The organism is Streptomyces sp. JLSY215, from assembly GCF_059682825.1.
This window is the reverse complement of the sequence record NZ_CM185022.1, coordinates 168705-630077: the sequence shown is the minus strand read 5'-3', so window position 1 is coordinate 630077 and position 461373 is coordinate 168705. Positions and strand designations below refer to the sequence as shown.

Sequence of the window (461373 nt, the reverse complement as noted above, 5' to 3'; positions counted from 1 at the left end):
CTGGGGGAGATCGAGGCCGTGCTGGCCGCCCACCCGGATGTCGCGCAGGCAGCGGTCGTGGCGCGTCAGGAGCGCGCCGACGACACCCGTCTGGTCGCCTACGCGGTGCCCGCGGCCGGACGGACGCTCGCGGCGGACGGGCTGCGCGCACACCTGCGGGAGCGGCTGCCCGACCACATGGTGCCGGCCGCGTACGTCACGCTCGACGCGCTGCCGCTGACGGTCAACGGGAAGCTGGACCGGGCGGCGCTTCCGGAGCCGGAGTTCGGTGCGGGCGGGGCCGGCCGGGCGCCGCGTACGCCGCAGGAGCGGCTGCTGTGCGAGCTGTTCGCCGAGGTGCTGCGGGTGCCCGAGGTCGGCGTCGACGACAGCTTCTTCGACCTGGGCGGCCACTCCCTCCTGGCGACCCGGCTCGTCTCCCGGATGCGCTCGGCTCTGGGTATCGAGGTGGAGCTGCGGGCCCTGTTCGAGGCACCGACGGTGGCCGGGCTGGCCGGGAAGCTGGGTGAGGCGGAAGAGGCCCGGCTCGCGCTGACCGCGTACGAGCGTCCGCAGCGGGTGCCGCTGTCGTTCGCGCAGCGCCGGCTGTGGTTCCTGCACCGGATGGACGGCCCCGGCGCGACCTACAACATCCCCGTTGCGCTGCGGCTGTCGGGCAGCCTGGACCGGTCCGCGCTGGAGGCGGGGCTCGCGGACGTCGTCGCGCGGCACGAGAGCCTGCGCACCGTCTTCCCCGATATCGACGGGGTGCCGTATCAGCGTGTGCTGGACGTCGCGGAGGCCGGTCTTCGGCTGTCGGTGACGGAGGTTGCCGAGTCGGAGTTGGCGGTTCGGCTGGCGGAGTCGGCGCGGTATGCGTTCGATCTGGCGGTGGAGCCGCCGGTGCGCGCGGAGTTGTTCGCGCTCGCGCCGGATGAGCATGTGCTGCTGGTGGTGGTGCATCACATCGCGGGTGACGGCTGGTCGATGGGGCCGTTGTCGCGGGATCTGGCGGGGGCGTATGCCGCGCGGTGTGCGGGGCGCGCGCCGGGATGGTCGCCGTTGCCGGTGCAGTACGCCGACTACACGCTGTGGCAGCACGAGCTCCTCGGCGACGAGTCCGACCGGGACAGCCTCTTCGCGCGGCAGAGCGCGTACTGGGCGCAGACGCTGGCCGGGCTCCCGGAACAGATGGAGCTGCCGTTCGACCGGCCGCGGCCGGCCGTGGCGTCGAACCGTGGTGGCCGGGTGGCGGTCCGGCTCGGCAGCGAGGCGCACCAGGCCCTGTCGGAGCTCGCGGCCCACACCGGGAGCAGCCTGTTCATGGTGTTGCAGGCCGGGCTGGCGGCGCTGCTGGGCAAGCTGGGGGCCGGCACCGACGTGCCCATCGGCAGCGCCATTGCCGGGCGCACCGACCGGGCCCTGGACGATCTGGTCGGGTTCTTCGTCAACACGCTGGTGCTGCGTACGGATCTGTCGGGGGATCCGACGTTCGCCGAGCTGGTGGGCCGGGTGCGGGAGAACGCGCTGGGGGCGTACGCGCACCAGGACGTTCCGTTCGAGCACCTCGTCGAGGTACTGAACCCGGCCCGTTCGATGTCGCACCACCCGCTGTTCCAAGTGGCGTTGGAGCTGCTCAACGCGCCGGAGGGCGGCTTCGAGCTGCCGGGGCTGCGGCTGTCGCGGGTTCCGGTCTCCACAGGGACGGCGAAGTGCGACCTGACCTTCGGCCTGTCCGAGCGGCGGGGGGCCGGCGGCGCGCCGGAGGGTCTCGAGGGCGTCGTCGAGTACGCGACCGATGTGTTCGACGCGGCGACGGTGCAGTCGCTTGTCGCGCGGTGGGTGCGGCTGCTGGAGTCGGTGGTCGCCGATCCGGAGCAGCGGATCGGGCGGCTCGATGTGCTGTCGGCCGAGGAACACGCCGAGCTGGCGTCCGCGGGCCGCGGCGAGGTGGTGGCCGTTGCGGCCGGCACCATTCCCGGGCTGTTCGCCGCGCAGGCGGCGGCGACGCCGGACGCGGTCGCGGTGGTCTCCGACGACACGACCCTCACCTACCGCGAACTCGACGCCTGGGCCAACCGGCTCGCCCATGCGCTGATCGAGCGCGGGGTCGGTCCGGAGCGGCTGGTGGCGCTGGCGCTGCCGCGCTCGGCGGAGGCCATCGTCGCCGTCCTGGCCGTGCTCAAGGCCGGAGCCGCGTACGTGCCGGTGGACCCGGACTATCCGGCCGCCCGCACGGCCTTCATGCTCGACGACGCACGACCGGTGCTGCTGATCGACGATCTCGAGACCGTCCGGGGGACGGACGGCCATCCGTCCACCTGTCCCACGGTCCCGCTGCTGCCGCAGCATCCGGCGTATGTCATCTACACCTCCGGCTCCACCGGCCGCCCCAAGGGCGTGGTGGTGAGCCACGACGGCGTGGTGAACCTCTTCGCGCACTACCGCGCCAAGCTGTATGCGACGCCGACGGAGTCCCGGAGTCACCGGCTGCGCGTCGCGCTGACGGCGTCGATGTCCTTCGACGCTTCCTGGGAGCAGATGCTCTGTCTGCTGGCCGGCCATGAGCTGCACGTATGGGACCGGGAGACGCTGACCGATCCGGGTGCGCTGATGGCGCGACTGGACCGGGACCGGATCGATCTCCTCGACCTGACCCCGTCACATATGCAGGTGGTGATGGCGAGGGGTCTCCTGGAGGCCCCGTGGCGTCCGCCGCTGATCGTGGTCGGGGGCGAGGCCGTCTCGGAGCGGCTGTGGGAGCAACTGCGGTCCCTGGACGGCAGCACATGCTTCAACCACTACGGCCCCACCGAGTGCACCGTCGACGCCCTCACCGCTCGGATCGAGGGCTCGTCGCGTCCGGTGATCGGCCGCCCCGTCACCAACGCCACGGTGTATGTACTGGATTCCGGGCTGCGACCGGTGCCGCCGGGTGTCGCGGGAGAGCTGTACGTCGGGGGCGCGGGCGTGGCGCGGGGCTATCTCAACCGGCCCGGTCTGACCGCGGGGCGGTTCGTGGCCGATCCGTACGGGCCGGCCGGGTCGCGGATGTACCGCACCGGTGATGTGGTGCGCTGGGGTGCCGACGGGAACGTGGAGTTCGTCGGCCGGGCCGATGACCAGGTCAAGGTGCGGGGGTTCCGGATCGAGCCGGGCGAGATCGAGTCCCTGCTCGGTACGTATCCGGACGTCGCGCAGGCCGTGGTGATCGCCTGTGGCGACCGGCTGGCCGCGTACGTCGTCACGGCGGCAGGGCGTGCCGCCGCAACTCCGGTGGAGCTCCGCCGGTATCTGCGGGATCGGCTGCCGGAATACATGGTGCCGTCGGCGTTCGTCGCGCTGGACGCACTGCCGGTGACGCCGAGCGGGAAGCTGGACCGCCGGGCGCTGCCCGAGCCGGAGTTCGGTGCGGCGGCCGGGGGTGGCGGCCGGGCGCCGCACACTCCGCAGGAGCAGTTGCTGTGCGAGCTGTTCGCCGAGGTGCTGGGCGTGCCCGAGGCCGGCGTCGACGACAGCTTCTTCGACCTGGGCGGGCACTCCCTGCTGGCCACCAGGCTGGTCGCCCGTATCCGCGCCACCCTCGGCGTCGAGGTCGGTCTGCGGGCCCTGTTCGAGGCACCGACGGTGGCCGGGCTGGCCGGGAAGCTGGGCGAGGCGGAAGAGGCCCGGCTCGCGCTCACCGCATACGAGCGGCCGGCGCGGGTGGAACTGTCGTTCGCGCAGCGCCGGTTGTGGTTCCTGCACCGGCTGGAAGGGCCCAGCGCCACATACAACATCCCCGTCGCCCTGCGGCTGTCCGGCAGCCTGGACCGGGCCGCGCTGAAGGGGGCCCTCGCGGACGTCGTCGCGCGGCACGAGAGCCTGCGCACGGTGTTCGCGGAGGTCGACGGGGTGCCGTGCCAGCGCGTCCTGGGCGCCGCGGAGGCCGGTCCCCGGCTGCCGGTGACCGAGACCGGCGAGGCCGATCTTCAGGGGCGGCTGGCACAGGCGGCCCGTCACACCTTCGACCTGGAGGCGGAGCCGCCGATGCGGGCCGAGCTGTTCGCGCTCGCGCCGGATGAGCATGTGCTGTTGCTGGTGGTGCACCACATCGCGGGGGACGGCTGGTCCACGGGGCCGCTCGCGCGGGATGTCGCGGCGGCGTACCGGGCCCGCTGCCGCGGCGCGGCGCCGGACTGGGCCCCGCTCCCGGTGCAGTACGCCGACTACAGCCTGTGGCAGCGGGAACTCCTCGGCGACGCCGCCGATCCCGACAGCCTCTTCGCCCGGCAGCTCGGGTACTGGAGCGAGCACCTCGCCGGACTGCCGGAGCAGATCCAGCTGCCGGCGGACCGGCCGCGGCCCGCCGTGGTGTCGTACCGGGGCGACCGTCTCGCCGTCGAGCTGACCCCCGAGCTGCATACCGCGCTGACCGGCCTGGCGCGGCGTACCGGGAGCAGTCTGTTCATGGTGCTGCAGGCGGGGCTCGCGGCGCTGTTCACCCGGCTCGGCGCGGGCACCGACATTCCGCTCGGCAGCCCCGTGGCGGGGCGCACGGACGAGGCCCTGGACGATCTGGTCGGGTTCTTCGTCAACACGCTGGTGCTGCGTACGGATCTGTCGGGGGATCCGACGTTCGCCGAGCTGGTGGGCCGGGTGCGGGAGAACGCGCTGGGGGCGTACGCGCACCAGGACGTTCCGTTCGAGCACCTCGTCGAGGCGCTGAACCCGGTCCGGTCGCTGTCGCACCACCCGCTGTTCCAGGTGATGCTGGCGCTGCAGAACGCGCCGGACGGGGACTTCGAGCTGCCGGGGCTGCACCTGTCGACGGTTCCGGTGTCCACCGGCACGGCGAAGTTCGACCTGTTCTTCGCCCTCTCCGAACGCCGCGGGACGGACGGCGGTCCCGGCGGGCTCGTCGGAGCCGTCGAGTACGCCACCGATCTGTACGACCGGGCCACCGTCGAGACCCTCGTCGCCCGGTGGGTGCGGCTGCTGGAGTCGGTGGCCGCCGACCCGGAGCGGCGGATCGGCGAGGTCGAGGTGCTGTCCGCCGACGAGCGCCACGAGCTGCTGACCGTCGCCAACGACACGGCGACCGAGCTTCCCGCCGCCACGCTGCCGGGGCTCTTCGAGGCGCGGGCGCAGGCCACGCCGGACGCGGTCGCCGTGATGTCCGACGACACGACGCTCACCTACGGTGAACTCAACGTCCGGGCCAACCGCCTCGCCCATGAGCTGATCCACCGGGGTGCCGGACCCGAGGGGATCGTCGCCCTGGCGCTGCCCCGCTCCGCGGAGTTCGTCGTCGCGATGCTGGCCGTACTCAAAACCGGCGCGGCGTACCTGCCGGTGGACCCCGAATACCCGGCGGCCCGGATCGCCTTCATGCTCCAGGACGCGGCGCCCGCGCTGCTGCTGACCGCCACCGGGACGGCCGGGCTCGTCCCCGAGGAGGACGGCACGCCGCGCCTCGTGCTCGACGACCCGGCGGTCGTGGCGGCCCTCGGCTCCGGTACGGTCACCGATCCCACCGACGCGGACCGGACCGCTCCGCTGCTGCCGCAGCACCCGGCCTACGTCATCTACACCTCCGGCTCCACCGGCCGCCCCAAGGCGATCGCGATGCCGGCGCTCGGGCTGCTGAATCTGCTGCACTGGCACCACCGCGCCGTCGCCGGCGGCGAGGGAACGCGGACCGCTCAGTTCACCGCGATCAGCTTCGACGTCTCGGTGCAGGAGATCCTCTCCGCGCTCGCCTTCGGCAAGACGCTGATCGTGCCCACGGAGGAGGAACGGCACAGCGCGGAACTGCTCGTCGACTGGCTGGACCGGCACCAGGTCGCGGAGCTGTTCGCGCCCAACCTGGTGATCGAGGCCGTGGTGGAGGCGGCCAACGAACGGGGATGCGATCTGCCGAGCCTGCGCTCCCTCGCGCAGGCCGGTGAGGCGCTGCGGATCGGCGGCCCGGTGCGGGAGTTCCACGGGCGCGGAGCGAGCCGCCTGCTGCACAACCACTACGGGCCCGCCGAGACCCATGTCGTCACCGCGTACACGCTGCCCGCCGACCTCGCCGACTGCCCGCTGCCGCCGCCGATCGGCCGCCCGATCGCCAACACCCGGGCGTACGTGCTGGACGCCGGGCTGCGGCCGGTGGCACCCGGTGTGCCGGGGGAGCTGTACATCGCCGGTGCGGCGCTTGCGCGCGGCTATCTCCGCCGGCCGGGGGCGACGGCGGAGCGGTTCGTGGCCGATCCGTACGGGTCCGGCGGGTCGCGGATGTACCGCACGGGTGACATGGTGCGCCGGCGGACCGACGGCGAGCTGGAGTTCCTCGGACGCGCGGACCATCAGGTCAAGGTCCGTGGCTTCCGCATCGAGCTCGGCGAGGTCGAGACCGTGCTCGCCGGCTGCCCCGGCGTGGCCCAGGCGGCCGTGATCGCCCACGAGACCCGCCCCGGGGACCAGCAGCTCGTGGCCTACGTCGTGCCCGCCACCGGCGACGACGGCGGACGGACCGGCGGGCTCGACGGCCGGTGGCACGACCGGCTGCGCGCACACCTGCGTGACCGGCTGCCCGACTACATGGTGCCCGCCGCCTTCCTCACCCTCGACGCGCTGCCGCTGACCGCCAACGGAAAGCTCGACCGCCGTGCCCTGCCCGCTCCCGACCTCGGGTCCGCCGGTCCCGGCCGGGCGCCGCGGACACCGCAGGAACAACTGCTGTGCGCGTTGTTCGCGGAGGTGCTGGGCGTGCCCGAGGTCGGCGTCGACGACAGCTTCTTCGATCTCGGCGGGCATTCGCTGCTGGCGACCCGGCTGGTCTCCCGGGTGCGTGCCTCCCTCGGCGTCGAGGTCGAGCTGCGGACCCTCTTCGAGGCCCCCACCGTGGCCGGACTGGCCGCGGAGCTCGGCGACGCGGGGCGGGCACGCCGGGCACCGACGGCGTACGAGCGTCCGGAGCGGGTGCCGTTGTCGTATGCGCAGCGCCGGTTGTGGTTCCTGCACCGGATGGAGGGGCCGAGCGCCACGTACAACATGCCGCTGGCCCTGCGGCTGTCGGGAACCCTCGACCGGCAGGCGCTCGCATCGGCACTGCACGATGTCGTGAGCCGGCACGAGAGCCTGCGCACGTTCTTCGCGGAGCGCGAAGGGGTGCCCTACCAGCGGATCATCCCGGCCGCGGAGGCGACTCCCCGGCTGCCCGTGACGGCCGTGGACGAGTCCGGGCTGCCGGACCGGTTGGCGGAGGCGGCCCGGTACGCGTTCGATCTGACGGTGGAGCCGCCGGTGCGGGCGGAGCTGTTCGCACTGGCGCCGGATGAGCATGTGCTGCTGGTGGTGATGCATCACATCGCCTGTGACGGCTGGTCGATGGGGCCGCTGTCGCGGGATCTGGCGGCGGCCTACGCGGCGCGCAGCCGGGGTGCGGAGCCCGGGTGGGAGCCGCTGGCGGTGCAGTACGCCGACTACAGCCTCTGGCAGCGCGAGGTGCTCGGCGAGGAGTCGGACCGGGACAGCCTGTTCCTGCGGCAGAGCGCGTACTGGGCCGAGAACCTGGCCGGGCTGCCGGAACAGATCCGGCTCCCGGCGGACCGGCCGCGGCCCGCGGCGCTGTCGTACCAGGGGGACCTTCTCCCCCTGGACATGGACCCGCAGCTGCATGCCGGGCTGGCGGAACTGGCGCGGCGCACCGGGAGCAGCCTGTTCATGGTGCTGCAGGCGGGGCTGGCGGCGCTGTTCACCCGCCTCGGCGCGGGCACGGACATCCCCGTCGGCAGCCCGGTCGCCGGCCGTACGGATGAGGGGCTGGACGACCTGGTCGGGTTGTTCGTCAACACCCTCGTGCTGCGCACCGATACCTCCGGCGACCCCACGTTCGGAGACCTCCTGCTGCGGGTGCGGGAGAACGCACTGGCCGCATACGCCCACCAGGAGCTGCCGTTCGAGCACTTGGTGGAGGCCCTCAACCCGGCGCGAGCGCTCTCGCGCCATCCGCTCTTCCAGACCATGCTGGCGTTGCAGAACGCCCCGATGGGCGACTTCGAGCTGCCGGGCCTGCGGGTCTCGGGTCTGGCGGTACCGACCGGCACCTCCAGGCTCGACCTGACGTTCAGCATCGCCGAGCGCCGCGCGCCGGACGGCATGCCGGGTGGTCTCGGCGGCGTGGTGGAGTACAGCACCGACCTCTTCGACCGGGCCACGGTCGAGACGCTCGTCGCGCGGTGGACACGCGTGCTGGCGTCGGTGGTCGCCGACCCGGACCAGCCGCTCAGCGCGATCGACGTACTCGCCCCGGAAGAACGCCACCGGCTGCTGCACACGTGCAACGACACCGCGCGGCAGCTGCCCGGCACCGCCCTGGCCGCGATGTTCGAGGAGCGGGTGCCGGCCCGGCCGGACGCGGTCGCGGTGGTGTCCGGGGAGACGAGCCTCACCTACGGCGAGCTGAACGCGCGCGCCAACCGGTTCGCGCATGCGCTCATCGAGCGGGGCGTGGGCCCGGAGCAGATCGTCGCGCTGGCCCTGCCGCGTTCCGTCGAACTCGTGGTGGCCGTCCTCGCGGTGGCGAAGGCGGGTGCCGCCTATCTGCCGGTGGATCCGGAGTACCCGGAGTCCCGGATCGCGTTCATGCTCGACGACGCGCGGCCCGTGCTGGTCGTCGACGATCCGGCCCCCGTCACCGGTACGGAGGGGTACCCGGACACCGATCCGGCCGTCCGGGTGCGGGCGGAGCATCCGGCGTATGTGATCTACACGTCGGGTTCGACCGGCCGTCCCAAGGGCGTGGTGGTGAGCCATGCGGGCGTCGGCAGCCTGGTGGCCGCGCAGGTCGAACGGCTCGGCATCGACGCCGGCAGCCGGGTGCTGCAGTTCGCCTCGCCGAGTTTCGACGCCTCGTTCTGGGACCTGTGCAGCGCCCTGCTGACCGGTGCCGCACTGGTCCTGGCTCCGCCCGACGCGCCGCTCGCGGCGCTGACGGACCGTGCCTTGGGTGTGACGCATGTGACGTTGCCGCCGTCGGTGTTGGCGTCGCTGCCGGAGGGTGGTCTGTCGGCGTCGACGCTGGTGGTGGCGGGTGAGGCGTGTCCGTCGGAGTTGGTGGCGCGGTGGGCGCCGGGCCGTCGGATGATCAATGCGTACGGGCCGACGGAGACGACGGTGTGCGCGACGATGAGCGAGCCGCTGGTGCCGGCCGCCGGTGTGCCGTCGATCGGGCGGCCGATCGCCAATACCCGGGTGTATGTGCTCGACGATGGTCTGCAGCCGGTGCCGCCGGGTGTGCCGGGGGAGTTGTATGTGGCCGGTGCGGGGCTGGCGCGGGGCTATCTGAAGCGGCCGGGGTTGACGGCGGAGCGGTTCGTGGCCGATCCGTACGGGCCTGTCGGGTCGCGGATGTATCGCACCGGTGATGTGGTGCGTCGGCGGACCGACGGCGAGCTGGAGTTCGTCGGCCGGGCGGACGAGCAGGTCAAGGTCCGTGGCTTCCGTATCGAGCCCGGTGAGATCGAGTCCGTGCTCGCCGCCCACCCCGGCGTCGCTCAGGCCGCCGTGATCGTCCGGGACGACCGGCTGGTGGGCTATGCCGTGCCTGCCCTGGGCGGCGATCTCCGGCCGGTCGAGCTCCGCGAGTATCTGCGGCGGCGACTGCCGGAATACCTGGTGCCGGCGGCGTTCGTGACGCTGGACGGTCTGCCGCTGACGCCGAGCGGGAAGCTGGACCGTGCCGCCTTGCCGGCTCCGGAGTTCGACCCGGACGGTACGGGCGGCCGGGCGCCGAGGACGCCGCGCGAGCAGCTGCTGGCGGAGCTGTTCGCCGAGGTGCTGGGCGTCGGCGAAGTCGGGGTCGACGACAGCTTCTTCGACCTCGGCGGGCATTCGCTGCTGGCGACGCGGCTGATGTCGCGGGTGCGCACGGTGCTCGGCGTCGAGGTCGAGCTGCGGACCCTGTTCGAGGCGCCGACCGTGGCCGGACTGGTGGCCCGCCTGGGCGGCGCCGACACCGCGCGGGCCGTGCTGACCGCGGCCGAGCGTCCCGATGTGGTGCCGCTGTCGTTCGCCCAGCGCCGCCTGTGGTTCCTCCACCAGATGGAAGGGCCCAGCGCCACGTACAACATTCCGCTGGCGCTGCGGCTGTCGGGCGAGCTGAACGGAACGGCGCTGGAGGCGGCGCTGGCGGATGTGGTGGCGCGGCACGAGAGCCTGCGCACCGTCTTCGCGGAGAGCGGCGGGGTGCCCTGCCAGCGGGTGCTGGACGCGGAGGCGGCCCGGCCCCGGCTGCGGGTGACCGCCACCGAGCCGCGGGAGCTGCCGGAGCGGCTGGCGGAGGCGGCACGGTACGCGTTCGACCTGGCCGGGGAACTCCCGCTGCGGGCGGAGCTGTTCGCGCTCGGAGCGAACGAGCATGTCCTGCTGGTGACGGTGCACCACATCGTCGGCGACGGCTGGTCGATGGGGCCGCTGTCCCGTGACCTCGCGGTGGCGTACGCGGCCCGTTGCCAGGGCGCCAAGCCGGAGTGGTCGCCGCTGCCGGTGCAGTACGCGGACTACACCCTGTGGCAGCGGGACCTGCTCGGTGACGCCGCCGACCCGGACAGCCGGCTCGCCCGGCAGCTCACCTACTGGACCGGCCACCTCACCGGCCTGCCGGAGCGCATCCAGCTGCCGACGGACCGCCCGCGGCCGGCCGCGGCGTCGTACCAGGGCGACCACCTCACCGTCGAGCTGAGCCCCGACGTGCACGCCGGACTGGCCGCTCTGGCCCGCCGTAGCGGCGCAAGCATGTTCATGGTCCTGCACGCCGCATGCGCGGCGCTGTTCACCCGGCTGGGCGCCGGTACCGACATCCCGGTCGGCAGCCCGATCGCCGGCCGTACGGACCAGGCGCTGGACGAGCTCGTCGGCTTCTTCGTCAACACCCTCGTGCTGCGCACCGACACCTCCGGCGATCCGACCTTCGCCGAACTGCTGGTCCGGGTCCGGGAGAACGCGCTGGCGGCGTACGCGCACCAGGACATTCCGTTCGAGCATCTGGTGGAGGTGCTGAACCCGGTCCGGTCGCTGTCGCACCACCCGCTGTTCCAGGTCATGCTGGCGCTGCAGAACGCCCCGATGGGTGACTTCGAGCTGCCGGGGCTGCGGGTGTCCGGCGTGCCGGCGCCGACGGGCACGGCCAAGTTCGATCTGGGCTTCAGCCTGTGGGAGCGCTACGGCCCGGACGGCACCCCCGGCGGCATCGCCGGCGCGGTCGAGTACGCCACCGATCTGTACGACCGGGCCACGGTCGAGACCCTCGTCGGGCGGTGGACGCGGCTGCTGGAGGCCGTCGTCGCCGACCCGGAGCAGCGGATCGGGCGGATCGGCCTGCTGTCCTCCGAGGAGCGGGGCCGGCTGCTGGGCGACTTCAACGCCACGGACGCCGCCGTGGATCCCGCCCCGCTGCCCGACGCCTTCCAGGAGCGGGTGGCGGCGTCACCGGACGCGGTGGCCCTGGTTTCCGGAGACGTCTCGCTCAGCTACCGGGAGCTCAATGCGCGCGCGAATCGGTTCGCGCATGCGCTGATCGAGCGGGGTGTGGGCCCGGAGCAGGTGGTGGCGCTGGCGCTGCCGCGGTCGGTGGAGCTGGTCGTGGGGCTGCTGGGGGTGATGAAGGCGGGTGCCGCCTATCTGCCGGTGGATCCGGAGTACCCGGAGTCCCGGATCGCGTTCATGCTGGAGGACGCGCGGCCCGTGCTGGTGGTGGACGATCCGGCGACGGTCACCGGGACCGCAGGCCGCCCGGACACCGATCCGGCCGTCGCGCGCGATATGCGGCATCCGGCATATGTGATCTACACATCGGGTTCGACCGGCCGTCCCAAGGGCGTGGTGGTGAGCCACGCGGGCATCGCCAGTCTGGTGGCCGCGCAGGTCGACCGGTTCGCGATCGACGCCGGCAGCCGGGTGCTGCAGTTCGCCTCGCCGAGCTTCGACGCCTCGGTGTCGGAGCTGTTCACGACGCTGCTGTCGGGCGCGACGCTGGTGCTGCCGCCCCCGGGCTCCCCGCTCACCGCGCTGACCGACGGCGCTTCGGGGATCACCCATGTGACGTTGCCGCCGTCGGTGCTGGCGGCGCTGCCGGAGGGTGGTCTGTCGGCGTCGACGCTGGTGGTGGCGGGTGAGGCGTGTCCGTCGGAGTTGGTGGCGCGGTGGGCGCCGGGCCGTCGGATGATCAATGCGTACGGGCCGACGGAGACGACGGTGTGCGCGACGATGAGCGAGCCGCTGGTGCCGGCCGCCGGTGTGCCGTCGATCGGCCGGCCGATCGCCAACACCCGGGTGTATGTCCTCGATGCCGGTCTGCAGCCGGTACCGCCTGGTGTGCCGGGGGAGTTGTATGTGGCCGGTGCGGGGCTGGCGCGGGGCTATTTGAACCGGCCGGGTCTGACGGCGGAGCGGTTCGTGGCCGATCCGTACGGGCCTGCGGGGACGCGGATGTACCGCACCGGTGATGTGGTGCGCCGGCGGACCGACGGCAACCTGGAGTTCGTCGGCCGGGCGGACGAGCAGGTCAAGGTCCGTGGCTTCCGTATCGAGCCCGGTGAGATCGAGTCCGTGCTCGCCGCCCACCCCGACGTCGCCCGGACCGCGGTGATCGCCCGGCAGGACCGGACGGACGCGCCGGACGACAAGAGGCTGGTCGCCTATGTCGTGGCCCGCAACGCCACCGGGGGCGATCGCGACCGCCGGCTGGAGCAGGACCAGGTCGCCGAGTGGCGGGAGATCTACGACGCGCTGCCCGTCGCCGCGGAACAGACCACGTTCGGGCAGAACTTCACTGGCTGGAACAGCAGTTACGACGCCGCACCCATCCCCGTGGAACAGATGCGGGAATGGCGCGACGAGACCGTGGCACGGATCCTGGCGCTGCAGCCCCGACGGGTGCTGGAGGTCGGCGTCGGCACCGGACTGCTGCTCTCCCAGGTGGCGCCGCACTGCGAGACGTACTGGGCCACCGACTTCTCCGCCACGGCGATCGACGCGCTGACCGCCGAGGTCGGCCGTGACCCGGGACTGGCCGAGCGCGTCACGCTCCAGACCCGTCCCGCGCACGACACCGACGGGCTGCCGGCCGGATCCTTCGACACCATCGTCATCAACTCGGTCGTCCAGTACTTCCCGACCGCCGACTACCTGGTCGATGTGATCAACCGGCTGATGGGGCTGCTCGTTCCCGGCGGCACGCTGTTCATCGGCGATGTGCGCAACCTGCGCCTGCTGCGGTCACTGACCACCGCGGTCCAGCTGCACCGAGCCGGCCCCGAAGCGGATCTGCCGACGGTGCGGCGCGCCGTGGAACAGGCCGTACGGGTCGAGAAGGAACTCCTGGTCGATCCGGACTTCTTCGCGGCCCTGCGGGCCGACGACCATGCCATCGGCGGCGTCGCCGTGCAGGTCAAGCGCGGCCGGCAGCACAACGAGCTGACCCGCTACCGCTACGACGTCACCTTGCACAAGCACCCGGTCACCCTGTTCCCGTCCGGCGAGCCGGTCGAGGCGGAGTGGGGGCGGCAGATCGCCGGCCTGGACGAGCTGCGCGGACTCCTCCGGGGGCGGGGCCCGGCCGCGCTCCGGATCACCGGGGTACCGAACGGCCGCGTCGTGCGGGAGACCGCCCTCGCCCGGACGGTGCAGTCCGGCGGCGCCTCGCTCCCGGACCTGTGGGCACAGCTGCACGCGACGGACGACGGTGACCTCGTCGACCTGGAGGCGTTCCACGAGCTCGGGCAGGAGTGCGGCTGCTGGGTGGGCATCACCTGGTCGGCCACCGCGGCCGACGCCGTGGACATCGTCTTCGCCGACCCGCCGGCCTCGCCGTCGGCCGCTCCCGTCGACCTGTACCGGCCCGCCCGGCCGGCAGGTACCTCGCCGACGTCGCTGACGAACACCCCGACCGGCAGCCGCGGAACCGGCGCCCTCATCCAGGAACTGCGCGACTACCTGGGCGAGCGGCTCCCCGACTACCTGGTGCCGTCCGCGTTCGTGATGCTGGACGAGCTGCCGCTGTCGGCCGGCGGAAAGCTGGACCGCGGCGCGCTGCCGGCTCCCGAACCGGGTTCTGCCGGGGCCGGGCGGGCGCCGCGGACCCCGCAGGAGCAGCTCCTCGCCGAGCTGTTCGCCGAGGTGCTCGGGCTCGCGCTGGTCGGCGTCGACGACAACTTCTTCGACCTCGGCGGGCATTCGCTGCTGGCGACCCGCCTGGTGTCCCGTATCCGTGCGACCCTCGGCGCCGAACTGGACGTCCGGATCCTGTTCGAGGCGCCGACGGTGGCGGGGCTCGCCGCCCGCCTGGACGACGCGGGCCGGGCGCGGCCCGCGCTGACGGCCCGCGAACGCCCGGAGCGGGTGCCGCTGTCGTTCGCGCAGCGCCGCCTGTGGTTCCTGCACCAGATGGACGGCCCCGGCGCCACGTACAACATGCCGCTGGCGCTGCGGCTCTCCGGCGACCTCGACCGGCGGGCCCTGCACGACGCGCTCGCGGACGTGGTGGCCCGGCACGAGAGCCTGCGCACCGTCTTCCGGGAATTCGGCGGCGTGCCCTGCCAGCACGTCCTGCTCCCGAGGGAAGCCCGCCCGAGCATGCCCGTCATCGAGACCGCCGAGGCCGAACTCCCGGAGCGGCTGGCGGAAGGGGCGCAGCGCGGCTTCGACCTGGCGACCGAACTGCCGGTACGGGCGGAGCTGTACGCGACGTCCCGCGACGCACACGTACTCCTGGTCGTGGTGCACCACATCGCCGGAGACGGGTGGTCCATGGGGCCGCTCTCCCGTGACCTCGCGCGGGCGTACGCGGCCCGGTGCCGGGGCACGGAGCCGGCGTGGACGCCGCTGTCGGTGCAGTACGCCGACTACACCCTGTGGCAGCGGCAACTGCTCGGCGACGCGTCCGACCCGGACAGCCGATTCAGCGCTCAACTGACCTACTGGAAGCGGGCGTTGGCCGGACTGCCCGAACAGGTGCAGCTGCCCACCGACCGGCCCCGGCCCGCGACGGCGTCCCACCGCGGCGGCCAGCTGCCGGTACAGATGGACGCGGAACTGCACCGGGGCCTGCGCGAACTGGCCACCGCACACGGCGCGAGCACGTTCATGGTGCTGCAGGCCGGGCTCGCCGCCCTGCTCAGCAGGCTCGGCGCCGGAAGCGACATCCCCATCGGCAGTCCCATCGCCGGCCGCACCGACCAGGCGCTGGACGACCTCGTCGGCTTCTTCGTGAACACGCTCGTCCTGCGCACCGACACCTCCGGCGACCCGACCTTCGCCGAACTGCTGGGCCAGGTACGGGAGAAGGCGCTCGCCGCCTACGCCCATCAGGACGTGCCCTTCGAGTACCTCGTCGAGGTCCTCAACCCGGCCCGGTCGCTGTCCCACCATCCGCTGTTCCAGGTCATGCTGGGGCTGCAGAACGCGCCGATGGGCGAGTTCACCCTGCCGGGCCTGGACACCGGCTTCGCGTCGGCGCCGACCGGCACCGCCCGGGTGGACCTGACCTTCAGCCTCGCCGAGCAGTACGGCCCGGACGGCGTCCCCGGTGGTGTCCTCGGGGCCGTGGAGTACGCCACCGACCTGTTCGACCCGTCGACCGTCGAGGAACTCTTCGCACGGTGGATCCGGCTGCTCCGGGCGGTCGTCGCCGACCCTGGGCGGCCGATCGGCCGGATCGACGTGGTCTCCGCCGAGGAACGCCACCGGCTGCTGGTCGAGAACAACGACACGGCCGCCGAACTTCCCGACGCGAGCCTGCCGGAGCTGTTCGCCGCGCAGGTGCGGGCCACTCCCGAAGCGGTGGCGGTCGTCTCCGACGATGCCGCCCTCACCTACGCGCAGCTCGACGCGCGGGCCGACCACCTCGCCCATGCGCTGATCGCCCAGGGCGTCGGACCGGAGACCTCGGTGGCGGTCCTGCTGGAACGCTCGGCGGAGCTGGTCGTGGCGGTCCTGGCGATCGTCAAGGCGGGGGCGGCCTACGTCCCGCTCGACCCGCGCTTCCCGTCCTCCCGCGTCGACCTCATCGTCCGCGAGACCGGCGCGGCGATGGTCCTCACCCTCGACGTGCTCACCGCGCTGAGCCAGGGCAAGCCCCGGCCCGTCGCCCCGGCGGTCAACTGCCACCCCCGGCAGCTGGCCTACGTGATGTACACCTCCGGCTCGACGGGAGTGCCCAAGGGCATCGGCGTCACGCACCACGACGTGGCGGCCCTGGCGCTCGCCCCGTGCTGGCGCGGCGGCGCGCACCAGCGGGTCCTGCTGCACTCGCCGACGGCCTTCGACGCCTCGACGTACGAGATGTGGGTGCCGCTGCTCAGCGGCGGTCAGGTCGTCGTCGCGCCCCCGGGGCAACTGGACACCGGCACGCTGTGCCGGGTGATCGGCGACCACGAGGTCACCGGTATGTTCCTGACGTCGGGCCTGTTCCACCTGGTGGCGGAGGAGCGGCCGGAGTCCTTCACCGGGGTACGCGAAGTGTGGGCGGGCGGCGATGTGGTGTCGGCGGCCTCGGTCGCCAAGGTGCTGGCCGTATGCCCGGGGACGGCGATGGTCAACGTCTACGGACCCACCGAGACCACCACCTTCGCCGCCCACCACCGGATGTGCGCGGCGCCGGACACCGAGCGCACCGTGCCAATCGGCCGGCCGATGGCGAACATGCGGCACTACGTGCTCGACGCCGGACTGCGGCCGGTGCCGCCGGGCGTCGCGGGGGAGCTGTACCTCGCCGGGGCGGGCCTGGCCCGCGGCTACCTCGGCCGGCCGGCACTGACCGCGGAGCGCTTCGTCGCCGACCCGTACGGGCCGGCCGGGACCCGGATGTACCGCACGGGCGACCTGGTGCGGTGGCTCGCCGACGGCACCCTGGATTTCGTCGGCCGCACCGACGACCAGGTCAAGCTGCGGGGCTTCCGCATCGAGCCGGGCGAGATCGAGGCCGCGCTCGCCGCCTGCCCGGGGATCGCGCAGACCGCGGTCATCGCCCGGGAGGACCGGCCCGGCGACAAGCGGCTCGTCGCCTACCTCGTGCCCGCACCCGAAGGCCCCGACGGGCCGCCCGAGCCCGCGGCGCTGGCCCGCCGCCTCCGCCGCCACCTGCCCGAATACATGGTGCCGTCGGCGTTCGTCACCCTGGACGCACTGCCGCTGAACCCCAACGGCAAGCTGGACCGGGTCGCCCTCCCCGCCCCCGAGTACGGTGCGGCCGGCACCGGCCGCACCCCGAGGACGCCACAGGAACAGCTGCTGTGCGACCTCTTCGCCGAAGTGCTCGGGCGGGACCGCGTCCGCATCGACGACAGCTTCTTCGACCTGGGCGGGCATTCGCTGCTCGCCGCCCGCCTGGTCTCCCGCGTCCGGGAAACGCTCGGCATCGAGCTGGGGCTGCGGACGCTCTTCGAAGCGCCGACGGTGGCGGCACTGGCGGAACGCCTGGCCATGGACGACCCCGACGACGCCTTCGACGTCCTCCTGCCGCTGCGTCCGACGGGACGTCACACCCCGCTGTTCTGCATCCACCCCGGCGGCGGCATCAGCTGGTCCTACTGCGGGCTGATGAACCACCTCGGCCCGGAGTACCCCCTCTACGCGATCCAGGCGCGCAGCCTGGGGCGGCCCGAACCCCGCCCGGCGTCCTACGAGGAAATGGCGGCCGACTACGCCGACCAGATCCGCAAGGCCCAGCCGAACGGCCCCTACATGCTGCTCGGCTGGTCCGCCGGCGGGCTGATCGCGCACGCCATCGCCTGCGAGCTGCGGGCGCGCGGCGAACAGACCGTGCTGCTCGCCATCCTCGACGCCTACCCGGTGGGTGATGTCTCGTTCGACGAGCCGCCGGTGCCCACGGAGCGGGACGTCCTGGTCGGGATGCTCGACTGCGATCCGGACGAGCTGGGCGACGGGCCGCTGACCTACCCCGAGGTCGCGGAGATCCTGAGCGCCCGGGGCAGCGCGCTGGCAAGCCTGGAGGAACACCACATCGAGGCCGTCGTCGCGATCATGATCAACAACGCTCAGCTCGCGCTCGACTTCACCCCCGGCCGCTTCGACGGTGACCTGCTGCTGTTCAACTCCACCATCGACCGGGAGGAGAACTCACCGGGTGCCGACATCTGGCGGCCGTACATCGGCGGCCGGATCGAGTCCCACGACATCACCACCCGGCACGACCGCATGACCCAGCCGGGTTCGCTCGCCCAGATCGGGCCGATCCTGGCGGCGAAGATCGCCGACATCACCCGTACCACCTCATCGACCCAGGAGAACTGACATGACCAACCCGTTCGAGAATCAGGACGGCACCTACCTCGTGCTCGTCAACGAGGAGGGCCAGCACTCCCTGTGGCCGTCCTTCGCCGAGGTGCCCGACGGCTGGACCGTCGCCCACCCGGAGGACACCCGCGAGGCCTGTCTGGAGTACGTCGAGCAGAACTGGACCGACATGCGGCCGCAGAGCCTCGTCGACGCCATGAACGGCCGACGGTAGAACGGCAGCCCGTGCCCCGGACCGGCTCGGCCTCCCGCGCGCCCGGCTCGAAGCCCAGGCGGCCATCGGCGCGCGTCGGCCTGCGTACCGCCGAACGGGCTCTGCCGCTTCTTCAACGGGAGTTCCCGGAACCGGCGGATCCGGGTGGGCCACCACCTCTTCGCCGGCGATGGCGACGAGAAGCAGGCGACCGAATCCTGGAGCGCCCGGCCGGACGACGTGTCCGCCCAAGGCGCGTCCGCCACCCGTATTCCACGAGATCACACCACCACGAGGGGATATTCCCGCCATGGAAAGACTGTTGTATTCGGCCGAGCTCATTCAGGAGAACGGTACCTATACGCTCGTCGTCAGGGATCGCCTGCGGAACACCGTGCAGACGACACAGATCGCCAAGAAGGCCGTGGAGAAGCTCCCCATGTTCCTTTCCATGCTGAACTCGAAGCAGGTCAGCGGCTGCCGGTAGGGCGTTGCCATCGGGCGGCATCTCTCGTGCCGCCCGACCACCACAGGGCGGCCGATGGCGCATGGCCGCCGGAGAGAGGCCGGCAGAGAGCGGCCGGAAGAGAGTGATCGCACCATGACGTTGGCCCGCCGGAATGCCGGGCAGCCCCCCGCCGACAGCGCCGCGGGCACGTGGTTCCGCGTCCACCGGGCGGGGGCCGAGCCGCGGCTGCGCCTGGTCTGCTTCCCGCACGCCGGCGGCACCGCCCAGTTCTTCCACGGGTGGCGCGCCCTGCTGCCGTCGGACGTCGAACTGCTCGCGGTCCGCTACCCCGGCCGTCAGGACCGCTTCTCCGAACCCTGCGCCGCGCACATGGACGCCCTCGCCGACGCGATCGACGCGGCCCTGGAGCCCTACGCCGACCGGCCGTTGGCGCTATTCGGCCACAGCATGGGAGCCTCCGTCGCCTACGAGGTCGCCCTGCGGCTCGAAAAGCGGGGCATCGTCCCCCAGCGGCTGCTGGTCTCCGGACGCGCCGCCCCGCACCGGGCCAGGCGTACGGAACTGCACAAGAGCGACGACGACACGCTCGTCGCCGAAGTCCGGCGGCTGGGCAGCCTCGACGCGGAGGCCTACGACATCCCCGAACTGCGCGAGCTGCTGCTCCCGGCACTGCGCGCCGACTACCGGCTCATCGAGAACCACCGTCCCCCGCACCCGGAGCGTGTACGGGCACCGATCACGGCCTACACCGGGGACAACGACCCGCACTGCGCCCTTGAGGAAGCACACACCTGGTCCGAACTGACCGCCCCCGGCGCGGTCGACGTCCGTTCGTTCCCGGGCGACCACTTCTATCTCGTACCGCGCGAGGGCGAACTCCTCGCCGATATCACCGCCCGCCTGGGCTGAAGGGCCGCCGACCGGCAGGGCGGGGGCGCGCCTCGTCCTGGCTGGGGCCCCGATGGAGCGCGCCGCCTGGTCCGCGGGCCGAACGCGGCCGCTCCGGAGGGGACGGCCACACCCGCGGCGGGCGGAACCGCGGCGCCGGATATGGCGCGGCGGGGGCAAGGCGCAGTCTGCCGGACAACACCCGGTACACGGCTGGCGGATGTGCAGGAAGTAGCCTCGTACGTGATCAGGTCAGGTTGATGGACGCCACAGTGCAGGGCCGCGCTCCGCCGCAGCGGCGGAGCGCGGCCCAGGGGCGCACACTTGCCGGACCGGGAACCGGCGTGAATGACCGCACGCCATGGCCCGGCGGGCAACGTCCAGTGGATGAGGGGGAAGACGAGGGTGCAGCAGAGGGACGACTTACGGAAGGTGCCGCTCGCGGACGACGCCCGTATGCGGGAGAAGGATCTGGACGAGGTCTTCGACACCGACTACGAGTACTTCATGAGTTCCGGTCATGACCCGCGGTTCAACGCGGAGGAAGCGGACCTCGCGGTACGCGCCGGGCAGCTCGAACCCGGTATGCGGGTGCTGGACGCGGCGTGCGGATTCGGGCGTATCGGCCTGGAGCTGGCCCGCCGCGGAATCGAGGTACACGGCGTGGACCGGAATCCCGCGCTGGTGGACTCCGCGCGTGCCCGAGCCGACCGGGAAGACCTGCCGGCCAGTTTCGAGTCCGGCGACCTGCGCGAGCTGAAGGCCGAGGACGCGTATGACGCCGCGGTCGTGTGGTTCACCTCCTTCGGCTACACGAGCGACGACGACAGCCGTGTGATCCTGGCCAATCTGCGCACCGCCCTGCGCCCAGGCGGCCGGCTGCTCCTCGACATCCTCAACCCGGCCCGGCAGCAGGCCCTGAGCGCCGGCCGACCTCAACTGGGGCTCCAGCGGGTGGGTTCCGATTTCATGCTCGACGAGGTCACCTACGACGCGGCCCGCAGCCGGCTCGAATCCCGACGCACCGTGGTACGCGACCGCGTCCTGCGGGAATGCCGCTGGTCGCTGCGGATGCTGGAACCGGGCGAGCTCGAACAGTGGCTGCGCGAAGCGGGCTTCGCCGACGTGCGGTTCCTGGGCAACGACGGCCGCCCCTTCGACCCCAGCCACCGGCGACTGCTGGCCGTCGCCCGGACGCCCTGAGCACGGGGATCATCACCGTCGCTCGCCGTGGACAGCCCGTGCCCGCCTTGCTGTCCCGCTGCTCGGCCCGCTGGGAGGAATGTTTCATGAAATACCGCAAGCTGGGTGCCGACGGCCCCGAGGTGTCCGCGATCGGCCTGGGGTGCATGGGCATGTCGACGGCCTACGGCGTACCGGACGAGGAGGAGTCCCAGCACACCCTGGACCGCGCCCTCGAGAGCGGCATCACGCTTCTGGACACCGCCGACGCTTACGGGCAGGGCAGTAACGAGGAGTTGGTCGGCCGCTGGCTGCACAGGCACGCGCAGGAGCGGGACCGGGTAGTGGTGGCGACGAAGTTCGGGCTCCGGCACGACGCGGCCACGGGCCGGGTCGGCGACGTGGACACCTCCGCGGCGTACGTTCCTCTCGCCTGCCGGGCCTCGCTGCGCCGCCTGGGTACCGAGCACATCGACCTCTACTACGCCCACCGCCGCAACCCCGTCACGCCCATCGAGGAGACGGTCGGTGCCATGTCCGAGCTGGTGCAGGCCGGGCTCGTACGCCATCTCGGACTGAGCGAGGTCAGCCCCGCGACGCTGCGCAAGGCCCATGCCGTCCACCCGATCAGCGCGGTCCAGGTGGAGTACTCCCTCTTCACCCGCAGCGTGGTGGAGGGCGAACTGCTCGACGTCTGCCGGGAGTTGGGCATCGCCGTGGTGGCGTATTCCCCGCTCGGGCGCGGCATGCTCGCCGGGGGCGTCTCCTCCCGCGGCGATCTGCTCCCGCAGGACAACCGCCGGCGCTGGCCACGGTTCGCCGACGAGAACATCCAGCGCAACCTGGCCCTTGTCCAGGCCGTTCGGGACGTTGCCGCGCGGATCGGCTGCTCGCCCGGCCAGGCCGCGCTGGCCTGGCTGCTGGCCCAGGGGGAGGACATCGTGCCCATCCCCGGCACCAAGCGCCGCCGCTATCTGCAGGAGAACGTCGCCGCCGTGGAACTGGCCCTGTCCGAGGCCGACCGCGATCTGCTCCGCCAGGCCGTGCCCGAGGAGGCCGTGGCGGGCGAGCGCTACCCGGAGTCGGCACTGGAGCGGGTGGGGCACTGAGCGGGTCCACCAGGGGGCCCGGCCCTGCCCGGACCACCGGAGGGAACCCTGGCCGGGGTTCGGTCGTCTCTCTTCTCGTCGACGACACTCAAGTCAGCGACGTCAAGAACATCGGCAGAAACGATCAAAAACGTTCATTATTCGATCGGCTTTTGCAGTGTTTCTCGTAGAGATTAGCCAGAAGGCGCTAAGCGTCCCCGGCCCAGACCACCGGATGTCGCAGCGCCCCTAGCCCTGAGGGGGAGGTATGCGACCGTTCGCTCTGAGCTTTGCCCGACCGCCGGCTCAGCCGTCGTCAGCCGTGCCGTACACCTACGACGCCACACGGCAGTTGAACGTCCTCCCTGACGGTCGCCCGGCGACCAACAGCAGGGCGGTGTTGCTGGCCACCGGCACCACCACCTCGACCGCCGGCTCCAAGACCCACTTCGACGACTGATCCGCGATGACCGTCTTGATTCTTACCTGCGAGGAGGACGTGACGGCGGACATGGTGGTGGCGAGGCTGCACACACTCGGTGTCCCGCTCGTCCGCCTCGACCCCGCCGATCTCCCCGGGGAGGTCGCCGTGTCCGCGGAGTACGCCAAGGGCGACTTCGAGGGCTACCTCAAGGCAGGCGAACGCGTGGTGGGTCTGAGCAGTCTGCGGTCCGTATGGGTTCGCCGCCCCGGGACACCCGGAACGCGTGCCCCGGAACCGTCCGCATGGCTCACGGCCGAGTCCGAGCACGCCCTGTACGGCATCCTCGACTGCACCCGCGCACGCTGGATGAACCACCCCGTCGCGGCCGCACGAGCACGCCGCAAGCCCTGGCAATTGCGCGCCGCCCACCACAGCGGATTCCCCGTGCCTCCCACGGTGATCACCTCGTTCCCGACGGTGGCCCGGCAGTTCGCGAGGGCGCATCAGGACGTCGTGGTGAAATCGGTGTCGGGCGGGCACCCCACCGATCCGCCGATGGTGCTGCCGACCACGCGGATCAGCCCGGACGTGGACTTCTCCGGGGTGGCGGCCGGGCCGACCCTGCTGCAACTGCATATCCCCAAGCGGGCCGATATCCGGCTCACCTGCGTCGGAGACCGGCTCTTCGCCGCCCGCAGGAAGGCCGACTCCGAGGAGGTGGACAGCCGATTCAGCGTGGGCGGCCCGTGGGAGCCGGTCGAAGTGCCGGACCGGGTGCGGAACGCGGTGGACGCCTATCTGCGGCATTCCCAACTCTCCTACGGCGCCTTCGACTTCGCGGAGGACGACGACCGGACGTGGTGGTTCCTGGAGTGCAACCAGGGCGGCCAGTTCGGCTTCGTCCAGCTCGACACCGACCAGCCCATCGCTCAGGCCGTGGCCGACTGGCTCGCGGCCGAGCCCTCCGCCTACTGACGTCGCCCGCCTGCCGCGTGGGAGTGCCACGTCAGGTCAGGACGGGGGCGTCCGCCCACCGGAAGACGTGGGCGAGGGCCGGGGCGACGACCGAGGACGGCAGTTCGGAGTCGAACCAGCGGTCGACGTAGGTCCAGTGGTAGGGGTGCCGCAGATACTCGCCCGTCAGGCCGTCGACGTCGGTGAATTCCTGTTCCCAGACATGGGTCCAGCGGGTGGACGCCATGGTCGCGTCGACGCGGCTCAGCGCCCATGAGCGGATCGTCGCGATGTGGTCGGGCATCGCCATCAGATCGGCTTCGAAACGGGCCACGGTCTCCGGCGGAGTGCCGGGCCGTACCGTGAGTGCCAGGGTGCGTTTCACGCGCGGACCGGACAGGCTCACCGTCCGCGAGGCCACCGGCGTGAGGGGTACGGCGTCGGCCTCCGCCCCGCCCAGCAGCGCCCCCACCGCGGCCGGACCGCCATCGGCGGTGACGTCCCAGCTCAGGCCCGAGCCGCCGAAACTGCCCGGCAGATCGGGCCCCACGGCGCAGTCGCGGACACCGGGCGGCCGGACGCCCGCCCGGCACCGGCCGACGGCCGCTTCGGAGGCCGATGTGAAGATCACCCAGCGGGTCATACGAGCTCCTCCAGCAACTGGCTCACCTGGCGGTCGCGCTCGACGGCCAGGGCGTCGGTGTACGCCCAGAAGGCCGTGACATCGGGATCGGCGGCCGCGGCGGCGCGCATCTCGTAGAACGCGTACGGACCGGGGAGCGTCCAGATCACGGTCAGGGCGACGGTGCCGGTGCCGGTGTGCGTGCGGTACACGCCCTTCGGCGTCAATCCGCGGGCACGGGCGCCGGGCAGATACTCGCCCCGCCAGCGTTCGAGCCAGGGTCCGGCGTGCTCCGCCGGCAGCACGATGCGGTCCTGTACCTGCACGGCCGTCACAGCTTCTCGAGGACTTCGGCGCGGTACCGGTCGATCTGCTCGCGCAGCCCCGCCAGGCCGCGCGGCCCGAGCAGACCGTCCGCGCCGCCGATGCGCGGCGACATCACCAGCCGGGTCGCCCCGGCCCGTACGTACTCCCGCACCCATGCGGGGTCGCTGCTCGCCCGCTCCGGGTCGCAGGAGCCCGGCCAGGCCGTGAGCTCGACCGCGTCCTCCGCCCGTCCGGCCGCCTGCGCAGCATGACGCAGCAGGTCGGCCTGCCGGGCGAAATCCTCGGCGGTGATGGTGTAGGGGAACCAGCCGTCGCCGGAGCGCCCCGTCCGGCGCACGGCCGGGTCGCTGTTGCCGCCCAGAACGATCGGTACCGCGCCCGACTCCGGCCGGGGCAGGCAGTGCACCCGGTCGAAGGCCACATGCTCCCCCTGGTAGGTCGCCGGGGCCTGGGACCACAGTGCGCGCATCGCTCCGATGCACTCGTCCAGCCGGGCCCCGCGGTCGCGGTAGGGCACGCCGACGGCCGCGTACTCCTCCTTCTGCCAGCCGATGCCCAGGCCCAGCATCAGCCGCCCGCCGGAGTGCCGGTCGATCGTCGCCGCGCGCTTGGCGAGCACCACCGGACTGTGCAGCGGCGCCACCACCATCGCCGTGCCGAACCGCAGGCTGTTCGACGCTCCGGCCAGGAAGGCGATCGTCTCCAGCGGATCCGGCATCGGCATCGTGCCGGCGGCGCCGGGCATCTGCCCCGACCTCGCATAGGGGTAGAGCGGCTCGTAGGCCTCGGCCACCACCACATGCTCGACCGTCCAGAGCGACTCGACGCCGCACTCCTCCAGCGTCCCCGCGAGATCGCGCAGGAAGCCGCCGGAGGTGATCAGCCCGTCCGCGAACGGCGCCATCATGCCCAGCCGCACCGTCATCACCCTCCCTCACCGCCCCCTTCTAATGGGAGCGATTAAGTAATTGGATCGATTAATATCGGCCCGTGGCAGAGAAGACAAGACCTGGAACGACGGCGACGCGACAGCGTCTCCTGCGCGCGGCCGAGGAGCTCTTCGCCGAACGCGGCGTGGCCGGCGCCCTCACCCGGCACATCACCGAGCGCGCCGGACAGAGCAACTCCTCCGCGCTGCACTACCACTTCGGCTCCCGTGAGGGCCTGCTGAATGCGATCCTGACGGAGCATCAGCGAAGGGTGGAGGCGGCACTGGCCCCCGCCCTGGAGGAACTCGACCCCGCCGCCCCGCTGACGACCCTGCTCCGGGCCTATGTCGCGGCCGAGGCCGCCGAACTTGCCCACGACAGCGGCCGTTACTGCCTGCAAATCGTCGCCCAGCTCGCGCACGAGACCGGCTTCCGCGACGGCGTACCGCATCCGGCGCTGCGCGACAGCCTGACCTGGCGGCTCTTCGAGCGGGTCGACGCCCGGCTGACCCAGGACGTCGGCGTGCCGACCGACCTCGCCAAGGAGCGCGTCGAGGCGATGGTGATGCTGGTCGGCGCGGCATTCGCGGATCGCGCACGCCAGATGCAGTCCGGGCAGCGGCAGGCGGTCGGCGGAACGAGATATTGCGCGGACCTGACCGTGATGCTCACCGCGATGCTGAGCGCTCCGGCCGCCGACTGACCGCACCACCCATCACGCCGGCCCGCATCCGCCGCCCGCACCCCGCGGACCGTCACCACGACGCTGAGGCGCCCCGCTGCCAGGCGCGATCGTGGCTTCCCGGCTGCCGCCGGTTGCCGCGGCGGCAGCCGTCCGGTGCCGGGCGCATAATGACCGGAGAGGGAGCACCCCGGACGAGGCCAGGGCTGCGCAGCCGAACGGCCCAGGACCGGAACCGCCGATGGCCGACCCTTCATCGCGTCCGGCGCTGCCGCCACATCCATGACCACAAGAGGAGCTCTTGTCATGGCGGGCAACATCTGGAGCTATCAGGAGGCCGCGGGCCACCGGCCGGGTACCGAACTGACCGGTTTCAAGGTCGAGGCGATCGACGGCAGCGTCGGCACGGTCGACGAGCATTCCGACGAGGTCGGCGCCTCCTGGCTGGTGGTCGACACCAAGGGGTGGATCTTCGGCAAACATGTCCTGCTGCCGGCCGGCGTCATCTCCTCGGTCGACTTCGACACCACGACGCTGTATGTGGCCCGGACGAAGCAGGAGATCAAGAACGCCCCGGAGTTCCACCGGGAGAAGCACATCGGCGACGACGCGTACCACCACGAGCTCGCGAGTTACTACGGCGCTCCGCATTCCTGACACAACGGCGGCACGGGGCACGGTCACGGAAGGGAGTCAGTTCACCGGGGCCCGGTGGCGCGCCTCGCGGATGATGCGGTCGGCGCTCCGCCCTGGAGTGAGGGCCGCGGTGTCGAACCACCAGCCGACCTCGCCGAGCTCACGCCTCATGCCGGCGTCCAGCTCTGCATAGCCGTCGAAGTCGAACCGCTCACGTGGATCCCGGATGGTGTTGCGGTACCGGCACACCTCGATGCCCGGTGCAAGAACGACGAACAGGACCCGCCGCGCCGGGAGGAGAGAGACGAAGAAGTCCAGCTGCTCGCGGTCGGGTATCACCCAGTCGATCACGGGCGTGAAGCCGGCGTCGCAGAAGTTGTGCGCCAGCAGGCACAGATTGCGGTTGCACAGCTCCACTTGCCGCGCCGCTTCGTCGGCGGGCTCGCCAAGGGCCCCGACGCGCCCGCTGACGACCAGCCTGCTGATGTGGTCGCCGTCGAGCCGGGCGGAGCGCGGCAGGCACTCGGCGACCAGCCGGGTCACCGTCGACTTCCCGGCCCCCGGCATCCCCGTCACGATCAGGCAGTGCGGCGTCGCATCGGCGACAAGCGCTTCTGGATCATCAGCCACAAGCGCGCAAGCTATGCGGCGCACGCTCCTGTGTGCCACTCGTTTTCGGGCCGGCACCGGCTTCGGAGAAGCGGGGCCCCACAAGTCAACCACTCCTTCGAGTGAAACGGACTGGCCGTCAGCTGCCGTGCCCCAGGTGGTCGCCGACGTCGTCGGTACGCGACGTCTTTGGACTTCGCGGCTTGTTACGCGGCGGTGCTCTGCGTGTTCTCGTAGCGGTGTGGTCTGCGGTGCGCGACCATACGGACGCCGACACCGGCTCCATCATCGGCGTCGTGCACGAGGGCAGGTTCTCGTCGGCCGCCGGCCCGCGTCGACCGCCGCGGGTCCGGTCGGTCGTTTCCGGTCGGCCGGCGGGCGCCATGGCGCGCCACGAGCGCGGGTCGCAGCGCTCGACACCAGCACGGCATACCCGCGTCGAGAACAAGCAGCCAGCAGAGGGAAACACCGAAACAGGAAGAAGGACGGACGTGTCCGGCAGCGAAAGCGAGAACCCCGTAATCGACTCCCCGGCCCCCACGCCGACTCCGCCCAGGACGAACCGGGACTGGTGGCCGAGTCAGCTGGACCTTCAGGTTCTCCACCAGCACTCGTCCCGGTCCAATCCGATGGACGAGGACTTCACCTACGCGGAAGAGTTCGCGGGCCTCGACGTCGACGCGCTGAAGCGGGACGTCTTCGAGGTGATGACGGCGTCGCAGGACTGGTGGCCTGCCGACTACGGCCACTACGGGCCGCTCTTCATCCGCATGAGCTGGCATGCCGCGGGGACGTACCGCATCGCCGACGGCCGGGGCGGTGGCGGCGCCGGCGCTCAGCGCTTCGCACCCCTCAACAGCTGGCCGGACAACGCGAGCCTCGACAAGGCGCGCCGGCTGCTCTGGCCGGTCAAGCAGAAGTACGGCCGGAAGATCTCCTGGGCCGACCTTCTGGTCTTCGCCGGCAACTGCGCCATGGAATCGATGGGGTTCAAGACGTTCGGATTCGGCTTCGGCCGCGAGGACATCTGGGAACCCGAGGAGATCTTCTGGGGGCCCGAGGACACCTGGCTCGGCGACGAGCGCTACAGCGGCGACAGGGAACTCGCCGGGCCGTTCGGTGCCGTGCAGATGGGGCTGATCTACGTCAATCCCGAGGGGCCCAACGGCAACCCGGATCCGATGGCCGCAGCCCGGGACGTCCGAGAGACCTTCGGGCGGATGGCGATGAACGACGAGGAGACGGTGGCGCTCATCGTCGGCGGCCACACCTTCGGCAAGTGCCATGGCGCGGTCGACCCCTCGTACATCGGTCCGGAACCCGAGGCCTGCCCCCTCGAGCAGCAGGGCATCGGCTGGCGGAACACCTACGGCAGCGGCAAGGGCGCCGACGCGCTCACCAGTGGGCTCGAGGGCGCATGGACCTCCGCGCCGACGCAGTGGGACAACGGGTATCTGGACAACCTGTACCGCTACGACTGGGAGCTGACGACGAGCCCCGCCGGGGCGAACCAGTGGACGCCCAAGGACCCGTCGGCCAAGGACACGGTGCCCGACGCACATGACCCGTCGAAGCGGCACGCACCCATGATGCTGACGACGGACCTCGCGCTGAAGCTCGATCCGATCTACGCGCCGATCACGAAGCGCTACCACGAGAACCCGGACGAGCTCGCGGTCGCGTTCGCCAAGGCGTGGTACAAGCTGCTGCACCGCGACATGGGACCCCTCACGCGGTACCTCGGCCCGTGGATTCCCGAGCCGCAGCTGTGGCAGGACCCCGTCCCGGCGGTCGATCACCCCCTGGTCGCGGACGCGGACATCGCCGCCCTCAAGAGCACGATTCTCGCCGCGGGACTGTCCGTCTCCCAGCTGGTCACCACCGCCTGGGCGGCGGCGGCGAGCTTCCGCGGCACCGACAAGCGCGGCGGGGCCAACGGGGCACGGATCCGGCTCGCGCCGCAGAAGGACTGGGAGGTCAACGACCTGCCCGAGGTGGCCGAGGTGGTGCAGACCCTCGACCGGATCCGGCAGGACTTCAACGGCTCGGGGAAGGGCGGAACGAAGGTTTCGCTCGCCGATCTGATCGTCCTGGGCGGGTGCGCGGCCGTCGAGCTCGCCGCGAAAAGCGCCGGGCACGACATCACCGTCCCGTTCGCACCGGGGCGTACGGACGCCTCGCAGGAGCAGACCGACGTGGAGTCGTTCGCCGTGCTCGAACCCAAGGCGGACGGGTTCCGCAACTACCTCCGGGCGGGCGAGAAGCTGTCGCCGGAGACTCTCCTGCTGGACCGCGCCAACCTGTTGGGGCTGACCGCTCCCGAGATGACGGTCCTGATGGGCGGCATGCGGGTCCTGAACACGGGCTTCAAGCGCTCCCCGCACGGCGTCTTCACCGACCGGCCGGAGACCTTGACCAATGATTTCTTCGTCAACCTGCTCGACATGAGCACGGAGTGGAAGGCGTCGACCTCGGCCGAGAACGTATTCGAAGGCCGGGATCGAGCCACGGGCGACGCCAAGTGGACCGCCACCGCCGTCGACCTCATCTTCGGATCGCACTCCCAGCTCCGAGCCGTCTCGGAGGTCTACGGGTCCGAGGACTCGGGCGAGAAGTTCGTGCGTGACTTCGTGGCGGCGTGGGACAAGGTGATGAACCTCGATCGGTTCGACCTCGCCTGAGCCCGGTGTCCCGGTCGGCCACTCCACGGCCGACCGGGACATCCTCGGCTTGCCCGCCGGCAACACCCCCGACCGGCCGCCACACTTCGCAGGAAAAACACTGGCGGCTCGGGCCCGCACGGACGACCATGCCGCGTATGAGTGACGAGTCCGCACGATGGAGCAAGGCGACCGTCTACCCCGATATGTGGGTCGACCCGGACGACGACCCCCGCAACAACGACGCGGCCAGTCCGGACGGCGAGCTTGCGACCCTCCTCGACTTCCTGACCAGCTACCGCATGACCCTGCTGATGAAGTGCGAGGGCCTGGATCCGGAGCAACTGTCCCGCCGCTCGGTGCCGCCGTCGACGATGTCGCTGCTCGGCCTGGTCCGCCACCTCGCCGAGGCCGAGCGGGACTGGCGCAACTGGTTCACCGACGGTGACCCGCTGCCGAAGCTGTACGGCGAGCGTGACGGGGACTTCGACGGAGCCGTCGCCGATCAGGCCGTCATCGACGCCGCGTACGCCGATCTGGCGCGCGAGCAGGCCGAGACCGATGCCGCGCTGGCCGAGCACCCGGATCTGAGCGAGCGTCTGGGGAAGGACCGGACCGCGGTCCGGGAGCTGATGGTGCACCGGGTGGAGGAGTATGCCCGGCACTGCGGGCACGCCGACCTGTTGCGTGAGTGCATCGACGGACGCGTGGGCCAGTGACGAGGGCCGGGGGTTTCCGCCGCCGGAGGCGCGTGCCGGAAATTCTGCGTCTGCGAGGATGCGAAAGGCCCTCCGTCCGGCGCAGGGTGGCCTCGACGTAGCCGTGGCCTGATCCCCTTGGAGACGTAGGCGTGCCCTCGACCGACCCCGCCGTGTCCGAAGTCCCCGCCGACTCCGCCGTGCCCGCCGTCGGCGGTGGCCGATCCGCCGCGGTGCCTGTGCCGCGCCGCCTGTTGCCGACGGTGGGAGTGCTGCTGGCCGTTGGGGCGGTGGCCTCCGGCGTGCTCATGGCAGCGGAGGGCAGGGACGGCGGGGCCGGGCGGGCCCCGGCCGGAGCCAGCGGCGATGGGCTGCCGCACACCGTCGTGGAGGTGTCGCAGAGCGGCTGCGGCCGGGGCTGGGACCGGCCGCAGCCGGGCATGCAGGTCTTCGATCTGCGGAACACCTCGGGTGTTGCGGCCGAGGTGTATCTCCAGGATGCGCGGACCGGCGCGGTGTACGGGGAGCTGGAGGGGCTCGCTCCCGGCACGACCCGGGCACTGCGGGTGCGGCTGGGCAAGGGCGCGTACGCCTTCATGTGCCTGCCCGACGACGCGAACGCGGTCACCGGACCCACGGTACGGGTGAGAGGCGGCTCCGCCGGCGGCCCGGCGGCCGCTCCCGTGACCCAGCACGACCTGATCCCGCCGACGCTGAGCTATCAGAAATGGGTGGCGGGGCAGTTGGCCGACCTCGTGCGCAGGACCGGCAGGCTGGGGGAGGCCGTTGACCGCGGAGACCGGGAGGCCGCGCGTGCCGCCTGGCGTGCGGCTCACCTCCAGTACGAGCGGCTGGGGGCCGCCTACGGCGCCTTCGGTGACGCCGACAAGGCGATCAACGGGACGACGGGCGGGCTGCCCCGAGGCGTACGGGACCCGGGCTTCACCGGATTCCACCGCGTGGAGTACGGGCTCTGGCACGGCGAACCGACCGGACGCCTCCGCGGACCGGTGCACGCGCTGACCAAGGCCGTCAGCGCCCTGCGTACGGACTGGGCGCAGGCGCGCATGGACCCGGCGGACCTGGGACTGCGCGCGCACGAAATCCTGGAGAACACCCTGCAGTTCGAGCTGACCGGCCGCACCGACTACGGCAGCGGCAGCAACCTGGCCACCGCACGGGCCAATCTCGACGGCACCCGTGCGGTACTGGCCCGGCTGCGGCCGCTGCTTGCCACCCGCCTCCGTGATCCGCACGGCCTGGACGCCCAGTTGGACCGCACGCAACGCGCGCTCGACGCTGCGCTCCGCGGCGGGGACCGGCTGCCGCTGGAGCGCCTCGGCCGCGCGGGACGCGAGAGGATCGATGCGGCCGTGGGCGATCTGGTCGAGCGGCTGGCGGATGTCGCCGCGCTCTGCGACGTACGGAGGACGGTATGAGCCACGGCGTCGGCAGGAGGCGGGTGCTGCGCGGTGCGGTGGTCGCCGGCGCCGGATTCCTGGCGGGGGACGGGGACACGGCGGCCGGTGCGCGTACGCCCGAGAGCCGGGCCGAGGCACCCGCCCGGGTTCCGTTCCACGGCCGCCGCCAGGCCGGGATCCTCACCCCACCGCAGCCCAGCACCGCATTCGTCGCCTTCGACGTGACCGCCGACAACCGGCGCGAGCTGACCGAGCTGCTGGGCACGCTGACCGAGCGGGCCCGCTTCCTGACCCGCGGCGGCACACCGGCCCCGGCAGGCATCACCGCGCCGCCCCCGGACTCCGGGATCCTGGGTCCCCAGGTCCCGGCCGGCGCGCTGACCGTGACGGTCGGCGTGGGCGCCTCGCTCTTCGACGACCGGTTCGGCCTGCGCGACCGCACACCGCTCCGGCTGCGCACCATGCCTCCCTTCCCGGACGACGACCTGGACACCGCCTGGTGCCACGGCGATCTGAGCCTGCAGCTGTGCGGTGACCGGCCGGACACGGTGCTGCACGCGCTGCGCGACATCGCCCGCCACACCCGCGGCGGAATGCAGGTGCGCTGGCGGCTCGACGGTTTCGCCGGTCCACCGCGGCCCTCCGGCACTCCCCGTAATCTCATGGGCTTCAAGGACGGAACGGCCAACCCCGACGTACACGACACGCGAGCCATGGACCGGCTGGTGTGGGTGGGCCGTGGCACGGGCGAGCCCGCGTGGACGGTCGGCGGCAGCTATCAGGTGGTACGGCTGATCCGCATGCTGGTGGAGTTCTGGGACCGCGTCTCGCTCACCGAGCAGGAGCGGATGTTCGGCCGCAGCCGCGACACCGGGGCGCCCCTGGACGGCAATCGCGAGGGCGACGCGCCGGACTATCCGAAGGACCCCAAGGGTGAGGTGATCCCCCTGGACTGCCATATCCGGATGGCCGATCCCCGGACACCCGGGACCGAGGGCCGGCGGATCCTGCGCCGTTCGTACAACTACGACCGGGGCATGGACAGCAACGGCAACCTGGACATGGGGCTGCTCTTCTGCTGCTACCAGCAGGACCTGGCGCGACAGTTCGAGACCGTGCAGCGGCGCCTGGCCGGCGAGCCGCTCGTGGACTACATCGTGCCCTTCGGCGGTGGCTACTTCTTCGCGCTGCCGGGCGTACGGGACCGGGACGACTGGTTCGGGCGGACGCTGCTGCTCCCGGGCTGATGAGGGCCCGGGGCCCGGGACGCCGGGCCGGAGCGTCGGCACGCCTGAAGGTCAACGTGCGGTCAAGCTTTGGCCGTGCCTCCCTGACCGGGTGTTCACCGCCGTGCCATGGTTGATCCGTCACCACGACACGCACCCAGCGAAGCATCCCGAGCCGTACCCCGGATTCACGCACACAGGGTGGAGGGCGAGGCAGCATGGCCGGCACCGGAAGACAGGGACGTCGAGCACGAACGGGCAGGCGGGCGGCGGCGCTCGCCCTCGCGGCGGCGCTCGCCACATTCGGCGGCGCCGCCCCGTCCTGGGCCACCGCACCTGCCGGACCACACCCCGCCGGCTCCGGTACGGCCACCCCCATCAAGCACGTCGTGGTCCTCTTCGGCGAGAACATCTCCTTCGACCACTACTTCGCGACCTACCCCCGGGCCGCCAACACCGACGGCACGCCGTTCCACCCGGCCCCGCACACCCCGCGCGACATCGACAACCTGCGCACCGCCGGGCTGCTGAAGAAGAACCCGAACCAGTACCTGCCCAAGCGGCTCACCCCACAGCAGGCCATGACCTGCGACCAGAACCACTCCTACGGCCCCGAGCAGTACGCCTACAACGGCGGTCGGGCCGACAAGTTCGTCCAGAACACCGACTCGGGCAAGTGCTCGGGCAACCTCTTCGGCGAGCCGGGCCTGGTCATGGACTACTACGACGGCAACACCGTCACCGCGCTGTGGAACTACGCCCAGCACTACGCCCTCAACGACAGGTCCTTCGGCACGGTCTACGGCCCCTCCACCCCGGGTGCCATCAACCTCGTCTCCGGCCAGACCCACGGCGTCATCTCCACCGACCCCGCCTCCGGCACGGAGAACCCCCGGCAGACCGACAAGCCCGACCCCTACGCCGTGGTCTCGCCCGACGCGAAGGGCGTCGGGACGCTCGTCAACGACCCGGACCCGGCCTACGACGACTGCTCCGGCAGCGACCACACCAGCAAGAACGCCCTCGCCGTGCTCCGGGGACGCAACATCGGCGACGTACTCAACTCCCGGCACATCAGCTGGGGCTGGTTCCAGGGCGGCTTCCGGCCCAGCACCCCGTGGGACGGCAAACCGGGCCACCTCGCCAAGTGCGGCGGCACCACACACGCCAACGTGGGCGGCGCGCGGGTCGTCGACTACAGCCCGCACCACGCACCGTTCCAGTACTACCGGTCGACGTCGAACCCGCACCACCTGCCGCCCAGGAGCGTCCGGGAGATCGGCCACAGCGGACCGGCCAACCACAACTACGACCTGACCGACCTCGACGCCGCCCTCAAGGCGGGCAGGCTCCCCGCGGTCAGCTTCGTCAAGGCACCGGCGTACCAGGACGGGCATGCGGGCTACTCCGACCCGACCGACGAACAGCACTTCCTCATCCGGCAGATCAACAAGATCCAGCAGTCGCCGCAGTGGCGGGACACCGCGATCGTGGTCGCCTACGACGACTCCGACGGCTGGTACGACCACACCTACGCCCCATCACGCAACGGTTCCCGGGACACCACGCCCGGCTCGAACCACAAGCCCGCCGACAGCCCTGCCTGCCAGGCAGGCCCGGCGCCGGCCGGCGGCTACGCCGACCGCTGCGGCCCCGGCGCCCGTCAGCCGCTGCTGGTGATCTCCCCGTACAGCAAGGTCAACGCCATCGACCACACCCCGACCGAGCAGACGTCGATCATCAAGTTCGTCGAGGACAACTGGTACACCGGACGGATCGGCGACGCCGCCTTCGACGCGCGGGCCGGCTCCCTGGCCGGGATGTTCGACTTCCGGCACCCCAACGGGAAGCAGGTCCTGCTGAACGAGGACGGCTCGGTCAAGGCGGTGGGAGGCATCCGGCGCATCGCCCCGATGGCGGCGACGATCGACCAGGGCCCCATGGCACGGGATCTGTCCGATGCACGGGGAGCGTCCGATACGGCGGCGTTCACTCCCGCGGTGCCGATCGGTATCGCGGCGGCCGCCGTCGTGGTCGGTGCCGGCGGTGTGACGCTGGCTATCCGGCGGCGCAAGGACCGCAGCGCCGCCGGATAGCCGGCCGGCGGCCTTCTCCGGCGGCTCCGGACCCGGCGTCCGCCTCCGTCACGCGCCGGGAGCCGGGGCCGCCGGAGGCGGTGCGGAGTGGACTCTCGCCCGGTACTTGGGGATGCGGACGGTGATTTTCATGCCGGCTCCGACCGCCGTCTCGATGACCAGGCCGTGGCCGTCCCCGTAGACCTGGCGCAGCCGCTCGTCCACGTTGCGCAGCCCGATGCCGGTCGCGGGGCCGCCCTCGCCGCGAAGGATCTTCCGGAGCCGCTCCGGGTCCATCCCCACGCCGTTGTCCTCGATGCTCACCCGCGCCTCGGCCCCCACGTCATCCGCGGTGATCGTGACCCGGCTGCGCTCCACGGAGTCTTCCAGCCCGTGCTTGACCGCGTTCTCGACGAGCGGCTGCAGACACAGGAACGGCACCGCCACGGGCAGCACTTCGGGCGCCACCTGCAAGGTCACCTCCAGCCGCTTGCCGAACCGCGCACGGACCAGGGCCAGATACTGCTCGATCGACCGCAACTCCTCCGCGAGGGTCGTGAAGTCGCCGTGCCGGCGGAAGGAGTAGCGGGTGAAGTCGGCGAATTCCAGGAGGAGGTCGCGGGCGCGTTCGGGGTCGGTGCGGACGAAGGAGGCGATGGCGGCGAGCGAGTTGTAGATGAAGTGCGGCGAGATCTGGGCGCGCAGAGCCCGGATCTCGGCCTCGATGAGCCTGGTCCGGGCGCGGTCCAGCTCGACGAGCTCCAGCTGGACCGACACCCAGCGCGCCACCTCGTTGGTGGCTCTGACCAGGACGGCGGACTCCCGCTCACCGAAGGCCGCCAGGGTCCCCAGGATCCCGTCGTCGACCGTCAGCGGTGCGACCACGCCCCAGCGCACCGGGCACCTGTCGTCGTCGCAGGAGACGGGGAAGGCCTGGCTGCGGCCGGTCCGCAAGACCTGGGCGGCCTGTTCCATCGCCGCGTCCCGGTGATGGCCGCCCGCCCCGTCCCAGGCGAGCACGGACTCCCGGTCGGTGAGGGCGAGCGTCTGGGTACCGAGCAGCGGGCGCAGCCGCCGCACCGCCTTGCGGGCCGTGTCCGGGGTCAGCCCGGCGCGCAGCGGGGGAGCGGCGAACGAGGCCGTGTGCAGGGTGTGGAAGGTCGCGCGCTCGACGGGCGTGCCGATGTCCCCGCCGTCCTCCGGCCGCCGGCGGCGCGCCAGGAGGAAACCGGCGGCCGCGCCCGCCGCCAGGAGCAGCAGCCCGCCGACGGCGAGGGCCACGCCGCCGAAGGCGCTCATCGGCCGCGCCCCGGGGACATCGGGTGAGGTGTGCTCATGGCGCGCTCCTTCAGGGGCTCATGGGACGGGACCGCAGTCCTTCGGGCAGGTGGAGGCGCGCCATGGTGGCGTCCGTGCTCGCCGGGACCCTGCCGCGGGTGGCCAGGGAGACGAGCACCATGGTGAGGAAGCCGAGGGGCACCGACCACACCGCCGGCCAGGCCAGCAGCGTGTGGGCCCAGCCCGAGGCCGGACCGCCGACGATCGTCACGGCCACCGCGGTGAGCGCCGCCCCGCCGCCCGTCACGAGTCCGGCGACCGCGCCCGGCGGGGTCAGCCCGCGCCACCAGATGCCCAGGACGAGCAGCGGGCAGAAGGACGATGCGGAGACCGCGAAGGCCAGCCCCACGGCGTCGGCGACCGGCAGATCGCTGACCGCCGCGTTCGCCGCGGTGGGCACCGCAATGGCCAGCACGGTCGCGAGCCGGAAGTGCCGGATCCCCAGCGAGGGCAGCACGTCCTGGGTGAGCACACCGGCGACCGACATCGTCAGCCCGGAGGCCGTGGACAGGAACGCCGCGAAGGCACCGCCCGCTAGCAGGGCGCCCAGCAGGTCCCCGCCCGGGCCCCCGATCAGCCGTCCGGGCAGCACCAGGACGGCCGCGTCCGTGTTCCCGGTGAGCAGCAGGTCGGGCGCGTACAGGCGGCCCAGAACTCCGTAGACCGGGGGCAGCAGATAGAACGCGCCGATCAGCATCAGGACGATCACCGTCGTCCGCCGCGCCGCCCGGCCGTCGGGGTTGGTGTAGAACCGCACCCCGACGTGCGGCAGCCCCATCGTGCCGAGGAAGGTGGCGAAGATCAGCCCGTACGTGGCGTACAGCGGATGCTCCTCGCGGCTGCTGGAGAGCGGTTCCGCCCAGCTCGACGCGGTGTCCGAGCGGTGCGGACCGGTGGCGCGCTCGGGCACCGCGGCGCCCGCGGGGAAGCCGAGGGTGGTGCCGCCGCCGACGCGGTGCACGCCCGGGGCCAGGTCCACCGCCCCGCCGTGGTACCGCTCCGCGCCGACCGTGCCGGACACCGTGAGGTGCAGCGGCTCCCGGACCCGGAGGCGGACGGTGTCGGTCACCCGCACCTGTGTGGGCCGGCGGAACGACGGAGCCTCGTCCATGGCGGCCGTCGGACCGGCGTCCCCGAGCCAGGCGAGCACCAGGAACACCGCCGGCACCAGGAGCGCGGTCAGCTTCAGCCAGTACTGGAAGGCCTGGACGAAGGTGATGCTGCGCATCCCGCCCGCGGCGACCGCCACCGTCACCACGACGGCGACCAGCAGCCCGCCCAGCCAGCGCGGCGAACCGGTCAGCAGACCGAGGGTCAGCCCGGCGCCCTGCAGCTGCGGCAGGAGGTAGAGCCAGCCGACCCCCACGACGAGTGCGCTGGCGATGCGGCGCACGGCCCGCGAATCGAGCCGCCCCTCGGCGAAATCCGGCAGCGTGTACGCGCCGGACCTGCGCAGCGGAGCCGCGACGAACAGCAGCAGGACCAGATAGCCCGCGGTGTATCCGACGGGGAACCAGAGCATGTCCACACCCTGGGCGAGCACCAGCCCCGCAATGCCCAGGAACGAGGCCGCCGAGAGGTATTCGCCGCTGATGGCGGCCGCGTTGAGCCGTGGCGGAACGCTGCGCGAGGCGACGTAGAAATCGGACGTGGTGCGCGAGATGCGCAGCCCCAGCGCCCCGATCAGCACCGTGGCGAGGACGACCACGGAGACGGCCGCGATGCCGTACGTCTGGTTCACCGGGCGGCCCCGGCTCTCGGTATCGGCACCGCTCAGGAACCGTCGGCGAGTTCGGCGAAGGCCGCTTCGTTGCGCTCGGCGCGGCGTACGTACCAGCGCGCGACCACCACGAGCACGGGGTAGGCGGCCACGCCCAGGATCCCCCAGACCAGCAGACCGCCGCCGGGCCAGCTGTCCGGGTCGGGCAGCAGCGGGAAGAGGAGGGGAAGCAGGCCCAGCAGGAGCGTGAGGGCGGCCGATCCGGCCAGTCCGGCGCGCAATTGACGACGCATCAGATACCGGAGTTGCGCGTCGGCCACCGCGGACCGCGCGGCATTCCCCGGCACGGGGGCGGCCGGCGGCTCGGCGTGGCCGCGGCCTCCCTGCGGTTCGCCGGTGACCACCTCACGCCGGGGGACCCCGTCCGCGCCCATGCGTCCCTCCGACCCTCCGTGCTGATCACATCGCCGTGAGTGTACGCAGCCCGGCGTCGGCCAGCTAGGTGGTGGGGCGTGTTCGGTATATGCGCCGGAGATTCACCCCGGCCGGTGTCCGCCGCCGGCGACCTCCCTGACGTCGCCGTGGGCGATCTCCAGCTCGATATAGGACTCTTCGGCCTTGCGGAAGGCGATCTCCAGGGCCGCCGCGGCCCGCGGCCCCGCCAGCCGCTGCGCGGTCCGGCGCACGTCGTACAGAACATCCGCCCAGTGACCGGCGGCACTCTTGATCCGGAGGAGCAGCTCGGTGAGTTCCTGCGCATCGTGCGGCGTCGCGGACGGCAGCCCCCGGAGCTCGTCCAGCAGCTCGTCGATCTCGGACATCCCACCCCTCCAGGGCCGTTGGGAAGGGGCCCGCAGGGCAACGGTAGAACGGCCGCCGGCCCCGGGCGCGACGGAATCCGCACCCGGATCCGTGAGCGGTCGATGGGGACCGCTGTACGGCCGGACGGAGCGACGAACGGCAACCGGGACGGCGCCGAGGGACGGGGCGCCGCGCACCGTCAGCGGCCCGCCGCGCTCTCGCCGTTGGCGTGCCGGATCAGCAGATCGCGCAGCTCCCGGGAGTGCCGGCGGCTCACCGCCAGCACCGCCTCGCCCACCAGCAGGGTCAGGCTGCCGCCGTCCAGCCGCAGTTCGTCGATGGAGTCGAGGGACACCAGATGGCGGCGGTGGATGCGCACGAACCCGTGCGGCCGCCAGCGGTCCTCCAGGGCCGAGAGCGAGACCCGCACCAGATGGCTGCCGTCACGGGTGTACAGCCGGGTGTAATCGCCCTGGACCTCGGCATGGGTGACATCGGCGATGGCCACGAAGCGGGTCACCCCGCCCAGTTCGACCGGAATATGGCCGGGCCGCGCGTCCAGCGGATCCCCGGGGCCGGGTGCCGCTCCGCCGCGCTGCACCGCACCGGAGCCGGACGCGGTGTCCGTGCCGCGCGCGCCCCGCAGGGCGTCGGCCTGCTCGCTGACGCGTCGCACCGCCTCCCGCAGCCGTTCCCCGCGGAGGGGTTTGAGCAGATAGTCGACGGCCTTGAGATCGAAGGCCTGGACGGCGTAGTCCTCATGGGCCGTGACGAAGACGATCAGCGGGGGAGCGGCGAAGCCCGCGAGCAGCCGCGCCATGTCCAGGCCGTTGAGCCCGACCATATTGATGTCGAGGAAGACCGCATCGATGGCTTCGGCGCCCTCCGGCCCGCCGTCCAGCGCGCGCCCCAGCCGGCGCAGCGCCTCCGTGGCGTCCAGCGCGCCCTCCACGCTGCCCACCCGCGGGTCCTCGCGGAGCAGATAGACCAGCTCTTCGAGCGCCGGCTCCTCGTCATCGACCGCAAGTACGCGCAGCATGCGGGGATTCTAGAGCCGGGAACCCGGCGGCACACCCCCGGGCGGCCGGCCGTTCGCCCCGGCCGTCCCCCGGCCTCCTCCTAGCCGTCCTCCAGGCCCTCCATCAGGTCCGCCTCGCCGAACAGCGCGAGCAGATCGGGCACTTCGGCCATGGCCAGGTACTCGGCGTCGCACTCCCCGCACCACCGGAGATGGGCCGCGACCCGCCCGTCCTCCTCGGGTGTGAGGGCGCCGAGCACATACGCCCCCAGGAGCAGCCGCACATGGGGGCTCCCGGATGGTGGCGGCACAGTCACGCTGGACCCCGATCCTCGTTCCTCCGGCCACGAAAACGGCACTCCCATTCTGCCGTGCACGGGCGCGCCCCCGGCCGGGTTCAGCACCGCCGGACGGCATCCGGGGCGATGGGGAACGACCGCCGGTCCGTTCGCCGAGCGGTGCCCCGTGCCGTTCGCCCGTTCGCCGACGGCGTCCGCCACCTCCGCCACCTGGCGGATATCTACGCCGGAGGGCGACGGCCAGTCTTGGGGCAGTCCCCGGCACGAGACGCACATCACACGCCAACCGCCCCCCAAAGAAGAGGTGTTACCCGTGAATCCCCCCGCTCCCGGAGCCCCGGAAACCGCGCTCACCGCACCGACCCCGGCCCGCGCCGACGAGCGGGCCCTCGCCGCACTGCAGCACGAACACGGCGGTGCGCTCTTCCGCTTCCTGCTCGGACTGACCTACGGCGACCGGCAGCGCGCCGAGGACCTGGTCCAGGAGACGCTGGTGCGCGCCTGGCAGCACCCCGAAGCGCTGGACAGCGCCCATGAGTCCATGCGCCCCTGGCTGTTCACCGTGGCGCGACGGCTGGCGATCGACGCCCGCCGCGCCCGGCACGCCCGCCCGAAGGAGGTCAGCGACCTGGCGCTGGAGAGCGCCGCCGCGCCCCTGGACCCGATCGACCGCTCGGTGGCCGGCCTCGATGTGCGGACGGCCCTCAAGCGGCTGAGCCCCGAACACCGCACGGTCCTGCTGCACGTGTACTTCCGGGGCCTGTCCGTCCAGGAGACCGCCGAGGTGCTGGGCGTCCCGGCCGGTACGGTCAAGTCGCGGACGTACTACGCGCTGCGCGCCCTCAGGCAGACCCTGCGCGGCTACGGCGCGACCGCCTGACGCCGCACGCCGTGCCGCCTCACCGCGCGGCGTGACCGGCGGCCTGCCGCGCCACTTCGGTACGGGAGCGCACCCCCAGCTTGCGGAGTATGTGCGAGACATGCGTCTGGACCGTCCGGCGCGAGAGATAGAGCTCGGCGGCGATCTCCGGATTCGACCGCCCTTCGGCGACCAGCCGGGCGACCTTCAGCTCGGTGGGGGTGAGCGCGCCCCAGCCGCTGTCGGGCCGCCCCCGGGCGCCGCGCTGCCCCGGCCGTACCCCAAGGACCCGCAGCCGGGCCTCGGCCCGCCGGATGTCCCAGCCGGCGCCGATCCGTTCGTACACCGCGAGGGCCCGGTCCAGATGGCCGCGGGCGGCGGCGAGGTCGCCGAGCGAGGCCACCACGGCCGCGGTGTCCTCCAGGGCCTGCCCGGCCTGGAGCGGCCGATCCGCCCGCACGTAGTAGTCCACGGCGGCCAGCAGCGGCCCGGGGTCCTGGTCGACGAGACCGAGGGCGCGCCGCGCGGCCGCCGTACGGCCCGGGTGCGTCTCGCGTTCCGCCTCCGCGGCAGCGATGACCGCGGCGGTGCGGGCCGTGGCCCGGTCGCCGACCGCGAGGGCGAGCCGGACGACGTCGGGCAGCCACTGGTAGCGCTGGTCCAGATCCCGCGCGTACTCGGCGGACAGCGTGGGCAGCAGGACGGCCAGGGCCTCGTGCGGGCGCCCGTCCCGCTCCGCCATCAGCGCCCCGGCCATGATGCGGTAGGACGCGTGGGCGCGCTGGAGCCCCCCGGGATCGGGCCGGCCGCGCAGCGCCGCGAAGGCGGCGCGGGCGCCCTCGTCGTGGTCACGGTGGCCGTGGACGAGCGCGGCCACACCGTGCCGCAGCACCGGAAGCCACGTGACCATGGGCAGTTCGGCGAGGGCGTCGAGATCCGCCAGCGCCGCATCCCAGCGCCCCGTCCAGTAGTTGAGCACCGCACCGGTCATGCCGATCCCGCTGAGATGACCGTGGATGCCGTGCTCCTCGCACAGCCCACGGGCCTCCCGCAGCGCCTCCAGGGCCTCCGTCGGCCGGTCCAGCATCCCCAGCATGACGGCGCGGTTGACCAGCATCGCCAGGCGGACGTCCATGTTCTCCAGGGCGTGCTGGCCGACGGCGCGGACGTGGCGGGAGACGGTGAGCGCCCGGGAGTTCTCGGCCAGCGCCGCCTCGGTACGCCGCTGACGCAGCAGTCCCAGCGCGAGGGTGTGCCGGCCGTACGCCTCCGCCTGGGTGTCGCCGGTCTCCCGCGCCCGGCACACGACCTGTTCGGCGAGGGGCCCCGCCTCGTCGTAGCGGCCCGCGCTCCACAGGGACAGCGCCCGCAGCGCGCGGATGCGGTTGTCCCAGAGCGGGGAGAGCGCGCCCGTCGCCCCGGCGTCGTCCAGGGCGGCCAGCGCCTCGCTCCAGCTGCCTTCCCAGAACAGACCGTGGGCCAGCGATGTCGTCAGCAGCGCCCGGCGGTCCGGGGTGGTGGTGCGGTCCAGCATCCGGCGGACGATCGCGGTGCACCCGGGACGGCGCAGCCGGAACGCCGCCGCCGCCAGGTCCCGTTCCAGGGGCGGCTGCCGCGGGTCGTCCGCGGGCAGCCGCTGGAGTGCCCGCTGGAGCAGCTCCACGGCGACCTCGGGCCGCGTGCGGACGAGGGCCTCCGCATGCCGGCCGATCCAGTCCACCGTCCAGTCGTCGGCACCCCTGTCGTCGGCCGCACCGTCCTCGGCACCACTGCCGTCGGTGGCCGCCAGCAGCTGTTCGGCGACCCGTTCGCGGGGCGCTCCGGCGTCCGCCAGACCCCGCGCCATGCGCCGGTGGGCGGCCGCGCGGGCGGACGGGCGGACGCCGTCGTACAGGTGCTGCCGGATCGCGGGGTGACGGAAGGCCAGCCGGTCCCCGGCGTCGTGGAGGACGCCCGCCGCCAGCGCCACGTCCAAGGTGCCCAGCAGACCGGACGGTGGCCGTCCGGTCGCCGCGGCGAGCTCCGCGGCGCTGAACTCCGTGCCCAGCAGCGCGGCCCGCCGGAGCGTTTCGACGGCGGCCTGCGGCAGGGACCCGGCGCCCTCCGCCGGCCCGTCAAGGGTGCCGAGCAGCGCCTCCGCCAGCCGGTCCACCTCGTCCGGTGACCGCGCGATGAGGCGCAGGACGTGGGCGCCCTGATCGCTCATGCCGCGCCGCAGCCGGCCCAGCTCCGGCCGGTCGGGGCCCCGGCGGACGGCGGCGACGAGCAGGAGCGGCAGCCGCGCCGCCGACGTGCCCAGCCGCTGCCAGGCGAGCAGCGTGGCGTCGTCCGCCCGGTGCAGATCGTCCAGGAGGAGCACCAGCGGGCCGTTGGCCGCCAGGCGGGCGAGCCGGGCGGTCAGCCGGTCCATGAGCAGCATGGTCCGCACCTCGCCCGCGGCCGTCCGCTCCGGGGCGCCGAATCCGTCGTCGCAATCCCCGCCGGCGGCTCCGTCCAGCGCCACCAGAAGGGGCCGCAACGGGACGCTCCGCACCGGCTCGTCGGCCGCGGCCCGCAGCACCCGGAAGCCGAGCCGGTCGGCCTCCCGCGCGGTCCGCGCGAGCAGGGCGCTCTTCCCGATTCCGGGATCGCCGTCGATCAGCACCGAACCGCCACGGCCACCCGCCAGTGCCGTAAGGAGCCCGGCCAGCGGCGCGAACTCCGCCTCGCCGGCCGCCGCGTCATGACTCATCCGTCACCCTCTCCGTGCCCAGGACCCCGGCCTGCCGGGCGATCTCGGTCCGCGAGCGCACCCCCAGTTTGGTGAGGATGTGCGACACATGCGTCTGCACCGTGCGCGGCGACAGCACCAGCGCCGCGGCCACTTCCGGATTCGACCGGCCCTCGGCCACCAGCAGCGCGACCCTGGTCTCGGTCGGCGTCAGGGCCGCCCATCCGCTCTTGGGACGGCGCCCGTGGCCGCGGCGGCCGCGCCGCACCCCCAGCGCCCGCAGGCGCGCGTCGGCGCGGGCGATGTCCCATGCGGCCCCGAGGCCCTGGTAGACGTCCAGCGCGGCGTTGAGGTGGGCGCGGGCGCGGTCGGCGTCGCCGCGCGCGGCCGTCACGGCGGCCAGATCCTCCAGGGCGCGTCCCCGCCCGGTCACGACGGCACCGGCCGCGTAGTGGGCGAGGGCGGCCAGCAGCGGTTCCGGGTCCGACGTCAGCAGCCCCCGGCAGTGCAGCGCCACCGCCTGCCGGTGCCGGTCGTCCGGCGCCCGTTCCGCCGCCGCCCCGGCAGCGGCCACCGCGGCACCGGCCCGGTCCGGGGCGTCCGCCGCCAGCGCCAGCCGTACCGCATCGGGCAGCCGGTCGCCGTACCGCCCGGCCTCCGCCGCGGCAGGCCGGCCGGGCAGCAGGATCTCCAGGGCCCGCCGCGGGTGCCCGTCCCGCTCCGCCGCCAGCGCCCGCGCAAGCAGCCAGAACTCCGGCCCGCCGGCCGGGAAACCGGCATCGGACGGTACGTCCCCGAGCTCGCCCGTCCCCGCGGCGGCCAGCCGATCGGCGGCCTCGCCGGGCCGGTCGCGGCTGCCCAGAATGAGGGCGGCCAGTCCGTGCGCGGCGACGGCCGTCGCCGATCCGGCCGGCCGGCCGTCGGCCGGGGCGAGGTCGTTCAGCGCGTCGTCCCAGCGTCCGGCCCGGTAGTGGAGCGTCGCGGACAGCAGATCCACCCGCGGCAGCAGGCCCTCGGCGCCGGTCCGCGCCACCAGCGCGCGGGCCGTGGCCAGCCAGGCGTGCGCCTCGTCGGTCCGCGTGAGCCCGCCGAGCAGCCGTGCGCCCAGCAGCGTCAGCCCGACCTCGGCGTCCGGGACGTCCGCAGGGCTCCGCCGGGCGGCGGCCAGACCCCGCTCCACCTCCGCCAACGCCCGCTCACCGCCCCGCAGAAGAGCGCGGGTGTACCGGGCGTAGGCCGTCGCGAGACCGTCGGTCCGGGCCGGCCGCAGCACCTCGTCCGCCGCCTCGTCCGCCTCCCGGTGCCGGCCGTCGGCCAGCAGCAGGACGGCATACAACGCACGGAACCTGTCCGCCAGGTGTGCGTGGCCCGCCGCCGGCGCCTCCCCGGTCGCCGCCTCCAGCGCCGCCGCGGCCTCGGACAGACCCTCCTCGGTCCGCCCCTCCCGCAGCAGATCGAGGAGGAGCCAGAAGGTCAGGGTGGCCCGCCGCCCCGGCTCCGCGGACCGGTCCCGCAGCGCCCGCACCGCGTCCGCCGAACCCGGGCGGCGCAGCCGGAACTCCCCGCCGACCAGCACCTCTTCCAGCTCCGTACGGCCTGGAGCGTCCTGGTCCAGCGCGTCGAGGGCGCGTTGCGCCAGCCGCACGGCCGTCCCCGGATCCCGCCGGAGCAGCGCCTCGGCGTTCCCCAGCAGCCAGCCGACGGTCCAGGCGTCGGGGCGTTCCGCGACGGACAGCAGCTGACCGGCGACCCGCTCCGCCGAAGCGCCCGCCCCGGCCAGCGCCTCGGCCGCCTGCCGGTGCAGCGCGGACCGCAGCGATCCCGGCAGCCCGGCACGGAGCGCCGCCCGGACCACTTCCTGGCGGAAGCGCAGCGGCCCGCCGGCGGCCTCGTCGACGATCCCGGCGGAGCGCCACGCCGCGACGGCGCCCTCCAGCGCGTCCGGCGCGCACTCGTGCACCGCGGCGAGTTCGGTGACGGAGAACCGGTCGCCGAGCAGCGCGGCCACCCGGAGCGCCGCCGGCGCCTCCGGGGGCAGGAAGCCCAGGCGCTCGGCGACCTCCCGAACGGGCAACGGCGGTTCCCCCGTGGTCAGTTCGATGCCCGCCGCCCCCGTCTCCAGGGCCTGTGCCCGCACCAGGGCGGCCAGCATCACCCGCAGCCAGTACGGGTTGCCCCCGGCGGCCGCCAGATGCCGCAGCAGCCGGGGTCCGGCGGGGGCACCGAGCACCCGCTCGGCGAGCCGCCCGGTCTCCGCCGCGGTGAGCGGCGCCAGGGTCAGCAGCGTGGCGCCGTCCGCCGGCGGGCGAGCGCGGAGCCGGGCCGGGGAGCCGCTCCGGTGCGGCTCCGTCCGGGAGGCGGCGACGAGCAGCAGCGGCACATGGTGCGCCGCCTCACCGAGGCGCTGCCAGACGGCGAGGCTGGGGTCGTCGGCCCACTGCAGGTCGTCCACGACCAGCACCGTCGGGGAGTTCCGGCACAGGCCGGAGAGCCGCTCGGTCACCAGCTCCGCGGCCGCCGAGACCGGGTCGCGCACGCCCGCGGGGGCCGGGGCGTCGCTCCGCAGCAGGGCGACGGCCTCGGCACGGGACGCGGCGAAGGGTGCGCCGCCGGACTCCAGGCAGTCGAGCAGGACCCGCAAGGGGAAGCGCCGCCCCGGCTCATATGCGGTGGCCCGCAGGAGACGGCACCCCAGCCGCTCCGCCTCGTCGCTCACCACGCCCAGCAGCGCGGTCCGGCCCGCGCCCGGTTCCCCCTCGACGAGGATGCGGCCGCCCCGCCCGGCCGCCACCGCGCGCACCCCGTCCCGAAGGTCCCGTACCGGCCCGTCGCGTCCGGCCCACACCGATGCGCCCGCGTCCCGCTCCACCAACCCGCCCCATGTCGACGTGATCTGACGGCACTTCAGAATTCAACGGAATGTTGTGCCGAAGGAGAAAGGTACTGCGCTACTCGCCGGTTCGGGTGAACCGGGGACCGCCCGCGGCCGTGCCGGGACAGCAGAACCCGACCCCGCACGAAAGCCGAGGTGCCGCATCCGATGGCCAAGGAAATCGAGATCCCCGGTGACGACGTCAAGAGTCTCGGGAACCTGCTCGGTCAGGTACTGGACCGGATCGACCGGAAGGATCCGCTCGCGCTCGACGAACGGGCCGTCGGCGAGCCGATGGTCGACGCGGCGCGGGAGTTCGACGACAAGTGGAGCGACGGCCGCAAGAACCTCAGGCGCCAGTGCGAGCAGCTGAAGGAGGCCTGCGACCAGATCATGAAGGCGTTCGAGGACGCCGACAAGGAAACCACCGACACCCTCAAGGGCGACGGTCAACAGGGCTGAAGAAGAAGGGGAGTTACTCCATGACCACTGCCCATGCGTTCTCGCTGCGCGTACCGGAGAACTGGGTCGAGTTCGACCTCGCACACGCAAGCCTCGCGAAACTGCGTGCCAAGCTCGTCGACCGGATCGGCGCCGACGACCTCGGCCGCGAAAGCGTCAACGACCTCTTCCGCACGGCACGCGAGGTGCTGGACGGAGCCCGGCGGCGTGGCGCGCTGTACGCCGCCGGTGCGTTCCACAACTACGACGACGGGCTGCTGCTGGCCAACGTCATGGTCTTCGGGGTGGCACCCGCCCCCGGCCTGAAGATGGACCTCCAGGACCTCGTACGACAGCTCACCCCCGGCACCGGGGAGGCCGCGGTCGAGCGCAAGGTGACCCTGGAGACGATCCCGGAGGTCGGCCAGGTCGGCCGGGTCGTCGGCATCGAGGAGGCCCGGATCGCCGACGAGGTCACCGTCCGGCTGCTGGTGATGCACACCGTCATCCCGCTTCCCGACGACGACCGGGTCCTGATCGTCACCTGCACCAGCCCCAACCTGACGCTGACCGAGGAGCTGCTGGACCTCTTCGACGCCATCAGCGGCACCTTCCGCTTCCGCGACGCGGCCCCCGATCGGCCCGCGAAGCAGGGCGCAGGCAAGGCGAAGGGGAAGGGGGCCCGGAAGTCCGCGCCCGCCGGCGCCGGGGCCGCCTTCCTCTCCGCCACCAGCTGACCGCCGCGGCCGCCTCGCACCGGCCGCCGGCACACGCACCACAAAGGGCCCGGCCCACCTCCAGGTGAGCCGGGCCCTTCGCGCTGCGCCGCGCTACGCCGTCGTATGCGGCACCCGTACGGTCACGAACCTGCCGTCACCCAGGTGCACATGGGCCTTGCCGGGCTCCACGCCCTGGCTCACCAGCCCATGCGGCACGCGGGCCCCGACGATGTCGGACTCGGTCACCGACTGCGGCGACAGCAGCGCACCGCAGCGGTTGCGCTTGACGCTGACGATCCAGCCGCCCAGGCCGCCGAACAGCGCCTCCGTGTTGCCGGCCGTCACCAGGCCCCAGCCGTTTCCGGCCCCGCCCCGGCCCAGGGTGGCCAGGTCCGCGTCGATCTCGGAGTGCAGCAGCAGCTCCGCGTCGTCGACCAGCACCACACCGGTGTCGGTGCGCACCGACTGCATCGCCGCCCGGAAATCGGCCAGCGCGATCTCCGGATCGTCCAGCACCGCGAACACCCCTTCCGTACCGCTCAGTTGACCCAGCGGCGAGGACTTCGGCGTGACGATCACCAGACCGGTGCCCTGCGCGAGCAGCGACCGCGCCACCGTCATCAGCACCGTGCTGCGGCCCGACTTCGGCGGACCGCCGATCAGGAAGCTCGGCCGGTCCAGCAGATTCGGCCCCAGCGCCGTCAGCTCGTCGCCGCCGACCCCGACCATCGCCCACATCGGCGACGCGGTGCCGCCCTCCGGCCGCCGGTCCCAGGCCTCCTCGAAGGTCAGCTCGTCCGGCAGGGTGTCCACCCGGAACGGGCGCAGCGCGGCCGCCACCTCGGCGTCCCGCTCCGTGGCCTCCCGCGCCAGGTCCAGCAGCGCCCCGACCTGCGCGGCACCGCTGGCGTCCGTCCCGAGCAGCGCGAACTGCACCTCGGCGAGGTCCCGCGGCCGCAGCGCCCGGCCCGGCGCGATGGACGCCGGAACCTGACGGGTGGGGATGCCGAACATGCCGTAGTCGGCCTTCTCGTTGAGGCGCAGCACCAGCTTGTCCTCGGTGGTGCTGGAGAACCGCGTCGAGCTGAGCACCCGGTCGCCCGCCAGCACCAGATGCACGCCGACGCTCGCGCCCTCCAGCAGCAGCCGCTGCACCTTGTCCATCAGCGAGCCCTGGTCGTACTGGGCGAAGTCACGGTCGAACGCCTCGAACCGGTCCACCAGCACCACCAGATGCGCCGGCCGCTCACCCACCGGCAGCACCCCGCGCAGCTCCGTGATGTCCGCGACGCCGTGCTTGGCCAGCTGCGCCTGCCGCCGGCCGACCTCCTTGACCAGCCGGGCGACCAGCCGGACGATGCGCTCCACCTGGCTGCGGTCGACCACCGCGCCGCAGTGCGGCAGATGACCGAGCGCCTGGAGGGCGCCGTTGCCGCAGTCGATGCCGTACAGATGCACATCGGCCGTGCTGTGCGTGCCCGCCAGGGAGGCGGCCAGGCTGCGCAGCGCCTGGGAACGGCCGCTGCGCGGGGAGCCGATGAGGTGCAGATGCCCCATCGTCTCCAGGTCGAAGACCAGCTCGTCCTGGCTCTGCTCGGCGGGCAGATCGATCCGGCCGTACGGGACCGGGGCGAGGCGGCCCGAAGGACCGACCGGTTCCGCGGGCCGGGCCAGCGTCTCCAGCGGCAGCCGGTCGGGCAGCGGCGGCAGCCACGGCTTGCGCGACGGCTCCAGTCCGAGCGAGTCGTTCGCCTCCCGGACCGACCGGACCAGCACCGACAGATCGGTGACCGCCTGGGCCGCCCGCTCCTGGACGGCCTGCCGCTCCACCGGGTTGCCCAGCGACTCCCAGTGCAGCTCCGTCAGGACCGGTTTCGGCCGGTCCTGCGATGCCGCCGCCAGCCGCCGGCCGCCGATCCGGCCGGTCTGGAACGGCAGCAGGGCGGCGTGCCCCAGCCGGGCGTAGGCACGGCCGGGCGTACGCGGCGACAGCTGACCGGCCTCCGGGGCGTCGATGATGTCCCGGCTCTCGTTGGTGTCGGTGGTGCGCAGCGCGATCCGCAGATTGGTGTTGGCGCGGATGTCGCCGGTGACCGCGCCGGTCGGGCGCTGTGTGGCCAGCATCAGATGGATGCCGAGCGAACGGCCCCGCTGCGCGATGTTGACCAGACCGGAGACGAAGTCGGGCAGGTCGCGCACCATCGACGCGAACTCGTCGATGACCAGGACCAGACGGGGGAGCGAAGGCAGTTCGCGATGGCGTCCCCGCTTGTCGGTGTAGTCGTCGATGTCCTTGGCCCCGCATGCGGCGAGCTGGTGCTCACGGCGCTTGAGTTCGGCGCCGAGGGAGGTCAGCGCCCGCTCCACGAGGTGGGCGTCGAGGTCGGTGACCATACCCACCGTGTGCGGCAGGTCCTCGCACTCGGCGAAGGCGCTGCCGCCCTTGTAGTCCACCAGCACGAAGTTCATCGCGTCCGGCCGGTTGGCGACCGCGAGCGTGGCGACCAGGGTCTGCAGCAGCTCGGACTTGCCGGAGCCGGTGGTGCCGGCGATCAGCCCGTGCGGACCGTCCTTGGCCAGGTCGATGGCGAACGGACCGTCCACACCCATGCCCAGCACGGCCCGGGTCGTGCGGCCGCCCACCGCCCAGCCGGCCGCCACCGCCTCACCGGTCGGCGGCTCCAGCCCCAGCACGTCCAGCAGCGCGGCCGACGTCGGCAGCACCGCCGCGTCGTCGCTCTCGCCGACGTCCCGGATCGGGGCCAGCGCCCGGCTCACCCCGACGCACCACTCCAAGCTCGGCGCGTCCATCCGCACCCCGTCCACCGGGTCCGCCTGGCTCTGCTCGACCCGCAGCTCGTCGCCCTGGACGACCGCGACGGCCTGGCACTCCTCCGGCAGCAGCCGCTCCTCGTCGTCGATGCACAGCACATACACCCCGACCGACGGTCCGTCGCGGAGGATCTGCACCACGCCCGGCAGCGACCGCAGGCGGCGCGCCCCGTCCAGAACGACCAGGACGTCGGGCTCGCCGGCCGCGCCGCCGCGCGGGGCGTTCTTGTCCGCGGCGGCGCGGGTGGTGATCAGCTGGGCCAGTTCGGCGATCCGGCGGCCGACGGCGTCGGAGTTGGTGCCCAGCAGCCGCAGGGCGTCCTCACCGGTGGGCGCGCACTGCGGCAGCCAGTGCACCCAGGACCAGCGCTTCTCGGCGCGGGAGTTGGACAGTACGCAGATCCGCAGGTCGGAGGGGCTCTGCAGGATCGCGGACTGGGCCAGCAGCCAGCGCACCAGGGGGCCCGTGTCCTCGCCCGGCCCGGCGACACCGAGCACCCCGACCTCGCGCAGCGGCACGGTCACCGGCACGTCCCGGGTGAGGCGGATGACCTGCCGGCGGTGCTCGTCCCGGCTCGCGTCCTCCAGGTCGATGGCGGCCGGGCGGTCGGCGGTGCCCAGGCGCAGGAGGAGGAAGTCGTCGTCGCGCCAGCGGCGTTCCCACAGCCGCTGCCGGGGACCGGTGGCGATCAGCATCGCGGCGGCCGGGTCGGGGCAGGCGAGGCGGCGGGCGGCCTGCTCGGCCTGCACCGTCTCGTCGATGTCCTGCTCCAGCCGGTCCAGCTTCTCCTCGTGCTCGCGGACCTGCTCCTCGTACGACTGCTTGCCCTGCCGCTTGTTGTTCACCTGGCTGAGGATCGCGATGAGCGGGGACAGCAGACCGAAGAGCAGGTAGCGGTAGTTGTTGAACAGCAGCACGCTGACGGACGCCATGACGAGCGGCGCGAGCAGCAGCGGGACCAGCGGGATCTTCCGCTTGTTGGGTTCCTTCGGCGGCGCCGGGATGCGGAACCGGTTCTTGACCGGCTTGGGACGCAGCCGCGGCGGCCGGTTGTAGTCCAGGCCCAGGCCGTCGGCCGACGGCACCAGCGCGGCGTCCGGGCGGGTGGGCTCGGACAGCTCCAGCAGCACGCTGCCGAGGTCGAGCAGCCCGGTGACGCGCCAGGTGGTCCACTGCGGGACGGTCGCGTCGTCCAGCTGCACGGGTGCGGTGCCGGCGGCGCGGACCTGGCTGCGGCCGTCGGCGTCGACCTTCAACAGGGCCACGACCTCCGGCAGACCCGCCGCGTGCAGCCGGATCCGGCAGGTCGCCGCCGTCCCGATCTCGTAGTCGCCGGGCGGCAGCCGGTGCACGGTGCCGGCGTCCGGGCCGCTGACGACGCGTATCTCGGCGATGCCGTCCGGCTCGTACTGCGGTACGGACAGCGGCTTGCCGAGCGCCAGTACGCTGCCCTCCCGTACGGCCGCCGTGGCCAGCGGCTCCTCGGGGTGCAGCGCGATGTCGCCGGAGTACAGCTCCGGGAGCGCTTCGCCGTCGCCGCGCAGGGTGCGCTGCAGTTCTTCGGCGATCTCCCCGACCGGCGCCTCGGGGTCGCTGTCGATGACGAAGTCCGACGCGTTCCCCTCCGCGGGGTCCACGACGGTGATGGTGAGTCGCATGTCGGTGCTCTCCCTTGCCCTGGTGCGTTGTCGCGGCGGATGACGGGGCGGTGCGCGGAGCCGGGCGGGGCCGCGGGGACCCCGCCCGGCCCGGCGCACGGCCGCCGTCAGCCGCTCTGGGTGAGGCTCCGGCCGAGGCTGGAGTCGGTCTCGGAGAAGGCGTCGCCGACGCCCTTGACGTACTGGCTGATGCCCTGGAGCCCCTGGCAGGTCTGGTTGAACCCGGTGTGGAACTGGTCGAAGAAGGGCTTGAACTGCTGCTCGGCGGCGGGGGTCTGGTAGCCGTCGGCGAGCAGGCCGTCGACCTCGGCGCGGATCTTGTTGAGCATGTCCATCGCGGCCTGGAAGTCCGCCAGGAGGGACGACGAGGTGGCTTCGGTCTGTTCGCTGCGGATCCGGTAGTCGGGCATGGTGCGCTCCTTTTTCGGTGGGTGTGTGGCGGTTGCCGCGGTTGCTGTGGTTGCCCGGCCGGACGGGGGCGCCGGCCGGGACGTGCGGTGGGTGACCCCGGTCAGGCCGTGGGCTGACGCGGGTCGGTGGGCGCGTGGACACCCGGGCCGCCGTTCTTGACCTCCTTGGTCGGGATCCGGGCGGCGTCGGCCTCGTCGAGGGCCTTGGTGTCGACCTTCCCGTCGGCATTGCCGAAGATCTTCTTCGGGAGGTCGGCGAGTACCGTCTCGACGCTGTTGCCGTTGAAGACATGGGCGGTGGCCGGCTTGCTGTTGGCGAGGGTGTTGGTGATGCCGCGGGCATGGCCCGCCCAGGCGTCCTGCCAGGTCGCGTCCGGGTCCGCGCCCTCGCCGATCTTGTATGCGCCCTGGGCCGCGGTGTTGGCGATGCCGAAGATCTGGCCGGTGGCGATGTCCCAGGCCCAGTCCTTGCCACCGGACGGGTCGATATGGGCGTCGTAGTCGTGCAGCGCGTTGTGCTGTTCGGAGTAGCTGCCGTTGGCGTCGACCGAGGTGGTCTTCTTCGTCGTGGTGTTGGTGACCGAGGCCGCCCCGGTGTTGCCGGCGTCAACCTTGTACACGGTGCTCGTGCCGTCGTGGTTCGGAACGGAGTGGGTGCCGTCCACACCCTTCGGGCCGATCGTCAGGGTGGTGTTGCCGTCCGTGGTCGCGTAGGTGGGCTTCGTGCCGTCCGAGGGCTGGGTGATGGTGGAGTTGGCGCCGTTGGTCGTGGCGGTGCCGTTGGTGATGACGGTCTCCGGGGCGCCCGCGGTCGGCGACTTCACGGTCACATCGCCGCCGTAGACGCTGGTGACGACCGTGCCGTCGTTCAAGGCGTGGGACTGGACCGGTGGGGCTCCCTGCTGGGAGGGCGGGAGCGGATTGCCGTTCGCGTCGAACAGGGCTCCCTTGTTGCCGACCGTGACCTTGTCGTTGGGGTCGTTGGTGGCCGTCACCTCGAAGGTGCCGTCGTTCTTGGTCGTCACGGTGTAGTTGTCGTTGGGGCCCGTCACCTTCGAGCCCTTGCCGCCCACCGGGACCTCGACGCTCGGTTCGTTGTTCGTGTTGTGCTTGACCTTGAAGGTCTCCGGGTCGGTGATGCCGTTCCGGTCGTTCGCGCTGAGGTCCTTGGGGTTCGGCGGCTCCTCGGTCTTGGTGATGGTGGTGGATCCGGTGTCGACGGTGGTCTTGCCGCCGCCTCCGCCGGTCCCCAGGTTGCGGTCGCCGCCCTCGTGGTGGATCGTCGGACCGCCGCCGGGGGCCTGGACGGTGATCCCGCCGTGGCCGTCCCCCTGGACGGGCGTGACGTCGACCTGCTGGCCCTTCGTCCCCTGGTTGTTGCCGCCCGGCTCCGGCCCGATGCTGTGCACGCCCTCGGGGCCGTAACTCCCCTTGGCCGGACCGTAGGTGACGTCGACCGTGCCGGTGCCGTCGCCGTGCTGGAAGGTGGTGCTGCCGGGCTCCTTGACCGGGTGCGTCCCCGGCGTCTCGATGGTGGTGCCGACCGGCCCGTTGTTGCCGTTCCCGTTGAACCCGATGTCGTGACCGCCGCCGTGGACATCGGGGCCCTTGCTCCCGAAGACGTGCTTCTCCGGGGTGTGCACGGTCGCACCGTCGTGGCTGACGCTGATGTCGGCCTTGCTCGGCGGATTCAGCACGTCGACGGAACCGTCCGGGTTGGTCGTGTGCCCGGTGCCGCTGGTGTGCGAAGTCGTGTTGCTGAGGCCGTTGTTGTCACCGGTGACGGTGGTCTTGAAGCCGCTTCCGTGATCGACGGTGGTGGTCGTGGTCGGCCCGTTGGCCCCGTTGGGGTTGGAGGTGCTGTGCGTGGTGGGGCCGCCCGGGGTGGACACGTCGAACGAGCCGTCCGGGTTGAGCGTGGCCTTGTCGCCGCTCGGGTGCGTGACGTCCATGCTGCCGTCGGGGTTCGCCTTGATGCCGGTGTTGGGGGCGTTGCTGTCGCCGAACTTCACCGAGCTGCCGTTCTGGGACTCGGTGTGCACCCCGCCGGCGGTGATGTCGACCTTGTTGTGGGTGACCGTGGCGTTGAACGGGTCGCCGTGCGGGTTGGAGTGGGTGATGTCGGCGCCCGGCTGGGCCGCGGGCGGGCGGTTGTGGGCGATCTCGGACGGGCCCTTGGTCACCGTGCCGTCGTTGCCGACGGTGAAGGTGTTGCCCTGGTCGCTGATGGCGCTGCCGTTGTTGCCGGCGGTGATCGAGGTGTCGTTGCCGGTGGGCGCGGTCGTGGTGGGGTTCGGATGCTGGCCACCGGTGTTGGTGGTGTTCGCCACATTGGTGCCGCTCGCGTCCGCGGCGGCTCCGTTCGGGCCGATGTGGGTCGTGGTGTTGCCGGACGTGACGTCGGCGCCGGTGTCGGTCGGCTTGACGTCCACCTTCGGGGTGGTGCCCTTCGGGCCGACGGAGGTCGAGCCGTCGTTGTGGTTCACGGTGACCGGCGCGTTGTGGGGCCCGGTGTTGACGGTCGAGCTGGTCGTCGTGGTGTTCGGGTTCGGTCCGGCCGTGGTGTGCGTGGTGACGGTCACCGGATTGGCGGCGTCCTTGCCGGTCACCGTGGTCGTGTTCGGGTTGGTGGTGACCGTGACGTCGTGGTGGTTCAGCGTCGTGGTCTGGGCGCTCGGCGAGACCGTCGCCGTGGTGCCGTCGCTGCCGTTGACGGTGATGGTCGTGGTGCCGTCCGCGTTCTTGACGATGGTGGTGTCGCCGTGGGTGACCGGGGCGCCCACCGCCGGCTGCTGGATGGGCGCGTCGACGGTCAGCGGGCCGTGCTGGCCCTGTGGCAGAGGTCCCTCGACGGGTAGCTGCGGGGGCTGGGTGTGGGGGGAGTAGCTGATGTTGCCGTTCGCGTCGATGTCGTAGTCGGTGCCGCCGCCGCGGAAGCTTCCCGAGCCGTCCGGGTTGATGGTGTTGCTCTGGTAGGTGGCGTTGCCGTTCCCGTCGAAGTGCGTGGTGGTGATCGTGCCGTCCGGCGCCTTCGCGATGCCGTTGACGTCGAACGAGCCGTCATGACCGACCTTGACCGTGCCGTTCGGCCCGTTGAACGTGGTGCTGTTGTCGCTGAAGGTCACATGGCCGTCACCGCCCGGCGTGATCGTGCCGCCACCGTGGCCGTCGGTGGTGACCGGACCGGACGTCACGCCGCCGTTCGAGCCCACGCTGACCGGGTTCGTGCCGTCCGGGTTGACCGTGACGGTGTTGTTGCCGCCGTTGAAGGCCGTCTTCGTACCGGCGCTGTCGGTGACGCTGAAGCCGTCGCCGTTCTGCGGGATGGTGACCTTCGTACCGTCCCCGTGGGTGATGGTCCCTCCGCCGTCGTTGTGCAGCGTGGTGCTGACGCCGTCGTTGCTCTGGAAGGTGGTGTTGCTGCCGCCGCCGAGGGTGGTCGTGTGCTGGCCGCCGCCGTTCGCCGGGACGTCCACCTTGACGTTGCCGGTGTTGTCCACCGACACATGGCCGCCTCCGGGGAGATCCGCGCCCGCGCCCGGGTTCGTCGGGTTGAAGCCGATGGACTGGCCGTTGCCGACGTCGTGGTGGACGCTGGGGTTCGCCGGGCTGAAATCGTGCGTGATCACCGGCGCGCCGTTGGAGTTGACGGTGTTGACGTTGCCGTTCTGGCTGACGTTGATCCCGTCGCCGCCCACGCTGATGCCGTTGTTGCCGTGGTCGGTCACCGTGATGTTCCCGGTCGACACGTCGTGGGTGGAGACGGTGACCGGGTTGGCCGGGGTGGTGCCGTCCGGCTGGGTCGCGCCGGGGGGCGGTTTGATGTCGACGGTGGCCGGCGCGCCGTCCGGCAGGTTGTGGGTGATCGACCCGCCGTCGTTCGGCAGGTTCGTCGTCGTGGCGTCCGGCGCCGCGGTCGACGTGAGGGGGGTCGGGGACGGCGACATCACCTTCTCGGCGACGGAGCCCGGCAGCACCTTGTCGCCCACGGTCTTGGCCGTGTCCGTGACGACGCCCTCGGACACCGGCGTGGACACCTCGGTGCTCTGCCCGTCCTGCGTCTTGGTGTTCACGATCGTGTCGCCCTGGGGGCTCTCGATCGTGGTCGTGGTGGTCTGGTTGTTCGGGGTGCTCTTGGTCGACGCCGTGAAGCCGTCCGGCGTCGTCGTCTCCGACGTCGTCGTGCTCAGTCCCGGCGCAAGCTCCACATCGGGGTTGATCTCCGTCTTGGTAGCGACCCCGTCAGGCGTCGCGATCGTCGTCGACGGCTTGCCCTCGGTGCTCGGGCTCTGCGTCGTCTTGATGCCGTGGGTGTCGACCTTCATCCCGCCGCCCTTGTTGGCGACGAAGGCGTTCGCCGGGTTCCACTTACCGTTCTGGATGCCGAGGAGGGCCTCCTTGGAGAACGCCTTGCCGAAGGCCTCCTTGGCCTTGGCGTTGTTGCTGCCGAGGTTGGTGATACCGGTCTTGAGGTTCGCGCCGAACTTCGACATCGCGAACGGCGTCAGGGGCAGGAAGATCGCCGTGGAGATGGCCGTGCCGATCAGCACGTCCTTCCAGTTGACCTGGTCCCCGTTGATGGCGGAGGTGACGACCGCGCCGAGGGCGCCCAACCCGAAGTTGAGCGCGATGTCCTTCGTGATCGCGCCGAAGACCGAGAGCAGCACATGGGTCTTGGTGCCGATGATGCCCTTGCCGAGAGTGTTCAGAAAGCCCCGGATCGCGGTGCTCATCACCGCGATACCGGCCTTGATCGGGCCGGTCACCTTGCCGACGATGCCCGCCACCTTGGCCACGATGGCGATCTTCCCCACCGTCGCGGCCAATTTGCCGAGCAGGCCCAGCGCGGCCGCGCCCGGGATGATCGACAGCACGCCCACGACGATCTCGCCGACGTTGAACTTGCCGTTCATCCCCATCTTGAACAGCTGGACGCCGAGCAGCAGCAGACCGGCGATCAGGCCGAAGATCGGGAAGAACACCGCGACGAGCGCGACGAGGACACCCAGCACGATCTCGAACACCGGATTGTCCGTCAGCCAGTCCGACGCCACCTTGAAGACATTGCGGGCCGGAATCGCCTGGGACGCCGCCTCGCGCAGCATCCGCCCGGCCTCGCCCGACCCCTCCTCGCGCAGCTGCCGGGCCGATTCGGCCAGCGACTTCGCCGCGTTCATCTTCTCGTTCGCGGCATCGATGGCGCTGTTCGCCGCCTGGTCCGTCGCCGCCTGGTCGGGCGTGGCACCGGAGGGCGTGTCCGCCTTCTCCTTGCCCGCGCCCTCCGCCTGCGCCTCCAGCCCCTGGTCGATCGCCTGGTCCAGCCTGCTCTGCGCGTCGGTCAGCACATCGGCGTAACGGGTGTACGCCTTGGCCGCGTTGCTGAACGACACCGCCGTCTTGTCCAGCATCTGCGGGACCTCGTGGATCCGTGCCTGCAGACCCTTCATGGCGTCGCCCTTGCCGGCCTTGATCTTCGACCCGTCACCGAACAGCTGCAGCGCCTCATTGGCCTGCGCGCTCAGCTCGTTGTAGTTCGCCGACAGATTCCTGATGCCCTCGGGCTCCCCGGGCGTCGGATCCTCCGCGAAACCGAGGATCTCCCACCCCGTGGGGTGTCGTCGTGCCATTGCGTCCTCCCCGCCTCTTCGGCTCGCGAACAGGCACGGCCCGCACCGCCGGGCGGTTCACCGCGACATTTCCGGGCCGCCCGGTGAACCCGCGCCGCCCACCGCCCGTGCGGCCTGGCAGCGAGCGCCGGTCCGGCAACGGCCGGCGAGACGGAGAGGACCCCAACCGTGAGCACTGCACGCACCACACCCATGGCAAGAGAGATCCCCCCGCGCCGCCGCGCCCGGCGGCCGGCCGCACGGGCTCTGACGCTCACCGCCGCGGCCGGACTGGCCCTGATCACGGGAGCCGTCGCCGCCCCGTCGGCGTCCGCGGCCGACAACGTCAAGTACTACGTCGTACGCAGCGCGGAGCAGAACGGCGGACACAAGGAGACGCTGTGCCTCATCGCCCAGCGCGTCCTGCACGACTGCAACCGCTTCCAGGAGATCTTCAACCTGAACAAGGGCCGGGTGCAGCCAGGCGGCGCGACCTTCAACGACCCCAACTCGGTCGAGGCCGGCTACGTCCTCCAGCTCCCCGCCGACGCCGCCGGCTCCGGCGTCCAGGTCGGCCCGCTCCCGGCGGCGGGGGACACCGCCTCCGTTGCGCCCCGCGCCGGCCAGGGGACGACACCGGGCGCGGGCCACGCCCCGGTCACCCAGCAGTCGTCGGGCAACCCCTTCACCGGGATCGGCGACCGGGTCTCCCTGCCGCTGGTCGGGCTCGGCGCCGGCGGCGTCGCCCTGCTCACCCTGCTGGTGGTCTTCCGCAAGGCCGTCGGCCGGGGCCTGCGCAGGTCCGGCAGGGGCATCGGAGCGGCGGCGTACGCGCTCCGCCCCCGGCTGCCGCAGTTCGCCGAACTGGCCCTGCGCCGACGCCGCCGCGAAAGCCTCGGCAAGCGTCTCGCGGCCGACACCCGCACCCCGCTGGTCGTCCGGCACGCGGTGCACGAACTCGTCCGGAACACCGACGAGTCCGGCCCCGTCCGCGTCTACAGCGCGCTCGCCACCCCGTCCCGGATCTCCGTGGCGGTCTCCGGCGGCGCCACCCCGCCCCCGCAGTGGACGGCCGTCACCCCCAACCGCTGGGAGCGGACCGGACACCCGGCCATCGGCGATCTGGACACCGCCTGGGAGGTCTCCTGCCCGCATCTGGTCCGCGTCGGCTGGGACGGTGACACCGCCGCCCAGGTACTGGTCGACCTCGCGCAGATCAACGGCGCGCTGAGCCTGACCGGCGACCTCGCCGTCGCCCAGGACACCATCGCCGCCCTGGTTCGCGGGCTGCTCGACGCGCCCCGGCAGCGGACCGTGGTGCTGCTGGTCGACCCCACCGCCACGGCCATGCCCGGATTCCAGGGTGTCCTGCGCCTCCCCACGGCCCACGAACTGGTCGGCAAGGCGCCGGCCGAGGTGCTCGAGGGCGCCGAGGGCCTCGGTCTCGGCCTGGTGAAGGGCGCGGCCCGCAGCGGCCCGGTGAACGGCTTCGTCGTCGTCCCCCACCCCACCTCGTACACCGACGCGCAGGTGCTGTCCGAGCTGAGCTCGCCGGAGGGCGGCTCCTGGATCGTGCTGGCCGTCGGAGATGTGCACGGTGCGCACTGGCGGTGGCATGCGCACCCGGACGGCCTGGTGGACACCGGCGTCCTCGGACTGCGGGTCGTGGTGCCCGGCCAGACCCGGATCGTCTCCGGGGCCGGTGCCACCACCGCGGCACCGGCCCGGCAGAACGGGGTCGTGCCCGAGGGACGGCTCCTGGCGCGGTAACCCGCGCCACCCCGTGCGGCAGCGTGGACCACGGGAAACACCCTGAACGTCGGGCGGTCCACCGACTCGCGCCGCTCTCCCCGCCGGTGGACCGCCCGGCCGCACAACCCGTCAGGTGGTGGGAGTCCCCCGACTCCCACCACCTGACGGCTCTTTGCCTTCCGGCAGGGCCGGGCAGGGCAGGGCCGGCGCCGCCACGTGGTGACGAGGCCACGAGGCCACGAGCCACGAGAGCCGACCACACCGCGCACCGCCCGAAGGCAGCAAGCACTCAAGGCAGCAAGGGCCGCACGCAGCAAGCGAAGACGCCCCGGAGAGAATCTCCGGGGCGTCTTCGCCGTCCCGTACCGCGCCGTGCCGCCGGGTTACTTGACCTTGACGGGCTTGCCCTCGGGCGAGACGGCGTACCACGTACCGCCGATCCCCTGCCCGTTCGTGTCACCAGGCTGCTTGTCACCCTTGAACGTATAGACCGGCCAGCAGTTGACCGTCTGCTGCTGGATCCCGTCGGGCCGCTTCATCACCAGGAAGTTCTTCTTGATGATGCCCGGCGCGTCGTTCTTGTCGACCGGCTCGACCACGGGCCACTTGTCCAGGCAGCTCCCCGTGCACGCCGACTTCATCGGCCATGCAGAGTCCTTCGTGAAGCGGTAGACCGTGAAGCCCCGCCTGTCGATCACGATCTTCCCCAGCTTGGGGTCGTTGCGCACCGACAGCCCCGGCAGTTTCTTCCCGGCCTCCGTGCCGGCCTTCTTGCCCTTGGCCGCCTTGCTGCCGTCCGCCGCCGCGGCGAACCACACCCCGCCCGATCCCTGACCGTTGGCCTGCTTGGGCTTGGTGTCGCCCACGTAGCGGTACACCGGCCAGCCGCCCACGGTGAGCTGCTTGGTGCCATCGGCGCGGGTGACCGACCCCAGCGCCGACTTGGCGACCTTCGCCGAGGCCGACGCACCGGCGGCCGGGACGATGGGCCAGGTCTTCGCGCAGTCGCCGGCGCACCGGGACGTCGGCGGCTTCGCCGTGTCCTTGTCGAAGCGGTAGAGCGTGAAGCCGGCGCTGTCGGTGAGCACATCACCCAGCTCGTTGCTCTCCCACACACTCAGCTCTCCGGCGGGCCCGGTGGGAACGCTCGCCACCTGCTTGCCCTGTGCACCCGCCGGTGCCGTCTTGTCCTTCGCCGGCGCGTCCTGTCCTCCGCACGCCGCCGTCGCAAAAGTCAACGCCGCCGCCGTCACCGCGATCGAGGCGCTTCGCCACTTCCTCATGTCCACTCCCGTACGTCCTCTCCACCGGCGCGGATCAGCGCCCTGGTCGACAGAAGGCACGGATGGCGACGCGGAGGCGTTCACGGCAATCCGCGGCGAGGCCGCCGAAGCCCTCGGCGGCTCATGCGGCGGGTCGGCGGCGAAGATCCCCCGGCCGGTGGGGCCCGACGGTCGGCCGAGCGCGTCGTCGCGTACGCCGCCCCCGGAGGAGCGGTCGCACATCCACCGCAACACCCTCGTCCACCGCCTCGACAAGCTCACCCGCCGCGCGGGCCGCAAGGTCCGTGACCCGGCCGGGGCCATCGCCCTGTACCTCGCCTGTCCGACGGATCCGGTGCTCGATGCCGACGCCGAGCCGGCCGCTCACCGGGCCGGCACCGACGTCGCGACCGGTTCGCCGACCGCGCACCCCGGCAGCGCGCAGCGGCGGGACGGGCTGTCACCACACGCGTCGGCTCCCGTACAGTCCGTCGTGGTGCCAACGCTCCGTCAGGACCAAGCCTAGTTCGGCCGAACAGGAGAAGAACGTGGCGATCGAAGCCAGCCCTGGCCCCCTCCCGTGCGCCTCCGGAACGGAGCGGCCGGTCCCCGAGGCCGGGCCCGCGCTCGTGGAGCGGTGGCGTGCGGAGGGAGGCGAACTGGTCGATCTGCTGACCCAGGTGCGCGCGAAGTGCGGCGGCATCGCCGCGTTCCGCCTCGGGCCGGACCCCACCGTCCTCGTCACCGACCCCCAGGCGGTCCAACACGTACTCGCCCGGCATCCGGACCGGTACGTCAAGCGCTCCCACCGCGCCCGCGTGCTGATCGGCGACGGCGTCCTCGCCGCCACCGGCGCGGCGTGGAAGCGGCAACGCCGCCTGCTGCAATCCCAGTTCACCGGCACCGGCATGCGCCGCTACGAACAGCGGATCACCGAGGCCGCCCGGACCACCGCCGCGCGCTGGGCCGGATACGCCCGCACCGGACAGACCCTCGACGTCGGCCAGGAGATGCGCCGCTTCGCCCTGGACACCATCTGGCGCTCCCTCACCGGGCACCCTCTGGACGACCGGACGGAAGGTGAACTGGCCGCCGTGGCAGACGTGGTGGCCGTCCTTCCGACGCTGCCCGCCGATGCCGCCGACGCCCAGGACGCCGTGGCCGCCGACCTCGCCCGGCTCGACGCGGTCGCCCGGCACGCCATCGACGCCGCCCGCGGCGGCACGGCAGGCCCCGACGGCCCGGGTCTGCTGCACGTCCTGCTCGACGCCGCCACCGAGCGCCCCGAGTACACCGACCGGCTGATCCGCGACGAACTGGTCACGCTGCTGCTGGCCGGGCACGAGACCACCGCCACCACCCTGACCTGGCTCTACCTGCTCCTCGACCGGTACCCCGCCACCCGCGAGCAGGCTCTCGCAGCCGGCGGCGAGGGCTCGCCACAACGCCGCCAGGCGATCCAGGCGCTGATCCACGAGACGCTCCGCCTCTACCCGTCCGCCTGGATCCTGCCCCGGCACGCCACCGAGGACGACACCCTCTCCGGGTACACCGTCACGGCGGGCACCGACATCGTGGTGAGCCCGTACCTCACGCACCGTGATCCCGAACTGTGGCCGGACCCGGAGCGCTTCGACCCCCGGCGCTTCACCACCCCCGACGGCCGGCCCACCCACCCGGGCGCCTACCTCCCGTTCGGCATCGGCCCCCGCGCCTGCCTGGGCCTGCAATTCGCGCTCCGCGAGTCGACCGTCCTGCTCGAACACCTCCTGCCCGCCCACACCCCGGTCTTCGTCTCCACGCCCACCAAGGCGGCCTACAGCATCACCGTCCGCCCCGACGGCCCCACGCCCGCAACGCTGGAGCCGGCCGGGCGCGTGCCGGTTCCGTAGTCACGGCGTCGGTCCCGGCGCGTCACGGGGGCCGCCGGCGGTGGGGGAGTGGGCGTCCCGTGCGGGGCGTGGCGGCGGCGTCTCCTCGCTCCAAGAACACCTAATGGTCCATTCGCGTAGTTCTGCTTCCGCTGCCGCGCGGTACGTATGTACCACTCGGAGGGGAGTGCGGCGCCAGCCCCCCTGGCACGGGCACCGGGCCTCTCGCCCCGTGCCCCTCACCCCCTCGGGAAGGCTTCGCAATGAAGATCACGGTTCTCGGTACCGGCGGCGGCGCCCGCCCACACGCCGCCAAGCTCGTCGAACTCGGCCACGAGGTGTTCGTCGGCACCCGTGACCCCAAGGCCACCCTGGCCCGCACGGAGCCCGACATGATGGGCAACGCGCCCTACGGCCAGTGGCTCGCCGACCACCCCGGCATCACCCTGCTGCCCGTCGGTGACGCCGCAGCAGCCGCGGATGAGCTGGTCATCAACGGCATCGACGGCCACAACGCCGTCGCCGCCCTGTCCGGCATCGCCGACCGGCTCGCCGGCAAGACGCTCGTCGACTACGCCGTTCCCTTCGTCTACCAGCACGACGCCGAGCACCCCTGGCCGACGCCGTGGGGCGTCATGCCCAGGCTCGACCCGTGCGACATCGACAGCCTCGGCGAGCAGATCCAGCGCGCCCTCCCCGAAACCAAGGTCGTCAAGAGCTTCGTCACCCAGGAGCAGACCACCGTCGTCGCCCCGGAGTCCGTCGGCGGCGGCGATCACACTATGTTCGTCGCCGGCGACCACGCCGACGCCAAACAGGCCGTCACCGGTCTGCTCAAGTCCTACGGCTGGCACGACATCCTCGACCTCGGCCCCCTCGTCTGCGCCCGCGGCATGGAGATGTACGCCCATCTGCACTCCGCCATCGGCTTCGGCCTCGGCCGGCAGTTCGGCGGCCACTTCGGCATCAAGGTCGTGCGCTGAGCAGCCGTCCGTGCCGTCCCGCTGTGCGGAAACGGATGGGCGGACCGCCGGGCCGGACGTAGTCTGCGGGCCGTGACGGTGAGATATGTGGTGGACGGCAGCCAGGTCAAGACGCTGGAGGACTTCTGGCGGGTGGCCGGCGAAAGCATCGGCTGCGGCGGGTACTTCGGCCGGAACCTCGACGCATTCGCCGACTGCCTCCGCGGCGGCTTCGGTACACCGGAGGACGGCGACTTCGTGATCGAGTGGCGTGATCACGAAGCCTCCCGCCGGAGCCTGGGCTACGACGAGACCGCTCGTCAGCTCGAGAGGTGGCTCGCCCGCTGTCATCCGACGAACAAGGAGCGTATGGCCGCCCGGCTCGCAGAGGCCCGCGCCGGACGCGGCCCGACCGCCTTCGACTGGCTGGTCGAGATCATCGAAGACGAACTTCCGGGGGGCCTGCGCCTTCGTTAGACGGACGGACGGACGGACGGACCGGACGCGGATCCGGCAGATGGCCCGCGGCCCGGCCCGCCGTCACTTCTCCAGGTCGGCGGCATGGTCGGGGACATAGGTCTGCAGGTCCCGGGGCGGTCGCCGGTAGCCGGTGGCCGGCGGACGGGGAGGCAGTTCCAGCACCGGCGGCGGGACTTCGTGGTACGGCACCGTCGACAGCAGGTGGGCGATCATGTTCAGCCGGGCCCGGCGTTTGTCGTCGCTCTCGATGACGTACCACGGCGCTTCGGGGATGTCGGTGTGGACGAACATGTCGTCCTTGGCGCGCGAGTAGTCCTCCCAGCGGGTCAGTGATTCGAGGTCGATGGAGGAGAGTTTCCAGCGTCGGGTCGGATCGTCCAGGCGCTGCCGGAACCGCCGGTCCTGCACCTCGTCGCTGACCGAGAACCAGTATTTGCGCAGGAGGATGCCGTCCTCGATGAGCATGCGTTCGTAGGTCGGGCACTGGTGGAGGAAGCGCTGGTACTCGGCGGGCGTACAGAACCCCATGACGTGCTCGACGCCGGCCCGGTTGTACCAGCTGCGGTCGAACAGCACGATCTCACCCGCCGCGGGCAGGTGCTCCGTATAGCGCTGGAAATACCACTGGGTGCGTTCGCGTTCGGTGGGCTTGGGGAGCGCCGCGATCCGCGCCACGCGGGGATTGAGGTACTGGGTGACGCGCTTGATGGTGCTGCCCTTGCCGGCTGCGTCGCGCCCCTCGAAGAGGACCACGAGGCGGACCCCCTCGGCGCGCACCCATTCCTGGACCTTCACGAGTTCCGTCTGCAGCCGGTACAGCTCTCGCTCGTACCGCGCCTTCGGCAGCTTCCCGGGACCGTGGCCCTTGTCCTCCTGATTGTCCGTCATGCATCGACGGTACGAGGAGCTGCCGGGTGCGGCCGGGCACGACAGGCGAATGGACTGAAGCCTATGATCTAGCTTACTAGCTCGCTAGGATGCTAGCATCGCGCAGGTGAGCGATGAGGGAGTCAAGCAGTTCAACGTGTACCTGCCGATCGGGCTGATCAAGCAGGTCAAGTACCGCGCCATCGAGTCGGGCACGTCGCTGTCGGCGCTGGTCGCTGACGCGCTGCGCGCCTACCTCGATGACGCCGATGGGAACACCCAGCAATCGACCGAGAAGGAGAGCTGATATGGCGACCGAAGGAATCGAGGCCGTGTTCTTGACGACCCACAACTGGGGTAAGGCGGCGAAGTTCTTCCAGGCGCTGGGCTACGAGCTGGACTTCGAGACCGACCACAGCTCCGGCCGGCTCCGCAACGGCGACGGGCCGTACGTCTTCATCGCCGAGGTGCCCGAGGACCAGGAGCCCCGGACGCAGATCGTGCTGACGGTGCCGGACGCGGACGCGTTCCGTCCCGACCCCGCGGTCGAGGTGGTCACTCCGTTCGAGGACACCCATTACGGGACCAAGGAGATGACCGTCCGCGACCCGGACGGGCGGGTGTGGAGCCTCCAGGCTCCCGCCAAGGGCTGACCACACCGAGAAGGGGGAACATCACCATGGCAGACGAGCAGAGCGAGGCACCGGACAGCACCGCGGTGCGGACCGCCCTCTGGCGGGCACGGCACGTCCAGGTCGATCCGCCACCACATGTGCTCGCGGACGAGATCGGCCTGCAGCTGGCGGGCCCCGATGACGACTGGCTCCGCCGCCCCGATATGGACCCGGACGCCACCAGAGGATTCCGGGCGGCGATGGTGGCCCGCGCGCGTTTCATCGAGGACCTGATCGCCGAACAGGCCGACCGCGGAGTCACCCAGTACGTCATTCTGGGAGCAGGTCTGGACACCTTCGCCCAGCGCCGGCCGGAGCTCGCCGCCCGGCTGCGCATCTTCGAGGTCGATCAGCCCGGCCCGCAGGCCTGGAAGCGCCAACGCCTGGTCGAACTCGGCTACGGCATCCCCGAATGGCTGCATCTGGTGCCGGTCGATTTCGAGGCGAGCGAGGACTGGCTGAAGAAGCTGGTCGCGGCCGGCTTCGATGCCGGCCGGCCGGCGGTCATCGTCTCCACCGGCGTCAGCGTGTATCTCACCAAGGACGCCACCGCGGCCACCCTGCGCCAGATCACCGGGCTCGCACCCGGCTCGACGCTCGCCATGACCTTCCTGCTGCCGACCGAACTCGTCGACGACGCCGATCGACCCGGCCTCCGGATGAGCAAGGAAGGCGCGCAGGCATCCGGAACGCCGTTCATCAGCTTCTACACCCCGACCGAGATGGTGGCACTGGCCCGCGACGCCGGTTTCGGCGACGCCCGGCATGTGTCGGGGGCTTCGCTCGCCGAGCGCTACTTCGCCGGTCGTACCGATGGCCTCCGCCCGTCGAGCGGAGAGGATTTTCTGCTGGCCACCACCTGATCCGATCCGGTCTGACCTGGCCGGGCCTGGCCTGACCCGCCCCCTCGTCGCCGCCGTCTGTGGCAAGAAGCATGCGAGCGTCGCCGGGGGGCGGGTCAGGCCGGCGTCCCGAAGTCGTCCCGGTGCCGGGCCCGACCGTCGGCCCGGCTGAGGGGGGCTCGGCCGGGCCGCGGCAGCTGCCCGCCGCCCCGCCTGCGCGGGTACGGGCGGCCTCACAGAGCCCAGGAAGGCGCCGATTACTCCTGGGCCGACGAGGCGTCGGCCGTGGCCTCGGCGGTGGCTTCGGCGGTGGCCTGGGCGGTCTCCGCGCGGCCCCCGGCCATCCGCAGCGTCACGGCGGCCACGACGCCCGCCACCAGGCCGCAGGTCAAGGCGGCCGGGACGCCGTCGCCGACAGTGGCGAACAGCCGCAACGGGTCCCCCTGCACCCCCGCGCCGCCCGTCACCAACCGCAGCAACTGGCTCGCGAGCAGCCCCAGAACGGTCGCGCACACGGCACCGACCGCCATCGTCGGGACGGTGACCCGGGTCAGCAGACCGGGCAGCCGCCGCAGCGCCCACCACACCACGGCGAGCAACAACACGTCGGCGGCGCGATACAGCAGCCAGTAGCCGAGCGGAGTGCCCTCCGGACCCGTCCAGGCACCGAGCAGCAGCCACTGGCGCAGAAGGTCGCCCGGTTCGGAGAGCAGCCCGCCGCCCGAGGAAACGGTCTGAAGGGCGGCGGCGACCGGCTGGTACGAGAGGACCACCAGGGACATCGCGATCACCGCCGTGCCGACGGTCGCGGCCAGGCGGACGGCGCGCACCGGCAGGTCCTGCCGCGGCAGCGGACCGGCATCCTCGGCGGCGACCCGCGCCAGGAGCGCCGTCGCCACGGCCGCCACCAGTGCGGCCACCACCAGGACCTGCCGTCCCGCGGAGACCATGCTCGCCAGCTGCGGCAGGAAGCGGAAACTGCCGTGCCCACCCGCGGCGATCAGCCACGGCGCGGAGACGGCCACCGCCAGGGTCCCGGACACCAGACCCCAGGCCCACAGCGCCAGCACGGTGGCCGGCATCCGGCCACGCACCGGAGGCATCCTGCTGACCAGGAGCAGCGCCCCGAGCACGAAGAAGACGAAGACCGCACCGAAGCGGACCTGCAACGCGGTGGTGTACAGGGCGAGATAGTCGAGGCCGCCGGTCCCGGCCGGGTACCCGAGCCCGCCGGACGCTTCGGTGCCGAGCCGACCCAAGGCCGGAGGGTCGTACGACCAGGGGCTGAGCCACTGTGCGAGCTCGGCGGCGGCCGGGCCGCCGAGCACGTCGGTGGCACCCGGCAGATGCAGCGCGTGCGTGTTCGCGCCCGCCCACCACAAGAGCGCCGTGCACAGCAACCCTCCCGCCAGTGCCGATATCACCGCGCGCCGGTATGTCATCAACTGCCCCCGTCTTATTCGCATACCCCGTGAATTCCCTCGTCGGGTGGAGATTACGGGGCGTTGATCACATACAGATCACGGGTTACGGATTACCCGTTACGGATCCGGGTTTCGGATCTCGGGCCCGTAGCGAAGAGCCTTTACGGGACAGCCCTCAGCCCAGATCGGGGTAAGAGGTCCGCTGGAACGGCGACAGTTGGGAGATGACCAGCTCGCCCCCGCCCCGGCAGATCGGGCAGATGTGCTGCCGATGGCATGCGCGGCAGGTGGCCCGCCCGCGAGCGGCGTCGGGCAGCCGGCCGCGGCCACCGCATTCGGGGCATGCGCCTAGGCCGTCGCACTCGTAGACAGCACACATCCGGGCGTGAGGGTTTCGGGTGTCCGCAGCGGCTCCGGCCACTGGAATTCCTCCGGCGTGTGCAGGGCCAACGTCGGCGTCCGCGCGCTGAACATCACGGCGGACGTGTGGTCGCCCACGCGGATGTCGATGCTGCTGCCGTCGCGGCGGCCGGTGACCACGATGCTGTGCTTTGCGCCGTCGGTCTCCTCCGACGCCGCGACGTCCCAGCCTGCCGAGCCGAGGAGAGCAGCGGCGCGGGAGGCGATGTCGGCGGCGCCGACGCTCGCGGGACGCTCCCCGCGGAACACGCACGCGTAATGATGGCGCAGCGGCTCGTTCCACTCGGCGACCGTCGGTTCGTCGAGAAACAGCAGGCGGAGGTCGCCGCCGGGGGTCAAGTCGGCGATCAGGACGGCCAGTCAACCGAACTGGCGCTGGCACTACGGCATCCGGACCTTCCCCTGGCGGTGTTTCACCGCGGTGTCACCCTGTCCTGGGACGCACACGACCCCGACAGCGACCTGGAGTTCTTCGACATCAGGTACTGGGTGCTAGGCACCACTCCCGATACCTGCGATCGGCATTTCGATCTGGTGATGCGCGCCTGGGGCGATCAAGGCTGGGAGACGCAAACCATTAGCGATCCGCGGCCGTGGGTCGGTTATGCCCGGACATCCGACGGATACGGGCTCACCGTCGCGCAGAGTCTGAACGGATACCTCAGCATGGCCGGGTCGACACCACCCTTCGACCGGGGCTCGGACGCCGGAAGTCCCGTCCCGACCCGGATCGACCACCCGTCCTCGGCGCCGAACTGACGCTGTTCCACGTCGCGTTGAGCGTTCCGTTCCCCGCTCCGGGCCCAGGGTTCCGGGGGCCTTCGCCGGGTGCTGCCCACGTAACCGTCGATGAGCGCCGGCCGGATCAGTCGGCGTCCGCGGGCAGCGGCGGCAGGCGCAGGTGTGCGAGGTCGTCGGGGGCCGGGGTGGTGTGGGGCCACAAGGGGGTGACGTCCGCGTCGTCCGCCGCGGGCGCATCGGTCAGGCGCATGCGCTCACGCAGCCTGCCGTAGAAGTCGGTCGGCTTGAGCCGTACGACGCGCAGGCGCTGGGGAGCGGCGTAGACACCGATCCAGTCTCCCGGGTCGAGGACGCCGCGCAACTGCCCGTCGACGCTGACCGCCGCGCGGCCGGAATGTTCCAGGACGCGCAGGGCGACGGCCTCGTCGGGGGCGGCGACCACCGAGCGGTTGAAGGTCATATGCGGAGCGACCGGGGTGAAGACGATGGCGTCGGCTCCAGGGGAGACGACGGGGCCGCCGGCGGCGAAGCTGTAGGCGGTGGATCCGGTGGGGGTGGCGACCAGGACGGCGTCGGCGGAGTAGGAGGCGAGCAGCCGGCCCGAGAGGTACACACCGAGGGAGACCTGCCGGTCGCGGGCCAGTTTCTCCAGGACGATGTCGTTGAGGGCCGTCACATTGAGGGCCACCCCCCAGTCCAGGGCGACGGCGCACTCGGGGCGCACCAGCGGAGCCGGGAGCGCGGGACCCCGGCCGTAGCGCAGGAGGGCTTCCATTCCCTCGGGGAGTCCCAGCGGCCGGGACGCCCGCATCGTCAGCATCAGGCGGGTCTCGACGTTCACCTCACCGCGGTGGACGGAGTCCAGGGCGCACTCGACATCGTCGGCCGGGACTTCGGTCAGGAAGCCGAGGGTGCCCAGGTCGACGCCGAGGACCAGCGCGTCGTTCTGTGCGGCCAGGCGCGCTCCGCGGAGGAAGGTGCCGTCTCCGCCGAGCGTGACGATCAGGTCGGGGTCGCCGGCGGCATCGACTTCGTCCCGGGCATCGCGCCGTTGCTCGTCCTGACTCCACACGTCGATGGCGACGCAGCCGACGCCCTGGCGCGCGCACCATCGTCGGACGATGTCGGCGGCCGCCACGGCGGCGGGACGCCCGCCGTGGACGACGATGCCCACCCGTTGCACGCTCACGCAGCGCCCTCTCTCCGGATGCCCTGTCCGACCGCCGCTACGGGGCCCCGGTCCGGACGGTCGCCGGCTTCCCGCCCGCCGCGGCTCGGAAGCCTGACAGTGACCCTTTTGGCGATATTTATCCTGCTTTCTTCGGGCATCCTAACGGGCGCATCGGGCTCTGCCGAGATGGTCGGGGTGGCCGGGGCGGCGCGCTGGCCGCCCCAGTCACCCCCCTCACGTGTCCGGGATCACAGGGGCGTTTGCCGAAGGGTCGGAATGCCGCCACCGCCGGGGACGGTTGACGCCTGCACGCATTGAATGCGTGTGCACATACCGACTGGTACCTACGAGGAGCACTCCGTGACCGTCACTACGCCCTCCGGCTCCCGCGCGGCCGAGATCCTGTCCCGGCCCATCGCGCTGAACGGACTGACCGTCCCGAACCGCATCGCGATGGCGCCGATGACGCGCATGTTCTCCCCGGGCGGCGTCCCCGGTGAGGACGTGCGGTCGTACTACGCCCGTCGCGCCGCCGCGGGGGTGGGCTTGATCGTCACCGAGGGGACCTACGTCGGCCACGATTCGGCCGGGCAGAGCGACCGTGTGCCGCGGTTCCACGGCGAGGAGCAGCTGGCGGGCTGGGCGAAGGTCGCCGACGCCGTCCACGAGGCGGGCGGCACGATCGTGCCGCAGCTGTGGCACATCGGCATGGTGCGCAAGCAGGGCGAGCCGCCCTTCGCCGATGCTCCCGCCGTCGGCCCCTCCGGCATCCGCGTCGACGGCACCGAGAACGCCGGCAAGGCGATGACCCAGCGCGACCTGGACGACGTCATCGGCGCCTTCGCCGAGGCCGCCGCGGCCGCCGAGCGCATTGGCTTCGACGGCGTCGAACTGCACGGCGCCCACGGCTACCTCCTCGACCAGTTCCTGTGGGCGGCGACGAACCGCCGCACCGACGCCTACGGGGGCGACTCCGTGGCCCGTACGAAGTTCGCGGCCGAGATCGTGGCCGCCGTCCGCGCGACCGTCTCGCCCGACTTCCCGGTGATCTTCCGCTACTCGCAGTGGAAGCAGGAGGCCTACGACGCGCGGCTCGCCGAGACCCCGGAGGAGCTGGAGGCGATACTGACCCCGCTCGCCGCGGCCGGCGTCGACGCCTTCCACGCCTCCACCCGCCGTTACTGGCTCCCGGAGTTCGAGGGCTCGGACCTGAACCTGGCGGGCTGGACCAAGAAGCTCACCGGCCGGCCCACCATCACCGTCGGCTCGGTCGGCCTCGACGGCGACTTCATCCGCGCGTTCGCGGGCGAGGGCTCCCCGGTCCAGGGCATCGACAACCTCCTCGACCGTCTGGAGCGCGACGAGTTCGACATGGTCGCCGTCGGCCGCGCCCTGCTCCAGGACCCGGAGTGGGCGGCAAAGGTCCTGGAAGGCCGGTCCGAGGAGCTGAAGCCGTACGACGCGGCGGCGCTGCGGACGCTGCACTAGGACGCGCCGGCCACGTCGGAGCACGGGCGGACCAGAGCATGCGGCCGGGGCCCTTATCGCGGGCCCCGGCGGCGTGCTGCCGGCCGCGCACGACCGGGCGGCCCGGCGCGACCGCCCGGTTCAGCTCCTCGCGGGCATCGGCCTGCGCCACCGGCGCGGTGCACGCCCGCTCCGCACACCCGCTCCGCACGCCCGCTCCGCACGCCCGCTCCGCACACCCGCTCCGCACACCCGCTCCGCACACCCGCTCCGCACCATCGTGGTCAGGTGTCCTCGGGAGCCGGCTCGAAGGTGAAATAGATGCTCAGGCAGTAGGGCTCGTCCTCGTCGTGGAAGAAATCCCACGACACGTCCGTCAGGCGGATTTTTTGTTCCCGCACCCACTCATGGGCCTTCTTGAAGGCGTCCGCGGCAGTGGTGGCGAGGAACAGCTTCCTGGCCATGGGGTGCACCCCGGTCTCCGCGTCCGAGTCGTCGAAACCTTCCGGAACGTCCAGGCAGAAGCGGGGATCCAGCACCATGGAGTGCGCCCTTCCAGTCGGTTCACCACCACGAGGCGGCAGAGGCTGATCCTCTGAGCACGACGCCTGGTAAGACCGCCGCACACCCAGGAAGGGTTGCTTCCGCCGACCGTGCGGCCGGCGTTGTCGGGTCCGGCTTGGCTGTCGCACCCAGCGGCCCCGGCACCTGTCGCCGGGAACCCGCGCGCTCTTCCAGGGGGCACCCCCGGAAGAGCTGCGCTACCCGAGTGCCGTCTCGGCGCGGTGGGCGAAGTCCAGCACGGCGCGGGCGCCGAGGGACCAGGCGCGGGCGGTGGGACGGTGCAGGGTCTGGACGAGCAGGACCGAACCCTGGGGGAGCGGTTCGATCGTCAGCCGTCGTGCCACCTGCCAGGTGTGGTTCCGGTCGGGACCGGCCGTGGTGGGTGTCAGCGCATGGCCCATGTCGACCAGCTGGGTGTCCCCGTTCAGACGGGTCGCGGTGGCGGGGTCTCCTTCGAAGGGGGCGGGCGCGGAGTCGCGGTCCGCACTCAGCTCGATGCGCGAGGGAACCGGCGGCGTCAGCGGCACCGCGTACAGGAGGTGGCTCAGGCCGATGCTCCGACGAATTCCCGAGCGCCCGCTCATGACCGAAGCGCGCAGTTCGAACGCCCTGGGCGTGTGGGCATCGACGTAGATGAAGCAGTGCGTGGGCGCGGGCATTCCGCTGAACCGTTCGCGCGGCGGGAGCAGACTTCCGGCCGGTACGCCGGTGCTCTCGGCCGGCAAGGTCGTGGCCAACGGCGGCTGCGCAAGACCGAGTTCGTCCTGCAGCGCCGCGGCGACGTCGGCGGCAGCCGTTTCCGGAGTTGCGTTTCGGCCGGACCAGATCGCGGCGGGCATTGCGGTCTCCTTGTTTTCCCGTGCTATTCCGTGCCTTCCCGTGCTCCGTCAGGAGAGTCCGGCGGCTTCCTGGCGGATCTGCGCTGCCTGCTGCACTTCTCCCGTGTCGGCGAGCAGTTCGCTCAGCCGCTCCAGCGCTGCCCTGCGTTCCGTTTGGAACCGCCCCGGCCGGACCCGGGTGAGCTCACGCCAGAGATCGGCGGCCTCCCGGGCCTGTGCCAGCGCTTCCACCGGACGGCCCTGCGTCGCCAGCGCGTCGCGGCCGGCGTCCCGCTGCCGGGCCTGACGCAGCAGGGTCTGCGTGCGGTCCTCGACCGGGGCCGGCGCGGCGGCCTCCTCCCGGGCGACCCGCCGCCTGCGTACCGTCACGCTGAGATATCCCACCAGGGCGATCAGCGCTCCGGTGATGACGGCGGAAACCAGTTTGTGCAAGAGATCATCCACAGGGACACCCGTTCATTCACTGAGTACGCGCACCGATGGATCCACGTAACGGACCCGGATGCACGACTGGTTGTTCGGCTTGTTCGGCTTGTTCGGCGCTTTGTCCGCCCACTGTCGTGGGTGGCATTGAAATGGCGATGAAATCTCGATCATGCGCGGGGGCCGGAGGTTTCGGGAGGAACCGGCGCTCTTGCGCGCGCGGGCCCGTGCGGGCTCGGGGCGGTGCGGAGTCCCGGAGCCGATGAACCGGTCATCGGCTCCGGGAGGGGCACGGTCGAGCCGAAGGTGGCCTCGAGCCGCCTCAGGTTGTGGGAACCGGCTGCCGTTTCACTGCCGTTTCCTGCCGTGTCACTGCCGTTCTTCAACGAGCCGCAGTGCGGGCTCACTTGACGGCACGGTCAGGAGGGGCGATCAGGTAGGGGCGATCAGGCGTCGACCCAGGTGACCCCGTCACCGCCGTCATGGCCGATGGTCTGCGTCATGACATTGCCGTCCTGCCAGTACTTCGGGTGCTGGTACAGGAAGCCGGGGACGGACTGGACCGAGGTGGCATCGCACGCCAGGTCGGTGCGGATGCAGAAGCGCTGCACCGGCACGCCGTCGAACTTCGCCGGGCCGGCGCCCGTGGAGGTGAACCCGAAGGCGCTCCACCCCTTCGGAACCCGGGCCCAGAGGCCGGTGTCGGGCTGCCGGGGGTCGGCGTACAGCATGCCGTTCACCTGCGAGCGAGGGATGGCGGTGCGGCCGGCGGCTATCGTCTCGAGCACCTGGTCGGCCACTTGCGCGCCTTGCGAGTAGCCGACGATCGTGAAACGGGCGCCCGGATCGCGGCGGTAGGTGGCCTCGGCGGTCGCCAGGAGATTGCGGTACCCCTCGCGCACGCTGGCGTCGTAGCTCGGTGCGTTGATGTCCGGAGCATTCTGGCCGTTGAGCCAGGGGCCGGCGCTCGCCGGATAGCAGACCGGTACGGGGATGCCGCCGTTGAGGTGCTTGTTGGCGAACGCGAAGGTGGAGGTGCAGTCGGGTGCGGGGGCCGCCGAGCCCGTGCCGCCGACCTCCAGGTAGTAGTGGTGCACCGGCTCGGCGTGGGCAACGGCGGGTGCGGCGGCGCTGACGGCCACCATGGCTGCCGCCGCACCGACCGCGCCGATCGCCCGCTTCCATCTGCTGGACAAGGTCATCGCTCTGCTTCTCCTCGAACTGAGGTAGGACACAACTGCTGTGATCGGGTATGACGTTAGCCGCGCCGTTGGAATGGCGATGAAACGGACGGGGCGCCGGCGCAGGCGCTCGGGGGCGGCTCGTCGTCATCAGTGCACGCCGTCTGCGTGAAAGCGCTCAACGAGCGTGCAGAAGACGAAGAGATTCGGGACGGTGGACGCCGTCGGGCCCAGCCTGTGCCAATTCCCGTCGATGTTGAGCCTGATGGCGTCGTTCTTCCTCTCGATCCGCCGCACCTGTGGCCATCGCGCGGACACCTCTGCGGATCCGACCTTCTCCGTGGTCAGCCAGAGGTCCCCGAAGGTGAGCCGCTTGCCCTTGTCCAGTGCGGCCCATGCCTGGGGCAGCTGGGCATGGGTGACGGCCCGTTCGATCTCGGAGCCCCATTCCTTCGCGTCGCCGTCCTCCGGACCGCCGAGCAGCACGATTTGCCGCCCGTCGACGTCGGTGAGCGTCCAGGTACGCGCGGAGCCGCCGCGGGCCGCGTCGTGCGCGGGCCGGACGCTCTCCTGGAACACCGAGGTGGTGTCGTAGCGGATGACACGGATCCGCCCCTTGAGGACCACCGTCATCCCGTGTTCGTACAGGTCCAGTCGCGCGTCCGCCCGCGCCTTCGTCCCGGAGAACCGGCCGTACCGGGCGAAGGCCAGCAGACCCCGGACCACCCGCACCGGGCCGGCAGGCGCGTGCGCCGGGTGCGCGGCGCCCGCATAGGTGGCACGGCGCTTGCCGAGGCGTGCGCGGCCGGCCGCCGCGGAGATCCTCGCCAGCAGCAGCTCGGCACCGCGCGTACGCGGCGTCGGTCGGGTCATGGCGTGGTCCGGGTGAGGCCGAGGCCGGTGTCGTGCCCGCGCAGGACCATCTGATGCGTCTGGCTCAGCAGCCGGCTCGGCGGCACCCCCAGGTCGTCGGCCAGACGGCGGCGGGTGCGGTCGAACACGGTCAACGCATCGGCGCGCCGGCCGCTGCGGTACAGCGCACGCATCAGCATCGCGGCGACCGGTTCGTTCAGGGGCTGCTCCGCGGCAAGGGCCCACAGCTCGGCGATCGCCTCGGAGTGCCGGCCCAGCCGCAGCTGCCAGTCCAGCTTCCGCTGTACGAGGGCGATCCTGCGCTCGGTGAGCCGCAGCCGCTCCAGCTCGGCGAACGGCCCGGGAAGGCCGGCCAGGAGCTCCCCGCGGAACAGGTCCAGCGCCTGGGAGCAGACGCGGATCGCCTCGGTCAACTCACCCGCCCGCTCGGCCGTCCCGGCGGCGGTGACCAAATGCTCCATGCGCGCCACGTCCACCTCGACTGCGCCGGGGACCAGCCGGTAGCCGCACCGGTCGCGCCGGATCACCGAGTCCGGGCTGTCCCCGAGGCGCAGGATCTTCCGCAGCCGGTAGATGTAGACCGGCACCACCTTCGTGATCGGCGGCTCCATCCCCCACACCCCGTCGAGGAGTTCCTGCTGGCTGACCGCCCGGTCGGGGCACAGCGCCAGCGCCGCCAGTACGGCTTGCTGGCGGAGATGCCCCAGGTCCACGGGCTGTCCGTCGCGCCATGCCCGCAGCGGTCCGAGTACGGAGATCCGCACCTGCGGATCGCCCGCCTGACGGACGACGGTTCGCGGCACCGGGCCCGCCGCCTCGCGAGGGCCGTGGCCGGGGACGACGAGTCCGCTGTCGAAGGCGTGGACGATGGCGGCGGCCCGGTCGCGCAGACCGAGTTTGGCGAGGATCCGCGCGAGATGCCCGGCCACGGCGTCCTTGGGGAGCGCGAGGGCGGAGGCGACCTCGGCGTCTCGCAGGCCACAGCCGACCGCGTAGAGCACCTCGCGCTCCTGATGCGTGAGCGTGGTGACGGTTGGCTGACCGGTGATTGCGGTCGTCGGCATCGTGGGCTCCCCTGGCGCCGGGCGGTCGGTCTGGCGGATGCCGTCGACACTGGCCACGGCACCGGGCAAGCGACAGGCCAACAGACCGGCCATATCCGGCCGGTGGCCGCGCTAGAGTCCCTCACCTGGGGAAATCGACACGCCGGGGGAAAGGCCGTGACCTGTGACCAGTGAGTTCAGCACGCTGTTGCGGCGGCTGCGCCGCGAAGCGGGGATGACTCAGGAGGGCTTGGCGGAGCGCGCCCGAGTGGGCGTGCGCACCATCCGAGGGTTGGAGACCGGCGAGCGCGCCGACCCCAGGGTGACCACGGTGCGGCTGCTGGCCGATGCGCTCCGGCTGAGCCCCGAGGAACGCGAGGAGCTGCTGGCGGCCGCCGTCCACCGGACCGGGGACGGGAGCCGGCCGACGGACTCGACCGGCGACGGGGGCGGGGACGGAGAGGGGGACCGGGCGGCGGAGCCGGCCGAGGAGCGGAGCCGGCCGGACGACGCAACCGGCCATGCGGAACAGGTCGCCGGCAGCCGCCCGGGATCGGCGTTGCACGACACCCTGACCGACATCGCCGATCAGCTCGCGCAGACGGTGGCCGCCCGCTGGCGGCGCGAGGAGGAGCAGCGGCAGGTCCACGACCCCTACCCGCTGCCGGTGCGCTGGCGGCCGGTGGCCGAGGAGCTGACCGACCACTGGGCCAACATCCGCCGCCTGCCTGCCGGGGGGACGCACGGCCCGCTGGACCTCAGCGGACAACTCGACGAGATCGTGGGCGTCTACCGGCGGATCCCGTCCGGACGGCTGGTGGTGCTGGGCCGCTCGGGCTCCGGGAAGACGATTCTCGCCGTGCGGTTCGTCCTGGACCACCTGAAGACGAGAGGCCGCACCGAAGCCGTACCGGTGATCTTCAGCATCGGCTCGTGGGATCCCACCGCCATCACCTTCCGGGACTGGCTGGCCGCCCAGCTGACGCGCGATCACCCCGGCCTCGCCACCCGGGGACCCGACGGGACGAGCCTGGCCGGCGCACTCGTCGAGACCGGCCGGGTGCTCCCCGTACTGGACGGCTTCGACGAGATAGCCGACGGCCTGCGCCGTCCCGCGTTGGAGGCGCTCAACGCCACCACGCTCCCGCTGCTGCTGACGAGCCGTCCGGGTGAGTACGCCGCCGCGGTGGCGGAGACCGATGTGCTCACCTCCGCCGCCGCGGTGGACCTGACCGATCTCACCCTGAACGACCTGGCCGACTATCTGCCGCGCACCACGCGCAAGGCCCGCGGCGGGGCGCGCTCCGCGACCGTCTGGGACCCCGTGCTGAGCGAGCTGCGCGAGCGGCCGCACAGTCAGGCGGCCGCCCACCTTGCCGCGGTGCTGACCACTCCGCTGATGGTCACCCTCGCCCGCGCCGTCTACAGCGACACCCCCGACCACGACCCGGCCTCGCTGCTGGACACCGAGCGCTTCGGCAGCCCCGAGGAACTGGAGGACCACCTCCTCGACAACTTCACCGCCACCGTCTACCGCCCGCGGCCCGGCCACCGCCCGAGCCGCGGACCGCGCCGCGCCTTCGACCCGGAACGCGCCCAGTACTGGCTCGGCTACCTGGCCCACCACCTGACCCGGCTCGACACCCCGAACCTGGAGTGGTGGCGGCTCGGCTACGGCCTGCGCCGCACCACCCGCACCCTGGTGACCGCAGTGGTGATCTCCCTGGCCGTCGGGCTCGCCGACTGCGTCGTCGGCACCCTCTTCGACTCCTTCGCCTTCCAGCTCGCGGACGGGCTGGTGGCCGGATCCCTCTCCGGACTCCTGTTCGCCATCGCGTACTGGTTCCTGATCGCGGCCAAGGATGCGGCAGTGGAGCCGTCCGTCATGCGCATGAAGATATTCGGCAGGGAAGGGAAAACCCGGCGGAGATCCCTGTCCCGACTGGCGATCGGGCTCCTGTGCGGGCTCGTCTTCGGCCTCGCCTACGGGTTCGTACGCGGCGTGCTCAACGGCGTCTTCGCGCACGTCGCCCCCTCGATCGTCCTGGTCATCGGCCTCGGCGACGGCCTCATCTACGGCCTGGTGTTCGCGCTGGGAGCCGGCCCCACCTTCGGCCTCCTGACCCTCTTCGAAGCCCCTCTCGACATCCGGTCCGCCGTCAACCCGGTCGGCCTGCTGCGCACCAACTCCAGGACCGTCGCCACCCAACTCCTGGTCTGGGCACCCCTCTTCGGACTCCTGGTCGGCCTGGGATCCATGGTGGTGATCTGGCCCATGTCGCAGATCGTGGGCCCGGTCGTCTGGAACCTCACGGCCGCGCTCAAGCTCGGCGTCATCGGCGGCCTCGGCGGCGCCCTCGGCTACGCGCTCAGTCTGACCGCCTGGGGCCACTGGGCGGTCTTCTCCCGCATCTGGCTGCCGCTGACCGGCCGGCTGCCCTGGTCCGTCGTCGCCTTCCTCGAAGACGCCTACCAACGGGGCGTACTCCGCCAGGCCGGCGCGGTCTACCAGTTCCGCCACGCCCGCCTGCAACACCACCTCGCCCGCGGCTACCGGTCACCGCGCGTCCCCCCACAGCCGACCGGACCAGGTGGCCCCACCGCCAGCCGATAGCTGCTGTCTCCGCCGCACCGCCGCCCTGCGCACCCGAGGAAGGCTCCCCGACCCCGGAAGAGCGGCCGGCGGGCGGAGCGCACACCGTGGTCATCCGCCCAGCCCGGGATGCCGGGTCCGGGTGACCGCGGACGCCGTCCGGCGGCGCAGCCGCCACTTGGTCACGAAGAACGCGACGATCACGGCCCCCAGCAGCCCCCAACGGAACGGCGCCGCATCCACGAATTCCGCCCAGGAGAACTCCTGGTCCCCGGCGTTCCGCGCCTCGGCCGGGGAAGGGCCGCCGCTCAGCAGCAGGATCTGTGCGTTGCCGCCGGCGCCCCGGACGGGCCGGTCCCAGGACCGGTCGACGTTCGTGGACGCATCCGGCCACTCGGCCTTGAACCGGCCGTCATCCACCTTGTGGAAGGGGACCCTCGTCAGGTCGACACCACCGAACACATAGGTCCTTACATAGACGGAATTGCCCTCCGTCGTGCGGCGCGTGACCTTGAACTCGCCGTTCTTGTAGGAGTCGACGTAGCCGTCAAAAGTGTCGCGCGGCTTCCAGCTGCTCTTGCTGTTCCATCGGCGGGCGTCGCCCCGGTCGATGAGTTCCGAGTACGTCGTCTCCTTCTGCCGGCTGACGTCGCGGTACCACTCGGCCGCCACCCGGCTCAGATAGACCCGGCGCAACTCGGCATACTGTGGGGCGGTGTTCACCGCCTTTTCCACCTTCGGCAGAATCATGTTCCGGAACAGCGACTCGTTGTGCTCCTCGACGGACTTCTCCTGCTGAGGGCATGCCTTGGTGCCTGCGACGCCACGCCCTTTCAGGTATTGCGTCTCCATCTTCACCTTGAGCGGCGCGTCCATGATGTACAGCTCGTCCTGCGTCGCATGGACCTTGGCCTCGCCCGGCACGATCCAGGTGCGCATGGACATGCAGCCACCCTGGATCCGGCGCCAGTAATCGGCGCCGAGTGCGGTGTCCGGGTGGATGAGCTGGGCAATCGTCTTCTTCATCCGCAAGTCGGCCTGGAGCAGGATGCGTCCGGCGTCGGTGCGCCCGAATTCGGCGTCGACAATGCGGTCGGGCTCATTGGGGTTGAGGTTCACCCAGAACGCGGACGGGCGCAGCGAAAGCCAGACGAAGAACGCGTCCGATGCCTCCCGTACGGCCTTCACCCCGTCCGACCGCCGGTTCTCACCACTGGTCCCGACGGGCGCGGCCCCCATGGAATAACGCAGGCCGGTCTTGGCCGAGCCGGTGTCGGACATATAGCGCAGATTCAGCGAGGAGAAGTCGATACCGCCGGGGTCGGATTCGGGTTTCGCCAGCATCTTGGCGAGCGCGGACGGCTGCCTGCCCTGGGAATTGCTCTCGCCGTCGCCGTCGCCACAGGGGTAGGCGGCGCTGAGGACGGCCCCGGAGCGCGGCGCCGCCATCAGGGCGATGGATTGACCGGGCCCCGCCGCCCCCTGGACGGGCCCCGCCGCCCCCAGACCGGAGGTCTGACACTCGCTTGCGCCGCCGGCGTTGAAGGCGGAGTCCACTGCGGACCCGGCCTTCGGGTCGGGAGCGGCCTTCTTCTTCTTTTTGCGATCGAGTTCAGTGGTGAGGGCCTTGTCGATGGCGTCACGCACTTCCTTGGAGTCGCCGCCCTCCCAGCTCTGATGCGCAACGGAGAACAGAATCTTGATGTGCGGCACATATTTCTTGAGCTTGAAATAGCAGAAGCTGGGGCCGTTCCTGCACGGCGAACGCTCGGACCACAACGCCAGCAGCCGGTCCCTGGAGATGGCCTTGCGCTCCAGTGTCCGGAGGAGCTCGATCTCCGAATGCCGAGTGTTCTGGTTGTTCAGTGTGGGAACCACCAGCACGGCGGTGACGCCGGGGTCCAGCCCGAGGGCCGCGAACAGATCCGGATTGTCCGCAGCCTCCCTGATCTCGAACTTGCCGTACTTCTCGCTGAGCTTCTGGAGCGCGCTCTCGGGATCGTTGGAATTCCGGGCCTCGGCGACCTCCGACGTCATATCGACGAAGCCGACCGCGGCATTGCGGTTCAAGGCCTTGTCGTCCCCGGGAGTCGCCATGCCCGCCTTGACCCGCCTCTCGTAGCCGATCCGGCTGATCGGACTGTCGTAGAGCGGTATCTGCTCCCATTCACCGGGCATCGGGGGTTTGGGCTTGGGCGCGGCGGCGGGCACGGCATACGCGGCAGGCAGCGTTTCCGCCGTCAGCGGGGCGATCGCCACCATCATCACGACGATGGCCGTGACGAGCAGCCGCAGCCGCGAACCCGGCGGCGCGGTGCGCTTGCCGCGGAACGGGAGTGTCATGGGCGCCCCACTTTCATCCCGGCGTTTCCGCAGCAGGAGGCCGCCGCGGACGATCAGAAAGGCACCCCAGAGCACGGGGCCGTACCAGACGGGAGCGAACGTACCCGCGGCGCGTGCGGATGTGTAGAGCGAGCAGAGCACGCCCAGAAGGCACCACGCCGCACCGAAGCCGATATGACGGTTTCCCTTCTTCTTCCGGAGGGCGCGCTGCCGGTCGGCGGTGACCTGGGAAGGGAGCGGGGTGCCGGGCATGGGCGATGCAACTCCGGTGGGCCGTCTCGGTGCTGACGCGCCCACCCTCACCCGAGCCGCTGAAATGCCGATGAAACGGGCCGCGGCCGGTGATTGTCAGACCCCCCTGCCATGATCTCTCCATGGATCTCGTACATGCGCTCGAAGGTCTCGATGCGCGTTTCTGGACAGCCGTCTCCCATGCCTACGGCAGCGCCGACGACCTGCCGGACGTGGTGCGGGCATTGGCGGGCGACGATGCGGACGCCGCCGACGAGGCCGTCTCGGAGCTGTACGACAGCGTCCTGCACCAGGGCACCGTCTATGCGGCCAGCGCCGAGGTGGCGCCCTTCCTGGCCAGGGGCCGTCGGCGCGGCCGACCGCCACGGAAGCCGGCGGCCGGCCCGCCTCGCTACTCGATCGCGTCCTCGAACACCGCCAGCAGCGCACCCTCGTTCCCGCCCACCGGCAGCTCCGCCCAGATGATCTTGCCGTCGGGCGTGTAGCGGGTTCCCCAACGCTCGGCGAGGCGGGCGACGAGGTACAGGCCGCGGCCGCCCTCGTCGGTGGTGGCGGCGTACCGCAGGTGCGGGGAGGTGCTGCTGGTGTCGGATACCTCGCAGGTCAGGATGCGGTCGCGCAGCAGGCGGACGGTGACCGGCGGGGTGCCGTAGCGGACGGCGTTGGTGAGCAGTTCGCTGAGCACGAGTTCGGCGGTGAAGGCGGCCTCTTCGAGGTTCCACCGGGTGAGTTGTTCGACGACGGCTGCGCGGACGGGGGAGACGGCGGCGGGGTCGTGGGGCACGTCCCACACGGCGACGTGCGAGGCCGGGAGCCGCCTGGTGCGGGTGACGAGCAGGGCGATGTCGTCTTCGGGCTCGGGGGGCAGCAGCGCTTCGCACACGTCGGTACAGGTTTGTTCCGGGGTGGGGCCGGAGCGGGCGAGGGCCGCCTGGAGGAGGCCGAGACCTTCGTCGATGCCGCGGGTACGGCCGTAGACGAGGCCGTCGGTGTAGAGGACGAGCCGGCTTCCTTCGGGCAGCAGATGTTCGCCGCTCTCGAAGGGCAGTTGGGTCAGGCCCAGCGGCGGTCCGGCGGGGACCGGCGGGAAGGTGACGGTGCCGTCCGCGAGCACGACCGCGGGGGGCGGGTGCCCGGCCCGTGCCATGACGCACCGGCCGGAGACGGAGTCGTAGACCGCATACAGCACCGTGGCGCCGCTGACCGCCGGGCCCTGGCCGTCGGCGGACTCGTCCTGGTCGATCCGGGCGACGAGCTCATCGAGATGGCTGAGGAGTTCATCGGGCGGCAGGTCGAGGCCGGCGAAGTTGTGGATGGCGGTGCGCAGCCGGCCCATGGTGGCCGCGGCGTGCAGACCGTGGCCCACCACGTCGCCGACCACCAGGGCGACGCGCGCACCGGGGAGCGGAATGACGTCGAACCAGTCCCCGCCGACGCCGGCCTGGGCGGGCAGATACCGGTAGGCGACGTCGAGGGCGTCCTGCTCGGGCACGCCGCGCGGCAGCAGGCTGCGCTGGAGCGTCACGGCCATGGCGTGCTCGCGCGCGTAGCGGCGGGCGTTGTCGATACAGACCGCCGACCGGGCGACGAGCTCCTCCGCGGCGGACAGGTCGTCCGCGTCGAACGGCGCGCGGCCCTCGGCGCGCCAGAACTGCGCCACTCCCAGCCCGGCGCCTCCGCCGCGGAGCGGGACGGCGATCAGGGACCGGATTCCGAGGTCGAGGAGGGTCCCTGCGAGCCGCGGGTGAGCGGACCGCCATGCGCTGTCGGCGGCCAGATCGGGCACCAGCAGGGACCGACCGCCGGCCGGTACGGCGGCCGCCTCGTCGGGCGGGGCGGCGGTCGCCTCCTCGGGCAGGACCACGATCGGCCTGTCGGGCGGCGCAGGGATCCCCGGTGTGTGGGCGGTGGCCGCCCGGCACAAGGCGGTACCGTGCGTCCGGCCGGGCTCGTCGCCACGCAGGACCGGCTCCGCGAGATCGACCGTCACGGCGTCGGCGAGCCGCGGGACCGACACCTCCGTCAACTCCTCCGCGGTGCGCCCGACATCCAGGGTGGTGCCGATGCGCATTCCGGCGTCGTAGAGCAGCTGCAGCCGCTCCCGTGCCACTTCCGCCCGGCCGGTGAGCGCGCGCAGCTCCGTGGTGTCCCGCAGGGTCGCCACGCTCCCGCCGTGGCGGCCGGCCGGGCGGCAGCTGACGGCCAGGAGACGGTCGTGGGCGCGGTGCAACTCGTCGGTGACGGGACGGCAGGACGCCAGCATCTCCGCGAAGTCCGCTTCCAGACCCAGGTCGCGCACATCGCGCCGTTCGGCGTCCGGGGGCAGCTTCAGCAGCCGCCGCGCCTCGTCATTGGCCAGCATCAGCCGCCGGTCGGCCCCGGTGATGAGCACTCCTTCACGGACGGCGTGCAGCACCGCGTCGTGATGCTCGTACATATGCGTCATCTCCGCCGGCCCCATGCCGTGCGTCTGCAGCCGCAGCCGTCGGCTCACCAGCGCCGCACCCCCCACGGCCAGGGCGAGCGCCGCGGCCCCCGCCGCCGCGAGGAGCGGCAGTTCCCGGTTCACCGCCTGGGACACCGTGGTGATCTCGACGCCCGCCGTGACCACGCCGACGATCCTCCCGCGGGCATCCCTCACCGGCACCACCGCCCGGATCGCCTCGGAGGGCGCACCGACGAATTTCTCCGTGAACGATTCACCGGTCAGCGCCCGCGCCCAGTCACCGGACGCCCGACGGCCGATCAGCCGGGGGAGGGGATCGGTGTAGCGGATGCCGGAACGGCTCAGCACGGTCAGGAAGTCCACCCCCGAGGCGCGCCGGATCTCCTCGGCCAGCGGCTGCAGCGCGGCCGTGGGATCGGAGGTCCGCAGCGCCGCCGCGACCCCCGGCTGATGGGCGAACGCCTCGGCCACACCCAGCGACCGGCCCCCGGCCTCGGCTTCGCTGGCGTGCCGCGCCTGGATCACCTGCGCCACGCCCGCGGTGCCGATCAGCAGGATCACGATCGCCGACTGCAGCCAGAAGACCTGGCCGGAGACGCTGCGCGGCACGCGCCGGCCGCGCCGCCGTGGCGCGCCGCCGGCGGTTGCGCTCGCATCAGGGGGAGGCTCCGTACGCGACACCGTGTGACGGCCGGTGCGCCGGAGGGCGCTTACGGGTCGGATCAGCGCAGCCCGCATGTGTCGGAGCAGTGCTGAGATCTGACCCCGTTTCCGCCACATATCGACACTTTTAACACGCCCGCCGTCCGAGGAGCCCCACGGCGCTGCGGAAGGCGCACCGACAGCGGCGCGGATGGGTACCCCTCGCGCGCTGGGGACGGCGCCGCGCGCCGGGCCGCGCCCTACCTGGCCGGGGGCGCGGGGATGGCGAGGACACGATCCCGGAGGACCGGCAGCTCTTCCCGGATCGCCGTCACCACACCCACATCGACGTCCGCCGTGAGCACGGCCTCGCCCTCCCCGGCCTCGGCGAGCACCGTGCCCCAGGGGTCGACGATCAGGCTGCCGCCGGCCTGCTTCATCTCGCTGTGCGTGCCGCCGGCACAGCAGGCCAGGACGACGGCCTGTTCCTCGACGGCGCGGGCTCGCACCAGGATCCGCCACTGTTCACGGCGCCGGGCCGGCCATGCGGACGCCACGACCAGGATCTCCGTTCCGGCATCGACGAGCGCGCGGAACAGCTCGGGAAAGCGCAGGTCGTAGCAGGTGGCGATGCCGAGGGTGCCGAACTCGGTGGTGACCGTCACGATGTCCTGCCCCGCGGCCATTTGAGCGGCCTCGCCGACGGTGAAGCCGTAGCGGTGGATCTTCCGGTACACCCCGCGCAGCGTTCCGGCGCGGTCGAAGACCAGGGCGGTGTTGCGGAGCGCACCGTCGCTCCCGCGCTCCACCAGGGTGCCGGCGTGCAGCCATACGCCCGCGGCGCGCGCCGCCTGCGACATGGCGCGGGCCGTGGGCCCGTCGACCGGTTCGGCGCCCGTCTCCCAGGCGTCGTAGGCCCAGGCGCCGGTCGTCCAGAGCTCCGGCAGGACCACGAGGTCGTCCCCCGCCCGACCACGGACCAACTCGGCCGCATGCGCACGGCGTTCATCCGCCGACTCGCTGTCCGACACCGCCAGCTGGATCAGCGAAGCACGCATGCCCTGCCACCTTTCAGACGTCGTCCGACGGCGAGGGGCCACGGCGCGGGGGCCTCCCTGCCATTCTCGTCCCCCGCCCGCCGGACCGCATCACCTGCATCACCGGACCACGGCCGAGCTGCCGCAACCTTGATCGACATCCCCTTCCTCGGGGACCGGCGGCTCAGGCGGCGCCCCATACGAGGGGCGCGCGGTTCCGGTGCGGTCGACACCTCTGCCGCCCGCACCGGTAACCGCCGGGACACTTCCCCCCCGTGACTTCCCCCGTGCTGAGGAGCGCCCTGTCAGGCCTTGTTGTCTGTCAGTTCTTGACCGGGACGACGGACATCAGTCCGCTGAAGTAGGTGACCGGTACGGTGTCCGTCTTGTTGGTGGTCGTCCCGCTGCTGGTCGAGGACGTCTCGGACGAGGTGAGCCCCGCGCCGAACGAAATGACCTTGTCGAAGCTGGCGTTGATCTGCCCCGACACGGCCTTCTCCAGGCCCTGCTGCCGGATCTGCTGCTCGCTCAGCGTCACCGAGGTGAACTTGACCTCCCGCTGGATGGTGAAGACGTAGCTTCGCTGCGTGGGATCCAGACCGGCGAGCGTCAGCTTGCCGACCAGGTGCGTGGTGATCAGGATGCCGGGAGGCGTTCCGGTGGTGGCCGGGTTGCCCGCCATGGCGGAGGAGTAGATCGCGGGGTAGGTCACCCAATGGGCGGACGAGCCGTCGACCACGATGTCCAGGGGTTTGTTCGGGGCGACCTTGCCGTTGAGGATGACGCTGGGCGCCGCGGGAACCACATTGTCCTGGCTGAGCACGGGCTTGCCGTCCTGGAAGATCGCGATGGTGAACCTGCCGCGCTCCCAGTCCGCCTCGCTGGGCCCGAAACTGACAGGGGCGAAGCTGAAGACGAACGACCGGTTGCCCGAGCCGATCGGCACGGGCGGCCGGGGAGCGGGGGGATGGGGTACCGGAGCGGGCGGCTTCGGTGTGGCGGAGCCTCCGTCGCCGGTGCCGGGTTGCGTACCGGGGCCCGAGGTGCCCGGGGTGCCGCCCGGGTGGGGGTCCGTTCCTCCGGTTCCGGTGCCGCCGCCCGGCGTACCCCCGCCCGGGGTTCCGGTGCCGCCGCCGGACGGTGCGCCGGGGCCGCCTCCGGTGCCGGGCGAACCCGCTCCCGTACCGCCGTCCGCGCCGGTGCCCGGCGTCGAGCCGGTGCCGGGCGCGCCGGGTGTTCCGGGCGTGCCCGGCGTTCCGGGGTTCTTGCCCGCGAGGCCCGCCGCGTTGCTCGCGAGCGAGGTCAGCAGCGCGGCGATCTCCTTCTGCATCGACATATCGCGGAAGATGTCGCCCTTGCCGAGGAGTTGCAGCGCCGCCGCCATGCCCACCGGGTCGGGGGCCTGCGGCGGCTGCACGATGGTCACCGACGAGGCGGGCAGCCCCGAGGGCGTCGTGGAGACGACGACCTCCCGGGTCGCCGTGGACACCGGAGCGATCTCCGGGGCGCTGTCCGGATCGGGCGACTTCTGCCAGTCCCAGAAGCGGGTGTTGTCGATGACCTCCGCGGAATTGCAGTGGCCGAGTTTGGCCTCGGCGAAGACCCCGCGGGTCGGCAGGCTGATCAGCTGCTCGCTGCGGGCGGGAGCCACTTCGGGAAGGCGTACCTGTCCCTCGTCCGAGTCGTCGAACAGGGCGGGATCGAGCGGGAAGGCCGTGGCATCCCCGAGCACCTCCAGGGCGCGGTTCTCGACGGCCTGGAACAGCGGGCGCGTCGTGCCCCCGACGGTGAGGCTGCTGCCCGCCAGCTCCGTCCACCGGGCATTGGGGTCCTCGCCGAGCCGGATCAGCCGGTAGTAGTGCTCGCGGTTCTGCACCAGGTGCCTGCGCAACCGGATCCGCAGCAGGTTCTCGTCATCGCTGAGGCGCTGGAACGGGCTCGGCGCGGGCGCGGGCTCCGGCGCCTGACGTACCGCCAGCGCCCAGGTCGTCGAAGGCTTCTGGAAGAGCTTGCCGCTGGGCTCGTCGACCAGGAGGTGGGTGTTGCCCGCGGTGTCCACGGCCGTGACGACCAGATGCTCCACGGCGACGTCGTCGTTCCTGCCCTCGGTGTGCGGCGGGATCAGGGTCACCGAAATCGTCCGCAGATCACGCCAGTTGACGCGCTCGTCGGGCCGGGGCACACCGGCGAGATCGACCATGGCGTGGGTGTGCTGGAAGTCCCCGGGATTCTGCAGATGGGTGGGATCGGGGTCCCAGTCGCTGTGCTGCGGACGGACCAGATCCGAGACTTTCTGGCCGCCGCCGGGCGCTCGCTGGGTCAGGGTGACCGTCGTGGGCACCCGGTCCTGGAAGCTGGACAGGTCACCGATGGTGAAGCGGAACTGGAAGAGGATGAACTCGACGCTGCCCGGATCGGGCGGTACCGGTACCTCGGGCTGCAGTTCCTGCCACGCCGCGTACTTCTCCACCGCGTCGAACCCGCCGGCCAGCTGCGGATCGAGCAGTCCGGCCTGCAGGAGGCGGCGGTAGCGGACGATGACCAGCTCGTCGTCGAGGTTCGGGGACGCGGCGGGCAGCAGAACGGCCGGACGCACCGTCCCGCGCTCGACGAGCACCCGGAAGTGCCGCAGCACCTCGTAGTAGAGCAGGGTCATCGCATGCGCGTGATTGTGGTTGCGTACGGTCCGGGTCTGCGCGGTGGAGCTCTCCGTCTGCCGGGACTGTACGACCACCGTGCTGCGCATATCGCGTACGGAGGTGGAGTGCTGGCGGATCTGGTCGTGCAGGTTCTGCACGGTGTCCGCCGAGACACTGCGGTCGCCGGTCGTCGTGGCGTAGCCGCCGCCGATCGCGGCGGAGCCGCCGAACATGCCCATCGACGCGGCCCCCGCCGCGCCGGTCATCACCGAACCGCCGCGCTGCCACTCGTTGACGGCGCCCTTGACCACCTCGTCGACCGTCCGGTCGCGGGTGAGGGCATGCTCCAGGTCGTCCGTGAGGGCGATGTCCTCCAGCCGGCTGTCGGTCGAGGTGCGCGACCAGTCCACGACCGCGAGCTGCACCTGCTCGCCCGGTGCCAGGGGGAGGCTGTAGGTGACCTGGCCGAGCCCGTGCCCCACGGGGATCCACGTGACGTCGTAGCTGATGACCAGGGCGATCGGCACCGGAAAGCCGGAGGTGCCGTCGGAGGTGCCGCCGCCGTCCCCGGCCGCCGCCGCGTACTGAGCGCCGTAGTCCAGGCTCGCCAGAAGATGCGGGACGGGCACGATCTGGTGCACCTGGTACTGCTGGGTGGCCACGTTGGACGGCAGCAGGGTCTCGCAGCCGTCCTGCCCGATGAGTTCGGCCGGTACGTAGGCGAAGGAGCCCGGCGAGAGATACCAGTCGAGGAGCGAGGGCGACTGCATCGCGGGGAAGCCGGTGGCGGAGCCGGTGAAGACGCCGCCGCGGTCCACGCCGAGCCGCAGGACCAGCGCCTGCGCCCGTTCGTCGGCCTCGGCCAGGACGTCCACCGCGCTCTGCAGCGGACCGCAGAGGTACAGCCACACATGGGTGAGCCGGACCTCGGCGGTGGAGCCGTCGGGCCGTTCGGCCAGTTGGCGGGCCTGCCGCCACAGAGGCGCCAGATCCCAGGAGAGGTACCCGGCGTGGTCACTGCCGAGCAGCCCCAGCGGGATGCGGACCGAGTGCCCGGCGGATGCCGCGTCCCCCACCTCGCGGCCGGAGCCCTCTTCGGTGACGGTCAGCTGGGCTTCGAGGAAGGTCAGTGCCCCGGAGACGGGGCCGCCGGTTGCGTTGTCGAAGAGAAACACGCAGCAGCGGGCAGGGCCGCCACCGGTGTCGTCGGTCGGAAGTGCGATGTCCATGGTTCCCCCCATGACGTCGCGCCTGAACGACAGCGCCGAAACGGCGGGCGGTCAGGCGATTACGGGAGGAACGTAACGTAAGGGGGCTCGATCGCTGCTCGAACTTCTTGTGGAGCATTTGGGGAGCGTGCCCGGCCGGCAGCGAGACCCGCCCCGTGGAGTGACGGGCCGCGGTCACCCCCGAACCGCAGGGGCAGGCCGCGTGCCGCAGCGCCAAGTCCCCACTGCGTCATGGCAGTTCAGGGATGTCGCCGCCACCTCACTCCCACCCGCCGATCGGCCCGCTTCCCCGACGGCCGACGGCGCACCGAAGGGATGAAGGGTGCTGAGGCCGGTACCCCGGCGCCGGCCCATACCCCTGTTCCGCCAGCCCACACCCTCCGTTCACGGTGACGTCGATCATGGGCAATCCGCGCCCGGCCTCATACCATTGCCCGCCGCTCCGGACGGGCGGCGCACAGCTCTCAGAGGAATGGAAACCATGCCAGTACGGGCAAAAGGCAAGCTTGCGATTTTCGGCACCGTGGGGGCGCTGGCCGCCGCGGTCTTCGCCGGCAGTGCCCTGTGGCCGGGCGGCGAGGCCGAGGCCGCCGGGTCGTCGTCACAGGTCGCCACGGCGGAGCTGAAGCACTGGCCCGAGCCCGTGGCCATGAAGCTCGGCAAGGTCATCGCGGACCACGACCACAAGGGCGCGTACGCGGTCTTCGACGCGGACAACACCACGTACCGCAACGACCTGGAAGAGGCCCTGCTGCCCTTCCTGGAGATGAAGGGCGTCCTGACCCGCAAGACCATGGACCCGTCCCTGAAGACCATCCCCTTCAAGGACACGGCGACCCACAAGGAGAGCCTCTACAGCTACTACAACCGCCTGTGCGAGGTGGACGACCAGGTCTGCTACCCGTGGGCGGCGCAGATCTTCTCGGGCTTCACCCTGAAGCAGCTCAAGGGCTACGTGGACGAGCTGCTGGCGTACGGCAAGCCGATACCCGCCGAGTACTACGAGGACGGGAAGCTGACCAAGATGGAGGTCGAGGCCCCCCGCCTCTCGCCGGGCATGCAGGAGCTCTACAAGGCGCTGCGCAAGCACGGCATCGAGGTGTACGTGGTGAGCGCGGCCTCCGAGGACCTGGTGCGCATGGTCCTGGGCGACCCCAAGTACGGCTACAACGTGAAGCCGGAGAACGTCCTCGGCGTCTCCGCGCTCCTCAAGGACCGCAAGACCGGCGACGTCACCAGCTCCCGCAAGGAGATCGCGGCTGGCCGCTTCGACCCCGAGAAGCTCGCCGACCGCGAGCTGACGCCGACGCTGTGGGCACCGCTGACCTGGTACGAAGGCAAGCCGGCGGCGATCAACACCTATATCGACGAGTGGCAGAAGCCGCTCCTCGTGGCGGGCGACACCCCGAAGAGCGACGGCCCGATGCTCTTCCACTCCGCGGACGTGGAGCACGGCGGCGTCCGGGTGTGGGTGAACCGCAAGGAGAGCTACATGAAGGAGCTCGACGAGATGAAGCGCTCCAACGCCGAACGCCAGAAGGAACTGGGCCAGAAGGTCACGGCGGACAAGCGCTGGCTGACGGTGACGCCGGCACAGATCGGCTGAGCCGTCGCCCCGGGCGGTGCCGTGGGCCGATGCGAGGTCCGCACCCGTGTGACTGACGTCGGCCTTCAAGACCTGGTGGTCTTGAAGGCCGACATTGTCGTCATGGGCCGACGGCGGCTGTGCGGCCGAGCGGCAACGGCCCGTACGCCGACGGCATTTACCCGTTCACGCATTTCTGCGAAATTCGAACTCGCGATGTAATTCATGGGATGCTGTTTCCCTGACATCGGCAGTCTGCCAGGTCGCATTCATGGCTGAAGTCCCCTGGCAAGAGGACCCGTTCGGCCAAGGGGAAGATTCCAGCCGATTGTCACCATTCTCCCGCAATGGCCCCGGCGCTCTGCTGTCATTGGCGGAGTCAGTCCAAGGCGTGGCACTTCGGCAGGCCGAGCGATAAGTGCCATGGGTCAGCGAAAAGAGAAATGAATGACCACTGGAATCAGGGGCTGTGACAACCAGTCGAACTCGTACGTGTCCTTCGTCAACGAAGAGCATGCCGGGGACAGCGAATCCGTGAACCCGAGGTCGTACAGCGACGCCTACGCGTGGATCTCGCAGCACAAGGAAAGGCCGTTGAGCGTTCAGACCGGCCGGGGCCGGTGCATCCTCTGGGACGACGACTGGAAGGTCAAAGGTCAGTGGGATGACGGCAAGGGGGAGTTCGTCCTCGCCAACGTCGAGAGCAGCCCGCAGGACTACCGCATGACGGTCAGCACCACGGGCGACATCACCCTGTCCGCGGTCTGACCGCGGAATCCGGCGAGAAAGAGGGGGATGGGGATCGTCATGCCCATGAACAACTGGAGCATCACGAACGCCATGGAGAACGCGACGGGGAACTGGGTGTACTACATCTGCACCGCAGTGACGGCCTTCGCGAATCTCCATTTCAGCCGCCACGTCGACAACCCGGCCGAAGACCATATGGCGACAAACGACGGCAACTATTACTACTACGGCGTGACCGGCACGTTCAATCAGGCGGCACAACACGCCGATGCATCCATCCGGCAATCGCTGGTCGATGCCTGGAACGACTACTTCACGGTGTAGACCGGCCTATCTGCTCGTCGCAGTAGCGCCGCGGGTTCCGTTCATGCCGTTCCCGGTGCGAGCGTGACCCGGGCTCACCGGCGGGGCTCCTGAATTCCAGGTGCCCCGCTCAGTCATGTTGCCGGTGCGGGCGACCGGCTCGCGCCCCACCGCCCGCGGCGCCCTGACCGGCAAGGTCTGCCGGACCCCTGCCGACTGCCAGGCGGCGCTGAAGACACTCTTCGGACAGCGATGCCTCGCCATTTCATGGGCATTTCAACGGACGGGGTTAGCGTCGGCGTCGTCCGATGCAGGCAGCTCGCCGGCCTCGATCGTCTACCGCCTCGCGGCACTTCCCTGATCGGGGGCCGCACCCCGCCCAGGGCGGGAGACCCGCGGCTCTTCGCGAAGGGCTCCGCATCCGCGTACCGAACACGCCACGCACCACAACGATGAGGGCGCTCACGAGGCAGCGCCTGCGAGTCCGCTAGGGGGAGTCGTGACCGACCCGGAACCGACGCACGAGGCGAAGGAAACGGACGAGGGGAGGGGAACGGACGAGGGGAGGGGAACGGACGAGGCGGAGGGAACGGGCGAGGCGGCGGAGGGTCCGGACGGGGCGAAGACACCGGACGGCCCGCCCACGGCTCCGCAGCCGCATGCCGAAGGCAAGGACGACGACCGCCAAGCGCGCAACCGCATTCCCCTTGACCTCCGGCGCCTCCGCCGCCCCCAGCTCATCGGCGTCGGCGTTGTCGTACTCGCCCTGCTGGCCGGCCTGCTGGTCTGGGTGACCGGAGACGACGACAAGGACGAAGCCACGGGCGACCGGGGACCGTTCGACAAGGCCGTGGCGAGCCTGGCCGTTGCCCGGGGACTGCGCTACAAGGACACCGCGATCGCCGGCATCACCGAACGGGACATCACCGTCACCGCGTCCAACAAGAAGTTCGGCAGCACGGGATACGGCCGCACGCTGAAGAACCTGGAGAGCGACGTCCTCAGGATCGACGGCAAGACCTTCACCCGGCATCACAAGGCGGCCGATTACGAGAAGGACCTCCTGCCCAAGGGCGAACAGGACGGTCCGGGCCGGTGGGTGGTCAACCCGACCGGTGGCACCAAGGTCCTCGACGAGGTGCTCCAGCAGTACCAGTCTCCGAAGCAGCTGGCCGCGAACCTCCGGCGCGCACTGGACCGGGTGGACCGGTTCCCCGAGGCCGACACCCCGGGCGCACCGCCGCTCGTCGTGAGCGGCGTACCGGCTCTGCGGGTCGACACCTCCGCCGGTCGCCTGACCGTCGCCAAGAAGCCGCCCTACCGCGTGCTGCGCCTGGAGCCGTACGACCTCCACGACATGGTCGACGGGATGCAGAGCGCCGCATCGCAGGGAGCGACGCCCTCGATGCCCCCCACAGTGGAGGAAGGCCCGCTCAAGGAAGGCGACTCCAAGGGGATGGAGCTGACCCCGCTCACCGGGCCCGAGTCCGACGAGATGTTCGACCGGCTCCAGGAGTACATCGACAAGCTCGGCGACGCGGTCGACGACAACGTCGACTTCACGCTCGACACCGGCGGATCACTGAACTGCGGTGCCGGCGGCTGCTCCGTCACGGAGAGCTTCACCGGGAAGATCGTCCCCCGGGAGAAGGGGGTGACCATCGAGATCAACCAGGTCACCGCCGTCATGACCGCCACCGTCACCATCAACGGCAAAGCCGCCGGCCAGTGCACCAGCGCACCGACCGTCGTCCGCTTCAGCGGCAACCTGTCGAGCGGCAACCTGTCCTGTGAGGTGCCGGGGGCCGGTCCGGTCTACGAGGCCGAGCGGCAGCGGCTCAAGTCCATGGCCGAGGCGGAGTCCCGCGCCTCCGGCGGCCGCCCCGTCCCGTACCGCATCTCCAACCGAGCCTGGGCCGAGATCGATGCGCGGGCCATCGCCAAGGGCGAGGTGGAGGAATTGACCGACGAGGTACGCCGCGAGCGTCAGGGCGACGCCTGAGTGAAGCCGGCGCCTTGGGCACGGGTGGACGCCTGAGCCCTGTCCGGGCCTTGCGGCACGGTACTCCCGGCGCGCAGCGGATGCGCGCCGGGAGAACGTCGTTCCGGTGGCGGGCTCCGGGGCGGCGTGTCCCGTGGCCGCCGCCCCGGCTCCCGTCGGCTATTGCGCCGACCGGCCGAAGAACTCCAGCCCGGCGATGGCCACTTGCTTCTTGTCCGAGGCGCCGTACGCGGTGTGCAGTACCAGCCGTACGGTCATCGCATTCCGCACCGCCACATCGAGTTGCTGTACCCCGCCGTCATTGATCCGGGGGTGCGAGATGTGCTGCTTGCCCGCGGAGTCGGTCACGATCAGGTCGAAGTCGCGCGGGCGGGCCGGATCGGTGGCCTGCGGGGTGCGCGCGGTGGCCCCGGGGGTGATCAGAACGTTCAGCAGGTCGGTGGGCTGACCGAATCCGGCCTCCAGGTACTGGCCCTCCGAGTTGCCGGAAAAGCCCGAACCCCACCAGGTGTTGGAGTACCTGTCGAACGCGAGCTGCGCTTCGTGCTTGGGGCCGGAGTGCGAGGCCTTCCAGGTGGCCGCGGGTACGGGGACGCGCTTGGCGAAGCGGTCCTGGATCGCCTGTGCGGCCGGCGGCCCGCCGATGATGCCCCCGACCACGACGCCCGCGATCACCGCCGCCACCACTGCTCGGGCGATCCACCGGGCGCGGTCCCGGTTCAGCCGCGGCCGCTCCCCGGCGTACGGGCCTTCGGCGGTCTCGGGTGCGGTGTGCTTGAGGAGGCTGGCGCAGCTCCGGCAGAAGTGCCGGCGCGGCGCGTTGAGCGCGCCGCAGCTCGGGCACGGTGCGCCGTCCTCGGGGGCCGCCTGCGGGGCCCGGACCCGGGGCCGGGCCTCATCGGGACGGCCCGGGAGCACGCTGCCGGGGGCCTCGGGAGGCGGGGTGGGGGAGGAGCCCGGTACGGGGACCAGCAGGGCGCGGATGCCGGTCTCGGAGACGCCCCCCGCGCCGGCCGGACGGTGCGCGGGCGGGCCGTCCTGGCTGTCCGGGCCGGACGGGGACCGGCCCGCCGTCCTGTCGTTCGCGGCGGCCGACGGGAGCGGGGCGGTCGGGGCGGCCGGGTCGGCGCCGGCACCCTGCTGCGGAACGGCGGCCGAGTGGGGGCCGTGCCCGGTGGCGGGAGTGTGAGGCGGGGCGGGAGGGGGAGTGGTGGGCGCCGGGTGGTTCGGCGCGTTCGCGGGGGCGGGCGGCGCGGGAGCCGGCGGGGCCGCGGCGGCCGGACGCTCCGGTTCCGCCGTGGGCGACGGCGACGCCGGTCGGTCCCAGCGCAGGAACGCCCCGCAGGAGTCGCAGAAGGACTGGCCTGTCTGGGAGGCGGGGGCGCCGCAGTCGGGGCAGAGGGTGTGGTCCGTGGGCATGGGTCAGGTTCCTTCAGGGGTGAGCAGGTGGGTCACCTCGGCCGCGAAGGGGAGGTGCGCGGGGCGGGCCGCTGCGACGACGGCGTGCAGACGGTGCGGGTCGACGGTGGAGGGGTCACGGAGCCGCAGGGTGACCCGCAGGCCGGGGTGCGCCGAGCCCGGGAAGGGACCGAGCGGACGCCGGGACCAGGTCGCCCCGCCGCTCTCGATGATCTCCGGCCGGACCCCGAAGGCCAGGTGGACGGCTTCCGACAGGCCGAGCCGGGTGCCGCGTACCCGGTGCAGCGAGACGGCCGTTGCCACGGCGCGGCGGCGGGTGGCGAGCGGTTCCGTCCCGTCGAGTTCGGTGCCGACCCACGTGGTCAGCCAGTCGACGAAGTCCTCCGGTGCCAGCGCGGGCGTGAAATAGCTCTCCAGGCAGTCCAGGACGTTGAAGAGGGGAGCGAGCACGACATCGAGGCCCTCGACGAAACGCTGCGCGAAATCGTCGTCGGCGTAGACCGCGGGGAGCTGCCCGCCCAGTGGGTGCGGGGAGGCCATCCCCGCGGGTGTGCCCCTCATCGGGCCTCGATCACGCGGACGCGGTGGTCGAAGGGGAACAGGAGCGCGGAGCGGGCGAGCTCGATGCGGTCGGTGGCGTCGCCGCGCCGGCCGGTGAGCGGATCGGCGGGGTGCAGGAGGACCTCGTCGACGAGTTCCACTCCCGGTACGCGCTGCAGGGCCGCGAAGATCTCACCGGAGCGCAGCGGACGGCCGAAGGGCCAGCCGTCGCCATGGGCTCCGCCGGTCAGCGGGTCGAGGTAGGCGTAGAGCGCGTCCAGGGCCTCGGCGCGGACGCGGTCGGCCTTCGCCGCACGGAAGGAGTGCAGCGTCGCGACGACGGTGACGCCCTGGTAGAAGGGCGGGCCGACCGCGAGGCGGGTGCCCACCGGCCGGCGTTCGTCGAGGAACTGCGTGACCCGGCCGAGGAGTTCCTCACCGGGCACCAGCTGCTCGAAGCGGAGCCGGCCACCGCGGTCGGGGACGGCCTGCGGGACGACCAGGACCCGGACGGCGTTGTCGCCGGTCCGGCCGGCCTCGGCGCCCCCCGGACTCACGGCACCCGACGCGCCCGCGGCGCCCGTCGAGGGCTCGGCGGGATCCACCGCGAGACAGGCGATCCGGGCGGCCTCGGGGGCCGCGCGCCGCGCCAGTTCCTCGTAGTCGCGGGCGGTCACGGCCCGCTCCTGCGCCCGGAGCGTGATCGGCGCGCGGACCTTCGCCTCCTGCACCGTCTCGCCGTCGACCCCGCCGCGCGCCGCCTCACGGTTCTCCACCCGCGCCACGTACGGGATCGAGCTGCGCAGCGCCTGGATCGCGCCGCGCGCCACATTGCCCGACCGCCCGCCGCCGGTGCGGTAGTACGGGGCCCGGATCACCGAGCCCTTGGCCGGCACCGCTCCGAACTGCCTTACCGAGCCGTCGGGTTGGCGTACCGAAGGGCCGAAGGCGATCTCGCCGGTCGCCTCCTCCAGCGTGATGTGCCGGTCGTGCGGGCCGGAGGACGCGAAGTCGGGGACGACCTGCCACTCCTGCCAGCCCTCCCCGTCCGAGACCTGCAGCCGCAGCGGCGGGCGGTCGGCGACAACGGGCGCGTGCGCCAGCCGCACCCGCTGGCCGGGCACGCCCGCGGACTCGCCGAGCGGCTCGTTCTGGACCACGACGGCGTGCGCGACCTTCGTCGTGCCCCCGATGGTGAACGCGGAGGCGGACCGTACGGTCGGCGAGGCGCTGTAGAACGGCTGGCCGGGCGCGGCCTCGACGACCCGGCAGCGCAGCCACGCGGCGTCCGTCCTGCCGACGCGGGAGACGATGTGCCCGGCCGGGATGTGCAGCACGACCTCGCCGGGCCGGTTGAGGCCGCCGGTGGAGTCCTCCGAAACCTCGCACTCCGCCCATCCGTCGGCGGTCCATGCCTCCCAGCGCAGCGGCGGCTGGCGCGGGTCGACGCCGACGCCGTCCACCCGGCTGTCCAGCAGCAACACGGCCGCGCACCGCGGTACCGCCGCCGACAGCCCGAACAGGAGGGTGTCGCCCGGCTGCGGGGCGGCCGCGAAGACGGCGACATCGCTGCCGGCGAAGATGTCCTGGCTGCAGTCCGCGGGCGTGGTCCCGGCCTCCTGCCGCAGTACGGCGGTCAGTTCGCAGGGCACCACGGTCAGATCGTCCTCGGTGGCGAAGACCACCGCCTCCTCGGTCTCGGTCCGGCCGGTGGCCACCTCCGTCCCGGCGGGCAGCACGACCGGCTCGGGCTGCGGAGCGGAGAGCCAGAAGGTGACGTCGGCGCGGGCGGCGGACGGCGGGAAGAGGGTGACGCCCAGCAGGTCGAGGAAGGCCAGGTGGTTCTTCTCCGGCACCCGGTTGAGCCGGTAGACGATCTGGTCGGCCATGTGCGCGACGGCCTCGATGAGGGTCACCCCAGGGTCCGAGACGTTGTGGTCGGTCCACTCGGGGCAGCGCTGCTGGATATAGCGCTTGGCGTCGTCGACGAACTGCTGAAAGCGACGGTCGTCGAGATGGGGTGCGGGCAGGGCCATCAGGCTTCGCTTTCGGTGGACGCGAGGGATGCGGTGGAGCCGGACTCCGTGGACGGGATCACATAGAAGGGGAAGACGAGGCTGCGCGGATTGTTGGTGCCGCGCACGCTGTAGCGCACGTCGATGAAGAGCACGGACGGATCGTCGGGCGCCGGGGTCACCTCGACGTCCTGGACCTCGATACGGGGCTCCCAACGGTCCAGCGAGGACCGCACCTCGTAGCGGATGCGCCCGGCCGTCGCCTCGTTGACCGGAGCGAACACCATGTCGTGGACGGCGCAGCCGAACTCCGGCCGCATCGGGCGCTCGCCGGGCGCGGTGGCGAGCACGAGCCGGATCGACTCCTCGACCTCGCGCTCGCGGCGGGCCAGCGCGATGCCGCCGCCCGCGTCCGTACGCAGCGGAAAGGCCCAGCCCGCACCGACGAACTGTTCACTCATGTCCGGTGCCTCCCTTGTGATGCATGTCCTTCAACTTCCTCACGCGCCTAGAAAGGAATGCCGTTGCGCAGGACGGCCGGTGCGCTCAGGGCGACCGTGGCCGGCGAGCTGATGGCCGCCGCGGCGCCCGCGTTGACCGCTACCGCGCCGACCGCGCTGACGGAGACCGCGCCGACCGAGTTGACGGCGACCGCACCGGCCGACTTGAGGCTGATGGCGCCGGTCGCGTTGATGTCCGCCACGGCGCCCGCCGCGACGCCGAACTTCGCGCCTGCCTTGATGTCGACCGCCCCGCCGGCGCTCATCGTCAGCGAACCTCCCGCGGTGAGCGACAGATTCCCGCCCGCCTTGATGCTCACGTTCCGGGTCCCCGTGATGGAGACGGAGCCGTCGCTGCGGATGGTGACCTGGGTGCGCGTCTCGTCCATGTGGACGGTGAGCTTGCCGTTGCCGGTCTGCAGCCTGATGCCGCTCTTCATACGGGACTTGGCGTCGACGAGCTCGACGGTGTGACCGCTGCGCGAGGCGAGGGAGCGCCAGTTGATACGGCCGCTGGTCGGGTCCACCGGCTGCAGCCCGTCCGTGTTGGGCGTCGGCTTGTCGATGCCGTTGTACAGCCCGGCCAGGACGTACGGATGCTCCAGGGAGCCCCGGTCGAAGGCGACGAGCACCTCGTCGCCCACCTCGGGCAGTATCAGACCGCCGCCGCGTACGCCGCCCAGCTGCGCGATCCGGCACCAGTCGCTCTCGTAGGTGTCCGACAGCCAGGGGAAGCGCAGCCGGACCCGGCCCAGCTTCAGCGGGTCCTTGGCATTGCTGACCAGGGCCATGGCCACGCCCGGCATCGGCGGCGCCGGATCCACGCCGCCGGACGCGAGCCCGTACAGCGACCGGAACTGCCGCCCCGAGACGGTCAGCCAGGTGGTGAACTGCCGCCCCGATTCGAAGACATGGCGGACACCGGTCGCCGTGTACTTCCCCTCGAACGGGAATCCGGCGCCCTTGAGCGCGACGGGCTGCCCCGGCTTCAGCTGAGGATTGCCGGTCACCGCCACCTCCAGCTCCGCGAAGGAGCCCGCCACATCGTCGGCGAGCGCACGCGCGGCATGGGTGACCTGAGCCTGGGTGGTGAACGGCGTGTCCGTGGCGGTCAGTTCGGCCGAACCGAAAGGCTTGCTGAGCGCCGCGGGCGCGATGTCCGCGACGATGTCCTTGCTCGCCGTGGCCGGGGACTGCGCGGACAGCGCACGCTTGGCCCGCATGTCCCAGCCGCGCGCGCCCGCCTTGTCGACCTGCCCGGCGGCGGTGACGGCGATGCGGCTGTGCAGCGCGTTGTGGCCGAACTCCAGGACGTACGGGCTCTGCGCGGCCGGTGTGGTGTCGGCCGGGGCCGACGCGGCCGGGGTGAGCTTGCCGAACTGGAGCTTGCCCTTCGGATCGAAGGAGAGATGGGCGTCGTTCTCCTGGGCGAGGCGGAGCAGAAAGTCCCAGTCGGTGATATTGGGCTGGGTGGCCAGCTCGTAGACGGTGCTGGTCGCCTCCACCTTGCCGAGGGAGAGGTTGTTGAGGCCGGCCAGCCGGCGCACGATGTCGCTGGCGGTCATGTTGGGGTAGCCCGCGACGCGGCGATTGCGCAGCAGCCGGTGCCCCGGGTCGTACCCCCGCACGACCAGTGACTTGCCGCTCGCGTCCGCGTCCACCTCGAGGGCGGTGACCTCGCCGGTCACCATCGGCGTGCCGCGCTGCCCGTCCGTGAACGGCGACAGCACCGCCTTCGCGCCGACCTTCAGCTGCGGGAAGGTCTTGAGGATGTCCGATCCCGTGTCACTGAAGGTGAGCTGAAAAGCGGACGGCACATTGACGCTCGCGTCCACCCAGCATGCGGTGAGCAGGGCGGCGAGCTTGTCGGGCAGAGGTGCGCCGCCGATCTCGGCGTGCACGACGCTGGTGTACGTCTTCTCACTCATCGGATCTTCTCGCTGATCATCGGGCGGCCTCGTGGGATGTGGAGCTACCGGTGGGACCGTGTGCGGGACTGCTGGGGGGCGGGTCTTCGGGGTGGCCTTCGTCGGCGGCGGGCAGCAGCAGCTCCGTGCCCGGCCGGAGCCGCATCGGATCGTCGATGTCGTTGGCCTCCGCGATCAGCCGCCAACGGGTGGCGTCCCCGTACTCCCGCCAGGCCAGCGAGGCGAGCGAGTCACCCGCGACCGTGCGGTGGATACGCCGTGCGGAGAGCGCGCCGGAGGTGGGGTTCTGCCCCTTGGTGGGCATGGCCACTTCGGTGAGGGACAGCGTGCAGGTGGCGCGGATCGGCTCGCCGGTGGGGTTGAAGAGCGTGTAGGTGGCGCTGACGCTCGTCACGTACGCCACGAACTGGACCGTGTTGAACGACCCCCAGGAGAACCGCACCCAAGGAGGCGACGGACGCTTGGAATTGACGCTCTGCGCCGTCACCTCACAACAGGACAGCAGCAGTTCGACCTGCTTCTGCACCTTCCCGGAATTCGGCGTGCCGGAGGCGTCCAGGAACACCTCCAGCTGGAGCGTGGCGGGCCGGGTGCCGGTGAACTTGGGCGGCGCACCCCGCATGTAGGCGACAGCGGCCTGGGTGTGCCACTCCGCCTCCCGCCCGAGCTGCAGCTGGGTCGGATTGAACTGGAACTCCACCTCACCGATGCGGCCGCCGATGGAGCCACCGAGGTCGGTGGGGGGCTGGTGGATCGCGAGGGCGGCCCGTACGAGGCTCGCCCCTGCTTTACCGCCGGTCGGTGCGGCCACCTCAGGCACCTCCCGCGTCGGTGAATCCGTGGTGCGCGATCTCCAGCGTCTCGGTCGCCACGGCAGGGTTGGACGGGTCCAGGCTCGGCCCCTGCCAGCGCACCGGCAGCACCTCCACCAGCCCCCACTGCGCGACGATCGAGCCGTCGGCGCGCAGGGCGGCGATCTGGGCGGTGGGCCTGGTGATGCCGGTGGCGAGGGACGAGATCCAGGCGGCCACACGGGAGGTGTCGGCGGTGAGGGGACGGGTGAGACGGATCGTGGAGAACGTCACACGGGTGGGCAACTGCCAGACGAAGCCGTTGTTGCCGCCCTCCTGCCGCTCCTCCACCTGCACCTCGGAGGCCAGGCCGTCGCAGCCGTTGAACAGGCCGAGGTCCTGGCCGTCGATGGTGAGCTTGAAGAAGACGGTGGAGCCGGGGTCCTGGACCTGGGGCATGGTGGGTGGTCTTTCGGGTGAGGTGGTGGTGGGCGGAGCCGGGTGGGGGACGGGGCGGGTCAGCGGCCGTTGTCGCGCAGTCGGCCGATGCGCTCACGGTCGCCACGCAACTCGGCACGGAGCAGCCGGGAGAGCGGGGCCACCAGGCGGCGGGCGAGGGCGTCGAGAGCGGCGGGGTCGGTGGTGGGATCGGCGGCAGCGGCGGGGGTGGTGGGTGCGGGAGGGGTGGCCGGGGGAGTCGCGGTCGTCCTTGAGGTGGCTCCTGCGGGCGATGGTGAGGTGGGGGCGGTCGTGGCGGAACTGGCTGCGCGCTGGATCGGACGGGGGGTTGCCGCGGGAGCGGGCTTGGGGGGTGTGGCCGCGAGCGGTTGCCTGGGCGGGGCGACCGACGGCCGGGCGACCGACGGCCGGGCGGCCGGGGCGAGGGGCTGGGGGGCCGCCGGACCTGCGGCCGGAGCCGGGGCGCCGGGGGCCGTGGGCGCATGCCGCACCATGGGCGCGTTGGGGGCGGCCGGTGCGGTCCGGACCGTGGGAGCCGGTGCGGTCCGGCCGGTATGCGCCGGTGCGGTCCGGACCGTACGGGACGGCGTGTGCAAGGGGCTCGGCGTCCGTCCCGGAGCCGAGGCCGGCTTCTGCAGCGCGACGGCCGGCACGGCCTCCGCTCGTCGGGGCACCGGTCCGGCGGTGCCGGCCGAACTGGCCGGGCCGGCACCGCCTGCCGCGCTCGCCACCGGGCGGAGGGGGACGGCGGGTGCCGGGCCGTCGGCCTGCACGCTTGAGCGCTGCACCGCGGTGGGGCCGGCGGGCTCGGGGCCCCGCTGCCCGGTGGGCTCTGCGCCCCGCTGCCCGGTGGGCCGTTGCCGGTCTCCTGGGGCCAGCGCACGCGCCGACGCGAGCGGCGCACGGCGGGCGGCGGGGGGAGCGGAGAGGGGAGGGAACGGGGTGCTGGACGTCCGCACGGGGGTCGTCGGCGTGGGGGATCCCTGCGGGTGGGCGTGCGGAGTACGGGATTTCGGCGTGCGGGGTTCGGGCGTGCGGGGTTCGGACGTGCGGGATTTCGGTGCACGGGAATCCGGCGTGTGGGGCTTCGGTGTGTGGGATTCCGGCGTGCGGAGGGCCGATGTGTGGCTCTCCGAGGTACGGCTTGCCGAGGCAGGGCTTTCCGATGTACGGCTTCCCGATGCAGGGCTTTCCGATGCAGGACCTTCCGACGTACGTGGCATCGTCGACGGCCTTGTGGGGATGGGGCGTTCGGTGGGCGTGGCGGATCGCTGCACCGGGGCCGGGGCCGGGGCCGGGGCGGGGGCGGGAGTTGAGGCCGACGCCGGTGCCGGGGTCGCCGGAGCCGTCGCTGCGGGTGCATGCGTCGGGGCAGCGCCCTGGCGACGGATCTCGGTGGACTCGGTGGGCGCGCCGATCAGTGGCTTCCGCTGGACCGTGGGGGGCGAGGGCTTTCCGGGGCCCGGCGTACGGACCTTGTCAGACGGCGGACGGACCGGCCGTGCGGCGGTCGCAACGTCCTCGACCGGCTGTGTGCTGTCCCCGCTAGGGAGCAGCGGAGCGCCGAGTCCCAGACGCGGAGCACCTGTCGCCGAGGTCCGCCGGATGGGCCGGTTGGTAGCTCGTCCAGCTGCTCGCTGAACCGTCCGGCGCGCTCGGTCGCCGTCACTCGTGGCGGGGGCCGCGGCCGGGCTCGCCGTCGGGCTTGCGGCGGGGGCCGGTGCTGAGCGCGTGGCCGCGTGATCGCCGTTGTCGGCGTCCGACCGCGGGGGCGTGCTCTTGGCCGCGGACCTGGGCGCGACAGGCCGTGCTTCCGGGGCAGGGCCTGCGTTCGTTGCCGTGTGGGGAGTCGGCGGGGTCGAGTCACCACTCCGCCCCGGGCCGGCCGCCCGCCGCTGTACGACCTGGTGGGGGATGTCAGGTCGGACAGCGGCGGGGGCCGCTGCCGCACCCTCGCTCGCCGGTTCGGCGGCAGGAGTGCGGGGCGAGGGAGGAGAGACAGAGGAGGTGGAAGATTCAGGAGAGGTAGGAGAGTCAAGAGAGGTAGAGGACGCGGAGGACGCGGAGGGGACAGGAGGCGCCACTTCCGGATCCGTCGCGGCCTTCGGCGGCGCTGGTGCTGTGCTGCGTTGCAAAGGCGTGTCGGCGGGAGCGGGGGAGGGGGCGGTGTCGCTGCTCCCCGCGCGCGACGTGGTGGCGGTCCGCAGCCGACGCGGCGGCATCGCGACCTTGCCGGCCGAGGTGAGCGGGGACCGTGTACCGACGGCCTTCCGCACGGGCCTGGCTACGGGCAGCGCTGAGGGGCGCAGGGCAGACCGTCCCTCACGCGACGTGGAGCGGGCGGCCTCACCTCTGCCACTCGGCGCGGCGGTAGCACCGGACGCGACCTCGCCATCGGGCATGACCGTGCCGCCCCCACGCGGATCGCCGACACTCCCGGAGGCCGGCTCGGCCACCGCCGACCCGGGCTGTCCACCGCGCCGGGCGCTCGACGACATGCCGGACGACATGCCGGACGGCAGGACGGGCGGACCGGTATGCGGAGTGACCGGCGGAGTGACAGGCGGCGTGGCGGCTGAAGCGACGGACGGCCTGGCGGACGGCCTGGCGGACGGCGTGACGGATGACGTGACGGACGGCCGGACGGAAGACGTCACGGAAGGCCCGGCCGCCGTTGCTCCCGAAGGCGTGCTCGGCGACACGGTCGACGCCGCGCTCCGCGTGTCCTTCCGCGGGGTCGCGGGGGACCTCTCGCCCCCCGGAGCGGATTGACGAGGAGCGCGTGCGGCAGCCGTCGCGTCAGGTGCCGGACTCAGTGACGCCGCACTCGGCGACGCCGCCCGTTGTACCGCGGCCGCACCTCGGGTGCCCGTACGCGCCGTACCCCGGGGCTCCGCCTGCGCTGCCCCAGCTCCGGGCCCGCGTCGAGGCGCGGAACGAGGCCCGGCGCCCTGCCGCGCACCCGCACCGCGCCCCGGGCGCGCACCACTCACCGCACCCGTGCCCGGTCCCGTACTCGCCTGCCGCGCGGCAGCGGACCCGGAGGCCGCCCCCGGGCTCCCGGCCGCCGGCTCATCCGGCCGCCCCACGACGGGCAGCCGCAGGACCGGAAGCCCGAGGTCGGCGGGGCGGCCGGCGACGGGCACCAGCGCATCGCGCACCACACCACCGGGTGCCGTGGCACGGACGTCATGCCCCAGCTCCCCTCCGAAGGAGGGGTTGCGGTGCGCGCTCAGCGACGCGGCGAAGCCGGCCTCCGCGACGGTGCGCGGCGCCCCCAGGACCCGCTGGATGGGGGGCGCGGCGGACCAGCCGCCTCCGCCGCCACCCTCCGCGTTCCCGGCAGAGGAATCCGCAGCCGCCCCGACCTCAGGGTCATGCGCACGCTGCGTTCCCTCGGCACTCCGCGACCCCCGTCGCCACCTGAACAACCCCATCCTCAGTCACTGCTCCCGTTCAGCCCGCTCCACCAAGGTGGCGATCTGTGACACGTACGCGCGCCGGTCGGCGTGTTCGAGGTCGAGGATGTCGTCGATGCCCCAGTGGAAGTGGTAGGCGAGATAGGCGACTTCCTCCTCGATACGCCCGGTCGCGTACGTCACGATTCCCCCAGGCGGCTCCCGGCCAGTTCCACTTCGAAGGGCTCCTCGCAGTGCGGGCAGGACACCGCCGCGCGCGTGTGCCCCTCCGCATTGATCTGCCGGTAGAAGTCCTGCAGAAAGGCCAGATCGGAGGCGAACATGTTCTCCACCGTCCCGTCGTGCACGGTTGCGAGCGTCCCGAGCCGGGTGATGACCCGGCCCAGCAGCACGACCGACAGATACGCCGGGTTCTCGCGCACGCGCACATCCCGCAGCGGGATCAGTTCGTCCCGTGCCGTCGCGAGCCGCATGGCACCGTTTCGGTGTACGGTCCCGGACTCGTCCACGAATCCGCGCGGCAACTCGAACTCGAATTCCGTACGCAGTGGCTCGCGTTGCTGCTGCGCCCCCGCCGGGCCTTCGCGTCGCATTACTCGATGACCAGCTCTTCGAAGACGATGGTGACCTGCTCGGTCAACGCGGCGGCGTCGCCCGCCTTGACCCCGCTGGTCTCGACCTTGCTGCACCAGGCATTGCGCATGTTGTAACGCTTCACCGGGTTGTTCTGGTAGTCCATCATCATGATCGTGGCGTTCTTCCGGGCCGAACCCATATCGCCCGCGATGGACTTGTTGATCCACTCGGTGAACGCACCGCTCTGCGTCATACCGCGGGTGACCGTGCATTCGCCGGCCTTCTTCGTACCGGGCATCTTCTTCACGACGGGCTTTCCGTCCGCCGAGACCTGCTGGTACTCGATGACGTCCTGCTCCATGGTCAGACCGCTGACCTCCTGGAGATATTCGACCATCACGCCGTCGATCTGCAGGCCGAAGTTGTGTGAGGTGAGGGCATCACCGGGCTGAAGGGACAAGGTGGTTCACTCCTGTTGGGGAAAGAGAAAGGTGACGGAGAAAGGAAAGGAGGGATACGGGCCGGAGGCGATGAGATGTGCTGCGACTGCCTACTCCTCCAACTCCCCGCCGCCGCCCGAGAACTGGGCCAGCCGGAAGACCACGAATTCGGCGGGCTTGACCGGCGCGATACCGATCTCGCACACGACCCGTCCCACGTCGACGGACTCGACGGGGTTGGTCTCCGCGTCACATTTCACATAGAACGCGTCCTCGGGCCGCTGCCCGAACAACGCGCCGGAGCGCCACTCGTTCACCAGGAACGCCGAGATGTTGCGGCGGATCCGGGCCCACAGCGCCTGGTCGTTCGGCTCGAACACCACCCACTGGGTGCCGATGAGAATCGACTCCTCCAGGTAGTTGAAGTAACGCCGGACGTTCAGGTAGCGCCAGGCCGGATCGGACGCCAGGGTCCGCGCGCCCCACACCCGGATTCCGCGTCCGGGGAAGGCCCGGATGCAGTTGACGCCGATCGGGTTGAGCAGGTCCTGCTCACCGCGGGTGATCTGGAGCTCCAGGTCGACGGCACCGCGGACGATCTCGTTGGCCGGAGCCTTGTGGACGCCGCGCTCGGAGTCGTTACGGGCCCACACGCCGGCCATGTGCCCGGACGGCGGGATGGTGCGGGTCTGGCCGGTGGCCGGGTCGAAGGCCTTGATCCACGGGTAGTAGAGCGCGGCGTAGCGGGAGTCGTAGCCCGCGATCTCCTGGCGCCACTTACGGATGTCGCGCGCGTTGAGCGCCGGCGGCGGGTCCAGGACCGCCATCCGGTCGCCCATCAGCTCGCAGTGCGCGATCAGGCCCAGCTGGACGGCCTTGACCTGCTCCAGGTCGATCAGGCCCTGCTGGTAGGCGGCCATCAGGTCGGGAACGGCGACCATGTTGACCTCGTCGAGGGCCTCCAGGCCGCCGAAGCCGGTGCGGTCGGCGGAGTCGCCGATGAACTGGCCGGAGGCGATCTGCTCGACCGCGCCGTTCCCGGCGGGGGCCGCGGGCGCCAGGGTGGGCGGGGCCAGCGTGATGCTCTGCGCGTCCGGCTTGGTCAGCTGCGCGGCCGGGGCGGCCTCTTCGATGGCGATCGCCTTGGAGCGCTGCTTCACCTGTGCGACGACATAGTTGCGCGAGCTCTTCTTCGCGCTGACGTCGAAACTCTCGACGACCCGGTCGCCGTCCTTGACGACCAGCTTGAACCGGTCGGCATTGCCCTCGCCCTCGACGTCCTGCACCTCGACGGTGAGCGCCCCGCCGTTGGTGGAACCGGCCGCGATCGCCGCGACCTTGAACGTCCCGAGCGCGGTCGGCTCCCCGGCCGTCAGCGCCCGGGGCGCCTCAGGGGCCGCGGCGGCCTGGGACTCGGCATCGCCGGAGCCGCCCACCCGCACGACGTACGCGGCCGTGCCCCCGTTGTTGAAGAACCCGTACACGGAGTGCGCGAGGTAGTAGCCGTCGGTGAATTCCCCGAAAGCGGCCACGTACTGGGACCAGTTCGTCACCAGCGTCGGCTCATTGAGCGGACCGGTGGGAGCGAGCCCGACAAAGGCCGCCACCGACGTTCCGACCCCTTCAATGGGCCGCGATCCACTGGCGACTTCCTCGACGTAGACGCCGGGGGACAGATAGGTGGGCATGTTCCGTTACTCCCTGGATATGCGAACTGGTCTGCTCGGTTGTTTCTCGTGCGCCGCGGTGGCGATGACCGCCGTAATAGCCGCCGTACGCACCGAATCGACGGTGATGAGGCTCAGGGCATTTCGTACTCGAAGGTGGCGGCGAAGGAGCTCATCGAGGTGGCTGCGATCCTTTCGCACCCCTTGTAGAACTCCTCCTCGTCGTTCGGGTCGAAGCCGTTGGCGGAGACCAGCTGAGCGAGTGACCGGTACTCATTGACCGCCCGCTTCTTGAAGTCCGCGTCTTCCTGGTCCACATCCGTGTCACGGTGGAATTGCGAGTCCTTGGAGCCGCCGGTGGCGGCGTTCCCCTTGGCCTTGGCGAAGACGGCACAGCCGCCGAGTGCCTCGTGCAGCGTGCCGGCCGCGCCGGTGACGACCTGGTTGAAGGCGGCGATCGCCACGGTCGGGTTGGCCGCGGCACGGCGGAACTCGGCGCCCTGGATGATGGCGACCACCTTCGCGCAGTACTTACGGCCGTTCTCGCTCACTCCGTCGAAGTCGTATCCCGGCTCGGTCAGGGCCCGGATGAAGTGCTTGGCGAGTTCCGCATCGGACAGGCCGGTGCTGTTCCGGGTGCGTTCGAAGAGTGCGTCGTACTCGCCTTCCTGGGGCCCGCCCAGGACGAAGTTTCCGGTGTGGCCGATGGAGTAGGTCTCTCCGGTCGGCTTGTGCCTGAACGGTTTCACCATCTCCTGGCGGTTGCGGAACCCCTCGAGGTGCTGTTCCGTCCCGCGCAGGGAAAGCCGCCGGCGGACCGTGGCGAGGCGATCGATCTGCTCGCTTTCCGGGAGGTCCACTTCCATGTGATCCGGATGGAACGAACCGGTCTTGACGGCGGTGGGAACCACCGGAGGAAGGCCGGCCGCCGCCGTCCGGTGAATCCGCCTTTCGGCGGCATCCAAGAGGTCTTTGTACGACGAGAACCGATCGAAGTCCTGCTCATCGCTCGCCATCTTGATGATTTCGGCCCGGACCTCTTGCTTGAACTCGGCGGTCCACCGGGCATGGTGGGCCTTGCCCTTGGCGAAGAGGGAGTCGAGGGGGAGGACGTCTTCAGCGGCCGTGATGGTCTTGTTCGCCATTTTGAACGTGCGCTGCACGGGACGCTGCCCGGTGCCAGCGCCGTGGTCCGGGGCGTACGCGGTGCCGGCCGTCCGTTGCCCATCCGTCCGTTGCGCATCTGCCCGTTGCACGTCCGCGGACAGCACCCGGCTCGCATGCGCCTCCGCCTCCCGCTCGAACCGGTCGGACGGATCGCTCACCCGCGTCCCGTCGCCGCGGTCCGTGCCCGCGACCGGGCCGTTGCGCTGCTGGATGACGTGGGTCAGTTCGTGCGCGAGCACATGGCGGCCCGCCGCGGAGGACGTGTCGTAGCGGCCGCGCTGGAAGACGATGTGCGAACCGGAGGTGTACGCATGGGCATCGACGGACTCGGCCGACTCATGGGCGGACGCGTCGGTGTGCACCCGTACATCGGAGAAATCCGCGCCGAGGCGGGTCTCCATGTCGGTGCGGACCGGCTCGTCGAGCGGGCGGCCGGGTGTGCGCAGGACGTCTTGGACGGGCGAGCGCTGCACGGTGGGGGATGCGGCGTGTCCGCAGCCCGCGCTGTGCCGGTGCCGCTCCTGGCCGGCGAGGACGGCGGAGAACGCCGCGTTGCCCACGGCCCGTTGCAGGGCGGCGGCCGCCTCGGGGGTGAGGCGCTCCGCCTCGCCGGCCGCTGCCCGGTGGGCGGCGTCGGACGCGGGGGAGGACGCCGTACGGCCGGCGTGCGCCGCCCCCAAGCGGTCGCTGCCCGAGCCGGGCTGCCGGTCCTGTACCCGCACGTCGTCCCTCCCCCGTCACCACTGTTGCCGTTTCTGCTCCCTACGCTCTCAACCCTGGCCGACGGGCGGGCCGGGCTGTAGAGACGAACGGGCGCCGTCGGGGGCAGCGCGCGCTGCCCGTTCGGTCACGCCGGGGGCGCCGACCGCTCCGCGTAGGCCTGGTTCTGGGCGCGGATGACCGTGTCGAAGGACCGGTCGGTCCCGGCCCGGCCGTACAGCCCGAAGTAACCGAGGGACTTGCCGTGCTGAACCGCGCTGCCGCGGTCGGCGGCCGTCTCGTACGTGAGGCTGTCGGAACCGTCGCGCAGGATGACGGCGGCGAAGTGGTTCGCCCAGCCGTCCGCGGCCGCTCCGGTCAGGTCGACGAAGTGGTTCTCACCGACGGCGGGTGCGTCACGCCGCACGCTGAGGCCGCCGTCCGGCGGAGTGCCGATGAGCTGGGCGGCCGCAGCCTTGCAGTCATTGGGGAGGGCGATGAGCAGCTCGTGCACCTGGGCCTCCTGGTTCTCGACGGCGGGGAGTCCGGCGAGGAAGTCGGAGGTCAGACGCGGCATGATGACGGCGAGGTCGGTCAGGCCCTCCCGGCCGGCCCGTTCGGGGTAGGGGAAGTGTGTGGCGACCCAGCCCCCGCCCATCGTGGTCATCGCCAGCGTCATCGCTTCGGACCGCAGACCGTCGACGGTGGAGCTCCGCGGTTCGGCCCGCGCCTGGAGCGCCGCCACGATGCGCCGGGTGAGCGCGACGAGCTGCCGGACTTGCGGTGGGTCGGTCAGGGACCGCAGGTATGCGGCACGCTTGTCGTCGCGCTGCGCCGCGGTGTCCCCGCGTACGGGCTCATGACCGGCCCCTTCCGGGCCGCGGCCGGCGGCGCGTACGGCGGCCGCGGCCCTGGCCGCGTCCTTGTACACGGGCAGCACCCGGTACAGGGTGCGCTCACCGGCCCGCACCGCCGCCCCGCGCTCCAGGGTGATCGGCACATGGTCCTGCGCGTCGAGGCGGTGCGCGGCGTCGGCGATCAGGTCCGCGTCGGCGTACGCCTCGTAGCGGCCCCGGATGGCGATGCCGCCCTGCGCGGAGACCTTGTCGAAGCCGTGGGTGGCCTCCTCCTCCGCGTACCGCTGCAGATGCTCCGAGGCCTTCGCGCTCTCCGCCGCGGGGGCCAGCGCGCGGGCGACCGCGGCATTGCCCGCGGTCCGTTGGAGGGTACGTAGCGCCTGCGACCGGTGGGTGGACAGGGCTGAGGCGGGCGTGCGGGGGCGTTCGGGACCGCGGATCGCGGTCCGCGGCGCCGATTCCCCTCCCGTGGCCCGCCGTTCGTGTGCGTGCACGGTGGCTCCGTTCTGGCGGCCGGTGGTTCGTTGGTCCGTGGTCCGCCGTGAGCGGTCCCACCGCCGATTTTCAGCCGCAGCGGAAAACACCTCCAGAGGCGGAAGGGGGGCCGAACGGGCAGGACCGTTGCCCTGTCGAACACCGGAAAGTGTCGGCGAGGACCGGCGAAGCGCCCGTGCGCACCGGCGGGACGCCCTGGGGGGCGGAGAAATCGGGGGGTTCAGCCGTTGGTTCAGTATCGGACTTTCTAAGGGAATCGGAGTCCGTGCGCTGAGTTACGTTCGATACAGCGTGTGCATCAACGCAGGTCCGAGGGGCGGCGTTGCAGGTCGACGGCGGCAGAGGAGCGAGCAGACAGTGCGCGGCGATCCGGACGTTCCGGACGAGCCTGAGGGCACGGAGGCGGCGAGCAGCCCGCACCAGGGGGACGGGTTGCGGTTCCAGCTGCTCGGCCCGGTGCGGGCCTGGAGGGGGGACCGTCCGCTGGACCTCGGCCCGCCGCAGCAGCGCGCCATGCTGGCGGTGCTGCTGTTGCATGCGGGCCGGCCCGTCTCCGTACCGCAGCTGGTGGACGCGCTGTGGGGCGACCGGCCGCCGCCGCGAGCGGTGGGCACCCTGCGGACCTACGCCTCCCGGCTGCGCGGTCTGCTGGAGCCGGAACGCAAGCCGCGGCAGCGCGCCCGCCTGCTGGTTTCCTTCGGCGGCGGCTATGCGCTACGGGTGCCCGCCGAGGCACTGGACGCGGCCGGCTTCGAGGCGCGGCTGGTCAGGGCGCGCCGGTTGCGGGAGGCGGGCGACACGGCGGGCGCGTACGAGCAGCTGCGGGGTGCGCTCGCGCTTCCGGAGGGCGTCGCGCTGGCCGCGCTGCCCGGTCCCTACGCACAGCGGCAGCGCGACCGGCTCACCGAACTGTGCGTCACCGCTCGGGAGGAACTCTTCGACTGCCTGGTGGAGAGGGGCGGGCACACCGGCTCGGTCTCCGACTCGATCGCCGCACTGCGCACCTTCGCCGCCGAACATCCGCTGCGCGAACGGGCGCAGGCCCTGCTGATGCGCGCCCTGCACCACGCGGGACGCCAGGCAGAGGCCCTTGCCGTGTACGCGGCCACCCGCCGTATCCTCGCCGCCGAACTCGGCGCCGAGCCCGGCAGGGAACTCCGTGCCTTGTACACGGAGCTGCGTGCGCAGCCGGGCGGCGGCGGGCGGCCCGATCCCGGTCCGAGGCCCGGCTCCGCTGCCGGCCCCGCCGGCGATCGGGCCCGCCCCGCCCGGGTCCGTGCGGGTGAGGGCCCCGACCGCCGGCCCCGCCCTGCCGGGGACGCCTCGCGCCTCGTCACACCGCCGCCCGTACCGGCTCAGCTGCCGCCCGGCATCGCCGATTTCACCGGGCGCGCGGAGATCGTCGCGTACCTGGTCACGGCGTTGCGTGGGGCGGCCGGCGGACGGGCACCGGTGGTGGCCACGCTCAACGGGCTCGGCGGGGTCGGCAAGACGGCGCTGGCCGTCCATGTCGCGCATGCCGTGCGGGCGGGTTTCCCCGACGGGCAGTTGTATGTGGACCTGCGGGGCACCGGATCGGAACCGGCCGACAGCAGCGCCGTGCTGACGCACTTCCTGCGCGCCCTGGGCGTCGCGGAGGGCGCCGTACCGGAGGGCGTGGAGCAGAAGGCCGCCCTGTACCGCTCGCTGGTCGCCGACCGCGGGGTCCTCGTACTGCTCGACAACGCCCGCGACGGTGCCCAGGTGCGACCGCTGCTGCCCGGGGCGCCCGGATGCGCGGTGCTGGTCACCACCCGTGGGCGGACGCTCGCGCTGCCCGGTGCCCACCGCATCGATGTGGAGGCGATGGACGAGGCGGAGGCGCTGGGGCTGCTCGGTGCGATGCTGGGGGCGGAGCGGACGGCCGCCGAGCCGGGTGCCGCGCGCGAACTGGTCGCCGCCTGTGGCGGGTTGCCGCTCGCCGTGCGCATCGCCGCCGCCCGCCTGGCATCCCGGCCGGGCCGGTCCATGGCCGACCTCGTCGCCCGGCTGAGCGGTGAACGGCGGCTGGACGAGCTGCGGGCGGGCGACCTGGGAGTGGAGGCGGTCTTCCGGGCCGACTACGAGGCGCTCGGGCCCGGCCTCGCGCGCGCCTTCCGGGCCTTCGCCCTGTGCGGTGTGCCGGCCTTCTGCCGGGGCGCCGCGGCCGCGGTGCTGGACACCACCGAGGACGAGGCGGAGACGGCGGTCGAGGCGCTGGTCGATGCCGGACTCGTGGAGCTGTACGGCGACGACGACTACCGGTACCACGAGCTGGTCGGCCTCTTCGCCCGGCGGCTGGGCGAGCGGCTCGACAGCCCGGGGGAGCGAGCGGCAGCGCAGCATCGTTTCTTCGGCTATCTGCTGGCCACCGTCCAGAACGCGGTGCGGCTGATCCGGCCGCACGGCATCCCGTCCGACCAGCCGCACGGCCCGGACTCCCCGGGCCGGACGCACGCGGATGCCGACGGTGCGCGCGAGTGGCTGCACCTCGCGCACCCGCGGCTGTACGCGGCGGTGGAACGGGCCCTGGACACGGCCCCCGGACTGCTGGGGTCCGCCGTGGATCTCCTCACCGCGTGGTCGCATGCGCTCAGCGGCGGCGCGCGCCACCGCGAGCTCGAACCCCTTGTTCACCGCGCCGTGGAAAGCGCCCGGCTGCACGGCGACGACGAGGCCATGGAGCGGGTCCTGCACCTCTTGTGGGGACGGCGGGGCGCGCCGAAGCGCCGAACGAAGCCCGGCTGCCACCGGACACGGCGCAGGCGCCGTTCCCGGATCCGCCCCGGGAACCCCTCCTGCTTCGGATTCCGTATCCGGGCAGGGACCCCCGCCGGGACCGGCTCCGGGATCCGTCCCGGCATCCGCTGCGGGTACCCGCGGGGCAGGAACCGGTCCAGGGGCCCACCCCAGGGGCAGCCGGAAGAGCACCAGCCGGTGCCCATGAGGTGGCACCTCCGTACCACCGGAGATGACGGAAGCGGCTTTAGCCTGCGGGGATGACAATGGGGACCGCCCCGCGGTGGCGACGGAGAGGACGCTGCGCGGAGCAGCTGCCGGGCGGCTGCGACCAGCGGCCCGCGCCGCCGAGCCGGCTGCCCACGGAAGCGCCCGGAGCCGTAAGGAGCCGTAAGGAGCCATAAGGACATCCGGCTCTGCCCCCGGCTCTGCCCTTACGCACGCTGACCCGGGACCGGTACCGCCGGTTGACTGCACAGGTGAGCATGTGGACTTCACTGGAACCGGCCGCGATATCCGTCGACCCGGGTTCCGTCGCGAGGGTAAGGCTGCGGGTACGCAACACGGGCGACACCGTTGAGGAGTACCGGCTGCAACCGGTCGGCGCCGCGGCGGGCTGGACACGGGTGGAGCCGGACGTGCTGCGGCTCTATCCCGGTGCCGAGGGCACGGCGGAGGTCGAGTTCGCGCCCCCGCGTACGCCGGACGCCGTGGCCGGTCCCACGCCCTTCGGCATTCGCGTCGAGCCGGCGGAGCACCCCGAGATCCGCGATGTCGTCGAGGGACAGATCACGGTGGGGCCGTTCGCCGAGCTCCGCTGTGAGCTGGTGCCGTTGGCCGTACGCGGCCGATGGCGGGCCAAAGCGGCGGTCGCCGTCGACAACCTCGGCAACCAGCCGCTGACGGTCTCCTTCTCCGGCCGGGAGAACGGCGACGCCCTCACCGTCGAGCCCGATCCGACATCGGTCCAGGCCGCTCCGGGCCGCGCGGCCTTCGGGAATCTCAACATCCGTCCCGGCGCGGTGAGTTGGATCGGCGGAACCACCAAGCACCCCTTCACGGTCTCCGTGCTGCGGGCCGGAGCGCCGGAGCCGACCGAGCTGCGCGGCACCTATATCCAGCCTTCCGTGCTGCCGCGCTGGGCGATGGCGGTGCTCTCACTGCTCTTCGCGGCGCTGCTGGCCTTCGTGGTGCTGTGGCTCAAAGCGGATCCCAAGCTGACGTCGAGCGCGCAGGAGAAGCCCGGCGTCGCCCGCAAACTCCCGGAGCAGCAGAAGCCGCCCACGCCGCCGCCACCGCCGGCGCAGCAGTCCGAGAAGCCCGAGGAGCCGCAGAAGGAGACTCCGCAGCCCCCCAAGGACGAGGGCCCGAAGGAGCAGACCATCCGGTCCAACGCCAACGGCGGCTGGTACCTCCAGGCCAACCAGGGCAGTCAGGCGGACGGCACGCAGATCGGCCAGAGCCTCCAGTGGACGGACGACCAGTTCGGCCGCAATCAGTGGTGGATCATCCACCACTACCCGGAGGACAACACGGTCGCCCTGGAGCCGGCCAGCGCACCGGGCAGCGTCGCCCAGCTGAAGGAGAACACCAACGAGGTCGAGCTCTGGAAGGCCGACCCCGAACAGCTCAAGTCGGGCCAGCTGCCGCCCCAGATGAAGTGGCGCCTGGTGGACGCGGGCAATGGCCGCACCCGCATCGTCAACATGCGCAACCAGGAATGCCTGACCGACGCCCAGAACGACAAGGGCTCGCTGTCCTGGAAGTGCTCCGACGGGCCCGATGACGTGCAGGACTGGAAGATCGCCGAAGGACCGTGAGAGCGGCCGGGGCCGGCCGAAGAACATCGGCCGGCCCCGGTCACACCAGGAGATTCAGTCCCACAACGGCGACGCGTCCGGCACCAGCCGCCCCATCTTGCGGTACTCGCGCCGCGCCCCGGCCCGCACATCCGCCGCCGTCACCGGCCCGCCGCGCCCGGCCGCCAGATAGCCCGCGGTCACCGCGGCCGACCGGATCGCCCCGCCGGACAGCTCGAACTCGTCGGCGCAGACATCGAGGCCCAGGTCGTCCGCGCAGGGCGTGGCCGCAAGGCAGGAACGCCACAAGGCGATCCGCTGCCCGGCGTCCGGGAACGGGAAATCGACCACCAGGTCCAGCCGACGGGTGAACGCCTCGTCGATGTTGGCGCGCAGATTGGTGGTCAGGACGGCGATCCCGTCGAACGCCTCCAGCCGCTGCAGCAGATACGCGCTCTCCAGATTCGCGTACCGGTCGTGCGAGCTCTTGACCTCCGAGCGTTTGCCGAAGACGGCGTCGGCCTCGTCGAAGAGCAGCACGGCGTCCGTGCGGTCGGCCTCGGCGAAGATCCGCTCCAGGTTCTTCTCCGTCTCCCCGATGTACTTGTCCACCACCGCGGACAGCTCCACCACATAGAGATCCAGGCCCAGTTCGCCGGCCACGACCTCGGCGGACAGCGTCTTACCGGTACCGGACTCCCCGGCGAACAGCGCCACCACGCCCCGGCCGCGCCCGCCGCCGGTGCGCAGCCGCCACTCGCCCAGCACCTTCTCCCGATGCCGGGCCCGCTGCACCAGTTCGTGCAGCAGCGCCAGCGGTTCGGGCGGCAGGACGAGCCCGTCGAAGCCGACGGCGGGCCGTACCCGCCGGGCGTGCCGGTCCAGCAGCGGTGCGGACTGCTGGCGCGCGCTGTGCTGGACATGGGCGGCGGTCACCGGCGTCCCGTCGAAGGCGGCGAGGGCGGTCGCCGCGCGGGCCGCCCGCCGGATCTGGGCGGCGCCCAGCCGGTACGGAGCCACGGCTGCCGCGAGGTCCAGGCCCTCGTCCACGGAGCCCAGTTCGGTGCTCCAGACCTCGCCCGCCGCCGCTCCGTCGTCCGGCGCGTCCAGCGCGAACAGCCCCGAATCCGGGGCCCAGCCCGGGTCGTACGGCTCGCTGCCGAAGAGGACCACCGGCACGTCCCCGCCCGCCAGCGCCCGCACGAGCGCATGCGGCCGCTCCGGCAGCGGCCCCACGACGACCGCGGCCCGCCGCAGCCGCGCCTCCCGCAGCAGCGCACCCGCCGGGCCCGCACCGTCACCGCGGTGACCATCCGGCCGGTACCGCAGCACGGGCAGACCGGCTCGCCGCAGCCCGTCCGTCACCGGATCGGCGGCGGTACCGGGCCGGCGCTCCCGCAGATGTACGGCGAGCCGCCGCCCGCCCGCGAGCGCGGCGAGCCGCTCGGCGAACGCCTGGGCCTCGCTGCCCGTACGACCGGCGGAGGTCCGCTGCCCCACGGGCAACAACTCCACCTCCCCGCCGCTGAGTTCCGGATCGAGACCGTCGTTCCCCAGCAGATGGGCCACCACCCGCTCCGGCACCCGCAGCGCCCGCCCCGGCAGCGGCCGGTCCTCGTCCTCGATGACGAGCAGCCCACCGGTCAGCAGCGGCGCATCGGGGTGGAAGCGGGCGCGGGCCGCGGGCTCGTGCGGGCCGGTGCCCGCGAGGTCCAGCGCCAGGCAGACCGTGGCGCGGCGACGCCCGACATCGTCGTTGAGGTACCCGTACAGCGGCTCGAAGCTCCGGTCCACATCGGGCGCGAGCGCGGCAAGGAGGACCTGCAGATCCAAGGCCGACAACCCGAACCGCGCGGCCAGCGCGGCCGTTCGGTCCGATGAGCCCCATGCACCCGAGACCTGCTCCTCCAGGTCCTCCAGCTCGTCCGCGTACGTGCTCGTGCCCGCCACCGGCGGCCGCGCGGCCAGCCGGCTTGCCGTCTCCGGGGTCACATACAGCCCGCGCAGCGGGTCCGACGCCGTCGGATCGTCGGCGCTGCGCCGCTCGACCAGCCCGGCCACCCGCTCCCGCAGCCCCGTCAGCCGGCCGATCAGCGCGCCGCCGGCGCTCTCGATCACCGTCGTGCCACTCACCGTTCCTCCTCGCTGCCCCGCGCGGACGGCGGGGCACCGGGAGCGGACCGGAGCATCCGGGGCCGGGAGTCGCCGGGCACGCCGTCGAGTCCGTGGACCACCGCGACCGCGCCCTCCGTGACCGGCGGCGCCACCTCGTACGCGGGCGAGACCGGGAAGGGCACGGTGATCACCACGTCCAGGGACGGCTTGAGCTCGCCGCCGAGCGCGGACCAGATATCGGCGAGCGAGCGGGATTCGGGGGGCGGCACCGCCACCGTGAGCGGAATGCTCACCTCCAGCGCGCGGAGCGCGTTCGGCAGCGCGGCCGTCGGCAGGATCTCGTGCGAGAGCAGGCACCCCAGCGCGGCGGACAGCAGCCGGTGCTCGTCCTCCGGGCGGGTGGTCCACGCCGTGACCAGGTACGACAGCCGGAACCAGCGCGGCGGCTGACGTCTGCGCACGACCACACCATTGGCGTCGCGCTCCGAGATCGCCCCGCGCTCGCGGCGGGCGACCTCCTCGCGTATGTCGTACAGATACGCATTGAGCGTCGGTTGGTTGCGCCGCGCCGCCCAGTCGCGGGTCGGCGCCTCGAACGCGATGTCCCCGGAGCCGTCCGGCAGCACTCCGCCGCGCAACACGGACCGCATCGCCGCATCGACCTCGTGCATCATGCGCGTTCCCCCGCCCGGTGACCCGCCGCCCGAACTTCCGCCGTCCACTCCGTCACCGCGTTGCCCTCTGTTCTCGCATCCGTACCTGTTGTTGCCTCGGCACCCGTCTCCGTGCCCGCTTCCGCCCTCATCAGATGTATCCCTCTCGCAGCGCGTACGCGACCGCATGCGCGCGGTTGTGCAACTGCAGCCGCGTCATCAGGGCGTGCAGAATGTTCTTGACGGTGCGTTCGGAATAGGCGAGCTTCTCGGATATCTGCCGGGTGTCCAGCCCCTCGGCGATCAGCCGCAGCACATCGACCTCGCGCGGCGCCATGCCGAGCGTCGGTACGAACCCCACGGAGGCCGATGTCTCCACCGATCGCCGCAGCTGCCCCACCTGTGTGAGCAGCCTGCTGATCAGGTCCGGCGGCAGGTCTCCCTCACCACGCGCCGCGCTCTGCACCGCCCGCAACAGCCGCTGCGGGGTGGTCTGATGCCGCCAGAGGATGGCCCGTACGCCGTACTCCACCACCGCCATCAGCTCCGGCTCGCGCAGATCCCGGGCAATCAGCACCACCCGCTGCTCGCCACCCCGTACGAGCCTTCTCAGTTCGGTCGCTGCGATCTCGTCGAACTGGTCGATGGGCATGATCGCCACATTCCCGACCGCCTCCCCATCGCCTTCCTTCTCCCTCCCACGCTCCGCCTGCTCCGCCCTCCTGGCCGCCGCGACGCCCGGGTCCTGGACGATCTCGACGGCGGGCTGGTGCTGCAGATGACTGACGACCCCGGCCCGACTGAGCGGGTCGGAAGCGTGCACCGACACCGTGACACGTGTATCCGGCACTTATGTTCCTCGTCTCGCCCCCGTTTTACCGACGGCCGCAGAGTGCGCGAAGCCAATCAACAGACGCTTGCCGGATGATCAACGTCGGAAAGGAAGCCTTGGGCGAGCCCGCGGTCGGCCGGGAGCGCGACCTGTGGCGACCCGCCCCCGGCGGGATCAGGCGCAAGCCGTGCGCCTGATCCCACCCGAGCAGCCGCCCCTCGGCCGGAACGTTCAGTGCGCGGTGATGGCCCGGGAGGCCTCGACCAGGACCTTCCCGCCGTCCTGGCCGGTCATCACGAGCCGTGGCAGCCAGGGACCCTTGCGGTCGTAGGCATGGGTGACGGCCGCCTCGCCGGTCTCCAGCTGCGTACCGTCGCCGAAGTACCAGTGGTAGCGGTACCCGGCGGCGGGCCGCTTGCCGTCCACCGTCACCGACAGGGGCACCTCACTGCCGACGTGCGCGTCTCGCGGAACGTTCAGCCGCGCTCGCGGCCCCTGCCGGGGAAGGTGGAACCACGCGCGAACACTCGGGTTGAGGAGGAAATTGTCGGCGTACTGCCGGGCGCCCTCGATGTCGGGGTGACCGACGGCCGCACTCAGGCACTGCAGAGGAGTCGCGCTCAGCTCGGGGCAGGCGCGCGTGCGCAGCGGGAACGCCGGGTCGGTCACCGGAGTGTTCCAGACCTTGGAATCCCGGGTGAGAAGGGCATTGTCCACGGTGAACAGCCCGTCGGCCGCAACCGCGTACGGACCGTCGGCGGACGCCTCGTTGGCGGCGGCCGCCGCCTGGTGGTACGCGGCATTGGCCAGTTGTGTGTACTGCTCGTAGCGTTCGGCCACGCTGCCGAGGGCGCCCTTGCAGGAGGCCAGCCGCGCCCCGGCCACTCCCGGGGCCGAACAGGTCTTCACCGGGATCGGCGAGCTGCTGCGGCTCAGCGCGTAGTAGAAGTCGGCCACGATCACCTTCGGCCGGCCCGGCAGGGAATGAGCCTTCTCGATCGCCGCCTGCATGCCGCGTCCGCCGTATCCGACCTTCGCGCCGCTGAAGTACGGCACGTCCTTGGCCGGGTTCTCCGCTGCCGCGCCGATGCCGGAGCATTCGCGCTTCACCGCCTTGGGCAGGTTTTCCGAGCCGGGAGTGATGCCCACCCCGATACCGAAGAAGGGGTCGAGGTCGTTGATACACCCGTTGATCACGACCAGATCGAGACCGTAGCCGCCCGCCCGCGCCTGCGCGCCCGCCTTCTCCAACTGGCAGAACACATCCGGCATTTGCTGGGTGACCTCGCCGAATTCCATCTCCCCGTCGCCGTCCGGGTCCTGCTTCTCCGTCGTGTGCAGACAGGCCGCGTCATTGTTGCCCGCGGGCAGACCGGGCGCATCGAGCACCGCGCCGGAGATCGAGTAGTCCAGGTTCTGAAAGCCCCGGCCGGTCTCACGGCCGAGCAACTGGCCGGTCAGATAGGGAAATTTCTGGTCGTGGTCCAGGCCTTGCCCCCAGACGACGGAGTCGCCGACGGACGCCACCCGCACCGGGTCGCACCCGCGGCGGATCGTGTCCCGCCAGACCTTCCCGTAGCGGCCGGGTGCGTCACCGTCGGACGAGGCGGCGAGGCGGGCATCGACCTGTAGGGCCGTCTCGGCCACGGGCACCCGGTCGAAGGGGATGCGGAACTCCGCCGTGCCGACATGGGTGGCCATGTGGAGGCGGCCGCCGGCCAGCTGCTCCGCACCGGCGTGTATGCGCCACTCCACGGTGGCTCCGGCCTTCGCCGCGGCCGGGTCATAGACCTGCACCCGGCCGCGGACAGGTCCACTGCACACCGGATTCGGCGTCAGGTCCACGTCGAGGACGAGGGGGAACGCCGATCCCGGTAAGGCACTGGTCTGCGCCGCAGCGGGGAGCCCGCCGAGGAGCTGGCCCAGCAGCGCGGCGGCCGCGCCGACCGCCGCGAAACGCCGCGCCGCCGATGACCGACGGGCCGCCCCTGGTGCGCTCGGCCCGGAGCCCACGCCGGTGCCCGACCGCCTTCGTGCACGCCACCGCGACCACGCTGATCTCACGCCAACACCCCTGACTTCGCTGTCATTTCCGTCCGTGCGGAGTCGACTGCATTCCGCATCGATACGGATCATGGCAGTAAGGAGATCGGCGGAGACCGCGCATGGTGTCCCGTACTGAGTGAAGCTGATCACTTACCTGGAGTTACCTGCCACTTGCCCGGGGGGGGCGGGAGCTACCCGATATCGGGCGCGGACCGCACTTCGATCCGGTCTCCCGTCCGCTCCATCTCCAGCACGATGAGCTCGTTCCGCCCCTTCCGCCACAGATGGCTCGGCGCGTACAGGGTGACCTGCGGCCCCAGCGACCAGTACCGGCCGAGCGCGAACCCGTTGAGCCAGACCATGCCCTTGTCCCAGCCCGGAAAGGCGAGGAAGCCGTCCGCGGGGATGTCGGCATGGATCCGGGTCCGGTGGAACGCGGGGCCGGTCGGGGTGTCCGCGCTGCCGAATTTCAGGGCCGAGAGGTCGTCCAGGGGCAGTCGGCGGATCTCCCAGTCGCGGAGTTCTGCGTCATCGAGGAGCACCTGACCGCTGATTCCCTTGGGGTCATTGAGGCCCTGGCCGAAGTTGACCCGCCCGGTAGGGTCCACCAGCAGGTCGAGGGTGCCGGCCGCGCCCGCCACGGTGAAGTCGACGGTGTGGTCCGGCTGGTTGCGGTCGAAGGTGCCGATCCGCTTGCCGTCGCCGAACACCAGCGCACGGTCGCCCAGCCCCGTGATCCGCAGGCTCTTGGTTCCCTGCGGCCCGTGCACCCGAGTGCGGTAGTGGATCAGGCCGTGCGGCTGCCCGAGGGCCTCCATGTGGACGGGGGCGGTACGCCGTACCGGCGTGTCGCTCAGCGCGTCGAGGGTGTCCATCAGCGGCACCGACTCGCGGACGGCGACGCATTGCGGCGGCATGCGGCGTGGCGTGGTCGGCAGGGGTGTGTTCGGCAGCGTGGAGTATGCGGCGAGCACCTCGCGCACCGCGTGGAACTTCTCCGTGAGTTCGCCGGATTCGCTGATCGGGGCGTCGTAGTCGTAGCTGGTGACGGTGGGCTGATAGGCGCTGCCCCGCATATTGGCGCCCGCGGACCAGCCGAAGTTCGTTCCGCCCACCGCCATGTAGAAGTTGATCGACGCTCCCGCTTCGAGGATCTTCTTCACGTCGGCGGCCGTCCGTGCCGGGTCGGTGGTGTGGTGCCGCTCCCCCCAGTGGTCGAACCAGCCGTCCCAGAACTCCGTGCAGAACAGAGGCTTGTCCGGCTGGAATGCCCGCAACTCCGCGAAGGGGCCGGTGGGATCCCCGGCGAAGTTGACGGTCGACAGGAGGTCGGGAAGGCTTCCGTCCTCCAGCGCCTGCCGGGTGGCTCCGTTGGAACAGAACAGCAGGCTGTCGATGCCCTGCGCCCGCATGGTGTCCCGCAGATGTTCCAGGTGCGCGTGGTCGTTGCCGTAGCTGCCGTACTCGTTCTCGACCTGCATGGCGATGATGGGCCCGCCACGGGTGGCCTGCAGATCGACGAACCGGGGCAGCAGTTCGGCGAACCAGGTGTCCACCGCTCGCTGGTACGCGGGATCGGAACGGCGCAGCGGCGCGTCCTTGTCCTTGAGAAGCCAGGCAGGCAGGCCGCCGAAGTCCCATTCCGCGCAGATGTACGGCCCTGGTCGCACGATCACCTTCAGCCCGACCTCGTCCGCGGTCCGTACGAAGGCGGCGACGTCGCGCCAGCCGGTGAAGTCGGCTTTCCTCTTCGACTCGTACGGTTGGTGGAAATTCCAGGCGACGTAGGTCTCCACCGTGTTCAGGCCCATGGCCCGCATCCGCACCAACCGGTCGCGCCAGTCCTTGGGGTGTGTCCTGAAGTAGTGAAACGCACCCGAAAGGATCCGGAACGGCTCGCCGTCCAGCAGGAATTCCTTTCCGCGGATCGTCAGTCCCCCCGGGCTCTCGGCCTGCGCGAGGGTGGTACGGCCGCTGTTCAGGGCGACACCCACCGAAGCGGCCCCCGCCATGGTCGCGCTCAGGAATCTCCGCCGGCTGAACTGCGTCATGTCTGCTCTCCTCGACTCGACCGGTCGTCGCCCAAGACTCGAACGTGTTCAGTAGTGCGCGTTTCTGTGCGTTGAGAGTGCTGAGAGTGTTGTATAGAACAGAAACGAGCACAAGGGTTCGTCGCTGCGCGCGGTGAACCGGACGGGGGCGTGCTGCGCACGAACTGCCGGACGGGTCGGCCGCGTTCGGGCCTCCGGAGAGCGCCTGCTCCCTGCTCGGCCTCTGCCGTAGTGGCTCGGATCGCCGCCGTCGGCCGGCTTCCGGGCCACCCACGGCCGCCGAGGCGGATGCCGACGGCCGGGTTCGCCGTGACCTCGACACTTCTTGCCGTGTCGGCCGGAATGGGGCGGGGTGGCGGCCACGCTCCGCGGATCGTCCGAATTCGCCGGTGTTGCACGTAGGCTGCCCGCGCCGACTATTCGTTACGAATGGAGCAACTGTGGCCTCTCTCCTCAATCCGTACATCAGCTTCGCCGGCGAAGCGAAGCAAGCCATGGAGTTCTACAAGGAAGCCCTCGGCGGCACCCTGGCCTTCCACACCTACGGCAGCTCCGGTGCCGAGGTGCCACCCGGATACGCCGAAAAGATCATGCACGGCATGCTCGAGACCGCGGCCGGATTCACCCTGATGGGCGCCGACACTCCGCCCGGGATGCCGCACAAGCCCGGGACCAACTTCGCCGTGAGCCTGAGCGGCGACGACTCGGCCGAACTGCGTGGCTACTGGGAAAAGCTGTCCGACGGCGGCAGTGTGTCGGTCCCGCTGGAGAGGCAGATGTGGGGCGATGTGTTCGGCATGTGCACGGACAAGTTCGGCATCACCTGGATGGTCAACATCAGCGAACAGTAGACCTGACATCCGGACGTCGGAGCGTCGGCGGCCCACGGGGTTGCCGACGCGTTGACCGGCGGTGAGGCGAAACCCCGCGGGTCAATACCTCTAGGCGTCGCGAACGGGCTGGTACGTGAGGAAGGCGAGGCCGTCACCGATGGTGCGGGTGCTGATCAGGCGCATCGGTTTCCTATCGCTGATCTCGCCGAAGAGGCGCTCGCCGGCCCCGAGCACGACGGGAAACACGACGAGCCGCAGTTCGTCGACGAGGTCGTGCTCCATCAGCACCCGCACGAGCCGGATGCTGCCGTAGACGACGATGTCGCCGTCCAGCTCCTGCTTCAGCCGCGAGACCTCCTCCACCACGTCGCCCCTGAGCACCCTGCCCTTGAAGGCCGTCGAGTTACTCCACATGGGCTCTTGGAGGGTGGCGGACACCACGTACTTGGGCATGCTGTTCAATCTGTCCGCCCACTCACCACTGCGGGAGAGCCACCGCGTGGCGAACCACTCGTCGCTCCGCCGGCCCAGCAGCAGGGCTTTGGCGCCCAGGGCCTCGTAGAGTTCGAGCTTGGCCCATGCCTCGCGGTCCTTGTCGGCCATCTGGAGGAACCAGCCGCCGCGGCTGAACCCCTCCTCGCCGGTCGGGTCCTGGACGACACCGTCGAGCGAGAGGTTCTCGCTGATGATGATCTTTCCCATCGCGGTCTCCTCGGCCGGCGTTGTCAGCCACCACGGGGCCCTCGGCCGGTTTGGGCCACCCACTCCGGTGCCGGCTCGGCTTCGCCGTAGGCGTCGTGCCAGTTCCACCATGCGTACGGCGGGGCTTGGGGATAGCCCTCGGGTGAGTCCTCCCATGTCTCCTGCCGGCCGAGCGCCGTCATGTCGAGGTAGTTCCAGAGGCTCCCCATGGCCTCGTCGCCGCGGGCGTTGATGAAGTACGTACGGAACACACGGTCGCCCTCGCGGAAGAACGCGTTCGTGCCGTGCCACTCGTCCACACCGAAGTCGGCGTCGAAATCGTCGGTGATCGTGTACCAGGGCATCGCCCAGCCCATCCGTGCCTTCACGCGTGCGATGTCCGGCTGCGGCGCACGCGAGGCGAAGACGAGAGTGGTGTCGCGGGCGTTCAGATGGGCAAGGTGACCGACCTGGTCGGCCAGCATGGAGCACCCGCGGCAGGCATGGTCGGGCCAGCCGAACACGCCCGGCTCGAAGAAGGCGCGATAGATGATCAACTGACGACGCCCCTCGAACAGGTCGGGCAGACTCGCCCTCCCCTCGGGTCCGTCGAACGTGTACGTCGTCTCCACCGCCTGCCACGGCATCCGCCGGCGCTTGGCGGCCAGCGCGTCACGGGCGCGGGTGAGCTGCTTCTCCTCCGTGAGCAGCTGCCGGCGCGCCGCCTCCCACTCCTGCGGTGAAACGATCGGGGGTGTCTTCATGGTGACGTCCACCTTCCAGTTCGGTCCGAGCGCATGCGCTGGGCCGGAGGGGTGTGGTGGCGCGCCGCACAGCTCCGGCAGGACCTCGCCCCCGTCCCGCGCGTCGACCGTCACCTCTCCTGTCTGCTCCTGCTGTCACGTTTCCTGTCTACTCCTGCCACCACACCGAGGCACCTCCTGGCGCGTCCCTGCGGAAACGGCGCATCAGGGGGAGGGAGGACCGCGCGCGGATCCGGACCGGCCGCGGTGAGCGGACAGGTCAGGACGGGGGACCGCCGGTCCGGTCTCCGCGTGGCCCGTCAGGTGCGGCTGACGGCAGCGATGCGCTCTCCGGGCGGTGGCATCGCCCCCGTGCCCGTCACCGACAGGCCGGTCGAACGCGCCGAGGCATCGAGCGGGTCCGCCGGATCAGCCTTTGAGGCCGTAGAAGTGGATGGGCGAGTTCGGCCTGAACCCGATGCGCGGGTACACGGGGGCTCCGGCGAGGGTCGCGTGCAACGTAGCGCGGGTCAGCCCAGTGGCCCGTGCGCCCTCGTGCAGCACCTTGCGCGTGACCGCTTCGCCGTAGCCTCTGCGCTGCCAATCCGGGTCCGTGGCGACGAGCACGACGAAGAGACGACCCTCCGCCGGGACTGCGCCCGCGCACGTCACGGGTACGTCGCCCCGCATGCCCAGGTAGGCGTACACCTCGCTCTTCCAGAGCGTGGAGCCGACGAGCCCGTCACGGCCGTCCGCCAACGGGAATCCGTAGCCGCGCGAGTTGAGGTCCGCATAGGCGCGCACATGCTCATCGGAGGTGACGCGCACAAACGTCAGGTCGGGGTGGACCGGCTCGGGGACAGGGAGCAGGTCGCCGGCCATGCCCATGCCGGGGAAGGCGTGTTGCAGGCCGGCTCGTTCGGTGGCTGCCCCCAACGCGGAACGGGCCTCGTCGCCGAGAAGGCCGTCGAAGAGCCACAGGAATCCCGGGTGCTCCTTGCTGCGCATGATGTCCGCTGCCTGGCGCAGACGTTGCTCGACGCGATCTGCTTCCGCGTCCACTTCGGTCAGGGTGAGGCAATTCCAAAAGGCGAAGCGGCAGTCGGCCCAGCGAACCGCGATACCCGGAAGGTCGCGTACATCCGCCCCCGGATCGCGGTCGAGCACCATGTCGCGCCAGACCGTGGCGAGTTGCTCCATCGATTCGATGGATTCGCCGCGATCGGCCGCCTTGGCCCCATGCATCATTGATCCTCGCGCATCGTTGATCCTGTAGTGCCCATCAGCTGGACACGATTCCGGCGTACCCGGATCGGTGGGCACCTTATTCGCGATCCTCGCCGCCGGAAGCGAATGGCCACGATCACGGCCTTGCGGGGAATCCGGCGACTCGGGCATGAGCGGTGTCCCGCCAGGCCGGGCCGCCGCGCGCTGATCCGCCCGGGTGACTTCGCAGGAGGCACCGTTTCCCGTTGACATGTCGCGGATACCCCGACCAGTGCGGACGGGCACTCCGGACCGCAGAGGGTACGCGCGCTGGAAGGGGACACGGCCATTACCGCCGACGAGGACATCACAGAGAACGCTGCCGCCGCCATCCTGTACGGGATCGCGGACCCCGAAGAGCGGCTTGCCCTCCACCACGAGTCGTTGACGGCACCGGTACTGAACCTGTCGGTCGCCGAGAACGTTCTCCTCTACGACTCGCTGAAGGAGAAGGTCTTCAAGAACCCGGAAATCGGGCCGGACGACATCCGCTACAAGACCTCCTACGGGACGGATGAGCTGCGGAAGCACATTGCGCGACTGCTGAAGAAGACCATGGCTCCGGTCATCGAAGCCGATGACATCTACGCCACCGCGGGGGTCTCCGGGGCGCTGGAGTGTCTGGCCTTTGCCCTCGAAGCGGGCAAGGTGCTCAAGCCGGGTGACCGTGTGCTGCTGCCCGCGCCCTCCTGGCAGGGTTTCAAGTGGTGCTTCGAGCAACGGCCCGGTCTTCGGTGCGCGTTCGCCCCACTGCCGGTGACCGGCGACAAGGCGTTCCAGCTGACGCTGGAGGTTCTCAAGAAGGCGTATGAGAAGACGCAGCCCCGTCCAAAACTGCTGCTGCTGACCAACCCCAACAATCCGCTGGGGGTCAATTACAGCAAGGAATTGCTGGAGAGTATTTACGCCTGGGCGCTCACGGAGACCGAGATGCACATCATCTCGGACGAGATGTACGCGCACAGCCAGATCGCCAAGGCCAAGCCCGGATTCCACAGTGCGTTCTCCCTCGACGCCTACAAGCAGCACCAGGACCGGGTCCATGTCGTCTGGGGTCTGGCCAAGGACTTCGGTCTCTCGGGCTTCCGGGCGGGCTTCGCCATCTCCCGCTCCGCAGTGGTCCGCACGGCGATGCGGGGCGGCAAGGGGGTGAAGGAGATGTCGTGGTTCAGCCCGCTGGATTCGCTCAAGAACGTGGTCGTGGGAAAGCTGTTCCGGACGGGCGCGGACAAGGATCCGTGGTATCCCGAGCAATTGATGCGCACGGTGTATCCGGAGCGGCTGACCGCGAGTTACGAGGCGGTGAAGAAGGCGCTGAGCAAGGCGGGCATCCCCTTCCTCAGCAACAATTCCGACAATGCGGCGCAGTTCTTCTTCCTCGACCTCCACACGTATCTCGACAAGGTTCCCGGGTCGGCGGGCGGCGCCACGTGGTTCCGGGTGTTTCCTGAGATCGACGACCGGGAGGAGAGGCTGCGTGCGTACCTGGAGAAGGAGGCGCAGGTCCAGCTGCTACCGGGCCAGACGCTGTTCTGCCCCGCCCCGGGATATTTCCGGCTGTGCTTCACCGCGTACGGCCAGGACAAGGTCGTACCGGCGGTGGAACGGATCGGCGCAGCGCTGAACAAGCTCGGCTGAAAAGGGGCACGGCGCGGCTCGGTTCAGTGCCGGGCCGCCATCCGGCCGCCGGTGTGGTGTTCGGAACGGCGGCGGGGTGAGGTGTGCGGGGTATCTGTTCCTGATGCGGCTCGGCGGTGGACGGGGGCACACCGCCGTACCGGTATGCGTGTCGCCCGCCGCGGCGGCCGTCGCCGTCGGGCTGTTGCTGCTCCAGCCGGTCATGGCGTTCGGACCCCGGCGTCGCCATCGGTGAGCGCCCGACGCTCAGTCAGGTCGGCGGATGCGTCATGGTGATCGCGGCCGTCGGGTACAACAGCCGGACGACGGGGGGCGGACGGCCCGGCGGGCCGTACGGGCGGCGCCGTGACCGGAGGTTCCTTCGCTGGGAGTCGCTCGGAGAACCAGCCGCTGACGAACGCCGTGCCCGTCGGCGCGCGGCGGTGTCCCGCCGTCAGCTGCCCGGCGACAGGCGCCGCGCGAGATTGCCCGCCAGATGGCGGGCGGTGAAGGCTCCCTCTCCGCCGCTGGCGCCGAGCAGCTCCAGCAGTTCGATCGCCGCGCGTGCTTCTGCGTGGGTCAGAAGCGGAAGCCGCCTCTCGTCCACCTCGAGTACATCGTCCACCAACGTCATCAGCCGCTCATCCATCGCGCTCATGTCCGCCCAACGCGCGGCGGCATGACACCGTCACGGGACAAGGCGGGATTTTAGGTGATTTTTCTTGGAGCGATACGGGGCAGCGGCCGGATTGCCGTCGGCCGGGCACCGGATTTCCGTACGCCCCGAGGCGGCAGGAGGCCGCGCCCGGCGCCGGACAGCTTTCACCGGCGCCGTCGCGAAGGCGTGTCAGTGATGGTGGCCCTGCCGGCCGAGGGTCTCCACGGGGGTCGCGCCGGGGCGGGTCCACTGCGGGACGGGGCGGCTGGTCGGGCCCCAGGTGGCGTTGCCGTCCGCGTCCGAGCGCCAGGACCAGCACGGGCTGTGGCCCTCGGGCCAGCCTTCGGGGTTGTCCTCCCACGCCTCGCCGCGGCCGTAGGGCGTCATGTCGAGCAGGCCGAGGGACCCGTTGACCCGCTCGTTGCCACGACCCGTCGTGGAGTAGGTGAGGAACACGCGGTCGCCGTCGCGCAGAAAGCTGGTGAGGTACCCCATGTCGCCGCCGACCGGACCGTCCACATCGCGCACCGAGTACCAGGGCTGGGTGTAGCCCATGAAGTCGACGTAGGAGGCCACCTCGTCCCAACGGCCCGTGGTCAGGACGGCGAACGAGACGCCGCGGGCGTTGAGATAGACCGCGTCCTTCAGGTGCCAGGCCGTGGTGGTGCAGCCCTCGCACTGCCCCTGGTGCGGCGCGCCGTCGTACCACATGTGCTTGTAGACCACGAGTTCGTCGCGGCCCTGGAACAGGTCCAGGAAAGGGACCGGGCCGTCGGGTCCGACGACCTCCACCGTCCCGTCGCACTCCACCATCGGCAGCCGGCGGCGGGCCGCGGCGAGGGCGTCGCCCTCGCGGGTGTGGGCCTTCTCGCGGACCAGAAGCTCGTCCCGGGCGGTCTGCCAGGTGGCCAGGTCAACGACGGGCGGGCGGCCGGGCAGCGCGGTGGTCGGGTCACTCGGCGTGTCGGTCATGGTGTCCTCCGGGGTGTCTCGTGCCGGACAGGGTCGTACGAGGTCCAACGACGGTCACCAGGACAGACTCACGGCGCGGCCACAACTCATCGGTCACCGGCCGAGGGCCTCGCACGTCACCCGGCGTTCACGGCCGGGCCCGTTCACTGCCGAACTCCACCGCCGACACCCGCTCTCGCGAACCGCGGTCCAGCAGGACCACCGACGTCACCTCTCGAACCGGGTCACGGGTCGAAGCCGCCTCCCCGAGCCCGGACAACGTGCGGAGCAGCCGGTCGAGCCCCCTGCGATGTCGGGCGAAAGCACTTCGCGGAGCCCATCGGCCACGGGCCGCCTGGCCCGCCAACGCCTCGGACACCCCTACGTCCAGGAGGACCAGGTGCAGTTCACGTCCTTGCGGCCCGGCATTCCCGGCAAGCCAGCGGCGCATCCACGGCCTGCCGCCGCAGTCGTGCACCAACAACGGCTCACCGCCGCGCACCGCGGCACGCAGCCAACGGAAGTATGTCCACCGCGCCCAGGGCCGGTACACGGCATAGGGCAGCCACGTCGGCATCAGCGCCTCACAGGCGACATGGACCACGCGCGGATCGATCACCGACGCGGCGTTCGACCAGCGCCGCAGCAGCGTGCTCTTACCGCTGCCCGGCAAGCCGGAGACCACCACCACCGCACCGGTGGGATACGACAACACGGCCGGAACGTTGTCCGAGTCCCGCAGATCCACCAGCCCGCGCGGCCGCAGCGCCGACCCCTCGCGCTTGCCGACGGGCGTCTCCGCCACACGCGGCCCGACCGAATTGCCCACTGCCCGCCCTCTGACCTGACGTACCGCCCCCACGGCCGCAGCCGTTGACCGGTCCCCGTAACGCCTGCCCGATCTCGGTGGACGCACTTTCGTTCAGGCTGCAGCTAACACTTCTACAATACTGTAGAGGCCACGTGTTCACGGTTGTCCGGTGAACGGGGCGAGTCCGCGGGGCCTGCCCGGCGCGACAGCAACTGCCCCGCGCCGTCGCGCTCATGGGTGGGGCGCGGTCCGCCCGCTGCCGTCAGGCCTCCAGGATCAGTTGCAGCAGCTCGCGCAGGGTCTCGCGCTGATCCGGCGTGAGCGGGGCCAGGGGTTCGGCGGCGAAGGGCATGCGGGCGCGGAGGTCGGCGGCGACGGTGCGGCCGGCGGTGGTGGCGGCGACGCGCTTGACGCGGCGGTCGCTCGGGTCGAGGCTGCGCTCGACCAGGCCGCGGGACTCCAGCCGGTCGATGATCACGGTCACGTTGGACGGCTCCGCGTGCAACCGCTCGGCGATGCGGCGCGTCGGTACCGGGCCTTCGGCGGCGAGCAGCGCCTTGGCCTGGAGCGGGGTCAGGTCGTGGGTCGCCGCGGCGGCCTCGGACTCCTGGGCGTAGCGGCGGTTGATGGCCGCGAAGAGGCCGACGATCTCTCTGGTGGGCTCATCCGGTGGGTTGGGCATGACGCCCAGCGTACCGAGCTGTTTGACATATGAAATATCTCGGCACATAGTTATGTCTCATATTAATTATGGCCCATAAGTAAACTGGCTAACTCGCACACTGGAGACACTGAGGATGAGCACCAAGACCGCCCTGATCACCGGCACCTCCTCCGGCATCGGCCTGGCCACCGCCGTCGCCGCCGCGCGAAGCGGCTGGCACGTGATCGCCACCATGCGCGACACCGCCAAGGCGGGCGCGCTGCTGGCGGCGGCGGAGGAAGCCGGGGTCGCCGTCGACGTCCGGGCCCTGGATGTGACCGACCCGGCCTCGGTCGAGGCCTGCCTGACCGGTCTCGACCGGCTGGACGCGCTGGTCAACAACGCCGGCGCAGGCCACGTCGGCACCTTGGAACAGGAGAGCGTCGAGGACGTGCGAGCCGTCATGGAGGTCAACTTCTTCGGCGTGCTGCACGTGACGAAGGCCGCCCTGCCCCTGCTGCGGGCGAGCAAGGGCCGGGTGCTGACCGTGACCAGCGTCGGCGGAGTGGTCGGCCAGCCCTTCAACGAGGCGTACTGCGCCGCCAAGTTCGCGGTCGAGGGCTTCATGGAATCCCTCGCGCCGGTCGCGGCCACGGCCGGCGTGCACGTCAGCGTGGTGGAGCCGGGCGCGGTGGCCAGCGAGTTCGTCAGCAACGTGGGTCTCGCGGACAACGCACCGGAGCAGGCCGGGCCGTACGCGCCGGCCCTGTCCGCGTACCTGGACCGCACCCGCGGCGCCTTCGCCAACGCGCAGACGCCGCAGGACGTGGCGGCGCAGATGGTCGATCTGCTCGCGGCCGAGCGGCCTGCGTTCCGGGTGCTCACCTCCGACGCCGCGCGCGCCTTGGTCGGGGCGAAGCTCAAGGACCTCGACGGCTCGGCCGTGCAGTCGCTGACCAGCGCATGGGTCGCCTAGGGCCTGTCCGATGGGTCGGGGTCGGAAGGCCCTGGAGGCGGCCGCCCGGCACATGGCCTCTCCCCGCCCCCCAGGCGGCTGTGAGCCAGATCACGGTTGAGGTTGACCTTGGGGCAGGGTGAAGGCTCCTCGCATCGGCCCGACTCCGACCCGGGCCGCACGGATGCGAAGGAGCAACATGTCCATCACCCTTTCCGACCAGGGGCAGGATCGCCCGGAGCTGCAGAAGGCGATCGAGGAGATCGTCGCGTCCGGTTTCCTCGGGGTGCAGCTGCGGGTGAACGACGAGCAAGGCGAGTGGGTCGGCGGCGCCGGGGCACGCGAGCTGGGACAGGACGCCGAGCCGCTGGCCAACGGGCACTTCCGCACCGGCAGCAGCACCAAGAGCTTCGTCGCGACCTCGGTGCTCATGCTGGTGGCCGAGGGCAAGGTCGGCCTGGACGCCCCGGCCGACGACTACCTGCCCGAGTTCGGGCTGGACCGGCGGATCACGGTGCGGATGCTCCTGCAGCACACGAGCGGGATCTTCAGCCACACCGGCGAGCTCTACGAGGACGGGACGATCGTGCCGGGGGTCCCCTGGCGGGGCAAGGAGTGGGTGGACAGCCGATTCCACACCTACCTGCCCGAAGAGCTGGTGCGGCTGTCGTTGTCCAAGCCGGCGCGGTTTGCCCCGGGGGCGGGCTGGAGCTACTCCAACACCAACTATGTCCTGGCCCGGCTGGTGATCGAGAAGGTCACGGGCCGTACGTTCGCCGAGGAGCTGCAGCGGCTGATCCTGGGACCGCTGGGGATGACCGGCACCGTGGCGCCGGGCACCTCGCCGGAGGTCCCCGAGCCGCACCACCACGGCTACTACCGCTATGAGGACGCCGGGCAGGAGAAGACGGTCGATGTCACCCGTCACAACCCCTCATGGGTTTCGGCCGGTGGCGACATGATCTCGACCACGCAGGATCTGCACACCTACTTCTCCGCACTGATGGGCGGCGCGCTCCTGCCGGCCGAGCTGCTGGCCGAGATGCGCACGCCGGAGGCGAAGATCGGCTACGGCCTGGGGGTGTTCGCGCAGGACCTGGGCCCAGGAGGCGGCACGGTCTTCCACCACAACGGCGCCACCATCGGCTCGGCGGCGCTGATGTACAGCACATCCGACGGCAGTAAGACCCTGACCGCGGGGCTGAACTATGTGGACGACGCCGACATGACCATGGCGACGGCATTCCAGAGCGCCCAACAAAGGCTCGTCAATGAGGTGTTCTGCGACGGGCAGGCCGATCCGGCTCGGCCGACGGACTGAATGCCCGTGCCCCGTACGCTTCGAGGGGCGCCCCCTTCCCGTCATGCATCAGGGGGAACGCGAACCGGGGCCACGCCGAGCCGGGCAAGCTCGGCGTGGCCCGTCCACATGCTCGGCCGCGGTGTGCGCAGTCGCCGAGCCCGAGCCCGAGCACAAGGCAGGCTGAGCGGATGATGAGCGGAGTCACGATCGGGCAGGCGGCCGGATTCGTCGGCGTCACGGTGAAGACGGTGCGGCACTACCACAAGCTCGGCCTGGTCGAGGAGCCGGAACGCGACAGCTCCGGCTACCGGCGGTACGGATCGGCCGACCTGTTGCGGCTGGTGCAGGTCCGGACACTGGCCACCGCCGGCGTACCGCTGGCCGAGATCGGGCACCTGCTCGACGCCGATGCCAAGCAGTTCGCCGCCGCCCTCGCTGCCGTCGAGCGTCAACTCGCCGCCCAGATCGAGGAGTTGACCGCACGGCGTGACACGTTGCACCGGCTCGCCGACGGCGACCGGGCCCTGCTGCCCGACCGCGCCTGCGCGATCCTGGACCGGATGCCCGGCCTCGGCTTCGGCCCCGCCTACGTGGCCGCGCAACGCGAGGCCCTGGTGCTGGCCCGAGCGCTGGTGCCGGAGGGCTTCGACGGCTTCCTGACCCAGCTCGAACACTGGCTCGACGACCCCGAGTGCATCGACCTGGCCAAGCGCGGCTGGGAGGCCGAGACCTGGGAACCGGACGACCCGAGGATCGAGGAACTCGCGACCGCCATGGCCGACCACTACCTCGCCAACCCCACACTGCTCGGGAATCCCACCAGCCTGCGGGCCTGGGCCAACGCTTCCACCCAGTACAGGCTGATCAACAACCATCGCGGGGACCAGGCACCGAACTCGGCCCGGCTGACCGCGCTCACCGAGGCCAAACTCCGTTCCGCGGGCGTAACCGTCCCACGCCAGTGACGCGCGCCTCGCGACACATCGGCCCCGCGTCCGACGACGATCGTCGAGCGCCGACCACCGCAGCCTGGCCGCTCGGCGGGCGAATAAGCGATTGCCTTTTGGCGATGGCGGTGGATGCAATGTCGGCATGATCACCCAGGTGCGCCCGCAACGGCGAGACGACATGAACGCGTACTTCCTGACCTTGCCGTTCCGCGATCCGGGCGAACGGCCGGCGCACCGTCATGCGGGAGGTGCCGGCGCATGAATACGCCATCATCGCCACCTGAGGCGGAGCGGAGTGACGAGTCACCCGTCCGGATCGGTGCTCTCGTTCCGCTGACTCGGCCCGGCTGGGTCGAGGCAGGCCAACACCTGCTCGCCGGGCTCGAGTTGGGCGTACACGAAGTCAACGAGGCCGGCGGGATCGTCGGCAGACCGCTCGAGCTGGTGGTCCGGGACACCGCGGCCGATCCCCAGAGGGCCGCGGCGGCCGTGGAGGAATTGGCCGGTCTGGGCGTGGCCGCCTTGGCGGGGGAGTATCACAGCGTCGTCGCTCGCGCCGCTGCCGCCAGGGCCGACGCCCTCGGCCTGCCGTTCCTCTGCTCGTCGGCGGTGCTCGACGCGCTCACCGAACAGCCGACGGAATGGGTCGCGCGCCTCGCCCCGGCGCAGTCCCACGGCTGGCGGATCTACGCGGACTTCCTCCTCGCCGCGGGCCACAGCCGCATCGCCGTAGCGGCCCAGCCGAGCGTCTACTGGGCATCGGGGGCCCGCATTCTGCGGGACCACCTCGCTCCCCGCGGCGGCACCGTCATCGAACTCGACATGCGCGCGCTCACCCCCACGGACGTGTGCGACGAACTCGTCGCCCAGGGCGCGACCGCCCTCCTTCTTCTGGTCGGCCTCCCGGAGCCGGCCGTGTCGATCGTCCGGTCCGTCCGCAGCGATCCGCGCCTCGCCGAGATCCTCATCGGCGCTCCGGCCGGGCAACCGGAGTTCGCCGAATGGGCGGCGTCGCTGGGCGACGACGGCGCCGCGGTCCCGTTCTTGCGCTACCTGCCCGAGCGCCTCGGCCCGCTCGGCGCACGAGTCGAGTCGGCCCTCCGCGAGCGGCTGGGCCGAGCGCCCTCCTTCGTCGCCTTCGAGGGCTACGACACGGTCGCCGTCCTCGCCGATGTGCTGCGTTCCCACGGCGCGGACCGGGCGCGCACCGCCGAATCCTGGCCGCGCGTCGCTGTCGAAGGCACCCGCGGGAAGATCCGGTTCTCCCGCACACCAGGCATCGGCGTGTGGCAATGGGCGTGGACGCCGGTCCAGGTCGTCGATCGAGATCCGGCGGAACCCGATCGCTTCCGGATCCTTCACACCGGCTGAGAGAGCACGGAACACCGGCCGAGAGAGCACGAAGGTCCCAGTGTCCGGATCCGTCCGAACCTGAGGCTGTGTATGCCGACAGGGCGCCCCGCAGCCGTGCGTTCGCACGAGCGCGGGGCGCCCTGTCGATCCAGTGGGAGAGTCGGTTCCCCGCGTTTTTCAGAGCTGCGCGGCCTCGAAGCTGCGCAGCACATCGGCGGCAACGCTCACGGCAATGGTCGCGGGCTCCTTGCCGGTGATGTCGGCCAGCCCGATCGGGGTCTTGATCCGGTCGATGGTGGCCTCGTCGTGACCGCCCTCGGTGGCGAGGCGTTTGCGGAACCGCACCCACTTGGCCGCCGACCCGATCAGCCCGATGAAGCCGAGATGGGTGGTGCGCAAGGCGGCGTCGCACAGAGCGGCGTCCTCGGCGTGATCGTGGGTCATGATCAGGACGTGGGTGCCGCGCGGCAACTCCGCCAGCACCTCTTCCGGCAGCAGCGGCGTGTGATGCACATGCACCTGCGCCACCGCGTCTGCCAGCACGCCCAGCCGCTCCTTGGTGAGGATGTCGGAGCGGGAGTCGATCAGATGGAGGTCGAGGTCCTGACGTGCCAGGATGCGCGCCAGTTCCAGCCCGATGTGCCCGACGCCGAAGATCGCCACCGCCCGTAGCACCGGCAGCGGTTCGAGCAGCACCGAAACCGTGCCGCCGCAGCACTGCACGCCATGCCGGTTGGTCACCTTGTCGTTCAGGGCGAAGTCGATCAGCTCCGGCTCCGGCTTGGACGCGGCGATCATCTCCCGGGCCCGGTCGATCGCGACGGCCTCGACATTGCCGCCGCCGATCGAGCCCCATGTCGCGGTCCGCCCCACCACGAGTTTCGCACCGGCGTCGCGCGGGGCGTGGCCGCGCACGGTCGCGACGGTCACCAGCACGCCGGGCTCCCGGCGTGCTCGCAACCGTGCCACCGCGGTGAGCCACGTCATGTCAGGCACCGCTCAACGCTTCCGCGTCGGGCCGGACGGTGCCGCCCGCGGCGTGCCCGTTCCCGGCGTGCCCATTGGAGGCGTGCCCGTTGGTGGCGAGCCCGTTGTGGGCGGCACCGTTCCGCGAGACATCGCCCTGACGAGCCGCCTGGATCGCCCAGTACACCGCCTCCGGCGTCGCGGGCGAGGCCAACTCGACGCTGATCCCGCTCGGTCCGAACGCGGCGGCCGCCTGCCGCAAGGCTTCGCGCACCGAGAACGCCAGCATCAGTGGAGGTTCACCCACCGCCTTGGAACCGAATACCGCGCCCTCTTCGGTGGCGTTCTCCAGCAGCGTGACGTTGAACTCCTCGGGCATCTCCGAGAAGCTCGGCAGCTTGTAGGTGCTCGCGGCCTGGGTCAGCAGCCGGCCGCGGTTCGGCCCGTCACTGGCGTCCCAGCGCATGTCCTCGAGCGTCAGCCAGCCCGCGCCCTGCACGAAACCACCCTCGACCTGACCGATGTCGATCATCGGGGACAGGCTGTCGCCGACATCGTGCACGATGTCCACCCGCCGGATGCGGTACGCGCCGGTGAAACCGTCCACCTCCACCTCGGCCGCGGCGGCGCCATGGGCGAAGTACTTGAACGGCGAGCCGCGGAACGCCTTCGCGTCCCAGTGCAGACCCTCGGTCCGGTAGAAACCGGCCGCCGACAGCTGAACCCGCTGGAAGTACGCGGTGCGCACCAGGTCGTCCCAGGCCAGCTCCTTGTCGCTGCCCAGGCTGCGCGCGACGCCCTCGACGATGCGCACGTCCGACGCGTTGGCGCCCAGCTGGGTGCCGGCCACCTGGAGCAGCCGCGCGCGCAACTGCTCGCAGGCGTTCTTCACCGCCGCGCCGTTGAGATCCGCCCCGGCACTGGCGGCGGTGGCGCTGGTGTTGGGGACCTTGTCGGTTCGCGTCGGGGCCAGCCGCACCTTGTGCAGGGGGACACCCAGCGTGGTCGCGGCCACCTGCAGCATCTTGGTGTGCAGGCCCTGGCCCATCTCGGTGCCGCCGTGGTTGATCAGGACCGAGCCGTCCTTGTAGATCAGCACCAGCGCGCCGCCCTGGTTGAAGGCGGTGAGGTTGAACGAGATGCCGAACTTCAGGCCGGTGATCGCCAGTGCCCGCTTGGTGTGCGGGTGCGCGGCGTTGAAGGCGGCGATCTCGCGGCGGCGATCGGCGATGCCGGCGTTGTCCTGGACCTGCTGCCAGACGGTGGAGATCCGCTCGGGCTGCGTGACCGGCTGCCCGTACGGCGTGTACTGGCCCTTCCGGTAGAAGTTGCGCTCCCGCAACTCCATCGGATCCAGGCCGAGCAGCGGCGCGCACCGGCCCATGATGTCCTCGATCACCAGCATGCCCTGCGGTCCGCCGAAGCCGCGGAAGGCGGTGTTGGAGACCTTGTTGGTCTTGGCGATGCGACCGGCGATGCGCGCGTGGGGAATCCAGTAGGTGTTGTCGATGTGGCACAGGGCACGGGCCACCACCGGCTCGGAGAGGTCCAGGCTCCAGCCGCCGTCCGCGGTCAAGGTGGCGTCCAGGGCCTGGATGCGGCCGTCGGCGTCGAAGCCGATCTTCCACGTGGCGTGGAACCCGTGCCGCTTGCCGGACATGGTCAGGTCCTGCGTCCGGTTGAGCCGCAGCCGGACCGGCCGGCCGGTCAGCTTGGCGCCGAGCGCGGCGACGGCCGCGAACCCGTGCGGCTGCATCTCCTTGCCGCCGAAGCCGCCACCCATCCGCAGGCACTGCACGGTCACCTCGTGGCTGTGCAGACCGAGCACATGCGCGACGATTTCCTGCGTCTCCGAAGGATGCTGGGTACTGCTCTGGACGAACACCTGCTCGGCCTCGTCGATATAGGCCAGCGCCGCGTGCGTCTCCAGGTAGAAGTGCTCCTGATCGGAGAACTGGAACTCGCCGGTGAACACGTGCGCGGAGTCGGCGAAGCCCGCGTCGACGTCACCGGACAGCATCACGGGCCGGGCGCCGTGGAAACTGCCGGCCGCGATCGCCTCCCGCAGCGTGATCAGGGAGGGCTGTTCGTCGAGGTCCACCTCGACGGCCGCCGCACCGAGCCGGGCCGCCTCCAGGGTCTCGCCGAGCACCCAGGCGACCGCGTGGCCGTAGAACATGACCTCGTCGGGGAACAGCGGTTCGTCGTGCTTCATCCCGGCATCGTTGACGCCGGGGACGTCGGCGCCGGTCAGCACGCGGACCACACCGGGCACGGCGAGCGCGGCCCCGGTGCGCAGCGCGGTGATCCGGCCGTGCGCCTTCATGACCTGGACCGGGTACGCGTGCAGTGCGTCCTTGGTGCGGTGGACCAGGTCGTCGGTGTAGAGCGCGGTGCCGGTGACGTGCAGGCCGGCGCTCTCGTGCGGCATCGGGACGCCGACGACGGGCTTCTCGGGACGCTCGGACAGATGACTCATGACGACACCGCCTCGGTGGTCTGCGCGTACAGCTTCAGCAGGCTCTGGCCGAGCATCGCGGAGCGGTACTCGGCGCTGGCGCGATGATCGTTCATCGGCGTGCCCTGGGACCGCAGGGCCTGGGCCGCGGCCTCGACGGTCTCCGCCGCCCACGGCTTGCCCTCCAGGGCCGACTCGGTGGCGAGGGCGCGGATCGGGGTGGCGGCCACGCCGCCCAGGCCGATGCGTGCCTTGCGGACGATGCCGTCCTCGACGTCCAGCGCGAACGCGACCGCCACGCTGGAGATGTCGTCGAAGCGCCGCTTGGCGATCTTGTGGAACGCCACGACCGGCGACAGCGGCAGCGGAACGCGCACCGCGCGGATCAGCTCGCCGGGACGGCGCACGCTCTGCCGGTAGCCGGTGAAGTAGTCCGCCAGCGGGACCTCGCGCTCACCGTCGGCGTCGGCGAGCACCACCGACGCCTCCAGCGCGAGCAGCGCCGGCGGGCTGTCACCGATGGGGGAGCCGGTACCGAGGTTGCCGCCGAGGGTCGCACCGTTGCGGATGAGCCGGGACGCGAACTGCGGGAACAGCTCGGCCAGCAACGGGACGTCGCCGTCGAGGCGGCGTTCGATCTCGGTGAGCGTCAGCGCCGCCCCGATCTCGATGTGGTCGGATTCGACGCGCAGCTCCCGCAGTTCGGACAGCCGGTCGACGGCGACCACGCAATCCGCCCGGCGGGAACGGATGTTGACCTCGACGCCCCAGTCGGTGGAGCCCGCGACCACCACCGCGTCGGGCCGCTCGCGCAGCACCTGCAGCGTTTCGGCCAGGGTGCTCCGCCGCAGGAACGCGCTGTCGTCCCGGGTGTACTCGGTGGCAACCGGAGCGGGCGGCGACTGCTCGCGACGCTGCGCCAGCGGGTCCTCGTCGGTGGGCGTACCGACGGCGAAGGCGGCATCGCGAATCGGGCGGTAGCCGGTGCAGCGGCACAGGTTTCCGCTCAGCGAGTGCAGATCGAATCCGTTCGGACCGTGCTCGGAGTCGGTGTTCTCGGTCGCCTCCGTGCTGTCGGCCGAGTGCGCGTGCGCGCAGCGGTCGGGCCGGTAGTACTCGGCGGCCATGCTGCAGATGAATCCCGGCGTGCAGTAACCGCACTGGGAGCCGCCGCGCACCGCCATCTCCTCCTGCACCGGGTGCAGGACGGGCGGCTTGCCGGGTCCGCCGTCGGTGGCGAGACCCTCGGAGGTGATGATCTCCTGACCGTCGAGCGCCGCGACAGGGACCAGGCAGGCGTTGACCGCCACCCAGTCGGTGGGCTTGTTCACTCCGGGCCGGGCCACCAGGACCGAACAGGCACCGCATTCACCCTCGGCGCAGCCCTCCTTGGTGCCGGTGAGGCCACGCTCGCGCAGAAAGTCCAGCGCGGTGGTGTGGGGTGCAGCCGGTGAAATCGGTGTTTCTTTCCCATTGACCGTGATCTGCGCTTCTACCATGACAGGCCTTCATTTCGGTACGCGATCGGTCGATTCATCATGTTCGCCAATTTCAGGCAGCTTTCTGTGTTCAGACGCGCCATGCAAGAGGAGCGGGCGCACAACGGCACGCAACAGCGGCGTCGCCGGAAGGTGGTGACGGAAAACCCGGAATGTGCCGCGGACGGGCACATCGGAACGGCGTGCTCAGCAGCCGTGCGCGATCCGACCCGGAACCCAGGCGGTGCACTGGGCGAGGCGACCAAGATCAGAGCTGGTGTACATCCGCTGGTCGCCTCCTTTCGGTAGTCATGGATCGAACGTCTATCGCAAAGTAGTGGCTGAGGCCACCGAGATCAAGGGGTTGACCTCGGCCTCTGGATGCCAGGTGGATCGACGTGACCCTGATGATGCGGAAGCCGTCGCGCCCCCCGTCGCGCGATGTGCGCCTGCGTGGTGCATCTGCGTGGTGCGCCTGCGTTGTGCATCTGCCGGTGCCACCGCCCGACATTATGGTGAAAGGTGGCACGAATTTCGGGGTCGGGAGGCGGTCCACGGTGAGTAACACCGAAACGAGGCCCATGGAACTGCGATGCGGCGCCGCGGTGGACAGCGGGCCGCCGACCGGGGCGGCACGGGTGGACGTACTGACCGCCCGTGACGTGCCCCTCGGCGGCCCCCGGGCGATGACCGTGCGGCGGACACTGCCGCAGCGCGCCCGGACGCTGATCGGCGCATGGTGCTTCGCCGATCACTACGGCCCCGACGACGTCTCACTGACGGGTGGCATGGATGTGGCCCCGCACCCGCACACCGGGCTGCAGACGGTGAGCTGGCTGTTCAGCGGGGAGATCGAGCACCGTGACAGCCTGGGCAGCCACGCCTACGTACGGCCGGGCGAGCTCAACCTCATGACGGGCGGATCCGGCATCTGCCACTCCGAGGTGTCCACGCCGCGGACCACCGTCCTGCACGGTGTCCAGCTGTGGGTGGCGCTGCCGGAGGAGCACCGCAACGCCGAACGGGACTTCCAGCACTATGCCCCCGCGTCCGTGCGGATCGACGGGGCCGAGATCAGGGTCTTCCTGGGCTCCCTCGCGGGCGACGTCTCCCCGGTGCGGACCTTCACGCCCCTGGTCGGCGCCGAGATTCTCCTCCAGCCCCGCGCGGCCGTCACGCTCGCCGTGGACCCCGGCTTCGAGCACGGCCTCTTGGTCGACCACGGCGACGTACGCCTGGGCGACGCCCTGGTCGGTCCCGTGGAAATGGGCTACGCCCCTCCGGGCGGCGAGGCGCTGACGCTGACCAACGATTCCGACGACATCGCACGGACGGTCCTGCTCGGCGGAACCCCCTTCGAGGAGGAAATCGTCATGTGGTGGAACTTCGTCGGCCGCAGTCACGAAGACGTGGTGAGGGCGCGCGAGGACTGGCAGAACGCCTCCGACCGGTTCGGCGCCGTCGAGGGGTATCCGGGAGACCGCCTTCCCGCCCCCGCCCTGCCGCACGCCGTCATCAAGCCGCGCAGGAATCCACCGCGCCACTGACCTGTGCTTCGAACCATCTGCGCCAGGTCGAGCGACGCCTGCCTCATCCCTCCGGTATGATCATGGTGCAGCTTCCGCTTGCGGGTGGGAGTCGCGCGTCTGTGGTCCAAGGAAAGACGTCCACCAGCCGGTGGGAGATGCAGGTGCAAGGCCTGCCGGGCGCTCTACCAGGGGTCCCTTCCTCGTATGAGGAAGGGACCTTTTTCGTTGCCGTGCCGCGCCTGTGCGGTTGCAGGCACTCTCTTCGGTCTGAGTAGCATGCCGCAGCGTGGCAGATATCCATGAGGTTCTCCTTACGGCCGAACTTCCGGCTGACCTGACGGAAACCGAGATAGCCGAGCTTCGCTGGCACCTCGGGCACGGCTCGCGCCCGGAGCGGTTCACCATCGTGGTGGATTGCTGGCCGGTGGTGACCGTCGACGAGGAGGGCGAGCCCCTGCCGGAAGGCCGGTGGGAGATCGACCGGTACCCACTGCTGGCAGGGCGCGGACCTGCAGACCCGAGGATCGGCGGGGTTGTCTTCTCCGAACTGGCGCGCCGCGACGGGCCAACTGACCGCGGCTGGGCCTTGTCTTCGCGCCAGGTTCTCCACAGTGACGATCTCACCCTGCTGGAACAGCTGCTGCAGTGGTTGCAGAGCCGAGCGGTCGGGCACGGGGGAGGACCGGCCTGCTTCAGTTGCCACACGCGCTTCCACGAGGACGCCCCCGTCCTCAAGCCGGTGCTGCTCGATGAGGGGCGACTGGCGATTCTCTAGATCTCGTCGATCACGATCTGCGCCGGGGAGGCACGGCCGTTCCTAGGGTGTCGCCATGACGACAACGCTGGCCAACACGTTCCCTCGCCCCGTACACGGAGTGAAGGTGCACTCCCGGTGGTCGTACGGCGCGTGTGTACCGACGTTCGGGAGAGTGGAGCTGGACTTCGAGCCGATATCTGCCGGGGGCGCGAGCTCTGTCGAGTTCGCTTGCGCCACTCGGCCTGAACCGGCGCCGGAGTTCGAGGAGTTTCTTACGCGCGGCATCATGCGGGAGCTGGCTGCGGCGGACACCGATGACCCCGACGCCCGCCGAGGAGCGCCGATCGACGCCCGGGTTGTGGTGCGCGCCCTGTTGTGGCACTACACCGAATCCTGCGAAATGGTCTTCCTGCGGCTGGGGGCCCTTGCCGTACGAGAGGCGCTGTCGTGCCTGGCCGATGACCGGGAGCCGCAGCTGATCGAGACCAGGGTCAGGTGGTCCTTCTGACGTCTGCCCGTCGGACCCTTGCGTCTGGTGGGGACCGCTCCGCGGAACGGCGGCGCAGCTCGATCGCGGTGACGGGCACGGTGGTCCGTCAGGCGCGGCTCGGTGTCGGCTCCGGCTCGGTGGGATGCGCCGCCGTGCGGCGGGGGAGCAGGAGCGGGGTGGCCAGCAGGAGCACGCCGGCCACGCCGATGGCCGTGCGCGGGCCGAGCAGGCCGCCCAGTACGCCCCAGACGGCCGTCAGGAGCGCGGTCGAGGCCTTGGTCGTGACCGCCCAGGCGGACAGTGTGCGGGCGAGGCGATCGGTCGCGGTGCGCTTGAGGCGGTAGGTGGCGTAGACGGGGTTGAAGACCCCGCAGCAGAAGATGAGCCCGAGCTCGACGCCCATCACCAGCAGCAGCCCTCCGGTGCCCGGCCCCAGGAAGGCCAGGCCGACGGGCCAGAGCGCGCGCAGCGTCCCGACCACGACCAGGACCTGGTGCTCTCCGAACCGGGTGACGAGCGGTCGGGCCAGCCGCGACCCGAGCAGCCCGCCGATCGCGGGTGCGGCGAAGGCGAGGCCGTACTGCCACGGTGCGAACCCGAGCCGGCCGAGCATCAGGACGGCCAGCAGCGGCTGGGTGGCCATCACCAGGCCGTTGAACAAGGCGGTGTTGAAGAACAGCGGACGCAGCGTCGCGTCGGCGAGGATGTACCGCCAGCCGTCGAGCAGGTCCCCGGCCCGCATGCGCGCGGCCTTTCGGGGCTCGGGCCGTGGCTCGTGCCCGCCCGTCGCGCGGATGCCCAGGGCAGAGAGCAGGTAGCTGACCGCGTCGGCCACCACCGTCGCCACCGGACCGAGGAGCCCGATCACCGCGCCGCCCATCGGCGGCCCGATGATCGTGGTCGTCCAGGCCGTGGACTCGAACCGCGCGTTGGCGACGAGCAGGTCCTCGGCCGGCAGCAGGGTCTTCAGGTACGCGCCGGAGGCGGCGCGGAAGGTGATGTCGGCCGCCGCGACGACGACCGAGACCAGCAGGAGCTGAACGAAGGTGAGCGCGCCGAGCGCGAACGCGGCGGGGACCGTCAGCAGCGCCGCGAACCGCAGCAGGTCCATCGCGATCAGCACCGGCCGCTTGCGGCGGAACTCCACCCACGGGCCGAGCGGCACCGCCACGGCCGCGCCCACCGCGGCCCCCACGGAGGAGATCGCGGCGACCTCGGCCGGTCCGGCGTGCAGCACGCGGATGGCGATCAACGGGAAGGTGCCGAAGGCCAGCCATGTGCCGAGCGCGCTGGTTCCGTACGCTCCCCAGAGCCATCCGAACTGCCGCCCCAGCCGATGCCCGAGCAGACGTCCCAGCCGGTCTCCGAGCAGATGTCCCAGCCGGTGTCCGCTCCTCATGCCCGCCGCCCCTCGCCACTCACCCGCACAACCGATCCGCGATCGGAAGCATCAAAGCGAGTGCCGTGCGCGGGGATCAAACAACCGCAGGGCGGCCGGGCACAACCAACGGTTGTGTCCATAGGTGCCGGCAAGGTACCCGGGCCCAGGTTGCGGGTCTGACAACCTGTCAGGCCCGGTGCGGCGGGAGATCATCCTTCGTGCCGACCGCTCCTGAGGGGCCGCTTCGGTCTGCTATCGGTCCGATGTGGGTTCAGCATGGTTGGCCGGTTTTGTCGTGGATCCGTAATGGTGCCGAGTGGGACGGAACGGGCGCGGCGTCCCGCTCATCTGGGTAGTCAGCGAGGCGCACCGGGCGCCTTCGCGAAGGGTGTGGGTCTCACCAAGTGGGGGAGAGCCACGGGAGGGAAGCCCATGATCGGGACGAAGAGGACCGGGACGAAGGCGCGGGGCGGCCGTGTGGCCGTGATCGGTGCGCTGGGCCTGGCCTCGGTGGCTCTGGCCGCCGGGCCGGCGTTCGCCAAGGGCGATGTGGACATCACGGCACCGCACACGGCGAAGGTCGGCAAGACCTTCACGGTCACGGCGCACGGGGACGACGACGCCGCCAGCTACCTGCGGATATGCCTGGAGGGCCGCAGCGGCGGACAGAAGTGGCACCAGGTGACCTGCGGCGCAGTGGTCGCGACGGGCGACGACGCGAAGGCCACCGCACACGTCAAGGCCGCGCACCGGGGCGTCCTGGAATACCGTGCGGTGGTGTACGGCTTGATCAGCCCGAATGACCGCCATCCGGTCCGCGAGAGGACCTCTGGCCCGGCGACGGTGGACGTGCGCTGAGTCCAGCGGCGCGGCCGCGGATGTGCCGGTGCCCCCGACCACACGGTCGGGGGCACCGGCACACTGCCGTCGCGGATTGAAGACGTTTTCGGCCAGAACGGGCCCTGCGAACCGGTCGGGGGGCGGAGGTAGTTGGGCGCCCCGGTGTCGGCTAGAGCGCGGCGGGCGCGGCCCCCGGCACTGCACTCCGGGAGTCCTCCCGCGCCATCACTCCGGCCACCTCGCGGGCAGTTCTGGCGAAGGCCCCCACCACGCCGGTGGCGTGTCCGGCCCGCCATACCAAGCCGTAACCGGTCGGCTCCGCGTCCGCGAAGGGGACGTAGGCAACACCGGGCCGGGCGTAGTACGTCGCCGTGTGCGCGGGTGCCAGCAGCGCGCCCTTACCGCCGGCGACCAGCATCAACGCCTCCTGCATATTGGTCATGCAGGGGCCGCGGGTGACCGGCCGGCCGCTCGGGGTCCGTGCGGGGACGTGGTGCTCGAGCCAGTAGTCCGGTACGTCGCCGATGATCGTGAGCAGCGGCACGTCTGCCAGGTCCTCCAGGGACACCGCGTCCCGGGCGGCGAGCGGATGTGCCGAGTGGACCGCGAGGACGCGCTCCTCCGCGAGCAGTGCCGGGCCCTCGCCCAGATCCTCCTCACGCACCGGGAGCTCGGTGAGCTGGATGTCGAACTCGCCCTTGCGCAGCTGGCCGTAGGGATCGGCGAGCGGCACCTCGCAGATCTCCACGGCGAGCCTGGGGTGGGTGACGCGCAGTGCTTCGGCCGCCTTCATGACGATCTCGCCGGTCAGCGGGTTCGAGAAGCCGACATGCAGCACGGTGTCGATACCGCGCGCGGTGGCGGCGGCCCGCTCCAGGGCGGCCTCGATCGCGCGGTGGTGCGGTTCGAGATCGGCACGCAGCTGCCGGCCGAGCGAGGTGAGGGCGACGCGGCGACTGGTACGCGTGAACAACGGGGCGCCGACGCGGCGTTCAAGGCGCTGCACGAGCTGGCTCACCCGGGCCCTGGACAGCCGCATCCGGTCGGCCGTGCGGCCGAAGTGCAGCTCCTCGGCGAGGAGGAGAAAGCATTCCAGTTCATCGCGTTCCATCGACGTTCCCCAGGTCAATCGGATCGGTAAGCCTGGCTGAACGAACGTTGCGATCTTTGCCGTTGTTCCCCCGACGTGCCCCGACGGATGGTGATCGAGCCGACAGAATCCCTACACCGTCAAGGAACTGACATGAGTCCGCAGAAACCGGCCGGTGCTCTGAGCGCACGTGAGTGGGGCGTCCTGCTCGTCCTGTGCGGCGCGATCTTTCTGGAGGGCATCGATGTGGCCATGCTCAATGTGGCCCTGCCGTCCATCCGTGCCGACCTCGGTCTGTCCACCGGCTCCCTGCAGTGGGTCATGAGCGCGTACGTCCTCGGATACGGCGGCTTCATGCTGGTGGGCGGACGCGCCGCCGACCTCTTCGGGCGCCGCCGGATGTTCGTCTTCTGGCTTTCGGTCTTCCTGCTCTTCTCCGGCCTGGGCGGGTTCGCCACCGAAGGCTGGATGCTGATCGTCGCCCGGTTCGTCACCGGAGTCGCCGCCGCCTTCCTGACTCCGGCCGGCCTCTCCCTCATCACCACCGGCTTCGAAGAGGGCCCGCAGCGCACCAAGGCCCTGCTCTTCTACTCCGGTACCGCGGCCGGGGGCTTCTCGATCGGCCTGGTCGTCGGCGGGCTGCTCGCCTCGGTCGGCTGGCGCTGGGTGTTCTTCGCGCCGGTCGTCCTCTCCGCGCTGATCCTGCTCGCGGCGCTCGCCTTCGTGCCCAAGCCGTCGCGTCCCGACCGCGCCGGCCGGAGCATCGACCTGGCCGGCGGCATCACCCTCACCGCCGCCGTCGTCCTGCTCGTCCTCGGCGTGGAGCGCGCCCTCCACACGAGCCTCGCCCAGACCCTCGGCACACTCGGCGCGGGCCTCGGCTCCCTTGCCGCGTTCATCGCCATCGAACGCCGCTCGGCATCCCCGCTGGTCCGCCTCGGCATCTTCCGCAGCGGCGCCCTGGTCCGCGCCAATCTCGTCGGACTGCTCTTCGCGGCGGGCTTCTTCGGCTTCCAGTTCCTGGTCGTCCTCTACCTCCAGGAGCTGCGCGGCTGGTCGACCGTGCAGACCAGCTTCGCGATGATCGTCATCGGCGTCGACGCGATCCTCTCCCCGCTCCTCACCCCCAAACTGGTGAAGCGCTTCGGCAACGCCCGGGTGATCCTCGGCGGGCTGCTGCTGGCCTCGCTGTCGTACGGCCTGTTCCTGCCGGTCGGCGCCGACTGGACGTACCCGGCGATGTTCCCCAGCCTGATCACCCTCGGTATCGCCTTCTCCCTCGCCTACGGCCCGCTCACCATCGTCGCCACCGAGGGCATCCAGGAGGAGGAGCAGGGCCTGGCCGGCGGACTGCTCTACACCTCCTTCCAGTTCGGCGCCGCGATCGGGCTCTCCACGGTCACCGCCGTCAACGTCTCGGCCACCGCATCGACGTCACCGGCCGCACTGCTCGACGGCTACCGGGCGGCCCTGTGGATCCCCCTCGCCGCGGCCCTGCTCGCCGCGCTGCTCGGCGCCTTCGGGCTGCGCGCCCGGCCGACGACCACGGTGGCCGCATCGGGCGGACCCGTCGACCACATCGCCGACGCACTCCCCGCCGCGCACCGATCCTCCTGAAGTCCCTCTGATCCCTCGCCGGCAAGGAGTGCCCCCATGCCCAGCACCAAGGTCACCGCATTCTCCGACCTGCAAGACACCTTCTTCGGCTACGTACGTGACATCACCTACGCCACGATGATCACCGTCGACCGCAAGGGCCGCCCCCGCGCCCGGATCCTGCTCCCCGTCTGGGAGATCGTCGACGGCCGGCCGGTCGGCTGGCTGGCGGCATACAAAACCCCCGTCAAAGCAGCCCACTTGGCGAACAATCCCCACACGACGTACTCCTACTGGAGTCCCCGTCAGAACGCCGTCCACGTCGACTCCCTCTCCGCCTGGGCCGACGACGAGGCCGCCAAGCGCCACGCCTGGGACCTCTACGTCAAGGGTGGGCCGCCGGGCGTGGGCTACGACCCGGTCCGGTACTGGCGGGGCGGCCCCGACGACCCCGAGTACCAGGTGATCCGTATCGAACCCTGGAGGATCCAGTTGGTCCGCGGCGCGGATCTGCGGAGCACCATCTGGCAGCCGGACACTCCCTGACGAGAGACGCCGGATGACGACCTCCGTGAGGACTCGGGGGAGTGGTGGATGACACGGCGGGGTGCGGAACGGCCTCGGTCGTCCGTTCCGCACCCGTACCGCACACCCGCCGGGCCCCTCAACCCGGCGGCGATCCAGGGACCCTCAGCCCTGGTCGTAGGTGTGGAACCCGCGCCCGGTCTTGCGGCCGAGCAGCCCCGCTTCCACCATGCGCTGGAGCAGCGGTGGCGGTGCGTGGAGAGGTTCCTTGAACTCGTCGTAGAGGGACCGCGCGATGGCGGCGACGGTGTCCAGGCCGATCAGGTCGGCGAGCTTCAGCGGGCCCATGGGGTGGGCGCAGCCCAGCTCCATGGCCGCGTCCACGTCGGCGGCGGTGGCGAAGCCGGACTCGGCCATCCGGATCGCCGCGAGCAGATACGGGACGAGCAGGGCGTTGACGACGAAACCGGCCCGGTCCTGGGACCGTACGACCGTTTTGGCCAGGGCGCCGGTGACGAATTCCTCGGCGGTGGCGACCGTCGCCGGCGAGGTGTGCAGGGAGGTGACGACCTCCACGAGCGGCAGCACCGGTACGGGGTTGAAGAAGTGCAGCCCGAGGACGCGGTCCGCGCGGCGGGTGGCCATGCCGAGCCGCATGACGGGGATGGCCGAGGTGTTGGTCGCCAGGATCGCCTCCCCGTCCTCGACGATCTTGTCGAGGGCGGCGAAGACGTCCGTCTTGGCCTCGGCGTTCTCGACGATGGCCTCGATGACGAGCTGCCGGTCCGCGAGGTCGTCGAGGCTGCCGGTGAAGACCGTGCGGGTCAGGGCGTCCTCGGCCGAGAGGCGGTCCAGTTTGCCGCGCTGGACGGCGCGTTCGAGGGAGACGGCCATCCGTTCGTGAGCCGTGCGGGCCGCGGTCGCGTCTGCCTCGCAGACGACGGTGTCGAGTCCGGCGCGGGCGCACACCTCGGCGATCCCGGCCCCCATCTGGCCGCCGCCGACGACGCCGACCCGCCGGATCGCGGGGTTCGGGGCGGCGTTCATGCCGTCACCCCTGCCTGCTGCACGAGGTGGCGGGCGTAGGCGTCCGGGGTGAAGAAGGCGGGCAACTCCTTTGCCAGGGCCGTCCGTTCGAACATTTCCCGCACCTCCTCCGTCCTCGCCCAGGGGTACTCGGCTCCCAGGGCGGCGATCTCCTCGTCGAGGAGGCCGAGCACCGTGTCCCGGTCGACGGCGCCGTGCCGCAGCCACTGCCAGATCTGGGCTCGGGCGATCTCGGCGGCTGCCGCGTCCTCCATCAGTCCGTCCAGCGCGACGGCACCGGTGCCGCGCAGCCAGGCGTCGAAGTAGCGCAACGCGACGCAGATGTTGGCGCGCACGCCGTCCTCGGTGGGCGGGCCCGCGGTGCGCCGGACGGCCAGCAGCGCGTCGGCCGACACCTCCACGTCCTCCCGCGTGCGGTCGATCTGGTGCGCCCGCCCGCCCAGCACGCCGTCGAAGACCTCGCGGCAGATGGGGACGAGCCCGGGGTGGGCGACCCACGTGCCGTCGAAGCCGTCCTCCGCTTCGCGCTCCTTGTCCAGCCGCACCGTGGCGAGCGCGGCCCCGTCGGCCTGCGCGTCATGCCTGGGCACATGTGCCGTCATGCCGCCGATGGCGTGCGCTCCGCGCTTGTGGCAGGTGCGCACGAGCAGTTCCGTGTAGGCCCGCAGGAAGGGCGCCGTCATGGTGACCCGCTTGCGGTCGGGGAGGGAGAAGTCGGGGCGGTGCGCGAAGATCTTGATCAGACTGAACAGGTAGTCCCAGCGGCCCGCGTTGAGACCGGCGCTGTGCTCGCGCAGTTCGTAGAGGATCTCCTCCATCTCGAAGGCCGCGGTCACGGTCTCGATCAGGACGGTGGCACGGATGGTGCCCCGTGGGATGCCGAGCAGCTCCTGGGCGAGGACGAACACGTCGTTCCACAGCCGGGCATCGCAGGCGTTCTCCAGTTTGGGCAGGTAGAAGTACGGGCCGGAGCCGGCGTCGATCTGGCGCTGCGCGCAGTGGAAGAAGTACAGGCCGAAGTCGACGAGCGAGGCGGGCACGGGGCGTCCGTCGACGAGGAGGTGCTCTTCGGTGAGGTGCCAGCCGCGTGGTCGGACGACGATGGTCGCGAGCCGGTCGCCGAGACGGTACTCCGTGCCGTCCGGTGCCGTGAAGTCGATCCGCCGCTCGATGGCATCCAGCAGGTTCAGCTGGCCGCCGATGATGTTGGCCCAGGTGGGAGAGGTGGCGTCCTCGAAGTCGGCCAGCCATACCTGCGCCCCGGAGTTGAGCGCGTCGACGGTCATCCGGCGCTCCGGCGGCCCGGTGATCTCCACCCGCCGGTCGGCCAGACCCGGCGAGGGCGGGGCGACCCGCCAGTGCGGATCGGCGCGGATGGCGGCGGTGGCCCGCGAGAAGTCGAGCGGGGCACCGGACGAGAGGCGAAGGGCACGGCGGCGGCGCTCGGTGAGGACATCGCGGTACCGGTCGGCGAAGGTACGGGCGAGGCGGCCCAGGAAATCGAGGGCGGCGGGGGTGAGGATCTCGTCGAAGCGGTCGCCCGGGGCGCCGAGCACCTGGACACGGCTGGTCAATTCGGTGGTGGACATGCGCATCTCCTCAACGGGCGCGGGGGAGCGGAGCGGTGCGGGCCGGACGGAGACGGTCGTCCGGCCCTCACCTGGATACGGGGCGGCGGGATGCCTGCGCGCCGCGCCGAGGGGCCGACAGCCGGGCCAACGGCGCCTGGCGTGCTCGGAGCGGGCCGAGCAGCCCTAGTGGAACTGCTCTTCCTCGGTGGAACCGGCGAGCGCGGTGGTCGAGGACGCCGGGTTGAGGGCCGTCGACACCTGGTCGAAGTAGCCCGTGCCGACCTCGCGCTGGTGCTTGACCGCGGTGAAGCCGTGTCGCTGGGCGGCGAATTCCTTCTCCTGGAGATCGACGTAGGCGGTCATTCCGGACTCGGCGTAGCCGCGCGCCAGGTCGAACATGCCGTGGTTGAGGGAGTGGAATCCGGCCAGGGTGATGAACTGGAAGCGGTAGCCCATCGCGGCCAGCTCGCGCTGGAACTTGGCGATCTGGTCGTCGTCGAGGGCCGCCTTCCAGTTGAAGGACGGGGAGCAGTTGTAGGCCAGCATCTGGTCGGGGTGCTCGGCATGGATCGCCTCGGCGAACTCCCGCGCCTGCGCCAGGTCCGGCGTCCCCGTCTCCACCCAGATCAGGTCGGCGTACGGGGCGTAGGCCAGACCGCGGGCGATGACCGGCGCCATACCGTTGCGGACGCGGTAGAAGCCCTCCGCGGTGCGCTCACCCGTGACGAACTCGGCGTCGCGCTCGTCGATGTCGCTGGTCAGCAGGTTCGCCGCGAGGGCGTCCGTACGGGCCACGATCACGGTGGGCACATCAGCAATGTCGGCGGCGAGGCGGGCGGCGTTGAGGGTGCGGATGTGCTGTTCGGTGGGGACCAGGACCTTGCCGCCGAGGTGGCCGCACTTCTTCTCGGACGCGAGCTGGTCCTCGTAGTGGATGCCCGCGGCGCCGGCCGCGATCATCGCCTTGGTCAGCTCGAAGGCGTTGAGCGGACCGCCGAAGCCGGCCTCGGCGTCGGCGACGATCGGCGCGAGCCAGTCGGTGGTGTCGCTGCCGCCCTCGGCGGTGGCGATCTGGTCGGCGCGCAGCAGTGCGTTGTTGATCCGACGGACCACCTGCGGGACGGAGTTGGCGGGGTAGAGGCTCTGGTCGGGGTAGGTGTGGCCGGCCTGGTTGGCGTCGGCGGCGACCTGCCAGCCGGACAGGTAGATGGCCTGGAGACCGGCCTTGACCTGCTGCACCGCCTGACCGCCGGTCAGCGCGCCCAGTGCGTGAATGTAGTCCTGTTCGTGCAGCTGCCGCCACAGCCGCTCGGCACCGCGCCGGGCCAGCGTGTGCTCCTCACGGACGCTGCCCGACAGCCGCACCACGTCCTCGGCCGTGTAGGTGCGCTCGATGCCCTTCCAGCGCGGGTCGGTCGCCCACCGCCGGTCCAGCTCTGCGGCCGTCGTCGTGCTTGCCTGTGCCATGACCGTCTCCCGGGTCTGCCTGTGTCTTGTCAATGATGCGAATCTGGCACGGAGTGCCGTCTTAGGGTGCGGCCCGCCGGATGCCCATGCGCGATCAAGGGTGAGCAATGTTGCGCGGACTTCCTTACGGAACGGCCGGTGTCTCCGACGTCAGGGCATGAATCGTGCCCGGTGCTCCGCTCTGGTCGCCGGTTCCGGCGGGCCGTACTGAGACTCTGGCACCGGCACTGAGTGCCATCAACCATGGATGCGTGCCAAGTTTTGCGCATCTTCACGGCCGCTTTTGCCAACCTTGCGAAGGGTTGGCGCGGCGATCTTCCGCTTAAGATCCGGGGCAGAGAATCCTGCGGAGAGGGACGGCGGCGATCACTGTGAGCAAGACCTATGCCGGGGCACGCCTGCGACGGCTCCGCGAGGACCGGGGCCTCAGCCAGGCGGCCATGGCGCGCATGCTGGAGATCTCGCCCAGCTACCTCAACCAGATGGAACACGACTCACGGCCGCTGACCGTCCCCGTCCTGCTCCGCCTCACCGAGGTGTTCGGCGTGGATGCCGGGTTCTTCTCCGAACGCGACACCAGCCGGCTCGTCGCCGATCTGCGCGACGCCCTCGCCAACGAGCTCACCGCCGCCCGGGTGTCCCCCTCCGACCTCGCGGAACTCGCCTCCCGTATGCCCGCCGTCGCCGGAGTGCTGGTCGACCTCGGCCGCCGCAACCACCAGCTCGCCGAGCGGCTGGCCGAAGCCGCGGAGGGAAGGGGGCAGACCGTCGCCGCGCTGCCCCGCTCCCCGCACGAGGAGATCCGCGAATTCTTCTACCGCCGCCGGAACTACCTCCACGACGCCGACCTCGCCGCCGAGGAACTCGCCACCGAGATCGGCATCCGCCCCGGCGAGGTCGTACGCATCCTGGCCGCCCGCCTGACCGAACGTCACGGCGTACGGGTGTCGGCGGACTCCCGCGCTCTGCACCACTACGACGCCGGGGACCGCGTCCTGCACCTGTCGAGCAGACTGCGCCCCGGCCAGCAGGCGTTCCGGATGGCCACACAGCTGGCGTTCCTCGAATACGACGGCGAACTGTCCCGCCTCGCCGCGGAGGACTTCACCCCGGACTCCGCCACCTGGTCGCTGGCCCGCATCGGCATCGCCAACTACCTCGCCGCCGCACTGATCCTGCCGTACCGCCGCTTCCACACCGCGGCCGAAGAGGCGCGCTACGACATCGAGCGGCTCACCGACCAGTTCGGCCTCGGCCACGAGACGGTCTGCCACCGCCTGAGCACCCTCCAACGCCCGCGCCTGCGGGGCGTGCCGTTCTCCTTCGTCCGGGTCGATCGCGCCGGCAACATGTCCAAACGCCAGTCGGCGACCGGCTTCCACTTCTCCCGGGCGGGCGGCACCTGCCCGCTGTGGAACGTCTACGAGGCGTTCGCCGCGCCCGGCCGCATCCACGTCCAGATCGCCGCGATGCCGGACGGGCAGCGCTACCTGTGGACCGCACGGGCGATCACCCGGCACCGCGGTGGCTGGGGCGAGCCCGGCAAGACGTTCGCCATCGGACTCGGCTGCGAGGTCCGGCACGCGTCCCGGCTCGTCTACTCGGACGGCCTGGACCTCGACAACGCCGCGGCGGCCACCCCGATCGGCATGGGCTGCCGCATCTGCGAACGCACCGACTGCCCGCAGCGGGCGGTGCCCCCACTGGACCGCCGGCTCGCGGTGGACGAGAACAGCAGCACGTTCGTGCCGTATCCCGTGGCCGGGCCGGGGGTCTGATCGCGCGTTCGACGGCCGGGGACGGAGGCCGGGCGGCGGACACCGGCCCGAAGGGGGCGAGCTGCTATGGGGGCGCGTCCATGATGCACGCGTGAATCGATCTCACCCGGTGTGGTGCCCCAACTCCACCAAGCAGTAAGGCGTTTGGCGGCCATGTGGCACGTGGGGGAGGGGGAGCCCAGTGGCGCCGACGCGGACGTCCGGCGGGGCGCTGGACGTCGCGGTCAGGCCCGCAGATAGGTGAGGACGGCCAGGACCCGGCGATGGGTCCGGTCCGTCGGAGGCAGGTCCAGCTTGGTGAGGATGTTGCCGATGTGCTTGCCGATCGCGGCTTCGGAAACCACCAGCTCCTTGGCGATCGCGCCGTTGGACCTGCCCTCGGCGATCAGCGCCAGCACCTCGCGTTCGCGCGGGGTGAGCCGCTCCAGCGGATCGCGGCGGCGGCGCAGCAACTGGCGCACCACCTCGGGGTCGACCACCGTCCCGCCGTTCGCCACCTCGTGCAGCGCTGCCACGAACTCCTCGACCTGGCCCACCCGGTCCTTGAGCAGGTAGCCGACGCCCGATCCGTCGCCGGAGTCCAGGAGCTCGGCGGCGTACGTCCGTTGTACGTACTGACTGAGGACCAGGACGGGGAGGGTGGGGCGCTGCTCGCGCAGCCGCACCGCCGCGTGCAGGCCCTCGTCCTGGAAACCGGGCGGCATGCGCACGTCCGTCACCACGATGTCGGGGGCGTGTTCCTCGACCGCGGCCATCAGCGCGTGCGCGTCCCCGACGGCCGACACCACCACATGGCCGCAGCGGTCGAGCAGGCCGATGAGCCCTTCCCGCAGCAGCACGCTGTCCTCGGCCAGCACTACGCGGAGCGATCTGCCGCCATGGTCAACTCGCAAGGAAACTCCACACGCAACAGAGTCGGCCCACCCGGCGGACTGGTCAGGGCAAGTCTGCCATCCAGCACCGACACCCGGTCCGCGAGACCGGTGAGGCCGCTGCCCGCCGAGGCGTCGGCGCCCCCGCGGCCGTCGTCGCGCACCTCGAGGAACAGCCGTCCGTCGCGATGACCGCCGCTCACCCACGCGCGGCCCGCCCCGCTGTGTTTGGCGACGTTGGCCAGCGCCTCGCGGACCACGAAGTACGCCGCGGACTCGACCGCCTGGGTGAGCCGGCCCGGCAGTTCGAGGTCGACGTCGACGGGGACCACGCAGCGGTCGGCGGCGTCGGCGACCGCGGCCTGAAGGCCGTAGTCCGTGAGGACCTTGGGGTGGATGCCGCGAATGAGCTCGCGCAGCTCCGCGAGCGCCTTGCCCGCCTCCTCGTGGGCCTTGGTGAGCTGGTCGGCGAGCGGGCCGGGCGGGGCATCGAGACGGGCCAGTCCGAGGGCCATCGTCAGGGCCACGAGGCGCTGTTGGGCGCCGTCGTGCAGATCCCGCTCGATACGGCGCCGCTCGGCTTCGAAGGCATCCACCAACCGGACGCGGGAGCGGGCCAGTTCGACCACCTTGGCGCCGAGCTCGCCCTCGCGGGAGGCGATCAGCAGCCGGGCCAGCTCGGCGCGGGCGCCCGCCGTGACGCCGTCGCCGCCTCCTACGCCGACCGCGTCGTCTTCCTCGTCGACGGCCGTGTGCACGGCGAGTTGACCGGCGCCTCCGCCGAGGACATCGCGTCGCGCATGACCAAGCTGGAGGCCGTGCCGTGCTGAGCACCACGCTGCGCACCCTGCGCACCCGCTGGGTCACCTTCGTCGGCAGCTTCGTCGCCCTCTGTCTGGGCGTGGCGCTGATCGCCGTCATGGGGCTGGCCCTGGCGTCGTCGCTGGACGCGCCCGACCGGGGGCCCGAGCGGTTCGCGGCCGCGCCGGTCGTCGTCAAGGGCCAGGACACCGTCGAGGTGCCCACCTCGATCGGCGACCGCACCGGCAAGCTCGCGCAGCCGCGTCCTGTGCCCGACGAGGTGGTTGCGAAGCTGCGGGACCTCGGGACCGTCGTCGAGGACCGGTCGTTCGCCGTGCGGGCCGAGGGCGGGCCCGCCGATCTGGTGGGCCACCCCTGGTCCACCGCGGCCTTCGCGCCGTACGTGCTCGACGCCGGACGCGCGCCCAGGGCCGCGGACGAGGTCGTCGTCAGCGGTGACCGGGCCCGTCCGGGCACCCGGCTGCGGACCGACGGCGGCACCGTGCGCGTCGTCGGTACGGTGACCGGCCTCGGCTTCGAGAACGCCCTGTTCTTCACCGACGCCCGCGCCGCCGAACTGTCGCCGCGCAGCCTCCAGCTCGTGGTCGACGCCGACGTGGCGGCCGTGCGCGAGGCCGTGCGCGACAGCGAGGGCGTCCGGGTCCTCACCGGGGACGCGCGCCGGTACGCCGACGCCGACCCCGACCGGGACAGTGAGGCGCTCACCGCGATGAACGCCATGTTCGGCACGGCCGGCGGCGTCACCGGGTTCGTGTCGGTGTTCGTGGTGGCCTCGACCTTCGCGTTCGCGGTGGCCCAGCGCCGCCGCGAGTTCGGCCTCCTGCGCACCGCGGGCGCGACCCCGGGGCAGATCCGCCGCATGGTCGTCTCCGAGGCGCTCGTGGTCGGTGCGCTCGCCTCGGCCGCAGGCTGTGCGCTCGGTTCCTACGGGGCGCCGAAGCTCGCCGAATGGGCGGTCGACGAGCGTCTCGCGCCCCGCTGGTTCAGCATCGGCGACTACACCTGGCCCTACCACATGGCGTTCTGGACGGGCCTGTTCGTGGCCCTGTGCGGCGCGCTGGCCGCGTCCTGGCGGGCGGGGCGCACGGGTCCCACCGAGGCGCTGCGCGAGGCGTCCGTGGACACCCGGGCGATGACATGGGGCCGCCGGCTGTTCGGCGCGGCCCTGCTGATCACCGCCGCGGTGACGCTGGCCCAGGCCCTGGCGACGAACCCGGGCGAACTGCTGCAGCGCAAGTCCTATGTGAGCCGGCCGATGCTGCTGATCACCGCGGTCGCGCTGCTCGCACCGGTGCTGGTGCGGCCACTGGCCCGGCTGATCGCCTGGCTGCCCGCCCAACTGCCGGGCGCCGGCGGGATGCTGGTGCGGGAGAACGCCGCCGCCGGGGTGCGCCGCACCGCTGCCGTCGCGGCGCCCGTGCTGGTCACGGTCGCGCTGGCGGGCTCGCTGCTGGGCGCCACCGCCACCCTCGACGAGGCGAAGGCCACCGAGGTGCGCGCGCGAACGGCCGCCGACTTCGTGGTCACCGCGGCGGGCGACGCCGGCTTCGACGAGGCGACGCTGCGGCGGCTTCGGGCCGTGTCCGGTGCCGAGGCCTCGCCGAGTTCGTCGAGTGCCGTGTACGTCCTGGAGGACGGCGCGGCGCTCATCAGGTCCGACGCCAGGGCAGCCGAGCCGGGACCGCTCGCGGCAACGGCCCGCCTCCCCCTCGCCGCGGGGAAGGCGAGCGATCTGGACGACGACTCGATCATCGTCAACGAGGAGTGGGCGAAGCACGCCGTGGGCGAGCACGTGGCGGTGTGGCTCGGCGACGGCACGAAGAAGTCCCTGAGGATCGCCGCAGTCATGACCGTCGGCACCGGCAACAACGGCGTCTACGTCACTCCGCGCAACGCCCCTGCGGCGCCCGTCGACCGGGTCGACGTACGCCTCACGGACGGTGCCGACCCGGGCACCGTGGCCGCCGGTCTTCGTCAGGCGGTGCGGGCATCGGGCGCAGAGGTCCTCACCAGGGACGCCTGGGTGCGGGCGGCATACCCCGAGACCAACCGGACGACCCGGACGGGCTTCTTCCTCGTCCTCGGGATCGCCCTCCTCTACACCGGCATCTCGCTGGCCAACACGATGGTCATGGCGACCTCCGACCGGGTCCGCGAGCTGGCCGTGCTGCGGCTGGCCGGCGCCACCAGGTGGCAGGTGCTGCGGCTGGTGGGCGCCGAGGCGCTGATGGTGGTCGCGGTCGGCGGACTGCTGGGAGCGCTGGTCGCCGTGCTCAATCTGGTGGGCATGGGGAGCGCGCTGGGCCTGCTCTCGGTGTCCACATCCCTCGAGATCCCGTGGGCGACGCTCGCGGCGGTCATGGGCGCCTGCGCGGCGCTCGCCGTGATCTCGGCGGTCGCTCCGGCCGGCCTTTCCCTGCGCCGCCGGGCGGTGGAGCTGGGGGGCGTACGCGAGTGACCCCTGACCCTGTGGTGCGCAGGTCAGGAGGCCGAGGAGGTGATCAGCGGCCTGAAGCGCGACGATGGGAGCGGAGGCCGATGTCCGGAGGTACGGATGGCAGGGAGAGCGCAGACGCCTGATCGCGTGACGTCCTTGAACGGCGGTGGGGCGTCATGACCGCGACGCCCGGCGATCCCGGCGCCCCGCCGCGCCTCGACCTCGCCGGTCAGACCGTCGTGGTGATCGGCGCCAGCGCGGGCATCGGGTTCGAAACCGCCCGCCAAGTGCGGGAACGGGGTGGCGGGCTGATCCTGGTCGGCCGCAATCCGGAACGGCTGGAACGAGCCGCACACGAACTCCACCCGGTCGGGACGGCGGCGTTCGATGCGACCGACGCCGACCGCCTCCAGCAGTTCTTCCAGGACCTTCCCGGGCCCGTCGACCATGTGATGGTGACGGCCGGCAGCCCTTCCTACCGGCCCCTGTCCGGCATGGATCTCGACGCCGCCCGCCGGGAGTTCGGGGAGCGGCTCACCCTGACACTCGGCGTCGCCCTCCACAGCCGCGACAGGGTCCGCCCGGGAGGCACCCTGCTGTTCATGAGCGGCACCGGCGGCCGACGTCCCGGTGTCGGCATGAGCATCGTGTCGGCCCTGACGGCCGCACTGCCCGCCCTCACCGCCAATCTGGCGCTCGAACTGGCGCCGATCCGGGTGAATGCCATCGCCGCGGGCTTCGTGGACACGCCCCTGTCGGCCTCGCTGCTGGGCGATCAGCTGGATGCCCGGCGCGAGGAGTTGCGCGCCACGCTTCCCATCCGACGGGTGGTCGGCCCGGAGGACGTCGCCGCGCTGGCCGTCCACCTCATGTGCAACGACGCCCTCACCGGTGGCACGTACGACATCGACGGCGGGCAGCAGCTCCTTCCCCACTGACGCGCCGGGCGTGACTGATGTGCCGAGCGTATCCGGGGACAAGGCAATGAATTCTGTGCATTCCACGGCGACGAATTCCGGGTGACGGGCCGAGCACGGATTCACGGGAAGCATGGAGATGATCAGCAGGAGAAATCCCCGGAGGGACCTCGGAAAGTGAGGTTGACCAGCATGATCGGGTGCCGGCGGAGCGTCGGCCCATTCATCGGGGGAGAGGAAAGTCCGGCTACGGCGATGTTTTTCTGATGGTGCCGTCAATCGCTTTCTAGATGGTGCCGTCGATCCTCATCCGGGGTATCCCGAGCACCGATGGGCGGTAATCAATGATCACCCATAAAATGGGTACTGCTGACGCACCGGCGTGCCGGACAGGCGCATGGAGCCGGTGCGGAAGGGTGAGCGACCGGGGGACGGAATGCCGATGGAACAGGCTGCCAGTCCGGCGCGGACCGTCATCCTGACCGTGGACGACGACCCGGGCGTATCGCGCGCTGTCGCCCGCGACCTGCGGCGCCGCTACGGCGAGTCGTACCGCATCGTGCGCGCGGAGTCCGGCGAGTCCGCCCTCGCCGCCCTGCGGGAGCTCAAGCTGCGCGGCGCGCCCGTCGCGGTGATCGTGGCCGACTACCGGATGCCGGAGATGGACGGCATCGAGTTCCTCGAGCAGGCTCTCGACATCCACCCCGGCGCCCGGCGGGTGCTGCTGACCGCGTACGCGGACACCGACGCGGCGATCGACGCGATCAACATCGTCGACCTGGACCACTACCTCCTCAAGCCCTGGGAGCCGCCCGAGGAGAAGCTCTACCCGGTCCTCGACGATCTCTTGTCGGCCTGGCGGGCCAGCGACCACCGGCCGGTGACCGTCACCAAGGTCGTCGGACACCGCTGGTCGGCTCGCTCGTCGGCCGTACGGGAATTCCTGGCCCGCAACCAGGTGCCCTACCGCTGGTACTCGTCGCAGGATCCGGAGGGCCGGCGGCTGCTGTGCGCCGCGGGCGAGGAGGGGCTGCGGCTCCCGCTGGTGATCGCCCCGGACGGTACGGCCCTCGTCGAGCCCGAGGACCGCGAGCTCGCCGCCCATGTCGGCCTCGCGACGACGCCGGGAACGGACTTCTACGACCTCGTCGTCATCGGCGGCGGACCGGCCGGTTTGGGCGCGGCGGTGTACGGGGCCTCCGAGGGCCTGCGGACCGTCCTGGTGGAACGCTCCGCGACCGGGGGCCAGGCGGGCCAGAGCTCGCGCATCGAGAACTACCTCGGCTTCCCGGACGGCGTGTCCGGGGCACAGCTCACCGACCGGGCCCGGCGCCAGGCGTCGAAGTTCGGCGCCGAGATACTGACCGCGCGCGAGGTCACCGGGCTGGAGATCAACGGCGCGTCGCGCGTCGTCCGGTTCTCGGACGGATCCGCCGTCGCCGCGCACGCCGTGATTCTTGCGACCGGCGTGTCGTACCGGCAACTGAACGCACCCCAGGTGTCCGAGCTGACCGGCTGCGGAGTGTTCTACGGGTCGGCGCTGACCGAAGCGGCCGCCTGCCAGGACCAGGACGTGTACATCGTCGGCGGCGCGAACTCCGCCGGCCAGGCCGCGATATACCTGGCCCGGAGCGCCAAGTCGGTCACCGTACTGGTGCGGGGGGCGTCCTTGTCCGCGTCGATGTCGCACTATCTCGTCCAGCAGGTCGACGAGACGCCCACGATCTCCGTGCGCACGAACACGGTCGTCGACGCCGCCCACGGCTCGGGTCATCTGGAACGGATCACCGTACGCGAGACGGCGACCGGCCACACCGAACTCCTCGACGCCCAGTGGATGTTCGTCTTCATCGGTGCCGCCCCGCTGACCGACTGGCTGGAGGGCACGGTGCTCCGGGACTCCCGCGGGTTCATCCTGACCGGCCCCGATCTGACCACGGACGGGCGCCCGCCGGCCGACTGGGAGTTGGACCGGCCGCCCTACCACCTGGAAACGAACGTCCCGGGCGTGTTCGTGGCCGGCGACGTCCGCGCCGAGTCCGCCAAGCGTGTCGCTTCCGCCGTGGGAGAGGGAGCCATGGCGGTCATGCTCGTCCACCGATATCTGGAGCAGTCATGAACGGCCGGCCGATGCCGTGCAGCCGGGAGGAACTGGGCTCGCTGTTCCTGTTCGAGAAGCTGGCCCCCGACCAGATCACCCTGCTCTGCCGCGAAGGCCGGGTGGAGGAGTTCGCACCCGGGCCGGTGTACGAGGAGGGCGACCCCGCCACATGCTTCTTCGTGCTGCTCGAAGGGACCCTCGTTCTCTCGCGCCGGATCGGGGACTACGAGGTGGAGACCAACCGGAGTTCCAGCCGCGGGGTGTACGCGGGAGCCTTCCAGGCCTACCTGGGAGACCGGCTGCCGCAGGTGTACAACAGCTCCCTCCGCGTGCTTACGCCCACACGTTTCTTCGTGCTGCCCGCGGAGAGCTTCGCCGCGCTCATGCGTGACTGGTTTCCGATGGCCGTACACCTGCTGGAAGGCCTCTTCTTCGGCGTCAAGAGCGCCCAGGAGGCCGTCGGCCAACGAGAACGGCTCCTGGCCCTCGGGTCGCTGTCCGCGGGGCTGACCCATGAGCTGAACAACCCGGCCGCCGCGGCCGTGCGAGCCACCTCCGCGCTCCGCGAGCGGGTCGCCGGAATGCGCCACAAGCTCGGCACCATCGCGGCACGCTCGTACCGCCGCGGCACCCTGGAGGCGCTCGTCGACATCCAAGAGCGCACGGCCGAGCGCGTCGCCAAGGCCACCGACCTCAGCCCGCTGGAAGCATCGGACCGGGAGGACGCCCTCTCCGACTGGCTGGACGACCACGGCATCGGGGACGCCTGGCAGCTCGCGCCGACCTTCGTGCAGGCCGGCCTGGACACCGACTGGCTGGACCAGATCGCCGCGGCCCTGGACGACGACACCCTCGAAGGGGCCGTGCGGTGGCTCAACTGCACCGTGGAGACCGAGCTGTTGATGAACGAGATCGAGGAGTCGACCACCCGCGTCTCGGCCCTCGTCACGGCGGCCAAGCAGTACTCGCAACTCGATCGAGCGCCCCACCAGGTCACCGACATCCATGCACTGCTGGACAGCACCCTGCTGATGGTCTCCGCGAAGATCGGCCCGCGCATCACCGTCGTCAAGGACTACGACCGCAGCCTGCCGCCGATCCCGGCCTACCCCAGCGAACTCAACCAGGTGTGGACGAATCTGATCGACAACGCCGTCTCGGCGATGAACGGCACGGACGCGGACGGCACATTGACGGTGCGCACCGCGCGCGACGGAGACCATCTGCTCGTCGAATTCCGCGACACCGGTCCCGGAGTTCCCGCGGAGATCCGCGACCGCGTCTTCGACCCGTTCTTCACCACCAAACCGGTGGGTGAGGGCACAGGTCTCGGCCTGGACATCTCCTGGCGCATCATCGTCAACAAACACAACGGGGACCTGCGGTTCGATTCCGTCCCCGGCGACACCCGCTTCCAGGTACGCCTGCCGCTGGCCCCCGCCGACCCCAGTTCCCCACAGGAGCCGTCATGAGTTCACCGCACGGAATTGACCCCGCCGTCCCACCCAGCGGAACCGGCTGCGCCGAGTGCGACGCCGGTGGCGGCTGGTGGTTCCACCTGCGACGGTGCGCACAGTGCGGCCACATCGGCTGTTGCGACTCTTCACCCGCCAAGCATGCGACGGCCCATGCCCGGGACACCCGGCACCCGGTGATCCGCAGTTTCGAACCGGGCGAAACCTGGTTCTACAACTACGAGACCTCGGACATGTACGCCTCGGGGCCGCCCCTGGCTCCTCCTGAGAGCCACCCCGCCGACCAGCCCACCCCCGGCCCCGCCGGACGCGTCCCGGCGGACTGGGCCGACCGTCTGGCATAGGCCGGCCCCACCCGGCCGTGGCACGCCGGACAGACCCTAGAAGTGCGCGGCGCCCGCGGCTATCGCCGTCCGGATGCGGTGGTACGTCCCGCAGCGGCAGATGTTGCGGATTTCGTCGAGGTCGGCGTCCCTGATCTCGCGGCCCGCGGCCCGGGCCTCCTTGACCTTGGCGACGGCGGCCATGATCTGGCCGGGCTGGCAGTAGCCGCACTGCGCGACATCGTGCTCCAGCCATGCCTCCTGCATGGGGTGCAGGTCCTTGCCGACGGTGGCGGGCAGCCCCTCGATCGTGGTGATCTCGTCGTCGGGCTTGATGTCCTCGACCGGTACCGAGCAGGGGTTGAACGCCTTGCCGTTGATGTGGCTCGTACAGGCCTGGCAGACGCCGAGCCCGCACCCGTACTTGGGCCCGGTGACGCCCAGGACGTCCCGGAGTACCCACAGGAGGCGTACGTCGCCCTCGATGTCCACGGTCACGGGCTTGCCGTTGAGGATGAAGGTGTGTTGGGGCACGGTTGCTCCTAGTACGCGCGGCTCAGGCCGTCGGTGGGCGAGGCGGGGATCGGCGGCGTGGTGGGCAGCGGGTCGAAGCCGAGCCGCTCGCCGTGGTTGAGGGGGAAGGTCGTGGGCATCGTGCCGGTCGCCCGGCCGTACGCGCAGGCGATGGCCGCCATGGCTCCGGCCACCGCCAGTTCGCCCGCACCGCCGGGCTTCCCGGTGGTGGGAGGCATGACGATGATCTCCTGTTCGGGCGGCGTGTTCCACTGCCGGGTATAGAAGTAGTTGTCCCAACTCCCTTCCAGGAAATGCCCGTTCCGGAGATGGAGCCCGGAGCTGAGAGTGATCGCGATGCCGTCGGAGATGCCGCCCATCATCTGGGCCTGCAGCCCGCGGGGGTTGACCGCGAGGCCGACGTCGACGGCACAGACGACCTTGGTGACGCGCGGCCCCGTGTAGGCGTCGCGGATCTTGCGGCCGGTCGTCTCCGGCCGGCAGTCGATCTCGGCGAGGACGGCGACGTACCCGTGGTATTCGGGGTGGACGGCGATCCCCTGGGCGGTCCCCGGGGCCATGGTGCGGCCCCACCTGCCCACCTCGGCAACCTTCTCGAGTACCGCGCGGGCCCGCTCGTCCTTCAGGAGCCGGCGCCGGAACGCGTACGGGTCCTTGCCCATCCGCCTGGCCAGTTCGTCGACCACGAGTTCCTGCGCGCAGCGGACGTTGGGCGAGTAGATGTTGCGCATCGAGCCGGTGTGGAAGCCCTTGTCCACCTCGTTGAGGAGTTGGGTGGTGACGCCGAGGTGATAGGGACTCTGCTGGGTGAGCGTGAAGATCGTCTCGGAGAACGTCAGGTCGCCGACCGGCAGTTGGGCTGCCGTGGAGGTGATGATCTCGCCGAGGCCGTGACCGAAGTCGGTGGCGACGGACGTATGCCGCTGCTCGTAGCTGAGCACCTTGTCCAGCGCGTACGTGGCCCGGACCCGGGACGTGGCCATCGGGTGCGTGCGGCCCTGGCGGAAGTCGTCGGTGCGGTGCCACATGAGCTTCACGGGCTTGCCCATGGCCTGCGAGATCTCCGCGGCCTCGCGGGCGGCGTCGTGGAAGAGCTTGCGGCCGAACGAACCGCCGCCTTCGGTGACATGGACCTTGACGGCGGTGACCGGAAGGCCGACCTGAAGCGCGATCTGCTCCTGCGCGACGATCGGCGACTTCAGGCCGGCCCAGATCTCGGCCGAGTCCTTGCGCACATCGGCGATCGCGCAGTTCGTCTCCAGGGCGCTGTTGCTCGCGAAGTGGAAGGTGAAGCGGGCGTCGACGGCCTTGGTCAGGGGCTCCAATGCCGGTACGGCGAGCGGGAGTTCGGCCTTGTGGAGTTCCTGGAGGACGGTCGCGTCGGTGGCGTCCTCGGCACTTCCGGGGCCCCAGGCGACCTTCAGGGCGCGCACCGCGTCGATGCACTGGCCGAAGGTGCGCCCGCGCACGGCGATGCCGGTCGAGACGCGGACGACGTCGGTGATGCCGGGCATGCCCCGGACCTCGGCGAGGTTCTCCGCCGCGCGGACGGTTCCGTTGATCGTCGGCGGCCGGCACACCATCGTCGGCAGGGCATCCGGCACGTGCAGGTCCATCGCGAACTTCTTGCGGCCCGTCACCGCCGCCAGCGCGTCGACGCGCCGGTGCCCGACGCCGATGACCTTGAATGCGGAGGCCTCCTTCAAGGCCACCGAAACCCGGGCGGTGGCCACGCTCGCGGCCTTCTCCGCCAGCTCGCCGTACGACAGGCTCTTGCCGGCCGCGGAGGTGATGACGCCCGCCTTGACGGTCAGGGAACCGACCACCTCCCCCAACTCCAGCGCCGCGGCCTCCAGAAGCCGCCCCCGGGCTATGGCGGCCGCCACCCGGATCGGGGTGTACGTGGAGATCGTGGTGTTCGATCCGCCGGTGAGCTGGTTGAACAGCAGCTCGGGCCGGGCGTCCGCGAGCGTCACCCGGATCTTGTCCAGGGGCAGATCCAGCTCCTCCGCGATCAGCATCGCGCTCGACGTGGTGATGCCCTGCCCGACCTCCGCCCGGGGCAGTGCGAAGGAGGCCGTTCCGTCGGTGTCGATCCGGATGGTGATCAGGTTCGCCGTCGGCAGCGCCGCGTGGGTCAGCATGTCGTTGAGGTCGTAGATCTCGGAGGGCCCGGGAAGCGACGGCACCGCGGCGGAAGCCTCGGCCGGGGCCACGTACTCCTCACCGATCTGTGCGGCCACGGTCAGCGTGGTGGCCGCCACCACGTACCCCAGGAACCGTCGGCGAGTGAACTCCGCTGAATCCGACTCGGCTTCGTCCTGCTGCGAACGGCTGCGCACACCCATCGACTGTCCTTCCGGCGAACGATTGAAGATCAACAATGAACGGTGAACCCCGCACGGAACGGGCCCGGCCGCCGGGCGTCCTGCCACGCGGCGGACAGGTGTGGCGCCCGGCAGGTTCCGGTGCCGGATCTGCGGCGGGGGGCTCCATGGAGTCCGGCCGTGAACAGCCGACTGAATACGGCCGGGGCGTGATTTCCCTGGGCCGTGAGGCAGCGGTAGGTGTTCACCCGATCTCCTCTGACCAGACACGAATTGTGCGCATGCCGCATTCGTGAGGCCGCGTCGCGACGCGCTGACCGAGATATTCATGGGCCTGGCCTGGCTCTCGCCGTAGGCGGTCGGCGGAGAAATCTACCCGCTGGTTGTGCCCACGCACAATCGAGCGGCGCCTACGATGCCCCCGTGCTACCGCAGTTGGCGGACGGCCCTGCGCCCTGGGGGCGCCTGACCCCGCGATCCGTTGTGCATCGGATACCGGCTTCGTCATCGATTGCGATACCCGGAAATCTCCCCGTCACATGGCGACAGCAGCCGTGAAATACGGCGTGCTTAGCGTTTCCGTCGCGGACCGGGAAACGGGCCACCCCTCCGGCACCGTCCGCCCTGACGCAGACATCGGACACCCACACCGGCACGGGCCGTACTGCGCTCTCGAGCCGCCCGCGCCCGGACACCCCCGAGCGGGTTCCCACTCCCTCCCCTCCTGCCAACGGTGCCAAGCGGGGATCCGTACGGCCGCCGGCTGCCCACCCGCCCGTACGGCACACCACAGGGCCCATCACCTCAGGAGACGTGGCATGAGTGTTCCCTCACCACCAGCGGCGGAAGAGGCGCTGCGCGGTCCGGCGCCCGAAGCGCGGCCGGACGCCGAGGGGTCGGCGGCCGAGGAGACCCTGGAGGACTACACCCTCCGGTTCGCGCCCCGCAGTTACCGGCGCTGGACCCCGGCGGTGGTGGCGACCACCGCACTCGGCGGCATCGCCTACATGGCCGACTTCTCCATCGGTGCCGGTATCGGCCTCACCCACGGCACCGGGAACGCGCTCGCGGCGATCGCCGTCGCGGCAGCGGTCATCTTCCTCACCGGCTTTCCCCTCGCCTACTACGGTGCCCGCTACAACATCGACCTGGACCTGATCACCCGCGGCTCCGGGTTCGGCTACTACGGGTCGGTGCTGACCAGCGTCATCTTCGCCAGCTTCACCTTCATCTTCTTCGCCCTCGAAGGCTCGATCATGGCGCAGGGCCTGAAACTGGGGCTCGGACTGCCGCTGTGGCTCGGGTATCTGATCTCCACCCTGCTGGTGATCCCGCTCGTGGTCTACGGAATGAAGGCACTGAGCAAGCTCCAGGTGTGGACCACGCCGCTCTGGCTGCTTCTGATGGTCGGCCCCCTGCTGTATCTGGTCATCACCGATCCCGGCACGGTCCACCGCTTCCTGTCCTACGCCGGGAGCGACGGCACCGGCGGCATCGAAACGGCCCCGGTGCTGTTGGGTGCGGGCGTATGCCTCTCGCTGATCGCGCAGATCGGCGAGCAGATCGACTATCTGCGGTTCATGCCGCCCAAGACCCCGAAGAACAGGCGTAGTTGGTGGACGGCAGTGGTCATGGCCGGTCCCGGCTGGGTGGTGCTCGGTGCTCTGAAGCAGGCCATCGGGGTGTTCCTGGCGGTGTACATCCTCGCCGAGGTCGGGCCCGCCGCGGCCACCGAGCCCATCCAGCAGTTCCGCGGCGCCTTCGCCGCGATGCTGCCTTCCTGGCTGGTGATTCCGCTGGCCGTGGTCCTGGTCGTGATCAGCCAGATCAAGATCAATGTGACCAACGCGTACTCGGGATCGCTCGCGTGGACCAACTCCGTCACCCGGATCACCAAGCGCTACCCCGGCCGTATGGTCTTCGTTCTCCTCAACCTGGCATGTGCGCTGACGCTGATGGAGACCGACATGTTCAGCGTCCTCAATTCCGTCCTCGGGTTCTACTCCAACTGCGCGATCGCCTGGGTCGTCACCGTCGCCACCGACATCATGGTCAACAAGTACCTGCTCGGGCTCTCCCCACGGGTGCCCGAGTTCCGCCGGGGCATGCTCTACGCCGTCAACCCCGTGGGTGTGGTGGCGTTCGTCGCCGCTTCCGGCCTGTCGATCGCCATGTACTTCCACGCGCTCGGCGACACGCTCCAGCCGTACTCGCCGGTCGCCGCGGCCCTGATCGCCTTCGTCCTCACCCCGCTGACGGCGGTGCTGACCAAGGGCCGTTACTACCTGCGCCGCACCGACGACGGCATGGCGGAACCGCTCCTCGACCCGGACGGCAATCCCACCGCCACCACGTACTCGTGCCATGTGTGCCGCCAGAGCTTCGAGCGACCGGACCTGGCCGCCTGCCCCGCCCACGACGCGATGGTCTGCTCCCTGTGCCTGACCACCGACAAGACCGGCGCGCACCTCCTTCCCCCGGAGCGCGCCACGACCTGAAAGCGCCCCGGGAGGCCGCCGCGTCCCCTCTGTCGCCCCCCGTCGCCCCCGTCGCCGCCTCGGTGCCGACGGGGGCGACGGGCATGTCACCATGTGATGACATCGCATGGTGACATCGTCGACAGGAGGACTCCGCCGTGGAAGCCGCAGGTACGACCCGCTCGCCGAGGGAACGGCTGCTGGTGCCGGTGCTGCTCTCGGTGGGGATGCTGGTGGCGATCATCAGCAGCCTCGGTGCGCCGCTGATCCCGACGATCGCGCAGGTGGACCGGGTGTCCCTGAGCGTGGCCCAGTGGTCGTTGACGGTGACGATGCTGGTGGGCGCGGTGGCCACGCCGCTGATGGGGCGGCTGGGGGACGGGCCGCACCGCCGGAGAGTGATACTCGGCGGGCTGGCGGTGGTGCTCGTGGGCAGTCTGCTGGCGGCGCTGCCGACAGGTTTCGCCGGGCTGGTCGTGGGGCGGGCCCTCCAGGGCGTCGGCATCGGGCTGACCCCGCTGGCCATGGCCGCCGCCCGGGACGCGCTGCCGCCCGAGCGCGCCCGGCACGCGGTGGCCACCCTCTCCCTCACCTCTGCCGCCGGAGTGGGGCTCGGCTACCCGCTCACCGGGGTACTCGCCGAGTACCTGGGGCTGCACTCCGGATTCTGGTTCGCGGCGATCGCCACGGCGCTGGCGCTGGCGGCCCTCTGGGCGGTCCTCCCGCCGTCGTCGCAGCGGCCCGGACATCCGTTGGACGTCCTGGGGGCGCTCCTCCTGGCCGCGGGCATGGCCGGACTGCTCTACGCGACCACCGTGGGCGGGCGATGGGGCTGGGGATCCGCGCGGCTGCTCGGGCTGATCGCGGCGTCCGTGCTGCTGCTGGCCTGGTGGGTGGTGCACGAGCTGCGTACCGCTCATCCGCTGGTCGACGTGCGACTGGTCCGTGACCGGGCGGTGCTCGCCGCGGATCTCACCGCGCTGATCTCCGGCGTGGCGCTGTATGTGATGTTGGCGCTGGTGACCCAGTACGTGCAGACGCCGAAGGCGGCCGACTACGGATTCGGTGCCTCGGTCGTGGTCGCGGGTCTGGTGCTGGTGCCCTTCTCGGCGGCCAGCATGGTGTCCGGCCGCCTGGTGCGGCTGGTCTCCCGCAGCGTCCCGCCCGCCCGGCTGCTGCCCCTGGGCTGCCTTGTCTCCCTCGGCGGAACGGTGCTCTTCGCCTGCGCGCGGACCGGGCTGTGGGAGGTGTTCGTCACCATGGGGCTCATCGGTCTGGGCACCGGCGTCACCATGTCCGTGATGCCGGCGCTCATAGTGGGCGCGGTCCCGGCGCACGAGACCGGCAGCGCGATGAGCTTCAACCAGGTGGTGAAGTACATCGGGTACGCCATCGGCAGCGCGTTCAGCGCGGCCGTCCTCGCGCACCACACGGGCGCCGGGGGACTGCCCACGGACGACGGCTACGGCGTGGCCGCCCTCTCCAGCTGCGCGGTCTGGGTGGTCACCGCCCTGGCCGGATACCTGCCGGCCCGCGCGCCGCGCCCGGCCACCGCGTCCCGGCGGGTGCCGCGGGCCCGCGGGACGGCACCGGCCGCCGGAACACATAAGGTGGCCGTGACGGAGCGTGAGATCGCAGCGCGGGCGGACACGGAGGGGCATCGGTGAGCGGGAGACAGGAGGCGCGCCGCCGGGATTCCGCGCACAGCCGCGAGTCGCTGCTGCGGGCGGCGGGCGAACTCTTCGCGGAGCGCGGGTTCGACGGCACCACCACCCGGGACATCGGCCGGCGGGCGGGTGTGGATCCCGCCCTCATCGCACGCTACTTCGGGGGCAAGACGCAGCTGTACCTGGCCACCGTCGAAGCCGAGCGGGGCGACGCGGTGCTCGGCGACCTGTTCGACCCGGACCGGCTGCTGGACGTCCTGGAGCGGGTCGACCGCAAGGGCCTCGTCCCGATCCTCCAGGTCGCCGTCCAGCGGCTGAGCGATCCGGAAGCCGAGGCGGCCGCCCGCGCGGCGCTGCACGACCGGCTGGTGGAGCCGCTGTACCGGCGCTTCGTCGCCGAAGGGAAGGAACGGCCCCGGCTGCGGGCCGAGATGGTCGTCGCGGGGGTCATGGGCATCGTGCTGGGGCGACGGTCCGGCAGCTTCGACGAACTCGGCACGGTGGAACGGGGCGAGCTGTCCGTCCTGCTCAGGGAAGCCCTCACCGGCGGATACTGACGCGCCATCGGCTCCCGTCCCTGAGACGCGGGGTGGCGCACCGCGGGCCGGGGGAGCGCAAAGGCCCCCCGTTCCGCCGGTGCGGGAAACGGGGAGCCTCGGGCGCGCGGCGCCGGGCGGCTCAGGAGTTGAGCTCCTCCAGCGTCCTGCCCTTCGTCTCGACGGCGAACAGTGCGATGACCGCACCCACCGCCGCGACGCACGCCAGCTGGGCGAAGACCAGCGTCAGGCTGCCGCCCGCCCCCAGGATCGCGCCGACGACGATCGGGCCGAGGATGACGCCCGCCCGGTTCCACAGCCCGCCGAAGGCCGCGCCCTTGGCGCGGTTGCGCGTCGGGTACAGCTCGGGGGAGTAGAGGTAGAGCCCGGCGTTGATCGCATACACGAAGAACGTCGTGCAGGACGCCAGCGCCGCCACCTGGCCCCCGGAGACGGCTCCGGCCACTGCGAGGGTCCCCACCGCCAGTGCGGTACCGCCGAACGCGACCACCAGGGCCGGCCGCCGGCCGACCCGGTCGATCACGAGCGCGACCGCCAGCGTCCCGAGCAGGCCGGTGATGTTGCTGAGCAGCGTATAGACCAGCGCGGTGGTCAGGTCCAGGCCGAAGTTCTTGGTGTACAGGGACGGCAGCCAGGTGGAGATGCCGTGGTTGACGTAGTACGCGACGAACCAGAGGCCGGAGACGACCACGGTGCGGCGCAGGTAGCGCCCGCGGAAGAGTTCCCGCAGGCGTCCCTGGGAGCTGTCCGTGACCGCGGTGGCGGCGGCCGGCTCGGGAAGCGGGGCGGCGGTGGCACGCTCCACCTCCGCCTCGATCCGTGCCAGGACCCGCTCGGCCTCCTCCGTCCGGCCGCGCGCCAGCAGCCAGCGCGGGGACTCGGCGACGTGACGGGGGAGGACGGCGGCGATCAGCACGGGCAGCCCGCCGGCCACGAACATCGCCCGCCAGCCGAGGTGGGGCACCACCCACACGGCGACCAGGCTGGCGACGGTCAGACCGGCCGGGAAGATCATCTCGTAGAGCAGCACGAAGCGGCCCCGGCGGTCCGAGCGCGCGATCTCGTTGATGTAGGTGGCGGCGACGGGGACGACACCGCCGATGCCCAGACCCTGAACGAACCGGAAGAGCGCGAACGTCTCGATGCCGGTCGCGAGGGCGACGGCGAGGCTGGCGACCGCGGTGACGGCGACCCCGAGGGCGACGGTCCGGACCCGGCCGATCCGGTCGCCCAGCGATCCGGCCGCGAGAGCGCCCAGGAGCATGCCGATCGAGGCGGCGGTCAACGCGAAGGTGGCCTGCCCCGTCGTGAGGTGCCAGTCCCGCACGAGGACGGGGAGTGCGGAGGCGGCCAGCAGCTGGTCGAACGCCTCGAAGAAGGTGACGGCGCCGATCAGGAAGCGGACCTTGACGTGCCAGCGGGAGTGCGGCAGTCGTTCGAGCCGTGCGGCGATCGATCCTGCTGATCCCGCGGCTGGCCGTCCGGCCACAGTCGTCATGAAGGTTCCTTCCGCGAACAGAGAAGATGCCGAGACAGTAGGAACAGTTGCCTAAGCGGTCAATAGTTAATGGCAAAGATAATTTTCGGTGTCGCAGGCCTTGCCGTCGAAATACTTAAGCACTTAGATTTCTAGCCCTCAGAGTCGCAGCGCTCGCCGCTGCAAGGGCTCCGGGTCACACCCATCCGCCGACCGGTCCGGGAGGTCCGCCGTGCCTCGTTTCTCCACCGACATCCTGATCGGGGGGCAGTGGCGCCCCGGTGCGGGCGCCCCGATCGAGACCGAGGACCCGGCCACCGGCCAGGTCATCGCGTCCCTCCGGGCGGCCTCGGTGGAAGAGGTGGACGAAGCGGCCCGAGCCGGCGCGCGCGCCGCCAACGACCCGGCCTGGCGCGACCTGCTGCCCCACCGGCGCGCCAGGCTGCTGCACCGCATCGCCGAGCTGATCGAGGACGCCGCGGACGAACTGGCCGCCGTCCAGACCGCCGACACCGGCAAGACCCTCGCCGAGACGAAGGCCCTCGCGCTGAGCGCCGCCGCGACCTTCCGCTACACCGCGGCCGCCCTGGAGACGGCCGAGGACGCCCTCACCCCCGCGCGCGGCGCGTACGTCACGATGAGCGTGTACGAGCCGATCGGCGTCGTCGCGGCCATCAACCCGTGGAACTCGCCGGTCGCCAGCGACGCGCAGAAGATCGCCCCCGCGCTCGCGGCCGGCAACGCCGTCCTCCTCAAGCCCGCCGCCTGGACGCCGTTGGTCTCCCTCGTCCTCGGGCGGCTGATCACCCGCGCGCTGGACGAACTGGGCCTGCCGACGGCGCTGTTGTCCGTGCTGCCGGGCAGCGGCCGGGTGATCGGCGACGCGATCGCCGGCCACCCCCTGGTCGGCCGCATCGGCTTCACCGGCGGGACGGACACCGGCCGGGCCATCGCCGCGGTCGCCGCCGCCAAGCTGATCCCCGCCTCGCTCGAACTGGGCGGCAAGTCCCCCACCATCGTGCGGGCCGACGCGGACATCCAACAGGCCCTGGCCGGCGTGCTGTTCGGGATCTTCTCCTCCAGCGGCCAGTCCTGCATCGCCGGATCGCGGCTGTTCGTCGCCCGCGAGATCTACGACGAGTTCGTCGGCGAACTCGTCGCCCGCGTAAGCAAGTTGCGCGTCGGTGCCGGTACTGCCCCCGGCACCCAGGTGGGCCCGCTCGTCCACCACCGGCACCGCGACGCCGTCGCCGCGTACGTGGACCTCGCCCGCGAGGAGGGCGGCCGGATCCTGTGCGGCGGCGCCGCACCCGAGGGCGACGCCTACAAGGACGGCGCGTACTACCTGCCGACGGTCATCGACGGGCTCCCCAACACCGCCCGGGTGTGCCAGGAGGAGATCTTCGGCCCCGTGCTGATCGCCCTGCCCTACGACGACGAGGACGACCTGGTATGCCAGGCCAACGACTCGGTGTACGGCCTGGCGTGCGGCATCTGGACCCGCGACCACCGGGCGGCCTGGCGGCTGGCGCGCCGCATCGAAGCGGGCACCGTCTGGATCAACACGTACAAGCAGTTCAGCATCGCCACCCCCTTCAGCGGGATGAAGGACAGCGGCCTCGGCACCGAGAAGGGCCGTGACGCGATCCGCGCCTACCAGCGGCAGAAGTCCCTGTACTGGGGCACCTCCGACGCGCCCCTCCCGTGGGCCGGATAGACCCGCCCGCGCCCTGACACTTCGCCCCTGCCCCCAGCTCCCGGAGACGGTCATGCCCCAACCACCCATCGCCCGACTGCGCGCCCTGCGCTCCGTCGAGCTGCTCACGCCCACGTTCGGCGACGCCGCCGACTTCTACGCCGAGGCGTGGGGGCTCGAGGTCGTCGAGTCTGCGCGCGACGCCGTATGGCTGCGCGGCACCGGTGCGGAGCACCACGCGCTCCAGCTGACCCGCTCGCACCGCGTCGGCCTCGGCCGGATCTCCTTCGCCGTCGCCACCCCCGCCGAGGTCGACGAGGCGGCCCGCCGGCTGCTCGCCCGCGGCATCACGCCCGTCGCCGGGCCCGGCCCCCTCGACCAGGTCGGCGGCGGCTACGGCCTGCGCTTCACCGACCACGAGGGCCGCCTGATCGAGCTGTCCGCCGAGACCTGGGCCGTCCGGCCCCGCGGCCGGGACGAGGCGGTCCCGGTCGGGGTCACCCACGCCGTCCTCAACACCACCGACATCGACGCGTCCGTCGCCTTCTACTGCGACGTCCTCGGCCTGCGCGTGTCCGACTGGTCCGAGCACCAGATGGCCTTCCTGCGCTGCAACGCGGACCACCACTGCATCGCCTTCAACCAGGCCGAGTGGGCCTCGCTGAACCACATCGCCTACGAGATGACCTCGGTCGACCACTTCATGCGGGGGCTCGGCCGGCTGCGCCACCACGGCATCACCCCCCAGTGGGGACCCGGCCGGCACGGCCCCGGCGACAACACCTTCTCCTACTTCACCGACCCCACCGGCCTGGTCTGCGAATACACCTCGGATGTCGCGCAGGTGGTGGAGGACCGCTGGATCGCCAAGGTGTGGCGGCGCACCCCCGAACTGTCCGACCTGTGGGGCACCGCGGGCCCGCCCTCCCCGGAGATCCGCTGCCATATGGCGGGCACCCCCGATCCCGGCCCACTCGCCGCCCCCGCCCCCGCCGAGGAGACCGCATGACCACCACCCCACGCACGCAACAGGTCCGCAAGGTCGGCGTCGTCGGCTGGGGCGCCATCGGCCGCGTCGTCGGCACGGCCCTCGCCGAACAGGGCATCCCCGGCGCGGCGCTGGAGTGCATCATCGACAACCGCCCCCTCGGGGACAGCGCACCCGCACCGCAGCTCACCTTCGAGGAGGCCCTCCAACGCTGCGACCTGATCGTGGAGGCGGCGGGACAGGGCGTCATCCGCGAATGGGGCGAGCGCGTCCTCGCCTCCGGCACCGACCTGCTGATCGCCTCCACCGGCGCACTGACCGACGAGGAACTGGCCAAGCGGCTGCTCGCGGCGGGACCGGGCCGGGTCTACTTCACCGGCGGCGCCGTCGGCGGCCTCGACCTCCTCCAGGCCGTCCGCTCCCTCGGCCCGCTGCACGAGGTGCGCCTGACCACCACCAAGCTGCCCGCCACCCTAGAACAGCCCTGGATGGACGAGGAGTTGCTGACCCGGATGCGGACGGCGACCGGGCCGGTCGAGGTCATGGCGGGCACCGCCCGCGACATCCCGGTGAAGTTCCCCAAGTCGACGAACGTCGCCGCCTCGGTCGCCCTGGCCGTCGGCGACCTCGACGCAGTGCGGGTCCGGGTCGTCGCCGACCCCGGAGCGCACCACACCCGGCATGTCATCGAGGCGTCCGGGAGCCACGGGACGTACCGCTTCGACGTCGCGCATCTGCCCGACCCGGGCAACCCGGCGACCAGCCAGGTCGTGCCGTACGCCGTGCTGCGCAGCCTCGCCGCGCTGGCCGGACGGACGGGACAGATCCTGTGACGGCCGCTGTGCACGCGGACACCACGACGGCGGCCGGGCCCGCCCTGCACGTCGAAGAGGCCGGCGACCGGGGGCCGCTGCTGCTGTGCCTGCACGGCATCGGCTCCTCGTCGGCCGCGTTCGCACCGCAGCTCGCCGAACTGGGACGCTCCGCGCGCGTCGTCGCCTGGGACGCCCCCGGATACGCCAGGTCGGCCGACCCCGAAGGCCCGTTGACCCTCGACGACTACGCCGACACGGCGGCCGGACTGATCCGTGCGCGGGGCGGCAACGCCCATGTCCTGGGGGTTTCCTGGGGCGGAGTGATCGCGCTGCGGCTCGCCGTCCGCCATCCGGAGCTCGTCGCGTCCCTCATCGTCGCCGACTCCAGCCCGGGATCCGGCACCGACCCGGCAAAGGCGACCGCCATGCGGGCGCGGGCCACCGAGCTGGCCGAGTCCGGGCCCCGGGCGTTCGCCGGACGGCGCGCACCCCGCCTGGTGTCCGAACGGGCCCCCGCCGCACTCGTCCAGCGCGTGACCGACACCATGGCGGAGGCGGTCCGCCTGCCGGGCTACGGCTACGCCGCCGAGTCGATGGCCGCCGCCGACCTGCGCGGCGAACTGTCCCGGATCACCGCCCCCACGCTCGTCCTCTGCGGCGACCAGGACCGCGTCACCGGCATCGATGCCTCCCAGGCCCTCGCCGGTGCCGTCCACAAGACCGCCTACGTGATCGTCAAGGACGCCGGTCACCTGGCCAACCAGGAGCAGCCCGCGCACTTCAACGCCTGGGTGCTCGCCCACCTCCGCATCACCGCGGGTATCCCCGAATAGGAGCTCACCATGCCGCTCACCACCACCGCATACGACAACGGCGGCGACCTCGCCGCGTACACCGACTCCCTGATCGCCACGAAGGAGTCCCGCGTCGCCGACTTCAACACCCTCTCCTTCCAGGAGAAGGCGGGCCCGCAGTACCGCCGCGGCCAGATCCGGTACGTCGGTTCCGGCGCCACCGGCAACCACGAGAACGACAGCCGCATCATCCCGTCGGGCGGCTTCACCTTCTCCAACATGCTGCTGCCGCCCGGCGCCGAGGGCCCCGAGCACACCCACCACGACGTCGAGGAGGCGTTCTTCGTCCTGGAGGGCCGGGTGCGCGTCGGCATCCACCGGGGCGAGAACGAGGTGGAGTACCGCACCCTCGGCTACCGCGACATGATCGTCGTCCCGGCGGGTGTGGCCCGTTCCCTGAAGAACGAGGGCGACACCGACGCGCTGTTCTGCGTCGTCATCGGCACGCAGAAGCCGCAGGTGCCGACCTACCCCGAGCACTCGCCGATGCACGGCGTCACCCGTGACTGAGCAGCCCGCGACCGGCGGCCGCAGCGTCGTCGTCACCGGTGCGGGCCGTGGCCTGGGACTGGCCATGGCCCGCCGGGCCGGCCAGGACGGCTTCCGGGTCGTCCTGGCCGAGCTGGCGGAGGAGCGGGGCCGGGCCGCCGCGGAGCGGCTGCGCGCGGAAGGCATCGACGCCCACTTCACGCGCTGCGACGTCGCGGACCCGGCCTCGGTGGAGCAACTCGCCCATTTCACAAGCGAGTTGGGACCTCTCTATGGCCTGGTCAACAATGCGGCGCTCGCCAACGGCGTGGGCGGCAAGGAATTCCAGGACATCGACGTCGAGGCGTGGGACCGGCTGATGACGGTCAACGCCCGCAGCCCCTGGCTGGTGTCCAAGGCCCTGCTGCCGCAGCTCCTCGCCCACGGCGGCCCCGGCCGCATCGTCAACCTCGCCTCCGACGCGGCCCTGTACGGCTCCCCGCGGCTGGCCCACTACGTCGCCTCCAAGGGCGCCGTGATCGCCCTGACCCGGGCCATGGCCCGCGAACTCGGCGACAAGGGCATCACCGTCAACGCGGTCGCCCCCGGCCTGACCGAATGCGAGGCCACCGAGACCGTGCCCGCCGAACGGCACGACCTCTACCGCCTGAACCGGGCGGTCTCCCGCCCCCAGCAGCCCGACGACCTCACCGGGACCGTCGCCTTCCTGCTCGGTGAGGAGTCCCGCTACCTGACCGGACAGGTGATCGCCGTCAACGGCGGTTTCACCATGCACTGACCACTATGCGCTGACCACCCTGCACTGACCACGGTGCACTGAACAACAGGAGACAACAGTCATGGATCTGGGCCTCGCCGACCGCACCATCGTGGTCACCGGCGGCAGCTCGGGCGTCGGCCTGGCCACGGTCCGCGCCCTCCTCGACGAAGGCGCGAACGTCGCCACCTGCGGGCGCGACGCCGACCGGCTCGACCGGGCGGCGGCCGGCCTCGGCAGCGACCGGCTGCTGACCGGCGTGTGCGACGTACGCGACCCGGACGCCGTACGCGAGTTCATCCAGCTCGCCGCCGGCACGTTCGGCGGTATCGACGGACTCGTCAACAACGCGGGCCAGTCCCGGATGAAGCGCCTGGACGAGACCACCGCCGACGACTGGCGCGACGAGCTGGAGCTGAAGTTCAGCGGCGTCCTCAACCCGCTGCACGCGGCCCGCCCGCACCTGAAGGCATCGCCCGCCCCCAGCGTCGTCAACGTCAACGCGGTCCTGGCCAAACAGCCGGAGACCCGCCTGATCACGACGAGCGCCGCCCGCGCGGGCATTCTCAACCTCTCCAAGTCCCTGTCCGCCGAACTCGCCACCGACGGCATCCGGGTCAACTCCGTATGCCTCGGCCTGATCGACACCGGCCAGTGGACCCGCCGCCACGCCGCGGCGGACACGAGCCTGACCTACGAGGACTGGCAGGAGCGGCTCGCCACCGACCGCGGCATCGCACTCGGCAGACTCGGCCGGGCCGAGGAGGTCGCCTACCCGATCGTCACGCTGCTCTCGCCCCGCGCCTCGTACATCACCGGCACTAGCATCGACGTCTGCGGTGGCGTCGGCCGGTCCATCCTCTGAGGAGACCTCACCATGCGTTACGACAACGGAGGCGATCTCCTCGTCGCCGTCCTGCGGGAACTCGGCATCGACACCGTCTTCGGCATCGTCAGCGTGCACAATCTGCCGCTGGTCGAGGCCGTCGACCGGGAACTGCGGTTCGTCCCCGTCCGCCACGAGGCATCCGCCGTCAACGCCGCCGACGCCTACGGGCGCGCCCGCGGCGGCATCGGCTGCGCCCTCACCTCCACCGGCACCGGCGCGGGCAACGCCGCCGGATCACTGATCGAGGCGCTCAGCGCGGGCACCTCCGTCCTGCACATCACCGGCCAGGTGGAGAGCCAGTACCTGGGCAGCGGCCGCGGCTTCATCCATGAGACCAAGGACCAGCTGGGCATGCTGAGCGCGGTCTCCCACTACGCCGCCACCGTGCCGTCCGCCGACGACGCGGGCCGAGTCCTGCGCCGGGCGGCCCGCCTCGCGCGCACCGCACCCGGCGGACCCGCGAGCGTCGAATGGCCCATCGATCTGCAGTACGCGGCCCAGACCGATACGGCCACGGAGACGGCCCCGGCCGTCGTGCCGCGTCCCGCACAGGACGAGCTGGCCGCCGCCGGCGCGCTGCTGGCCTCGGCGCGACGGCCCCTCATCTGGGCGGGCGGCGGTGCCACCCGGGCCCGTACGGCACTCGCGGACCTGCTGGCCGCCACCGGCGCGGGACTGCTCACCTCGAACTCCGGACGCGGAGCGGTACCCGAGGACCACCCCCAGGTCATCGGCAACTTCGCCACCACCCCGCCGGTCCGCGCGCTGCTCGCCGACGCCGACGTCCTGCTGACCATCGGCACGCACTTCCGCTCCAACGAGACCGCCGACTACGGGCTCGGCCTCCCCGCCGCCCACATCCAGATCGACCTCGACGCCGACGCGCTGGGCCGCGTCTACCCCGCGCAGCACCCGCTGCACGGCGACGCGGCCGATGTCCTCGCGGCGCTGCTGCCGCACGCCGCAGCGGCCGAGCCGGGCTGGACGGACCGGGTCGCCGCGACCCGCGCACTCGTACGGTCCACGCTGCACGACAACATCGGGCCCCAGGCGGCGATCTGCGACGCGATCCGCACCGCACTGCCCCGCGAGGCCGTCGTGGCCCGCGACGTCACCATCGCGTCCAGCAGCTGGGGCAACCGGCTGCTGGAGATATACGACCCGCGCGACAACGTCTTCCCGCGCGGCGGCGGCATCGGCCAGGGCCTCGGCATGGGCATCGGCGCCGCCCTCGCCCGACCGGACGCGCCCACGGTCGTGATCGCCGGCGACGGCGGCCTCGCCGTCCACCTCGGCGAACTCCTCACCCTCGCCCAGGAACGGCCCCGGCTCACCCTGCTCGTCTTCAACGACGGCGGGTACGGCGTGCTGCGCAACATGCAGGACACCTACGCGGAGCGCCGCTCCGGCGTCGACCTCGCCACCCCCGACTTCGAGCGGCTCGCCGCCGCCTGCGGGCTGCCGTATCTGCGGATCGCCGCCGAGGAGCACGCCGGGCCGGTGCTGGACGAGGCCGTCGCGTCGCACGGGCCGGTGCTCGTCGAGGTCGACCTGACGGCGCTGGGCCCGATGAAGAACCCGTTCACCCCGCCCGTGAAGATCCCGGGACAGTGAGGAGCCGGCCGAGATGACCGAAACACCCCTGCACCTGACCGTGCACCGCATGACCTGGGAAGCCGAGGGGGTGCTGTCCCTCGAACTGACCCACCCCGACGGCAAACCCCTGCCCGCCTGGACCCCCGGCGCCCACATCGACGTCGAGGTGGGCGGCCGGATCCGCCAGTACAGCCTGTGCGGCGACCCCCGGGCGACGACGACGTACCGGATCGGCGTGCTCAACGAACCCGCCTCACGCGGGGGTTCGCGCCATGTGCACACCCAACTGCGCCCCGGCCAGACCGTCACGGTCTCCGCGCCGCGCAACCACTTCGCCCTGGAGGACGCCCCCGGATACGTCTTCGTGGCGGGCGGCATCGGCATCACCCCGCTCCTGGCCATGGCCCGCGAGGCCGCCCGCCGCGGCACCGACTGGCGCATGGTCTACGGCGGCCGCAGTCGCGCCTCGATGGCCTTCACCGACGAACTGGCCGCACTCAACGGCGAGATGACCCTCGTCCCACAGGACGAGCACGGACACATCGACCTGGATGCCGCGCTCGCCGACCTGCCCGCCGGCACGCTCGTCTACTGCTGCGGCCCGGAGCCGCTGCTGGCGGCCGTCGAGCGGAAGTGCCCCGCCGAGCGGCTGCGCGTGGAGCGCTTCGCGGCACCCGTCGTGCAGCGCCCGGGAGACGACGAGGCGTTCGAGGTCGAGTGCCGCGCCTCCGACCGCACCCTCACCGTCGGCCCGGACACCTCGATCCTCCAGGCCGTGGAGGACGCCGGCATCAGCGTCAACAGCTCCTGCCGGGACGGCATCTGCGGCTCCTGCGAGACCCGGGTCCTCGCCGGCACCCCCGACCACCGCGACTTCCTGCTCAGCGAGGCCGAGCACACCGCGAACGCGACCATGATGATCTGCGTCTCGCGCTGCACCTCCGGCCGCCTCGTCCTCGACCTGTGACCCGACGACCCCCGCCCCGACCGTAGGAGGCCCCGATGACCACCGCCGCCCCCTGGCCCTACCTGGACGCCCACCAGTCCCGTACGCACGAACCCACCCCCTACGAGTGCAAACTGGCCGCCACCCTCGAAGAGGTCTTCAGCAAGGACGGCCACGAACTCACCGACGTCATCCGTGGACTGAATGACCGTCAGATCCACGCACCCGACGGCGCCCCCTGGACCGAAGAGTCCTTCCGCGCCGAGATGCACCGCCTGGGAGCCTGACCATGACCCTGTCCACCCACGACACCGCCGACCACATCTACGCCACCGGCCTGCGCAATCAGTGGCACGCCGTCGTCCCCTCCTCCTTCGTCGCCCCCGGCGCGATGCGCAAGGTCACCGCGCTCGGCGAACAGTGGCTGCTCTTCCGCCGCTCCGACGGCGCCCTCTCCATGCTCGCCGACCGCTGCCCCCACCGCGGCGCCCCGCTGTCCCTGGGCAAGCACCTCGGGGACCGGGTCGCCTGCTGGTACCACGGCGTCGAGGTCGAGACCGACGGCACCGTCTCGTCGGTGCCCGGCCTGCCCGGTTGCAATCTCGAAGGCAAGAAGCTCGTCACCTCGCTGCCGGTCCGTGAGGTCGCCGGCGCGATCCTCGCCTACTTCGGGGACGAGCAGCACCCCGACCCGGTCGAACTGACCCTCCCCGAACCGCTCGACGACCCCGACGTGGAGCCGATCCTGTGCTACGCCGAGTGGGACGTCCCGTGGCGGTACGCCATGGAGAACCTCCTCGACCCCATGCACGGCGCGTTCCTGCACCACGAGTCCCACACCATGTACGACGGGGACACCACGGCCAAGTTCCGCATCCGCGAGACCGACCGCGGCTACTTCTTCGAGAAGACCGACCAGCGGGGCGTCAATTTCGACTGGGTCGAGCTGTGCCGCACCGGCGTCGACTGGGTGGACCTCTCGATCCCGTACCCGCCCTCCGCGGGCCCCGGCGGCGCCTTCGGCATCGTCGGCATGGTCTGCCCGGTGGACGCCGCGCGCACCGGCGTCTTCTTCTGGCGCTACCGCCGTGTGCAGGGCTGGCAGCGCGACACCTGGCGCTTCCTCTACAAGACGCTGATCGAGCAGCGGCACTGGGAGGTCCTGGAGCAGGACCGCGTCATGCTGGAAGCCATGCCGGCGGACGCCGATCAGCGCGAGAACCTCTACCAGCACGACCTGGGCGTGGTGCGGCTGCGGCGCCTCTACCGGGCGCAGGCCGAGCAGCAGTCCGTGGCGGCCACCCCGGCCGGCTGACCCGGTCAGCCCCGGGCGGGGGGCTCCTCGTCCGAGGAGAGGATCGAGTGCTCCAGCTTGCGCAGCAGCCGTGCGAGCTGGCGGCACTCGGCCGGGGACATCCCGCCGAGCATCCGGCGCTCGTTGTCGAGGTGCTCGGCGAACACCTGGTCCACCTTGGCGAGCCCCTCGTCGGTGAGCCGCGAGTACACGACGCGCCGGTCCTCGGCGTCCCGCTCCCGCACGATCAGACCGTCCTTCTCCAGCCGGTCGATCCGCAGCGTGACCCCGGCGGACGACACCAGCCCCGAGTCGGCGAGCTGGCCCGCGGTCAGCCGGTACGGCCGGCCGGCGCGCCGCAGTGCGGTCAGCACATCGAAGCCGGCCACCGACAGGCCATGGTGCTCTATCGACGACGTGAGGCGGGTGCTGTAGCGCAGGAAGGAGCGGTGCAGCCGCGCCAGGACCTCCAGCGGAGAGGTGTCCAGCTCGGGCCGTTCCCGCGCCCAGTCCTCGACGACCATCGCGACGGCATCCCGATCTCCCGTCGCCCTGCGCTCCGCCATCCCGTCCCCTCACACGACCCGCAGGACGTGTCGCCGCAGCTCATGCCCGGCACCCACACCCCTTACCCCTGAAAATTCTACCCCTGAGGCGACCTCGTGCCGTCGTGCAGCCGGTACGGACGGCTCGGCAGGGACGTCCGCCGCGTCGGCGCCCGAGGCCCCCGAGGGCCACGGTGGGGTCAACCGATCGGATGACCCCGGTCTCCGCCGATCCGCGCGTCGACGCGAGCCGGTACGACGACGGGATGCGGCCGGTACACGGCCCAGGATGGATGACGGAGCGGGCGGCAAGGCCCCGGCCCACCGAGGGGGAGCGTCGGGCGGCGAGCCAGGCCATTCCCCGAACACCCCTGAAAAATATCGGAGTTGATCGGAGTTGCCTTCCGTGCAGCACGGCAAGAAGGTCTCCCGGCGCGCCCGGGTCGTCACCGGCGGTATCGCTGCCGCCCTCGTCATCGGCGGTTTCGGTGTCTGGTCCGCGAACGCCACCACCCCGGCCGCCCCTGCCACCCCGGCCGCAGCCAAGACCGCCGCGAGCGGCGGCAACCTCACCCGGTCCACCCACCTGACCGTCGCGGCCGCCACCGACGCCGCCGAGGCCGTGCTGGACGCGGCGAAGAAGGAGCACCAGCGCGTCTCCGTCGCCGTCGTGGACCGCAACGGCAACACGCTCGTCCAGCTGCGGGGCGACGGGGCGGGCCCGCAGTCGTACGAGTCGGCCGTGAAGAAGGCCTACACCGCCGTCTCCTGGAACGCCCCGACCTCCGAGCTGGCCAAGCGCCTGGACAGTGCCCCGACGCTGAAGGACATCCCGGGCACCCTCTTCCTCGCCGGCGGCGCCCCGGTCACCGTCAAGAACGCGCCGGTCGCCGCGATCGGCGTGGCCGGCGCCCCGTCCGGCGCCCTGGACGAGAAGTTCGCCCGAGCCGGCGTCGCCGAGCTGGCCGATTGACCTGCGGCATGCCGAAGATCCCGGACCGTACGGTCGCCCTGACCCCGGCGGCGCACGGAACCCCCCCCGTGCCGTGCGCCGCCGGCCGCCCCTGTCCGCACCCCGCATCCGCGCCGGGCTGCGGGCGGGGATCGCGATCGCGGTCCGTACGAAGATCGCGACGATGCTGTCCGCGCTGCGCACCCGCACCCCCTGGAGTTCAAGGAGCACCACGATGAACGCCCTCGACCGCGCCCTGGTGGCGGCCGCGACACACGGCGACACCGACGCCGTGTGCGCCGCCCTCGACGGAGGCGCCGCGGTGGACACCCGCGACGAACACCGCCGCACGCCCCTGTTGCTGGCCGCACTCGGCGACCACGTACAGACTGCCGAGGTACTGGTGGCCGCGGGTGCCGACCCCAATGCCCAGGACGACCAGCGCGACAGCCCGTGGCTGGTCACCGGCGTCACCGGCAGCGTCGCCATGATGCGCGCCCTGCTGCCCGCCGGGCCCGACCTGACGGTCACCAACCGCTTCGGCGGCACGTCGCTCATCCCGGCTGCCGAGCGCGGTCACGTCGACTACGTCCGTGCCGTGCTCCGCGAGACCGACATCGACGTCGACCATGTGAACCGGCTGGGCTGGACCGCCCTGCTGGAAGCCGTGATCCTCGGTGACGGCGGCAGCGCCCACCGGGAGATCGTCGAGCTGCTGATCACCGCCGGAGCGACCCTGGACCTACCCGACAAGGACGGCGTCACCGCCCTCGGCCACGCCGTGCGGCACGGATACACCGAGATCGCCGATCTGCTCAAGGCCATCCGGTGAGGCAGGCCGAGCCCTCGCGGCGGGTCCCGCCGGCCGTACGAGCCTCGGCCGTGCTCGCCGCGATCGCGCTCATGGTCACGGGGTGCTCCGCCGGCGCGGCGGACGACTCGGCGGCACGGCACGACGGTTCACCGTCCGCCGCGGCGAAGAAGGTCCCCGCGCCCGCCGGCCGGACGCCCGACGGCACCCTGCTCGTCGCCGACTTCGGCGCCGACACCGTGACCTTCGTCGATCCCGCCCGCGGCGCTTTCGACTCCGTACGCGTCGGCACCGCCCCGTACGGGCTGGTCGTCGGCGACGACGGCCGGGCCTGGGTCGCCACCGCCGAGGGCGTCGCCGTCGTCGACACCGCCGAACGGAAGCGGATCACCCGCATCCCGTACGAGACGGAGGGCATCGGGGCCCCGACACACGGCGAGTACCGCGGCGGCGGCATGGGTATCGCGCTCGCCCCCGATGGCCGTCACGCATACGTCGGCGTCAACCGGCCCGGCACCAACGGCACCGTCGAGGCGATCGACACCCGCAGCCTGAAGGTCACCGGGGTCGCCGAGGTGGGCCGCCGTCCGTTCGACGTGGATGTCGCACGCGACGGGCGCAAGGTGTACGCCACGGATCACGACTCCTTCGATGTCACCGTGGTGACCCCGGGCTCCCTCCGCACCCGGCGCATAGAGGTCGCCCCCTACGGCACCGAAGGCGGCCTGGGCTCCTGGCTCAAGCCGCACTACACCGCCGTACGCCCGTCCGACGGCAAGCTGCTGCTGCCGTTCGAGGGGGAGCGTCTGGCCGTCGTCGACCCGGACACGGGCCGCTCGCGCATCGAGAGGATGACCGCCAACACCCATCAGCACGGCGTCACGATCACCGCTGACGGCACGCTGTTCGCCGTCGGCACCGGCCCGATCGACCCCTCCCGGGACAAGGGCCCATCGCTGACCGTGCGCACCCCGCAGGGGCGGGAGAAGGTCATCCCGTTGGACGGTCCCCACGAGGACGTCGCGGTCTCGGCCGACGCCCGCACCGCCTACGTCACGGGAGGCTTCACCCGCGACGGCTACTGGAACGGCATCTCCGTCGTCGACGTGGACTCCGGCACCGTCCGGCGCCTCGCCGCGGGCGAGCGTCCCTTGGGCATCGCGATTCTCTGACCGCGGGACAACGCCGCCGCCGAGAAACGCAGCCCGCCCTCGCGGACACAGCCGCTGCGTCCAGGGCCGCGCGCCGCTGGTCCGTGCCTTCACGCCGAGCGACGCCTGCCTCATCCTTCCGGTATGATCATGGTGCAGCTTCCGCTTGCGGGTGGGAGTCGCGCGTCTGTGGTCCAAGGAAAGACGTCCACCAGCCGGTGGGAGATGCAGGTGCAAGGCCTGCCGGGCGCTCTGCAAATGGTCCCTTCCTCGTACGAGGAAGGGACCATTTTCGTTGTGAGGCTGCCCAGGCGATAGGTGTGAGGACGCCCCTCCGCCCTGCGACCTAGTTCCGTCGCCGGATGTGACCGAGCGTCTCACGCCATAACCTCCCCACATGACGGCAGTTGACTCTCACTCAAGCGGCCCCCGTAGCCCTGAGCAGCGCAAACGCGAGGCGCTCGAACGGCTCGCGAAGGACAATGACGTATGGGTCGCCACGGCCGATGCCACCGGCGAGCCGTGCCTCGTTCCGCTGGCCTTCTGGTGGGATGGCGAGGCGGTATGGCTGTCCACCCGCGACACCAACCCGACCGGGCGCAATCTTTGTGCCTCGGGCCGGGTCCGGCTCAGCTTCGGACACACCCGCGACGTGGTCCTCGTCCACGGCACCGCACGCACGCTGACCCGCGAGGAGCTTCCGGCCGAGGTGGGCGACGCCTTCGCGGCCAAGGACGGCTGGGATCCTCGCGAGGACCACCCGTCGTACGTCTTCTTCCAGGTCACCCCGCAGGTGCTGCAGGCGTGGGGCACGGTTCCCGAGATGGCCGGACGGACCCTGATGCGCGACGGGAAGTGGCTGGTCTGAAACGTCCATCGGCAGTGGCTGTTGGCGACGTCGTACGGCTGCGATCATCCGTGACATGACGGTTGGTCGGGACGGTGACGTCGTCTTTCGGCGTGCCGGCGACGAGGACATCGGCGATGTGCTGAACGTACTGGACGAAGCGGCGGGATGGCTCGGGGCGCGGGGGATCGGCCAGTGGCCCGCGCGCTTCGAGGCCGGCTGGGTGACGGATGCCCTCGCCCGCGGTGAGACCTGGCTATTACGAGGCGCGGGGCTTTGCGCACTGTGGCGATGTACCGGTGGGCGGTGCTCCGGGCCGGCGCCAGGATGAGGGCCCGGTCACCTGGGTGAGCCGTGACGAGTGGGCATTCACCGCTGCGTGAGTGGCGCGCTGCAACCACGCCGCGCGATGCCCGCGACCGGGACGGTCGCTTCGCAGCGGAGGGAAAGTTTCCCTCGGCGTGCCTCAATCCCGGATCCGGGCCGAGCCGAGCGACTGGTCAAGCCGCGACGGCCACCTGCGCGAGGTGACCCTCGACGCCCGAAGCGCCCGGCCTGTCGTTTCCCGCACTGGGGCGGCGGACGGCACGCGAAATCGGCAGTCTCAATAAGTAGGAAAATCAGTCCAATAGGTCGTTCGGTGAGTGCGCGTAGGGCAATGAATGTTGCTCCGGAAGATCAAGAGCACTCACTTGAGTGAAACCGGCCGAGACGATTTGGTCTCGATGGACATACCTCGACTACGGTTACGGAAGAGCGGGTACTGGACCCCATCGATGAGGAATTCGACCCATCATGGAAATCACGAATTCTGCAAATGGGTGCTTCAGTCCGCCGAGCTGCACTGCTTCGGTGTTCCAAGTGTCCCGGGGTCTCTGTCATACGTATGCGTAGAAGAGGATGGAGCATCATGCCGCCCGTAGTACCGCCCTTCCTGATCGGCCTCATCGTCGCGCCACTGGCCAAGCGTCTCGTCAAGCCGCTGATGCGCGGTGTCGTCAAGACGTCCGTCGGTCTCGCCCTTGAGGTGAAGAAGGCGACCCATGAGGCCGGAGAGAACATCCACGGCCTTGCGGCCGAGGTGGCCGCCGAGATGATGGCGGCCCAGATCGTCGCCGGTGACGTCGAAGCCCATTCGGGTGACGGCCAGCAGGCCGCCGAGAGCAGCGCCCCGAAGGGCGAAAAGGATGAGGCCGCCCGCGCCGACGGCGAGGCGAGGGCTTCGAAGATCCGCGCGACTGCCGGCGCCGGCAAGGCGCGCTGACGGATTGTCCGGCGGCCCGGCCGCCGCACGGGCTCGGAGAAATGCGCCCGAGTGGCGGTCGGCCGCGGATCCGCCGACCGCATTGTTTCCCCCAGACTTTCCACTCTGCCGCATTAGTCCGTCCCGCTCGTGACGGATTTGCGACCTCCATAAACAGGTGATCGTACACATGCCATCTCTGCTGGGTGCCGCAGCCGGATATCGCTCCGTGGATTTGGACGTGCGTCCGCGTTCGGTTATTCCGGGCCGCCAGCGCTGGGACGTCAAGCTGCTTCGCGGACGGCCTCAGGAGGCCGAAGTCCTCGCCGCGGCCCTGCGACGCCTTTCCGGGATCACCGATGCGCAGGCCAGCCCGATCACCGGCGGGGTCCTCGTCCGGCACGACGCGCGGGTGAAAGCCGCGGACGTCGGCCGGCTCGTCCGCCGAGCCGTCACCCTGGTCATGGAGGGCTCGGCCGGAACGCGGCGCCCGGCCCCGGCGCAGCCCGCCGCCGAGCCGGCCCCACGCGCGGATCGCGGCGTTGCGGGCCCCGTGCTCGCCGTCGGGGGTGGGGTGGCGGCCGGCATCGCCCTGATCCGCGGGACGGCACTGAGCAAGCAGTTGGTGGCGCTGGGCGGAGTGACGGCGGCGACCGCGGCCGTTGTCCGCAAGGCCTGGCGCAGAACGGTCGACGCCACCCAGGACCTGCCCGGAACCGGAGCCGACAGACACCCCTTGCTGGAGATCGTCGGACCGCACCGCCGGCGTCTCTACCGCGCCTCCGCGCTGTCGGTCGCCTGCCAGATCTCGGAGATGGCGCTCGGCACCTTCCTCGGCTGGACCGCGCTGGTCCTCATCAAGGGTGAGGCCGCGCCTCTGGTCAGCCTCGGCCTGACGACCGCGTCCGCTCAACTCTGGGGCCTGGCAGGGCTGGTGGCCGCCGCCTGTGCCGCCGTGGCGGGACTCTCGTACACCTCGAACCTCCAGTGGCGCCGGCTCGGCCAGGACATCGAGCACGACTGGCGCAACCGGACGTACGCCCACGTGCAGCACCTCGAACTGCGGCACCTGGAAGGCGAGCGGACCTCCCGGATCGCCGGTGCGCTCACCGATGACGTCCGCCAGCTGGGCACCTTCTTCGCCACCTCGGCCAACGACATGCTGCAACTGGGCACCAGCCTGGCTCTCCTGGTGCCGCTGTTCCTGCTGCTGGCACCGCAGATCGCCTGGATCGCGTTCCTGCCCATCCCGGTCATCGCCTGGCTGTCGTTCCACTACCAGGACAAGGCCGCGGCCGACTACGCCGTCTCCGGCGAGCACCGCGCCAGGCTGCACAGCCAGCTGGTGAACACACTGGAGGCCGGCGCCACCGTCAAGAGCTTCTGCACCGAGGACTACGAGGCCGAGCGCGTCGACCGGCTGAGCGGGGAGGCCCAGGAGAGCAACCGGCAGACCGACCGGAGCACGATCCGCCACGCCGAGATCGTCCGGGTCTGCACGACCAGCTCGATGGCCGGCACCCTGCTGATCGGCGGCCGGTCGGTGCTCAACGGCAGCCTGCCGTTCGAGGTGTTCAGCCCGCTGATCGGGCTGCCTCAGATGGTGCTGCTGCGGATGAACCGCCTCGGCGGCATCGTCGACCAGTACCAGCGCACCCTCACCGCCTACGACCGGGTCCAGCGGCTGCGCGCCCTGCCCGCCGAGACCGACGGCACCGGCGGACCGCTCGACGTCGAGAAGGTGCACGGGGAGATCGTCCTCGACGACGTGACCTTCGCCTACCCCGGTCGGCCGCCGGCCCTGGAGGACCTCTCGCTGACCATCCCCGCCGGGCAGGTCACCGCCCTCGTCGGCGCCACCGGCTCCGGCAAGACGACGATCGCCAAGCTGCTGATGCGTTTCCAGGACGCGGAGTTCGGCAGCGTGCGGCTCGACGGGCGGGACGTGCGCGACGTGCCGCGGCACGACCTGCGCCACGCGATCGGGTTCGTCGCCCAGGACCCCTTCCTCTTCGACGGCACCGTCGCCGACAACATCCGCTACGGCAGCTTCGGCGCCTCCGACGAGACCTTGGTCGAGGCGGCCATGATGGCCGAGGCACACACCTTCATCGCGACGATGCCGGACGGCTACGACACGGTGATCGGCGAACGCGGCGCCGCCCTCTCGGGCGGCCAGCGGCAGCGGATCGCGCTGGCGCGCGCGATCCTCAAGGACGCGCCGGTCGTGATCCTCGACGAAGCCACCTCCGCCGTGGACAACGAGACCGAGGCCGCCATCCAGCGCACGCTCCGCCTCTTCGCGGCCGACCGGACGATGGTGATCATCGCCCACCGGCTCTCCACGGTCCGCCACGCCGACCGGATCTACGTCATGGACAAGGGCGGAGTCGTGGCCGAGCAGGGCACCCACGACGAACTCCTCGCCCAGAACGGACTCTACGCATCCCTCTGGCAACTCCAGGCCGGCGAACTCGCCGCCTGACCGCAGTCACCGCCTGACCGCAGCCACCACCCGGCCCGACCGCCGACCGCGTGACATCACCGCGGTCGGCGTCTCCTGGCGCGCCCTGCGACCACGCCTGCCCACACTTCTGGAGGTACCCCCATGTCCCGTCGCGACGGCGACGCCCTTCCCCTGACGGCGGCGCAGCGTGAGATCTGGCTCGCCGAGCAGCGCGCCCGGACAGCGCTCGATGCCTACCGCATCGGCGAATATCTGGAGGTCCACGGCCCGGTCGACGCGGAACTCTACGAGACCGCGCTGCGCCGGGTGGTCGACGAGACCGAAGCGCTGCACGTGAGTTTCGTCCACGACGGGCAGGACCCGCGCCAGGTCGTCCGCGGGGCATGGGACTGGGAACCGACCCGGCTCGACCTCAGCTCGGAGCCCGACCCCCGGGCGGCGGCGCTCGCGTGGATGGCCCGGGACCGGATGCGTCCGCTGGACCTCGCCCGGGATCCGCTCTTCAGCTTCGCGCTGATCAGTCTCTCGCCGACACACCACCTCCTGTACCAGAACCACCACCACCTCGTCATGGACGGGTTCAGCCTCTCCCTCGTCCGGCGACGGCTCACGCGGATGTACACGGCGCTGGCCGCGGGCGGCACGGTCCCGCGGTCGCCGTTCCGTTCGTTGGACGAGTTGGTCCGCAGTGATGCCGACTATCGTGCCTCGGCGCAGTTCACCTCCGATCGGTCGTACTGGGCGGAGCGGCTCGCCGACCGGCCGGAACCGACGCAGCTCACCGGCCGGAATGCGCGTGGCGAGAGCGGCCCGCGCAGGGCTGTGGAACCGGCGGTGCTCCGCGTGGACGCGCTGCGGGCGACGGCAGCGCAGACCGAAACCCACTGGTCACGCCCGCTGATCGCGGCGGCGGCTCTCTACGCGCACCGGCTCACCGGGGACCGGGACGTGCTGATCGGCCTTCCCGTCACCGGGCGCGAGGGAGCCGAACGCGCCCTGCTGTCCACGCCCGGCATGATCGCGAACGCGGTGCCCCTGCGCCTGCCGGTGCGACCGGACATGCCGTGGCACGACCTCGTCGCCGAGGTGGCGCGGGAGGCCGACGCGGCCCTCGCGCACCAGCGTTACCGCAGCGAGGACCTGTTCCGGGACCTCGGCCTTCCTGGTGCCGCCGGGGCGTCGTTCCCGCTCGTCGTCAACATCGTGGTCTTCGACTCCCCGCCGAGCTTCGCCGGCCATTCCGCGACGCTGCACTACCTGCTCCCGGAACCGACCACCGGGCTGTCCCTCTGGATCACGGGCCGACGGGGAGACAGCGAACTCCAGGTCGAACTCAAAGGCGCGCCCCAGACCTGGAGTGACGACGAACTCGCCGCCCATCAGCGGCGGCTGATCACGCTGCTGGACACCGTCGCGGACTGCGCCCCGGAGGAGCCGGTCGGCCGGATCGGTCTGCTTGCCGTCGAGGAGCGCGCTGAGCTGTTGGCGCTGGGTGCCGGTCCGGTGGCGCAGGTTCCCGCCGAGAGTCTGCCGGACGTGTTCCGCGCGCAGGTGCGGGCGATGCCGGATGCGGTCGCGGTGGTGGGGGCGGATGCGTCGCTGACGTATGCGGAGCTGGATGCGCGGGCGAACCGGTTGGCGCAGGCCCTGATCGCGCGGGGTGCGGGGCCGGAGCGGCTGGTGGCGGTGGCCCTGCCGCGCTCGGCGGAACTGGTGGTGGCGGTCCTCGCGGTGCTCAAGACCGGCGCCGGCTTTGTTCCGGTCGATCCGGAGTACCCCGCCGCCCGGATCGGGTTCATGCTCGATGACGCCCGGCCGGTGCTGGTGGTGACCGATGCCCGTACCCGGGTCCGGTTGCCCGAGGCCGTCTCCGCCGGGTGGCTGGTGGTCGACGAGCCGGAGACGGCGGCGATGGTGGCGGGTGGTCCGGCAGCGGATCCGGAGGTGGCCGTCGACCCGGGGCATCCTGCCTACGTCATCTACACCTCTGGCTCCACCGGTCGGCCCAAGGGCGTGGTGACGACCCACGGTGGCCTGCGGAACCTGTTCGAGAACCAGCGCACGCTGCTGTTCCCGCCGTCGGCCGAGCGGCGGGCGAGGGTGGCGCTGACCACGTCGGTGTCGTTCGACGCGGCCTGGGACCAGCTCTTCGGCCTGTTCGCCGGCCACGAGCTGCATGTCCTCGACCAGGCGACCTGGACCGACCCCGACGCCTTTGTGGACCACGCCCGGCGGCACCGGCTCGACTACGTTGGCGCGACCCCTTCCTACCTTCAAGTCCTTGTAGCGCACGGCCTGTTGAACGATCCCGAGCGGCGTCCGGAGATGGTCGCGGCGGGTGGGGAGGCCGTTCCGGAGCGGTTGTGGGAGCGGCTGCGGTCGGCCGATGGGGTGACGTGCCTCAATCTCTACGGTCCGTCCGAGTGCACGGTGAACTCGGTCATTGCGTCGCTGGAGTCGAGTCGGCGTCCGGCGATCGGCCGTCCGGTCGGCAACACCCGGCTGTATGTGCTGGACGGCGCGTTGCGGCCGATGCCCGCGGGGGTGGCCGGTGAGTTGTACATTGCCGGCGCGGGTCTGGCGCGGGGCTATCTGAACCGGCCGGGGATGACCGCCGAGCGTTTTGTGGCGGACCCGTTCGGGCCGGGCGGCTCGCGGATGTACCGCACGGGCGACTTGGTGCGGTGGGGCGAGGGCGGGAGCCTGGAGTTCTGCGGCCGTACCGACGACCAGGTCAAGGTGCGGGGTTTCCGGATCGAACTCGGCGAGATCGAGGCCGTGCTCGTCGAGCACCCGCAGGTCGCGCAGGCCGCCGTTCTGGTACGTACCGAAGAGGATGCCCGCCTGGTCGCCTACTTCGTGCCGGTACCCGGTGCCACCGTGGCCGCGCCCGCGCTGCGCGAGCACCTGCGCGAGCGGCTGCCGGAGTACATGGTCCCGACCGCGTTCATGATGCTGGACGCACTGCCGCTGACGCCGAACGGGAAGCTCGACCGACGGGCCCTGCCTGCCCCCGAGCAGGCCGCGGCCGCCCCGGGCCGCGCTCCGCGTACCGCGACCGAACACCTGCTGGCCGGGCTGTTCGCCGAGGTGCTCGGGGTGGCCGAGGCCGGTGTCGACGACAGCTTCTTCGACCTCGGCGGGCACTCGCTGCTGGCCACCCGGCTGGTCGCCAGGGCACGGTCGGTGCTGGGCGTGGAGCTGAGGCTGAGCGACCTGTTCGACGCGCCGACGGTGGCGGAACTCGCGGCGGCGGTGGACGTCGCGGGCCGGGCGCGGCCGGCGCTGGGGCGGCGCGAGCGGCCCGAGACGGTCCCGCTGTCCTTCGCGCAGCGCCGGCTGTGGTTCCTGCACCGCATGGACGGCCCGAGCGCCACGTACAACATCCCGCTGGCGCTGCGGCTGTCCGGAAACCTGGACCAGCGGGCCCTGCAAGCCGCCCTGGCGGACGTGGTCGAGCGGCACGAGAGCCTGCGCACCGTCTTCCCGGTGGTCGACGGCGTGCCGTGCCAGCGGGTGCTGGACCTCGACGAATCCCGGCCGCGGCTGCGGGTGACCGAGGTCGGCGAGGGCGACCTGCCGGATCGGCTGGCGGAGGCGGCCCGGCAGGGCTTCGAGCTCTCCGAGGAGCCGCCGCTGCACGCCGAACTGTTCCAGCTGGGCGCCGACGAGCACGTGCTGCTGCTGGTGGTGCATCACATCGCCGGTGACGGCTGGTCGATGGGGCCGCTCTCCCGGGACCTGACGACCGCCTACGCGGCCCGTTCCGACGGGGCGAAGCCGGAGTGGTCGCCGCTGCCGGTCCAGTACGCCGACTACGCCCTCTGGCAGCGGGAGCTGCTCGGCGAAGGCTCCGACCCGGACAGCCTGCTGAGCGGCCAACTGGGATACTGGAGGGAGCAGTTGGCGAACCTGCCCGAGCAGGTCGAACTGCCCTTCGACCGGCCCCGGCCGGCGGCGATGTCCCACCGGGGCGCCCACCTGCCGATGCGGATCGACGCCGAGCTGCACCAGGGCCTGCGCGCGCTCGCCCGTGACGGCGGGGCCAGCCTGTTCATGGTGCTCCAGGCCGGGCTGGCCGCCCTGCTGGGCAAGCTCGGCGCGGGCACCGACGTCCCGATCGGCACGCCCATCGCCGGACGCACCGACGAGGCCGTGGACGACCTGGTCGGCTTCTTCGTCAACACCCTGGTGCTGCGCACCGACCTCTCCGGCGACCCGACGTTCACCGAACTGCTGAGCCGGGTGCGCGCCGACGCGCTGGCCGCGTACGCGCATCAGGACGTGCCGTTCGAGCACCTCGTAGAGGCACTGAACCCGGCCCGGTCGCTGGCACACCACCCCCTCTTCCAGACCATGCTCGCGCTGCAGAACGCGCCGCTCGGCACGTTCGACCTGCCGCGGCTGCGCGTGACGGCCGACCTGGTCCACACCGGGGCGGCCAAGTGCGACCTGACCTTCATGCTGACCGAGCAGCCCGGCACGGACGGGCTGTCGGGTCTGGTGGAGTACAGCACCGACCTGTTCGACGCGGCCACCGTTGAGGGGATCGTCGACCGGTGGCTGCGGCTGCTCCGCGCCGCGGTGGCCGACCCCGGCCGTCGGATCGGCCAGGTGGACGTGCTGTCCGCCGACGAGCTCCGCGCGCTGCTGCCGGCCGCCGTCGACCGGAGCGGGGAGTCGCCGGAGAGCGGCATCACCGCGCTCTTCGAGCAGCAGGTACGGGCGAACCCGGCGGCGGTCGCCGTGGTGAGCGACGAAGTCACGCTGACGTACGCAGAGTTGAATGGTCGGGCCAACCGGCTTGCGCACGCTCTGATCGCGCGAGGAGTGGGGCCGGAGCAGCTGGTGGCGCTGGCGCTGCCGCGCTCGGCCGACCTGGTGGTGGCGGTCCTCGCGGTCCTCAAGGCGGGAGCCGCCTACGTTCCGGTGGACCCGCAGTACCCCGCCGCCCGGATCGCCTACCTCCTTCGGGACGCCCGGCCCTCGCTGCTCGTGACGACGGGCGGGATCGGCGAACTGCCGGATGCGGACCCGGTGGACCGGCTCCTGCTGGACGTCGCCGACCTGGACGGACTGCCGGACACCGACCCGGAGGTCCCCCTCGATCCCGGCCACCCCGCCTACGTCATCTACACCTCCGGGTCCACCGGCGACCCCAAGGGCGTCGTGGTCCCGCACCGGAACGTGGTGCGGCTGTTCGGCACCACCCAGGAGCTGTTCGACTTCTCCGCCGAGGACGTCTGGACCCTCTTCCACTCGTACGCCTTCGACTTCTCGGTGTGGGAACTGTGGGGCGCGCTGCTGTATGGCGGCCGTCTGGTGGTCGTGGACCACGAGACCAGCCGCTCGCCCCACCGGTTCCTGGACCTCCTCGCCCGTGAGCGGGTGACGGTGCTCAACCAGACACCGTCCGCCTTCTACCAGCTGATGCAGGCAGACGCAGAGGCAGACGCAGAGGCACCGGAGACCGGCCGTTCGCTCGCCCTGCGCACCGTGGTGTTCGGCGGCGAGGCGCTGGAGCACGCCCGGCTGGCGAGCTGGTACGAGCGACACCCGGACGACGCGCCGCGGCTGGTCAACATGTACGGCATCACCGAGACCACCGTGCACGTGACCTACGCCGCGCTCGACCGGTCCGGCAGCGCCGCCGGTCAGGTCGGCGCCGCCATCCCGGACCTGCGCACGTACGTGTTGGACGCCCACCTGCGGCCGGTGCCCCCGGGCGTGCCCGGCGAGCTGTACGTCGCGGGCGCCGGGCTGGCGCGCGGTTACCTGAACCGGCCCGCTCTGACCGCCGGACGGTTCGTGGCCGACCCGTTCGGGCCGGCCGGTGCGCGCATGTACCGCAGCGGCGACGTCGTGCGCCGGGATGCGGACGGCAGCCTGCGGTTCGTGGGCCGGGCCGACGACCAGGTGAAGGTCCGCGGCTTCCGGATCGAACTCGGCGAGATCGAGACGGCGCTCGCCGCGCACCTGGGCGTCGCCCAGGTCGCCGTCCTGGCGCGGCAGGACCGGGCGGACGACACCCGGCTGGTCGCGTACCTGGTGCCCGCCCCGGGTGCCGACCTGCGCTCGGCCGAAGTGCGCGAGCACCTGCGGGAGCGGCTGCCGGAGTACATGGTGCCGGCCGCGTTCGTCACCCTGGAGAGCTTGCCGCTGACCGCCAACGGCAAGCTGGACCGGCGTGCGCTGCCCGCAGCCGACCTCGCCCCGGCGCAGTCCGGCCGGGCGCCGCGTACGCCGCAGGAGCAGATCCTGTGCGAGCTGTTCGCCGAGGTGCTCGGGGTGGCCGAGGCCGGTGCCGACGACAGCTTCTTCGACCTGGGCGGGCACTCGCTGCTGGCGACCCGCCTGGCCGCCCGGGTCCGCGCGACCCTGGGGGTGGAGCTGGAGCTGCGCACCCTGTTCGAGACCCCGACCCCGGCCGGTGTGGCCGCCGCCCTGACGGGTGCCCGCCAGGCACAACAGGCACTGGTGCCCCACCCGCGGCCCGAGAAGATCCCGCTGTCGTTCGCGCAGCGGCGGCTCTGGTTCCTGCACCAGCTGGAGGGCGCCGGCGCGAACTACCACATCTCCCTGGCGTGGCGGCTGTCCGGGGACCTGGACCGGCGGGCCCTGGAAGCCGCCCTGGCGGACGTGGCCCGGCGGCACGAGAGCCTGCGGACCGTCTTCCCGGTGGTGGACGGCGTGCCGTACCAGCAGGTGCTGGACGTTGTGGCGGGCCGTCCGGGGCTGGACGTGAGCCGGACCACCGAGGCCGGGCTGCCGGGCGCGCTGGCGACCGCGAAGGCCCGTCCGTTCGACTTGGCGGTCGATCCCCCGCTGCGCGTCGGCCTGTTCGAGCTCGCGCCGGACGAGCATGCGCTCCAGGTGGTGCTCCACCACATCGCCGGTGACGGCTGGTCGCTGGGACCGTTCGCGCAGGATCTGACCGCCGCCTACGGGGCGCGCTGCCGCGGCGAGGAGCCGCAGTGGGCGCAGCTCCCGGTGCAGTACGCCGACTACACCCTGTGGCAGCACGAGCTGCTCGGCGACGCGGCCGACGAGGACAGCCCGTTCGCCCGCCAGACGGCCTACTGGACCGAGCAGCTTGCCGGTCTGCCCGAGCAGCTCCAGCTGCCCGCCGACCGGCCCCGCCCGGCGGTCGCCTCGCAGCGGGGCGGCCTCGTGCACGCCGGGCTGGACGCGGAGCTGCACCGCGGTCTGCGCGAGCTTGCCCGCGTGCACGGGACCAGTCTGTTCATGGTGCTTCAGGCCGGGCTGGCGGCGCTGCTGAGCAAGCTCGGTGCGGGCGACGACATCCCGGTCGGCAGCCCGGTCGCCGGCCGGACCGACCAGGCACTCGAAGAGCTCGTCGGCTACTTCGTCAACACCCTGGTGTTCCGTACGGACACCTCCGGCGATCCGACGTTCGCCGAGCTGCTGGGCCGGGTGCGGGACACGTCGCTGGCCGGGTACGCCAACCAGGACCTGCCGTTCGAGTACCTCGTCGAGGCCCTCAATCCGGTGCGGTCGCTGGCGCATCACCCGCTGTTCCAGGTGATGCTCGTGCTGCAGAACGCGCCCCGGGCCGACTTCGCGCCGTCGGGGCTGCGCGTCGGCGATATGCCGTTGACGACAACCACCGCCAAGCTCGACCTGATCTTCACCATGTCCGAGCGGCACGCGGAGGACGGCACCCCGCAGGGGATCGACGGATTCGTCGAGTACACCAGCGACCTGTACGACCCGGCCACCGTCGAGACGATGATCGAGCGGTGGGTACGACTGCTCCGTGCGGCGGTCGCCGACCCGCAGCGGAGGCTCAGCCGGTTCGGTCTGCTCGCCGCCGAGGAGCGAGGTCAGCTGATGGCGCTGGGTACTGGCCCGGTGGTCCAGGCCTTCGTCGCGAGCCTGCCGGAAATGTTCCGGGCGCAGGTGCGTGCGATTCCGGACGCTGTCGCGGTGGTGGGGCCGGACGCGTCGCTGACGTACGCGGAACTGGACGCGCGGGCGAACCGGCTGGCACATGCCCTGATCGCCCGCGGGGCCGGGCCGGAGCGGCTGGTCGCGGTGGCCCTGCCGCGCTCGGCGGAACTGGTGGTGGCGATCCTCGCGGTGCTCAAGGCGGGGGCCGCGTATGTTCCGGTCGATCCGGAGTACCCCGCCGCCCGGATCAGGTACATGCTCGACGACGCCCGGCCGGTCCTGGTGGTGACCGACACCCGCACCCGGGACCGGCTGCCCGAAGCCGGTCCCGCAGGGTGGCTGGTGGCCGACGACCCGGAGACGGCCGCGCTGGTGGCGGGTTGCCCATCGACGGACCCTGCGGTGGCCATCGACCCGGGCCACCCGGTCTATGTCATCTACACCTCCGGTTCCACCGGCAAGCCCAAGGGCGTGGTGACGACGCACGGCGGCCTGCTCAACCTGTTCGCCAGTCAGCGATCGCTGTTGTTCCCCCAGCGGGCCAAGGAACGGCTGCGAGTGGGGCTGACCACGTCGGTGTCGTTCGACGCGTCCTGCGACCAGATGTCCTGCCTGTACGCGGGCCACGAGCTGCACGTCCTGGACGAGGCGGCCTGGTCCGACCCGGACGCCTTCGTCGAGTACGCCGCGCGCGCCGGGCTGGACTATGTCAACGCCACCCCGTCCTACCTGCAAGTCCTTGTCGCGCGGGGGCTTTTGGACGATCCGCGGTGGCGTCCGGCGGTGCTCTCGATGGGTGGGGAGGCCGTTCCGGACCAGCTGTGGGAGCGGCTGCGGGCGGTCGAGGGGGTGTCCTGCCTGAACTACTACGGGCCGTCCGAGTGCACGGTGGACACGGTCGTCGCGCCGCTGGAGGCGAGCCCGCGCCCGGTGATCGGCCGGCCGCTCGGGGGCGTCCGGGTACACGTGCTCGACGCGGCGTTGCAGCCGGTGCCCACAGGCGTGCCGGGTGAGCTGTACATCGCCGGCGCGGGGCTGGCGCGCGGCTACCTGAACCGGCCGGGGCTGACCGCCGGGCGCTTCGTGGCCGACCCGTTCGGGCCGTCCGGCACGAGGATGTACCGCACCGGCGACCTGGTGCGCTGGGGCTCGGACGGGAACCTGGAGTTCCTCGGCCGTACCGACGACCAGGTCAAGATCCGGGGATTCCGGATCGAACTCGGCGAGATCGAGGCCGTGCTCGTCGAGCACCCGCAGGTCGCGCAGGCCGCCGTGATCGTCCGGCAGGATCGGACGGAGGACCGGCGCCTGGTCGCCTACCCGGTGCCCGTCGCCGGGGAGGAACTCCCACCGGACGCGCTGCGGGCCCACCTGCGGGAGCGGCTGCCGGACTACATGGTGCCGACCGCGTTCGTGACCCTGGAGAGCCTGCCGCTGACCGCCAACGGCAAGTTGGACCGGCGCGCCCTGCCCGAGCCCGAGTACACCGCGTCGCGGGCCGGCCGAGCCCCGCGCACACCACAGGAACACGTCCTCGCCGCGCTGTTCGCGCAGGTGCTGGGCGTGCACCGGGTCGGGATCGACGACGACTTCTTCGAGCTCGGCGGGCACTCGCTGCTGGCGACGCGGCTGGTGGCCCGGGTCCGCTCGACCCTGGGCGTGGAACTGGAACTGCGCAGCCTGTTCGAGACGCCGACGGTGGCCGGGCTGGCCGCCGGACTCGGCGGAGCCGGCCGGGCGCGGCTCGCCCTGAGCCGCGCGGAGCGGCCGGACCGGGTGCCGCTGTCGTCCGCCCAGCGGCGGCTGTGGTTCCTGCACCAGCTGGAGGGCACCGGACCCGTCTACAACATGCCGCTGGCGTGGCGGCTGTCGGGCGGACTCGACCGGGCTGCCCTGCACGCGGCGCTCGGGGACCTCGTAGCCCGGCACGAGAGCCTGCGCACGGTCTACCCCCAGGTCGACGGAGTGCCGTACCAGGACGTGCTGGACGCGCGCACGGCCCAGCCGAAGCTGCCGGTCACCACGGCCGGCGAGGCGGACCTGCCGGAGCTGCTGGCGGCGGCCGCGGCGCGCGGATTCGACCTCGCCACCGAACCACCGCTGCGCGCCGAGCTGTTCGAGACGGCACCGGACGAGCACGTGCTGCTGGTGGTCATCCACCACATCGCCGGTGACGGCTGGTCGCTGGCGCCGTTGTCGGCCGACCTGGCCACCGCTTACGCGGCGCGCTGCCGGGGCGAGGAGCCGCGGTGGGCGGAGCTGCCGGTGCAGTACGCCGACTACACCCTGTGGCAGCACGAGCTGCTCGGCGACGCGGCCGACGAGGACAGCCCGTTCGCCCGCCAGGTGTCCTACTGGACGCGGACGCTGGCGGACCTGCCGGAGCAGATCCGGCTTCCCGCCGACCGCCACCGCCCGTCCGCCCCCTCCTATTCCGGCGGCCACCTGGCGGTCGAGCTGGACGCCGAGCTGCACGCCGGGCTGGTCCGCCTGGGCCGGGAGCACGGGGCCAGCGCCTACATGGTGTTGCAGGCCGCGCTGGCGGCGCTGCTGGACAAGCTCGGCGCGGGAACGGACATCCCGGTCGGCAGCCTGATCGCGGGCCGGACCGACCAGGCGCTGGACGACCTCGTCGGGTTCTTCGTCAACACGCTGGTGCTGCGGACCGACACCTCGGGCGATCCGACGTTCGCCGAGCTGCTGGGCCGGGTCCGGGAGAACGCGCTGGCCGCGTACGCGCACCAGGACCTGCCGTTCGAGCACGTCGTCGAGGCCCTCAACCCGGCCCGGTCGCTCGCCCGCCAGCCCCTGTTCCAGGTGCTGCTCGCGCTGCAGAACGTGCCCCGCACCGATTTCGCCCTGCCCGGCCTGAGCGCCGAGATCGTACTGGTGCGGACGCCCACGGCGATGTTCGACCTCGCCCTCCACCTGCTGGAGCGCGGCGGCACCGGCGGGCCGGCCGAGGGCATCATCGGGCGGGTCGAGTACAACACCGACCTGTTCGACCACGCCACGGTGGAGGCGCTGGTCGCCCGGTGGCTGCGCCTGCTGGCGACGGTGGTCGCCGACCCGGACCGGCCGCTGAGCCGGATCGACGTCCTCGCCGCCGAGGAGCGGCACGAACTGCTGGTCGTGCGCAACGACACCGCGTGCCCGGCTCCCGTCACCGGTCTGCCGTCCCTGTTCGAGGCCCAGGTCCGGGCGACCCCGGAGGCCCCGGCGGTGGTGTTCGAGGACACCACACTGACCTACCGCGAGCTGAACCGCAGGGCCAACCGCCTGGCGCATGCACTGATCGCCCGCGGGGTCGGGCCGGAGCAGGTCGTCGCCCTGCGGCTGCCGCGCTCCGCCGAGCTGGTGGTCGCCGTCCTCGCGGTCCTCAAGACGGGTGCGGCATACCTGCCGGTCGACCCGGAATACCCGGCCGCCCGCATCGCGTACATGCTGGAGGACGCGCGACCGGCCGTGGTGCTCGACGACCTCGCGGCCGTCACACCGGCCGAGGAGCGGCCGGAGCACGATCCGGCCGTCGCCGTGGACGCGCGGCACCCGGCCTACCTCATCTACACCTCGGGCTCCACCGGCCGGCCCAAGGCCGTGGTGATGCCCGCCGCCGGGCTGCTGAACCTGCTGGCGTGGCACCACAGGGCCGTCGGTGGCGAACCCGGCACGCGCACCGCGCAGTTCACCGCGATCAGCTTCGACGTCTCGGTGCAGGAGATGCTCTCCGCGCTGCTGTACGGAAAGACCCTAGTGGTGCCGACCGAGGAGCAGCGCCGCAGCGCCGAGCTGTTCGCCCACTGGCTGGACCGGCACGCGGTCGAGGAGCTGTTCGCGCCCAACCTGGTGGTCGAGGCGCTGGCCGAGGCCGCCGAGGAGGCCGGGCTGGAGCTGCCGCACCTGCGGCTGATCGCACAGGCCGGCGAGGCGATGCGACTGGGCGGTGCGGTACGCCGCTTCCAGGCCCGCCGGCCGGGCCGGACACTGCACAACCACTACGGCCCCGCCGAAACCCACGTGATCACCGCCTACCCGCTGCCGGCCGACCCCGCCGACTGCCCGCTGCCGGTGCCGATCGGCCGACCGATCGCCAACTGCCAGGTGTACGTGCTGGATTCGGCCCTGCGGCCGGTCGCCCCCGGCGTGACGGGCGAGCTGTACCTCGCCGGAGCGGGACTCGCCCGCGGTTACCAGAACCGGTCCGGGCTCACCGCCACGCGGTTCGTCGCCAACCCCTACGGTCCGGCCGGTGCGCGGATGTACCGCACCGGTGACCTGGTCCGCTGGCGTGCCGACGGCGAGCTGGAGTTCGCGGGCCGGGTGGACCACCAGGTGAAGGTGCGCGGGTTCCGGATCGAGCCGGGCGAGATCGAGGCCGAGCTGGCCGCGCACCCGGGTGTCGCCCAGGTCGCGGTGCTCGCCCGGGCGGACCGGCCGGGCGAGAGCCGGATCGTCGCGTACGTGGTGCCCACGGCCGGGGCCGGGGCGACCGCTGCGGCGCTGGCGACATACCTGCGCGACCGCGTGCCGGACTACCAGGTGCCGTCGGCGTTCGTGCTGCTGGATGCGCTGCCCTTGACGGCGAACGGGAAGCTGGACCGTGCGGCGCTGCCCGCGCCGGAGCCGGTGACCGGGGTGACGGGGCGGGCGCCGCGTACGCCGCAGGAGCAGATGCTGTGTGAGTTGTTCGCCGAGGTGCTGGGTCTGCCGCGGGCCGGGGTCGATGACGACTTCTTCGACCTGGGCGGGCACTCCCTGCTCGCCACCCGGCTGGTCTCGCGGGTCCGGGCGACCCTCGGCGTCGAGCTGGAACTGCGTAGCCTGTTCCGCACGCCGACGCCCGCCGGGCTCGCGGCCGGGCTGCCCGACGCCGGCACCGCGCGGCAGGCCCTGGTTCCGCGGCCCCGCCGCGAGCCCATGCCGCTGTCGTTCGCGCAGCGCCGGCTCTGGTTCCTCCAGCAGTTCGGTGCGCCGAGCGCCACCTACCACATGCCGCTCGCCCTGCGACTGTCCGGCGACCTCGACCGGGCCGCGCTGAGCGCCGCGCTCGCCGACGTGGTGGCCCGGCACGAGACCCTGCGCACGGTCTTCCCGCACACCGCCGGCGTTCCGCACCAGCGGGTGCTGGACGCCGCCGAGGTCGCCGTCCCGCTGGCCGTACGCGCGATCGGCGAGGCGGAGGTGCCGGCCCTGCTGCGCGAGGCGGCGGTGCGGGCATTCGACCTGACGGCGGAACTTCCGCTTCGGGCGGAGCTGTTCGCGCTCGCCCCGCAGGAGCACGTACTGCTGCTGACGATGCACCACATCGCGGGTGACGGCTGGTCCATGGGCCCGCTGGCCCGCGACCTCGCCGCGGCCTACGCCACCCGGCGGGGCGGTGGCGTGCCCGAATGGCCGCCGCTGCCGGTGACGTACGGCGACTACACCCTGTGGCAGCACGAGATCCTCGGCGACGAGCACGACGCGGACAGTGTGTTCGCGCGCCAGGTCGCCTACTGGACCGAGGCGCTGGCCGGGCTGCCCGACCAGCTGCCCCTGCCGGTCGACCGGCCGCGTCCGGCCGCCATGTCCTACCGCGGCGACCTGCTGGACGTCCGGATCGACGCCGAACTGCATGCGGCATTGGTGGAGTTGGCGCGGCGTTCGGGTGCCAGTTTGTTCATGGTGTTGCAGGCGGCGTTGGCGGCGTTGTTCACGCGGTTGGGTGCGGGGACGGATGTTCCGATCGGGAGTCCGGTTGCGGGGCGTACGGATGAGGCGCTGGACGATCTGGTCGGGTTCTTCGTGAATACGCTGGTGTTGCGTACGGATACGAGTGGTGATCCGAGTTTCGCGGAGTTGTTGGGGCGGGTGCGGGAGACGGCGTTGTCGGCTTTTGCGCATCAGGATGTGCCGTTCGAGCATCTGGTGGAGGTGCTGAACCCGTCCCGGTCGCTGTCCCACCACCCTCTCTTCCAGACCGGACTGGTCGTACAGAACGCGCCGGGCGGGGACTTCGAGCTGCCCGGCCTGAGGGCCACGGGGATGGCCGTGCCCACCGGGACCTCCCGGCTCGACCTGACCTTCGGCCTGGCGGAGCAGCACGGGGCCGACGGTGCGCCGGCCGGTCTGAGCGGTGCCGTCGAGTACAGCGCCGACCTGTTCGACCGCTCGACGGTGGAGACCCTCTTCGCGCGGTGGACCAGGCTGCTGACCGCGGTCGCGGCCGCTCCGGACCGGCCGATCGGCGGGATCGATCTGCTGTCCGACGAGGAGCGCTGCGCGCTGCTGCCCGCCGCCGAGAGCCGGGCTGTCGCCACGAGCCTGCCGGAGATGTTCGCGGCGCAGGTGGCGGCGACGCCGGATGCGGTTGCGCTGGTCTGTGGTGATGTTGAGTTGACGTACCGTCAGTTGAATGGTCGGGCGAATCGGTTGGCGCATGGGCTGATTGCTCGGGGTGTGGGTGCGGAGCGGGTCGTGGCGGTGGCGTTGCCGCGGTCGGTGGAGTCGGTGGTGGCGGTCTTGGGTGTGTTGAAGGCCGGGGCTGCGTATCTGCCGGTGGATCCGTCGTATCCGCGGTCGCGGATCGCGTTCATGCTGGAGGACGCTCGGCCGGCGGTGGTGATCGACGATCCGGCGACGGTGGTGGCAGGGGACTGGCCGGAGACGGATCCGGAGGTCGCGCTGGATGTGCGGAATCCGGCGTATGTGATCTATACGTCGGGCTCGACCGGTCGGCCCAAGGGCGTCGTGGTGAGCCACACCGGCGTGGCGGGCCTGGTGTCAGCGCAGGTCGAGCGGCTCGGCGTGACGCCGGCCAGCCGGGTGCTCCAGTTCGCCTCGCCCAGCTTCGATGCGTCCTTCTGGGACCTGTGCAGCGCCCTGCTCACCGGTGCCGCCCTCGTCCTGGCCCCGTCCGAGGCCCCGCTGGAGGCCCTGACGGACCGCCGGCTCGATGTCACCCATGTGACGCTGCCGCCCTCGGCCCTGGCGACGCTGGACGGCGCCGACGTCACGGCCGACACCCTGGTGGTGGCGGGTGAAGCATGTGCGCCGGAGCTGGTGGCACGGTGGGCGCCGGCGCGCCGGATGATCAACGCGTACGGTCCGACGGAGACGACGGTGTGCGCGACGATGAGCGATCCGCTCTCGCCGGGATCGGGCGTGCCGCCGATCGGCCGACCGGTTGCGGGTTTCCGGGCATACGTGCTCGACGAGCGCCTGCGCCTCGTGCCGCCGGGCGTGGTGGGGGAGTTGTACGTCGCGGGTGCGGGCGTGGCGCGCGGGTACCTGAACCGGCCGGGGCTGACGGCCGGGCGGTTCGTCGCCTGCCCGTTCGGTGGGGCAGGTGAGCGCATGTACCGCACCGGCGACCTCGTACGCCGACGCGTCGACGGCGAGCTGGAGTACGTGGGCCGCGCCGACGACCAGGTGAAGGTGCGTGGCTTCCGCATCGAGCTCGGCGAGATCGAGGCGGTCCTGGCCGAGCACCCCGCCGTCGCCCAGGCCGCCGTCCTCGCGCAGGACGACCGGCTCGTCGGCTATGTGGCAGCACGTCCCGACGCGGTCGTACGTCCAGCGGAGCTGACGGCGTATCTGCGCGACCGCCTGCCGGACTATCTGGTGCCGTCGGCGTTCGTGCTGCTGGATGTCCTGCCGTTGACGGCGAACGGGAAGCTGGACCGTGCGGCGTTGCCCGCGCCGGAGCCGGTGACCGGGGTGACGGGCCGGGCGCCGCGTACGCCGCAGGAGCAGATCCTGTGCGAGTTGTTCGCCGAGGTGCTGGGTCTGCCGCGGGTCGGGGTCGATGACGACTTCTTCGACCTGGGTGGGCACTCCCTGCTCGCGACCCGGCTGGTCGCAAGGGTGCGCTCGGTGCTCGGCGTGGAGCTGGGGCTGCGCGCGCTCTTCCAGGCGCCCACCGCGGCGGGTTTGGCCGAGGCGCTGGCCGGGGCCGGCCGCGCCCGCCCGGCGCTGACGGCGCACGTGCGGCCGGAAGCGGTACCGCTCTCCTTCGCTCAGCGCCGGCTCTGGTTCCTGCACCGCATGGACGGCGCCGCCGCGACATACCACATCCCGCTGGCGCTCCGGCTGACCGGGACGCTCGACCGAGCGGCGCTGGACGAGGCGCTCGCCGACGTGGTGGCCCGGCACGAGAGCCTGCGGACGGTGTTCCCGGAGGTCGACGGCGTACCGTGCCAGCGCGTCCTGGAGCCGGGTGCGGCCCGGCCCCGGGTGCGGTCGACCGAGGTGTCGGAGGACGAACTGACGGAGCGGATGGCCGAGTTCGCCCGACAGCCCTTCGACCTCGCGGCGGAACCGCCGCTGCGGGCGGAGCTGTTCGCGGTCGCACCGCAGGAGCACGTGCTGCTGCTGGTGATGCACCACATCGCGGGTGACGGCTGGTCCACCGGCCCGCTGGCCCGCGACCTGGCCGAGGCGTACGCCGCTCGGTGCGAGGGTCGCACACCGAGCCGGCCGGTCCTGCCGGTGCAATACGCCGACTACACGCTGTGGCAGCGCGACCTGCTCGGCGACGCCGCCGACCCGGAGAGCCGGTTCGCCGAACAACTCGGCTACTGGCAGCGGCAGTTGGCCGATCTGCCGGAGCTGCTCCAGCTGCCCGCGGACCGGCCGCGGCCGGCCGTCGCCCGCTGGCACGGAGACCAGGTCGGCCTGGAGCTGAGTCCCGAACTGCATGCGGCTTTGGTGGAGTTGGCGCGGCGTTCGGGTGCCAGTTTGTTCATGGTGTTGCAGGCGGCGTTGGCGGCGTTGTTCACGCGGTTGGGTGCGGGGACGGATGTTCCGATCGGGAGTCCGGTGGCGGGGCGTACGGATGAGGCGCTGGACGATCTGGTCGGGTTCTTCGTGAATACGCTGGTGTTGCGTACGGATACGAGTGGTGATCCGAGTTTCGCGGAGTTGTTGGGGCGGGTGCGGGAGACGGCGTTGTCGGCGTTTGCGCATCAGGATGTGCCGTTCGAGCATCTGGTGGAGGTGCTGAACCCGTCCCGGTCGCTGTCCCACCACCCGCTCTTCCAGACCATCCTGGCCCTGCAGAACGCGCCGATGGGCCGCTTCTCGCTGCCCGGCCTGGACGTCGCCACCTACGCGGTGGCCACCGGAACCGCCAAGTTCGACCTCGGGGTGAACCTCGCCGAACGGTTCGGGCCGGACGGCAGCCCGGCCGGGATCGTCGGCGCGGTGGAGTACGCCACCGACCTGTTCGACCGGGACACGGTCGCCGCCCTCGCCCGGCGCTGGACGCTCCTGCTGGAGGCGGTCACCGCCGACCCGGAGCAGCCGATCGGGGGGATCGATCTCCTCGACACCGGTGAGCGGCGCCGGCTCCTGGAGTGCGACGGCGCGACCGCCCGCGAGGTGAACACCGTCCCGGTGCCGCAGGCCTTCGCGGCGCAGGTGGCGGCGACGCCGGATGCGGTTGCGCTGGTCTGTGGTGATGTTGAGTTGACGTACCGTCAGTTGAATGGTCGGGCGAATCGGTTGGCGCATGGGCTGATTGCTCGGGGTGTGGGTGCGGAGCGGGTCGTGGCGGTGGCGTTGCCGCGGTCGGTGGAGTCGGTGGTGGCGGTCTTGGGTGTGTTGAAGGCCGGGGCTGCGTATCTGCCGGTGGATCCGTCGTATCCGCGGTCGCGGATCGCGTTCATGCTGGAGGACGCTCGGCCGGCGGTGGTGATCGACGATCCGGCGATGGTGGCGGAAGGGGACTGGCCGGAGACGGATCCGGAGGTTGCACTGGACGTGAGGAATCCGGCGTATGTGATCTATACGTCGGGCTCGACCGGCCGGCCCAAGGGCGTCGTGGTGAGCCACACCGGCGTGGCGAGTCTGGTCACCGCCCAGATCGAGCGGTTCGCGATCGACCCCGACAGCCGGGTGCTCCAGTTCGCCTCGCCCAGCTTCGACGCCTCGGTGTCGGAAGTCTTCACCGCCCTGCTGCGCGGCGCGGCCCTGGTGCTGCCCCCTGCGGATGAGCCGGTCGCCGCGCTGACGGACCCGGGCCTCGCGGTCACCCACGTGACCGTGCCCCCGTCGGTCCTGGCCGCGCTGCCGGAGGACACGGTGACCGTGTCGACGCTGGTGGTGGCGGGTGAGGCCTGCCCGCCGGAGCTGGTGGCCCGGTGGGCGCCGGGGCGCCGGATGATCAACGCGTACGGTCCGACGGAGACGACGGTGTGCGCGACGATGAGCGACCCGCTGTCCCCGGGGTCGGGCGTGCCGCCGATCGGCCGACCGATCGCCAACGCCCGGGTGTACGTCCTGGACGACCGGATGCGGCCGGTGCCGCCGGGTGTGGTGGGGGAGTTGTACGTCGCGGGTGCGGGCCTGGCGCGCGGGTACCTGAACCGGCCGGGGCTGACCGCCGGACGGTTCGTCGCCTGCCCGTTCGGCACGGACGGCGCGCGGATGTACCGCACGGGCGACCTGGTGCGCCGACGCGCCGACGGCGAGCTGGAGTACGTCGGCCGCGCCGACGACCAGGTGAAGGTGCGTGGCTTCCGCATCGAGCCCGGCGAGATCGAGGCGGCCCTGGCCGAGCACCCCGCCGTCGCCCAGGCCGCCGTCCTCGCGCAGGACGACCGGCTCGTCGGCTACGTCGTCCCGCGCCAGGAGGCGGCCCGGGACAGCGGCCTCGAAGCGGACCACGTGGGCGAGTGGCGGGACATCTATGACGCCCTGCCCATCGTTCCGGAGGAAGCCGCCTTCGGCCAGAACTTCGTCGGCTGGAACAGCAGTTACGACGCGAGCCCGATCCCGGTCGAGCAGATGCGGGAGTGGCGGGACGCCACCGTGGCGCGCATCCTGGCCCTGCGCCCCCGCCGGGTGCTGGAGGTCGGCGTCGGCACCGGCCTGCTCCTCTCGGGGATCGCACCGCACTGCGAGTCCTACTGGGCGACAGACTTCTCCGCCACCGCGATCGACGCGCTGACCGCCCAAGTGGCGCGGGAGGAGCGGCTGGCCGAGCGGGTGGTGTTGCAGACCCGCCCGGCGCACGACACCGACGGGCTGCCGGTCGGGCAGTTCGACACCATCGTGCTGAACTCGGTGGTGCAGTACTTCCCGTCCGCCGACCACCTCGCGGAGGTGATCGACCGGCTGATGCGGCTGCTCGCCCCCGGCGGCGCGCTCTTCGTCGGCGACGTCCGCAATCTGCGGCTGCTGCGCCCGCTGGCCACGGCCGTCCAGCTCCACCGGGCCGCCGACGGCGCCGACCTGCCCTCCGTGCGCCGTGCCGTGGAGCAGGCACTTCTGGTGGAGAAGGAACTCCTGGTCGACCCGGACTTCTTCACCGTCCTGCGCGACCGCGGCACCGTCGGCGCCGTGGCCGTGGAGGTCAAGCGCGGCCGCCACCACAACGAGCTCACCCGCTACCGCTACGACGTCACGCTGCACAAGCAGCCGGCCGTCCCGACGGCACCGGTCGCGCCGCAGGAGCTGACGTGGGGCCGGGACGTCGCCGACCTCACCGCACTGCGCGAGCTGCTCGCCCGGCGCGGCGCGGACCCGGTGCGCATCACCGGCGTGCCGAACCGGCGCGTCGCCCGTGAGGCAGCGCTGGGCCGAGCGGTGCAGAACGGGGACGGCACGCTCGCCGAACTGCTGGACCGGCTGCACGGCCTGGACAACGGCGACGGACCCGACCCGGAGGACTTCCGCACGCTCGGCGACGCACTCGGCCGCCGGGTGGACATCACCTGGTCGGCCGGCGCACCCGACACCCTGGACGTCGTCATCGGCGGCGTACCGGGAGACGTCCCCGTCGAGGCCTACCGGCCGCTGCGGCCGTCCGGCACCGCGCTGTCCTCGCTCACCAACCACCCGACCGGAAGCCGCGCCACGGGCGCCCTCGTCGGCGCACTCCGCGACCGGCTGCGCGACCGCCTGCCCGACTACCTCGTGCCGTCGGCCATCGTCGTCCTGGACGCCCTGCCGCTGACCGCCAGCGGCAAGCTCGACCGCGGCGCACTGCCCGCCCCCGACCTGGGGACGGCCGTGGGCGGACGGGCGCCGCGCACCCCGCAGGAACAACTGCTCGCCGACCTCTTCGCCGACGTGCTCGGACTGCCCGGGGTCGGCGTCGAGGACAGCTTCTTCGACCTCGGCGGGCATTCCCTGCTGGCGACCCGCCTGGCCGCCCGGGTCCGGGCGACCTTCGGCGCGGAGCTGGAGGTCCGCACGCTCTTCGAGTACCCGACCGTGGCCGCCCTGGCGGCCCGCCTCGACGGTTCGGTCACGGAGCGGCCCGCGCTGACCGCCCGCCCGCGCCCCGCGGGGGCACCTGGCTCGGAGAGGATCCCGCTGTCCTTCGCCCAGCAACGCCTGTGGTTCCTGCACCGCATGGACGGGCCGAGCGCCACCTACAACATGCCGCTCGCGCTGCGCCTGGACGGAGAACTGGACCGGGTGGCGCTGCACACCGCGCTCGCCGACGTGATCGCCCGGCACGAGAGCCTGCGGACGGTCCTGCGTGAGGCGGACGGCGTGCCGTACCAGCTCGTGCTGAGCGCGGACGAGGCCCGCCCCGAGCTGCCGGTCATCGAGCTCGACGGCGTACGGCTGCCCGGCCGGCTGGCGGAAGGGGCCCAGCGCGGCTTCGACCTGGCCGGCGAGCCGCCGATCCGTGCGGAGCTCTACGCGCTTGCCGCCGACCGGCATGTGCTGCTGCTCGTGGTGCATCACATCGCGGCCGACGGCTGGTCGATGGGCCCGCTCTCCCGGGACCTGGCGACGGCCTACGCGTCCCGCTGCCGGGGCGAGGAACCGCAGTGGTCCCCGCTGCCGGTGCAGTACGCCGACTACACCCGGTGGCAGCGCGATCTGCTCGGCGACGCCGCCGACCCGGAGAGCCTCTTTGCCCGGCAACTCGCCTATTGGGGCGAGGAGTTGGCCGAACTGCCGCAGCGGCTGCAACTGCCCGCGGACCGGCCCCGGCCGGCGGTGGCCTCCCAGCGGGGCGGCCGGCTCGACGTCCGGCTGGACGCCGAACTGCACCAGGCGCTGCGGGACCTGGCCACCGCGCGCGGCGCCAGCATGTTCATGGTGCTCCAGGCCGGCCTCGCCGCGCTGCTCACCCGGCTCGGCGCCGGCAGCGACATCCCGATCGGCAGCCCCATCGCCGGGCGCACCGACCAGGCCCTGGACGACCTCGTCGGGTTCATGGTCAACACCCTGGTGCTGCGCACCGACACGAGCGGCGACCCCGGTTTCGCCGAACTGCTGGGCCGGGTGCGGCAGAAGGCGCTGTCCGCGTACGCCCACCAGGACGTGCCGTTCGAGTACCTGGTCGAGGTGGTCAACCCGGCCCGATCGCTGTCGCACCACCCGCTGTTCCAGATCATGCTGGCCCTGCAGAACGCACCATTGAGCGAGTTCACGCTGCCGGGGCTGTCGACCGGCTACCTGGAGGCGCCGACCGGCACCGCGCGGGTCGACCTGACGTTCAGCCTGGCCGAGCAGTACCGACCGGACGGCGGCCTCGACGGCATGGTCGGTGCGGTGGAGTACGCCACCGATCTGTTCGACCCGGCCACCGTGGAGCTGCTGTTCGCCCGCTGGGCGCGGTTGCTGCGCGCGGTGGTCGCCGACCCCGACCGGCCGATCAGCCGGATCGACATCATGTCCGGCGAGGAACGCCACCGGCTGCTGTCCGAGTGGAACGACACCGCCGCCGAGCTGCCCGAGGCCGCGCTGCCGGAGCTGTTCGCCCGTCAGGTGCGGGCCACCCCGGACGCGGTGGCGGTCGTGGCCGGCGGCACCGAGCTGACCTATCGGGAACTCGACCTGCGGGCGAACCGTCTCGCGCGGGCACTGATCGGCCAGGGCGTGGTGCCGGAGGCGCCGGTCGCCGTACTGCTGGAGCGCTCGGCGGATCTGGTCGTGGCGATCCTGGCGATCATCAAGGCGGGCGGCGCCTACGTGCCCCTCGACTCGCGCTTCCCGCAGTCCCGCATCGACCTGATCCTCAAGGAGGCCGGGGCCGCGCTGGTGCTCACCGAGGACGTGCTGACCGCACTGATCCAGGCCGAGCGCGATTGGTCCGACCCTGAAGTTCCTTGCCATCCAGGGCAGTTGGCGTACGTGATGTACACCTCCGGCTCGACCGGGCGGCCGAAGGGCGTGGCCGTCACGCACCGCGACGTGGTGGCCCTCGCCCTGACCGCCTGCTGGCACGACGGCGGACACGAGCGGGTGCTGCTGCACTCCCCGACCGCATTCGACCTCTCGACGTACGAGCACTGGGTACCGCTGCTCGGCGGCGGCCGGATCGTGGTCGCACCGCCCGGCCGGCTCGATCTCGATCTGCTGCACCAGGCGGTCAGCGAGCATCAGGTGACCGGGCTGTGGCTGACGGCCGGCCTCTTCCGCCTGGTCGCCGAGGAGCGGCCGGGCCTGCTCGCGGGGGTCCGCGAGGTGTGGACCGGCGGTGATGTGGTTTCGCCGGCCGCCGTCGCCCGGGTGCTGGCGGTCTGCCCCGGTATCACGGTGGTCAACGGCTACGGGCCGACCGAGGCCACCACCTTGGCCACCTGCCATCCGGTGCACACCCTCTCCGAGCACGCCGCGACCGTGCCGATCGGCCGCCCGATGGCGAACATGCGCGCCTACGTGCTCGACGCCCGGCTGCGGCCGGTGCCGCCGGGCGTGGTCGGCGAGCTGTACCTCGCGGGGGCGGGAGTGGCCCGGGGCTACGTCGGCCGGCCCGGCCTGACGGTACAGCGGTTCACCGCCGACCCGTACGGGCCGGCCGGGGACCGGATGTACCGCACGGGCGACCTGGCGTGGTGGCTGGCCGACGGCACGCTGGAGTTCGCCGGACGGGCCGACCACCAGGTCAAGCTGCGCGGCTTCCGGATCGAGCCGGGCGAGATCGAGGCGGTGCTCGCGAGCTGCCCGGGGGTCGCCCAGGCGGCCGTCGTCGTCCGCGAGGACCAGCCCGGCGACAAGCGGCTCGTCGCCTACGTGGTGCCCGCTCCCGAGGGTGCGCCCGAGACGGGCGAGCTGTCCGACCGGCTGCGCCGCGAACTGCCCGAGTACATGGTGCCGTCGGCGTTCGTCACCCTCGACGTGCTGCCGTTGACCGCCAACGGCAAGCTGGACCGGGCCGCCCTGCCGGCCCCCGACTACAGTGCGCCGGGCACCGGGCGCGGCCCCCGGACGCCGCAGGAGCAGCTGCTGTGCGACCTCTTCGCCGAGGTCCTCGGCCGGGGACAGGTGCACATCGACGACAGCTTCTTCGACCTCGGCGGGCACTCGCTGCTGGCCGCCCGCCTGGTCTCCCGCGTCCGCGAGACCCTGGGCGTCGAGGTGGGCCTGCGCACCCTGTTCGAAGCGCCGACCGTGGCCGGGCTCACGGAACGCCTGGTCATGAACGATCCCGGCGACGCGTTGGACGTGGTGCTGCCGCTGCGCACGACCGGGACCCGGACGCCGCTGTTCTGCATCCACCCCGGCGGCGGCATCAGCTGGTCGTACAGCGGGCTCCTGAACCACATCGATTCCGAGTACCCGGTCTACGCGATCCAGGCGCGCGGCCTCAGCCGTCCCGAACACCGGCCGACGTCCTACGAGGAGATGGCGGCCGACTACGCCGACCAGATCCGCAAGATCCAGCCCGAGGGCCCGTACCTGCTGCTCGGCTGGTCCGCCGGCGGGCTGATCGCCCACGCGATCGCCTGCGAGCTGCAGGCACGTGGCGAGCGGACCGCGATGCTGGCGATCCTCGACGCCTACCCGGTGAAGGACGTGGCGTTCGAGGAGGTGCCCGTGCCCACCGAGCGGGACGTGCTCGTCGGCGTCCTCGACTGCAACCTGGACGAGCTGGGCGACCGACAACTGACCTACGACGACGTCGCCGAGATCCTGCGCGAGCGGGGCAGCGCACTGGCCGGCCTGACGGGGCAACAGGTCGAGGTCGTCGTCCAGATCATGATCAACAACGCGAAGCTGGCGGTCGACTTCGTCCCCGGCAAGTTCGACGGAGACCTGCTGCTGTTCAACTCCACGATCGACCGCGCCGAGGACAACGCCGGGCCCGAGATCTGGCGCCCGTACATCGCCGGCCGGATCGCATCGCACGAGATCGCCACCCGGCACGACCGGATGACCCAGGTCGGCTCGCTGGCCCAGATCGGACCCGTTCTGGCCGCCAAGCTCGCCGAGGCCACCGGTGACACCCCAACCTGCAACCAGGAGGACTGATCCCCATGACCAACCCGTTCGAGGACCAGGACGGCACCTTCCTCGTGCTCGTCAATCACGAGAACCAGCACTCGCTGTGGCCTCAGTTCGCGGACGTCCCCGCCGGCTGGACCGTCGCCCACGGCCCCGACACCCACGCCGCCTGCCTGGAGTACGTCGAGCAGACCTGGACCGACATGCGGCCCAAGAGCCTCGTCGACGCCATGGACGCCCAGCGGTAGCGCGGCCGACGTGACCTCCACCGACACCCTGGACGAGGCCCGCGGCACCGCGGGCCCCGTCCGGCCCGGCGACCTCGCCGCAGCGCTGCACACGCCCGAGGCCCGCCGGGACCCGTACCCGTTCTACGCCCGCATGCGGCGCGAGAGTCCGGTCCACCGCAGTCCCCAGGGCATCTGGTACCTCACCCGGTACGCCGACGTCGAGGCGGCCCTGGGAGACCTGCGGCTGTCCAACGACCGGGGCCGGATGACCCGCGCCTACGGCGCGCTCGGCGGCGACCTGAAGGACTTCAGCCGGCTCACCGACCGGCTCGGCCGGGTGATGACCAACACCGACCCGCCGGACCACGCCCGGCTGCGCAAGCTGGCCAACCGTGCCTTCACCGCCCGGCGGGTCGAAGCGCTGCGCGACGGCGTCCAGCGGATCGTCGACCGGCTCGTCGACGACGCGGTCGCGGCGGGGCCGACCATGGACCTGATCGAGGCGGTCGCCTCCCCGCTTCCGCTGAACGTCGTCTGCGAGCTGTTCGGCATCCCGCCCGAGGACCGCCCGCAGGTCAAGGGCTGGTTCCGCCGCTTCGGCCGGATCACCGAGGACATCGACAAGTCCGAGGCGGCGATCGAGCAGTACGAGGAGTACCTCGCCCGGCTCGTCCGCCGACGCCGGGCCGACCCGGGCGACGACCTGATCAGCGCCCTGGTCGCGACGCAAGCGCAGGACGACCGGCTCACCGACTCCGAACTGCTGTCCACCTGCTTCGTCCTGATCACCGCGGGCGACGAGACCACCACCCACTTGGTCGGCAACGGCACGCTCGCCCTGCTGCGCCACCCCGACCAGCTGGCCCGGCTGCGCGAGGACCCGGCGCTGATCCGCCCGGCCGTCGACGAACTCGCCCGCTACGACACGCCGACCCAGGCGATCGTCCGGGTCGTGGCCGAGGACGTCGAGATCGGCGGGCAGACGCTGCGCGCGGGCGAGCTGGCGTACCTGGTGCTCGCGGCGACCAACCGTGATCCCGAACGCTTCGACGAGCCCGACCGGCTCGACCTGTCCCGCCCCGGCAACCGCCACCTGAGCTTCGGCAACGGCCCGCACTTCTGCCTCGGCGGCCCGCTGGCCAAGCTCCAGGCGGAGGTGGCCATCGGCACGCTGGTCCGCCGGCTCCCGCACCTGCGGCTGGCCGACGGGGCGGCCCTCGAATGGCGGCCCAACCCCTTGCAACGGCGGCTGAGCGCCCTCCCGCTCACCTACTGACACCCGAACGACGACGAAGGAGAACTGAACCATGGCCCGAGAGTTCAAGGTCCGCCGTGAGCAGGACCTGCCCGCCACGCCCGAGCAGGTCTGGAACGCGGTCGCCACCGGCGCCGGCAACCTCGGCTGGCTGTACCCCATGGAGGTCGAGCCGCGCGTCGGCGGCAAGGTCAGCCGCTCCGACGGCACCGTCGTGGAGTGGGAACCGCCGCGCCACTTCGCCGTGCGCGTGTCCATGGACGATGGCTTCTCCAACACCCTCAGCTACCACATCGAGCCGCGCGACGACGGAACCAGCCACCTGCGGATGGGAATCCACTGGGTGCACACCGGAGTCGTCGACGGCTACTGGGACACCAAGGCGGACGCGGCCGAGAAGCACGTCGACTTCTACCAGCACGGCCTCGCCGAGTACCTGAGGCACTTCGGCGGCCGTCCCGCCGTCTACGTCAAGGCCGACCGCGGCGAGCGCACCGACGACCCCGCCGACTTCGCCGCCCTGCGCCGACGCCTCGGCCTCGCCGACGACACGGCCGTCGGCGACCGGCTCTCCCTCGACCTCCCGGGGGCGGACGGCGGCTCGGAGGAGGTGGTCGTGGTCTGGCAGAGCCCCGACTTCGTCGGCCTGCGCGGCCCGGACGCGCTGTACCGGTTCTTCAACGGCAGCACCTGGAACTGGCCGATCTGGCTGGGCCACCACCTGTTCGCCGAGGACGCGGACGAGGAGCGGGCGACCAAGGCGTGGAACGCCTGGCTCAACGGCGCCTGACGCGTCGCACGACACCACCGAGGGACCTCTTGCAGCGGGTCAGCCTGGTGAGGGTGCGGCAGACGGCCAACACCACGCCCGCGGTGCCGAACCGGCTCCCCGGTCCTGGTCCCGGGGGCGAGCGCGCGGGCGCACGAACGGGAACTCCGCCCCGTTCGTGCGCCCGCGGCGCTGTGGTTCCCCGGTTCCCAGGTTCTGTCCGGCGGATCATGTGACTACTAGGCTGCGGCGATGGATCGCTTAACCGACGTACCCGAGAGTCTCGCCCAGCCTGCAGATCCGCCCCAGGCGAATGACTACGACAGCTTCGCCGAGGCGTACTCGGCGGAGACCGAGCACAACCTCGTGAACGCGTACTACGCGCGGCCCGCGATGCTGGCCCTCGCCGGAGACGTGACCGGCCGCCGGATCCTGGACGCCGGCTGCGGCTCGGGCCCCCTGTCCGCCGCGCTGCGCGACCGCGGTGCCGTCGTCACCGGCATCGACGCCAGCGCCCGGATGCTGGCGCTGGCCAGGCAGCGGCTGGGCGACGACGTGGCCCTGCACACGGTCGACCTGAGAGACCGTCTGCCGTTCGCCGACGGTGCGTTCGACGACGTGGTCGCGTCGCTGGTCCTGCACTACCTGGAGGACTGGGGGCCGACGCTGGCCGAGATGCGGCGCGTGCTCGGGCCCGGCGGCCGGCTGATCGCGTCGGTGGACCACCCGTTCGTGGCCTACACGATCCAGGAACCTCGGCCCGACTACTTCGCGACCACCAGCTATACCTTCGACTGGACGTTCGGCGGGCAGACCGTCCCGATGAAGTTCTGGCGCAAGCCGTTGCACGCGATGACCGATGCCTTCACCACCGCCGGTTTCCGCATTGCCGCCATCAGCGAGCCGCAGCCCGACCCGGCCGCCCGTGAACTGTTCCCCGACGGCTTCCACGACCTTTCCACCAGAACCTGCTTCCTGTTCTTCGTCCTCGAGGTACCGTCGTCGGCTGCCGGCTCCGACGATTAGGGCCTGCCCGGCGGATCATGGACGGAACGGCGCCGGGGCTCTCGGCTGCCGGTGTCCCGCTCGTGGGCCCTACTCGGAGCCGGTGAACCGGTCGTGTGGTGCGGCTCGGCGGGCGCGGTGGTTGGCGACGTTGATGCGGTTGCCGCACAGGCCGGGCATGCAGTAGCGGCGGCGACCGGGCCGGGTGGTGTCGATGAACACCCCCCGGCAGGTGGGTGCGCCGCACGGGCGGAATCGCTGTTCGCCGAGGGTGTGCACGACCCCGAGGATGCCCATGCCACAGACCAGCGAGAGGGCGTCGGCGACGGTTGCACCGTCGCGCAGCGGAGCGGCCCAGCGCATGCGGTTCTCGTGCGCGGGACCGGGAATCAGGGTGACGCCCTTGGCGGGCGAGGTGAGCGCGGTGGCGCCCGCGATGAGGTACGCGCGGTCGGGGTGGTCGATCAGGTCGCGCACGGTCTCCCGAAGCGCGTGGACCGCACGGAGGTCGGCTGCGCGTCCGCGGCGGGCGAGTTCGGACAGCGCACCGGGAACGTCGCTTCCGGACCGGCCGCCGTGCAGGTCGGTGAACGCGATGAGGGCGGCCGGGTCGGACAGGCGGTCGTCGCCGCGCCAGACCTCTGCGGTGGTGTTCACCAGCTCGGTCGCGACCCCCGCCGCCCAGACGTAATCGTCCAACCCCACTTGCATCCCTGACGACTCTCCCTCTATGTTCGGCTAACCGACACTTTAACCCTTACATGGGTGAGGCCGGTGCGCTCCGTCCCGGCCACGGGGCGAGGAGTGGCAACCGCCGCCAACACCCCCGCCGCGTCCAGGAGGCCTCGCCCATGCCGGAGCCAGAGATCGATGCCCTCGTGTTCGACGTGCTCGGCACCCTTGTCGACGAACCCGCCGGCATCCGTGCCGGCATTCGCGAACTCGCCCCGTCACTCGGCGATTCCAGGATCGAGCAGCTGCTGTCGTTGTGGCAGCGGCACATCGACCGCGAGCAGCGGCGCATGCTCGACGGCGGCCGTCCCTACCGCACCAGCGACGTCCTCGACCAGGAAGCCGCCCGGCTCGTCGCCGACGCCGCCGGAGTCGACGACCCGGCCGCCGTGGCGGCGCTGGCCCTGTCGGGCCGTCGGCTCCGGCCGTGGCCCGACGCCGTGGCGGAGCTCGCCCGGCTTGCCGAACGGTTCCCGCTGATCGGACTCTCCAACGCGAGCCGGACGGCGCTGCTGGGACTGAACGCCCACGCCGGACTGCGCTGGCACCAGGCCCTGTCCGCCGAAGACGCCCGGACGTACAAACCGGATCCCGCGGTCTATCAGCTGGCCGTCACCGTCTCCGGACGGCCGCCGGAGCGCCTGTTGATGGTTGCCGCCCACGCCTGGGACCTGCGCGGTGCACAGGACCTCGGCCTGCGCACCGCCTACGTCGCCCGCCCCGTCGGCGATCCGCCCGCCTCCTCGGACCGGTTCGACCTGTACGCAGAGGACCTGGCCGACCTGGCCGATCAACTGGACAAGGTCTAGTCGGCGCGTGTCCGGCGGATCATTGCCGGGGCAGGTGCGTTTTTCCGCGCGTGGGTGTGAACGCGTCGGCGTGGTCGATCGCCCATTGCCGGAAGGTGCGCGCCGGCGCCCCGGTGACGTCCTCCACAGTGGTGGTGATCTCGGGCGTGGGCCACGTGCGCATCGTGGCGTAGGTGTCGAGCAGAACTTCCACGAACGACGCTGGGAAGTCGTCGGCGAGCAGCTGTTGCCGAGCTTGTTGCCGGGGGAGTTCCGTCCAGCGCAGGGGCCGGCCGATCGCCTCCCCGATGATCCGCACCTGCTCGGCCTGGGAGAGCGCCTGGGGGCCGGTCAGGTGGTGGACCACTCCTTCGTGCCCTGCGCCGGTCAGCGCGCGGACCGCGACCGCCGCGATATCCGCTTCGTGCAGCATCGCCATGGCGAGGTCACCGTATGCTCCGCGCACCACGTCGCCGGTGCGGATCTGCTTCGCCCACCACAAGGCGTTGACGGCGAAGGTGCTGGGGCGAATCACGGTCCACTCCAGGCCGGATCGTTCGAGCAATGTGTGCTGCTGGTCCATCGTGAGGTCGCGGACGCCACCGGAGCCGAGGAACACCACGCGACGGGTGTGCGTCTTGATGGCTTCCAGCACGCCGGGCAGTGCGTCGGCGGTGTGCAGTGGCCACATCAGAAAGACCGCGTCCACACCGTGCAGGCACGCGTCCAGGGTCTTCGGGTCGGCCAGGTCCGCGCGCATCACCTCAACGCCGCTCGGTAGAGCCGCCGTTGCAGGGTTGCGGCACACGGCGCGGACCGTGGCACCGGGCGTGCGCTGCAATTGGGAGACGATCTGCCGTCCGACGTTGCCCGTCGCCCCAGTGATCAAGATGGTGTGTTGCGCTGTCATGAGAGCTCCCCGCGGTGGGTTTCGTGTCCCGCGAACTGTGGCCGCTGCACCCGGCAGTCACCAGCAAGGCAGTCATCTGTGGCGATTTCCGGCAGTAGATAAACTAGCGTGATGGAATCCGTCACTCTGGACGACTTCGACCGGGGTCTCGTGCACGCGTTGCAGCTCGACGGCCGGGCGCCGTTCAGCAAGATCGCCAACGTGCTCGGAGTCTCCGAGAACACCGTGGCCCGCCGATACCGGCGCCTGCGCTCGGCCGGGGTGCTCCGGGTGGTGGGCTCGGCGAACGGCCTCCTGCTCGGGTACACCTCGTGGACCCTCCGCATCCGGTGCACTCCGGACGCCGCGGACGCCATTGCCGCCGCCCTGGCACGCCGCCCGGACACGTTTTGGGTGCATGTGCTTTCGGGCGGCACGGAGATCTCCTGCAACGTGCAGGCGCGCAGTGATTCCGAACGCGATGTGCTGTTGATGGACAAGTTGCCGCGCACCAGCCGGGTGCTCGACGTCTCCGCACACTCGTTGCTGAGCGACGGTTCCGCACCGAGCGGATGGGCGGGCCTGGAGTGGCTCACCGAGGAGCAGGCCGCCGGGCTTCGGCTCGTCCCGCCAGTGCCGGGCGACGCAGTGGTCTCCCTCGACGAGGGCGACCACGCCCTACTGGCGGCGCTGTCTCGCGACGGTCGCGCGCCTTACGCCGAGTTGGCCTCCGACACCGGGTGGTCGGAGTCCACCGTGAAGCGCCGCCTGGAGACCTTCCGGCGCACCGGAGTCCTCGTGTTCGACGTCGACATCCCGCCCTCCGCGCTTGGCTACCATGCCGAGGCGCGGCTTTGGATGACGGTGCGACCGTCCGCGCTCGTCGCGGTGGCCGACGCCGTCGCCGCCCACCCGGAGGTCTCCTTCACGGGTATCACCACGGGCCGGTCAAATCTGGTGGCCGCCGTCATCTGCCGTGATTCCCGTGGCCTCTACCGCTATCTGACCGAGCGGATCGGCATGCTGGACGATGTGCACTCGGTCGAGACCGCTCCGCTGATCCGCACAGTGAAACGTGCGGGTGCGGTGTTGCCGCACTAGGGACAGGCCCTGGATCGCGTACGTTTGTCGGGCCCTGCCGATGCCGTAATCGCTGTTGGTGCAACCGTCGTTGGGAGAGCGTCCTGCGGATCTCGGCGCGCGAGGCGAGGGCTGGGGTGACAATACGTGACACCGTTCTGCCCGACAGTGCATCCATATTCGTGTTGATCCTGTGCATCTTTACAGTCGGCGGCATGGAAGTCCGGACGAGGTCGCCCATCTCGCTGCGTAGCGCCTATCCACACCGTGATAACACGGAGTAATCAGATTCGAGGGAGGCCACGACCGCATGGGTATCTTCAGCCGTCGCCAGAGTGCGACTATCGAGCCGACAGCAACTGCTGGCCCCCGTACGCCTTTTCCGGCGGCCGAGTCCACCGGCGTCGCGCTCGACCCCGCACTTCGTGCGCTGACCGGGGAATGGACCATTGACCGCCCGCACAGTCGCATTGGATTCTCCGTGCGGCACGCGATGGTCACGACGGTGCGGGGCGCTTTCGCCGATTACGACAGCACGCTGTACTTCGACGGAGCGCGGCCTTCGCAGTCCCGGGCCGAAATCGTGATCCGGGTCGCCAGCGTCGACTCGGGTGTGGAACAGCGGGACGCACACCTCGTCAGCGCCGATTTCTTCGACGCACGCCGCTACCCGGAGATGGTGTTCCGCAGTACCTCCACCGTCCACGAGGACACCGAGAGCTTCCGCATGACGGGGGATCTGACCATTCGCGACGTCACTCGCCCCGTCGAGCTGCAACTCGACTACCTGGGTTCGGTCCTGGACCCGTTCGGCTACGAGCGAGCCGGCTTCGACGGCACCACCACCATCGACCGTACCGAGTGGGGGCTGGTCTACAACCAGCGCCTGGAGGCGGGCGGCGCCATGGTGAGTGAGAAAGTCCGGCTGCAGTTCGATATCTCCGCGATCCGGGCCGTGCCGATGGTGTAGTTGCCCGGCAGGTCCGCTCGGTTCCGGTTCCGTAGGCCTACGCCCTCGACGCGGCGAGCTGCGTGTCGTCGTGTCGGCACGCCGTCATGCGGACCGGGGCTGAGCCAGGCCACGTCGCGGGGTTACCGCTGCCGGCGTCGCCGTTTTCGTCGTCGATGACGAGTGCGGCGCGAGTTCGGGCGTCAGGTGTCGTGCGTGGCGGGTGTGTCGGGCGTCGGCGTGATCTCGACGAAGGGGATGTGGTCGCGGCCGACGAGGTAGTAGTCGTCGGTGCTGCCGTCGGTCTCGATGCCGCAGATGCCCATGAGGCGGCGGGCCGTTCGGGGGTGGCGGGGCGCGTAGTCGGCCATGGCGCGGCCGGATTCCTCGGGTCTCATGGGGCGGGCGAGGGCCGCGGTGCGGTGCCGTCCGACCTGGATGGTGACCCGCGGGGTGTGCCGGATGTTGCGGTACCACTGTGCGGTGGGGCCGAGGCCGGAGGCCAGGTGGTAGGCGCCGGTCTGCGGATTGCGTCCGGTGATCTCCAGGACGACCTGGCGGGGCTGTCCGCTCTTGCGTCCGGTGTGGGTGAGAAGCAGGACGCGGTGGCCCATCAGGGCTCCCAGGCGCCAGCGGTACAGATGGATCGGGGCGCGTGCGATCAGGCGGCGCCAGCCGGTGGGGGAGGGGGTGGGCTTGACCTTGCGCGGCATCACGGGCCCTTCGGTGGTGTGGCGACCGGATACGGCACATCGTAGATTCCGGCATCGGCCGGCATCGGCATCGCGCGCAGCTCTGCGGTGGGGCGGTGTCGGCGCCGCCACCATGCGGCTCCGCCCGCCCGATGACCACGCGGTGGCGGTGCAGCCCGTGCCCGGGCCGGTGAGGGTGGCCGGGCGTTACCTACGGCCCCGTACGCCCGCGCGCTTCGACAGGGGACCATCATCATCGACGGACGGGATACGGTCGGCCATCCAGCCAAGGGAGAGGAAGCGGCAGAGATGGCAGAGGATTCCGGCCAGAGCCAGAGCCAGAGCCAGAGCCAGGGCGGGATCGGTGATGTCGGCGTGGATGAGATCCGCCGCATCTGGGGGGATCGGCTCCGGCCCGTGCCGCCGGAGCTGGTCAGTCCGCGTCTGTCGACGCTGACCCGGGAGTTCCTCACGACCGTGGGGCTGCCCACGGTCCAGGTGCGGGACATCGTCCCCCTCCACGACGAGCGCCTTCTCGTGTCCACCTCTCAGCAAGGACACGAGTACGTTGCCGTGGCCGAAGGCGACGAGCCCGGATACCGCTTCGCCGTCGAGGTGGCCACCGACCGGGTGTTCTACGTGGACGACATTCCCCAGTACAGCCGACTGATCAATTCCAATATCGCGCTCTTCGTATTGTTCCTGGGCCTTTTCCAGACCAGGGTCCTGGACCTGGATGTGGTAACCGAGGAAACACTCGAAAATGCCGTGGCGGACGTCTGGCGGCAGCTGTGTGCTCGTGACCACGCGGTGACGACGGACGACCGCAACTGGTGGGGCGCGATGCTGGACCAGATCGCCGCCGAGTGCTAGGAACGTCTGCACAATTCACTGCTCCGCAGCCGTAGCCGTGCACCACACAATTCAAGATCGGAGTGCCCATGATGCGCTCGGTGGTTCACTTACGCTTGGTCTCCTCGCCGACCCGGGCCCTGCGTCGTGGGTTGGTCCTGCTGCTGGCGCTGGTCACGCTCCTGTTCGGAGCGCTCGTCGCGCCGCCCGCGTCCCATGCGGGGCCCCACAGTTACGGATACGTCCTCTGGCCGGCCGACGTGGGCGATCCCCAGCATCTGCCGATCCTCATCTATCGGCAACGGCATACGTTTCTCACCCAGAACAGCGATAATCCCGACGAATTCGTCAGCTGGGCCCGTAACGTCGCGGAGTTCGAGTGGTCCGAGCAACACGGCGAGACCCAGGTGAACTGGGTCATCGTCACGGCCAACGTCAGCGGGTTCGCGCAGAACAGCCAAGTTGCGCTCATCGACCTCTACCAACGGGACCCGGGCGGGCAATTACGCCTCGTGGATCCGAAGGGAAATACCCTCCTCGAGGCCGACGGAAAAACTCCGGTCAATTGGCGGACGTCATCCACGCCGAGCTATCGGTGGGACATGCGTACCGACCCGGACCTGAAGGCCGACCTCAAGAGCGGACGAATGCACTCCGAGCGGGTGGCCAACTGGTTCCTCAAGAAGCATATGTCCGGCGCTCACGACAAGGTGCCGAGCGGGCTGTCCGAGAAGATACCCTGCGACGTCTCCCCGAGCAGGTGTCAGCAGAACCTGAAAAGCCGCTGGTTCCCCGACATGAAGACCATGAAGTTCATGACCGATCTGGAGAGCCGGGCAAAGCTCAAGAAAGAAGGCACCCCAGAGGCGAAGGACAAGCTGAACAGCGGAGAGGACTCGGACAGCTTCCTCCAGGAAGGGGTTCGAGAAATGGAAGAGCCTCGGCATGCCTGACGGCCCCGATGCCGCGGCGGTGATGGGCGGCCGTCTCTTCCAGCCTCCCGGCAGTCCCGCCCCCAAGGGCGCCGGTGCCACGACACTGAACCAGGGCGCCGACCCTGGCGGGATCGACTTCTCCACGCTGGAATTGCGCTATCTGTCCGAGGACGGGGACGGCCGACTGCGCTATGCGCTCGACGCCGCTCCGGCAACGGGCAAGGACATGGGCGACGACCGTAGGGTGACCGACGGGAAGATCGCCGCAGCCCAGATGTCCGATGCGTTCTTTGTGTGGCTGAGCCTGCCCCCGTCGACATTCTGGGTCAATCTCAACCCCACCGAGCCCAACCGCATCGTGGACGCCAAGCTGGGTGCGACAGATGTGGGCCGGATCCTCCTCGAGGCGGATTTTCGAATGAAGAAGGTCGTCGGCCGGCTGCTTCACCCGGACACGGGCACCGGAAAGACGTTCTGGGACTCGAGCGATGTAGCGACCAGAAGCTGCATCAACATGCGGCAGTGGATCGTGCCGAAGCCCGCATCCGTATACGAGGAGAACGGCGGGATGTATATCGTCGACGCGCCGCTTGAAGTCAAAATGGAGACCGAGTATCTGAAGCAACGCGGCGGCGCGGGCTCGTGCGCCGTTCCCGACCGCCGCCTGGAGTCGGCATTCCGCACAGTGATTCTGCCCAGGGTGGAAAACGCCGTCAACAAGGCACCCGAATTCGCCGAACTGCGCCGGGTGTACCTGAGCCGGGTCGCGGCCGAGTGGTACCGGCAGCGTGGTTCCGGTGGCGCGCTGGCCTCGATGGTCGACAGCGGTGATGTCAGTCGATGGCCGGCCCTGAAGCAGTGGTCCCCGCGCAAGGTATTCGATGATTACGTCGAGTCGTACAACAAGAAAGAGTTCAACATCAAGCGGCTGAAGACGATCGGCGGCAAGACCTACGAGGTGACCTACACCCACGGTGGCGTGGACTTCGGCAAAGTCACACTCGACAAGATGGATTCGTCGGTATTCCGTCGCCACCACGCCGATCTGCCGAAGGCCGTGCAGAATTCCTTCCAGAACGTCACCCGGGATCGGGACGGCCGGGTCGTAATCGGTTTGTCCGGCAGTTCCAAGGCGCACGCCATCAACTACTCGGGCGGCAATGAACCCGAGGACTACTCCGACAGCATCGCGACGGAATCCGAACAATCCGCGTCCCAGGGTGCCACGGGTGGCTACGCCATCTGGGCTGTGGGTGCCGGCCTGCTGGCCGCCGCCGCAGTGATCATCCGGGTCTACACCCACCGGCAGAGGGGTGCCGCCCGCCCACTGCCTCCTCGCCCCGGACCATCCGCAGAGGACCATCAGGGCTATCAGGACTATCTGTAACTGCTGCGGGCCGGCCGGGGCGCGTGTACGAACCCGCGCGCCCCGGCCCGTCCGGCGACCCTTCGACGTGACGTCACATCGTCCTCTGCATACGCCATTCAGACGGCGCTCCCCGCACACGGCGATCTGCGGCGGAGCGGCCCTGCGGGAACCGGTGCCGGGCCCCGTGCCGTCGCCGGAACCCGGGGTGCGGGCGACGACGTAGCCGCCAGCCGCCCCAACATGCCGCTTTCGGCGCAAATGTCACCGCCGGTCCCTACGGAGGGTCACGCTGGGGGCCGGCGACGACGGTCCGCGAGGGGCGGTCGGTGGACACCACACACAGGCGGGCCGACGTGGAAAGCTTCCAGGAGCACCGACAGGTCTCTGGGATCGCGCGGCCGGAGGCGGTTCGGCAGGCAGCGGTGAGCCGCCGCACCGCGGTACGAGCCGAGGGCACAAGACGGTGACCGGCGAAGACCCCTCGAAGCCACACCGGTACCTGCATCGGCGCCTCGACGCCCAGCTGGACGGGATCGCGGATCAGTTCCGGCAACTGGCACACGCCCAGGACCGATTGCAGGGGCTGCTGGACGCCGTACTGTCGATCAGCCGCGAGTTGGAGCTGCCGGAGGTTCTGCACCGTATCGTCACCACCGCCATGGACTTGGCCGATGCCCGGTACGGAGCGCTCGGGGTGCTGCACCCGTCCGGGAATCATCTGGAGCAGTTCATCTCCGTGGGCCTGTCCGAGCAAGAGCGCACGGCCCTGGGCGGAATCGACTTCCCCCATGGCCGAGGTGTGCTGGGGCATCTGATCCATCATCCGGAACCGTTGCGGGTGACCGACATCGCCTCCCATCCGTCCTCCGTCGGCTTCCCGCCCGGTCACCCGAACCTGAGGACTCTGCTGGGGGTCGCCATCAGCGTCCGAGGCAGGATCTACGGCGACCTGTATCTGTCCGAGCGCCACGATGGGCAGCCGTTCGACCGTGACGACGAGGAAATCGTCCTCGCCCTCGCAGGCGCCGCCGGGATCGCGATCGAGAATGCCCGGCTGTTCGGGAATGTCCGCGATACCGCCGAGCGCTTCCAGCGCCTGCTGCTGCCCACCCTGCCGGATCTGCGGCCCTTCACCGGCGCGGCCGTCTACCGGCCCGCAGCCGATCCCGGCCGCTTGGGCGGGGACTGGTACGACGCCATCCTGCTCCCTGACAACACGTGCGCCGCAGTCATCGGCGACGTGCTGGGCCACGACATGGATGCCGCCGCGGCCATGGCCCAGACACGCAATATGCTCCGGGCGCTGATCTATGACCGTCGCACCCCGCCCAGTGACGTTCTCCACCAGCTGGACCGCACCCTGCATGACATCACCGACCTCCCGGTCACCACCGCCTGCCTGGCACTCATCGAACCGGAGGAAGACCGATGGAGACTGCACTGGAGCTCCGCGGGCCACATCCCTCCATTGCTGATCACCCCTGACGGGCGTACGGAGTACCTGTCCGGCGAACCCGGTCTCCCGCTGGGCGTCGACGCCGGGATTCGCCGGCCCGACCACACCCGTCCGCTTCCCGCGGACACCACCGTGGTCTTCTTCACCGACGGTCTCATCGAACACCCCCACCGGTCCATCGAGGCCGGGCTGGCGATGCTCGCCGAGGTCGCCACGGCCCACGCCGGCATGGACCTGGAGGCCTTCGTTCAGACCCTGGCCGACGGGCACCCCAGCGACGGTCACGACGACATGGCCGTCCTCGCCCTGCGTACCCCGCACAGCACGTCCGGGCGCTGATCCCCGGCCTCGGCATGCCTGCCGTTGTTCCGGGTGCGGGTGGTGGTGCGCGGAGCACCGTCGTCGCGGCATGCGGTCCCGCGCTGTTCACCAGGCGACGGTCCGGCCGCGGGAATCGAGGAATTGCAGGCCGGCGCAGCCGCGTTGTGCGGCGATGGTCGTGACGAGCTGGGGGATGCTCTCGCCGACGGTGAGGCGAGCGTGCGGGCCGCCGAGCTCGGTCCTGACCCAGCCAAGCGCCAGCGATGAACTGAAGGAACGACACCACCTGTTCAGGCAGCCGGACCCCTTACTCAACTACCCGCCACACGAGGCAAGTTGGCTCGTAACAGGGCGCAGCCCGACGTGTGATCGCGGGTGACGCCGGGTGGGGCATCCTGTTCGTCTTCCGCACCGGCAGCTTGGCCGTCGATGCTGTGGCGGGCGCCCGCCTGGCGCCATGGGCTAATGGCGGGCCAGGGAGCGGGTGATGCCCGCCGCGATCGTCGTGGCCAGCGTCCAGCCCGTGACGACCAGCAGGTACGAGAGCCACTGGTACCAGCCCCGTGGGGCGAAGGCCCCCTCCTGTCCGAAGCCGATGATCGGCATGAGCAGATCGAAGGTGTAGAAGAAGGGGTTGAAGTCGGGGGCTTCGTCGGACTTCAGCGGGCGCGGAGGGTGCAGGGCGAAGGCGAGGGCGCCGATGAGCAGCAGTGCCAGCAGCCATCCTGCGGCGCGCATGGGGCGGAAGCCGTAGCCGACGGTGGCGTCCTGGAGGTGACCCCAGACTTTGGCGTACGGGGGCAGGGTGCGGCGGTGGCGGCGGAGCTTGGCCAGCTGGACGGTGCGGGCGGCGGCCTCGTCGCCCGCCGTGCGGTACGCCGCGGCGAGCTGCTCGTACGAGTACGACAGATAACCTGCGCTTTCGCGCTCCAGCACGGGGAGCCGCTCCTCGGCAGGAAGATGGGGGAGCAGCGAGCCGTAGGTGAGCCGGTCGAGCTTGACCTCGTCCGGCCAGACGTCCGGCGGGACGTACAGGACGTCGAACTGGGCGCGGCGCAGATTGATGGTGCCCACCACGGGCTCCGCCTCACGCAGCCACATCTCGCCTGCGACGCAGCTGCTGACGCGTAACGCGACCCCGCCCGGGTTGGCGAGGGTGGCATAGGCGAGGTTGAGCTGGCCACCGATCCGGGCCCCGCGCAGGTCGACCCTGCCGTCGGCGTGCAGCCGCATCGCGTGCAGGTCGGTGCCGACGCTGAGGGTCTCGGCCTCCAGCGCGTGACCGCCGGGGGCGTAGAGCCGTGCGTCGTTGAGCGTGATCTGTCCGCCGACGGTGGCGCCGTTCAGCCGGACCTGGCCGTGGGCGACCAGGCCGGGGGCCCAGATGTCGGTGCTGATCTCGGCGTGGTTGAGCTGGAGAACCGGTTCCTGAGGCGGATCCGTGGCGGCCGGATCGCCGAAGTGAGCCCCGTTGGCGAAGACCGCACCGGATATCTGAGCCCCGGCCAGCCGCACCGGACCCTTGATCTGGCAACAGGTGATGCGCAGCACTCCGTCGACGTGGAGGTGTCCCGCCGTGAGCCCCGGCAGGACCGAGTCGTTCAGGGCCAGGACGCGCAGGTGTGCGCCGTACAGCTCCGGGGCCTCCTCGAAGTAGCAGGACCGCAGTCGCACCGGGTGCTCGACCTTGCCGTACTTGAGGTTCAGTTCCCCGGTGATACGGGCGCCCCACAGCTTCAGCCCCGGTATCTCGCCGTCCTGTGACGGCCCGTTGAGCAGCATCGCCCGGAGCGCCGAGGCGCGTACGGTCCGCTCGGGGCCCCAGGTGGCGCCGCCGGCGGGGTCGTCGTCGGCGTTCTCCCGGAAGTCGATACCCTCGCCGAGGGGGAACGCCTGCCAGACGCGGCGTTCCGCTGGAGTGAGGTCGGTGATCTCCACCGGCCGGATGGTGTCGTGCGGGCGTTCGGACTGTCAAGAACTATGAGGTCAGGCTCACTTCACCCGCGCCGCCGAACCACCCGCCTCCATCCTCGCCCGGATGCCCGGATGCCCGGATGCCCGGATGCCCGGATGCCCGGATGCCCGGATGCCCGGATGCCCGGATGCCCGGCGTCCACGTCGAAGTCGCCGTCCTGCCCGCCTCCGCGAGGACGGCCACGGGCAGGGCGCCTGGCTTCCTACAGATCGTCAGGCGGCGGGCTTGCCGGGCTGGTCGTGGGTGGAGCAGTGGATTCCGCCGCCGCCGGAGGCGATGGTGTCGATGCCCAGCTGGACGATGTCCCGCTTGGGGAAGTGCTCCTGAAGGATGGCCTTTGCCCGTGCGTCCGCCTTCCGGTCGCCGAACTTGGGCAGGAAGACGGCGTCGTTGGCGATGTAGAAGTTGGCGTAGGTGGACACGAAGTCGTCGCCCGCGCCGGTGATCTTGTCGAGATCGGGCTCCGGCAGGTCGATGATCTCGAAGCGCCGGCCCCGCGCGTCGGTCGCCCTGCTGAGCATGGAACGGGCCTGGTCGGCCGAGCGCGACCAGGAGTCCGGGGGAGTGCCGGGGAACGCCTGGTCGAGCAGGACCACGCCGGGGGCGGTGAACCGTACGAGGCTGTCCACGTGTGCGTCGGTGATGTCCTTGCCGCGGACACCCGCCAGCCAGACCACCTTCTTCACGCCGAGCGTCTCGATCAGCTCGTCCTCGATCTGGTCCCGGCTCTTTCCGCGGTTGCGGTTGTCGTTGACGATCGAGCTCTCGGTGATGAGGAGGGTGCCCTCGCCGTCGGTCTCGAAGGAGCCGCCCTCGGCGACGAGCGGCGCCCTCTCGCGGGGGATGCCGTACTTGCCGAGCAGCTTGCGGCCCACCTGGGCGTCCTGGGTGTGCTCCTGCTTGTTGCCCCAGCCGTTGAAGTTGAAGTCGACGCCGACGACCTCATGGTCCTCCTCGACGAAGACGGGGACGGTGTCGCGAGCCCACAGGTCGTCGACGGCGAGCGGGATGACCTCGACCCCTGAACCGCACGCCCGCTGAGCCGCCGCCTGCTGCTCCGGGCGGGCCATCATCACCACCGCCTCGTACTCTCCGATGGCCCGTGCGATGCGGGCGATGTCCTTCCGCACGTAGGGCAGGTCGTCCTCCCAGACGGAGGCGAGGGCGGGCCAGGACATGAACGTACGCGTGTGGCTCTCCCACTCGGCGCCGAAGCGGCGCGCGCCGCGTGACGCCGGGGTGTGGGCGGAAGCGGTGGCCGTGCCGCCGCTCACGGACTCCTCGGGGCCGCAGGCGGTGGCGCCGAGGGCGAGGGCGCCGCCGATTCCGGCGAAGGCGCGCAGGGCGGTGCGGCGGGAGTGGGAAAGGTGGGACACGGTGTGCTCCGATCGTGGGCTGGCGAAACTATCCGGCGGCGACGGGCGGATCGCGGTGACGCGCGCGGTGGCGGAATCGCGGGCCTTGGCCTCACGCATGTGGCGGCCGCGTGAACGGCTCGACGGAGGCGTGAGTGGGGGTGGCCGTGAAAGCACTGTGGCACTGACTGAATTTTCAGTCAAGTCGCGGACCGGAGTGGCGGCGGTGCGGACTGTGTGGCGCGCGTTCCGTCGACCGGACATACGGCGTACGGCTCCAACGGTCGCAGCCCCTCTGCCTCCGCCGCGATGGCGCCCCGCATCAGCTCGGCGGCGTGGTCGATCGGCAGCATCCCGATGAGCCACCGGGTGCTCAGGCCCTCGAGGAGGACGATGAGCCGCTCGGCCGCGGCGACCAGGGCCTTGTCGGGGGCCGTGGGGCCGACCCGGCCCAGGAGATCCGCGATCTCCCGGACCCATGCGGCACCCGCCCGCGCCAGCTCCTCCCTCAGCTCCGGTTCGAAGACGGCACCGGCCCGCAGCTCGCCCCATACCGTGCTGTTCTCGCGCACCTCCGGGGTGCCCTGGAGCTCCAGCAGCAGCCTGCGTTCGAGCTCGTGCAGCGGACTCTCGGGTTCCCGCCGCCCGGGTGGCCGGCGGCGGGTGTACCGCTCCGCCCGGTCGCCGATGAACCTCAGCGTGTGGCGCAGCAGGCCGGAGCGGTTGCCGAAGTGGTAGTAGACGAGGGCTTTGGAAACGCGGGCCTCGGCGGCCAGCTCCTCCGCCCGCAGTCCGCGCACTCCGCGGCGCGCGATCACCCGGGCGGTCGCTTCGAGGATTGCCTTCTTCCGGTCCTGCATGCTGTGTTCCTCTTTGCTCGGTTCTCGTCCACGGGGCCGCTCAGGTGTTGACTGAAACTTTAGTCAGCATGCACGATCGTGCCCAGGGCGTGCCGCGCGCCCACCGGCACCGTCGTCCGGATCGCTCCGACCGCCCGACCCGCCGTTCCGTACGCCGAAAGAGCCGCCCATGTCCACCACCCAGCCGCCCCGGGTTCAGCCGGTCCAGCCGCCGCTGTCGCCCGGCGATCCCCGCGAGATCGGCGGCTACCGGGTCCACGCCCGGCTCGGCTCCGGCGGTATGGGGGTCGTCTACCTCGCCCACACCCCGGGCGGCCGTCCCATCGCGGTGAAGGTGGTCCGCGAGGACTTCGCCGGCGATCCGGAGTTCCGTCGGCGGTTCGCCCAGGAGGTCGCGAGCGCGCGCCGCATCCACGGCCTGTTCACCGCGCAGGTGGTGGACGCCGGAGTCGACGCCGCGATTCCCTGGCTCGCCACCGCCTACGTGCCGGGCCCCTCACTCCAGCAGGTCGTCGAGCGGCACGGCCCGCTGCCCGCGCGCACCGTGCTGCTGCTCGTCGCCGGGATCGCGGAGGCCCTCCAGGCCATCCACGGGGCGGGGGTGGTCCACCGCGACCTCAAGCCCGCCAACGTCCTCGTCGCCGAGGACGGCCCCCGCGTCATCGACTTCGGCATCGCGCGGGCGGCCGACGCCACCGGGCTCACCGGCACCGGTCTGCGGATCGGCACCGCCGCGTACATGGCGCCGGAACAGGCGCTCGGGCAGGCCGTGACGCCCGCTACCGACGTCTTCGCGCTTGGCGCACTCGCCGCCTACGTGGCCGGAGGGATCCTGCCCTTCGGTACGGGACCCGAGTCCGCCGCCCTCTACCGTGTCGTGCACGAGCCGGCGGACCTCTCGCGCGTACCGGGGGAGCTGCGCGAGATCCTCGGACACTGCCTGGCCAAGGTGCCCGAGCGGCGCCCCACCCCGGCCGAGCTGATCGCCGCCGTGCGCGCGCACCCCGCTGTGGGACCTGCACCGGAGTTCGGCGAGGGCTGGCTGCCCGGGGCGGTCGGGCGGGAGGTGATGCGCCGGGCATCGGGCCCGTCCGCCCCCGAGCCCACGCTCCTCGACGGCACGTCGCCGCACGACCGGCCCACGCGGGCGTCCGCCCCGTCGGTCCCGGTGCCCGAGGAGCGGGGCGCCCCGGACGACGGTGCGCACGGCGAGCCGGCCGTACGGCGGGACGGTCGCAGGAGTCGGCGCGGTCGTACGGCCGTGGCGGCAGGAGCCGCCGCCGTCCTTGTCGCGCTCGTGACGGCGGCCGGGGCCGTGTACTGGCTCGACGCTCCGGACCGGGGCGGCGCGGAGCGAGGCGCGGGGTACACGCCGGGCTATGCGGACGTGGAACTGACCGTCCCGGACGACGGCTACGAGTTCGACCTGGGCGCCGGGAAGGTGGCGCCCGCCGAAACCGCCAAGTGGTACCTCGCTCGTGACAAGGACGGGTTCGTGCTGCCCGAGGACGCCGACGCCTTCGTCGCCTCGGGGTATGTGCTCAGCCCCGCCGACTGCGACCGCGGGCTCGATACGGAGCCGGTGACGAGCCTGCCGTTCGACGAGCTGGCCGACGAGCGGCCGTTCTGCGTGCGCAGCGCCGACGGCAAGCGGCTCGTCGTGGCGTATCTGGTCGAGGCGGCCCGCGGTGGCGGGCCCGTCACGGTGGCGCTGAGCCAGTACCGGAGGAGCGAGTGAATCGCGCAGGGGCCGGGCGGCCCTCCGCCCGGGGGCGCCGTGGTGATCACACCGCCCGGCGGCCCGGATAGGGTCTGTGACATGGCGTCTCGCAGTACTCAGATCCTGGAAGCGGCCGCGCGGCTGATCGCCCGGCGCGGGGTCCGTGGGCTCCGCGTGGAGGAACTGGCCGAAGAAGCAGGTGTGTCCACCGGCCTGATCTACTACCACTTCAAGGACCGCACCGGAATCCTGCGCCATACGCTGGAGTTCATCAACGACCGCGCCGAGCGGTACACCACGGCCCAGGATCCGGACGCGGGACCGCTGACCCCGCGCGAGGAGCTCGACCAGGTCCTGCTCCTGGAGCTCCAGGACGTCCCGGAGGTGCGGGAGAACAGCACGGCCTGGGGCGAGCTGAGGGCGAGTGCCGTCTTCGACCCCGTCCTGCGCGAGGACCTTGCCCGCGCGACCCTGGTGTGGGTGCAGGAGGTGGCCGCGCTCCTGGGGCAGGTCCACCCCTTGGCGCCGGCGGCCCGGCTCGCCTCGGCCGCCGAGCGGCTCACGGCTCTGCTCGAGGGTCTGAGCATGCGCTGGCTCAGCGGTGGCCTCGCGATCGGCCATGCGCGCACCCTGATGTCGGAGGCGGTCGAGGTGGAGCTGGCACTGCTGCGCCAGCCGTAGGATCCGGCGGTCCCGCTGCCCGGTGGCATTCAATCGCCGGGGTGCGTCGAAAGTATTGACTGAAATTTCAGTCAGTGCCAGGGTGAGGTCATCGCAGGGCTTCGCGGACCGCTCGCACCTCGATGCCGAGCCGCAGAAGGAAGCCCCGACTCCCTCGCTCTCTCCCCGCCGGTTGCGCAGGGGAGGAAGGAAACACCCATGTACGTCATGTACGCGAGGCCGGCATGCCGCTGACTCCCACCGAGCGGGACCGCCTGCTGCTGTTCACCGCCGCCGAACTCGCCCGAGCCCGCCGCGCGCGCGGCCTGCGGCTCAATGTGCCGGAAGCGACCGCGCTCATCGCGGACACCGTCTGCGAGGCGGCCCGCGACGGATCGCGCCTGGCCGAGGCGATCGAGCGGGGCCGCGCCGTCCTGAGCCCCGATGACGTGTTGCCCGGCGTCGTCGACGTCGTCACCGAGATCCAGGTCGAGGCCGTCTTCGACGACGGCTCGCGGCTCGCCGTCGTCGCCGGTCCGTTCGGGCCCACGGACCGGAACGACGTAGCCCCCGGCGCCGTACTGCCCGGTCCGGACGCCCCTGCCGTCCCCGAGCCGGTCGTCACGCTCACGGTGCGGAACACGGCGACCGTCCCGGTCAGCGTCACCTCCCACTTCCACTTCTTCGAGGCCAACCCGCGGCTGGACTTCGACCGCGCTGCGGCCTACGGCATGCGGCTCGCGGCGCCGGCCGGGTCGTCGACCCGGTTCGATGCGGGCCGGGCAGTCGAGGTGGGTCTGGTCCCGATCGGCGGTGCGCGCGTCGCCGTCGGCTTCGCCGGTCTGGTCGACGGCCCCCTCGATGCGCCCGGCGCCAGGGCCCGCGCTCTGGCACGGGCCGCCGCCTGCGGCTATCTCGGCGCGGAGCCGCTCCAGGACTCTTCGGAAGGAGGACGGGCATGAGCAGGCCGACCCGCCACAGCGACCACTGCGCCCCCGGGCGCAGCCGCCACATCGACCCGTACGAGTACGCCTCCGTGCACGGCCCGCGGGCCGGTGACCGGGTCAGGCTCGGCGATTCCGGACTCGTGGTCCGGGTGGAGTCCGACTCCCAGAAGCCGGGTGACGAGTTCCTGGCCGGCTTCGGAAAGACGGCCCGCGACGGGCTGCATCTCAAGGCGGCCGCGGTCCGCGAGACCTGTGATGTGGCGATCACCAATGTGCTGGTGATCGACGCGGTGCTCGGCATCCGGAAGGTGTCGATCGGCATCCGCGAGGGCCGTATCCACGCGATCGGGCGGGCCGGCAACCCCGACACCCTCGACGGTGTCGACGTCGTGGTCGGCACGGGGACGACAATGATTCCGGGGGAGGGGCTGATCGCCACCGCCGGGGCCGTCGACACCCACGTGCACCTGCTCTCCCCGCGGATCATGGAGGCGTCGCTCGCCAGCGGCGTCACCACGATCATCGGCCAGGAGACGGGGCCCAGTTGGGGTGTGGGCGTGAACTCACCCTGGGCGCTCAGGCTCGGCTTCAGCGCCTTCGATGCCTGGCCGGTCAACATCGGCTTCCTGGCCAGGGGTTCGTCCTCCGACCCGGCTCCGCTGGTCGAGGCGCTGGCCGAGGGCGGCGCGTCCGGTTTCAAGGTGCATGAGGACATGGGTGCGCATGCCCGTGCCCTGGACACCGCGCTGCGCGTGGCCGAGGAGCACGACGTGCAGGTGGCGCTGCACAGCGACGGTCTGAACGAGTGCCTCTCCGTCGAGGACACCCTGCGGGTGCTGGACGGCCGCACCATCCACGCGTTCCACATCGAGGGCTGCGGCGGCGGTCACGTCCCCAACGTGCTGAAGATGGCGGGTGTCCCCAACGTCATCGGCTCCTCCACCAACCCCACCCTCCCCTTCGGGCGGGACGCGGTCGCCGAGCACTACGGCATGATCGTCTCGGTCCACGACCTGAAGACCGACCTGCCGGGTGACGCGGCGATGGCCCGCGACCGGATCCGGGCCGGGACGATGGGCGCCGAGGACGTGCTGCACGACCTCGGGGCGATCGGCATCACCTCCTCCGACGCCCAGGGCATGGGCCGCGCGGGCGAGACCGTACGCCGTACCTTCGCGATGGCCGGAAAGATGAAGGCCGAGCTGGGGCCCCTCCTTCCCCATGACGGGGGGAACGGCGACGGAGCCCACGACGACAACGCCCGCGTCCTGCGCTACATCGCCAAGCTCACGATCAACCCCGCCATCGCCCACGGCCTCTCGCACGAGATCGGCTCGATCGAGGTCGGCAAGATGGCCGACATCGTGTTGTGGCGCCCCCCATTCTTCGGCGCCAAGCCGCAGATGGTCCTCAAGAACGGCTTCCCCGCCTACGGAGTGACGGGCGACCCCAACGCGGCCACCGATACCTGTGAACCCCTCGTTCTGGGCCCCCTGTTCGGCGCCCATGGCGCCGCCCCCGCCGACCTCTCCGTCGCCTTCGTCAGCCGCGCCGCCGCCGATTCCGGTTCCTCCGGCCGGCCGTACGACGGGCTGGCCACCCGCCGTCGCCGGGTCGCCGTGCGCGGCACCCGCGGCATCGGTCCGGCCGATCTGCTGCTCAACTCCCGTACCGGTGACGTCCAGGTCGACGGCCGCACCGGCCTCGTGACGCTCGACGGGGCACCGCTGTGTTCCGGGCCGGCGCACGAGGTCTCCCTGAGCCGGCTCTACTTCCTCTGAACGTTCCCCGGGTTTTCTCCTGCCCAGAGTATTGACTGAAATTTCAGTTAGGCACACGATCTCCTCTCCGCGATCCCTTCATCACGACCGAAAAGAGACCCCGATGACCGGTTTCCGTATGCCCGCCGAGTGGTCCGAGCACGAGGGCTGCCTGATGGCCTGGCCCACCCGCGTCGACCTGTGGGACGGCGTCCTCGACGCCGTGAAGCGGGAGTACGCCGACGTCGCCCGTGCCATCGCCCGCTTCGAGCCCGTCACCATGGTCGCCCCGCCCGGCTTCGGCGACGACGCCCGCGCCCACTGCGGCGATGACGTGACCGTCGTGGAACTGCCCCTCGACGACTCCTGGTTCCGCGACTCCGCGCCGCTGTTCGTCCTCGACGGCGACGGGCGCCGGGCCGGCGTCGACTTCCGCTTCAACGCCTGGGGGCGCAAGCATCACCCGTACGACGCCGACGACCGGATCAGCGCGCTGCTCCTGGAGCACCTCGGCGTCGAACGCCTCGCTTCGGACATGATCCTGGAGGGCGGGGCGATCACCGTGGACGGCGAGGGCACCCTCATCACCACCGAGCAGTGTCTCCTCCACCCCAACCGCAACCCGGAGATGACCCGGGAGCAGATCGAGGCCGAGCTGAAGGGGCGGCTCGGCGTCGAGAAGGTGATCTGGCTCCCGTACGGCGGACTGCTCGACACCGAGACCGACGGCCACGTCGACGGTGTCTGCGCCTTCGCCGCCCCCGGCAAGGTCGTCGTCTCCCTGCCCGAGGACCCCGCGCACCCCGACTACGCCCGGATGCGCGCCAACCGTGCCGTCCTGGAGGTCTCGACCGACGCGCGGGGGCGCGCGCTGGAGATCGTCGACGTCCCCCAGACCGCCTACGCAGAGGCCGCGGGCACCCGCGTCGAGGTCTCGTACCTGAACTACTACGTCGCCAACGGCGGCGTCGTCGTCCCGGTCGCCGCGGCTCCCCAGGACATGGCCGCCCTGGAGGTGATCGCCGCCGCGTACCCGGACCGCAAGGTCGTCGGCGTACCGGCTCCGGTGATCGCGTACGGCGGCGGCGGGGTCCACTGCATCACCCAGCAGGTACCCGCGGCCCGCCCCGGCGCGTAGCCCCGCAGGAAAACCGTCGGCTTCCCCTTCCCCCTGCCGTACCGAACCGTTCCCCTGCCGTACCGAAAGAGAGCGCGACGATGAGCACCGCACCACCCCAGCCCCGCGCCCCGGGACGCCGCCGTGTGAGGACCGCCCTGGCGGCCCTCACCTCGGTCGCCGCCCTCACCGCCCTCGCCGCCTGCGCCGGCCCGCCCCGTGGCGGTACCGACGGAGCCGGTGTCTCGTTCGCGCTCTCGGCCGGTACCCCCAAGCCCAAGGGGGACATCGACTCCTTCACCTGGGCGCTCTACGCGGAACCGTCCACGCTCGACTACACGATGGCGTTCGACTATCCGCAGAACACCATCCTCTCCAACGTCTGCGAGAGCCTGATGCGCTGGACCCCCGGGCTCCGGCTCGAACCCGGTCTAGCGAAGAAGGCGACCAACCCCGACCCGACCACCTGGGTCTACGACCTGCGGCGCGGGGTGCGATTCCACGACGGCCGGACCATGACGGCGGACGACGTCGTCTTCAGCCTCGGCCGCCAGCGGAATCCGAAGAACGCCGCCGCCTGGGCGCAGAACTTCCAGAACGTCGCCTCCATCCGGAAGACCGGCCCCCTTCAGGTCACCGTCAAGCTGAAGAAGCCCGACTCGCAGTTCCCTCAGTACATGGCGACCGCCGCCGGCGTCGTCGCCTCCAAGGCCGGGGTGACCGCGGCGGGCGCCGACTACGGCACCTCGGGCGGCCTGGCCTGCACCGGCCCGTTCAGGCTCGGCGCCTGGCAGAAGGGCCAGTCGCTCGAACTGAGGCGCTTCGACGGCTACTGGGGGACCCGCGCCAAGGCCGGGAAGGTCGTCTTCCGCTTCCTCACCGACCCCTCTGCCCGTACCAACGCCCTGCTCAGCGGAGAGGCCGACGGCGGCTACCTCATTCCCACCGAGAGCTACGGGCGCCTCAAGGCCAGCGGCGTCGGCACCCTCTACTTCGGTGAGGGCCTCAGCACGGTCAACGTCGGCATCACCAACATGAAGGGCCCGCTCGGCGACGTACGCGTACGCCGGGCGCTCTCCCTGGCCCTGGACCGTTCCGGATTCGTGCAGGCCGGCCTCGGCGGCGCGGGGGCGGCCACCAGCTCCGTCACCACCCGGGCCGCCTGGGCGGGGGCATCCCCCGGGGTGCGGAAGGCGGCGTTCGACGGGCTGCCCCCCACGACCCGGGACGTCGAGCGGGCACGAGCGCTCGTCAAGGAGGCAGGCGCCACCGGCAAAACCCTGACCGTCGCCACCAGCTCCATCGGCCAGGACGTCTCCCTCCTCGCCACCGCCGTCCAGGCCGCCGGCACCGAGATCGGGCTGCGGATCACCCTCAAGTCCGTCGCCCCCAACGCCTTCACGGCGCTCTTCACCGACCCCGAGGCGCGCGAGGGCATCGACATGTTCCCGCTCACCTACTACGACTCCATCACCGACCCGCTCGACCTCCTGACGAACTTCAGGACCGGCGCGTACCTCAACTTCGCCGGTTACAGCGACAAGCGGTACGACGCACTCGTCGCACGGGCCACCGCCACCTACGACAAGGAGCGCCGCCTGCGCGCCGAGAGCCAGCTCCAGCGGCACGTCGCCCAACGGCTGCCCTGGATCCCGGTCGCGGAGTGGCCCACCGCCCTCTTCCTCAACAAGCGCATCACCGGCGCCCCCACCACCATCGCGTACCTGTACTACCCGTGGGCCGCCGACATCGGCGCCGCCGGAGCGGGGACGGCCCCGTGAACCCCGTCGACTTCCTGAGATTCGCCGGACGGCGGGTCGCCGAGATGGCGGCCACCCTCCTCGTCGCCTCGTTCGTCGTGTTCGGGGCGATGTACCTGGCGCCCGGCAGCCCCGCGAGCTTCCTGCTCTCCGGCCGCTCCGCCTCACCCGAGGCGCTCGCCGCCGTCAACGCCCGCTACCACCTCGACGACCCGTTCGCCGTGCGCTACCTGCGATGGCTCGGGGACATGGTCCAGGGCGACTTCGGACGCTCCCTCACCTACCGCACCGACGTCTCGCGGCTCCTCGCCGACCGCCTGCCCACAACCCTCCTCCTGATCACCATGGCGCTCGTCGTGGTCGTCACCGCCGGACTCCTCCTCGGCCGGATCGCCGCGGTCCGCGGCGGCGCCACCGACACCGGCGTCCTCCTGGTCACCACCCTCGCCGTCGGCACCCCGTCCTTCGTCGCCGCCGTCCTGCTCCAGGGGCTCTTCGCCGTCAAGCTCGGCTGGTTCCCCAGCAACGGCGCAGGCGTGGGCTTCCCCGACATGGTGTGGCACCTGACCCTGCCCGCGATCGCCCTCGCGCTCTACCTGATCGGCATGCTCGCCCGCGTCACCCGCTCCGCCATGCTCGAAGCCCTCGACAGCGAGCACGTGACCGTGGCGCGCAGCCGTGGTGTCCCCGAGCGCCTGGTCATCCGCCGCCATGTGCTGCGCAATTCGCTCGGCACCGTGCTCACCACCGGTGGCCTGATCGTCTCCACCCTGCTGGTCTGCACGATCCTCGTGGAGACGGCCTTCAGCATCGGCGGTATCGGACAGCTCCTCGAACTGGCCACCACGACAAAGGACTTCCCGACCGTCCAGGCCGTCTCCCTGATCATCGTCGCGCTGTTCATGGCCGTGAACCTGATCGTCGACCTCCTGCTGCCCGTCGTCGACCCCCGGATCACCCTCGGAACGAGAGGGCCCGCCGCATGACCGCCGTCCTCACCCGCCGGCCGGGCCTCTCCAAGGTACGTGCCTCATCCGGCAGTTCACCGCTGCACCTCGCCAGCCTGGGCTTCGTCGGACTCGTCGTCCTCGCGGCGCTGCTCGCGCCGTGGCTCGTGCCTCACGACCCCAACGCCGTCGACCTCGGCGCCGCGTTCGCCGGGCCCTCCGCGGACCACCCGCTCGGCGCCGACACCGCAGGCCGCGACACCCTCTCCCGGCTGCTGCTCGGCGCCCGCACCTCCCTGCTGGGCCCCCTCGGCGTGGTCCTCTTCTCCACCCTCGCGGGGGTGGCCGTCGGCACCGCCGCGGCCTGGCGCGGCGGCTGGCTGGACTCCCTCCTGTCCCGCTCGACCGAGCTCGTCTTCGCCTTCCCGGGCATGCTTCTCGCGATCCTGGTCATCTCCGTGTACGGGGAGGGCCTGCTCGCCCCCGTCGTCGCACTGGGGCTCGCGTACCTGCCCTACGTCAGCCGCCTCACCCGCTCCCTCGTCCTGGCCGAACGCGCCCGCCCGTACGTGAGCGCCTACCAGGTCCAGGGCCACTCGGCGCGCCAGATCTGCCTGCGCCACATCCTGCCCAACATCGCCCCCGTCGTCCTCGCCCAGTCCACCATCAACTTCGGCTACGCCCTCATGGACCTGGCCGGGCTGTCCTTCCTCGGCCTCGGCGTGCCTCCGCTCACCCCCGACTGGGGCCGCATGGTCTTCGACGGCCAGACCGCCATCCAGCACGGCTACCCGCTCTCCGCGATCCTGCCGTGCGTCCTCGTCGTGCTCACCGTCGTCGCGTTCAACGTCGTCGGAGAGCGCTGGGCCGACCGCGTCGCCAGGAGAGACCGATGACCCCCACCCCCGCCGCGCCGTCGACGCCCCTGACGACGTCCCCACCGACGCCCACGCTCGACATCCGGGGGCTGACCCTCACTCTCCCCGGCACCGCCCGCCCCGTCCTCGACGGCGTCGACCTCACCGTCGGACCCGGTGAGACGGTCGCCCTCGTGGGCGAGTCCGGTTCCGGGAAGTCCCTCACGTCACGCGGCGCCCTGGGCCTGCTGCCGCCCGGTGCCGCCACCGAAGGCGCCGTTCTGGTCGAGGGCCGCGACGTCCTCACCATGGACGCCGGCCGGCTGCGCGCCCTGCGCGCGGGCACCGCCGCCATGGTCTTCCAGGACCCGCGGGCCGCCCTCAACCCGCTCCACCGCATCGGCGACTTCCTCACCGAGGGCGTCCGCTCCGCCGGGACCATGGACGGGCCCACCGCCACCGTCCGGGCCGTCGACCTCCTGCGGGCCGTCGGGCTCGACGACACCGCTCTGCGGAAATACCCGAGCCAGGTGTCCGGCGGCATGCTGCAAAGGGTCGTGATCGCCGCGGCGCTCATCGGCGACCCCGCGCTCCTCCTCGCCGACGAACCGACCACGGCGCTCGACGTCACCACCCAGGCCGAGGTGATCGCCCTCCTCGCCCGGCTCCGCGAGAGCTTCCGCACGGCAATGCTGTTCGTCACCCACGACCTCGACCTCGCGGCGGCGATCAGCGACCGCGTGTACGTCATGTACGCCGGCCGGATCGCCGAGACCGGACCCGCCGACGTCCTCTTCGCGCACCCTCGCCACCCCTACACCGCGGCCCTGCTGGCCTCCACGCCCCGCCTCACGACCCCGGGCGGCAGGCTCTCCGCCATCCCCGGACAGCCGCCCGACCTGCGCACCCCTCTGACGGGCTGCGCCTTCGCCGCCCGCTGCCCGCTCGCGACCGGGATCTGCGAGGAAGCGGTCCCGGAAGCGCTTCCGTCCCCCGGCCGGCCCGAACACCTCGCCGCCTGCCACCACAGCGACCGGCTCGCGCGAGAAGGAGCGGTCGCCGATGTCTGAACACCTGCTGCAAGCCGTCGACCTGAGCCGCGCCTACGGCACCGTACGGGCCGTGGACGGCGTGTCGTTCACCCTGCCCGAGGGCGGCTCGCTCGGCATCGTCGGCGGCTCCGGCTCCGGTAAGACCACCACCGCCCGCATCGTCGTCGGCCTGGAGCGGGCCGACGCCGGAGAGGTACGGATACGGGGCCGGGGCCGGCCAGCCGGTGCGCGCGGCCGGCAGCAGCGCCTGGCCAGGGCCCGCGAGGTGCAGATGGTCTTCCAGGACCCCTACCTGTCCCTCGACCCCAGGACCAGCGTCGAAAGGGTCCTGGGCGAGACCCTGCGCCTGCACTTCCCCGGCCGCGACCCCGCGCCCCGCATCCGCGAACTCCTCGACCAGGTCGGCCTCGGCACCCGCGCCGCCGACGCCCTGCCCCGGCAGCTCTCCGGCGGCCAGCGCCAGCGCGTCGCCATCGCCCGCGCCCTCGCCGTGGAACCGGCCGTCCTCGTCCTCGACGAAGCCGTCGCCGCCCTGGACGTGTCCGTACAGGCCCAGATCCTCAACCTGCTCGCCGACATCCGTGAGCAGACGCCGATCGGCTACCTCTTCATCACCCACGACCTCGGCGTGGTCCGGTGCGTCACCGACGAGGTCCTCGTCATGCACCACGGCCGCGTCGTCGAGTCCGGCGCCACCGCCGAGGTACTCGCCGCGCCGCACCACCCGTACACCCGGCTGCTCCTGGACTCGGTGCCCCGCCCCGGCTGGCATCCGGACCGGATCGCGGCGGCCCGCCAGGAGCTCTCGTCCCCGCAGCCAACCCCACACAGGAGGCAGACATGACCCGAGGCTTGAACCGGCGAGGATTCCTCGCCGCGGCCGGACTCACCGCCGCCGGCGCCGCCCTCGCCACGACGACGCAGGGCAGGGCCCGCGCCGCCACGGACACCTACCGGGTCCCGGTCGAGGACGTCCGCCACACCCGCACCTGGATGGCCTGGCCGGACAGCGCCGCGATCTGGGCCGGCAAGCTGGGCGGCGTGCAGGAGGACATCGCCCGGATCGCCGGTACGATCGCGAAGTACGAACCGGTCGTCATGTGCGCCAACTCCGGCAGCGCTGACAAGGCACGCTCGATGTGCGGCTCCTCGGTCACGGTCATCGACTCCATCCCCGTCGACGACTGCTGGATGCGCGACACCGGCCCGGTCTTCCGCACCGACGGCTCCGGCGGCCTGGCCGCCGTGGGCCTCAACTTCAACGGCTGGGGCAACAAGCAGACCCACGCCAACGACGCCCTCGTCGCGGAGCGCATCGCCTCCTACGTGGGCGTCCCGTTCACCTCCGCCCACCTCGTCGGGGAAGGCGGCGCCATCGAGCAGGACGGCGCCGGAACCCTGATGGCCACCCGCAGCAGTCTGGTGAACCGCAACCGCAACCCCGACATGTCCGAGCGCCAGTTGGAGACGGCGATGTGCGATGCCTACGGCGCCTCCAAGGTCATCTGGTTCGACGGCGTATACGGCCAGGACATCACCGACGACCACGTAGACGCTACGTCCCGCTTCCTCGCCCCCGGCGAGGCCCTCGTCCAGATGCCGCTCTCCACCGACACGGACGCCTTCGCCCGCGACGCGCGCCGGCAGCACAGCATCCTGTCCGCCTCGACGACCGCCACCGGCAGTCCGATGGCCGTGACCCGCCTCGAGGGCCCCGACTACAACAAGATCCGCTCCACCGACCCGAAATTCCTCGCCTCCTACGCCAACTTCTACCTCTGCAACGGTGCCGTCATCAGCGCCCAGTTCGGCGACACCCGCGCGGACGAGGCGGCACGGGCAACGCTGACCCGTCTCTACCCGGACCGCGTCATCGAGCAGCTGAACATCGACCGCCTCGGCACGGGCGGCGGCGGCATCCACTGCGTCACCCAGCAGCAGCCCGCCGTGTGAACAAGGGTGCCCGGAGAGGACACCGTCCCGTCCGGGCACCCGGCTTCCTCCTTCTGGACTCGCCCGAACTTCGCGGACCTGGATCACCTCGCCACGCCGCCGAAAACGCCGCGCTCCGTACAGGGTCCGGATCGGTCAACAGATCGTGTGTGCACGGAAGTCGGGGCATTCGCCGGTTCGCGCAACCGCCCGGGAACTCCCTGCGTTTCACCGCGGCCGCATCAGCCGCTCGACGCCCGCGCAGAACGGCTCAGCGGCCGAGGCGACTGCGGGAAAACCCCCTAGGCTGCCCACGATCACAGTCGGCGCGGAGAAGCAGAGAAGGAGCCACGAGGGTATGACCGAGGCCACCGATGACCAGAGGTTCACCACTCCGATCGACCAGCGCTACTTCGAAGACTACGTGCCGGGTTCGACCTATGTGTTCGGCGTCGCGACGGTCGACGAGACGCAAATCGTCGAGTTCGCCAAGGAATACGACCCGCAGTTCTTCCACGTCGATCCGGTCGCCGCGGCCGACGGGCCGTTCGGCGGCCTGATCGCGAGCGGCTGGCAGACCGCGGCGCTGATGATGCGGCTGTTCGCCCGGCACTATCTGTCCAGCGTGGCGAGCCTGGGCGGCCCCGGGGTGGACGAGCTGCGCTGGCTGCGCCCCGTCCGTCCGGGCGACGTGCTGACCCTGCGCGTCACTGTGCTGGACGCCAAGGCCTCGAACTCCAAGCCCGATCGCGGACTCGTCCGCTCGTTCACCGAGCTGCTCGACGCGGCGGGCGAGCCGGTCTTCAAGGCCACCGTGCTGAACTTCCTGCGTCGCCGCACCCCGGGCCGCTGAACCGGCCGACGGCCGCCTGGCCGGAGTGCCCCTCAGCCACCTCGTCGCCGTCGGCGCGGCGTCAGGATCGAGGGCAGCGCGACCGTCGGCCCGGTGATCACCGGGCCCGGGAGGTTTGCGCGCACAGGGCGCGCATCATAGTCACGGATCTGACTAATCAAATTCTTGAGTATGATGCCGGCGTCCCCCACGGAAAAGCGGAAGCAAGGGGGAAGGGCAGCAAAAGGGAGGCGAACCGATGGCGTTGCGTCATGCCGTCCTGGCGGCGTTGCTCGACGAAGAGCTGAGTGGGTATCAGCTGGCCAAGTCGTTCGACTTGGGCGTGGCGAACTTCTGGTACGCCCAACCGCAGCAGCTGTACGCGGAGCTGACGAGACTGGAGGAGAAAGGCCTGATCACGGGCCGCGAGGTGGTCCAGGACACACGGCCCAACAAACGGCTGTTCCAGGTCACCGACGCCGGCCTGGCGGAACTGGAGCACTTCACGGCCACCGCCACCAAACCCTCCGTCATCCGCGACGACCTGGCCGTCAAGGTACAGGCGGCCGACCACGTCGACACCGAGACGCTGATCGTGCAGCTGAGCGAGCGCGCCGCCTTCGCCCAGGCCAAGACCGACCTGTTCGGCCGGCTGCTGCACACCATGCGCGGCGAGCGCACCGAAGAGGAGTTCCTGCGCCACGGCAAGCGCATCGGCCCCTACCTCACCTGCCTGCGCGGCCTCGCTTTCGAGCAGGGCAACCGCGACTGGTGCGAACGCACCATCGCGGTCCTGAGGGACAGGCAGGTGGCCCATGCCCGGCACTGACCCGCGGTACGCGCGCTACGTCGCCTTGGGCGACAGCCAGACCGAGGGCCTCGGTGACGGCGACGACACGGTGGGCCTGCGCGGCTGGGCCGACCGGCTCGCCGAACAGCTCGCACGGCACAACTCCGCTCTGCAGTACGCCAACCTGGCCGTACGCGGCCGGCTCGCCGGACAGGTACGTGCCGAACAGCTCACCCCGGCCCTCACCCTGCGCCCCGACCTGGCCACCGTCGTCGCCGGGGTCAACGACCTGCTGCGGCCACGGTTCGACGCCGACGAAGTCGCCGGACACCTGGAGGCGATGTTCGCCGCGCTCACCGCCCAAGGCGCCCGCGTCGCCACCCTCACCTTTCCCGATGTCGCACGCATCACCCCGCTCGCCCGGCCGCTCAGCTCCCGCGTCACCGCCCTCAACGACCGGATCCGCCAGGCGGCTCGTCGTCACGGCGTCACCGTCGCCGAAACCGGCCACCACCCCGTGGTCACCGACCCCCGACTGTGGAGTGCGGACCGGCTCCACGCCAGTCCTCTCGGCCACCAGCGGATCGCCGCCGCCGTCGCCCATGCCCTCGCCCTGCCCGACAGCGACGACACCTGGACCACGCCCCTGCCGCCGCCGAGGACGGCCGCTCCCGTCGGATGGCGCGCGGCCGCGCATGAACTGTCCTGGGTCGCCGCCTTCCTCGGCCCCTGGCTGGGCAGACGCCTGCGCGGCCGATCCACCGGCGACGGCCACACCGCCAAGCGCCCGTACCTCGTCCCCGTACAGACACCTGGCAGCACCGGTCACAGCGAAGGGCCGAGCTGAGGAGATTGGTTCACCGCGCCCGGCCGCCGTTTTCGTCGCTTGGCGTCCTTCCGCTGCTCACGCCGGTGTTAGCCGGAGGTTAGTGGAGCGGCAGCCTCGCGATAGTGGTCCCGATCAGAGTGGGTCCCGTACCGAGGAGACCACGCAACCGACTACCCCCGGGGGACCCGAAATGAGCTCCAGCATCACCGCCCGCACCGCTCGTCGCCGCACCCTGCGCATTGCCGTCGCGGCCCTGACCGCAGCCGCCGGCCTCACCCTGACCGCCTGCTCCGGCTCGGACGCCGCCGACGCGAAGTCCGCGGGCCACACGAGCACGAACACGAGCACGACCGCCGCCGAGGCCGGCGGCGCGGGCTCCTCCGCCGGAGCGCAGGGCTCCGACGCCAAGGCCGACCCCGGTGCCAAGCCCAACGCCAAGCCCGCCACCAACGCGGGCGCTGCGGGCAAGCAGGCGGGCAAGCAGTCGGGCGGCGGGCAGGCCGCCAACGGTGGCAAGGCGGCATCCCCGGACCGCACCCAGCGCCTGGCGGACGGCAGCACGGCCGAGATCTACAAGCTCGGCGCCCAGCGCTACCGCGCCAAGATCGTCAGCCGCGGTTCGGTCCTGGCCACGCTGGAGACGACGGGGCAGGAGGCCGACGCCGGGCTCGACGCCAACGACATGTTCGTCGTGCTCACGATGGGCGGCGAGGTCCACTCCTGGATGGGCGGTGGACACCAGGGACCGGGCACCTTCAAGCTCGCGGGCGGCTGGACGGCCAAGGTCACGAAGGTCGGCGAGTTGCGGTACCGCGCGCAGATCATCGGCTTCGAGGGCGTGGCCGCCACGCTGGAGACGAAGGGGCACGACGTCGGGGTCGACGCCAACGGCGTGTACATCGTGCTCAGCGCCGGCGGTGTGATCAGCGCCCACAAGTAAATGCCCGCCCGGCTGCGCAGCGGAGCCGGCTCCGGCGGGGCGGTTCCACCACCGGGGTGGCGACAGCAGATGTACGCGTCACCGAGCGGGCCCAGCCGGGCACACCCCGCAGGGCGGGAGAGCCGGACCGGACCCGCCACGCCGGCGGTGAGGACCGCGCCCCGGAGCGGGAAGGCCGTCCGGCGCCGCCGTCATCGAGACGGCCGGCGCCATCACCGGTCGTGGACGAGCGGGGCAGCTCGCCTCACGTCCGGGTGGGCTCAACCGTCCAGTGAGAGTGCGTTCTTGGCGTGGGTGACGGATTCCTCGGAGGCGGGTCCGCCGGGATTCTCGGTGGCCAGGGCCTGGTTAAGGGTCACGAAGGGGCGTATCCGCTGCTCGTAGCGGGAGTACGCGGCGCGGTGATCGCCGTGCGCCCGGGCGAGGCAGTCGGCCAGCACATGAGCGCCCACAAGGGCCAGGCTGGTGCCTTGCCCCGACAGCGGGGAAGGGCAGTAGCCGGCGTCTCCGAGCAGGGCCACCCTGCCGCGTGACCAGTTGTCCATCCGGATCTGGGCCATGGCATCGCAGTAGAAATCGGGCGCATCCCGGGCGGCCTTGGCCAGGCGGGGCCCTTCCCATCTCAGGGAGGCGAGCTTGTCGACGACGAGTTGCCGAAGGGCGCCGGCGTCGCGGAGATCGCGGGCGAGGGGCGCGGACTCGAAGCCGAAGGCGACCCTGAGCTCGGTGTTGTCACGCACCGGCATGATGCCGAAGCCCGCATCGCCATCCCGCAGCCACACTTGCCAGTCGTCCAGTGCGAGGAAGTTGTCCGCGCTGAACACCGAGAGATAGCTGCCCAGGTGATGGGCGAAGCGGTCCTCGGGACCGAAGGCCAGGCGCCGTACCGTCGAGTGCAGGCCGTCGGCCCCGATCACGAGGTCGAAGCCGCGGGACACCCCGCGGTCGAAGTCGACGCGCACGCCGTTCTCGTCCTCGGCGAGCGCGGTGATGCTGTTACCGAAGAGGTACTCGACCTCCGAGCGCGTGCGTTCGTACACGATCCGCACCAGGTCCTCACGCAGCAGCTCGATGTCGTCGCTGTCGAGCCGGCCACTGCTGAAGGTCGCCTCGGTGGAGCGATCGATCTCGTGGCCTTCGGGGTCGAGGATCGACATGCCACGCATCCGGGTGCGCACGCGTCGTGCCTGGTCCAGCAGGCCCATCCGCTCGACGACGTCGAGCGCGACGCCGCGGATGTCCACGGCCTGACCGCCAGGACGCGGACCCGGGGCGCGTTCGACGACGGTGACCTTGAAGCCGTGGTGGTGAAGCCAGTAGGCGAGCACGGGCCCGGCGATTCCGCCGCCGGAGACGAGAACAGTCTGCACGGGAAACTCCTTCAGTACGCTGTACGCGCACTGAATGTACGACGTACGCACAGTCCCTTCAACGGGCCAACCGAAGGTCCTGTACTAGCCTGTACTAGGGCAGGCGACGTGCCGATCGGCGTCCTCGCTGCTCCCCTCTGCACTAGTACAGACCAGGAAGGCAGCAGGACGTGACGAAGCCCACAGGCGCATCCGATCAGCCGCCCTATCTGCGCATCGTCGCCGGGATCCGCCAACGCATCATCGACGGTGACCTGGGCCCCGGGGCCCAGGTGCCCTCGACCCGGCAAATCGCCAGGGAATGGGGTGTCGCGCTGGCCACCGCCACCAAGGCCCTCACCACCCTGCGCCTTGAGGGACTCGTCGAGACCCGCCCCCGTGCCGCCACCGTCGTCGCCGGATCCGCTCCCGTCACGTCACCCGCCAGGCACGCGCCGCCCGCCCCACCCTCCGACCCGGAGCTGACCCTCGACCGGATCGTCCGCACGGCCATCGGCATCGCCGATGCCGAAGGGCTGTCAGGGCTCTCCATGCGCGGCGTCGCGGCCCGGCTCGGCGTCGCCCCGATGTCCCCCTACCGGTACGTCCCCAGCAAGGACGACCTCGTCCTGCTCATGGCCGACGCCGCGTTCGGCGAGGAGAGCTACCCCGCCGATGCGCCCGAAGGATGGCGCTCCCGGATCGAGCTGGGCGCTCGGACCCTCTGGATCCTGTACCGCAGGCACCCGTGGCTGGCTCAGCTCGGTTCTCTCACTCGCCCGTTGATCGTGCCCCATCTGATGGTCCACGGCGAATGGATGCTGAGCGCCCTGGACGGCCACGGCCTCGATCCCACCACCCTGTTCGACATCCACGTACTGCTCTACAGCCACGTTCAGGGCCTGGCGGTGCACCTGGAGCGGGAGACGCACGCCGAAGCCTCCACAGGTCAATCGGAAGACCAGTGGATGGACAGCCGGACTCCCGCCCTCCGGGAACTGGTGGAGTCCGGCCGCTTCCCGACCTTCGCCAAGGTGGTCGGAGCCTTCCACGACGGCTATGACCTGCGACTCGACGCGCTCTTCGAATCCGGCCTCAAGGCACTCCTCGACGGCCTGACTCCCCTCATCGAAGGCCGGGCGGCCGGTGCGTAGAGAGCGGGCCTCGTCTGCGTGGCACTGCTGAGGGGTCACGAGGACGCCTTCGGGCCTCGGCGGCGCCGCCCCGACGAGGGGCTCGTCCGGGTCACGGCCACGCGGTTCGACAAGCGTGCCCGTGTCTTCCGGAGCATCGTGACCGGCGCAGGATTCCGGCTCCGGCTCCGGGGTGTAGATCCATTATCCGGGTGCACAGGGGTGCCTGTCACCCTTCCCCGGAATGATCTTTACACCCGATTTGCTCCTTTAGGTTTGCGGGGAGCGAGTGCAAAGCGCCGATCTGACCTGGGAGTTGAGAGTGACGCACGACGTTGCCGCGCTGGCGGCGGAACTTAGGGACATGGCCGCGGCCGATCATCGGTCCGCTGTCCGCGCGAACAGCGATGACCCCGCCGAGCAACTGGCCTGGCGGCGGCTGACCGCGCGGCACGGCGACCGGCTCGGCGAGATCTTGGACGAGTACGGATGGCCGACGGCGGAGCTGGTCGGGGAGGAGGCCGCACGCGCGGCGTGGCTGATCGCTCAGCACGCCGACCGGCAGCTCGACGTTCAGCGGCGCGCCCGGCAGCTGATGGAACAGGCGGTGTCGGCGGGTTCGGCCGGCCCGCGCGAGCTGGCCTTCCTGCGCGACCGCACGCTGGTCAACGAGGGTCGCAAGCAGGTCTACGGCACTCAGATCGCCGGCGTGAAGGACGGCGCACCGGTTCCGTGGCCGTGCGAAGAGCCTGAGCGCATGGACGAACTCCGTGCGGAGGTCGGCATCGAGCCGTTCGACGAATACGTTGCCAAGTTCGCGACGGCCTGAAGCCCCGTTCCCATCCGTATCCGCTGCAGCTGGGGGAGGCCATGGACGGGGAGGCGAGGCGCCGCAGCCTGCGCGAGCTCACGCACTGAAGGAGCCTCGCCGCGCTCGGCGACCCACTCGCGCACGCCGCGACGGGTGCGTATCTGTACCCGGCCGTTCGGGTCTCCTCCGGCCGTTTGGGTCTCCGCGAGATCCGAGGAAGGTTCACGTCGGGAATTAGTGCAAATGTTCGAATTATAGGCCAAGTGGAGCCGCCTGGGTGTGGCGCTCGCCCTCGGGGCGCTCGCGATCGTAGAACTGGCGGGACTCCGCGAGCCTTCGGATACTGAACAGCGCGGAGACGCCGAAGATCCGCCAGTCGCCAGCGGCTGTATCGCCGGGGCGTCGCAGGTTTCCGCTGCTTTCGCCGGAGTCGCGCGGTGCGGGTGTGACACCAACAAGGCCGGCGAGCCGGTCCGGGGCGGTCGGCCGACTCCGATCCGCCAGGGCGCTATGTCCTCATTGCGTAGATACTCTGTGAAGTGTGATCGAGTCTGGACGGCCGCGGATCCGGCGTCGCCACGGCCGGGGGAGGCTTGTGCGACTGTCGCCGGTCATCCTGACCGTCGTCATCGCCAGCCTGGCATACGCCACTCCTCCGGAAGTGGCCTTCAGCCGCCTCCTGCCCGCGGCGCCGGCCCTCGCGGCCGCCATGTGGCCGGTGCTCCCCACCGTCCTGCTGGGGGCGGTCTGCCTATTTCTGATGATCGGCCTCAGCATCGTGTTCCCCGGTCTGGGGACCTGGTGGACGGCTGGGGGGATCATCGCGGTCACCGTGGCGGCCGCGTACGGAAGCCATGTCCGGCTCCAGCGGGAGCGGACCCTCTTTCAGGTGCGGCTCGTCGCCGACGCGGCGCAGCAGGTGGTGCTGAGCCCCATGCCGCGCCGCTTCGGGAGCGTCGAGATCGAGTCGCTGTATCTCGCGGCGGCGGCGGAGGCCCGTATCGGTGGGGACTTCTACGAGGTGGTCGACACGCGATTCGGGGTCAGGCTGCTCATCGGTGACGTGCGGGGCAAGGGCCTGCCGGCAGTGGGGGCGGCCGCGGCGATCGTCAACTCTTTCCGGGAGGCGGCCTACGGCGAGGCCGACATGGTCAGCGTCGCGCGCCGACTGGACGCCAGCAGCACCCGCTACAACGCCGCCTTTCCCCCCGAGGGGCCGACGGAGCGGTTCGCCACCGCCCTCCTCGTCGAGATCCCGCACGGGGGCAGGCGTATCGAGATCCTCAACTGCGGACACCCCCCGCCGCTGCTCCTGAACCGCGGGGAGCTCCGTGCCCTCGAGCCCACCACCCCCTCGCCGTTGCTCAACCTCGCGGATCTGATCGGCGATCACTACACCATCGACACCTTCGACTTTGCCCCCGGTGACCTGCTGCTTCTCTATACCGACGGGGTCGCCGAGGCCCGCGCCCGCGACGGCGAGTTCTTCCCGCTGGCGGCCTGGATGCGCCGACAGCCCCCGACGCCGCCCCGCGAGCTGCTCACGGCTCTGCACCGCGACCTTCTCCACTACAGCAGGGGACGACTGGACGACGACATCGCCGCCCTCGCGGTGCGCCTGTGTGAACCCTCGGAGTAGGCCCGTGCATGTGCGGCGGCGCCCATCCCGGCGAAGCATGGTGCTCGTGTCGCCTGCCGTTCAGGCTTTGAACGAGTGCAGGTTGGTGGCGGCGAGGGTTTGCTCCGCGTCGTGTGCCTCGAAGGTCCTCATGCGCTGGAAGCCGAGACGGGTGGCGAGCTTGAGTGAACGCTCATTGGCTGTCTGGGTCACTACCAGGACCGGTTGGTCAGGCAGCTCGTCGGCGGCGGCGCGCAACGCGGCCGTGGCAGCCTCGAACGCCAGCCCCGCGCCCCAAACCTCGCGTCGAAGCAGGTAGGTCAGTTCCAGTTCCCCACCCTCGTCGGTGACGTGCCCAGGAAGGTCGGCGGAGCGTCGGTCGATCATGAGCGTCCCGCAGAGCCGGTCGGTCGTCTTGTCGGCAATGACAAACGTGCCGGGACTGTTGGTGACGCTCGTGGTGCCGATCGCATCGAGATACTGCTCGACAGCACTTCGGGGCCTTGGGCCGCCGAGATATAGCCGGACCTGTGGATCGGTCTGGAGTTCGATGAGTCCCTCGCGGTCCACGTCGCGCGCTTTGCGCAGCCGGAGTCGATCCGAGGCGATCTCTGTGGCGGACAGCGTGGGCGACGGGTCCATGGGGTCCATGGGATCCATCCTGGCTGAGAACCTGACGTTCAGCCGCAGCTGCAGCCGCAGCGGCGATGCGCGAATCACGCGCTCGCGCCAAAGCTGCGCCTCGGACCGCCGCGCAGTGGTTAACGCCGATGGCAGACGGCCTCGATGTTGTTCCCATCGGGATCGCGGACAAAGGCGCCGTAGTAGGACTCGTGGTATTCCGGCCAGAGCCGGGGCGCGTGCAGGACCTCGGCACCCACCGCGAGAGCCGCCGCGTAGAAGGCGTCCACGGCGGCGCGGTCGGCCGCGCCGAATGCGATGTGCATCTCACGCGCAGGTGCGGTGTCCGTCGAGGGGACCAGCCACAAAGGGTGGCCCGTGACCCCGAAGCTGATGTTCTCGCCGAACTGCTTCTTCCGCTCGCCGCCCAATGGAGCGAGTACGGCGTCGTAGAAGGCGGCGCTGGCCGCGATGTCCTGCACTTGGATGGCGATATGATCCAGCATGCGTCAACTCTTCACCATCACAGAGAAGTTGTCGCGCAGTTTTCCTTGATCCGGCTGATCTTCGTGGTCACTCGCATGGTGCTGGGTATCGGAATCGGACTGGTCTACGTCACCTTGCAGCACCCGGAGCTCGCTCCCCCGCTGGGCATCGGCAGGGGCGCGGTGGGGCCGTGCGGGATTGCCAGGCCCCTGCAGGCACTTGGTCGGCAGGGGCGCTCTCCGCTCGCCGTCGACTGGCGTGGGCCGACCGTGACAACCACAGTCCGGATTCGCTTCAGATGTCAGCGCAAGATTTCGGCCCGCAATCTCTCATTCGGCGTGGCGATGTCCCAGTAGCGAGCGGTGCCCCGTGCCTTGCTGTAGATGCCTGTCCCGCCGGTGATGGCCATGTCCAGTGGCGAAGTCGTTCCGCTCACCCAGAGCGACTGCATCGTCAGAGAGCCACGTTCGAGTTCTATCGTGAGCACGCACTGCGTCGTGAGTTCTTCGCCATTGATGTGAATGACCTGACATGAACCACCCCCACGTCCGACTTTGCGGCCGTCCCTTATGGCGGTGCCGGAGTAGACATTCATGTCGCCCAAGCTTGGCCCTGCCGGGCCGAGATCACTGGTCGCTTGCTGATCGTTCTGAATCTTGAGTTCGAGGACCTCGGCCTGATTCTTTTCCGGGGTATCGGCGTCTGCGCTGCCCACAGCGCAGACGCCGACCACAGCGGCGACCAGTGATATGGCAAAGAGCTTTCTGAGCTTCGCTCGTCGGCTGCTGTTTCCCCGCTCCCTCTGATGCACGCCGGCGGATCCCTGACTGCTGATGGCCATGGTGATTTCTCCTCGCTGCGATCTCCCTATGCGAACACCGAACGCCGCAACGCTATGACTGGAGAGTCATCTTGTCTAAGATCAATATCGCTATGACGTCATGATTCCGGAGGCATGGTGGAACTGAACTCGCTCCGGCAGTTCCTGGCGGTGGCGCGGTTGGAGCACCTCAGCCGGGCGGCCGACGAACTGCACATCGCACAGCCGTCGCTGAGCCGCACCATCGCCCGGCTGGAGAGGGAATTGGGCGCACCGCTTTTCGACCGGAGCAGTCGGCTCCGGCTGAACGACGCGGGCAAGCTCTTCCGCGATCACGTCGAACGTGCCCTTGGTGAACTCCAGGCCGGACAACGCGCCGTCGCCGAGGCCACCAGCGACGGCCTGGGCACCGTGAGACTGGCGTCGGAAACCTTCCTCACCCTCACCGGCCCGCTGGCGGCCTACAAGCGCGCCCATCCCTCTGTCGAGCTCGAGCTCCACTGGTCGCCGGCCGAGGACATGGCCCGCCGCCTGCGGGGCCAGGATGTCGACCTGTGTGTCGCTTCGCGGCCGATCCACGCCGAGGGCCTGGAGACAGTGCAACTCTTCGACGAGGCGGTGGGGGTGGGCATGCCACTCGATCATCCGCTGGCGGGCCGTACGTCCGTGAGCATCCACGAACTCGCCGACCAGCCCTTCGTCACCGCCCGCCAGGGACACTGGCTACGTCGACTGCTTGATCAACTCTTCGCCGCCCGAGGCCTCACCCCGAGGATCGTCTGCGAAAGCGACGAGCACAGCGCTATCGCGGACCTGATCGGCGCGGGACTCGGCATCGCCCTCGTCCCCTCGTTCGCCCGCGGCAGGGCCGCACGTACCCCCCTCGCCTGGATCCCCGTCGACAGCCCCGACTGCCGTCGCACGGTAACCCTGTGCTGGGGCGCCGGCAGCCACCTGTCGACCGCCGCCCGGCTGATGCGCACCACCATCACCAGCTGGAACTGGAGCACAGGCGAGCCCGGGGAGGAACGCTGACGACCTGTTGCGGCCACGGTTGACCCGCGCTGGTCTCCCGCTCCATGCCGCAGTCGGTGAAGGCCGTCTGCTGGACCGTCCCCTGCCGAGGTGGGGGTGAGGCCGGTGGGCCGTGCGGCCGACGATGTCGCAGAGCACGGGCATGCCGCGGGGGAGGCCCGGTTCGCGCGGGCGCCATCGGAAGCCGATCTGGCGTGTCGTCAGGAGAGCCTTTCTGGCGGCAAGCTGACTCCTCATGGTGGACTCGGGTAGGGGAGCCCTCGGAATGCCTGCCCCCACACGCGCTATGCCGTTGAGGGTTAAACACTGTCGCTGAAGGCTGATGATCAGTAGGTTTGCGCCATCATGAGGACGCGAATTCTGAGGTTCGGCTTGTACGCGGACGAGCCGGGGCTGGCCTGGGTCGGAGAAATAGTCGACCGGACCGTGGCTTTCCGGAGCGCCCGGATCGTCAAGACGGATGTTGCACGCACCTATCCTGACAGCGACCTGACGACCGCCGAGATGTACGACCTTCTGGCGGAACAGTGGGCCTTCGAACACCCTGGCCAGAACAGCGGCGAGCGGGAAGCGGTTGAGCTGCGCGTCCATCTGACGTGTTCCCTGCGGACATGGCGAGCGATTCGCAAGGCCGTGATCAAGACGCTGTGTCCGGAAGGAATGGCGCCCCACGCGTGCCGCGTTCCATGGTGCGCCGCCTGAGCTGGTGGACGGCCCGGCTGTCGCGCAGGGTGGGCGCCGGGTTCCACTGCTCGGCGAAGCGGTGAGCTGTGGTTCTCACTGAACTTGGCGGTGTCTCACGAACTTGACGGCCCACTTGGCGGATCCGCCGTCTTCGTGAGACGGCGTGCGGTGCGTCATCGATCGTCGTCGATCTGATGCTTCACAGCCGACGGACGCGCAGCACGCCGGTCAGCATCGGGAGAGTGAACTCGCCGCGGGCGGTCTCCGGTCTACCGGCGAGGAATGCGCGGATCCGGTCCAGCGTGGCTTCTTGCTCCTGTTCCGGCATGACGAGCATCCCCGCGCGCGTCGCGATGGTCGCGGCGAGGGAGTCGGCGGTGCGGCGCTGCCCGTGCGGGAACTCGGCCTGCTCCGGCGAGCCGAACCGGGCGGCCACGCCAGTCTTGGGAAGGTGCATGCCGGCCGTCTCGGCGCGCCAGCTGGTGGGCGTGTCACGCGGGCCGATGGCCGCGCTCCCGCCGACCCGCGCGAGCCCGGCAACCCACTCGACCCGGTCGTCCATGAGGTTCCACAGGCCGGCCAGGATGCCGCTGGGCGCGAGGACCCTGGCGATCTCCGGACCCGCGATGGCCATGTCGAACCAATGCATCGCGTTGCCGGCCAGTACGGCATCGACAGAAGCGTCCGGTAGCGGGATCGCCTCGGCACTGCCCGGTAGGGCACGGACTTCCGGCAGTGAGCGGCGCAGCTCGGTCAGCATCCCCGGGTCGGGCTCGACTGCGATGACTTCGGCACCCAGTGCGACAAGCGTGGCGGTCAGCTTGCCGGTTCCGGCACCGAGGTCGAGCACGCGCGGGCCGGACGCGGGCTCGAGCGCCCAGCGCACCGCGGCCTGCGCGTAGTCCGGACGGTGTTCGGCGTATGCGACCGCCGCTGCGCCGAATGACGAGGCGTGACGTACCCGTTCGTCCTGATCCACGCGGTGACGCTATCGGCGCTGCCGATGGTCGGCCACCCCGCCTCACCACTTCCGCGACGGCAACCCGACAGCGTCGGAGCGACCGACCGCAGAACGTCCTGCGTGATGCTGGGCGGCCGATCACTGTGAGCCGTGAGCCGTGAGCCGTGAGCCGGTATCTCTGGAGTGATCCGCCTCACACGCTGTCACACGGATCGGCCCTGCGGCGTCTTGTGGGCGAACCGCTTGAGATGAGGGAGAGATCATGGCTGAGAACACCCATGTGGTGGTGATCGGCGGCGGATACGCCGGCGTCATGGCTGCCAATCGCCTGACGCGGCGCGACGACGTGACCGTAACGCTGATCAACCCGCGCCCGGTCTTCGTTCACCGGGTCCGCCTGCACCAGCTGGTGGGCGGGTCCGACGACGCGGTCGTCGACTACCGAGAGGTCCTGGCCGAGGGCGTGCGGCTGGTGGTCGACACCGTGGCACGGATCGATGCGGCCGAGCGCGGTGTGACGCTGGCGTCGGGCGGCACGGTCGGCTACGACTACCTCATCTACGCGGTGGGCAGCGGCAGCGCCGACCCACATGTGCCCGGAGCGGCCGAGTACGCCTACCCGATCGCCGTCCTGGAGGAGGCGCAGCGACTGCGGCCTGTTCTCGACGCCGTGCCCGCGACGGCCCCGGTGACCGTTGTCGGAGCCGGTCCGACCGGTATCGAGACCGCCGCCGAGCTGGCGGAGGCCGGTCGGGCCGTGACCCTGGTCTGCGGCGGGGTGCTCGGTCCGTACCTGCACGCCCGTGGTCGGCGTTCGGTGGCCGGGCGGCTGGCGGCGCTCGGAGTGACCGTGCTCGAAGGCTCCGACGCGAAGGTGACGGGGGTGACCCGCGATGCCGTGCGGCTCGGTGAGGGCCGCGAGCTGCCGAGCCAGGTGACCATCTGGACGGCCGGATTCGGCGTGCCGGGCCTGGCCGTGCGCAGCGGGCTGAGCACCGACGCCCTGGGCCGTCTGCTCACGGACGAGACGCTGACCAGCGTGGACGATGAGCGCATCGTCGCGGCCGGGGACTCGGCGGCACCGTCCGGCCTGCCGCTGCGGATGAGTTGCCAGGCCGCGATGCCCCTGGGCGCGCGGGCCGCCGACACGGTGCTCAGTCGGCTCGCGAGTGAGCAACCCGCGCCCCTCAACCAGGCGTTCGTCGGCCAGTGCATCAGCCTGGGCCGACGCGCCGGCATCTTCCAGTTCGCCAACCGGTCCGACCACGCGGTGTGGTTCAACATCGACGGTCGCCTGGGCGCCAGGCTCAAGGAGACCGTGTGCAAAGGCGTCGTCAAGCACCTGGCGGAAGAGGCGCACAAGCCGGGTGCGTACCGCTTGCACCGCATCCCGGGAGGTGCCGAGCGCCGGCAACTGCTGCAGACCGAGCGCCACGAGGCGGTGGCTCCGGCCGAACGGGCCGGCCAGGTACCTTCCGGCGGACCAAGGCCTAGGTGAGGTCGAGTTCGCCTACGCGCTGGTCTCCGCTCATCTCTCCGGTGAGCCGGAATCCGAGTGTGCGGTAGAAGGCTTCGGGGCCGTCGTCGCCGGGGTGCCAGCAGGTTGTCAGGCGGGTGCCGCCGCGTCGGCGGATCTCGGTGGCCACTGCTTGGACGGCGAAGCGGCCGTAGCCGCGGCCTTGTTCCCCGGCTGCGATGTTCAGGCGCCACAGGCCGGAGCGGACGTCGGTGCGGGTGCCGTCACCGGCGAAGTCGATGTCGAAGAAGGCCATCAGGAAGCCGACGAGTCGGTCGCCGTCAAAGATGAGCCGGGGCCAGGCGACGCCGGGATGTACGTACGCCTCGGCGAGGGACTTGACGACCGGAGCGACCAGATGGTCTTGGCCGGACCGTACCTTCAGGGCGATCGCGGCGTCGAAGTTGCCGGGGGTGATCTTCTCCAAGCGGGGCGACGTGGTCATGCGGGAAGGGTAGAGGCGCAGGTCAGCAGGGCAAACCGGATTTCGGTGTCGTGGGGCGGGGTGCGCAGCGGATCCCGCGGCCCTGGCCGGTGTGACGCAGCCCTCAGGCTGTGGTCCACGGGGTGCCCGCCACCGTGGCGGCGGGCACCCCCGGCCCAACGTCCCCCTCACGGCTCGGGCTTGGGCAGAAGCAGCTTGAGCCGCGCCCACTCCCGGTTCGTCGAATCTCCCCGCCCCATGGCGGAGTCTCCCCGCCCCATGGCCGAGTCTCCCCGCCCCACGGCCGAGCCCACAATCCGGCCCCGCTGGAGTCGCAGGATCCGCCGGACAGGGCTAGGCGGAGGGGATCCATTCGCTGGCCGTGGTGACCTCGTCGAGGATGTCCGGCAGCGGCTCGACGCCGAGTCCCGGGCCGGTCGGGACCTTCAGGTGGCCGTCGGCGAGCACGAACGGCGGCGTGATGTCCGTGGCGAAGTAGCGGTGGGAACCGGAGGTGTCGCCGGGGAGGGTGAAGCCGGGCAGTGCGGCGAGGGCGATGTTGGCGGCGCGTCCGATGCCGGTCTCCAGCATGCCGCCGCACCAGACCGGGATGCCGTGGGCCCGCGCGATGTCGTGGATGCGGCGGGCTTCCAGATAGCCGCCGACGCGAGGCGGCTTGATGTTGATGACGGAGCAGGCGCCGAGGGAGATCGCCGCGGCCGCGTGCGCGGCGGACTCGATGGATTCGTCCAGGCAGATCGGAGTGCGCAGCATTTTGGCGAGCTGGGCGTGTTGGACCATGTCGTCGTTGGCAAGGGGCTGTTCGATCAGGAGCAGGCCGAAGTCGTCGAGTTTGGCGAGGTGCTGGGCGTCCACGAGGGTGTAGGCGGCGTTGGCGTCGACCTGTAGGAGCAGGTCGTCGCCGAAGCGTTCGCGGACCGCGCGCACCGGCTCGATGTCCCAGCCGGGTTCGATCTTCAGCTTGATCCGGACGTAACCCTCGGCGACATAGCGCTCGACGGCGTCCAGGAGTTCGGGGAGGGAGTCCATGATGCCGACCGACACCCCGCAGGGGACGCGGTCCCGCGCCGCGCCGAAAGACGATCCGAAGGACTCTCCCGTCGTGCGGAGCTGGGCGTCCAGCACCGCCGTCTCCAGCGCGGACTTTGCCATGTGGTGTCCGGTGAAGGGCCCGAGTATCCGTCCCACCGTGGCGGCGTCCACGCCGTCCTTCGGCAGGGCGGGGATGAGGAACCTCCGCAGGACGTCCTGGGCACCGTCGACGTACTCGGAGCAGTAGCGGGGCTCGGACATGGCCGCGCATTCGCCCCAGCCCTCTCCTTCGGAGGTGACGACGCGCACGAGCAGCACATCGCGGCTGGTCTCGACGCCGAAGGAGGTGCGGAACGGTGCGACGAGCGGCATCGCGATCCGGCGCAGTTCGATGCCGGAGATCTTCAGTGCGGTCACGGGGTGCTCCTGGTGGGTGTGCGTGGGGGCAGGGGGGAGGTGGTGGTGCGGTGGAGGACGTAGCTGCGCCGGTTGTGGAACCCGACCACCTGTGCTCCCTCGTCGAGCAGGCCGCCGAGGGTGTGCCGTACGGCCAGCCGCCAGGCACGGGCGGCCGGGGCGTCCTTGCGGCGCAGGGCCTCGATGTCGTCGGGCAGGTCGATCAGGACGGTGTCGGCGTCGGTGGAACCGAGTTCGGGATGGCCGCCCTGGTTGCGGACGCCGTGCACGGCATCGACGGGTATCTCGAAGACGCTGTGGTCCTGTCGTTCTGCGGAGGTCCGCCTTGGCGCGGACAGGCCCCAGGCGGTCAGGACGCGGTCGGACTCGTCGCCGCCGTTGATGGCGTCGTCCATGGCTCCGTAGAAGGACTGCAGGTACTCCTCGGGGCGTGCGCCGAGTTTGGTGAGGTTGAAGTGGGCGTTGCGGCGGATGAGCGGGTCGTAGGTCCAGGTGATCCGCTTCAGCCCGTGGGCCAGGGCCCACTGCCGTTGGTGGAGTTTGAGGGCCAGTCCGATGCCGCGGCCCATGGCGGCGCCGGTGATGTGGGAGTGCAGAGTGGTGCCTGTGGGGTGGCCGAAGAAGGCGACGGATCCTCCCACCAGCCGGCCGTCGTCGTATGCCGCGGCCACGTAGTTCCCGGCGTGGGCCAGGGCGCGCATGACCTCGGCGGAGACGGGCGCGCTGTCAGGGGCCGTGCCCCAGATGTCGGCAAGGAGGCGGCAGACGCCGTTGAACTCCCGCATGTGGTGCAGCTCTCGGATGTCGAGTCCGCTCATTGCAGCGCTCCGACGAGGTGGGCCAGCAGCTGGGCACGGACCGGCATCTCCGCGGTGACGACGTGTTCGTGGTCGGCGTGTGCGCCGTCGCCGACGGCGCCGAGGCCGTCGAGGGTGGGACAGCCGGCTCCCGCGGTGTAGTTGCCGTCGGATGCTCCGCCGACGGCCGCCTGCCGCAGGGGAGCCATGCCGAGCCGCGGGGCCAGTTCGGCGGCGAGGGCGAACAGCTTCCGGGAGGCATCGGTGTCCAGGGGAGGACGGTTCGGCCCGCCCCCGATTTCCAGGCGGGCGCCGGGGACCTGCGGCCGCAGTGTTCTGAGGAGACCGTCGACCAACTCCTGCGCCGCGGCGTTGGGGACACGCACATCGACGCTCAGGTCGGCGCGGGCGGGAACGGTGTTGTTCGCCGTGCCCGCCGACAGCAGCGTGGGCGTGACCGTCGTCCCCGGCCCGGTGCGCGTGGTGACCGTGTCGGCGATGCCTTGCAGGGCGAGGAGCTGATGGGCGATTTCCCTCGCCGCGTTGACGCCCTTCTCGGGTTCCAGCCCGGAGTGGGCGGCGCGGCCGTGGACGGTGATCTCGTAGGCCGATACGCCCTTGCGGCCGGTCTTCAGCGCCCCGCCGGGAGCCGAGGGTTCCAGGACGAAGGTGGCCACGCACTGGCGCGCCACTTCCTCGATGAGCGGGCGGGACGTGGCCGAACCGACCTCTTCGTCGCCCGTGACGAGTATGCAGACGCCGTCGAGGGTGGGAAGGGAGGCCAGTGCGTGGAACATCTGGACGAGGCCGGCCTTCATGTCGAAGACGCCGGGACCACGCGCGATGCCCTGCTTCACCGACCAGGGATGGGTCTTGAGGGAGCCGATGGGCCAGACGGTGTCGTGGTGGCCCAGGAGCAGGATGCGCGGGATCCCGAAGCTCCACTGGACGTGGGAGACGCCGCCGGTCACCAGCGTCCGGTGCCTGGCTCCGAGCAGGCGGCTTCCCTGCTCGCCGACGACCTGGGCACTGCGGGAGACCGCCGCGTGGTCGGCGGAGTACGACTCGCACGACACCAGTTCTTCGAGGTCGGTGAGCATGGCGTCGAGGCCCGCCGGGGGTTGCGTCGGCGCGGGGTGGGATGCGTGGTCAGCCTGCACGAGTGAGTCCTCCAGAGTGGGATGACCGCCACGCTAAGCAGGCCGCACGCAGGGGGGTTGGTACGGACGGCACAACGTGGGGCGCCGATTCGTACCGCGCGACCAATCCGCTGCGAACGCGCTGCCCGGCGGGTCGTCCGACCTGCCGGGCAGCGGTGTGCGGGAAGCGGCTGACCTCGTACCGGGGCCGTCAGCCGGCCGACACGGCGGCGGGGCCAGTGCCTTCGGTGCGCTCCCCGTCGTCGTCCTGCAAGCCCGTCAGCCGCAGTTGCAGCATCGCGGCGAACCGGGCGGACGGGTCCTGGAGGTCCAGCTGCCCCACCTCGGCCACTCGGCGGATCCGGTACCGGAAGGTGTTGGGGTGGACGAACACGCTCGCGGAGGCCGCGATCACGTCACCGAAGGCATCCAGCCACGCCCGCAGCGTCTCGACGAGGTGGGCGTTGTGCTTGGCGTCGTACGCCACCAGCCGGGCGAGGGGGCCGGAGAGCTCGTCGCGGTGGGCGACGGAGAGGTCCCGCATTTCGATCAGGAGGGCGTCGACGTACACGTCGGCGATCGAGGCGACGCGCCGGTCCGCCCGGCCGCTGCACAGCACGCGCAGCGCCCGGTCCGCATTGGCCCGGGAGCGGGCGAGGGCGGAGGGCTCCTGGGCCACCGAGCCGATCCCGATGACGGCGCCCTCCCTGGCACCGGTGCGCTCAAGGAAGTTCGCCGCCACCTGCACAGCGCGATCCCGGGCGTGCGCGCAGTCGCCCGGAACCGGAAAGAGGGCGTACGCCACGTCGCCGAGCAGCGCCACCGCGGAACGCGGCTGGACAGCGGTGAGATGCACGGCGAGAGCACTCGCCAGGCGCTGGCGCTCCGCCGTGAGGTGGGCATGGTCCGCGCCCTGAGAGGGGTGCAGCCCCATGGCCACGACCACGGTGGGGTCGTTCACCAGCCCCAGCCGCCCGAGCGCCTCGACCGCCCCGGCCCCGCCTTCCAGCGCCGTCATGACAAGGTCGGCGCGCAGCCGGTTCTCGGCGTCGGTGCCCGCACGGAACCGGAGCATGTGGAGCGCGACGAGCTTCGCCGCCTCCTGGAACGCCCGCTCCCGCTCCGGGGTGAGCGGTTGCCGCAACGTCGCCCACACGGAACCCAGGATCTCGTCGCCCGCACGCACCGCGATGGCCACGCGCGGCAGGGCGACCTCGTCACCGACGGTCGGCGGAGGAATCTGCACGGGGCCCTCGGTTCGGTACAGCTCCTTGAAGACGCCGTGCTCCTCGTGGATGCGTACATAGCGCTCGGGCACCTGCCGGGCCAGGATGCTCGCCACGCGCGGCGGGTCCGCCTCGTCCTGCCGGCCGGAGAAGGCCAGGATGCGCGAGCGGCGGTCCTCGATGGTGACGGGGGCGTCCATCAGGGTGGCTATCGCGTTCGCCAGGGCGAAGAGGTCCCCGGACGGCACCCCACCCAGGGTCTGTTCTCCCGCATCGCCGACGTCTCCTTCGGAGAGCAGGGTGCGCAGCATCGCCGCCAGCTGGGCCCAGGAGGCTCCGCGGGTCAGGGCGAGCAGGGCCACACCGGTCTCGGCCACGACGGACGCGAGTCCCTCGCCCTCGTCGACGGGACCGCGCACGACGAGAGCGGCGGCACGATGAACGGCCAGATGCCGCAGGAGCTGGGCGATCTGCCCGGCTCCGTGGACGCCGATGCCGAGCACGACGGCGTGCTGCGGGTGGTGCTGCTCGTCGTGCGGATCGTGGATGCCGACGCCGCCGATCTCTCCGGCCGCCTCAGGGTCACCGTGGACCAGGTCCAGGAGCGTGGGCCCGAAGTCCTCGAGCACCCGGCTCAAGCTTCTGGCGGGGTGCGCCGACATGTGCCTGATCATCTCCGCAGGTTAGGACTCGGGAAGCCCTGCGAGGTTGGTGAACGCGGACGAGAATACGCGACCGTTTTCGTCGCCCGGAACGAATTCCTCCGGATCTCGCCTCCGCGGCCGGGACGGGGCAGCTTCCACCGGCACTCCGCTGGAGTCGACGAACGGCAGCACATGCCAGGCCGCGCCGCTGACCTGCGGGATCTCCGTACAGGCGGCGATGACCGCCTGCGTGATGTTCCTGGCAGCGGCGACCGCTCCACGGTAAGGCGGTGACCGCATGGGGCAGGCGCGGACCGGTGTCCCCCGTATCCGGCGGGCCCTCGGCTTGATCACGGCTCCGGAGTGCGCTCCGGTACGGCGCCCGTGCGTCGATCGCCCGGGGGCGACCCATGGTGGAGGCCCCCTGGTGACGGGTGGCCTCCACCAATTCCGGTCAGCTCGTGTAGAAGCGCCTGACCGCCTTGAGGAATTCCTTCTCGCTCAGCTGTCCGTCGCTGTCACCGTCGAGCGTCGCGAAATAGGTAGCTGCCTCGGCGGCGGACATGCACAGGAAGTCGGCCGCGTGGAGAAACTCGTCCTGGCTGATGGTGCCGTCGTCGTCGCGATCGAGGACGGCGAAGAGGGACTGGCACACCTCGCCCTTGCCCGGGCGGTGCGGCGAGCGGAACTCGGGGGAGGTGCGGGTGGTCACGTACTCGTCCGAGGTCAGGCCCCCATCGCCGTCGGCGTCCCCCAGGGAGAGGAAGGAGGCCCACTGGGTCTCGTTCGCCCGGATCAGGGCCTGCGCCTTGGGGGCGTCCTCGGGGATGTCGAGGGCGGCGAGGAGCTTGCGAGGGGCGCGCAGGAAGTCGGTGAGATCGACGACTCCGTCGCCGTCGGCGTCCATGCGCTGGAATTCTTCAACGATCGCGGCCTGTGCGTTGTTGCCGCTAGTGGTCATACCACCGCAGCCTGCCAGTTGCGGGTTCCGGCACGGGGCTACTCGGCGGCCGGCTCCCCCTCACGGGTGATCGGAGACGTGCACGTACTTGGACGCCGTCGGCACCATGACGAGAAATGGCGTGTTGGCTGAGGAATGCCCATCGATGCCGGCCGGTGCCCGTTCGACCGCGGCGAACAGGCTGTCGCGCGACGGTGTCGGGCCGTTGTGCAGACGGCCCGACACCGGGGTGCGGTCAGTCGTAGGAGAGCGAGGGTGCCGTCGGGTTACCGAGAGAGGAGTCCTCCGGTGCCGCTGGTGCGGCGGCCCCGACGGTTTCCCGGCGGGCGGTGGCGGTGCCGGACGGCGATGTCACCGCCGGTCGGGTCACTCGGTGTGCAGGACCACCCGTCCGTAGCGGGGGCGGGAGCCGCTGACCGGGATCGTCAGGGGTGCGACATCCTCGGCAGGCGCTTCGAGCGGGACGGGGGTCAGGACGACCGGGGGGACGCCGGTGCCGTCCCACAGTCCCTGTTCGCGCAGGTGGCTGAGATGCTCGGTGACGTCGAAGCTGAAGCTGAGGCCGCTGCCACCGTGGTGGTTGATGTCACCACCGATCGCGCCGAAGAAGTCGAGGTGGCCGATGAAGTAGGGGCTGTCCGGACCGAGGTCGTCCTGGGTGCCGCCGGCGCCCAGCAGGACACGGTAGGTGGTGCCGGGCGACTGGTCCGCGGTCACGTCGCTGATGGTGAGGAGGGCCCGCTGCGGGGTATCGATCCGCGCGGCCAGGGTCAGCGCTTCGACCGCACCGTTGTGGGACTCGATCGGGACGGTGTGCGGGGCGGCCCCCAGTTCCGCCGCTTCCGCGTGGCCGACCACCTGGCTCTCGGAGCGGGCGAAGGTGCTCACCAGGGGGACGCCGGAGTGGACTTCCTCCGGCGCGGAAGTGGTCCAGACCTCCAGGCTGTCGTACTTGTAGCCGAGGGCCTCGGTGGTGAGCACGTCCTTGGACGTTTTGCTCGCGGGCTTTGCGTCCTTGTCGTGGAAGCTGTGCTGTTTGTTGAGCCAGTCCTCGGATTCGGGATTCTTACGGCCGTTCCCCTGCGCGAGCCAGGCCGGCCACAGCCGGTCGATGTTGGAGTGGTGCAGCCAGAAGATCGGGTCGCGAGGCGAGGTGAAAACGCCCATCCAACCGCCCACGAACAGGTGGATCTTGTTGTGGGGTATCGACTCCAGCTGGCCGAAGTCGGCCTCGTCGTGCGGTGCCTTGTCGCCGGTGTCCTTGCTGCCGAAGTAATCCGGCCGGATACCGGGGAACTCCCTGGTCAGCATGGCCTGGGAGGGGTCGACCAGCTCCCAGGCGACGCCGTATCCGGCATTCGCCGTTTCGCTCCTCTTGATGCCGTCATACAGCGGGTTGTCGACGTACTGAGTATCTACGCCGACCGGTTGTATGCGTGCCGGGATCTTCGGTTGCCGGAATGCCAGCGGGAGCTGACGGTACTTCTTCGATTGCGGCGAGTGGGGTGTGTCCGTCACCCGGGTGTAGTTCCAGTAGGGCAGTGCCCAGTTGTCCGGGCCGCCCAGTCCCTTCACCACCTGGCCCACGATCTGCTCGAAGTAGTAGAGATAGACCCGGTGCCAGGGCAGGAAGAACCATCCGCCGTGCGGGCACTGGTTCCACCCCGGGTTCGGCTTGACTCCGGGACTCAGACCGCGCTCCGGGTCGGGGCTGCCCGAGCCGTGGACATTCGCCTGCCAGCGCCAGCTGCGCGGGTCCTCGTCGTAGTCGTTCATCATCGCCCCGACCGCGTAGGCGTACCAGAGGATGTCCGGGTCCCATTCGCCGTTCTCACCCATCTTCATGTTCGTGATGTCACGGCGTACTCGGAGGTTCTGTTTCTGCATGGCGGTCTCCTTTTCGGAATATGGGGATCTCGGACCCTTGATGTATTTGGCGTACTTGGCGTACTTGGCGTACTTGGCAGCTGGGCAGCGAAAGTCGCGTTCCAGCGGCCGCAACCCAGCCGGTGACTGCCGGCCCTCAGCGCAGGATGCGCACCGCTGCCGCGGTGACGATCAGCGCAGAGCCCATGGCCATCACGGCAGGGAATCCACTGGGGTGGTGCATCAGATGCTCGCGCTGTGCGAGCAAGCCGGCGCTGACCGCGCCGCGCACCAGGACGCCGGCGACGGTACCCATCAGCAGCGCATGGGCCGCTTCGGGTAGCGGCACCACCTGGGCGGCGAGGCCTCCGAGGAGCGGACTGAGACAGGCCAGCCCCAGCCAGATCACCAGTCGTCGGCGACTCTCGGACTTCAGCAAAGCGGTCAACGCGAGCCCTTCACTGCCGGCGTGCACGACGAGCGCCGCAACAACTGCCAGTGACGGCAGAAGCACCAGCGTCATGCCCTCGATCAGGCGGTGCAGGACGAGCGCGGCTGCGGTCCCCCACTCACGAGCCCGACCGCCACGCAACCGGCCCAGCACACCACAACAGGCCGGCACCACCACGAGCCCGACGGCCACCGAGGCGAGAACCGACCACAGCGGCAGCCCCGCCGACCGGGTGTCGCCGACCGCGTGTGGTGCGAGGTCGACAACCGCTAAGGCCAGCAGCACGCCGCAAGCCGCCGAGAGCAACACCGCCCCGTGCCGCGACCAACGTCGTACCGACCATGCCCCGACCAGCGTCCCCACAACGACCAGCAGCAACCCCAGATATGCAGCAGCCTGAAACCCCAGTGGTGCAGCGGCCAACGGTATGCCGTGAGTCGACGACGTACCGGTCACCCTGGTCTCCTTTGCCGAAAGGCCATGGCTTCCAGTACGCCATCCGGTGGCACGCCGGAACACTTTGACACCGCCAATCGGGTGACGTCGGGGTGGGGGAGGGGCACTGCCGCAGGCATCCGTCCGCCAAGGCGATACGGCTGCCGGGGAAGCACACGGTCGACTGCCGCGTCGAGACCTCCATGCCGACCAGCGACCGCTCGTCGGCTACGGGGCCACCCGCCGCATGCACGCGGTACTCGGTCGGCAGCCGACGATCACGATCAGGGAGGGCATCGCGCGCCACACAGCCTGGCTGGAGGAGCACCCCGAGGCGGTCCCGGCGTGGCTGCCGGCACGGAACGAGGGGGCGATGGCTGAGGGTGATCCGATGACGGGTGATCCAATGAGGGGTGATCCGATGACGGGTGGCCTGCCCAGGCGCGGCATCCCCACACCGTGGCCGATCGCATCGGGCGACGGGGGCACGGGGTTCGGTGCCGCGCTGGCGGATGGTCCGCCAACTCGTCGCCGCGTAGCCGCACATAGAGCAGGGTGTCGGCTGGCTCGCCGAGCACCGCGAGCATCAGCGCCGTGTCGGTGTAGGCCGAGCGGTGGAAGCCCTGGGACAGCAGGAGGAAGACCACGCACAGCGGGGTGCAGACGAGGGCCTGCACGGGCACCCGGCGGCCGACGGGGTCGGTGGCGGTGGTGCCCCAGGCCGCCCGCGTCGCTCCTCAGGGCCGCAGAGCCGCAGAGCCGCTTTGAGCAGCAGAGCGGCAGAGTGGCGCCCACGGTGGTCCAGCCGCTCACCGGTCCCCGGCCGTAGCGCCGCACGCCGCAGGCAGCGACGGCCGAGACCCAGGCGGCGTCGCCTCCCACCCACCACTCCAAAGTGTCCACGGGACCGATCAGCACCGGTAGGACGGGCCGCCGAGACCACTGCCTGTGACCCCTGGGATCTGCCCGAGGAACTCAGACCCCGCATCGCGGAGATCGAAGAAGAGGCCGACGTCAATTACGCGCAGCCGGCCTGTGCGCTGCGGAACAGCCTCCGCTGACGAGGCTTGCGCACGGTGGGGTGACGGCGCGGCTGGCCCTGCCACGGAGCGGCATCTCCCGCTTCCCCAGCGTCACCTTGGCTCGCTCAGGATGCGCAGGCCAGGAGCCGGATCACTCTTGAAATATGGGAGAGCGATCCCGCAGGCGTAGCCGGCCCTCATCGTCGCTCACTCGACGGTGCGTAATGACCGGGAAATACGGCGCCGGGGCGGCGGTACGGAATCTCGGCGAACCGGCGAAGTGCCTGATCAGACGCCCGGGTCGCTTCTTCACACCAAGAACGCGCGGGCGGACGACTCGGCGGAGGAGTTCCGGCAGACCAGGAACGGCCGCCGCTCGACGATTGTGCCGGCGCCGATCGGCCGCATCCCGATGAAGAGGTGATGCACGTATGAATGACGGCACCAAGGTCCTCCTCGCCGCTGGTCTGGTCGGCGGCTACGTTCTGGGCCGCATGAAGAAGGGCCGGCTCGCCCTTAGCGCAATCTCCTACCTTGCGGGGCATGAGTTCGGGCTCCAGCCGCGTCAGCTTGCGGCGGAAGGGGTCCGCAGGCTCGGTGAAATACCCCAGGTCGCAGAGCTGGTTGAGCAGCTCCGAGGGGAAGTCCTGGAAACCGGCCGACAGGCTGTCGCGGCTGCCGCCAATCGTCAGTTGACGACCCTCGCCGACACGCTTCATGACCGCACCCTCCAACTTGAGAGCGGTGGGGAAGAGCCGGAGGAGGAGGGCGAAGAGGGCGAAGAGGCATACGAGGAGGGTGAGGAGCCGGAGGAGTACGAAGAGGAATACGAAGAGGAGCCGGAAGAGGAAGAGGAGGGGGAAGAGGAGGAGGAAGAGGAGCCGGAAGAGGAAGAGCCGGAAGAGGAGGAGCCGGAAGAGGAAGAGGAGAGGGAGCGCCCCCGCCGTCGTCGGGTCTCGCGTGAACCTGCAAAGGCAGCTCCGGCCAAGAGGGCGGGAAGGGAACCGGCGGCGAAGAAGTCTGCTCCCGCCAAGAAGGCCCCCGCCAAGAAGGCCCCCGCCAAGAAGGCCCCGGCCAAGAGGGCGGCGGCCAAGAAGACAGCGGCGAAGAAGTCGGCCCCTGCCAAGAAGGCTCCTGCCAAGAGGGCGGCGGCGAAGAAGGCGACTGCGAAGAAGTCGGCTCCCGCGAAGAAGGCTCCTGCCAAGAGGGCGGCGGCGAAGAAGACAGCGGCGAAGAAGTCGGCCCCGGCCAAGAAGGCTCCTGCCAAGAAGGCTCCTGCCAAGAGGGCGGCGGCCAAGAAGACAGCGGCGAAGAAGTCGGCCCCGGCCAAGAAGGCTCCCGCCAAGAAGGCGGCGGCGAAGAAGACAGCGGCGAAGAAGTCGGCCCCGGCCAAGAAGGCTCCCGCCAAGAAGACAGCGGCCAAGAAGACAGCGGCGAAGAAGGCGACTGCGAAGAAGTCGGCCCCCGCCAAAAAGGCCCCAGCGAAGAAGGCCACCGCCAAGAAGGCTCAGAGCAAGAAATCTCCTCCCAAGAAAGCAACGGCCAAGAAATCCCCTCCCAAGAAAGCCTCAGGTAAGAAGACGGCCGCACAGAAGAGGGCAGCCTCGCCGAAGAAGGCTGCCAAGAAGACATCATCGCGCGCCGAGCGCCGGAGGTAGCCGGTCATGGCCAAGACGGGACGGGAAAACGGTGCAGGCGACTCGGGCGTCGACCGACTGCGTGACGAACTTGGGAACTACGTGAGCGCCTGGGTGGGGAACCTGGCCGAAAAGGCCGGCGACAAGCTGGTGGATGTGACGGACCAGCTCACCGACGTCGCCGAGAGCGGCGGATCGTTGTCCGAAATAGGTGCCAACATTTTTCAAGGTGACTCACCGATCAAGGCCGCGGTCACTGGGAAGCTGAAGGACGTCAAGGACAACGTCCTGGGGAAGGCCAAGGAAGCCCTGGGTGGCGGTAAGAGCGGCAAGGCAGGAGACACAAAAGTCACCAACATCATCGAGGTCATCGATGTCGGTGTGCCGCTACGCTACGCCTACGATCACTGGACGCAGTACGAGAAGTTCAGCAGCTTCACCAAAGGCGTACGCAGTGTATCGCGAAGCGATGACTCGACCAGCGACTGGAAAGCCAAGGTCGGACCCTCAACCAGGAGTTGGAAGGCGACCGTCCAGGAGCAAGTGCCCGATGAGCGCATCGTGTGGACGTCCGAGGGCGCCAAGGGAACGACGCGGGGTGCCGTCAGTTTCCATGAACTGACGCCCAGTCTCACTCGAATCGTCCTGGTCGTCGAGTACTACGCCTCCGGATTCTTCGAGAAAACCGGAAATCTGTGGAGAGCTCAGGGGCGCCGACTGCGGCTGGATTTCAAACACTTCCAGCGTTATGTCAGCCTCACCAACGAAGAGCCGGAAGGATGGCGCGGGGAAATCCGTGACGGCGAGGTCGTCCAGACCCACGAAGAAGCCATCGAGGAGGAAGAGGCAGAGGCCGAGGAAGAAGAGGCCGAAGGCGAAGAATCCGATGGTGGCGAACGGGAGTCCGACGACGAGGAATACGACGAGGATGATGAGGAATACGATGCGGATGGCGAAGCGGAGGAGGGGGAGGGCGACTGGGAAGAAGCCGACGAGGAGGCCGACGAAGAGGTCGACGAGGAAGAAGCGTGAGACTTTCGTCTTCCTGGCTTTCGGGGCCATGGCAACCCACCTGATCGGCACGGCCGTTCGCCTGGAGGGTTCGCCGTGGCCGATCTGGGGAGCGGCGACGGCGCGCTGATCTCCCCCCGCCTCTGGCGCTGGGCTCCCCTCCGGACGCGCTGCGGTGGCATGGCGGACTGCTGATACGCGAACCGCCCCGGCTGGCTGCCCCTGCGGGTTCAGGTGGCGATGGCTATGGCGGTGGCGATGGCGATGGCGGTGACGTGGTGTCCTGACGAAGCGTCATCTCTGGTGTGTGGTGCGGGCGCGACAGGCCGGCGACGCCATGTGTTCACCCGTTGACCCGATGTGGCCCGGCGGTGCCGGTCGCGGTGGCGCAGGGTGTGGCGAGAGGGCGGGCTGTGGCCGTCACGTCGCCCCCCCCGCGACTCGGTGCCACGAAGGGCTTACGAGGAGGTATCGGGGGACGGAGGTGCGGCGCCTCGCCCGAGGTGACCGTTATCGACCCGTATATCATGTAATGGCGCCTCTTGAAGGTGGCGCGGTCAGCATGTCGTCTCCGATACCGGAGAGAGAACATGGCCGCAGGTGAAGAAGAGGACGAGACAGCGCCGGTCCGGCGTCCGTCCAGCAAGAAGACCGTCAAGAAGACCGCCCAGAGGACCGCCGAAAGGACCGGCAGGAGAACTGCCAAAAAAACTGTCGGGAAGACCGCCAAGACTGCCGGGGAAACTGCCAAGAAGACCAGTGCAGTTCGCTCCGGCGACAGACAGAGCGAGAGCGAGAGCGGGGCGAAGCATGTGGGCCGTCGTGTCTCGGCGCCGCGAGCCATGCGGTACGCGGCCGAGCAGCTCCAGGAGCTGTTGGGGCGAGCCCCCGAGTCCGTCTCTGCGGTGCGGCCCACCGGTGACGGCTGGCAGGCGGACGTGGAAGTCCTGGAGCTGGCACGCATCCCCGAAACCACCAGCGTGATGGCGAGCTATCGGGTCACGCTGGACGAGGAGGGCGAACTGGTCGCGTACGAGCGCACCCGCCGCTACACCCGAGGGCAGATCGATCGACGTTCCTGACCCGAGGGTTCCGGGAAGCCAGGACAGCAGTGAAGCAGTGAAGCCGCCAAAGCAGTGAAGCACCGTTCGCTGGGCGAACGACACGGCCGCCCCGCCGAGGCAGGGGCGAGCCGGCGAAGGGAGGCACCGTGACTGTGGTGCCGCAAGGCGGAGGGACCATCTCCAGAGGCGGCGGGGCCGGCTCCGGAAGTCTCTACGACATTCTCGATCTGATTCTGGACCGTGGCCTGGTCATCGACGTCTTCGTGCGGGTGTCGTTGGTGGGCATCGAGATTCTCAAGATCGACGCCCGCATCGTCGTCGCGAGCGTCGACACCTACCTGCGCTTCGCCGAGGCCTGCAATCGCCTCGATCTGGAGTCGGGAGACAAGGCGCCCGCCACATTGCCCGACATTGTCGGCGAGGTCACCGAGAGCGGAGCCCAGGGCAAGACCAAGGGGGCCCTGCAGGGAGCCGCGGAGACGGTGTCCGATGTCCTCAAGGGAGGCCGCGGGGAGAAGGAAGACGAGGAGGACGAGGAGGAGAAGGAGCACGCGGGACGGCACCGGGAGCACGCGGAGAAGCGGGAGCGGCCGGCCCGGCGACCGGTCCGGCACCGGAAGGAGTGAGCCATGGCCGTGTATGTCTATGCGATTGTCGCGGCCGCCCACCCGCAGCGCCTGGACGGCGTCGACGGCGTGGGGGACCCGCCCACCACCCTTCGTACGGTGCACAACCGGAAGCTGTCCGCGGTCGTCAGCGATGCACCCGACGACCTGCGGCCCAAACGACGCGACCTGGCCGCGCACCAGACCGTCCAGGAGCGGCTGATGGCCGATGGCTCGGTCCTGCCGCTGCAGTTCGGCTTCGTCACCTCCGACGACGAGGCCGTGAAGGCGGTGCTGGAGGAGCGTGCGGAGCGGTTCACTGAGCGCTTGCGGGCGTTGGAGGGCTGCGCCGAATACCACCTCAAGGCGGCCCAGCAGGAGGAGGCGCTGCTGCGCGAGATCCTGCGCGAGTCGGACGAGGCGCGCAGGCTCAACGAGGAGATCAGAAGTGGCAGTAACAGCCCGGAGCTGCCGCTCGCCCTGGGTGAACTGGTCGCCCAGGAAGTTGAGGTCCGCCACGATCAGCGGGCCGCCGCGGTCGTCGACGTCCTGCGGGAATTCGCCCGGGACGAGCGCTTGTCGCAGGCCACCGGTGACGACTTCCTGAACGTGTCCTTCCTGGTGGACCAGGACAACGAATCACCGTTCCTCGCCTCTGAGCGGGGACTCGCCGACGAGCTGGGCGAGGCCTTCGACCTCCGGCTCCGCGGCCCGCTGCCCCCCTACAGCTTCGTCTGAGGAGTCCAAGGAGTACGTCATGGGCCTGCTCACCCAGATCACCACCTTTCCGCTGGCACCGGTACGCGGCGTCTCCTGGGTCGTGGAGCGCGTTCTCGAAGCCGCGGAGCAGGAGTACTACGACCCGGCGCCGATCGAGCGGGAACTGGCCGAACTCGAGCGGGCGCTCCTGGCGGGGGAGATCGACGAGGACACCTTCGACCGGCGCGAGGACGAGCTGCTCGACCGGCTGGAGGAGATCCGGGCCCATGCTCAGGGCACCGGCACATGAACGCGACACCGCGCGTCGGCACGCCGGGAATTGTCGGCACGCCGGGAATTGAGGTGGAAAGGCCGTGACCGAACCCGTCGCCCGGAGGATGGGCGACTACCCGTCCAGGGCCGGGCCGCACGGCCAGGGCTCCTCGGCGAACCTCGCCGACATCCTGGAGCGCGTTCTGGACAAAGGCATCGTCATCGCCGGCGATATCCAGATCAACCTCCTGGACATCGAACTGCTCACCATCAAGCTGCGGTTGGTGATCGCGTCGGTGGACAAGGCGAAGGAAATGGGCATCGACTGGTGGGAGCGCGACCCCTCGCTGTCCTCGCGCGCCGACGGCCACCATGCGCTCGCCGAGGAGAACGAAAGGCTGCGCGCCGAGATCGCCGACCTGCGCGAACGCAGCGAGGCGGAGCTGCCGCCGGCCGAGGACGAGGAAGACCGCCCGGCCGACACCGGGCGCACCGCGCGCAGGACCCGCACCCCCCGTGGCGAGCGGGCGGAGCCGAGCTCCCGCGGCAAGAGGCGGGATGAGCGATGACCGACTCCCTCACCTACGCGTACGGCGTGGCCCGGGACGCCGACGGGTCGCTGGCTGAGGCGCTGCCCGGACTCCGCGGAGTGGGGGATGCGCCGGTGCACCTGATTCGCGCGGGGGACGGCGACGAGGTGGTGGTCGCCGTGAGCCCGGTGCCCGCGCCGGACTTCCAGGAGGCCGCGCTGAAGGCGCACCTGGAGGACCTGGACTGGCTCGAAACGGTCGCCCGCGCGCATCACCGCGTGATCGAGGCGCTGGCCGCCCACAGCACCGTACTGCCGCTCCGCCTGGCGACGGTCTACCTCGACGACGACCGGGCGCGGAGCATGCTCGAAGACCGCCGGGAAGCGTTCGCCGAGCGCCTGTCGGACCTGGCCGGACACGAGGAGTGGGGCGTCAAGATCTACGCCGAAGCGCCCCCGACGACGCCGGGCCGGCCCGAACCGGCCGCGGCCCCCGACCCGGCCACGGCCTCGGAGCTGAGCCCCGGACGGGCCTACCTCAGCCGGCGCAGGGCACAGCACCATTTGCGCGACGACGCCTACCGGAACGCCGAAAAGGCCGCCGAGCGCGTCGAGGCCGCCGCACGCGCCCACGCGGTCGACCGGGTCCAGCACCGTCCGCAGCAAGGCGAACTCGCCCGCGGGCCAGGGGAAAACGTCATCAACGACGCCTACCTCGTACCGCTGCGGCACGCGGAGAGCTTCCGCGTCGACGTCATGCGGGCCGCGGAGGCACTGCCCGGCGTACGCGTGGAGGTCACCGGCCCCTGGGCCCCGTACTCCTTCATCGCCGCCCCACAGACCGAGCCGTCGAAGAGGGCCACGCCATGAGCGCGGTGGAGCGGCCGCCGGCGGGGGAGCGGCCGCTGCCGGACCGGCAGATAGCGCTGATCGACCTGCTGGACCGATTGCTCGCCGGGGGTGTGGTCCTCACCGGCGATGTGGTCCTCTCCATCGCCGACATCGACCTCGTACGGATCTCCCTGCGTGCGCTCATCGCCTCCATCAGCGAACAGACCCCCTCGCCCTGGCCGGGCCATGTCATCCCGGCAACGTCACCTCTGCACGGGGACGGCCCGGACCATGACCACTGACGGCGACCGTCCGGTCGACCGCTTCCACGACGTCGCCGACGCCGCCGACCGCGCCTACCGCCGATTGCCCGAGCTGTCGCCGCAGGCCGCGCCCCCGCGACCCGTGGAAGCGCGCGGCGCGGCACACCGCATCAATACCAACCCCGACACCGTGGAACGGGACCTCGTCAAACTCGTCCTCACCCTCGTCGAGCTCGTCCGCCAGCTCATGGAGCGCCAGGCCCTCCACCGCGTCGACGCCGGAGACCTCACCGAAGAGCAGGAGGAACGCCTGGGGGCCACGCTCATGATCCTCCACGACCGCATGATCGAACTCTGCGCCCGATACGACCTTTCCCTGCAGGACCTCAACCTGGATCTCGGCCCTTTGGGGACGCTGCTGCCGCCCACGGACTGAGCCTTTTCGCCTGAAGTGAGATAATTCAACGGAGGATGGAAGGGCCAGGGGCTGCGCCTGGAAAACCGACCGAGATGCATCCCACCGGCTCGACCGAGCCGCTGAAGGAGCACGACATGGGCATCGGCAGGAAGTCCAAGAACATCGGCGAAATAGCCGAGGGAAAAACCAAGGAAACCACCGGGAAGGCCCTCGGAAACGAAAGCATGGAAATGAAGGGCAAGGCCGAAAAGATCATGGGCAAGGTGAAGCACGCAGTGGAACGGGCCAAGGACACCCTCAAGCACTGACCGTGGCGCCCGCCAGGGGTCGCGCTGAATGACCCCATGATCAAATGGCGTGGTAGCGCGCTGACGTGTGCCATTGACGCCATTGACCTTGTCCGGCCGACACCTCTCGGCGTGCCGGCAGTAAAGCTCACGCCGGCTGATCTCAGCGACTCGGGCCGGTGGACCAGCGGTTTCGGAACCACCGGGCGGCCCTCGAGCGCGCGGTCTCTCAAAGGTGTCGAAAGGTGACCACCTGCTGACATCGCACTGCGCGCCGAAGCCGGAGTGTGCTGAGAGGTGATATGTGCACGGTCCTATTGCGCAGTCCTGACCAGGGAGGTGGGGCATGCCGGCAGGTTCGAGCAAAAAACGCGAGCGGCAGTACGAGCACATCAAGGAGCAGGCGGAAGAGCGCGGGACCCCGGAAAAGCGGGCGAAGGAGATCGCCGCGCGCACCGTGAACAAGCAGCGCGCGCGTTCCGGGGAAGCGCGGACCTCCAGCAGGACCTCAACGCAGGATCCGAAGTCCGCCTACCAGCGGGGCGGCGAGCGCAGCCACCGCGGGGCGCAGGGCCCGACCAAGGACCAGCTGTCCGAGGAGGCCAGGAAGAAGAACATCGAGGGCCGCTCGAACATGAACAAGGACGAGCTCCGCAAGGCTGTCGGCCGCTGAACCGTCCTGCCCGCGCTCCGTGCTACCGCCGGATGACCGAGTGGATCCAGGCGAGTTGCCGGGAGATCTCCCCGGCCTCGGCGATCTTCTCGCGGTCCGAGCCGTCAAAGACACCGAGGAGGGCTTCGGTGCCGCGTGGGGCGATGCTCATCACCGGGCCTCCGGAGTCGCCGCCGGCGGGAATCCCGGACACCTTTTCCATGCAGAAATCCGAGCCGCCCGGTGCGGTGTAGCCGTCGCACCGGGGGTCGTCCGGCCGTACGACCCGCAGGTCCGACTGCTTGAGCACGGGGGACTGGCAGGTGTTTTCGTCCCCGGTACAGGTGGCCCCCCACCCGTACTGCCGCACCGCCTGGCCGGGGTGGACACGAGCCGTGGCCAAGCGCGCCGTGCGGATCTTCATCGGCGGGACCTTGATGAGCATCATGTCGGCCTGCGCGCTTCCCACGCGTCCACCGGGTACCGGACGGACCGTGGTGCCTTTCCGCATGTCGAGGCTGCCGACCCGGAACGAGATCCGCTTGTCGGCGATCGGCTGCCCCTGCTCGAAGAAGCAGTGCGAGGCGCTGATGATCCACTGATGTGCGATCGCCGTCCCGGTGCACACCGGGTTGCCGTCGACGAGCATGCGCACCGCCCACGGGCCGTAGGCGCTCTTCGCCCCGCCGATCACGGCAGCGGCCGGCGACGACGACATCACCGAGCCCGTCACCAGCAGTAGAACAGCCAGCAGCAGCACACGAACTTGACGCACCATCCGGAACAGCTCCCCTCGTCAGGGCATGGGCCGTACGGATGGTGAGATGCCCCGCTGGGCCAAAAAGTTCCGAATGGTCCGAACGAATCGGCCCAGGGCCCGTCTGCTGATCACGAGCGGTCAGCCCGAAGTGCCGCCTTCTCCGACTTCCACGATCACGAGTGTGCCCCGGCTTCCGGGGCGAACCGCGTGAGCCGTCCGTGCCGGAACCATGTAGAGCTCGCCCGGCCCCACCGATACGGGCCGGCCGCCGACTTCGAGTTGAAGCTGCCCATCGAGGACGAGCAGGGCCTCGGGGGTTTCGTGACTCTCCGTCTCGACGGGGAGTGCGTCCATCCTCAGCACCTTCACGCACGCGGTGCCCACCTGCCCCAGCACGAGCGAACGCCATCCTGCCGGGAGATCCGCTGCGGTGTTCATCAGGTTGACCAGGCTCACGGCACACTCCTCCCAGCGGCCCGGAGCGCAGTCCGCGGGCCGCCTTCAACAAGGTCAATGGATGCCTCAGAAGTTACGTGAACTGCACTGATGGTGGGTTGACCGATAGGTAAAGGATGACGACAGCCGGTGCTCACCAGGTCGGCCACGCCGGCCGTCAGGGACGGGTGCCGACGCCGGCGTCCTCCTTCTCCGCGACGCCGACCTGCCGATCCCCTCGCCGCCAGGGCCACACTTCGGTCTGCTCCTTATGGGAGCCGCGGCGCATCTCCTGCATTCCCTTTTCGATCCCGTTGCGCAACCAGTTGCCCACGGGACGTTCCACCAGTCGATGGACGGCATAGGAGAGCAGCAGCATGAGGGTGACGATGGCCGTGAGCAGTACGGGAGCGGGCATCCGATTCCGCAAAAGGTCGATCAGCGTGAATCCGATGTACATATGCAGAAGGTAGAGCGGGTACGTCAGCGATCCGGCTGTGCTCAGCCAGCTCCAGCGCACCCTGTCGAACACGCCAAGAGCGATGGCCGCCATGAGAGCGAAGGCGACGATGATGCCCAAGCGTGCGGGCCAGGTGTCCGTTACCGCGGCCTTGTCGCCCAGGTTCATCACCAGGCGCCCCCGCACGTAGTGCTGGGCCAGGAGGAATTCCACCGCGACGATCGCCCACAGCAGCACGGTCGGCCTGAAACGATGCATCAGGTAGAAAGCGATCCCCGCAATGAAATAAGGGGAGTACGGGGCGACCGCCCACACGGACACGAAGTTGCTTTCGGCCTTGAACGCGACGACGCCGGCGACGGTCCACAGGCCACAGAACAGTACACATCTGCGGTAGGTGACCCCTTTGTACACGACGAGCGCGAAGAGAAGATAGAACTTCAACTCGACGAACAGCGACCAGTAGACGTCATCCACGTCGGACACGCCCACACCCTGTTGCAGCATGGTGAGGTTGGTCAGCACGGTCTCCAGGCTGTCCGCACTGCGCACGCGTGGCCACAACGTCAGGACGGTGGCCGTCATGAGAACGGCAACCCAATACGCGGGATAGAGGCGGGCGGCCCGCGACTTGACGAAATCTCCGAGCGAACGTCCCCATGCGCTCATGCAGATGACGAATCCGCTGATCAGGAAGAAGACTTCGACGCCCAGCCAGCCGAACTGCGAAACATGGTAGAGCTCCGGCGAGAAGGCCTTGGGATCCCGGCCCCAACCGTCGCGAAGCGCTATGTAGTGGTAGCACAGAACCATCAGCGACGCCACGAAGCGCAACCCGTCGAGCACATGGAGCCTGGGCTGCCCCGACCTCTTTGCCAAGCTTGCCGGGGAGTTGCGCGGCGCGACGAAGCGCATACAGCGATTCCTTGTTCTTTCTCAAAGCGTCTTCAGCAAGAGGGGGCGCGGCCACATGTTGTGACGGCGGGTCACGGCACGGTCGAACGAGAGAGGGCCTCGTGCACGAGTTCCGCGTCATCCCCGCCGGTGACCAACTCGGAATTCGCTCAGGTGTCGCTCTGTCGCAGGCGTCGACGGCTTGCCGTATCGCCACGCCCATCCGGCTGAGTTGAACAATGCAGGCCGACTTCGCCAACCAGCCGTTCCCATGCTGACATACATGGTGAACTCTTGACGCTACGGTCACCGTCGCGGACGACGGCCCGGGGGTGCCCGAGGAGGTCCGGCCCGAGGTCTTCGGCCGCTTCGTCCGCGTCGACCACAGCCGCTCCCGCGCGGCCGGCGGCAGAGGGAGTTTCGAGCGCCGGCGGGGCGATTTCGCGGTACGAAGGCCGGGCGCCGAGGGCGGATGCGGTGCGTGGGTGGGGCCGGACGGCCCTGTCCTGTCCGTGCGGCAGGCTCCAGGCTGGGGGGAGGAGGTGGCGACATGCCCAGCACTCCGCGCATCGTCAGCGATGTCATGACCCGTTCCGTGGCTGCCGTCGGCCACGAAGGCCGCTTCAAGGAGATCGTCGAGATCATGCGGCGGCGGAAGGTCAGTGCCGTGCCGGTGGTCTCGGCCGAGCGGCGGGTGATCGGAGTGGTGTCCGAGGCCGATCTGCTGCCGAAGGAAGGGTTCCGGGAGGCGGACCCGGCCCGGCTGGAGCGTTTGCGGCGGTCCGACGATGTGCGCCGGGCGGAGGCGGTGACCGCGGGCGAGCTGATGACCGGCCCGGCCGTGACGATACGAGCCGACGCCACGCTGGCCCAGGCGGCGCGGACGATGGCCAGAGCGTCCGTCAAACGTCTGCCGGTCGTGGACGGCAACGGCCTGCTGCTGGGCATCGTCAGCCGAGCCGACCTGCTGAAAGTGTTGCTGCGGTCCGACGACGACCTCGCGCAGGAGGTCCGTGAGGTGATCGGCACGCTGTTCGCGGCACCGGCGAAGGACCTGGAGGTGGCGGTGGCCGACGGGGTGGTCACGCTCAGCGGACACATCCGCGACCGTTCGCTGGTGCCCGTGGTGGCGCGTCTGGTGCGCGGCATCGAGGGGGTGGTGGACGTGCGCTTCGACGTCACGGGGGGTGACGCGGTGCGGACCGTGCGGTCAGGCGTGGGCTCGCCTTCCTGACGAGGGACGGCCCCAGGCCGGTGGCGCAGGACGCCGGGCTCCCGGCCGGTCGGCGGGAGGTAGGGCCGGACGGCCCCTGCCCGGTACGGGAGGGCGACAGCACGCTGAAGGTGTCGCAGCGCGAGGGACACCGGCCCCGGAGGGAGGAGACGTCATGGCGCACACACCGCACACCGTGGGCGACGTGATGACCCGGACGGTGGTCGCCGTCGGCCGGAACGCCTCGTTCAAGGAGATCGTCGAAACGATGGAGCAGTGGAAGGTGAGCGCACTGCCGGTGCTGGCGGGGGAGGGGCGAGTGATCGGTGTGGTCTCCGAAGCCGACCTGCTGCCCAAGGAGGAATTCCGCGCCGCGGACCCGGACCGGCTGGAACAGCGGCAGCGGCTGGACGACCTGCGCAAGGCCGGTGCACTGACGGCAGGTGAGCTGATGAGCGCCCCGGCTCTGACGGTGCACGCCGCCGACACGATCGCCCAGGCGGCACGAACGATGGCGCGCAAGTCCGTCAAGCGGCTGCCCGTGGTCGACGATCACGGATTGCTGGAGGGCATCGTCAGCCGTGCCGATCTGCTGAGCGTCTTCCTGCGCTCCGACGAGGACCTGGCGGCGGAGGTGCGTACGGAGATCGTCGACCGGCTGTTCGCCGACGCCGCGACAGAGATCGAAGTCGGGGTCGAGGACGGCGTGGTGGCATTGCGCGGCCGGATCGGTGACCGGGCCCTGCTGCCCGTCCTGGCCCGTCTGGTGCGGGCGGTCGAAGGCGTGGTGGACGTGACATTCGACGACTGGACGGACGAGACGCCGGTCGTGGGGGAGGAGAGCGCGGCGCACGGCGAGGCCGCCGGACGGCGCTGACGGGGACCGTGTCGGCTCCCGGTGCCGTGTGCATCGACCGAAGCGCCATTCCCTGCCCCGCGGCGCGTCGCATCCCGTGACGCGAGAGGCTATGGGGAACCCATCTCGGATCATGAGGAGCTACCGATGAGCGTCGCGCTGACGACCGATCACCCCGCCTGGCACACCAGCGACAACGGCGCGCTGACGCGTGCCGTCCGTACGGCCTCGGGCACCTGGGTCCTGTCCTACGACCGGGAGGGCCTCCACATGGCGTGCGTGAACGGTACCGAGGATGTGAAGCCGTCCTTCCTGACCACGGATCCCTCGCGTCTTCCCGAAGCGGCACCCGCCGAGCTCCGCGCCGGCCTCCACCGGCTCGGCGGCACGCAGCGCCTGGCCAACCCGTGGCTGTGGGACGCGATCACGACCGCGATCCTGCGGCAGGTCGTCCGTGCCGACCAGGCCCGCAAGCTGTACCGCAACTGGTGCAGCATCCACGGCACCGCAGTGGACGGCCCACACGGTGCGCTCGCCGTCGCGCCCACCGCCGGCGAAGTACGCGGCCTGGCCGACGAGCGGTTCGCGGACGTCGGGGCGAAGTTCCACCGGACCGCTCTGCAGGCCGCTGCCGCCGCATACGAGCGACACCACGCCGACTGGGAGAAGTTGGACGCCGGCGCCCTGGCCGCGGCGCTCACCCGCATCCCCCGGATCGGCCCCTGGACTGCGGCCGCCGCGGCCGCCGACTTCACCGGCGACTTCAGCGTCTACCCGCACGATGATCTCGCCGTGCGCACCTGGGCCGCGCAGATCGCGCCCTCCTACCCCTGGCCCGGCAAGAAGGACAAGGCCTTTGGACCGCTGTGGACCGGCTGGGCCGGCACCGACCGCACCGCCCTGCACACCCTGACCCTCTCCACCCTCACCTGGGGGTCACACGCCCGCGCCGAACTGGTGGGCACATGATCCCCGCGCTCCCTCACCCTGCGGCCGCTCATCGGGCGACCGCCGGGGCCTGGTTGCGGGCGTGCTGCTGGCGGGAGAGATCGGCGAGGTGTCCGCGGATGGCCGGCAGCGGCGTTTGCGAGAAGGGTATGCCGACGGAGAAGTTGAACTCGTCCCGTCCGCGCATGGCTTCGTCCGCGCCGTGCTCGGTGAGGTCCACATCGCCGTACGCCTGCATCCTCTTGGGATCGTGACCTTCCTTGATGAGCTGGTCCCAGATCGGAGATCCGGGGTAGGGGCGGAACTCGAAGACCGAGGCGCGGAAGTCTCCCGGAAGCGTGTCGGCCAGCTCCCACAGCCGCTGGATGTGTTCGACGGTGGCATGGAGGTCCTCGGTCCGCTCGCCGGGATATCCGAGGATGAAGTACCCCTTGACGCCGATCCCGCGCTCCAGGAGCCGGCGTGTCACGGAGAGCGTCATGTCGGAGGTGATCCGCTTGTCCATCGCCTTCAGCACCCGGTCCGATCCGGACTCGACGCCGAGCGCGACTTCCCGCAGCCCGTTGGTGGCGAGCGTGTCGAGCATCCGGTCCTCCAGCCGGTGCAGGACGTTGATGCGGCCGGTGGCGTCCCAGACGTACCGTTCACCGGTCTTGTCGGCGGTGAAGGCGTCCATGGAGGTGCGGATGATGCGCTCGGCGCCCAGGAAGAGGTCATCGACGAATCGGTAGGCGGTCGTCCCGTAGCGCGCGTGCATCTGGTCCAGTTCGCCCAGGATGTTGTCCGGTGCGCGGGTGCGGATCTTGATCTCGGGGTTCATCGACACCGCGGCGCCGCAGAACCCGCAGTCGTAGGGACAGCCGCGCGAGCCGACGATGTTGCCCTCCCACCGGCCGTCGGCGGCCTGGTAGGGATCCTGCGGGAGGAAGGTCCGGTCCACGAAGGGCAGCGTGTTGATGTCCGGAGAGATCCAGTGGGTGGGGTCGCCGTGATGGATCCCGACGGCGGTCGTGTTCAGCAAGGGGTCGCGCCACATCACCTGTGGCAGCGAGGACCGGCGGGTGTGGTCCTCCAGCAGGGCGGCGACTCGGGTCTCCCCTTCGCCCAGGACAAGTGCGGTCAGGTGCCGGAACCGGGGGTCGGTCAGCACGGCCTGCGGCATGGCCTTGGCATGATGCCCGCCCACCAGCACATGGATGGCGGGATCGAGGGCGTCGGCTATCCGGGCGGAGATGGCGTAGGTCGGCGCGAGCAGGTTGAAGCCCGCCCAGCGGGGCCGGGCCGCGTTGATGATGTCGGCGGTGTGACCGATGCCGAGTCCGCATGCCTCGGCGTCCAGGAGGCCGACGTTGAAGCCGGCGTCCCGCGCGTACGTGGCGATGTACCCCATCCCCAGGACCGGCAGGGTGTAGTCGTTGACGCGCGGCCGGCGGGAGTAGTCCCGTAGCGGGGCATTGACGAACAGGGCGTCCAACGGGCGCGAGGGATCGGCTCCCACGATCAACTCGGTGCCGTCGGTCCGTGCTTGTGTCGTGTCGTTCCTCGGCATAGGTGGTCCCCCAGGTGAGTGTGAACAGCGTGGATGCATGCGGTTGACGGGCGTTGGCAGCCCCTCTGCGCGAGGCAGGACCGCATTCCTTCTCGGTCGTGGGCCATAGGTGATCGGGGGCGATCCGGCGGGCCGGGCGGACCGCCGAGGCGTCATGGGCGCGAGTCACCCGGCGGCCGGTGGCGGCGGAACCACGCAGCGGTGTCCGCCCGAACGGTGACGGCCGTCCCGTGGGTGTTCGTGGCGTTCATTCGGATCCCACCGGTACGCCCGGCGCGAGCTCGTCCAGGAGGCCGGATTCGCGCACCTGCCGGGCGCCTCGCTCGTAAATGGCGTCGAGCATCTCCGGGGAGCCGTCGTAATCCGGGGGAAGCAGCGCTTCGGGCAGCGTTGCCAGCAAGGGGATCGGGAAACCGTGCAGAGCCCGCTCGGCGACGGCTCGGCCGTGCTCGGCATCCCGTACCTGGTTGATCACCAGCCCGGATACCAGGCGCAACAGTTCCGGCGCGACCAGACGCGGGACTCCGGCCAGGGCCGCGATGTGCCCGGACCTACTGGCATTGGCCACCAGCGCGACGGGCAAGCCGGCGGTGATCGGCGCGAGGTGGTTGGCGAGATCGTGCTCGGGGATCAACTCCCCGACGGCGCCCGCTCCTTCCACCACCAGCACGCTCGATCGCAGACATCGGAGGGCTTCGTGGACGGCTTCCTCGCAGGCGCGGTGCAATCGGGGCGAGACATGGTGGAAGTCGACGCTGTCCTGGCCCCGGATGGGCACCGCACCGGCCGGACTGCCGCAGAGAAAGAGCTCCCCTTCGTGGCCGTGCCCGCGGTCGGGGATCACCGTCACCGGGTTGTGCCACCAACGAGGCGTCGTGCGGGCGGCCGCGCAGTTGTGCAGCGCCCCGCGAAGCGGGCCCGGAACATCGGGATATGCGGCGTCTTCGGGGTCCGTGACGGCAACCGCCTTGAACGGCTGGGCCGGCACTCCGGAATCGACGAGCGCACGCAAGAGATGCCCGCAAATGCTGGTCTTACCGGATCCCGCTGAGACTCCAAGGACGGTCACCCCCGCGAAGCTCGACGTCACATGCCGACCCTTTGGGGCGGGTGGAAAGAGAGGTGGGTGCATCGGAATGCCTTCTGTAGTTCCAACGGCGTGCGTCGATCGATACGCATTGCGGACGCACATTCCGCCGCGGGGTGTAGCCCTTGGTATGACGAGGCTCCCCCGGCGGAGGGGGACGAACAACCCGTTGTCCGTTCCCCGCCGTTTCGGCAACGCATGAGTTTCCGAGTGCCGGGGTGCTCCAACTGCTGGTGGGGGCACGGCCCGAGTCCCGCGACCCGCGACTTCGCGGTCGGCCTCCGGTACAGGAGCCTCCGGCCGCATTCCCGGTCGCGTCGCGGATGTGGTCGCGTTGTCCGTTTCCTCAATGAGGGGCAACGGACAACCACTTGAGGCCCATTCATGCCCCGGCGCACTATCGATGAGCGAGAAGCCGCCCGGTCTCGGCACCGAGCCGGGAACTTCTCGTCAAAGCATTCGTCGACCCCAGGAAAGGGGGTGTGTCATGCGTAACCACAAGTCGGGTCTTCGCCCGCGTCTGGACAAGGTCAAGACGGGCCGCTGAGCCGTGTCCACGACGGTGAATGCCACCGCGGAATTTCCCGCGGTGGCATTCACCGCACCAGGGTACTTTCGTGCGAGGAACCATCCCCATGACATTTGCGCATTCCGCCGGCCGCATACCCGTGGTGACCGTGGTCGACCCCCGCCTGAAGACGACGAGTCTCTGTCTCGGAGTGGGGTACGGCTCGCGGCACGACCCACCGGGGTGCGGTGGTCTGGCACACATGCTGGAGCACTTGCTGATGTCCGCACCGGTCGGCGTCCTCGGGCCCCTGGTCCAGCACATCGAGCGATTGGGCGGCAACGCCAACGCCGAGACCGGTCTGGAACAGATGCTGTTCTACGCGCAGGTGGCCGCTGAGGACGCGGAGCGGACGCTGGACCTCTTGTTGCGCGGCGTGCTCACCCCCGAACCGGACACCGCGACGCTGGACAGCGAGCGCACCGCGGTACTCCAGGAGCTGGCGGCGGCCGAGGCCGACCCTGCGGACGTGGTCCAGGACGCCTTCCTCGCCGCGCTCTTCCCGGACCACCCACTGGGCCGCCCCGTGGGCGGAACCGCTCCCGAGATCGGTGCTCTCGACATCGACACCGTGCTGCGTGCGCACCGCGCTCTCTTCCTCGCCTCCCCCATGGCGCTGGCGGTCGTCGGCCCCGAAGTCCCCCGCATACCCATCGACTTCGCACGGGACGCATGCACCGCCGCCACGCCGCGTCCCGGAATTCCCCTCGGTCCGGTCACGGCGGCCGAGCCCGCCTGGCCGGACGAGTTCGGCTGGGTGGCGGTCGGCGGACGTTCCCCGAGCAGCTCGGACGACGCCGGACGGCAGTGCTACCGGGTCCTGGCGAATCTGATGGGTGCCGACGCCTGTTCGCTGCTCTACCGAGAGCTCAGGGTGTCCTCGGGCCTGGCGTATTCCTTCCAGGCATGGGACCGCGGCTATGCCGAGGCCGGCGCCTGGCGCGTCCTCATCGGAGTGGAGAGCGGCAACGGAGCCAAGGCGGTCGATGTGGTGGTCCGCGGGCTGGACGAACTGGCGACGCGGGGCCCCTCCGACACCGATCTCGACGCGGCGCGCCGACGCGCCCGTATGAGCCTGATCCTCGACACCGAGACCCCGCTGGAGCGCGCCCGGCTGCTGGCCCACCGGGCCCTGGGCCAAGAATCCGCCTGGGACATGGACCGCGAACTGCGCTCGATCGCCGACGTCACGCGCGACGACATCCGGGCGGCGGCCGCGCACGTGCGATCGGGTCTGGTCACCGTCGTTCGCCCGGAGCCACGGTGAGCGCGCAGGCCTGCGGCAGCTATCTGACCGCGGCCGCCGACGCGGGGCTCCTGCAGCACCTTGACGGCCATCCGTTCGTGGCCGGAGAGCGCCATGATCCGCTGTTGGACGAGCGCCAGCTGCTGATCGAATTCTGCGCGAGGGAGCTCCTGACCGATCCCCGCCGATTCGGTGCGGTGGTCGAGATGGCATCGCACGGAGCGCCGGATGCGGACGCGGTGATGGTACGGGCTCCGGGGTCCGTGCCGCTGCCCGGTCCCTGGCGTCGGCACACCACCTACGTGCGGTGCTCGCACCCGCTCCGCGTGACGCCCGCTCCGCCACCGGGGGTGAGCGTTCGCCGGGCCGAGCCGGAGCGGGACGACGCCGACGTGGCGCGCTGGTTGGCCAAGGCGCTGGTCGACGGCAGTGCCGATCACGGTGCGACGGCCGACCGGGCGATGGCCGACGACATCGCTCGCCAGTTCCTCGACGCGCCCGACCGCGTCTCCTACGTGGCCTGCCTCAACGGTCGCGTGATCGGGCACGCCACACTGCTGTGCTCCGCCGACGATCCAGTGACGGGCCGTCCCTACGCGGAACTCGTGGACGTGCTCGTGGAGGCGGAGGACGCGGTGCGCCGGCGGGCCACCGCCATGCTCACCGAAGCCGCCTCGCTCCACGCCCACGGCTTGGCACTCCCCCTGTTCGGAAACGTCATCCACCCCGCCCCCCACAGCGCCCCGGGGGCGGGCGAGCGGATCGTGGCTTCACTGGTCGCACGCGGCTGGGCCGTCGACCACGTCTTCTGGCATCTGCCCGCAGCCAAGAACGAAAGAGACGGTGCGTGAGATGGACCTTTCGATGCTCTACGAGGTCTTGGATGTGCCAGAGGAAGACGGTCCGGGACGACTGCTCTTCGCGGCGCGCAGGGAGCACTACACGCTGCAGTACCTGGTGCTCTCGGCCATTCGCCAAGACGGCGGCGCCATGAGCGACGCGGCCCGCCACGAGCTGGAGCGAGCCGAACGGCGCGCCCGGCACTACGAACAGGTACTCGACCGGGTCACGGCCCGCGTTCCGGCGGTACCCATCAAAGGGCCCATGATCGCCCGCAGTTACCCCGGCGGCCTGCTCCGCCCGCAGGGCGATCTGGACCTGGTGACGAACGGTGAGGCGGACCTGTGGCGAGCGGTCCGTGTGCTCATGGCCGACGAGCCGCTGTACGTAGGGGTCTCCGTCCTGGGCACGTCCACCCGCCACCTCGTCGTGACGCTCACCTGGACTCCCGAGGATCCGCTCCTCGACCCCGAAATTCGCGTCGAGGTCTGCACGGCCGCGCTCGTCGGCGACTACGAGGCGGTCCCGATCCGTGCGGCACTGCCGGAGGACGTTCCGACCGCCAATCTTCTCGCCCTCGCCGAGGAGCGGTTCCAGCGCCCGTTCCATGCCCGGGACGCCATCGACCTCCACATGATCGACCGGACGACGAGCCCCGATGTGGCCGACATCGTGCAGGCCGCTCACGAGTACCAACTGGCACCCGAACTCCGGGAGTTGGTGCTCTACGCGGGGCGGCGCGCTCCCCTGGGGCGGCTGGCCGAACTGGGCACGGCCCTGAAGGAGTACGACCACCAGGAGCGCGCTCGCCGTGCCGGCCGCGATGCGGCCGCGGTCACGCGGGGAAGCGCGGCCGATGCACTGGCACAGGGCCGGCCGCTGTACGGCATGCCGCTGAGGAGCGCCGGGGACCCCGCGGACCGGGAGCGCTCGCATCTCCATCTCTTCGGGAGAAGCGCTCTGTTGCGCACCCCCGTCGGCGACTATCTCCTGGTCGCCGACGAGGTGGTCGGACAAGAGGAGTACGACGCGGCACTCCGGGAGCTCGACCGCCTGACGGAGGACGCACGGTGACGGCCCTGGAAACGCGCGCACTGACCAGGCGCTACGAGTCCAGGAACGCGCGGCGCACCGCCACGGACGCCGTCCACGCTCTGTGCGAGGTGGACCTCGTCGTGGAACGAGGGGAGATTTTCGGGCTGTTGGGTCCGAACGGGGCGGGAAAGACGACGTTGTGCCGCATCCTGTCGACCATTCTGCTGCCCACCTCCGGCACCGCCCGCGTGATGGGGCATGACGTGGTCCAGGAGGCCGATCTCGTCAAAAGCGCCATCGGGATCGTCTTCGGCGGCGACCGCGGACTGTACGCGCGGCTCACGGTCCGGGACAACCTGCGTTTCTGGGCGGCGCTTTACGGTCTGCACGGTCAAGCGCTGCGGCGGCGCTGCGAGGAGCTGCTGGAGCGCATGGGCCTGGCGGAACGCGCGGCCGACCGTGTGGACACCCTCTCCCGCGGCATGAAACAGCGTCTGCACCTCGCTCGGGGGCTGGTCGCCGATCCGCCGCTGCTCATCCTGGACGAACCCACCGTCGGAATGGATCCGGTCGCCGCCCACGATTTCCGCACGCTGCTGTCACAACTGGAGGCAGACGGCCGTACCGTGTTGCTCACCACTCATGACATGGCCGAAGCGGAGGCCGTCTGCGACCGGGTCTCCCTCATGGACCGCGGCCGGATCCTCGCCACCGGGGCGCCCACCGAGATCGGCGCCGCGATCTCCCGCTATGAGCGGGTGGAGGCGAGCGGCGTCCCCGAGGCGGTCACGGCGGCCCTCGCCGAACTGCCCGGCGTGATCTCCGTCCGGAGCACCACCGAAGACCGCACCCGGATCGAGACGGCCGACGCCTCGGCCACCCGGCTCGTGATCCGGCGCCTGGTGGACGCCCACGCCACGGGAATCTCCGCCGGCCGCCCCTCCCTGGAGGAGGTCTATCTCCACATCATCGGTGACCGCGGCATGGTGGTCGGCACATGAGGCACTTCGTCACCGCCGTCCGCTTCCAGCTTCGGCTCATCCGCCGCTCGCCCGACACCATCCAGGTCTGTGCGACCGCGCCGCTGCTGACCCTCATCGTCATGGCGATCAGTGAACACGCCGGCCGTACCGACCTGTCCCCGTACGCGGTGGTCGCGCCGACCCTGATGTCACTGTGGCTGCTCGCGCTCTACACCGCCGGCGAGCTGATCAACGAGGAACGGACACTCGGCACCCTGGAGGGGCTGGTTGCCGCACCGATCCAGCTCGGCACCCTCGTCATGGGCCGGCTGTGCGCGGCGACGGCGGTGGGCATCGTTGCCTTCGCCGAATCCTGGCTCATGGCGGGGGTGGTATTCGGTCGCTGGCTGCATCTCCCGCACCCGTTGGTCACCGTGGCCTGTGTCCTTGCCACGGGGCTGGCGACCGCGGGCACCGCGAGCGTCCTCTCGTCGCTGTTCGTCCTGATGCCCTCCGCGCGCATCATTCAGAACACCCTCAGCTATCCCTTCTACCTGCTGGGCGGAGTCCTGGTACCGGTCAGTTTCCTGCCGGACTGGCTGCGCCCCGCCTCACGGGTGATGTTCTTGTCCTGGTCCGCCGATCTGCTGCGCGACAGCCTCGGACGCGAGCCGGTGTCGCGCGTCGTCCTGAGGCTCGCCGTCATCCTCGGGCTCGGAGCGGTGGGTGCCGCCGTCGGGCTGGTCCTGCTCCACCGGGTCCTCCATCGGGTACGGCGCATCGGCACCCTCTCCCAGGCAGCGTGAGGACGGTCATGTACCTTCACCCCACCCAGGTCATCCGGCACAGTGCGGCGAATGCCTTCGCCGACATGCGCGCCATCTACACCTGGAAGACCTGGACCTTCGGGTGGCTCGGCCGCATGCTGGCCCAGGTCACCTTCTTCGCCCTGCTCGGACGTGCGACCGGCGGCCCGGATCAGGTCACGTACCTGGTCATCGGCAACTCTCTGATGACATGCGTCATCGAATCGCTGACCGTGGTCGCGTCCAGCACATGGGAACGCGCGGCCGGCACGCTGGCGCTGCTCGCCGCCGCCCCGGTCAGACCGGTCTGGGTGTTCTTCGGCCGCAGTCTGCAGTGGCCGCTGAGCGGCACCGGAACCTCACTCGTGGCACTCTTCGGGCTCGCTCCGCTCTTCGGGGTGTCGTGGCACATCGAGCAGATTCCCGTAGTTGCGGCCCTGGTCGTCATCACGTCGTTCACCACGTACTTCCTGGGTCTCGGCCTCTCGGCGTTCGTCCTGAACGCAAGCGGCATACGCAATGTGGTGACCAACGCCGGCTATTTGCTCATGATGGCGATCTGCGGCGTACAAGTGCCCGTCGAATTCTGGCCGGAGTGGGTGGGCCGGCTCGCCCAGGCGATCCCGCTCACCCACTGTCTGGCCGCGCTCCGCTCGGTCGTGGACGGCGCCCCCCTGGCCGTGGTGGGCGCGCACGCGGCAACAGGAGTGTGCGTCGGAGTGCTGTGGCTGGGCGTCGCCCACCTCGCCTTCGACGCGCTGCTTCGACGCGGCCGACGCGCCGGAACCATCGACTTCACCCCGTGACACATTCCCTGCTTCACGACCGGTCCGTTTCCTCGCCTGCCCGCCCTAGGAGATCTCGCGATTGCACCCACAGGTGCATGACGGCGACCCGGTCAGCGCGTCGGAGAGTTCACCCGCATAAGCGGCGAGCAAGGAATTGCACCGATACCTCCCCGGCTCCGCCGGCACCAAGAGGTTCGCTTGGTACAGGGCATCCAGCCGCTGTGCGGCGACCCTCTCCGGCACACCGAGAATGCGTGCCGCAGCGCGTGCGGAGATCTCCTTGTGCAGGTGCGCACACACCATGCGAAATGCATGCGCGACGTCCTCATCCAAAGCCTGATACGACCAGGAGAACGCCGCACGGACCGAGGCGGCCGGATCGTGCAGGCAACTGAGGAATTCCAGGCGATCCGGCTCCATCATCGCGGTCATCTCGACGAGCGAGGAGTACTGTCCCGTCGAATAGTGCTCGGCCGCGATCCGAACGGCCAGAGGCAGGTGGCCACAGAGCCGGACGACATGGAGGAGCGCTTCGGGGCTCTCGTCCCGCAGGTCCCGCGTACTGGCGCACCGCAACAGGGTGACGGCCTCCTCGGACGATAACGGCCCCAGGGACAGCCGCGCCGCCCCGTCCCTCGCGACGAGCCCGCCCAGCCGGTTCCGGCTGGTGACGAGAACCGTGCAGTCGGGGGTGCCGGGCAGCAGCGAGCGCACCTGGTCCGCGGTGGCTGCGTTGTCGAGCACCATGAGCATCCTGCGCCTGCTCACCAGGGTCCGGTACATCGAGACGCGCCCCCGGACCGTGACCGGAACCGCATCGGAGGCGACTCCCAACGCATGCAGAATATCGGCCAGTGCGTCGTATATGCGCAAGGCTTCCTTATGGGGCCCGTTGCCGTGCAGATCCTGGAAGAGAATGCCGTCGGTGAACTCATCCGCATGCCGATGCGCCCATTGCAGCGCCAACGTTGTCTTCCCGACGCCGGGCGCACCGTCGATCACCATGACCCGCGCCGTTCCGGAGTGGTCCGCACACTGTTTGCGCGCCTCCCGGTCGACGTTCGACAGCTGATCATGCCGTCCCGTGAAGTGAGGTGCTGTGGGCGGGAGCTGGATCGGCGACTCGACGCTTTTACGGGGCCTCCGGGCCACCCCCGACGCCGAGAAGGCGAGGACCAGCTCACCCCCGGCCTGCAGAATCTCGTCGCATCGGGCGGCGAGACCCTCGGAAGCATTCTTCTCGCCGGTCTCCACCCTGCTCAAATACCCTTTGCTGTAGTGCACCAATTTTGACAATTCCCCGAGGGACAGCCCCAGCTTCGTGCGATACAGTCGCAGCTTTCCCCCGAAGTGAATTTCTTCCGCACGAGAATCCTCATGCTGCACTGTTCAATTCCCCCCTGTAGGCATGGTTGCCGCGATGCGCCGCATCGATATCGCAGGCCTCGTGATGTATGACGTATCTTCAGCGCGCAGGGTTGGCGTTCCGGCGGGGGTGGGACGGGTGGTCGCCGGCGAACCTGTCGAGGGCACCGACCGGTAGCCGGAGTATCCGGCGCTTCCCCTGCTCGCGCCCTGGGCGCTACACGCGGAGGGAGCCGACAATCCTGCGCCGTCGGACGCGGGCGGTGCAGGTGCGGTTCACGGGCGCTCCTCGTTGCGTGCAGGGGGAGGACCGGGCCGGATTCCCGCCGCCTTCCCGTCGGATGTCCCCACCCTCGTGCGCACCGCTGCCGATCCGTTGCCGTTTCGCTTACGCACGGCTAACGCCCCCAGCCCCCTGCCACGGGGCACCCGACCGCTGGGTATGACGGTTCGGCTCAGTGCACGAACGGACGGTTCGGCATCACCGTGCACACAGCCGGTCCCATGCCGACTGACTCTCATCGTCCGCGGCGCGGTAGATCACCAACCGCTGGTCCGGATCCTGAAGTGGCACAAGCACCTCGAAATGCACGGCGATCTCACCGGCGTCAGGATGCCGCATCACCTTGCGCCCGCGGCCGTTGACCTTGACGTCCCGCTCGGCCCACCATCGCGCGAATTCCTCGTCCCGAGTGGTGAATTCGGCGATGAGGTCGGTCAACGCCCGATCCTCCGGATGCGCGGCCCACGCAGCGCGCAGATGGGCGATCCCCTCCCGCACGACGCGTTCGCGGTCGACATAGAACTCACGCATCTCGGGATGCATCAGGCACAGCCACATCGCATTGCGCTGCGACGGCGGCAGGGTGTCGAAATCCAGGAGCAGCCTCGTCATCTCGCCGTTCCAGGCCAGGATGTCGTAGCGGTGGTTCATCAGCATGGCCGGCAGCGGCGACAGGTCGGCGATCAGCCGGGCCAATGGCGTCGCTGCGGTGGTGGCGGGCTCGTCCACGTTGCGGGGGCGATGCCGGGCCAGGCCGAAGAGGTAGGCGCGTTCGTCGGGAGCCAGGCGCAGCGCCCGGGACAGCGCCTCCAGCACGTCCGCCGAGGGCCGCAGCCCGCGGCCCTGCTCCAGCCGCACGATGTAGTCGATGCTGACCCCGGCCAGTTCGGCGACCTCTTCGCGGCGCAATCCCGGGGTCCGCCGCGACTGCCGACGCGAGGGCAGGCCGAAAGCGTGCGGGTCCAGACGTTCGCGCCGGGACCGCAAGAACGCGGCCAGCTCCTGCGTCGCGTCCACGGTGCGGGTCATCACGGTCGATCCAACAGCCAGGGTGGGACTGGCATTCCCAGGAACTTCTTTCCCTTATCCCCGGCTCGCGGCGGTCACAGAGTGGTTCTCGACAACGGATCGCAAGCACAGGAGGACACGATGTCGCTCACCCTCGACACCTACCGGCTGCTGGGCCGTTCCGGGCTGCGGGTCTCACCGCTGGCGCTGGGCGCGGCGACCTTCGGCACCGATTGGGGCTGGGGCGCCGAACGGGACGAGGCGCGCAAGCTGTTCGACCGCTACATCGAGCGCGGCGGCAACTTCATCGACACCGCCAGCACCTACACCAACGGCAGCTCCGAGCGCCTCCTGGGCGAATTCACCCGCGACAACCGCGAAAGCCTGGTGCTGGCAACGAAATACTCGACGCTGCGCCGGCCCGGCGATCCGAATTCCGGGGGCGGTCACCGCAAGAGCCTGTTCGCGTCGGTGGAAGCAAGTCTGCGACAGCTGAATACGGACTACATCGATCTGCTCTACCTGCACATGTGGGACGTCACGACGCCGGTCGAGGAGATCCTGCGCGGCATGGACGATCTGGTCCGGCAGGGCAAGGTCTTGTACGTGGCGATCTCCAACGCCCCGGCCTGGCAGGTGTCACGCATGCAGGCGATCGCCGACCTGCGCGGCTGGTCGCCGCTGGTCGCGCTGCAGATCGAATACAGCCTGATCGAGCGTGCCGGGGAACGCGACCTGATCCCCATGGCGCGCGAGATGGGGTTGGGGGTGGCCCCGTGGTCACCGCTGGCCGGCGGGGTGCTCACCGGCAAGTACAGCCGGGACGATCTGACCGCGACGCACGTCGCATCCGATGACGGCACCCGCAAGAGCGTCACCATCGCAGGCGGCGCGCTCACCGAACGCAGCCTCGCCATCGTGGACGTCGTGAAGGAGGTCGCCACGGAGCTGGGCCGCACACCCGCCCAGATCGGGCTGGCCTGGACCCTGCAGAACCCGGGCGTGACGGCACCGACCATCGGCGCCCGCACCCCCGCGCAGCTGGAGGACAATCTGGGCGCCCTGGAGGTCGATTTCACCGCCGCCCAACTGGCCCGCCTCGACGAGGCCAGCGCGATCGCACTCGGCTTCCCGCACGACGTGCTCGCCGGCGAGGTGGCCCGCACACTGATCAGCGGCGACCTGAAGGTCGACACCCGCCACTGATACCCGATCGGGGCCCGAGGGCGGTGCCCACCCTCGCGCGTCACTGCTGCGCGAGGTGTGTCTCAAGCCAACGGAGCAAGGCCGCGAACGCCGGGGACATGGTGGTGTCCGACTGGGCGAGAACGGTCGAGCGGCCACCGTCCTCCACCGTGATCGTGTAGCTCATCGCGTCCCTGGCAGGGCTCGCGTCCCTGGCGCGGCCGGGCCGGTCGGGCTCGGCCGCCGGGACGGCCGCCGCCACCAGCTGTGCCAGCTCCGTGGCGGCGTTCTCGGGCAGGGTGTCGGAGTCCAGGACCTCGGGCGGGAGGCGGAGGAGGATCGCAGCCGCCTGCCCGCCGTGTCTCGCCAAAGTCACCTTCATCGTGCACAACCTCCCGGCCGACCGAGCGACGTTCCTCGCCGTGGCGATCGTCCGAGGGTCGGCCCGCATCAACCGCTGACGGTCACTTCTGCTTCAGCGCGGTCACGTCCTTGGCCAGCCCCGACACCTGGGCGGTCAGTGCCCCGATCTGCTGGGTCAAGGCTGCCAGACCGTCCTCCCGGCCGACGCCACCGTCCCGGGTTGCCGCGAGGCTCCGCGCTCGGGCGACACCGGCGGGGACCCCGCTGATCTGGATGCCCACCTCCTGCCATGCCGACAACACGGCCAGCTGTTCGGCGCTGCCGGCCCGGTACAGCTCCTCGGCCTTCTGGTAGGTGGTGTCCGCGAAATCCTGGAACGTCGTCTCGACGCTGGACGCCTTGAGCGATTCGTACCAGATGAGTCCGGGAGCCTCCCATGCGAATCCGCCGATGCGCATCGCCGTCAGATAGAAGGCCTTGTTCGGAATGCCGGAGTTGATGTGTACCCCGCCGTTGTCCCCTCGCTCCGTGTCCGGCAGATTGAGGAATCCGCTCATGTGGTCGGGCTGAGGGTCCTTGCCGAACAGGGCGTTGTCGTATGCCTGTCCCGGGGCCTTCATCGAACGCAGGGCATCGGCCTCGATGCCCGGGGTGAAGACCTCGGTTCCGATCAGCCAGTCCGCCGTCTCGGCCGATTGCTTCAGCGACCACTGCTTGACCAGCGTACCGAAGACGTCGGAAATCGACTCGTTCAGAGCCCCAGGCTGATTGTGATAGGCGAGCCCGGCGGTGAACTCGGTGACCCCGTGAGTCAACTCGTGCGCGATTACGTCGATGGATCTGGTGAAGTCGGTGAACGTCCTTCCGTCGCCGTCACCGAATACCATCTGCCGTCCGTCCCAGAACGCATTGTTGTAATTCACGTCGAAGTGGACGTATCCGTCCAGGCGCATTCCGCGGCCGTCGAGCGAATGACGCTGGAATACCTCGCCGTAGAAATCGCGTGTCGTGCCCAGTCCGTTGAACGCTCGGTTGACGGACTCGTCCGCGGACGCCGGCCCCTCCTCCGACTGGGCGAGAACGGCGAAGGGGAGGAACCTGCCCTTCCGGCAGTCAAAGATCGTCCGCCGGCCGTTGCCGGGCGCGGCGGCGCCGGCGAAGGACGCCCGGACCGCGCGCTCGCCCCGCAATCGAGAGGTGGCCAGCATGGTGTCCAAGGCGGCCCGGCGCACCTCACTGTCTTCGCTTTCCAAGAGCTTGTGGAGAAGGTGCGGGGGGATGATGCAGTTGACGCGGCAGGTCCTGCTCATGAGTACCTCCTGTGTAAGAGGAGCGCCGGTGACGCATCGAGAGTTTGATTGTCGGATCGGGCGTTCTGATACCACCGCTCACTGCACTTCGAGGCCGAAGATGACGGGGCAGTGGTCTGATGCTTTGGGCTTGTCCTGCCCCACGCCCGGGAACCGGGGACCGGTGTATCTGGTGGCGCGCAGCGGTGTCCCTTTGCGGAAAATCTCAGGCAGCACGTGCGCATTTGCCCGGGCGAGTGAGGCTGACGGAAGAAGGTAGTCCAACTGCTCGTACTCGTCGCCGTCGTTCCAGTAATGCGTCCACCGGTCCTCTTCGGGCAGGCGAGCTATCACATTCTCGATCTGGTCCCAGGTGACGAGTTGATCGATGCCGGAAGCCCCATTTCCGTCCGGGCCCAGATAGTCGTTCAGATCGCCCAGGACCACGAACGGATGGTCTCCCGGAGCCTCGTGCCCGAAGCGGTCGGTGACGATGTCCCTCACCTTCTTGGCCTGCCGTTCCCGCTTCTCGCGGGTCTCCGCGCGTCCGCCGAGCATGGATTTGAAGTGATTGACGAAGAGCGTGACCGACGTCCGTCGCCCCTGACCCGCCTCGACCTCGATATCGACCTCAAGGCAGTCGCGGGAGAACAGCGCTGCCGTCGGGCTCGCAGGGTCCATGAGGTGCTGGTGTGAACGGATACGCGTAATCGGCCACTTCGACAGCACTGCGACATCGATCAGCCGGGGATCGTTGCCGTCCACCCCGGCGACGTAGGGGTATTGCGAGCGTCCGCCGAGAGCCTGGTCACGGAAATGTTTGAGGGTGTCGACGTTCTCCACTTCTTGCAGGCACAGCACGTCAGCCTGCAACTCCCGTACGGCTGCTCCCGTGATCGCCTTGTCGTCCACGCCCAGTTCGTCGAAGCGGGTCTGGTCGACGATCCAGCCTCGTGAGTTGGCGGTCGCAGGGTCGACGCCGGATTTGAACCGCCAGCGCGCGAACAGGTTCTCGACATTGAACGTGGCAAGTCGCAGCGTTGTCACGTGCCCTCCCGAAAAGTTCGGGGTGGAATGTGGCCATCGCGGAGAAACAGGGCTGCAGAGAAGCGGGGAAACGGAACGGCGAGAGAAGTGTCGGTGCCGGCCATCTCTGTTTCGAGCGGCAGGGCCACGCCGTTATCAACAGTTTCCTGCCGGCCACGGTGACTGGCAAACGCAGCGCCGGTCATGCCGGAACAATTCAGTGTGCCCTAGAGCGATGCGCCAACCACACAGCGCGACCAGCTCAGAGGCGAAGCGGCCGACTCAGTCGCGGTGCAGCCGCCAGTTGATCAGCTGGTCAGTATCGGAATGCATTGGAGGCGCTACGGCACTCGGAAGGCCAGGACCGCGTTCTGACCACCGAAGCCGATGGAGTTGCTGAGTGCCGCACGCAGGCGCTGGGAGCGGGGGGCCTGGGTGACGACGTCCAGGTCGATGTCGGGGTCGAGGCGGTCGAGGTTGGCGACGGGCGGGATGGTCTGGTGTTGCAGGCTCAGTACGGTGACGGCGGCTTCGATGCCGCCCGCGCCGCCGATCGAGTGTCCAAGGATGCTCTTGTTCGCCGTGACCGGCGGCGGTGTGCCGAAGACCGAGCGCAGAGCGCGCGCTTCGGCCAGGTCGTTCTGCTGAGTGGACGTCCCGTGGGCGTTGACGTGGTCGATGTCCGACGCCGACAGGGCGGCATCGGCGAGTGCGGCGCGGATGGCCCGAACCACTCCCTGACCCTCCGGGTCGGGTGAGGTGGAGTGGTAGCCGTCGGCGGAGGCCCCGTATCCGGCAACGAGGGCGCGGATCAGCGCATTTCTGGCGCGGGCATCCGCCAGCCGTTCCAGTACGAGGACGCCCGCACCCTCGCCCAGCACGAACCCGTCCCGGTCCGCATCGAACGGCCGACATGCACCGGCGGGGTCGTGCACCCTGGCGGACAGGGCTCCCATCTGACCGAAGGTGGCCGCGGCCATGGGGTAGCAGACGCTTTCGCTGCCGCCGGTGATCGCGATGTCGCACGCTCCGGAGGCGAGCAGGTCGCGGGCGACGCCAATGGCTGTGCCCCCGGACGCGCAGGCGGTGGAGGTCACCAGGCTGGGACCCAGCGCCTTGAGGTCCGTGCTGATTTCGCCGGCGAGCATGTTGGCCACCGTGCGCGTGATGCTCAAAGGGGAAATTGCCTTGTGCCGACCGCTGCTGAGCAGGTCGTATTCTTTTTGGCTCTGGTCGTTGCCGCCGTTCCCGTTGCCGAGGACCACGGCGACGCGGGCCCCGTCCCAGGCGGTGGGGTCCCATCCGGCATCGGTGACCGCTTCGCGGGTGGCGACCAGCCCCATCTGGATGAATCTGTCGATACGCCAGCTCAACCGGCGCCCAAGGAGGGCCGCGGGGTCGAAGTCGGGCACCCGGCAGGAGAAGTTCACCGGAAGATCGGCCAGCTGCTCGTCCGCGGCGGCCGTCGACCGGCCGGAGAGCAGCCCGTCCCATGTCGCTCGGACACCGATCCCGGCCGGGGTCACCAGTCCCAGCCCGGTGACCGCGACATCCACCGCCGTCATGGGATGGTGGGGGTGGTCGGTACGTCCTGCCGGGCGGTGTCCGTGCCGACAGACTCCCCGTCGTTGCGCCGCTTCTCGATGATCTGGCAGAACTCCCCGAGCGTCGGCTTGATGTCCGCCTCTGTCAGGTGGACGCCGAGCCGGTCCTCGATGATCACGGTGAGTTCGGTGATCGAGAGCGAGTCGAGTTCCAGGGCCTCGAAGGTGGCGTCGGGCTTGATGGTGTCTTCGGGCACGCCCAAGTGCTCGGTGAGCAGGTCGGAGATGAACTCGTATGTGGTGGTCATCGGTATCCCTCGTGAAGTGAGTGCGGATGGTGGGGGGTGGGCGATTGGGTGGTTGGCTGGTTGGGAGGTCGGAGAGGAGTGGGTGGCTCAGCGGTCGGGTGAAGAGACGTTGCGGGCCGATGTATCGGCCCCTGACGTGACGTGACATTCGTCGTGGTCGGTGCGGTATACGGGCCTGGCCAACCGGGACAGGACGAGGGCACGTACCTTCAGGAGCGGAGCGGGGGCCCACCAGTTCCAGCGGCCTGCCAGGCCCATGAGGGCCGGCACGATCAGGCACCGCACGAGCGTGGCGTCGATGGCGACCGTCAGGGCCAGGCACACTCCGAGCTCTTGCAGAACGGCCAGCGAGGAGGCGGCCAGTGCGCCGAGGACGATGACGACGGCCAGTGCGCCGACGGTCACCAGCCGTCCGGTGCGCTGCAATCCGGTGACGACGGCCCGTTCGTTGTCCCCGGTGCGCAGATATTCCTCGCGGATGCGCGCCACCAGGAAGACCTCGTAGTCCATGGACAGCCCGAACGCGATACAGAACACCACCGCCGGAATCAGCGGATCGACATGACCGGTGGCGGTCCCGCCCAGGAGCCGGGACAGATGTCCGTCCTGGAAGAGAGAGACCATGGCCCCGAACGCCACCGTCAGACTCAGCAGATTCATGACCACGGCCTTGACCGGGACGAGCACGCTCCCCGTGAAGAAGAACAGCAGCACCGCGACGGCGCCGATGACCAGCGCGGCGGCCCAGCCCAGATGCCGTGCAAGGGTCTCCTTCATATCCACCAGCGAGGCCGTCTCCCCGGCCACCAGTACCGGGCCCGCCCCCTTCTGCGCCCTGACCGCGCCGACCAGCTGCTGAGCCGTCGCACTGTACGGTCCGGCTTGTGTGGTGATGGAGTACCAGGTCCCGTGCCCGGTGCCGCCGGCAGGCCGGGCGGGCGGCGCGGCGAGTCGTCGGCCGTCACGGAAATTCCCCTCGGCGCCCAGAACCCGGTCGGCGCCCGGCAGCCGGGAGAGGGTCCGGCCCATGCGGTCGGCGGCCGGGGAGCCCGCCCGGATCCCGGGGGTCAGCGCCGTGAGCGTGGTCCCGTTCAGCAGCGGGAACTCGGCGCGCGCCCGCTCCGCGGCGAGGCGCGGAGCCGCATCACGGGGCAGCCAGTCCTCGTCGATGAACCCCATGCGCGCCCCGGAGGCAGGCACGGCGAGGAGTACGAGGAACGCGGACACGGTGATGAGTACGGCCAGTGGGCGCCGCAGCACCGCGCGGGCCAGCCGCTCCCAGAAGCCCGGAGCACCGGCGTCCCGGGCCCGCCACAACCGTAGGCGCACGGGCCGGCGGCTCAGGCGGCGCCCGAAGAGCGCGAGCAGCGCCGGCTGGACCACCAGCGCGGCGACACCGGCCAGGCAGACCACCGCCACGGCGCCGGCGCCCAGCGAGCGGTGGAAGGGGGTGGGGAAGAACAACAGCGCGCAGAGGGACAGCGTCACCACGGCTACCGAAACCGCGACCGTGCGGCCTGCCGAGCGCACGGTGGCGCGCACCGCATCCGACACCTCCAGCCCGCGGTCCAGCTCCTCCCGGAAGCGACTGACCATGATCAGGCTGTAGTCCACCGCCAGCCCGAATCCCAGGGCGGTGAGGATGTTGAGTGCGAAGACGTTCACCTGATAGTGCCGCGCCAGCAGGTCCAGGACGGCCATCGCGCCGGTGACGCTGACCAGCCCCATGGCGAGCGGCAGCGCACAGGCCAGCACCGAGCCGAACACCAGCAGGAGCACGGCGCAGACCAGCGGAATGCCGATCATCTCGGAGCTGACGAGGTCGCGGCGGCTCTGCTCTTGGGCGTACTGGTTGACGGACAGCCGTCCGGACGCCTCCACGGTCAACGGAGGCCGGGCACCGGCGTACTTCCGGATCAGGCGCTGCGCGGTGCGTGTCATCTGCTGGTCGTCCCCTGCGATGGCGAGCGTCAGCAGGGCGGCATGCCGGTCGGCCGACAAGAACAGGGACGGGGTGGGCGGGGACCAGGGGGCGCGTACGAAGACGACACCGGGTTCGGCGGCCAGTTCGGCGACGAGCCGCCGACCGGCCGCCGAGGCCTCCCGCCCGTCCACCGCACCCGTCGAACGGGCCACGAACATCAGCTTCGGGGTCCCGGAGGTGTAGCGCTGCGTCAGCAGCCGCTCCGCACGGCTCGACTCCGCCGACCGGTCGAAGTATCCGCCGTCCACCAGGCGTCCGTGCACGCCGCCGGCGGCGATACCGGAACCGAGTACGGCCATCAGGGCCAGGGCCAGGATCAGCCATCGGTACGTCACGGCCCAGTGTCGAGGGGCCGTGGCGGGCCGCTCCCTCTCCTGCTCCCGGACCGCTTCTCCGCTCATCATCACAGCCCGGCGCGCGCCGTCATCTCGTCCAGCTCCTGCATCCACAGCTGCACCAGGCCGTCGCAGCTGCCGACCGTCCGGTCCGCGACGAAGCAGATCTGTGCGGTGGCGGCATAGCTGGAAAGGCATGCCGCGAGCGCATGGCCGGCCGGGAGGAGATTCAGCGGGATGACGTCGGTGATCACCCGGTCGCCGAGCCGGAGACGCTTCTCGGGTCCGGGAACGTGGGACGCCAGTACCGTCGTGCTCCGCGGGTGCAGGTCGAGTTCGAGGAGCCAGCGGCCGAACCGGTCGGGGACCATCCGTCCCAGGGCGCCGGCGTGGGGATTGAAAAGCGAGGAACGGACCTTGCGCGTACGGGCTTTCACGTGCTCCAGTCGCGCAACGGGATCGTCCAGGCCGACGGGCAGCCGTACTGCCGCGCCCAGCACCGAGTTCCCCCTCTTGCCCGCGTTGTCCCGACGCCGCAGGGTGACCGGCACCATCATGCGCATCGGTTGCCGGCCCAGCGGCCGGCCGCGTTCCCCGGCCCAGCTCTTGAGCGCGCCGGCCAGGGACGACAAGTACAGGTCGTTGGGGGTGGCTCCGTGTGCGGCGGCGACTTTCCGGAAACGGGCCAGCTCCACGCCGCCCCACGCATAGTGCAACTCGCCTGTCAGGGGAAAGCCGTCCGGTACGAGACGAGCGGCCCGGCCCAGTCCGCCCAAGGCGCCGATGCCTTCGCGGACGGCGGTGGCCAGCTCGGCTGTGGTGCCACGGCGGGCTGCGCGGCCGGGCGGCGGGGCGCCTGCCTTTGAGGAGGCGGCGGGCCCGCTGAGGGTGCCGCGGAAGAGTTCGCTGAGCAGCATGCCGTCGAAGTGCGCATGATGCCCGCGCAGTACGACCGCGAACTCATCGGGGGCGTAGCCGTGCAGAATCCATACTCCCCAGAGGCGTTCCGGCAAGGGTGCCGCGGCCAGATCCCCCAGCGCGGCGCGCAGTCCGTCCAGCCGTGTCCCCGCGGGGACGGACGTACGAAAGACATGGTCCGCGGCGGCGAACGGGGCCTTCGCCCCGCTGTCGGACCCACCTGGTGGCGCTTCAGCGAGTTCCGGATAGCGGGCTACCGCAAGGTCCACCAGGAGACACATTTCCTCGTGGTCGGGCACGTCCCCCGTGATGCGGCTGACGCCTCCCACCGCGACCGATGTGCCGGGGTGCGCCGCTGCGTAGTCGAAGAAGGCTCCCCTGTATTGCCTGACGCCGGCCTGCCGCCCAGCAGTGGGCGCCGGATCCTGTCCGGCAGCGGCTCGGCGAAGGACATCTCGGAGACCCATCTCGATCCCTTCCTGTAAAGAGGACGAGGACGTGAACGCAAGAGATATGTGCTGGTCCATCAGATATCGCTGCGCCACCGGCAATTGGGCCGAACGCGGTGTGCCGGAGAGCTGGCAGCTGCCGCGCTCGGCGCCGGGCCGCACTCGGCGCAAATGCACAGTTCTAAAGAAGTCGGCCGCGGTGCCTGGCGAGTTTACTGAGAGTGTCCAGTGAGCTATCCGATCCCCGCAAAAGAGAGGAGCCGTCCCCGATGAAGCGTTCACATATACCGATGTGAGCGGTGTACACCTCGTCCACGGCGTTCAGCAGATGCCGGCGGGTTCTGCAGGAATCCCTGCATATTTCATTGTGCATTGCACCCCAGGCGCGCAATCGGGTGATGAGCACGCGGTGATCGGCCGACCAGAGCCCGGAGAACCCTTCGGCGGAATGCTGGGGCGGTGTCATGGAAGGCCGCACGATGCGCTCATACGCGGACCGGGAAAAGGAGGCGGTCAGGCGCATGGCGGCGGCACTCGCATGCAGGAAGACGCGCGTGGCCTGAACGCCCGGCCCGCAGGAACGGGCGTGCGGTGCGGCCAGTGCGTCCTGCAAGCCCACGATGGCCGCTTGGGTGAGTGCGAAGAACAGGCGGTGCCCGTGTATCCAGCGCTGCTGAGCGGCCGTATTGTGCGTCAGTCCCGGTACCGCGACGGGAGCCAGGCAGACCGCATCCAGAGCCTGGTGGAGCGCCGGTTCGGCGGCGCCTTCGGGCAGCGAGACCATGGCGCTCACCGTGGTGACCAGTGCCTCGGAAAGCAGCAGGGCCGGCGCACCGGAGACCACCCGGATGACACCGAAAAAGGAGTCGTAATCGGATTCCCGTGGGTCGGACAGCCGGCGCCGGACCGAGCGAACCGGGCGGCCTTCTCGAACGGATGAACGCCACAACGACTCAAGCCTCTCGGGCAGCTGATCCGGGTCGGGAAGCCGGAGTTCGACGCGACGGAGATGCATAAGCGACATAATAGACAAAGCATAATAAGGCCGCTACTTTTCCGTTATGGGTGATGAGTTTGAAGCGGCGGTGGAAACGGCCACCAGACAACTGGTCGCCCATTGGCGGGCATTGGCGGCCCGAGAGGTGCCGGTTACTCCGCCGTGCGAACCCGGCTCGCTGCTCACCGCACTGCCGTCGGCGCCTCCCGAGCAAGCGGAGAGCCTTGAAGAGCTGCTGGCCGACACCTGGAAGGTCATCGTCCCGGGCCTGACCCATTGGCAGCATCCGGCATTCCTGGGCTACTTCCCGACCAGTAACTCCCCTTCGTCCGTGCTCGCCGAGTACGTCACCGCAGGGCTGGGCGTACAGGGCATGATGTGGTCGACATCGCCGGCGGCCACGGAGCTGGAGCAAGTGGTCACGGACTGGTTGGCCCAAGCCCTCGGCCTGCCGGAAGCCTTCCGCCATTCGAGTGGCCGCGGTGGTGGAGTCATTCAGGACTCCGCCTCATCGGCGGTACTCGTGGCCACTGCGGCGGCCCTCCAACGGGCGTCGCAGGGGCGATGGCGTACGGCCGGAACCGAGGGCCGCTACCGGATGTACTGCACGGAACGGGCCCACTCCTCCGTCCCGAAGGCCGCCCGGCTCGCCGGCCTGGGCGAGCCGCAGCTCATCGCCACACTGCCGGGCACCGGCCGGATGGATCCCGATGCGCTCGGCGCGCGCCTCGACGCCGACCGCGCGGCCGGCTTCATCCCCGCCGTCGTCGTCGCTACGGTCGGCACCACCGACATCTGCGCCGTGGACCCCGTACCGGACATCGGGCAGCTGTGCCGGCGGGAGGACGTGTGGCTGCACGTGGATGCCGCCTACGCGGGCTCCGCGACACTGTGCCCGGAATACCGGCACCTCATCGACGGCATCGCCTTCGCCGACTCCTACGCCGTCAACGCCCACAAATGGATGCGTGCGGGGACCCCGTGCGACGTCATGTGGACCTCCGACCGTGCCGCTCTCACCGACGCGATGAGCATCTCCCCCTCATACCTGCGGAACCCCGCGACCGACTCCGGCCGGGTCGTGGACTTCCGCGACTGGCAGGTACCCCTCGGCCGCCCCATGCGTGCCCTCAAACTCTGGTACGTGATGCGGGCCCACGGCGTGGAAGGCCTGCGCAAGGCCATCCGTCACGACATCCACCTGGCGGCCCGGCTGGCCCGCCTCATCACGGCCGAGCCCGGGTTTCACCTGGAGGTGCACGAGCTGGGCCTGGTCGTCTTCCGTCGCGACACCGACGACAACACCCGTGACCTGCTCTCCCGCCTGCAAACCGACCCCACGCTCCTGTGCACCCCCACAAGCGTCAACGGCCGCCCCGCCGTCCGGGCCGCCTTCGGATCTCCGTACGTCGATGCGGACACGCTGCACTACGTCTGGAATCGGATCCGCACCCACGCCCAGCAGCCGGAGAACTTCGCGGCCTCCCCTTCGTGACACGGCGGCATATGACGTCGTCCGCGGTCCTGCCTGACGTGAGAGAAGACGGGATCGGTGTGAGACTGGGCACGGAAGGGGTGATCCCCGTGTCGGACCCACCGCATGCGTCCTCCGGTCCCGACACCGCCGTAGACGAGAATCGGCTGGAAGAGCTGATCATCGAGGCGCAGACGGCCCTGCCGGTCGAAATGCCCGCCCTGGCGCAGCGGTGCGCCTCGGCCCTCGGTCTGGACACCGCGCTGATCTACCTCGTCGACCTGCAACAACGGCTGCTCATCCCACTCGACGAGGCCTTCGAGCCGCTGCCGGTGGATCGCTCGACGGCCGGCTGGGCGTACCGCACGGTCTCCCCGCGGGTGGCCGAGGCCGAGGACGGCTTGGTCGTCTGGATGCCTCTGGTCGACGGTGCGGAGCGGCTGGGCGTACTGGAGGTGCGGACCGCCTCGCTCGACGGGATCCGGATGCGCCGCAGCCAGATCCTGGCCCATCTGTTCGCCATGCTGATCACCTCCAAGCGCGGCTACAGCGACTGGCTCGCCGCCCGCACCCGCACCGCGACCATGCAGTTGCCCGCCGAGATGCTGCGGGCCTTCCTGCCACCCCGCACCATCGGCAGCAGCAGGTGTGTCTCGACCGCGGTCATGGAACCTGCGTACGAGATCGCCGGCGACGCCTACGACCACTCGGTGATCAAGAACGTGCTGCACACCATGATCCTCGACGCCATGGGGCACGATCTGACCGCCGGCCTGACCACGTCGATCGCCATGGCGGCGGCGCGCAACGCCCGCCGCGGCGGTAGCGAACCGGCCGACGTCGTCGGCTCCGTCGACGAGGCGCTCGCCCAGTGGGTGCCCGACCAGTTCTGCACCGGCGTGCTGTGTCGGCTCGACGCCGAGACCGGGGTGCTGCGCTGGATCAATTGCGGTCACCCCGCACCGCTGCTGATCCGCGCCGAGCGGGTGCTCGACGGGGCGCTGGACAGCCCCCCGCAGCCGCCGATCGGCCTGGCCGGCCCGCTCGCCCCGGCAGCCCGGCAGGTCCACGAGACGACGCTGGAACCGGGTGATTGCGTCCTGCTCTACACCGACGGTGTCGTGGAGGCGCGCGACGCGGACGGTGCGGAGTTCGGCCTCGACCGGTTCACCGACTTCATCATCCGCTCCACCTCCGCCGGCCAGCGCCCGGCGGAGGTGCTGCGGCTGCTCATCCACGCCATCCTCGACTACCAGCGCAACCAACTGCGGGACGACGTGACCATCCTGCTCTTCGAATGGCGCCCGCAGTGCCGGTGACGCGGTATCGCGCCGGGCCTCACTGCGCTGGTAGCAGCTTTGTCAGCAGCTCTTGTCGCGGTGTGTTTCCGGAAGTTCGCCGGCTGTACGAGGGCTGGGGAGCCTGCCAGATGTCGTCAGCAGTTGGAGGGATGCGCCGCAGAGGTGTCAGCGAGGCGGCGTGACCAGCCCCATCTCATAGGCGGTGATCACGAGCTGGACCCGGTCCCGGGCGCCCAGTTTGCTGAGCAGCCGTGACACGTGCGACTTGGCGGTGGCCACGGTGATGAAGAGGTCCTCGGCGATCTCGGTGTTCGACCGGCCTCGTCCGACCAGGGTCAGCACTTCCCGCTCCCGCTCGGTGATGCCCTCGACCGGACGTGGGGGGCGCTCCGGGGCGGCCGCGGGGCGCCTGACGAAGTCCGCGATCAGACGGCGCGTCACACCCGGCGCGATCAGCGCGTCGCCGGCGGCGACCACGCGGATCGCCGCGAGGATGTCGTCCAGCGCCATGTCCTTGACCACGAAGCCGCTCGCGCCCGCCCGGAGCGCGCCGTAGACGTGGTCGTCCTCGTCGAAGGTGGTCAGGACGAGGACGCGGGCGGCTGACGGACCGGCGGTGATCAGGCGGGTGGCCTCGATCCCGTTCATGCCGGGCATCCGGATGTCCATCACCACAACGTCGGGGCCGACGTCCCCGACCAGTTGGACCGCCTCGGCGCCGGTGGCGGCCTCACCGACGACCTCCAGGTCGGGGTGGTCTGCCATGATCACGCGCAGACCGGACCGCACCAACGGCTGGTCGTCGGCGAGGACGATGCGGACGGTCATCGGGCCTCCACCGGAACTCCGACGGGTTCGGGCAGCGGCAGTCGCGCGGCCACCCGGAAGCCGCCCTCAGGACGCGGCCCGGCGGTCAGGTGGCCGTGCAGCAGGCCGACCCGCTCCCGCATGCCGACGAGGCCGAAGCCATGGGCCGAGCCGTTCTCGTGGGCACCGTGCCCGTCGTCGACGACCTCCACGGACAGTTCCTCGTCTCCGTAGTTGATGGTCACCCGGCATTGCCCGGCGCCGGCATGGCGGACCACGTTGGTCAGCGCCTCCTGCACGATGCGGTAGGCGGACAGGTCGATGTCGGCGGGCAGCGGCCGGTGATTCCCGCTGACCCGCAGGTCGACGCGTACCCCCGCGTCCGCGGTCGTCGCCGCCAGCCTTTCCAGGTCCGCCAGGCCAGGCGACGGTGCGAGCGATGCCCGCCCCGGCTCCGCCGCGCCCGGGTCGGCCTGACGGAGCGACACCAGTGTGCGCCGAAGGCCCGACAGGGTCTCTCTGCTGGTGGCCTCAATGGCGCGCAGCGCCTCGCGGGCCTCCGCAGGCTGCGTCTCGATGACCCGGCTGCCCACTCCGGCCTGGATGGCGATGATGCCGATGCTGTGCGCGACCATGTCGTGCAGTTCCCGTGCGATACGCAGTCGTTCGGCGGTCACTGCCTCGGCCACCTCCTGCGAACGCAGCGCCACCGCGTGCTCGCGGCGCTCGCGACTCAGCAGACCGACCGTGCAGGACGCGGCCATCGCCAAGAGCGCGATCACGCCGTTGACGGTCAGGTTGTCCCCGTGTGCGAAGCCGCCGATCACCACGGACTGCACGGCGAAGGACACGGACACGGCGACGATCCGAGCTCGCCGTGTGCAGGTGGCGACGATGAAGCCCAGGACGAGGTCCACCGCCAGATACGACAGGAACTGGCCCTGAAACGACACCGCCAGGTCCGCATGGGCGGAGCTCGGAGTGGCCACCACCACCGCGGTGGACCCGAAGAGCGTCATGGCCAGCGCCGGCAGCGGCATCCGTCGCACCACGCCGACGAGCAAGCTCACGGCCAGCAGCGACCCGACACCGTGGACCGTTCCCGACGCCCGCGTCGCGCCCCCCACCAGCAGACCCACCATGAGGAGGTAGGAGGCACCCCCCGCCCAGGCCACGGCCTTCGTTCTCGTCATCGGCAGCGTGCCCTCGTGAGACGAAGGCCGCGGTGCGCGACACGCGCGGGCAACGGAGTGATCGTTATGGGGTTCACGCCGCGAGACTAACCGGCCACCGTCCGCGCGGCATCAGCCCGGGGACGTACACCCCCGGGCGAATCCGGCGGAACGATTGCCGCCCACGGCCCCATGTCCGAACGGGGGCCGCTCGGCAGTGTGGGTGTCGTGATCGAAGTCAGCGAACTCACCAAGCGCTACGGCAGCAAGACTGCCGTCGACCATCTGTCCTTCACCGTCCGACCGGGCCAGGTCACCGGATTCCTCGGCCCCAACGGAGCCGGCAAGTCCACCACCCTGCGGATGATCCTCGGTCTGGACGCGCCCACCACCGGCGCCGCCACCGTCAGCGGCGTCCCCTTCCACCGCCACCCGCGCGGACTGCGGCACGTCGGCGCCCTCCTCGACGCCGGCCAGGTCCACGGCGGACGCAGCGCCGCGGCTCACCTGTCCGCCCTGGCCCGCAGCAACGGCATCGCGCGGCGCCGGGTGGACGAGGTGCTTCAGGAGGTGGGGCTGGCCGAGGTGTCGGCCCGCCGCATCGGCGGATTCTCCCTCGGCATGAAGCAGCGGCTGGGCATCGCCACCGCCCTGCTCGGCGACCCGCCCGTGCTCATGTTCGACGAGCCGATCAACGGCATGGACCCGGAGGGCGTGCGCTGGGTACGCCGGCTCTTCCGGCGCCTGGCCGCCGAGGGGCGCACGGTCTTCCTCTCCAGCCACCTGATGTCGGAGATGGAGAACACCGCCGATCAGCTGGTCGTCATCGGCCGGGGCCGCCTCATCGCCGCCGAGTCGGTACGGGACTTCGCGGCCCGCGGCACCCGTTGCAGCGTCGTGGTCGGGACACCGCAGGCCGCCGAGCTGGCAGCCGTGCTGACCGCGGCGGGCGCCTCGGTCGAGCCGGAGGGCTCGGCCGGCGCCGAGAAGCTCGCCGTGACCGGGCTCCCGGCGGACCGCATCGGAGCGCTCGCCTTCGAGAACCGGATCCAGCTGGCGGAGCTGACCACCCGCACCGCCTCGCTGGAGGCGGCCTTCATGGAACTCACCGCCGACAGCACCGAATACCTGGCAGGACAGCCCCGATGACCACACCCGTCTCCATCACCCCGACCACCTCGGCCGCGCCCGTCGGCGAGCCGCCCGTCCGCTTCCGCGATCTGCTCGCCGCTGAGTGGATCAAGATGCGGTCCCTGCGCTCCACCCCGTGGACGATCGCACTCACCCTTCTGTTCGTCATCGGCTCCACCGTCGTGGCCACGCTGGCGGACCACGCCGCAGGCTCTGGTCCCGCCGATTTCCGCGCCTTCGACGCGTACCCGGCAACCGGCTACTGGACGCTGATGCTCGTCGCCGGCGGTCTTGGTGCCCTCACCGTCGTCAGCGAGTACAACAGCGGCCTGATCCGCACCACCACCGTGGCCGTCCCGGCCCGCGGCTCGGTCGTGCTGGCCAAGGCGACCGTCACCGCGGCGCTGTGGACGACGGTGGGCACGGCCGCCTCCACCGGATCCTTCCTGGTCTCCCAGGCCATCCTGAACGGACGCCACGCCGGCGTTCCCCTCACCCACCCCGGGGCGTTCCGGGCTCTGGCGGCCTCCGCGTTGCTGGCCCCGGTCTGTGCACTGGTCGGTCTGGGCCTCGGCGTTCTGCTCCGGCACGCCGCCGCGACCATGGTCACCAGCGTCTTCACCCTGCTGATGCTGCCCCCCATGTTCTCGGAGCGCACCCGCTGGTCGGCGGACATCAAACACGCGCTGGTGTCGGCCTCCTGGAGCCGTCTGGTCCAGAACTGGGACCCGGATCCCCGATCCCTGGGCTACAGCGCCACGATCCCCGGCTCCTGGACCGTGTACGCGCTCTGGCCGCTGATCGCGGTCGCACTCGCCGTGCTCGTCGTGCGGCACCGCGACGTGTGAACGTGCCTCCGGGGCACCCTTGCGTGCCCCGGAAGCGAGGGGCTACCTCCCGCGCCCTCAAGACGTGGGGGAGCACCAGACGCCGCGGCCTTTCCGACCCTGACCCATCGGGCAGGACCTGGACGAACCCCGCACCTATCTGTGCGAGCTCTTCATCACCTGGGCGTCTTTCCTGCGGGCCGTGACCCGTGGATGTACTGGTCGGCCCAGGCGCTGATGATGTGGGCGGCGCGCTGCGCCTGTCCTCGTGCGGTCAGCAGATGGTCCGCCCCTTCGAGCGAGACGAAGCTTCGCGGATGTCGTGCCTCGCGGAAGATCTCCCCGGCGTTGTCGATGTCGACGGTGTTGTCGGTCGGCGAATGCAGGACGAGCAGCGGCAGGTCCAACTCACGGATCCGGTCGCGCAGATGAGCGCGGCGGACGTCCTCGACGAAGGCGCGCTTGAGGACCAGGGTCCGCCCGCCGACGAACCACTCGTGCGACCCGTCACTGAGAACGCGGTCCACGACCGCGTCGTACTGCCGCTCGACGTGGCTGGGGTCGGAAGGCGCCCCGATCGTGGCGACCGCGCGGACGCCGGTCGCCGCGGCGAGGACGGCGGCGCCTCCCCACGAGTGCCCCACCAGCAGGTCCGCCGGAGTCCCTCGCTCCGCCATCAGGGCTGCCGCACGGACCGTGTCCTGGACCTTGACGGTGAAGGAACCGTCTCCCCAGTCGCCGTCGGAGTCCCCGATCCCGAGGTTGTCGTAGCGCAGCATGCCGATCCCCTCGCGGGCCAGCTGCTTGCTGACGCGCGAGGCGGCCGGCGAGTCCTTGCCGAGGGTGAATCCGTGCACGAAGATTCCCCAGCCCCGGATCTCGCCGTCCGGCAGGTCGATCGCCCCGGCCAGTTCGGGGCCGACGACGCTCTGGAATCTCACTTTTTCGCTCATGTTGCATTCACCTAGGCAGGGGCTGTTCGTGGGGCAGGGGGGACGAGGGCGACATCAGCCGGCGCGACGCGCGTGCGCGCGGTGCTTGTCGCGGTCGGCGCGTCAGACGGTCGGCTTCTGTGCGGAGGTCGGCTTGGTGGTGAGCAGTGCGGTGATCTCAGCGGCGAGGTGCGGGCCGAGCTCGCCCCAGCCGTCCTTGTAACCGTATACGCCGGCCAGGGTGCGGGCCTCGTAATCGCCGTTCATGATCTCGATGTCGGTGGCCGTGATGAGGGCCGGGTGGGCGACGCCGACGGCCGCCGAGACCTTCAGCAGCTCCCTGCGGAGGGTGCGCAGGTAGACCGCGGCCCGGGTGGCCTTCGAGGCCGGGTCGAGGCCGCGGGCCAGCCACGGGTTCTGGGTGGCGATGCCGGTGGGGCACTTGTCGGTGTGGCACTTCTGCGCCTGGATGCAGCCGATCGACAGCATCGCCTCACGGGCCACGTTGATCATGTCGGCACCCAGAGCGAAGGCGACCGCGGCGTTCTCGGGCAGGCCGAGCTTGCCGGAGCCGATGAAGGTCAGGTCGTCGGTCAGCCCCAGCTCGGCGAAGGCGCCGTAGACCCGCGAGAAGCCCATCCGGAAGGGCAGCGACACCGAGTCGGAGAAGGTCAGCGGCGCCGCCCCGGTGCCGCCCTCGCCACCGTCGATGGTCACGAAGTCGACACCACGGTCACCACGCGCCATCAGCGTGGCCAGCTCCTGCCAGAACTCCATCTCTCCCACCGCGCTCTTGACCCCGACCGGCAGACCGGTCTCGGTGGCGAGCAGTTCGACGAAGTCGAGCATCGAGTCGACGTCGCTGAACGCGGTGTGCCGCGACGGGGAGGCACAGTCCTCGCCGACCGGGATGCCGCGTATCTCGGCGATCTCCGGGGTCACCTTCGCGCCCGGCAGCATCCCGCCCAGCCCTGGCTTGGCGCCCTGGGAGAGCTTGATCTCTATCGCCTTGACCGGGGCGCCGGCGACCACGTCCTTGAGCTTGTCGATGTTGAAGCTGCCGTCCTCGTTGCGGCAGCCGAAGTAGGACGTACCGATCTGAAGGACGAGGTCGCCGCCGTTGCGGTGGTACGGGGAGAGGCCGCCCTCTCCCGTGTTCTGCATCGTGCCCGCCAGCGCCGCACCTTCGTTGAGCGCCGTGATCGCCGCACCGGAGAGCGATCCGAAGCTCATCGCCGAGATGTTCACCACGCTCGCCGGCCGGAAGGCCTTGGCGCGCCCGCGCGGCCCGCCCAGCACCTTGGCCGAGGGCAGTGGGGCCTGCGGGTCGTGCACGTCGGGCAGCGCGCCGGCGAACGTGCGCTGCTTCAGGTACGCATGCCCCTGCATGTGCTCGACGTCGTTGTCGGTGCCGAACCCGAAGTAGTTGTTCTCCCCCTTGGCCGACGCGTAGATCCAGGTGCGCTGGTCACGGCTGAACGGGCGCTCCTCGTCGTTGGACGTGACGATGTACTGCCGCAGCTCCGGCCCGATCGTCTCCAACAGGTACCGGGCGTGCCCGATCACCGGGAAGTTCCGGAGCAATGCGTGCTTCTTCTGGACAAGGTCACGAGCGGCCACCAGTGCCAGTGCCGTTGCGGTGGCCGTGGCGATGCTCCGGGCGCGCATGAACGTTCCTCTCCTCGATGCTCGACTCCATCGCCATGAGATGGACGTCGTCGTGTCGTGTCGGGCGTTGGGCGGCGGACGCGACCAAGCGGGGGCCGACGTCCGTCGGAGAACGCGAAATGATATTAGAGGCCCGCGCTGATGGGCACGGGGGCAGGGTCGTCGGATGCTCACCGGGCCGCGCCGAGACGGCCGGGAGGGCGCGGCTGCGCTCCCTCCCGGCCGTCGGTGACATCAGGAGCTGGGAAGCTCGGTGCGGACGGTGCGGGCGGCAGCGACCAGATTCTCCAGCGAAGCGCGGGTCTCGGGCCAGCCGCGGGTCTTCAGGCCGCAGTCCGGGTTGACCCAGAGGCGCTCGGCCGGGATGGCCTCAAGTCCCTTGCGCAGCAGGGCGGCTGCCTCGTCGGCGCTCGGGATGCGAGGGGAGTGGATGTCGTAGACACCGGGGCCGGCCTCGCGCGGGTAGCCGTGTGCGGCCAGCTCCCGGGCAACCTGCATGTGGGAGCGGGCGGCCTCCAGGCTGATGACGTCCGCGTCGAGATCGTCGATGGCCTGGACGATGTCGCCGAACTCGGCGTAGCACATGTGGGTGTGGATCTGCGTGCGGTCCTGTACACCGCCGGTGGTGAGGCGGAACGCCTCGGTGGCCCAGGCCAGGTACCCGGCGTGGTCCGCGGCCCGCAGCGGCAGCGTCTCACGCAGGGCGGGCTCGTCGACCTGGATGACGGACGTGCCCGCCGCTTCCAGGTCACCCACCTCGTCGCGCAGGGCGAGGGCGACCTGGCGGGCGGTGTCGCCCAGCGGCTGGTCGTCGCGGACGAAGGACCAGGCGAGCATGGTGACCGGGCCGGTGAGCATGCCCTTGACCGGGCGGTCGGTGAGCGACTGGGCGTAGGAGGTCCAGCGCACCGTCATCGGCTCGGGCCGGGAGATGTCGCCGGCCAGGACCGGCGGGCGGACGTAGCGGGTGCCGTAGGACTGCACCCAGCCGTGCTGGGTGGCGAGGTAGCCGGTGAGCTGCTCGGCGAAGTACTGCACCATGTCGTTGCGTTCGGGCTCGCCGTGCACCAGGACGTCGATGCCGGCCTTCTCCTGGAAGCCGAGGACGTCGCGGATCTCGGTCTTGATGCGCTCCTCGTAGCCGGCGGTGTCGATCCGTCCGGTCCGCAGGTCGGCGCGGGCGGTCCGCAGCGCGGTGGTCTGCGGGAAGGAGCCGATGGTGGTGGTCGGCAGCAGCGGGAGCCCGAGGTGCGCGCGCTGGGCTGTCGCGCGCTCGGCGTACGGCGCGGAGCGGCGGCCGTCGGCGTCGGCGACTGCGGCGGCACGAGCGCGCACGGCCGGGTCGTGGGTGATGGCGGAGTTCGCCCGGGAGGCCAGGTCGGCGCGGTTCGCAGCGAGTTCGGCGGCGATGGTGTCGGTCCCCTGCGCCAGGCCCCGTGCCAGGGTCACCAGCTCCGCGGTCTTCTGCTTGGCGAAGGCCAGCCAGCGGACGATCTGCGGGTCGATATCGCGCTCGACGGCAGCATCGAGCGGCACGTGCAGCAGCGAGCAGGAGGCGGCCACGTCGACCCGGTCGGCCAGGCCGAGCAGGGTGCCGAGGGTGGACAGCGACTTCTCCAGATCGTTGATCCAGATGTTCCGGCCGTTGACCACGCCCGCCACCAGGCGCTTGCCCGGCAGTCCGCCGACGGCCGCCAGCGCGTCGAGGTTGGCCGCGGCCGCGTCGGTGAAGTCGAGCGCCAGACCGTCCACCGGCGCCTTGGCCAGGACGGGCAAGGCGTCGCCCAGCCGGTCGAAGTACGAGGCGACCAGGAGCTTCGGGCGGTCGCTGAGGGTGCCCAGTTCGCGGTAGGCGCGGGCGGCGGCGCCCAGTTCGACCGGGGTGCGGTCCTGGACGAGGGCGGGCTCGTCGAGCTGCACCCACTCGGCGCCTGCCGCGCGCAGGTCGGCGAGGACCTCGGCGTAGACGGGCAGCAGCCGGTCGAGGAGGGTCAGCGGCTCGAAGTCGGCGGCCACGCCGGGGGCAGGCTTCGACAGCAGGAGGTAGGTGATCGGTCCGACGAGTACCGGCCGGGCGGTGAGGCCGAGCGCGAGGGCTTCCCCGAGCTCGGCGACCTGCTTGCCGGAGTCGGCGGTGAAGACGGTGTCCGGGCCCAGCTCGGGCACCAGGTAGTGGTAGTTGGTGTCGAACCACTTGGTCATCTCCAGCGGCGCCACGTCCTGCGTACCGCGCGCCATGGCGAAGTAGCCGTCGAGGGCGTCGGCCGCGACGGCGGCGCGGTGGCGGTCCGGGACAGCACCGACCATGACGCTGGTGTCCAGTACATGGTCGTAGAACGAGAAGTCACCGGTCGGCACCTCGTGGATGCCGGCGTCGGCCAGTTGCTGCCAGTGGGAGCGGCGCAGGGCTTGCGCGGTCTCCTTCAGGGAGTCGGCGGTGGCCTTGCCCTTCCAGTAGCCCTCGATGGCCTTCTTCAGTTCCCGATGCTGTCCCTGGCGGGGGTAGCCGTACACGGTGGCCCGTGCTGCCGCGGCTGCGGGCTTCGCTGTCACGGAACTCTCCTTCGCGAGATACGTTTCCTGAAAGTCCCGGAGACGGAACGAGGCACGCGAAGGGATGACGAACCGGACGGATCCACCGTGCGTTCGCGACGCACGTGTCCGCCAGGTATGTACGCCGACCCGCCCTCGAGGTCACCGGGATATCCGTGCACGCATGGGCGTGCTCGGACAACGGGCAGGTCTTCGGACTCGCGGGCGCGCCTGCCGGAGTGTTCCGGCGGGCACCTACTGGCCGTCGCTTCCCAGATCCATGGCCCGGATCCAGTGCGTATGACGGCGGTCGTTCCCACTCACCGCTGCGGGGCAGTCCCGGATTCTCACCGGGTTCCCTCTTACGACGCGGCCCGTCTGGCGGACGGGGCGAACCTGTTGCCCGGCCAGCTTAGAGGGTGGCGGCAGGGGCGGACACCTCGGTCAGCCGTTCCGCCGCATCCTGGCCGCCCGCCCGCCCGCCAGCCAGCCCGCCTGACCGAACGGCACGGCGTACGGGGGCGGCGCGCTTCGCGGCGAGAGCCCGCCACACCTGTTCCGCTCAGGGCCTGCCGCCCGAGGTGCGCAGGGTCAGGCGGCAGGCGTGCTCCTCGCCCTCGTGCAAGAAGGTGATCCTGATGTGTATCTTGCGTGCCGCCGCTGCCAGTGCCGGCTGGACCGAGATGCTGCCGCGGGTGTGGGTACGTCCGTCGGCCCCGTAGGCGCCACCCCAGTCCAGGTAGTCGTTGCCGACGTCGTCCGTTGCCTCGAGGGCCAGCAGTACGGGAGTGCCGCCTGTCGCGTCCGGCAGGGGTGGGGTGATCGTGTAGTAGAGGGTGAAGGAATCGTCCCGCGGTTCCAGACGGTGGACGGACAGCTCGTGCGCGCCGTTGATGATCTTCGCCGAGGCGAGGGGATCGGGGGCGCGGTATGCCTTCATGGTTCCTCGTTCGGGCGGTGCGGGCGGTGCGGGCGGTGGTCAAGCGGTGATGCCGGCAACGGGGCGGGCCGGCCGGCCGGTGAAGTAGTGGACGTACTCGTGCTCCAGGCGGAAGCCGGCGGTCCAGGCGAGGAGCCGGCTGGGGCGGTTGTCGCGGGAGCAGGTCCAGCTGGGGGTGTGGCCGCGGGCCGCGATATCTCTGCACAGTGCGGTGACGCAGGCCAGGGCGAGGCGCTGACGGCGGTATTCGGGGAGGGTCAGGCAGGCGATGTCCTCGTATCTGCTGCCACGGAAGTACGTACAGGCAAGTGCGAGGATACGGTCCTTGTGGAAGGCCGCCCAGCCGTGCCCGGAGGCGGCCAGACCGGCCGAGCCGCCCCAACTCGCATGGATCCAGGCGGCATCCGGGCCGAGCGCGGCGAGCGTCGGGGCGTCCTCGGATATCAGCCGGCGCACCGTCGCACCGTGCGGCGGGCGCGGATCCGACCCGGGGACGGGGCCGCGGTGGACGTACACCATGCGTTCCCACGGCAGGAGCAGATCGAAGGCGCTGCTCAGCAGCGGCAGGAAGCGGGCGGGGGCCTGTACGTAGTGGGCGGCGAACCTGGCGAGGGAGAGCGGTGCCAGGGCGGTCGGGTCACCGCGGAAGAGCACATGGTCGGCGCAGGCCACGGCGACGGCACGGGGTTCGACGGCGCGGTCGGCCCACCAGCTCCCGGCCGCCGAGACGCGTGCATGTTCCGTCAGCGCCGCAGCGCCGGGGGGAGCGGAGGCGAACCAAGCGGCGGGGGCCGGGAGTTGATGGTTCGGAGAGAGTTCGATCACGGTGTCTCCTGGAGCGGTCGCGGGGTGGCCCATCCGGGCAACCCCGCTCGGTGGTTCAGCTCTGTCCGGCCTTGCTGCCGTGGTTGGCCTGCTTCTTGCGGCGGGCCTTCTTCTTTCGGGCCCGCTTCGACATGGCCGTAAGGGCCTTTCGCTTGGTCCGGTGGTCGCCGTGCGGTGCTTCAGGCGTGGTGGCCGACCAGTTGGCCGGCGAGTTTGCTGAGGCGCTTGACGGTGCGGTCCTCGGTGGCCGCGGGCGCGGGGTCGACGCGCTGGTCGCGGTCGTAATAGGCGCCGTTGACGATCTCGGTGGCCGGATCGCACAGCCGCACCACGTGCGTGGCGCCCTCCGCCGCCGAGGCGCCCTCGAGGGCGTAGAGGGACATCAGGTCCGTTGCGCAGATGCCGGGGTGGACGGAGACCGCCGTCACCCGCGGGTCGGCCGCGAAGACGGTGAGGGCGAGCTGCGACTGCGCGTAGGCCGCGAGCCGGGAGTAGCGGCGGGCGCGGTTCGGGTCGCTCCACTGGATGGAGGCGGTGCGGTGCAGCGAGGAGGAGACGTTGATGACGCGGCCGCCCGGCTCGGTGGTGAGGGCGGGTTCGAGGAGGCAGGTCAGCAGGTAGTGCGCGAGGAAGTTGACCTGGAAGGCGATCTCGTTTCCGTCGGCGGTGAGGGTGTGCCGTTCGGGCGCGGCGATGGCGGCGTTGTTGACCAGGACGTCCAGGTGCGGGTGCTCGGCGACGATGCGCCGTGCCATGGCCTCGACCTCTTCCAGGCTGGTGAAGTCCGCGGCGAATCCGCACAGTTGGGAGCCGTCGACGCCGGTGGTGGCGATCATCTTGTCGGTTGCGGCCTGGGATTCTTCGGCGGTGCGGCCGTGCACGAGGACGGTGGCGCCGCGCTCGGCGAGCTGCCGGGCGGTCTCGAAGCCGATGCCGGAGGTGGCGCCGGTCACCAGGACCGTACGGGAGGAAAGCGAGGAGTCGGGCATGATCCATTCCAGGAAGCGAGACGGGCAGCCCGAACAGCCCCCGTCAGGGGCCGAGGGCGTGCAGAGAGACGAGAAGAGGGCGCCGGGTTCGGTTCACGGCGCCCTCGAAATGTGCAGGAGACGGTTCAGCGAGAAGCGGACGTCTCCGGGCAGCGCGGCGCACGACACGGAGCCACCGGATGAGGCGGACGGTCGAGATGGAGCCAGGCGCTGTTCACAACACCCATCAAATGCCCGGCCGCTCGCGGCCTCAAGAGTTCCGCTCTCCTCTTGACGGTCCTCTTATGAGAGGTGTTCTCGGCCGATGCACGCATCCATGCATGAGTGTCAGGGACCCGGGCTCGCCCGGCCGTGTCCAGGGGGGCTGCCGTGGCTCGGCCTCGGTTCGGTTGCGGGTGGGCTCCGTTCGCCGCCCGGTAGCAGTGGACGAGCGCGACTGCCATGGCGCCGTCGCCCACGCCCACGCCCGAGGCCACCCGGGTACCGCGTGGGTACGGGCCGATATCGGATGGCAAATCGGACGGCATATCGGATGGCAAATCGGACGGCATATCGGATGGCCTGTGATCCGGATGCCCTGATAGGCCGGGACGGGGCCTCAACGCCGCGCGTGGCGGATCTTCAACCGTCCGAACTCCATGGTCCCGGAGATGCGGATCCTCGGCCCGCCGGGGCGGGAGCGCCGCCGGGGCTTGTAGAGCGAGTCCTTCCACCCGGTGTGCAGATCCTCTGCGTCGACGATCGCGTCGCGAGGCACCGTGATCTTCGCCCTGCCGGTGCCGAGTTGCAACTCGATGTCGACCACCGGATGCTCGATGACCGCCCGGGACAGGTCCAAGTGCACCCTTCCGAATGCGGACTCGACCTTCAGGATCCGAGGTACCCGCCATACGCCGCGCCGCTGGATCCGTCCGCCGGCGGCGGCGATCGTGGACGTGGTGCCCGCAACCTCCTCGGGGAGCGAGGCCAGTGCCGACACGAGCTCGCTGTGCGTCTTGGCGATGAGCACCTGGTGGAGACGTTCGTCCAACTCCTCGTGCGGGATGTGCCCTTCGGTGTACGCCTCCTGCAGGCGCTGCACGGCCGTGTCGCGGTCGTCTTCTCTGATCAGTCGCGTCGGGTCTTCCGGCAGAGAGGTCACCGTTTCACTGTAGTGCTGCGCTGACGATGCGAACGCGCCAAGGTCCGTAGGGGGCAAGGCATCCGAGGGGAAGGCCGACCGCGCGTCATCATGGTCCTGATCGCCCCACCCGGCGACCCTGTGCGGTCACAGCACCGGCCGACGACGCCCACCGGACGGCCGACGACGAGGCGATCAGTTCGCCAACTCCCGTGTGTCGAGGGAGAGTTTCCACGCGTTGCGGCGGTGTACGGCATCGAGCGTGCGATGCAGGGGAGAGGGCGGCACGGTCAGTACCGGGCAGCGGGCGCGGGCGACACAGCAGCGGGCGACGGAGGGCCACAGCGCCCGGCGCAGCCGGCCGCGGGCTCCGGCCCCGCCCAGCAGCAGGGACTGTCCGCCGGCCGTGGAAAGGGGACGGCGTGTGCGGCTATTGCACCGGCCACCGCGGCCTTGAAGAGCACCAGACTGGTGGCGTCGTTGAAGAGGCTTTCGGACCGGACCAGCACCTGTATGCGCGGCGGCAGCGCGATCTTCCGTCCGAGGGCCGTTACCGCGACCGGGTCCGTGCCGGCCAGTACGGCGCCCAGGACGAACGCCATCGTGGTGCTGAGCGGGGTGACCGCGGCGGCGACGGCCCCCACGGCGGCCGCGGTGGCCAGCACCAGCCCGAAGGCGAGGACGGTCACCGGCCGCCACACCACCCGCAGTTCACGCCACGGGATCTCCTCGGCGGAGGCGTACAGCAGCGGCGGCAGCACGATCACGCTGATCATTTCGGGAGCCACCTGGACATCGGGGATCCAGGGCAGCAGGCCGACGAGTACGCCGCCGACGACCAGCAGCGAGGGGGCGGGTATACGCCAGTGGCGCGCGCCCGTGGCCACCAAGGTGGCGAACACGACGAGGAGGAGGATGGCAGTGAGGTCGGTCACGTACTCGTCTTTCGATGGCTTCGGCTAGAGCTGAACCGCCGCCGACCAGACTTCCCGGCACTCCGCAAGGAAACCTACCGGGTGTTGTCGGGCTACTGCCACGCCCTTAACGCTCCCCGGCGCCCGGCGACCCGGGATGCCGTTCCACCGGCCACCGATATGACGGGCCACGGGGCAGTGCCAGTGAGGCCAGTCCGCCTCTCGCCGTCCCGGGGGAGGGGCATCGGGTGCCGACACCTGCCCTGGCACACCGGCCAGGCGCGATCGCCGTCGAGCGGCTGCAGTTTTCCTGGACGGCCGCCTGGGCGTGCAAGGCGAGCGCGTGGATCACGGCACCGGCTGCTCGCTCTCCGCCGGCTCCCCTGCGGCCGCGGCCCGCAGGGAGAGGACCATGGTCAGACCGCCGCCGGGCGTGTCCTCCGTGGTGAGCGTGCCACCCATCGCCTCGGCCAGGCCCCGGGACAGTGCGAGTCCCAGTCCCAGGCCGGCGGTGTTGTCGTTGTCGCCCAGCCGCTGGAAGGGGACGAAGATCCGGTCCCGGTCCTCCGGGCGCAGCCCCGGCCCCCGGTCGATGACCCTCAGCTCGACCCGCCGGCCGAGGGAGCTGGCGCTGACCAGCACCCGTTGCTGCGGCGGTGAGTGCCGTACCGCGTTGGTCACCAGGTTGGCGATGACCCGCTCCAGCAGGGGCGGATCCGCGAAGACGTCGCCGGTCTCGTCCAGCCCCTGCGAGGCGACCGGCACCGCGGCCGCGGAGACGGTGTCGAGTGCCAGGGGGAGGACGTCGGCGAACGCCGTGGGCTGAAGGTGCAGCGTCAGGGCGCCGGCCCGGAGCCTGCTCATGTCGAGGAGGTTGTCCACCAGCCGGTTCAGCTTGGCCAGTGATTCCTCGGCCGTCGCCAGCAGTTCGGCCTGTTCCGCCGCGGAGAAGTCCACGTCCGTGCTGCGCAGTGAGCTGATGGCGGCCCGCCCGGCGGCCAGCGGCGTCCGCAGGTCATGGCTGACCGCGGCGAGCAGCGCCGTACGCATCCGGTCCGCCGCCTTGACCGGTTCGACCTCGGCGGCGGCTTCCGTGAGGCGGGCGTGGTCCAGGGCGGCGGCGAGGTGTGCCGCGAACGCGGTGAGCACCCGGTGTTCGGAGGCGGGTAGCGTGCGGCCGCGCAGGACGAGCACGCGGTCGGGGCCGGCCGGCACCTTCACCAGTCCGTCGCCGCCCTCGACGGCCTCGCTCTCCTGGTCCGCACGCGGGACGAGTTCGGCCGACTCCATACCGAAGGTCTCCCGGGTGCGCTCCAGGAGCATCGGCACCGCCTGGTCGCCGCGCAGGATGTTCCCGGCCATGGAGGAGAGGGTCTCCGCCTCCGCGGTGGCGCTCGCGGCACGCCGCGCCAGCCGGAGCGAGCGGTCGACGAGGGCGGCCACCGTGACGGCGACCACCACGAACACCGCGAGGGCGAGCGCGTTGTTGGGCTCGGTGATGGTGAACTGCCCACTCGGCGGGATGAAGTAGTAGTTCAGCAGCAGCGATGCGGTGAGCGAGGCGAGCAGCGCGGAGACCACACCGCCGAGGCAGGCCACGCCGATGACGGTGACCAGGAAGAGCAGCGCCTCGCTGGTCAGATTGAGCGTGCCGCGGGTGTTGGCGAGGACCGCGGTCAGCAGCAGGGGGAGGACGAGCCCGACCACCGGCCCCGCGAGGCGGCGCGAGCGAGGCAGCCGACGGCCGGGGACGGGCAGCCGCCGGCCGCGGCCGGCGCGTTCGTGGGTGACCATGTGGACGTCGATGTCGCCGGACAGCTCGACCGTGTCCTCGCCGATGCCGCGCGGTGCCACCAGACGGGACAGCCAGCTGCGGCGGCTCGTCCCCAGGACGAGCTGGGTGGCGTTCTCGGCCCGCGCGAAGTCCAGCAGCGCGGTGGGCACATGGTCCCCGACCACCGAGTGGTAGCTGCCACCGAGGCTCTCGACGAGGGCGCGCTGTTTCGCGAGGGCGGCGGGGGAGGCGTCGGCGAGGCCGTCGCTGCGGGCCACGTGGACGGCCAGCAGGTCGCCGCCGGAGGACCGGTCCGCGATCCGTTCCGCGCGGCGGATCAGCGTTTCGCCCTCCGGTCCGCCGGTGAGCGCCACCACGACGCGCTCGCGGGTCTCCCAGACGGTGCCGATGCCGTGCTCGGAACGGTACTTCTGCAAGGTCTCGTCCACCCGCCCGGCCACCCACAGGAGCGCCAGTTCCCGCAAGGCCGTGAGGTTGCCGACCCGGAAGTAGTGCGCGAGCGAGGCATCGACCTTCTCCGGCCGGTAGATGTTGCCGTGCGCCATCCGCCGGCGCAGCGCCTCGGCGGGCATGTCGACGAGCTCGATCTGGTGGGCGCGGCGGACGACTTCGTCGGGGACGGTCTCCCGCTGCGGGACGCCGGTGATCTTCTCCACCACGTCGTTGAGCGACTCCAGGTGCTGGATGTTGACGGTGGTCACGACGTCGATCCCGGCGGCCAGCAGCTCCTCGACGTCCTGCCATCGCTTGGCGTTGCGGCCGCCGGGGATGTTGGTGTGCGGCAGCTCGTCGACGAGCGCGACCGCGGGGCGGCGGTCGAGGACGGCGTCGAGATCCAGCTCGCTGAACGACGTGCCACGGTAGGCGCGGTGCTCCCGGGGCAGTATCTCCAGCCCTTCGAGCCTCTCCTCGGTGTGCGGCCGGCCGTGGCACTCGGCATACGCCACCACCACGTCCGTGCCGCGCCGGGCGCGGCGGCGTCCCTCGTCCAGCATCCGGTAGGTCTTGCCGACCCCCGGAGCCGCTCCGAGGAACACCTTGAGCTTTCCTGGCCGTACGCTGCCCGGCGTATCGGCTGCGACCACCCTCGGCGCCACCGAAGGCCCCTCCCTCACGTGTCCTGCACGGTCCCACGACGCCTGGTACTGCGAGCGGATCTCGGGCGGCCGAGCGGACATGGGTTGTCACCCATCGTCACATCAGCTCGGCAAGGGCGCGGTTGAGCTCGACGATGTTGACGTTTTCCTGACCCAGGAACCCAGCGTGCGCCCCTGGACGTGCCGGGAGACCAGCCGGGAGACCAGCCGGGCGACCGTCCCGGGGCCGATGCCGTCGAACGCGGCCACGGCCGCGCGGCGGTGCCGCACCGACCTGATCAGCCCGGGGTTGTCGGGGCCGAGCGTCGCGCAGCGCGATGGGGATCAGGGCGACGATGATGAGGGATTCCGGTTACCGAGCGGCCTGGTGCGAGGTGGCCCGGACGGAGCCGAGAAGGCCGAGTGCCTCGGCGCTCGGACTGCCGGATTCGGCCTGGTAGATGACGAGTTGCTGGCCCGGAGCGTCCCGTACGTCGAAGGCCTGGTAGGTGAGGGTCAGCGCGCCGACGTCCGGATGGAGGAAGTGCTTGGCGTCCTGGGTCTTGCCACGCACGGCGTGGGTGTTCCACAGGCGGGTGAAGTCGGCGCTGCGCTCGGTGAGGGCGCGGACGAGCTCCCGCAGCCGCGGGCTGTCCGGGTCGAGGCCGGCCGCCTGGCGCAGGTGGCCCACGACGGCCTGCGCCGCGCTGCTCCACCGGGTGTAGAACTGTCGACCTGCCGGATCGAGGAAGGTCATGTGGGCCAGATTGTCCGCCTGCTCGAAAGGTGAGTGCAGGGCCTCGGCCAGGGCGTTGGACGCCAGGACGTCCAAGGTCCGGTTGAGGACGAACGCCGGGGCGCCCGGGTAGCCGTCCATCAGCCGGCGCAGTGCGGGACTGACCCGGTCCGTGGTGTGGGCGAACTGGTTGCTCGGCGCCGTCCCGGCCAGCCGGTGCAGATGCGCGTGGGCGTCGGGGCCCAGTCGCAGGGCGCGGCCGAGTGCGTCGAGTACCTGCGCCGAGGGGTGGCGTTCGCGCCCCTGTTCCAGGCGGGTGTAGTAATCCGCGTTCACCCCGGCCAGGACGGCGACCTCCTCACGGCGCAGTCCGGTGACCCTGCGCACGCCGTAGCTCTCCATACCGACGTCCCGCGGCTGCAGGGCCGCCCTGCGTGCGCGGAGGAACTCGCCCAGATGGTTGTCGGTCATCTCCTCAGGCTAGGCCGCGGGGCCGGTGTGCTGCCTGGGTGCGGTGCACCCAGGCAGCACACGTCCTGGCCGGCGGTCCTCGACCTGACCAGACTCGGCCGGGCAGGACAGATGCGCACCCATGGAGACGGAGCCCGTCATGACGACGGGCCGCCCCCGGTGCCCGGCAGCCACATCGATCACGTCGACGACTCCGGGTTCACCGCGCCGGGCGACATCCGCGCCGGTGCGCTCCACCACGAGCACCTCGTGCTCCACAGAGAGGGAAAGATCGGGCATGACAGACACGGTCAAGGTCATTGCGGTCACCGGAGCTAGCAGCGGGATCGGAGAGGCGACCGCCCGCCGGCTCGCCGCCGACGGTCATCGCCTGCTCCTCGGAGCGCGGCGCACCGATCGGCTCGATGCGCTCACCCGAGAGATCACCACCGCGGGCGGCACCGTGGCGTTCCGGCGGCTGGACGTCACGGATGCGGCCGATGTCCGGGCCTTCGTATCCGCCGCCCGCGAGCGCTACGGCCGACTCGACGTGGTGGTCAACAACGCCGGGGTGATGCCGCTTTCGCCTTTGGAAGCGCTGAAGGTCGACGAGTGGGACCGGATGATCGATGTGAATGTGCGGGGAGTCCTGCACGGTATCGCCGCCGCCCTGCCCGCGATGCGCGCGCAGGGCGGCGGCCACTTTGTGAACATCGCGTCCGTCGGCGCGTACGAGGTCTCGCCCACCGCCGCCGTCTACTGCGCCACCAAATTCGCCGTGCGCGCGATCTCCGAAGGACTGCGCCAGGAGTCCACCGGGAACATCCGGGTCACCCTCGTCTCCCCGGGCGTGACCGAGTCCGAACTCGCCGACAGCATCTCCGACCCCGCTGCCAGGGAGGCCATGAAGACCTACCGCGCCGTGGCACTGCCGGCCGCCGCCATTGCGGACGCCATTGCCTACGCCCTTTCCCAGCCGCCGCAGGTCGACGTCAACGAAATCGTCGTCCGTCCCGCCGCAAGCGCCCAATGACCCCTTCCGGAAGGAACTGACGGAGAGACGTGCGGCCACTTCTGTCACCCGTGAGTCAGCGGCGAAGCCCGCGGGTGCGAGACAGCGGGAAGCGGTGGTCTCCGAACGGCGCGGCGCATCCATCGCGCGTCGTGCCGTGCACGGGTTCAAGGCATCTGCAGGTTCTTTAACGGTCTCTTGGCCCGCTCTGCCAGCGGGTTGCGGTGGATTGCAGAAAGCCCGCGTAAGGGATTCAACAAGAACGATCTTTCGTTGTGTGCGGTTTTTTCGACTGTGCCTAGACTCCAGTCTTGACCTTGATGCTTTGGGAACGGGGAGAAGGCCGCGTATGCCGAATGACGAGACGTTAGTTGAGCCTGTAGAAAAAGGGGCGCCGGAAAAGAGCTTTGAAACGCACGCGTCGGATATCAAGCGGGTCACGCAGAGTTTTCTTGAGGTGATGAGTTCGGGGGATAACGGGGCAATGGATTCCGCGTCCATCGACTTGTCCCGCCTCATGATGGAGTCGCTGGAACTCGTGCAGAACGTCGCTGATGCGATGGCTACCGCGGCGGACGCACCGGCGGATGCGGGCGGCGCCCCGGCGGCCGGGTCCGCGACCGGGCCCGCGCCCGGGTCCGGCGGGTGAGGGACGCCGTTCAGGCCGTCCGGGCGAGCCGGGGAGACGAGCGGTCAGGGCGGGTTCGGCGGTGTGATCCAGCTGAGCGAGCGCTCGACCGCCCGCTTCCAGTTCTCGTACTCCGACTGCCGCCGCCGGGGGTCCATATCCGGCGTCCACTGGGCGGCCCGGTGCCAGTTGCGGCGCAACACCTCCAGGTCGGGCCAGTAGCCGGCGGCGAGCCCGGCGGCGTAGGCGGCGCCCAAGGAGACCGTCTCGACGGCCATGGGGCGCACCACGGGCACGTCCAGCACGTCGGCCAGGATCTGCATGAGCAGATTGTCGGACGTCATACCGCCGTCCACCTTGAGCACCTTGAGGGCGAGCGAGGAGTCGGCGTTCATGGCGTCGACCACCTCCCGGGTCTGCCAGCCGGTGGCCTCCAGCACGGCCCGCGCCAGATGCTCCTTGGTGATGTACGAGGTGAGGCCGACGATGACCCCGCGGGCGTCGCTGCGCCAGTGCGGCGCGTACAGGCCGGAGAACGCCGGGACGATGTAGCAGCCGCCGTTGTCCTCGACGGCGCGGGCGAGGGTCTCGATCTCGGGGGCGGTGCTGATCAGCCCCAGCCGGTCGCGGAACCACTGGACCAGCGCGCCGGTGACGGCGATCGGGCCTTCGAGTGCGTAGACCGCGGGCTGGTCCTCGATCTTGTAGGCGACGGTGGTGAGCAGCCCGTGCCGGGACCTCACGAGGTCGGTGCCGGTGTTGAGCAGCAGGAAGCTGCCGGTTCCGTAGGTGCACTTCGCCTCGCCCCGGGCGAAGCAGGTCTGTCCGAACAGCGCCGCCTGCTGGTCACCGAGTGCCGCGGTGATGGGGACGCCCGGGAGGACGGAACGGGCGGCGCCGTAGGTCTCGGCCGAGGAGCGGATCTCCGGGAGCATCGGGCGGGGGACCCCGAAGAACTCCAGCAACTCCTCGTCCCAGTCGAGGGTGCTGATGTTCATGAGCATGGTGCGGCCGGCGTTGGTGACGTCGGTGAGGTGCATACCGCCGGCCGGTCCGCCGGTGAGGTTCCAGATCAGCCAGCTCTCCATCGTGCCGAACAGCACCTCGCCGTCCTCGGCGCGCTGCCGCAGCCCGTCGACGTGGTCGAACAGCCAGCGGATCTTGGGGGCGGAGAAGTACGTGGAAGGGGGCAGACAGCAGCGCCGGAGGAAGAACTCGTCCCCGGGCCGGTTTCTGAGCTCCTCGACCAGGGGGGCCGTACGGGTGTCCTGCCAGACGATCGCCCTGGCCAGCGGGGTGCCCGTACGCCGGTCCCACAGCACGGTCGTCTCGCGCTGGTTGGCGATCCCGATGGCGGCGACCTCATCGGGGCCGACAGCGGCGTCGGAGAGCGCCTGCGGCACCACCCGCTGGAGCGTGTGCCAGATCTCGACGGCGTCGTGCTCGACCCACCCGGGCTGGGGGAAGTGCTGCTGGTGTTCCCGCTGGGCGACCGATACCAGCCGCCCCTGGTGGTCGAACAGGATGCATCGGGTGGAGGTGGTGCCCTGGTCGATGGACATCACATACCGCTCAACCATGATCAGCCTTCCGTTGCGGTGCACAAGGGCGGCGGCGGGGCTCACCAGCGGGCGGCCCCCAGATCTCTGGAGATCGCCCGGGCCGCGTGGCGGACCTGGGTCACCAGGGCCGGCTGGGGAACCCCTTTGGAGTCGCAGATCCGCTCGACCGTGCCGGAGATGCCGATGGCGCCCACCACGAGGCCGCCGTGGCCCCGTATCGGCGCGGCAATGCCGGCCTCGTCCGTGATCATCTCTTGCACCTCGGCGGCCCACCCGAGCTCCCGGACCTCGGTGAGCGCCCGGGTGAGGCGCTCCGGGGCGACCAGGGTGTGCCGGGTGTACGCCTCCAGCCCGGCCTCCACGGCCGGCTCCAGGGGCACGCTGCCGAAGGCCAGCAGCACCTTGCCGAGCGAGGAGGCGTGCAGGGGCAGCAGCGCCCCCACGTCCAGGGTCTGGAGGGTGTCGTCGGGGCGGAAGACGTGGTGGACGATGAGCACCTGGCCCTCCAGGGGCGCCCCCAGGCGGACGGCCTCCCCGCTGCGGGCGGCCAGGGCGTCGGCCCAGTTGATGGAGCGGGACCGCAGCTCGTTCACGTCGAGGTAGCTGGTGCCCAGGTGCAGCAGCGCGGCCCCGAGCTGGTACTTTCCGGTCGCCGGGTCCTGCTCGACGAAGTCGAGGTTCTGCAGGGTGCGCAGAATGCCGTGGGTGGTGCCCTTCGCCAGCCCGAGCGACGCGGCCACCTCACCCAGCGCGAGCCGACGGGGTCCGCTGGCGAGCAAACGCAGAATTGCCGCCGCCCGTTCGATCGACTGGACCGGGCCGGCCATGAGGCAATCGTAGTCCCGCGGTCGGCATCTGCCAGCAGGGACAGCCCTCCGCGGGCGGGCGTTCGGTAATGCCGACCGGCGTTCATTGACCGCCTCCACCGTCCCCCATAGCGTCCCTCTCAAGCCCGGCGTCCAGCCGGTAGTGGCCTCGGAGGAGGCAGCATGACGGCACAGCTTGACGCGGTGGTTCGGGAGGCGGTCGAACATGTCTTTCCGCTGCCGCACATCCCCGAGGCCGTCCCGGTCGTACGCCGGCGGGCGAGTACGGTCCTGGCGGACTGGAACCTGGCCCCGGGCCTCGCCGAGGACGCGCTCCTCGTGATCTCGGAGCTGATCACCAATGCGGTCGTCCACGCCCTGCCGCCGGCGGTGCTGCGGCTGTCACGGGTCGTCGACGGGCGCAACGCCCTGCGGGTCGAGGTCACCGACGCGGGGCCCGCGGCGGCGGGCCGGCGGCCGGTCGTCGAGCCCCGCGTGGGCGAACGCGGCCGCGGACTCGGCATCGTCACCGCCCTGGCGGACGAGTGCGGCACGCGGGTCCATGCGGGCGGTATCACACGGTGGGCGGAGTTCCTCAGGGCGTGAGCCGGTAGGCCCCCAGCCTGCCCGCCGGGGCAACGCACGTACGACGAGGCGCGGTTCGATCCGGAGAGGGGCCGCGCGCAACCGGAGTGGGTGGGCCACCGGGACGGGCGGCGACTACGGGCGCCAGGCACCGCTCGCGGCCGCCGGGACCCGGTGCCGGGGTCATGCGAGGAGAACGGCGCGGGCCAGGAAGTGGCCGTCCGCGTCCTCGTACGCGTCCAGGTTCCAGCCCGTCGTCTCCAGGGCGGTGCGGAGGTTGTTCTCGGCGAGCAGGTCGTCGGGGGCGAGGGGATGGCCGTGGCGGGCGGCGCGTTCGGCGCGGCCGGAGGGGTGGAACAGGAGCAGGACGCCGTCCGGGGCGGTGACCCGGGCCCATTCGCGGAGGGCGGTGTGCGGGGCCGGGAGGTGGTCGAGGAGGCCGGCCGAGAAGATGCCGTCCACGGATGCGCCGGGCAGCGGGAGCCGGGTGCAGCCGGCCGACAGCAGGTAACCGTGGCGGGTGCGGCCGTGCCGGGCGGCGGCCGTCAGCATGGTCGTGGTGACGTCGATGCCGAGCACCTGGCCGGCGGGCCCGACCTGTGCCCGGAGCGCGGGCATGGCCCGCCCGGTGCCGCAGCCGAGGTCCACGGCCCGGCCGCCGGGAGCCAGCCGCATGCGCGAGACGGCCATCTCGTAGGCCGGGGTCTGGTAAGCGAAGCGCTCTTCCCAGGCGTTGGCCCGGCGGGTGAAGAAGGCCCGGGTGGCGGTGTGTTCGGCGCGGCCCGCCACAAGTACCGCGAACCGGCCCAGGAGTTGCTCGGCCCAGGGGTCGAGGGCGGGCCCGGCCGACGGCTCTCCATCCGCGCTGCCGTGCCGCGGGAGGCAACGCACGCCCCATGCGCTGGCGCCGATACGGAACGCCTGCTCCGGGTAGCCGTCGCAGGTGGCCAGCACGACCGTGTCGCCGGGCAGCTCCAGGGGGTCGGCCGCCGATTGCAGGCCGGGGGAAGGCCGGGTGGCCCCGGCGAAGACCGGGTCGGTACGGGCGGCGGGGGTGAGCTCCACCGTCCGGCCGTCGGCGGGCGCGCAGGAGCCGGCGGACGTGGCCACGCCCGTGGCCCTGGCCAGCAACCGGGTACCGGAGCCCAGGGCCAGCACGGGCACCTCGGCGGCGAGGGCCTCCCGTACGAGAGCCGGGCCGGGGGAGTCTGCGGGAAGGGCGTCGTCCGGTGCGGCGGACCGGGGGCTGCCCAGGATGATCAGGCCCTCGACCCCGCTGAGGTCGGCGGACGGCTCCTCGCCGTCCGTGAGCCGGACCGTTCGGGTTGCCAGACCCGCCGAGGCGAGCACCCTGCGTACGGTGAGCGGGGTTTCCGCGGAAGCGTGCCACATGACGACAACCGGCATTCATCGCTCCTCGTATTCGAGCCAGCTTGGCCATTTCGGATGGCATCTGGGAAAGGATGCGCCCATGAGGGGTGCATATGCCAGACCGTCTCCGTCTGTGGGATGCCGGGTGGTGCGGCGCAAGCCCGCGGCGGGCGAGCGGTCGGCGCGGCGGGTCCGGGAGCGACACCGGGCCGCTGCGTGCCGAACACCGCCATCGGTGAGGCGGGGTGACTCACGTCATGGCCTGGGCGAAGGACGGGTACAGGCGCCAACCTCCGCCTGTCGGACTTCGCCTCCGGCCGACCGGCGGGATCAGTGACGCGGCGGAGCGGGGGGTGAGGCGAAACCGGCCCTCGGCCCCGCGCGGTCATTGCTCGCTCAGGGCTTCTGGAAGCCTGCCTCCTGCAGGATTTTCTGGGCCTCGGGGGAGGAAAGCCACTTCACGAAGGCGTCCGCCGCGGCGGCGTGCTTCGCCGCCTTCAGCGTCGCGGCCGGGTAGGAGGCGACGGCATTTTGGTCGTCCGGAATCTCGACCGTGTCGACCCTCCCCTTGGCCGCGACCGCGTCCGTCTTGTAGACGAGTCCGGCGTCCGCCTCGCCCAGCTCCACCTTGGACAGCACGGCCCGCACGTTCGGCTCCTGCGAGACGGGCTTGACCGTGATTCCCTGCTTGTCGAGGATCTGCCGGCTGTAGCGGCCGGCGGGTACTTCGGGAGCCGCCAGGACGACCTTCAGCTTGGGGTCCGCCAGGTCCTTCAGGGAACCGATCTTGCGAGGATTGCCCGGCGCGGTCGCGATCACGAGCCGGTTCTTCGCGATCACGGTCGGATCGTTGGTCTCCGCTTCGAGGCCCTCCATGGTCTTGGTGTCCGCGGTGACCAGGGCGTCGGCGGGGGCGCCCTGTTTGACCTGGGACGCCAGCTCCTGCGACCCGGCGAAGGAGTACGTGACCTTCGTTCCCGGGTGCTCCTTCTCGTACGTCGCACCCGCGGTCTTGAACACATCGGTGAGGGAAGCCGCGGCGAGTACGGTCAGCCTCGCCGCCGGCACGCCACCCGACCCGGTCGTGGACGGGGCGGCGGACGGAGAGCTGCCGGCGCTGCCGCCGCAGGCTGCCAGGACGGGGACGAGAACGGCGCCGCCGAGGAGGCGGGCGGCGGCCCGGCGCCGTCCGGCGGTGTGAAAGGAGTGCATGGCGGGAGTTCTCCAGTTCGGTTATCCGTATCCCAGGTCCGGCTATCCGTATTCCACGCACATTCGATATGGGTCGTGGGAACGGTGCTGCATTTGCTACCCGCAAACGCTCGCGGACCCTCATCTGCAATTTGCCCACGCTGAGTCCACGACGGGGGTCGATCCGGTCAGACGGGGCGAAAGGTCCAGGTCAGGTGGGATCGCAGTCCTCGGGATCCGCGGTCTCTGGCTCTTCCTGAAATACGCCAGGAGGTTGCGGCCATTTGGCTGGCGAATGTGATGGGAGCGTTCCCGGTGCGTTTTTTCTTCCGGTACTGTCGGCTATGACGCAGGTCACAGAAGTGCTTTCCGTTTCGATTCCGACTTTGTGAGGCGTGTTTTCCATGAGCCTGTCCATCCGTAACCAGATCCCCGGCACCGTCATCGCGGTCACCGCCGGCGAGGCCATGGCGTCGGTGAAGGTGCGCCTGGCCGGTGGCCAGGACCTCACCGCCGCGATCACCACCGACGCTGTCAAGGACCTGGGGCTGGCCGAGGGATCCGCCGTCAAGGCGCTGGTGAAGTCCACCGAGGTCGCCCTTGCGACCGGGCCCGTCGAGGGCATCTCCATCCGCAACCAGCTCGCGGGCACCGTCACCGACGTCTCGACCGGTGGCGCCATGGGCTCGGTCAGGGTCTCCGTCGAGGGCGGCGAGCTGACCGCCGCGATCACCAAGGACGCCGTCGAGGCCCTCGGCCTGGTCTCCGGGACCTCCGTCGTCGCGCTGATGAAGTCGACCGAGGTCTCCCTCGCCGCCGCCTGATCATCGCCGCACCACGCGGGCGCGCCCCAGGATGGTCGTCGACGCGGTCGCCTGCCGCCCCGGCCACCCGATGCTGCTCGCCGAACTCGCGGTCGGCGGCTGGGTGGTGGGGCTGCCCGGGAACCCGTACGCGGCTCTGGTCGCCGCCCGGACCCTGCTCGGCCCGCTGATCGCCGGCCTGTCGGGCCGCGCCCTCGATCCCCTGCCGCACGCTCCCGTACGGGGACGGGTGCGGAGCGCCCCCGGACTGACGCGGCTGGTACCCGTCGTATGGGACGGTGCCGGGGCCAGGATCGCCGACGGGCGCCGTGCGGCGTTCCCCCAGGGTGCCGCCGTGGGCGACGCGCTCGCCGCGATCCCTCCCGGTTGGACCGACGGCAGCCCGGTGCCGCTCGTCCTGACGCCCGGCTGACGGCGGCCTGCGTCAGGCCAGGTCGAGGAGTTCCTTGTACGAGCCGCCGAAGCCCTGCTGTTCGTCGATCACGTGGATCTCCAGGATCCAGTGGGCCTGCCACCCACCCTCGTCGACGCGGCGGAGAGGCAGGTCGTTGTCCGGACCGAGGTACGCATCGGCCCGGGCGTCGTGGGCGTGCGCGGCCGGCGCCGCTCCGACCAGGTGCCCGACGTGCCATCCGGCCGGAGTCCAGCCCGCCTTGGCGGCAAGGGCGTGGACCTCGGCGTGCAGCTGCCGACCCGTCACGGCCCGGTCCGCGTGGAATGCCTCGCGGGCGGCGGCGAACATCGTCGCCAGGTCCTCGCGGAGCCGGCGTTTGCCCGGGTCCTCGCCGAGGACGATCGTTCGGGCAAAGCCCGTCTCGTACCCGGCGAGCACCGGTGCGAGGTCGACGACCACGATGTCGTCCGCACCGAATTCCCGGTCCACCGGCGGCTCCTGTCCGTAGGGCAACACGGAATTCGGGCCCGAACGGACGACCCGCCGGAGCCGGGACGCGACCGCACCGAACGCTTCCCGCGCCAGGTCCCCGATCCGGTCGCCCGCCTCGCGTTCACTACGTCCTGGTGCGATCAGGCCGCGGGCTGTGACCTCGGCAAACAGGGTCCGGGCCAGCCGCTGGGCCTCCACCAGCCCCAGCGCCCGGAGCCGCTCGTCCATCCGGTCGGGTACTGCCATCGTGCTCTCTCTTCCTGTTACGGGGTCGCGCGCATGATGACGAGCGATCCTTCGTACGTCGGCTGCAGGCGCAGGTGGCCGAATTCCTCGTCCCAGGCGCCGGAGTCCAGGTCGCGGCGCAGGGTCCGGTCGAAGTGTTCGCGGACGCGGTCGTCGACGAAGCTCCAGGCCGAACACGCCTGGCGGGCAGCCGGGTCGAGCAGCATCTCGGGGCGCCCGTAGTAGGCCTCGTTGAACCCGTCGGTGCAGTCCAGCGGGATGGGCACGGTACGGACGGTGCTGGTGCCCCCGATCGCGGCGGCCAGTGCCTCGACGCCCGGGTAGCGGCGGGCCTCGGTGTCGAGGACCTCGGGTGCGTACCGGTACAGCCAGAAGTCCCGGACCACGGTGGGGTCGCAGGTCAGGATGACCACGGGGCCGCGGGTCACGCGCCGCATCTCGCGCAGGCCGGCCCGTACGTCGGACCACTGGTGGACGCTGAACAGCGTCATGGCCGCGTCGAACTCGCCGTCGGCGAAAGGCAGCTCCTCGGCGACGGCGTCGATGGCCCGGGCGAGCTGCGCGGGCCGCTGGGCACGCATCGTCTCCGAGGGCTCGACCGCCGTCACCGTACGCGCCGCGCTCTCGTACGAGCCGGCGCCGGCGCCGATGTTGAGGACGGTCCGGGCGTCGCCCAGGGCCTCTGCGATGAACCGGGCGATCCGCTCGTCCGGCCGGCGGTAGGAGGAATATCCGGAGCCGAAGCTGCCGTAGTCGACGTCGCCGGCGCTGCCGTCCTGGGTGCGTGTGGTCATGCGGGCCTACCTTGCCTCGTGAGCAGGAACAGGGAAATGGATACCCGCACGCCATCGGTTGTGCCGGTCGGGGTGCAGGGATGCAGGGATGCAGGGGGTGGATGAGGGGCTATGACCAGAGCGGGAACCGTTCCCAGCCGTTCTCGGTCCGCTCGTAGCGCAGCCGGGTGTGGATTCGGCTCCGAGCCGCCTGCCAGAACTCCACCTCCGTCGGAGCGAGGGTGTAGAGGGTCCAGGCGGAGTCGACGAGTGAGGGATCCTGTTCGACCAGAGCCAGTGATTTCTCGAGGGCGCGGTCGCGCTCGGCGGTGTCCGCCAGGTGCCGGCTCTGACGGGCCAGCAGCGATTCGGCGCGGGCCGTCGCCGAACGGCCGAGGAAGTCGGCGGCGCTGTCCTGGGCGGACCCCGGCGTCACGGGCCCGCGCAGGCGCACCTGCCGGCCGTGCTGAGGCCAGTAGAAGGTGAGCGCTGCCCCCGGGTGGGCGGACAGCTGGTGCCCCTTGGGGCTCGCACCGTGCCCGGCGAACTGCCACCCCGCGCCGTCCACCCCCTTGAGGATCAGCACGCGCGCGTCCGGGACGCCGTCCTCGTCGACGGTGGACAAGGTCATCGCGTGCGGATCGCGCACGCCGTCCGCCACGGCGTGCGACAGCCAGGACAGGAACAGCTGCACGGGATCGGCGGGAGCCCGATCCGGCACGAACTCCGGAAGCGGTCCCGCGAACACCTCGATACCCCGAAGCCACGCGCGGACGGTACTACCGTGAACTCTGTCGCCCACCTGATCCCCTCTCCCCTCCTCCGCAATACGACACGACCCATCCTGCATCTGCGGCTAGGATTCGACAATCTCCTTGCAATTGCTTGGGTGTTATCCCAAAAGGCACCGCATTTGTGCCAAAGATGTTGGAGGTAGTGACGATGTACATCCGCAGGTCGCCGATCCGTACCGGGCCGTTCGCCCGCTGCCGCCGGGGGAGGGCCTCGTGACGGTCGGGACGAGAGACGTGCCGGAGGCCCGGCGGGTCGAGGGTCTGGTGGCGGCCCAGCGCAAGGCCATCGAGCTGTTCGCCGAGGTGGAGGCTCGCGGGCTGGTGGCGCCCGGCCGCGGCGAGCGCGAGGTCAGCGACCTGATCCGCGACCTCGCCAACGAGATGTTCGGCACCACCAAGCACTGGCACAAGCGGATCATCCGCTCCGGCCCCAACACCCTCCGGCCCTACCAGGACAACCCACCGGACCGGATCATCGGCCCCGACGACATCGCCTTCGCCGACTTCGGCCCGATCTTCGAGGAGTACGAGGCGGACTTCGGCCGCACCTACGTCTTCGGCGACGACCCGCACAAGCACCGCCTGCTCCAGGACCTGCCGCGCATCTTCGACGCCGGCCGTGCCTTCTTCGCCGCCGATCCCGCCATCACCGGCAGACAGCTGCACGCCGAGGTCGAGCGCCTCGCCGCCGAGGCCGGCTGGACCATCGGCATCTGGCACGCGGGCCACCTCGTCGGAGAGTTCCCCCACGAGACCAACGACGGGGCCAAGGCCGAGTCCTACATCACCCCGGAGAACGGCACCCCGCTGCGCCGCACCGACCGCACGGGGCGGACCTGCCACTGGATCCTCGAACTCCACCTGGTGGACCGGGAACGGGGCTTCGGCGGTTTCTACGAGCAACTCCTCGACCTCGCCTGACGTTCGCTTACCCGGCCGTTGCCGTTCTCGAAGCCGCCTGTGGCAGGGTGGCGCGCGGGACCGGCAACGGCCGGGCGGGAAGTCTTCCCGTGGGGCCCGGACGGGGCGAAGCCGCCTGGGCGAGCAGCTGCGAAGACGCCGGGTCGGGGTCCCACCGCTCGGTGCCGCAAGGGTCAGGTGCGGTCGATGTGCACGCTGGTCGACTTCACGCGGGCGGTGGCCTGCATGCCCACTTCCAGCCCCAGTTCCTCCACGGCCTCCCGGGTCAGCAGTGACACGAGTCGGTGCGGCCCTGCCTGGATCTCGACCTGGGCCGCTACGTCGCCGAGGGTGATCGCGGTGACGATGCCCGGGAAGGCGTTGCGTGCCGAGGTGTACGACGCGTCGTCGTCGCTGCTGCCGCCCTGGGCGACCTCGACGGAGAAGGCGGCCAGATCCCGGCCGTCGATAAGACGGCGTCCGCTGTCGTCGCGATGGGTCGTGACCCGGCCGGCGTCCGCCCAGCGGCGTGCGGTGTCGGGACTGACGCCGAGCAGACGTGCCGCCTGTCCGATGGTGTAGGACTGCATGGGCGATACGCTAGAGCCATCGATCTGGCATCTGCAAGCCTGGACACGATTATTCCTTGCATGTGCCAGCCGAATCGAGTGCGAGCCAGACGCGGTCCCGGGTCACCGGCATCTCCGTGAAGCGGACGCCGGTGGCGTCGCGCAGCGCGTTGGCGAAGGCCGGCGCGACGGGATTGAAGGGGCTCTCACTCATCGACTTGGCGCCGAGCGGCCCGATGGCGTCCGTGGTCTCCATGAAGTGGACCTCGGTGCGCGGGATGTCGGCGTATTGGGGGAGACGGTAGCGGCGGAAGGCGGCGGTGGTGACCTCGCCGCGCTCGTCGATGCGTACGGTTTCGAAGAGGGTGGCGCCCAGCGCCTGGGCGACGCCGCCCTCGACCTGACCGCGGCACTGCATCGGGTTCATGACCTTGCCCGCGTCCGCGGCGTGGACGCTGCGCAGGATACGGATCTCCCCGGTGCCGGGATCGACGGCGATACGGAACCACTGGGCGTTGAAGGCGACCGAGCGCGGGGAGCCGCCCCAGTGGCCGTCCGCGGCCAGCTCATCCTCGGCCCCCTTGGTGTGGGCGGCCTCGACGAGTTCCTTCAGGGGCACGACCCGGCCCGCGCAGTCGAAGGCCTCGGCGCCGAGCTTGCACAGGTGCCGGGCCACGCCCGTGTGCCGGGCCGCGAAGGTTTGCAGCCGCTCGGCCAGGGCGGTCGCCGCCAGGAGGACCGCCTTGCCCGCGACCACGGTGCCGGCCGAGCCGAAGGCGCCCGTGTCGTGGCGCACGACGTCCGTGTCGGACTGCCGGATGGTGATGCGGTCCTCCGTGGTGTTCAGGGCGCCGGCGGTGATCTGTTTGTGGACGGTGGTGGTGCCGTTGCCGAACTCGGCGGTGCCGACCGCGATGTCGTACGTTCCGTCGTCGAGGAGGGAGACCCGGGCGTCGGCGTAGTGGCCGCCGGGCGGGCCCGTCGCGATCATCGCCATGCCCGTGCCCTGGCCGACCAGCCAGCCTTCCGGGGCCTGTTCGGCGCTGGTGTCCTCGGCGATGGCCTTGCGGACGACCGACAGGCACTGGTCGAGGCCGTACGAGGCGATGTGGAGGTCCTCCTCCTCGCCGATCGGGCTGAGCATGTGTTCGCCGGGGCCGATGATGTTCTTCTCGCGGAAGACGAGGGGATCCAAGTCCAGGCGGCGGGCCAGTTCGTCGATCACCGACTCCACCGCGAAGGTGACCTGGCCGAGTCCGTAGCCGCGGAAGGCGCCCGCCGGCACGCAGTTGGTGTAGACGGAGAAGGCGTCGACCTTCTTGTGCGGAGCCCGGTACACGGCCATCGACTCGCCCACGCTGTGGAACATCACCGCCGGTCCGTGGTTGCCGTACGCACCGGTGTTGGACACGACCCGGAAGTGGAAGGCGGTCAGGGTGCCGTCCTTGCGGGCGCCCATCTTGATGGTGATCTTGAACGGGTGGCGGGTGGTCGCCCCGTAGAACTGCTCGGCGCGGGTGTACTCCAGCTTCACCGGGCGGCGCAGTTTCAGCGCCGCCAGGGCCACGATGTCCTCGGTCAGCATCTCCTGCTTGCCGCCGAAGCCGCCGCCGACCCGGCCCGCGACGACACGGACCTCGTCCTCGGGCAGGTCGTACAGCGCGCAGAGCGCACGCCGGGTCAGGAACGGAGTCTGGGTGGAGGAGCGGACCGTCATGCGTTCGCCCGTGCCGTCCTCCTTGGGCTCGAAGTAGGCGACGCAGCCATGGGTTTCGAGGCTGGCGTGCTGGACGCGCTGGGTCCGGAACGTCTCCTCGTAGACGACGTCGGCCAGGTCGAAGCCCTCTTCGACGTTGCCGATCTCACCGTGCACCTCGCCCGCGACGTTGTTCTCGGCGCGGGCGATGCGGGCCTCGGGTCCCTTGTCGCCGTGCAGTGCGGGCGCGCCCGGCAGCATCGCGGCTTCGGGGTCGGTGACGTACGGGAGCTCCTCGTACGTGACCTCGATGCGCCGGCAGCCTTCCTCGGCGGCCTGCTCGCTGTCGGCGATGACGGCGGCGACGCGCTGGCCGACATAGCGGACGGTGCTGTCGAGGACCCGGGTGTCGTCGGGGTCCTCCGTGGGGTGTTCGTGGCGGGCGGAGGAGTACAGGCGCTCGGGGGCGTCCTCGTGGGTGAGCACGGCGTGCACCCCCGGCACCCGGAGCGCCGCGGAGGTGTCGATGGCGACGATCCGGGCGTGCGGGTGCGGGGAGCGCAGCAGCTTCATGTGCAGCAGCCCGGGGACCTCGATGTCGAACGTGTAGCGGGCGGTGCCGGTGACGACCAGCGGACCGGCCGGGGCGCCGAGGCTCTTCCCGACCGCCTTGCCGGCGCACGGCCGGTCGGTGTGCTTGACGCCGCGCACCGCGTCCTCGATCGCGCGGTAGCCCGTACACCGGCAGATGTTGCCTTTGAAGGCCCGGGGAAGGTCGTCGAGTTTGCCGTCGTCGTGGTCGGTGCCCTGCTCGGCTTCGAGGGCTGCGGTGGTCATCAGGAAGCCGGCGGTGCAGAAGCCGCACTGGAAGCCCTGGGCGTCGAGGAACTTCTGCTGGACGGAGTGGAGTTCCCCCTCCGGCGAGGCAAGGCCCTCGACGGTGGTGACGCTGCGGCCCTCGGCCCGTACCGCTGGATAGAGGCAGCTGTGCACGGGTTCGCCGTCCACGTGGACGGTGCAGGCTCCACAGTCCCCGGCGTCGCAGCCCTTCTTCACCCCGAACCAGCCGCGCTCGCGCAGGTAGGTGCGCAGACACTGGCCGGCGCGCGGTTCGTCGGCGAAGGGCTGCTTGTTGACCTCGATGTGGAAGCTCATCGCGTACCGTCCTGGGGGAGCTGGGTGAGTTCGCGCCGGATCTCCTCGGCAAGGCGGAATCCCATGTGCCGACGCCATTCGGGCAGGCCGTGGATGTCGTCGAACCAGTCGTCGTCGCCGACCGCCGCCTTGATCGCGTCCCGCAGTTCCCGCTCGTCCGGAGGCAGTGGGAACCAGAGGCGGAAGGGCCGTACGGTCGCCGCGGTGAGGGTCACGGCCAGCGATCCGTCCACGGGGTCGAGGGTGCCGATGACCAGCGCGCCGGAGCGGCCGAGCCCGTACAGCGACGCCTGACGGAAGGCCGTACGGCAGCCCAGCGCCCGCGGCGGCAGGATGACGGAGCGGAGCAGCTCGCCCTCGCCGAGGTCCTTGCGGCCCGCGCCGGTGATGAAGTCGGCGACGCGGACGCGACGCAGCGCCCCGGTCTGCGACTGGAGCAGGCACTGCCCGTCGAGCGCGGCGGTCAGCGAGATCATCGGCCCGGCCGGCAGGCCGTTGCAGAGATTCCCCCCGACCGTCGCCATGTTCCAGATCTTGAACGATGCAAGGAAGGCCCGGCAGCACTGCTCGATCAGCGGCGCCGCCTCCGCACGGAGCGTCCGACCGAAGCGGGAGAGCTGGGCGATCGTGCAGGTCGCCGCGATCTCCAACGCCCCGTCCTCCTGGTACGTCAACGGGTCCCAGCCCATGCGGCTCAGATCCCGCAGGCGGCGCAGATGCGGTTGCGGCTCGGAGAACAGATACGTACCCCCGCCGAGCCACGCGTCACCGGGCCGCCAGGGCTCGCGACGACGCGCGTCGAGCACGTCCATCACCGTGTTCAGATCCATGTCTCCCCACGCCTTTCGGCCACTGCTTCCACCTCAGTGAAGCCGTGGCGGGAACGGAAAACGACTGGTTGCGCACACGGAAAACCGCCCTCGTTGACACCTGTGAACTGGAGGATCAACCAAGAGGATTTCAGCGGAAAGTCCTTGGCATTTACGATGTACCAACTCGCAATCGCCTAGTGAATGTGAGATGTGGGGTCGCCCCGCGGTCGCGCGAGGAGCCACCGCATGCACGGCGAAGACCTCCTCCGGCTCGACAGCCTCGACATCGCTCTCGTCCGGGGAGATGAGCCTCTTCTCGGCCAAGGGATCGGCGGAGTCACCGCCACCGATCTGGAGGCCCCGACCCGCTTTCCGCAGCCGGGCGAGATCGTCCTCGGCGGACTCGTGTGATGGACCCCGGACGACGGCCGCGCCAAGATCGATCGCGTTGTCTCCGCGCTACGCACTGCCGGAGAACGCACGCACCGACCTCGGCCGGCTGCTCGCGCGCCGCCGCTGAGACGAACGGCCGGTCAGTGGCGGTCGATGTGGACGTTGGTCGACTTCACCCTGGCCGTGACGGTGACTCCGACAGCGATGCCGAGTTCCTCGACGGACTCCCGGGTGACCATGGAGACCAGCCGGTGCGGACCTGACTGGATTTCCACCTGCGCGGCCACATCGTCGACGCGCACGGCAGTGACGATCCCGGAGAACGAATTCCGCACGGAGGTGGCTACCGCGTCCGGTACCGGATGCATCCCTGCGGCCCGCTCCTTGGCGAAGGCCGCCAGGCCCACCCCGTCGATCGCCCGGTTCCCCGAACCGTCCCGGGCCATGCGCAGCCGACCGCCGTCCGCCCACCGACGGACGGTCTCCGAACTCACGCCCAGCAGCCCAGCTGCCTGCCCAATGCTGTACGACGGCACCCTCGCACTCTAGCCAAGGCCCGGCGCCGCCCCGGACGACCCGTCAGCGGCTCGCGCATTGAGAGGATCGCACATGCGAGCCAGACCAACCATTCGCCTCGCTCAGGTGATAGGACAACAGACTTCAGCCTCGCAAGTGCGGGATAGTTGCGGCCCGGTGAGGGCTACGGCAACAAGGGGCCGCATGATGGCGCGCAATGTTTTGATAACCGGGGGCTCGGCCGGGATAGGACGCTCGTGTGTGGAGCGGTTCGCGCACGGCGGGGACCATGTCTGGTTCACCTACCACTCGGGTCAGGCGCGCGCGGCGGCCCTGGTGTCGCAGCTGAAGGGCACCTGCGCACATCCCGTACGCGCCTTCAAGTTCAGCCAGGGCGTGTGGACCGATCACGAGCGGCTGCTGGCGGAGCTGCCCGGCCCGGTCGACGTCCTTGTCAACAACGCGGCCGTCGGCTCGAAGACGGTCGACTGGTACGTGGACGGCCCCGCCCATGCGCGTGACGCCGCGTTCCTGCAGATCAACAGCGTCGGGCCGCTCTGGCTCAGCCAGCAGCTCCTCCCCGCGATGCTGGACCGAGGGCACGGGAAGATCGTCAACGTCGCCAGTGTCGGCGGTGGCATCGCCGAGTTCCCGGGCTTCGGGATCGCGGACGGGATGAGCAAGGCCGCGCTGGCCTATCTCACCCGGCATCTCGCCGCCGAACTCGCCCACGCCCCGGTCGATGTCACCGCCGTCTGCCCCGGTGCGGTGGAGACGGCCATGTTCGAGGCGAGCACGCTGGCACCCCTTGCCCCCGACGAGCGCGCCGAGCTGGAGGCGAGGCTGCCGCGAGGCCGTCTGATCAGGCCCGAGGAGATCGGTGACGTCGTGTGGTGGCTGGCCGGTCAGCAGTCCGGAGTCCTCAACGGCGCCGTGATCGACGCGTCGATGGGGCTGGGCGTGCACCCGGGCCTGCTCACGGGCGTTCCGCTGAGATGCCGGGCGGCCGACGCGGTGGACGCCGACCGGTGGGGAGGGGAGTGATGGTCTCCCGGCAGGCAGCCCGTCTGGTGGCCGGCTCACCGGCCATCGCCGACGCCCACTTCCGGGCGGAAGCCCGGCCCTACCACCCCGAGTTGCGCCCCGACGGATACCTCAACCTCGGGACCGCCGAGAACCGGCTCCTGTGGGACCTTCTCGCGGACCGCGTCGCCGTACGCCGGCCGCTCGTCGAGGCGGACACGCGCTACGCACACCTGCACGGAACCCCGGCGCTGCGCGAACGGATCGCGTTTCTGCTCTCCCGCGTCTGCCGGTACACCGTCGACGCCGAGGACCTGGTGGTGGTGAGCGGGGCGACGGCGGCGCTGGATGTCATCGCCTCGGCCCTGTGCGATCCGGGTGAGGCGATCGTCGTCCCCACGCCGTACTACGGCGCCTTCGACACGGACCTGGCCGGACGCTCCGGGGCCCGGCTGCTGCCCGCACCGTCGGCGGCGAGCGACGGCTTCCGGCTGACGGCCCCGGCCATCGACCGCGCCCTGACCGAAGCCCGCCGGGACGGCATCACCGTACGGGCCGTGGCGGTGACATCGCCCTCCAATCCGCTGGGGCAGGTGTACCCGGCCGAGAGCTTGCGCGAGGTGGCGCGGACCGCGGGGGAGCACGGCGTGGACATCATCGCCGACGAGATCTATGCCAACTCGGTGTTCGGGCCCGAGCCGTTCACCAGCCTGCTCGTTCCCGCCGCGAGCCCGGCACAGACGGGTCGCACCCACATGGTGTGGGGATTCGCCAAGGACTTCGGGCTGCCCGGCCTCAAGGTCGGTGTCCTGCACACCACGGACCCGCAGGTGCGCGCCGCGGCCCGCGCACTCGCCTATTTCGCACCGGCCTCCACCGACACGCAGGCGTTCCTCACCCATCTGCTCGACGACCCGGACTGGGTGGACCGCATCCTCGCCGAGAACCGCCGCCGTCTCGCCGCCTCGTACCGGGCCGCCGCCGCCCTGATGGACGAGTTCGGCATTCCGTACGTACCCGCTCAGGCCGGCTGTTCGATATGGGCCGACCTGAGCGCGTGGCTGCCGTCCCGGGACCTCCCCGGCGAACGTGCCCTGTGGCGCACCGTCCTCGACACCGCGCGGGTCAGCATCCTGCCGGGCGAGGCGTTCCACTCACCCGAACCCGGGTGGTTCCGCATCTGCCACTCAGTGGACCCGCTCCTCGTGCACGAGGCCCTCACCCGGCTCGGCGAACTGCTGGCCTCCCGGACCCGGAGAAACTCATGATCACGCAAGGTCCCCGACACCGGCTGACGGGATATCCGCGCAGCGGACCGGGCCCGCTCGACCGCTGGTACGAGGCGGCCGGAGTCCGCACCGGAGTGCGCCGCCTCTTCCATCAGGAGGCCGAGCAGGGAAAGGTCTTCTTCCCCGCCGACCTGGTCCCCTACGTACGGCACGAAGCCGTAACGGCGCTGCCGCCCGAGCGCGTCCGCGAACTGACCATCCGTCACCTCTACCAGTTCCTGATCTCCACCACCCACCTGGAGACCCGGGTCGTCAATGGTGCGGCCGAGCCCGTCGCCAACAACAGAGCGGGCCTCGACCTTCCGGCGTCGCTGCGCCTGGACGCGTTCAAGGTCTACTGCGACGAGGGTTACCACGCCCTCTACAGCCTCGACCTGGCCGACCAGATCGCCGCGGTGACCGGTATCGCGGTCCCCGCCTGGGACTACGGAGGCTTCGTCGACCGGCTTCAGGAGGCGGGCCGCCGCCTGCTGCCGGACGCGCCCCGGCCGGCGGCCATGCTCCAGGCCGTCGTCTTCGAAACCCTGATCACGGCCGTGCTCAACGAGGTGCCCGGCGACCCCACCGTGGTCAGCACCGTACGCGACCTCCTGCGCGACCACGCCCGCGACGAAGGCCACCACCACCGCTTCTTCTCCCTGCTCTTCCAGGAACTGTGGGCGCAGTTGGAGCCCCGCGACCGCGTCCGGGCGGCGCGGGCGATGCCCGCCATGATCCGCGCCGCCCTGACCTGGGACCTGGAGCCGGTCCGCTCGTCCCTCCGCCTGGCCGGACTCGACGCAGGGACCGCGGAGCTGGTGGTCCGCGACTGCTACGGCGGTGACGCGGGGAGCCGACGGATCAACGACATCTCCCGCTCGACGCGGAAACTGTGCGCGTCGGTGGGCGCGTTCGACCTCCCCGGCGTACGCGAGAGCTTCGCCGCCCACGGACTCGACGACCCGGAGGAGGCGGCATCATGACGGCCGACACCGGCCTGACGTACGGGCGCTACCTGCACCTTCCCGATCTGCTCGCACTGCAGGTCCCCGTGTGCGAGCCGGCCCACGACGAGCACCTTTTCATCACGGTCCACCAGGTGCACGAGCTGTGGTTCAAACTGCTGCTCAACGAGCTGTCGGAGGCCCGGGACCTGATGCTGACGGGCGAGATCGCTGCGCCCCGGATCCGCCTGCGGCGCTGCCACGCGATCGAGCGCGTCCTCTTCGACACGATGCACCTGCTCGACACCATGACGCCGAAGGACTTCCGGGTGTTCCGCGGCCGTCTGGGTACGGCCAGCGGCGCCCAGTCCGCACAGTTCCACGAGATCGAGATCCTCTCGGGGCTGAACGAGCCGTCGCGCATCGGCCGGATGCCATGGCTTGCCGCCGCCGAGCGCACCCGGATCGAACGGCGGCTGACCGAACCCACCCTGTGGGACGGCTTCCTGACCGTCCTCGCGAAGTCCGGCTTCGACGTGGACACCCCAGAGGAACGATGCGCCGCCTACGCCGAGTTCACCCACGACCCCACCCACCAGGCCCTGGCCGAGCTGGCGGAAGCCCTGCTCGACCATGACCAGGCGTGGTCGCTGTGGCGGGCCCGTCATGTCCTGGTGGTCCAACGGCAGATCGGCAGCATGCCGGGCACCGGGGGCACCACCGGCGCCTCCCACCTCAGGGCGAGGGCCGACACCCGGTTCTTTCCGGAGCTGTGGCAGTTCCGCAGCCTGCCCGTGCAGTAGCCGGACGTCGCCTCCACCGCGCCCACCGACCCGGCGAACCTGCCCGTCAGGGCACTACGCGTCACGCGATCGCGAGGCGACGTCGGGTTCGTCGGCGTCGAGGGCCGCGGCGCGCAGGGCGGCTGCGAGGCGGCTGACGAGTTCGGTCGGGGGGTGGGGGAGTCGGGCCAGGAGCAGGCGGCGATGTTCCTGGGGGCCGCCGCGGACCGGCAGGATGCGGACTCCGGGCGGCGCGGCCGCGGCGAGTGAGGAGGGGACCGTCGTCAGGCCGCAGCCGGCGGCGACGAGGTGGAGCTTGGCGAGCCAGTCGCGGGCGGTGTGGGCGATCTCGGGGCGTTCGTCCAGTCCGGGCCACACGCCCATGACCCGGTCGGCGCCGGCCGGCGCGCCGGAGATCCAGCGCTGTCCGCGCAGATCGGCCACATCGACGTACGAGCCGCGGGCGAGGGGGTGCGTGGCGGGCACCGCGAGGCACAGGGCGCGTTCGGTGAGCGTCTGGAGGACGAGCGGGGGCGACTCGGCGTCCGGTGCCCGGAACGGCGGCGCCGACGACAGCAGGGCCAGGTCGAGGCTGCCGGCGCGCAGGGCGCGGATCAGCGCGGGAGTCCCGCCTTCGCGGCTCACGACGTGCAGGCCCGGGTCGCTGTGCCGCAGGGCGACGAGCGCCCGGGGCACCAGGGTGGTTCCGGCGGTGGGTACCCAGCCCAGGCGGACGGTACCGCTCTGGCCCGGCAGGCCGGACAGCTCGCGTGCCGTCGCGTCGATCTCGTCGAGCACCACCGTTGCGCGGCGCAGGACCACGCGCCCGGCCGCGGTCAGTCGGGCGCCGTCGCGCCGCCGCTCGAGGAGGTCCGTGCCCGCGGCCCGTTCGATCGCCGCGATCTGGCGCGACACCGCCGATTGCGTGTAGCCGAGCGACGCGGCGGCCGCGGTGAAGGTTCCCTGCTCGGCCACCGCGCGGAAGACCCGCAGCGCGGTCAGTGACACATCCGTGAAGTCCATGACGTTTACGCATACTAGCCGTGCATAACTTTCGTTGGACGCATGGCGCGCGGGTTCCTAGCGTGGCAGGCATGAACGCTTCACGCATCGCCCTCGTCACGGGCGCCAATCAGGGGCTCGGCCGGGCCCTCGTGGAAGGTCTCGCGGCCCGCATGGGCCCGGACGACCTGGTCCTGCTCACCGGCCGCAACGAGCGGCGCGTCAGCGAGGCGGGCAGGGAGGTGGCGCGGCTGCCGGGCACCCGCAGCACGGTGGAGGGCCGGGTCCTGGACGTCACCGACACCGATGCCATCGCCCGCCTCGCGGACGAGCTGAAGGAGCGGTACGGGGGCGTGGACGTCGTGATCTCGAACGCGGTCGCCCGACTGCTGCCCGATGAGTCGCAGGCCGACCGCGCCGACGAGTTCATCGACGTCTCCAACACCGCCACCCACGCCGTCCTGCGCTCCTTCGGACCGGTCCTGCGCCCCGGCGGGCGGCTGATCGTCGTGGCCAGCAGCCTGGGAACGCTCGGTCACCTCACCCCGGAACTGCGTCACCTGTTCGACGGCGCGGACCTGGAACAGGTCGAGTACGCCGTCGAGTCCTGGCGCACCGCGATTCACCACAACACCGCCGAGGAGGCGGGCTGGCCGCGCTGGCTGAACGTGCCCTCGAAGGTGGCCCAGGTTGCCGCCGTCCGCGCACTCGCCGCCGAACGCCGTGAGCGCGACCTCGCGACCGGCACCCTGGTCGCCTCCGTCTGTCCCGGCATGGTCGACACCGCCACGTCCCGGCCGTGGTTCAGCGACCACAGCCAGGCCCGGTCACCTGCCCAGGCCGCGCGCGGCGTGCTCGACCTGGTGTGCGCGGAGCACGTCGACCCCGCCCTGTACGGCGAGCTGGTCCGCTTCGGCACGGCTCTGGACTGGCACGGCGGCGCACCCCCGGCCGAGCAGGACCGCATGCTCACCCCCTGAGCCGTCCCGCCCGCACCACCACAACCCACGGACAGGAATCCCCTTATGGCCCCGATCACCACACCGTTCGGCTTCTCCAGCACCGCCGCGGACGTCGCGCAGGGCGCCGATCTCACCGGTCGCCGCGCCGTCGTCACCGGCGCTTCCTCCGGCCTCGGCGCGGAGACCGCCCGTGCCCTGGCCGCCGCCGGCGCGGCCGTCACCCTCGCCGTCCGGGACATGACGGCGGGCGAACGCGTCGCGAAGGAGATCACCGGGTCGACCGGCACCCAGGACGTGCGCACCGCGCACCTGGACCTCGCCGACCCGGCCTCCGTCACCGCCTTCACGGCCGCCTGGCAGGGCCCGCTGCACATCCTCGTCAACAACGCGGGCGTGATGGCCTGCCCCGAGCAGTACACCGAGCAGGGCCGGGAGTGGCAGTTCGCCATCAACCACCTGGGTCACTTCGCCCTCGCCACCGGGCTGCACGACGCGCTCGCCGCCGACGGCGCCGCCCGCATCGTCGTCGTCAGTTCCTCGGGGCACCAGCTGTCCCCGATCGTGTGGGACGACGTCGACTTCGCCTTCCGCCGCTACGACCCGTGGCTCGCCTACGGCCAGTCGAAGACCGCCAACGTGCTCTTCGCCGTGGAGGCCACCCGCCGCTGGGCCGACGACAACATCACCGCCAACGCCCTGATGCCAGGCGCCATCTACACCAACCTCCAACGGCATACCGGCGGCCAGGGCAGCGGCCGGGTACCTGCCGAACTGATCAAGACGGTCGAGCAGGGCGCCGCCACGTCCGTGCTGCTGGCCACCTCGCCGCTGCTCGACGGCGTCGGCGGCCGGTACTTCGTCGACTGCAACGAGACCGAGACCCTCGACCGCCGCTCCGGCACCCTGCACGGCGTCGCCCGCTACGCCGTCGACCCGGACAACGCGCGGCGGCTGTGGAGCCTGTCGAAGGACCTGCTGGACGGGGCGGCGGACACGCCCTGAACCCCGGGCACGGCGCCACCCACCGCTGCGGTCAGCACGCCCGGACCCCCGTTCCGGTCAGGAGCACGGCACGGGCGATGCCGGTGAGGTTGCCCTGTGCGGCCAGGAGCTCCCGCCGGTCCGATCCGTCGAGGGCGGCCGCGTAGACGCTGCCGCCCAGGTCGGTCACGTACATGCGGCCGCCGTCCGGATCGAGCGCGATGCCGATGCCTTCCATGAGGTGGGTCAAGAGGATCTCCGGCGTCCGCTGCCCGTCCGGCGGGCGCATCGGCGAGCGGTTCACGGTGTTGCCCCGCGGCGGGTCCCCGCGATCGGTCCAGTACAGCATGCGCTCCGAGAGGTCCAGCTCCAGGTCGATCGGCTCCGGCAGACCCTCGAACAGCACCTCGATGTCGCCGCGTTCGGCCGGGCTCTCCCCGGCGGGCAGGTCGATCCCCGCCCGCAGGAGCCTCCCGAGTCCCGCGTCACTCGGGCCCTTCTGCGACCAGTAGAGGTGTCCGTCGACCGGGTCGACGGCGACTCCCACGCACCACTTGGTCTCGTCGCGCCGGTCGTCGTCCCCCTGCCCCGTCTGCACGAGGGTCTCGACGTGCGAGCCGTCGAGGTCGCAGCGCATCACGCGCAGGCCCTCGCGATCACCCCAGTACAGCTTGCGGTCGGCGGCCTCGAAGTGGAGCTGCTTCGGCGTGTGCGTGACGCCGCTCGGGACGATCGTCGTCCGGTTGCCCCCGTCCAGGTCCACGCGCTCGATCGAGCCGTCGTTCTCCGGCGGCACACCCATGTTCGTCCAGTAGATGTGCCCGGCCGCCGCATCGACGGCGACCCCGTCGGGGATCCTGCACCCGCTGACGAGGAACGTCTTGTCGGAGCCGTCGGGGTTCACGGAGAACAGGCGGCCGCCACCGCTGGCCTCCAGCACGAACAGTCTCTCCTGACGCTGCGTCACGGCCCCTCCCTCGGCTCGGGACCGGTTGCGGCGCTCGGCGGGCCGGACGGGGCGTGCCGGGCGCGCACGGCCAGCAGGGCGGAGAGCATCGCGTCGCGCCGGTCGGCCAGTTCGTCGACCGAGTGGCCGTTCGCCTCTTTGAGGACACCGTCCACGATCGTCTGCTGGAGCTCGGGCGTGAACTCGGGGGTGCCCAGATCCTGCCAGGACGCCACCATCCGCGGCATGAGGGTGTCCATGAAGTGCTGGATGCCGCCCTCACCCCCGCCGAGATGCCACAGCAGATGGGGGCCCATGACGCCCCATCGGAGCCCCGGCCCCCAGGACACCGCGTCGTCGGAGTCCGCCACGTCGAGCACCCCCTCCTGGACCAGGTACACGACCTCGCGGTACAGCGCGGCCTGGATACGGTTGGCGACGTGCCCGGGAAGCTCCTTCTTGAGGTGAATCGGTTTCTTGCCGATCGCGGCGTAGAACGACATGACGTCCTGGATCGTCTCCGGAGCGGTCCTCGTCCCGCCGACGACCTCGACCAGCGGGACGATGTGCGGGGGATTGAAGGGGTGCCCGATGACGGTCCGTTCCGGGCGCCGGCACTCGGCCTGGATGACGCTCATCGTGATGCCCGACGAACTCGACGCGAGGATCGCATCCGGCGGCGAGGCGTCGTCGATATCGGCGAACAGCTTGACCTTGAGGTCCGGGCGCTCAGGCGCGTTCTCCTGTACGAGATCGGCGTCGGCGACGGCCTGGCGCATGTCCGCGGTGAAGCTCAGCCGCTCGGGCGAGGCTCCGGGCGCGAGCCCGATGGAGGCGGCCGCGTCCCATGCGGCCGCCACGTACGACCGCAGGGCCGCCTCCGCGGTGGGGGCGGGGTCGGTCGCCGTGACATCGAAGCCGCGGACGAGATAGTGCGTCGCCCAGCTCGCACCGATGGTGCCGGTGCCGACGATCGCCACGCGGTGGACGGGCCTGTGCGCTTTCATGGCTGGTCACTGCTCCTGAACGGGTGAGACGGGCGGTGGGGGACCGCGGCGGGCACGGGGATGTGCGGTGCTCATGGGGCAACCTTCGGCCTGCGGGAATGCCGGCGCATCGGGCTGTGCGCCCAGGAACCGGGCGTTTCTTTGGTATCGCGGTACAGGGCGCTCGCCGGCGGTGTTCCCGGTGGCGCACGGCAGCACCGAAGGCGGTGGGCCGGCAGCGTGGTCGTCCCCGCCTCCCCCCACCTGCGACCGGCGTCCACCGCGGACGAGGGCGGACGCGGTCCGTAACTCGTCGCCCGGCTCGCCCGAGCGCATTGGTGCAGGAGCACCAAATGGCGCAGAAATGTGGTGTTCCGCGCCCAGTGGCTGCGCCTCCGGTACCTCCTAGCGTCGTGAGCAGTGACGCCACCGGTCCCTGATCGGAAGGAGAGGCACATGAACGCGACACATGGCACGGCGGTCGGCCGGGGCCAGACCGTGCCGAACGGCGCTTTCGCGAGCGGCAACGGACACTCCGGGGTGGAGCCGCCGGTACTGGGCGGACCCGAGCACACCGACTACTACCTGCTCGACAGCCTGCTCACCGACGAGCAGCGGGCCCTTCGGACGAAGGTCCGCGAGTTCATGGACCAGGAGGTCACCCCGATCATCAACCCGTATTGGGAGCGGGCGGAGTTCCCCTTCGAGCTGGTTCCCAAGCTGGCGCAGCTGGACATCGCGGGCTTTCAGATTTCCGGTTACGGCTGCCCGGGAATGAGCAATGTGACGGCCGGCCTGGTGATCCTCGAACTGGCCCGGGGCGATCTGAGCATGTCGACGTTCGCCGGCGTCCACTCGGCCCTGGCCATGATGTCGATCGCACTGCTGGCCTCCGAGGAGCAGAAACAGCGCTTCCTGCCGCCGATGGCGCGCCTGGAGAAGATCGGCGCCTTCGGCCTGACCGAGCCCGCGCACGGCACGGACGTGGTCAAGCTGGAGGCGACCGCGCACCGCGACGGTGACTCGTACGTCCTCAACGGCTACAAGAGGTGGATCGGCAACGCGACCTTCGCCGACTACGTGATCGTCTGGGCCCGCGGCGACGACGGGCATGTGGGCGGCTACGTGGTCGAAAAGGGCACACCCGGGTTCGACGCCCAGGTCATCAAGGGGAAGATGGCCCTGCGCTGTGTCCAGAACGCGCAGATCTCCCTCACCGACGTCCGGGTGCCCGCCGAGAACCGGCTGGCGAACGTGCACACCTTCCGCGACACCGAGAAAGTCCTGCTGGCCTCGCGCTTCTGCGTCGCCTGGGAGTCGATCGGCGCCGCCATCGCGGGCTACGAGACGGCCCTGGCCTACGCCAAGCAGCGCAAGCAGTTCGGGATGCCGCTGGCCGCCTTCCAGCTCATCCAGTACCGGCTCTCGCGGATGCTGGCGGACATCACCGACATGCTGTGCATGCAGTACCGGCTCAGCCAGCTCCTGGACGAGGGCGAGTACTCGATGCCCCGGGTCGCGCTGGCCAAGATGCACTACACCGAACGCGCGCGGGCCATCCTCGCCGACGCCCGCGACATGCTCGGCGGCAACGGGATCCTGCTCGACTACCACGTCGCCCGGCACCTCTGCGACATCGAGGCGATCGACACGTACGAGGGCACCGACACCGTGCAGGCCCTGATCGTCGGCCGCGACATCACGGGCTACAACGCCTTCGTGCCGGTGGCGCCGAGCAGCCACTGACCCCGGTGCGTAGGCGCCCGTGACAGCAGGTCAACCCCGGGCGCCGCGGCGCGCGACCCCCTGAGGACAAGGAACAGCCATGAGCAACCCGCCCCTCCTGGAGGGACTGCACGTCGTCGATCTCGCGAGCTTCATCGCCGGGCCCGCCGCGGCCACCATCCTCGGTGACTACGGCGCCGACGTCGTCAAGGTGGAACCCCCGCATGTGGGCGACGCATACCGTTCGCTCAGCCGCATCCCTCCCAACCCCCAGGTCGAAGGGGTCAACTACCCCTGGCAGCTGGACAACCGCAACAAGCGCAGCATCGCGCTCAACCTCAAGTCGCCCGGCGCCAGGCCCGTACTCGAGAGTCTGGTGCGATGGGCCGATGTGCTGGTGACGAACTTCCCGCCGCACACGCGCGAGAAGCTGGGCCTGGAATACGACGCTCTGGCCCCCCTCAATCCCCGGCTGATCTACGCCGATGTCACCGGCTTCGGCGAGGAAGGGCCGGATGCACATCTGCCCGGCTTCGACGTGACGGCGTACTGGGCACGCAGCGGCCTGATGGACCTCACGCGCCAGAGGGGCGTGCCGCCGGCCACGAACGCGTTCGGATCGGGCGATCACTCCACGGCGATCACCCTGTTCGCCGGGATCATGACCGCGCTGTACCGGCGGGAGAAGACCGGCCAGGGCGCACGCGTCACGGCCTCGCTGCTCGCCGAAGGCGCCTGGGCGGCGAGCATGTGGCTGCAAGCCGTACTGGTCGGGGCGAAGCCCCTCCGCCCCATCGACCGGTCCGACCCGCCCAACGCACTCGTGAACATGTACCGCACGGCGGACGACCGCTGGCTCGTCCTCGGCTTCGCCAACGAGAACAAGGAGGTCCCGCCCTTCCTCAAGGCCATCGGCCACCCCGAGGCAGCGGAGAACCCGCGCTACGCCGACACCCCGAGCCGCCGCGCCCACGCCGCCGAGATCGTCGCCCTGCTGGACAAGACGTTCGCGACGCGCTCCCTGGCCGAGTGGCGCGAGGTGCTCGACGCCGCGGGCCTCACGTACGGAGTCGTGCAGACGCTCGAAGAGTGCGCCCGCGACCCCCAGCTCCTCGCCAACCGGGTGTTCGTACCGATCGACGACGTCGACGGCAACGGCAACGACGAGCCGCGCCTGACCATCGACAGCCCCGTCCGGCTGGACCAGGAACCGAAGATCCGTCCGGGCCCGGCCCCCGACCTGGGCGAACACACCGAGTCCGTGCTCCGCGACCTCGGGTTCGACGCCAGCGCAATCGAGGAGCTGCGCAAGGCCGAAGCCATCGACTGACGGCACGGCTCAGCAGCGCCGGGAAAGAAGGGAACCACCATCATGACCAGCGCCACGGACACGCCGACCGTACGGACCGAGGAGAACGACGGCATCTTCGTGATCACGATCGACCGGCCGAAGGCCCGCAACGCCATCGACGCGGCCACGGCCAGGGCCATGGCGGCCGCCGTCGACCACCTGGAATCCCGCGACGACCTCATGGTCGGCATCCTCACCGGTGCCGGCGGCGTCTTCAGCGCGGGCATGGACCTCAAGGCCTTCGCTTCCGGAGAAAAGCCCATCGTCGAAGGGCGCGGCTTCGCCGGCATCACCCGCGCCCAGATCACGACCCCGCTCATCGCCGCCGTCGAGGGCTACGCGCTGGGCGGCGGCACCGAAATGGCGCTCGCCTGCGACATGATCGTGGCCGCGCGGAACGCCACCTTCGGACAGACCGAGGTCCACTACGGCATCGTGCCGCCTGAAGGGGGCATGGTGCGCCTGCCCGAACGCATCCCGCGCAACATCGCCCTGGAGCTTCTCCTCACCGGCGACTCCTTGTCCGCCACGCGCGCCGAGCGCTTCGGCCTGGTCAACTACCTCACGGAACCGGGAAAGGCCCTCGAGCGGGCGCTGGAACTGGCCGCCGACATCGCGCACAACGCACCCCTGGCGGTGGCAGCCGTGAAACGAGTCGTCAACGAGCGGCGAGCCTTCCGCGACCAGGACGCCTTCGTCGACCAGGACCGGATCGTCGCACCGGTTCTGGCGTCCCACGACGCGCAGGAGGGCGCCCACGCCTTTGCGGAAAGGCGCTCACCGCACTGGCAGGGCCGCTGACAGCGGCCGCCCTCATTCGACGGTGCTGCGCAGGAGCGTCGAGCCGAGGTATCGAACGGCGAGCAGCGCGACTTCCAGATCGGTGTGTTCGCGCTGGACCGGGTATCCCATGATTTCCTCGGCTTTCCGGATGCGGTACTGCACGGTGTTCTTGTGGAGAATTTGAGCGCCGGCGGTGGCGGTGTAACTGCAGCCGGTGCCCAGGAATATCTGCACGGTCTCCCGAAGTCGTGCGCTGTTCTCGTCATCGACGGCCAACGGCCCCAGAACGCGCCACACCCAGGCGCGCATGTCGTCGACGTTCGTGGCCATCAAGGCGATGGGGCCGACTTGGGAGAAGTGGGTGAACTGCGGGGCCGGATTGGCCAGGGCCGCGAGTTCCTGTGTGCGCAGTGCCTGTCGGTGCGTGGCGCGGAATCCGTCGAGGCCGTACTCCACGGATCCAGCGCACACGTGCACGGAAAGGTCGCTGTGTTCGACCGCATGCGACAGCTGCTTCCAGGAGACCTCGCCGTGCGGACCGAGCGGCAGCCAGACCCAGGACAAAGTTGCGTCTCGGGGGACGAACAGCGGCCCGGCAGGGCAGTCCAGCTCCTGGGCAATGTCGTTGGTGATCCGGTGGAGTCGGGCAAGTGCGTCCCCGCTATCCGTCAGCGTCGGCGACCAGGCCACCAGCCCGAGGTGATGCTGCCGGATCCGGTAACCAAGGGCCGGTTCAGCCGCGTTGAGGTCGATGTCCTGCTCGGTGAGGATGTCTCGCACCCGGGCCGCGCGCGCGGCGGTTCGGCCGAGCAGCCAGTGATCCCGCTCTTGCTGGTAGACCACGATGACCTGCTCGGTCACCCGGTCGATATAACCGAAGCTCACCTGCAGCATGCGCCGGTTGGTCGCGGTGGAGAGATCCCCGTCGGCGACCTGTCGGTTGAGCTCGTCCAAACACCACTGCAGAAAACGCCAGTGACCGATCCGGTAGGCCCTGACCATCGCGCTGAGGGGGGTGCCTCTTTGGGCGAGTCTCCGTGCGTATTCAAGAGCGGCGGCAGGCCCCTCGACCTTGTCCAGAGGCATGTCGTTCTCGAAAACGTGCAGCAGCGTAGCGATGTTTTCCGCGACGCTCGCCTGCAGAATTCTCACGACGGTCGCGTCCCCTCGAAGCTCGGGGACCTCGGCAAGAACATTGTCACCGATGTCGCGGCTGACTTCTGAGATGCGTGACGCTACGCTCTCCGCGACTACGGACAGTTGCTTGGCGGCCTCGGGATGCTCCGCAGCCATATCACGATCCTACAGCGCGGTTCGTGATCCATCCGTTTCTCGGCGGCGCGACGGGCCGGATTCCGGCACCCACGCGAATACCGCCGGCGGAATGGTCCACCGGCACCAAATCGGACCGGAAGGTCGTATTGCGCGCCCAGTGGTTTTCGGGCGGTCCGCGGCTAACCTCTGTTCACTGACGAAACGTGCGACCCGAGGGGCTCGACCCGCCTCCACCCGCCGCCACCCCCTTCTCCGGTCGGGCGGCGTCGCGCAGCGGCTCGTCGGTCACTCGGCCGGGAGGTGGTCCGCGACGGCCCCGCCGGGAAGGCGAGGAGAGGAGCCGACATGAACCTCGCATGCCACGTGGTGAGCAGCGCCCGGACGCGTCCGGATCGCGCCGCCCTCCGCCTCGGGGACGCCGCCGTGTCCTACCGCATGCTCGATCAGGGCAGCGCCCGCATGGCGGGACTGCTCCGCAACCGTGGTGTGAAGCCCGGGGACCGAGTGGCGATCATGCTGCCCAACGTGCCCGAGTTCGCCCTCGCTTACTACGGCGTACTCCGCGCCGGCGGCATCGTCGTCCCGATGAATCCCCTGCTCAAGTCCCGAGAGGTCGTCTACTACCTCGGCGACTCAGGAGCCCGGCTCCTGTTCGCCTGGCACGCCTTCGCCGACGAGGCGCGGTCCGGTGCACAGCAGGCCGGGGCCGAGGTGGTCGTCGGTCCCGGCCCGTTCGACGAGCTGCTGGCGTCCGCCCCACCCGTCGAGGACCTGACCGACCGGCACGAGGGCGACACCGCGGTGATTCTCTACACCTCGGGAACGACCGGTCGGCCGAAGGGCGCCGAACTGACCCACGCCAACCTCATCCGCAACTGCGACATCGTGGCCACCGACCTTCTCCGCCTCACCACCGACGATGTGATCTTCGGTGGCCTGCCCCTGTTCCACGCGTTCGGACAGACCTGCACCCTCAATGCCGCCATCACCTCCGGCGCGTGCCTCACGCTGCTGCCGCGCTTCGATGCGGCGAAGGCACTGGGCATCCTCGGCGAGCACGGCGCGACCGTCTTCGCCGGGGTGCCCACGGTGTTCAGCAGGCTCTTGCGGCAGCCCGACCGAGACGCCTACGACGTCTCCCGGCTGCGCCTGTCCCTCGCCGGCGGCGCGGCGATGCCCGTCCAGGTGCTGCACGACTTCCAGGACGCGTTCGACTGCGTCGTGCTCGAAGGGTACGGACTGTCGGAGACCTCGCCCGTCGCCTCGTTCAACACCCTGCGGCCCGGACCCAGGCCCGGTTCGGTCGGCACCCCGATCCGGGGCGTCGAGATGCGGGTGGTCGACGACGGCAGGGAGGTGGCGCACGGGGACATCGGCGAGATCGCGATCCGCGGTCACAACGTGATGAAGCGGTACTGGCAACGCCCCGAGGAGACCGCCGCCGCGATCCGGGACGGCTGGTTCCACACCGGCGACCTCGGGCGGGTCGACCAGGACGGATACTTCTGGATCGTCGGACGGACGAAGGACGTGATCATTCGGGGCGGGTACAACGTGTACCCCCGCGAGGTCGAAGGCGTGCTCTACGAGCATCCGGCGGTCGCCGACGCCGCGGTCATCGGCCTGCCCGACCCCGACCTCGGCGAGGAGGTCGGTGCGGCGGTCGTGCTCAAGCCCGGCGCCGACGCGAGCGCCGAGGAACTGCGTGAGTACGTCAAGCGTCAGGTCGCCGCCTACAAGTATCCGCGGAAAGTGTGGATCACGGACGCGCTGCCCAAGGGACCCACCGGCAAGATCCTCAAGCGGGAGATCGTCCCGCCGCCCGAGCCGGACCGGCGCTGAGGCGCCGGGCAGACGGTCCCCGGGGCAGCCCGCGACGCTGCCCACTGCCGCCCGCCGCCGGCGTTCCGTGGACGGCCCGCGTACCGGCAACCAGCTCCCCGCCCCACCTCCGTTGTCACATTCGAGGAGGCGGCGGTGTCTTCATGCCGAACGGTCCAACGGATAAGGAAGACCATGACACTGCGTATTCCCAAGGCGGAGCTTCCCACCGAGATGAGCGAGAAGATGATCAAGCAGCTCGGTGCCGTGCCCGAGCCCGTCGAAGTGGTGTGGCACAGCCCCGACGTCGCCACCTCCAACCTGGAGTTCTCGGCCAAGCTGAGCGAGTGGGATGCGGCCGACGCGGGCCTGAAATCGTTCGCGCACATGGCCGTCGCGGCACAGGTCGGCTGCAGCTGGTGCCTCGACGTCGGCTACTTCCAGGCGCAGAACCAGAACCTGGACCTGACCAAGGCGAGCCAGGTGCCGCGCTGGCGGGAGTCGGAGGTGTTCACGCCGCTGGAGCGGGACGTCCTCGAGTACGCCGAGGCCATGACGAACACGCCGCCGACCGTCACCGATGAGCTGTACGCGGGTCTGCTGGAGCGGCTCGGCCCGGCGGCGATGGTCGAGCTCACCGCGTACATCGCCTTCGTCAACATGGCGACCAGGAACAACAACGCGAACGGGGTCGCGTCGCAGGGCTACTCCGACGCCTGCGAGATTCCGCTGGCGAAGCGCCCGGAGAACTCCGACGTGGCACCGACGGCATGACCGAGGACCCGTACGTCGTCCATCGCAGCCTGTTGTTCACCGTCGCCTACGAGATGCTCGGGTCGGCCGCGGACGCGGAGGACGTGTTGCAGGAGTCCTGGCTGCGATGGGCCGACGTCGACCACGCGCAGGTGCAGGACCCGCGCGCGTACCTCGTCCGGGTCGTCACCCGGCAGGCGCTCAACCGCCGGCGAACACTGTCGCGCAGCCGCGAGGACTACGTCGGCGAATGGCTGCCGGAACCGCTGCTGACCAGCCCTGACGTCGCCGAGGACGTCGAACTCGCCGAGAGTGTCTCCATCGCGATGCTGACCGTGCTGGAGACGCTCGGTCCGACCGAGCGGGCCGTGTTCGTGCTCCGCGAGGTCTTCGACCTGCCGTACGGCGAAATCGCCGAGGCGACGGGCAAGTCCGCTGCCACGGTACGGCAGATCGCGCGGCGGGCACGGGAGCATGTGGCGGCCCGGCGGCCTCGGATGCGGGTGAGCCGGTCGGAGCAGCAGGCCGTGGTGGAGCGGTTCCTGACGGCGTTGCGCACGGGGCAGTTGCAAGAGTTGATGGAGGTCCTGGCGCCGGACGTGGTCATGGTCGCCGATGGCGGAGGGCTGGTGACCGCCGCTCTGGTTCCGATTCACGGCGCCGAACTGGTGGCGCCGTTGCTCGCGCGAGCGAACCGCGTGGTGGCCGCGTTCGAGACGACGGCCGTGTGGCTCAACGGCGCGCCGGCGGGCCGGATCGAGATCGACGGCGAACCGTCCGCGGTGAGCCTCGTGGTCGAGGACGGGCGGGTCACCCGGATCTACGTGGTGAGAAATCCGCAGAAACTGACGCAGCTGGACACACCGATCGAACTCGCCAGGTAGGCCAGTTGCGACACGGCGGTCGGTGGGTGTTCCGGGTGGTGACAACCGCCCGGAACACCCGGCCATCGGATACGGAGCCGACGTTGACGATGCAGCCACCGACGCGACGCAGATGAGGCAGTGCGGCCCTGGGGGGGGGAGCCCTTCTTCAGCCGGCGATCGGGCGCCGATCGATCGGGGTGTGCGGGGTGGCGACCGTGACGGCCGTACGGCGTGGCCCCGACCAGGGAGCCGGGGCGGCGTCGATGTCGCGTGCCAACCGATAGGCCAGCGCCTCGTAGTTGACCCGCCAGCCGCGGAAATGCGGCCATGCCTCCTCCGGCGTGCGCTCCATTGGGTATCCCTGTTCCGCCATGCGCGCCACACCTTGCAGAAATTCTTCGTAACCGAGCTGCAGCGGGTCGTCCGGGTGGGGATCGCCCTCGTACGGGATGCGGCGGACATCGGCGAGGTCGCGCAGGCAGACGAAACCCGCCCGCAGTGCCATCCGTACCTGGGTCTGCGGCTGGGAGGGGTTGAAGGCCAGCCGCAGCGCCGCGGCGTCCATCACGGACAGCAGGGAGACCAGCCAGTTGCGGGTCGGCCTGGGGGACCGGAAGTGGATCAGGACGGGGTAGGTGGTGTGGCTCTCGCTCACCTCGGCGCTCCACCGCTCCCAGTTGCGGAAGAACTCGATGAGGCTGTCGAGCAGTTCCACCTGCGCGTAGCGGGCGAGGACCTCCGGCCCCCAGGACGGGCTTCCCGCGCGGGCCTGCAACAGGGTGACCTCGGTTTCGCGGCGCTGATAGGCGGCGTAGAGAGTGGGCAGATAGCCGATCTGCAGCGCGATCACGATCGGGCCGGTGGCCGCTGCGCAGAAGTCGATGGCGTTCAGCGTCGCCCGGTTGCCGCTGGCGTAGCCGAGGGTCAGCAGCGAGGAACCGGACTCGGTCAGTGCTGCCTTGGCGCCGAGCCCGCCCACTGCCGCCTCCAGCAGCGCGTAGCCGACCAGATAGGACACCAGCCAGCCGATCAGCGTCACGACGATCGACAGGGGCGCTGCGGGAGCGAGCACCCGGTCCTTGGCCTCGGCGCTCGGCAGGCGGTCGGCCAGCATCTGGAACGGCCAGTGGACCAGGGAATGCACGACCCGGGCGAACCCGGCACGCGTCGGCCGGGGGATCACCAGCGTACGCAGTACCGAGGAGAAGAGCCCGAGCACGATGACCGCACCGGCCACACCCAGCAATCCGCGCACCACAGTTCGGTTCCTTCGTCGGTATCCACCGCTACGGGGGAAGAGTACGGCCCTGCTCCGTGAGGACGGCGACCTGGTCAGGGGCCTCGGACGTCGTGTTCGGTCATTGGACCGGACGGCGGAGCGCGCATCGGTCGAGGGCCACCGCGGGTCCGGGCCGACGGCCCGTCACGACGTGCATGCGGCCATAAGGGCTACGGATGGCCGCACTTGGTGGCTCCTGCGGCCAGGATGTGAGGCCCGGCGCGTACCGCGCGGTTACATGAGCCGGGGTACGGCCCCGATAGCCGCAACCAGCCGCAACCAGTCGCGAGGGAGCAATGAGCGAAGCACGCGAGAACCGGGACAGCGATGCCTACGACGTGGTGGTGCTGGGCGCCGGTCCGGTCGGCCAGAACGTTGCCGACCGGGCTCGCGCCGCCGGCCTCACCGTGGCCGTCGTGGAGCGGGAACTGGTCGGCGGCGAATGCTCCTACTGGGCCTGCGTCCCCAGCAAGGCCCTGCTGCGGCCGGTCATCGCGGTCGCCGATACCCGCCGGGTGGACGGTGCCCGCCAGGCCGTCACCGGTCGGCTCGACACCGACCGGGTCTTCGCCCGACGCGACCACTACGTCACCGACTGGGATGACGCCGGACAGGCCGAGTGGGTGAAGTCCATCGGCGCCGACCTGTACCGCGGCCACGGCCGCATCGACGGTCCCCGCCGCATCACGGTCACCAGGGACGACGGCACACGCCTCACCCTCACCGCCCGGCACGCGGTGGCCATTGCCACCGGCAGCCGGCCGTTGCTGCCCGACATCCCCGGCATCGAGGAGGCCCGGCCGTGGACGAACCGGCACGGCACCGACTCCAGCGCGGTCCCGGGCCGGCTCGCCATCGTCGGAGGCGGCGGAGTCGGCATTGAGATGGCCACTCTCTGGCAGGGCCTGGGCTCCCAGGTCACTCTGCTTGCCCGCCGCCGCCTGATTCCGCGCATGGAACCCTTCGCGGGCGAGCTGGTCGCACGCGGCCTCACCGAGGCGGGCGTGGACGTACGGGTGGGCACCGAGATCACCGCCGTGCGCCGCCCGGATCCCACCGGGCCGGTCACCCTCACCCTCGACGACGGCAGCGAACTGGAGGCGGACGAGGTCATGTTCGCCACCGGCCGGATGCCCAGCACCGACGACATCGGCCTGGACACGGTCGGCCTCTCCCCGGGCACGTGGCTTGATGTAGACACCACGTGCCTGGTCCGCGGGACCGACGGCGCATGGCTGTACGCCGTCGGCGACGTCAACCACCGGGCCCTGCTGACCCACCAGGGCAAGTACCAGGCGCGGACCGCCGGCGACGCCATCGCGGCCCGCGTCGCAGGCCTCCCCGTGGACGACGGCCCGTGGGGAGACCATGCCACCACCGCCGACCAGCACGCCGTTCCCCAGGTCTTCTTCACCGACCCCGAGGCGGCCGCCGTGGGGCTGACCGCCGAACAGGCGGCCCAAGCAGGCCACCGCATCACGACGGTCGATGTCGACTTCAACGCCGCCCAGGGCGCCAACCTCTACGCCGACAACTACCAGGGCCACGCGCGGATGGTGGTCGACCTCGACCGGGAGGTCCTGCTCGGGGTGACCTTCGTCGGCTCGGGGGTCAGCGAGCTGCTGCACTCGGCGACCGTCGCGGTCGCGGGCGAGGTCCCCCTCAAACGGCTCAGGCACGCGATCGCCTGCTTTCCGACCGTCAGCGAGATCTGGCTCTTTCTGCTGGCCGCCTACCGGCGCGACCGCACCTGAGCGGACGCGAGGGTCCCACCGAGGGGGCCGGTGCCCGGTGGACCGGGTGGTGGGTGCGGCCGGATGACGGCCGCGGGCCTGACGCCGGGGAGGGCGCTGAACCGTTCCGCATCCTGCCGGAGGTGTTACTCGGCTGCGCCGGAGCGGGTGCGCTGGTAGTGGCGCCTGGCCTTCATCCTGTTGCCGCAGACGGCCATGGAACACCAGCGGGCCCCGTTGGTCTTACTGCGGTCGATGAGGAAGCGCCGACAGTCCGGGTTGGCACACGACCGCAGTCGGCCGGGCATCGTCTCCTGCAACGCGCTCCAGGCCAGTACGGCCTCCACCGCCAGCCGGCGTTCCTGCGAGACGTCGAGCTCCCAGGACACCCCCGCGGGGGAGAGGCGCGGGCGGGACGTGACGCCCTCGAGGAGTGGGGCCAGCGATGTGGCCGGCCGGCTGCCACGCACCACGCCCTGCAGGGCATCGCGCGCCTGGAGGAGGTGCCGGTGCTCCTCTGCGCTGCCGTTTCCGCCGTGTTCCTGCTGCCAGGGCCTGGCCGCCTCCGGGTCGGCCAGCTGGTCCTGGACCACCCCGTTGACGACCGGCGTGGTGTTGAGGAGCTCCAGCAGTGCGTCCTGCTGCTCTCGATCGGCCACCGCCGCACCCCCTAACCCGATTGATCCGCTTGACAGGTTACATGAATCATGAGCCCGGTCGTTGCTCGCTGGCCGGAAGTGGATTTGACCGACGCGGCCCCTTCCGGGCCGAGGAGCTGCACGTCGGAGGCGGCTGCGCCGGGTGGTGGCCTCTCGCGCGCAAAGCCTTGAGGTGGGCCGGCGTCCTGCCGTCCGGGTGAAGTGACGCGCCCGACCCCCATCCCAGTCTAACCAACATGAGCTCCTTGACTGGTTAGGGTAAGTGTGCTCGACTGGATACATAACCAGTAAAACTCGATAAAGGGGTTAGGGATATGACCTCCGTAGTCCACCACCGCACCGCCACCGTCAAGGGTCTAGAGGTCTTCTACCGGGAGGCCGGCGACCCGAAGGCGCCCGCCGTGGTCCTCCTCCACGGCTTCCCGACCAGCTCGCACATGTTCCGCCACCTGATCCCGGCGCTCGCTGACCGCTATCACGTGATCGCCCCCGACCACATCGGGTTCGGTCAGTCCGCGATGCCGGCCCTGCAGGACTTCCCGTACACCTTCGCCGCCCTCACCGAGGTCACCTCCGGCCTGCTGGACCAGCTGGGCATCGACCGGTTCGCGATGTACGTGCAGGACTACGGCGCCCCTATCGGCTGGCGGCTCGCACTCCAGGCGCCGGACCGCGTCACCGCGATCATCACCCAGAACGGCAACGCCTACGAAGAGGGCTTCGTCAAGCCCTTCTGGGACGGCGTCTTCGCTTACGCCAAGGCCCCGGGGCCGGATACCGAAGCGCCCATGCGCGGCGCCCTGACCCTTGAGGTCACCCGCTGGCAGTACCTGAACGGTGTCGCAGACCCGAGCCTGGTCAGCCCCGACAACTGGGTCCACGACCAGGCGCTGCTGGACAGACCCGGCAACGACGAGATCCAGCTCAAGCTCTTCCGCGACTACCCCACCAACGTGGACCTCTATCCGCAGGTCCATCAGTACTTCCGCGACTCCCAGGTCCCGCTGTTGGCGGTCTGGGGCGCCAACGATGAGATCTTCGGCCCGGACGGCGCCACGGCGTTCAGCCAGGACCTGCCCGATGCCGAGATCCATCTGATCGAGTCCGGGCACTTCGCCCTGGAAAGCCACTTCGAGACCATCACCGAGCACATCCGCGGCTTCCTCGCCCGCGTTCTCTCCTGACGCTCAGGGCGACCGCCGCTCGGATTCGAGCCTCCAGGTTGGAGTGCGTGCATGCACTCGTTCTCGCGTGGCGATCCTCGGCGGTCCGGGGACGCCAGGAGCCGGCGGGCCATCCGCCGGCGGGCGTGACGGCCGAGGGGGCCGGCCCGCTCCCACGGCACTCCAACCTGCGGTGGATCTCCGTGGCGGCGCCTCCGCCGCATGGGGGAGGCGGATCCTGCGCCGGGCCGATCCCTGCGAGCTGCGGATCCAGAACGGTGATCCCATGGCAATCAGCGAGACGAGCCCCACGACGCCGGTCGAGGGGACCGAGCGGCCTGTGCGGCTCCGGGCGGAGCGGACAGAGCGCACTACCCGGGAGAGGGGAAGCCGCCGCCATCGGGCGACATACGACGCTGCCGGGATGGGTGCCGGAGTGTCTGCGCGAGCGGTCCACTCGCGGACCGATCCATTGCGGGCGATGAGGGACTGCCTCCGATGATTTGGCTCATGTCGTTCCCGGCGTTCGCGTGTCTACTGGTCTTGTTCGCCCTGGTGGAGAGCGCGTGGCGATGGTTCACGGGGCTGGGCCTGATCCCGTGGCTGCGCAGGCGCACGGAGCGGTCGTTGTCGACCACGGCCTTCGACGAATTCACGGCGGTCGTGAACGGAAACAAGGCGGTGGAGCTGGAGCAGCGGCGGGTGGAGCTGCTGCGGCGGGACGACGAGAGCGACGGTGCGCCGCCTCGCTCCAGCATCGACCTGGCCAAGGGCACCGCGTTCATAGTGCTGCCACAGGCAGCGGACGGCTCGGGCGTAGGCGGGCGCGATGCCCTTGAGGGCCGACGGTGAGACGCGAACCGGAGGGAACGGGTCGGCCGGGGCCAGGTCTTCCTTGCGCGCCCGCCTTGCCGGACCTGTTCAGACGGTCTTGATCTGGCCGCCGTCGATGACCCATTCGGCGCCGGTGATGTTTCGGGCGCGTGCGGACGCCAGGAAGGCGACGAGGTCGGCGACCTCCTGAGGTTCGCTGATCCGTCCTGTGGAGATGCCCATCTGCCGCGGCACGATCTCGTCCATCGCCTCCTGGGCGCTGGTGCCGGCCTCGGCGGCGACGGCTTCGGCGAAGCCGCCGGGAGCGGTCCAGAACGGCGTGCGGACCGGCCCCGGGGCAACGGCGTTGACCCGCACGCCACGCGGTGCGAACTCTTCCGACAGCGCCTTGGTGAGGTTGCTCAACGCGGCTTTGGCCGCCGAGTAGTCGACCACCATGGGGAAGGGCAGGCGTGCGTTGATGGAGCTGATGTTGACGATCGCTCCGCCGCCGTCGGCGAGGAGGTGGGGCAAGGCGGCGCGCGTGGTGCGGACCGCGCTGAAGAAGGTCAGGTTGAAGACCCGCTGCCATTCGGAGTCGTGGACGTCCAGGAAGCTGTTGCGCGGTGAGGTCACGCCCAGGTTGTTGACGAGTACGTCGATCCGGCCGTGCCGTTCCGCAGTGGCCTGCACCAGGCGGTCCGCGCCGTGCGGTTCGGCCAGGTCGATGCTGACGAAGGTCAGGTCGTGCCGCTCGCGCAGGGCGGTGAGCTGCGGGGACTCCGTACGGCTGCCGACGACGACGCGAGCCCCCTCACCCGCGAGTGCCTCGGCGACGGCCAGGCCGATCCCCTTGCTGCCACCGGTGACCACGGCGACCTTGTCCGTGAGTTCCAGATCCATGGGCGGCGCACTCCTCGACGTGATGCTCATGCGATGTGCAGCGCACATCAGGCGCATATCGGGCATATGTCTGCGGATCGAGTATCGCGTGCGCATCCGCCGCCGTTCCCACCGACACACGCCCGCGGCGCACCCCGCACCGTCCGGCCCGATGGTGCACCGAGGGGCGAGGCGGGGTGGGCCCCTGCGCACTCGCCCCACCACAGCGTGCAGGCCAGGCCCTGCATGCCCACCTGCCCGGGTGACAGGCCCATGCCCGCCGCCGAGGTGTCCTTGCCGCCGAACGACCGGCGTCGGCCTATGCGCCTGGGTAGTCGTGAAAGCCGCGGCCGGTCTTCTTCCCGAGTTGGCCGGCCTCGACCATACGGAGCAGCAGCGGGGGCGGCGCGTACAGCGGCTCCTTGAACTCGGCGTACATGGACCGGGCGATGGCGTGTGTGGTGTCGAGCCCGATGAGATCGGCGAGGGCCAGCGGGCCCATGGGGTGGGCGCAGCCGAGCACCATGGCGTGATCGATGTCCGTGGCGGAGGCACAGCCGGACTCCAGCATCCGGATTGCCGACAGCAGATACGGGATGAGCAGTGCGTTCACCACGAAGCCGGCGCGGTCGGTGGAGTGGATGACCTGCTTGTCCAGCGTGGCGGTGACGAAGCGCTCCGCACGCCGTCGGGTCTCGTCGCAGGTGAGCAGGGAGGGCACGAGTTCCACCAGACGGAGCACCGGTACGGGGTTGAAGAAGTGGATGCCGATGACCTGCTCGGGCCTGCTCGTGGCCGTTCCGAGCTTGGTGATCGGGATGGCGGAGGTATTGGAGGCGAGGATGGCGTCCTCGCGTTCGACGACCTTGTCGAGGGTGGCGAAGACCTCGAGCTTGACCCGCTCGGTCTCGGTGACGGCTTCGACGACCAGGTCCCGGTCGGCGAACTCGCCGAGGTCGGTGGTGAATCGCACCCGGGCCAGCGCCCTCGCACGGTCCGCTTCCGACAGCTTGCCGCTGCTCACGCCGCGGGCCAGCGAACGCAGGACGCGCTGTCGCCCGGAGGCCAGTGCTTCCGGGCCGGTTTCGGCGACGAGGACGTCGAGCCCGGCCCGGGCGCATACCTCGGCGATGCCGGAGCCCATCAGCCCGGCGCCCACGACGCCGATCCGGCGAATGGTGTCCATGCGGTCCGTGCGGTCCATACGGTCCGTGCGTTCCATCTGGTCCATGGGGTCCATGCCTTCTGTTCCTTCAGTGGTGCGGGTGAGTACGGGCGGGGAGCGCGGTGAGCTCCAGATAGGCACCTTCGTGTCCGCCGGTCAGCAGCCGCTGGGCGCTGCCGGTGGCGTGGCGGGCCCGCCACGGATGCTCGATGCCTCCGCTGTGCGGGAGGTAGTGGGGGAAGCAGCTGGACGCGACCTGGAGCCGGAGCCGGTGGCCCGGTTCGAGGCGGTGGCCGGTGTCGCCGAGTGCGATGTCGGCCCGGTGCCATCCATCGGCGACGGACGTGCCGGACATCCGGTACGGCGCCTCCAGGATCCGTCGGCTGATGCCGTCGGGAGCCACGTCGCAGAGCTTGACGACGAGATGGGCGGCGGGCGCCGTGGAGGCGACCGGCAGCACGAGGCGGACCGGGCCGGTCAGTTGCCATGGGGCGGCGGAGGCGGGGCCGGTGAAGGTCAGGACGTCCGGCCGCCGCTCGACCGTCCGCTCGTCCGCCGGCGCCAGCAGGGGACGCCACCAGTTGAGGTCGGTGGCCGGGACGAGGTTCCCGGGGTCGTGCTCCCACCTCACGGAAAGGGATGCCGTGTCGGGCCGTGCGGAGAGCGCTCCCCCCTCGGGGCCGGTCGCCGCGGCCGGGGCGTCGGCGAGGTGGAGCCGGACGGTGACCGTTCCGGCCGGTGGCCAGCTGCCGGCCGTGTGCCAGCCGCCGGCCGTGCTCTGCCAGCGGACGGGCGGTGGCGGTGCGCCCGTTCCGCCCCTGCCGAGGTGCCGGTGCAGGAAGTCGATCACCGGGCGCAGCGAACGGTCCAGCATCGTTTCCCGGGCGACCGCTTCGGTGAGGTGATCGGGGCTGCGCCCGCCCGAGGTGAACATGTCGTCCTGATGGTCGACGGCGGCGGCCACCAGGTACTGAGGTGCGCCCGACGCGCGCCGGGCCCGCCGCCAGTCGCTCAGCTGGCCGCCCTGGAACAGGTCGTACCAGCCCGTGCAGTGCAGGGTGGGCACCCGCCCGTGCCCCGGATCCCGGCCGCCGAAAGCCAGCTGCCGCCAGCGTGGGTCGCCGGGCGGTGTGGTGGCCCACTCGGCCGTCGGCAGTACCGCGGGCCCGGCGGGCAGTCCGTCGAGGAGTTCCGCGAACGGCCGGCGCGACCAGTCGGGGACGGACACGAGATTGGCGCGGTCGGTCCAGGTGGAGGTCAGCCACTCCGCCATGGGGCCGAGCCGGAACATCCCGTTGCGGTGGACGAGTTCGCCGCCGATGTCGGTTGTCGTCAGGCGGGACACGAGCGCACGGACGGCCGGATGACCGCAGGAGACCGCGGCCCAGGCGGTGAAGCCGTAGTAGGAGTTGCCCCAGCAGCCCACCGTGCCGTCCGACCAGGGCTGGGCCGTGATCCACTCCAGTGTGTCCCAGGCGTCGCGGACCTCGGCGGCGAACGGGACCGGCTCGCCCTCGGAACGGATCTTGCCGCGGACGTCCTGCGTCACCACGGCCAGCCCCGCCTCGGTGAGCCGGGCCGCGATGTCCGGCAGCAGCGTGTCCGGGTGCGTCTGGTCGTACGGGGTGCGGATCAGCACCGCCGGACGGCTCGTACGGGAGCGGCGCGCGGACGGCAGGTAGACCTCGGTGTGCAGCCGGACGCCGTCCCGGAGGCGCACCCGGAAGGGTTCCGCTTCCGGAAGCGGCGTGCCGAACGGCATGGGGGAGGCGGTGCTCACCCGGCGTGGCCCGAGGGCGACAGGCCGGCCGGGGCGTCCCCGTCGAGCCCCGCGTCGGCGGTGGCGATCACGGCTCGTTCGGCCGGCAGATCCAGCGACCGGCAGACCGCCAGGTACAGCCCCGCGGAGACCGCCAGGCCCACCAGCATGGTGATGTCGAGGCCGCCCATCCATCGGGCCACGGGCCCCATGCTGTCGCCCACCACCGCGAACGGCATCATCGCGGCGAACCCGACGACGTACGACACCAGGCCTCGCCAGCTCCAACGCCCGTATGTTCCCCGCGGGTTGAAGATCTCGCGGATGGAGTAGCGGCCGCGGCGCACCACGTAGAAGTCGACCAGGTTGATCGCGGTCCACGGGGTGAAGAGATAGCCGAGCACGACGAGGAAGTGCTCGAACTGGTGGAGGAAGGTCTCGTCCGAGCCGAAGGCGATGGCCGTGGACAGCAGGCCGATGACGACGAGCGTGACCACCCGCTTGGCCACGGTGGGCCGGATCGGCCGGATCGAGTCCATGCTCGACAGCAGGGTGAGGCTGCCGCCGTAGAAGTTGAGCGTGCCGATGGTGATCAGCGGCAGCACCGACACCAGCAGCAGGGTCGTGCCGAACCCGTGGAAGATCTCGTCGCCCGCCGAGATGACCGATTCGACGAGGGCCGCCTTGGGGAACAGGCCGGCCGCCACCGTACCCACGAGCATCATCCAGGCGCCGCCGACGGTCGCGCCGAGGTACGTCCACCAGAACGAGGACCGCACGCCCACCGTCGGTGGCAGGTAGCGGGAGTAGTCGGAGACGTAGATCGACCAGGACAGCTGGTAGACCGCGGCCGTGAAGAACTGGACCAGGAAGGGCGCGAGGGCGAACGCGCCGAGGTCGACCTGTGCGGGGCTGAACGGGTCCACGGCCAGGATGCCGACGCTGAACACGATCAGCGCCGCGAGCATGACGTACGTCAGCCAGCGCGACGCCCGGTGGATGAAGTCGTAGCCGACCACCGCCAGCACGATGCCCACCACCGCGTAGCCGAGATAGCTCACCGGGTCGGGCACCCCGGCCAGATGCTCCAGGGTGCGGCCGACCAGGATCTGGTTGAACGCCGTGTACCCGATGTACGTCACCAGCGCGGTGATCCACACCAGCAGGGCCCCGACATACCCGAACTGCGGGCGGGACTGCACCATTTGCGGCAGCCCCAGCTGCGGACCCTGGGTGGAGTGGAAGGCCATGAAGAAGGTGCCGAAGGCACAGCCGAGGACGACCGCGACGGCCGTCCAGATCAGATTGCCGCCGAGCGCGACGCCGATGGCGCCGGTGGCCACGGTGGCCAGGTGGGCGTCACCGGCGAACCACACCGGGAACAGGTGCCAGACCTTGCCGTGGCGTTCGGCCAGCGGCACGTAGTCGATGGAACGGGTTTCGATGACGGGGCGGCCGGCGGCGGATTCCGGGGTGGCCGGGGGAGTGGCGGACGCGTTCGAGCGCGAGGTGAAGGTCATCTCGGGACCTCGTTCGGTGGGTGGGTTGCCTGGTTGAGGGAGGCGTACGCCAGCTGCTCCAGGAGCAGGGAGGCCTCGCGCGGGGAGTCCGCGGCCACATCGATGACCCGTTTGGTGACGGCGACCGCGAGCGGGGGCAGGGCGGCCAGTTCACCGGCGAGCCGCAGGGCGTGGTCCAGGTGTGCGCCCTCGTCGGCGACCTCGGTGAGCAGCCCCCAGGAGAGGGCCTCGGCGGCCGTCAGGCGGCGGCCGCGGAGGACGAGTTCGCGGGCGCGGGCCGGGCCGACGAGGCGGGTCGTCCGGTAGGTGCCGCCGGAGCTGGGGAGGATGCCGATCCCCACCTCCGGCAGACCGAAGGTGGCGGTCGGGTCCGCGATGCGGAAGTCGGCGGCGAGAGCGAGCTCCAGTCCGCCGCCGAGGCAGTATCCGGCGATCGCGGCGACGGTGGGCTGCGGGAGCGCGGCCACCTTCTCGTAGACGGCGCCGGAGTCCCGGTAGTAGGCGGCGATCGCCTCGGGGGTCATCTCGCGCAGCTCGCCGGTGTCGGCGCCGGCGGAGAACACCGTGTCGCCACCGGTGAGGACGACGGCGCGCGCGGTGGTGACCGCCTTGTCGTCGAGTGCCCGGAGCAGTGCGCGTTCGAGAGCGGTGGAGAGGGCGTTGAGTTTGGCCGCCCGGCGCAGCGTCAGCACGGCGGTGCCTTCGCTGCGCCGGATCTCGACGGTGCCAGCTGCGGTCATGCGCCGGCGCCCGCTGCGGCCCGGGGGAAGTCGAGGAGGCCGAGGCCGCGCTTGCCGATCTCGTTGGCGATGACCAGGCGCTGGATCTCGGACGTGCCTTCCCAGATGCGGTCGACGCGCAGCTCGCGGTAGAGCCGCTCGACCGGGTAGTCGCGCATATAGCCGCGGCCGCCGAAGATCTGCACGGCGCGGTCGATGACGCGGCCCGCCGCTTCGGAGGCGGACAGCTTGGCCATGGCCGCCTTGGCGTGCAGGGTCTTGCGGTCGCCGCCCTGGTCGAACTCCCAGGCAACCTGGTGGACGAAGGCGCGGTTGACGGCGATGTCGACCGCCGAGTCGGCGAGCATGGCCTGGATCAGCTGGCGTTCGATCAGCGGCTGCCCGCCCTGGACCCGTTCGCGGGCCCACTCGGTGGCGAGGGCGAGGGCCCGCTCGGCGGCGCCGACGGTGCGGGCACCGATCATCAGGCGCTCCTCCGTGAACCAGCTGCGGGTGAGGTCGTAGCCGCCGCCGATCTCGCCCAGGACCGTGTCGCCGCCGACCTCGACGCCGTCGAAGATGTACTCGGGGTGCTCGTAGACGAAGGTGTGCATATAGCGGGGGACGCGCTTGAGGCGGACGCCCGGCAGGTCCTTGTCGACGAGGAAGAGGGTGGGCGCCTTCTCCTCGCCCACCAGGGCGAGCACGAGGAAGAAGTCGGCGGCGTCGCCCACGGTGACGAACCACTTCTCGCCGTCGATGCGGTAACCGTCGGCGGTCGGGGTGGCCGTGGTGGTGATGCCCTGCGGGTCGGACCCGGCGTCGGCCTCGGTGATGGCGACGGCATCGCGGCGCCGTCCGAGGATGTCCGGTACGAGGTAGCGCTCGCGCTGCTCGGAGGTGCAGGCGGAGAGGGCGTTGGCGGGCCGCCACACCGTGTCCCAGAGGGCGTTGGTGAGCTTGCCGAGCTCCTCCTGGACGACGACCTGCTCCAGCACGCTCAGTCCGGCGCCGCCCCACTCGGTGGGCATGTTGACCGCCTGCAGACCGCTGGCCAGCACCGCTTCGCGGATGGACCGGTGCGCTTCGGGGGAGAGGCCGTTGTCGGTCTCGCAGGCGTCCTCGTGGACCATGATCTTGGTGGCGAGTGCGGCGGCCCGCTCCTTGAGCTCGGCCAGGCGCGGGGTGTAGGCGAATTCCATCAGGCTGTCTCCTTGTCGAGTACGTACGAGGGTCCGGTCAGTTGCCGAGGACGATGCGGGCGTCCAGCCCCGTGGCGCCGCTCGGGGTGACGAGCAGGGGATTGACCTCCAGCTCGGCGATCTCGGGATGTGCGGCGGCGACGGTGGTGATGGCCTCGATGGCGCGCGCCGCGGCCGCGATGTCGACGGCCGGGCGCCCGCGTACGCCGTGCAGCAGCGGCGCGGCGGCCAGGCGTTCCAGCAGGGCCTGTGCATCCGCGGCCGTGACGGGGGCCAGGCCGAGGCGGATATCGCGCAGCACCTCGGTGAGGGTGCCGCCCAGGCCGACGAGCGCCACCGGGCCGAAGCGGGGATCGCGCCGTACGCCGACGATGAGTTCGACGCCGTCCCGGGAGTCGGCCATGGCCTCGACGCAGTAGCCCGGCGGGTCGAGGCGGCGGGCCATATCGGCGTGCGCGGCCCGGACGGATGCCTCGTCGGCGAGACCGAGGGCGACGCCGCCGGCATCGGACTTGTGCAGCAGCCCCATGGCCTTGAGGACGACGGGCCCGTCGATGCCGGCGGCGGCCGCCGCGGCCTCGTCCTCCGTACGGACCAGGTGAGCGGCGGGGAACTCCAGGCCGCCCTGCCGCAGGAGTTCGCGGGCGCTCCAGTAGTCGTCGCCGGTGACGGGGACGGCCGGGGCGGGCACCGCCGGGACGTGCGGGGTGGGCCGCTCGGCACGGTCCGCGATGCGGCCGAGGACCTGCGCGGCGTGCTCGACGGAGCCAAAGACGCAGACCCCGCGGCGGCGGAGTTCGACGGCGGCCGGCGCGTCCGCGTACATGGTGTGGACGGCGACGGGCTTGCCGTGGTGGCGGATCCGCTCGGCCATCACGCGGGCGGTGGCGACCTCGGCGTCCGCGAGGGCCTCGCCGTATCCTCCGTAGCCGCCGAAATAGCCGGTGACCAGCACGGAGTCCACCGCGTCGGCGCCGAGGGCGAGGTCGAGGACGCGCCCGAAGGAGGTGATGTCCCGCTCTCCCGCCCCGGCGAGGTCGACCGGGTTGGCGGTGCCCGCGGACGGGGGCAGCTCGGCCTTCAGCCCGGCGACGAGGCCGGCGCCGAACTCCGGGACCTGGAGGCCCTGCGCCTCGGCGACATCGCTGGCGAGCGAGGCGTGGCCGCCCCCGTCCGCGATGACGGCGACCCGGCGTCCGCCGCCGCGCCGATTGCGGTGCAGCGCGCCCAGCAGATGGGCGAGTTCGGCGACGGTGGCGACGCGATCGACCCCGGCGGCCCGGCAGGCCGCGTCGATCACGGCGGAGTCGCTGGTGAGCGCGCCGGTGTGGGAGCGGGCGCCGCGCATCGAGGCCTGGCCCGCGCCGACGGTGAGCAGCGCGACCGGCTTCCCGGCCCGTACGGCGTCGGCGGCGGCGCGGGCGAAGGCGCGGCCGTCGCCGAAGTCCTCGCAGTACAGGGCGATCAGCTCGGTGCCGTCGTGCTCGGTGTAGCTGCGGATGAGGTCGGCGGCCGTCAGATCGGCCTGGTTGCCGAGCGAGGCGAAGCGGGCGAAGCCGAGCCCGTCCCGTTCGAGGAAGCGGCCGAGCTCCAGGGCCATGTTGCCGCTCTGGGAGACCAGGCCGACCCGGCCCACGGGCATGTCGTTGGAGGCCAGGCACAGGTCGGAGGTGGTGTCGAGCACACCGAGACAGTTGGGGCCGAGCAGGACGGCGCCGGCCCGGCGGATGCGGTCGGCCAGGGCCGCCTCGCGCGCCCTGCCCTCCTCGCCCAGCTCCGCGAAGCCGGCGGTGATGCCGACGATGGCGCGGGCCCCGGCGGCGAGGGCGTCCTCGACGGCCTCGTCGAATCCGGCGGCGGGCACGGCGATGACGGCCAGGTCGACGCCATCGGGGGCATCGACGGCCCGCCGGTGGACGGCGCGGCCGAGGACCGGTTCGCCGCGGCGGTTGACCAGATGGACGGGACGGCGGTGCTCGCCGCGCAACGCCTGCACGCTGAGCCAATTGCCGTACTTGGTCTGGTCGTTGCTGGCACCGATGACGGCGACGGACGCGGGGGCGAAGAGCCCGGACAGGTCGCGTACGGCGGGGGCCGCGGGGTCGTGGCGGGGCAAGGTCGTCGTCACGGGTTCTCCTCCGCGGGGTCGGGGGTGACGAGAACGTCGGCGGCCGGCACCGGATGTCCGGTGCCCCAGGCGTCGGCGCCGCCGTCGACGGTGATCGTGGTGCCGGTGATGTACGAGCCGCCCGGTGAGGCGAGGAAGCACAGCAGGCCGGACACCTCCTCCGGGCGGCCGAACCGGCCGAGCGGCACGGCCTGTTCCCAGCGGCGCCGGTCCGCCGCGTCGTACGCCGCCTCCATGCCGTCGGTGGCGATGGTGCCGGGCGCGACGCAGACGGTGCGGATGCCGTAGCGGCTCCACTCCAGCGACAGTCCGGCGGCGAGGTTCTCCAGCGCGGCGCGGGCGGCGGTGGCGTGCACCATGCCGGGGATGCCGCGGCGCGGGGAGAACGCCATGAAGAAGACGGCCCCGGAACGGTTGGGGATCATGGAGCGGACGGCGACCTCGCGGGTCATCGCCCAGCCGGCGTCCACCGCCAGATCGTGCACGGCCCGCCAGCCCTTGGGGGTGATCTCCTCGGCGGGCGCGGTGAACTGGCCGCCCGCGTTGTTGACGAGCACGTCCACGCGGCCGAAGGCCTCCAGGGCCGCGTCGACGACGCGCCCGGCCTCGCCCTCGGCCCGGATGTTCGCGGGCACGGCCAGGCAGGTCCCGCCGGCGGCCGCGATCTCGGCGGCCACCTTCTCCAGCGGTTCCGGCCGGCGGCCGCACACCACGACCCGGGCTCCGCAGGAGGCGAAGTCGATGGCCACGGCCCGGCCGATGCCGGTGCCTCCGCCCGTGACGAGCACGACCTTGCCGTCGTGGACGTCCGGGCGCAGCGGTGTTGGTCCCACAGCGCTCTCTTTCTCTTCCGAAAGCGGGTTGCGACCTCTCGCGATCAGCAGATCGCAATGAACTGACTGATGCGTTGGTCGGGAATGCGGCATCACTCTGAGCCCGCCCGCAGGGGAGTGTCAATAGGTAGTGGGAGCTGGAATTTTGAGGATCGCGGCCGGATTTGGAGTGCCCCGTTCCGACCGGCGGCATTGCGATTACCGCAACACTGGCGCTACGGTTCCGGGCCATGGACGAGACAGCGCAGCGCGTGCGCCGGATCATCGACGGGGCCGCGGAGACACACCGCGACTTCGCGGCCCGGATCGGCCTCGAACCGACCAAGCTCTCCAAGTCCCTCAGAGGGCGCCGACGCTTCACCTCCGGCGAGCTGGCCGCCGTCGCAGCGGCCGGAGGGGTGAGCGTCGAATGGCTGGTGCACGGAGTCGGCCCCGGGCCTGCGGAACAACGGGCCGACCCGCTCGGGGGGACGCCCGGCGACCCGGACCGGGCGGGCGACGAGCGCCGCACCGAGTTCCTCGAAGCCGCCTGGCGGCTGATCTCGGAGCACGGCTACCACGCCGTACGGATCACCGACATCGCCCGCGCCTGCGGCGCCAGCAGCGGCGCCGTGCACTACTACTTCCCGACCAAGCAGGACGTGCTGAACGCCGCACTGCTGCACTGCGTCGAGAGCGCCTTCGAGCGGCAGAGCGCCGAGCTGAAAAGCGTGGACAGCGCCTACGAGCGGCTGCTGCGGCTGATCGACCTGCAGCTCCCGGCCGACGGCCGCATCCGGGACGAGTGGCTGGTCTGGCTGCAGTTCTGGGCCGAGACCGCGCTCCGCCCCGAACTGCGCGCCCTCCACAACGACTTCTACGCCCGCTGGCGCGAGGCCGTGGTACGCATCGTGCGCCGGGGGCAGCACCAGGGGCAGTTCCGGGCCGACACCGACGCCGAACAGCTCGCCCTAGGCCTCACCGCGCTCACCGACGGCCTGGCCATCCAGGTGCTGACCGGCGCACCCGGCGTGACGACGAAGCGGATGCGCGTCGTCCTCCTGGACTTCATCGAGCGCGAACTCCTCGTGCCCAAGACACTTACAGAAAAGGCGGAACGTGCCGATGTCTGATCCGTACCGGCCGACCGGGACCACCTCGACGCACGGGCCGGAAGGGTTCGAGAAGCGGGTCCGCGCCAACCTCGCCGCCTTCGAGCGACGTACGGTGACGGCCCCGCCGGACGCCCGCCGTGCGGGTGTCTGCCTGACCCTCCACACGCACCGGGGCGAGCCCCATGTGCTGCTGATCAAACGGGCCGCCCGCGGCCGCAACGCGGGCCAGTGGGCCCTGCCCGGCGGTCGCCTCGACGGTGCCGAGACGCCTCAGCAGGCGGCGCTGCGCGAACTCGCGGAGGAGACGGGCATATCCGCCGGCCCGGCCGACGTCGCCGGGTTGCTGGACGACTTCGTCACCGATTCCGGATTCGTCATCACTCCCGTGGTCGTGGTGCCCCGGCCGCCGCTGCGGCCGAAGGGCAACCGCGACGAGGTGCACTCGCTGCACCCGATCCCGCTGCGCCGGCTGACGGACCCGGACGTCCCGCGCTGGCGTACCGATCCGCAAGGCCGGCCGCTGCTGCAGATGCCGCTGCGGCGCGGCATGGTGGTCCACGCACCGACCGGTGCACTGCTGTGGCAGTTCCGTGAGGTGGCCCTGCTGGGCCGGGCCACCAGGGTCGCCGATCTGACGCAGCCGGAGTTCACCCGTACCTGACGACCGGAGGCCGAACGCTGACGTTCCTGGCAACCGGCGCACATATCCCGACGCCCGGTGGGAGTGGCTTGCGGGTGGCGGCGCACTGCCGGGACGGGCTCCTCCCTGTCCGGGAGACGGCGGGGACGAGCTGTCCGAGCTGACGGCCGTCTGGCTGTGCGCCGACGGACCATCATCTCCTTGGCCGATCCGGCCAATTGGCCAAACATCAGGCGGGGTGACCCCCGCCCTGAACGCGATCCCTGCGCGTTCTATGCTGCAGGGGAACCATGATCATGTTCATGTCGTCATGCGTCATGACTGCATCCCCCTGGACAACCGCAGAAGGAAATCCCATGCGCGTTCCCGCCCGTATGTCCCTCACCGTTGCCGCCTGTGCGCTGGCCGCCCTGACCCTGACCGCTTGCGGTCCGGACGGCGACGACAAGGCGGCCGGCGGCGGACCGTCCTCGAAGGCGACCGCTTCCTCATCCGCGGACACGGGTTCGTCCTCGGGCGGGGCGTCGGCCGGGTCGACGGGAGGCGGCGGAGGCGACGGGGTCACGGCGGCGTGCTCGACGAAGAACACCACGGTGGCGTTCACCGCATCGGCCTCCCACGCCAGCGAGCAGCAGCCGGCGACGGCCACGGTCAAGGTCACCAACACCTCGGGCGCAGCCTGCACGATCGTCGGTGCCAGCGTCCTGACGGCCAAGGACGACCAGGGCAAGTCCGAGCCGGTCACGGCGGACACGGCCGGCAACGGCACCGACGGCGTCGACATCAAGCCCGGGGCCACCGCCCAGGCGTCGGTGGCCTACACGGACCTGAACTTCGAGGGCAGCGCGTCGGGCAGGGAGATCTGCGCGGTGCAGGCGTCCAAGGTGGAGATCGCGCTGCCCAAGGACGTGGGCCGTACCGTGCGCGTCACCAAGGCCGACGGCTCGGCCGGCGTCTTCAGCGTGTGCCGGCCGGACGTGAAATTCTCCGGCTTCACCAACTGATCGGGTTGCCTGTCCGACCGTGAACGCCGGTCGACATCACGGCCCCCGAGGGAGTCGCGCAGCGGCGGCATCGCTCAGCGATGCCGCCCGCCGCCACGAATTCAGGGCGATGCCGATCGGCTGGGCGGCGAGGCGGCAGCCCGGGGCGCGCCGGCGGGAAGAGGACGAGCCGCCCGAGCAGACCGAGCCGCCCGAGCAGACCGAGCCGCCCGAGCAGACCGAGCCGCCCGAGCAGACCGAGCCGCCCGAGCAGACCGAGCCGCCCGAGCAGACCGAGCCGAGCCACTCGGTCGCTGCCCCGAACTGTGTCATCGGATCCGGTGCAAGGTAAATGCGTCGACAGCGCCCCTCCGCGCCCGGCAAAGTGGCCGCCCGTGACGAGCAGTGAACTGTGGACCCGTGCGACTGCCGACCGCTACGACGCCGAGGAGACCGAGATGTCCTCGGCCGCCGTTCTCGGACCGACCATCGCCTTCCTCGCCGAGCTCGCCGGAGACGGCCGGGCACTGGAGTTCGCCATCGGAACGGGACGGGTGGGCGTCCCTCTCCGGGAACGCGGCGTGCCGGTAGCGGGCATCGAACTGTCCGAGCACATGACAGCGGTGTTGCGGCGCAAGATCGACGAAGACACGCTTCCCGTCGTCATCGGGGACATGGCCACGACCGTCGTCTCCGGCGAGTTCGCCCTGGTCTATCTCGTGTACAACACCATCACGAACCTGCTCACACAGGACGAGCAGGTCGAGTGCTTCCGCAACGCCGCACGTCATTTGGGGCCCGGCGGCCGATTCGTCATCGAGCTGGGTGTGCCGCCGCTGCGATTCCTGCCGCCGGGCCAGGTCGCGGTGCCGTTCGATGTCTCCGAGCAGCATCTCGGTTTCGACACCTTCGACCTGGTCGAGCAGATTCTCGTCTCGCACCACTTCACCCGCGACGGCGACGACGGCCGCTACCGCCGCGGCAACTCCCGGCACCGGTACGCCTGGCCGGCGGAGCTCGACCTGATGGCGCGGATCGCCGGGCTCGAGCTGGAACGTCGCGTCGCGGACTGGGACGGTGCGCCCTTCACCCAGGACTCCACGAAGCACATCTCCGTGTGGCGCAAGCCAACCTGAGGTCGGCCACCGGGCAGCCAACGTAAGGCATGCCTGTCTCGAAACTCCTGTCGGAGGCGACGAGCGCGGACTGGTGGCGGGGGCACGGCGGGGCACGGCGGTGGCCCGGCGGTGGCACGACCCGCAGGCCGGGGCTTCGATGGCGCGCAGGTCTACACGCAGTCGGGGCACCACGGGCCGAGTCTGCCCAAACGCCAGTCTCTTTCGTCGTTCTGAGTGCGCATCGTCTTGACCGTTCGATGCAGGGTGCAGGCGAGGCCGAAGGTGGGCGGGTCGCCGCGACGTACGACCTGGGCGTGCTGCTGCGGGTGGTCGTAGAGCAGATCCCAGCCCGGGACCGCGGAGGGGCCAAGGGGGACGACCCGGGGGCGTCCGTCGGCGTCGATCTGGAGGGGGCGGCGGGTCATGTCGGCTCCTGGGACGAGAAGCCCCCGGCGGTCGGGGGCTTCTTGCAATACCACACGCCGGCACTCCGTCCGAGACCGACGGGGCCTCCGCCCGCTACGGGGCGAGCTGCCTACTCCACCGCATACAGCAGCTTGTACTCGGCGCCATCCGCCCTGAAGTGCAGACTGCGTTCACCCGGCGTGTCCGTGATCCACTGCTTCCCGCGCTTGTCATCCCTGTCCGGGTCGTCGTCCTCCCAGAGCGAGACGGCAATCCTTCCCGTGAAGTCGCAGTCGTACTTGACGGTGTACATCCGGTCTCCCAGCACCGTTCCATTCCATACAGTGCCGCGATTCTGGACGACAAGCCTCGGCTCGTCGAAGCCGCTCCAGGCCTCAGTCGTGACGCACTTGAGCTTCTCCAGATAGAGCTTGGCCATACCGTCCCCTGTGCAGGATCCTTCTCGACACTTCACATACTGCCGAGCCGCAATAAACGATCTCTAAACGCTCTGGCGCGGTATTCGTCGCAGAAGCGACGCCCCGCCCGGGGAAGTCGAGCATCGACGCGGCCGGGCTGCCAGGGCCGGCCGCGTCCGGATCGAGGCCGGGTGTTGACCTGGTACCGGTCCAGAGGTGGGTGGCACCGGGCCGACGTGTCGGCGGTCGAAGCGCCGTCGGCGGAGACGTCCGCGGATGCTCCGTTTCGCAGGGATGAGGTGACGCCGTGCCGGGGGGAGCCGGCGGCGCGCTGCCGACTCCCCGCGGGCTACGGCAGGTTGGTCTGCTCCAGGTAGCAGGCCGACCCTGTGTGGCGGGCGCGGGCGACCGCGTGAAGTCGGGCGAAGGAGTGCGGAGACATCTCCTTCTGCCAGGCGTCCAGCGGTTTGACGGCGGCCTCGCTGTGTTCGCCGGGGTCCAGGACGATGCTGTCGATCTGCTGCCGGGTCAGTCGGCCGCCGTCGAAGATGAAACCGATCTTGTGAGTGGTCCACTCACCCAGCGGGGGCAGGAAGTGCACGGCCAGCAGACGGGGCTCGGCAGCCAGGCACAGGCCGGTCTCTTCGCGGCATTCGCGGAGCGCGCACTGCCAAGGGGTTTCGCCCGGGTCCATGTTGCCGCCGGGCCACTGCCACACGTGTGGCGGGTAGGCGGCGCGCAGTTGGACCGGACGGTCGGCTTCGTCGGTAACGTACAGGCATCCATAGACGGTGGCTTTCGGCAAGGTCGCGATGTACTGCTCGGGCGGCAGCCACGTGCCACTCATGCTGTCTCCTCCACGACGTGCGGTCGGCGGTTTTTGTGGTCATCGTCCGCCCCCGGCCTCCGCGAGGGCCACCGCTTCGGCCGAGGCCTGTGGAGCAGCGGGCCGGCCCGGCCACTGGAAGACCAGGCGGGAGGAGGGCTTCTCCAGGATGTGGCCGGCGGGAAGTTCGTGGTCGGGAGTGCCTGCGGGGTACGCGGACATCTGTGGGTAGCCGGTATGGCGCACGTGCTGGTCCCAGGCCCGTACGCAGGCGGCCATCCGCTCCGCCAAGAACGGTCCGGCCGGGCCGAAGGCGTGGACGACGAACTCGGAGCGGCGCTCTTCGGGCGTCTCGCCGGGCTTGACCAGGACATGAGTGAGGTAGGCCAGCGAGCCGTCCTCGGCGGTCGCGGCGGCGTCCGTGCCACGTGGGAGGGCGACCGGACCGGTGTCCCGGGTGCCGGCCAGTCGGCAGAACCGGGGCAAGGTGGTGGCTGCATAGAGCTGGAGCGTCTCGAACGACTCCATGCCCGCAACGGTGACGCCGGTGGGCAGCTCGTGCCGCGGGCCTCGCAATGCCTCCTCCAGGCCGACGACGTCGGGGGGTGTGCCGTCCTCATGGCGCAGCTGGAGTTCGCCCCCGGCCAGGTCGGTGGTCGGGGTGGTGCGGGCGGTGGCGCCGCGGTCGCGGACGAACCCGCAATACCTCCAGTCCCGCGCGTGCAGCACGTCGCCGTGACGCTGGAGCGCGATGACGCGGGTATATCCGTGGATCTCCAGTGGCAGCACCAGGTACCGGCCTTCGGCGAGCTGCGCTCGCCACGCGGGTGCGATGTCCCAGCAGTTGTGGGTGATGATGCTGCCGTCGAACCCACCGGGCGGCATGTGGCGGGGCGCGCCCCGGCTGCCGTCGCCCAGGAGAACCGTCACCTGCCCGCGGCCGGCCTCGGAGGTGAAGCGCTCGGTACGGTGGACGACGTACGGGTCGAGGTCCATGGTGACCACGCGCCCGGCCGGGCCGATGACGTGGGCGATCAACTCGGCGTTGTAGCCGCCGGAGCCCGACTCGAAGATCGTCATCCCCGGTTCCGGGCGCAGCTTTTCGAGCATGCCCGACTGCAGCCAGGGCGCGGACACGGAACTGACGGCAGTCCCGGCCTCGTCCCGGCGGGTGACGACGGCCAGGTCGCCGTCGTAGGCGGTCCGCAACGGGCTTTCCGGGGTGAAACGGTGCCGCGGAACCGTCCGCAGCGCGCCCTGGACCGCGGGCGAGGGCGCCCAGCCCCCGGCGATGACGCGCTCGGCCATCTCCTGCCGTAGGCGAACCGCTTCCGCCGGTTCGCCACCGACGGCGGGAGGGGCGATGGCGTGCGGGTAGGCGTGCACCGGCGGCAGGCCGGGCAGGACGCCGGGCCACACCGCCTCCAGAGCCTGGGCGGAGGGCGCGAAGATCGAGCCGAGGCCGGCCAGGGCGTGCAGGTCGTGCCACTCCCACCGCCGGAAACGGTCCGGCTCGGGCAAGCCCGGCGTTCCGCCCCACACGCTCACGCGGACCACCGCGGACAGGCGCCGCACCTCCGCACGGTCGTCGTGGAGGATCGTCAGCAGGTGCGCGTCCTCGGCAGCCGCCGTCAGGCCGGTCTCCTCGGCCAGCTCCCGCACCGCTGCCGCAGGGGCGGACTCGCCGAACTCGACGTGCCCGCCGGGCAGTTCCCACATGCCGCGCGTCGAGCGACCGAGCAGCACGCGTCCGGAGCCATCGGTGACCACCGCGCCCACACCGACCACGGCCTGCGGATCCGGCCGGCCCTTCTCGACCACGTTGAAGGCACGCTCCGGGCTGCGCAGCACGAGGACCGCCAGCCCCTCCGCGTCGAACCTCGCCACCTGCGACCACCCTTCGGCCAGCAGGCTGATCTCCTCCTCGTCCAACGCGATGTCCCGCCGCTCCTGCGGTGTGGCCGCCACCACGAGCGTGACCACCACCAGCGCGCCGCCCGGCCGCAGTCGCGCGCCGAGGTCGTTCAGGACCCGGGCGCGGTCGTGCAGGAAGGGGAACATCAGGCGCAGGGAGATCAGGTCGTAGCCGTCTTCACTCAGCTCCGCCGGATCGTCGTGCTCGATGTCCCGGCACAGCCACCGCACGCGCTCGCTCCCCGCCCGTTCCTTCCGGGCGCGTGCCAGGGCGCCCTCGGCGAAGTCGACGGCATCGACGGTGTAGCCGAGTTCGGTGAGGAAGACGGCGAGTTCGCCGGTGCCGCAGCCCAGTTCCAGGGCCCGCCCGCCGTCCGGGGCGGGCGCGTGCCGGGCGATCAGGTCTCGTTCGCTGTCGCGGAGTGGGCGGAAGCCGCGATTGTCCAGATAGTGCTGGGACCAGTCGGCTCGGTCGTATGCCACGGATTCGCTCCTTGCCAGCGGGTGCGGGTCCGGTCGCGTCTGATCTGGTCGCGTCCGGTCCGGTCGCGTCCGGTCCGTTCCTCGACTCGTCTCGGCTGTCATGACCAGCCCATCTCCGTGTAGAGGCGGCCTGCGCGGATACCCGCGATGGCGGCCCGGGTTTAGGGCACGGTGCGCGCGGGGAGGGCGTCCGGATGCCACCAGCTCCAGCTCGTGCATTTGTCGGGCTCCCGGATTTCCGGCGTTCCTGACCACCTGCGGGCCCGGAAGACCATGGCCATTCGGGGCCGGCCGCCTGGTGTGTCCACGAGGTGGACGACGTGGGCGAGTTCGACCTCGCCCGGCGCGATCAGCAGCCCCGCTTCTTCGTGTGCCTCGCGGACAATGCAGGAGAGGGCGGACTCCTGCTCGCAGTGGCCGGCCAGGAAGTGCCAAGTGGACCCGGCGAAGGCGGAGTCGGGGTGGCGCAGACCGAGCAGGACCTCTCCAGCGGTGTTCTCCAGATAGAGATGCGCACCGATGACGTTGAGGACGGTTCTTCCTCCTCCGGACTGTCCTGCCGGGGCGTAGGGGCGGCAGGTGGCATCGGCGGCCGTCGGGGGAGTGGGCCCTGGGCTGCGGGTGTGGAGCGGCTCGGCGTGGCGGTGGACCAGGTCACGCAGGTGCCGCAGGTACGCGCCGGAATCGTTGTGGATCAGCGCCGATGCATGCGCCGGTGGGAGCTGGTTCGGCAGGGCCGGGTCGGTCTGTGAGGACGGCTCGGTCTGTGAGGTCGGCTCGGTCATGGGCGCACCGTCCCGGTCTCGGTGTCGGACGCCATGGATGCGGCTCGGTAGCCGGCGGCCTGGAGGGTGAACATCTGGGCGTAGTCGCCTCTCAGGGACATGAGTTGCTGGTGAGATCCCGACTCGGTGATCCGCCCGCCGTCGAAGACGTAGATGCGGTCGCACTCGACGACGCTGGCCAGGCGGTGGGAGATCAACACGGTGATCCGGTCGTCGCGGAGTTCGTCGCGCAGCACGGCCCGGTAGACGTCGTGTTCGGCGCGTGGGTCCATGCTGGCGGTCGGCTCATCCAGCAGCAGCACGGGGGCGTTCTTGTAGAGACCTCGGGCCACGGCGATCTTCGCCCACTGGCCGGCCGACAGTTCCTGGCCGCCGCGGAACCGCTTGGACAACAGCGCCTGCCAGGTGCCGGGCAGCCCGGTAATGACCTGATCGGCACCGGCGGCCCGCGCCGCGTCCAAGGCGCGCTGCGGATCCGCCTCGGTGAGCGTGCCGGTGGAGATCGTGAGGTTCGCCAGCGCGCTGAAAGGAAAGTGCACCGGGTCCTGCAGCACGGTGGCCACACGCATCTGAAGGGACTCGGTATCCAGGTCCGTCGTCGCCACCCCGTCCCAGAGGACCGCGCCGTCCTGCGGGTCGTAGAGGCCGGCGAGCAGTCGTGAACAGGTGCTCTTGCCGGAGCCGTTGAGGCCGACGAAGGCGACGGTCTCCCCGGCGCACAGGGTCATGGAGATGTCAGCGAGCGCCGGGGCGTCCTTGCCGGGGTAGGTGTAGCTGACGTTCCTGAGGGTGATCGTTTTGACGGTCTCGGGGGCGGTCCGCTCGCGGTGGCGGGGCTGCAGCCTGCGGCATCGCTCCTGGAAGGAGAGGAGGTCGGTCACCCAGATCGCGTGCTCGTAGACGAGGTGGGCGACGTCGACGAAGCGGGTCAGGGAGGTCTGCGCGGCCTGGATGGCGATGACTGCCCCCGCGCCGGCCGCCAGGGGGAGCCATCCCGCGATCAGCATGGCGCCCAGGGCGATGTAGGTGACGCCGGCGCCGGTTCCGCCCAGAGCGCGTCCGGCCAGTGTCATCAGAGCGGCGTGCACGCCGAGGCGGGTGTCCTCTTCGGCGATGCGCGAGGTGAGGCGTTGGTGCTCGTCGAGGAGGGCCCGCTGGGCGGTGTCGGCACGCAGTTCGGCGGCGGAGTCGCGGTCCAGCAGGAGCCAGGAGAAGACCCGCACCCGGCGCTGAAGAGCGTTCCACCGCGTGAAGCTGTGGAAGCGCGCCCGCGCGGTACGTACTGCCGCGGCTCCCACGGGCAGGACCGACAGAGGAAGCAGGGGGAGCAGCAGGGGGTGCAGGACGGTCAGGACGCCGGCCGTGCCGATGAGCCCGAGGAAGGCGGACGCCAGTGAGACGACCTGGCCGACGATCTGCCGCGCGTAGAACAGCCCGCGGTCGTTGGCGCGGAAGGCGTCGTCGTGCCAGTCCGAGTCGTCGACCACCTCCAGGCGCACATGCGCGGTCAAGTGGAGGAAATCGCTTTCCAAGGCCGTGCGGATCTTGGGCGTTACCCGGGCCTCCGCGACGGCCACCCCTGCCTCGAGAAGGGCCCGGGTGGAAAGGAAGGCCACCACGAGCAGGATCTGCGGCACGGCGGAACGGACCTTGTCCGGCGTCGGCCCCTGGGCGAACAACTGGTGAAGGACGGCGACGGAAGCTGCCAGGCCGAAGGCAGCCATCGCCGCGGAGACCAGCTGGAGCACCACCACGGCCACCGTTGCCGGGCGGTCGGCCTGCCAGGCCAAACGGCCGATCTGCCGCACGATGCGCGGGAGCTGCCCGAGGATCTGGCCGACCGTCGCCTTGGCCGCGGCGCCGTCGTGGATCGACCAGTACGCGTCTTCGAGATCGTCGGTGAGGTTCTCGCTCGTCGGTCCCGCCGGCACCTCCGCCGGTGGCAGCGCCAACGGTTCACACCGGGGTGTGGGCACCTTTGCCCGCGGCCCCGCGGTGGCTGCCGACTTGTTGTCCTCGCTCATGCTCCCCACCCCGCATCCGGTCGTGATGAGCGGCGAGCGCCAGGCGGGGAAGCGTCAACCAGGCGCCCCTCGAGCGTCAGGGGCAGGGCGGGAGCCGACGGCCGCCGTTCGAACGCGTCGGGACCATGCGCAGGCACGGCTACGGGATTCACGGTCTCTCCAAGAGGGTGGGCGATGAGTACAGGTGCTCTAAAAACGGCCCGGATCGCGCCCCGTAACGGGGTATTCGGGGGCAAATAGTGAACGCATGTTCTGTTCTCTGGTGGAGGGTGCGGGGCGGTTGGCGTGCGGGTGCTTGGGGGGACTCGAACGGCTCGAATCACCCTTTCGAGGTATTGCGGCCGTCGGCCTTGGACGCGGTGTTGCGACTCGTCAGCGCCGGTCGCGGGCATGGCGGGGAGGGCACCGGCGGATTTCTGCCACTGCCCTGGCCTGGCTGTCGGATCAGGCGGCCGGATGCCCTGCGCTGCGTCCTGATGCGGTGAGCACGGCGTCGAGTTTCTGCTTCAGCGTGCTCGTCAGGTGGGGGCGGGGCACGCCCCTGCAGGCCGTACGGTTCGAAGCGCCGCCGGGGTCATCCCCCGCAGGCGCGGGGAGCAGTTGGTCGGCCCCTCAGAGGAATCAGACCACTCTGTCGAAGGTGGCTGAGCCGCCGCTTGCCTCAGGCATCGTGGACAACTCGCTTGTGAGCGCCCGACGCGCCGCGGTGACGAACTCCCCGGTGCTGGCAAACCGAGCGCGGAGTGCTTCGGAGCGTGCTGACGGATCGATTTCAGCAGCGCTGCCTGTCGCACCCGAAGGGGAGGCGACGATGCGCGAGTGGATCCGGTACTCCTCACCTATGCTGCGCACCACTTCGGCTCCCCGCTCGGCGATCTCTTCAGGTCCGACCAGCCGAACCCGGACGTACGCCTCATCCAGCGCCCTGCGGGCAGCAAATCCCTCTTCCCAGCGCCCCGTATCTGAGAACGATGGGACGAACCACCCATGGTCCAGCACTCGATACGCCTCGTCGGCCTGGGAGAGGAACCGTTCGTACGCCTCACGGCGCATCTCGCGCACGTCGACTGCTCGCCGCTCGGCCCGTTCCTCGCGTGCCAGCTCTCCCTGATGCCGCAGTTGCCGACCGGTCACCCATGCCGACGCCGCTCCGGCCAGTCCTGCAGCGCTGAGCGTCGACAGGGAGGTGATCAGTGCAACAGCGATCGTGTCGTTCATGGTGGCCATTGTTTCCCTTCGATCGACCCCGGATCAGGCGAACGACTCCGTACAGGACCCTGGAGCCCTGCAACTGGGCAAGCGGGGCGAGGCGTGCCAGTGAGGCCATGGGCCACGTCGCTCAGGACGTCCGCCGGCTGTGTTTCCGGCATCCTCCGGAAATCCACCGGCCAGCACCAACACGCCCCCGGACAACGGAAAACGGCTCACCGAAGGGTCAGTACTTCCACACGTCCCGGCCTCGTGCCCGGCAGTGTGGGGCAGCGCCCAGGGAGGGCGAACCGTCCGGTCTTCCGACTGGGTGAGGCGATCAGGGAGGACTCCGACATGCCCCTGGCCAAGGCCACAGCCAACGCCGTAGCCAACGCCGCAGCCAACGCCGAGACTGAGGTGCTGATCGTCGGTGGCGGGCCGGTGGGGCTCACCGCCCGAGCGCTCCTGGAACGCTGGGGCGTGCGGGCATTGCTGGTCGAGAAACACCGCCAGTTGACGCCCTTTCCACGCTCCCGGCTGGTCAACGTGCGCTCGATGGAGATCTTTCGCCAGCTCGGGCTGGCCGCCAGGATCACCGCGGCCGCGTTCGCGCCGGAGTACGGCCGCATCCGCTTTCGCGACACCCTGAACGACCGCGACTTCGCCACAGCGGCGATGGTCGGGGTCAACGCGCCGGTACCCGAGACCCCCGTGCTCGGTGTGGTCACCTCGCAGGACCGAATGGAACCCACCCTGCTCGCCGCGGCCCACACACCGGTACGGTTCGGGGCCGAGCTGATCGACCTGACCGAGGAAACCGACAGCGTCATGGCCCTGCTCGTCGACCGTGACAACGGTGCCGAGACTCGTGTCCGTGCCCGTTACGTGCTCGCCGCCGATGGCGCGAACTCCCCCGTCCGGCACCTGCTGGGAATCGACACCACGGGCCCCGGAACGCTGGGGGCGTCACCACCGTCGTGTTCGACGCAGACCTCGACCGCTGGTGCGCCCGCCGGCCCGCCGGGGTCTACTTCACCGCGCACGGCTCGTTCCTCCCGCTCTACCCGGAAGGGGGCTGGTCCTGGTTCGCCCCCACCCCTGAGGACCCGGCGCGCGCCGACTGGCCCGCTCTCGTCTCACGTGCCCTCAGCCCTGGCGCCGGGGTACGGGTCGAGGTGCTGCGGGTTCAGCACTGGGTGATGAACGCGTTCGTCGCACAGCGCTTCCGCCACGGCCGGATCCTGCTGGCCGGCGATGCCGCGCATGCGATCCCCATCATCGGCGGCCTGGGCATGAACGCCGGCGTCGCCGATGTGCACAACCTGTGCTGGAAACTGGCGGGCGTTCTCCACGGGTGGGCCGGACCGAGCCTGTTGGAGTCGTACGAGACCGAACGACAACCGGTCGCCCACCAGACCCTCCAGCAAGCAGTGGCCAACACCCGGCTCTTGCTCCAGGTGCAAAACCGGCGCCGCGACCAGCTCCAACGCGGCGAAGCGACGGCGGACGGGATCGAACTGCCGTGGACGGAGGAGTACTTCGCCCAACTCGGTCTTGTGCTCGGCGTCGCCTACCACTCCGACGCCGTCCTCACCGACGCCGTCCTCACCGACGCCGTCCACACCGACAACGGCACCCCACCCGAGCCGCCCCTCAGCGGCACGGACTACATCCCCACCACAGCCCCGGGCCATCGCATGCCACACCTCTGGCTCAGGACCGACACCTCCACGCTCGACACCCTCGGCGAGCGGTTCACGCTCCTGACCTCGGACCCCGCCCGATGGGAGCGGCAAGCCCTCGCCGCCACCCCCTGGCCACTGGGCATCGAGACCCTTCCGCGCGAGCACATCAACCTCTGCGGCCTCCACTCACACGGAGCACTGCTCATCCGACCCGACGGCCACATCGGCGCCCGCTGGGGCGACCACCCACCGACCGACGCCTCCCTACGCGACGCCCTCACCACCATCACCCGCGCGACGCCCCCCTGATGGCTCAGCACCGAATGACGCCGACGGTTGAAGACCGAGCGCCGCCCGCAGGCGCCGGGCGGGGAGGGGCGGAGACACGTGCATACGGGCTCGCCTGCCTCAGTTCACCTGGTGCCTGTCCGGTCGAATGTTTCGGGAACCGACAGGGTGTCCCAGCGGGTGACGGGCCAAGCGACGACCACCGCCCGTCCGACGACGTGATCGACGGGCACCATGCCACGGCCGGGCCCGTGCTGGTGGTAGCGGGAGTCCCAGGAGTCTTGCCGGTGGTCGCCCATCACCCAGATGTGCCCGCTGGGCACCCTCACCTTGAACTGACCGTCCCGGTCGGTGCTGCACGGGGTATTCCCGGGGAACACATAAGGCTCCTTGAGCGCCTTTCCGTTGACCTTCAATGGGCCGGTTCCCTTGCATTCCACCGTGTCGCCGCCGACGCCGATGACACGCTTGATCAGGTTGTCCTCGTCGGCGGAGGGCATCAAGCCGATGGTGGCGAGGACTGTCTGTACCGCATTGGGCCGCGCTTTCGGCTGCCCGGCCAGCCAGTGGGCCGGATCGTGGAAGACAACGACCTCACCCCGTTCGGGCTGTGCGCCGAACCATGGGGTGAGTTTGTCCACGAGCACGCGGTCGTGGAGCTCCAGTGTGTTGCGCATGGAGCCGGACGGAATGGAAAACGCCTGCAAGAGAAACGTCTTGATCAGCAGGGCAAGCACCAAGGCGATGCCGACAAGGATGGGCAGCTCTTTCCAGAACCGACGCGCCCCCTTCTTCGGCCCCTGATGCCCCGCACGCACACCTTTTCCGTCTCTGTGCTCAGTGCTGTGCTCGGTGCTGTGTTCAGTGCTGTGTTCAGGGCGACGCTCGGGGTGCTCCTCAGCGCCCTCGTCCACCGGTCGCGAGTTGATCGCCAATTCCCCCACATCCACGGTTCATGTCGAGCTGTCGCCTCTTCGCTGCGCAGCGCATGCCCGCCCCCAGACCCGGCAGGTAACGCAGCATACGCATATGTTTCATCCGGTTTCCTTAAAAGTGCGTCTCAACTGGCTTGATCACTGGGCTGACTGCCGTGATCGCGATGGTCGAGGGCCTGGTTCCCGGACGAGTCGGGGGAGTTGTACCAGCGGGTGGACCCGGCTGCTCCGGTACGTCCGCAGGGTGGTGGCCGCCGTCGATATGCGGATCGACCGGTGCTGGCGGTGCTCGAATTCGTGGCCACGACCGGCAGTACGTGGCGGCGGGTTGTCGTCGGTCCACGGCCTGTCAGGTCCTACCGCGAGGTGGCCGCCGGGCGGCGAGGGCGTCCCCCACCGGCGGTTCGCCGAGTGGAGCGGGGCCCGAGCTGAAGCGCCGACCGCAGACGGCTGAGCCGGTCGACGGCCAGCTCGTCGACCGCCGCTCTGATGGTCGGCGGCTCACAAACTCAGCTGGCCAAAGTGCCCTGGTGGAAGTAAAGAGGAACCGGGGCCGGCAGGTTCACGTGCCGGCCCCGGCAGTGTCAGCCATTCATGGCCGCCCAGAACTCCTCGAAGGACATCTGGCGGTCGCCGTTCGTGTCGAGCGAGTCGATCAGCTCCTGGGCCTGCGACTCGGTGATCTCCGAGCCTTCCAACTCCGCCACGACCTTGCGGTATTCGTCCGCGGTGACCTGGCCGTCCCCGTCGATGTCGTAGCGCTCGAAGACCTTGCGCGCCGCCGTCTCCACGATGTCTGCCATGTGCTCCGCCCTTCTGTGATCTTCGCTGACGGGTCCAGATTATCCGTCCGCTCGGAGCAACCCGGGCGCGCCCGACCTGCTTGGCTGCAGCGGGCCGAACTCGCTGCTCGTTGCCCTCATGCACCCCCCGGACTGCCTCGGCACCTCGCACGGCGACCTCGCCCGGCCGAGTGAGCCCCGGCTGACGGCACGAGCCCCCACCCGTCACCCCACCCGTCACCCCACCCGTCACCCCACCCGTCACCCCATCCGGCCGTCGAGACTCCACCCACAACAACCCTCGCACCAACACCGCGGCCCTGCACCAGGCAAATAGGGAGACACGGGGGGTGCTCGAGGTGAAGAGGGCGCTGGAGATGAAGACGACTTCTGAACGACTCTCTTCGATCGGTCACATTTCCTTGTCGCGATCCGTCAGGGCAGTGACAGCAACATGAAAGCCCGAAGGAGACGGCGATGGAATCACGTTCGATCACGGCGGAGTACCCGATGGTTCCGCGGATGGCCGACGACCCTGGGGAGCTCGTACCCGAGCTGGCAGCGGTGTCGGCGGCGCTGTTCAAGGTCACCGGCAATGGTTCGGTACCGCGCTCCACGATCAGCCTGGTCCAGCTGCGAGCGGGCCAGATCGTCGGCAGCACCTACCTGACCGTTCTGCACACCGGCTTCCTGCGCAAGGCAGGGGAGTCGGAGGAGCGCATCACATCGGTGGCCTCCTGGCAGGACTCGCCGTATTTCACCGGTGCCGAGCGTGCCGCTCTGGCACTCGTGGAAGCCGTACTTCAGCCGTCCACGCACGGCGAGAGGGTTTCCGACGCGCTGTATGCCCAGGCAGCAGAGCACTATGAGGCCAAGGCGCTCGCCACCCTGATGTTCGCGATCGGCCAGGTCAACTTCTTCATCGCCGTGGCGCTCATCGCCAAGCCGGTGCCCGGCCGGTCGTTCACCGACCCGTGGAACTGAGACCGCCTGGGTAAGGCTCGCCGTTCGGATCCTGTGCGGGATCCGAACGGGCCGACCCGCTGACGCTATCGAGCACCAACTGGCGCGTCGTGCGACCCGTCGGACAGGTCCTGCGTGTCCTTCCGGTCTGTGCCGGAAGGACACGCGCGGGGTGATTTCGGGGTTCGCGTGTGGTGTGGTCTGGCGTAGGACACCAAGTTGGCGAGCAGTTCGCGGGCTCCGGGGGTGTTCCGGACGACGTCCTGGCCGCGGGGGCGGGGGCCGCTCAAGTCGAGGATGTCGCGGGCGGCGGCCAGGTCGCGGAGCCGGTCGCGGAGGGCGGCGGTGTTGGCGGCTGCGAGGTACTTCCGCGACGTAGGCAACTGGGGGCGCTGCATTCCGAGACCGTCGAGGTGAGACGTATCACTCCCTGGGTATTTCGGGTCGGGCGTGCGCGATCATGATCGGAATGGACGCTCGTTTTCTTGGCATAGCTGAGCTGGTCGAGGCCCCATCCGTGGCGGTCGTGGTCGACGTCATGCGTGCTTTCACCGTGGCTGCCTGGGCTTTTGCCCAGGGGGCGGAAAAGATCGTTCTTGCTGAGTCGCTGGACGAAGCCCTGGCGCTCAAGGCTCGCCACCCGGATTGGCTGGCGCTCAAAGACGGTCCGCCCGCGCCTGGATTCGACATGGTCAACTCGCCGGGCCTGCTGCGGTCTGTCCACCTCGGCGGACGGACCGTTGTGCAGAAGACCACGGCAGGGACGGTCGGCGCCCTTGCGGTCAAGGAGGCGTCGCTGGTGCTGTGCGCCAGCTTCGTCGTGGCGGAGGCAACCGCTCGGCTCTTGCGGACCAGAAAGAGTGGCAGCGTCACGTTCGTGGTCACTGGCGACGATGGACAGGCCGATGAAGATCTGGCGTGCGCTCAGTACATCGCTCGGAGAGCCACCGAGGCTGGGACGGATGCGGCTGGGTTCCTCCGCCGCGCCGGCGAATCGCGCGCCGCCGCCGAGCTGGCGGAGGGTGTGCGTCAAGGAGTCCATCCTGACGACGTTGCACTCTGTCTTGAGGTCGACCGGTTTCGCTTTGCCATGGTGGCGACCTTGGAAGACTCGCTCATGGTCCTCCGTCCGTGCGCTGTGCCTTCGTTGACCGACAAGGCTTTGATCTGATCGCTGGTGAGGTCCAACTCTCGCCATGCGAGAGCCGGCGTCCGGTCGGGTACGCGGCATCAGCTGCATGTCCCGTTGACGGTGGTTCGGGTGGCGGCAGGTGACTGACCGGAGCGGTGCCCACAGTGACCGCGAGTACGGGAGGAGCCGCTGGGAGCGGAGGGTTCAGCGCAGTCGGCGTGCGCGCAGCACCAGGTCGTCGGTGTGGTGCGCGCCGGCGCCGCCGTCGGGTGCCACGCGTGGCCGCTGCTCGTCCACCTCCACCCGCCAGTCGTCGTCGAGTACGGCGGCGACCATCGAGGGCCGGACGTAGTCAGCCGGGTCGAAACCGCTGTCGTGCGCCTGCCGGGTGTCCATCCCCGCGTGGTGTACGAGCAGCAGTACACCGCCGACCGCGACGGCCGCGAGCAGCGCTCGCTCGGCCGCGGCGTCGGGAGTGCGCAGCAGGGCCGGGTACTGCGCGGAAACCAGGTCGAAGGAGGCCGGAGGGAGCGCCGCTTCCGTCAGTGTGGCGTGCACCCAGCGAACGGCCAGGCCGGCGTCCCGCGCATGCCCGGCCGCCCGCTCCAGCGCTACGCCCGAGACCTCGAGCGCGGTCACGTCCCAGCCCCTGCGCGCGAGCCAGACGGCGTCCGCGCCCTCACCGCAACCGACGTCGAGCACCCGCCCGGGTGTGAGCCCGGCGACCTCGGCCACGAGCGCACCGTTGGGCTGACCGCTCCACAGCTGTAGCCGGTCGGCGTACCGGTTGTCCCACTCCATCCGCACCGCGGGGTCGCCGATGTACCCGTCGGCAGGCGAGGGGGTGTCGGACGTCGGCGATCCTGCTGTGATGTGGTCGGTCATGGGCCCACCATCACCCTCACGTCCCGGTCACGCCACTCCTGTTGCCGATCCGGCAACACGACGGCCGAGTGGCGTCACACCGTGTACGGTGCCCGCCGGGCGGTATCGCGCCGGCACGCCCTCGATCGGCATTGTCCGTAGCAGCAGACCCCTTGCGGGTACGGCCGTCGCGCCGCCGCTTACGGGCCATTCGGCCGGACCGACGTCCTCTCATCGCTACGCGACGGGGACGAGCTGCCGGACCGTCTCCTGGAGGCCGTCCTCGTGTCGGGGACCGGGAGCTGTGCGCGGCGTTCGCGAGCAACTCCAGCCGCGATGCGTGCGATCCGGCGTTCCGGCTGCGTCTGGCGGGGCTCGGCCCTCCGGAGAACGGGTGCGCTCTGTGGCAGCACGGGGAGGTGAGGTCCGCGGCCCTGGCGGCCGCCGACCCGGCCGGCCCCGGCTGATACGCGCCGGGTGGGCTCGTCGAGACGCTGTTGAACAGCCGAGGAGAGCCGAGAGCCCCGAGCGGGTGATCGGTTGTGCCGCCGTCGGCCGGGAGCGGCCGCGCCGGCGGGCAGTCGTGGTGGGGGTGCTGTCCGGGTTCAGGGAGTGGAGTTGGTTCGGGATGCGCACTCGAAAGCGGATGGACAGCCCGCACCCAGAGTGTAAACATATGCTGCATGACACATATTGATGCATCGACGCAAGATTCTTGCTCCATGGCGTGGCCGACTGGCTTCCGTGCCTACACAGGGCATGGCGGACTGCGCGAGCACGGCGACGACATCTCCATCGTCGTCTCGGACCGGTCGGCCATCAGCGCCGCGATGTTCACCCAGAGCCTCTTCGCAGGTCCGGCCGTAGTCCTCAGCCGCGCCCATGCCGCGGCGCAGAACCTGCGTGCCGTGACGACGCTTGCGCAGAACGCGAACGTCGCCACCGGGCGCCAGGGCGCGGAGAACGCCGCCGAGGTCGTCCGCCGAGTCGCGGGGATTCTGGGCATCCCAGAGGGCGAGGTACTCATCGGCTCCACCGGTGTCATCGGACGCCCCCTGCCGATGGACACCATCCGTACGCACTTCGACGCGACCGCCAAGCGCGGCCTTGCGGCGTTCGAGGCCGGACCGCTCGATGTGGCCCGCGCGATGATGACCACCGATACCCGCCCGAAGACCGCCGTACGGGCCGTCGGGCAGGCCCGCATCGTGGGCATCGCCAAGGGTGTCGGCATGCTGGAACCCAATATGGCCACCATGCTGGCCTACGTCTTCACCGACGCGGAGGTCTCGCCTGGCGACCTGGACAGCGCATTGCGCGGAGCGGTGGACCGTACGTTCAACTGCCTGAGTGTCGACACCGACACCTCCACTTCGGACACGGTGGCGATCATCGCCAACGGCGCGGCAGGGCCGGTCGATCCGGCGGAGTTTTCCGGCGCCCTCGCCGATCTGTGTCTGGATCTCACCCAGCAGATGGCCAGTGACGGCGAAGGCGCCACCAAGCTCTTGCGCGTCACGGTCGCCCAGGCCGGCGACCACGGACAGGCCAAGCGCATCGCCAAGAGCGTGGTCAACTCTCCTCTGGTCAAGACCGCCGTCCACGGGGCCGACCCCAACTGGGGTCGAGTACTGATGGCCATCGGCAAGAACAGCGACGACACCGACATCGTGCCGAGCAACGTCACCGTGAGGTTCGGCGGCATCGAGGTGTACCCCGAAGAGCCCGAGGCCGACACCCTCGACAAACTCGTCGACATCATGCGCCGGGACGAGGTCGACATCTTCATCACGCTCGGCCTCGGGCAGGCCGAAGCCACGGTCTACGGCTGCGATCTGTCCGCCGACTACATCCGCGTCAACGCGGACTACACGACATGACCGGACCCGACCGCAGCAGCGGACTTCACACTGTTCTCGTGATTCCGCAGTGGCAGGGGTCGGCTGCACGTAATCCGCAACGGCTCGCTGAGGGGGCGCACCGGCTGAGCGCACTGCTCCCCGCAGCGCGACGCACGGTCGTTGACCTCGACCTCCGGCCCGGACAGGACCTGGACGGCGTACGCCACCTCGATGTGCTGACCCGCTCGTTGGAAGCGACCAGGGCCGCTCTGGGCCGGAGCGGCGAAGACACCCTCCTCGCGGTGGGTGGCGACTGCGGTATCGAGCTCGCGCCTGTCGCCCGCGCCGTGGCTCGCCATGGCGACAGCCTGGCCGTCGTCTGGTTCGACGCCCACGCGGACCTCAACACCCCTGACACATCTCCCTCGGGGGGCTTCCACGGAATGGTGCTGCGCACCCTGCTCGGCCAGGGGCCGTCGCCACTCCTGCCCAGGCGGGAGGAGCGCCTTTCCACCGGGCAGATCGTGCTCGCGGGCGTTCGTGCCCTCGATCCGGCCGAGCGGGACTTCGTCGCATCCGAAGGAATTCGAACCCTGTCGGTTCAGGCTCTTCAGGATCCGGGTCAACTGGTTTCTGCGGTGGCAGGTACCGGGGCCACGCACGTCTACATCCACCTGGACCTGGACGTGCTGGACCCCGGGCACTTCACCGGCCTGTCCTGCCCAGAGCCCGGAGGGCTGCAACCCGACCAGCTGCGCGCCGCCCTGATTGCGCTGACCGAGTGCTTCAACGTCGTCGGCATGGGGATCACCGAGCATGCCCCCGACGTCCACTCGGCCGGCAGCGACCACGTCCTCCAGAAGATCCTTGACGGCATGGCCTTCCCATAGCGACAGCCTCCACTGGCCGGTCACCGCTTTCCTGCCGCACCCGGGCCAACCCCGCTGATGGGTGCTCAGGTGCTCAGGTACTCAGGGGCAGACGGGCTTCCCCGTAGAGGTTCACGCCGTACGGGCGGGCATGGGACCGGAAAGGCGGGGGTACCCGCGCTGGTCGGCCGAAGTCATAGCTGGTCAGCCGGAGTAATAACCGGAGTAATAAGAGGTGACTCCGGCCGGACCGCCGCGACGGCCCCGACCCTCGGCCTCCGCACCGGTGACAGGCGACCCCACCTCCGCGGCAAATTCCGCGAGTGCCTCGTCCTGTAACCGCCGGGCAATGGTCGAGGGCGAGACCCGCCCTGCGCCCCCCATCCCCGGCGCCACGTATACGGTGTGCGGCGATGGATGACGACGTGCGGCCCTGGGACGCGGCGGCGCCGCTCGTACGGGCCGCGCGCGCCTGCCCGGCATGCGCCGAGGCCTGTGCCGCCTCGGTGAACTCCGCGAGATCCGCGTCCCGCCACGCCGCCGGGTCGGCGACCGCGCGTCGCAGCAGATACCGGGTGAACGCCGGCCAATGCCGCAGGACGAGCCGTCCGAGTACCGGGTACTCGATGAAGGCGGTGAACCACATCCGCCACAGATTCGGCAGGACGTCGCGGTGGCGCGTCCACGGGTGCGCCATGTTCAGCGCCAGGAAGGCCCGGAACCGCTCCGGGGCCCGCTGGCAAAGGCGGAAGCCCACCCCGGCACCCCAGTTGTGCCCGACCAGGGTCACCCGGTCGAGGCCGAGCGCGTCCAGCAGCGCGAGTACGTCGTCGCCGAGTCCGTCCGTGTCGTAACCGCGCCCGGTCTGCTCCGACCAGCCGAAGCCGCGCAGATCGACGCAGATCAGACGGTGGCCGTCGGCGAGCAGCGGGACGAGCGCACGCCATGCGTACCAGTGCTGCGGGAAACCGTGCAGCAGCACGACGGGCTCGCCACTGCCGGACTCGGCGATGTGCAGCCGGGCGCCGCGGACCGTCACCCACCGGTGCTCGGTCCCTTCCAGCGGGGGCATGGGGCGGTCGCTGTTGATCATGAGGGGATCCCTTCGCCAGAGACGAGAAGCCGCGTTCACCCCGCCAGGAGGCGCACGATCCGGCGAAGGTTCCCTCCTGTTTGTGTGTACGTACGTCCAGGTCTCGGCCAGGTGATTTCCGTCGTCTTCGCGGAGGCCTTGACGCTCTGGGCGTCCAGCACTCGCGCGTTCACTCACGCACTCACTCACGCACTCACTCACTCACACACTTACGCACGCGCTCGGATCGGCATCGCGGCCGTCGCGTTGCCACACTGGATCCACAGCTGACAGACGTTGTTGACGGGACATCGGTCCGCTCAGCTTCTGGCAACACTCGAAAGAAGACCTCCGCCCGCGGCGGGGTCCAGGAAAGGACGTCGTTGTGAATGTGGAAACAGGGTCGTTCGCGCCGCAGCGAGCCTCGGTGGACGAGTTCCGTGCCTGGTACGAACTTTCCGTGACGACAACCGCTGCCGACTACCCGAGCAGCCCGGTGCCGTCGTACGACTCCTTCGTGCAGCAGCTGCGCAAGCCCGTCTCGTACCTCGGAGTGCAACGGTTATGGGGCGCCCACGACAACGGGCGGCTCATCGGCACGGCGAGCGCCGCTTTCCCGCAGGACGAGAACAGCGCGCGGGCGATCATCTCCGTGCGCGTGTCCGCCCGAGACCGCAGGCGCGGTGTCGGGACACGGCTGCTCCGGACGATGCTGCCGGCCCGCGGCTGCCGGATCATCGCCGGTCAGGCAAAGGCAGGGGCGGCCGGCGAGAAGTGGACGCACGCCCTCGGCTTCCGCACGGTCGCGCAGCGCGCCTCACACCACCTGGAAATCAAGAACACGGACCCGACGCGATGGCAATCACCGCCGGCGCCCGGATTCCGGATCCAGAAGTGGGCGGACACCGCCCCGGACGAACTCGTGCGGAGTTTCGCCAGGGCACGCAACGCCATAGCCGACTCACCGACCGGCGAGGCAAGCTACCAGCACCCTGACTGGACCACGGAACGGATACGGCAATACGAGGCCAGGATGCGTGAGGTCGGCGAATCACATCGATACGTCGTAGCCGTGGACGAACGCAGCGGTGAGGTGGCGGGTTTCACCGAGATAGCCATCGTCCCTCAACAGGAGAGCCACTGCTACCAGGAGGACACAGCTGTGCTGCCCGAATTCCGCGGGTTCGGACTCGGCCGGGCGATCAAGGCCGCGATGATGTGTTGGCTCACCACCGACCTTCCTCGGCTGGAACAGGTGCACACGATGACGACGTCCGACAACCTTCACATGATCCGCGTTAACGCCCAGCTCGGATACGTGACCGACCACGTTGTGACAAGCGTCGAGTCCGAGGTCGGAGCGCTCGAAGCCCGCCTCGCTGACCTCACAAGGCAACCCCTCTAGGTGGTCTCCGCAGCGTTTGTGCTCTGGCTCCGTTCACGCCTCACGCCTCACGACGGCGAATGTCGAGGTGTTCGGGCGGCAGCGCACGCTCGGACGGCGGCAGCGCACGCCCGGACGGCGGCAGCGCGTGAGATGAGCCCGGTCCGCGAAACCGGCCTCGGCGGCAGCCACCGACGGCGCGAGCACAGGAGTCCGACAGGCCGTGATAGCGGACTGAAGCCGACAGCTCCACATCGCAACAGCTCAAGGAGAGCAGCACGTTGCCCCGTACGACACCACCACGACCCATCAACATCACCGCCGTACTGCCCGAACTGGCAGCCCACAGCAGAGTGACGACGCGGCTGCACCCGAGACCCGGGGCTCCGGACACCGCCGAAAGCTCGATCGGCGGTCCGCTGCTCTGGCCCGCCAGTGAGCCGTGGCCCACGTGTTCCCTGCCCCGTATGGTGCAGCGCAGTGAGCCGATAGCCCCCGAGCTCGTCACCGCGTTGCAGCAGGCTCAGGCCAAGCGGGAGGCTCAGCAGGGGGCGCGGCGTGGCGGCCGGCGCAGCCCGGAGGAGTTCGCCCTGCTCGACGAAGCATCCAGCCGCCGCGGCGCGTCCTTCGACCTCATCCACTACACCACCCACTGGTATGAGTCCGAAGCGCATGAAGAGCCGAACCCCCTGGTGGCCATCGCCCAGCTGCACGCCCGTGACATCCCCACGGTTGTCTTTCCCTCAGGGACCGACCTCCTCCAGGTGCTGTGGTGCCCCACCGATCACCAGGATCTGCCCGGCCAGCACCGCTTTTACGTGGGCCCGTCCGTACACCTCGTGTGGCGGCGTGCGTCCGATGTATCCCGCGCGCCCGGCAGCGTGCCGCCGCAGCCCCGGGACATCCGCAACTTCTACCTGCCCACCCCGTGCGTGCTACACCCTGAGCAGGTGACCGAGTATCAGTACGCGGGGCTGCTGCCCGACGCGCTTCGCGAGCGCCTCGACGCGCAGGACGAGCGGTGGCTGGACGAGACTGGTTTCGCTTACCAGGACGACCTGTCCATCGCCCCTGGCTGCAAGGCCGGCGGCTGGGCATCCTGGCACCTGACCGATCCAACGCCCGTCAACTGTCGGTGTGGAGCGCCGATGGACCCGCTGCTCAGTTTCGACAGCAGCGAATGGGACGGTGGCTCCAAGAGCTGGCGCCCCATCGAGGACTCCGAGGCCAACCAAGTAGGCGCCTGCGCGCCAACCGGATTGACTCCTGGTCGATGGGGCGCACTGCGGATCTTCATCTGTCCCAGCGACCCGACACACCCCCACCTACTGAACATCCAGTAGGGGACAGATCTCAGCGTCCCCTGGACACGACGGGCAACTCCTGATGGATGCAGATCAGTTGACACTCGGACCGTTGTGAGTACCGGCACTCAGACATGCTCGGCTCGTGCTTCCTACGATCACCACCATGGAAGCAGACGGACAGCGCGGATCGGGACACCGCGTACTGGAAGCTGACCCTGGGCTGAATGCCTGGCGGTCGGGCATGAGGTGGTGGTCCGACGGATCGCGCCCGCACTCACGGACCTCCGACGTCCCTCCGGCTGGACACCGCATGCCGCGCAGTCGTCGACAAGGTCAGCTCACGTTCCTTCGCGATGACGAGCCAGCCCTTGTCGAGGAGGGACTGGAGGAGGGGGCGCACCTCGTCGCCCAGATCGTCCGCCAGGTCGTCATCCGTGGGGGAGCGGTCGGTCCGGAGGAGGGCCGCCACGTGGAGGACGAGTGCTTCCTCCTCCGCGGTGATGTTGAAGTCCATGAAGCGAAAGTATGCGCCGTTCGTTCGCTCATGCCTGCATCTGACATCGGCGTGCGAGGGGCGGCTGAGCACCCGGCCGCTGAGGCCGGTGCGCCCGAGGCAGGGGCAGCGATGGGGAAGGAGAGCCGCCGAGCCCGCGCCCGTGCGGGTAGCAGGGCTGATTACAGCGGTCCCTGCCACGCTGGCGGAGCCGTCGCCGCTGGCGCGGGGGAGCCCGTGCCGCCGAAGTCGCCAGCAGCTCCGTCACCTACGACCGCCCCCACGACTACGACGGGCCCTCACCCGGCGAAGGTAGGGCTTCACCCCCATAGCCGGTCCGCCCGCCGCCCCAGCTCCCTGCCCATGTGTCTGTTACACCCTGGGTCTCTGGGGCCTCGTTACGGTGTCCCTGATGGGCGGAGTAGCACACACCGCCATGGCGGGGCCGGGCGCCGGTTGGGGACTGCACGCTTGGCGACACTCCTCGCACCCTGCCTCCTCATTGCAGAGAAGGGAGGCGGCAAGGCACGGGTAAAGACGGACGTTCGGCGCGGGCGTCCGTGCCTATCTCCAGCCGTCAAGTAGCTGTCCGCGTCGGACGGCACGGCTGCTCTCAGGCATATGAGGCACGACCCCGGTCAGCAGGTGGAAAATTGGTTGAGCCTCGGGTGGTCATGTGGCAGGCTCGCCGGCCGCGCCCGAGATCACCAAGTTGCACGACGGCGAGGTGGACATCGATGCATCCCTGGTGGTGCGTCTGCTCTCCACACGGCGATGACATTCGGGCTCAACGAACAGCACGCGTTGTGGAGGACCGATGGCATCGATCAGGCAGTTCCAAGTCACCTTCGACTGCGCAGATCCCGAGCGCGTCGCTCGTTTCTGGTGCGAGGTGTTGGGGTACGTCGTACCGCCGCCGCCGGAGGGGTTTGCCACTTGGGACGATTTCGATCGCTCGCTGCCGCCTGAGCGTCAGGGTTCGGCGTTCGCCTGCATCGATCCCTCGGGGGTGGGCCCGCGACTGTTCTTCCAGCGCGTTCCCGAAGGCAAGGTCGTCAAGAATCGGGTGCATCTTGACGTGCGGGTCGGCACCGGGCTCGTGGGTGAAGAGCGCCTCGCCGCACTTGAGGCCGAGTGCGCACGACTGGTCGCGCTCGGCGCGGTACACGTGCAAACACTGCGTGCCGACGGCGTCAATGAGTCGTGCATCCCGATGCAGGACATCGAGGGCAACGAGTTCTGTCTCGACTGAGGAGCCGTGAACGCGTCTTCAGTGCTTACCCCGCTCTGTGGCCTGCGGAGATGGGGCGTAGTGAGCGGGTGGTAAGCAGTCGGCAGCGGGGCACGTGACGGCCGGTGTTGTGGCCCTCCGCGCTTCGACCAGCTGTGACTGAGCGTTTTGGCCGGCCGGTTGAGCGTACGAGCTCACGTACGAGCTAGCGGGTGAGCGAGGATGCTTCGCCAACGGCCGTCAGCAGTTGGAACGGCCACTCCGGATCGGCTTGGCCGATAGCCAGGCCGACCCATCGTTCCGAGTTCGGCAACCGCCACACCTGCATGTTGCCGGCGACGCTGCTCAGGAAGCTGAGCGGTTCGCGAGCACTGACGTCAGGGTCGGTGCTGTCGAACCCGAGATAGGGCCACAGATCCACCGGTTCCGGAGCACCCCAGCGTTCCGTGAGGATGACCGTCAGAGCAGTGAGGTTGGCTTCCATCTCCTGTTCGGCAGTCTCGACGATCTCGGTGCTCCGGTCCTCCCAGAAGTCGCGGCTCTCTCGGAGCGCCGCCAGGTGATACCCGGGCCCGCTCCACTGGGCGCCCGTTCCGGGCCTTTCCTCTGCTGCGGGGAACGGCCGTGTGCTCAGGCCGTCGATGATCGACAACTGCTCGACAGCGGAGTCTGCGGACTGGTGCTGGGGCGGCATAGCCGAAGCCTAACTTCACGGTTCCCACCCGCGTGAGCAGGTTCTGCACGGCTCAACCAGATGCTTGCCCGTCGCGCATATCTGGCCAACTGCAACGCTCAGTGGCCAACTGGGCTGACGCTTGAGCGGCAGCCGTTTCGCGAGCGGATCCGGCGGGAGGCGCCGCCGAACGTTTCGCCATCGGCGCCTCCAACGGGGAGGCCGCCAAGGACCTAGCTTGAGATTCAACGTCCGGCCGGGTCAGCTCAGAAGCGCCGCGCATCTCGCCGCCCAGGAAGGGTGGTATGGCTAGGCTGACGTGCCGTCCGTGACGGTGTTCGCGGTCTGAGATGAGCTGTGGGCATTGACGTCACCGCCGGATGTCAGGGCGCGGTGCAGCGGAAGGCCGTGAGCAGAACGAAGATGCCGAAGAGGGTGATCGGCAAGAGCCCGACCGGCCGGAGAAACGCAGCAGGGTGCGCCAAGACGTCCCTCCATGCGACCTCCCAGTTGCCGACCAGGTCGGCGAGCATGACCACGACAGCGAGCAGAGGTCCGCCTGGACGGGCTCGAACGATCAACAGGGTGACCAGAGGATCCAGCAGCAGGAGCGCATGGAAGAGCAGTTGGGTGGGCACGGGCGCGTAACTGTAGGCATGCAGCCAGCCGGTTGCCAGGCAGTACGCATGCCATCCAGCCCCTTCAAGGAACCCGATCACGTACGCTGCCGCCACGCACCGGACCCATACCGGACGATCCCCCCACCGCATGATGGTCACCACAGCGTGCTCTTGAACGTGGACCTCGAACGACGGCCCGAACGCGATCCCCAGGACGGGCCTTCGCGGGACGTAAGAGCAGCCTTCGTCTGCCCGATCCCGTGCTCCGACGGATCGGCACGAGACCAGCACGAAGACCGCGAAGGCTGCGAAGGCCAGGAAGGTCGCAGAGGTGGGTCTGCTGCACCACGGTGCCTCGCGGGAGGCCTTTGGCTTCGCATCACACTTCGGGGATGCCTTCTCCACGTGCCTGACCGCACGCGGCGGCACCGTTTCTCTGTACCGGCATGACGCGCGCCGGCGGCTCCCCGCCGCTGCAGGGTGCGGCGAAGGTCGGCTACCCACCCTCGATACGGGAGATCGCCGAGGCGGTCGCGTTGTCCGCCTCGACGGTCGCCTGCCACCCGCAAGCTCTGGAACGCCGCGGGCTCGTCAGGCGTCGCGTTCCAGCTCCGCGGCGGTGCGCTCCAGCCAGGCGCGGTCGGCCTTGCTGGTGGCGTGGGCGAGTTGGAGCATGCCGTGGCGGAAGCGGTCGGTCATGTCTCGGGCGCGCAGCGGGCGGCCGTCCTCGTAGAAGTAGCTGCCGGGCTCGTCCATGAAGGCGAGGCGGCGGCGGAGCACGCGGGCCTGGTCGGCGGGGTCGGGCAGCTGGCCGAGGAAGGCGAGCAGGATGAAGAAGGAGTTTCGGTCGGTGATCTCGAGGTCGGCGGGCTCGCGTAGGCGGCGCATGAGTTCGGCGCGGCCGGATTCGGTGAGGGTGAGGACCTGGCGGGGTGTGGCGCGTTCGCCGGGCTCGGTGTGGCGGGTGAGGTGCCCGGCGGCTTCCAGTCGCTTGATGGCGGGGTAGAGAGCACCGTCGCTCACGGGGCGCACATGACCGCTGAGGCCGGAGATGCGGGCACGCAGGTCGTACGCGTGCAGGGGCTCCTCGTTGAGGAATCCGAGGATGCAGAGGGTGAGCACCGGGCCTCCGAGGTGCGTACTTCGCGGTCGTCGTGGCTGTCCAGAGTAGCCGCATCGGAGGTTATGACTCTAATAGAGGTATCTCTGTTAGAGTCAAAGTCATGACGATGGCAACCACGCAGTACCTCCGTACCCCGGACGGCATACGGCTCGCCTACCTCGACCTGGGGGGCACCGGCCGCCCCGTCCTCGCACTGCACGGCGCCTATGGACGCGGCCGATCGATGCTCGGGCTCGCCGACCACCTCGGACCCGAATACCGGCTCATCGCGCTCGACCAGCGCGGGCACGGCCTTTCCGATCACCCCGACGACTACGGGCGAGAGAGCTACATCGCCGACGCGGCGGCGCTCGTCGAACATCTCGGACTCGGCCCCGTCGCGATCGTCGGACACTCCTTGGGCGGCCTGACCGGGTACCAACTGGCCGCGAAGCGACCGGAGCTGGTCTCGGCCACGGTCGTGGTGGACTTTCCGGCGGCGTACCGGGCGCCGATGGGCGACGATGAACTGCGCGCGCTGCCGACGCACTTCCCGAGCATGCGGGCGATGCTGGACGCGCTCGCGTTTGTGGACGAGCCCCGGCACTTCACCGAGAGCGCGGTGGAGGAACCGGAGGGCTGGCGGTTCCTGTGGCGGGCGGAGGAGGTCCACGCCGCCAAGGTCGCCGTACGAGGCGACTGGTGGGACGACTTCACCGCCGCCAAGCAGCCGCTGATGGTGGTGCGGGGCGGACGCAGCGCGGTCGTCCCGCCTGGGCACGCAGAGGAGATGGTCCGTCTCCGGCCTGGCACAGAAGTCGTGACGATCGACGGGCATCACGACTTCTACATCACCCACCAGGCGGAACTGGGCGCGACGGTAAGGGAATTCCTCGACGGCGCGGCCCCAGAGGCGGTGTAAGTAACGCCTCCTCCTCGACTGCCGAGATCAACTTTCGATACACGCCTTAAACGCCTTACACGTCGAGAGCGCGATCGGTCGGTGGAGTCACTGCATGGCAGTGCCAGTGCTTCCGGCGATCGAGGCGATCGAGGCGATCGAGGTGAACGGGGCGAGCAGAGCGAACGGGGTGACCTGGGACGACCCGTCCGAGGAACAGCTACACGACCTTCTGGTCGGCATGAGTCTTTCGCGCCGGTTCGTTGTCGTGCGGCGGCTCGATGTGGAACGTGCTGACCAGCACTACATGCAGGTGTCTCTCAACGACGAGAGCGGCGTTTAGGGGGCGTTGAGCTCAGGCGGGCAGGATCGCCTTGCAGTCGCACCACATCGACCATGAGGGGGAATACCTATGGGCACCGTGCAATTCGGCGAGCTCGAATGCGTCAAGCAGGAGGACTGGAACGGCGCGGACGACATCTACATCACGCTCAACGGCCACACGGTCTACTCGACCCGCATGAGCGAGGGCGACAAGCGCTCCATCTACCAGTCCTTCCCGTTCAAGGGCGACGTCGCAACCGTCCGCATGTACGAGAGCGACGACATCGGTGACGACGATCTCCTTGGCGAGCAGATCCCCCTTCTCGGCCGCGGCGAGATGAAGTTCACCGAGGACGACGCCTACTACACGCTCTCCTACGTGCTGAGCTGACCGCCCGCTGCTGACCGCCCGCTGGGGCCCGGCCGGTGGGCCGGGCTCCAGCTCGTGGATCCCCGTTTCCGGCTCCCGGTCACCGGTACCTGACCGGACGCCTCCACGCGCACCTCCCCGGCCGCCGTCCGCACGTACAGCAGCGACCGGCCGACCCGCCGCCGCTCCACCAGCCCCGCGTCCGGCAGCACCTGCAGATGCCGCGCCCCACCGACCCCGGCCCTGCCCGGTCACGGCGACCAGCGCGAGCAGATGGGGCCGACGGCGCCCGTGCCAGTGATGCGCGCCGACGGATCACCTGCCTGACCGGAATGCCGCGACCAACCAGGTGGAGGCCCACACCGCATTGAGGCCTGCATCCTTACCGCATTGGAGACACTGCTGCGTCGGCGACTCAGAGCGCTGCAATATCGGCTGGGCGTCCTCCGCGGTTTCCTCACCGGGACCGGCCGCACCCTCGATAGACCCGACTGACCGCGAGACACCGAAGGCAGTAAGGGAACCCGAAAGTGATCCGCCACGGAGAAGACCGCAGTGGGCTGTCCGCCGACGATCGGGTGGGGAGGGGCCTCAGCAGGTGAGGTCGACTTCCAGGACGGCGACCTCGTGACCGGCGACCAGCAACACGGTGGTGTGTTCGTCCTCGCCGTCGGGTGGCCAGGTCACCGGCAGGAAGCCCGCGTACGCGATCCGCGCGTTGTCACCCATGCGGGCCAGGATGAGGTCGATCAGGTCGTTGCTGAGGAATGTCACGAGGTGGTCGACCGGCAAGTCCGGGGCCTCGTCGATGTCGCACTCCCCGTCGTACAGTTCGTTCAGATGCAGCCGCACCTCGTTGCGGAGGCCGGCGCGGAGATCGGTGGCCGAGACGGTGTAGAACTCCTCCTCGTCGTGCTCGTCCGCGTCCTCACGGTTGCCGGCCCACCAGCGGGCTGCTTCGGCTATGCGGTCGCCGTCACCTTGATCGAGCTGATCGAGCTGATCGAGTCGGCCGATCCGAAAGCGGAAGTCGACCGGGTTGTTGTTGTTCACCCATAGCAGGTCGCTCAGCAACGTCATGATGCAGGCGAGGCGGGTACGCAGCGGGCCATCCGGTCCGTCGGAGGCGAAGACCGGTGGCTGCTGGACCTCTGGCGTCGGATGCAGGGAGACACGCAGCGTGCTGCCCCAGGTGTCGCGGTGCAGCAGGTGCAGCGGTTCCGGCAGGCTCGGCCCGTTCAGGCTCTCGGCACCCGTGCTCAGCCGGAGCACGTCGGAATACGGGCCGGCCAGGTGGTCGGCGAGGAACCGCACCAGCGCTGCCACGCGCTGGTCGCGCACCGCCACCACGTCCGAAATCAACGTCGCGAGTTCGGCCGCCACCTCCTCATCGGTGCGGGTCGGCTCGTACGGCCGACCGGGGCCGGTTGACACCCGACCGGTCAGCACCGTCGCACTGGTGACCACTGGGAGGTCGCCGGCGTCCGCGATCTCCGGCAGCGCCGGTGGCTCCGGCCACTGCTGATCCTCGCGCGGTTCGGTCCTTCCGGCCGCGAGGGTGAACGCCCAGCCGGGCGCCTGTTGCGGCGACCACATCGCCAGCAGCCACACCGCCGCGACCAGCACCCACTGCTCGTTCGTCGGCCGACGGTCGCCCACGCGCTCCACCGGGTCAGGCTGCGGGTACCAGGCGTCGGTGTACGCCGTGGTCAGGTCCACCGGAAGATCCTCCATCGGCCTACTTGAAAGTACGCGACCAAACGTACGGGCGATGGGCGGGATTTTCACGTCTCCTCGAAGAGATCCGCGGACCGCTCGCTTGTGGGCTTCCAGGCAGCTGGCCGATGAAGCCTTGAGTTTTCGCTGTCCCCCGGCCGCCGAGTAGCTTCTTGACCCTCACACCGTGTCAGGCGGTCAGCTCGGAGACATCATGTTCACCATCGGAGACTTCGCCCGGCACGGCCGCGTCTCGGTCCGGATGCTGCGTCACTACGACGCGACCGGCCTGCTGCGCCCGGCTCACGTCGACCCCGCCAGCGGCTATCGTTACTACACCGCTACCCAGCTCGCCCGCCTCAACCGGATCATCGCGCTCAAGGACCTCGGATTCACTCTCCAGCAGGTCCAGGACATCGTGGACGAGAAGGTCGGCATCGAGGAACTGCGCGGCATGCTGCGGCTGCGGCGGGCCGAGCTGGAGACCGCAGTGGCTGCCGCGGGAGCACGGCTGGTCCAGGTCGAGGCGAGGCTCCGAGCGATCGAGAGTGAGGGGCACATGCCCACGAACGACGTTGTCATCAAGAGCGTCCCTTCCGTCCGGGTGGCGGAGCTGACCGCAACCGCCGCGAGTTTTGAGCCCGAGGACATCGGCCCGGTCATCCGGCCGCTCTACGACGAGCTGTTCCGGCGCCTGAGCTCCGCGGGTATCACCCCCACGGGCCCCGGCGTCGCGTACTACGAGGACGCCCCGGAGGGCGGCGGCAGGATCAGCGTCCACGCCGCCGTCCAGGTCTCCGCCCCTCTCCAGGAGGGCGCCTTCCGCGTCCTCGACCTGCCGTCCCTCGACCAGGCCGCGACCATCGTGCACCGCGGTTCGATGGACACCGTGGTCCCCACTGCCCAGACCCTGGCCCGCTGGATCGACGCCAACGGCTACCGGTCGACCGGATACCCCCGCGAGATCAACCTGGAGTGCCCCGAAAACCGTGACGACTGGGTGACGGAACTGCAGGCACCGGTGACCCGGGACTGATCAATCGCGCTCCAGCCCGACCGGTGATCGCGTTCGGGCAGTGGGAGGCCGCCGGCGCCTCCCACTGCCCGACCTCAGTCACGAGAGCTTCTTACAGGCACGTCAGGACTGCGGCCAGGCGGCGGGGCGTGAAGGCAGCGCCGTTCAGCCGACCGGTGTGCTTTCCCCGGCCCAGGCGGCCGGCAGCCGCAGTGCGGTGTGCGAAGGCGAGCCTTCCTAAACGGTGTGGGCGATCACGGCCTGGTCCGGATCATCCGGCAGGCGCAGGGTCTCGAAGGAGAGGGCCAACTCGCCCACCACGGGGCGCCGGTAGACGTAGCGCCCGTGGGTCTTGTCCTTGAGTGCCTGTTTCTGAGCCTGGGTGGCTTCTGGTGAGCGAGCCGATCTAGAGTCGGTTTGTTGGGGCTGCTCGTCCGATCTGTCTTCTCAGGCCTTCGCAGCCGTCGTAAGAGGCCCTTCAGCAGCGGGAACACCGACCTCGACATCCTGTACCTGAGCCGGTGACTGAGCGGCAACGAGCTCACCGGCATACCGGTATAGCCGATTGGGTTGGCAGACAGGGAGATAACAACATGGCCGCGTCAAGGGCGCCCCTGACCCGGGACAGCCTGCGGGTAAAGGTTGTTGTGCAGAAGGTGCGGCTGGCAGGTACGGAGTACCGCGTGATCCGGCCTGCCAGACCATTGAAGAACGGGGCGCTCTACAAGACCCGTGGCCATTACGAAATGTATGTGGACCGAACGGACGGCAGGCACATCGGCACTCTGTGGCTGCTCGCAGCGCGATCGCCGCGATCGTTGGTCTACCTGCCGATGCGTACCACTCCGGCGGTACCTGGTGTCGGCTGGGAAGACGAGCAGCCACTCGACCTTGTGCTGGCCCCCCGCACAGTGCAGCTGCGTCCTTCCCGCTGGAAGCGGATCCGGGAGCATCTCAACGCGGGGAACGCCGCCCGCGAGCTCCGCACCGCCAGTGTGCCGGAGCGAGACCTTCCCGACCTCGAGGCTGACTGCATCATTGCCGACAACCGGAAGGAGGCGAACGAGTTCCTCCTTCGCAAGGACGTCCACGCCGAGACGCTGCTACTGACCGGCGGAACCGGGGCCTTCCGGAAAGGAGCGAAGGAGATATTCGCCGTCACGAAAGACGGGCCGCCCGAAGCCGCGACCGGCCTTTACATTCCTGGAGCCTGCAACTACCACGTTTGCCGACCCATCTACGACTGGGACACAACGCCCAACTTCCGCGACTGGGAGCAATTGCATGTGGAGTTCTGTCCGCAATGGGCAAGAAGACGATGATCAGGCAACGCTCTCCCGCCACCGCGCCGTCCATCCGTCAGGCGGGCCGTCACGTCACATCCCGGCAAGCGCAAGCACCTATCGCTGCACCTTGGGCGGTTCGGCGAGGAACACGGTCAGAGGCTTCCGAATCGGTTAGGCGGCTTGTGTGAGTCGGGGTGGGGTGTAGGGCGGGCGATGCTCTTCCTGCCTCTGGTGAGGCGTCTGGTCATGAGGGTTATCGCGGCCCCGCGATCGACGCGACGCTCACCAGCACCGCTTCGGAACTCTCCGCGTCGCAACTGCTCGGCCCGTGCCGCCAGTGCACTGACGCGCAGGCGCATCGGTACGGACGAGGGGCCGATCCATCCACGGCCTCACAGTCTCGCGAAGAGGCAGTCGAGCGGGGGCGGTGTCCGGTCCGGTGCGAGGGCCTCGACAAGGAGACGGCCGTAGCGGATCTTGCGGCCCTTCTTCGTGCCGAGGAAGCGCCGCATCTGCTGATGCCGGGGCCGGTCGTGCCGCGCGGGCTGGCGCTGGAAGGTCTGCCAGGCGCGGAAGTCGCTCTCGGCGCGGAGGATCTCCTCGACTCCTGCCGTTCCGAGCGCGCGGATGAGCTCGTCCTCCAGATCCGCAGCGCATACATAGATGTCCTGCAGGGATGCCTGTGCCCGTGTCAGGCCGCGTTCGTAAAAGCCCCGCTCGTTGTCGTCGCAGAGCCCTGCCAGGCGCAGACCGAGGCCGGGCGGCCCGAGGAGGCCGGCATAGCGGCCGACACTCATCGCCCCGCCCATCGGTACGACACACACTCCCTCGGCAGCCAGGTCCCGGCCACGCTGGACGGCCAGCGCCTCGACGGCCGCGAGATCGCTCAGCCCTTCCACGAGCACGGCGGTCCGCACTCCCAGGCTTTCCGCCAGATCGCGCGCCGGCCTGTCGGGGCCACCCGTCGCCCAGCTGGTGACCGCATCCCGGAACGCCCTCATGTCCGCCATGGGGCGAGTCTGCACGTCCACCGGCATCACGGCACCGGATTATTCGACGGCCCCGCGAGCTGCGACGGCCCTCAGGGCCCGGCCGCCCCGGACCCGTACGGCTGGAGCGGTCCAGGGCCTGCCACCAGTCGTCGAGCGAGGTCGTGGATGTGGTCCGGTCGCGTGGGAGGTGTTCGGCGGGACGTGTCACCAGGCGGTGTGCAGTATTGCGTCGGCCAGCGGTGGGTCGCCGCGGCCTGGGCAGGGTCGCCCCGATCGTTGACGAACGGTGGCCGTCGTCGGGTGCTCGACGCGATCGGTGATGCTGGGCCGGTTTTAAATCGGTTGGGTGGGCAGACCGCCGCTGGTACGGTCTGGGCAGCCGTGAAAGACGCGAGGAGGTGAGACCCATGAAGGCTGTATCCCTATGGGTGCTCCCCCTTTTCGTCACGGTGGGCGATTGATGTAGCTGTCGCCGGGAGCGCCTCGGACAAGGCACTCCTGAGAGGCAACACCTATGAATTCTGCGCGTTCCACTTCGAGCACGGGCCGCAACGCGACCGTGATCACGCGGGTTTCGGACACACAGTGGCAGGCCGTGGAGGACGACCGGACGGTCGGTCGCGGCGACGCTTCGCGCCGGCCCGACGGGCGGCTCTTCATCAGCATCGACGCGTGGCACGGCGCGGTCTTCGACCGCATCGCCGAGACGATGCTCAAAGACCTGCCGACCCCGCTGTACACCGTCGTCGACGAGGCCGACCCCGACTCCGGGTCCAGCTGGGAGCGGGCCGGCTTCACCGCCGCACGCCGCGAGCGGGGCTACCTCGTGCCCACCGACCCGCAGATCACCGGGCTCGGCTCGGAGCGGCCCCCATCGGGCGTGACGATCGTGCCCTCCGGCCAGGCGGAGGACGGCCCGCTGCGCACCCTGGACCGCATCATCCGCGACGAGGTCGAGGCCGCCGTCGGATGGCAGACGATGCCGGCCGAGGTGCTGCTCCGACCGGCGGGAATCACCGTGCTCGACCCGTCGAAGTACACGGTGGCGCGGCACTTGGACCAGTACGTGGGGCTGATCCGGGTGACGCTGCTGACCCGGCAGCCACGGATCGGGCTGATCGCCGTCCGCTCCGACAGGCACCGCCGCGGCATCGCCCGTGCGCTGCTGGCCCACGCACTGGGTTCCCTGCACCGCTCCGGGACTGCTTCGGCATGGGCCGAGGTGGACGAGTCCAACGCGGCGGCTACCGCCCTGTTCGAGAGCATCGGTGCCGGCGCACCGCCGCCACCCTGGAGCTCGTCCGCCGCTGACGCTCCGCCACACGGCACCGAGCGACCGGGCCGGGCGACCGGGTCGAGCGACCGATCCGGGCGACCGATCCGAGCCGGGAACAGACGCGGTGGCGCCGCCCCGACAAGCGGGCAACCGCCCGCCGCCGTCCACGAGTTGGCCGCGTACGGCCGTCGGCAGAAGGTACCGCGCCCAACTGCCCACTGCATTGCCATTCCCTTCCTACCGATACCGAACAGACCGTCACAGAACGAAAGAAACGAGAAACCATGACAAAAACAGCAGGCGGCGTAGAAGTCGAAGGCACCGTCGTCGAGTGTCTGCGCAACGCCACCTTCAAGGTGGAACTGGAGAACGGGCACACGGTGCTCGCCCACATCAGCGGGAAGATCCGGAAGAACTACATCAAGATCCTCCCGTACGACCGGGTGCTCGTGGAACTCAGCCCCTACGACCTCACCCGCGGCCGGATCCGGTACCGGTACAGGTCATAGCGCAAGGAGCCGGCGCCGGGTCACCCGCAGGGGCGAGTCCCGCGCGGGATGGCCGGGCCCGGTAAGGCGGGGTCTCCAGCCCGCCGTCGAGACCGCCCGCACGGCCATCGGAGGCCGCGGCGCGCCATCGTGGCCGTCGGCATCGACAGCCGGCTCATGTGCCGGGCCGGCGTCAATGCCGAGGCCACCTTCGGGAGGCTCCTGGCCACCGGGCGCGCCCGCTACAACCTTGGCCGCAGCGCCCTGACCGACCTCCACCGGTGCGCCACGGCGATCGCCCGGCACGGCGAACGGACCGGCGTCATCCTGCCCGTCCATGTCACCGGCCGCGGTCCGTGGCCGGCTCTGTCTCAAGGCCGCCCCAGGGCCGCAGTGTTCACCCGCGTCCGGCGACAGCGCCGTCGGGCTTGAGCTCCTCGCCGCCCTTGCGCCCTTCCCCACGACGCCCGAAGTGCCGGCGGTAGGCGGTGGGAGTGAGCCGGACCCGGCGCATCAGATGAAGGCGAAGCGAATCCGCGCTGCCGATGCCGCTGAGCTCGGCCACGCGCTCAACCGGCAGATCGGTGCATTCCAAGAGCTCACGGGCACGATGCACCCGTTCCTCCAACAGCCATTGCAGCGGAGTGCGCCCCGTCTCGGCCTGGAAGCGGCGGGTGAGGGTGCGCACGCTGGTGTGTGCATGGGCGGCCAGGTCGCCCAGGGAGAGCGGCTCCGCAAGCCGCTCCAGTGCCCACGCCCGGGTCCTTGCCATCGAATACGCGTCGGCGGCGGCGACCGGCGGGGCCACCACCTGGGCCTGGCCACCGAAGCGGGACGGGGAGACCAGCGCGAGCCGGGCCACCGCGTTCGCCACCGCCGCGCCGTGATCGGTGCGCACCAGGTGCAGGCACAGGTCCATGCCCGCGGTCAGCCCGGCCGAGGTGAGCACGGGGCCGTCGTCGACGAACAGCACATCCCCCACGACATCCACCCGGGGGAAACGCTCGGCGAGTTCCGCCGAGAACGGCCAGTAGGTGGTGGCGCGGTGGCCGTCCAGCAGCCCGGCCTGGGCCAGCACGAACGCGCCGGTGCAGATCGAGGCGATGCGGCTGCCCGCCGCCGCGGCGCGACGCAGGGCAGCGAGCACACGCGGATCGGCCTCCTGCCGGGCACCGGTGCCGGTGACGATCACCGTATCGGCGCCGTCCACCACCTCGAGCCCGTGGGGGACCGCGACCTGGAGGGCACCGTAGGCCTCCACCAGACCGGGCTCGGGCGTGCCGATGCGCACCTCGTAGGCCGCTTCGCCCTTCACCTGCGCCGCGCCGAAGACGAGTTCGGGAATGGCGAGGTCGAAGGTGGTGGCCGGCGGTACGGCCAGGACGGCGATGCGGTGCATGGCCAGATCCTCCGGTTGGTCGTCGCTTTCGGGGGTGGCCGCCCCGCCGCTGCCGGCGGAGGCTGGTGCTGCACGGCCACCGGCGGCGTCAACTCCCGCGCGGGGTCCGTCATTCCCCTCCGCACCGCTTCCCTCACCGATGGAGAACCTCATGTCCCGATACGTTGTCGTAGGCTCCGCCGCCACCGGACGTGCCACCGCAGCCCTTCTCGCCGAGCGGGGCGTGACGGTCCGCCAGATCACCCGCAGCGGCGCCGGAGTCCGGCACGCGCTGGTCGAACGCGTCGCTGCCGACGCAAGCGACGCAGCCCGCCTCACCGAGCTCGTCGCCGGGGCCGAGGTCCTGATCAACTGCGCCATGCCCGCCTATGACCGGTGGGTCACCGACGCGCCTCCGTTGGCCGCCTCGCTGCTGAAGGCCGCGGAGCGCACCGGCGCCGGATACGTGATGCTCGGCAACCTCTACGGATACGGCCATGTGGACGGACCGATCACGGAGAATCTGCCGATGGCCCCGGTATCGGCCAAGGGCCGGGTGCGCGCGCAGATGTGGCTCGACGCCCTGGCCTCCCATGAAGCGGGCCGGGCGAGGGTCACCGAGGTGCGCGCCGCCTCGTTCCTCGGCGCGGGTTCAGTGGGCACCTTCACCCTGGGCATCGCTTCCCAGGTCCTCACGGGCGAGCTCGCCACCTACCCCGGCCGTCTCGATGTGACGCAGTGCTTCTCGGCCGTCGGCGACGTGGCCGAGACCCTGGTGGCCGCCGCCTCCAACGACCGCTCCTGGGGCCGCGCCTGGCATGCACCGGCCCTCGCCAACATCACGGTGCAGGAACTGACCGAACGGTTCGCGAAGCTGACCGCCTCGCCCGAGCCCCGCCTGGAGCGCCTGGACCGCGACGCCCTCACCGCACTCGCCGCAAACACCCCCCTCTTCGGCGAACTCATCGAGATGCTCTACGCCACCGAGCACCCGCATCTCCTCGACTCCAGCGAGACCGAACGGGCCCTCGGCGTCACGCCCTCGGACCTCGACTCCGTCCTGCTCGCCACGGCGCGCGGCCTGACCGGCCAGGACTCGCCCTGACCAGTCCACCGCCGCGCGGCCGACTCGCAGGCCCGCGGGCCTGTTCCGGAGCGGGGCAATGGGCACCGAGCCTCCCGCATCGCACAACCGGCCCTCCCACACCGCACAACCAGGAGTGTCGCGGCCGAGTACGACGTCGCCCGCGATGCCGAGCGGGCGCTGACGCAGGTGCATGCGAAGGAGCCGGATACGTCGGGATGAGCCCCCCCGACGCCGATCTTGCTCGCAGTTCTTGCTCTCAGCGTTCCTCGGAGGGCGGAACATGGACGCTGAGAGCAAGACCGGCGTGTGTTCGCGCGTCGGCGGACCAGTGGGCGGCGTTCCACCGGTCGGCGATGGCGGCGGCCCGGGCGAAGTGGGCGGCGGCCTCGTCGTCCCGGCCGAGGAGGAGGGCGAGTTCGCCGAGCGTGTGGGCGACCGGACGCAGGGCCAGCGACAGGCTCTCCACGCCGGCCGGGGGACCGTCGCGATGGGGGAGCAGATCCGCGTAGATCTCCTCGGCAGCGTCGCGGTCGTTCAGCGCGACGATCGCCATCGCGCGCAGGCTCGTGAGGAAGGTGAAGAAGAAGTCGGGCCGGATCGGACTCGGTGACGTGCGGGCCCGGCGTGCCTCGTCGCTGCGGCCGGCGGCGTGGAGGGCGAGCGCGAGCAGGTCGGTGACCATCGGGCCGAGCGCCTCGTGGAGCGCGCGGACGTCGTCCAGGTGGTCGCCGAGCGTGCCGGCGTTCAGCCAGATCGTCGCCAGCGCGAGGGGGAGGAAGCCCGCGTGCACCGATCCGGCGCGTTCCATGTGTGCGGTGGCCTCGGCGTAGCGGCGCCCGGCGTCGGCGAACCGGCCCTCGACGAGCACCAGGGCCGCCAGCGCGATCTCGGCGGCGCCGATCGCCTCCGGCATCCGGTAGGCGCGGGCGAGGTCGAGCGCCTCCCCGGTCACACGGCGCATGGTCGCCGGGTCGTTGGCCGCGACGGCGTTCGCGGCCTGGTTGAACAGCCCGGTCACGCGATAGACGGGCAGGTCGTGCTCGACGCCGATCTCCACCAGCTCGCGGGAGTACTCCTCCCGCCCGGGATCGCCGGCGAGGACCAGGAGCGCCGCGGCCCGGAGGCGGGGATCGGTGGCGAGGTCGAGTGCTTCCCGCGCCGCGGCCATGACCGTCGGATCGTCCTCGCCCACCAGCTCGTTGGCGTATGCGGTGAGGAGGCGGGACCGCACGTCGGGGGCGAGGCCGGTGCGCTTGAGCAGGCGGCTGAGGCGGTCGACGATGGGACGGTCGACCGTGCCGTACGTGCGGGCCTGCCAGGGGGTGGGCTCGGTCCAGGCGGTGAACGCGGCGATCACCAGGTCGTCGCGGCCGATCGACTCGGCGTACTCCACGGCACGCTCGCGCGTGTCCCTGGCCGCGACGACGGCCCCGGCCCTGATCTGCGCGCGCAGCAGCCTGCCGAGCAGGGCGACCCGCTCGTCCGGTTCGCTGGAGTTGGTGACGGCGTCGGTGAGGAGCGCGGCCGCCACGTCGTGGGCGTAGCGCGCCTCGGCCAGCTCGGCGGCCCGTACGCAGTAGCCGACGGCCTTCGGTGATCCCGCTCGCGCGTAGTGATGGGCCAGCGCCGCGACGTCGCCGGTGCCCTCCAGGGCGGCGGCGATCCGGGCGTGCATCCTGGTGGCCCGCAACCGGGTGACGTCGGCGACCAGCGTGTCCCTGACCAGCGCGTGAACGAACCGGACGCGGCCGGGTCCGGGCTCGTCGAGCAACCCGGCAATGATGCCGGCGTCCAGTGCGTCCAGCACGCCGTCCTCGTCGGAGTCGGCGGCCCGTGCGAGCACGTCCACCGAACTTTCCCGGCCGGCCACCGCCGCCAGCCGCAGGACGGACACGCCGCTCTCGGGGAGCCTTGCCAGCCGGCGGCGCAGCACGTCCCGTACGCCCTCGGGGACCTCGGAGAGCGCGACCAGCGCGCCCTCGCCGGTCAGCAGCCGCGCGCTCTCCCGCACATAGAACGGGTTGCCGCCGGTCCGCTCGGCGATCCCGGCCACGGTCGCGTCGTCGGCCTCGCACTCGGCGCGTACGAGCTCCGCGACGGCGTCGTCTTTCAGTCCGGGCAGGTCCAGCCGGAGGGGCGCGGTGCGGGCCAGGGACGCGAGCGTTTCGGTGAGGCGCTGGCTCTCGTCGGCGCGGTACGCCGCGATGACCAAGACCGGGGCCCGCGTGCCGACTCCGCCGCCGAGCAGTTCCAGCGTGGCGGCGTCCGCCCAGTGGAGGTCGTCCAGGACGACGGCGACCGGCCGGTCGGCGGCGGCCGCCGCGAGCCAGTTCCACACGGCCTGCCGCAGCCGGAACCGCCCGGCCGCCGCGTCACCGCCCACCGGCGCGGAGTCGGAGAGCAGCGGCGCCAGGTCGTCCGCGAACTCCCCCGGAGGAACGCTCACGGCCACCTTCCGCAGCGCCTCGACCCATGCCCACGCGGGCGGCGCGCCGTCCACCTCGGGACAGCGCCCGGCGGCCACGAGCCACCCGTCCCGTCGCAGTCGCGCGCCGAGGTGCTCCAGCAGCGTCGACTTGCCGAGCCCCGCCTCCCCGGTGACGAGCGCGACGCGCGCCCCATCGGCGGCGGCCTCCCCGGCGGCCGCCACCAGTGCCGCAAGCTCGCCCTCCCGCCCCACGAACGGTGCCGCGCCGGGACCGTTGTGCGGAGGCGGCGGTGCGGTTGCCTGGGGCCGGGGCGTCTTTGCGGGGGGCGGGGGGACGGCCGCGCGGAGGACGTCCGTGCGCTGGGTGAGGATCGCCTCTTCCAGGGCCACCAGGTCCGGGCCGGGGTCGAGCCCCAGCTCGTCGGCGAAGGTGGCGCGGGCGCGGCGGAGCGCGGCCAGGGCGTCGGCCTGGCGGCCGCTGCTCCACAGCGCGAGGGCGTGCATGCGCCAGCCCTCCTCGCGCAGCGGATCGTCGCGGGTGAGGCCCTCCGCCTCGGGTACCACCGCCGCGCCGTCGCCGAGCCGCAGTCCCGCCGCGATGCGCAGTTCGCGGGCGACCAGGCGCAGCTCGTTCAGCCGGGCGGTCTCGGCGGCGGCCCACGGCTCGTCGGCGACCTCGGCGAACGCGGGTCCGCACCACAGTGCCAGCGCCTCGTCCAGTCGGGCGCGGGCGGCACGGGGATCGGCGCGCGTACGGGCCTCGTCGAGAAGCTCCTCGAAGCGCCATGCGTCCACCGCCCCCGGCGGCAGCCGCAGGGCGTAGCCGGGCGACGCGCTCACCAGCAGGCGGGCCGGGGTCCGCGGCGGGCGGCCGGGTTCCAGCAGGCGGCGCAGGTTCGACACGTACGCCTGCAACGACGCCAGGGCGCGCGACGGCGGTTCGCCGCGCCACAGGTCCTCGACCATCCGGTCGACCGGCACGACCTGCCCGCGCGCCGCCACCAGCAGGGCCAGCACGCCGCGCTGCCGCGGTCCACCGAGGGAAACGGGCTCGCCGCCGACCTCGGCCGCGAACGAGCCCAACACCCGGATCAGGACCATGACATGACACATCGTACGCGCGGCCGCCGCACGCGTTCCAAGTCGGCTCCAAGTGCCTTCCAAACCCCCGGCAGCAGTCTTGAGCACATCGAACCGAAGGGCAGGAACAGATGAGCGTCAACACCCAGGACATGGAGATCGTCCACCGCGCCTTCCGCCGTGAGTCTCGGCTGCTGATGGAACTCGTCGCGGCGGTCGCCCCGGGCGACACCGCACGCGCCAAGGTGATCGCCGACCACTTCCGCGACTACCGGACGGGGCTGAAGAACCACCACGAGGGCGAGGACGAGCTGCTGTGGCCGCCGCTCCTGTCCCGGGTCGATCTGGAGGCGGACACCGTCCTGCGCATGGAGGCCCAGCACGAGCGCGTCGCGGCCACGATGACCAGGCTGGACGCCGCGGTCCCGGCGTGGGAGGCCACCGCCGGAGCCGACGAGCGCGACACCCTCGTGGCGGTCCTCGCCGATCACCGGGCGGTCCTGCTCGCACACCTCGACGACGAGGAGGCCACTCTTCTCCCGCTCGCGGCCGAGCACATCACCGAAGAGGAATGGGCCTCCTTGGGCGACCACTTGGTGGCCAACACGCCCAAGCTCACCCTGCTCACGCTCTTCGGCCTCGTCCTGGAGGACGCGAACCCGGCCGAGCGCGCCACGCTCCTCGCCGTCCTCCCCGCACCGGTACGCGGCATCTGGCACGTCATCGGCCGCCCCCGCTACGCCCGCCACATCCGCCGCGTCCGCGCGGCCTGACCAGGCCCCATACGACTCACCGGGCTCACCGAGCTCACGAAGACTCACAACGCAAGGAGAAGAACAATGTCGCTGAAGAAGTTCAACACCGTCCTGGCCGCCGCCTTCATCCTCTTCATTCTGTGGTTCGGGACGGAGTTCATCGTGAGCCCGGAGACGACGGCGCCGGGCTTCGGCCTGCCGAACTGGCCGTCCGGCGACGGCGGCGGCTTCCTGATCGTCAAGGGAATCCGCGATGTCGTCCTGGCCCTGGTCCTGGGCATCCTGCTGGTGACGGGCCACCGCCGGGCGCTGGGCTGGGTGCTGCTGGTGGAGGCCCTCGCCGCGTACGGCGACATGACCACCGTGCTGGTCCACCACGGCTCCGTGGCCACCGCGCTCGGCGTCCACGGCCTGACCGCGACGCTGATGGTGGTCAACGGCCTGCTGATGATGCGCGAGACCCGCAAGGTCGCGGCCGCCCCGGTCGCCGCCAGGGGGAGCGCCGAGGTGAGCGCGAAGGCCGCCAGCAGGTGATCCGTGCCGCCGGCGAAGGACGACACCGGCACCGCGGTGGCGGGGCGCCCGCAGTGATCCAGGCGGCACCGTCCCTACCGCCCCGCCCGCCAGAAGAAGGCGGCCCGACGGCCCGGAGCGCTGTGCTCCGGGCCGCGGTGCAGCCAGCCGCCCCTCAGCCTCCAGCAGACATCAGCCGTCGTTCTCCGAGGAAGGAAGGTACGCCCCCGGCACATCCCGCGGCGCGAAGATCTTCTTCTCGCCCGGGTACGGCTTGTTCCAGTTGTGCGTCTCGTACCAGGTGAGGTGGTTCATCTGGGCGGGGTTGGCGTAGTCGGGGACTGCGTGGGGGCCGGTCAGCCGCTGCTTGGACTTCCACTTGTCCCAGGTTGCCGCCAGGTCCTGCTTGTCCGCCGGTACCTTCGCGAGCGGGACGGCCGCTGCCTTGGGGCTCTGCGGTGCCGGGGTGTCCGGGCCGCAGGGCGGCTGGGTCTTCAGACCGTCGGTGAGTGGGACGCGGTTGGGCTGCGCCTTGAACGGGGTGGGGTCCGGGGTGCGGGTGAAGGCGCGGCTCATGGGGCTGGCCGCGCTGTCCTTCTGGTTCATCGGGTGGATCCCGAGGATCTGCTCGATGGTCCGGATCATCGTGATCTGGGTGTAGTAGTGGCTGTCGGTCCTGCCGTGCTGTGCCCAGGGGCTGATGATCTGGATCGGGGCCCGGTGCCCGTCGATGTGGTCGAGGCCGGCCTGGGAGTCGTCCTCGACGACGAAGACGGCCGAGTTTTTCCAGTACTTGCTGTGCGAGATCTTGTCGACCATCTTGCCGACCGCGAGGTCGTTGTCCGCGACCTGGGCGGACGGGCTCGCCGGACCACCGGTGTGGTCGTTGGAGAACCAGAACATGTTCAGGTTCGCCGGCCCGTTCTTCTCGAAGTCCTGCTTCCAGATCTCGTACTTGTAGATGTCCGGGACGTCGAGGTCGAACATCGGGAAGCCGGGCACCGACACGTCGTTGAGCGAGGGGATCGCCGACCCGGTCTTGATGGGGTAGGCCGTGGGCTGCCCGGTTGTGTCCATGGTCTTGGCGTCGCAGTACAGGTTCTGCCAGGACGCTCCGGACGGTTTGCTCTCCATCGACTGGAACTCGCCGAAGTCCTTGACGGACTTGCCCGCAGCCTGCGCACCGGTCCACAGAAAACCGGACTTCTGGTGGCCGAGAGCGTCGTTCTCGGTGTCGTAGCTGCGCTGGTACTCACCGGCCGAGGACTCGGTGTACTCCGGATTGTCGCTCTGCATCAGCCAGTTGTGGCCCTCGGCGGAGTTCGTGCCGATGTCGTAGGTGTTGTCGTACAGCCCGAACTGCCTGGCCATCGCATGCTGGTTCGGCGTCACGTTCTCGCCGAACTGTGTCAGCGTCGCGTCGCCGTTGCCCTGCGGCATGTCGCCGAAGACCTGGTCGTAGGTCCGGTTCTCCTTGACGATCAGGAAGACGTGCTTGATCGTCGAAGGGTCGCCGAGCCGCTGCGGGACCGCTGTCGGCCTTGTGTCGCTCTTGCCGTCGGTCTTCTTGACCGAGTGGCCCATCCAGCCGTTCTGCTTGAAGACCATGGCCGTCTTGGACCTGATGACGCTGTCGTCCGGCAGGGTGAACCGCAGCAGGCTGGAGGTGGTGTCGTGGGTGCCGTGCGCGCCGCTGGGGTTGGGGCGGCGGGCGTCGATACCACGGGTGTTGGAGACCAGCACCTGGTTGCCGACGGTGGCGATCTCCGCGGGGAAGTAGTCCGTGGGGAGCAGGCCGACGTAGCTGACCGGCTCCTGCGGGCTCTTGTACTTGTACACGGCGACCGCGTTGGCGCGGCCGAGCGTCACCAGCAGATGACCGTCGTCGGTGAGCGTCACCGCGTTGGGCTCGTAACCCACCGACGCCTCCGGCCACGGACGGGTGGCGATGGTCTGCACGACCTTGTCGCCGGCGGTGCTGATGACCGATACGTCGTTGCTGGCGGTGTTGGTGACGAACAGCGCCCCGCCCTTGGCGTACAGGGCGGTCGGGTGCAGACCGACCTCGATGCTCCCGACGGCGGCATCCGGCTTCGCCAGGTCGATGACGCTGACCGTCCCGGTGGTGGTGGCGCCGGTCTTCGGGTCGGCAGGCACCTGGGTGTTGTAGGAGTTGATCGTGGTGTCGCCGGGCCTGGCCGGACGGCCGCCCTCGTTGCTGACGTAGAGCTTGTCGCCGACCTTGACCATGTCACGCGGGGCGTTGCCCACGTCCCAGCTCTGCTTGACGGCCCCGGTCGCCGCATCGAGGGCAACCACCTTGTTCTGGCCGTTGACCGCGGCGTACACGGTGGAGCCGTCGGACGAGAACACCGGCTCACCCACCAGCGCGTGCTTGGGTCCGTCCGCCGGGATCTTGATGAACGTCGGGTCGGTGACGCTGCCGTCCGGGCTCACGGTGAACTTGGTGTAGCCGTCGGTCTGGCCCAGCCACAGCTGCTTGCCGTCGGGGGAGTACGTGGGGCCTTCCTGGCCCACGGAGTTGCTGCTGATGCGCGGGATCGACGATGACGAGGCGCTGACGAGCTGCTGCACCTTCCAGCTCTTGCGGTCGACGATGGCCAGCGCCGCTCCGCCGTCGGTCAGCGAGGCCGCGATGTGGGTGCCGTCCGGGCTGACCGAGGACGACATGATCTTGCCGTTGTCGATGACGAGACGGTCGCCGTACGGGGCGATGTACTGGTCGCTGGAGATGACCTGGCCGTCAGCCGTCTTCTGGCCGACCTGGTCGGTGCCGAACTGGTGCGTCTGGGCATAACCGATGCCGGCGGTGGCGGCGAGAACGACCGCGGTGGCCGTTGCCAGGGCACTGCGGCGGCCGAAGCACCCGAAGCGTCTGTCGAGGAAGCCGGCACGGTCGTTCTCGCCATGCCGACGGCGGCGTATGACCTGCATGGAGTCATCCCTTCGAGGTGGAGACGAGTTCGACATTGCCGTCGAACTGCCACAGCGGGTTCGGCGCGTCCCCCTCCGGGGTCCGCACCAGGAAATAGCCGTTGACTTCCTTCGGCCCGTCGCCATCGGCCATGAAACGCCCGTCCGGGGTCACGTCGAGCTGATAGATGGCCTGCCCCGCGGCCTGGACGCCGGGGAGATGCCAGGAGACGACGCAGCGCCAGTCGTTGCCCGGCCCCTGCGCGGCGACCTGGAGGCTGCCCTTGTTGCACGTCGCCGTGGCTCTCAGCTGCGCCTCGGTGACGGCGGGCCGGTGGAGCTGATCGGTCTGCATCCGGTACAGGTGGGCGAATGCCGTGGCGACCGAGCGTTGCACCTTCTCCTGCCCGATCCCGGAGCCGGTCGCCGTGGCCGTGGTCGACGTGGTGAGGACCGCCACCGTCACGGCGACCAGCCCGACCAGCGGCAGCACCCCGACCGTCACCGCGCGGCGCCCCGAGCCGTCGTAGCTCAGGTTCGTGAAGTCGCGCCGCAGGAACAGCAGATAGGCCAGCGCCGTCGCCAGCACGGCCCACGCCAGGCTGACACCGATGCCGATCAGGAGCGGGGCGAGCTGGGCCGGGCCGGTGAACAGACCGTTCCAGGCGATGAAGGCGTAGCTGGGCAGGGCGAGGCGCACGGTGACGGGCAGCGGCATCATCTGGGCGAGCTGCATCGCGAGGGCGACGAGCGCGGGCAGCAGCAGTCCCATCGGGGAGCGCCCCAGCGCGACGGACCCGAGCAGTCCGATCCCGGCGAGGGCGAGGGTCGGAGCGAGGACGCAGATCCAGGCGAGCAGGACCTTTGCGGCGGCGTCCGCCGACGTCAGCTGGTGGCCGTCGAGGCCGACCAGCGGCCGGCCGCCGACCGTCGCGACCCCACCGGCCGCGCTGGAACAGGCCAGCCCGGCCACGAGCAGCAGGAGGACGGTGAGGCTGGCCAACGCCTTCGCGGCGAATATCCGCCTGGGCGACCGGACCGCCACGAGCAGGTGGCGCCAGGTACCGAGCCGGTCCTCGGCGGCGAACACATCGCCGGCGACCACCGAGGTCAGCAGCGGAAGCGCCCAGGTGCCCGCGAAACCGAGCATCACCAGCGGTCCGGCCCATCCCGTGGCGTGCATCCAGCGACCGAAAAGGGTGTCGACGGGGAGCGTGCTCTGTTGGCCCACCGCGGCGACGAAGAGCGCCGGAGCGATCCAGCAGGCAAGAACCAGCAGGCGGATCCGCCACTGCGAGACCAGCTTGACCAGCTCGAAGCGGTAGACACGCGCCACCGAGGCGCGGCGGGTACCGGCGCCGTGGGGCTGGGCGTGGGCTTGGGCGTGAGCGTGGGTCGCGGTCATCGTCCGGCCTCCTCGGGTTCGGTGAGGACGAGGAACGCTGCCTCGAGCGGCGATACCACGGGGGAGAGCTCGCGTACCGCGATGCCCGCCCGCACCAGCCGCACCACCAGTGCGTCGAGGGCTGGTACCGGCGCGCGCACGACGAGCACCTGCGCATCGTGCCGTGCCCCGGCGTCGTCGACGAGGCGGATCCCGGCCGTTTCGGCGGCCAGTTGGCGGGCGGCGTGCGCATCGGAGGTGCGTACCCGGTAGTCGAGTTCCTGCTCCTCGGCGGCCAGCTTGCTCAGCGGACCGGAGAAGGCGACCCGCCCGGCGGCGAGGATGGTGACGTCGGAGCACAGGGCCTCGAGGTCGTCCATGCGGTGGCTGGAGAGCACGACGCTGGTGCCGTCCGCCGCGAGCCGGGTCAGGACACCGTGTACGTGCTTTTTACCGGCCGGGTCCAGACCGTTGGACGGCTCGTCAAGCACAAGCAGCCGGGGCTTGGTGAGCAGCGCCGCGGCCAGCCCCAGCCGCTGTCGCATGCCGAGGGAGAAGCCGCGGGCCCGGTCGTCGGCGACGTCGGTGAGCCCGACCTGCGCAAGCGCGTCGTCGATCGCCGTCGTCCGCGCGTCGTCACCGCGGAGAGCGGCCAGCGCGGCGAGGTTCTGCCGGGCGGTGAGCGAGGGGTAGAGACCGGGTCCGTCCACGAAACCCGCGACACCGTCGGGCGCGTCGAGCGCCCGCCCGACCGGTGTACCCCGAATGTCGAGGCTGCCGCTGTCGGCGACGGCCAGACCCAGCAGGAGGCCGAGCAAGGTCGTCTTGCCGGCGCCGTTCGGTCCGACCAGGCCGTGAATCTGCCCCTGTGTCACATCCAGGTCGACGCCGTCGAGCGCGACGACATCCCCGAACCACTTGGTGATCCCGCGAGCCCGGACTGCGAGGAGTGCATCCATGAGTCCCCTCCTTCGAAAACCTCAAGGACCGTAGATGCAGCGCACAACAACGATCAGGAGCAGTCAACTGAACGCTCATAAAACGGTTGACGACCGGCCTGCACCCCGAGGATGCCCGAGAGGGTGCCGAAGAGCGCCGGGCCGCCGCTCGGGCTGCGCTTCCGGACCTCAGCGCCCCGGTTGTCACCGGGTTCCGGGTGGCGGCGCTGTTTCAGAGGTGGTCAGGCGTCCGGCGGAGTACGAGGGAGACGAACCCCCAGGTGTCCCGGTAGAAGCGGAGCCATTCGGTGCGGTGGGTGGTCGCCGCGGCGAGCGCAGACGAGCTGTCCGGATCGGCCGGGTGGTCGAGCGCCCAGGAGGCGAGCGACCCCCAGCAGGCCCATTCGTAGTCGTCCAGTTCGCGACGTGTACTGACGTGCCCGTGGACCGGCGTCCATCCGTCGGCGACGACGTGGTCCACGGTTGTCGCGAGATCGGCGCAGTCCCCGAGCATGTCGATGGCCTCCTGGGACGGGGTGCGGTCCCAGAAACCTTCGCCGATCAGGACGCGGCCGCCGGGAGCCAGGTGCTTGTGGGCCGCGGCAAGGGTGGGCAGGAGACCGCCGAAGGCGTGCGTGGCGCCGACGCTGATCACGAGATCGAAGGCCTGGGCGGCCGCGAAGCCTTCGGCCCCCTGGTGGTGGAGGACGATGCGGTCCTCCACGCCACGGTCACGCGCCGCCTGCCGGGCCTGTGCCAGGGCGTCCGCGGAGACATCCACGCCCTCGGCGCGCAGGTGCGGCCGTGCGGCCAGGGCGCGCAGGAGCCATTCCCCGCTGCCGCAGCCGAGGTCGAGCACCCGCTCGTCGCCTCGGGGCAGCCCGTATTCCAGGAGCCGACGCACGGATGTGTCGTTGAGCGGGGATTTGACCGGGTGGTCGGTATGGGCGATACGGGAGATCTGTTCGCGATTCACGCGCAAGCCTTTCCACGACAGGGCACACCTCGCTCACTCCGGGGCGGAGGTCTGCGAAGTGCCCGTCGGCCTAAGGGGTCTGACGAAGTGTGGGATGGCGCCCGCGGGCCGGCCGCCGGCCGGCCCGCGGACCGCCTTACGCGCTGTGCCGGTCCTGGGTCGGCTGCTGCGGCGAGAGGTCGAGTCTGTAGTGGATGGCCTGATGAGTCGGCGTGTAGCCGAGCGCGTCGTTGATCGCGCGCATCGGGAGGTTGCCGTCGGCGGTGTCGGTGCGCAGGCCGCTGAGGTTCGGGTGACGGTCGCGGGCCTGCAGGATGGCGGCCGCCTTCATCCACCGGCCGAGGCCGTGTCCGCGGTGCTCGGGCAGGACGCCGGTGCCGTAGTGCTGCCCGTCGCCCGTGCCGTCGCCGGAGACGACCAGCTCGGTGAATCCGGCGATCGAGCCGTCCGCCTCATCGATGGCGACGACGGTGTGCAGCACATCGCCGCGTCGGGCGACGGCCGCGGCCACGGCTCGGATGCGATCCACGTCCCAGTCGACCGTGCCGTAGTCGGTGTCGCCCATCGGCATGTCATCCATGGCGCGGCGGGAGAGCGCGAACGTGTCGGCGAGGTTGTCCGGGACGGTGCCGTCCCAGCAGGACAGTCGATAGCCGGGATGGGCCCGTTCGACGATCGCCGTGAGCGCCGGCCGGTTAGTGTCGGCCAGGTTCAGCCGCGTGTACGTGAACGTCACGGCTTCGCTGAAGCCTCTGGCACGCAGGAACTGTGCACCGGGGGACCCGGGTTCGGCCTGTGCCACGAGTGAGCGGCGGCCGTCCTCGCGGGCGGCGTGCACGGCGGCGTTCAGTAGCAGAGTTCCCGTGCCGTGTCTGTGCGCGGACGGGTGGACGTGCAGGTCCACCTCGGCATAGTGCTGCTGCCCAGGCGTGGTGAACAGCCGCAGAAACGCCGAACCGACAGGGAATCCATCGGCGTCGGACGCCAGCCACGCAAGGCGGCGGCTGGACGAACCGTGCTCAGGATCGATCAGTGAGGTGAGGTGAATGGACAGGATGACTCCATCGTGAGGTGGCGAACGTCGAAATCGGGTTCGGCAGCTCGGCACTTGTGCGCATCTGCTGCACACCTCCTCCTCGTCGATGGGCCTGCCGTATCGCGGCCAGGTGACCGTAGCGGCCCGGGGAACACGGGCGCAAAGCCTTTTCTCCTTTCGCGATCTGAATGCCGGTTGCTGACAAGACCAACGCGCTCCCGACGCCCCTCAGCCGGGGCCGGACGCCCCCGCCGCCGCCATCCGTGCCGGGCTCGCCTTCAGGGCCCCGCGCTATCGGGAACCGGATCCACACAGCGGAAGCCGCAGAACCATGCTCTCCACCTCGGCAGGCCGGACTGGCAGCGTGACGTGCGGATGTCAGGTGGAGCGGCGTCCGGTGCACGTCCGGCGGTTTCTGCGGTCCCTTGGAAGCCAGCGGTGGCTTCTGCCGTTTCGACGGGCGGCCGATCGGACGTACCCGCCCGTCAGTGACTGCTGATGCCGCGTGGGGAAAGATCGAGCCGTACACCGAACTACTTCGTTCCTGGAGGCGATATGAGCAGCGCCCTTCTCGTGATGGACGTCCAACGGGCCATCGTGGACATCGCCGACGACGGCTCCGGATACGTGCCACGGCTGCGCAGGGCGATCGACGGGGCCCGGGCGGCGAACATCCCCGTGATCTACGTGGTCATCGCGTTACGTCCCGGTTTCCCGGAAGTCGGCACGCGCAACAGGCCTCTCGCTGCCATCGCACGGGCAGGCCTCTTCGTAGAGGGCGCGCCCGGAACTGAGATCCACCCCGAGGTCGCGCCCCGGCCGGGCGATGTGGTGGTCACCAAGAGACGGGCGAGTGCGTTCTCGGGCAGCGATCTCGACGTGGTGCTCAGGGCGCGAGGCATCGACAGCCTTGTGCTCACCGGCATCGCCACCAGCGCTGTGGTGCTGTCCACCCTGTGCCAGGCCAACGACCTGGACTTCGGCCTCACCGTCCTGTCCGACGGCTGTCTGGACACCGATCCTGAGGTGCACCGGGTTCTTACCGAGCGGCTGTTCCCGCAGTGGGCGGATGTCGTCACCGTCGACGACTGGCTCACGACGATCGCCCCTCAATAGCGGCACGCCGGGTCGACGGCAACGTGGGCGGTGCGGTCGGCGCCGGCGGGCACCCACCATGTACGTGGATGGGGTGGAAGCGGCCGAGTCGGCGGATGCGCTCGAACTGGAGCGCCGGTCCGGACCGCCGGTCCGGTCCGGCCCGAACTGCCGGACCTCACCACCCGGTTGGACACGAACGGGCGAGGCCGGGGCTCCGCGTGCGGCTGCCGGGAGTCGACCGCCGAGCAGCGGCTCACTGCCGTCCGGCCACGCCACTGCACCAGGATCACTTCGTGGCGCACCCCTTCACCGGGCAGCCTTGGGGGCCGAGTGGCGGTCCAGGGCGGCTTCGACGATCCTCATGAGCCGCTCACCCGCTCGCCCTTCACCGCCGCGTTCAATGTCGCGGGCACCCCCGCCATGTCCGTCCCCCTGGAGACCGACCTCGCCACCGGACTCCCCATCGGCATCCAGTTCGCCGCGGGATACGGCCGCGAGGACGTCCTCTTCCGTCTCGCCGGACAGCTGGAAGAGGCCACTCCCTGGGTGCAGCGGACCCCCGCCGTGTGGGCGAGCAGCCACCACAACGCCTGACCGCGCTCCCGCACTTGTGGCTCGACGCCACCCTTGCCGGCAGGCGGGCGCGGAGGTTCGTTCGGATGCCTACCAGGTCGGCTGCGGTCAGCAGGCGTTGCCGGTCGGGGTGGAGGGTGTGCCGGCAGGTGCGTCGGCGCCAGGTCAATTGACCACGATTTTCGCCGCTGAAATGCACCATGAACTGGGTCTCTGGGCTTCCTAGAGTGGTACTCACAACGGCGGCGAACGGGCCGCAGAACCGAGGAGACCGGATATGACCAGCCAGAACGCCGACTTCGCCGCAGTGCTCACCCGGGCCGCGGAGGCCGAGACGACCAGCGACCCGAGCAGTGTGATGACGCTGCTGGCCGACTCCGACACCACCGGCGGTCTGCTCACCAGCTACCGCTCCACCTTCGCCGAAGGAGCCGTCGGCGCCCCGGCCCACTTCCACACCCGCGCCGCGGAGCTCTTCTTCGTCATCGACGGCGCGCTGCGCGTCCTCGTCGACGAGGAGATCACCGTGCTCGAGGCGGGGGACTTCCTCCTCGTCCCGCCGAACACTCCGCACGCCTTCGCCGCCGCCCCCGGACGCGAAGCCGACGTCCTCTTCGCCTTCACCCCCGGCATGGCCCGCTTCGACTACCTGCGCCTGCTGGGCCGGGTCATGCGCGGCGAGGCGAGCCCCGAAGAAATCAAGGCCTCCTCCGAACGCTTCGACAACCACTACGTCGACAGTCCTGTATGGAACGCCGCACTCCAGGCCTGAACGAGCCCGCACACCGCACCCTCCCGGCCTCCCGACGCCCGCCGGGCACCCCAACCACCTGCCCTGCAGCCGCTACCCCGGCCGTCGGGCAGCAGGTAGGCGCGGGAGGCCGAGACGCCGTTCCCGGGCGCGGCTCGGCCCACCGCGCCCACCTTCCCGTCGGCGTCCAACGTCCCCGTCCCGGCGATGGTGCGCCCACCGGTGAGACCGCCGCCTGCGCCGTCACCGGCCGGCCTGCCGACGATGCCGAGCGAAAACATCGGACCGGCGCTCGGGCCACCCACAGCGTCGAGCGCCGGCTACACCCTCACCTGCCGGGGGAGGAGTGCGGGTCAGCCGACCGCGTGGTGCCGCCGCCGGGAGGAAGCGGCGGGCACCACGTCGGCCCTGATGCCGGTCGCGGTCATCCGGACACGTCATCGCCCCAGAACTGGGCGATGACGTCCTTGGCGCTGTTCTGCTGGGACTCGGTCGGGAAGGTCGGCGTGCCGGAGACCTTCGGCAGCTTCGCCGCTGCGGTCTTGTCCAGCGTGCCGGCCTTCTTCATGGCGGTCATCAGAGCCGGACGGGCGTATCCCTTGAGTCTGAGGTTCTGGCCCTCGGCGCTGTAGAGGTACTCCATCCACAGGCGTGCGGCCGCGGGGTGCGGCGCATAATTGTTGATGGCCTGCGAGTAGTACTGGGAGAACTTGCCGTCCGAGGGGATGACGACCGTCCAGTCGAGGCCCTTGGACTTGAACGCGTCGGTGTACCCGGCGTTGAGGTAGTCCCAGTCGATGCTGATCGGAGTCCGGCCCTTCTCGACGGTGGCCGGGGTGGACTGGACGGGCGTGTAGTTGCCGTTCCTCCTCAGCTTGGCGAAGAAGTCCAGGCCGGGCCGGATGTCGTCGAAGGAGCCGCCGTTGGCGAGGGCGGCCGCATACACGGCACCGAAGGCCGAACCCGACTTGGCGGGGTTGCCGTTCAGCGCGACCTGCCCCTTGTACTGCGGCTTGAGCAGATCCTTGAAACTGGTCGGGCAGGTCTGCACACGCCTGGCATCGCAGCCGAAGGATATGTAGCCGCCGTAGTCGTTCGCCCAGCGGGCGATCGAGTCCCTCTGGGCATCGGGGATGTCGGCGAAACCGGTCACCATGTACGGCGCGAGCAGCCCCTGCTGGGCGGCGCTCTGCGCGAAGGAGCTGCCGAGGTCCAGGACGTCGGGCGCGTTGTCCTTGCCCTTGCGCGAGGTGACCGCGTTGATCTCGTCCTGGCTGGCGCCGCTCGGGTTCTCGACCTCGACCTTGATGCCGTACTTCTTCTCGAAGCCGTCGATCAGGGCGCCGTAGTTTGCCCAGTCGCGGGGCAGCGCCATCGCATGCAGTGTGCCCTCCTTCTTGGCCGCCTTGGCCAGGGCGTTGATGCCGCCGGCGGCCTTGGCCGTGGTTGCGGTGGCCACGCTCTTGCCGTCGGGGCTGGTCGACGCGTCGGGGGACGCGCCGCAGGCGCTGAGGGCGAGGGCGGCGGCGCCGGTGAGGACGCCGGTGAGGACGGCTGTCCTCGGCAGGGACACGGTCACGGTCTCTCCAGGGGTACGCACAGAGGGGTTGAGGGGTTCATGCGGGGCCACACAGGGGATGCACGTGGGGGGTGGCGCTTGTCCGGCGACTTGTCCGAACAAGTTGGGCCTCAGTAGGCCCGCCAATGGTGTACGGAAGGTGAACATCGGTTAAATTATTGACCCCGATTCCCTCACAATCGCAGCTCGCGGGGGCATCACGGCATCTCACCTAGGCTGGCCGCGCTACACACTGTGCGCACAACTCCGCGCGAGAGAGGAAGCATGGCGGCACGACACGAGGAGATCGCCGAAGAGCTGAGGCGCGCGATTGACCGCGAGGACTACGCCGTGGGCAGTCTGCTCCCCGCGGAGACCGAACTCGCGGCCCACTACGGCGTCTCGCGCGGCACGGTGCGCCAGGCCGTCGCGGCCCTGACCGCCGAGGGACGTATCGGGTCACGCCAGGGCGCCCGCCGTGTGGTCCTGGCCGGCCGCCGCAGCCAGAGCTTCGCCGAGCTGTGCAGTTTCGCGCAGTGGGCACACGCAATGGGCCGCGAGGCGTCCGGACGCGTGATGTCGTCCGCGTACCGCCCCGCGACGCCGGAGATCTCCGCGCGACTCCGGCTCCCGCCCGGTACGCCGGTGCTGCACATCCTGCGAGTGCGCGGTCTGGACGGCGAGCGGGTGCTGCTGGAGCGGACCGTGTACGCGGACTGGATCGCCCCCACCGTCGAGCGCATCGACCCCGAGTGCCCGTCCGTGACACAGCGGCTGTACGAGGACGAGGGCCTGGTCCTCGCATACGGCGAGCATCTGATCGACGCCGTGGCGGCGGGAGCCCAGGACGCCGAACTCCTCGGCGTGCGCCGCACCAGCCCGCTCCTGCGCGTACGACGGGTCACCACCACACGCGATGGGCGCCCCGTGGAGTGGTCGGACGACCGCTACCGCTCGGACGCCGTGAGCTTCAGCGTCCACAACTCGACAGGGAACAACCCGCTGGCTCGCAAAACGGGCCCCGCCATGAGCTGAGCCGCTCCGCGGTCTGCCTCGTGCGTCGCCCGCCGGGGTGGTGTCCGGCTGCCACCCTTCGGGAAGGGGGCGGCAGAGTCCGCGAGACCCCCGAAAGAGGCGGGGTGCGCCCGTACCCACGTCACCGGACATGTGTGCGCGGTTCGATACGCGGACGCCACACCGCCACACCGGCCCGGAAATCCGCTCGGCAGCAAACAGCGGCACACGGCACAGTGGCCCCATGAAGGAACGAGGGCTGAACCGCGACGGAACGATCGCACGCGAAGGCGCACTGGAGCGAGTGCCGGCAGCGTTCGTCCCCGTCGTCGATGCCGCCCGCGCCCATATCACCGAGACGTTCGGCGGAACGCGTCTGCACAGTGCCTACGTCTACGGCAGCATCCCCCGTGGCACCGCCACCCCCGGAGTCTCCGACCTCGACCTCCAGCTCGCCCTCCACGACGAGCCCACCGAAGCCGACCGCGCTGACGCCAAAGCCATCGAGGCCCTGCTCGACCGTGCATTCCCGCAGATCGATGGCGTCGGGATCCTGCTGACCAGCACACGGGTCCTGCTCAGCGACATCGAACGTCACGACGGCGGATTCTTCATCGCCTGCCTCTGCACCCCGTTGCTGGGCCCGGACCTCGCAGAACAATTGCCCCGATACCGCCCCACGGCCCTCCTCGCCCGCGAGACCAACGGTGACCTCGCCCGCCTGCTTCCACACTGGCGTGCCACAGCAGCCGAAACCACCACAGACGCCGATCGCCGGACCCTCAGCCGTCGCGTCGGCCGCCGCCTCGTCCGCACCGGATTCACCCTGATCATGCCCCGATGGGGCGGCTGGACCAGCGACCTCGACCGGTCCGCCGACTTCTTCGGCCGCTACTACCCCGAGCGCGTCGAGCAGATGCGTGTCGCCGCATCCATCGGCCGCGCACCCTCACCCGACCCGGCGGTGCTCGCGATGCTCGTCAACGACCTCGGCCCTTGGCTCGCAACCGAATACACAACCGTGCACGGCGAGAAGCGCCGCGTCCCTGTCGGGCGGCCCACACCATGACTCTTGGCCCACACCATGACTCGGCCTTCTCAGCAGCCACCGACACTCCAGATGCCCAGCAGCGGTGTCCCTTCTCATCGACCGTGTCCCACGCAGTGATCGACAACTGCTGTTGAGACTCCTCGGCAACCGATGCCCGTTCTCATCTGCGCAGCCGGTAGGCGGATCCCCTGACGCGGCCGAATCTACGAAAGTTCCTTGCGCATCAACGTGCACATCGTTTCGTAGCGGCGCAGCGATCCATCCGGGGCTTGCTCGTCCCACGAGTCCGGCTGACGGTCGTATGCGACGTAGCCCAGTCGTTCGTACAGAGCCCGGGCCCGGGGGTTGTTCTCCTCCACGCCGAGCTCGGCCCGCCGCAGGCCGCGGTTCCTGATCCGAAGCTCCGCGGCTGCGACAAGGAAGGTGCCGATCCCGCAGGACTGCAATGCCGGATGAACTGCCAGCTGCCACAGAGTGCCGACACCGTCCTTGACTTGGTAGTCGACGCCACCCTTCGCCACGGGAATGTCCGTTGCAGTGCAGACCGCAAGGTAGTCGACCTCACCGAGCCGGGCACGCTCCAACTGCGTTGCGACGCCGGCCAAATGGCGTTCGGACCCCGACCAGCCGCACGACACGAGGTCCGCATGCACCAAATCGCGTACCGACAGCTTCAACACAACATTGATCATCCTCACCGCCTCCGACCAGCCAGCATCCAGGCCGGTCACCACAGGATGCAACGCCGTTTCCCATCCGTGCTCCCGGCAGGCCACTACCGCCGTCCCACCGGCATGCGTCCCCCGGCTACCGCACCAAAGCCATCGACCACGGCGCCCGCCTCGGCATCGACGTCGAAGTTGTCCAACGTGCCCCCGGCGTCAAAGGCTTCAAGGTGATTCCCCGTCGCTGGGTGGTCGAGCGGCCCTTCGGCCGGCTGATGCACCACCGCCGACTCGCCCGCGACTACGAAACCCACCCCCCCGCTCCGAAGCCATGATCCGCATCGCGATGATCGACGTCATGAGCCGCAGGCTCACCAGAGCACCCATCCCGAACCGGCGCGACGTCTGAACCTCGAACCGAACGACATCGCCGGGACGGAACGCTCCTTTCAACACTCCTGTGGTTGGCGGACATCGCCCGTGCCCAGTGTGATCACGGTCCGGGCCCGCATGGGCCCTTCGCCGCGTCGGGAGAGCAAGACCACCTCCTCGACCACTGCCGACAGCGCGCCGAGCCGGAGAGCGCACTCGGCAGCCAGGCGCTTCGGGTCCTGGGTGCGGCCGAGGGACAGATGTGGGGTGAAGCGGCCGACGCGCCCGTGGCAGAGCGGGAACCGCAGCCCCAGCTCCCGGTGGAGATGGGCCCACGGCGCCGGGTCGGCCGCGGCCGGATCGAGCCACAACGTGGCGTAGTGCCGGTGCCGGAAGTACCGTACTCCGGCCAGGCGCGCCGTGAACGCCGTGCTGTGCGCCGCCCCGGCGGAGAGCAGCGGTACGGCCCGTGCGAACTCCGCCTCCGGTACGAAGCCGAACAGCAGATTCACATGCGGCGGCCACCGTCGTACTTGCGGATCGTGCTCCCAGCGGATGTCCTGAATCGTCGGCCAGAGATTCTGCGGCGGCAGCCAGGCCACCGCAGTCCGGGCCGTCGGTGCCACGTCGAGGGCATCTGCCGGCTCGGCCCCGCCGAAGACCGGTATTCCGTTCACATGGCCATGTTCCCAAACAAATCGGGCTTGGAAAATCGTCCGGAGTCTCTCCCGCGGGGCGCGCCGAGGTATGGCCGGTGGCCTGTCACTCGGCACCGCCGGCTGGTCGCCCTGCCCCGTCCCGAGGATCACGGCACACTCCGTCGCGGTTACCGTTGCCCGTGCCCCCCACCCCACCGAACCGACTTATGGAGAATCCCCGTGTCCGTGCCTCTCGGCGAGGATGTGGTGGCGCTGTTGCGTCGCCCCAGCACTTGTTACATCTCTACGACGATGCCCGACGGCTCGCCGCAGCTCACCCAGACCTGGGTCGACACCGACGGCGAGCATGTCCTGATCAACAGCGTCGAGTCGCATCAAAAGACCCGAAACATCGCGCGCGATCCGCGGGTGGCCGTCGCGGTCGCCGACCCCTCGGAACCGGCTTCCTACGTCCAGATCCGCGGCCGCGTGGTGCGTGTGACGACCGAGGGGGCGGTCGACCACATCGAGGCGCTCTCACAGAAGTATCTCGGCGGGCCCTACCCATGGTTCGGCGGTCGCGACCAAGTCCGGGTGATCTTCGTGATCCAGCCCGAACGGATCAGCAGCCCTCGCGGCTGATGAGCGTGATGTCACCGCGCGGGGCAGGCCCCGGTCCCGTGACGGGGCGCAGTGTGGTTGGGGCCGGCCTCACCGGTGACGTCACGCCGCTGCCCGGGTCGTCCCCGCCCCGGTAGGGGAGACGCTCGGGCCCGGGTGCCGTCACCGATACCGAGCGCGTGCAATCCACTCGCATTCTCCGCCTCCGGGCGTCATCTTCTACGCGAGGCGCGAGGTGCGAGGTGCGAGGCGCGGACGTGCTCGGGTGATGTGGCGCGTTCGCGCACGGGGGCGGCGGGGATGTCGTCCGCGCTGCGCTCGCCCCCGAGATCACCCCGTACCGAAGGGCACCCGGCACACCAGCCGTGCCCAGGCCGTCATCCGCGGCACGGCGCGAAAGACGCAGGTGCTGTTCTCGACCGCAGCCGAAGCCCGCGAAGGGGCCACCAGCGGTCTGGTCACCGCCGCGACGCAGCACACGGCCGTCCCGAGGCGGGCGGGTCCGGTACACCTGCGGAAGCCGCCCGCCCGCGTTGCCCCCACCAGGCGACTTCGTCGCCGACGTCTGGAGCAGTGCCGGAGGCGGCGGAGCGGGCCGGCGGCCCTCCCGCCCATGGTCGTCCCGGAGCCGCCGACGGCCGCCGACGCCGGCTTCCTCACCGAAGCCTGGAACACCACAGCTTCGGACCCGGCCGCCGACCTGGCGAGACCCCGTAACTACCAGGGCCGGATCGGCCGTACGCCGATGCGCCTGCCCTCCTCGTCGAGCAGGTGACCCATCCGTTTGACGGTGCGCAGGCCCACGATCCGGTCGGTGACGGTGAGGCTCGGGAGGCGGGCGCACAGGGCCGTTTCGCGACGCTGGACATCGCCGAGGTCGTGCACCCACAGGGTGAGGAGGACGTTGGCGCTGCCGGTGACGGCGGCCACCAGGCGGCATTCGGGCAGGGCGGTCAGGGTCCGGTGCACGGTGGCGAGGTCGCGTGCCGGTACGTGGGCGAGGAAGGTGACAGGGACGGGGCGGCCGGCGAGCGGGGCGGCGACGTCACAGCGGAAGGCGAGGACGCCGGAGTCGGTCAGGCGCTGCAGCCGGCGGCGTACGGTGGCCGGGCTGGTGTCGGCGCGCTGGGCGAGTTCGGCCCGGCCGAGCCGCCCGTCCTGGACCAGCAGGTCGAGCAGGCGGCGGTCCAGGGCATCGAGTGCGACGCTGCGCCGCGCGTCCGGTACCGGCGGCGCGAGGCCGCCGAGGGCGGTGCGCTGAGCGGGGTCCAGGGAACGCAGGCGCCAGCGGTTGCCCTCGACGTACATCGAGGTGGCGAAGAGACAGTTGACCGACGTGATGCCGGGCAGCAGGTCCACCTCCTCGGTCAGAAAGCGGCTGAGCGCGGCCAGATCCGGGGCCAGCACGTCGAGCAGCAGATCGGTGCTGCCGGACGCGGTCACCTCGATGGTGACGGCCTGCGGGAGCGCGCTGAGCCGCGTCGCCAGCTCCGCGCGCGCACCGGGTGAGCAGCGGAGCAGGACGAACGCCGAGCACCTGCTGCGCGAGAAGTCCGGTCCCGGAGTGGCGCCCACCCAGGCGAGCCCCGCAGCCGTCAGCCGTTCCCAGCGCCGGGCCAGGGTGCTCGCGGTGACGCCGAGCGGCGGCGCCAATGCGGACCAGGCGGCGCGGGGCCGGAGCTGGAGCGCGTTCACCAGAGCGAGGTCGAGTTCGCTGGCGGTGACCGTTTCTGGCATCAGTGCGCTCCGTACGTCCGATTCCCTCGATATTCCGGCCCATTCGCGGTCCGGCCCGCACAGTAGCCCCCACTGTCGATTCCGGCTATCGGGTGAGGTGAGGCTGTGTTCCTGCGTACATCGGCGTTCGCGCACAGATCGAAGTTCCGGCCACGGGTGAGGGCGTCGGGCCCGGGCATGCTGGCCGCGATGGCCGTCGTCATCCTGTTCAGCGGCATCGTGCAGGGCTACCTGACGCCGCTGCTGCCCGCACTGGGGGCGCGCCTGGGCATCGGCGGCGTGGGCCAGAACAACATCTATCTGCTGGCGCAGCTGGCCTTCGCGGTGCTGACCCCGCTGCTGGCCCGCCTCGGCGATCTCTACGGCCACCGCAGACTGCTCCGGGTGGCGCTGGGGACGGTGGCGGCCGGCACGCTCCTGATGGCGGTCTGGCCGTCGGCTTTGACCCTGGCCGTCGGGGTGGTGCTGCAGGGCGCGCTGGTGGGCTTCTTCCCGCTGCTGGTGGGGATCCTCCGTGCCCGCGACCCGGAGCGCAACCGAACCGGCATCTCGCTGCTGGTGGGCGTGTTGCTGCTGTCGATCGGGGCCGGTGGCCTGGTGGCGGGCATGCTGAGCGAACAGCATCCGGCAGCCGGGTTGTGGACCGCCGTCCCCGTCGCCTGCCTCGCCCTGGTCGCGGGTCTGCTCCTGCCGGACAGCGACGCCCCGCGCGGCGGCCCGTTCCACTTCAAGGCCGCGGCACTGCTGACCACCGGGCTCGTCGCCCTCGTCCTGGTACTGGCACAGGGCAGCACCTGGGGGTGGCTGTCGCCGGCGACCCTGTCCCTCACGGCGGTGGCCGCCGGCGTGCTCACCGCCTGGATCACCGTCGAGCGCAGATCGGCGTATCCGCTGGTGAGCGTGCGGATGCTGAGCAACGGCCGCCTGGCCGTGGTCAGCTGTCACACCTTCTGCGCATCCTTCGCCACGATAGGTTTTCTCGGCGCCAACGCGCTTTTCCTCGGAGCCGATCCGTCAAGGACGGGGTACGGCATGGGGATGGGGCCGCGGGCGATCGCCACGGTTTCGCTGGCCATGGTCGTCGCCGGGTGCGCCGGTTCCGCGGTGACGCCGCGCCTGGCCCGGCGGGTGGGCGACCGCGCCGTGCTCGCCTCCGGAGGGGTGCTGGTCGCGCTGGGTTTCCTGGCGATGCTGGTGGGCCACGGCACCCGCGGCGAGTACGTGACCGCCGCCCTGGTCGTCGGACTGGCGACCGGAATCGTGCAGTCCCTCACGCGCACGCTTTCGGCGGAGGTCGTCGAGGAACACCAGACCGCGCTCGCCGTCGGCCTCAACGAACTCGCGCTGTCGCTCGGTGCGGCCATCGGCGCGGCCGTGATCGGCGCCTGCTTCGCGGCGCACACGACCCACGGCACCACCCGAATCGAGCTGACCGGCTATCTGTGGAGCTGGGGCATCTGCGCCGGGGTGGGGGCGGCCGGCGCGCTGCTGGCCCTGCGCTACCGCGCATCCGACGCAACGGGCGCCGGGCACCGGCCGCCCACCGCGCACCCGGCCCAGGAAGGACGCCTCGCATGACGCACACGGATCACGGCGGCCGGCCGATTCCCCAGGAGGTGGTGGCCTCGGCGGTGCGCGGGTGGAGCGATCGCCTGCGGGAGCTGAGCCACAGCCTGCACGACGAACCCGAGACCGCCCTCGAGGAACACCGCTCGGCCGCGAAAATAGCAAAGCTGCTGGAAGAGGCCGGGTTCGCGGTCACCCGCGAGGCCGGCGGGCTGCCCACCGCACTGACCGCCACCCGCGGATCCGGCGAGCTGGTGCTCGGCCTCTGCGCCGAGTACGACGCGCTCGCCGGCATCGGGCACGCCTGCGGACACAACGTCAACGGGGCGGCGGCGGTCGGCGCCGCCCTCGGGCTGGCGGCCGTGGCCGACACACTCGGCCTGACCGTCAAGGTGATCGGTACCCCCGCAGAGGAGGACTTCGGCGGGAAGGTGCCGCTGCTGGAGGCCGGGGTGTTCGACGATGTGGCGGCGGCGATGATGGTCCATGCGGCCCCCGACGACAGCGCGGGCGCCTCCTCACTGGCCGTCGGCGCCTGGGACATCGACTACCGGGGCACACCCGCCCACGCCGCGGTCGCCCCCTGGGAGGGCGTCAACGCGCTGGACGCGATGACCCTCGCGCACACGGCGATCGGTCTGCTGCGGCAGCAGTTGCCCCCGGGCGTGGTGGTGCACGGCATCGTCACCGAAGGCGGGCAGACGGCAAACGTGATCCCGGCCCACACCCGCGCACGGTACGAAGTCCGCGCTCCCACACTGGAGTTGCTGGCCGACGTACGCCGCAGGGTCCGGGACTGCTTCGCGGCGGGCGCACTGGCGACCGGAGCCGAGCTCGAACTGCGCCGCCACGGCCACGACTTCGCCGAACTGCACCAGGACCCGTACATGACGGACGCCTACGTCCGGGCGGCTCGCGCACTCGGGCGCACGGTACGGCGACGCGACGGCGAGACGCTGGCCTCGACCGATATGGGAAACGTGTCGCGGCTGTTGCCCACGATCCATCCGACGATCGGCTACGACACCGGCGGCGCCAATCCGCACACCCCGCAGTTCACCGCCTACGGCAAGAGCCCCGGCGCCGACCGGGCGGTGCTCGACGGCGCCCTCGCCCTCGCCCTGGTCGGCGTCGAACTGGCCACCCATGCACCCGAGCGGGAAAGACTGCTGAAGGCAGTCGCCGCGCGCGGGACGGCGCGGCCGGCAGAACACCAGGCCGCCGCGTCCCACCCGCCGACGGGCCACCGGCCGGCCACCGGCTGAGGGCCCACCCCGCGCACCGCCCTCGCACTGCCGCTCCCGGCCCTGACGGGAGCGGCAGTGCGACCTGTCCCGTTCCGGTACGGAGCCGGGCCAAGTGACCACAACTTTCGCCACCGCAGTGCCCACTGAACCGGGCCTCCGGGCTTCCGGGCTTCCCAGGGGGGACTCACGACGGCGGCGACCGGGCCGCGGAATCGAGGAGACCTCATATGACCAGCGAGAACACCGACTTCGCCGCGGTGCTCACCCGGGCCGCGGAGGCCGAGACGGCCTGCGAGCCCAGCAGTGTTCGTCTGTGGCTGCGCCCCACGGTGGGTATCCGTGCCCAGGCGTGACGTTCCCGGGGTGGGTCCTCGTACGAGGCGTCCCATGCGCGCCCGGCCGCGGGAGGGGATACGGCGCAAGAGCCCACTGAGCGCCATGCCGGGGCCAGACGGACGCGAGAGGCAGCTCGCAACGGTCTGCCGGGTCACCAGGTATGCGTCACCTCTGCCGCGGTCGCCGCGACAAGCGCCAGCAGCAGACAGCGGACGGCCCGTCCACACCACAGGTATTTGCACCACACCACCCGTGCCATGGCCCACGCCTGCATGGCCACGTCCCCGAACAGCGCCTCGCGGCTGCAGGTCAGCGCCGCGAGGTCTGCCACGTAGGCGCTACCGCTGGGGTAGCCCTCTGCGATCCGCCCGAAATGGACGAGGCTGGAAGGTGCGCCGCCGCCGCGCGTCCGGGGTACGAGGGCGAGGCCCGCGCAGACCCCGGCGCAGAGCAACAGCACCCCGCTCACTGCGAGACAGGCCACGAGAAAGACCCCGGGACGGTGCCAGGACTGCGCGGCACGGTACAGCGTCGCGCTGATCAACCCGGTAGCCGCCAGGGTGACTCCCGCCTTGGCGTCGGCGTGCTTCGCCGCGTCGTCGACCAGTCCGAGGACCTGCCATGCCTGGCCGACATCCGGCTCCCTTCGCAGCCCCCTGGCCGCGGTGTTCTCCTCCGTACCACCCAGCCCTCGGTCCATGCCTCGCTACCTCACTCCGGAGCGCTTGAATAGGGGCATCAGCCATCCGGCCCGATTCCCAGTGTGGTCCCACCACCCGGCGCAACGGGGGATACGCGCCGATCGTCAGCGAGTTCGCCGCAGGGTTGGGCAACGAAGCCGGTGCCGTCATCCAGGTCACCAACGGCATCGAGTCACAGTTCGCCGTTCGCCGCCGACGCCGCAGCCCTCCGTGGCGATCGTCGGATGGGGATGGGACACCTTCGCCTTCAGCCACGCCCGGCCCGCGCCGGAACTCGCGGCCCACGGCCAATGCGTGCACATGGCTCGGAGGCCCCCGGAGCCCCGGGGGCCCAGCGCCCCGGAGCGCACTGGCCATCCCGCCCCGACAGAGAGCCAGGCTGCTCTCTCGAACCGGTCAACCATCGGGCGCCCGCCACTATGCCGGCGTGCAACAAACGGCTGCATCCTTCTGCACCGCCATGGCGCAAGCCCCCGTGCACCTACTGCATCGCAACTCCCCGGAAAGTGCGGGCGGGTGGAGGCTGACCGCTACTCCAGCACCGCACGGAAGGTGCGCTCGCCGATGCCGCACATCAGCGGGTTGCCCTGCGTACGCGCTCTCGTACGCCGTCGGTGCGATGTCCGCACTGTGGGAGGATTCCAACCCGCGTGCACGGTCGGTACGAACGACGCACATCGCGATGATCGACCTCATGAGCCGCACGCTCACCCGCGTATCCACCCCGAACCGGCGCGACGTCCGAGCCGCGAGCCAAACAACCTCGCCAGGACAGGGCGCCCTTTGCGGGATCAGGTCGGGTTATGCGGCGAGTTCCTGCTCCAGGCCGTCGAGCAGGGCCTGGAGGCCGAACTCGAAGGTCTTGTCGGGGGCGGCGGCGTATTCGGCCGCCGCCTGGGTTTCCAGTCGGGCGCGCAGGCGCGGGTAACGCATGGCGATCTCCCGCGCCTTGGTCATGGCCTCTTGGAACTGAGCTTCGGCGGTGGTGCGGTCCGTGTTGTGTTTCCGGGTGAGTGAGGCGGTCGCGGCGATGCCGGCCGCGTTGCCGAGGACGTAGGTGAAGACGGTGGCTGCGGCCTGGTCGGCCTGGGGGCCGGTGAAGCCGGCGGCCTCGTAGACAGCCAGGCTGTGGTCGTCGTGGCGGGCCTTGCCATCGCCGTAGACGACGTGTGCGGCGAAGACCTGCACCAGCCAGGGGTGCCGGACGAACATCCCGTACAGGTCCGTGGCCATGGTGGAGGCCGCGGTGCGCCAGTCGACCGCGGCCAGATCGGGCAGCTTGAGCTCGCCCCACACCTGGTCGGTGGCGAGGAGAACGAGATTGTCCTTGTTCTTCACGTGCCAATAGACGGCCGTGGCGGCGGAGTCGAGCCGTTTCCCGAGGGCGCGCATGTTCAGGCCTTCGAGGCCGTCGGTGTCCATGAGTTCGACGGCGGTGTGGACGATCTGGTCACGGGTGAGTGTGTCGCGCGGCATGACCTCACGGTACGCAGCCGCTTGCACAAAGTTCAAGCGGGCACTTGCACGGTGTTCAAGTCGCGGTCTATCGTCCTTCTCGACAGCCAGTTGAACTTAGTGCAAGTCGAAGGAGAGTCCCATGAATGCCCTCGCCGCCGTCATGCAGTTGCTCGTCGCCGCCGCCTTCGTCAGCATCCCGGTGGTCCGCCACCGCTTCGGTCCCGCCGCGAAGGCCGCCGCCGTGGCCGAACTCCGCCGCCAGAACGTCCGCCCGGAGGTGCTCGAGGAGAACAAGCTCCGGTTCGACGCCGGTGGCCATGAGACCGCGGCTCCGGCAGCCGTTGCCACGGTGATGACCGCCACCGCCGCCCTGAACTTCGCCGGCGCCGACCTGGCCCAGCTGCTGACCTGGATCTTCTCCTCATTGGTCCTGCTGATGAACGCGGCGATCGTCTACAGCAACCTCACCGCGGTGAAGTCCGTGGAGACGGCCTTCCGCCGCAAGGGCGACCCGGAGCTGGCCCGCGTCGAGGTCGCTCCCTTCCTCCAGGCCGCCGAGGCCGCCTTCCCCCGCTGGGTGCGCGCCCAGACCTATCTGCGCAATACCGTGGTCTTCGGTGGCTCCGCCGTCGCCCTGGTCGCCGTCTCCCTCGTGTGAGCAACGCGCTGTTGATCCCGCGGCAGCGAACTGGCGGGCGTATGGAACAGGTCCTTCGTGGTGACAGCATCGCCGCGAAGGACCTGTTCCGTGTCGGTCACCGGGGCCGCTGACCGACCGCCACACCACCGCGCCCCGTCCCCGGTGTGCCGAGCACAGCGAGCGCGGCGACGACGCCGAGCGCAGCGATTCCGATCACAACTGCCTTGCTCCGTTGGTGATCGATGAGGAGCTTGGGCCGGCTGGGCGGGCTTCCTGATGCCTTGGTCACTGGTGGAGCAGGTCGGTCACTGGTGGCGCAGGACTCGCTCGCGGAGGAGATGCGAGGTTCGCTGCCGTTCTGGGCGAGCCCGATTCGGTGTCTGTTGCGTGAACCGGGGCCGGGGCGCCGAGCGATAGAGGGGGCGTGAGACTGTTCCGCCCCGTGGGGGCAGACCGAGAGCGGGATGACGACGTGGCGTTGCTGCGTGCCGTGGCCCGTGGGGACCAGGCGGCGCTGGCGACGCTCTACGACCGGCATGCCGGGTGGCTGCACGCGCGGTTGACGCGGCGGTGCGGGGATCCGGAGACCGTGCGTGAGGTCCTTCAGGACACCTTCGTCGCCGTGTGGAGGTCTGCCGGTACGCACCGGGAAGGTGAGATCGGTGGCTGGCTGTGGGTGATTGCGGCGCGGCGGCTGGTGGATGCGCAGCGCGCACACGCACGGGCCGAGCGCGTCGCGTACGAGCCGCCGGCGTCCGTCCCGTCCGCGGAGGACCGGGTGCTGGCCGCGCTGGAGTACGGGGACGTGGGCACCGCCCTCGACCGGATCTCGCCGGAACTGCGCGAGGTGCTGCGCGCCACCGTCGTCGACGGGCTGACCACCCACGAAGCCGCTGTACTGCTCGGCGTACCCGACGGCACGATCAAGAGCCGGGCCATGCGGGCCCGTCGCGAACTGCGCCGCGCCCTGGCCTCCTTGGCGGACGGCGTCGCGCCGATGGGAGACCTCACATGACGTGGGATCGCAGGACGTGGGATCGCAGGACGTGGGATCGCAGGACGTGGGGTCGCAGGACGTGGGAGGAACGGGAAGGCCGCAGAGGCACCGGGCCGGACCGGGTCACGGTGGCCTGGCACGTGGACGCGGCGATGAGCGCACGCTATGCGGACGGATCCCTCTCCGAGCCCGAGGCGTGGTCCTTGGAGAAGCATGTGGAGGCGTGCACCCGGTGCGCGGCCACGGTGTCGCACGCGGTCCGGCAGACGGTGGACGCCGGGGCGGCCCTGGCACAGGTGCGGGCATCGGTGCTGCAGGTCGTCGCGGAAACGGAAGCCGGCGCGGCACGTTCCTCACGGCGGCCGGTCGCCCGGAAGACCCGGGGCTCCTCCGTCACCAGGGGCCCCTCCTTCACCCCCGGCCGTCGCCTCGGCCGCGCCCTCTGGGCCGCCGGGCCGGCACTGCGGGGTTCGTGGTTGCTCTCCTTGCTGCTGGTGTGCGCCGTGGCCACCGTGCTGGCGTACGGAGCCGGATTCGACGGCGCGCGGCCCCTGCTGCTCACGTTTGCGCCGGTGCTGCCGCTGGCCGGCGTGGCGCTGTCCTATGGGCCGCATGCCGATCCGATGTACGAGATCAGCGCCGCGACGCCGTCCGGCGGGCTGCGGCTGCTGCTGACCCGGACCGCCGGCGTCCTCGGGGTGAGCCTGCCGCTGCTCACGACCGTCGGTGCTCTCCTGCCGGCGCCCGCGGGTGTGCCCGGCGCGGGGGCCTGGCTGGTGCCGGGCCTGACGCTGACGCTGGGCGCGCTCGCGCTCGGCTCGTACATCGGGTGCCGGCCGGCGACCGCAATCGTCGCCGCGTGCTGGACGTCTGTGGTGCTGCTGCCGGTGCTCGCGGCGCGCGGAGGCCATGGAGGCGGGTTCCTGCCGGTGACCGCGCTCGCCGAGCAGCTGGCCCGATACCTCTCCGGTGCCCCCGCGCAGGGCGGTTGGGCGGTGGCCGGCGCGCTCTGCGCGGGGCTGCTCACCCTCCGCCGCCATGTCTTCGACTTCAGTCCGGGCTCCGGCCGGGGCGTGCGCAACAACCGTCTGGAGTACCCATGACCTTCGCCGACACGACAAGCAACCCGGGAATCACAAACCTCACCAGTACCGTAAGCATCACCGGGCTGACCGTCCGGCACCGCAGAACCCTCGCCCTCGACGGCATCGACCTCGCCTTCGGTCCCGGCGTGCACGGCCTGCTCGGTCCGAACGGTGCCGGCAAGACCTCCCTGATCCGGGTGCTGGCCACGGTCGCCCGGCCCGACCGCGGACGTGTCGAGATCCTGGGCCACGATCTGTCCGGGCACCGGGAGCTGGCGGCGGCCCGGCGCCGGCTCGGCTATCTGCCGCAGGACTTCGGGTACTACCCGGGATTCACCGTGCGGGACTTCGTGGCGTACGTGGCCTGGCTGAAGGAGATGCCGGGCGAGGCGGCCGGGGCGGCGGTGGAACGGGCGGTCGAGCGCGTCGGCCTCGCGGACCGTATCGACGCCAAGCTGAAGACGCTCTCCGGCGGAATGGTGCGACGGGTCGGCATCGCGCAGGCCATCGTCAACGACCCCGCCGTGCTGCTGCTCGACGAGCCGACCGCCGGGCTCGACCCCGAGCAGCGTGTCGAATTCCGTTCTCTGTTGCGGGAGCTGGCGTCGGAGAGCACGGTGATCGTCTCCACTCATCTGGTGGAGGACGTGGCCGTGGCGTGCACCGAAGTGACCGTGATCGAATCGGGCCGGGTGGCCTATCGCGGTACGCCCTCCTCCCTCTCCGACCTCGGCGAGGGCGCGGACGGCGCGGGAATCGGCGGCAATTCCGTCGAGCGCGGCTACACGGTCGCACTCCGCGCCCATCGCTCCGGCGAGGCGTCCACTCCGGAGGCCCGCCGATGACCGCCCCGACCCTGTCCCGGCCGCCCGCCCCGCGCCTCGCGCGACCGGGCCGGCGCGCGCACCACCCGCTGTACGCGGAGCTGCGCAGCGGTCCCGCCCGCTGGGCGGCGCTCGCGACGTTCCTCACCCTCCTCGTGCCTCTCGCCGCCAAGGCGGCGCACTGGCAAGGGAGTTGGGGGCAGACCCAGGCGCAGGTGCACATCGTGGCCACGCTGCTCGGCGGTCCCCTGGCCGCGGCAGCGGGTTGCTGGCAAGGCGGCCGCGAACGCCGCGCGCACATGGCCGAGCTAAGGGCCTCCGGCGCCCGAGGCCCGCTCGCGCAGTTCTTGGTAGTGGCCTGGCCGGTGGCGCTCGGTGTCCTCGTCGGCTACGCGGTTGCCGCCGTCGGGGCGCTGCTGGCCAGTTGGCCGTACGTCTCCGCGGGGCGGCCGCTGGCCCTGCCGCCGGTGGCGGACGCGGTGTTCCTGCTCGCGATGACGGCCGTGGGCACGGTCGTCGGACGACTGGTGCGGTGGCGGCTCGCCGCCCCTGCCCTCGCCGTCTGTGCGTACGTGGTGCTCGGCTACCCCGCGTACCAGACGTGGGCGGCCCGCTTCCTCAGCCCGGCCGCGGTCCCCGGAGGCAGCTCGTCACCGCTGCCCGCCTGGTGGCAGCCGCCGGCCATGGCCGCCTGGACGAGTGGCCTCGCCGCCGCCGCGGTGCTCGCCTACGCCGTCCGCCGCCACCGCTGTGCCGCCCTGCTGCCCCTGACGGTCGCGGTCGTCGCCGCCGTACCCCTCGTGCAGACCGGCGAGGGCATGTGGCGCCCGAACCCGCTCGGCGCGACGCAGGTGTGCGACGACTCGTCGCCGCGGGTCTGCGTCAACGCGCTGAACAGGGGTCTGCTGCCGGACGTCTCGCGCGCCCTGTCGGGGATCACGGGGCGGCTCGCGGGGGTGGCGAACCTTCCCGTCCGCTTCGAGGATCTGCCGCGTTCCCCGCACGGCGACGAGGCGCAGTTGCCCCAGCTCTATCTGGGGCAGAGCGTGGTACGCGGGGAACTCGCCCATCCCGAGCAGTTCGCATGGGAGGCCGCCGCCGGACTGGTGTGGCGCGAGTGCGGCCCGCCCCGCGTCGCGCGCACCGACCGGGCCGTACAGGATTGGCTGGTCTCCAACGGTCTCAGCGAGCGCCTGCGCAGGATCGAGGCGGCGGACGCCCGCACGTCGGGCAGCAAGGCGGCGATCGCCGAGGCCGCCGCCGGCGCGCGGGCCCTGGCCCATCTCAGATCCATGCCCGATGGCCAACGGCGCGCCTGGCTCGGCCGCTACTTCGCGACCGCCGGAAAGTGCGACCCGAGAGGGGTGCCGACCCTGTGATGGCCGACCACATCCCGTACCGCCGCGCGTACCGGCCGGCCTACGGATACGCCCTCTACGCCCGCTCGCACGCCCTGCCCGTCACCGTCGCCACGCTCCTCGGCACCGCGGTCCTGGCCGCCGTCTGCGCACATCAGCTGACCGCCTACATCGATCCGATGCAGCGGGTGCCGGTCGTGGCACTCGCACCGGTGCTCGCCTCCTCGGCGATCGGCACCAGCCTGCACCAGTACTCCGCGGAGCTCGACGCGACCGCCGTGCGCCCTGCATGGCCTCGACGGCTGGCTCATCTGCTCGTGCTGACCGCACTCGCCGCCTGCACCCTGGCACTGGCCGTCCCCGGCCATGCCCAGGAGTTCGGCGCCGTCGCGATGACCCGCAACCTCCTGGGAGCGGCGGGGGTCACGGCCGTCTCGGCCGCCGTGATCGGCGCCCGGCTGAGCTGGCTTCCGACCATCGTGTACTTCAGCGCGGTCTATCTCGCCGGCGGTGGCGCCGCCGGCCGGGCCGCGACGGTATGGGCCTGGCCCGTCCAGCCCGGCCCACAGCCCGCCGCCTGGGCCTGCGCGGTGGCCGCCCTCACCCTGGGCGCGCTGGTTCACGCGGTGCGGGGGGCGCGGCCGCAGGAGGGACGGGGCTGAGGGCTGGTCCGACCGGGGCTGGGGCGCCGAAGGCCCGAAGGCCGTGGGCCGGTGGGCGGAGATCGCGTGGCACGTCGTACCGGTCGTACCTTTCGTGTCTTGTTCCCGGCGCTGGTCGACTGCGGGAGTGCTTGGACGCGGGGGAGGAGGAAGCGGAGAGCGCGCCGGACGTCCACCACCAGGTCTGGCTCGGCCTCCGCCCCCAGCTCGCGATGACCGCCTTAGCCGAACAGCTCGCCGATCGCCATTGCGGGGAACTCCAGTGGTTCCTGACGCCCCTCCACCGGCCGCCTCGGTGCGCCACCACCACATCCGCATACTCACGTAGAGGCACCGGAAGTCCCACCAACTCCGGTCCGCCCCTCCGGCCCGTACTCGCCAGCCTTTACTCACCGGCCCGTACTCGCGGAACGAGGGCAGGGACGCCAGATCCCGCACCAGCCGGTGCGGCACCGGGCCGGAGACCTGGGGGTCGCGTGTTGGCCGGGCCTCCCTCCCCGAGGAACAAGGCGCTGACCAGCACAGAGGCGCCCAATCCGCAGCCAACGGCCGTACAACCATCGACCGTCCTCCGAAGTCTCCCTCCGCGTGAATCAAGCCACTTACGTCCAGGTCGCCGTCGGCCCCCGCGACCGACGCGCCACCCAGGCGCTCGCCGCCGCCGTCGTGCTGGCCACCACCGGCGGTCTGCTCACCGTCGCGGCTGGTGCCGCCGAGGCGGCCGTGACCTGCGCCGCCCCCGTCTTCACGCGGACGTTCTACGCGAACACGACGTTCAGCGGCACGCCGAAGAAGACGGACTGCGACTCCGCGATCGACCAGAACTGGGGTACCGGCGCCCCGGCGACCGGTCTGCCGACGGACAACTTCGGTGTCCGCTGGACGGTCACCCGCGACTTCGGCTCCGGCGGACCGTTCCGGTTCGCCGCCGAAGCGCGTGACGGCATCCGCGTCTACCTCGACGGCGTCCGCAAGACCGACCTGTGGAAGAACGTCTCCACGACCCAGGCGAAGACCGTCAACATCACCGTCCCGACCGGCAGGCACACCCTCCGGATCGACTACGTGAACTGGACCGGCGCCGCCAACGTCAAGTTCACCTACCAGCCCCGGACGACCTCCGACGTCGACAAGGTCAAGCCGCTCACGCCCACCGGCACGTCCCTCTCGTACTCCGCGTACCACGGCACGTTCGGCTGGGCGGCCAACAAGGAGATGGATCTCGCCGGGTACCGCGTCTACCGGCGGCTCAAGGGCTCCGCGTACCCCTCCAAGCCGCTCGCGACAACGACCTCCACCTCGTACACGGACACCACGCTCCCGAAGACGGGCGCCACGTACTACTACGAGGTGCGCGCCTTCGACAAGGCCGGGAACGAGTCGGCCGGTACCGCGGACCAGCCCATCACCACCGCCGACGAGGCGGCGCCGGCCGCGCCCAAGGGCGTTGAGAAGAACTGGGCGATGGGTTACGTCGAGAACGTCTCCCTGTACTGGGAGGGGAACGCCGAGCCCGACCTCGCCGGCTACCGCGTCTACCGGTCCACCAGCAGGCAGGTCGCCGTCACCCCGGCGAACCTGGTGAGCGGAAGCGAGCCGTTCGGCGGTGCCGGGTACCACGAACCGCTGCCACAGACCGGTGACTGGTACTACTACGTCGTCACCGCCGTGGACACGCACGGCAACGAATCGGCGCCGTCCGCCGCGAGCCAAGAGTTCATGACGCGGGACAGGACGCCTCCGAACGAGACGGCTCTCAACGCGCGGGCTTCCGAAAGCGAGGCAGGGGTCACGCTGACCTGGGACAAGTCGGAGGCGACCACCGACGACTTCGTCGGCTACCGCGTCTACCGGTCGAGCACGCCCCGGCCCGAAGGGACGAAGATGCAGGGCGAGCTCGTCGGCGAGCACGTCCAGGGCACGTCCTTCACCGACAGGGCCCCGAAGCCCGGCGCCACGTACTACTACTGGGTCGTGGCCGCGGACGACGCCGGGTGCCTCGGCACCCTGTCGGCCGACATGGAGGTGCACGTCCATGGGAACACCACCGCGCCGCCCGCGGTGACCGGCGTGAAGGTCACACCCAAGGAGAACGGCGTCTCGCTCAGCTGGGACGCCGGCGACGACCCCGGCCTCGACCACTACACGATCCTGCGCGGCACGCTCGTCGACGGGCAGTGGACGTACAAGCCGCTCCTGGACCCCGCGAACTTCCAGCCGCGGGAGTTCACCGGGACCCGGCACGACGACCGGACGGTCGCGGACGGTGAGCGGGTGCGCTACAGCGTCGTCGCCGTCGACCAGTACGGCAATGCGTTGACGCCGGACGGCGGGGCCACGGTCGCGGAGGCGACCGAGCTGGACCTCCGCCCGGACGCCGACGCGACCCCGGCCGCGACCGGGGCTCCGCTCGGCTTTCTCGGCGCACAGTCCTACGGCGATCACGGCTGGTTCCCCTGGACTCTGTCCCCCGAGGCCGACGAGAGCGGCCGCAAGGCGACCGGCTTCCGTGTCTACCGCTGGAACCCGGAGACACACGTCTTCGACAAGCTCACCGCGACGCCGGTGCCGCGCGGGGAGAGCGGGTACTGGGACATGACGATGCCTCAGGGCACGACGTCCTTCTACCGCGTGACCGTGGTGTTCGACGACGGCACGGAGTCGGGAGCCACCCAGACGGCGGTCGCCACGGACTGACACCGGCCCTTCGGACGGTGGGCGGGGCCGACGCCCCGCCCACTACGGAGGAGTGCATGGACGAACGCCTTGGCCTGCCGCACCGAACCCCTCCGGCGTGCGCAGGACGGGCCCTGTCGGGTGCGGTCTGGTCAGCCGATGCTGTACAGCAGCAGCAAGCCCATCACGCCAAGCACGGCGAGCGCGGTGACGACGCCGAGCGCAGCGATTCCGATCACAACTGCCTTTGCCCCGTTGGTGTTTGCCATGTTGTGATTATGCACCGTGGTTTTGAACGCGTTCAACTGGGGTGGGTTGGCCGGTTGCCGCGGCGTTCTCCTGGTGCTCGTCGTCTTCCACCGGCTGGATATCGAGGGCGGCGGGCAGGAGGTGCTCGGCGCAGGCCTCGGCGGCCACCCCGGTCTCTGGAACCCGGATAGCCTCCGGGTATCCGTGGCTGACACGGACGCAAGCAGGTCCTGGGGCACCTCGGGAGCCGACCGGGGCCCTGTCATCTCTGCAGGGGTGCGGGTGAGCAGGAGCGGGACCGGCCGCCGGCCAAGCAGCTCGGTCGCTATCGCGAGTTGTGCGACGGGCAGTAGCGTGTCGGGGAGAGGCAGCCGAGGCTGCGGCGGCAATGAGTGGGGTCCATGGCCCGGCCGCTGTGCGAGAGCTTGCGGGGGGATGGGGGGAGCGATGACCTGGGCGACGGACAAGTGTCGGTGCAGCCATCCGCGGTATCGCCATGACGGATCCCGGTTTTCAGGCGCCTGCACGGACGACTGCTCGTGCGCTGTGTTCAAGGCTCCGCCGCCACGACCAGGGCATGGCGATCCCGAGCCGACGACGCCTGAGCCGGACCGCACACCACACCCAGCCTGTCCGTTGCAGGACCCGGACTGCCTGGGCTTCCACGATCTCGGAGCATGACGGGCAAGAGCGCGAACCACGTTGGCCCGCTCCCGTTCCCGCTGGTAGGCGGGAGCGAATCTTCTCCGTCAGCCTGGCGACCGCGTACCGGGTCCTGGAACGCTCGGCACGGTCCACCCTGCCGCGCCCGCAGGCTGACCGGTCAGCCGGAAGATGCTCCAAGCAAGGGCTGACGTGGGTCAGGGCAGGCTGCACGGGCCGCTGTACAGGTTCCCGTGTTCATGCCCGGGCACGAGGATGACAGGGGATCGTACCGGTGGGGCATCTTCGCCGGAAGATGACCTTGCGGCGGTCGTTCAGCAGCCGCAGCACACCACAGCCGCCCATCGCGCTCGCCGCCCGTGCGGCAGCCACCCCCCCCACCGCAGGCGGCGCGGTATCGGATGCGCTCGCCACCCCGGATCCCATGGGCACTGCGACGGCAAACCCGATCACTGCGCGTCGGTCAACGGCACGTCATCGATCCGCTGCTCCGCGCCTCCCTCCCGTTTGATCACTTCAGGAGCGCATGAACACGACCATGGCATCGGAGCATCGGAGCATCGGAGCATCGGAGCATCGGAGCATCGGAGCATCGGAGCATCGGAGCGTCGGAGGATCGGAGCGTCGGGCGCACGTCACGGCGACACTTACTCAGACATCGCCGGCAAGATCGACTGGGCATTCCTGTTGGAGCGCGGATACGGCTCCGCGACCGGAGCTGACCACCGCTGCCACCGTAGCGCCGGCCGCGACGGCGGCGAGAACAGACGGCATGGGCGCCTCACCGCCGCCCATGAGCCACGTCGTGACGGCGGCGGCACAGGCAATTCCTGCCGTGGTCACGGCGAACGCCATCACCATTCCGAGCAGGGCAAGGAGTCGCAAGGTCCCGGCAGACGGCCGGAATCGGGTGACGGCGACGGCCGGCGAGGCCGCCACGGCGATCAGGAACGCCGCCGGACCGAGCCATCCCAAGTCCCAGAGCCGGCTGGAGGGTTCGTCGAAAAGGTAGCGAAATGCCAGCGCCCACAGTCCCAACAACGCCACCGGCAGGGTCGCAATGGGAGCCACCAGCGGGCGCCATGCGGCCCAGTTACCGGACCGGAAGCTTTCCGCCAGCAGCAGGACTGAGCCGACCAGCGGGACGAGTGCGCTGGCGTACATGGCGTACAGCGCGACATCGAACAGCAACTGCACCCAGGGCACCGAAACCGGCCCAAGCAGCTCGGTCCGGACGAGGTGCAACAGCTGCAGGGCGTAGAGCGCGGCACACCAACTGACCCAGGTGGTGGCGACGCTCGCCTGCATACGGCGGCGGCGCCGTTCGGCGGACACATCAGGCATCACGGGACGGAGCCAGGCCTGGAGTGCCCCGGTGAGGAGATTCGCGACGACGCTCGGGCCGGAGCCGGTGTCCTCGACCAGCGCCTTGAGTTCATCGCCGTAGCGCTCCCGAAACGAGGGAGGGTAGGCCTTCAGCGCCCATCTGACGGCTACGTTGGTCATGCGCCTGCCACCCCCAGCCGCCTCAGTCCGGTACGTGCGAAGCGGGCCATGGCCCGGAGTCTTTCGTCGAGCACGGTCTGTCCTTCTAGGGTGAGGCGGTAGGGCTGGCGGCGCTCGTCCCCGTCTACCGCGGCGATCAACCCGCTTTCCACCAGGCGCGGGATGGCGGCATACAGCGTGCCGGGGCCCAGCTTGATGGATGTCTGTTCTTCGACGTCCTTGATGATGGCGTAGCCGTGCTTGGGGCCGTCCGCCAGACTGGTCAGGATCAGCAGCGCGGGGTCGGCCCATCCGGCGGGCACCCGTTGACGTGGCATCAGAGGCACCTCCTTCGTTCAGCCAGCTATTACGTTAGACGATATAGCGTCGTACGTAGTAGTCGCCTCAGGATTCCGGCCGTCGGGCCTGCCGTTCGTGCCGCCTCGGTGCATCAGGGTCCGCAGCCTTCGTTCCGGCTGCGGACCCTGATGGTCTTGCTGTTTTGCGCTACGACTGCGCGTTGTTGGCCGACGGCTGCATGGGCGGGGCCGGCGGATACGTGCGGTCTGTCGATGTGGTGCCGGTGGTGCCGGTGTGGCGAGAGTGGGTGGTGCCGGGTGCTCACCGATCGAGCAGACGAAGCGGCGCGGACGGGACCTTCGGCGAGGCGCCGGCCCGGCCCGGCCCGAAACGCCACTTGATCACCGACGAGCGGCAAGCGCAACGACGTCACTCCGTCATGCGTCGCCGAGCCCCGCACGGCGATAGACGTGCACGATCTTCTCCGCTTCCCTCCGCACCCGTTCGTCCGCATCGCTCTCGGCCATCACCTTGACGACCGGGAACAGTTGGGGCCATTCCATGTACGCGGTGGTTCGGGCGGCCGCGGCCCGAACCAGGGGCTGTTCGTTCGACAACCCGTGTGCCAGCGGCGGTATGAACTCCGGGGAGTGGACAGGAGGGGCGCCCAGGCCGAGACGGAAAAGGGACTGGGCCAGGCGACGAGGATTCACCTCCTCGTACGGGGCTTCGCGGAGCTCCGCCAGGGACCATGTGTCCAACTCGTGTTCCGCTTTCCCGAGCAATTGACCGAGCCGTTCACGGTCGACGCCGTGGAAGAAGCAGCTGAATTCCCCGGAGTCGCGATCGAGCGTGGCCTGGAAGTGGATGTCGTCGTCCACTGGCCAGATCCTGGACTTCCGTCCGGTGCCACTGTCCTCGGTGGGCTGCTCGGGCCAGCCGTGCCGCTCGGCGAAGGCCTCGGCCGCTGCCCAGTCACGCTGTTTGAGCACCAGGCGCCGGGTGCGCGTGGGAGCGTCGGTCGGCATGTGATCCCTCTTGTCTCGTTTCGGTGTTCAGGGCTTCGCCTGCCCTCTTGTTTCCGGTTCGGCCCGCGGCCGCGGGCGACGTCCTGCACATGATCGATGTCCGGGTGGCAAAGCACGGCGGGCTTACGCCGAAGTGATCAAGTTGATCCGCGAACACCTCGGTACAAGCGGTGATGCCTGGACCCTGGCCCTACGCCCAGCCCTACGCCTGCTACCGGAATTCCACGGCATCCTCCTGGAGCTGATCGGCACAGCAGGAGCGGTCGCGGGTGGCACCGGCCGGGCCCGTCCGTGATCAAGGGCTGCGGCGCGCCTGCTGCTTACGGAGTTCACGGCGGCCGCCGCCATCGCTGCCACCGAGAGGGGCGGCTACCTCTTTCAGCCGCGCCTGCCGAGCCGCGCTCGCCCGCTTCCGGATCGCTGTCGACTGGCAGCACATCAACGAAAACCGAAAGCACCTCTCATGCGCCGGTAACTCCGTCGATCTGTTCCCGGATGAGGTCGGCATGACCGTTGTGACGTGCGTATTCCTCGATCATGTGCACCATGATCCAGCGTAGGGAGACGCCCTGATCGCCGACGTGACCCGCCTCCCGTTCGGACAGGCGGCCGGAGTCGTCCAGTGATGCCTCAGCGATCAGCTCACGGCCTCGGGCGACTTCCGCTTGCCATGCAGCCATCGCCGCGTCGAGTCCTCGTTCCGGCTGCAGGGCAAAGCCGTCGAGGTTGTTCTGCCCGAAGACTGGAGGCACCTTCTGACCTGCTAATACACGCTGGAACCAGTTGCGCTCCACCTCAGCCATGTGCTGAACGAGACCGAGCAGTGTCATCGACGAGGGTGACGCCGCAGCAAGCCGCAATTGATCATCTTTCAGGCCCGAACACTTCAGGGCGAGAGTCGCACGGTGAAAGTCCAGCCATGCTTCCAGCATGGCGCGCTCGTCGGCATGCGCGGGCGGGACAAGCCGTCCATCCGGTGTCGTAGTCATGAGCACACCCTGACAGCGGCAGCCGTCGGCCACGACCGTCTTCGCCGGCGACGAACACGCGTTTCGCCCATCTCCCGAGGCGAGCCAGTGACATCAGAACTCACTGACATTGATTTTGCTAGCCATACGAGGTGACTCTCGGAACTGCCTCCAAATGACTCCCTCACAAAGCGATGCAGCGCCTGACGGACCGACTCCGACCTGTCGTGCTGCTCGGCCAAGGGGCCATCCCGGCAGGCGCGGGGAGCAGCGAATTCCTCGACGGTGGCTCCCCTCCCCGCTCGTGCGGAGATACGTCAAGGAAGTCGAGTTCGGACCCCTTCCCGCCGGTCGGCGGCGAAGCGCTATCGGTCGGCGCCTTCGGCGGGCACCGTCGGCAGCGGGCGGCGTACGGGACTGGGCGAGGCGCTCGTGGTGGCGGCGGTCGCGCCACCACTCCAGCCGGTCCCTGGAGTTCTGCGGCAGGACGGCTTGAGGGGGAGGGCGGCGGCGCCGGGCAGTGATGCGCTCACCAGGCGGTTGCTTCCGGTTTCAGGGGGACGAGAAGGGGTCGGTGAACACCCGACAAAGGCGGTGCGGTGAATGTCGGGTGATCGGGACCGGTGTCGCCACACGATGGGGGCATGGATGACACGACCTTGATATCCCGCTTCCTCCGCGACGGCTTCGTGAAGTTGGAGGGCGCCGTCGCGCCGCGCGTGGCCGCGGACTGCGCGCGGCTGCTGTGGCGAGAGACGGGCTGCGACCCGGACGATCCGGCGACGTGGACGCAGCCCGTGCACTGGGTGGCCGGCATGGCGCAGGGGCCGTTCGCCGCCGCACCCAACTCCCCGTCCCTGCAGCGCGCGTACGACCTGCTGGTCGGCGCGGGGTGCTGGGAGCCGCGCTACTCGCTGGGCACGTTCCCGCTGCGCTTCCCGCACGAGGAAGAGCCGGACGACGCGGGCTGGCACATCGAGGGAAGCTATCTGCCGGAGGGCGAGAGCTGGTACTTCACCAATCTGCGCTCCCGGGGCCGGGCGCTGCTGATGCTGTTCCTGTTCAGCGAGGTCGGTGAGGAGGACGCCCCGACCCGGATCCGGGTCGGCTCGCATCTTGACGTGCCGAAGGTGCTGGAGCAGTACGGGGAGGACGGGGCGAGCGGGCTGACCCTCGCGCCCGATCTGGTGGCCGCGTCCGACCACCGGCCACTCGCCCTCGCCACCGGGTCCCCGGGCGACGTCTTTCTGTGCCATCCGTTCCTGGTGCACGCGGCGCAACCGCACCATGGGGTGCGGCCGCGCTTCATGGCCCAGCCGCCGCTGATGCCGGCCTCGCCCTACGAACTGGAGCGGGCCGACGGCGCGTACTCACCCGTGGAGATCGCGATCCGTCGGGGCCTGGGACAGGACACCCCCGGTCCGGACGGGGAGGACCCCGACTGCAGCGTCGGCTGGACATGCTCCATCCGTTCCTAGAACTGGGCGGAGAACCCGCGCCCAGGCAGCGGCACCTCCGGCAGTCGGCTTTGTAGGGGAGTGAAGATCGGGGCGTGGGCGTCAGGCGGCCTGGTAGGCGCCGCCGCGCTGGCCGACCATGACGGCCATCCGGTTGGTGGCGTTCATCAGGGCGATGAGCATCACCAGGTCGGCCAACTGGTCCTCGTCGAAGTGCTCGGCGGCCTCCGCCCAGGCCTCATCGGTGACGCCGCCGGAGCCATCGGCGATACGGGTGCCCTGGTCGGCCAGCTCCAGCGCGGCGCGCTCGGCCTGGCTGAACACCGTGGCCTCCCGCCAGGCGGCGACCAGGTGGATGCGGGTGGCCTCCTCCCCGGCGGCCGCGGCGTTCTTGCTCCACACGTCGGTGGCGTAGCCGTCACCGTTGATCTGGCTGGCACGCAGCAGCACCAGCCGCTGGGTGGCGGCCGGCAGCGCCGACTCCTTGAGGATGGTCTGGCTCGCCGCGCCGAAGTGCTTCGCGGCGCGGGCCGCGGTCGTGGCCGGGTTGCCGAGCAGGTTCAGCCGTGCGGTCATGGTGTGCTCCTCTATGCGGTGGTGATCGGTGGCGATCGGTGGTTGTGCATGAGACACCGGCGACGTGAGAGGTGTGACACCTGCGCGTCAGGTGTGGACTGCGGTGAAGGCGGCGGCGCCCTCGCGGTCGAGCCAGGTGGCGAAGGTCATCAGGCCCGGGTGTTCCGTGCGTAGCGCGGCGATATCGGCCTGCCGGCCGTGGTGGTTGGCGAAGTCGTACACCCCAGCCGCCCACGCCGGCTCATCGCAAGGTATTCACTCGCCGAAGTGTGCGCGGGAGATGCCCGACAGGGCAGGGTGGGAACAGTCAGCACGGGCCCAGGGTTGTCTCACAACTTTCCTCCCCAACCCGCGCCCGGCCGTAATTCGCTTGACCTGGCTACGAGTCAACGCTGCACTGTGGCCGGGCGCCACGACTCGTGGTGCCGGTATCCCAGGGGAGGCAGCGGCAGCAATGGAGATCCGTCCCACGACCGACCAGGATCTCGACGTCTTCGTCGACACACTCCATGCCGCGTTCGGGCGCTTCCCGGAGACCCCGGCCGAGGGCGGCGGCGGGGCCTGGTGGTCGGCGCTCGAAATGGACCGCGGCCTATTCGCCATGACGACGGACGGGCGGCCCGTCGGGACCGCCGGTGCCTACTCCTTCGACCTCACCCTGCCCGGTGAGACCCTCGTCCCGGCCGCCGGGGTGACCGCCGTCGGCGTCATACCCTC

Annotated in this window: 374 protein-coding genes, 14 pseudogenes and 1 riboswitch (2 of these 389 running past the window's edge); of the genes and pseudogenes, 205 read left to right on the top strand and 183 right to left on the bottom strand. The window is 70.7% G+C overall.

Annotation, left to right across the window (positions count from 1 at the left end; all coding sequences use genetic code 11):
* The 8 genes from AC5677_RS02800 to tgmB form a co-directional block, all read left to right on the top strand.
* A protein-coding gene (locus AC5677_RS02800; protein WP_497193390.1) for a non-ribosomal peptide synthase/polyketide synthase crosses the window boundary here: on the top strand, nt 1–18258 show its 3' portion. It extends 5715 nt beyond the left edge of the window; 18258 of the gene's 23973 nt are visible here — the last part of the coding sequence; its start codon lies beyond the left edge, outside the window; its stop codon occupies nt 18256–18258.
* Between the two features lies 1 nt (nt 18259).
* Nucleotides 18260–18475, top strand: coding sequence for an MbtH family protein (locus AC5677_RS02795; protein WP_497193389.1), 216 nt, complete (start codon nt 18260–18262; stop codon nt 18473–18475).
* 289 nt (nt 18476–18764) lie between these two features.
* Nucleotides 18765–18941 (top strand): hypothetical protein, encoded by a 177-nt coding sequence (locus AC5677_RS02790; protein ID WP_497193388.1) that lies wholly within the window; start codon nt 18765–18767, stop codon nt 18939–18941.
* A gap of 114 nt (nt 18942–19055) precedes the next feature.
* Complete coding sequence (locus AC5677_RS02785) at nt 19056–19832, top strand: thioesterase II family protein (protein WP_497193387.1); 777 nt, start codon at nt 19056–19058, stop codon at nt 19830–19832.
* 327 nt (nt 19833–20159) lie between these two features.
* Entirely contained in the window at nt 20160–21014 is an 855-nt protein-coding gene (locus AC5677_RS02780; RefSeq protein ID WP_497193386.1) for a class I SAM-dependent methyltransferase, read from the top strand.
* An 86-nt stretch (nt 21015–21100) separates the two neighbouring features.
* Complete coding sequence (locus AC5677_RS02775) at nt 21101–22102, top strand: aldo/keto reductase (RefSeq protein ID WP_497193385.1); 1002 nt, start codon at nt 21101–21103, stop codon at nt 22100–22102.
* Nucleotides 22103–22349: 247 nt separating this feature from the next.
* Complete coding sequence (gene tgmA / locus AC5677_RS02770) at nt 22350–22541, top strand: putative ATP-grasp-modified RiPP (RefSeq protein ID WP_497193384.1); 192 nt, start codon at nt 22350–22352, stop codon at nt 22539–22541.
* A 6-nt stretch (nt 22542–22547) separates the two neighbouring features.
* Nucleotides 22548–23480 (top strand): ATP-grasp ribosomal peptide maturase, encoded by a 933-nt coding sequence (gene tgmB / locus AC5677_RS02765; protein ID WP_497193383.1) that lies wholly within the window; start codon nt 22548–22550, stop codon nt 23478–23480.
* A gap of 31 nt (nt 23481–23511) precedes the next feature.
* Here tgmB and AC5677_RS02760 read toward each other — a convergent pair whose 3' ends face one another.
* The 3 genes from AC5677_RS02760 to AC5677_RS02750 are packed head-to-tail and all read right to left on the bottom strand — an operon-like array spanning nt 23512 to nt 25333.
* The gene (locus AC5677_RS02760; RefSeq protein WP_497193382.1) at nt 23512–24102 is read right to left on the bottom strand and encodes a Dabb family protein; all 591 of its coding nucleotides are present in this window, start codon (nt 24100–24102) and stop codon (nt 23512–23514) included.
* Entirely contained in the window at nt 24099–24407 is a 309-nt protein-coding gene (locus tag AC5677_RS02755) for an NIPSNAP family protein (RefSeq protein WP_497193381.1), read from the bottom strand. Before AC5677_RS02755 ends, AC5677_RS02760 begins: the two co-directional genes overlap by 4 nt.
* A 5-nt stretch (nt 24408–24412) precedes the next feature.
* Nucleotides 24413–25333 (bottom strand): LLM class F420-dependent oxidoreductase, encoded by a 921-nt coding sequence (locus AC5677_RS02750; RefSeq protein WP_497193380.1) that lies wholly within the window; start codon nt 25331–25333, stop codon nt 24413–24415.
* A gap of 65 nt (nt 25334–25398) precedes the next feature.
* Between AC5677_RS02750 and AC5677_RS02745 the strand changes: the two genes are divergently transcribed.
* Both AC5677_RS02745 and AC5677_RS02740 read left to right on the top strand, forming a co-directional pair.
* Nucleotides 25399–26040, top strand: a complete 642-nt coding sequence (locus AC5677_RS02745) for a TetR/AcrR family transcriptional regulator (protein WP_497193379.1) — start codon at nt 25399–25401, stop codon at nt 26038–26040.
* A 285-nt stretch (nt 26041–26325) separates the two neighbouring features.
* Nucleotides 26326–26676 (top strand): PRC-barrel domain containing protein, encoded by a 351-nt coding sequence (locus tag AC5677_RS02740; RefSeq protein ID WP_497193378.1) that lies wholly within the window; start codon nt 26326–26328, stop codon nt 26674–26676.
* Between the two features lie 36 nt (nt 26677–26712).
* Here AC5677_RS02740 and AC5677_RS02735 read toward each other — a convergent pair whose 3' ends face one another.
* Nucleotides 26713–27285 (bottom strand): AAA family ATPase, encoded by a 573-nt coding sequence (locus AC5677_RS02735; protein ID WP_497193377.1) that lies wholly within the window; start codon nt 27283–27285, stop codon nt 26713–26715.
* A gap of 470 nt (nt 27286–27755) precedes the next feature.
* On the opposite strand from AC5677_RS02735, the gene katG reads away from it, so the two are divergent.
* The 5 genes from katG (at nt 27756) to AC5677_RS02710 (ending at nt 35365) form a co-directional block, all read left to right on the top strand.
* On the top strand, nt 27756–29945 hold the full coding sequence (gene katG / locus AC5677_RS02730) for a catalase/peroxidase HPI (RefSeq protein ID WP_497193376.1): 2190 nt from the start codon (nt 27756–27758) through the stop codon (nt 29943–29945).
* Between the two features lie 137 nt (nt 29946–30082).
* Complete coding sequence (locus AC5677_RS02725; RefSeq protein WP_497193375.1) at nt 30083–30643, top strand: DinB family protein; 561 nt, start codon at nt 30083–30085, stop codon at nt 30641–30643.
* A gap of 131 nt (nt 30644–30774) precedes the next feature.
* The gene (locus tag AC5677_RS02720) at nt 30775–32061 is read left to right on the top strand and encodes an imelysin family protein (protein ID WP_497193374.1); all 1287 of its coding nucleotides are present in this window, start codon (nt 30775–30777) and stop codon (nt 32059–32061) included.
* A complete protein-coding gene (efeB, locus tag AC5677_RS02715; protein WP_497193373.1) occupies nt 32058–33290 on the top strand; it encodes an iron uptake transporter deferrochelatase/peroxidase subunit in 1233 nt (410 codons plus the stop codon). The genes AC5677_RS02720 and efeB overlap by 4 nt, the downstream gene beginning before the upstream one ends.
* 197 nt (nt 33291–33487) lie before the next feature.
* Nucleotides 33488–35365, top strand: coding sequence for a phospholipase C (locus tag AC5677_RS02710; RefSeq protein ID WP_497193372.1), 1878 nt, complete (start codon nt 33488–33490; stop codon nt 35363–35365).
* A 48-nt stretch (nt 35366–35413) separates the two neighbouring features.
* On the opposite strand, the gene AC5677_RS02705 is transcribed toward AC5677_RS02710, so the two are convergent.
* From AC5677_RS02705 to AC5677_RS02680, 6 genes are all read right to left on the bottom strand, one after another.
* Nucleotides 35414–36643: a sensor histidine kinase gene (locus tag AC5677_RS02705; protein ID WP_497193371.1), complete on the bottom strand. Its 1230-nt coding sequence runs from the start codon at nt 36641–36643 to the stop codon at nt 35414–35416.
* 49 nt (nt 36644–36692) lie between these two features.
* On the bottom strand, nt 36693–38423 hold the full coding sequence (locus tag AC5677_RS02700) for a sodium/solute symporter (protein WP_497193370.1): 1731 nt from the start codon (nt 38421–38423) through the stop codon (nt 36693–36695).
* A 32-nt stretch (nt 38424–38455) separates the two neighbouring features.
* Nucleotides 38456–38836 (bottom strand): hypothetical protein, encoded by a 381-nt coding sequence (locus AC5677_RS02695; RefSeq protein ID WP_497193369.1) that lies wholly within the window; start codon nt 38834–38836, stop codon nt 38456–38458.
* 102 nt (nt 38837–38938) lie between these two features.
* Nucleotides 38939–39223, bottom strand: a complete 285-nt coding sequence (locus AC5677_RS02690) for a hypothetical protein (protein ID WP_497193368.1) — start codon at nt 39221–39223, stop codon at nt 38939–38941.
* Nucleotides 39224–39402: 179 nt separating this feature from the next.
* Nucleotides 39403–40242: a LytR/AlgR family response regulator transcription factor gene (locus AC5677_RS02685; RefSeq protein WP_497193367.1), complete on the bottom strand. Its 840-nt coding sequence runs from the start codon at nt 40240–40242 to the stop codon at nt 39403–39405.
* Nucleotides 40243–40322: 80 nt separating this feature from the next.
* A complete protein-coding gene (locus AC5677_RS02680) occupies nt 40323–40505 on the bottom strand; it encodes a zf-HC2 domain-containing protein (RefSeq protein WP_497193366.1) in 183 nt (60 codons plus the stop codon).
* 328 nt (nt 40506–40833) lie between these two features.
* On the opposite strand from AC5677_RS02680, the gene AC5677_RS02675 reads away from it, so the two are divergent.
* Entirely contained in the window at nt 40834–41400 is a 567-nt protein-coding gene (locus AC5677_RS02675) for a sigma-70 family RNA polymerase sigma factor (RefSeq protein WP_497193365.1), read from the top strand.
* A 19-nt stretch (nt 41401–41419) separates the two neighbouring features.
* Here AC5677_RS02675 and AC5677_RS02670 read toward each other — a convergent pair whose 3' ends face one another.
* Both AC5677_RS02670 and AC5677_RS02665 read right to left on the bottom strand, forming a co-directional pair.
* The gene (locus AC5677_RS02670) at nt 41420–44110 is read right to left on the bottom strand and encodes an AAA family ATPase (protein ID WP_497193364.1); all 2691 of its coding nucleotides are present in this window, start codon (nt 44108–44110) and stop codon (nt 41420–41422) included.
* Complete coding sequence (locus AC5677_RS02665; protein ID WP_497193363.1) at nt 44100–46958, bottom strand: ATP-binding protein; 2859 nt, start codon at nt 46956–46958, stop codon at nt 44100–44102. The genes AC5677_RS02670 and AC5677_RS02665 overlap by 11 nt, the downstream gene beginning before the upstream one ends.
* 171 nt (nt 46959–47129) lie before the next feature.
* Here AC5677_RS02665 and AC5677_RS02660 point away from each other — a divergent pair, with 171 nt between their 5' ends.
* Both AC5677_RS02660 and AC5677_RS02655 read left to right on the top strand, forming a co-directional pair.
* Nucleotides 47130–47423 (top strand): hypothetical protein, encoded by a 294-nt coding sequence (locus AC5677_RS02660; RefSeq protein WP_497193362.1) that lies wholly within the window; start codon nt 47130–47132, stop codon nt 47421–47423.
* 20 nt (nt 47424–47443) lie between these two features.
* On the top strand, nt 47444–48139 hold the full coding sequence (locus AC5677_RS02655) for a hypothetical protein (protein ID WP_497193361.1): 696 nt from the start codon (nt 47444–47446) through the stop codon (nt 48137–48139).
* 93 nt (nt 48140–48232) lie between these two features.
* Here AC5677_RS02655 and AC5677_RS02650 read toward each other — a convergent pair whose 3' ends face one another.
* From AC5677_RS02650 to AC5677_RS02640, 3 genes are all read right to left on the bottom strand, one after another.
* The gene (locus AC5677_RS02650; RefSeq protein ID WP_497193360.1) at nt 48233–52612 is read right to left on the bottom strand and encodes an FtsK/SpoIIIE domain-containing protein; all 4380 of its coding nucleotides are present in this window, start codon (nt 52610–52612) and stop codon (nt 48233–48235) included.
* A gap of 107 nt (nt 52613–52719) precedes the next feature.
* Nucleotides 52720–53022, bottom strand: coding sequence for a WXG100 family type VII secretion target (locus AC5677_RS02645; protein ID WP_400064702.1), 303 nt, complete (start codon nt 53020–53022; stop codon nt 52720–52722).
* A gap of 101 nt (nt 53023–53123) precedes the next feature.
* Nucleotides 53124–58649, bottom strand: coding sequence for a hypothetical protein (locus tag AC5677_RS02640; RefSeq protein ID WP_497193359.1), 5526 nt, complete (start codon nt 58647–58649; stop codon nt 53124–53126).
* Between the two features lie 168 nt (nt 58650–58817).
* Here AC5677_RS02640 and AC5677_RS02635 point away from each other — a divergent pair, with 168 nt between their 5' ends.
* The gene (locus AC5677_RS02635) at nt 58818–60398 is read left to right on the top strand and encodes a hypothetical protein (protein WP_497193358.1); all 1581 of its coding nucleotides are present in this window, start codon (nt 58818–58820) and stop codon (nt 60396–60398) included.
* Between the two features lie 365 nt (nt 60399–60763).
* Here AC5677_RS02635 and AC5677_RS02630 read toward each other — a convergent pair whose 3' ends face one another.
* Nucleotides 60764–61663 carry an SCO0930 family lipoprotein gene (locus AC5677_RS02630; protein WP_497193357.1) on the bottom strand — a complete coding sequence of 300 codons (900 nt, stop codon included), beginning with the start codon at nt 61661–61663 and terminating at the stop codon, nt 60764–60766.
* Between AC5677_RS02630 and AC5677_RS02625 the strand changes: the two genes are divergently transcribed.
* The 4 genes from AC5677_RS02625 to AC5677_RS02610 all read left to right on the top strand — a co-directional run bounded on the left by AC5677_RS02625 (nt 61662) and on the right by AC5677_RS02610 (nt 64952).
* Nucleotides 61662–62168 (top strand): helix-turn-helix domain-containing protein, encoded by a 507-nt coding sequence (locus AC5677_RS02625; protein WP_497193356.1) that lies wholly within the window; start codon nt 61662–61664, stop codon nt 62166–62168. The genes AC5677_RS02630 and AC5677_RS02625 overlap by 2 nt on opposite strands.
* A 22-nt stretch (nt 62169–62190) precedes the next feature.
* Complete coding sequence (locus AC5677_RS02620) at nt 62191–63534, top strand: cytochrome P450 (protein ID WP_497193355.1); 1344 nt, start codon at nt 62191–62193, stop codon at nt 63532–63534.
* Nucleotides 63535–63776: 242 nt separating this feature from the next.
* Nucleotides 63777–64496: an NADPH-dependent F420 reductase gene (locus AC5677_RS02615; protein WP_497193354.1), complete on the top strand. Its 720-nt coding sequence runs from the start codon at nt 63777–63779 to the stop codon at nt 64494–64496.
* 72 nt (nt 64497–64568) lie between these two features.
* A complete protein-coding gene (locus AC5677_RS02610) occupies nt 64569–64952 on the top strand; it encodes a barstar family protein (RefSeq protein WP_497193353.1) in 384 nt (127 codons plus the stop codon).
* A 63-nt stretch (nt 64953–65015) separates the two neighbouring features.
* Here the strand turns inward: AC5677_RS02610 and ppk2 are convergent, their stop codons facing one another.
* Nucleotides 65016–65843 carry a polyphosphate kinase 2 gene (gene ppk2, locus AC5677_RS02605; RefSeq protein WP_497193352.1) on the bottom strand — a complete coding sequence of 276 codons (828 nt, stop codon included), beginning with the start codon at nt 65841–65843 and terminating at the stop codon, nt 65016–65018.
* Between the two features lie 106 nt (nt 65844–65949).
* Between ppk2 and AC5677_RS02600 the strand changes: the two genes are divergently transcribed.
* Genes AC5677_RS02600 through AC5677_RS02590 form a run of 3 tightly spaced genes read left to right on the top strand, consistent with a single transcriptional unit; the run spans nt 65950 to nt 67359 of the window.
* Entirely contained in the window at nt 65950–66129 is a 180-nt protein-coding gene (locus AC5677_RS02600) for a ribbon-helix-helix domain-containing protein (RefSeq protein WP_497193351.1), read from the top strand.
* A 1-nt stretch (nt 66130) separates the two neighbouring features.
* Entirely contained in the window at nt 66131–66475 is a 345-nt protein-coding gene (locus AC5677_RS02595) for a VOC family protein (RefSeq protein ID WP_497193350.1), read from the top strand.
* 26 nt (nt 66476–66501) lie between these two features.
* Nucleotides 66502–67359, top strand: coding sequence for a class I SAM-dependent methyltransferase (locus AC5677_RS02590; RefSeq protein ID WP_497193349.1), 858 nt, complete (start codon nt 66502–66504; stop codon nt 67357–67359).
* 236 nt (nt 67360–67595) lie between these two features.
* Here the strand turns inward: AC5677_RS02590 and AC5677_RS02585 are convergent, their stop codons facing one another.
* Nucleotides 67596–68780: a hypothetical protein gene (locus AC5677_RS02585; protein WP_497193348.1), complete on the bottom strand. Its 1185-nt coding sequence runs from the start codon at nt 68778–68780 to the stop codon at nt 67596–67598.
* 330 nt (nt 68781–69110) lie between these two features.
* Nucleotides 69111–69431: a hypothetical protein gene (locus tag AC5677_RS02580; RefSeq protein WP_497193347.1), complete on the bottom strand. Its 321-nt coding sequence runs from the start codon at nt 69429–69431 to the stop codon at nt 69111–69113.
* Between the two features lie 9 nt (nt 69432–69440).
* On the opposite strand from AC5677_RS02580, the gene AC5677_RS02575 reads away from it, so the two are divergent.
* Complete coding sequence (locus tag AC5677_RS02575; protein ID WP_497193346.1) at nt 69441–69941, top strand: hypothetical protein; 501 nt, start codon at nt 69441–69443, stop codon at nt 69939–69941.
* A 106-nt stretch (nt 69942–70047) separates the two neighbouring features.
* Here AC5677_RS02575 and AC5677_RS02570 read toward each other — a convergent pair whose 3' ends face one another.
* On the bottom strand, nt 70048–71112 hold the full coding sequence (locus AC5677_RS02570) for an NAD(+)/NADH kinase (protein ID WP_497193345.1): 1065 nt from the start codon (nt 71110–71112) through the stop codon (nt 70048–70050).
* 342 nt (nt 71113–71454) lie between these two features.
* Between AC5677_RS02570 and AC5677_RS02565 the strand changes: the two genes are divergently transcribed.
* Nucleotides 71455–72582 carry an NADH:flavin oxidoreductase gene (locus tag AC5677_RS02565; protein ID WP_497193344.1) on the top strand — a complete coding sequence of 376 codons (1128 nt, stop codon included), beginning with the start codon at nt 71455–71457 and terminating at the stop codon, nt 72580–72582.
* 263 nt (nt 72583–72845) lie between these two features.
* Here AC5677_RS02565 and AC5677_RS02560 read toward each other — a convergent pair whose 3' ends face one another.
* The 6 genes from AC5677_RS02560 to AC5677_RS02535 form a co-directional block, all read right to left on the bottom strand.
* Nucleotides 72846–73103 carry a hypothetical protein gene (locus AC5677_RS02560; protein WP_497193343.1) on the bottom strand — a complete coding sequence of 86 codons (258 nt, stop codon included), beginning with the start codon at nt 73101–73103 and terminating at the stop codon, nt 72846–72848.
* Between the two features lie 219 nt (nt 73104–73322).
* Nucleotides 73323–73964, bottom strand: a complete 642-nt coding sequence (locus AC5677_RS02555; protein ID WP_497193342.1) for a hypothetical protein — start codon at nt 73962–73964, stop codon at nt 73323–73325.
* Between the two features lie 48 nt (nt 73965–74012).
* The gene (locus AC5677_RS02550) at nt 74013–74396 is read right to left on the bottom strand and encodes a hypothetical protein (protein ID WP_497193341.1); all 384 of its coding nucleotides are present in this window, start codon (nt 74394–74396) and stop codon (nt 74013–74015) included.
* A gap of 437 nt (nt 74397–74833) precedes the next feature.
* Nucleotides 74834–75589 (bottom strand): PE-PPE domain-containing protein, encoded by a 756-nt coding sequence (locus tag AC5677_RS02545; protein WP_497193340.1) that lies wholly within the window; start codon nt 75587–75589, stop codon nt 74834–74836.
* Between the two features lie 129 nt (nt 75590–75718).
* On the bottom strand, nt 75719–76441 hold the full coding sequence (locus AC5677_RS02540; RefSeq protein WP_497193339.1) for a DUF6585 family protein: 723 nt from the start codon (nt 76439–76441) through the stop codon (nt 75719–75721).
* The gene (locus AC5677_RS02535) at nt 76438–77505 is read right to left on the bottom strand and encodes an AfsR/SARP family transcriptional regulator (protein ID WP_497193338.1); all 1068 of its coding nucleotides are present in this window, start codon (nt 77503–77505) and stop codon (nt 76438–76440) included. The genes AC5677_RS02540 and AC5677_RS02535 overlap by 4 nt, the downstream gene beginning before the upstream one ends.
* Nucleotides 77506–77668: 163 nt before the next feature.
* Between AC5677_RS02535 and AC5677_RS02530 the strand changes: the two genes are divergently transcribed.
* Entirely contained in the window at nt 77669–80098 is a 2430-nt protein-coding gene (locus tag AC5677_RS02530; RefSeq protein ID WP_497193337.1) for a helix-turn-helix domain-containing protein, read from the top strand.
* 90 nt (nt 80099–80188) lie between these two features.
* Here AC5677_RS02530 and AC5677_RS02525 read toward each other — a convergent pair whose 3' ends face one another.
* Nucleotides 80189–82672 carry a nucleic acid/nucleotide deaminase domain-containing protein gene (locus tag AC5677_RS02525; protein ID WP_497193336.1) on the bottom strand — a complete coding sequence of 828 codons (2484 nt, stop codon included), beginning with the start codon at nt 82670–82672 and terminating at the stop codon, nt 80189–80191.
* Between the two features lie 122 nt (nt 82673–82794).
* Between AC5677_RS02525 and AC5677_RS02520 the strand changes: the two genes are divergently transcribed.
* Nucleotides 82795–83157, top strand: coding sequence for a hypothetical protein (locus AC5677_RS02520; protein WP_497193335.1), 363 nt, complete (start codon nt 82795–82797; stop codon nt 83155–83157).
* Here AC5677_RS02520 and AC5677_RS02515 read toward each other — a convergent pair.
* From AC5677_RS02515 to AC5677_RS02505, 3 genes are all read right to left on the bottom strand, one after another.
* Nucleotides 83064–85856, bottom strand: coding sequence for a SpoIIE family protein phosphatase (locus AC5677_RS02515; RefSeq protein ID WP_497193334.1), 2793 nt, complete (start codon nt 85854–85856; stop codon nt 83064–83066). The genes AC5677_RS02520 and AC5677_RS02515 overlap by 94 nt on opposite strands.
* A 164-nt stretch (nt 85857–86020) precedes the next feature.
* Nucleotides 86021–86818, bottom strand: a complete 798-nt coding sequence (locus AC5677_RS02510) for a carbon-nitrogen family hydrolase (protein WP_497193333.1) — start codon at nt 86816–86818, stop codon at nt 86021–86023.
* A gap of 301 nt (nt 86819–87119) precedes the next feature.
* The gene (locus tag AC5677_RS02505; protein ID WP_497193332.1) at nt 87120–90665 is read right to left on the bottom strand and encodes a hypothetical protein; all 3546 of its coding nucleotides are present in this window, start codon (nt 90663–90665) and stop codon (nt 87120–87122) included.
* Between the two features lie 481 nt (nt 90666–91146).
* Here AC5677_RS02505 and AC5677_RS02500 point away from each other — a divergent pair, with 481 nt between their 5' ends.
* The 4 genes from AC5677_RS02500 (at nt 91147) to AC5677_RS02485 (ending at nt 95305) form a co-directional block, all read left to right on the top strand.
* Nucleotides 91147–92271 carry an HAD family hydrolase gene (locus AC5677_RS02500; protein ID WP_497193331.1) on the top strand — a complete coding sequence of 375 codons (1125 nt, stop codon included), beginning with the start codon at nt 91147–91149 and terminating at the stop codon, nt 92269–92271.
* 426 nt (nt 92272–92697) lie between these two features.
* A complete protein-coding gene (locus AC5677_RS02495; protein ID WP_497193330.1) occupies nt 92698–93018 on the top strand; it encodes a hypothetical protein in 321 nt (106 codons plus the stop codon).
* Nucleotides 93019–93063: 45 nt separating this feature from the next.
* A complete protein-coding gene (locus AC5677_RS02490) occupies nt 93064–93324 on the top strand; it encodes a hypothetical protein (protein WP_497193329.1) in 261 nt (86 codons plus the stop codon).
* Nucleotides 93325–93802: 478 nt separating this feature from the next.
* Nucleotides 93803–95305, top strand: coding sequence for a hypothetical protein (locus AC5677_RS02485; protein ID WP_497193328.1), 1503 nt, complete (start codon nt 93803–93805; stop codon nt 95303–95305).
* Nucleotides 95306–95464: 159 nt separating this feature from the next.
* Here the strand turns inward: AC5677_RS02485 and AC5677_RS02480 are convergent, their stop codons facing one another.
* Genes AC5677_RS02480 through AC5677_RS02445 form a run of 8 tightly spaced genes read right to left on the bottom strand, consistent with a single transcriptional unit; the run spans nt 95465 to nt 103631 of the window.
* The gene (locus AC5677_RS02480; RefSeq protein WP_497193327.1) at nt 95465–96724 is read right to left on the bottom strand and encodes an NADase-type glycan-binding domain-containing protein; all 1260 of its coding nucleotides are present in this window, start codon (nt 96722–96724) and stop codon (nt 95465–95467) included.
* Between the two features lie 3 nt (nt 96725–96727).
* Complete coding sequence (locus tag AC5677_RS02475; RefSeq protein WP_497193326.1) at nt 96728–97285, bottom strand: phage tail protein; 558 nt, start codon at nt 97283–97285, stop codon at nt 96728–96730.
* Nucleotides 97282–99300, bottom strand: coding sequence for a putative baseplate assembly protein (locus tag AC5677_RS02470; protein ID WP_497193325.1), 2019 nt, complete (start codon nt 99298–99300; stop codon nt 97282–97284). Before AC5677_RS02470 ends, AC5677_RS02475 begins: the two co-directional genes overlap by 4 nt.
* Entirely contained in the window at nt 99300–99740 is a 441-nt protein-coding gene (locus AC5677_RS02465) for a GPW/gp25 family protein (RefSeq protein ID WP_497193324.1), read from the bottom strand. Before AC5677_RS02465 ends, AC5677_RS02470 begins: the two co-directional genes overlap by 1 nt.
* 47 nt (nt 99741–99787) lie before the next feature.
* Nucleotides 99788–101707, bottom strand: coding sequence for a VgrG-related protein (locus tag AC5677_RS02460; protein WP_497193323.1), 1920 nt, complete (start codon nt 101705–101707; stop codon nt 99788–99790).
* A gap of 16 nt (nt 101708–101723) precedes the next feature.
* Nucleotides 101724–102527, bottom strand: a complete 804-nt coding sequence (locus AC5677_RS02455) for a CIS tube protein (RefSeq protein ID WP_497193322.1) — start codon at nt 102525–102527, stop codon at nt 101724–101726.
* Nucleotides 102520–102957 carry a phage tail protein gene (locus AC5677_RS02450; protein WP_497193321.1) on the bottom strand — a complete coding sequence of 146 codons (438 nt, stop codon included), beginning with the start codon at nt 102955–102957 and terminating at the stop codon, nt 102520–102522. Before AC5677_RS02450 ends, AC5677_RS02455 begins: the two co-directional genes overlap by 8 nt.
* Nucleotides 102958–103016: 59 nt before the next feature.
* Nucleotides 103017–103631: a hypothetical protein gene (locus AC5677_RS02445; RefSeq protein ID WP_497193320.1), complete on the bottom strand. Its 615-nt coding sequence runs from the start codon at nt 103629–103631 to the stop codon at nt 103017–103019.
* A 1894-nt stretch (nt 103632–105525) separates the two neighbouring features.
* On the opposite strand from AC5677_RS02445, the gene AC5677_RS02440 reads away from it, so the two are divergent.
* The gene (locus tag AC5677_RS02440; RefSeq protein ID WP_497193319.1) at nt 105526–105729 is read left to right on the top strand and encodes a hypothetical protein; all 204 of its coding nucleotides are present in this window, start codon (nt 105526–105528) and stop codon (nt 105727–105729) included.
* 671 nt (nt 105730–106400) lie between these two features.
* Here the strand turns inward: AC5677_RS02440 and AC5677_RS02435 are convergent.
* From AC5677_RS02435 to AC5677_RS02410, 6 genes are all read right to left on the bottom strand, one after another.
* Nucleotides 106401–106559 (bottom strand): DUF6760 family protein, encoded by a 159-nt coding sequence (locus AC5677_RS02435; RefSeq protein ID WP_208686034.1) that lies wholly within the window; start codon nt 106557–106559, stop codon nt 106401–106403.
* Nucleotides 106556–106969: a hypothetical protein gene (locus AC5677_RS02430; protein WP_159748103.1), complete on the bottom strand. Its 414-nt coding sequence runs from the start codon at nt 106967–106969 to the stop codon at nt 106556–106558. The genes AC5677_RS02435 and AC5677_RS02430 overlap by 4 nt, the downstream gene beginning before the upstream one ends.
* The gene (locus AC5677_RS02425) at nt 106969–107412 is read right to left on the bottom strand and encodes a phage tail protein (RefSeq protein WP_361317510.1); all 444 of its coding nucleotides are present in this window, start codon (nt 107410–107412) and stop codon (nt 106969–106971) included. Before AC5677_RS02425 ends, AC5677_RS02430 begins: the two co-directional genes overlap by 1 nt.
* 90 nt (nt 107413–107502) lie before the next feature.
* The gene (locus AC5677_RS02420) at nt 107503–109080 is read right to left on the bottom strand and encodes a phage tail sheath subtilisin-like domain-containing protein (RefSeq protein WP_497193318.1); all 1578 of its coding nucleotides are present in this window, start codon (nt 109078–109080) and stop codon (nt 107503–107505) included.
* Between the two features lie 113 nt (nt 109081–109193).
* Nucleotides 109194–110948: an eCIS core domain-containing protein gene (locus AC5677_RS02415; protein WP_497193317.1), complete on the bottom strand. Its 1755-nt coding sequence runs from the start codon at nt 110946–110948 to the stop codon at nt 109194–109196.
* Between the two features lie 125 nt (nt 110949–111073).
* On the bottom strand, nt 111074–112276 hold the full coding sequence (locus tag AC5677_RS02410; protein ID WP_497193316.1) for a hypothetical protein: 1203 nt from the start codon (nt 112274–112276) through the stop codon (nt 111074–111076).
* A 358-nt stretch (nt 112277–112634) separates the two neighbouring features.
* Between AC5677_RS02410 and AC5677_RS02405 the strand changes: the two genes are divergently transcribed.
* Complete coding sequence (locus AC5677_RS02405; protein ID WP_497193315.1) at nt 112635–115298, top strand: AfsR/SARP family transcriptional regulator; 2664 nt, start codon at nt 112635–112637, stop codon at nt 115296–115298.
* A gap of 221 nt (nt 115299–115519) precedes the next feature.
* Nucleotides 115520–116854: an RICIN domain-containing protein gene (locus tag AC5677_RS02400; protein WP_497193314.1), complete on the top strand. Its 1335-nt coding sequence runs from the start codon at nt 115520–115522 to the stop codon at nt 116852–116854.
* A gap of 54 nt (nt 116855–116908) precedes the next feature.
* Here AC5677_RS02400 and AC5677_RS02395 read toward each other — a convergent pair whose 3' ends face one another.
* From AC5677_RS02395 to AC5677_RS02375, 5 genes are all read right to left on the bottom strand, one after another.
* Nucleotides 116909–118966, bottom strand: coding sequence for an ATP-binding protein (locus tag AC5677_RS02395; protein ID WP_497193313.1), 2058 nt, complete (start codon nt 118964–118966; stop codon nt 116909–116911).
* Nucleotides 118963–119622, bottom strand: coding sequence for a Pvc16 family protein (locus AC5677_RS02390; RefSeq protein WP_497193312.1), 660 nt, complete (start codon nt 119620–119622; stop codon nt 118963–118965). The genes AC5677_RS02395 and AC5677_RS02390 overlap by 4 nt, the downstream gene beginning before the upstream one ends.
* 130 nt (nt 119623–119752) lie before the next feature.
* Nucleotides 119753–120451: a helix-turn-helix transcriptional regulator gene (locus AC5677_RS02385; protein ID WP_497193311.1), complete on the bottom strand. Its 699-nt coding sequence runs from the start codon at nt 120449–120451 to the stop codon at nt 119753–119755.
* A gap of 213 nt (nt 120452–120664) precedes the next feature.
* Nucleotides 120665–122446 carry a PKD domain-containing protein gene (locus AC5677_RS02380; protein ID WP_497193310.1) on the bottom strand — a complete coding sequence of 594 codons (1782 nt, stop codon included), beginning with the start codon at nt 122444–122446 and terminating at the stop codon, nt 120665–120667.
* 224 nt (nt 122447–122670) lie between these two features.
* Nucleotides 122671–124530: a glycoside hydrolase family 35 protein gene (locus tag AC5677_RS02375; protein WP_497193309.1), complete on the bottom strand. Its 1860-nt coding sequence runs from the start codon at nt 124528–124530 to the stop codon at nt 122671–122673.
* A gap of 440 nt (nt 124531–124970) precedes the next feature.
* On the opposite strand from AC5677_RS02375, the gene AC5677_RS02370 reads away from it, so the two are divergent.
* Nucleotides 124971–125381 carry a VOC family protein gene (locus tag AC5677_RS02370; protein WP_497193308.1) on the top strand — a complete coding sequence of 137 codons (411 nt, stop codon included), beginning with the start codon at nt 124971–124973 and terminating at the stop codon, nt 125379–125381.
* Nucleotides 125382–125471: 90 nt separating this feature from the next.
* Here AC5677_RS02370 and AC5677_RS02365 read toward each other — a convergent pair whose 3' ends face one another.
* The 3 genes from AC5677_RS02365 to AC5677_RS02355 all read right to left on the bottom strand — a co-directional run bounded on the left by AC5677_RS02365 (nt 125472) and on the right by AC5677_RS02355 (nt 128035).
* Nucleotides 125472–126065, bottom strand: coding sequence for a dihydrofolate reductase family protein (locus AC5677_RS02365; protein WP_497193307.1), 594 nt, complete (start codon nt 126063–126065; stop codon nt 125472–125474).
* Between the two features lie 23 nt (nt 126066–126088).
* Complete coding sequence (locus tag AC5677_RS02360; RefSeq protein WP_497196487.1) at nt 126089–126808, bottom strand: DUF899 domain-containing protein; 720 nt, start codon at nt 126806–126808, stop codon at nt 126089–126091.
* 408 nt (nt 126809–127216) lie between these two features.
* On the bottom strand, nt 127217–128035 hold the full coding sequence (locus AC5677_RS02355; protein ID WP_497193306.1) for a GNAT family N-acetyltransferase: 819 nt from the start codon (nt 128033–128035) through the stop codon (nt 127217–127219).
* Nucleotides 128036–128437: 402 nt separating this feature from the next.
* On the opposite strand from AC5677_RS02355, the gene AC5677_RS02350 reads away from it, so the two are divergent.
* The gene (locus AC5677_RS02350; protein ID WP_497193305.1) at nt 128438–129691 is read left to right on the top strand and encodes a pyridoxal phosphate-dependent aminotransferase; all 1254 of its coding nucleotides are present in this window, start codon (nt 128438–128440) and stop codon (nt 129689–129691) included.
* 433 nt (nt 129692–130124) lie between these two features.
* Here AC5677_RS02350 and AC5677_RS02345 read toward each other — a convergent pair whose 3' ends face one another.
* The 4 genes from AC5677_RS02345 to AC5677_RS02330 form a co-directional block, all read right to left on the bottom strand.
* A complete protein-coding gene (locus tag AC5677_RS02345) occupies nt 130125–130328 on the bottom strand; it encodes a hypothetical protein (protein ID WP_497193304.1) in 204 nt (67 codons plus the stop codon).
* 189 nt (nt 130329–130517) lie between these two features.
* Nucleotides 130518–131300 carry a DUF899 domain-containing protein gene (locus AC5677_RS02340; protein WP_497193303.1) on the bottom strand — a complete coding sequence of 261 codons (783 nt, stop codon included), beginning with the start codon at nt 131298–131300 and terminating at the stop codon, nt 130518–130520.
* Nucleotides 131301–131427: 127 nt separating this feature from the next.
* Entirely contained in the window at nt 131428–132084 is a 657-nt protein-coding gene (locus AC5677_RS02335; RefSeq protein WP_497193302.1) for an AAA family ATPase, read from the bottom strand.
* Nucleotides 132085–132352: 268 nt separating this feature from the next.
* Entirely contained in the window at nt 132353–132772 is a 420-nt protein-coding gene (locus tag AC5677_RS02330; protein WP_497193301.1) for a MarR family winged helix-turn-helix transcriptional regulator, read from the bottom strand.
* A gap of 115 nt (nt 132773–132887) precedes the next feature.
* Between AC5677_RS02330 and AC5677_RS02325 the strand changes: the two genes are divergently transcribed.
* The 4 genes and pseudogenes from AC5677_RS02325 (at nt 132888) to AC5677_RS02310 (ending at nt 137312) form a co-directional block, all read left to right on the top strand.
* Nucleotides 132888–133709, top strand: coding sequence for an SDR family oxidoreductase (locus AC5677_RS02325; RefSeq protein ID WP_497193300.1), 822 nt, complete (start codon nt 132888–132890; stop codon nt 133707–133709).
* A 178-nt stretch (nt 133710–133887) separates the two neighbouring features.
* Nucleotides 133888–135009, top strand: a complete 1122-nt coding sequence (locus AC5677_RS02320; RefSeq protein WP_497193299.1) for a serine hydrolase domain-containing protein — start codon at nt 133888–133890, stop codon at nt 135007–135009.
* 170 nt (nt 135010–135179) lie between these two features.
* Nucleotides 135180–135956, top strand: coding sequence for a MerR family transcriptional regulator (locus AC5677_RS02315; RefSeq protein WP_497193298.1), 777 nt, complete (start codon nt 135180–135182; stop codon nt 135954–135956).
* A gap of 127 nt (nt 135957–136083) precedes the next feature.
* Nucleotides 136084–137312: pseudogene (locus tag AC5677_RS02310) on the top strand (ABC transporter substrate-binding protein).
* Between the two features lie 159 nt (nt 137313–137471).
* Here the strand turns inward: AC5677_RS02310 and xdhC are convergent.
* The 3 genes from xdhC to AC5677_RS02295 are packed head-to-tail and all read right to left on the bottom strand — an operon-like array spanning nt 137472 to nt 142217.
* Entirely contained in the window at nt 137472–138281 is an 810-nt protein-coding gene (gene xdhC, locus AC5677_RS02305) for a xanthine dehydrogenase accessory protein XdhC (RefSeq protein ID WP_497196486.1), read from the bottom strand.
* A gap of 1 nt (nt 138282) precedes the next feature.
* Entirely contained in the window at nt 138283–140739 is a 2457-nt protein-coding gene (xdhB, locus tag AC5677_RS02300; RefSeq protein WP_497193297.1) for a xanthine dehydrogenase molybdopterin binding subunit, read from the bottom strand.
* Nucleotides 140736–142217 carry a xanthine dehydrogenase small subunit gene (locus tag AC5677_RS02295; RefSeq protein WP_497193296.1) on the bottom strand — a complete coding sequence of 494 codons (1482 nt, stop codon included), beginning with the start codon at nt 142215–142217 and terminating at the stop codon, nt 140736–140738. The genes xdhB and AC5677_RS02295 overlap by 4 nt, the downstream gene beginning before the upstream one ends.
* A gap of 536 nt (nt 142218–142753) precedes the next feature.
* On the opposite strand from AC5677_RS02295, the gene AC5677_RS02290 reads away from it, so the two are divergent.
* The 3 genes from AC5677_RS02290 (at nt 142754) to AC5677_RS02280 (ending at nt 144990) form a co-directional block, all read left to right on the top strand.
* Entirely contained in the window at nt 142754–143743 is a 990-nt protein-coding gene (locus tag AC5677_RS02290; RefSeq protein WP_497193295.1) for a pirin family protein, read from the top strand.
* Nucleotides 143744–144011: 268 nt separating this feature from the next.
* Entirely contained in the window at nt 144012–144500 is a 489-nt protein-coding gene (locus AC5677_RS02285) for a hypothetical protein (protein ID WP_497193294.1), read from the top strand.
* 154 nt (nt 144501–144654) lie between these two features.
* The gene (locus AC5677_RS02280) at nt 144655–144990 is read left to right on the top strand and encodes a hypothetical protein (protein WP_497193293.1); all 336 of its coding nucleotides are present in this window, start codon (nt 144655–144657) and stop codon (nt 144988–144990) included.
* An 88-nt stretch (nt 144991–145078) separates the two neighbouring features.
* Here the strand turns inward: AC5677_RS02280 and AC5677_RS02275 are convergent, their stop codons facing one another.
* The gene (locus AC5677_RS02275) at nt 145079–146371 is read right to left on the bottom strand and encodes an MFS transporter (protein ID WP_497193292.1); all 1293 of its coding nucleotides are present in this window, start codon (nt 146369–146371) and stop codon (nt 145079–145081) included.
* 414 nt (nt 146372–146785) lie between these two features.
* Between AC5677_RS02275 and AC5677_RS02270 the strand changes: the two genes are divergently transcribed.
* Entirely contained in the window at nt 146786–147211 is a 426-nt protein-coding gene (locus AC5677_RS02270; RefSeq protein ID WP_497193291.1) for a hypothetical protein, read from the top strand.
* Nucleotides 147212–147362: 151 nt separating this feature from the next.
* Here AC5677_RS02270 and AC5677_RS02265 read toward each other — a convergent pair whose 3' ends face one another.
* On the bottom strand, nt 147363–148304 hold the full coding sequence (locus tag AC5677_RS02265; protein WP_497193290.1) for a LysR family transcriptional regulator: 942 nt from the start codon (nt 148302–148304) through the stop codon (nt 147363–147365).
* Between the two features lie 132 nt (nt 148305–148436).
* On the opposite strand from AC5677_RS02265, the gene AC5677_RS02260 reads away from it, so the two are divergent.
* Both AC5677_RS02260 and AC5677_RS02255 read left to right on the top strand, forming a co-directional pair.
* Entirely contained in the window at nt 148437–149900 is a 1464-nt protein-coding gene (locus AC5677_RS02260; protein WP_497193289.1) for an MFS transporter, read from the top strand.
* A 36-nt stretch (nt 149901–149936) separates the two neighbouring features.
* The gene (locus tag AC5677_RS02255) at nt 149937–150425 is read left to right on the top strand and encodes a pyridoxamine 5'-phosphate oxidase family protein (protein WP_497193288.1); all 489 of its coding nucleotides are present in this window, start codon (nt 149937–149939) and stop codon (nt 150423–150425) included.
* A gap of 144 nt (nt 150426–150569) precedes the next feature.
* Here AC5677_RS02255 and AC5677_RS02250 read toward each other — a convergent pair whose 3' ends face one another.
* The 3 genes from AC5677_RS02250 to aceA form a co-directional block, all read right to left on the bottom strand.
* On the bottom strand, nt 150570–151451 hold the full coding sequence (locus AC5677_RS02250; RefSeq protein WP_497193287.1) for a 3-hydroxybutyryl-CoA dehydrogenase: 882 nt from the start codon (nt 151449–151451) through the stop codon (nt 150570–150572).
* Nucleotides 151448–153040, bottom strand: a complete 1593-nt coding sequence (aceB, locus tag AC5677_RS02245) for a malate synthase A (protein ID WP_497193286.1) — start codon at nt 153038–153040, stop codon at nt 151448–151450. Before aceB ends, AC5677_RS02250 begins: the two co-directional genes overlap by 4 nt.
* Nucleotides 153041–153205: 165 nt before the next feature.
* Nucleotides 153206–154489 carry an isocitrate lyase gene (gene aceA, locus AC5677_RS02240; RefSeq protein ID WP_497193285.1) on the bottom strand — a complete coding sequence of 428 codons (1284 nt, stop codon included), beginning with the start codon at nt 154487–154489 and terminating at the stop codon, nt 153206–153208.
* A gap of 371 nt (nt 154490–154860) precedes the next feature.
* On the opposite strand from aceA, the gene AC5677_RS02235 reads away from it, so the two are divergent.
* Nucleotides 154861–156267 (top strand): short-chain fatty acyl-CoA regulator family protein, encoded by a 1407-nt coding sequence (locus AC5677_RS02235; RefSeq protein WP_497193284.1) that lies wholly within the window; start codon nt 154861–154863, stop codon nt 156265–156267.
* Between the two features lie 224 nt (nt 156268–156491).
* On the opposite strand, the gene AC5677_RS02230 is transcribed toward AC5677_RS02235, so the two are convergent.
* Together AC5677_RS02230 and AC5677_RS02225 are read right to left on the bottom strand one after the other, a co-directional pair.
* A complete protein-coding gene (locus AC5677_RS02230; RefSeq protein WP_497193283.1) occupies nt 156492–157160 on the bottom strand; it encodes a response regulator in 669 nt (222 codons plus the stop codon).
* Nucleotides 157124–157843: pseudogene (locus AC5677_RS02225) on the bottom strand (sensor histidine kinase); the annotation flags it as partial. The gene AC5677_RS02230 and the pseudogene AC5677_RS02225, both read right to left, overlap by 37 nt.
* Between AC5677_RS02225 and AC5677_RS02220 the strand changes: the two are divergent.
* The 6 genes and pseudogenes from AC5677_RS02220 to AC5677_RS02195 all read left to right on the top strand — a co-directional run.
* Nucleotides 157838–157969, top strand: a pseudogene (locus AC5677_RS02220) (ABC transporter ATP-binding protein); the annotation flags it as partial. The pseudogenes AC5677_RS02225 and AC5677_RS02220 sit on opposite strands and share 6 nt — an antisense overlap.
* Nucleotides 157963–160419, top strand: a complete 2457-nt coding sequence (locus AC5677_RS02215) for an FtsX-like permease family protein (protein ID WP_497193282.1) — start codon at nt 157963–157965, stop codon at nt 160417–160419. The pseudogene AC5677_RS02220 and the gene AC5677_RS02215, both read left to right, overlap by 7 nt.
* A gap of 155 nt (nt 160420–160574) precedes the next feature.
* Nucleotides 160575–161336, top strand: a complete 762-nt coding sequence (locus tag AC5677_RS02210) for an SDR family oxidoreductase (RefSeq protein ID WP_497193281.1) — start codon at nt 160575–160577, stop codon at nt 161334–161336.
* 421 nt (nt 161337–161757) lie between these two features.
* The gene (locus tag AC5677_RS02205) at nt 161758–163434 is read left to right on the top strand and encodes an NAD(P)/FAD-dependent oxidoreductase (protein ID WP_497193280.1); all 1677 of its coding nucleotides are present in this window, start codon (nt 161758–161760) and stop codon (nt 163432–163434) included.
* Nucleotides 163431–164888 carry an ATP-binding protein gene (locus tag AC5677_RS02200; RefSeq protein WP_497193279.1) on the top strand — a complete coding sequence of 486 codons (1458 nt, stop codon included), beginning with the start codon at nt 163431–163433 and terminating at the stop codon, nt 164886–164888. The genes AC5677_RS02205 and AC5677_RS02200 overlap by 4 nt, the downstream gene beginning before the upstream one ends.
* Nucleotides 164885–165235 (top strand): UBP-type zinc finger domain-containing protein, encoded by a 351-nt coding sequence (locus tag AC5677_RS02195; protein ID WP_497193278.1) that lies wholly within the window; start codon nt 164885–164887, stop codon nt 165233–165235. The genes AC5677_RS02200 and AC5677_RS02195 overlap by 4 nt, the downstream gene beginning before the upstream one ends.
* A 36-nt stretch (nt 165236–165271) precedes the next feature.
* Here the strand turns inward: AC5677_RS02195 and AC5677_RS02190 are convergent, their stop codons facing one another.
* Together AC5677_RS02190 and AC5677_RS02185 are read right to left on the bottom strand one after the other, a co-directional pair.
* Nucleotides 165272–165748: a (2Fe-2S)-binding protein gene (locus tag AC5677_RS02190; protein WP_497193277.1), complete on the bottom strand. Its 477-nt coding sequence runs from the start codon at nt 165746–165748 to the stop codon at nt 165272–165274.
* Nucleotides 165749–165756: 8 nt separating this feature from the next.
* The gene (locus AC5677_RS02185; RefSeq protein ID WP_497193276.1) at nt 165757–168096 is read right to left on the bottom strand and encodes a molybdopterin cofactor-binding domain-containing protein; all 2340 of its coding nucleotides are present in this window, start codon (nt 168094–168096) and stop codon (nt 165757–165759) included.
* A 797-nt stretch (nt 168097–168893) separates the two neighbouring features.
* Between AC5677_RS02185 and AC5677_RS02180 the strand changes: the two genes are divergently transcribed.
* The 3 genes from AC5677_RS02180 (at nt 168894) to AC5677_RS02170 (ending at nt 172776) form a co-directional block, all read left to right on the top strand.
* On the top strand, nt 168894–170573 hold the full coding sequence (locus tag AC5677_RS02180) for a purine-cytosine permease family protein (protein WP_497193275.1): 1680 nt from the start codon (nt 168894–168896) through the stop codon (nt 170571–170573).
* A 137-nt stretch (nt 170574–170710) separates the two neighbouring features.
* Nucleotides 170711–172219, top strand: a complete 1509-nt coding sequence (locus AC5677_RS02175) for an MFS transporter (RefSeq protein ID WP_497193274.1) — start codon at nt 170711–170713, stop codon at nt 172217–172219.
* Nucleotides 172216–172776 (top strand): TetR/AcrR family transcriptional regulator, encoded by a 561-nt coding sequence (locus tag AC5677_RS02170; RefSeq protein WP_497193273.1) that lies wholly within the window; start codon nt 172216–172218, stop codon nt 172774–172776. Before AC5677_RS02175 ends, AC5677_RS02170 begins: the two co-directional genes overlap by 4 nt.
* A gap of 121 nt (nt 172777–172897) precedes the next feature.
* On the opposite strand, the gene AC5677_RS02165 is transcribed toward AC5677_RS02170, so the two are convergent.
* Nucleotides 172898–174274, bottom strand: coding sequence for an MFS transporter (locus tag AC5677_RS02165; protein WP_497193272.1), 1377 nt, complete (start codon nt 174272–174274; stop codon nt 172898–172900).
* Between the two features lie 211 nt (nt 174275–174485).
* Between AC5677_RS02165 and AC5677_RS02160 the strand changes: the two genes are divergently transcribed.
* From AC5677_RS02160 to AC5677_RS02110, 11 genes are all read left to right on the top strand, one after another.
* Entirely contained in the window at nt 174486–175970 is a 1485-nt protein-coding gene (locus AC5677_RS02160; protein WP_497193271.1) for an aldehyde dehydrogenase family protein, read from the top strand.
* A gap of 52 nt (nt 175971–176022) precedes the next feature.
* Nucleotides 176023–176958, top strand: a complete 936-nt coding sequence (locus AC5677_RS02155) for a VOC family protein (protein WP_497193270.1) — start codon at nt 176023–176025, stop codon at nt 176956–176958.
* Entirely contained in the window at nt 176955–177770 is an 816-nt protein-coding gene (locus AC5677_RS02150) for an aspartate dehydrogenase domain-containing protein (protein ID WP_497193269.1), read from the top strand. Before AC5677_RS02155 ends, AC5677_RS02150 begins: the two co-directional genes overlap by 4 nt.
* On the top strand, nt 177767–178585 hold the full coding sequence (locus AC5677_RS02145; RefSeq protein ID WP_497193268.1) for an alpha/beta fold hydrolase: 819 nt from the start codon (nt 177767–177769) through the stop codon (nt 178583–178585). The genes AC5677_RS02150 and AC5677_RS02145 overlap by 4 nt, the downstream gene beginning before the upstream one ends.
* A 9-nt stretch (nt 178586–178594) precedes the next feature.
* A complete protein-coding gene (locus AC5677_RS02140) occupies nt 178595–179116 on the top strand; it encodes a cupin domain-containing protein (protein ID WP_497193267.1) in 522 nt (173 codons plus the stop codon).
* On the top strand, nt 179109–179873 hold the full coding sequence (locus AC5677_RS02135) for an SDR family oxidoreductase (protein WP_497193266.1): 765 nt from the start codon (nt 179109–179111) through the stop codon (nt 179871–179873). Before AC5677_RS02140 ends, AC5677_RS02135 begins: the two co-directional genes overlap by 8 nt.
* A 61-nt stretch (nt 179874–179934) precedes the next feature.
* On the top strand, nt 179935–180717 hold the full coding sequence (locus AC5677_RS02130) for an SDR family oxidoreductase (protein WP_497193265.1): 783 nt from the start codon (nt 179935–179937) through the stop codon (nt 180715–180717).
* 12 nt (nt 180718–180729) lie between these two features.
* A complete protein-coding gene (locus AC5677_RS02125) occupies nt 180730–182355 on the top strand; it encodes a thiamine pyrophosphate-binding protein (RefSeq protein ID WP_497193264.1) in 1626 nt (541 codons plus the stop codon).
* A gap of 13 nt (nt 182356–182368) precedes the next feature.
* Nucleotides 182369–183304 carry a PDR/VanB family oxidoreductase gene (locus tag AC5677_RS02120; RefSeq protein WP_497193263.1) on the top strand — a complete coding sequence of 312 codons (936 nt, stop codon included), beginning with the start codon at nt 182369–182371 and terminating at the stop codon, nt 183302–183304.
* Between the two features lie 35 nt (nt 183305–183339).
* Entirely contained in the window at nt 183340–183570 is a 231-nt protein-coding gene (locus AC5677_RS02115; RefSeq protein ID WP_497193262.1) for a recombinase-like helix-turn-helix domain-containing protein, read from the top strand.
* Between the two features lie 2 nt (nt 183571–183572).
* Nucleotides 183573–184598, top strand: coding sequence for a Rieske 2Fe-2S domain-containing protein (locus AC5677_RS02110; RefSeq protein WP_497193261.1), 1026 nt, complete (start codon nt 183573–183575; stop codon nt 184596–184598).
* A 5-nt stretch (nt 184599–184603) separates the two neighbouring features.
* Here AC5677_RS02110 and AC5677_RS02105 read toward each other — a convergent pair whose 3' ends face one another.
* A complete protein-coding gene (locus AC5677_RS02105) occupies nt 184604–185143 on the bottom strand; it encodes a MarR family winged helix-turn-helix transcriptional regulator (protein ID WP_497193260.1) in 540 nt (179 codons plus the stop codon).
* A gap of 385 nt (nt 185144–185528) precedes the next feature.
* Here AC5677_RS02105 and AC5677_RS02100 point away from each other — a divergent pair, with 385 nt between their 5' ends.
* The 11 genes from AC5677_RS02100 (at nt 185529) to AC5677_RS02050 (ending at nt 219957) form a co-directional block, all read left to right on the top strand.
* Nucleotides 185529–186095: a GlcG/HbpS family heme-binding protein gene (locus AC5677_RS02100; RefSeq protein WP_497196485.1), complete on the top strand. Its 567-nt coding sequence runs from the start codon at nt 185529–185531 to the stop codon at nt 186093–186095.
* Between the two features lie 214 nt (nt 186096–186309).
* Nucleotides 186310–186906 (top strand): ankyrin repeat domain-containing protein, encoded by a 597-nt coding sequence (locus tag AC5677_RS02095; RefSeq protein WP_497196484.1) that lies wholly within the window; start codon nt 186310–186312, stop codon nt 186904–186906.
* 71 nt (nt 186907–186977) lie between these two features.
* Nucleotides 186978–188057, top strand: a complete 1080-nt coding sequence (locus AC5677_RS02090; protein WP_497196483.1) for a YncE family protein — start codon at nt 186978–186980, stop codon at nt 188055–188057.
* A gap of 376 nt (nt 188058–188433) precedes the next feature.
* Complete coding sequence (locus AC5677_RS02085) at nt 188434–188904, top strand: pyridoxamine 5'-phosphate oxidase family protein (RefSeq protein ID WP_497193259.1); 471 nt, start codon at nt 188434–188436, stop codon at nt 188902–188904.
* Nucleotides 188905–189793: 889 nt separating this feature from the next.
* Nucleotides 189794–190147 carry a DUF5132 domain-containing protein gene (locus AC5677_RS02080; RefSeq protein ID WP_497193258.1) on the top strand — a complete coding sequence of 118 codons (354 nt, stop codon included), beginning with the start codon at nt 189794–189796 and terminating at the stop codon, nt 190145–190147.
* Between the two features lie 220 nt (nt 190148–190367).
* Complete coding sequence (locus AC5677_RS02075) at nt 190368–192611, top strand: ATP-binding cassette domain-containing protein (protein ID WP_497193257.1); 2244 nt, start codon at nt 190368–190370, stop codon at nt 192609–192611.
* 123 nt (nt 192612–192734) lie between these two features.
* Nucleotides 192735–216704, top strand: a complete 23970-nt coding sequence (locus AC5677_RS02070) for a non-ribosomal peptide synthase/polyketide synthase (protein WP_497193256.1) — start codon at nt 192735–192737, stop codon at nt 216702–216704.
* A gap of 5 nt (nt 216705–216709) precedes the next feature.
* A complete protein-coding gene (locus AC5677_RS02065; RefSeq protein ID WP_497193255.1) occupies nt 216710–216925 on the top strand; it encodes an MbtH family protein in 216 nt (71 codons plus the stop codon).
* A 10-nt stretch (nt 216926–216935) separates the two neighbouring features.
* Nucleotides 216936–218183, top strand: a complete 1248-nt coding sequence (locus AC5677_RS02060) for a cytochrome P450 (RefSeq protein WP_497193254.1) — start codon at nt 216936–216938, stop codon at nt 218181–218183.
* 31 nt (nt 218184–218214) lie between these two features.
* Nucleotides 218215–218952, top strand: a complete 738-nt coding sequence (locus AC5677_RS02055; protein WP_497193253.1) for an SRPBCC family protein — start codon at nt 218215–218217, stop codon at nt 218950–218952.
* Between the two features lie 231 nt (nt 218953–219183).
* The gene (locus AC5677_RS02050; protein ID WP_497193252.1) at nt 219184–219957 is read left to right on the top strand and encodes a class I SAM-dependent methyltransferase; all 774 of its coding nucleotides are present in this window, start codon (nt 219184–219186) and stop codon (nt 219955–219957) included.
* Between the two features lie 69 nt (nt 219958–220026).
* On the opposite strand, the gene AC5677_RS02045 is transcribed toward AC5677_RS02050, so the two are convergent.
* Entirely contained in the window at nt 220027–220647 is a 621-nt protein-coding gene (locus tag AC5677_RS02045) for a CGNR zinc finger domain-containing protein (protein WP_497193251.1), read from the bottom strand.
* Nucleotides 220648–220787: 140 nt separating this feature from the next.
* Here AC5677_RS02045 and AC5677_RS02040 point away from each other — a divergent pair, with 140 nt between their 5' ends.
* Entirely contained in the window at nt 220788–221477 is a 690-nt protein-coding gene (locus tag AC5677_RS02040; RefSeq protein WP_497193250.1) for a haloacid dehalogenase type II, read from the top strand.
* Between the two features lie 19 nt (nt 221478–221496).
* Here AC5677_RS02040 and AC5677_RS02035 read toward each other — a convergent pair whose 3' ends face one another.
* A complete protein-coding gene (locus AC5677_RS02035; RefSeq protein ID WP_497193249.1) occupies nt 221497–222345 on the bottom strand; it encodes an NAD(P)H-binding protein in 849 nt (282 codons plus the stop codon).
* 132 nt (nt 222346–222477) lie between these two features.
* On the opposite strand from AC5677_RS02035, the gene AC5677_RS02030 reads away from it, so the two are divergent.
* Both AC5677_RS02030 and AC5677_RS02025 read left to right on the top strand, forming a co-directional pair.
* Entirely contained in the window at nt 222478–223446 is a 969-nt protein-coding gene (locus tag AC5677_RS02030; protein WP_497196482.1) for an Lrp/AsnC family transcriptional regulator, read from the top strand.
* 289 nt (nt 223447–223735) lie between these two features.
* Complete coding sequence (locus AC5677_RS02025; RefSeq protein ID WP_497193248.1) at nt 223736–224395, top strand: YceI family protein; 660 nt, start codon at nt 223736–223738, stop codon at nt 224393–224395.
* 182 nt (nt 224396–224577) lie between these two features.
* On the opposite strand, the gene AC5677_RS02020 is transcribed toward AC5677_RS02025, so the two are convergent.
* Nucleotides 224578–225087, bottom strand: a complete 510-nt coding sequence (locus AC5677_RS02020) for a nitroreductase family deazaflavin-dependent oxidoreductase (protein ID WP_497193247.1) — start codon at nt 225085–225087, stop codon at nt 224578–224580.
* 288 nt (nt 225088–225375) lie between these two features.
* Between AC5677_RS02020 and AC5677_RS02015 the strand changes: the two genes are divergently transcribed.
* The 4 genes from AC5677_RS02015 to AC5677_RS02000 all read left to right on the top strand — a co-directional run bounded on the left by AC5677_RS02015 (nt 225376) and on the right by AC5677_RS02000 (nt 230017).
* On the top strand, nt 225376–225939 hold the full coding sequence (locus AC5677_RS02015; RefSeq protein WP_497193246.1) for an SUKH-4 family immunity protein: 564 nt from the start codon (nt 225376–225378) through the stop codon (nt 225937–225939).
* Nucleotides 225940–226007: 68 nt separating this feature from the next.
* Nucleotides 226008–226871 (top strand): hypothetical protein, encoded by an 864-nt coding sequence (locus AC5677_RS02010; RefSeq protein ID WP_497193245.1) that lies wholly within the window; start codon nt 226008–226010, stop codon nt 226869–226871.
* Entirely contained in the window at nt 226864–228240 is a 1377-nt protein-coding gene (locus AC5677_RS02005; RefSeq protein WP_497193244.1) for a hypothetical protein, read from the top strand. The genes AC5677_RS02010 and AC5677_RS02005 overlap by 8 nt, the downstream gene beginning before the upstream one ends.
* A gap of 445 nt (nt 228241–228685) precedes the next feature.
* A complete protein-coding gene (locus tag AC5677_RS02000) occupies nt 228686–230017 on the top strand; it encodes a PP2C family protein-serine/threonine phosphatase (RefSeq protein ID WP_497193243.1) in 1332 nt (443 codons plus the stop codon).
* Nucleotides 230018–230461: 444 nt separating this feature from the next.
* Here the strand turns inward: AC5677_RS02000 and AC5677_RS01995 are convergent, their stop codons facing one another.
* The 3 genes from AC5677_RS01995 to AC5677_RS01985 form a co-directional block, all read right to left on the bottom strand.
* Nucleotides 230462–231937, bottom strand: a complete 1476-nt coding sequence (locus tag AC5677_RS01995) for a membrane-associated oxidoreductase (protein WP_497193242.1) — start codon at nt 231935–231937, stop codon at nt 230462–230464.
* Between the two features lie 249 nt (nt 231938–232186).
* Nucleotides 232187–233350: an agmatine deiminase family protein gene (locus tag AC5677_RS01990; protein ID WP_497193241.1), complete on the bottom strand. Its 1164-nt coding sequence runs from the start codon at nt 233348–233350 to the stop codon at nt 232187–232189.
* Nucleotides 233351–233529: 179 nt separating this feature from the next.
* Nucleotides 233530–234189: a TetR/AcrR family transcriptional regulator gene (locus AC5677_RS01985; RefSeq protein ID WP_497193240.1), complete on the bottom strand. Its 660-nt coding sequence runs from the start codon at nt 234187–234189 to the stop codon at nt 233530–233532.
* Between the two features lie 169 nt (nt 234190–234358).
* On the opposite strand from AC5677_RS01985, the gene AC5677_RS01980 reads away from it, so the two are divergent.
* The 15 genes from AC5677_RS01980 to AC5677_RS01910 all read left to right on the top strand — a co-directional run bounded on the left by AC5677_RS01980 (nt 234359) and on the right by AC5677_RS01910 (nt 250332).
* On the top strand, nt 234359–235927 hold the full coding sequence (locus AC5677_RS01980) for a serine/threonine-protein kinase (protein ID WP_497193239.1): 1569 nt from the start codon (nt 234359–234361) through the stop codon (nt 235925–235927).
* 81 nt (nt 235928–236008) lie between these two features.
* Entirely contained in the window at nt 236009–236590 is a 582-nt protein-coding gene (locus tag AC5677_RS01975; protein WP_497193238.1) for a TetR/AcrR family transcriptional regulator, read from the top strand.
* Nucleotides 236591–236814: 224 nt separating this feature from the next.
* Nucleotides 236815–237531, top strand: a complete 717-nt coding sequence (gene ureA / locus AC5677_RS01970; protein ID WP_497193237.1) for an urease subunit gamma — start codon at nt 236815–236817, stop codon at nt 237529–237531.
* Complete coding sequence (locus tag AC5677_RS01965; RefSeq protein ID WP_497193236.1) at nt 237528–239297, top strand: urease subunit alpha; 1770 nt, start codon at nt 237528–237530, stop codon at nt 239295–239297. Before ureA ends, AC5677_RS01965 begins: the two co-directional genes overlap by 4 nt.
* 103 nt (nt 239298–239400) lie before the next feature.
* Nucleotides 239401–240414, top strand: coding sequence for an agmatine deiminase family protein (locus tag AC5677_RS01960; protein WP_497193235.1), 1014 nt, complete (start codon nt 239401–239403; stop codon nt 240412–240414).
* A gap of 80 nt (nt 240415–240494) precedes the next feature.
* Nucleotides 240495–242174 carry an ABC transporter substrate-binding protein gene (locus tag AC5677_RS01955; protein ID WP_497193234.1) on the top strand — a complete coding sequence of 560 codons (1680 nt, stop codon included), beginning with the start codon at nt 240495–240497 and terminating at the stop codon, nt 242172–242174.
* Complete coding sequence (locus AC5677_RS01950) at nt 242171–243139, top strand: ABC transporter permease (protein ID WP_497193233.1); 969 nt, start codon at nt 242171–242173, stop codon at nt 243137–243139. The genes AC5677_RS01955 and AC5677_RS01950 overlap by 4 nt, the downstream gene beginning before the upstream one ends.
* The gene (locus tag AC5677_RS01945; protein ID WP_497193232.1) at nt 243136–243996 is read left to right on the top strand and encodes an ABC transporter permease; all 861 of its coding nucleotides are present in this window, start codon (nt 243136–243138) and stop codon (nt 243994–243996) included. Before AC5677_RS01950 ends, AC5677_RS01945 begins: the two co-directional genes overlap by 4 nt.
* Nucleotides 243993–245027, top strand: a complete 1035-nt coding sequence (locus tag AC5677_RS01940; RefSeq protein WP_497193231.1) for an ABC transporter ATP-binding protein — start codon at nt 243993–243995, stop codon at nt 245025–245027. Before AC5677_RS01945 ends, AC5677_RS01940 begins: the two co-directional genes overlap by 4 nt.
* Nucleotides 245020–245853: an ABC transporter ATP-binding protein gene (locus tag AC5677_RS01935; RefSeq protein ID WP_497193230.1), complete on the top strand. Its 834-nt coding sequence runs from the start codon at nt 245020–245022 to the stop codon at nt 245851–245853. The genes AC5677_RS01940 and AC5677_RS01935 overlap by 8 nt, the downstream gene beginning before the upstream one ends.
* Nucleotides 245850–246962: an agmatine deiminase family protein gene (locus AC5677_RS01930; RefSeq protein ID WP_497193229.1), complete on the top strand. Its 1113-nt coding sequence runs from the start codon at nt 245850–245852 to the stop codon at nt 246960–246962. The genes AC5677_RS01935 and AC5677_RS01930 overlap by 4 nt, the downstream gene beginning before the upstream one ends.
* 337 nt (nt 246963–247299) lie before the next feature.
* The gene (locus AC5677_RS01925; RefSeq protein ID WP_497193228.1) at nt 247300–247794 is read left to right on the top strand and encodes a MaoC family dehydratase; all 495 of its coding nucleotides are present in this window, start codon (nt 247300–247302) and stop codon (nt 247792–247794) included.
* A 238-nt stretch (nt 247795–248032) separates the two neighbouring features.
* The gene (locus tag AC5677_RS01920; protein WP_497193227.1) at nt 248033–248602 is read left to right on the top strand and encodes a PadR family transcriptional regulator; all 570 of its coding nucleotides are present in this window, start codon (nt 248033–248035) and stop codon (nt 248600–248602) included.
* Nucleotides 248589–249410 carry an SGNH/GDSL hydrolase family protein gene (locus tag AC5677_RS01915; protein WP_497193226.1) on the top strand — a complete coding sequence of 274 codons (822 nt, stop codon included), beginning with the start codon at nt 248589–248591 and terminating at the stop codon, nt 249408–249410. The genes AC5677_RS01920 and AC5677_RS01915 overlap by 14 nt, the downstream gene beginning before the upstream one ends.
* A 172-nt stretch (nt 249411–249582) precedes the next feature.
* Complete coding sequence (locus tag AC5677_RS01910; protein WP_497193225.1) at nt 249583–250332, top strand: hypothetical protein; 750 nt, start codon at nt 249583–249585, stop codon at nt 250330–250332.
* Nucleotides 250333–250592: 260 nt separating this feature from the next.
* Here AC5677_RS01910 and AC5677_RS01905 read toward each other — a convergent pair whose 3' ends face one another.
* Entirely contained in the window at nt 250593–251702 is a 1110-nt protein-coding gene (locus tag AC5677_RS01905; RefSeq protein ID WP_497193224.1) for an FAD-dependent monooxygenase, read from the bottom strand.
* Between the two features lie 170 nt (nt 251703–251872).
* Here AC5677_RS01905 and AC5677_RS01900 point away from each other — a divergent pair, with 170 nt between their 5' ends.
* The 3 genes from AC5677_RS01900 to AC5677_RS01890 all read left to right on the top strand — a co-directional run bounded on the left by AC5677_RS01900 (nt 251873) and on the right by AC5677_RS01890 (nt 255264).
* Entirely contained in the window at nt 251873–252835 is a 963-nt protein-coding gene (locus AC5677_RS01900; protein WP_497193223.1) for a TetR/AcrR family transcriptional regulator C-terminal domain-containing protein, read from the top strand.
* Nucleotides 252836–253136: 301 nt separating this feature from the next.
* Entirely contained in the window at nt 253137–253643 is a 507-nt protein-coding gene (locus AC5677_RS01895; protein WP_497193222.1) for a DUF6624 domain-containing protein, read from the top strand.
* Nucleotides 253644–254220: 577 nt separating this feature from the next.
* Complete coding sequence (locus AC5677_RS01890) at nt 254221–255264, top strand: PP2C family protein-serine/threonine phosphatase (RefSeq protein ID WP_497193221.1); 1044 nt, start codon at nt 254221–254223, stop codon at nt 255262–255264.
* A gap of 60 nt (nt 255265–255324) precedes the next feature.
* On the opposite strand, the gene AC5677_RS01885 is transcribed toward AC5677_RS01890, so the two are convergent.
* From AC5677_RS01885 to AC5677_RS01875, 3 genes are all read right to left on the bottom strand, one after another.
* On the bottom strand, nt 255325–255894 hold the full coding sequence (locus AC5677_RS01885) for a GNAT family N-acetyltransferase (protein ID WP_497193220.1): 570 nt from the start codon (nt 255892–255894) through the stop codon (nt 255325–255327).
* A 110-nt stretch (nt 255895–256004) separates the two neighbouring features.
* Entirely contained in the window at nt 256005–256370 is a 366-nt protein-coding gene (locus AC5677_RS01880) for a VOC family protein (protein ID WP_497193219.1), read from the bottom strand.
* A 281-nt stretch (nt 256371–256651) separates the two neighbouring features.
* Nucleotides 256652–257191, bottom strand: a complete 540-nt coding sequence (locus tag AC5677_RS01875; protein ID WP_497193218.1) for an allene oxide cyclase barrel-like domain-containing protein — start codon at nt 257189–257191, stop codon at nt 256652–256654.
* A 114-nt stretch (nt 257192–257305) separates the two neighbouring features.
* On the opposite strand from AC5677_RS01875, the gene AC5677_RS01870 reads away from it, so the two are divergent.
* Both AC5677_RS01870 and AC5677_RS01865 read left to right on the top strand, forming a co-directional pair.
* Nucleotides 257306–258205, top strand: a complete 900-nt coding sequence (locus AC5677_RS01870) for a LysR family transcriptional regulator (RefSeq protein WP_497193217.1) — start codon at nt 257306–257308, stop codon at nt 258203–258205.
* 372 nt (nt 258206–258577) lie between these two features.
* Entirely contained in the window at nt 258578–258907 is a 330-nt protein-coding gene (locus AC5677_RS01865) for a hypothetical protein (protein WP_497193216.1), read from the top strand.
* A gap of 181 nt (nt 258908–259088) precedes the next feature.
* Here the strand turns inward: AC5677_RS01865 and AC5677_RS01860 are convergent, their stop codons facing one another.
* The gene (locus AC5677_RS01860; RefSeq protein ID WP_497193215.1) at nt 259089–259868 is read right to left on the bottom strand and encodes a class I SAM-dependent methyltransferase; all 780 of its coding nucleotides are present in this window, start codon (nt 259866–259868) and stop codon (nt 259089–259091) included.
* 244 nt (nt 259869–260112) lie between these two features.
* On the opposite strand from AC5677_RS01860, the gene AC5677_RS01855 reads away from it, so the two are divergent.
* A complete protein-coding gene (locus tag AC5677_RS01855) occupies nt 260113–261348 on the top strand; it encodes an NAD(P)/FAD-dependent oxidoreductase (RefSeq protein ID WP_497193214.1) in 1236 nt (411 codons plus the stop codon).
* Here the strand turns inward: AC5677_RS01855 and AC5677_RS01850 are convergent.
* From AC5677_RS01850 to AC5677_RS01810, 9 genes are all read right to left on the bottom strand, one after another.
* Nucleotides 261341–261811, bottom strand: a complete 471-nt coding sequence (locus AC5677_RS01850; RefSeq protein WP_497193213.1) for a GNAT family N-acetyltransferase — start codon at nt 261809–261811, stop codon at nt 261341–261343. The genes AC5677_RS01855 and AC5677_RS01850 overlap by 8 nt on opposite strands.
* Nucleotides 261812–262144: 333 nt before the next feature.
* Complete coding sequence (gene menC, locus AC5677_RS01845; RefSeq protein WP_497196481.1) at nt 262145–263251, bottom strand: o-succinylbenzoate synthase; 1107 nt, start codon at nt 263249–263251, stop codon at nt 262145–262147.
* A gap of 5 nt (nt 263252–263256) precedes the next feature.
* Nucleotides 263257–264078, bottom strand: coding sequence for a GNAT family N-acetyltransferase (locus tag AC5677_RS01840; protein WP_497193212.1), 822 nt, complete (start codon nt 264076–264078; stop codon nt 263257–263259).
* Nucleotides 264075–265157, bottom strand: coding sequence for a M20 family metallopeptidase (locus tag AC5677_RS01835; protein WP_497196480.1), 1083 nt, complete (start codon nt 265155–265157; stop codon nt 264075–264077). The genes AC5677_RS01840 and AC5677_RS01835 overlap by 4 nt, the downstream gene beginning before the upstream one ends.
* Before the next feature lie 250 nt (nt 265158–265407).
* Nucleotides 265408–267084, bottom strand: coding sequence for a PucR family transcriptional regulator (locus tag AC5677_RS01830; protein ID WP_497196479.1), 1677 nt, complete (start codon nt 267082–267084; stop codon nt 265408–265410).
* A 436-nt stretch (nt 267085–267520) separates the two neighbouring features.
* Nucleotides 267521–268027, bottom strand: coding sequence for an EF-hand domain-containing protein (locus AC5677_RS01825; protein ID WP_497193211.1), 507 nt, complete (start codon nt 268025–268027; stop codon nt 267521–267523).
* A gap of 60 nt (nt 268028–268087) precedes the next feature.
* Nucleotides 268088–268252, bottom strand: coding sequence for a hypothetical protein (locus tag AC5677_RS01820; protein WP_497193210.1), 165 nt, complete (start codon nt 268250–268252; stop codon nt 268088–268090).
* Between the two features lie 141 nt (nt 268253–268393).
* Complete coding sequence (locus AC5677_RS01815; RefSeq protein ID WP_497193209.1) at nt 268394–269914, bottom strand: tyrosinase family protein; 1521 nt, start codon at nt 269912–269914, stop codon at nt 268394–268396.
* A gap of 136 nt (nt 269915–270050) precedes the next feature.
* Nucleotides 270051–270800, bottom strand: a complete 750-nt coding sequence (locus AC5677_RS01810) for a ZIP family metal transporter (RefSeq protein ID WP_497193208.1) — start codon at nt 270798–270800, stop codon at nt 270051–270053.
* Nucleotides 270801–272232: 1432 nt separating this feature from the next.
* Between AC5677_RS01810 and AC5677_RS01805 the strand changes: the two genes are divergently transcribed.
* The 12 genes from AC5677_RS01805 to AC5677_RS01750 all read left to right on the top strand — a co-directional run bounded on the left by AC5677_RS01805 (nt 272233) and on the right by AC5677_RS01750 (nt 280091).
* On the top strand, nt 272233–273459 hold the full coding sequence (locus AC5677_RS01805; protein ID WP_497193207.1) for a histone H1-like repetitive region-containing protein: 1227 nt from the start codon (nt 272233–272235) through the stop codon (nt 273457–273459).
* A 6-nt stretch (nt 273460–273465) separates the two neighbouring features.
* Nucleotides 273466–274470, top strand: a complete 1005-nt coding sequence (locus tag AC5677_RS01800) for an SRPBCC family protein (RefSeq protein WP_497193206.1) — start codon at nt 273466–273468, stop codon at nt 274468–274470.
* 569 nt (nt 274471–275039) lie between these two features.
* Nucleotides 275040–275531: a gas vesicle protein GvpO gene (locus AC5677_RS01795; protein WP_497193205.1), complete on the top strand. Its 492-nt coding sequence runs from the start codon at nt 275040–275042 to the stop codon at nt 275529–275531.
* 128 nt (nt 275532–275659) lie between these two features.
* Nucleotides 275660–276139: a gas vesicle structural protein GvpA gene (locus AC5677_RS01790; protein WP_497193204.1), complete on the top strand. Its 480-nt coding sequence runs from the start codon at nt 275660–275662 to the stop codon at nt 276137–276139.
* A 3-nt stretch (nt 276140–276142) separates the two neighbouring features.
* Nucleotides 276143–276856 (top strand): GvpL/GvpF family gas vesicle protein, encoded by a 714-nt coding sequence (locus tag AC5677_RS01785; RefSeq protein ID WP_497193203.1) that lies wholly within the window; start codon nt 276143–276145, stop codon nt 276854–276856.
* 19 nt (nt 276857–276875) lie between these two features.
* Complete coding sequence (locus AC5677_RS01780) at nt 276876–277127, top strand: gas vesicle protein GvpG (RefSeq protein WP_497193202.1); 252 nt, start codon at nt 276876–276878, stop codon at nt 277125–277127.
* A gap of 88 nt (nt 277128–277215) precedes the next feature.
* Entirely contained in the window at nt 277216–277659 is a 444-nt protein-coding gene (locus AC5677_RS01775) for a gas vesicle protein (protein WP_497196478.1), read from the top strand.
* Entirely contained in the window at nt 277656–278489 is an 834-nt protein-coding gene (locus AC5677_RS01770; protein WP_497193201.1) for a GvpL/GvpF family gas vesicle protein, read from the top strand. The genes AC5677_RS01775 and AC5677_RS01770 overlap by 4 nt, the downstream gene beginning before the upstream one ends.
* Nucleotides 278486–278752: a gas vesicle protein gene (locus AC5677_RS01765; protein WP_497193200.1), complete on the top strand. Its 267-nt coding sequence runs from the start codon at nt 278486–278488 to the stop codon at nt 278750–278752. The genes AC5677_RS01770 and AC5677_RS01765 overlap by 4 nt, the downstream gene beginning before the upstream one ends.
* On the top strand, nt 278742–279149 hold the full coding sequence (locus AC5677_RS01760; protein ID WP_497193199.1) for a gas vesicle protein K: 408 nt from the start codon (nt 278742–278744) through the stop codon (nt 279147–279149). Before AC5677_RS01765 ends, AC5677_RS01760 begins: the two co-directional genes overlap by 11 nt.
* Before the next feature lie 74 nt (nt 279150–279223).
* Nucleotides 279224–279439, top strand: coding sequence for a CsbD family protein (locus AC5677_RS01755; RefSeq protein WP_497193198.1), 216 nt, complete (start codon nt 279224–279226; stop codon nt 279437–279439).
* Nucleotides 279440–279764: 325 nt separating this feature from the next.
* The gene (locus AC5677_RS01750) at nt 279765–280091 is read left to right on the top strand and encodes a plasmid stabilization protein (RefSeq protein ID WP_497193197.1); all 327 of its coding nucleotides are present in this window, start codon (nt 279765–279767) and stop codon (nt 280089–280091) included.
* Between the two features lie 22 nt (nt 280092–280113).
* Here AC5677_RS01750 and AC5677_RS01745 read toward each other — a convergent pair whose 3' ends face one another.
* The 3 genes from AC5677_RS01745 to AC5677_RS01735 all read right to left on the bottom strand — a co-directional run bounded on the left by AC5677_RS01745 (nt 280114) and on the right by AC5677_RS01735 (nt 282640).
* Nucleotides 280114–280848 (bottom strand): S1 family peptidase, encoded by a 735-nt coding sequence (locus AC5677_RS01745; protein WP_497193196.1) that lies wholly within the window; start codon nt 280846–280848, stop codon nt 280114–280116.
* Nucleotides 280849–280968: 120 nt separating this feature from the next.
* On the bottom strand, nt 280969–281286 hold the full coding sequence (locus tag AC5677_RS01740; protein WP_497193195.1) for a cupin domain-containing protein: 318 nt from the start codon (nt 281284–281286) through the stop codon (nt 280969–280971).
* 157 nt (nt 281287–281443) lie between these two features.
* Entirely contained in the window at nt 281444–282640 is a 1197-nt protein-coding gene (locus AC5677_RS01735) for an acyltransferase family protein (protein WP_497193194.1), read from the bottom strand.
* Nucleotides 282641–282930: 290 nt separating this feature from the next.
* Here AC5677_RS01735 and AC5677_RS01730 point away from each other — a divergent pair.
* From AC5677_RS01730 to AC5677_RS01715, 4 genes and pseudogenes are all read left to right on the top strand, one after another.
* Nucleotides 282931–283206 (top strand): annotated as a pseudogene (locus tag AC5677_RS01730) (hypothetical protein); the annotation flags it as partial.
* A complete protein-coding gene (locus AC5677_RS01725) occupies nt 283170–283853 on the top strand; it encodes a CBS domain-containing protein (RefSeq protein WP_497193193.1) in 684 nt (227 codons plus the stop codon). The pseudogene AC5677_RS01730 and the gene AC5677_RS01725, both read left to right, overlap by 37 nt.
* Before the next feature lie 154 nt (nt 283854–284007).
* Nucleotides 284008–284709, top strand: coding sequence for a CBS domain-containing protein (locus AC5677_RS01720; RefSeq protein WP_497193192.1), 702 nt, complete (start codon nt 284008–284010; stop codon nt 284707–284709).
* Between the two features lie 126 nt (nt 284710–284835).
* Nucleotides 284836–285657, top strand: coding sequence for a DNA glycosylase family protein (locus AC5677_RS01715; RefSeq protein ID WP_497193191.1), 822 nt, complete (start codon nt 284836–284838; stop codon nt 285655–285657).
* A 28-nt stretch (nt 285658–285685) separates the two neighbouring features.
* Here AC5677_RS01715 and AC5677_RS01710 read toward each other — a convergent pair whose 3' ends face one another.
* Together AC5677_RS01710 and AC5677_RS01705 are read right to left on the bottom strand one after the other, a co-directional pair.
* The gene (locus AC5677_RS01710; RefSeq protein WP_497193190.1) at nt 285686–287185 is read right to left on the bottom strand and encodes a B12-binding domain-containing radical SAM protein; all 1500 of its coding nucleotides are present in this window, start codon (nt 287183–287185) and stop codon (nt 285686–285688) included.
* Nucleotides 287186–287432: 247 nt separating this feature from the next.
* Nucleotides 287433–288197 (bottom strand): P-loop NTPase family protein, encoded by a 765-nt coding sequence (locus tag AC5677_RS01705; protein ID WP_497193189.1) that lies wholly within the window; start codon nt 288195–288197, stop codon nt 287433–287435.
* Between the two features lie 710 nt (nt 288198–288907).
* Here AC5677_RS01705 and AC5677_RS01700 point away from each other — a divergent pair.
* The 6 genes from AC5677_RS01700 to AC5677_RS01675 are packed head-to-tail and all read left to right on the top strand — an operon-like array spanning nt 288908 to nt 294535.
* Nucleotides 288908–290107 carry a M16 family metallopeptidase gene (locus tag AC5677_RS01700; protein WP_497193188.1) on the top strand — a complete coding sequence of 400 codons (1200 nt, stop codon included), beginning with the start codon at nt 288908–288910 and terminating at the stop codon, nt 290105–290107.
* Nucleotides 290104–290937, top strand: coding sequence for a GNAT family N-acetyltransferase (locus tag AC5677_RS01695; RefSeq protein ID WP_497193187.1), 834 nt, complete (start codon nt 290104–290106; stop codon nt 290935–290937). The genes AC5677_RS01700 and AC5677_RS01695 overlap by 4 nt, the downstream gene beginning before the upstream one ends.
* 1 nt (nt 290938) lies before the next feature.
* Nucleotides 290939–292000 (top strand): nucleotidyltransferase family protein, encoded by a 1062-nt coding sequence (locus tag AC5677_RS01690; RefSeq protein WP_497193186.1) that lies wholly within the window; start codon nt 290939–290941, stop codon nt 291998–292000.
* A complete protein-coding gene (locus AC5677_RS01685) occupies nt 291997–292962 on the top strand; it encodes an ABC transporter ATP-binding protein (protein WP_497193185.1) in 966 nt (321 codons plus the stop codon). Before AC5677_RS01690 ends, AC5677_RS01685 begins: the two co-directional genes overlap by 4 nt.
* Entirely contained in the window at nt 292959–293729 is a 771-nt protein-coding gene (locus tag AC5677_RS01680) for an ABC transporter permease (RefSeq protein WP_497193184.1), read from the top strand. The genes AC5677_RS01685 and AC5677_RS01680 overlap by 4 nt, the downstream gene beginning before the upstream one ends.
* Before the next feature lie 8 nt (nt 293730–293737).
* A complete protein-coding gene (locus AC5677_RS01675) occupies nt 293738–294535 on the top strand; it encodes an ABC transporter permease (protein ID WP_497193183.1) in 798 nt (265 codons plus the stop codon).
* A gap of 45 nt (nt 294536–294580) precedes the next feature.
* Here AC5677_RS01675 and AC5677_RS01670 read toward each other — a convergent pair whose 3' ends face one another.
* Nucleotides 294581–295903: a helix-turn-helix domain-containing protein gene (locus tag AC5677_RS01670; protein ID WP_497193182.1), complete on the bottom strand. Its 1323-nt coding sequence runs from the start codon at nt 295901–295903 to the stop codon at nt 294581–294583.
* Between the two features lie 460 nt (nt 295904–296363).
* Nucleotides 296364–297194 carry a helix-turn-helix transcriptional regulator gene (locus tag AC5677_RS01665; protein WP_497193181.1) on the bottom strand — a complete coding sequence of 277 codons (831 nt, stop codon included), beginning with the start codon at nt 297192–297194 and terminating at the stop codon, nt 296364–296366.
* Between the two features lie 120 nt (nt 297195–297314).
* Between AC5677_RS01665 and AC5677_RS01660 the strand changes: the two genes are divergently transcribed.
* Nucleotides 297315–298379, top strand: coding sequence for an aldo/keto reductase (locus AC5677_RS01660; RefSeq protein WP_497193180.1), 1065 nt, complete (start codon nt 297315–297317; stop codon nt 298377–298379).
* 40 nt (nt 298380–298419) lie between these two features.
* Here the strand turns inward: AC5677_RS01660 and AC5677_RS01655 are convergent, their stop codons facing one another.
* The 9 genes from AC5677_RS01655 to AC5677_RS01615 all read right to left on the bottom strand — a co-directional run bounded on the left by AC5677_RS01655 (nt 298420) and on the right by AC5677_RS01615 (nt 307589).
* Entirely contained in the window at nt 298420–298740 is a 321-nt protein-coding gene (locus tag AC5677_RS01655) for a protealysin inhibitor emfourin (RefSeq protein ID WP_497193179.1), read from the bottom strand.
* A gap of 82 nt (nt 298741–298822) precedes the next feature.
* A complete protein-coding gene (locus AC5677_RS01650; RefSeq protein ID WP_497193178.1) occupies nt 298823–300106 on the bottom strand; it encodes a M4 family metallopeptidase in 1284 nt (427 codons plus the stop codon).
* A 3-nt stretch (nt 300107–300109) separates the two neighbouring features.
* The gene (locus AC5677_RS01645) at nt 300110–301057 is read right to left on the bottom strand and encodes an endonuclease/exonuclease/phosphatase family protein (protein ID WP_497193177.1); all 948 of its coding nucleotides are present in this window, start codon (nt 301055–301057) and stop codon (nt 300110–300112) included.
* A complete protein-coding gene (locus tag AC5677_RS01640) occupies nt 301054–301242 on the bottom strand; it encodes a hypothetical protein (protein ID WP_497193176.1) in 189 nt (62 codons plus the stop codon). Before AC5677_RS01640 ends, AC5677_RS01645 begins: the two co-directional genes overlap by 4 nt.
* 135 nt (nt 301243–301377) lie before the next feature.
* Complete coding sequence (locus tag AC5677_RS01635; protein WP_497193175.1) at nt 301378–302601, bottom strand: beta-ketoacyl-[acyl-carrier-protein] synthase family protein; 1224 nt, start codon at nt 302599–302601, stop codon at nt 301378–301380.
* Nucleotides 302598–302888, bottom strand: coding sequence for an acyl carrier protein (locus AC5677_RS01630; protein ID WP_497193174.1), 291 nt, complete (start codon nt 302886–302888; stop codon nt 302598–302600). The genes AC5677_RS01635 and AC5677_RS01630 overlap by 4 nt, the downstream gene beginning before the upstream one ends.
* 87 nt (nt 302889–302975) lie before the next feature.
* Nucleotides 302976–305207, bottom strand: coding sequence for an MMPL family transporter (locus tag AC5677_RS01625; protein WP_497193173.1), 2232 nt, complete (start codon nt 305205–305207; stop codon nt 302976–302978).
* A 68-nt stretch (nt 305208–305275) separates the two neighbouring features.
* Complete coding sequence (locus tag AC5677_RS01620; RefSeq protein WP_497193172.1) at nt 305276–306394, bottom strand: WS/DGAT domain-containing protein; 1119 nt, start codon at nt 306392–306394, stop codon at nt 305276–305278.
* Nucleotides 306395–306755: 361 nt separating this feature from the next.
* Nucleotides 306756–307589 (bottom strand): 3-methyl-L-tyrosine peroxygenase-related protein, encoded by an 834-nt coding sequence (locus AC5677_RS01615; RefSeq protein ID WP_497193171.1) that lies wholly within the window; start codon nt 307587–307589, stop codon nt 306756–306758.
* Nucleotides 307590–307635: 46 nt separating this feature from the next.
* On the opposite strand from AC5677_RS01615, the gene AC5677_RS01610 reads away from it, so the two are divergent.
* Together AC5677_RS01610 and AC5677_RS01605 are read left to right on the top strand one after the other, a co-directional pair.
* Nucleotides 307636–309066, top strand: coding sequence for a pyridoxal phosphate-dependent decarboxylase family protein (locus tag AC5677_RS01610; protein ID WP_497193170.1), 1431 nt, complete (start codon nt 307636–307638; stop codon nt 309064–309066).
* 80 nt (nt 309067–309146) lie between these two features.
* On the top strand, nt 309147–310364 hold the full coding sequence (locus AC5677_RS01605; RefSeq protein WP_497196477.1) for a PP2C family protein-serine/threonine phosphatase: 1218 nt from the start codon (nt 309147–309149) through the stop codon (nt 310362–310364).
* Between the two features lie 147 nt (nt 310365–310511).
* On the opposite strand, the gene AC5677_RS01600 is transcribed toward AC5677_RS01605, so the two are convergent.
* Both AC5677_RS01600 and AC5677_RS01595 read right to left on the bottom strand, forming a co-directional pair.
* Nucleotides 310512–311174, bottom strand: coding sequence for a response regulator (locus tag AC5677_RS01600; protein ID WP_497193169.1), 663 nt, complete (start codon nt 311172–311174; stop codon nt 310512–310514).
* Complete coding sequence (locus tag AC5677_RS01595; protein ID WP_497193168.1) at nt 311171–312346, bottom strand: sensor histidine kinase; 1176 nt, start codon at nt 312344–312346, stop codon at nt 311171–311173. The genes AC5677_RS01600 and AC5677_RS01595 overlap by 4 nt, the downstream gene beginning before the upstream one ends.
* A 207-nt stretch (nt 312347–312553) precedes the next feature.
* On the opposite strand from AC5677_RS01595, the gene AC5677_RS01590 reads away from it, so the two are divergent.
* Together AC5677_RS01590 and AC5677_RS01585 are read left to right on the top strand one after the other, a co-directional pair.
* Complete coding sequence (locus AC5677_RS01590; RefSeq protein ID WP_497193167.1) at nt 312554–313474, top strand: ATP-binding cassette domain-containing protein; 921 nt, start codon at nt 312554–312556, stop codon at nt 313472–313474.
* Nucleotides 313471–314304, top strand: coding sequence for an ABC transporter permease (locus tag AC5677_RS01585; protein ID WP_497193166.1), 834 nt, complete (start codon nt 313471–313473; stop codon nt 314302–314304). Before AC5677_RS01590 ends, AC5677_RS01585 begins: the two co-directional genes overlap by 4 nt.
* A gap of 155 nt (nt 314305–314459) precedes the next feature.
* Here AC5677_RS01585 and AC5677_RS01580 read toward each other — a convergent pair whose 3' ends face one another.
* The 11 genes and pseudogenes from AC5677_RS01580 to AC5677_RS01530 all read right to left on the bottom strand — a co-directional run bounded on the left by AC5677_RS01580 (nt 314460) and on the right by AC5677_RS01530 (nt 328281).
* Nucleotides 314460–315236 (bottom strand): alpha/beta hydrolase family protein, encoded by a 777-nt coding sequence (locus AC5677_RS01580; RefSeq protein WP_497193165.1) that lies wholly within the window; start codon nt 315234–315236, stop codon nt 314460–314462.
* A 102-nt stretch (nt 315237–315338) separates the two neighbouring features.
* Nucleotides 315339–316883, bottom strand: a complete 1545-nt coding sequence (locus AC5677_RS01575) for an FMN-binding glutamate synthase family protein (protein WP_497193164.1) — start codon at nt 316881–316883, stop codon at nt 315339–315341.
* 234 nt (nt 316884–317117) lie between these two features.
* Nucleotides 317118–319436 (bottom strand): 5-methyltetrahydropteroyltriglutamate--homocysteine S-methyltransferase, encoded by a 2319-nt coding sequence (metE, locus tag AC5677_RS01570; RefSeq protein ID WP_497193163.1) that lies wholly within the window; start codon nt 319434–319436, stop codon nt 317118–317120.
* Between the two features lie 166 nt (nt 319437–319602).
* A riboswitch (cobalamin riboswitch) is annotated at nt 319603–319830 on the bottom strand.
* Nucleotides 319831–319977: 147 nt separating this feature from the next.
* Nucleotides 319978–320355, bottom strand: a complete 378-nt coding sequence (locus tag AC5677_RS01565) for a hypothetical protein (RefSeq protein WP_497193162.1) — start codon at nt 320353–320355, stop codon at nt 319978–319980.
* A gap of 39 nt (nt 320356–320394) precedes the next feature.
* Nucleotides 320395–321180 (bottom strand): GNAT family N-acetyltransferase, encoded by a 786-nt coding sequence (locus AC5677_RS01560; RefSeq protein WP_497193161.1) that lies wholly within the window; start codon nt 321178–321180, stop codon nt 320395–320397.
* A gap of 55 nt (nt 321181–321235) precedes the next feature.
* Entirely contained in the window at nt 321236–321313 is a 78-nt protein-coding gene (locus AC5677_RS01555) for a 50S ribosomal protein bL37 (protein ID WP_497196946.1), read from the bottom strand.
* A 46-nt stretch (nt 321314–321359) separates the two neighbouring features.
* Nucleotides 321360–322169 carry an SDR family NAD(P)-dependent oxidoreductase gene (locus AC5677_RS01550; protein WP_497193160.1) on the bottom strand — a complete coding sequence of 270 codons (810 nt, stop codon included), beginning with the start codon at nt 322167–322169 and terminating at the stop codon, nt 321360–321362.
* Nucleotides 322170–322767: 598 nt separating this feature from the next.
* Nucleotides 322768–323310, bottom strand: a complete 543-nt coding sequence (locus tag AC5677_RS01545; protein WP_497193159.1) for a DUF1707 SHOCT-like domain-containing protein — start codon at nt 323308–323310, stop codon at nt 322768–322770.
* A 345-nt stretch (nt 323311–323655) separates the two neighbouring features.
* Nucleotides 323656–324224 (bottom strand): annotated as a pseudogene (locus tag AC5677_RS01540) (cation:proton antiporter domain-containing protein); the annotation flags it as partial.
* 327 nt (nt 324225–324551) lie between these two features.
* Nucleotides 324552–327095: a sensor histidine kinase gene (locus AC5677_RS01535; protein ID WP_497193158.1), complete on the bottom strand. Its 2544-nt coding sequence runs from the start codon at nt 327093–327095 to the stop codon at nt 324552–324554.
* A 352-nt stretch (nt 327096–327447) separates the two neighbouring features.
* Nucleotides 327448–328281, bottom strand: a complete 834-nt coding sequence (locus AC5677_RS01530) for a helix-turn-helix transcriptional regulator (RefSeq protein ID WP_497193157.1) — start codon at nt 328279–328281, stop codon at nt 327448–327450.
* Here AC5677_RS01530 and AC5677_RS01525 point away from each other — a divergent pair.
* The 3 genes from AC5677_RS01525 (at nt 328267) to AC5677_RS01515 (ending at nt 329921) form a co-directional block, all read left to right on the top strand.
* Nucleotides 328267–328599 carry an Atu4866 domain-containing protein gene (locus AC5677_RS01525; protein ID WP_497193156.1) on the top strand — a complete coding sequence of 111 codons (333 nt, stop codon included), beginning with the start codon at nt 328267–328269 and terminating at the stop codon, nt 328597–328599. The two genes, AC5677_RS01530 and AC5677_RS01525, sit on opposite strands and share 15 nt — an antisense overlap.
* A complete protein-coding gene (locus AC5677_RS01520; RefSeq protein ID WP_497193155.1) occupies nt 328559–329293 on the top strand; it encodes an SDR family oxidoreductase in 735 nt (244 codons plus the stop codon). The genes AC5677_RS01525 and AC5677_RS01520 overlap by 41 nt, the downstream gene beginning before the upstream one ends.
* A gap of 328 nt (nt 329294–329621) precedes the next feature.
* Nucleotides 329622–329921 carry a hypothetical protein gene (locus AC5677_RS01515; protein WP_497193154.1) on the top strand — a complete coding sequence of 100 codons (300 nt, stop codon included), beginning with the start codon at nt 329622–329624 and terminating at the stop codon, nt 329919–329921.
* Nucleotides 329922–329965: 44 nt separating this feature from the next.
* On the opposite strand, the gene glpK is transcribed toward AC5677_RS01515, so the two are convergent.
* Nucleotides 329966–331480, bottom strand: coding sequence for a glycerol kinase GlpK (gene glpK / locus AC5677_RS01510; protein ID WP_497193153.1), 1515 nt, complete (start codon nt 331478–331480; stop codon nt 329966–329968).
* Between the two features lie 41 nt (nt 331481–331521).
* Nucleotides 331522–332289 carry an IclR family transcriptional regulator gene (locus tag AC5677_RS01505; protein ID WP_497193152.1) on the bottom strand — a complete coding sequence of 256 codons (768 nt, stop codon included), beginning with the start codon at nt 332287–332289 and terminating at the stop codon, nt 331522–331524.
* 162 nt (nt 332290–332451) lie between these two features.
* On the opposite strand from AC5677_RS01505, the gene AC5677_RS01500 reads away from it, so the two are divergent.
* Nucleotides 332452–332874, top strand: a complete 423-nt coding sequence (locus AC5677_RS01500) for an ATP-binding protein (protein ID WP_497193151.1) — start codon at nt 332452–332454, stop codon at nt 332872–332874.
* Between the two features lie 162 nt (nt 332875–333036).
* Here AC5677_RS01500 and AC5677_RS01495 read toward each other — a convergent pair whose 3' ends face one another.
* Together AC5677_RS01495 and modA are read right to left on the bottom strand one after the other, a co-directional pair.
* The gene (locus tag AC5677_RS01495) at nt 333037–334260 is read right to left on the bottom strand and encodes a methyltransferase domain-containing protein (RefSeq protein ID WP_497193150.1); all 1224 of its coding nucleotides are present in this window, start codon (nt 334258–334260) and stop codon (nt 333037–333039) included.
* Between the two features lie 360 nt (nt 334261–334620).
* Complete coding sequence (modA, locus tag AC5677_RS01490; protein WP_497193149.1) at nt 334621–335436, bottom strand: molybdate ABC transporter substrate-binding protein; 816 nt, start codon at nt 335434–335436, stop codon at nt 334621–334623.
* Nucleotides 335437–335819: 383 nt separating this feature from the next.
* On the opposite strand from modA, the gene AC5677_RS01485 reads away from it, so the two are divergent.
* Nucleotides 335820–336239 carry a TOBE domain-containing protein gene (locus AC5677_RS01485; protein ID WP_497193148.1) on the top strand — a complete coding sequence of 140 codons (420 nt, stop codon included), beginning with the start codon at nt 335820–335822 and terminating at the stop codon, nt 336237–336239.
* Nucleotides 336240–336270: 31 nt separating this feature from the next.
* Nucleotides 336271–336651: a hypothetical protein gene (locus AC5677_RS01480; RefSeq protein WP_497193147.1), complete on the top strand. Its 381-nt coding sequence runs from the start codon at nt 336271–336273 to the stop codon at nt 336649–336651.
* Between the two features lie 12 nt (nt 336652–336663).
* Here AC5677_RS01480 and AC5677_RS01475 read toward each other — a convergent pair whose 3' ends face one another.
* The 3 genes from AC5677_RS01475 to AC5677_RS01465 all read right to left on the bottom strand — a co-directional run bounded on the left by AC5677_RS01475 (nt 336664) and on the right by AC5677_RS01465 (nt 338865).
* Entirely contained in the window at nt 336664–337371 is a 708-nt protein-coding gene (locus AC5677_RS01475; protein WP_497193146.1) for a M24 family metallopeptidase, read from the bottom strand.
* 17 nt (nt 337372–337388) lie between these two features.
* Nucleotides 337389–338165 carry a class I SAM-dependent methyltransferase gene (locus AC5677_RS01470; protein WP_497193145.1) on the bottom strand — a complete coding sequence of 259 codons (777 nt, stop codon included), beginning with the start codon at nt 338163–338165 and terminating at the stop codon, nt 337389–337391.
* Nucleotides 338166–338274: 109 nt separating this feature from the next.
* On the bottom strand, nt 338275–338865 hold the full coding sequence (locus tag AC5677_RS01465) for a pyridoxine/pyridoxamine 5'-phosphate oxidase (RefSeq protein WP_497193144.1): 591 nt from the start codon (nt 338863–338865) through the stop codon (nt 338275–338277).
* 286 nt (nt 338866–339151) lie between these two features.
* On the opposite strand from AC5677_RS01465, the gene AC5677_RS01460 reads away from it, so the two are divergent.
* Entirely contained in the window at nt 339152–339859 is a 708-nt protein-coding gene (locus tag AC5677_RS01460; protein ID WP_497193143.1) for a M24 family metallopeptidase, read from the top strand.
* 173 nt (nt 339860–340032) lie between these two features.
* Here AC5677_RS01460 and AC5677_RS01455 read toward each other — a convergent pair whose 3' ends face one another.
* From AC5677_RS01455 to AC5677_RS01445, 3 genes are read right to left on the bottom strand one after another with little or no spacing between them, the layout of a single operon-like run.
* The gene (locus AC5677_RS01455) at nt 340033–340428 is read right to left on the bottom strand and encodes a TOBE domain-containing protein (protein WP_497193142.1); all 396 of its coding nucleotides are present in this window, start codon (nt 340426–340428) and stop codon (nt 340033–340035) included.
* A 49-nt stretch (nt 340429–340477) separates the two neighbouring features.
* Nucleotides 340478–343258, bottom strand: a complete 2781-nt coding sequence (locus AC5677_RS01450) for a molybdopterin-dependent oxidoreductase (protein ID WP_497193141.1) — start codon at nt 343256–343258, stop codon at nt 340478–340480.
* Nucleotides 343255–344088, bottom strand: a complete 834-nt coding sequence (locus AC5677_RS01445) for an FAD binding domain-containing protein (protein WP_497193140.1) — start codon at nt 344086–344088, stop codon at nt 343255–343257. Before AC5677_RS01445 ends, AC5677_RS01450 begins: the two co-directional genes overlap by 4 nt.
* Nucleotides 344089–344316: 228 nt before the next feature.
* On the opposite strand from AC5677_RS01445, the gene AC5677_RS01440 reads away from it, so the two are divergent.
* Complete coding sequence (locus tag AC5677_RS01440; RefSeq protein ID WP_497193139.1) at nt 344317–344481, top strand: hypothetical protein; 165 nt, start codon at nt 344317–344319, stop codon at nt 344479–344481.
* A gap of 122 nt (nt 344482–344603) precedes the next feature.
* Here AC5677_RS01440 and AC5677_RS01435 read toward each other — a convergent pair whose 3' ends face one another.
* Nucleotides 344604–344999 (bottom strand): TOBE domain-containing protein, encoded by a 396-nt coding sequence (locus tag AC5677_RS01435; protein ID WP_497193138.1) that lies wholly within the window; start codon nt 344997–344999, stop codon nt 344604–344606.
* A 184-nt stretch (nt 345000–345183) separates the two neighbouring features.
* On the opposite strand from AC5677_RS01435, the gene AC5677_RS01430 reads away from it, so the two are divergent.
* From AC5677_RS01430 to AC5677_RS01415, 4 genes are read left to right on the top strand one after another with little or no spacing between them, the layout of a single operon-like run.
* Nucleotides 345184–346023 carry an SDR family NAD(P)-dependent oxidoreductase gene (locus AC5677_RS01430; RefSeq protein WP_497193137.1) on the top strand — a complete coding sequence of 280 codons (840 nt, stop codon included), beginning with the start codon at nt 345184–345186 and terminating at the stop codon, nt 346021–346023.
* Nucleotides 346023–347270 (top strand): aminotransferase class I/II-fold pyridoxal phosphate-dependent enzyme, encoded by a 1248-nt coding sequence (locus AC5677_RS01425; RefSeq protein ID WP_497193136.1) that lies wholly within the window; start codon nt 346023–346025, stop codon nt 347268–347270. The genes AC5677_RS01430 and AC5677_RS01425 overlap by 1 nt, the downstream gene beginning before the upstream one ends.
* Entirely contained in the window at nt 347267–348253 is a 987-nt protein-coding gene (locus AC5677_RS01420; protein WP_497193135.1) for a diiron oxygenase, read from the top strand. The genes AC5677_RS01425 and AC5677_RS01420 overlap by 4 nt, the downstream gene beginning before the upstream one ends.
* Nucleotides 348250–349017 carry a tryptophan 2,3-dioxygenase family protein gene (locus AC5677_RS01415; RefSeq protein WP_497193134.1) on the top strand — a complete coding sequence of 256 codons (768 nt, stop codon included), beginning with the start codon at nt 348250–348252 and terminating at the stop codon, nt 349015–349017. Before AC5677_RS01420 ends, AC5677_RS01415 begins: the two co-directional genes overlap by 4 nt.
* Before the next feature lie 54 nt (nt 349018–349071).
* Here AC5677_RS01415 and AC5677_RS01410 read toward each other — a convergent pair whose 3' ends face one another.
* Nucleotides 349072–350019 (bottom strand): LysR family transcriptional regulator, encoded by a 948-nt coding sequence (locus AC5677_RS01410; protein WP_497193133.1) that lies wholly within the window; start codon nt 350017–350019, stop codon nt 349072–349074.
* Nucleotides 350020–350090: 71 nt separating this feature from the next.
* On the opposite strand from AC5677_RS01410, the gene AC5677_RS01405 reads away from it, so the two are divergent.
* Nucleotides 350091–350978, top strand: coding sequence for an SDR family NAD(P)-dependent oxidoreductase (locus AC5677_RS01405; RefSeq protein WP_497193132.1), 888 nt, complete (start codon nt 350091–350093; stop codon nt 350976–350978).
* A 45-nt stretch (nt 350979–351023) separates the two neighbouring features.
* Nucleotides 351024–351962, top strand: a complete 939-nt coding sequence (locus AC5677_RS01400) for an SDR family NAD(P)-dependent oxidoreductase (RefSeq protein WP_497193131.1) — start codon at nt 351024–351026, stop codon at nt 351960–351962.
* Between the two features lie 31 nt (nt 351963–351993).
* Here AC5677_RS01400 and AC5677_RS01395 read toward each other — a convergent pair whose 3' ends face one another.
* Both AC5677_RS01395 and AC5677_RS01390 read right to left on the bottom strand, forming a co-directional pair.
* Entirely contained in the window at nt 351994–352908 is a 915-nt protein-coding gene (locus AC5677_RS01395; RefSeq protein ID WP_497193130.1) for a 3-hydroxyacyl-CoA dehydrogenase, read from the bottom strand.
* Nucleotides 352905–353894, bottom strand: coding sequence for a 3-hydroxyacyl-CoA dehydrogenase NAD-binding domain-containing protein (locus AC5677_RS01390; protein ID WP_497193129.1), 990 nt, complete (start codon nt 353892–353894; stop codon nt 352905–352907). The genes AC5677_RS01395 and AC5677_RS01390 overlap by 4 nt, the downstream gene beginning before the upstream one ends.
* A gap of 435 nt (nt 353895–354329) precedes the next feature.
* On the opposite strand from AC5677_RS01390, the gene AC5677_RS01385 reads away from it, so the two are divergent.
* The 3 genes from AC5677_RS01385 to AC5677_RS01375 all read left to right on the top strand — a co-directional run bounded on the left by AC5677_RS01385 (nt 354330) and on the right by AC5677_RS01375 (nt 357750).
* Nucleotides 354330–355619: an acyl-CoA dehydrogenase family protein gene (locus tag AC5677_RS01385; RefSeq protein WP_497193128.1), complete on the top strand. Its 1290-nt coding sequence runs from the start codon at nt 354330–354332 to the stop codon at nt 355617–355619.
* A 79-nt stretch (nt 355620–355698) separates the two neighbouring features.
* Nucleotides 355699–356928, top strand: coding sequence for a CaiB/BaiF CoA transferase family protein (locus AC5677_RS01380; RefSeq protein WP_497193127.1), 1230 nt, complete (start codon nt 355699–355701; stop codon nt 356926–356928).
* A gap of 42 nt (nt 356929–356970) precedes the next feature.
* Complete coding sequence (locus AC5677_RS01375; RefSeq protein WP_497193126.1) at nt 356971–357750, top strand: crotonase/enoyl-CoA hydratase family protein; 780 nt, start codon at nt 356971–356973, stop codon at nt 357748–357750.
* A 12-nt stretch (nt 357751–357762) separates the two neighbouring features.
* On the opposite strand, the gene AC5677_RS01370 is transcribed toward AC5677_RS01375, so the two are convergent.
* On the bottom strand, nt 357763–359025 hold the full coding sequence (locus AC5677_RS01370; RefSeq protein WP_497193125.1) for a PucR family transcriptional regulator: 1263 nt from the start codon (nt 359023–359025) through the stop codon (nt 357763–357765).
* A gap of 327 nt (nt 359026–359352) precedes the next feature.
* Between AC5677_RS01370 and AC5677_RS01365 the strand changes: the two genes are divergently transcribed.
* The 3 genes from AC5677_RS01365 (at nt 359353) to AC5677_RS01355 (ending at nt 362465) form a co-directional block, all read left to right on the top strand.
* A complete protein-coding gene (locus AC5677_RS01365) occupies nt 359353–360849 on the top strand; it encodes a long-chain-fatty-acid--CoA ligase (protein ID WP_497193124.1) in 1497 nt (498 codons plus the stop codon).
* Nucleotides 360850–361023: 174 nt separating this feature from the next.
* Nucleotides 361024–361602, top strand: a complete 579-nt coding sequence (locus AC5677_RS01360; RefSeq protein ID WP_497193123.1) for a carboxymuconolactone decarboxylase family protein — start codon at nt 361024–361026, stop codon at nt 361600–361602.
* Nucleotides 361599–362465, top strand: coding sequence for an RNA polymerase sigma-70 factor (locus AC5677_RS01355; RefSeq protein ID WP_497193122.1), 867 nt, complete (start codon nt 361599–361601; stop codon nt 362463–362465). Before AC5677_RS01360 ends, AC5677_RS01355 begins: the two co-directional genes overlap by 4 nt.
* A gap of 148 nt (nt 362466–362613) precedes the next feature.
* Here the strand turns inward: AC5677_RS01355 and AC5677_RS01350 are convergent, their stop codons facing one another.
* The gene (locus AC5677_RS01350) at nt 362614–363705 is read right to left on the bottom strand and encodes a hypothetical protein (RefSeq protein ID WP_497193121.1); all 1092 of its coding nucleotides are present in this window, start codon (nt 363703–363705) and stop codon (nt 362614–362616) included.
* A gap of 317 nt (nt 363706–364022) precedes the next feature.
* On the opposite strand from AC5677_RS01350, the gene AC5677_RS01345 reads away from it, so the two are divergent.
* Complete coding sequence (locus tag AC5677_RS01345; protein ID WP_497193120.1) at nt 364023–365480, top strand: dihydrolipoyl dehydrogenase family protein; 1458 nt, start codon at nt 364023–364025, stop codon at nt 365478–365480.
* Between the two features lie 125 nt (nt 365481–365605).
* Here AC5677_RS01345 and AC5677_RS01340 read toward each other — a convergent pair whose 3' ends face one another.
* Nucleotides 365606–366118 (bottom strand): CGNR zinc finger domain-containing protein, encoded by a 513-nt coding sequence (locus tag AC5677_RS01340; protein ID WP_497193119.1) that lies wholly within the window; start codon nt 366116–366118, stop codon nt 365606–365608.
* A gap of 314 nt (nt 366119–366432) precedes the next feature.
* Between AC5677_RS01340 and AC5677_RS01335 the strand changes: the two genes are divergently transcribed.
* Nucleotides 366433–367302, top strand: coding sequence for an alpha/beta fold hydrolase (locus AC5677_RS01335; protein WP_497193118.1), 870 nt, complete (start codon nt 366433–366435; stop codon nt 367300–367302).
* A 489-nt stretch (nt 367303–367791) separates the two neighbouring features.
* Nucleotides 367792–368133: a DUF6191 domain-containing protein gene (locus tag AC5677_RS01330; protein WP_497193117.1), complete on the top strand. Its 342-nt coding sequence runs from the start codon at nt 367792–367794 to the stop codon at nt 368131–368133.
* 69 nt (nt 368134–368202) lie between these two features.
* On the opposite strand, the gene AC5677_RS01325 is transcribed toward AC5677_RS01330, so the two are convergent.
* The 8 genes from AC5677_RS01325 to AC5677_RS01290 all read right to left on the bottom strand — a co-directional run bounded on the left by AC5677_RS01325 (nt 368203) and on the right by AC5677_RS01290 (nt 378302).
* Nucleotides 368203–368997, bottom strand: a complete 795-nt coding sequence (locus AC5677_RS01325; protein WP_497193116.1) for an oxidoreductase — start codon at nt 368995–368997, stop codon at nt 368203–368205.
* Nucleotides 368998–369295: 298 nt separating this feature from the next.
* Entirely contained in the window at nt 369296–370162 is an 867-nt protein-coding gene (locus AC5677_RS01320) for a 3-hydroxybutyryl-CoA dehydrogenase (RefSeq protein WP_497196945.1), read from the bottom strand.
* A gap of 67 nt (nt 370163–370229) precedes the next feature.
* Complete coding sequence (locus tag AC5677_RS01315; protein ID WP_497193115.1) at nt 370230–371903, bottom strand: CocE/NonD family hydrolase; 1674 nt, start codon at nt 371901–371903, stop codon at nt 370230–370232.
* Nucleotides 371904–371917: 14 nt separating this feature from the next.
* The gene (locus AC5677_RS01310; protein ID WP_497193114.1) at nt 371918–373420 is read right to left on the bottom strand and encodes a purine-cytosine permease family protein; all 1503 of its coding nucleotides are present in this window, start codon (nt 373418–373420) and stop codon (nt 371918–371920) included.
* Entirely contained in the window at nt 373417–374160 is a 744-nt protein-coding gene (locus AC5677_RS01305; protein ID WP_497193113.1) for an enoyl-CoA hydratase/isomerase family protein, read from the bottom strand. Before AC5677_RS01305 ends, AC5677_RS01310 begins: the two co-directional genes overlap by 4 nt.
* Nucleotides 374157–375341, bottom strand: a complete 1185-nt coding sequence (locus tag AC5677_RS01300) for an acyl-CoA dehydrogenase family protein (RefSeq protein ID WP_497193112.1) — start codon at nt 375339–375341, stop codon at nt 374157–374159. Before AC5677_RS01300 ends, AC5677_RS01305 begins: the two co-directional genes overlap by 4 nt.
* 37 nt (nt 375342–375378) lie before the next feature.
* Complete coding sequence (locus AC5677_RS01295; RefSeq protein ID WP_497193111.1) at nt 375379–377469, bottom strand: acetate--CoA ligase family protein; 2091 nt, start codon at nt 377467–377469, stop codon at nt 375379–375381.
* Nucleotides 377466–378302 (bottom strand): SDR family oxidoreductase, encoded by an 837-nt coding sequence (locus AC5677_RS01290; protein ID WP_497193110.1) that lies wholly within the window; start codon nt 378300–378302, stop codon nt 377466–377468. Before AC5677_RS01290 ends, AC5677_RS01295 begins: the two co-directional genes overlap by 4 nt.
* 230 nt (nt 378303–378532) lie before the next feature.
* Here AC5677_RS01290 and AC5677_RS01285 point away from each other — a divergent pair, with 230 nt between their 5' ends.
* The 5 genes from AC5677_RS01285 (at nt 378533) to AC5677_RS01265 (ending at nt 382155) form a co-directional block, all read left to right on the top strand.
* On the top strand, nt 378533–379414 hold the full coding sequence (locus tag AC5677_RS01285) for a TetR/AcrR family transcriptional regulator (RefSeq protein WP_497193109.1): 882 nt from the start codon (nt 378533–378535) through the stop codon (nt 379412–379414).
* On the top strand, nt 379407–380057 hold the full coding sequence (locus AC5677_RS01280) for an NUDIX hydrolase (RefSeq protein ID WP_497193108.1): 651 nt from the start codon (nt 379407–379409) through the stop codon (nt 380055–380057). The genes AC5677_RS01285 and AC5677_RS01280 overlap by 8 nt, the downstream gene beginning before the upstream one ends.
* A 335-nt stretch (nt 380058–380392) precedes the next feature.
* Nucleotides 380393–381040, top strand: a complete 648-nt coding sequence (locus AC5677_RS01275) for a DUF4232 domain-containing protein (RefSeq protein WP_497193107.1) — start codon at nt 380393–380395, stop codon at nt 381038–381040.
* Nucleotides 381041–381149: 109 nt separating this feature from the next.
* Nucleotides 381150–381371 carry a hypothetical protein gene (locus AC5677_RS01270; RefSeq protein WP_497193106.1) on the top strand — a complete coding sequence of 74 codons (222 nt, stop codon included), beginning with the start codon at nt 381150–381152 and terminating at the stop codon, nt 381369–381371.
* A 43-nt stretch (nt 381372–381414) separates the two neighbouring features.
* Complete coding sequence (locus AC5677_RS01265) at nt 381415–382155, top strand: class I SAM-dependent DNA methyltransferase (protein WP_497193105.1); 741 nt, start codon at nt 381415–381417, stop codon at nt 382153–382155.
* 152 nt (nt 382156–382307) lie between these two features.
* On the opposite strand, the gene AC5677_RS01260 is transcribed toward AC5677_RS01265, so the two are convergent.
* From AC5677_RS01260 to AC5677_RS01230, 7 genes are all read right to left on the bottom strand, one after another.
* Entirely contained in the window at nt 382308–382562 is a 255-nt protein-coding gene (locus AC5677_RS01260; protein ID WP_497193104.1) for a hypothetical protein, read from the bottom strand.
* Between the two features lie 110 nt (nt 382563–382672).
* Nucleotides 382673–382981: a hypothetical protein gene (locus AC5677_RS01255; protein ID WP_497193103.1), complete on the bottom strand. Its 309-nt coding sequence runs from the start codon at nt 382979–382981 to the stop codon at nt 382673–382675.
* A gap of 329 nt (nt 382982–383310) precedes the next feature.
* The gene (locus AC5677_RS01250; protein ID WP_497193102.1) at nt 383311–383808 is read right to left on the bottom strand and encodes an NUDIX domain-containing protein; all 498 of its coding nucleotides are present in this window, start codon (nt 383806–383808) and stop codon (nt 383311–383313) included.
* A 39-nt stretch (nt 383809–383847) separates the two neighbouring features.
* Complete coding sequence (fxlM, locus tag AC5677_RS01245; RefSeq protein WP_497193101.1) at nt 383848–386184, bottom strand: methyltransferase, FxLD system; 2337 nt, start codon at nt 386182–386184, stop codon at nt 383848–383850.
* A gap of 161 nt (nt 386185–386345) precedes the next feature.
* Nucleotides 386346–386969 carry an NUDIX domain-containing protein gene (locus AC5677_RS01240; RefSeq protein ID WP_497193100.1) on the bottom strand — a complete coding sequence of 208 codons (624 nt, stop codon included), beginning with the start codon at nt 386967–386969 and terminating at the stop codon, nt 386346–386348.
* Nucleotides 386966–388993 (bottom strand): ATP-binding cassette domain-containing protein, encoded by a 2028-nt coding sequence (locus AC5677_RS01235; protein WP_497193099.1) that lies wholly within the window; start codon nt 388991–388993, stop codon nt 386966–386968. Before AC5677_RS01235 ends, AC5677_RS01240 begins: the two co-directional genes overlap by 4 nt.
* Nucleotides 388994–389614: 621 nt before the next feature.
* On the bottom strand, nt 389615–390211 hold the full coding sequence (locus tag AC5677_RS01230) for a hypothetical protein (RefSeq protein WP_497196967.1): 597 nt from the start codon (nt 390209–390211) through the stop codon (nt 389615–389617).
* Between AC5677_RS01230 and AC5677_RS01225 the strand changes: the two are divergent.
* A pseudogene (locus AC5677_RS01225) lies at nt 390104–391554 on the top strand (FAD-dependent monooxygenase); the annotation flags it as partial. The gene AC5677_RS01230 and the pseudogene AC5677_RS01225 overlap by 108 nt on opposite strands.
* A gap of 327 nt (nt 391555–391881) precedes the next feature.
* On the top strand, nt 391882–392178 hold the full coding sequence (locus tag AC5677_RS01220) for an aromatic-ring hydroxylase C-terminal domain-containing protein (protein WP_497196944.1): 297 nt from the start codon (nt 391882–391884) through the stop codon (nt 392176–392178).
* A 104-nt stretch (nt 392179–392282) separates the two neighbouring features.
* On the opposite strand, the gene lepB is transcribed toward AC5677_RS01220, so the two are convergent.
* Nucleotides 392283–393101, bottom strand: coding sequence for a signal peptidase I (gene lepB, locus AC5677_RS01215; RefSeq protein WP_497196943.1), 819 nt, complete (start codon nt 393099–393101; stop codon nt 392283–392285).
* Between the two features lie 192 nt (nt 393102–393293).
* On the opposite strand from lepB, the pseudogene AC5677_RS01210 reads away from it, so the two are divergent.
* Nucleotides 393294–393528: pseudogene (locus AC5677_RS01210) on the top strand (hypothetical protein); the annotation flags it as partial.
* A 148-nt stretch (nt 393529–393676) separates the two neighbouring features.
* On the opposite strand, the gene AC5677_RS01205 reads toward AC5677_RS01210, so the two are convergent.
* Nucleotides 393677–393895 (bottom strand): EF-hand domain-containing protein, encoded by a 219-nt coding sequence (locus AC5677_RS01205; RefSeq protein WP_030796600.1) that lies wholly within the window; start codon nt 393893–393895, stop codon nt 393677–393679.
* A gap of 456 nt (nt 393896–394351) precedes the next feature.
* Between AC5677_RS01205 and AC5677_RS01200 the strand changes: the two genes are divergently transcribed.
* Nucleotides 394352–394858 (top strand): carboxymuconolactone decarboxylase family protein, encoded by a 507-nt coding sequence (locus AC5677_RS01200; protein ID WP_497193098.1) that lies wholly within the window; start codon nt 394352–394354, stop codon nt 394856–394858.
* Nucleotides 394859–395306: 448 nt separating this feature from the next.
* A complete protein-coding gene (locus tag AC5677_RS01195; protein ID WP_497193097.1) occupies nt 395307–396008 on the top strand; it encodes a 2-phosphosulfolactate phosphatase in 702 nt (233 codons plus the stop codon).
* A gap of 165 nt (nt 396009–396173) precedes the next feature.
* On the opposite strand, the gene AC5677_RS01190 is transcribed toward AC5677_RS01195, so the two are convergent.
* Nucleotides 396174–396854 carry a class I SAM-dependent methyltransferase gene (locus AC5677_RS01190; RefSeq protein ID WP_497193096.1) on the bottom strand — a complete coding sequence of 227 codons (681 nt, stop codon included), beginning with the start codon at nt 396852–396854 and terminating at the stop codon, nt 396174–396176.
* A 701-nt stretch (nt 396855–397555) separates the two neighbouring features.
* Here AC5677_RS01190 and argJ point away from each other — a divergent pair.
* Together argJ and AC5677_RS01180 are read left to right on the top strand one after the other, a co-directional pair.
* Nucleotides 397556–398713 (top strand): bifunctional glutamate N-acetyltransferase/amino-acid acetyltransferase ArgJ, encoded by a 1158-nt coding sequence (argJ, locus tag AC5677_RS01185; protein ID WP_497193095.1) that lies wholly within the window; start codon nt 397556–397558, stop codon nt 398711–398713.
* Complete coding sequence (locus AC5677_RS01180; protein ID WP_497193094.1) at nt 398710–399564, top strand: arginase family protein; 855 nt, start codon at nt 398710–398712, stop codon at nt 399562–399564. The genes argJ and AC5677_RS01180 overlap by 4 nt, the downstream gene beginning before the upstream one ends.
* A 73-nt stretch (nt 399565–399637) precedes the next feature.
* On the opposite strand, the gene AC5677_RS01175 is transcribed toward AC5677_RS01180, so the two are convergent.
* Nucleotides 399638–400636, bottom strand: a complete 999-nt coding sequence (locus AC5677_RS01175) for an alpha/beta fold hydrolase (protein ID WP_497193093.1) — start codon at nt 400634–400636, stop codon at nt 399638–399640.
* Nucleotides 400637–401075: 439 nt separating this feature from the next.
* Between AC5677_RS01175 and AC5677_RS01170 the strand changes: the two genes are divergently transcribed.
* Complete coding sequence (locus AC5677_RS01170; protein WP_497193092.1) at nt 401076–402020, top strand: GNAT family N-acetyltransferase; 945 nt, start codon at nt 401076–401078, stop codon at nt 402018–402020.
* 260 nt (nt 402021–402280) lie between these two features.
* Nucleotides 402281–403342, top strand: a complete 1062-nt coding sequence (locus AC5677_RS01165) for a hypothetical protein (protein ID WP_497193091.1) — start codon at nt 402281–402283, stop codon at nt 403340–403342.
* 238 nt (nt 403343–403580) lie between these two features.
* On the opposite strand, the gene AC5677_RS01160 is transcribed toward AC5677_RS01165, so the two are convergent.
* Nucleotides 403581–403820: a hypothetical protein gene (locus AC5677_RS01160; protein WP_497193090.1), complete on the bottom strand. Its 240-nt coding sequence runs from the start codon at nt 403818–403820 to the stop codon at nt 403581–403583.
* 796 nt (nt 403821–404616) lie between these two features.
* Here AC5677_RS01160 and AC5677_RS01155 point away from each other — a divergent pair.
* Complete coding sequence (locus tag AC5677_RS01155) at nt 404617–405051, top strand: VOC family protein (protein WP_497193089.1); 435 nt, start codon at nt 404617–404619, stop codon at nt 405049–405051.
* A gap of 184 nt (nt 405052–405235) precedes the next feature.
* Here the strand turns inward: AC5677_RS01155 and AC5677_RS01150 are convergent, their stop codons facing one another.
* Together AC5677_RS01150 and AC5677_RS01145 are read right to left on the bottom strand one after the other, a co-directional pair.
* Nucleotides 405236–405724 (bottom strand): hypothetical protein, encoded by a 489-nt coding sequence (locus tag AC5677_RS01150; RefSeq protein ID WP_497193088.1) that lies wholly within the window; start codon nt 405722–405724, stop codon nt 405236–405238.
* Nucleotides 405725–406086: 362 nt separating this feature from the next.
* Nucleotides 406087–406485, bottom strand: a complete 399-nt coding sequence (locus tag AC5677_RS01145) for a hypothetical protein (RefSeq protein WP_497193087.1) — start codon at nt 406483–406485, stop codon at nt 406087–406089.
* Nucleotides 406486–406769: 284 nt separating this feature from the next.
* Here AC5677_RS01145 and AC5677_RS01140 point away from each other — a divergent pair.
* A pseudogene (locus AC5677_RS01140) lies at nt 406770–406880 on the top strand (LexA family protein); the annotation flags it as partial.
* Between the two features lie 34 nt (nt 406881–406914).
* Here AC5677_RS01140 and AC5677_RS01135 read toward each other — a convergent pair.
* Nucleotides 406915–407445 carry a PadR family transcriptional regulator gene (locus AC5677_RS01135; protein WP_497193086.1) on the bottom strand — a complete coding sequence of 177 codons (531 nt, stop codon included), beginning with the start codon at nt 407443–407445 and terminating at the stop codon, nt 406915–406917.
* 101 nt (nt 407446–407546) lie between these two features.
* Here AC5677_RS01135 and AC5677_RS01130 point away from each other — a divergent pair, with 101 nt between their 5' ends.
* From AC5677_RS01130 to AC5677_RS01120, 3 genes are all read left to right on the top strand, one after another.
* On the top strand, nt 407547–408347 hold the full coding sequence (locus tag AC5677_RS01130) for an alpha/beta fold hydrolase (RefSeq protein ID WP_497193085.1): 801 nt from the start codon (nt 407547–407549) through the stop codon (nt 408345–408347).
* A 94-nt stretch (nt 408348–408441) separates the two neighbouring features.
* The gene (locus tag AC5677_RS01125; RefSeq protein WP_497193084.1) at nt 408442–408669 is read left to right on the top strand and encodes a hypothetical protein; all 228 of its coding nucleotides are present in this window, start codon (nt 408442–408444) and stop codon (nt 408667–408669) included.
* A gap of 69 nt (nt 408670–408738) precedes the next feature.
* A complete protein-coding gene (locus AC5677_RS01120) occupies nt 408739–409041 on the top strand; it encodes a hypothetical protein (RefSeq protein WP_497193083.1) in 303 nt (100 codons plus the stop codon).
* Here the strand turns inward: AC5677_RS01120 and AC5677_RS01115 are convergent.
* Nucleotides 409026–409284: pseudogene (locus AC5677_RS01115) on the bottom strand (hypothetical protein); the annotation flags it as partial. The gene AC5677_RS01120 and the pseudogene AC5677_RS01115 sit on opposite strands and share 16 nt — an antisense overlap.
* Before the next feature lie 117 nt (nt 409285–409401).
* Between AC5677_RS01115 and AC5677_RS01110 the strand changes: the two are divergent.
* Nucleotides 409402–409515: pseudogene (locus AC5677_RS01110) on the top strand (IS630 family transposase); the annotation flags it as partial.
* A 96-nt stretch (nt 409516–409611) separates the two neighbouring features.
* Here AC5677_RS01110 and AC5677_RS01105 read toward each other — a convergent pair.
* A complete protein-coding gene (locus AC5677_RS01105) occupies nt 409612–410808 on the bottom strand; it encodes a hypothetical protein (RefSeq protein WP_497193082.1) in 1197 nt (398 codons plus the stop codon).
* Between the two features lie 142 nt (nt 410809–410950).
* Between AC5677_RS01105 and AC5677_RS01100 the strand changes: the two genes are divergently transcribed.
* Entirely contained in the window at nt 410951–411772 is an 822-nt protein-coding gene (locus AC5677_RS01100) for a MerR family transcriptional regulator (protein WP_497193081.1), read from the top strand.
* 216 nt (nt 411773–411988) lie between these two features.
* Here AC5677_RS01100 and AC5677_RS01095 read toward each other — a convergent pair.
* Nucleotides 411989–412144, bottom strand: a pseudogene (locus tag AC5677_RS01095) (MmyB family transcriptional regulator); the annotation flags it as partial.
* Nucleotides 412145–412344: 200 nt separating this feature from the next.
* On the opposite strand from AC5677_RS01095, the gene AC5677_RS01090 reads away from it, so the two are divergent.
* Nucleotides 412345–413073, top strand: a complete 729-nt coding sequence (locus tag AC5677_RS01090) for a hypothetical protein (RefSeq protein ID WP_497193080.1) — start codon at nt 412345–412347, stop codon at nt 413071–413073.
* 356 nt (nt 413074–413429) lie between these two features.
* On the opposite strand, the gene AC5677_RS01085 is transcribed toward AC5677_RS01090, so the two are convergent.
* Nucleotides 413430–414047: a TOPRIM nucleotidyl transferase/hydrolase domain-containing protein gene (locus AC5677_RS01085; RefSeq protein ID WP_497193079.1), complete on the bottom strand. Its 618-nt coding sequence runs from the start codon at nt 414045–414047 to the stop codon at nt 413430–413432.
* A gap of 496 nt (nt 414048–414543) precedes the next feature.
* Here AC5677_RS01085 and AC5677_RS01080 point away from each other — a divergent pair.
* Both AC5677_RS01080 and infA read left to right on the top strand, forming a co-directional pair.
* A pseudogene (locus tag AC5677_RS01080) lies at nt 414544–415340 on the top strand (GNAT family N-acetyltransferase).
* A gap of 249 nt (nt 415341–415589) precedes the next feature.
* Nucleotides 415590–415814, top strand: a complete 225-nt coding sequence (gene infA / locus AC5677_RS01075; RefSeq protein ID WP_467930881.1) for a translation initiation factor IF-1 — start codon at nt 415590–415592, stop codon at nt 415812–415814.
* Nucleotides 415815–416190: 376 nt separating this feature from the next.
* On the opposite strand, the gene AC5677_RS01070 is transcribed toward infA, so the two are convergent.
* Nucleotides 416191–417192 carry a GlxA family transcriptional regulator gene (locus tag AC5677_RS01070; protein WP_497193078.1) on the bottom strand — a complete coding sequence of 334 codons (1002 nt, stop codon included), beginning with the start codon at nt 417190–417192 and terminating at the stop codon, nt 416191–416193.
* Nucleotides 417193–417343: 151 nt separating this feature from the next.
* Here AC5677_RS01070 and AC5677_RS01065 point away from each other — a divergent pair, with 151 nt between their 5' ends.
* Entirely contained in the window at nt 417344–418276 is a 933-nt protein-coding gene (locus tag AC5677_RS01065) for an NAD-dependent epimerase/dehydratase family protein (RefSeq protein WP_497193077.1), read from the top strand.
* Nucleotides 418277–418514: 238 nt separating this feature from the next.
* On the opposite strand, the gene AC5677_RS01060 is transcribed toward AC5677_RS01065, so the two are convergent.
* Nucleotides 418515–421787: an ATP-binding protein gene (locus AC5677_RS01060; protein WP_497193076.1), complete on the bottom strand. Its 3273-nt coding sequence runs from the start codon at nt 421785–421787 to the stop codon at nt 418515–418517.
* A gap of 110 nt (nt 421788–421897) precedes the next feature.
* Here AC5677_RS01060 and AC5677_RS01055 point away from each other — a divergent pair, with 110 nt between their 5' ends.
* Both AC5677_RS01055 and AC5677_RS01050 read left to right on the top strand, forming a co-directional pair.
* The gene (locus tag AC5677_RS01055) at nt 421898–422539 is read left to right on the top strand and encodes a hemerythrin domain-containing protein (protein WP_497193075.1); all 642 of its coding nucleotides are present in this window, start codon (nt 421898–421900) and stop codon (nt 422537–422539) included.
* A gap of 66 nt (nt 422540–422605) precedes the next feature.
* The gene (locus AC5677_RS01050) at nt 422606–423055 is read left to right on the top strand and encodes a DUF4267 domain-containing protein (RefSeq protein ID WP_497193074.1); all 450 of its coding nucleotides are present in this window, start codon (nt 422606–422608) and stop codon (nt 423053–423055) included.
* A 171-nt stretch (nt 423056–423226) separates the two neighbouring features.
* Here the strand turns inward: AC5677_RS01050 and AC5677_RS01045 are convergent, their stop codons facing one another.
* The 5 genes from AC5677_RS01045 to AC5677_RS01025 all read right to left on the bottom strand — a co-directional run bounded on the left by AC5677_RS01045 (nt 423227) and on the right by AC5677_RS01025 (nt 430374).
* Nucleotides 423227–425989 (bottom strand): bifunctional YncE/alkaline phosphatase family protein, encoded by a 2763-nt coding sequence (locus AC5677_RS01045; protein ID WP_497193073.1) that lies wholly within the window; start codon nt 425987–425989, stop codon nt 423227–423229.
* A 4-nt stretch (nt 425990–425993) separates the two neighbouring features.
* A complete protein-coding gene (locus AC5677_RS01040; protein WP_497193072.1) occupies nt 425994–427373 on the bottom strand; it encodes an ABC-2 transporter permease family protein in 1380 nt (459 codons plus the stop codon).
* Nucleotides 427370–428311 (bottom strand): ABC transporter ATP-binding protein, encoded by a 942-nt coding sequence (locus AC5677_RS01035; RefSeq protein WP_497193071.1) that lies wholly within the window; start codon nt 428309–428311, stop codon nt 427370–427372. Before AC5677_RS01035 ends, AC5677_RS01040 begins: the two co-directional genes overlap by 4 nt.
* Nucleotides 428312–428522: 211 nt before the next feature.
* A complete protein-coding gene (locus AC5677_RS01030; protein ID WP_497193070.1) occupies nt 428523–429266 on the bottom strand; it encodes an SAM-dependent methyltransferase in 744 nt (247 codons plus the stop codon).
* Nucleotides 429267–429402: 136 nt separating this feature from the next.
* Nucleotides 429403–430374: a GNAT family N-acetyltransferase gene (locus AC5677_RS01025; RefSeq protein WP_497193069.1), complete on the bottom strand. Its 972-nt coding sequence runs from the start codon at nt 430372–430374 to the stop codon at nt 429403–429405.
* 483 nt (nt 430375–430857) lie between these two features.
* Here AC5677_RS01025 and AC5677_RS01020 point away from each other — a divergent pair, with 483 nt between their 5' ends.
* The 3 genes and pseudogenes from AC5677_RS01020 to AC5677_RS01010 all read left to right on the top strand — a co-directional run bounded on the left by AC5677_RS01020 (nt 430858) and on the right by AC5677_RS01010 (nt 432745).
* Nucleotides 430858–431418 (top strand): cysteine hydrolase family protein, encoded by a 561-nt coding sequence (locus AC5677_RS01020; RefSeq protein ID WP_497193068.1) that lies wholly within the window; start codon nt 430858–430860, stop codon nt 431416–431418.
* 357 nt (nt 431419–431775) lie between these two features.
* Nucleotides 431776–431994, top strand: a pseudogene (locus AC5677_RS01015) (amidase family protein); the annotation flags it as partial.
* Nucleotides 431995–432250: 256 nt separating this feature from the next.
* Nucleotides 432251–432745, top strand: a complete 495-nt coding sequence (locus AC5677_RS01010; protein ID WP_497193067.1) for a cupin domain-containing protein — start codon at nt 432251–432253, stop codon at nt 432743–432745.
* Nucleotides 432746–433148: 403 nt separating this feature from the next.
* On the opposite strand, the gene AC5677_RS01005 is transcribed toward AC5677_RS01010, so the two are convergent.
* Nucleotides 433149–434303, bottom strand: a complete 1155-nt coding sequence (locus AC5677_RS01005; RefSeq protein WP_497193066.1) for an ABC transporter substrate-binding protein — start codon at nt 434301–434303, stop codon at nt 433149–433151.
* 264 nt (nt 434304–434567) lie between these two features.
* Between AC5677_RS01005 and AC5677_RS01000 the strand changes: the two genes are divergently transcribed.
* Both AC5677_RS01000 and AC5677_RS00995 read left to right on the top strand, forming a co-directional pair.
* On the top strand, nt 434568–435317 hold the full coding sequence (locus tag AC5677_RS01000; RefSeq protein ID WP_497193065.1) for a GntR family transcriptional regulator: 750 nt from the start codon (nt 434568–434570) through the stop codon (nt 435315–435317).
* A gap of 223 nt (nt 435318–435540) precedes the next feature.
* Entirely contained in the window at nt 435541–436365 is an 825-nt protein-coding gene (locus tag AC5677_RS00995) for a nucleotidyltransferase (RefSeq protein ID WP_497193064.1), read from the top strand.
* A 185-nt stretch (nt 436366–436550) separates the two neighbouring features.
* On the opposite strand, the gene AC5677_RS00990 is transcribed toward AC5677_RS00995, so the two are convergent.
* Nucleotides 436551–437039, bottom strand: coding sequence for a GNAT family N-acetyltransferase (locus AC5677_RS00990; protein WP_497196942.1), 489 nt, complete (start codon nt 437037–437039; stop codon nt 436551–436553).
* A gap of 104 nt (nt 437040–437143) precedes the next feature.
* Between AC5677_RS00990 and AC5677_RS00985 the strand changes: the two are divergent.
* Nucleotides 437144–437421 (top strand): annotated as a pseudogene (locus AC5677_RS00985) (transposase); the annotation flags it as partial.
* A 40-nt stretch (nt 437422–437461) separates the two neighbouring features.
* Here the strand turns inward: AC5677_RS00985 and AC5677_RS00980 are convergent.
* Nucleotides 437462–438061, bottom strand: a complete 600-nt coding sequence (locus AC5677_RS00980) for a 2'-5' RNA ligase family protein (RefSeq protein WP_497193063.1) — start codon at nt 438059–438061, stop codon at nt 437462–437464.
* Nucleotides 438062–438262: 201 nt separating this feature from the next.
* On the opposite strand from AC5677_RS00980, the gene AC5677_RS00975 reads away from it, so the two are divergent.
* Nucleotides 438263–438664 carry a PPOX class F420-dependent oxidoreductase gene (locus tag AC5677_RS00975; protein WP_497193062.1) on the top strand — a complete coding sequence of 134 codons (402 nt, stop codon included), beginning with the start codon at nt 438263–438265 and terminating at the stop codon, nt 438662–438664.
* A 696-nt stretch (nt 438665–439360) separates the two neighbouring features.
* Here the strand turns inward: AC5677_RS00975 and AC5677_RS00970 are convergent.
* Nucleotides 439361–440380 carry an Lrp/AsnC family transcriptional regulator gene (locus AC5677_RS00970; protein WP_497193061.1) on the bottom strand — a complete coding sequence of 340 codons (1020 nt, stop codon included), beginning with the start codon at nt 440378–440380 and terminating at the stop codon, nt 439361–439363.
* 189 nt (nt 440381–440569) lie between these two features.
* Here AC5677_RS00970 and AC5677_RS00965 point away from each other — a divergent pair, with 189 nt between their 5' ends.
* From AC5677_RS00965 to AC5677_RS00955, 3 genes are all read left to right on the top strand, one after another.
* Nucleotides 440570–441958, top strand: a complete 1389-nt coding sequence (locus AC5677_RS00965) for an MFS transporter (RefSeq protein WP_497193060.1) — start codon at nt 440570–440572, stop codon at nt 441956–441958.
* Nucleotides 441955–443211 carry an amidohydrolase gene (locus AC5677_RS00960; RefSeq protein WP_497193059.1) on the top strand — a complete coding sequence of 419 codons (1257 nt, stop codon included), beginning with the start codon at nt 441955–441957 and terminating at the stop codon, nt 443209–443211. Before AC5677_RS00965 ends, AC5677_RS00960 begins: the two co-directional genes overlap by 4 nt.
* A 209-nt stretch (nt 443212–443420) precedes the next feature.
* Nucleotides 443421–443546, top strand: a complete 126-nt coding sequence (locus tag AC5677_RS00955) for a hypothetical protein (protein WP_497193058.1) — start codon at nt 443421–443423, stop codon at nt 443544–443546.
* A gap of 134 nt (nt 443547–443680) precedes the next feature.
* On the opposite strand, the gene AC5677_RS00950 is transcribed toward AC5677_RS00955, so the two are convergent.
* Entirely contained in the window at nt 443681–444229 is a 549-nt protein-coding gene (locus tag AC5677_RS00950) for a Pycsar system effector family protein (protein ID WP_497193057.1), read from the bottom strand.
* A gap of 802 nt (nt 444230–445031) precedes the next feature.
* On the bottom strand, nt 445032–445706 hold the full coding sequence (locus tag AC5677_RS00945) for a TetR/AcrR family transcriptional regulator C-terminal domain-containing protein (RefSeq protein WP_497193056.1): 675 nt from the start codon (nt 445704–445706) through the stop codon (nt 445032–445034).
* 121 nt (nt 445707–445827) lie between these two features.
* Between AC5677_RS00945 and AC5677_RS00940 the strand changes: the two genes are divergently transcribed.
* From AC5677_RS00940 to AC5677_RS00910, 7 genes are all read left to right on the top strand, one after another.
* Complete coding sequence (locus AC5677_RS00940) at nt 445828–446346, top strand: hypothetical protein (RefSeq protein ID WP_497193055.1); 519 nt, start codon at nt 445828–445830, stop codon at nt 446344–446346.
* Between the two features lie 406 nt (nt 446347–446752).
* Entirely contained in the window at nt 446753–447343 is a 591-nt protein-coding gene (locus AC5677_RS00935; protein WP_497193054.1) for an RNA polymerase sigma factor, read from the top strand.
* Nucleotides 447344–447477: 134 nt separating this feature from the next.
* Complete coding sequence (locus AC5677_RS00930; protein ID WP_497193053.1) at nt 447478–448428, top strand: zf-HC2 domain-containing protein; 951 nt, start codon at nt 447478–447480, stop codon at nt 448426–448428.
* Nucleotides 448425–449255: an ABC transporter ATP-binding protein gene (locus AC5677_RS00925; RefSeq protein ID WP_497193052.1), complete on the top strand. Its 831-nt coding sequence runs from the start codon at nt 448425–448427 to the stop codon at nt 449253–449255. Before AC5677_RS00930 ends, AC5677_RS00925 begins: the two co-directional genes overlap by 4 nt.
* Complete coding sequence (locus AC5677_RS00920) at nt 449252–450613, top strand: hypothetical protein (protein WP_497193051.1); 1362 nt, start codon at nt 449252–449254, stop codon at nt 450611–450613. Before AC5677_RS00925 ends, AC5677_RS00920 begins: the two co-directional genes overlap by 4 nt.
* Entirely contained in the window at nt 450613–451254 is a 642-nt protein-coding gene (locus tag AC5677_RS00915; protein ID WP_497193050.1) for a hypothetical protein, read from the top strand. Before AC5677_RS00920 ends, AC5677_RS00915 begins: the two co-directional genes overlap by 1 nt.
* Nucleotides 451255–451842: 588 nt before the next feature.
* The gene (locus tag AC5677_RS00910; protein WP_497193049.1) at nt 451843–453951 is read left to right on the top strand and encodes a PA14 domain-containing protein; all 2109 of its coding nucleotides are present in this window, start codon (nt 451843–451845) and stop codon (nt 453949–453951) included.
* Between the two features lie 1542 nt (nt 453952–455493).
* Here the strand turns inward: AC5677_RS00910 and AC5677_RS00905 are convergent.
* The 5 genes from AC5677_RS00905 to AC5677_RS00885 form a co-directional block, all read right to left on the bottom strand.
* Nucleotides 455494–456348 carry a hypothetical protein gene (locus tag AC5677_RS00905; protein WP_497193048.1) on the bottom strand — a complete coding sequence of 285 codons (855 nt, stop codon included), beginning with the start codon at nt 456346–456348 and terminating at the stop codon, nt 455494–455496.
* Nucleotides 456345–456665 (bottom strand): PadR family transcriptional regulator, encoded by a 321-nt coding sequence (locus tag AC5677_RS00900; protein WP_497193047.1) that lies wholly within the window; start codon nt 456663–456665, stop codon nt 456345–456347. Before AC5677_RS00900 ends, AC5677_RS00905 begins: the two co-directional genes overlap by 4 nt.
* 399 nt (nt 456666–457064) lie before the next feature.
* On the bottom strand, nt 457065–457655 hold the full coding sequence (locus tag AC5677_RS00895) for a hypothetical protein (protein WP_497193046.1): 591 nt from the start codon (nt 457653–457655) through the stop codon (nt 457065–457067).
* Between the two features lie 461 nt (nt 457656–458116).
* The gene (locus AC5677_RS00890; protein ID WP_497193045.1) at nt 458117–458644 is read right to left on the bottom strand and encodes a DinB family protein; all 528 of its coding nucleotides are present in this window, start codon (nt 458642–458644) and stop codon (nt 458117–458119) included.
* A gap of 344 nt (nt 458645–458988) precedes the next feature.
* Nucleotides 458989–459156: a hypothetical protein gene (locus tag AC5677_RS00885; RefSeq protein ID WP_497193044.1), complete on the bottom strand. Its 168-nt coding sequence runs from the start codon at nt 459154–459156 to the stop codon at nt 458989–458991.
* Between the two features lie 111 nt (nt 459157–459267).
* On the opposite strand from AC5677_RS00885, the gene AC5677_RS00880 reads away from it, so the two are divergent.
* The gene (locus AC5677_RS00880; RefSeq protein ID WP_497193043.1) at nt 459268–460101 is read left to right on the top strand and encodes a phytanoyl-CoA dioxygenase family protein; all 834 of its coding nucleotides are present in this window, start codon (nt 459268–459270) and stop codon (nt 460099–460101) included.
* Between the two features lie 81 nt (nt 460102–460182).
* Here the strand turns inward: AC5677_RS00880 and AC5677_RS00875 are convergent, their stop codons facing one another.
* Both AC5677_RS00875 and AC5677_RS00870 read right to left on the bottom strand, forming a co-directional pair.
* Entirely contained in the window at nt 460183–460656 is a 474-nt protein-coding gene (locus AC5677_RS00875) for a carboxymuconolactone decarboxylase family protein (protein WP_497193042.1), read from the bottom strand.
* Between the two features lie 87 nt (nt 460657–460743).
* Complete coding sequence (locus AC5677_RS00870) at nt 460744–460878, bottom strand: hypothetical protein (protein ID WP_497193041.1); 135 nt, start codon at nt 460876–460878, stop codon at nt 460744–460746.
* Between the two features lie 232 nt (nt 460879–461110).
* Between AC5677_RS00870 and AC5677_RS00865 the strand changes: the two genes are divergently transcribed.
* Nucleotides 461111–461373 carry the beginning of a GNAT family N-acetyltransferase gene (locus AC5677_RS00865; protein WP_497193040.1) on the top strand. Its footprint extends 973 nt past the window's final position, so the window shows 263 of its 1236 coding nt (coding positions 1–263); it begins with the start codon at nt 461111–461113; its stop codon lies beyond the right edge, outside the window.

Bases quoted from the DNA above. Each gene is read 5' to 3' on its own strand.
- AC5677_RS02795 (WP_497193389.1), top strand. From the start codon at position 18,260: ATGACCAACCCGTTCGAGAATCAGGACGGCACCTACCTCGTGCTCGTC.
- AC5677_RS02790 (WP_497193388.1), top strand. From the start codon at position 18,765: ATGGAAAGACTGTTGTATTCGGCCGAGCTCATTCAGGAGAACGGTACC.
- AC5677_RS02785 (WP_497193387.1), top strand. From the start codon at position 19,056: ATGACGTTGGCCCGCCGGAATGCCGGGCAGCCCCCCGCCGACAGCGCC.
- AC5677_RS02780 (WP_497193386.1), top strand. From the start codon at position 20,160: ATGACCGCACGCCATGGCCCGGCGGGCAACGTCCAGTGGATGAGGGGG.
- AC5677_RS02775 (WP_497193385.1), top strand. From the start codon at position 21,101: ATGAAATACCGCAAGCTGGGTGCCGACGGCCCCGAGGTGTCCGCGATC.
- tgmA (WP_497193384.1), top strand. From the start codon at position 22,350: ATGCGACCGTTCGCTCTGAGCTTTGCCCGACCGCCGGCTCAGCCGTCG.
- tgmB (WP_497193383.1), top strand. From the start codon at position 22,548: ATGACCGTCTTGATTCTTACCTGCGAGGAGGACGTGACGGCGGACATG.
- AC5677_RS02760 (WP_497193382.1), bottom strand. From the start codon at position 24,102: ATGACCCGCTGGGTGATCTTCACATCGGCCTCCGAAGCGGCCGTCGGC.
- AC5677_RS02750 (WP_497193380.1), bottom strand. From the start codon at position 25,333: ATGACGGTGCGGCTGGGCATGATGGCGCCGTTCGCGGACGGGCTGATC.
- AC5677_RS02740 (WP_497193378.1), top strand. From the start codon at position 26,326: ATGGCGGGCAACATCTGGAGCTATCAGGAGGCCGCGGGCCACCGGCCG.
- AC5677_RS02725 (WP_497193375.1), top strand. From the start codon at position 30,083: ATGAGTGACGAGTCCGCACGATGGAGCAAGGCGACCGTCTACCCCGAT.
- efeB (WP_497193373.1), top strand. From the start codon at position 32,058: ATGAGCCACGGCGTCGGCAGGAGGCGGGTGCTGCGCGGTGCGGTGGTC.
- AC5677_RS02710 (WP_497193372.1), top strand. From the start codon at position 33,488: ATGGCCGGCACCGGAAGACAGGGACGTCGAGCACGAACGGGCAGGCGG.
- AC5677_RS02705 (WP_497193371.1), bottom strand. From the start codon at position 36,643: ATGAGCGCCTTCGGCGGCGTGGCCCTCGCCGTCGGCGGGCTGCTGCTC.
- AC5677_RS02695 (WP_497193369.1), bottom strand. From the start codon at position 38,836: ATGGGCGCGGACGGGGTCCCCCGGCGTGAGGTGGTCACCGGCGAACCG.
- AC5677_RS02690 (WP_497193368.1), bottom strand. From the start codon at position 39,223: ATGTCCGAGATCGACGAGCTGCTGGACGAGCTCCGGGGGCTGCCGTCC.
- AC5677_RS02685 (WP_497193367.1), bottom strand. From the start codon at position 40,242: ATGCTGCGCGTACTTGCGGTCGATGACGAGGAGCCGGCGCTCGAAGAG.
- AC5677_RS02670 (WP_497193364.1), bottom strand. From the start codon at position 44,110: ATGAGTCATGACGCGGCGGCCGGCGAGGCGGAGTTCGCGCCGCTGGCC.
- AC5677_RS02660 (WP_497193362.1), top strand. From the start codon at position 47,130: ATGGCCAAGGAAATCGAGATCCCCGGTGACGACGTCAAGAGTCTCGGG.
- AC5677_RS02655 (WP_497193361.1), top strand. From the start codon at position 47,444: ATGACCACTGCCCATGCGTTCTCGCTGCGCGTACCGGAGAACTGGGTC.
- AC5677_RS02650 (WP_497193360.1), bottom strand. From the start codon at position 52,612: ATGCGACTCACCATCACCGTCGTGGACCCCGCGGAGGGGAACGCGTCG.
- AC5677_RS02645 (WP_400064702.1), bottom strand. From the start codon at position 53,022: ATGCCCGACTACCGGATCCGCAGCGAACAGACCGAAGCCACCTCGTCG.
- AC5677_RS02640 (WP_497193359.1), bottom strand. From the start codon at position 58,649: ATGGCACGACGACACCCCACGGGGTGGGAGATCCTCGGTTTCGCGGAG.
- AC5677_RS02625 (WP_497193356.1), top strand. From the start codon at position 61,662: ATGTCCACTCCCGTACGTCCTCTCCACCGGCGCGGATCAGCGCCCTGG.
- AC5677_RS02630 (WP_497193357.1), bottom strand. From the start codon at position 61,663: ATGAGGAAGTGGCGAAGCGCCTCGATCGCGGTGACGGCGGCGGCGTTG.
- AC5677_RS02615 (WP_497193354.1), top strand. From the start codon at position 63,777: ATGAAGATCACGGTTCTCGGTACCGGCGGCGGCGCCCGCCCACACGCC.
- ppk2 (WP_497193352.1), bottom strand. From the start codon at position 65,843: ATGACGGACAATCAGGAGGACAAGGGCCACGGTCCCGGGAAGCTGCCG.
- AC5677_RS02595 (WP_497193350.1), top strand. From the start codon at position 66,131: ATGGCGACCGAAGGAATCGAGGCCGTGTTCTTGACGACCCACAACTGG.
- AC5677_RS02590 (WP_497193349.1), top strand. From the start codon at position 66,502: ATGGCAGACGAGCAGAGCGAGGCACCGGACAGCACCGCGGTGCGGACC.
- AC5677_RS02585 (WP_497193348.1), bottom strand. From the start codon at position 68,780: ATGACATACCGGCGCGCGGTGATATCGGCACTGGCGGGAGGGTTGCTG.
- AC5677_RS02575 (WP_497193346.1), top strand. From the start codon at position 69,441: ATGATGGCGCAGCGGCTCGTTCCACTCGGCGACCGTCGGTTCGTCGAG.
- AC5677_RS02560 (WP_497193343.1), bottom strand. From the start codon at position 73,103: ATGGTGCTGGATCCCCGCTTCTGCCTGGACGTTCCGGAAGGTTTCGAC.
- AC5677_RS02555 (WP_497193342.1), bottom strand. From the start codon at position 73,964: ATGCCCGCCGCGATCTGGTCCGGCCGAAACGCAACTCCGGAAACGGCT.
- AC5677_RS02545 (WP_497193340.1), bottom strand. From the start codon at position 75,589: ATGACCTTGTCCAGCAGATGGAAGCGGGCGATCGGCGCGGTCGGTGCG.
- AC5677_RS02540 (WP_497193339.1), bottom strand. From the start codon at position 76,441: ATGACCCGACCGACGCCGCGTACGCGCGGTGCCGAGCTGCTGCTGGCG.
- AC5677_RS02535 (WP_497193338.1), bottom strand. From the start codon at position 77,505: ATGCCGACGACCGCAATCACCGGTCAGCCAACCGTCACCACGCTCACG.
- AC5677_RS02525 (WP_497193336.1), bottom strand. From the start codon at position 82,672: ATGCCCGGCACCCCGCTCCCTTCCCAGGTCACCGCCGACCGGCAGCGC.
- AC5677_RS02520 (WP_497193335.1), top strand. From the start codon at position 82,795: ATGGATCTCGTACATGCGCTCGAAGGTCTCGATGCGCGTTTCTGGACA.
- AC5677_RS02515 (WP_497193334.1), bottom strand. From the start codon at position 85,856: ATGCGGGCTGCGCTGATCCGACCCGTAAGCGCCCTCCGGCGCACCGGC.
- AC5677_RS02510 (WP_497193333.1), bottom strand. From the start codon at position 86,818: ATGCGTGCTTCGCTGATCCAGCTGGCGGTGTCGGACAGCGAGTCGGCG.
- AC5677_RS02505 (WP_497193332.1), bottom strand. From the start codon at position 90,665: ATGGACATCGCACTTCCGACCGACGACACCGGTGGCGGCCCTGCCCGC.
- AC5677_RS02500 (WP_497193331.1), top strand. From the start codon at position 91,147: ATGCCAGTACGGGCAAAAGGCAAGCTTGCGATTTTCGGCACCGTGGGG.
- AC5677_RS02495 (WP_497193330.1), top strand. From the start codon at position 92,698: ATGACCACTGGAATCAGGGGCTGTGACAACCAGTCGAACTCGTACGTG.
- AC5677_RS02490 (WP_497193329.1), top strand. From the start codon at position 93,064: ATGAACAACTGGAGCATCACGAACGCCATGGAGAACGCGACGGGGAAC.
- AC5677_RS02480 (WP_497193327.1), bottom strand. From the start codon at position 96,724: ATGCCCACGGACCACACCCTCTGCCCCGACTGCGGCGCCCCCGCCTCC.
- AC5677_RS02475 (WP_497193326.1), bottom strand. From the start codon at position 97,285: ATGAGGGGCACACCCGCGGGGATGGCCTCCCCGCACCCACTGGGCGGG.
- AC5677_RS02470 (WP_497193325.1), bottom strand. From the start codon at position 99,300: ATGGCCCTGCCCGCACCCCATCTCGACGACCGTCGCTTTCAGCAGTTC.
- AC5677_RS02465 (WP_497193324.1), bottom strand. From the start codon at position 99,740: ATGAGTGAACAGTTCGTCGGTGCGGGCTGGGCCTTTCCGCTGCGTACG.
- AC5677_RS02460 (WP_497193323.1), bottom strand. From the start codon at position 101,707: ATGAGTGAGAAGACGTACACCAGCGTCGTGCACGCCGAGATCGGCGGC.
- AC5677_RS02450 (WP_497193321.1), bottom strand. From the start codon at position 102,957: ATGCCCCAGGTCCAGGACCCCGGCTCCACCGTCTTCTTCAAGCTCACC.
- AC5677_RS02430 (WP_159748103.1), bottom strand. From the start codon at position 106,969: ATGCGACGCGAAGGCCCGGCGGGGGCGCAGCAGCAACGCGAGCCACTG.
- AC5677_RS02420 (WP_497193318.1), bottom strand. From the start codon at position 109,080: ATGCCCACCTATCTGTCCCCCGGCGTCTACGTCGAGGAAGTCGCCAGT.
- AC5677_RS02400 (WP_497193314.1), top strand. From the start codon at position 115,520: ATGTGGACTTCACTGGAACCGGCCGCGATATCCGTCGACCCGGGTTCC.
- AC5677_RS02390 (WP_497193312.1), bottom strand. From the start codon at position 119,622: ATGATGCACGAGGTCGATGCGGCGATGCGGTCCGTGTTGCGCGGCGGA.
- AC5677_RS02375 (WP_497193309.1), bottom strand. From the start codon at position 124,530: ATGACGCAGTTCAGCCGGCGGAGATTCCTGAGCGCGACCATGGCGGGG.
- AC5677_RS02365 (WP_497193307.1), bottom strand. From the start codon at position 126,065: ATGGGAAAGATCATCATCAGCGAGAACCTCTCGCTCGACGGTGTCGTC.
- AC5677_RS02360 (WP_497196487.1), bottom strand. From the start codon at position 126,808: ATGAAGACACCCCCGATCGTTTCACCGCAGGAGTGGGAGGCGGCGCGC.
- AC5677_RS02355 (WP_497193306.1), bottom strand. From the start codon at position 128,035: ATGATGCATGGGGCCAAGGCGGCCGATCGCGGCGAATCCATCGAATCG.
- AC5677_RS02345 (WP_497193304.1), bottom strand. From the start codon at position 130,328: ATGAGCGCGATGGATGAGCGGCTGATGACGTTGGTGGACGATGTACTC.
- AC5677_RS02340 (WP_497193303.1), bottom strand. From the start codon at position 131,300: ATGACCGACACGCCGAGTGACCCGACCACCGCGCTGCCCGGCCGCCCG.
- AC5677_RS02330 (WP_497193301.1), bottom strand. From the start codon at position 132,772: ATGCCCAACCCACCGGATGAGCCCACCAGAGAGATCGTCGGCCTCTTC.
- AC5677_RS02325 (WP_497193300.1), top strand. From the start codon at position 132,888: ATGAGCACCAAGACCGCCCTGATCACCGGCACCTCCTCCGGCATCGGC.
- AC5677_RS02320 (WP_497193299.1), top strand. From the start codon at position 133,888: ATGTCCATCACCCTTTCCGACCAGGGGCAGGATCGCCCGGAGCTGCAG.
- AC5677_RS02315 (WP_497193298.1), top strand. From the start codon at position 135,180: ATGATGAGCGGAGTCACGATCGGGCAGGCGGCCGGATTCGTCGGCGTC.
- xdhC (WP_497196486.1), bottom strand. From the start codon at position 138,281: ATGACGTGGCTCACCGCGGTGGCACGGTTGCGAGCACGCCGGGAGCCC.
- xdhB (WP_497193297.1), bottom strand. From the start codon at position 140,739: ATGAGTCATCTGTCCGAGCGTCCCGAGAAGCCCGTCGTCGGCGTCCCG.
- AC5677_RS02295 (WP_497193296.1), bottom strand. From the start codon at position 142,217: ATGGTAGAAGCGCAGATCACGGTCAATGGGAAAGAAACACCGATTTCA.
- AC5677_RS02275 (WP_497193292.1), bottom strand. From the start codon at position 146,371: ATGAGGAGCGGACACCGGCTGGGACATCTGCTCGGAGACCGGCTGGGA.
- AC5677_RS02270 (WP_497193291.1), top strand. From the start codon at position 146,786: ATGATCGGGACGAAGAGGACCGGGACGAAGGCGCGGGGCGGCCGTGTG.
- AC5677_RS02265 (WP_497193290.1), bottom strand. From the start codon at position 148,304: ATGGAACGCGATGAACTGGAATGCTTTCTCCTCCTCGCCGAGGAGCTG.
- AC5677_RS02260 (WP_497193289.1), top strand. From the start codon at position 148,437: ATGAGTCCGCAGAAACCGGCCGGTGCTCTGAGCGCACGTGAGTGGGGC.
- AC5677_RS02255 (WP_497193288.1), top strand. From the start codon at position 149,937: ATGCCCAGCACCAAGGTCACCGCATTCTCCGACCTGCAAGACACCTTC.
- AC5677_RS02250 (WP_497193287.1), bottom strand. From the start codon at position 151,451: ATGAACGCCGCCCCGAACCCCGCGATCCGGCGGGTCGGCGTCGTCGGC.
- aceB (WP_497193286.1), bottom strand. From the start codon at position 153,040: ATGTCCACCACCGAATTGACCAGCCGTGTCCAGGTGCTCGGCGCCCCG.
- aceA (WP_497193285.1), bottom strand. From the start codon at position 154,489: ATGGCACAGGCAAGCACGACGACGGCCGCAGAGCTGGACCGGCGGTGG.
- AC5677_RS02210 (WP_497193281.1), top strand. From the start codon at position 160,575: ATGACCGCGACGCCCGGCGATCCCGGCGCCCCGCCGCGCCTCGACCTC.
- AC5677_RS02205 (WP_497193280.1), top strand. From the start codon at position 161,758: ATGGAACAGGCTGCCAGTCCGGCGCGGACCGTCATCCTGACCGTGGAC.
- AC5677_RS02200 (WP_497193279.1), top strand. From the start codon at position 163,431: ATGAACGGCCGGCCGATGCCGTGCAGCCGGGAGGAACTGGGCTCGCTG.
- AC5677_RS02195 (WP_497193278.1), top strand. From the start codon at position 164,885: ATGAGTTCACCGCACGGAATTGACCCCGCCGTCCCACCCAGCGGAACC.
- AC5677_RS02185 (WP_497193276.1), bottom strand. From the start codon at position 168,096: ATGGGTGTGCGCAGCCGTTCGCAGCAGGACGAAGCCGAGTCGGATTCA.
- AC5677_RS02180 (WP_497193275.1), top strand. From the start codon at position 168,894: ATGAGTGTTCCCTCACCACCAGCGGCGGAAGAGGCGCTGCGCGGTCCG.
- AC5677_RS02165 (WP_497193272.1), bottom strand. From the start codon at position 174,274: ATGACGACTGTGGCCGGACGGCCAGCCGCGGGATCAGCAGGATCGATC.
- AC5677_RS02155 (WP_497193270.1), top strand. From the start codon at position 176,023: ATGCCCCAACCACCCATCGCCCGACTGCGCGCCCTGCGCTCCGTCGAG.
- AC5677_RS02150 (WP_497193269.1), top strand. From the start codon at position 176,955: ATGACCACCACCCCACGCACGCAACAGGTCCGCAAGGTCGGCGTCGTC.
- AC5677_RS02140 (WP_497193267.1), top strand. From the start codon at position 178,595: ATGCCGCTCACCACCACCGCATACGACAACGGCGGCGACCTCGCCGCG.
- AC5677_RS02130 (WP_497193265.1), top strand. From the start codon at position 179,935: ATGGATCTGGGCCTCGCCGACCGCACCATCGTGGTCACCGGCGGCAGC.
- AC5677_RS02125 (WP_497193264.1), top strand. From the start codon at position 180,730: ATGCGTTACGACAACGGAGGCGATCTCCTCGTCGCCGTCCTGCGGGAA.
- AC5677_RS02120 (WP_497193263.1), top strand. From the start codon at position 182,369: ATGACCGAAACACCCCTGCACCTGACCGTGCACCGCATGACCTGGGAA.
- AC5677_RS02115 (WP_497193262.1), top strand. From the start codon at position 183,340: ATGACCACCGCCGCCCCCTGGCCCTACCTGGACGCCCACCAGTCCCGT.
- AC5677_RS02110 (WP_497193261.1), top strand. From the start codon at position 183,573: ATGACCCTGTCCACCCACGACACCGCCGACCACATCTACGCCACCGGC.
- AC5677_RS02105 (WP_497193260.1), bottom strand. From the start codon at position 185,143: ATGGCGGAGCGCAGGGCGACGGGAGATCGGGATGCCGTCGCGATGGTC.
- AC5677_RS02095 (WP_497196484.1), top strand. From the start codon at position 186,310: ATGAACGCCCTCGACCGCGCCCTGGTGGCGGCCGCGACACACGGCGAC.
- AC5677_RS02090 (WP_497196483.1), top strand. From the start codon at position 186,978: ATGGTCACGGGGTGCTCCGCCGGCGCGGCGGACGACTCGGCGGCACGG.
- AC5677_RS02085 (WP_497193259.1), top strand. From the start codon at position 188,434: ATGACGGCAGTTGACTCTCACTCAAGCGGCCCCCGTAGCCCTGAGCAG.
- AC5677_RS02080 (WP_497193258.1), top strand. From the start codon at position 189,794: ATGCCGCCCGTAGTACCGCCCTTCCTGATCGGCCTCATCGTCGCGCCA.
- AC5677_RS02070 (WP_497193256.1), top strand. From the start codon at position 192,735: ATGTCCCGTCGCGACGGCGACGCCCTTCCCCTGACGGCGGCGCAGCGT.
- AC5677_RS02065 (WP_497193255.1), top strand. From the start codon at position 216,710: ATGACCAACCCGTTCGAGGACCAGGACGGCACCTTCCTCGTGCTCGTC.
- AC5677_RS02055 (WP_497193253.1), top strand. From the start codon at position 218,215: ATGGCCCGAGAGTTCAAGGTCCGCCGTGAGCAGGACCTGCCCGCCACG.
- AC5677_RS02050 (WP_497193252.1), top strand. From the start codon at position 219,184: ATGGATCGCTTAACCGACGTACCCGAGAGTCTCGCCCAGCCTGCAGAT.
- AC5677_RS02045 (WP_497193251.1), bottom strand. From the start codon at position 220,647: ATGCAAGTGGGGTTGGACGATTACGTCTGGGCGGCGGGGGTCGCGACC.
- AC5677_RS02040 (WP_497193250.1), top strand. From the start codon at position 220,788: ATGCCGGAGCCAGAGATCGATGCCCTCGTGTTCGACGTGCTCGGCACC.
- AC5677_RS02030 (WP_497196482.1), top strand. From the start codon at position 222,478: ATGGAATCCGTCACTCTGGACGACTTCGACCGGGGTCTCGTGCACGCG.
- AC5677_RS02025 (WP_497193248.1), top strand. From the start codon at position 223,736: ATGGGTATCTTCAGCCGTCGCCAGAGTGCGACTATCGAGCCGACAGCA.
- AC5677_RS02020 (WP_497193247.1), bottom strand. From the start codon at position 225,087: ATGCCGCGCAAGGTCAAGCCCACCCCCTCCCCCACCGGCTGGCGCCGC.
- AC5677_RS02015 (WP_497193246.1), top strand. From the start codon at position 225,376: ATGGCAGAGGATTCCGGCCAGAGCCAGAGCCAGAGCCAGAGCCAGGGC.
- AC5677_RS02010 (WP_497193245.1), top strand. From the start codon at position 226,008: ATGATGCGCTCGGTGGTTCACTTACGCTTGGTCTCCTCGCCGACCCGG.
- AC5677_RS02005 (WP_497193244.1), top strand. From the start codon at position 226,864: ATGCCTGACGGCCCCGATGCCGCGGCGGTGATGGGCGGCCGTCTCTTC.
- AC5677_RS01985 (WP_497193240.1), bottom strand. From the start codon at position 234,189: ATGCAGGACCGGAAGAAGGCAATCCTCGAAGCGACCGCCCGGGTGATC.
- AC5677_RS01980 (WP_497193239.1), top strand. From the start codon at position 234,359: ATGTCCACCACCCAGCCGCCCCGGGTTCAGCCGGTCCAGCCGCCGCTG.
- AC5677_RS01975 (WP_497193238.1), top strand. From the start codon at position 236,009: ATGGCGTCTCGCAGTACTCAGATCCTGGAAGCGGCCGCGCGGCTGATC.
- ureA (WP_497193237.1), top strand. From the start codon at position 236,815: ATGCCGCTGACTCCCACCGAGCGGGACCGCCTGCTGCTGTTCACCGCC.
- AC5677_RS01965 (WP_497193236.1), top strand. From the start codon at position 237,528: ATGAGCAGGCCGACCCGCCACAGCGACCACTGCGCCCCCGGGCGCAGC.
- AC5677_RS01960 (WP_497193235.1), top strand. From the start codon at position 239,401: ATGACCGGTTTCCGTATGCCCGCCGAGTGGTCCGAGCACGAGGGCTGC.
- AC5677_RS01955 (WP_497193234.1), top strand. From the start codon at position 240,495: ATGAGCACCGCACCACCCCAGCCCCGCGCCCCGGGACGCCGCCGTGTG.
- AC5677_RS01945 (WP_497193232.1), top strand. From the start codon at position 243,136: ATGACCGCCGTCCTCACCCGCCGGCCGGGCCTCTCCAAGGTACGTGCC.
- AC5677_RS01940 (WP_497193231.1), top strand. From the start codon at position 243,993: ATGACCCCCACCCCCGCCGCGCCGTCGACGCCCCTGACGACGTCCCCA.
- AC5677_RS01935 (WP_497193230.1), top strand. From the start codon at position 245,020: ATGTCTGAACACCTGCTGCAAGCCGTCGACCTGAGCCGCGCCTACGGC.
- AC5677_RS01930 (WP_497193229.1), top strand. From the start codon at position 245,850: ATGACCCGAGGCTTGAACCGGCGAGGATTCCTCGCCGCGGCCGGACTC.
- AC5677_RS01925 (WP_497193228.1), top strand. From the start codon at position 247,300: ATGACCGAGGCCACCGATGACCAGAGGTTCACCACTCCGATCGACCAG.
- AC5677_RS01920 (WP_497193227.1), top strand. From the start codon at position 248,033: ATGGCGTTGCGTCATGCCGTCCTGGCGGCGTTGCTCGACGAAGAGCTG.
- AC5677_RS01915 (WP_497193226.1), top strand. From the start codon at position 248,589: ATGCCCGGCACTGACCCGCGGTACGCGCGCTACGTCGCCTTGGGCGAC.
- AC5677_RS01910 (WP_497193225.1), top strand. From the start codon at position 249,583: ATGAGCTCCAGCATCACCGCCCGCACCGCTCGTCGCCGCACCCTGCGC.
- AC5677_RS01885 (WP_497193220.1), bottom strand. From the start codon at position 255,894: ATGGACCCCATGGACCCGTCGCCCACGCTGTCCGCCACAGAGATCGCC.
- AC5677_RS01880 (WP_497193219.1), bottom strand. From the start codon at position 256,370: ATGCTGGATCATATCGCCATCCAAGTGCAGGACATCGCGGCCAGCGCC.
- AC5677_RS01875 (WP_497193218.1), bottom strand. From the start codon at position 257,191: ATGGCCATCAGCAGTCAGGGATCCGCCGGCGTGCATCAGAGGGAGCGG.
- AC5677_RS01870 (WP_497193217.1), top strand. From the start codon at position 257,306: ATGGTGGAACTGAACTCGCTCCGGCAGTTCCTGGCGGTGGCGCGGTTG.
- AC5677_RS01855 (WP_497193214.1), top strand. From the start codon at position 260,113: ATGGCTGAGAACACCCATGTGGTGGTGATCGGCGGCGGATACGCCGGC.
- AC5677_RS01850 (WP_497193213.1), bottom strand. From the start codon at position 261,811: ATGACCACGTCGCCCCGCTTGGAGAAGATCACCCCCGGCAACTTCGAC.
- AC5677_RS01840 (WP_497193212.1), bottom strand. From the start codon at position 264,078: ATGAGCGGACTCGACATCCGAGAGCTGCACCACATGCGGGAGTTCAAC.
- AC5677_RS01835 (WP_497196480.1), bottom strand. From the start codon at position 265,157: ATGCTCACCGACCTCGAAGAACTGGTGTCGTGCGAGTCGTACTCCGCC.
- AC5677_RS01830 (WP_497196479.1), bottom strand. From the start codon at position 267,084: ATGTCGGCGCACCCCGCCAGAAGCTTGAGCCGGGTGCTCGAGGACTTC.
- AC5677_RS01825 (WP_497193211.1), bottom strand. From the start codon at position 268,027: ATGACCACTAGCGGCAACAACGCACAGGCCGCGATCGTTGAAGAATTC.
- AC5677_RS01815 (WP_497193209.1), bottom strand. From the start codon at position 269,914: ATGCAGAAACAGAACCTCCGAGTACGCCGTGACATCACGAACATGAAG.
- AC5677_RS01805 (WP_497193207.1), top strand. From the start codon at position 272,233: ATGAATGACGGCACCAAGGTCCTCCTCGCCGCTGGTCTGGTCGGCGGC.
- AC5677_RS01800 (WP_497193206.1), top strand. From the start codon at position 273,466: ATGGCCAAGACGGGACGGGAAAACGGTGCAGGCGACTCGGGCGTCGAC.
- AC5677_RS01795 (WP_497193205.1), top strand. From the start codon at position 275,040: ATGGCCGCAGGTGAAGAAGAGGACGAGACAGCGCCGGTCCGGCGTCCG.
- AC5677_RS01785 (WP_497193203.1), top strand. From the start codon at position 276,143: ATGGCCGTGTATGTCTATGCGATTGTCGCGGCCGCCCACCCGCAGCGC.
- AC5677_RS01780 (WP_497193202.1), top strand. From the start codon at position 276,876: ATGGGCCTGCTCACCCAGATCACCACCTTTCCGCTGGCACCGGTACGC.
- AC5677_RS01775 (WP_497196478.1), top strand. From the start codon at position 277,216: ATGGGCGACTACCCGTCCAGGGCCGGGCCGCACGGCCAGGGCTCCTCG.
- AC5677_RS01770 (WP_497193201.1), top strand. From the start codon at position 277,656: ATGACCGACTCCCTCACCTACGCGTACGGCGTGGCCCGGGACGCCGAC.
- AC5677_RS01765 (WP_497193200.1), top strand. From the start codon at position 278,486: ATGAGCGCGGTGGAGCGGCCGCCGGCGGGGGAGCGGCCGCTGCCGGAC.
- AC5677_RS01760 (WP_497193199.1), top strand. From the start codon at position 278,742: ATGACCACTGACGGCGACCGTCCGGTCGACCGCTTCCACGACGTCGCC.
- AC5677_RS01755 (WP_497193198.1), top strand. From the start codon at position 279,224: ATGCATCCCACCGGCTCGACCGAGCCGCTGAAGGAGCACGACATGGGC.
- AC5677_RS01750 (WP_497193197.1), top strand. From the start codon at position 279,765: ATGCCGGCAGGTTCGAGCAAAAAACGCGAGCGGCAGTACGAGCACATC.
- AC5677_RS01745 (WP_497193196.1), bottom strand. From the start codon at position 280,848: ATGGTGCGTCAAGTTCGTGTGCTGCTGCTGGCTGTTCTACTGCTGGTG.
- AC5677_RS01735 (WP_497193194.1), bottom strand. From the start codon at position 282,640: ATGCGCTTCGTCGCGCCGCGCAACTCCCCGGCAAGCTTGGCAAAGAGG.
- AC5677_RS01725 (WP_497193193.1), top strand. From the start codon at position 283,170: ATGCCCAGCACTCCGCGCATCGTCAGCGATGTCATGACCCGTTCCGTG.
- AC5677_RS01720 (WP_497193192.1), top strand. From the start codon at position 284,008: ATGGCGCACACACCGCACACCGTGGGCGACGTGATGACCCGGACGGTG.
- AC5677_RS01715 (WP_497193191.1), top strand. From the start codon at position 284,836: ATGAGCGTCGCGCTGACGACCGATCACCCCGCCTGGCACACCAGCGAC.
- AC5677_RS01710 (WP_497193190.1), bottom strand. From the start codon at position 287,185: ATGCCGAGGAACGACACGACACAAGCACGGACCGACGGCACCGAGTTG.
- AC5677_RS01700 (WP_497193188.1), top strand. From the start codon at position 288,908: ATGACATTTGCGCATTCCGCCGGCCGCATACCCGTGGTGACCGTGGTC.
- AC5677_RS01690 (WP_497193186.1), top strand. From the start codon at position 290,939: ATGGACCTTTCGATGCTCTACGAGGTCTTGGATGTGCCAGAGGAAGAC.
- AC5677_RS01680 (WP_497193184.1), top strand. From the start codon at position 292,959: ATGAGGCACTTCGTCACCGCCGTCCGCTTCCAGCTTCGGCTCATCCGC.
- AC5677_RS01675 (WP_497193183.1), top strand. From the start codon at position 293,738: ATGTACCTTCACCCCACCCAGGTCATCCGGCACAGTGCGGCGAATGCC.
- AC5677_RS01665 (WP_497193181.1), bottom strand. From the start codon at position 297,194: ATGACCCGCACCGTGGACGCGACGCAGGAGCTGGCCGCGTTCTTGCGG.
- AC5677_RS01660 (WP_497193180.1), top strand. From the start codon at position 297,315: ATGTCGCTCACCCTCGACACCTACCGGCTGCTGGGCCGTTCCGGGCTG.
- AC5677_RS01655 (WP_497193179.1), bottom strand. From the start codon at position 298,740: ATGAAGGTGACTTTGGCGAGACACGGCGGGCAGGCGGCTGCGATCCTC.
- AC5677_RS01640 (WP_497193176.1), bottom strand. From the start codon at position 301,242: ATGACCGGCGCTGCGTTTGCCAGTCACCGTGGCCGGCAGGAAACTGTT.
- AC5677_RS01635 (WP_497193175.1), bottom strand. From the start codon at position 302,601: ATGACGGCGGTGGATGTCGCGGTCACCGGGCTGGGACTGGTGACCCCG.
- AC5677_RS01630 (WP_497193174.1), bottom strand. From the start codon at position 302,888: ATGACCACCACATACGAGTTCATCTCCGACCTGCTCACCGAGCACTTG.
- AC5677_RS01615 (WP_497193171.1), bottom strand. From the start codon at position 307,589: ATGCATCTCCGTCGCGTCGAACTCCGGCTTCCCGACCCGGATCAGCTG.
- AC5677_RS01610 (WP_497193170.1), top strand. From the start codon at position 307,636: ATGGGTGATGAGTTTGAAGCGGCGGTGGAAACGGCCACCAGACAACTG.
- AC5677_RS01600 (WP_497193169.1), bottom strand. From the start codon at position 311,174: ATGACCGTCCGCATCGTCCTCGCCGACGACCAGCCGTTGGTGCGGTCC.
- AC5677_RS01595 (WP_497193168.1), bottom strand. From the start codon at position 312,346: ATGACGAGAACGAAGGCCGTGGCCTGGGCGGGGGGTGCCTCCTACCTC.
- AC5677_RS01585 (WP_497193166.1), top strand. From the start codon at position 313,471: ATGACCACACCCGTCTCCATCACCCCGACCACCTCGGCCGCGCCCGTC.
- AC5677_RS01580 (WP_497193165.1), bottom strand. From the start codon at position 315,236: ATGAGCGAAAAAGTGAGATTCCAGAGCGTCGTCGGCCCCGAACTGGCC.
- AC5677_RS01575 (WP_497193164.1), bottom strand. From the start codon at position 316,883: ATGCGCGCCCGGAGCATCGCCACGGCCACCGCAACGGCACTGGCACTG.
- AC5677_RS01565 (WP_497193162.1), bottom strand. From the start codon at position 320,355: ATGAAGGCATACCGCGCCCCCGATCCCCTCGCCTCGGCGAAGATCATC.
- AC5677_RS01555 (WP_497196946.1), bottom strand. From the start codon at position 321,313: ATGTCGAAGCGGGCCCGAAAGAAGAAGGCCCGCCGCAAGAAGCAGGCC.
- AC5677_RS01550 (WP_497193160.1), bottom strand. From the start codon at position 322,169: ATGCCCGACTCCTCGCTTTCCTCCCGTACGGTCCTGGTGACCGGCGCC.
- AC5677_RS01525 (WP_497193156.1), top strand. From the start codon at position 328,267: ATGGTTGTCGGTCATCTCCTCAGGCTAGGCCGCGGGGCCGGTGTGCTG.
- AC5677_RS01530 (WP_497193157.1), bottom strand. From the start codon at position 328,281: ATGACCGACAACCATCTGGGCGAGTTCCTCCGCGCACGCAGGGCGGCC.
- AC5677_RS01520 (WP_497193155.1), top strand. From the start codon at position 328,559: ATGACAGACACGGTCAAGGTCATTGCGGTCACCGGAGCTAGCAGCGGG.
- AC5677_RS01515 (WP_497193154.1), top strand. From the start codon at position 329,622: ATGCCGAATGACGAGACGTTAGTTGAGCCTGTAGAAAAAGGGGCGCCG.
- glpK (WP_497193153.1), bottom strand. From the start codon at position 331,480: ATGGTTGAGCGGTATGTGATGTCCATCGACCAGGGCACCACCTCCACC.
- AC5677_RS01505 (WP_497193152.1), bottom strand. From the start codon at position 332,289: ATGGCCGGCCCGGTCCAGTCGATCGAACGGGCGGCGGCAATTCTGCGT.
- AC5677_RS01500 (WP_497193151.1), top strand. From the start codon at position 332,452: ATGACGGCACAGCTTGACGCGGTGGTTCGGGAGGCGGTCGAACATGTC.
- AC5677_RS01495 (WP_497193150.1), bottom strand. From the start codon at position 334,260: ATGCCGGTTGTCGTCATGTGGCACGCTTCCGCGGAAACCCCGCTCACC.
- modA (WP_497193149.1), bottom strand. From the start codon at position 335,436: ATGCACTCCTTTCACACCGCCGGACGGCGCCGGGCCGCCGCCCGCCTC.
- AC5677_RS01485 (WP_497193148.1), top strand. From the start codon at position 335,820: ATGAGCCTGTCCATCCGTAACCAGATCCCCGGCACCGTCATCGCGGTC.
- AC5677_RS01480 (WP_497193147.1), top strand. From the start codon at position 336,271: ATGGTCGTCGACGCGGTCGCCTGCCGCCCCGGCCACCCGATGCTGCTC.
- AC5677_RS01475 (WP_497193146.1), bottom strand. From the start codon at position 337,371: ATGGCAGTACCCGACCGGATGGACGAGCGGCTCCGGGCGCTGGGGCTG.
- AC5677_RS01470 (WP_497193145.1), bottom strand. From the start codon at position 338,165: ATGACCACACGCACCCAGGACGGCAGCGCCGGCGACGTCGACTACGGC.
- AC5677_RS01455 (WP_497193142.1), bottom strand. From the start codon at position 340,428: ATGCAGTCCTACACCATCGGACAGGCGGCACGTCTGCTCGGCGTCAGT.
- AC5677_RS01450 (WP_497193141.1), bottom strand. From the start codon at position 343,258: ATGAGCTTCCACATCGAGGTCAACAAGCAGCCCTTCGCCGACGAACCG.
- AC5677_RS01445 (WP_497193140.1), bottom strand. From the start codon at position 344,088: ATGGATCTGAACACGGTGATGGACGTGCTCGACGCGCGTCGTCGCGAG.
- AC5677_RS01440 (WP_497193139.1), top strand. From the start codon at position 344,317: ATGCACGGCGAAGACCTCCTCCGGCTCGACAGCCTCGACATCGCTCTC.
- AC5677_RS01430 (WP_497193137.1), top strand. From the start codon at position 345,184: ATGATGGCGCGCAATGTTTTGATAACCGGGGGCTCGGCCGGGATAGGA.
- AC5677_RS01425 (WP_497193136.1), top strand. From the start codon at position 346,023: ATGGTCTCCCGGCAGGCAGCCCGTCTGGTGGCCGGCTCACCGGCCATC.
- AC5677_RS01420 (WP_497193135.1), top strand. From the start codon at position 347,267: ATGATCACGCAAGGTCCCCGACACCGGCTGACGGGATATCCGCGCAGC.
- AC5677_RS01415 (WP_497193134.1), top strand. From the start codon at position 348,250: ATGACGGCCGACACCGGCCTGACGTACGGGCGCTACCTGCACCTTCCC.
- AC5677_RS01410 (WP_497193133.1), bottom strand. From the start codon at position 350,019: ATGGACTTCACGGATGTGTCACTGACCGCGCTGCGGGTCTTCCGCGCG.
- AC5677_RS01405 (WP_497193132.1), top strand. From the start codon at position 350,091: ATGAACGCTTCACGCATCGCCCTCGTCACGGGCGCCAATCAGGGGCTC.
- AC5677_RS01400 (WP_497193131.1), top strand. From the start codon at position 351,024: ATGGCCCCGATCACCACACCGTTCGGCTTCTCCAGCACCGCCGCGGAC.
- AC5677_RS01390 (WP_497193129.1), bottom strand. From the start codon at position 353,894: ATGAAAGCGCACAGGCCCGTCCACCGCGTGGCGATCGTCGGCACCGGC.
- AC5677_RS01385 (WP_497193128.1), top strand. From the start codon at position 354,330: ATGAACGCGACACATGGCACGGCGGTCGGCCGGGGCCAGACCGTGCCG.
- AC5677_RS01380 (WP_497193127.1), top strand. From the start codon at position 355,699: ATGAGCAACCCGCCCCTCCTGGAGGGACTGCACGTCGTCGATCTCGCG.
- AC5677_RS01375 (WP_497193126.1), top strand. From the start codon at position 356,971: ATGACCAGCGCCACGGACACGCCGACCGTACGGACCGAGGAGAACGAC.
- AC5677_RS01370 (WP_497193125.1), bottom strand. From the start codon at position 359,025: ATGGCTGCGGAGCATCCCGAGGCCGCCAAGCAACTGTCCGTAGTCGCG.
- AC5677_RS01365 (WP_497193124.1), top strand. From the start codon at position 359,353: ATGAACCTCGCATGCCACGTGGTGAGCAGCGCCCGGACGCGTCCGGAT.
- AC5677_RS01360 (WP_497193123.1), top strand. From the start codon at position 361,024: ATGACACTGCGTATTCCCAAGGCGGAGCTTCCCACCGAGATGAGCGAG.
- AC5677_RS01355 (WP_497193122.1), top strand. From the start codon at position 361,599: ATGACCGAGGACCCGTACGTCGTCCATCGCAGCCTGTTGTTCACCGTC.
- AC5677_RS01345 (WP_497193120.1), top strand. From the start codon at position 364,023: ATGAGCGAAGCACGCGAGAACCGGGACAGCGATGCCTACGACGTGGTG.
- AC5677_RS01335 (WP_497193118.1), top strand. From the start codon at position 366,433: ATGACCTCCGTAGTCCACCACCGCACCGCCACCGTCAAGGGTCTAGAG.
- AC5677_RS01330 (WP_497193117.1), top strand. From the start codon at position 367,792: ATGTCGTTCCCGGCGTTCGCGTGTCTACTGGTCTTGTTCGCCCTGGTG.
- AC5677_RS01325 (WP_497193116.1), bottom strand. From the start codon at position 368,997: ATGGATCTGGAACTCACGGACAAGGTCGCCGTGGTCACCGGTGGCAGC.
- AC5677_RS01320 (WP_497196945.1), bottom strand. From the start codon at position 370,162: ATGGACACCATTCGCCGGATCGGCGTCGTGGGCGCCGGGCTGATGGGC.
- AC5677_RS01315 (WP_497193115.1), bottom strand. From the start codon at position 371,903: ATGCCGTTCGGCACGCCGCTTCCGGAAGCGGAACCCTTCCGGGTGCGC.
- AC5677_RS01310 (WP_497193114.1), bottom strand. From the start codon at position 373,420: ATGACCTTCACCTCGCGCTCGAACGCGTCCGCCACTCCCCCGGCCACC.
- AC5677_RS01305 (WP_497193113.1), bottom strand. From the start codon at position 374,160: ATGACCGCAGCTGGCACCGTCGAGATCCGGCGCAGCGAAGGCACCGCC.
- AC5677_RS01300 (WP_497193112.1), bottom strand. From the start codon at position 375,341: ATGGAATTCGCCTACACCCCGCGCCTGGCCGAGCTCAAGGAGCGGGCC.
- AC5677_RS01285 (WP_497193109.1), top strand. From the start codon at position 378,533: ATGGACGAGACAGCGCAGCGCGTGCGCCGGATCATCGACGGGGCCGCG.
- AC5677_RS01280 (WP_497193108.1), top strand. From the start codon at position 379,407: ATGTCTGATCCGTACCGGCCGACCGGGACCACCTCGACGCACGGGCCG.
- AC5677_RS01275 (WP_497193107.1), top strand. From the start codon at position 380,393: ATGCGCGTTCCCGCCCGTATGTCCCTCACCGTTGCCGCCTGTGCGCTG.
- AC5677_RS01270 (WP_497193106.1), top strand. From the start codon at position 381,150: ATGCCGATCGGCTGGGCGGCGAGGCGGCAGCCCGGGGCGCGCCGGCGG.
- AC5677_RS01260 (WP_497193104.1), bottom strand. From the start codon at position 382,562: ATGACCCGCCGCCCCCTCCAGATCGACGCCGACGGACGCCCCCGGGTC.
- AC5677_RS01255 (WP_497193103.1), bottom strand. From the start codon at position 382,981: ATGGCCAAGCTCTATCTGGAGAAGCTCAAGTGCGTCACGACTGAGGCC.
- AC5677_RS01250 (WP_497193102.1), bottom strand. From the start codon at position 383,808: ATGAGTGGCACGTGGCTGCCGCCCGAGCAGTACATCGCGACCTTGCCG.
- AC5677_RS01240 (WP_497193100.1), bottom strand. From the start codon at position 386,969: ATGACCGAGCCGACCTCACAGACCGAGCCGTCCTCACAGACCGACCCG.
- AC5677_RS01235 (WP_497193099.1), bottom strand. From the start codon at position 388,993: ATGAGCGAGGACAACAAGTCGGCAGCCACCGCGGGGCCGCGGGCAAAG.
- AC5677_RS01230 (WP_497196967.1), bottom strand. From the start codon at position 390,211: ATGAACGACACGATCGCTGTTGCACTGATCACCTCCCTGTCGACGCTC.
- AC5677_RS01220 (WP_497196944.1), top strand. From the start codon at position 391,882: ATGCCACACCTCTGGCTCAGGACCGACACCTCCACGCTCGACACCCTC.
- AC5677_RS01205 (WP_030796600.1), bottom strand. From the start codon at position 393,895: ATGGCAGACATCGTGGAGACGGCGGCGCGCAAGGTCTTCGAGCGCTAC.
- AC5677_RS01200 (WP_497193098.1), top strand. From the start codon at position 394,352: ATGGAATCACGTTCGATCACGGCGGAGTACCCGATGGTTCCGCGGATG.
- AC5677_RS01195 (WP_497193097.1), top strand. From the start codon at position 395,307: ATGGACGCTCGTTTTCTTGGCATAGCTGAGCTGGTCGAGGCCCCATCC.
- AC5677_RS01190 (WP_497193096.1), bottom strand. From the start codon at position 396,854: ATGACCGACCACATCACAGCAGGATCGCCGACGTCCGACACCCCCTCG.
- argJ (WP_497193095.1), top strand. From the start codon at position 397,556: ATGGCGTGGCCGACTGGCTTCCGTGCCTACACAGGGCATGGCGGACTG.
- AC5677_RS01180 (WP_497193094.1), top strand. From the start codon at position 398,710: ATGACCGGACCCGACCGCAGCAGCGGACTTCACACTGTTCTCGTGATT.
- AC5677_RS01175 (WP_497193093.1), bottom strand. From the start codon at position 400,636: ATGATCAACAGCGACCGCCCCATGCCCCCGCTGGAAGGGACCGAGCAC.
- AC5677_RS01160 (WP_497193090.1), bottom strand. From the start codon at position 403,820: ATGGACTTCAACATCACCGCGGAGGAGGAAGCACTCGTCCTCCACGTG.
- AC5677_RS01155 (WP_497193089.1), top strand. From the start codon at position 404,617: ATGGCATCGATCAGGCAGTTCCAAGTCACCTTCGACTGCGCAGATCCC.
- AC5677_RS01150 (WP_497193088.1), bottom strand. From the start codon at position 405,724: ATGCCGCCCCAGCACCAGTCCGCAGACTCCGCTGTCGAGCAGTTGTCG.
- AC5677_RS01130 (WP_497193085.1), top strand. From the start codon at position 407,547: ATGACGATGGCAACCACGCAGTACCTCCGTACCCCGGACGGCATACGG.
- AC5677_RS01125 (WP_497193084.1), top strand. From the start codon at position 408,442: ATGGCAGTGCCAGTGCTTCCGGCGATCGAGGCGATCGAGGCGATCGAG.
- AC5677_RS01120 (WP_497193083.1), top strand. From the start codon at position 408,739: ATGGGCACCGTGCAATTCGGCGAGCTCGAATGCGTCAAGCAGGAGGAC.
- AC5677_RS01100 (WP_497193081.1), top strand. From the start codon at position 410,951: ATGTTCACCATCGGAGACTTCGCCCGGCACGGCCGCGTCTCGGTCCGG.
- AC5677_RS01090 (WP_497193080.1), top strand. From the start codon at position 412,345: ATGGCCGCGTCAAGGGCGCCCCTGACCCGGGACAGCCTGCGGGTAAAG.
- AC5677_RS01085 (WP_497193079.1), bottom strand. From the start codon at position 414,047: ATGGCGGACATGAGGGCGTTCCGGGATGCGGTCACCAGCTGGGCGACG.
- infA (WP_467930881.1), top strand. From the start codon at position 415,590: ATGACAAAAACAGCAGGCGGCGTAGAAGTCGAAGGCACCGTCGTCGAG.
- AC5677_RS01070 (WP_497193078.1), bottom strand. From the start codon at position 417,192: ATGCACCGCATCGCCGTCCTGGCCGTACCGCCGGCCACCACCTTCGAC.
- AC5677_RS01065 (WP_497193077.1), top strand. From the start codon at position 417,344: ATGTCCCGATACGTTGTCGTAGGCTCCGCCGCCACCGGACGTGCCACC.
- AC5677_RS01060 (WP_497193076.1), bottom strand. From the start codon at position 421,787: ATGGTCCTGATCCGGGTGTTGGGCTCGTTCGCGGCCGAGGTCGGCGGC.
- AC5677_RS01055 (WP_497193075.1), top strand. From the start codon at position 421,898: ATGAGCGTCAACACCCAGGACATGGAGATCGTCCACCGCGCCTTCCGC.
- AC5677_RS01050 (WP_497193074.1), top strand. From the start codon at position 422,606: ATGTCGCTGAAGAAGTTCAACACCGTCCTGGCCGCCGCCTTCATCCTC.
- AC5677_RS01045 (WP_497193073.1), bottom strand. From the start codon at position 425,989: ATGCAGGTCATACGCCGCCGTCGGCATGGCGAGAACGACCGTGCCGGC.
- AC5677_RS01040 (WP_497193072.1), bottom strand. From the start codon at position 427,373: ATGACCGCGACCCACGCTCACGCCCAAGCCCACGCCCAGCCCCACGGC.
- AC5677_RS01035 (WP_497193071.1), bottom strand. From the start codon at position 428,311: ATGGATGCACTCCTCGCAGTCCGGGCTCGCGGGATCACCAAGTGGTTC.
- AC5677_RS01020 (WP_497193068.1), top strand. From the start codon at position 430,858: ATGAGCAGCGCCCTTCTCGTGATGGACGTCCAACGGGCCATCGTGGAC.
- AC5677_RS01010 (WP_497193067.1), top strand. From the start codon at position 432,251: ATGACCAGCCAGAACGCCGACTTCGCCGCAGTGCTCACCCGGGCCGCG.
- AC5677_RS01000 (WP_497193065.1), top strand. From the start codon at position 434,568: ATGGCGGCACGACACGAGGAGATCGCCGAAGAGCTGAGGCGCGCGATT.
- AC5677_RS00995 (WP_497193064.1), top strand. From the start codon at position 435,541: ATGAAGGAACGAGGGCTGAACCGCGACGGAACGATCGCACGCGAAGGC.
- AC5677_RS00990 (WP_497196942.1), bottom strand. From the start codon at position 437,039: ATGATCAATGTTGTGTTGAAGCTGTCGGTACGCGATTTGGTGCATGCG.
- AC5677_RS00970 (WP_497193061.1), bottom strand. From the start codon at position 440,380: ATGCCAGAAACGGTCACCGCCAGCGAACTCGACCTCGCTCTGGTGAAC.
- AC5677_RS00965 (WP_497193060.1), top strand. From the start codon at position 440,570: ATGGCCGTCGTCATCCTGTTCAGCGGCATCGTGCAGGGCTACCTGACG.
- AC5677_RS00960 (WP_497193059.1), top strand. From the start codon at position 441,955: ATGACGCACACGGATCACGGCGGCCGGCCGATTCCCCAGGAGGTGGTG.
- AC5677_RS00955 (WP_497193058.1), top strand. From the start codon at position 443,421: ATGACCAGCGAGAACACCGACTTCGCCGCGGTGCTCACCCGGGCCGCG.
- AC5677_RS00950 (WP_497193057.1), bottom strand. From the start codon at position 444,229: ATGGACCGAGGGCTGGGTGGTACGGAGGAGAACACCGCGGCCAGGGGG.
- AC5677_RS00945 (WP_497193056.1), bottom strand. From the start codon at position 445,706: ATGCCGCGCGACACACTCACCCGTGACCAGATCGTCCACACCGCCGTC.
- AC5677_RS00940 (WP_497193055.1), top strand. From the start codon at position 445,828: ATGAATGCCCTCGCCGCCGTCATGCAGTTGCTCGTCGCCGCCGCCTTC.
- AC5677_RS00930 (WP_497193053.1), top strand. From the start codon at position 447,478: ATGAGCGCACGCTATGCGGACGGATCCCTCTCCGAGCCCGAGGCGTGG.
- AC5677_RS00925 (WP_497193052.1), top strand. From the start codon at position 448,425: ATGACCTTCGCCGACACGACAAGCAACCCGGGAATCACAAACCTCACC.
- AC5677_RS00920 (WP_497193051.1), top strand. From the start codon at position 449,252: ATGACCGCCCCGACCCTGTCCCGGCCGCCCGCCCCGCGCCTCGCGCGA.
- AC5677_RS00915 (WP_497193050.1), top strand. From the start codon at position 450,613: ATGGCCGACCACATCCCGTACCGCCGCGCGTACCGGCCGGCCTACGGA.
- AC5677_RS00905 (WP_497193048.1), bottom strand. From the start codon at position 456,348: ATGACCAACGTAGCCGTCAGATGGGCGCTGAAGGCCTACCCTCCCTCG.
- AC5677_RS00900 (WP_497193047.1), bottom strand. From the start codon at position 456,665: ATGCCACGTCAACGGGTGCCCGCCGGATGGGCCGACCCCGCGCTGCTG.
- AC5677_RS00895 (WP_497193046.1), bottom strand. From the start codon at position 457,655: ATGCCGACCGACGCTCCCACGCGCACCCGGCGCCTGGTGCTCAAACAG.
- AC5677_RS00890 (WP_497193045.1), bottom strand. From the start codon at position 458,644: ATGACTACGACACCGGATGGACGGCTTGTCCCGCCCGCGCATGCCGAC.
- AC5677_RS00880 (WP_497193043.1), top strand. From the start codon at position 459,268: ATGGATGACACGACCTTGATATCCCGCTTCCTCCGCGACGGCTTCGTG.
- AC5677_RS00875 (WP_497193042.1), bottom strand. From the start codon at position 460,656: ATGACCGCACGGCTGAACCTGCTCGGCAACCCGGCCACGACCGCGGCC.